Source organism: Streptomyces sp. NRRL S-455 (assembly GCF_000717875.1).
In the GTDB taxonomy this organism is placed as follows: domain Bacteria; phylum Actinomycetota; class Actinomycetes; order Streptomycetales; family Streptomycetaceae; genus Streptomyces.
In genome coordinates this window covers 1-455304 of sequence record NZ_JOCT01000011.1, presented here as the reverse complement: position 1 = coordinate 455304, position 455304 = coordinate 1, and the positions used below count along the sequence as shown (strand labels likewise).

Sequence of the window (455304 nt, the reverse complement as noted above, 5' to 3'; positions counted from 1 at the left end):
AACCACGAGAGCCTCAGCCCTTACCTCACCGGTGGCGCCGCCCTCTTCATCCTGCTGCTCATGCTGTGGATCACCACGCGCTTCAACCGCGACCGCTGAGCCCGGCAGGGCGCCCCGCGCCGGATGCCCCCGAGACCCACGGGGCGGCCGGAGCGCTCAGCAAGGGCCGGTAGGGTCTGCACGCATGGGAGAGCAGGACATGCCGACCGGTCCGGCGAACGAGACGCCGCACGACCCGGCACCGGACACGGCGAGCGGCACCGAGCGACACTCGGAGCCCCGCCGTGCCGCCGCGGTGGCCCGCCAGATCGACGGCCCCGGCAAGAGCCCGTCGCAGCCCGGCAGGCGCCGCCTCGGCGTCATGGGCGGCACCTTCGACCCGATCCACCACGGGCACCTGGTGGCGGCCAGCGAGGTCGCCGCGGCGTTCCAGCTCGACGAGGTGGTCTTCGTCCCCACCGGCCAGCCCTGGCAGAAGAGCCACCGCAGCGTCTCCCCGGCCGAGGACCGCTACCTGATGACGGTCATCGCGACCGCCGAGAACCCGCAGTTCTCCGTGAGCCGCATCGACATCGACCGCGGCGGCCCCACCTACACCGTGGACACCCTGCGAGACCTGCGCGCACTCAACCCGGACACGGACCTGTTCTTCATCACCGGCGCCGACGCCCTCGCCCAGATCCTCACCTGGCGGGACAGCGCGGAACTGTTCTCCCTGGCGCACTTCATCGGGGCCACCCGGCCGGGCCACCACCTGGACGACGCAGGACTGCCGGAGGGCGGCGTCTCGCTCGTCGAGGTTCCCGCCCTCGCCATTTCCTCCACGGACTGCCGCGCGAGAGTCGCCCATGGCGATCCCATCTGGTACCTGGTGCCGGACGGAGTCGTGCGGTATATCGACAAGCGCGAGCTGTACCGCGGCGAGTGAGCCGAGAGGGGCACCGGTGAACGACCGATACGACGCGGGGGCCGCGGACCACGGCGCCGACCAGTACCAGCTCGTCGGCTACGACGAGTACGGCAGGCCTGTCTACCGGCAGGTCGAGGGGCAGCAGACCCAGCAGCAGACGTACGACCCGTACGCCCAGCACCACCAGCAGTACGAACAGGGCTACGGCTACGACCCGTACGCCCAGACCGGGCAGCAGCCCCCGCCCTCCTACGGCTACGGCCACGGCCAGCAGCAGTCCGCACCCTCCTACGGCGCCTACGACCCCTACGCCACCGGCCCGCACCACGGCGGTGCCCCGACCCACGACCCCTACGGGCAGACGGGGCAGAGCGCGCCCGGCTCCGGCACGGCCCAGCAGCCCCGCGTCGCCGAACAGACCGCGCACATCCCGCAGCAGGCCGGCCCGGCCGACGAGGAAGTCCGGGACCGGTCCGAACCGGACTACCGCACCGAGCAGTTCGCCTTCGTCGAGGAGCCCGACGACAACTCCGAAGACGTCATCGACTGGCTGAAGTTCACCGAGAACCGCACCGAGCGCCGCGAGGAAGCCCGGCGCCGCGCCCGCAGCCGGATCGTCGCCCTGGTCGTCGTCCTCGCGCTCGCCGCGGTCGGCGGCATCGGCTACCTCGGGTACGCGGGGAAGCTGCCCGGTCTGTCCTCCGACGACTCGGAAACCGGCACCACGACGGCCACCGGTGCCCAGAAGCGCGACGTGATCGTCGTCCACCTGCACGACACCAAGGGCGGTGACACCTCCACGGCCCTCCTCGTCGACAACACCACCACCAAGCGGGGCACCACCGTCCTCGTGCCCAACTCCCTCGCTCTGACCAGCGACGACGGCACCACCACGACGCTCGCCAAGTCGGTCGACGAAGACGGCTCCGACGGCACCCGCGACGCGCTCGACTCGGTCCTCGGCACCGACATCCAGGGCACCTGGCGCCTGGACACCCCCTACCTGCAGAACCTCGTCGACCTCGTCGGCAACATCGAGGCCGACACCGACACCGACGTCCCCGACCCCGCCGCCAAGAAGAAGGGCGCGGCCCCCCTGGTCAACAAGGGCCAGGACCAGACCCTCAGCGGCAAGATGGCCGTCGCCTACGCCACTTACCGCGCCCCCGGCGAGGCCCAGAACGCCCAGCTGGAGCGCTTCGGGCAGGTCATGCAAAGCCTCCTGCGCAAGCTGTCCTCCGACCCGCAGGGCGCGACGACCACGATCCAGACGCTGCAACAGATCCTCGACCCGTCCCTGACGGACAAGGATCTCGGCACCTTCCTCGCCGGGCTCTCCGACCTAGCCAAGGGCGGCGACTACAAGACGGACCTGCTGCCCGTCCAGGGCGACGGCACGCTCAGCGCCCAGGCCAGTGCGGGGATCGTCAAGAACGTCCTCGGCGGCACCGCCAAGAGCCCCGACAAGGACGCCGCCGTCAGTGTCTCCGTGCAGAACGCCACCGGCGCCAAGGACAACACCGAGAAGGCCCGCGTGGTGCTCCTCAACGGCGGCTTCACCTTCCTGGAGGGCGGAACGGCGGGCGCCCGGGCCACCTCGAAGGTCGTCTACGCCGACGCCGCCGACAAGGCCAACGCCACCGAGGTCGCCAAGACCCTGGGCCTGCCCCCCGGCTCCGTCACGAAGGGCAAGACCTCGGCGAGCGCCGATGTCACGGTGGTCCTCGGCCAGGACTACAAGCCGTCGTCCGACCAGTAGCCGACCCCTCACGCGATCTCCGTAATCGCGTGGGGGGCTCCAGGCGGTCCGTGAGACCCTTGGTGGCAAGTGACCGCCGACGGAAAGCCTTGTAGTGACCGTGACCGACCGCTCCCAGGAGCTGATCAACACCGCCGCCCAGGCGGCCGCCGACAAGCTGGCGCACGACGTCGTCGCCTACGACGTCAGCGACGTGCTGTCCATCACCGACGCCTTCCTGCTGGCCTCCGCGCCCAACGACCGGCAGGTCAAGGCGATCGTCGACGAGATCGAGGAGCGCCTCCAGAAGGAACTCGGCGCCAAGCCGGTGCGCCGCGAGGGCGACCGTGAGGCCCGCTGGGTGCTGCTCGACTACGTCGACATCGTCGTCCACGTCCAGCACAGCGAGGAGCGCGTCTTCTACGCCCTGGAGCGGCTGTGGAAGGACTGCCCGGAGCTCGAGCTGCCCGAGGACGCCAGGGCCACCCGGGGCAAGGCCGAGGAGCACGCCAAGGTGCGGGCGGCCGAGGAGGCGGCGGAGCTGGACGGAGACTGGCGGTGAGCGCCTTCAGTGAGGCCGGCAGGCCCGGCCGGGGCCGCCGCGTCATCCTGTGGCGGCACGGCCAGACCTCGTGGAACGTGGAGCGCCGCTTCCAGGGCACCACGGACGTCGAACTCACCGAGACCGGCGTCGCCCAGGCCCGCCGCGCCGCCCGGCTGCTGGTCGCCCTTAAGCCGGACGCGATCGTCGCGTCCGACCTGCGGCGGGCCGCGAACACGGCCGCCGAGCTCGCCGTGCTCACCGGTCTCGACGTGACCCACGACGAAGGGCTGCGCGAGACCTACGCGGGCGTCTGGCAGGGCCTGACGCACGACGAGATCATCGCCCGGCACGGCGAGGAGTACGCCGCGTGGAAGCGCGGCGAGCCGGTCCGCCGCGGCGGCGGCGAACTGGAGACCGAGGTCGCCGGCCGCGCCGCCCCCGTCGTGCTGCGGCACGCCGAGAAGCTCCCCGAGGACGGCACGCTCGTCGTGGTCAGCCACGGCGGCACCATCCGCACCACCATCGGCCGTCTGCTCGGCCTGGAGCCCCACCACTGGGAGAGCCTCGGCGGCCTCTCCAACTGCTGCTGGTCCGTCCTCGGCGAAGGCGCCCGCGGCTGGCGGCTGCTGGAGCACAACGCCGGCACCCTGCCGGAGCCGGTGCTCGGCGACGACGACTGACCCCGGATTTCACTTTCCGGCAGGTCGCAGGCTAAAGTTCTTCTTGTTCGCCCCGCCCGAGCGGGGCGAGACACCATGCGGCTCCGCCGCGTGGCGCAAGGGGCTATAGCTCAGTTGGTAGAGCGCCTGCATGGCATGCAGGAGGTCAGGAGTTCAATTCTCCTTAGCTCCACGTCAAGATCCCGTTCCCGTCCAGGGGGCGGGATTTTTCGTGCCCCCCGGTTGAGTCGGTCGGGCCTGCTGAGGCGTATACCTCTACGGTCGCGACGCCTGCCGTGTCCGGACTGGTGCTGAGGCGTCGCTGACCGTATTGGTCCGGCCGTGGCAGAATCAAACGGCCGGAAGGGGGCGCGGCCCGACGGGAGGAGTAGCGATGCCTGCGAGCATCCTCGAGGAGGTCGACCACCTCCTCGGAGCATCGGTGACACGGAACATGTCCACCCGGCTCAGCTGCCCTTCCTGCGGTTCCGGGCACGTGGCCCAGATGCTCGGCGACAACGGCGGGATTTCCTACGTGTGCACGGCCTGCGGCCACAGCTGGAGCTGATCGATGGGTGCACACAGGCGGAAGTGCGACTGGTGCGGCAGCGGGACGCCGATCGTCCGCGACATGGAACCGATCAATCCCGACTACCAGTACTGGTGCGAGGAGTGCGCACGGGCGCTGATCATAAAAGGCGACCCGATCGAGACGTACCGCGAGCTGGAGGGCGAGCCGATCTACGGCCGGCTTCTCGAGGAGCACTGCACGCTCAAGCGGTTCTACTCGTTCGTCACGGCCTGAGGCCCGGCATAACGGGCATTTCCGGCAAGGCGAAACCGATTTGGTGTTGGGCCCGATGGACCAGTAATGTTGGCGTCGCCGCCGGGGAAACCCGGAGGGACGCAAGGGGCTATAGCTCAGTTGGTAGAGCGCCTGCATGGCATGCAGGAGGTCAGGAGTTCAATTCTCCTTAGCTCCACAGAAGATGAGAAGGCGGGTCATCCGATCGGATGGCCCGCCTTCTTGTTGTCCGTATGCGTACGGCGGGCTCCCCCGAGGGAAGCCCGCCGTACGTCCGTTCAGCGGCCGAGAGCGCGGCGGCCGCGGCCCTGGGAGAGGACCGGGAGGTTACGGGACGACCCGCCGCCCTGGGCGCGGGTGTCCTCCTCGATGCGCAGCGCCAGTGCCGGGCAGCGGCGCACCGCGCGTAGAGCCTTGTCCTCGGCGTACCGCGGCACCTTCGCCTGAGCCACGGTCGGGAAGCCGTCCGCGCCGAGCTGGAACACCTCGGGGAGAAGGTCCGCGCACAGGCCGTGGCCACGGCACAGGGTCCAGTCCACGAAGATCTTCTGACGGCTGGGGCCGTCCTCCTCGGACTCGCCGCCGCCCGGGATGCCCGTAGGGGCCCTGCCGCCCTCGAAGAGCGGCAGAACGCCCTCCACGCGCCGTCCGCAGCCGTTTCCGAGGACATGGGCGGCCAGGTCGTCCGTGAACGCCTTGATGGTCGACTCCAGGAACATCGCGGAGCCGTCCGGGTGCGAGCACGCGCCGCGCCGCTTCACGTTCTTGGCGACCTGCTTGAGCGCCTCCAGGGCGGCCGGCCCGCCGCCGTTGAGGATGTCCTCCATGCCGCGCGCGGCGGCCGGCAGGCCGAGGTAGCAGGGGCCGCACTGGCCGGCGCTCTCCTCGGCCAGCCACTGGGCGACCCGCAGCGACTCGCCCAGCGGGCACGTGTCCTGACTGATCGGCAGGATCGCGCCGGCGCCCAGCGCGCCGCCCACGGCGTCAAGGGAGTTGCGGGAGACGATCGCCTCGTTCACCGTCGCCGCGTCGATCCACTTGCCGTGGTAGCCGCCGGTGAGCACACCCTGCGGCACCGGCGGCGCACCGGCGAGCTGCAGGACGTAGCGCAGCGGCACGCCCGTCGGGACCTCGACGACCATGGGTCGGGCGACCGCCCCGGACACCGTCAGCATGACGGTGCCCGGCTCGTCGTACAGGCCGGTGTTGCCGTAGCGCTCCGGGCCGATGCGGGCGGCGATGGCCAGCTGGGCGAAGGTCTCGGCGTTGGACAGCAGCGTGGGCGCGCCGCCGACGCCGTTCTGCGAGGCGCTGACCTTGCGGCCCGGCGGGACGGCCGGGCCGCCGTCGATGGAGCGGATCAGCGAAGCGGCGGCACCGGTGACCATCCGGACCGGGTTGCGCTGCACGCGGGCACGCAGGGCCGATCTGCGGCCGTTGTTGAGGCCGCGCTCGGCCAGCGCCGCCTCCATGGAGCGCTGTGTGGACTCACGGGTGACCCCCACCACGAGCGTGCGGGCACCCAGCGCCTCGGCGCACAGCAGCGCGCCGTCCAGGATCAGGTGCGGGGCACGGTTGATCATCACCGTGTCCTTGCGGCAGGCCGGCTCGTCCTCACTTCCGTTGACGACGACCACCGGCCGGACGCCGCGCTTGATCGCTGACTCGGCGACGGAGCGCAGCTTCTTGTGGAAGGGGAAGCCCGCGCCGCCGCGGCCCTTCAGGTTGATGCGTTCGGCGAGTTGCGCGAGCTGCTCGCCGCCCATCGGCTCGAGCGGCCCGTGCACCTTCAGGTGCATGGGCAGATCGAGCCGATCGACAAGGTCGAAGCCCGACGTGAGCTGGGGAAGGCCGACGACTCGGACTTCGGGTACGTCAGGCAAAGCCTCGTTCACTTAAAGCCTCCGGAAGGCGTGTTCCAAGGTTCGCCCGATCCCGGTGCGTCGAAGTCGTAGGACGCACCGGGCGTTGTTTCAGTGGCGGGACCGCTGTTGTACGTGTCGTTCGGGTAGTACGTGTCGTAGACGGCGTTCGTCTCACTCGTGTCGTACACGTCACTCGATCCATAGCCGGAAGCGCCTGGATTGCCATAGGCCGGGATGCTTTGTCCGGTGTCCTGCAGGGGGTTGTAGGGCGGGATGTTGAAGCCCGTGTCCTGAAGCGGGTCGTAGGCCGACGGCGGGGCCTCGCCGACCGGCGGCGGGGACGGGATCGGCCAGTTGCCCGAGGTGCTGGAGGGGCCGTCCACGGTCGGGATGGTCTGGGTCGGCTGCATGTCCAGCGGCAGCTCCGTGCGGGTGGTCGGCCCCGGCGCGAAGGCTTGGTCCTGGGCAGGGCCCGAGACGGCCCGGTAGGCGGCCGCGAAGCCGCCCGCGGGTTCCTTGGCCGTGGCGCGTTCCGCCTTCTCGAACAGCGGCCCCGACGGGGACGCCGTGGCGCCCGCGGCAGCTCCCCGGCCCTCGTATCCGGGCAAGCTGGATCCGGAGCCGGAGCCGGATCCGGAGCCGGATCCGGAGCCCGAGCCGAAGCCGAAGCCGGCCCGGGAGCGGCTCTCCTCCAGGTCCCTGAGGGCCTGGTTCTCCCCGGTGCCGAGGAGCCCGGTGAGTTTGTCGGCGACCTTGCGCTTGACCTGGCGCGGAGCGGCGCGCAGGGCGAGGGCTCCGGTCACTCCGACCAGGGACAGGCCGTACAGGATGATGAAGATCGGCTTGGCCGCGCGACCCGCGTAGAGTCCGTGGATCAGCGCGGCGCACCAGGCCGGATAAGCCAGCATGTGCATGGCCCGCCAGCGGGCGGCGACGGGCGCGGGGGACGCGAAACGGTTGCGCAGCACACCCGTGACGCCCACGAAGATCATGAGCATGCTGGCCACGGTGCCGAGGCCGATCAGGAAGCCCCGGCCCGTGACCATCTCGTCGTCGGTGAGGAGCAGCCCGAAGGGGACCACGGCGGCCACCCAGGTGGTGTGGTCCAGAGCCAGCTTCACGCCGATGTGCACCAGCAGGAAGACGATCGAGGCGACCGCCATGGTCCGGTGCACGGCCTGCGCCATGATGCGCCTGCGGGCGTCGAGGAGGATCCGGTCCTGGGCGACCAGCCCCCAGATCACCGAACAGGAGAGGCATACGAGGGACAGCACGCCGGCACCGAAGTTGAGGAACTCGGCGAACGAGTCGTCGGCCGTGGAGTCGTAGGGGTTCACGACCGGCCTCCCCACGTCCCGGTGACCGGGGGTAGCGGGCTGTGACTGCGATGAGGGTTCATGGGGGCAACTCCGAGCGGTTCGGGAAAGCGGTCCCGCTTCCGCACTCTAAGCGGAGCCATACCGATGGGTACGAGGTTTGAGTTATTGCGTTGTTATCAAGAGACAATGTGCTTGTTGTGATGTCCCTTAGTGACTATTACGCGAAGTAACCTTTGACCATGGTTCAGCTTTTCGGGTACCGGGCGGCCCTCCGGAAGCGCCTCGCGGCGCGCTGAGGGCCTGCGGTACCCTAACGCCATGCGTGCCGTACGCCTTCTGCTTAGCGGGCCGCGCTGATCAGTCCCGGCCACCGGACGAGTCGAGTGGCCGGAATCGGCGCGGCGTCCCCTCCTGTGCGAGGGGATTTTTCGTTTCTCGAACCACAGCCGCAGGCAGAGACGATCGATGGAGCTTTGAGGATCATGAGCGAGACGAACCCCGCTGCCGCCGCAGGCGTGTCCGCGGATGCCGCGCCGCACCGCTACACGGCCGCCATGGCAGCCGACATCGAGGCACGCTGGCAGGACTTCTGGGACGCCGACGGCACCTACGCCGCGCCCAACCCGAAGGGTGACCTGGCGGGCGACCCGGCGGCCGCCGCGAGGCCCAAGAAGTTCATCATGGACATGTTCCCGTACCCCTCGGGCGCGGGCCTGCACGTCGGCCACCCCCTGGGTTACATCGCCACCGACGTGTTCGCCCGCTTCCAGCGGATGACCGGCCACAACGTCCTGCACACCCTGGGCTTCGACGCCTTCGGCCTGCCCGCCGAGCAGTACGCGGTGCAGACCGGCACGCACCCGCGCGTGTCCACCGAGGCCAACATGGAGAACATGAAGGCCCAGCTGCGCCGGCTGGGCCTGGGCCACGACAAGCGCCGGTCGTTCGCCACGATCGACCCGGACTACTACAAGTGGACCCAGTGGATCTTCCTGCAGATCTTCAACTCCTGGTACGACCACCAGGCGAAGAAGGCCCGCCCGATCTCCGAACTGGTCAGTCTGTTCGAGTCGGGTGAGCGGCCCGTGCCGGGCCACACGCGCGCGTGGAGCGAGCTGACCGCCGCCGAGAAGGCCGACGTCCTGGGCGAGTTCCGGCTGGCCTACGCCTCCGACGCGCCGGTCAACTGGTGCCCCGGGCTGGGCACCGTGCTGGCCAACGAGGAGGTCACCGCCGAGGGTCGCTCCGAGCGCGGCAACTTCCCGGTCTTCAAGGCCAAGCTGCGCCAGTGGAACATGCGCATCACGGCCTACGCCGACCGGCTGCTGGAGGACCTGGAGGAGCTGGACTGGCCCGAGGCCATCAAGCTGCAGCAGCGCAACTGGATCGGCCGCTCCGAGGGCGCCCGCGTCGACTTCCCCATCGACGGCGAACGCATCACCGTCTTCACCACCCGCCCGGACACCCTGTTCGGCGCCACCTACGTGGTGCTGGCGCCCGAGCACCCGCTGGTCGAGAAGTTCACCCCGACCGCCTGGCCCGAGGGCACCCACGACATCTGGACCGGCGGTCACGCGACCCCCGCCGAGGCCGTCGCCGCCTACCGCGCCCAGGCCGCGTCCAAGTCCGACGTCGAACGCCAGGCCGAGGCCAAGGACAAGACCGGCGTCTTCATCGGCGCCTACGCGACCAACCCGGCCAACGGCGAGCAGGTCCCGGTCTTCATCGCCGACTACGTGCTGATGGGCTACGGCACCGGCGCGATCATGGCCGTCCCGGCCGGTGACCAGCGCGACTTCGAGTTCGCCCGCGCCTTCGAGCTGCCGATCCACTGCATCGTCGAGCCGACCGACGACCGCGGCACGGACACCGCCACCTGGGACAGCGCCTTCTCGTCCCACGACGCGAAGATCATCAACTCGTCGAACGACGAGGTCAGCCTGGACGGCCTGGACGTCGCCGAGGCCAAGGCGCGCATGACCGAATGGCTGGAGACCAAGGGCTTCGGCGAAGGCACCGTCAACTTCCGCCTGCGCGACTGGCTGTTCAGCCGCCAGCGCTACTGGGGCGAGCCCTTCCCGATCGTCTACGACGAGGACGGCATCGCCCACGCGCTGCCCGAGTCGATGCTGCCGCTGGAACTGCCCGAGGTCGAGGACTACTCGCCGCGCACCTTCGACCCGGACGACGCCGACACCCAGCCCGAGACGCCGCTGTCCCGCAACGAGGACTGGGTCAACGTGACGCTGGACCTGGGCGACGGGCCGAAGAAGTACCGCCGCGAGACCAACACCATGCCCAACTGGGCCGGTTCCTGCTGGTACGAACTGCGCTACCTGGACCCGCACAACGGCGAGAAGCTGGTCGACCCGGAGATCGAGCAGTACTGGATGGGCCCGCGCGAGGGCATGCCGCACGGCGGTGTCGACCTGTACGTCGGCGGGGCCGAGCACGCCGTGCTGCACCTGCTGTACGCGCGCTTCTGGTCCAAGGTGCTGTTCGACCTGGGGCACGTCTCCTCGGCCGAGCCGTTCCACAAGCTGTACAACCAGGGCATGATCCAGGCCTACGTGTACCGCGACAGCCGGGGCATCGCGGTGCCGGCCTCCGAGGTGGAGGAGCGCGACGGCGCCTACTACTACCAGGGCGAGAAGGTCTCCCGCCTGCTGGGCAAGATGGGCAAGTCCCTGAAGAACGCCGTCACTCCGGACGAGATCTGCGCCGAGTACGGCGCCGACACGCTGCGCCTGTACGAGATGGCGATGGGCCCGCTGGACGTCTCCCGGCCGTGGGACACGCGCGCGGTGGTCGGCCAGTTCCGGCTGCTGCAGCGGCTGTGGCGGAACATCGTCGACGAGGCGACCGGCGAGGTGACCGTCGTCGACGCAGAGCCGGACGAGGAGACGCTGCGCGCCCTGCACAAGGCGATCGACGGGGTGCGCGGTGACCTGGAGGGCATGCGGTTCAACACCGCCATCGCCAAGGTCACCGAGCTGAACAACCACCTGACCAAGGCGGGAGCGGCGGTGCCGCGCTCCGTGGCCGAGCCGCTGGTGCTGATGATCGCGCCGCTGGCCCCGCACATCTCCGAGGAGCTGTGGCGCAGGCTGGGGCACGAGGACTCGGTGGTGCACCAGGACTTCCCGGTGGCCGACCCGGCGTACGTGGTCGACGAGACCGTGACCTGCGTCGTGCAGATCAAGGGCAAGGTCAAGGCGCGGCTGGAGGTCTCGCCGTCCATCTCCGACGAGGAGCTGGAGAAGGTCGCGCTCGCCGACGAGAAGGTCGTCGCCGCGCTGGGCGGGGCCGGGATCCGGAAGGTGATCGTGCGGGCGCCGAAGCTGGTGAACATCGTCCCGGCGTAAGCACCGGAACCCGCGGGCAGCCATCAGGGTGACACCTGGTGGCCCCCCAGTGATCCCCTAGTGGTACCACTACGGGCAGGTTCGGGGTTTTTCTGGAACTCCGGGCCTGCCTGTTGCGTTTACCGTGGAGAGTGACATGGGGTGGACCGAGACGCCCTGAGGAGGAGCCGGTGGAAGCAGTGATCGCAGTATTCGCTCTGCTCGTCGTCCTCTTCGTGGTGCTCGGCGCCTACGCGACCGTGAAGGTGGTCGGTGCCGCCAAGCGCGGCGTGGACCGCGGCATCACCCAGGCCCGCCGCACCGTCGAGGACCACACCCTGCGCGCCAAGTCCTTCGCCCAGCCCGGCGCCGCGGGCGAACTCGCCCAGCTCCGGCTGAAGCTGCGCACCTCCATGCGTGCCACCCAGGAGGCGCTGCACGCCGCCGTCGCCGAGGACGAGTCCCTGAAGGAGTCCATCGGCCTGTTCGAACGGCTCAGCGCGCACGGACACGAGCTGGACGGCGAGCTGAAGCGCCTCGAGTCCGAGCCGAACCGGGCGGCACTGTCCGAGCGGCTGCCCGAGCTGCGCGAACGCACCGAGCGCATCACGGAGTCGGCCGACGCGCTGCGCTGGGCGGCCCGCGACCGCGCCCGCCGCTTCGCAGGGGACGACCTGGACACGCTCAGCGCCCAGATCGACATGGAGGCCGGCGCGCTGCGGCACTGGACGACAGAGTCCCAGCCGGTCTCGCCGCCGTGGCCCGAGGCCCCCGCCGCCGATGCCGCCACGGCCGGGCAGACCTGGCCGGAGACTCCGCGGTCGAGCCCTGCCGAGGAGCCGGCACGGCCCGCCATCACCCCTCCGGGGCAGCGCCCGACCTACCCCTGGCAGAAGAAGCCCCGCCCCGAGAGCACCACTTGATCCGGCCACTCGCGGCCGAGGGCACCGGGGTCGGGCTGCCGCATGCGCGCTACGGCAGGTAACCTCCAGCTCATGTCCCGCCATGTCGCGATCGTCACCGATTCAACGGCCTACCTGCCGGCCCGGACGATGGAGCGCCACGGCATCACCGCGGTACCTCTGACCGTGGTCCTCGGCGACCGGGCACTGGAAGAAGGCACCGAGATCTCGACCCGCGCGCTCGCCCAGGCTTTGCAGAAGCGGCGCCCGGTGACGACCTCGCGGCCCAGTCCCGCCGTCTTCGAGGAGACGTACCGCAAGGTCGCCGAGTCCGGTGCCACCGGCATCGTCTCCCTCCATCTCTCCGCCGAGCTCTCCGGTACCTACGACGCGGCCGTGGCAGCCGCGCGGCAGGCTCCGGTGCCGGTGCGGGTGGTGGACACCGGCATGATCGCGATGGCGCTCGGCTTCTGCGCGCTCGCCGCGGCACAGACCGCGCAGGCGGGCGGAACCGTGGACGAGGCCGTCTCGGCCGCGGAGAAGCGGGCCGCGGGCACGTCCGCCTACTTCTACGTCGACACCCTCGACTACCTGCGGCGGGGCGGCCGCATCGGTGCCGCGCAGGCCCTGCTGGGCTCGGCGCTCGCGGTGAAGCCGTTGCTGCAACTGGCCGACGGCCGTATCGAACCGCTGGAGAAGGTGCGGACCGCGTCGAAGGCCATCGCCCGCCTCGAGGAGATCGCGGCGGACCGGGCGGCCGGCGCGCAGGCCGATGTCGCCGTCCACCATCTCGCCGCCCCGGACCGGGCGTCGGCGCTCGCCGACCGGTTGCGGACACGGGTGTCAGGGCTGGCCGATCTGCATGTCAGCGAGGTCGGTGCGGTGATCGGAGCGCACACGGGGCCCGGGCTGCTGGGCGTGGTGGTTTCGCTTCGGTGAACGGGTCACCGTGGGTTCCGCTCACCCGTGCGGGTGGGTGAGTTATCCACAAGTGGGGCGTTGTCCCCGGGAATTGAACAAGATCATCGCGACTGTGCCGATGTGACCGATCCTCGTCGCATGGCACTTCGATCACGTTCACGCACAGCGACTGCGACCAGCGGCCCGGGCCGTGGACCGGCGTCCGACGGCCGAGTCCGGCACCGCCGTCACCGGCCTGCCGCACGGGGCCGGGCGCGGCACCGTGATGCCTCGGCGGAGGAATTCCGGCGACGCGCACAGGTGCTGTTCGGCGGGCATGCCGAACCCGCCGGGGAACGGCGGGAGTCGGGCCATGGCCCGCCGGGCGGGGAGCGACACGCCGACGTGGCCGGGCCCGTCCCGTCCCGGGCCGGGACGGACGGCGGGACGGACGCCGCGGCCGACGGCGGGGACGGCCGCACCGCCGCTGGCGCCTGGCGGGGGCGGGCCGGACTCGCACTGCGGGAGCGCATGCCGCTGTGGTTGCAGGCGAGGTGCGGCCTGGAGCGCCGGAGCGTGCTCGCGCTGACCGTGGTGCTCTGCGTCGCCGCCCTGTTCGCCGTGCAGCACTTCTGGGCCGGGCGGACCCAGTCCGTGCGACCACCCGAGGTGGTTCGAGCGGCCGTACCGTACGAGGAGGAGCGGGGGCAGACCGGGCCGGCCGCGGAGGAGCGGGGACCGGGGGCACCCGCCGGGGCGGCGAAGGCGGCGGGTGCGACAGCGACGGCCGAGATCGTCGTGGACGTGGGCGGCAAGGTCCGGGAACCCGGGGTCCACCGGCTCCCGGCCGGCTCCCGTGTGACGGACGCCCTGCGCGCGGCGGGCGGGGTGAAGCCCGGCACGAACACCGACGGCCTCAACCGCGCCCGCTTCCTCGTGGACGGTGAGCAGGTGATCGTCGGGGCACCGGCTCCCGCCGCGGGCACGGGGGCCGGCGGCACAGCCCCCGGAGGCACGGCCGGCGGCGCGGCGGGCGGCGCCGGCCGCGCCGCCCCGGTCTCCCTCAACACCGCCACCGCCGACCAGCTCGACACCTTGCCCGGTGTCGGTCCCGTGCTCGCGCAGCACATCATCGACTACCGCACGCAGCACGGCGGGTTCCGTTCCGTGGACGAGCTGCGCGAGGTGAACGGCATCGGCGACCGCCGCTTCGCCGACCTGCGGAATCTCGTACGGCCATGAGCGGCGCGCCTGAGCACGCACCCACCCGGTCAGCCGTACACGCCTCCTCGGGGACACGGCTCGGCACCGCCCGCCCGCGACAGGAGGGCCCCACGGACCTGCGGCTGGTCCCACCGGCCCTGGCGGCCTGGGGCACCGCAGCGCTGGTGCTGGACGCGCCACCGGGATGGGTCGTGGGCATCGTGGCCGGATGCCTGGCCGCGGTCGGTCTGCTGCCGCTGGCCCGGCGGGCAGGGTGGGCGTCCTGGTCGCGGGCGTCGGCCGCCGCCGTGCTGCTCTCCGTCTCCGCGGCCGCCGCCTCGGCCGGGCTGCACGGGGCGGACCTGCGGCGAGGGACCGTGCCCGGCCTGGCGCGGGGGTACGCGACCGTGGCCGCCGAGGTCGAGCTCACCTCCGATCCCCGGCTCACCCGGCCAAGGGTCCGGGGCGCTCACGTCGCTCCCACCGCCGTACTGATCCGTGCCGATGTGCGGCGCGTCCACGAGACGGGGGGCCCGACGGAGCGGACGCGGACGCCCGTACTGATGATCGTCGACGTTGGATCACCCGGGCGGGACGGCGGAGGCGGGCGACCTGCCGCCGATGAGACCGTGCGCTCGCCGTGGCTCGCGCTGCTGCCGTCGACGCGGCTGCGGGTCAGCGCGCGGCTGGCGCCCGCGATGACGGGCGATGACCGGGTCGCCGCCGTGCTGCGCGTGAGGGGCGAGACCGAACCGGAGGTCGTGGGGGAGCCGTCGGACGCACAGCGCCTCGCCGGGCGGCTGCGGACCGGGCTGCGGGAGGCGACCGACGGTCTGCCGGCGGACGCCCGGGCACTGCTGCCGGGGCTCGTCGTGGGGGACACCTCGCGGATCACCCCGGAACTGGAGCAGGCTTTCCGGGAGACCGACCTCACCCACACGCTGGCCGTGTCCGGGGCGAACTTCACGATCCTGCTCGCCCTGCTGCTCGGGCCGCCCGGCCTGGCACAGCACGCCGAGCGGCGGGGCCTCGCACCGCGCCTCGGAATCTCCCTGCGGGCCACCGCGGTGCTCGGGGGCGTGCTCTCACTGGGGTTCGTCGTCGTGTGCAGACCGGACCCCAGCGTGCTGCGGGCCGCTGCCTGCGGAGCCGTCGCGCTGCTCGCCCTGGCGACCGGCCGCCGCAGATCACTGATCCCGGCGCTGGCGACGGCGGTCCTGCTGCTGGTGCTGTACGACCCGTGGCTGGCGCGGAGCTACGGGTTTCTGCTCTCCGTGGTGGCCACCGGCGCCCTGCTGACCCTCGCCCCGCGCTGGAGCGCCGGGCTCCGGCGGCGCGGCGTGCCGCCACGGCTCGCCGAGGCGCTGGGCGCGGCCGCCGCCGCGCAGGCCCTGTGCGCGCCGATCGTCGCCGTGCTGTCGGCGCGGGTGAGCCTGGTGGCGGTGCCGTGCAACCTGATCGCGGAATTCGCGATCGCGCCGGCCACGGTTCTGGGCTTCGCGGCGCTGGCCGCCGCACCGGTCGGGATGCCGGTGGCCAAGGCGATGGCGTGGTGCGCGCACTGGCCCGCCGAGTGGCTCGCGACGGTCGCCCGCACGGGGGCGGCGCTGCCGGGCGCGGGAGTGGACTGGCCGGGCAGCTGGGCGGGTGCGGCGCTCCTCGCGGCCGTGACCCTGATCGTGCTGCTCGTGGGACGACGGCTGCTCCGGCACCCCTGGTGGTGCGGGGTGTCCGTGCTCCTGCTGACGCTGGCCGTGGTGCAGCCGCCACCGCTGACCCGGGTGATCACGGGCTGGCCGCCGCCGGGCTGGCGGCTGGTGATGTGCGACGTGGGGCAGGGCGACGCCATGGTGCTCGCGGCGGGCGAGGGCGCCGGTGTGGTGGTGGACGCGGGGCCCGATCCGCAGCTCGTCGACCACTGCCTGCGCTCCCTCGGCATCACCAGAGTCCCGCTGGTCGTGCTCACCCACTTCCACGCCGATCACGTGGCGGGGCTGCCCGGTGTGCTGCGCGGGCGGGCCGTGGGCGCGATCGAGACCACCGGCTTCGAAGAGCCCGCCGACCAGGCCGCGTTCGTCCGAAGACAGGCGGCGGCCCGGCGGGTCCCCGTGACACGGGCCGCCGCCGGGGACCGGCGGCGCACGGGGGAACTGTCCTGGCAAGTGGTGTGGCCGCCCCCGAGCGTGCCGGCGAGCCCGCCCCCGAACGCTCCACCGGGCGCGCATCCACACGTGCTCCCGGCACACCAGGAGCCGGAGGGGCCGAACGACGCCAGTGTCGCCATGCTGGTCCGCTCGGCCGGACTGCGTCTGCTGCTCCTCGGGGACCTGGAACCCCCGGCCCAGCGGGCGCTGGCCCGATCGCCGGCGGCCGGAGCGCTGCAGAGCGTGGACGTGCTGAAGGTCGCCCACCACGGCTCGGCCTACCAGGACCCCGGCCTGATGCGCCGGGCGGACCCGCGGCTGGCCCTCATCTCCTGCGGTGAGGACAACCCGAAGGGTCGGGACTAGTAGTTCTACCACGTCTGCCCTGGTCAGCGCGATAACGAATTGATGGAAGTACGGCCCGAATACCGGGAGTTGGGTGCCTTCAGAAGGGTGCTGCGACGTAGCCTGAGCGCGTAACAACAGTGCCCCGGCGGGAAGGGTGAGAGCTTCCGCACCGGGGCTTACCGACTGGATGGAGTCGGCATGAGTGAGTCTATGCGTCGCCTGCCATGGACCGGCCCCGGAGGCAGCGCGGAGTACGCGGCACCAGGGGAAGGCGTGGACGTAATCGCAGACCGGACGGAAACCCACATCATCAGCACGGCGCGCAACGATGCTGCGTACGCGCTGACTATGTCCCAGCGGCCGGAAGCCACACGCGAGGAACTGTGCGCCCTGGTGGCGAAGTTGGCTGGCGCTGTAAAGGACGTGGCCGAAGTCGCGGAGCTACGCGGGGAACGGCTTAACAATCCGGCTGCAAGGGCACTGGAAGACGCCTTGCGTTCCGTTCTGGGCCAGCACTGAGAACAGCAACGGACTCCGTCCGTACGCCACGCGGAAGACGCACGGACGGAGTCCTTAACCTCACTGCCAGGGTGCTGTGCCGACAGTGAGGAACCTAGGTTGCTATTCCCCGGGCAACTATGAGCGCCACAACGGCCACCCATGCGAGCCATGCAGCCACAGCCAGCGCGCGACGTAACGGACTCATACGGGCTGAGACTCCTTCACCCGGTTCTGATGTGCGAATTCCTTGTGTACTTCCATGGCCGCCACTGTCGCCGCAACTGACGGCAAATCCATGTTGCGGGCGGCAGCCCGGACACTGCCCCGGAGGGACGCGCACACCACACACCTTTCAGGGTCAACCGGCCCACTTCGGGGTTCCCGCAACCAGCGGTCAATGTCTTTCAACCCTGCCTCCCTTTGGCACGGCAGGCAGAACACGGGAAAGGGCACGCGGGAAGGTCAGCGGCAGGCGGGAAGTACACAACGCCGGAAGCTGAGTCCAAGGCCCCTCCGTACGTCGTCCACCAGCCGTCAGGAGAGCCCGCGTATGGCCCTGCCGGGTCGTCCATGAGACTGACTAGCTCTGGGGCCGGTAAGGCGCTCACACGGACACTGGTGCGCTTTGCTGGTGCCGTCATCGGGGGCACTCGAAATGCCGGTAAACGGCAACGGCGGAACTCGACTTCTGCTCAATGGTCGACCGACGGCAGGGCTCAAGCCGCTTGATCTTCCGCTTGCAGTCGGCGCACGTAGACCCATCAGGCGCGTAGGTCACGTAATCCGCCTCAGAGTTGGTCGCTGTGCTCGTTGCCATGCCGTCCCCTCACGTCATCTGTCCGGCGTCCCAGACTCCTTCGGGTATTGATCAGCGACTAGCGGCCCCCTGTAGGCCAACTGTCGGCCAGAATGGACGCATGGGCAGCAGCATCGGGGCCAACATCAGACGGCTACGCGAAGAGCGCGGCTGGAGTCAGGCACGCCTAGCGCATGAGGTCTGCAAGGCGGCACGAGTGCAGGGTGATCCGGTCGGACGGCAGGAAGTCAGCCGATGGGAGACAGGCAAGCGCACTCCCCGCGAATGGCTGCCGTCCATTGCCGCCGCCCTAGGTGTGTCCATGGATGTGCTCAGAACGCCCCTGACGGCCCCTGAGCCTCCGTTACCGACGCTCGCTGACTTCCTGCCCGCCGAGGACCCCCTAGAGCCTCTGAGTGACCGCACAGGGCGGCGTATTGGCAGGGGGGACGTGGATGACCTACGCCAGCGCGTACACGGGCTCAGGCTGGCTGATGACGTGCTGGCTGGTGGCGACCTAATCCGCCCTGCCCTCCGTGATCTCCGGCGTGCGGTCAAGGTCTATCGAGAGAACACCTACACCAGCGAAGTGGGTAAACAACTCCTCCGGCAAATCGGGGAGTTGGCGCAGATTGCAGGATGGATTGCCAGTGACGCCGGGCAACATGACGAAGCTGAGCGAATCTACCGGCTAGGACTCAGTGCAGCACGGCAGGCAGAAGACCACACCCTTGCCGGGCACATTGCCGGGTCACTCGCCTACCAGATGAGCAACAATGGGCGGGAAGGCGAAGGTGTGACGCTGGCACAAGCGGCCTTGAATGACGCTGGCCCAGATGCTCCCCCGAAAGCCCGTGCGCTGTATCTGGACCGTGTGGCGTGGGCGCATACGAAAGCCGGTGAAGCGCAACCGGCCATGAGGGCGCTGGGGGAAGCCGGGCAGGCGCTCAGTGAAGACACCCCTGGGGCAGAATCCCCGGCGTTCCTGTATTGGGTGAGCGCTGGCGAACTCAGGATCATGGAATCCCGCGTCTACACAGAGCTGCACCGACCCTTACGCGCTGTTCCGTTGCTACGGGAAGTCCTCGGCGGCTACGACGCCACGCATACCCGGGAACTAGCGCTGTACCTGTCTTGGCTTGCCGTCGCGCTAGCCGATGCCAACGAACCAGAAGAGGCAGCCGCAGTAGCCGAACGGGTCATTTCCCTAGGAGCTGACACACCGTCAGAAAGGGTGGCGGAACGGGTTCGGGTCATCCTCGGCCGGTTGCAGGAGTATGCGGAAGTGCCGGAAGTGGCCGCCCTGCTCGCTGAGCACCCGGCGGCCTAGAACCACGAAGAGCCCCTCACTAGCCGCCAGGAAAGGCAGCGAGTAAGGGGCTGGCTCGCGTACAGGGCGCATTCACGAAGGGAATCCTCGGACCATGCTTACAAGTCTGCTTCCAGGGCTTCGCCATTTCCGCACGCCGTTCGCTGTCGGTGCGTTGCTGGCGTTTCAGATTTGGCTGGCAATCGGAGGTGAAATACCTTCGCCTGGCGAAGCGCATGGAGTTTTGCGCCGCGTATATTCGCTCGGAGAGCTAGCAGGGAAGCCCATTGTAACTGCGGTCGTTGCTTTCGCTCTTTATCTCCTGGGTGACATTTTGAAGCTAACGACCGGGCAAGCTGTCTTTATTGGTGCCCTTTTCAGACGTTCGATATTTATGCCTGTTACGCCAGGGGAATTCAAGCAGCTAGCCAGATTCTCGATGACAGCGCTACAAGAGCGCGGGTTGCACGACGACGTTGAAACCGTCAGCGTATTAGCCAGGGCAATCATGGGAGAGTTTCCAGAAGTCCGTATGCGCCTGACCGCGAGTCACGCAGACGTCTACCTGGAAAATGATCGGCTCGACTCGGAAGCTGAATTCCGCTTCAACATGGCCTTATTTTCAGCCAGCCTCTGGATTGTGTCGGCTGTGACGTGGTCGCCATGGTTCCTTTTTGGCCTCATAGCATCCGCAATTCTGTACGACAACGGCCTACGTGCGTTGCGGGATGCTAACGCCATTCTCGTCCAGGCCATAGTGTCGGGAATTGTGACTTCGCGAATCTATGAGCTTGAACTACAGATGGACGAGGCCAGCGAGCACGCGTCTAGGGCAGTTCCTGACGCTGATAACGACACCGCGCAAACGCCTTAAGCTGCGGCGCCAACTTTTTGCCTCCCTGCCGCGCTTCTGTCAGGCCCGGAGGGGGTCACCCCCCAGGGGCAGGCATCAGAACGGCGGCTCTTCGGCCTCAGCGTCGCGCTTCTCTGTCCAGTGCTGCCATTCACGCTGAGCCTGTGACTGTCTCCGCCTCTCAGCGACTACACCACCAGCCTGGTTACGGCCGGTCTCACGGTTATGGCAGCGCACACAAAGGGCTCTTAGGTGCTCATGCGCGTTCGGATCAGTGACGCCACGCTTAACCAACTCCTTGCGGCTCAGCGGGTAATGGTCGGCAACCTTCGAAGGCTGACCACACAACACACACCATGCATTCGTGTAAAGGAATGACTCACGCTTGCGCGGCCAATCCTTCCCGTATGCGCTGGTCCCCTTCTCAGCGCGTCGGGCAGTCAGCATGTGCACATGATCGGGGCAGGCCCGTTCCTTGCCGCCTATGGAGTTAGGGCAGTTGGGTACGACAGGGCAGGGACGCCGGGGGCGATATGGCATAGGGGGCACCTACGGATTTCCGGATGTGGTGGGTTAGCACCAGCACAGGGGGTAGCAACGTCGCTGTGCGAGATAAGGGCAGGTCAGAGAATGTGGCCATTTTCGCCGGCTCGGGGTGTGATCTTGCAGGAGCGAACGGCCATGGATACAGGAATAGCCCGGTCTCTCCTCCGACACGAACCCCAGCGGGGAAAGGAGAGACCGGGCTAGATCAGGTGGCTACGCCATTACGACGAAGCATTCGTGATGCGGACGTGAGCACCAGCAACAGGCATGCCGAAAGCAACCCGCATGGTGCCTCGCACGCCCACACGGTCAGACGAGAAGTAAGCCGAACGGTCAACGTCAAGGCGCGTGTCCTCACGGGTGACCACAAGGAAATCGTCCTTGCTGATTCCGTAGACCACATCCGCCGGAACGTGCGGGCTGACGATGATCGGGCGGCCAAGAATGGTACGCCGACCATCAGCGGTCAGGTCCGGGTTTAGAAGCGCCTTGTTGGAACCGGTCGCATCCTTGAGCTTCGCAATCTCAAGGGCAGTGGCAGCGCCGGTAACCCAAGACGTGATCCGGCCCCCGGCAGCCTCGCTGAGCGAAACGGCCTCTTCGAACGGGTCAAGGTTGGTGTACGTCACCGGAGCCCCGACCGTGGAAATACCGGCCAGCGAAGCAAAGCCAGCGGGGTTGGGCGAAGCCAGCGCATTGAATAGCGCGTTATCCACGCTCTTGGAGATCTGCCGCGCGATGCTCCGCCCAATCTGGTCAGTCGCAGATGGGTTGCTGTCGTCGGCAAGCTCACGGCTGACGATCGTCAGGCCAGCGAACTTCGCCGGGGTAACCACCAGCTCATCAAAGTCAGCGTCGGAAGGAGTGATCTCCGCACCCTCAACCACAGCGCCAACGGTCACGTCAGACGCGAGAATCGGAATGCGGTAGTCATGCGCCTGAGTGGTGACCTTCGTACCGGTCAGGTAGGCGACGGATAGAGCCTCAACGGGCTTCGTGACAATCTCCCCGTACTCCGGGGGTAGAACGGCACCGTTGACAGGGGTAAGCATGGTCATTGCGAAAGTCCTTGTGTTTGGGCATGGGCGCGGCTAATGGCCAGCGCGTGAAAGGAAGCCCGCTGCACCTGGCAGCACGGGAAAGCGGGCACCTGGCCCAAACAGCGAGAAATCCGCCGCCCACCTGGGGCACTAGCGGATTCTCAGAAGGCACCTACGGAAATCCGTAGGTCGATATGCAGTTGTGTAAGAAGGTCCGGGACTATGCACAGTCCCGGACCCTTGTCAGCGCCCCTTGTACCGAAGCGCGTCATGCATCGTTGGGGCGCGTTCCGCTACTTCGCGGTGACCCCCACCCACATCACCCCACGGGCGATTAGGATTTCCGAGACCAGGGCGCGTCTTGAGAAGTACCTCAACGGCAGCGTCAATGGTTTCCGTGTCGGGGTTGCCTTCGGAATCCAGAAGGTCAGTCACGGCCACTTCGCCCAGCGTGAAGAGATCAGCGCCAACGGCTAGCGACTTCCCGGCGTGCGCCTCAATCTCCTTGCGCAGTAGCGCCGTGATTCGAGCTTCGGCAGCCTCTAGCTTGCCTTCGGCTTCCCGCAGCTTTGTGCGGTACTTCGCTGCCTCACGGTTCGCGCTGGAATTCTCCGAAGTGGAATTCTGATCACCCGGAGCCGGCTCGGAAATTGGGGAATTCTGCTCAGTGGCGCTAGGCGTTTCCGTCGTGGGCTCAGCCATTCGCGCTCACCCCTTCGTCATGGATGAACGTGAGAAGGTGCGCGGCTGGACCCGTGCGCACGTACGTGACAGCCTGAGAAGCGGTCATGTGAGAGCCGAACAGCTCATGCAACTCCGCTTCGTCAAGGAATAGGAGCTGTGCCAGCGCAGAAACAGGCAGCGGGGTAGCCGACTTATCCCGTCCCAGCGCTGCAACCATTTGGCAAGCGGCAAATTGGTCATCTGCAAGCTGCGCAAGAAGAGACTTCATATCCTGTGTCCTTTTCGTGGAATCCCCGCCGCTCAACCGGACCAGGACACGGAACCCGGGAGCGGCGGGGAAGAATGTGAGCCCACCCCCGGCAGGTATCGCACCTGAGCGACCCGGGGGCGGGGACATGCGGGGTAACCAATCCCGCTTCTAGGAGTGGGCCATAGCCCTAACCGCTGAGAATGTCAGCGGAGCCTTTGATCACTTCCGAAATTTCGGAGGTGGTTAGTTCAGCGACCACCAGCCGCGTAGGCGCGCACCAGGCGGGCATGAGTTTCGCGCTCAGCGCTGATCGGCGGTCTGCCGTAACGATTGCCTAGACCCTTGTCCTGAGCGTCTAGAAAGGCGTATGCGGCCTTCGTGCTGGCTTTCCGGGCCTGAGCCTCAATGGCGCGGCGTTCTGGGCTCACAGCGGCATACGCGGCCTTGATGAGCGGGGCAATGGCTTCGGCCAGTCCCTCACCCCCGACGCGCCGGTAAGCCTGATCAAACTTGCGATGACAAGAGCGGCAGAGAGCCACATACGACCGGCTGTTCTCAGACCACACGAAGCCCTCTTCGTTGCGCTCATTCGGATCGTTGTGCAGGTACGCCCACTGATCAGCGGTCAGGAGACACCAGGCACAATTGTGATACTTGGCCGGTAGCCGTATCTCGTCAATCCGCCTGTGAGCTGCCCGGTACTCGGACGCGATAGAAGTCATGGGAAAGGGTCGCTTTCGCTGGGGTGCAGAAACGACTAAAGGCCCGTTCCGAGGCTCAGCATGATGGGCACCCCTGCCAGTCATGCGAGTCAACCCGGAACGGGCCTCTAGCGTGTACGGATTAGAAGCCCCCGCACGGGCGTATGTGGGCAGACCTCAGAAAGGGTGCGGTCCGCAGGAAGGGCATCACTGCCCCTACACCCTGGATCTAGTGAGTCGAATGCCGAGCGGCCACCGAGAAGGACGCGTTTTTGGAACTCCCGACACTCCGTTATCGAGCCGTTACGAAGGGGGTGTGTAGGAAGTGCTGTTCGGGGTGGGGGTCGCTGTATTGCTAGGAACCCCTAGAGCCAAATTGAGATGACTACATAAACTACACTTCCTACATTTATGCAGGCCAGATAGGGTGTCCTGACGGTGTGTCAGAAACCTTTCTACATCAGGGCGGTTTTCACTCCGTTTCCCGCTGTCCCCCTCAAGGCTCTGAGCGGTCACGTGAGCCCCTGACTGTCTGCCGCCGGTAGCCGGGGCAGCCCGAAGCCCTGAAAGCCCCTCAGTGAGGCTCACAGGGCATGAAAAACCCCCGCCGGACCCACGGGGGTCAGGCGGGGGCTAGAAGGCGCTCAGACGGGCGCTCAGGGCTCCACTGGGGCGTTACCCGGCAAGTGCTCCCGGGTGCCCTTGCAGAGTCGCCAAGAGGGCTTCCAGGCGCTTGATGCGCTGACGGAGCAGGACCGAACCACCTTCGGCCAACTGACGGGCGTACAGGCCGTTGAGCGTGCGCTCTATGCGCTGCCACTCGACCTGACGAAACCAGGCTGCCTCTTCGGCTTCCTGTGCCGCTTCCCGTGCTGCACGTGACATGATGGTGCCTTCCCTTTAGGGACACCGGTCCGGCTGTCACTCGCCAAAGTTCCGCCGGACCGGTGCCATTCGCCTTGGTTAGATTCGGTCCGCGTTTTCGATCTCAGCCGCTACGGCTGCCAATGCGTCGGCTGCCCCTTCGAAGAACGGGTGCCTGACTTCGAAGTCGACGCGCCGTTCGTCAAGGGTTCGCCAGCCGCCACGCGTTCCACGGCGCACGGTCAGATGTGCCCTAGCGCCTTGCAGCATCTTTCGTTTTCCGGCTGTGTCGGCTGCCGTCCACAAGTCCGCGTACGTCCTACCTGTGCCCACTACCTCTGTCCGGGGCTCAACCTTTTCCCGCGTCTCAAGCTCAGCCAGCCGTGCGTCAAGAGAATCCGCGCGCCTCTGCCACGCTGCCGATGCTGCACTCGACTTCTGGCGTCCTTGCTGCGCTTGGTGGTCGACGTACTCAGCGAGTGTCGCGGCAATCTCAGGTGCAGGGTCGTAACCGGGAATGGTGCGGGTGTGTGTGACTTCCAGTGCTCCGACCATTCGCAAAAATTCGCGCTCCGCGTACTCGTCTGCCCACTCCCGTTTGATGATTGCGGGTGACTCGCACTTGTGGCCCCGGACGTTTGCCCCACACTTGTAGGTGTGAGTCCTGCTTGTGCTCTTACTGGTTTCGGATGGCTGGTGTAGGTACATACGGTGCCCGCACGTTCCGCAGTGAATTACCCGGAGCAGTAGTGCAACGGTGTCCTCACGGTCGGGCTTCTTGTTGTCCACGGAACGCTCAGCGAGCTTTGCCCCGATGGCGTCGAATTCCTCGCGGGTGAGGATTGGCTCAGCGGTAGCCATGACCGGCGCGCCTTCGCTGTCGCGTACCGGCTTGTCGTCGGTGACCTTCCACCCCAAGAGGCGTTCCGAAGTCAGAAGATGCTTAATGGCTCCATGCCGCCATGCGAAGCGCTCACGGACCACGGTTTCCCCGGCAAGGCCACCGGTCTTCCCGCCGGTCTTGCGTCCCTTCTTGAGACTCCAGTGGTCACGGGACGAAGGAATGCCATCTGCGTTCAGCCCCCGTGCGATAGCGGCAAGGCTCTTTCCAGCTACGCCCTTGCTGGGGTCTCCCATCAATTCTTTGATGATGCGTTCCAGAACGGCAACGGCTTCTGGGTCCTGCACGAGAGTCCAGCCGCCACCTTCGAGCGGAGCGGGCATGTAGCCGTACGGCGGACGGGACCCACGCCAGCGAAGGGGCATGACGCGCATTGCTGCCTGTGCGCTGGTGACGCGTTCACGGATTGCCTGAGCTTCCATCTGAGCCGCGAAGGCAAACAAGGTGACCATGAGCTGTGCCATGGGGTCCAACGGGTTACGGAAGTCGAGCACCAGGCGACCGCCCGGACCTTCCGCGAAGACCACCATCTTCCGGTGATCGCGTGCCCACTTCGCAAGCTCATGCATGTCATCCATGGACCGAATGGCACGGTCGAATCGCCAGAAGCACAGCGCGTCGAAGTCATCCGGGCGCCGGAGCCACGCCCCCAGCTCCGGGCGCTCAAAAGGCGTGGTCTTGCTTGCGCTGACGCCTAGATCAACGGCTTCCCGGTCGGCAAGGTCAATTCCCAACGCCATTGCAGCGCCCTGGTTGGCTGCCCGCTGACGCTCAGGGCTGGTGGTTTCGTCAGTCAGCACGCTGAGGCGGAGGCAGGACACGCCCCTGAGTTGAGTGGTCACAGGTACGTGTGAGTGAGTCGAAGGCGCAGTGCCCCTGACCTGTATAGATGCCGTCATGGCGGGTGTCTCCCAGAACTACCAGTCGGAGACCCTTCGGAAACACGTACGGCCACCCCGCGCCCGGCACGGTCGACGCGCTGCGCGCCGGGGGTGCGGCGGTGCTGCGGACGGACCGGGACGGCGCGCTGGCGGTCACGGGAGGGAGCGGAGGGCTGAGGGTGGCGCGAGACTGAGGTCATGAACTCAGCACAGGTCGATGCCTATCTCCGCCGCCTGGGAGCCGAGCACCCGGCGTGGCCCACCGTCGACGTGCTGCGCGAGCTGCACCTGCGCCATCTGCGGACCGTTCCGTTCGAGAACCTCTCCATCCATCTCGGCGAGGAGATCGTGCTGGAGGAGAAGCGGCTGCTGGACAAGGTGGTGGGTGCGCGGCGGGGCGGGTTCTGTTACGAACTCAACGGCTCCTTCGGGGCGTTGCTCGCCGCCCTGGGATACGACGTGGCGCTGCTCGCGGGGCGGGTGTACGGGGACGGGGAGCGGCTCGGGATCCCGTACGACCATCTCGCGCTGCGGGTGCGGACGGTGGACGGGGGCGACTGGCTGGCGGACGTCGGGTTCGGGGCGCACAGTCATCTGCCGCTGGCGTTCGGGGAGCGGGGAGAACAGGAGGATCCCGGGGGCACGTTCCGGATCGTCGAGGCGCGGCCGGACGCGGCCGGGGTGCGCGGTGGGCATGACACGTCGGCGGCCGCGGACCTGGACGTGATCCGGGACGGCAGGCCCCAGTACCGCCTGGAGGTACGGCCGCGGGTACTGGGCGACTTCACGGCCGGCGTGTGGTGGCACAGCACGTCGCCGGTGTCGCACTTCACGCGGTCGCTGGTCTGTTCGCGGGTCACGGAGGACGGCGGAAGGATCACGCTCAGCGGCCGCACGCTCACGGTGACCGGGGCCGACGGGACGCGGGAGGTGCGGGAACTGGGGGCGGACGAGGAGGTGCTCGGGGTGTACCGGGAGCGGTTCGGTATCGAGCTCGGCGGCGTGCCGACCGTCCGGGGCACGGATCGGGAGCACTCGTGACCACTCCTACGCATACCCATCACATGTGCTGGATTCCCGTGATGTGGTCTCGTGTTGCCTCGAAAGCCCCATCGGTGGTCGAATGCGTCCTCGACGAACAGTGATCAAGCGCTGACTTCGAGTCGCACGAGGTGTCCACATGATCGGTCGCTGGCTGGGAAGAAGCCGAACGAACCGGGTGCAACCGACGAGCCCGCTGGCGGCGGTGCCGACCCCGCCCAGTGCCGGGGTGCTGTCCTGCCGGGTGCTGGACCCGGTCAACGAGCCGGTCCGGCACGCGGAGTTCGTGCTCACCGACAACCTGGGGCGTCAGGTGGTCAGCGGCGGTGCGGATCCGTACGGGTCGTTCGTGACGACGGTGCCGGCGGGGGAGTACCGGCTCGCGGTGCAGGCGGAGGGGTACACCCCCTACCGGGCGACCACTCAGGTCGCCGAGAACGCGCTCGCGTCGCTCGGGGACGTGACCCTCCAACTGGCCCGGCCGCCGGAGCTGCCCGAGCCCGGCGACTGGGAGATCGAACCGGCGCACTCCTCGATCGGCTTCACCGCACGGCACATCGGACTGGCCCGGATTCACGGACAGTTCAAGTCCTTCGCGGGAGTCGTACGGCTCACCGAGCCGGTGGAGCGGTCGGCGATGCACGTGGTCATCGACGCGGCGTCCATCGACACCAACATGAGGATGCGGGACGACCATCTGCGGTCGGCTGACTTCCTGGATGTGGAGCGGTTCCCGACCCTCGAGTTCTACAGCGACCGGTTCGTGCACAAGGGCGGGAACCGGTGGGCCGTGACGGGCGCGCTGTCGCTGCACGGCGTGACGCGGACGGTCACGCTGGACACGGAGTACCTGGGGCTGGGCCACGGTATGGAGGGCGAGGTGCGGGCGGCCTGCCGGGCCACGACCGAACTGCACCGGGACGACTTCACCGTGAGCTGGCAGACCATGCTGGCGCGGGGCATCGCGGTGGTGGGGCCGAGCATCAGGATCGACCTCGACATACAGGTCGTGCGCAAGGGCTGAGCGGCGGGGCCGCGACACGGTGTCGGACAATGGCCCGCGTGAGTGATGTGCGACATGTGCTGGTGCTGCCCGACCGGGACGCCGCGGAAGAGGTGCTGGAGGCTCTCCCGGAGCGGTTCCCAGTCGTCGAGGAGCCGCAGCTGGTGCGGGACGCGCTGGCCGGTGAGGACGATGCCGAGGACGCGCAGTGGCTGGTCGTCCTGAGGGACGAGACAGGGCGGCTGGACCCCGGAGAGCTGGACCGGTTCGCCGGTGAGTGGGAGGGCTGGCGGGAAGAACCGTAGGCCTGGCTGTCAGTGGCGCGTGGGATGCTTGTCGCGATGGCCAGGAAGACTGCGAACGACGACCTTCTCGCCCCGGTGACGCTCGCCGTGGGCCAGGAGGACCTGCTGCTCGACCGTGCCGTGCAGGAGGTGGTGGCCGCCGCGAAGGCCGCCGACGCCGACACGGACGTACGGGACCTGACCCCGGACCAGTTGCAGCCGGGCACGCTCGCCGAGCTGACGAGCCCCTCGCTCTTCGCGGAGCGCAAGGTCGTCGTCGTACGCAACGCGCAGGATCTGTCGGCCGACACGATCAAGGACGTGAAGGCGTATCTCGGGACGCCCGCCGAGGAGATCACCCTGGTGCTGCTGCACGCCGGCGGGGCCAAGGGGAAGGGGTTGCTCGACGCGGCGCGCAAGGCGGGGGCGCGCGAGGTGGCCTGCCCGAAGATGACGAAGCCGGCGGACCGGCTGGCGTTCGTGCGGGGCGAGTTCCGGACGGCGGGCAGATCCGCCACACCAGAGGCGTGCCAGGCGCTCGTCGACGCGATCGGGAGCGATCTGCGCGAGCTGGCGTCGGCGGTCTCGCAGCTGTGCGCGGATGTCGAGGGCACGGTCGACGAGGCGGTCGTCGGGCGGTACTACACGGGCCGGGCCGAGGCGTCGAGCTTCACGGTCGCCGACCGGGCGGTCGAGGGACGGGCGGCGGAGGCACTGGAGGCGTTGCGCTGGTCGCTGGCGACCGGAGTGGCGCCGGTGATGATCACGAGTGCGCTGGCGCAGGGCGTCCGGGCGATCGGGAAGCTGTCGTCGGCCCGTGGGGGCCGTCCGGCGGATCTCGCCCGCGAGCTGGGCATGCCGCCGTGGAAGATCGACCGGGTGCGGCAGCAGATGCGGGGCTGGACTCCGGACGGGGTGGCCGTGGCCCTGCGGGCGGTGGCGGAGGCGGACGCGGGCGTCAAGGGCGGCGGTGACGACCCCGGGTACGCGCTGGAGAAGGCGGTGGTCGCCATCGCCCGGGCGGCGCGGTCGCGGGGCAGGGGCTGACGGCCCTCTGTCGCGGAAGCCTCAGTACACGGGCTCCCCGATCCCCAGCAGGTTCCCCTCGCTGTCCTTGAACCAGCCGCCCCGTTCACCCCGCGCGCCCTTGCTCGGGTAGTTCCCCTCGACCTCGGCGATACCGTCCCTCGTGCGCAGGCCGGGCACATCGACCTCCTCGAACACCACACCGCGCCGCTTGAGCTCCGCGACGGTCTTCTCGATGTCGTCGACCTCCAACGCCATCTGGGTGAAGGTGCCGGGAGAAGCCCCGGTCGACCGGAACAGCACGAATTCCGCTTCCCCACACCGGTACAGCAGCCCACCGGGCCGCTCGTCGGCGGGTTCCAGGCCGAGTTTCTCGGCGTAGAAGCGGCGTGCCCGGTCCAGGTCCTGGGCGGGGAGCCGGGTCGCCACGCGGGCCCCGGCCAGCACGTCCGAGTCGTCAGCGTCCATGTCTCCACTGTGCCGCGAGGAGCGGCCGGAGGGAGAATCGGAAGGGTCAGCCGTACATCGCCAAAGGACGGAGAGGTGGCGAGGGGCATGGCTGAGCACCCGCACGCAGCACTGGTCCGCAAGGGGTTCGACGCCTTCTCACGCGGTGACATGGACACCTTGCGCGAGCTGATCGCGGCGGACGCCACACACCACGTGCCGGGAGATCACCCGTTGTCGGGTGACTTCAAGGGCGTGGACGCGATCATCGAGATGTACCGGCGGCTCGGCACGGAGACCAACGGGACGGCGCGTGCCGAGCTCATCGGCATCTGTGTCGACGGTCGCGGCCACGCGGTCGGGATGACCCGCTTCACGGCCGAGCGCAACGGCAAGCGCCTCGACGACACCGGCTGCATCATCTTCCGGATCGTCGGGGACAAGGTCACCGACCTCGACGAGTGCGTCGAGGACATCGACAAGAACAACGAGTTCTGGTCCTGAACAGGCCGAAGGCCGGGCGCCCTCCCATGGGGAACAGGAGAGCACCCGGCCTTCGGTTCAAGCCGGTGGATCCACGCCCGCGTGGCGAACGCAGGCCGCGCGTGGATCCGAGGGGTGCCGGACGGGAGCGGATGAGAGAGGGCCCGCTCGATTCCCTCCGGCGTCACATCAAAACGTCAGCCCTTGAGCGCGGCGACCTTCTGAGCCAGCGCCGACTTCTTGTTGGCAGCCTGGTTCTTGTGGATGACGCCCTTCGAGACGGCCTTGTCGAGCTGACGCGCGGCAGCGCGCTGGTACTCGGTGGCCTTCTCGACGTCACCCGCGGCAGCGGCCTCACGGGCCTTGCGGATCGCGGTCTTGAGGGAGGACTTGACGGCCTTGTTGCGCAGCCGCGCCTTCTCGTTGGTCTTGATCCGCTTGATCTGGGACTTGATGTTCGCCACGAATGAGCCTTTTCAGGTTCTGGCACGGGCCGCACGAGGCCGCACGGTTCCCGTACCGGGTGATTTCTTGAAGGGGTGCCTCCTGCGAGAGGGCATGAGGCACAGCCACCCAGGCTACCAGCGGGCGCATCCCCGGCCCAAACCCGTCCATGGTCGCCACCCGTGGGACCATGGAGGCTACGTATCGATCCGACCCGAGACCGCAGACACTGCGGACGCCTCAAGAATCAGGACCCTGCGTGCCCGCGATCCCTAGCCATGTGCCCGAGCCGAGCCGTACCGACCCGGCTCTGATCCGCAACTTCTGCATCATCGCGCACATCGACCACGGCAAGTCCACGCTCGCCGACCGGATGCTCCAGCTGACCGGAGTGGTCGAGCAGCGGCAGATGCGCGCTCAGTACCTCGACCGCATGGACATCGAGCGTGAGCGCGGCATCACGATCAAGTCCCAGGCGGTGCGTCTGCCCTGGGCCCCGACCGAGGGCCCCGACCAGGGCAGTACGCACATCCTCAACATGATCGACACCCCGGGGCACGTCGACTTCACCTACGAGGTCTCGCGGTCGCTCGCCGCCTGCGAGGGCACCATCCTCCTGGTCGACGCCGCCCAGGGCATCGAGGCCCAGACCCTCGCCAACCTCTACCTGGCGATGGAGAACGACCTCACGATCATCCCCGTGCTCAACAAGATCGACCTGCCGGCGGCGCAGCCCGAGAAGTTCGCCGACGAGCTGGCCCACCTCATCGGGTGCGAGCCCGACGACGTGCTCAAGGTCTCCGCCAAGACCGGGCTCGGTGTCGAGGCGCTGCTGGACAAGGTCGTCGAGCAGGTTCCGGCTCCGGTCGGTGTGAAGGACGCCCCCGCGCGTGCCATGATCTTCGACTCCGTCTACGACTCCTACCGGGGCGTGGTGACGTACGTCCGAGTCATCGACGGTCAGCTCAACAAGCGCGAGCGGATCCGGATGATGTCCACCGGCGCCACGCACGAGCTGCTGGAGATCGGCACCAACTCGCCGGAGATGCTCGGCGCCGACGGCCTCGGTGTCGGTGAGGTGGGCTATCTGATCACCGGTGTGAAGGACGTCCGCCAGTCCAAGGTCGGTGACACCGTCACCAGCCAGCAGAAGGGTGCCGAGGAGCCGCTGGGCGGCTACAAGGACCCCAAGCCCATGGTGTTCTCCGGCCTGTATCCGCTGGACGGCTCCGACTACCCCGAGCTGCGCGAGGCCCTCGACAAGCTCCAGCTCAACGACGCCGCGCTGGTCTACGAGCCGGAGACCTCCGCCGCCCTCGGCTTCGGTTTCCGCGTCGGCTTCCTCGGCCTGCTGCACCTGGACGTGATCCGGGAGCGGCTGGAGCGCGAGTTCGGGCTCGACCTGATCGCGACCGCCCCGAACGTGGTCTACCGCGTCCTCATGGAGGACGGCACCGAGCACACGGTCACCAACCCGAGCGAGTTCCCCGAGGGCAAGATCTCGGAGGTCTTCGAGCCGGTCGTGCGGGCCACCATCCTGGCGCCCAGTGAGTTCATCGGCTCGATCATGGAGCTGTGCCAGACCCGGCGCGGCACCCTGCTCGGCATGGACTACCTGTCCGAGGAGCGGGTCGAGATCCGCTACACCCTGCCGCTGGCCGAGATCGTCTTCGACTTCTTCGACCAGCTGAAGTCGAAGACCCGGGGGTACGCCTCGCTCGACTACGAGCCGACCGGCGAGCAGACCTCCAGCCTGGTGAAGGTCGACATCCTGCTGCACGGCGACAAGGTGGACGCCTTCTCGGCGATCACCCACAAGGACCAGGCGTACGCCTACGGTGTGCGGCTCGTCGCCAAGCTCAAGGAACTGATCCCGAGGCAGGCCTTCGAGGTGCCCGTCCAGGCCGCCATCGGCTCCCGGGTCATCGCCCGCGAGACCATCCGCGCCATCCGCAAGGACGTCCTCGCCAAGTGCTACGGCGGTGACATCTCCCGTAAGCGGAAGCTGCTGGAGAAGCAGAAGGAGGGCAAGAAGCGGATGAAGATGGTGGGTTCCGTGGAAGTTCCGCAGGAGGCGTTCATCGCCGTCCTGTCCAGCGATGACAGTGCGGGGTCGGGCAAGGGCAAGAAGTAATCGCGGATTACCGTGGGTTACACCCCAAATCGGGTACATCAGGGGCTCACTGCGCCAAAGTGCGGTGGGCCCCTGTGCGTACGTGGGGTAGCTCTCTGTACGAAATGACAGGCCGCGGACCCTTACACACGGGCCGGTCGGCCTTTACTCTGATCCCTGCTCGATAGTTACTCACGAGTTAAACAACGGGTTGCGACCAGTGGCTCGTGAGTAAAAACCAGCCGCACCTGAGCCAGCCGCGCTGTCGCGGGCCCGGAGGATGTCGTGAGCGACACACAGACACTGATCGAGAACCGTCCGCCGTCCGTGGCGGGCCTCTTCCTGGAGCGGGTGGCGGCCACGCCGGACGCCGAGGCGTACCGCTATCCGGTGCCCGCGGCCTCCGGACAGGGGCCGGACGAATGGAAGTCGCTGAGCTGGGCGCAGTCCGCCGAACGGGTCTACGCCATCGCGGCGGGCCTGATCGAGCTGGGCGTACAGCCCGAGCAGCGGGTCGCCCTCGCCTCCAGTACCCGGATCGAGTGGATCCTCGCCGACCTCGGCATCATGTGCGCCGGCGCGGCCACGACCACGGTCTATCCGCAGACCAACGCCGACGAGTCCGCGTACATCCTGTCGGACTCCGAGAGCCGGGTGCTCATCGCGGAGAACGCCGAGCAGCTGGCCAAGGCCAGGGAGAAGCGCGCCGAGCTGCCCGACCTCACCCACGTGGTGGTCGTCGACGGGGCCGGGGTCGAGACCGCCGACTGGATCCTCACCCTCGACGAGCTGGAGAAGCGTGGCGCGGCCCGGCTGGAGAAGGACCCGGACCTGATCAAGGAGCGGGTCGGCGCGATCACCAAGGACCAGCTCGCCACCCTCATCTACACGTCCGGCACCACCGGCCGCCCCAAGGGCGTGCGTCTCCCGCACGACAACTGGGCGTACATGGCGAAGGCCATCGCGGCGACGGGGCTGGTCAGCGGCGAGGACGTGCAGTACCTGTGGCTGCCCCTGGCGCACGTCTTCGGCAAGGTGCTCACGTCCGGCCAGATCGAGGTCGGGCACGTCACCGCCGTGGACGGCCGCGTCGACAAGATCATCGAGAATCTGCCGGTGGTGCAGCCGACGTACATGGCGGCCGTGCCGCGCATCTTCGAGAAGGTCTACAACGGCGTGGCCGCGAAGGCCCGTGCGGGTGGCGGAGCCAAGTACAAGATCTTCCAGTGGGCGGCCGAGGTCGCCCGCGAGTACGCCAAGGTCGCGCAGGACAACTTCCGGCGCACCGGCACCGCCTCCGTTCCCTTCTCGCTCGGCGCCAAGCACAAGGTCGCCGACGCGCTGGTGTTCGCCAAGATCCGCGAGGCCTTCGGCGGAAACCTGCGCGCCTGCGTGTCCGGAAGCGCCGCCCTCGCACCCGAGATCGGCTACTTCTTCTCCGGCGCGGGCATCCACATCCTGGAGGGCTACGGCCTCACGGAGTCCTCCGCGGCCTCGTTCGTGAACCCCGGCGAGGCCTACCGCACCGGCACGGTCGGCAAGCCGCTGCCCGGCACCGAGGTGCGGATCGCCGATGACGGAGAGATCCTGCTGCGGGGCCCGGGGATCATGGAGGGCTACCACAAGCTGCCCGAGAAGACCGCGGAGGTGCTGGAGCCGGACGGCTGGTTCCACACCGGGGACATCGGGGAGCTCTCACCCGACGGCTACCTGCGGATCACCGACCGCAAGAAGGACCTCATCAAGACCTCCGGCGGCAAGTACATCGCGCCCGCTGAGGTCGAGGGGCAGTTCAAGGCGGTGTGCCCCTACGTGTCCAACATCCTGGTGCACGGCGCCGACCGGAACTTCTGCACCGCCCTCATCGCCCTCGACGAGGTCGCGATCACGGACTGGGCGAAGGACAACGGACTGGAGGGCAAGCCGTACGCGGAGATCGTGGCCGCGCCCGCCACGGTCGAGATGGTCGACGGCTACGTCCAGCAGCTCAACGCGGGTCTCCAGCGCTGGCAGACCATCAAGAAGTTCCGGCTCCTGCCGCGCGACCTCGACGTCGAGCACGGGGAGATCACGCCCAGCCTGAAGCTGAAGCGGCCGGTGGTGGAGCGGGAGTACAAGCACCTGATCGACGAGATGTACGCGGGATCGCGCGAAGCGTGAGCCCAGAGGTGCGGGCGGATCCCCGAGCGCGGTCCGCCCGCACCGGCGTCCCGGCTCGCGGGCGACTCCCGCCACGGCCTACGGCGCCGACAGCAACGACGCCACCGGGAGTTCCGGCCGGCAGCCTTCCAGGTACTGCTGGAGGTCGCGATGCAGGAACATGTACCCGCCGCCCACCCTCCGCAGCAGCACCCTGTCCTCACCGGAACGCAGCAGCAGGTCCAGATCGGTCGGCAGCAGCCCGGAGACCCTGGCACCGTAGGAGGCGGCGCGGTGCCGCAGCCAGGCACGCCCCGGCCCGGCGGTCATCATGAACGCCATGGTGGCGGGCAGCGCGGCGAGCAGGGCGTCCCACGGTCCGCCCAGCGCGGCCGTGCCGATCGCCCCGGCCAGGACGAGGGCGATGAGGACGAGGAGAAGAACGGCGAGCCGGCGTAAGGACGCCTCCAGCGCGCCTCCCCGGACGGCCGGCGGGTTCTCGTGGTCGGGCACGTTTCCTCCTGCGAGGACACCGCCGCACCCCAGGCCGGCCGCCACGGCGAGGCACTCGGCGGTCGTGGCGCCGACCGTGATCAGGACGCCCCCGAAGGCGGCGCCGACAATCACCCAGGTGACCAGTCCACGAAGAGCCGACGCCGGGGACCAGGTCCAGCTGGTCGCGGCGTAGATGTTGTACGTGTCGTGGCCGACCACCGGTGTGGACAGGCGCTCGGCGAGGGGCGACTGGAACAGAACTCCGAACGTCAGGGCGACCACGCTGCCCAGCACCAGGGCTCCGCCGAGCGCGGCCAGCAGTGCCCCGGTGACACCGTGGACCAGTGCGCCGAGCGGCGCCCCGGCCAGCGCGCCTGCCAGCGCGGCCAGCCGGCCACCGACCAGGCCAGTGCTGGTGTGGTCCCAGCCGAGCCACCGGGCTATCCGGGCACGAGGCCCGCGCCGTGGTGTCAGGGGCCAGGGCGGATCACGGTCGGGCAGCCAGGCCGGGGTCAGCAGATCGGGGTAGAAGATCGTCTGCCCCTGGCGTGACATCAGCCGCGCCAGCCACACGAGGTGGAAATAGATGTCGGCGGGGCCCAGGGTCGCGGCATGGCCGGCCTGGTCGGCGGAGGCCCGCAGTGCCCGTACCCGGTGGAGCATCTGATGGACGTAGAGCCCGAAGAGCGCATGCCGGTAGTCCCCGCTCGGCAAGGGGGTTCCCGGCTCCAGCCGGGCGAACGCCAGGACAGCCACGCCGAGCATGAGCGGTGTCGTCAGCAGGTCGGCCAGCGCCGGCTCCTCCTGCACCGCCCGGCGCAGCGCCGCCAGTTGGGGCCCGCCCTCCGCGAGGGTGTGGGCTATCTGTTCCTCGCTCAGGGGCAGCACACGTACGGCTCCGGAGACCGACAGCTTGCGCCGGAGTTCCCTGAACTCCTGCGTCCGGCTGGTCAGGACGAGGCCGCACGCCCGGTGACGCGGGTCCGTGCAGAACTCCTCGATGGACGTCAGGCAGCGCTCCCGCAGCGTCTCGTCGACCTCGTCGAGGCCGTCCAGCAGCAGCATGAGCGATCCCGAGGCCAGCCAGGCCATCGTCTGGTCGGTGTCGATCGTGTAGCGCTGGCGGGCTTCCGCGGCGATCCAGCCGGCCAGCCCGTCGGGCCCGTCGACCCAGGTCGACAGCAGCAGGACGAGGGGAACGGGAGCGCCTTCGTCCCGGCGGGCGGCGCCCACCTGGTCCGCCGCCAGCTCGAGCAGGTGTGTGGTCTTCCCCGCTCCGGGGTCGCCGAGCACCAGCAGCCGGTTGTCCGACTGCTCTCGCATCACGTCGCTCAGCCGGGTCCCGCCCGGCAGGTGGTCGCCGTCGGCCAGGTCCAGCAGTGTCGGCGAACCGAAGGGGTCCTTGACGGCGCCCAGTTGTTCGCCGAGACCGACTTCCAGCCGCACCGCCGAACGCAGCGAATCCCGCAGGGCGTCGCGTACCCACAGCCGCTCGGTGACATCCAGCAGGTGACGGCGTGCAGTTGCTTCCTTGCCCGTGTGGACCATGGCCGGACCCTCGCCCGCATCAGCGTTCCTGAGCCAGACGGCTATCGCCGTCGATCCGAGGAGTACCACGGCCAGCACGATTGACACGACCGTACGGCCGGAACCCTGCCGAAGCGACAGGGCGATGAGGGGGGCCATCAGGATGAGCTCGGCGGTGACGATCAGCAGGAGCCGCCGGTAGCGGCGGCGGTCGGCAGGCGGTGCCGGTGGATAGAAGTTGTACTCGTTGTGCGTGACGGACGCGTTCGGGCCCAGCGCGTTGTGGTGCGCCCCGGGTCCCGCCACGGTGTTGTCGTCACCGTCCACGCGCATGGCGTCGCCCTTCGGCCGAGCGGTTTCCGGAAGCATAGGGCTGTTTGTCGGAAGTACAGAGACAGATGACAACAACGGTCGTAATTTGTCGTTTTCAACGTTATCTCTCTACATCTCGGCTGGATTCGAGCATGCTGGTGCTCGAAGGTGTGCTCGGCAAGGTGAGGAGACTGCATGGCAACGCGGCGATGGGGCACCTGGCTCGATATCGGTGTCACCGCGGTGGCCTTCCTAGCGGCCGTCGGCCTCGCCTGGGCGGTGTGCGCCTGGGCCGGGCATCCCCAGGAGGGCGCGAACCGCTGGGCGGTGTGCATCGGTTTCGCCACCGTCGTGGCGACGGCGTCCGGGTTCGCCGTCCACCGCGGCATCGCTGGGAGAGACGCCGGTGCCACGACCGTCCTGGGGGACCGCAACCGTGTCGCCGGGACCGGGGCGCACCACAACGACTTCGGTGACCGGCTGCCACCCGCGCGGCCCGTACCACCGTCTCCGGGCACGGCCGGACAGCCTCCGGTGCCCGAAACCGGTGGCGGTGACGTCCACGTGCGCGGGAACAGTAACCGTGTCGCCGGTCCGAACGCCTCCCACAACACCTTCGGCGACGGTGTCGCCGCACCGGACGAGGGAACCGGCCCGGTCGGCCCCGGTGCCGTGTGACTCCTCACCGCACGCGGCGTATCTCCTTCAGCACGACGGCGAACAGGAGGATTCCCGCGCGCTCGCCGCTCGTTGACTCAGCGCTCATATGAAGGTGCCTCAGTCGCGGCCGGAGTCGTCTCCGTCGGCCCTCCGGTGGTCGGCACCGGCCCGCCCGTCGGGCCGCGGGTCCCCGCCCGCTGCGGCGCCCTCCGGGTCCAGGAGGGAGCACACGACGGTCAGCAGCCGGTCGACGTCCACCGGCTTGGGGACATAGGCGTTGGCGCCCCGCGCGATCGACTTCTCGCGGTCGCCGGGCATCGCCTTGGCCGTCAGTGCGACGATGGGCAGGTCCGCCCAGCGCGGGGCGCGGCGGATGGCGGAGATGGTCTCGTAGCCGTCCATCTCCGGCATCATGATGTCCATCAGGACCAGTTCGATCTCGGCGCTGCGCTCCAGCGTCTCGATACCCTCCCGGCCGTTCTCGGCGTACAGCACGGTCATGCCGACCCGGCCCAGGACGTGGGTGAGGGCGAAGACGTTGCGGATGTCGTCGTCCACGATCAGTACCTGCCGCCCTGGCAGGACCTGGCCCGGCCTGCCGGACGTCCATGCCTCCAGCCTGGTCGGCGAGGGCCAGGTGTCGTCCGCGTCACCCGCGGCCGGGAACGGTCCGGTGGCGGCCGGCTGGAGGGGCAGCGGGAGCTCGGGGCGTTCCTCGGAGCGTGGTTGCGGCACCGTGTGACCGGGGCTGACGACCGGGACGTAGAGGGTGAACCTGGAGCCCTTGCCGGGTTCGCTCTCGGCGACGATCCGGCCGCCGAGCAGGCCCGCGATCTCCCGGCTGATCGACAGGCCGAGACCGGTGCCGCCGTACTTGCGGTTGGTGGTGCCGTCCGCCTGCGCGAACGCCTCGAAGATCACCGGGAGTTTCTCCGGCGCGATACCGATGCCCGTGTCGGACACGGCGAACGCGATGACATCGTCGGTGTCCCGGACATCCCGACTCTCCACCTCGCTCGCGTGGTGGGACCCCCATCGGTGGTCCGCGACCTGCACCCGGTCCACGCGCAGCTCGACCTTGCCCGTCGCGGTGAACTTGATCGCGTTGGAGAGGAGGTTGCGGAGGATCTGCTGCAGGCGCTGCTCGTCCGAGTACATCTCGCGCGGTACGTCCTCGCCGACCGCCACCTCGAAGGCGAGCCCACGGTCGATGGTGAGGGGGCGGAAGGTGGCGTGGACGTAGTCGAGCAGCTTGATGAGGGGGAGCCGCCTGGGGCGTACGTCCATCCGGCCGGCCTCGATCTTCGACAGGTCCAGGATGTCGTTGATCAGCTGGAGGAGGTCCGAGCCCGAGCGGTGGATCGTCGTCGCGAACTGCACCTCCTGGTCGGAGAGATGGCCGTCCGGGTTGTCGGAGAGCAGCCGGGCCAGGATCAGCAGGGAGTTCAGCGGGGTGCGCAGCTCGTGCGACATGTTCGCCAGGAACTCCGACTTGTACTGGGAGGACGTCGCCAGCAGGGAGGCCTTCTCCTCCAGTTCGGCGTTGGAGCGCTGGAGTTCGCCCTGCTGCTTCTGGAGTTCGTCCGAGCGCTCCTGCAACTGCTTGGCGAGGCGCTGGGACTCGCCGAGCAGGGACTCCGTGCGTGAGTTGGCGATGATCGTGTTGATGGCGACACCGATGGTGTTCACGAACTGGTCGAAGAACGCCAGGTGCACGTCGGAGAAGCGGGAGAACGAGGCCAGCTCGATGACGCCGAGGAGCTTGTCCTCGAAGAGGATCGGGATGATGACGATCGTGGTGGGAGCGGCTTCCCCCAGCCCGCTGTTGATCTTGATGTAGTCGGGTGGGGCGCCCTCCACCAGGATCCGCTTCTTCTCCCGGGCCGCCTGCGCGACCAGGCCGTGCACGGGGAGGCCGCCGGTCTCGACGGTCGCGTCCTGGGCGGCGCCGTAGCCGGCGATGAAGGCCAGCCCCTTGGTGGGAACCGTCGCTCCGGCCTCCTCCGGGTCGGCCAGGTAGAACGCGCCGTACTGGGCGTTCACCAGCGGGGTCAGCTCGCGCAGGATCAGGTCGGCGACCTCCATCAGGTCGCGGTGGCCCTGCATCAGGGCGGCCAGCCGCGCCAGATTGGACTCAAGCCAGTCCTTCGCGCGGGTCGTCTCGCGCAGGTTGGCCACCATCAGGTTGATGTTGTCCTTCAGCTCGGCGACCTCGCCGCGCGCCTCCACGGTGATCGAGCGGGACATGTCGCCCTGGGCCACGGCGGAGGCGACCTCGGCGATCGCCCGGACCTGGGTGGTGAGGTTCAGCGCGAGCTCGTTGACGTTCGTCGTCAGGCGCTTCCAGGTGCCGTAGACGCCCTCCACTCTGGCCTGCCCGCCGAGCTGCCCCTCGGAGCCGACCTCGCGGGCCACGCGCGTGACCTCCGAGGAGAAGGAGGACAGCGTGTCGACCATCGTGTTGATGGTCGTCTTCAGCTCCAGGATCTCGCCCCGCGCGTCCACGTCGATCTTCCGGGACAGGTCGCCCTGCGCCACGGCCGTCGCGACCTGGGCGATGTTGCGCACCTGGGAGGTGAGGTTGTCGGCCATGGAGTTGACGTTGTCCGTCAGGTCCCGCCAGACACCGGAGACGCCCAGCACCTGGGCCCGCCCGCCGAGCCGGCCGTCGGTGCCGACCTCCCGGGCGACCCTGGTCACCTCGTCGGCGAAGGCGCGCAACTGCTCCACCATCGTGTTGACGGTGTCCTTCAGTTCGAGGATCTCGCCGCGGGCGTCGACCGTGATCTTCTTCGACAGGTCACCGTTGGCCACCGCGGTGGTGACCTGGGCGATGTTGCGGACCTGCGAAGTCAGGTTCAGCGCCATGAAGTTGACGTTGTCGGTGAGGTCCTTCCAGACGCCGGAGACGCCGCGCACCTGCGCCTGCCCGCCGAGGTTGCCCTCGGTGCCGACCTCGCGGGCGACGCGGGTGACTTCGTCGGCGAAGGCGGACAGCTGGTCGACCATCGTGTTGATGGTCGTCTTCAGCTCCAGGATCTCGCCCTTGGCCTCCACCGTGATCTTCTTGCCGAGGTCGCCCTGGGCGACGGCCGTGGACACGAGGGCGATGTTCCGCACCTGGGAGGTGAGGTTGTCGGCCATGAAGTTGACGTTGTCGGTGAGGTCCTTCCAGACGCCGGAGACGCCCCGGACCTGGGCCCGGCCGCCGAGGTTGCCCTCGGTGCCGACCTCGCGGGCGACGCGGGTGACTTCGTCGGCGAAGGCGGACAGCTGGTCGACCATCGTGTTGATGGTGGACTTGAGCTCCAGGATCTCGCCCTGCGCGTCCACCGTGATCTTCTGGGACAGGTCGCCGTTGGCCACGGCCGTCGTCACCTGGGCGATGTTGCGGACCTGCGAGGTCAGGTTCGACGCCATGAAGTTGACGTTGTCGGTGAGGTCCTTCCAGACGCCGGAGACGCCGCGGACCTGGGCCCGGCCGCCCAGCTGCCCCTCGGTGCCGACCTCACGGGCCACCCGCGTGACCTCGTCGGCGAAGGCGGACAGCTGATCCACCATCGTGTTCACGGTCAGCTTCAGTTCCAGCAGCTCGCCGGTCGCCTCCACCGTGACCGTGCGGGTCAGATCACCGCGCGCCACCGCCGTCGTCACCGCCGCGATGTCCCGCACCTGCGCCGTCAGCCGGGACGCCATCGTGTTGACCGCCTCGGTCACGTCCCGCCAACTGCCCGAAAGGCCCCGCACCTTGGCCCGGCCTCCCAGCCGGCCCTCGGTGCCGACCTCGCGCGCCACCCGCGTCACCTCGCCCGTGAACAGGGAGAGCTGGTCCACCATCGTGTTCACGGCCCGGCCCAGGTGACGCATGTCGCCGCGTAACTGCCGCGTGCCGTCGTGCAGATCGACCCGCTGGGTCAGATCGCCGCCGGCCACCGCGTCGAGCACCCGCGTGGCGTTCGCCGCCGGGGCGACCAGGGCGTCGAGCAACTGGTTCACGTCGTTCACGCGGGACGTCCACAGCCCCTGCCCGGGACTGGCCGAGAGTCGCTCGTCGAGCCGGCCGTGCCGTATCAGCTCCCTTCTCACGCGCCGCACCTCGGTGGTGAAGTGGAGGCTGCGGTCCATGATCTGGTTGTAGACCGCGGCGAGCTCGGCCACCATTCCGTGGCCGGTTTCCGGCAGCTTGGTGAACTCGCCGTCGCGTGCGGCTGTCATCGCGGCGAGCAGCGGACGCAGATCGGATGCACGAATCTGACCGTCTTCGTGCCGGTCTTCGACCACAGGGGGAGCGCTGTTCTCACTCATGGCGGCCCACTTCGGTAACTCGGCGCTTATGGGCGGGGCCAGTCTGTCACTCTGTCGGCAACGACTGTGGCGTATTCGTACGAACTGCCCGGGGAGCTGTCCATGGGGGCCATTCCGACGCAACGGGAGACCGCTTCCCGTGCCTCAGGGGCGCCTGCACACGCTTACGAGGCGCCCGCGCGGGCGCACACCGCCCTGTCCGGCAGCTCCCTCGCGCCGGGCTCCGCCCGTGCCCTGGTGCGGACGGCACTCGCCGAGTGGTCCGCACTCGGCCTGCCCGGCGCCGAGCACCTCACCGACCGCCTCGCCGACGACGCGCTGCTCGTCGTCAGCGAGCTCGTCACCAACGCCGTCGTGCACGCCGGGACCGACGTCGAGTTCGAGTGCCGGCTGGAAGGCGACGACCGGGACACGACCGCGCTCGTCGTCGAGGTCTCCGACCACCACCCCTCCCGTGCGCCGCGCGGCGGCGAGACGGAGACGCCGCACGACATCCCGGAGTACGGGCGCGGGCTGCGGCTCGTCGGCGCGCTCTCCGAGGCCTGGGGCATCACGTACCGCACGGGCCGGAAGACGGTGTGGGCGCGGTTGCCCGCCGCGGGGTGCGAGGCGGGCGAGCAGATCGAGGCGTACGCCGGTGAGCAGGCGCTGGCGCACGGGCTGCGGGTGGCGGAGATCCTGGCGCCGGAGCCGTTGCCCGGTGAGGGCGGGGAGGCGGAGGAGGCCGTACGCGTCAGCCGGGACGTACACGACTGGTACGACCGGGACTGGCGGGAGCGGCACGGCGGACGGGACGGCCGTGACGGTGCCTGGCTGGGCCGCGGCGCCCTGTCCTTCCTCGCCGAGGCCTCCGACCTGCTCGCCGGACAACTCGACGAGGACCTGGTCGCCGCCCTGGCCGGGCAGCTGATCGTGCCCCGGCTGGCCGACTGGTGCGCGGTGTGGCTGGAGGACGAGGCCACCGGCGGCTGGAGCAGCGGCGCCGGAGCAGGAGGGGCACGGCTGGCCCGGGTCTGGCACGGCAGCGAGTCCCGCATCGAGGAACTGCGCAGCGCCCTGGAGAAGGACCCACCGCACCTGTCCGACCCCCTGGGGATGTCCCCGCTCGAGCGGGGCCGGGAGCAGGGGAGGTCCGAGCCCGTCGGCTACCCGTGGCCCGGCGAGGCGCTCGGTGACACGCCAGGCGAGCAGGGCTCGGCCCTGGCCTACCGGCTCGTCGCCGGGGGACGCCCCCTGGGCACCCTCGTCATCGGACGCTCCGGGACGGCCGGCTTCCCCGACGAGATCACCGGCCTCGTCGAGGACCTCAGCCGCCGCGTCGCCCTCGCCATCGGCGCCGCCCGCCAGTACGCCCGCCAGGCCACCATCAGCGCCGTCCTCCAGCGCGGACTGCTGCCCGGCGCGGTGGCCGAGATCCCCGGGGTGCGCAGCGCCCTCGTCTACGAGCCGTGCGACAAGGGCGGTCCCAGCGGCGACTTCTACGACCTGTTCCCGGCCGGCGACGGCCGCTGGTGCTTCGCCGTCGGCGACGTCCAGGGCAAGGGCCCCGAGGCCGCCGTCGTGATCGGCCTGGCCCGGCCCTGGCTGCGGCTGCTGGCCCGCGAGGGCTACCGGGTCGCCGACGTCCTCGACCGCCTCAACCAGCTCCTGCTCGACGACGCCACGGAGGCCGCCGACGCCGCGGCCAGGGCGCTGGTGGCGGCCGGTGCGCGACCGACCCCGCCCGGCGACGGACCCCAGACACGCTTCCTGTCCCTGCTGTACGGCGAACTGGTCCCCTTCGACGGCGGCATCCGCTGCACCGTCGCCTCCGCCGGGCACCCGCTGCCCCTGCTGCTCGGCGCCGGCGGAGAGGTCCACACGGCCGCGCGGCCCCAGACCCTCCTGGGCGTCGTCGAGGACGCCACCTACACCAGCGACACCTTCGAGCTGCGCTCCGGCGACACGCTCCTCTGCGTCACCGACGGCGTGACCGAGCGCCGCTCGGGCTCCCGCCAGTTCGACGACGAGGACGGGCTGGCCGCGGCGCTGGCCGGGTGCGCGGGGCTGGACGCGGAGCTGATAGCCGAGCGGATCAAGCGGCTGGTGCACGAGTTCGGGGCGCGGCCCCCGGCGGACGACCTGGCCCTGCTGGTGCTCCAGGCGGAGTGACCGCGCGGGTGCTGGACAATGGAGGACATGCCTTCCGCACTCCCCGACGGCGAGCCCGTCCCCGACGACGGCGCGCTGCCCGCGTCCGCACTCGCCGGGGCCGCCGACCGTCCGCTCGGGTTCTACCTGCACGTTCCGTACTGCGCGACCCGCTGCGGCTACTGCGACTTCAACACCTACACGGCGACCGAGCTGCGCGGGACCGGCGGGGTGCTCGCCTCCCGCGACAACTACGCCGAGACGCTGGTCGAGGAGGTCCGCCTGGCCCGGAAGGCGCTGGGTGACGACCCGCGGCCCGTCCGCACGGTGTTCGTGGGCGGGGGTACGCCGACGCTGCTGGATGCCGGTGATCTCGTACGGATGCTGGGCGCGATCCGCGACGAGATCGGGCTGGCGGCGGACGCCGAGGTCACCACGGAGGCGAACCCCGAGTCGGTCGATCCGGCGTATCTGGCCGCCCTGCGGGAGGGTGGCTTCAACCGGATCTCGTTCGGGATGCAGAGCGCGAGGCAGCACGTGCTGAAGGTGCTGGACCGTACGCACACACCGGGCCGTCCCGAGCGTTGCGTGACGGAGGCGCGGGCGGCGGGCTTCGAGCACGTCAACCTGGATCTGATCTACGGCACGCCCGGGGAGAGCGACGACGACTGGCGGGCGTCGCTGGAGGCGGCGCTCGGGGCCGGGCCCGACCACGTCAGCGCGTACGCCCTGATCGTGGAGGAGGGCACGCAGCTGGCTCGTCGTATCCGCCGGGGCGAGGTGCCGATGACGGACGACGACGTGCACGCGGACCGGTACCTGATCGCCGAGGAGATGCTGTCGGCGGCGGGCTTCGACTGGTACGAGGTGTCGAACTGGGCGACGTCCCGGGCCGGGCGGTGTCTGCACAACGAGCTGTACTGGCGGGGGGCCGACTGGTGGGGGGCCGGGCCGGGGGCGCACAGCCACGTGGGCGGGGTGCGGTGGTGGAACGTCAAGCATCCGGGGGCGTACGCGGCGGCGCTGGCGGCGGGGCGGTCGCCCGGGGCCGGGCGTGAGGTGCTGAGTGATGAGGACCGGCGGGTCGAGCGGATTCTGCTGGAGTTGCGGCTGCGGGAGGGGGTGCCGTTGGGGCTGCTGAGGGAGGAGGGGCTTGCGGCTTCCCGGCGGGCGCTGGGGGAGGGACTGCTGGAGAGCGGGCCCTATGAGGAGGGGCGGGCTGTGCTGACGCTTCGGGGGCGGTTGCTGGCGGACGCGGTGGTGCGGGATCTGGTGGACTGACTGTGCTCGGCATCGGTGCCGGGGCCGGGGAGTTGCGCAGCCCGGCGTAGCGGGGTGCCGCTGCGCCCACCCGTGCCGCCCCAGCGGCACGACTGCCCGCAGCTGGGTCGTGACAGGGGTGCCGCTGCGCCCACCCGTGCCGCCCCAGCGGCACGACTGCCCGCAGCTAGGCGGTGACGAAGTCGATCAGTTCCTCGACCCGTCCCAGCAGCTCCGGTTCCAGGTCCTTGTAGGACTCCACCCGCTTCAGGATCGCCTGCCACACCGCCCCGGTGTTGTCCGACGGCCAGCCCAGGGCCCGGCACACCCCCGTCTTCCAGTCCTGTCCGTGCGGGATCCGGGGCCACGCCTCGATGCCCAGGGACGACGGCTTCACCGCCTCCCAGATGTCGATGTACGGGTGGCCCACCACCAGGGCGTGCTCGCTCGTCACCGACTCGGCGATGCGCCACTCCTTCGTGCCGGGGACCAGATGGTCGACCAGCACCCCGAGCCGCGCGTCCGGCCCGGGGGCGAATTCGGCCACGATCGACGGCAGGTCGTCGACGCCCTCCAGGTACTCCACGACCACGCCCTCGATGCGCAGGTCGTCGCCCCACACCTTCTCGACCAGCTCGGCGTCGTGCCGGCCCTCGACGTAGATCCGGCCGGCTCGGGCCACGCGTGCGCGCGCGTTCGGGACGGCCACCGACCCCGATGCCGTACGGGTGGGACGTGCGGGTGCCTCCCCCGACGGCCGGACCAGGGTCACGACCTTCCCCTCCAGCAGGAATCCGCGCGGTTCCAGCGGGAACACCCGGTGCTTGCCGAAGCGGTCCTCCAGCGTCACCGTGCCGGCCTCGCAGCGGATCACCGCGCCGCAGAAGCCGGTCCCGGGCTCCTCGACCACCAGGCCCGGCTCCGCCGGAACCTCGGGCACCGGCTTCGGCTTCTTCCACGGCGGGGTCAGGTCCGGAGAGTACTGGCGCATTCGGATGACGATAGGAGAAGGCGTACGGCGATCACCGCGACACGCCGAAACGCGCCGCCAGCGCGTCCCGCTGGGCCCGGACGAACGCCGCGTCCACCACCGCTCCGTGACCGGGCACGTACAGCGCGTCCTCGCCGCCCAGGTCGAGCAGCCGGTCCAGGGCGGCCGGCCAGTGCGACGGCACGGCGTCGGGACCCGCCTGCGGATCGCCGGACTCCTCGACCAGGTCGCCGCAGAAGACGACCTCGGGGTCGCCCGGTACCAGGACCGCCAGGTCGTGCGCGGTGTGCCCCGGGCCCACGTTCGCGAGCAGCACCTGATGCCCGCCGCCGAGGTCGAGGGTCCACTCGCCGGAGACCAGATGGCGGGGCGGGAACAGCCGGTCCACGGCCTCCGCCGCCGTGGCCTCCGCCAGGCCGTTCCGTACGGCGTCCGCGCGCAGCTCCTCCCGGTCCCGCGCCCGCGTCAGCACCCCGTCCACACCCACCGCGCCGAACACCTCCGTGTCCGCGAACGTCGCCACCCCGAAGACATGGTCGAAGTGGGGATGCGTCAGCGCGAGATGTGTCACACGGTGACCGGTGAGCGACCGCGCCTGCTCGCGCAACCGCGCGCCCTCCGCCGGGCTCGACCCCGCGTCGATCACGAGGACCGCGCCCTCACCGGCGACCAGCCCCGCCGTGCAGTCCCACACCGGAAGGCGGCACCGCCCCACCCCGGCGGCCAGCCGCTCCCACCCGAGCTCTTCCCAAGTCACCGTCATACGGCGACGCTAGCGGTGACGCCCGTCACCGGCACGACAGCGCGCGACCAGCCTTGCCGGGGGTGTACCCCACCGCCGTACACTGGGCCGGGGAACGCTGGCACTCGCACGCGCAGAGTGCCAGGCTCGACAGGCAGGACACGGGCGGACGACTTCTGGAGGTGTGCGCGATGCTCAGTGAACGCAGGCTTCAGGTGCTGCGCGCCATCGTCCAGGACTACGTCGGCACCGAGGAGCCGGTGGGCTCCAAGGCCCTCACCGAGCGGCACAGCCTCGGCGTCTCCCCGGCCACCGTCCGCAACGACATGGCGGCCCTCGAGGACGAGGGGTACATCGCCCAGCCGCACACCAGCGCCGGGCGCATCCCCACCGACAAGGGCTACCGGCTGTTCGTGGACAAGCTGGCCGGCGTCAAGCCGATGACCGCGCCCGAGCGGCGCGCGATCCAGAACTTCCTCGAGGGCGCCGTCGACCTCGACGACGTCGTGGCGCGCACGGTACGGCTGCTCGCGCAGCTCACGCGGCAGGTCGCCGTCGTGCAGTACCCGTCGCTGACCCGGTCGACCGTGCGGCACGTGGAGTTGCTCTCCCTGGCGCCCGCGCGGCTGATGCTCGTACTGATCACGGACACCGGGCGGGTCGAGCAGCGCGTGGTCGACTGCCCGGCGCCCTTCGGCGAGGCCTCGCTCGCGGACCTGCGCGCGCGGCTCAACAGCCGTGTGGCGAACCGCCGTTTCGCGGATGTGCCAAGTCTGGTGGAAGATCTCCCCGAGGCGTTCGAGCACGAGGACCGGGGTACGGTTTCCACGGTGCTCTCCACGCTTCTGGAGACGCTCGTCGAGGAGAACGAGGAGCGGCTGATGATCGGCGGCACCGCCAATCTGACCCGCTTCGGGCATGACTTTCCCCTCACGATCCGGCCGGTGCTGGAGGCGCTGGAGGAGCAGGTCGTGCTCCTCAAGCTGCTCGGCGAGGCGAAGGATCCGGGCGTGACCGTACGGATCGGTCATGAGAACGCCCACGAAGGACTCAACTCCACGTCCGTCGTGTCGGTCGGCTACGGTTCGGGCGGCGAGGCAGTCGCCAAGCTCGGCGTGGTCGGACCGACCCGCATGGACTACCCGGGAACGATGGGAGCGGTACGCGCAGTGGCACGGTACGTCGGACAGATCCTGGCGGAGTCGTAGTGGCCACGGACTACTACGCCGTACTCGGCGTGCGCCGCGACGCGTCGCAGGAAGAGATCAAGAAGGCCTTCCGGCGGCTCGCCCGCGAGCTGCACCCGGACGTCAACCCGGATCCGAAGACCCAGGAGCGGTTCAAGGAGATCAACGCCGCTTACGAGGTGCTGTCGGACCCGCAGAAGAAGCAGGTCTACGACCTCGGCGGCGACCCGCTCTCGCAGGCCCAGGGCGGCGGCGCGGGCGGCTTCGGAGCCGGCGGCTTCGGGAACTTCTCCGACATCATGGACGCGTTCTTCGGTACGGCGTCGCAGCGCGGACCGCGCTCGCGCACCCGCCGCGGCCAGGACGCGATGATCCGCATCGAGGTGGAGCTCGACGAGGCGGCCTTCGGCACGACGAAGGACATCCAGGTCGACACGGCGGTCGTCTGCAACACGTGCAGCGGCGAGGGGGCCGCGCCCGGCACCTCCGCGCAGACGTGTGACATGTGCCGCGGCCGCGGTGAGGTGTCGCAGGTGACCCGGTCCTTCCTGGGCCAGGTCATGACGTCCCGCCCCTGCCCCCAGTGCCAGGGCTTCGGCACGGTGGTCCCGACGCCGTGTCCCGAGTGCGCGGGCGACGGCCGCGTCCGCTCCCGCCGTACGCTCACGGTCAAGATCCCGGCCGGTGTCGACAACGGCACGCGCATCCAGCTGGCCGGCGAGGGCGAGGTCGGGCCCGGTGGCGGTCCCGCCGGTGACCTCTACGTCGAGATCCACGAACTCCCGCACTCCACGTTCCAGCGGCGCGGCGACGACCTGCACTGCACGGTGACGATCCCCATGACGGCGGCGGCTCTCGGCACGAAGGTGCCGCTGGAGACGCTGGACGGCATGGAGGAGGTCGACATCCGCCCCGGCACCCAGTCCGGCCAGTCGATCCCGCTGCACGGCCGGGGCGTCACTCACCTGCGCGGCGGCGGACGCGGCGACCTCATCGTCCACGTCGAGGTCCAGACCCCGACCAAGCTCGACCCCGAGCAGGAGCGCCTCCTCCGCGAGCTGTCCAAGCTACGTGGCGAGGAGCGTCCTCAGGGCCAGTTCCAGCCGGGGCCCCTGGGCTGGCACGGTCAGCCGGGGCAGCAGGGGCTGTTCTCGCGGCTGAAGGACGCGTTCAACGGGCGCTGACGGCGGCGGCCCGGCTGCTGCCGGGGGTCCGGGGGTCGGCCCCTGGGCTGGCACGGTCAGCCGGGGCAGCAGGGGCTGTTCTCGCGGCTGAAGGACGCGTTCAACGGGCGCTGAACCGGGGCGTGCTTCTGGTCTATGCCTGTCGGCAGGCCGGTTTCTGGATGGTTCGGAGGACGTGACAACATGCGGTCATGTCCTCCGCGCTGACCGATCTCTTCCCGCACCCGATCGTGCAGGCCCCCATGGCGGGCGGAGTCTCCCTGCCGCGGCTCGCCGCCGCCGTGTGCGAGGCGGGCGGGCTCGGTTTCCTCGCCGCCGGGTACAAGACCGCCGACGGGATGTACGAGGAGATCAAACAGCTCCGGTCCCTCACCAGCAGGCCGTTCGGTGTGAACCTCTTCATGCCGCAGCCGGAGTACGCCGACCCGGCCGCCATCGACGTCTACGCCCACCAGCTGGCCGGCGAGGCCACCTGGTACGAGGCCGAGCTCGGCGATCCCGAGAGCGGCCGGGACGACGGTTACGAGACCAAGCTCGCGGTGCTGCGCGACAACCCCGTGCCCGTGGTGTCGTTCCACTTCGGCGCGCCGAGCCGGGAGGTCGTCGACGCCCTGCACCGCGTCGGCACCTTCGTCCTGGTCACCGCCACCACCCCCGACGAGGCCCGGGCCGTCGAGCGGGCGGGCGCGGACGCGGTCATCGCGCAGGGCGTCGAGGCGGGTGGCCACCAGGGCACGCATCAGGACGTCCCGGAGAGGGACGGGTCCGGCATCGGGCTGCTGTCGCTGGTCGCTCAGATCCGGGAGGCCGTGAGCATCCCCGTCATCGCCGCAGGCGGCATCATGCGCGGCGGCCAGATCGCCGCCGTGCTCGCGGCGGGCGCGAGCGCGGCCCAGCTCGGCACCGCGTTCCTCGCGACGTCCGAGTCGGGCGCGCACGCCCTGCACAAGCAGGCCCTGACCAACCCCCTTTTCGTCCGTACGGAGTTGACCCGGGCCTTCTCGGGCCGTCCGGCGCGCGGCCTCGTCAACCGCTTCCTGCGCGAGCACGGCCCCTACGCGCCCGCCGCCTACCCCGAGATCCACCACCTCACCGCACCGCTGCGCAAGGCCGCCGCCAAGGCGGGCGACGCGCAGGGCATGGCGCTGTGGGCGGGGCAGGGTCACCGGCTGGCGCGGGAGCTGCCCGCGGGGCAGCTCGTGGAGGTGCTGGCGGGTGAACTCGCCGCGGCCACCACGGCGTTGGCGAGCGGAGGTGTTCGATGACGGCTCCGGTCTTCGTGGTCGAGGACTTCGGCGCGGGCCCCGGCGGCCGCTACGTCCTCGACGGCCCGGAAGGGCGGCACGCCGTCTCCGTGAAGCGGCTGCGGCCCGGGGAGGACGTCGTCCTCACGGACGGGGCCGGACGCTGGGCGGACGGCGTCGTGCTCGACACCGAGGGCAAGGACCGGCTGGTCGTCCAGCTCGACGCGGTGACCGAGGAGCCGCCGGAGGAGCCCCGGGTCACCGTCGTCCAGGCACTGCCCAAGGGGGACCGCGGGGAACTGGCCGTGGAGACCATGACCGAGGTCGGCGTCGACGTCATCGTGCCGTGGGCGGCGGCGCGCTGCATCACCCAGTGGAAGGGCGACCGCGGACTGAAGGCCCTGGGCAAGTGGCGGGCGACGGCGCGGGAGGCCGGCAAGCAGTCCCGCCGGGTGCGCTTCCCCGAGGTCGCGGACGCGGCGACGACCAAGCAGGTCGCCGCGCTGCTGGCCGGCGCGGACTTCGCCGCCGTGCTCCACGAGAGCGGGGACGAGCCGCTGGCGACGGCCGAACTGCCGTCGTCCGGCGGGATCGTGCTGGTCGTGGGGCCCGAAGGGGGTGTAGCGCCGGAGGAGTTGGCGCTCTTCGAGGGAGCCGGGGCGAAGGCGTACCGCCTCGGGCGCAGTGTGCTGCGCACATCGACCGCCGGGACGGCCGCCGCGGCCGTGCTCCTGGCGCGCACCGGCCGATGGTCCTGACCACTCGACAGGAGCGGCTGCTGCCGCGCGGCTGACGCCTTTGCGCCCTACCGCGCGGCCTCCGTCAGTGGCAGGCTGCCCTCCATGGGGGCTTTGAGGAGGAATCGGCGGGGCACGCGCGGTCGGCGGATCGCTGTCGCGGCGACGTTCGCGGTCGTCGCCGTGGGCGGCGCCGTCGCCTGTGAACCCGGCAGTATCAGCTCCGCGGCCGTCGCGTACACCACCGACGAGACCGTCACCAAGGAGCTCAACCGGCAGAAGGCAGGCGTGCGTTGGCTGACCTGCACGGCCTCCTACGGCAACTCCGGCAACTCCGGGAGTTCCGGCAAGTCCTCGCCCTCCGCGACGGAGAAGACCGTCGCCAAGGTCGACTGCGAGGGGGAGACCGAGGACGGCAAGGACATCACCGTCACCGGCAAGGTCACCCACGCGGTGGACGGCGCCTGTGTGCGCGGGAACATCACCGCCAAGGTGGACGGCAAGGTGTGGTTCCAGGTCGACGGGCTCGGCGACTGCGGCGCGACCCCGTCACCCGTGGGCGGCGGGCCCACGAACGGGCAGCCCGGGCCGACTGTCACGGTGACCGTCACCCAGACCATCTGGTGCGACCGGTACCCGGACTGCCGCCCTGTCGAGGGCAAGTGATCCGAACTCTGTCCGCGCGGCGTCGTCCCTGCATAGGGTGATCGGGTGACTCAGTCCGCATCGCCTGCTTACCTCCGGTTCCCCCACGTGCACGGTGACCTGGTCGCCTTCACCGCCGAGGACGACGTGTGGCTCGCTCCTCTCGACGGCGGACGGGCCTGGCGGGTCAGCGCCGAGAACGTGCCGGTGACCCACCCCCGCATCTCGCCCGACGGCACCACCGTCGCCTGGACCTCCACCCGCGACGGCGCCCCCGAGGTGCACATCGCCCCGGTCGACGGCGGCCCGGCCAAGCGGCTGACCTACTGGGGCAGCCTGAAGACCCAGGTGCGCGGCTGGACCCCCGACGGCGAGGTCCTGGCGATCACCAGCCAGGGGCAGGCGAGCCTGCGCCGCACCTGGGCGCGTGCCGTCCCGCTCGACGGCGGACCGGCCACCACCCTGCCGTACGGGCCGGTCGGCGACATCGCCTACGGGCCGCACCCGGTGCTGCTGTCCGCCCCGATGGGACGCGAGGCCGCCTGGTGGAAGCGGTACCGGGGAGGCACGGCCGGGAAGCTGTGGATCGACCGGGAGGGCGACGGGGAGTTCGTACGGATCCACGAGCAACTGGACGGCAACGTCGAGTACCCGGTGTGGGTGGGGGAGCGCATCGCCTTCCTGTCCGACCACGAGGACACCGGTGCGCTCTACTCCTCCCTCGCCGACGGGTCGGACCTGCGGCGGCACACCCCACTCGACGGTTTCTACGCCCGGCACGCCGCCACCGACGGCACCCGTGTCGTCTACTCCAGCGCCGGCGAGCTGTGGGTGCTGGACGACCTGGACGGGGCCGAGCCGCGCCGGCTGGACGTGCGGCTCGGCGGGCAGCGCGTCGATCTCCAGCCGTTCCCGGTGAACGCCTCCCGCTGGTTCGGGTCGGCGTCCCCCGACCACACCGCGCGCGGCAGTGCCGTCTCCGTACGCGGCTCCGTCCACTGGGTCACCCACCGCTCCGGCCCGGCCCGCGCCCTCGCCTCGACGCCCGGCGTACGGGCCCGGCTGCCCCGGGCGTTCCGCGCCGACGGCGAGGAGTGGGTGGTGTGGGTGACGGACGCCGAGGGCGACGACGCCCTGGAGTTCGCGCCCGCCACCGGCCTCACCCCGGGCGCGACGCCCCGCCGGCTCGCCGCCGGGCAGCTCGGCCGGGTGCTGGAACTCGCCATGGCGCCCGACGGCAGCCGCGCCGCCGTGGCCTCCCACGACGGCCGCCTGCTGTTCGTCGAGCGGGAGACGGGCGAGGTGCGGGAGGTGGACCGCAGTGACAACGGCGATGTGTCCGGGCTGGTCTTCTCGCCCGACTCGTCCTGGCTGGCCTGGTCCCACCCCGGCCCGCGCCCCCTGTCCCAGCTGAAGCTCGCCAACACCACCGACCTGTCGGTCACCGAGGCGACCCCGCTGCGCTTCCAGGACTACGCGCCCGCCTTCACCACGGACGGCAAGCACCTCGCGTTCCTGTCGACCCGTGCCTTCGACCCGGTCTACGACGAGCACGTCTTCGACCTGGCCTTCGTGGAGGGCGCCCGGCCGCACCTCATCACGCTCGCGGCGACCACCCCCTCCCCGTTCGGGCCGCAGCGGCACGGCCGGTCCTTCGAGACGCCCGATCGGGAGGAGACCCCGGACAGCGAGGGCACCCCCACCACCCGCATCGACCTGGAAGGCCTCGCCGACCGCATCGTGCCGTTCCCGGTCGAGGCGGCCCGCTACTCCAACCTGCGCGCCGCCAAGGACGGTGTCCTGTGGCTGCGGCACCCGGTCGCCGGTGTCCTCGGCGCGTCCCGGGCCACCCCGGACGACCCCGAGCCCAAGTCCGAGCTGGAGCGCTACGACCTCGCCCAGCAGCGCGTCGAGCATCTCGCCGTCGACGCCGACCACTTCGAGGTCAGCGGCGACGGCAAGCGGGTACTGCTGTGGACCGACGGCCGGCTGAAGGTCGTGCCCAGCGACCGGCGCGCCTCGGGCGACGACGACAGCGACTCCAACATCACCGTCGACCTCAGCCGCGTACGCCAGTTCATCGACCCGGCCGCCGAGTGGCGGCAGATGTTCGACGAGAACGGCCGCATCATGCGCGACCACTTCTGGCGGCCGGACATGAGCGGCGTCGACTGGACCGGCGTCCTCGACCGCTACCGCCCGGTCGTGGACCGGTGCGCCACCCACGACGACCTGGTCGACCTGCTGTGGGAGGTCCAGGGCGAACTCGGCACCTCGCACGCCTACGTCACCCCGCGCGGAGGCTTCGGCGGCGGCCCCCGCCAGGGCCTGCTCGGCGCCGACATCTCCCGGCACGAGGACGGCAGTTGGCGCGTCGACCGCATCCTGCCCTCCGAGACCTCCGACCCGGACGCGCGCAGCCCGCTGGCCGCGCCCGGCGTCGCGGTACGCCCCGGGGACGCCATCCTCGCCGTCGCCGGACAGCCCGTCGACCCGGTGACCGGCCCCGGCCCGCTGCTGATCGGCACGGCGGGCAAGCCGGTCGAGCTGACCATCTCCCCGTCCGGCGGCGGCGACCCCCGGCACGCCGTCGTCGTCCCCGTCGCCGACGAGGAGCCCCTCCGCTACCACGCCTGGGTCGCCGACCGCCGCGCCTACGTCCACGAGAAGTCCGGCGGCCGCCTCGGCTACCTCCACGTCCCGGACATGCAGGCCCCCGGCTGGGCCCAGATCCACCGCGACCTGCGCGTCGAGGTGGCCCGCGAGGGCCTGGTCGTCGACGTCCGCGAGAACCGCGGCGGCCACACCTCCCAGCTCGTCGTGGAGAAACTGGCCCGGCGCGTCGTCGGCTGGGACCTGCCCCGCGGCATGCACGCCGAGAGCTACCCGCGCGACGCGCCCCGCGGCCCGGTCGTCGCCGTCGCCAACGAGTTCTCCGGCTCCGACGGCGACATCGTCAACGCCGCGATCAAGGCCCTCGGCATCGGCCCGGTGGTCGGCACCCGCACCTGGGGCGGCGTCATCGGCATCGACAGCCGCTACCGCCTGGTCGACGGCACCCTCGTCACCCAGCCGAAGTACGCCTTCTGGCTGGAGGGTTACGGCTGGGGCGTGGAGAACCACGGCGTGGACCCGGACGTGGAGGTGGTGCAGCGTCCGCAGGACTACGCGGCGGGCCGAGACACCCAACTGGACGAGGCGATCCGACTCGCGTTGGAGAGCTTGGACGCCAGTCCCGCAAAAACGCCTCCGGCTCTGCCGACCCCTTAGGGGCGCGGGGCTGTGTCGATTTGCGGCTCCGCCGCGTGGGCGCGACCAGCCCAAACACACCCGCACCCGACGACGATACGATGCCCGGCAAGACCGAATCTCGGCTGACCCCCGGAGGGAAAATGGCAGGGGAACCCCAGGACGACTGCCTGTTCTGCAAGATCGTCGCAGGCACCATCCCGGCGACCATCGTCCGCCAGACGGAGACGACCGTCGCGTTCCGCGACATCAACCCCCAGGCCCCCACCCACGTCCTGATCATCCCCAAGGCGCACTACGAGAACGCCGCCGCCCTCGCCGCCGCCGACCCGGCGCTCACCGCGGACATGCTCCGTGAGGCCCAGGCCGTCGCGGACGAGGAGAAGCTGGACAGCTACCGCCTCGTCTTCAACACCGGCAGCGGCGCAGGCCAGACGGTCTGGCACGTGCACGGACACGTACTCGGCGGCCGCGGTCTCCAGTGGCCTCCGGGGTAATCCGCCTTGTCCGTACGTGAACTGGTAGTCCTCGGCACCGCCAGCCAGGTCCCCACCCGGCACCGCAACCACAACGGCTATCTGCTCCGCTGGGACGGGGAAGGCATCCTGTTCGACCCCGGCGAGGGCACGCAGCGCCAGATGCTGCGCGCCGGGGTCGCCGCACACGACCTGAACCGGATCTGCGTCACGCACTTCCACGGCGACCACTCCCTCGGCCTCGCCGGTGTGATCCAGCGCATCAACCTCGACAAGGTGCCGCACGAGATCACCGCCCACTACCCCCGCTCCGGCCAGCGCTTCTTCGACCGGCTCCGGTACGCCACCGCCTACCGCGAGACCGTCGACATCACACAGTCGCCCGTCGCCGCCGACGGCACCCTCGCCCGTACCGGCGGCTACACGCTCCAGGCCCGCAAGCTGTCCCACCCGGTGGAGTCCTACGGCTACCGGATCGTCGAGCACGACGGCCGCCGCATGCTGCCGGAACGGCTCGCCGCGCACGGCATCAAGGGCCCGGACGTCGGCCGGCTCCAGCGCGAGGGATCGCTCGGCGGGGTCTCGCTCGAGGACGTCAGCGAGGTGCGGCGCGGGCAGCGGTTCGCGTTCGTCATGGACACCCGGCTGTGCGACGGGGTGTACGCGCTCGCCGAGGGCTGCGACATGCTCGTCATCGAGTCGACGTTCCTCGACGAGGACGAGGAACTCGCCGTCGAGCACGGTCACCTGACGGCGACTCAGGCCGCCCGGGTGGCCCGGGACGGCGGTGTGCGGCACCTCGTGCTGACCCACTTCAGCCAGCGCTACACCGACCCTGACGACTTCGAGCGGCAGGCGCGTGCGGCCGGGTACGACGGCGAGCTGACCGTGGCGCACGATCTACTGAGAGTGCCGGTTCCGAAGCGTCGGTGAAACGGCCGTACGATGAATTGATGTCCCTCCCCAAAGCCGAACTGCACCTTCACATCGAAGGCACCCTGGAACCGGAACTCGCCTTCGAGCTCGCCACGCGCAACGGCGTCACCCTGCCGTACGCGGACACGGACGAGCTGCGCGAGGCGTACCGGTTCGAGGACCTCCAGTCCTTCCTGAACCTGTACTACGAGCTCATGGCCGTCCTGCGCACCGAGCGGGACTTCGAGGACCTGGCGAACGAGTACCTCGCACGGGCCGCCGCGCAGGGTGTGCGGCACGCGGAGATCTTCTTCGACCCGCAGGCCCACACCAGCCGCGGCCTTGAGCTCGGCACCGTCGTCGAGGGGCTGTGGCGCGCGCTGGGGAACAGTGAGGCGAACCACGGTGTCTCGACCCGGCTGATCCTGTGCTTCCTGCGCGACGAGTCCGCCGAGTCGGCCCTGGCGACCCTGGACGCGGCCAAGCCGTACCTGGACCGGATCACCGGCGTCGGCCTGGACTCGGCCGAGGTCGGACACCCGCCGGCGAAGTTCCGCGAGGTGTACGAGGCCGCCGCCGCGCTCGGGCTGCGGCGGGTCGCCCACGCCGGTGAGGAGGGCCCGCCGGAGTACATCACCGAGGCGCTGGACGTGCTCGGGGTCGAGCGGGTCGACCACGGGCTGCGCTGCGTGGAGGACCCGGCGCTGGTGGAGCGGCTGGTCCGGGACCGGGTGCCGCTGACCCTGTGCCCGCTGTCGAACGTCCGGCTGCGCACCGTCGACACCCTCGCCGACCACCCCCTGCCCGCGATGCTGGACGCCGGCCTCATGTGCACGGTGAACTCCGACGACCCGGCGTACTTCGGCGGATACGCCGGTGACAACTTCGACGCCGTGCGCGCCACCCTCGGCCTGAGCGAGGAGCGGCTGCGCGAGCTGGCCCGCAACTCCTTCCTCGCCTCCTTCCTGGAGGACGACGAGGAGCTGCGGGCGCGGTATCTCGCCGAGGTGGAGGCCTACACCTTCGCGTAGGCCTCTCTCGGAGCGGGCCCTCAGAGGACCTCCGACCCCGCCTTGCCGTAGGCGCGCTGGGCGGGGACGGCCGGGGTGTCCACCGGGATCTCCACCACCGGCTGTTCCGGGGCGCCGATCTCGGGGACCGCGCCGGTGGGGGTGCCGGTGGCGGCGGCGACCAGGGCGGCCGGGTGGCCGCCGCGGCGGCGGATCGCGCCGGGCAGCAGCGGCCGCCCGCCGGTGTGCAGCGCGACCGCGGTCATCGGCAGGGCGATGACCAGCAGCCCGGCGGCCAGGATGGTACCCATGACCGGGAACCCGGCCTGCGCCGACAGCACACTGCCGGTCAACGGCCCGGCGGCCGTGCCCAGTGAGGACGCCGAGCCGACGAGTACCGCCCAGCGGCCGCGCGGGTCGAGCGAGGCGGCGAGGCCGATCAGGTACGACAGCACCACGGGGTAGAGCGTGTTCCAGGCGATCTCGCCGGCCGCGAAGCTCGTCAGGTCGGTCGCCGAGGCGCTGAGCACGATGCAGCCGGCGATGAGGACCGTGCCCGCCCCGATCGGCACCGCACGTCCCAGCCGCGCCCCGAGCGCGCCCGCCGCGAGGACGCCGGTCAGTCCGGCGACCAGGGCGACGGCGAAGACGGCACCGACGGTGGCCTCGCCGAGGCCGGCCTGCGTCAGACCGATCTGCCCGCTCACACCCCACAGCGAGTTCTGGGCGAGCGACCAGCACAGCATGGCGGCGGCCAGCACCAGCCCCGAACGGGCATGCGGCAGCCGGGCCTTGTGGTGCCGCGTGGGTGCGGCGGAGACCGCGGCGGGGAGGTGGCCGGTGAGCGGCCAGACGGCCAGGGCCGTGAGGGCGATCGCGGCCAGCGGCAGGCCGTGCCCCGGGCCGAGGTGCGGCACCGTCAGGTACACGGCTCCCGCGAGGGCGGAGACGGTGAGCAGACCGGCGGTGGAGGCCCGGTGCGGATCCCGCTGGGCCGCTATCAGGGTGGCGGCGACGGTGGTGGCCGTACCGGAGCCGAACCCGCCGACCATCGCGCCCGCGACGACGGCGGGCACGGCCGTGGCCAGCGCGGCGGCGCCGTAGCCGAGCAGGGCCAGGGCGAGGCCGAGCCGGGCGAGAGCGCGGGCTCCGATCCGTTCGACCCGCGAGGCCAGGACGAATCCGGCGGTCGCCGAACTCAGCAGCAGCGCACTGCCGACGGCACCGGCCTGTGTGGTGGAGAGCGGAAGGCCCGAATCGAGTCGGCCGACGGTGGTCGGCAGCAGATACGGAGCGAGGTACCCGGCCGTGAAAAGGGCAACGAGGGGCCAGGGGGTGGTGCGGGGGGCGAGCACGGGCGTTCCCAGGGCATGCGAAAGGAGCGGAAGAAAGGGGGAGGGGGCGACGACCGTCGACGGACAGGAACGCGCGGGCAATTTGTATCAAGCAAGCAGTCGCGGACGAGAACCCGGGGGGTGTGATGTGGAGCACCTTGAGTTTGATGCGGTGAAGCCCGGGTAGAAGAGCGCCTTTTCTGCGGTGTTGTGGGCCCTGATCCCTACCGCCAGTGCACCGCTCCGCCGCCTCCGGGAGTCGTCGCCTCGGCCTTCGCCCGGACCTCCCGCATCACGGCGATGATCCGCTCCTGATGCTCCGGCGTGAGCCGGGCCACCGGCACCGAGCAGCTGATCGCGTCCTGGGCCGGGACGTCGTAGCGCAGGGCGAACCCGAAGCCGACGATGCCGGTCACGCCCTCCTCCCGGTCCACCGAGTAGCCCCGGGCCCGGACTTCGGCCAGATCGGCCGCCAGTGATTCCCGGCTGGTGTGCGAGTTCGGGGTCAGCGCCTCGTACGGCCCCTCGGGCAGCTCCTCGTCCGGGCGCTCCGCCAGCAGGGCCTTGCCCAGGGCCCCGGCGTGCGCGGGCAGCCGCCGGCCCACCCGGCTGATGGTGCGCAGGTACTCGTGCGACTCCCGCGTCGCCAGATAGGCAACGTCCCTGCCGTCCAGTCGCCCCATGTGGATCGTCTCGCCGAGCGCCTCGGAGGCCTCGTCGAGGTACGGCCGTACTGCCCGGACCCGTGGGTCGGAGTCGAGGTAGCTCGTGCCGGTGAGCAGGGCGTGGATGCCGATGCCGTACAGGGAGCCGGTGACGTCGGTGCGCACCCAGCCGCGCGAGATCAGGGTCTGGAGCAGCGCGTACATGGAACTGCGCGGCACGCCGAGCTGGTCGGCCAGCTCCTGCAGCCGTGCGGGGCGGTCCCCGCGCGCCGCGAGGAGTTCCAGCAGCTCGACCGTGCGGGCCGCGGACTTCACCTCGCGGACGCCCCCTGTGTCTGACATGCGCCGATGGTAGATCGGGTCGGGTCAAGTGGTTGACGTTCACCTGGCCGACCTACATTCTCATACGTAGATGACGTCTACATGAGGAGATGTGCGTGCGCCTCACCATCACCGACGTGCGGCTGACGCCGATCCTGGTCGCCGACCCGCCGCTGCTGAACACGCAGGGCGTGCACCAGCCGTACACGCCCCGGCTGATCGTCGAGGTCGTCACGGCGGACGGTGTCACCGGCGTGGGGGAGACCTACGGCGACACCAAGTACCTGGAGCTGGCCCGGCCCTTCGCTGAGCGGCTGAAGGGACGGCAGGTCAGCGACCTGGGCGGCCTGTTCACGGTCGCGGACCAGGTCGCGGTGGACGCTTCCCGGGTCGACAACGCCGTCGACGTGGGCGGGCTGCGCGGCGTACAGACCGCCGAGAAGCTGCGGCTCTCCGTCGTCTCCGGCTTCGAGGTCGCCTGCCTCGACGCCCTCGGCAAGTCCCTCGGGCTGCCCGTGCACGCGCTGCTCGGCGGCAAGGTGCGGGACGCCGTCGAGTACAGCGCGTACCTGTTCTACAAGTGGGCCGGCCACCCCGAGGGTGTCGCCTGCGAGAAGGACGACTGGGGGGCCGCCGTCGACCCGGCAGGGGTGGTGGAGCAGGCCCGCCGGTTCACCGAGCGGTACGGCTTCAGGTCCTTCAAGCTCAAGGGCGGCGTCTTCCCGCCCGACGAGGAGATCGCCGCTGTCCGGGCACTGGCGGCGGCCTTCCCGGGACACCCGCTGCGGCTGGACCCCAACGGCGCCTGGTCCGTGGAGACCTCGCTGAAGGTGGCGCGGGAGCTCGGGGACCTCCTCGAGTACCTGGAGGACCCGACCCTCGGTACGCCCGGCATGGCCGAGGTCGCCGAGCGCACCGGGGTGCCGCTGGCGACCAACATGTGCGTGACGACGTTCGCCGAGATCAAGGAGGCGTTCACCAAGGACGCCGTCCAGGTCGTCCTCTCCGACCACCACTACTGGGGCGGCCTGCGCAACACCCAGCAGCTGGCCGCCATCTGCCGGACCTTCGGCGTCGGCGTGTCCATGCACTCCAACACCCACCTGGGGATCTCGCTCGCCGCGATGACCCACGTGGCGTCCACCGTCCCGGACCTGCACCACGCCTGCGACTCCCACTACCCCTGGCAGTCGGAGGACGTGCTCACCGAGCGGCTCACCTTCGAGGGCGGCAAGGTGGCCGTGTCCGACGCGCCCGGGCTCGGTGTGGAGCTCGACCGCGAGCGTCTCGCCGTGCTGCACCGGCGGTGGCTGGACGACGACGGTGCGCTGCGGGACCGTGACGACGCGGCGGCGATGCGGGTCGCCGACCCCGAGTGGGTGACGCCCTCGATGCCCCGCTGGTGACGCCTGTGTGATGCGTGACCGGCGTCACATTGTCGGTGGTGTGGTGCAGACTGGGCAGGACCGTACCACCCGTCAGGGAGCGCATCGTGACCGCGTCCACCGCCCCGGCAGGAAAGCGCCCGGCCGGAAAGGGATCGCACCGCCAGACCCAGGTCGATCCCCTCGCCCCGCTGCGCGCGCCGGGCGACCCGTCCTGCGACGTCTACCTCACCGGCACCGTCTTCCTCGACATCATCTTCACCGGGCTCGACTCCGCCCCGGTGCGCGGGACCGAGTCCTGGGCGCGCGGGATGGGGTCGAGCCCCGGCGGCGTCGCCAACATGGCCACCGCCCTGGCCCGCCTCGGCCTGCGGACGTCCCTCGCGGCGGCCTTCGGCGACGACCACTACGGCGACTACTGCTGGGACGCCCTGGAACACGGCGAGGGCATCGACCTCTCCCCGTCGCGCACGGTGCCCGGCTGGCACTCCCCGGTGACCGTCTCCATGGCGTACGAGGGGGAGCGCACGATGGTCTCGCACGGCCACGAGCCGCCCCCGGAGGAACCGGCCCCCGAGTGCCCGCCCCGCGCCCGCGCCGCCGTCGCCTCCCTCGCGCCCGGCGTGAGCGCGCCCTGGATCGCCCAGGCGGCGAGCAAGGGCACCCGGGTCTTCGGCGACGTCGGCTGGGACGACACCGGCGCATGGGACCTGGCGGCGCTGCCCGACCTGAAGCACTGCGAGGCGTTCCTGCCGAACGCGGAGGAGGCCATGCGGTACACGGGCGCGGACTGCCCGCGGGCCGCCGCGCACGCGCTGACCGAGTACGTGCCGGTCGCCGTGGTCACCCTCGGGGCGGACGGGGCGTACGCGGTGGACCGGCGTACGGGGGAGACGGCGGAGGTGCCGGCGATCGAGGTGCAGGCGCTCGACCCCACCGGGGCGGGGGACGTGTTCGTCGCCGGGTTCGTGACCGGGACGCTGGCGGACTGGCCGCTGGCGGACCGGCTGGCCTTCGCCGGGCTGACCGCGGCGCTGTCGGTGCAGGAGTTCGGGGGGTCGTTGTCGGCGCCGGGGTGGGCGGAGATCGCCGGGTGGTGGCGGGAGGTGCAGTCGGTCCGGGAGCAGGACCCGGCGGCGTTGCGGAGGTACGGGTTCCTCGCCGGGCTCGTGCCGGAGGAGTTGGTGAGGCCCTGGCCGCTGCGGCGGGCCGTACCGACGATCGGGTTCCGGCGCTCGGCGTGACCTCCTCGCCTGCTCTCGCATCGGATTCCCGCCCCGCCCCCAAAACCTCTACGGCGTTGTCAGTCCCCCGTCGTACCCTGGGAATCGCGAGGCCGCCCTCAGCTACGCGGCCGTGACGAGGAGGATTCGCAGGCCTTAAGCGCCGGCCCATGACTCAATCATCGACAGCTCACACTCCCGCGCAGGAGCAGGCGAGAGCGCAGTTCACCGTCCCCGCCCAGCACCCCATGGTGACCGTGCTGGGGTCCGGCGACAGCCTCCTACGCGTGATCGAGAAGGCCTTCCCGGCGGCCGACATCCACGTCCGGGGCAACGAGATCAGCGCGGTCGGCGACCCAGTGGACGTCGCCCTCATTTCGCGCGTATTCGACGAGATGATGCTGGTGCTCCGCACCGGGCAGCCGATGACGGAGGACGCAGTGGAACGCTCGATCGCCATGCTGAAGGCGAGCGAGAACGGGGAGAGCGACGGCCAGGAGACCCCGGCCGAGGTGCTCACACAGAACATCCTGTCCTCGCGAGGCCGCACGATCCGCCCCAAGACGCTCAACCAGAAGCGCTACGTGGACGCGATCGACAAGCACACGGTCGTCTTCGGCATCGGCCCCGCCGGTACCGGCAAGACGTACCTGGCGATGGCCAAGGCGGTGCAGGCCCTGCAGTCCAAGCAGGTCAACCGCATCATCCTGACCCGCCCGGCGGTCGAGGCCGGTGAGCGGCTCGGATTCCTCCCGGGCACGCTCTACGAGAAGATCGACCCGTACCTGCGCCCGCTCTACGACGCGCTGCACGACATGCTCGACCCGGACTCCATCCCGCGGCTGATGGCGGCGGGCACCATCGAGGTGGCGCCGCTCGCCTACATGCGCGGCCGCACCCTCAACGACGCCTTCATCATCCTCGACGAGGCCCAGAACACCTCCCCCGAGCAGATGAAGATGTTCCTCACCCGACTCGGCTTCGACTCGAAGATCGTGATCACGGGTGACGTGACGCAGGTCGACCTGCCCGACGGGCAGAAGTCGGGTCTGCGGCAGGTGCAGGAGATCCTGGAGGGTGTCGAGGACGTCCACTTCTCCCGGCTTTCGTCCCACGACGTGGTCCGGCACAAGCTGGTGGGCCGTATCGTCGACGCGTACGAGAAGTACGACACCGAGCACGGCACCCAGAACGGCGGGCACAAGAGCCGCGGCAAGTCCGTGCACAAGGGGAAGTAGACACACACAGCACCATGTCGATCGACGTCAACAACGAGTCCGGCACCGAGGTAGACGAGCAGGCGATCCTCGACATCGCCCGCTACGCGCTCGCGCGGATGCGCATCCACCCGCTCTCCGAGCTCTCGGTGATCGTCGTGGACGCCGACGCCATGGAGCAGCTCCACATCCAGTGGATGGACCTGCCGGGCCCCACGGATGTCATGTCCTTCCCGATGGACGAGCTGCGCCCGCCGTCCAAGGACGACGACGAGCCGCCGCAGGGGCTGCTCGGCGACATCGTGCTGTGCCCCGAGGTCGCCGAGAAGCAGGGAAAGGAAGCGGAGACGCAGCACTCCATGGACGAGGAGCTCCAGCTGCTCACCGTCCACGGCGTGCTGCACCTGCTCGGCTACGACCACGAGGAACCGGACGAGAAGGCCGAGATGTTCGGCCTGCAGGCGGCCATCGTGGACGGCTGGCGCGCGGAGCGGGGCCTGACCGGCCCGTCCCCGGCGCCGACGGTCTCCTAGAGCCGCCGATGAGTCCGCAACTCGCCCTGGGCGCGATCGCCCTGGTCGTCGTGGCCTGGCTCGCCGCCTGCGCGGAGGCGGGCCTCGCGCGCGTCTCCAGCTTCCGCGCCGAGGAGGCCGTGCGCTCCGGCCGCCGGGGCAGCGCCAAGCTCTCCCAGGTCGCCGCCGACCCGACCCGCTATCTGAACGTGGCGCTGCTGGTCCGCGTCGCCTGCGAGATGGCCGCCGCAGCGCTGATCACCTACGGCTGCCTGCAGGAGTTCGACGGCACCACCGAGGCGCTGCTGATCGCCATCGCCGTCATGGTCCTGGTGTCGTACGTCGCCGTCGGGGTCTCCCCGAGGACCATCGGCCGCCAGCACCCGATGAACACGGCGACGGTCTCGGCGTACGTCCTGGTGCCGCTGGCCCGGATCATGGGCCCGATCCCGTCGCTGCTCATCCTCATCGGTAACGCGCTCACCCCCGGCAAGGGCTTCCGCCGTGGCCCGTTCGCCTCCGAGGCGGAGCTGCGCGCGCTGGTCGACCTGGCCGAGAAGGAGTCGCTCATCGAGGACGAGGAGCGCCGCATGGTGCACTCGGTCTTCGAACTGGGTGACACCCTCGTCCGGGAGGTCATGGTGCCGCGCACCGACCTGGTGGTCATCGAGCGCTACAAGACCATCCGCCAGGCCCTCACCCTCGCTCTGCGCTCCGGCTTCTCCCGCATCCCGGTGACCGGCGAGAGCGAGGACGACATCGTCGGCATCGTGTACCTGAAGGACCTGGTCCGCAAGACGCACATCAGCCGCGAGGCCGAGTCCGAGCAGGTGTCCACGGCGATGCGCCCGGCGTTCTTCGTGCCCGACACCAAGAACGCCGGCGACCTGCTGCGTGAGATGCAGAAGGAACGCAACCACGTCGCCGTCGCCGTCGACGAGTACGGCGGCACGGCCGGCATCGTCACCATCGAGGACATCCTCGAGGAGATCGTCGGCGAGATCACCGACGAGTACGACCGCGAACTTCCGCCGATCGAGGACCTCGGCAAGGACCGCTTCCGGGTCACGGCCCGCCTCGACATCAGCGACCTGGGCGAGCTGTACGGCCTGGAGGAGTTCGACGACGAGGACGTCGAGACGGTCGGCGGGCTGCTGGCGAAGGCCCTGGGCCGCGTGCCCATCGCCGGGGCGTCGTCCGTCGTCGCCCTCCCCGACGGCCGGGAACTGCGTCTGACCGCGGAGGCCGCGGCCGGCCGCCGCAACAAGATCGTGACGGTGCTCGCGGAGCCCGTGCACCCCGCGGATCCGCCGGAGGGGGAGAAGCCGGAATGACCCCGCAGGAACTGCGCGCGTTCTGCCTGTCCTTCAACGCGGCGGTGGAGGACTTCCCGTTCAGCCCGGAGATCTCGGTCTTCAAGGTCCGGGGGAAGCTCTTCGCGCTGTCACACCTCGACGCGCGCCCCTTGAAGGTCAACCTCAAGTGCGACCCGGACGACGCCATCCGGCTGCGCCGTGAGCACGAGGGGCTCATCGTGCCGGGCTGGCACATGAACAAGCGGCACTGGAACACTGTCACGGCCGACGGCGACCTCCCCGACCCACTGGTCCGGGAGCTCATCGAGGACTCCTACGACCTCGTCGTGGCGGGTCTGCCCCGAGCGGACCGCCTGCGCCTCGACCGTCCCTGACGCTTCCGTATGCTCGGATCATGACCGACAGCAGCACGCTCGACCCCGAGGACCGCAAGATCGTCACCCTGGCCCGTTCCGCGCGGGCCCGCAACGGCGTGCCCGAGGGGGCGGCCGTACGCGACGAGACCGGCCGTACCTATGTCGCGGCGACCGTGGCCCTGGACTCCCTGAAGCTCAGCGCCCTTCGGACGGCGGTGGCCATGGCGGTGGCGTCCGGCGCCACGTCGCTGGAGGCCGCGGCGGTCGTGACCGAGGCGGAGACCGCGTCCGAGGAGGACCGGGCGGCGGTTCGGGATCTCGGTGGCGCGCAGACCCCCGTGTTCCTGGCCGGACCCGACGGGACGGTCCGGGCGACGGTTCCGGCTGGCTGAACTTCGCTGTAACCGCCGGTAATAAGGCCGGATTCCGACCTTGCCGCCCCCTGCCCCACGCGCATCAATGGAACCGTCAGTTCCGACGGACCGTCAGGTTCGGCTCTCGCGCAGCGTGTCCGCATTCACCTGCCGAGCGGTCCCCCCACCATGGAAAGGGAGCCGGAATCCCATGAGATGCAAGCGAATCGGAGCAGGTGCGGCACTGGCGGCCGGGGCCCTCGCGGTCACCGGACTCGCCTTCGCCCCCGCAGCACTCGCCGTCACCCCCCAGACGGCGACGATCAACGCGGACTGTGGCGCCTTCGGCAGTGGCGAAGCCACGCTCACGGCCACGCAGGACGGCACCGCCGCCACCGTCACCGTCAAGTCCTCGGCGATCACCGCGCCGATCGCGCTGGGCGAGGACTCGATCTCGTCCAGCCTCACCCTGGTGAAGGCCGGCGGCGGCACCGTGGACTTCACCGGCACGGAGAACCCGGCGATGGCCGCCGGCGCCCCCGTCGAGGTCGGTCCCCTCAGCGGCACGGTGGCGTCCGGCGACAGCCTGGAGGCCTTCGGCGGCTCACTGAAGATGACCGTCTTCGGCATCACCATCACCTGCACGGCGACCGGACCGCAGTCACCGGGCCCGTTCGTCTTCGACTGATCGCGTTCGGCTGATCCGGGCGGGCCGGGCGCGAGCCACAGCGTGTCCGGCCCGCGCTCGACCTCCGGCCCCGGCAGGGGTGTGCGGGGTGCTGTGCGGAGGGGCCCCGTGGATCAGGGAGAATGGGCGGCATGAGCGTGCCTACCCAGTCATCCGAAAAGTCGGGCGAGACCGTCCACCGTGCCGGCTTCGCCTGCTTCGTGGGCCGCCCCAACGCGGGCAAGTCCACCCTGACGAACGCTCTGGTCGGGCAGAAGGTGGCGATCACCTCGAACCGGCCGCAGACGACGCGGCACACCGTGCGCGGGATCGTGCACCGCCCGGACGCGCAGCTGATCCTGGTCGACACCCCGGGACTGCACAAACCGCGCACGCTGCTGGGTGAGCGGCTCAACGACGTCGTACGCACCACCTGGGCCGAGGTCGACGTGATCGGCTTCTGCCTGCCGGCGAACGAGAAGATCGGCCCCGGCGACCGTTTCATCGCCAAGGAGCTCGCGGGGATCAAGAAGGCCCCCAAGGTGGCGATCGTCACCAAGACGGACCTGGTGGACTCCAAAGCGCTCGCCGAGCAGCTGATCGCGATCGACCAGCTGGGCAAGGAGCTGGGCATCGAGTGGGCGGAGATCGTCCCGGTGTCGGCGGTCGGCGACAAGCAGGTCGCTCTGCTGTCGGACCTCCTGGTCCCGCTCCTGCCGGAGGGGCCCGCGCTCTACCCCGAGGGCGACCTGACGGACGAGCCCGAGCAGGTCATGGTGGCCGAGCTGATCCGCGAGGCGGCCCTGGAGGGCGTCCGCGACGAGCTGCCGCACTCCATCGCGGTGGTCGTCGAGGAGATGCTCCCGCGCGAGGACCGCCCCGCCGACAAGCCCCTCCTGGACATCCACGCCAACCTCTTCATCGAGCGCTCCAGCCAGAAGGGCATCATCATCGGCCCCAAGGGCAAACGCCTGAAGGACGTCGGCATCAAGTCCCGCAAGCAGATCGAGGCCCTGCTGGGCACGCCGGTCTTCCTGGACCTCCACGTGAAGGTCGCGAAGGACTGGCAGCGGGATCCGAAGCAGTTGCGCCGCCTGGGATTCTGAGCCCCGGGGCGCTACGAGGCGGTGGCCAGGCTGGCCCAGACCGCGTTGCCGCCCGTGAGGGGGGAGCGGGTGACCCCCCAGCTGTCGGCTATCTCGCTCACGAGCAGGAGCCCCCGGCCGTGCTCGTCGTCGGGGCCGGGGTGGCAGTCGGGTATGCCGCGGCCGGTGAAGTCGCCGTCGTGCACCTCCAGCCGGAAGTGGGCGTCCGTCAGCCGGCCGACACCGCACAGGATCCGCTCGCTGAGGGTGTGCAGGACGGCGTTGGTCACCAGCTCGGACACCAGCAGCACGGCGTTCGCACACGCCTCGTCGGCCACCCGCCACGAGGACAGCCGGGCCTGCGTGGCATGACGGGCGACTCTGGCGCTGGTCCGGTGGGGCGGCAGTTCCAGCCAGTGCGTACGGCCCGGGCGCACCGCGTCCAGGAAACGGGGGGAGGTCGTGTGGGGGGACACGGCGGTCGCCTTCCGTGGGGGGTGGGCGAGGCAGACAACGGATCGACCGGAAAGTGGGGTGGGGGCTCCCGGAGCCCTGTTCGCACAAGTAACTATGCTCGCAGAGCAGTTCATACCGCAACCATCAGCCTGGGCCGGGGTGGGTTCAGGCCGTAGGCGCCTGAGCCCGCAGCATCTCCCGGTACCAGCGATACGACGCCTTCGGGGTCCGCTCCAGGGTGTCGAAGTCGACGTGGACCAGGCCGAAGCGGCGTGCGTAGCCCTCCGCCCACTCGAAGTTGTCCAGCAGGGACCACACGAAGTAGCCGCGCACATCGACACCCGCATCCACGGCCCGGTACAGGGCCCGGACGTGGCCGTCGAGGTAGGTGACGCGGTCCTGGTCGTCGACGCCGGGGTAGGAGCAGCCGTTCTCGGTGATGACGACGGGCGGAAGGCGGTCGCCGTAGCGGTCGCCGTAGCGGTCGCGGAAGCCGGTGAGGAGTTCGGTGAGGCCCTCGGGAACCACCGGCCAGCCGAAGTCGGTGACCGGGTGCCCTTCGATCTCCCGTACAGAGAAGGGGAGTTCGGCGGGCATGCTGACACCGCCGAACTCGATCTCCGTGCCCTGCGGGGCGCCCACCCGGGTCGGCGCGTAGTAGTTGATCCCGTACCAGTCGAGCGGCTCGGCGATCACCTTCAGGTCGGCCTCGACGTCCCCGGGCATCAGCTCGCCGATGCCGTCCGGGTACCGGCCCAGCAGCAGCGGGTCCGCGAACAGGCGGTTCAGCAGGAGGTCGTAGAACTCGGCCGCCTCCACGTCCGCCGCCTCGGTCGACGCCGCCCAGGTCGGGCCGTGGGAGTTGGCGATGCCGATGTCGCCGGCGCCCGCCGCGCGCAGGGCCCGGACGGCCAGTCCGTGGGCCAGCAACTGGTGGTGCGCGGCCGGGAGCGCGTCGAACAGCAGCCGCTTCCCCGGCGCGTGGACACCCAGGGCGTGACCGAGCAGGGTGTGCTCGGCGGGCTCGTTCAGAGTGATCCACTTCGTCACGCGGTCACCGAGACGGCCGGCGACCAGCGACACGTACTCGGCGAAGCGCTCCGCCGTGGACCGCTCCAGCCAGTCCAGGTCCGCCGGCAGGTCCCAGTGGAACAGCGTCGGCACCGGGCGGACGCCCGCCGCGCACAGGTCGTCCACCAGCCGGTCGTAGAAGTCCAGACCCTTCTCGGACCGCGCCCTCGGCCAGGAGACCGAGAAGCGGTACGCGTTCACACCCAGGTCGGCAAGGAGTGCCACGTCCTCGCGGTGGCGGTGGTAGTGGTCGCAGGCCACCGCAGCCGTCGAGCCGTCCTTCACCCGCCCCGGCCCGGCCGTGAAGGCGTCCCACACGGACGGCTCACGTTCGTCCGCCGCGCCCTCGATCTGGTGCGCCGAGGTGGACACACCCCAGATGAAGCCGGCCGGGAAACGGGGGATCGGGGTGCCTGCGTCAGTCGCCATGCGTGGATCATCCGTACCAGGGGTAACAGAGTCAACAGGTCGTTGCCCAGGGCCCGTTAGGCTCCCTCCTTCAGTACCTGCGAGATCAGCTTCCGCTGTTCCTCCGTCAGCCGGGGATCCGCGCAGTACACCGTCCTGCCGTCCACCGTGAGCTGGTAGCTGAAGCCGTCCGGGACCCCGACCGGCGGAGTGCTCCGGCCGGCGGCGACCGCCCGCTCGGCCAGGGCGTGCCACTCGGAGGCATCGAGGCGGCCCGTGGTGTCCACCTCGGCGAACCGCTCGATGCCCGCGAACCCGCCCGTGCGCCTCACCTGAATACGCATGGCACCTGTCTAGTACGGAACTACAGCGTCCGCACCCCGACCTGCTCCCACGCCTTCGACACGGCGTCCAGCTCCTCCCCGTCGCCGTACCGCTCCCGCGCGGCCTTGACGGTCAGCGTGGCGAAGTCGACGAACATCGCCTGCTCCCTGAGCTCGCCGCCGGTCAGCACGTCGTACCAGACCTGTCCCGCGCGCTCCCAGGCATAGCCGCCGAGGGCCGTGGCCGCGAGGTAGAAGGCGTGGTTCGGGATGCCCGAGTTGATGTGCACACCGCCGTTGTCGCGGCCGGTGCGGACGAAGTCGTCCATGGTCGCGGGCTGCGGGTCCTTGCCGAGGACGTCGTCGTCGTACGCCGTGCCCGGCTCCTTCATGGAGCGCAGCGCCACGCCCGTCACCCGCGGGGCGAGCAGGCCCGCGCCGATCAGCCAGTCGGCCTCGGCGGCGGTCTGGCCGAGCGTGTACTGCTTGATGAGCGAGCCGAAGACGTCCGACACCGACTCGTTCAGCGCGCCGGGCTGCCCGAAGTAGGTGAGGTTGGCCGTGTACTGCGTGACGCCGTGGACGAGTTCGTGGCCGATGACGTCGATCGGAATGGTGAAGTCGAGGAAGATCTCGCCGTCCCCGTCGCCGAAGACCATCTGCTCGCCGTTCCAGAAGGCGTTGTTGTACTCGCGGTCGTAGTGGACCGTCGCGTCCAGCGGCAGCCCGCTCCCGTCGATCGAGTCGCGCTGGTACGCCTTGAGCAGCAGCTCGAAGGTGGCGCCGAGGCCCGCGTAGGCGCGGTTGACGGTGGCGTCCTTGCCCGGGTCCTCGCCCTCCCCGCGGACCTTGCGGCCGGGCAGGTCGGTGCCGTTGCGGGCGTCGTAAATCGTGCGCTTCGGCTTGCCGTCGGCGACCGAGGCGACGGCGGTGGCACCGATGACGGTGGTGAGGCGGCGCTGGGTGCGCTCGTAGGCGTCACGCTGCAGGGTGCGGCGGGCGGGACCGGCGAGCGCGGGGTCCTCGGCCTGGGCGAGCTTGTCGAGGACATGGGGCGGGACGATGGTGCAGAAGACGGGCTCGAAGCCCCCGTGAGTCGTCATGTCCGGCACCCTTGCACTGTGTGATGAAACTGTCACTAGTCGCCACCATGATTGGTGAAATACCGGGACAACGAACCTCACTCTCCGTGGTGAAGTGGTATGGCGCACTTTTTGCCCGGTATGTGCGCCCGGTCCCGCATACTGATACGGACCGGCGCGCTCCGGAGGGCCTCGGCTAGCATGCTGCGCATCATGCGTTTCGGGCTGCTTCTCCTTAGCTGCCGCGGCGAGGGCCTGTAGTCGAGGCCGACTCCCTCCCCGCGGAGCTTGGTGCTGCGTCGTCGGCCGTCCTTCCGGACATCCCCTGAGGAGCCCCCGCATCATGGCGAACCGCCAGCAGCCCAGTTCCATGCCGATCCACAAGTACGGCCGCTACGAGCAGGTCGACATCCCGGACCGCACCTGGCCGCAGAACCGCGTCACCACCGCCCCCCGCTGGCTCTCCACCGACCTGCGCGACGGCAACCAGGCCCTGATCGACCCCATGTCGCCCGCCCGCAAGCGCGCCATGTTCGATCTGCTGGTCAAGATGGGCTACAAGGAGATCGAGGTCGGCTTCCCGGCCTCCGGCCAGACGGACTTCGACTTCGTACGGTCGATCATCGAAGAGCCCGGCGCCATCCCCGACGACGTCACCATCTCCGTACTGACCCAGGCCCGCGAGGACCTGATCGAGCGGACCGTGGAGTCCCTGAAGGGCGCCAAGCGCGCGACCGTCCACCTCTACAACGCCACGGCCCCGGTCTTCCGCCGGGTCGTCTTCCGCGGCTCCAAGGACGACATCAAGCAGATCGCCGTCGACGGCACCCGCCTGGTCATGGAGTACGCGGAGAAGCTGCTGGGCCCCGAGACGGAGTTCGGCTACCAGTACAGCCCCGAGATCTTCACCGACACCGAGCTGGACTTCGCGCTGGAGGTCTGCGAGGCGGTCATGGACGTCTGGCAGCCCGGCCCGGGCCGCGAGATCATCCTCAACCTGCCCGCCACCGTGGAGCGTTCGACCCCGTCGACCCACGCGGACCGCTTCGAGTGGATGGGCCGCAACCTCTCCCGCCGCGAGCACGTCTGCCTGTCGGTCCACCCGCACAACGACCGCGGCACGGCCGTCGCCGCCGCCGAGCTGGCCCTGATGGCCGGCGCCGACCGTGTCGAGGGCTGCCTGTTCGGCCAGGGCGAGCGCACCGGCAACGTCGACCTGGTCACCCTGGGCATGAACCTGTTCTCCCAGGGCGTCGACCCGCAGATCGACTTCTCCGACATCGACGAGATCCGTCGCACGTGGGAGTACTGCAACCAGATGGAGGTCCACCCGCGCCACCCGTACGTGGGCGACCTGGTCTACACGTCCTTCTCCGGCTCCCACCAGGACGCCATCAAGAAGGGCTTCGACGCCATGGAGGCCGACGCGGCCGCCAAGGGCGTCACGGTCGACGACATCGAATGGGCCGTCCCGTACCTGCCGATCGACCCCAAGGACGTCGGCCGCTCCTACGAGGCGGTCATCCGGGTCAACTCGCAGTCCGGCAAGGGCGGCATCGCCTACGTCCTGAAGAACGACCACAAGCTGGAACTGCCGCGCCGGATGCAGATCGAGTTCTCCAAGATCATCCAGGCCAAGACGGACGCCGAGGGCGGCGAGGTCACGCCGAAGGACATCTGGGCGGTCTTCCAGGACGAGTACCTGCCGAACCCCGAGAACCCGTGGGGCCGGATCCAGGTCAAGAACAACCAGTCGACGACCGACACCGACGGCGTGGACACGCTGAAGGTGGAGGCCACGGTCGACGGCCAGGACACCGTCCTGACCGGCTCCGGCAACGGTCCGATCTCGGCCTTCTTCGACGCCCTGCAGTCCGTCGGCATCGACGTACGCCTGCTGGACTACCAGGAGCACACGATGAGCGAGGGCGCCTCCGCGCAGGCCGCCTCCTACATCGAGTGCGCGATCGACGACAAGGTCCTGTGGGGGATCGGAATCGACGCGAACACCACGCGCGCCTCGCTGAAGGCGGTCGTCTCGGCCGTCAACCGCGCGACGCGCTGACCAGCCCTGGAGGCGGTTTTGAGGGCTCCGTCCGCTGTTGTCCGGCGGGCGGAGCCCCGTCACATACCGGCCAATCCCTGTGAGGGTCACGGAAAGGTCTCCTCCGGGGTACTGACTCCTCCTCATGGATGTGGCTAACATCACGCAAGCGCGGCGACGCTGCCGTGCGGCGTGACGGAGGTGCGACGTGCTGCCAGGACGGGGACGAAACGGCCATGCCGCCAGGTGTTCACGCATCCTGGGCACCCGTATCGCATGGACGGCCGCCGGCGACGGGGAGTTCTTCTGCCCCGGCTGCGGCGGCGACCGCAACTACCAGCGGCTGACCGGACAGCGCCGCTTCACCCTGCTCGGCCTGCCCGTGCTGCCGCGCGGCGAGACCGGCCCGGTCGTGGAGTGCGCCGCCTGCCGCCGCCACTTCGGCACGGACGTCCTCGACCATCCGACCACCACCCGCTTCTCCGCGATGCTCCGCGACGCCGTGCACACCGTCGCCCTCGCCGTACTGGCGGCGGGCGGCGCCGGTTCGCGCACCGCGCTGGAGGCCGCCGTGCTCGCCGTGCGCGCCGCCGGATTCGACGACTGCACGGAGGAACAGCTCGCCGCCCTCGTCGAGGCGCTGGAGGCGGACACCGGGCGGATCACCGGGGAGCCCTGCGGTACGGGTCTCGCCATAGAGCTGCACGAGGCGCTGGACCCGCTCGCCCCGCACCTCGCCACCGTCGGCCGCGAATCGATCCTGCTGCAGGGCGCGCGTATCGCGCTCGCGGACGCTCCGTACACCCCGGCCGAGCGGGACGTCCTCGCGACGGTGGGGGCCGCGCTCACGATCTGCTCCGACGACGTGACCCGGCTGCTGGCCGCGGCGGCGGGCACGCCGTCCTAGGGCGGTCCTGCGCAGGCCGTCCCAGGACGGGGCGCAGGACCCGCCCCCGCATACTCCCCGGGGAGTAGTCCTCGGTCCGTACCGCCTCCGGCAGTAGCCCCCAACTCGCCCTCACGCCCGACGAACCGGCCCCCGCGCGCCGGGAGTCTGGAGACCGTTCCAGACACCCGGTCCGGAGGGAGCCCGAACAGTGGGGGACGCAAGGAAGACTGCACGACGGCGGGCCGTGCCCTGGGCGGTGGTCGGGCTGTGGCTCGCCGCGCTCGTACTGCTCGGGCCGCTCGCCGGGAAGTTCGCCGGTATCCAGCAGAACCGCGCGGTCGACTACCTGCCCGACAGCGCGGACTCGACCCAGGTGGCGCGGATCCAGGACCGGCTGCCGGGAGGCGAGTCGACGGACCTGGTGCTCGTGTACCACCGGGAGGGCGGGCTGACCGACGCCGACCGGCGCACGGCCGCCGAACAGGTCGCCGAGGTGCGCGGCGCCTACGACCTGGCGGGCGAGCCGCGGGGCGTCCCGTCGAAGGACGGCTCCACCCTGATGTACCCGGTGTCCAGCACCCAGCCGGGCCAGGACGAGGAGGCCCGGGACGCCTTCGTCGACGGAGTGCGGGACATCGCCGAGAGCGGCGGCGGGCTGAGCGTCGAGGTCGGCGGCCCGGGTGCGCTCAACACCGACATGAACAAGGTCTTCGGGACGCTCGACGCGACGCTGCTGTTCGCCACGCTCGGCGTCGTCACCGTGCTGCTCGTCCTCATCTACCGCAGCCCCTTCCTGTGGCTGGTGCCGCTCGTCGTCGCGGGCGTCGCCGCCGCCATGGCGATGGCCGCCGGGTACGGGCTCCACGAACTGTTCGACGTCACCGTCACCGGCCAGAGCGGCGGTGTGATGACCGTGCTCGTCCTCGGCGCCGGCACCGACTACGCGCTGCTGATCGTCTCCCGCTACCGCGAGGAACTGCGGCGCCACGAGCGGCCCTACGACGCCATGCGCACCGCCCTGCGCGGCTGCGGACCGGCGATCCTCGCCTCGTCGGGGACCGTCGCGGCCGGGCTGCTGTGCCTGCTCGCCGCCGACCTCAACAGCAGCAGCGGCATGGGACCGGTCGGCGTGGTCGGCGTGCTCGCCGCGCTGGCCGCCATGACGACCCTGCTGCCGGCCGTGCTGGTGCTGCTCGGGCGGCGGGTGTTCTGGCCGATGATCCCGGCGTTCGGCAGTGAGCCGAAGGCCCGGCGGTCGGTGTTCGCCGCGATGGGGACGTCGGCGACGCGGCGGCCCGTCACCGTGCTGGCCGGCGGGGCCGTGCTGCTCGGTGCGCTCGCACTGGGCACGCTGAATCTGTCCGGCAGCATCAAGCAGGAGGACTCCTTCACGGAGCGGCCCGAGTCGATCACCGCGATGCGGACACTGGCCCGGGAGTATCCCGAGCGCAGCAGCAGGCCCGTGACGGTCATCGCGCCCGAGGACCGGGCCGAGGCGGTGGTGGAACGGGCCCGTGCCGCCGAGGGCGTCGCCGAGGTGGTTCCCGGGCGGAGCGGGGCGGGGTGGACGGAGATCGCCGTCTTCACCACCGCCGCGCCGGAGACGGAGGCCGAGACCCGGACCATCGAGGCGTTGCGGACCGGGCTGGATCCCGCGGGAGCGTACGTCGGCGGGCCCAGTGCCCAGCAGATCGATCTGGCCGAGAGCGAGGCGCGGGACCGGAAGGTGATCGTGCCGTTGGTGCTGGGTGCGGTGTTCGTCATTCTGGTCGGGCTGTTGCGGAGTCTGGTCGCGCCGTTGCTGCTGCTGGCGGCGGTGGTCGCGGTGTGGGGTGCGGCGCTGGGCATCGGCGGGCTGGTGTTCGAGCCGGTGCTCGGGTTCGGCGGTACGGATCCGGGGCTCGGGCTGCTGTCCTTCGTGTTCCTGGTCGCGCTCGGTGTCGACTACGGCATCTTCCTGATGCACCGGATGCGGGAGGAGTCCGTGCGGGGGGCCGAGCCGGAGGCGGCTGCGCTGACCGCGCTGCGGACGACGGGTGGGGTCATCGCTTCCGCGGGGGTTGTGCTCGCCGCGACGTTCGCTGTGCTGACGACGCTGCCGATGGTCGGGCTGGTGGAACTCGGGTTCGTCATCGCGGTGGGGGTGTTGCTGGATACGTTCCTGGTGCGTACGTACTTGGTGACCACGGCGAGTGTGCTGCTCAGGCGGCGGATGTGGTGGCCGGGCAGGCTCTCCCGCGTGCCGGAGCGGACGGCCCCTCCGGAGGAGCGGAAGCCCCAGGCCGCGAACGCCCCCTGACCGACCGACGGCGTCCCTCCCCTCCCGGAGGGACGCCTTCCTCGCCGAGGATGACGCCTGTGCAGGCACCCACCACCACGACGGCGACCTGGTCGCGTCCCACAGAGCGGATCATGGCCGCGATCAACCGCGATCCCCTGACCGCCCCCCACGCCCTCCGCAGCGACTCGGTCCTCGCCGTCGTCGTCGCCGTGCTCGCGGTCGCCCTCGCACTGCTCGTCGACGACGGCCGCAGGCCCGACGCGCTCGGCTGGGCCCTGCTGCTCGTCTCCCACGTGCCGCTGGTGTGGCGCCGCCGCCGTCCGGTGCTCGTCCTGCTCGCCGTGGTGGCCTGCGTCTTCCCCTACCACTTCCTCGGCTACACGCACACCGCGGCCACCCAGGCCGCCTACGTCGCCCTCTACACCGTCGCCGTCACCGGCCGGGCGCTGCGCACCATCCTGGTCGGTATCGGCGTCATCACCCTGTCGGTGGGCGTGATGCTCACCATCAGTGCCCAGGAGGCGCTGGGGCTGCTGAAGGCATCCGGCTGGGTCGTCGCCGTGCTGTTCCTCGGCGTCGACGTGCGCTTCTACCGCCGGTACGTCGCCTCCATCGTGGAACGCGCCGAACGCGCCGAACGCACCCGCGAGGAGGAGGCCCGGCGGCGGGTCGCCGAGGAGCGGCTGCGGATCGCCCGGGACCTGCACGACCTGCTCGCGCACAGCATCACCCTCATCGGCGTGCAGACCTCCGTCGCCGCCCACGTGCTGTCCGCCGACCCGGAGCGGCTCGACCGCGAGACCGTCGCCAAGGCCCTCGACGACATCGCCGAGACCTGCCGCAGCGCCCGCGGCGAACTCCGTACGACGCTGGAGGTGCTGCGCGAACACGACGCACCGGACGCCCGTGGACCGCTGCCCGGCCTGGACGGCCTGCCCGACCTGGTGGAGGCCGCGCGGCTCGCCGGAGCCCGGGTCGAGCGGGCCGTACGGGTACGGGAGGCACCGCCCGCCGTCGGCGCCGCCGCCTACCGCATCGTGCAGGAGGCGCTGACCAACGCCGTACGGCACGCCGGACCCGAACCGGCCGTTCGCGTCGAGCTGGACGAACGTCAGGGCGCCCTGCGCCTGTCGGTCAGCGACGACGGCACCGGACCGGCCCCGGGCGGCACCCCGGGCTTCGGACTCGTCGGCATGCGCGAGCGGGCCCGCAGCGTGGGTGGCACACTCGACGCCGGACCGCGTGCTGAGGGCGGGTTCGAGGTCACCGCGGTCCTGCCGCTGACCACGACGGGGGAGAGGACCGGATGACCATACGGGTGCTGCTCGCGGACGACCAGACCCTGGTACGGGAGGCGTTCGCGATGCTCGTGGAGTCGGCCCCGGACATGCAGGTCGTCGGCCAGGCCGCCACCGGACGGCAGGCCGTGGACCTCGCCCGCAGCGAGCGCCCCGACCTGGTGGTGATGGACATCCGCATGCCCGACCTGGACGGCATCGAGGCGACCCGGCTCATCGCGGCCGACGAGGACCTGACGGGCGTCCGCGTGCTCGTGCTCACCACGTACGACACCGACGAGAACATCGTCGACGCGCTGCGCGCCGGCGCCTCCGGGTTCCTGGTCAAGGACACCAGGCCGGCCGAACTCCTCGACGCCGTCCGCACGGTCGAGGCCGGGGAGTCCCTGCTGTCCCCCGGGCCCACCGCACGGCTGATCGAGCGGTTCCTGCGCAGCCCCTCGGCACCGGAGACCGGCGGTCCTGAGTGCCTGTCGGACCGGGAGCGGCAGGTGCTGGCGCTGGTCGCGCGCGGCCTCAACAACACCGAGATCGCCGAGGCGTTGGGACTCAGTCCGCTGACCGCCAAGACCCACGTCAGCCGCATCATGGGCAAGCTGGCGGCGCGGGACCGGGCGCAGCTCGTCATCGTCGCCTACGAGTCGGGGCTCGTGACACCGGGGAGCATCTGACGGACAGGCACGGTCCGACGCTCTCCTGGGAGAAGGATGAGACTCCTCAGCCGCACACTCCTCGTCACCTCGGCGCTCCTCGCCCCGCTCACCGTCGCCCCGTACGCCTCGGCCGCCCCCGGCTGCGCCTCCTCCGTCCCGTACGTCTCGGGCGAGGGCGGCTACGACACGTACCGCATCCCGGCCGCGGTCGTCACCCGCAGGGGCACCGTCCTCGCCTTCGCCGAAGGGAGACGCGGCGGCGCCGGCGACACCGGCGCCATCGACGTCGTCCTCAGGCGCTCGACCGACGGCGGCTGCACCTGGGGCCCGCTCACCGTCGTCGCCGCCGGGGACGGGGACACCCGGGGCAATCCGGCCCCCGTCGTCGACCCGCGCACCGGAGCGGTGGTGCTCCTCACCTCCTACAACAGCGGCGAGGTGACCGAAGCCCAGATCATGCGCGGTGAGGTCACGCCCGAGCAGAGCCGCCGGGTCTTCGTGCAGCACAGCCGCGACGACGGCCGGCGCTTCAGCCCGCCCCGCGAGATCACGTCGCGGGTGAAGCGCCCGTCCTGGCGCTGGTACGCCACCGGCCCCGGCCATGCGATCGCCCTGACCCGGGGCCCGTACGCGGGCCGCCTGGTGGTCCCCGCCAACCACTCGGCGTCCCCGCCCGCCGGCTCCCCGGACACCGGCCAGGAGCCCCGCTACTACGGTGCCCACGCGCTCCTCAGCGACGACGGCGGCCGGACGTGGCGGCTGGGCTTCGTCGACGACTCCTACGACGGCGTCGACAACGCCAACGAGTCCACGGTCGCCCAGCTCCCCGACGGACGGCTGTACTTCAACGCCCGCGACCAGCACGGCAGCAGCGCCGGCAACCGCCTCGACAGTCATTCCAGCGACGGCGGCACGTCCCTCGACCGGCCCTACGCCGTGCAGCCGACCCTGGACGAGGTCCCGGTCGTGCAGGGCAGTGTCCTCCAGCTCCCCGGAGGGCCGTTGCTGTTCTCCGGCCCCTCGGTCCCCACGGCCCGCCGGGCCCTGGCGATCTGGCGCAGCACGGACGGCGGCTCCGGCTTCACCAGGACCCGGACGCTCTCCCAGCAGCCCGCCGCCTACTCCGACCTGGTGCCGATCGGCCGGCGGACCGTGGGGATCCTCTACGAGACGGGTACGCAAGGGACCTACGAGACCATCGAGTTCCGCCGCCTGCCCGTCGACGAGCTCTAGAGCAGCCCGGCCGCCGCCAGGTACTTGCCCACCCGCGCCACCTCGTCCTGCTCCAGCGGCACCTGCGGCTCCGCCGTGACCGGGCAGTCGATCACGCCCCGCAGGTGCAGCGCGGCCTTGAAGGCGCCGAGGGCCGAGGAGCCGGGGCCCATGCGGGCCGGGTCGCCGACGGTCACCAGGCCGAACAGGGCGCACAGCCGTTCCTGTTCGGCCCGGGCCCCGTCCCAGTCCCCGGAGCGGCACAGGCCGTGCAGCCGGACGTAGCCGTGCGGGTCGACGTTGCCGAGGCCGGGGACCGCCCCGTCCGCGCCTGCCGCGAGCGCGGAGTCGACGATCAGTTCGGAGCCGGTCAGCACACTGAAGCCGCTGACGCCCCCGTCCCGGGCGCCGGTCACGACCCTGCGGAAGGCCGCGAGGTCACCGCTGGAGTCCTTCAGCCCGGCCACGACACCGTCGGCGGCCAGCTCCAGGACGACGTCCGCGGGCAGCTTCGTGTGGACGGCGACGGGGATGTCGTAGGCGACGACCGGGACCGGGCTGGCCGCCGCGACTGCCCGGTAGTGGCGGGCGATCTCCGCCGGGTGGGTGCGGGCGTAGAACGGGGCGGTGACGACGACCCCGTCCGCGCCGGCCGCCGTCACCGACGCGACGTGGTCCAGGACCCGGGGCGTCGTCATGTCGATGGCCCCGGCCAGCACCGGGAGCTGTCCGCCCACATGGGCCGTGACCGACTCGACCACGATCCTGCGCTGCCCGTCCGTCAGATAGGCCGCCTCCGACGACGACCCGAGCACGAACAGGCCGTGCACCCCGCCGGCGACCAGGTGGTCGACCAGCCTGAGCAGCGAGGGGACGTCCACCTCGCGGTCCGGTGTCAGGGGCGTGCAGACGGGCGGGATGACACCGGTCAGCGAGGTGAACGTCATGGACTCTCCATCAGGTCGCTACGGCGGACGAGGTCACGGGTCGACTCGTCCTCCTGGACAGGATGGTGGCAGCGGAAGCGGTGCGCGGGGGCCGACGCGGCCGAGAAGTCCGGCATCGCCTCCGCACACGCCCCGTCCGCTTTCCAGCAGCGGGTACGGAACGGGCAGCCGCTCGGCGGGCGCGTCGCCGACGGGACCGGACCGGCCAGCGGGATCGGGTCGATCGGGTGGAGCAGGCCGGGCGTGGCGGAGAACAGGGCGCGGGTGTACGGGTGCCGGGCCCGGTCGGTGACCAGGGCGGCCGGGGTCTCCTCCACGATCCGGCCCAGGTACATGGTGATCACACGGTCGCTCATCCGCCGCACCGTCTGGATGTCGTGCGAGACGAAGACCAGGGCCAGGCCCAGGCGTTCCTTCAGGTCGAGCAGGAGGTTGAGGATCTGCGCCCGGACCGACACGTCCAGGGCGCTGGTCGGCTCGTCCGCCACGACCAGGTCCGGGTCGAGCGCCAGCGCCCGGGCGATCGCGACGCGCTGCCGCTGTCCGCCCGACAGCTGACCCGGCAGGGCGTCGGCGAGGGCCCGGGGGAGTCCGACGAGGGACATCAGCTCCCGGACCCGCTCCTCGCGCCCGGTTCTCGTGCCCCTCTCGTGCACGTCCAGCGGGTCCCGCAGGATCTGCCGGACGGTCAGGCGGCGGTTCAGGGCCGTCGACGGGTCCTGGAAGATCATGCCGGTACTGCAGCCGACGGCCCGGCGGCGCTCGGCGGCCGGCATCGCCCACAGGTCCCGGCCCCGGAAGAACACCGTCCCCCGCGTCGGCCGCTCCACCCCCACCAGCACCTTCGCCAGCGTCGACTTCCCGCAGCCCGACTCACCGACCACCCCGACGGTCTCGCCGGGGGCGACGGCCAGATCGGCGCCGGTCAGGGCGTACACCCGGTCCCGGGTGAACAGGCCGCCACTGCGGGCCTTGTGGACGACGTGCGCGTCGGACAGCTCCACCAGCGCGCTCATGACACCGCCTCGGGCTCGGTGGCCGACAGCTCCATGGCCGGGCGATGGCAGGCCGCCGTGTGCGCCGGCGTGCCGGTCAGGACCGGAGCCGTCGTACGGCAGACGTCGCTCGCACGCGGGCACCGGTCGGCGAACCGGCAGCCCGCCGGGAAGTCGGCCGGGGACGGCACGACCCCCTTGATCTGCGTCATCCGCTCCTGCCCCGACTCCAGCGACAGCACACTGCCGAGCAGGCCGCGCGTGTAGTGATGGGCCGGGGACTCCACCAGGTCGGCCGTCACACCCGACTCCACGATCTGCCCGCCGTACATCACCACCACCCGGTCGGTGACGTCCGCGACCAGCGCCAGGTCGTGCGAGACGAGGATCAGCGCGAAGCCCAGCTCCTCGCGCAGCCGCAGCAGCAGCTCCATGACCTGCGCCTGCACGGTCACGTCGAGGGCGGTCGTCGGTTCGTCGGCGACGATCAGTCCCGGGTCGCGGGACAGGGCCATGGCGATCAGGACGCGCTGGCGCTGGCCGCCGGACAGCTCGTGCGGGTAGCTGCGCAGGGTGCGCTCCGGGTCGAGGCCGACCAGCGTCAGCAACTCGGCGGGGCTGCGCCGCCCGCCGCGCCGGACGACCTGCTTGAGCTGCGCGCGGATCGTCATCGCCGGGTTCAGCGACGACAGGGCGTCCTGGTAGATCATCGCCATCTCGTGGCCGAGCAGCCTGCGGCGTACCCGCATCGGCTCGGTGAGCAGGTCCCGCCGGCCGAAACGGACCTGGCCCCTGACGCGCGCACCCTTCGGCTGCAGCCCCATGATCGCGAGCGCGGTCAGTGACTTGCCGCACCCCGATTCGCCGACCAGCCCGAGCACCTCACCGGGATGCACCTCGAAACCGATGCCGTCCACGATGTCCACGCCGCCGTGCCGCTGGTCGAAGCCGATGGCGAGGTTCTCCACCGCGAGCACCGGCTGCCCGTCCCGGGGCAGATGACGCGCCCGGGCCCGCAGCCGCCGCGCCGCCTCCGCGAGACCGGGCAGCTGTACGACCTCCCCGCTGCCGGGCTCCGGCGCCTCCAGCCGGTCGTCGCCGGGTGCCTCCACCTCCCGGCCCGACGGGGCCGCCCACGCGTCGGACACCCCCTCGGACAGGATGTTCAGCGACAGCACCGTGACCAGCATCAGCAGCCCGGGGAACACGGTCGCCCACCAACCGCCGGTCAGCACCATGTTCTTGCCGTCCGCGATGACACTGCCCCAGGACGGGTCGGGCGGCCGGACGCCCGCCCCGATGAAGGACAGCGACGCCTCGAACACGATCGCCTCGGCGACCTGCACGGTGCAGAACACCAGCACCGGCGCGGCACAGTTGATCGCCACGTGCTTCAGCACGATGTGCGGGGTCCGGGCGCCGATGACCCGTTCCGCCGTCACGTAGTCCTCGCCGTACTGGTCGAGGACGTTCGCCCGCACCACCCGCGCCACCGGCGGGGTGAACAGGAAGGCGATCGCGCAGATCAGCACCGTGATCCCACCGCCGAACACGGCCACCAGCACAGCGGCCAGCGCGATGCCCGGGAACGCCATCACGACGTCCAGACAGCGCATCAGCGTCTCGTCGACCGCCTTGCGGGAGGTCGCGGCGACCGCACCGAGCAGCGCGCCGACCACCAGGGCGAGACCGGTCGCGCCGAGCCCGATGGCGAGCGACCAGCGCGCCCCGTACATCAGCCGGCTGAGGATGTCCCGGCCCAGGCTGTCCTGGCCCATCCAGTGCCCGGCGGACGGATGCCCGGTGCCGTCGACCGGCGGCTGCTGGTCGAGCGGGTCGTGCGGGGCGAGCAGCGGCGCGAGCAGCGCCACCAGCACCACGACCGCCAGGAAGCAGACGGCTACCTTCGACAGCAGCGGCAGCCGCCGCCAGCCGCGCATCCGGACACCGGGCCGGGACAGCGACTCGGTGAGGCTCTTGCGCGTCATCATGCGGGTGATCATGTGGTCGCATCCCTCAGTCGCGGGTTGACCAGCAGGTAGAGGACGTCGATGACGAGGTTGACGACGACGAACCCGGCCGCCGTGGTCAGGACGACGCCCTGGACGACGGCCGGATCCCCGTTCTTCACGGCGTCGATCATCAGCTTGCCCATGCCGGGCAGCGAGAAGATCGTCTCGATGACGACCGCGCCGCCGAGGAGATAGCCGACGCGCAGGCCGAGCACGGTGAGGGGGTTGATGAGCGCGTTCCGCAGCACGTTCCGCCCCACGACCACCCGCGGTGGCAGTCCGCTGCCGATCGCCGTCCGCACGTAGTCCTTGTCCAGCTCCTCCACCACGGCCGTCCGCACGATCCGGGTCAGCTGCGCCGCCACCGGGAGGGAGAGGGCGAGGGCGGGGAGCGTCATCGTCTTCAGCCAGCCGGTGAAGGAGTCCGCCGGGTTGATGTAGCCCCCGGTCGGGAACCAGCCCAGGTCGACCGCCAGGTACTGGATCATCAGCAGCGCCAGCCAGAAGCCGGGCGCCGCGACGCCGGTCAGCGACACGACACGGATGATCTGGTCGGGCAGCCGGTCCCGGTAGATCGCCGCGGTCACACCGCCGAGCAGGGCGACGACGACCGCGATGCCCAGCCCCAGGAAGGTCAGCTGCAGGGTGAGCGGCAGCGCGGTGGTGACCTGGTCGATCACGGGTGCCCGGGTCAGCGCGCTGGTGCCCATGTCGCCGTGCAGCAGGTCGGCGACGAAGGCGGCGTAGCGCACCGGCAGCGGGTCGAGCAGGCCGTGTTCCTCGCGGAAGTCGTGCAGCTGCCGCGGTGTCGGGTTGGCGCCCTGGAAGAACGCGGACGCCGGGTCGACGTCCGAGAACCGCATCACCAGGAACACGAACAGCACGATGCCCAGCATCAGCGGCACGAGCAGGGCGACGCGGCGGAGCAGGATCCGCAGGACGGCCGTCATGCCGTCAGGCCCACTTGGCCTGGAGGAGGTTGATGCCCGGGTAGGGCTGTGCCCTTATTCCACTGAGCTGCTTCGGGTCCCAGGCCGTCATCAGCTCGTTGTGGACGACCGGGTAGAGCACGGCCTGTTCGGCGACGACGTCGATGTAGTCCTGGACCATCGCCTTCTTCTTCTCCGGGTCCGGCTCCCGGGTGGCCCGGTCCATGTCCCTGAAGAGTGCCTTGGCGACGGAGTCGCCGGCCCAGCGCGTGTACTGCATCCACAGGTTCTCGGGCCCGTAGTTGTAGTGCATGATCAGGTCGGCGTCGAGGCCGAACTGGTTGGGGTTCGAGGCGGCGGCGACGACCTGGTAGTCCTGCTTCTGGTCCATCTTCGTGAACACGGCCGTGGTCTCCTGCGGGGACAGGGTCGTACGGACACCGATCGCGTCCCAGGACGCCTTGATGGTCGGCAGGCAGTCGACGATCCAGCTGACGTTCACGGCGAGGATGTCGATGCTCAGCCCCTTGACCCCGGCGGCCTTCAGCAGCGCCTTCGCCTTGTCGGGGTCGTAGTCGTAGACCGTCTTCGCCCGGCGGTAGGACGGGTTGCCCTCGTCGAGGAAGGAACTCGACGGTTTGCCGTGGCCCTTGAGCGCCACCTCCACCATCTTCTCCGTGTCGATGGCGTAGTGCAGGGCCTGGCGCACGCGCACGTCGTCGAAGGGCTTGCGCCTGGTGTTGAACATCAGGAACAGGTTGTTCATCCCGGCGCCGCCGGCGACGGTCAGCCCGCCGCTCTCCAGCCGGCCGATGTTGGCGTAGGGGATGTTGTCCGCGATCTGCGCGCCCGCGCTCGACCCGGAGATCTTGGCGACGCGGGGCGCCGCGTCCACGATCGTCAGCCAGTTCATCTTCCGGAAGGCGGGCTTGCGCGGGCCGTTGTAGGCGTCGAACGCCTCGAAGGTCGTGTTCGACTTCGGGTGGTGCGCGGTCTGCCGGTACGGACCCGAGCCGATGGCCTTGCCCTTGATGGCGTCGTCCCAGGCGCCCGGCCGGGAGAACACGTGCTTGGGCATGATCTTGGCGAGCGTCAGCCGCGAAAGCCCGTCCGGGAACGGGAACTTCAGCACCAGCTCCACGTTCCGCGCGTCGATCTTCCGGACCTCCTTCAGCCAGCTCGCGAAGAAGCCCTTGGCGAGGGTCTGGGTGTCCGGATCGAGGATCCGCCGGAAGACGAAGACGACATCGTCGGCGGTGACGGGCTTGCCGTCGTGGAACGTCGCCCCGGCCCGCAGCGTGAACCTCCAGGACGTGCTGTCCGGGTCCTTCGGCACCTCGGTCGCCAGGGCCGCGTACGGCTCGCGGGAGATCGGGTCGGTGTCGAGCAGTCCCTCGTAGATGTGGTTGTTGGCGGCCATGCAGAACGCGGACGCCGTCTGGGTGGGGTCCCAGCTGCCGTCGTTGCCGTAGCCGATCACCGCGGTGAGCGTCCGGTTCGCCCCGGCGCCCCCGCCACCGGTGTCGTTCGTGGACTCGGGCCCGGACGAACAGGCCGACAGCGACGCGGAGACGGCGGCGGCCGCGCCCAGCGCGCCGGTGTACTTCAGGAGCGTCCGGCGGTGCGGCGCCGGCACGTCAGGGGTCACGTCGCGCACGGGTCCTCCAGCGAGAGGTCTGGGGGGGGAGGTGAGAGGGAGGGGGAGGGAGTGACTGCGGAGATCCGACGTCCTACGTCCTGCGGACAGCGTGACCTTAGGAGCGGCCGTGGGGGCGGTCAAGGGAGCGAACACGAATGGCGTATCTGCCACAGGTGCGACCAATGGCGCTGTGCGATGACATGAATTGACGCTTTATCAGCTCGTCGGAGAAGAGAACAGAGGATGATGAGGGACGTGAGCCAACTGTGGAGCGAGAGCGACGCCGGCGTCCTGCGACTGCCTTCCGGCCGCCTGGTGCGGGGCCGGGGCCTCCGCCATCCCATGGACCCCACAGCACCCCTCCCCGCCTACGGCCTCTACCTGCTCGGCAGGCAGCCCCCTGAGGTTCCGTGGGAGTCGGACTGGATCCGCTGGCCCGACTTCCGCCTCCCGGCGGACCGGGCAGCGGCCCGGGTGGCACTGCGGGGGGCATGGGAACGGGCCGCCGGGGAGCGGGTGGAGATCGCCTGCGGGGGTGGTCGGGGCCGGACGGGCACGGCCCTGGCCTGCCTGGCGGTGCTGGATGGCGTACCGGCGGGGGAGGCCGTGGCGTACGTCCGCGAGCACTACGACCGGCGGGCGGTGGAAACGCCCTGGCAGTCGCGGTACGTGCGCCGGTTCGGCGAGGGATGAGCCTCTCCTTCGGCACGGCACCCGGACTCGCCCGACGGGCGCGGCCCGCGTAGCGGAGGGACCATGGGGCCGATGCCGACCGAGGAGGTGCGCGTATGGAGTGGACCCTTGAGGTGGTCGTCGTCCCGGTCACCGACCTGGACCGGGCCAAGGCCTTCTACGTGGACCGGTGCGGTTTCCGCGCGGAGATCGACGCGCCGTTCTTCGAGGGCGTGGGCCGCTTCGTCCAGCTCACCCCGCCCGGCTCCCGCTGCTCCATCGTGCTGCAGTCCGGGATGCCGGACCCACCGGGGCGGCCCCGCACAGCCCCCGGGCCGCTGCAGGGCCTCCAGCTCTGCGTCACGGACATCGAGAAGGCCAGGGCGGAGCTCGCCGCACGCGGGGTGGAGGTGACGCCGGTCCAGCACGTGAGCGCGTCGGGCTGGGCAGAGGGCCGGGGCGAGGACAGCTGGAACTCCTTCCTCTTCTTCCAGGACCCCGACGGCAACGGCTGGGCCGTCCAGGAGGCCCCGGCACCCCTCGCCCGGCGCTGACCTGCCCTAGAAATGTCCTGAAGATCTTGAAATCACGCCCGTCTTGCACCGGTTCATGGCGACTGATATTTACCGGCAATCCAGGGCGAGCCGGGCGGCCAGAGCAGGATCTTCATCGGCCTTCCCGGCGCAGTACGTGTCTCGATCAGGGCGCTCACCCGTCGCCAGGAAGCGGGAGACGGCCCGGTCGCCGAAGGCGCGCCGAAGCATGGCCTCGCTGACGGAACCATCCGCGATGGGCCAGGGCAGTTTGGCGGGGGCGAGGTCCTTGCTCTTGAACCCACAGCTGGCCGCACTGGACGGTGCCATGCCGCGTGGTGCGAACCCGACCAGGTCATAGGTGTTCCGCACTATCGATGCATACTCACAAGTTGATGCGCTATTTTGTGAGTTATGGCCACTCGTGTGAAGCGGGCCTTCAAGTACCGCTTCTATCCGACCGATGCGCAGGCAGCGGAGCTGTCGCGCACGTTCGGGTGCGTGCGCAAGGTCTACAACATGGCCCTCGCGGCCCGCACCGAGGCGTGGGCGCGGCAGGAGCGGGTCAACTACAACCAGACCTCGGCCATGCTGACCGCGTGGAAGAAGACCGAGGAACTGGCCTACCTGAACGAGGTGTCCTGCGTTCCGCTGCAGCAGGCGCTGCGGCACCTGCAGACCGCCTTCGCGAACTTCTTCGCCAAACGGGCCAGGTATCCGCGCTTCAAGGTGAAGAAGAAGTCCCGGGCGAGCGCGGAATACACCTCCTCGGCGTTCAGGTTCCGTGACGGCCGGCTGACGCTGGCGAAGATGGCCGATCCGCTGGACATCGTCTGGTCCCGGCCCCTGCCCGAGGGGGCATCGCCGAGCACGGTGACCGTGAGCAGGGACAGCGCCGGGCGCTGGTTCGTCTCGCTGCTGTGCGAGGACCCTGCCGTCAAGCCGCTCGCGCCCACGACCACGGCGGTCGGCATCGATGTCGGTCTGAATCACCTGCTGACCCTGTCGACCGGGGAGAAGATCGCCAACCCCCGGCACGAGCGCCGTGACCGCGTCCGCCTGGCGAAGGCCCAGCGGGGACTGTCCCGCAAGGCCAAGGGTGATGGCGCCAACCGACGCAAGGCGCGGGCGAAGGTCGCGAAGATCCACGCCCGGATCGCCGACCGCAGGCGGGATGTGCTGCACAAGCTGACCACTCGACTCGTGCGTGAGAACCAAACGCTCGTGATCGAGGACCTGACCGTGCGCACCATGGTCAGGAACCGGAGTCTGGCCCGCGCGATCAGCGATGCCGCGTGGGCCCAGTTCCGGAGCATGCTGGAGTACAAGGCCGGCTGGTACGGGCGGGACGTGATCGCGGTGGACCGCTTCGTGAACGCGGCGAACAACCTTCTGGCCGCCGGGCTGGCGGTGTCTGTCTGTGGAGCCGGTGTAAGACCTCAACGGAGAACTCCGGGCGGGCAGTCGGCAATGAAGCAGAAAACCCCACGGCGCGAGCCGTAGGAATCCCCCTCGTTCACGAGGGGGAGGAAGCCAAGGGATGAGCCTGTCGACTCTCCCACTCCCCGACTTCACGCCATATCCGGCCAACTCCCGTAAACAACAGGGGGTTTACCCCCACCCCGTTTGTCCCTCGGGGCGCTGCTGCCGGGCCGCCCGCTTCCTGGCCAGTGTCGTGATTCCGTGAGCCGAGTAAAGGGCGCTGCGCGTCGGCTTCGCCGATCGGCCTCCGGCCGACCCTTGACTCGGCTCACGGAATCACGGGAGAGAAGCGAGCGGACGGCCCGGAAAGGCGGGTGGCCGAGGTCTGACCGCGTCTACGGCCCGTTACGTCGCTGACCGGCGTGGACGGGCGCGGCCGCGCCTCGCATGCACGCCGGCTGGTCTCGGCGGCTGACGGTGTGTTCCGAGGTGGGGTGGTGTGGGGTGGGTGTGGGGTGAGGCGGCGAAGAGTGGAGCGTTTGGGACAGCGGTGGCCTGTAGATGGCGGGTTGGGGTGGCCCAGTTGCTCCACTTGCGGGTTCGTCAGGCGCCTCGGCCCGGCCGGGTCACGAGGGGAGGCGGAGCATGAAGATGTCGACCGGGTCCTGGGTTTCGATCACGAAACCGTGGCGTTCGTAGAGGCGGCGGGCCGGGCTGCCCTGGAGGACGTTCAGGCGGACGGGGTCGCCGGTGGTGTCCGTCCTGGTGAGGAGGGTGCGGAGGACTGCCGAGCCGAGGCCTCGGCCTTGGACCTCCGGGGCGAGATAGAAGTGCTCCAGCCAGTGGGCGTCGTCGGACGGGCGCAGTGTGACACTGCCCGCGAAGGTGCCGTTGGTCGTGATGATCGACGTGTGCCGGGGCGAGAAACCGTCGCGCAGGCGCTGCCTGACCCGGTGCTCGTCGTAGCGGCCCAACCGCTCCAGGTCAGGGCGCATCACCACCGCCCGCAGCTCCGCTATCGCCTCGACGTCCGACTGCTCCGCCGGGCGCATGCCCCATGCCTCCGTGTCCACGGGTGGATCATCCCGCATCATCGCCGAGCGGCCACACAGTTGGCCTGAGGGCCTGTGTCCCTGGCCACCCGTTCTTCCGGGCCGTTCGTTCGCTTCTTCACCGTGCTTCCGTGGGCCGAGTCAAGGGTGGCCCGCAGGGCCAGCGGCGCAGTCGGCGCGCAGCGCCCTTTACTCGGCTCGCGGAAGCACGACACTGACTCAGAAGCGGGCGGCCCCGACCGTGCGTATGAACGCCCTCCAGGCATCCGACCCGACCAGGAGTACGGGTCCGCCGTCGGGTGTCAGCTTGCTGTCCCGGACGGGGACCAACCCGGGGGTTCCGTCGGCGACTTCGACGCAGTTGCCGCCGTCGCCGTTGCTGTAGCTGCTCTTGCGCCAGCGGGCGTTGCTCAGGTCGTACTCGCGCATCGTCTGAAGTCCTCAGCCGCCGATCGGACCAGGGCGAGGGACGCCTCCGGCGACAGTGCGGCGCCCCTGAGCAGATCGTAGGCGCGCTCCGCACGCTTCACCATGGCCGGATCGTCGACCAACGTCCCTGAGAACGAGGTCTCTGTATAGGCGACCGGCGGCGCGTCCTCGAACTCCATGAGCCGTAGCGAGCCGTTGTTGGCAGGGGCCCCTGCGGAGAACGGAAGCACCTGCAGCACCACCTTGTGCGCGTCCGCGAGGTCGGCCATGTGGTCGAGAGCCCGGGCCGTGACGTCCGGCCCGCCTACCGGTACGCGCAGTACGGTCTCGTGGACCACCACCCAATACACCGGCCTGGTAGTGCCACTGAGGATCTGGGCGCGTTCCACGCGGGCGGCGACTCGCTCCTCGATGAACTCGTCCGTCGCGAATGGATGCGTCGCCAGAGTGAGAGCTCTTGTGTACGCCGGTGTTTGGAGGAGCCCCGGCACGACGGTCGGTTCGAACTCGCAGATCGCCGTGGCCTGCCTCTCCAGCTCCACAACCCGGCGAAATACTCCGCATACCGCTTGTCGTCAATCAGCTTCCTGCACAACCGCTCGAAAATACCGCCGGTTTGCAGCACCCCGTCGATCCGCTGGGCCACATCCAACTGTGGTTTGCGAATGGCCTGTTCGAACTGGCCGATGTAGCCGCCGGAGACGAACACCCGGGAGCCCAGCTCCACCTGGGTGAGGCCGGTGTCCTCCCTCCGTCGTTTCAGTTCCGTGCCGAAGAACTCCCACGCCGCCTGCCGAGAACCGTTGGCCATTACCGGACCCCTTTGCGCTGCACCGTAGTTGTAGGGCTCAGCCCCCTCCCGAGTGTAGGCGCGGAGCGTCATCGTGGAGACACGAAGAGTAAAACCGGAAGAGGAAGGGGAGCACGGTGGAGGCACGACACTCGGCGCTCTGTGTCGAAGAAGCGGAGGACGCGGTGAAAGAATTGCGGGCAGAACTCGCCAAGGCAGGAATTGTCCTGCCGTCACTGGGAGTCGACCCGGTGAGTCTTGCGCGGGAAGTGCCCTGCCCGCTCGTGGAATTGGGCCGGTGTTCCGTCGAGACCGCACGTCGGCTCGCGGCGGTGCTGCGGTGAAGCCCCCGGTCGGCGTGTACGTCGTGGACATGAGCAGTGGACGGGTCGGCATCGTCATGGGGCATGAGGGGCCCTATGTGCAGTTAAGGCCGCACGGGGGCGGCAGGGAGTGGGACGTCGACCCCGGTGCCGTCCGGCAGGCCACCCCGGCGGAGCGGCTGCGCGCGGCGACCGCGTACGCCAACGCTCGCAGCAGGGGCGAGGTCCCTTGACGTGACGGCCCTGCGAGAATGGCGCCATGAGTCTGTTCCGCGACGACGGCATCGTGCTGCGCACCCAGAAGCTGGGTGAGGCGGACCGGATCATCACGCTGCTCACTCGCGGTCACGGCCGGGTACGGGCGGTGGCCCGGGGGGTGCGCCGGACGAAGTCCAAGTTCGGCGCCCGCCTCGAACCGTTCTCCCACGTCGACGTGCAGTTCTTCGCGAAGGGGAGCGAGCTCGTCGGACGCGGGCTGCCGCTGTGCACGCAGAGTGAGACGATCGCACCCTACGGTGGCGGGATCGTCAGCGACTACGCCCGGTACACCGCGGGGACCGCGATGCTGGAGACCGCCGAGCGGTTCACCGACCACGAGGGGGAGCCGGCCGTCCAGCAGTACCTGCTGCTCGTCGGCGGGCTGCGGACCCTCTCCCGGGGCGAGCACGCGCCGCATCTCGTGCTCGACGCGTTCCTGCTGCGGTCCCTCGCCGTCAACGGGTACGCCCCGAGCTTCAGTGACTGCGCCAAGTGCGGCATGCCCGGACCCAACCGGTTCTTCTCGGTCGCGTCGGGCGGTTCCGTCTGCGTGGACTGCCGGGTGCCCGGCAGCGTCGTACCCTCGCCCCAGGCCCTGCAACTCCTCGGGGCGCTGCTTACGGGAGACTGGGAGACCGCGGACGCCTGCGAGGCGCGGTACGTCCGGGAGGGCAGCGGGCTGGTGTCGGCGTATCTGCACTGGCACATGGAGCGCGGGCTGCGCTCCCTGCGCTACGTCGAGAAGTAGAGCAGCAGGCAAACAGAGCTGCAGAGAAGCAGAGCTGCACAGAAGCAAGCGAGCACGAGGAGACGAGACACACATGGCCGTACGCGGGATCCTGGGGCGGCAGCGCCCGGACTACAGGACGCCGGAGCCGCACCCGTCCGGCGCGCGGCCGCCGAAGCTCCCCGCGGAGCTCGTGCCCAAGCATGTGGCGATCGTCATGGACGGCAACGGGCGGTGGGCCAAGGACCGGGGGCTGCCGCGCACCGAGGGGCACAAGGTCGGCGCCGAGCGGGTGCTCGACGTGCTCCAGGGCGGCATCGAGATGGGCGTCGGCGCCATCTCCCTGTACGCCTTCTCCACGGAGAACTGGAAGCGGTCGCCGGACGAGGTGCGCTTCCTGATGAACTTCAACCGGGACTTCATCCGCAAGACCCGCGACCAGCTCGACGAGCTGGGCATCCGGGTGCGCTGGGTGGGCCGTATGCCCAAGCTGTGGCGCTCGGTCGCCAAGGAGCTCCAGATCGCCCAGGAGCAGACCAAGGGGAACGACCGGCTCACGCTGTACTTCTGCATGAACTACGGGGGGCGGGCCGAGATCGCCGACGCGGCGCAGGCGCTGGCCGAGGACGTGAAGAGCGGGAAGCTCGACCCGTCCAAGGTCAACGAGAAGACCTTCGCGAAGTACATGTACTACCCGGACATGCCGGACGTCGACCTGTTCCTGCGTCCCAGCGGCGAGCAGCGCACCTCCAACTACCTGCTCTGGCAGAGCGCCTACGCCGAGATGGTCTTCCAGGACGTGCTGTGGCCGGACTTCGACCGGCGTGACCTGTGGCGGGCGTGCCTGGAGTTCGCCTCCCGGGACCGGCGGTTCGGCGGTGCCATCCCGAACGAGGAGCTGCTGGCCATGGAGGGCAAGCAGCAGTAGGCCACACTCACCGACCTCACTCGGCCCGGCGGCCCCTTCCGTGGCAGCCGGGCCGTGCCAGTTGTTGCCGGCTTCCTGGCTTCCTAGCTGTCTGACTTCGCTGCCGCCGCGCAGTCCGCGCACGTGCCGAAGATCTCCACCGTGTGGGCCACGTTCACATAGCCGTGCTCGGCGGCGATGGACTCCGCCCACTTCTCCACGGCCGGGCCCTCCACCTCGACGGCCTTGCCGCAGCCGCGGCACACCAGGTGGTGGTGATGGTCGTCGGTGGAGCAGCGGCGGTAGACGGACTCGCCGTCGGCGGTGCGCAGGACGTCGACCTCGCCGGCGTCGGCGAGGGACTGGAGGGTGCGGTAGACCGTGGTGAGCCCGACCGAGTCGCCCTTGTGCTTGAGCATGTCGTGCAGTTCCTGCGCGCTGCGGAACTCGTCGACCTCCTGCAGGGCCGCCGCCACAGCGGCCCGCTGCTTGGTGGCGCGGCCCTTCACGGACGGTCCAGCGGTCGTCACCGTTGCCTCCTCACGTCTGCCTTGCCCGGGCCATTGTGCCAGTCCGGGGTGGGGGCGGTCAGACGCCGACTTCGTCGGACGTTTCCCGGGTGCCCGGAATAGCGCACTCCGCCGGGTCCGTCGTGCCGTGCGCGGCGGACCGGGCGCGGCGGCGGGCCAGCGGGGCGGCGAGCGCCGTCAGCACGATGAAGGCGCCGATGGTCAGCAGCACGATCGTCGCGCCGGGCGGCACGTCCTGGTAGTACGAGGTGACCGTGCCGCCGATCGTCACGCTCACGCCGATCGCGACGGCGATCACGAAGGTGACGGCGAAGCTGCGGCCGATCTGCTGGGCGGCCGCGACCGGCACCACCATCAGCGCGCTGATCAGCAGCAGGCCGACCACGCGCATCGCCACGGTCACCGTGACGGCCGCGGTGACCGCCGTCAGCAGGTTCAGGGCGCGCACCGGCAGGCCCGTCACCCGGGCGAACTCCTCGTCCTGGCTGACGGCGAACAGCTGCCGGCGCAGGCCGAGGGTGACCAGGACGACGAAGGCGGCCAGCACGCAGATCGCCGTGACGTCCGACTCGGACACCGTCGACAGGGAGCCGAACAGGTACGACGTCAGGTTGGCGTTGGAGCCGGTCGGCGCGAGGTTGATGAACATCACACCGCCGGCCATGCCGCCGTAGAACAGCATCGCGAGGGCGATGTCGCCGCGGGTCCTGCCGTACCAGCGGATCAGCTCCATGAGGACCGCGCCGAGGATGGAGACCAGGGCCGCCATCCACACCGGGGACCAGGTCAGCAGGAAGCCGAGGCCGACGCCGGTCATCGCGACGTGGCCGATGCCGTCGCCCATCAGGGCCTGGCGGCGCTGGACCAGGTAGATCCCCACCGCGGGGGCGGTGATGCCGACCAGGACGGCGGCGAGCAGGGCCCGCTGCATGAAGGCGTAGTCGAGGATGTCCATCAGCTCAGCAGTCCCGTGCGGAGGGGTTCGGCGCCCGCGGGTGCGTGCGGGTGCACGTGGTCGTGGCCGGGCAGGGCGTGCTGCCCGACGGCCTTCGGGGGCGGGCCGTCGTGGACGACGCAGCCGTCGCGCAGGACGACCGCCCGGTCGATGAGCGGCTCCAGGGGGCCCAGTTCGTGCAGCACGAGCAGCACGGTCGTGCCCTGGCCGACCTGCTCCCGCAGCGTGTGCGCGAGCACCTCCTGGCTGGCCAGGTCGACGCCGGCCATCGGCTCGTCCATGATCAGCAGTTCGGGTTCGGAGGCGAGGGCACGCGCGATCAGGACGCGCTGGTGCTGGCCGCCGGAGAGGGCGTCGACCGAGTCCTTGGCCCGGTCCGCCATGCCGACCAGCTCCAGGGCCCGCCGTACGGCCGCGTGGTCCGCCTTGCGCAGCACGCCGAAGCGGGCCCGGGACAGGCGGCCGGAGGAGACCACCTCGGTCACGGTGGCCGGCACCCCGCCGGCGGCCGTGGTGCGCTGCGGGACGTAGCCCACCCGCTGCCAGTCGCGGAACCGCCTGCGGTCCGTGCCGAACAGCTCGATCTCGCCGGAACCGATCTGCACCTGGCCGATGACGCTGCGCACGGCCGTCGACTTGCCGGAGCCGTTCGCGCCGAGCAGGGCGACGACCTCGCCGCGCCGCACGGTGAGGTCGATGCCACGCAGGACGGGGCGCGAGCCCAGGTCCGCGCGGACGCCGCGCAGGGATATGACGGGCTCGGTCATGCCGTCCTCCGTTGAGTCGATCACTTGGCTCCCAGGGCCGTCCGGAGGGCCTTGAGGTTGGATTCCATGACCTGGAAGTAGTCGTCGCCGCGGGACTTGTCGGTGATGCCCTCGAGCGGGTCGAGGACGTCCGTCTTCAGCTTCGCGTCCCGGGCGAGGGTCTTCGCGGTCTTGTCGGAGACCAGTGTCTCGTAGAAGACGGTGGTGACGCCGTCGGCCCTGGCCTCCTGCTGGAGCTCCTTGACCCGGGCGGCGCTGGGCTCGCTCTCGGGGTCCATGCCGGAGATGGCCTCCTGGGTGAGGCCGTAGCGCTCGGCGAGGTAGCCGAAGGCGGCGTGGTTGGTGAAGAAGACCTTGGTCTTGGTGTTCTTCAGGCCGTTCTCGAAGTCGCTGTTCAGCCCGTTCAGTTTCTTGACCAGGGCCTCGGTGTTCTTCTTGTAGTCGGCCGCGTGGTCGGGGTCGGCCTTCTCGAAGGCCTTGCCGACGCCCTGCGCGATCTCGGCGTACTTCACCGGGTCGAGCCAGACGTGCGGGTCGCGGGCGTGCTCCTCCTCCTCGGGGGAGGTCTCCTCGGAGTGGCCTTCCTCGCCCTCGTGGCTGTGGCCGCCGGTGCCGTGGTCCTCGAGGTGGGTCAGGGTGGCCGCGTCGATCTTCGTCTTGATGCCGGTCTGCGAGACGGCCTCGTCGACGGCGGGCTGGAGGCCCTTGAGGTAGAGCGCCGCGTCGGCCTCCTCGAGCTGCGCCCGCTGCTGGGTGCTGATCTCCAGGTCGTGCGGTTCCTGGCCGGGCTCGGTCAGGCTGGTGACGTTCGCGTGGTCGCCGCCGATCTGCTCGGCGAGGAACGCCATCGGGTAGAACGACGCGACGACGTCGAACTTGTCCGTGTTGCCCGTCGCCGCGCTGTCGCTGGAGCAGGCGGTCAGGGCGCCGAGGCCGAGAGCGGAGGCCAGGGCGGCGGGTATGAGGCGTCGTCGTACGTTCATGACACTCATTTTCAACAAATATGGAAACCGTTGTCAACAAAGAGCCTGAGCAGGGCCTTGAGGTCCACGGAGGGGGAGCGATTTGATTGAGGGGGCGTCCCCGCCGGTAACCTGAAGCATTCGCTGGAAGCAACTCGCTTCGTCGCCCGTCGTCGTAATGAAGAGAGCACCGTGGCCGCCGACAAGATCGACACCATCGTCAGCCTGAGCAAGCGCCGTGGCTTCGTATTCCCCTGTAGTGAGATCTACGGCGGTCAGCGCGCCGCTTGGGACTACGGCCCCCTGGGTGTCGAGCTCAAGGAGAACCTCAAGCGCCAGTGGTGGCGCTACATGGTGACGTCGCGCGAGGACGTCGTGGGCATCGACTCGTCCGTGATCCTGGCCCCCGAGGTCTGGGTCGCGTCCGGCCATGTCGCCACCTTCACGGACCCGCTGACCGAGTGCACCTCCTGCCACAAGCGGTTCCGCGCGGACCACCTGGAGGAGGCGTACGAGGAGAAGAAGGGCCGCGCCCCGGAGAACGGCCTGGCCGACGTCAACTGCCCCAACTGCGGCAACAAGGGCCAGTTCACCGAGCCCAAGCAGTTCTCGGGCCTGCTGTCCACGCACCTCGGCCCGACCCAGGACTCCGGCTCCGTCGCCTACCTGCGGCCCGAGACCGCGCAGGGCATCTTCACCAACTTCTCCCAGGTGCAGACCACCTCGCGCCGCAAGCCGCCGTTCGGCATCGCCCAGATGGGCAAGTCCTTCCGCAACGAGATCACGCCCGGCAACTTCATCTTCCGCACCCGCGAGTTCGAGCAGATGGAGATGGAGTTCTTCGTCAAGCCGGGCGAGGACGAGAAGTGGCAGGAGTACTGGATGGAGCAGCGCTGGAACTGGTACACCGGTCTCGGCCTGCGCGAGGAGAACATGCGGTGGTACGAGCACCCGAAGGAGAAGCTCTCCCACTACTCCAAGCGCACCGCCGACATCGAGTACCGCTTCCAGTTCGGCGGCAGTGAGTGGGGCGAGCTCGAGGGCGTCGCCAACCGCACCGACTACGACCTCGGCGCCCACTCCAAGGCCTCCGGCCAGGACCTCACCTACTTCGACCAGGAGGCCGGTGAGCGCTGGACGCCGTACGTCATCGAGCCCGCGGCCGGTGTCGGCCGCGCGATGCTGGCGTTCCTCCTGGACGCCTACATCGAGGACGAGGCGCCCAACGCCAAGGGCAAGATGGAGAAGCGGACCGTGCTGCGGCTCGACCACCGTCTCGCCCCGGTGAAGGTCGCGGTGCTCCCGCTGTCCCGCAACCCCGAGCTGTCGCCGAAGGCCAAGGGCCTCGCCCAGACCCTGCGGCAGAACTGGAACATCGAGTTCGACGACGCCGGCGCCATCGGCCGCCGCTACCGCCGCCAGGACGAGATCGGCACGCCGTTCTGCGTGACCGTCGACTTCGACACGCTGGAGGACAACGCGGTCACCGTCCGCGAGCGTGACTCGATGAAGCAGGAGCGCGTCTCCCTCGACCAGATCGAGGGCTACCTGGCGGCCCGGCTGGTCGGCTGCTGATCGCTGTCTGCCGTACCACGGTGCCGGGTCCTCTTCGGAGGGCCCGGCACCGTCGCGTTGTGGGGCCTGACTGGTCCTGTAAGGCCGCCGTCGATTGGCCCTGTTTCCCCGCCCGGGGCGGCGCCAGGGTGAGCGCATGAGCATCGCTTTTCTGCTGACCACCCTCGTCGTCGTGGCCACCCCGGGCACCGGCGTCGTCTACACCCTCGCCGCCGCGCTGTCCCGGGGGCGGCGTGCGAGTGTCGTCGCGGCCGTCGGGTCCACGCTCGGGATCGTGCCGCATCTGCTGGCCACGGTCACCGGGGTGGCCGCACTGCTGCACGCGAGCGCGACCGCCTTCCAGGTGCTGAAGTACGCCGGTGTCGCCTACCTGCTGTACATGGCGTGGGCGACGGTGCGGGACAAGGAGGCGCTCGTGGTGGAGGAGGAGCGGGCGTCGGCGCCCTTGCCGGCGCGGCGGGTGATCGTGCGGGGTGTGCTGATCAACATCCTCAACCCGAAACTGACGATCTTCTTCTTCGCGTTCCTGCCGCAGTTCGTGAGCCCCGGGGAGCCGCACGCGGTCCTGCGGATGGCGGGGCTGGGCGGTGTGTTCATGCTGGCGACCTTCGTCGTGTTCGCCGCGTACGGGGTGCTGGCGGCGTCGGTGCGCCGTCATGTCGTGGGCCGGCCGCGGGTGATGGCGTGGCTGCGGCGGGGCTTCGCCGGATCCTTCGTGGCACTCGGAGCGAAGCTGGCGTTCACGGCGCGGTGACCGGGCTCCGTGCTATGCCCGGGAGCGGGAGGAGCCCGGGAGCGAGGGGGATTTCGCGGCGGTCATGGACCTGGTGGTGCGGGGGCTGCGGGCCTAGGGGGCGCCCCCCTGGACCCGATCCCGCCGCTCCGATGGAGGACGGGTGCCGGTTCCTGGACCGGCACCTGAAGGGGGACCGGCACCTGGCGTGAGGCCGGGACGGCCGGTGGGCGGTCGGCGGCAGGCGGTGCCGGGGCCACGCTGCCGCTCAGCCGCCCACCGGGTGCGCCCGGGACGGCAGGGGCACAGGATGGGGAGCGAGGGGCGGGTCGCCGCGCGGGACGCGCGAAAGAAGGGGATGGCGATCGTGGATCTCACACTGCGCCCGGGTACCGCCGACGACGCCGCGGAGTGCGGCCGGATCTGCTACGAGGCCTTCGCCGGCATCGCCGGGAAGCACGCGTTCCCACCCGACTTCCCGAGCCCGGAGGCGGGTGTCGCGGTGATCGAGGGCGCCCTGACCCACCCGGGTTTCTACGGTGTCGTCGCCGAGCTCGACGGGCGGATCGTGGGCAGCAACTTCCTCGACGAACGCTCGGCCGTCGCCGGGGTCGGACCCATCACCGTCGACCCCACGGCGCAGAACGCGGGCGTGGGCCGCCGCCTCATGCGGGACGTCATGGACCGGGCCACCGAGCGCGGGGCGCCCGGCATCCGGCTCCTGCAGAGCGGCTACCACACCAGGTCGTTCTCCCTGTACGTGAGCCTGGGCTTCGTCCACCGGGTCACACTGGCCTGCGTACAGGGACCGCCGCTCCGGGAAGCGATGCCCGGATACACGGTGCGGGAGGCCACGGACGCGGACCTCGGCGCCTGCAACGACGTGTGCCGGCAGGTCCACGGCGTCGACCGCGGCGGCGAGGTCGCCGACGCGCTCAAACAGGGCACCGCCCGGGTCGTGGAGCGCGCGGGACGCGTCACCGGCTACGCCACCGACCTCGCCTTCTTCGCACACGCCGTGGGCGAGACCACTCCCGACCTCCAGGCCCTCATCGCGGCCGCCCCGCGGTTCGGCGGCCCGGGCCTGCTCGTACCCACCGGCGACAGCGCACTGCTCAGGTGGTGCCTGTCCCACGGCCTCAAGGTCGTCCAGCTGATGAACCTGATGACCATCGGCCTGTACAACGAACCCGACGGGGCCTACCTGCCCTCGATCCTCTACTAGCCAGGCCCTGCCCGGCACATCACGCCGCGGACGTCGGGTCCACCGTCGCCTGGTGGGCTTCCGCCAGGTGCTCCTCCGCCTTCAGCCAGGGCAGGAACTGCGCGCCTCTGCGCCAGCCGCAGGTGTTGCACCTGATGGTGCGCTGCACACCCTTGCGCTGCACCCGCACCACGTGCTCCCGGCCGTGCTGGTCCCAGCGGCTGACCTTGCTGGTGTCGATCTGCGCCACGACGTCTCCCGCGTCCAGGAATCCGGCGGATCCCTCTGCTCGCAGCAAGGAGTGTGCAGCAAGACCAACATCAACAGGGCTCGGCCCGGCAGCGAGTTATCCAGTTGTGAGACGCGTGGAGCATGGTGATGTCGGGTGATGTCGCGTGATGTCGTCAACCGCCCGTGCCGGACTGTGCCGTGTGCCATGGCACAAACGCGTTGCTCAGCCCCGCCAGCGCCGGGCGCAGCTCCGGGTGGTGCCGGAGGATCACCGTGGCCATGGTGTTGTCGTCGATCCAGGCCATTCCGGCCTTGGAGTACACCTCCGGCGTGTAGTACGCGGTGAAGAAGCGGTCACTGCTCAACCTGACCGAAGCCATCAGGATGAAGATGCGGAACGCGGTGTTGCTGAAGGTGAACCCGGCCGGAAGCCTCTCGGCGTACATCCCGACCATCAGGTCGACCTTCTCGATGTCGTTCCCGTACAGCCGCTTGATTTCCTCGGCCCACTCCGGATTGTCCGTCAGATCCTCGAAGTTCGCCGCGGGCTTCATCCTCAGAAGCCGACGGAACTCGTTGTAGCGGGGGACGCCCAGCTCCCGGCTGCGCAGGATGTCGGTGGCGGCGAGGTCCTGCAGGTGCCCGTCGGGGCGCTGGAACTCCTGGAGGAACTTCGGGAAGTTGTGCAGGGTGACCAGACCCGGACGGAGCGTGCCGAAACTGTAGAGCAGGTCGGCCATGCTCGTGGTCTCGAGGACCTTCAGCGCCTCGGGTCCGGAGATGTCACGCAGAGTGCAGTGGCGCAGGGTCTCGTCGTCGACGGCGGAGCGCAGGTGCCAATCGTCGCGGATCAGCGGATGCATGCGGTAGATGGCCACGAACTCCTCGGTGAGGGCGAACGGGGCACCGTAGTGATCCGTCTTGGCGCCGGGGATGCCGCTGATGAGCTCGCTGCCGCTGATCCGGCCGAGAAGGTTGTGGACGCGTTCCCCCGCGAGGCCCCACCAATTGGTTTGCAGGGCCTTGACGGTCGTGGGATGACTGATCACAGCCGGCGTCCACTCCACGGTGTGGATCTTGGCGATGAGTGCGGAGTTGACGAGCCGCGCCCGCTGGAACAGCTCCTCGTCGTCCCAGGACGGATACGCGGCATGCAAGTGGTCGCAGATGGCGTTGTGTTCCTGGGCGAACAGGTTCTGCATGAGCACCAGGCCCAGCCAGAAGCCGGGCACCCGCGACGGGTCGCGCGAGGGGTCGGGGAACGGGGTCTGCTCGTCGTCCCACAGCCGCAGCCTGCCCAGCTCGCCGGTGCGCAGTTGGCGTTGCTCCGCCTCACTCGACCCGTAGACCTGTGACGCGTCCCACCAGTGGGAGGAGACGTTGACGCGCGTGTCGGGCATGTCGGCGCCCGCCTGCGGGTCCCGGGTCGGGTCGTCGGGTGTCCGCATGATCCGCATCGGGCGCTCCGGCCAGGGATCGTCGTCCATGAGGGGCACTTCCCAGGGACGGTCCTCAGGACTCGTGCCGTGGCTGAACCAGTCGCGGATCATGAACTGCAGCCAGGTGGCGATGAGGGAGTTCACCGACTCGGCCGGGATCAACTCGTGGCGGGTGAGCAGGGCTCGGCTGACCTCGCGCGGGCTGGGCCGGGAGAGAACGTCCTCGGGCGTGGCCGACGGAATCCTGTCCAGCGGGAAGTTGCGGTTGAAGCGTGTGCCCGCCATGCCCGTCCGGGGCTCGTCGAGGTTGTTGTAGCTGCCGTCGGCGCTTCGGTCGACCTTGTGTTTCTCGGACTTCGGCCCCGGATCGGGAAGGTTGACCGAGGGCAGGTGCGTGGTGTCGTGGAGGTTCTCCTGACGGAGCCTCACGCGCAGTCCGTAGAGGACCGCCAGGCCAGGAAGCACGGCCAGCTTGTCCCAGCCGATGCGCCGGTCGACATACTCGGCGAGGTCGCCGGCGATTCTCCCCGCAAGAGACGCGGATGCGGAGCGGGAGCGGCGGAAGAGGGAGCGTCGTGTGCTCATGGTGGTACTCCTTGGGGCACTCCTGGCGGGTCCTCCGGCGGGTTCGCGGAACGCGGGACTCCGCCGTCACCGCGGCGCCTTCTGCCCGGATAGTCGGCGGACGGGACGGGATTGGCAGCGGAGGAGAGTAAATCGGTATGAAATTCACCCTAGGAGAAGTTCCGCTCGCCTGCATGCCGGAACAGCGCCGTAACACGGCCCGGTCACAGGCGGGGACAGCGTCCTTGTAGGTGACGGTTTCCCGGCGTGTGGCAGGCCTGGTCGTTCTCGTCGTGTGGCCGCCGCGCCGGGCGCGAGTGGTCCGATGACGCGATCCGCCATCGCGGCGACGGTCGAGTACCTGATCCGCCCACCGCGGCAAGTGCCGTCAGAGGTGCCCCAGGGGGTGTTTCGAAAGTCCCGCCTGCCCCGCGGCGCCTGGCACGCTCCCCCAAGCTCTTCGAGCAGGGGGGACCCCCACTCGCCGCACCGGACGATGACCTAGGCACGCTCCGCGGCCACCATCACGTCCCGCACCTCCGCCGCCTCCAGCCGCTCGGCCGCCCGCTCGGCAGTCCCCCGAGCCCACCGCCCGCTCGTCACCGCCCCCAGCGCCAGCACCGCGAAACCGCACACCGTGATGATCCACCACGCCGGCCGGGCGGCCGGGACGAACAGCTCGCGGTACGAGGACGCGCCCACGCCGGAGGCGAGCACCGCGCCCACCACCGCGACACCGAGCGTCTGGCCGAGCTGCCGGCTCGTGGAGGCGACGGCCGCGGCGACGCCCGCCTGGGCGCGGGGCATGCCGGAGACCGCCGTGTTGGTGATGGGGGCGTTGACGAAGCCGAAGCCGATGCCGAAGAGGGCGTAGCCGGCGAAGAGGGTGGTGTTCGAGGTCTCGGCGTCGAACGCGGCGAAGAGCACGCCGCTCGTCGTCATCGCGCCGCCCGCGATCAGCAGCGGCAGCCGGGGGCCGCGCGTGCCCACCAGGCGGCCGGAGAGCGGGGCGCACAGGAACGTCGGGACCGCCATGGGCAGCATCCACAGTCCCGCCTCCAGGGCGGTCAGGCCGCGCACGTTCTGCAGGTACAGCGTGGAGAGGAACAGGAAGCCGCCGAGCGCGGCGAACGCGCTGATCGCGATGACCGTGGCCCCGCTGAACGGCGCCGAGCGGAAGAACCGCAGGTCGATCAGTGGCTCCGCGCGACGGGGCTCGTAGAGGAGCAGTCCGGTGAGGGCGGCCAGGGCGATCACGGCCAGCGGGGCGATCGAGGTGAACGGCGTCGTGGGCGCCTCGATGATCGCGTACGTCAGGGAGCCGAACAGGGCGATCACCAGGAGCTGCCCGACCGGGTCGGGGCGGCGGGCCCGCCCGGCGCGGGACTCGGGGACGAAGCGCAGGGTGAGCAGGAGGGCGGCGAGCCCCACGGGCAGGTTGATCCAGAAGATCGAGCGCCAGCCGACCGATTCCACCAGCAGGCCGCCGACCAAGGGGCCGGCGGCCATCGATATGCCGACGACCGCGCCCCACGCGCCGATCGCACGGGCACGCTCACGCGGGTCGGTGAAGGTGTTGGTGATGATCGACATCGCGACCGGGTTCAGCATCGAGCCGCCCACCGCCTGCACCATGCGGAACGCGACCAGCGCCTCCAGGTTCGGCGCGAGGGAGCACAGCACCGAGCCGAGGGTGAAGACCACCAGGCCCGCCATGAAGACGCGCTTGCGGCCGATCCGGTCGGCCGTGGAGCCCGCGAGCATCAGCAGCGAGGCCAGGACGAGCGTGTACGCGTCGATCGTCCACTGCAGGCCGGACGTGCTCGCGTGCAGGTCCTGCTGCATGGACGGCAGGGCCACGTTCAGGACGGTGTTGTCCAGGCTCACGATCAGCAGGCTCATGCAGCAGATCGCGAGCACCAGCATGCGGCGGCGGGGGCTGAGCTCGGGCATGCGCTCCATCGTAGCCGATTTCGATAGTTGGGCTAACTAATGAATTTTGCCTTCTCATTGCACGGCACAATGGAGGAATGTCCACGCCCCTCCAGATCGGTCCGCACACCGTCCAGCCCCCCGTCGTCCTGGCCCCCATGGCCGGGATCACCAACGCGCCCTTCCGCACCCTGTGCAGGGAGTTCAGTGGTGGCAAGGGCCTGTTCGTCAGCGAGATGATCACCACCCGGGCGCTGGTCGAACGCAACGAGAAGACCATGCAGCTCGTTCACTTCGACGCGAGTGAGCGCCCCCGGTCCATCCAGCTCTACGGCGTGGACCCGGCGACGGTCGGCAAGGCGGTCCGCATGATCGCGGAGGAGGACCTCGCCGACCACATCGACCTCAACTTCGGCTGCCCCGTGCCGAAGGTCACACGCAAGGGCGGCGGCTCCGCACTCCCGTACAAGCGGAACCTGCTGCGTGCCATCCTGCGCGAGGCGGTCAGCGGCGCCGGCGACCTGCCCGTGACGATGAAGATGCGCAAGGGCATCGACGACGACCACATCACCTACCTCGACGCCGGCCGGATCGCCGTCGAGGAGGGCGTCACCGCCATCGCGCTGCACGGCCGCACCGCCGCCCAGCACTACGGCGGCACCGCCGACTGGGACGCCATCGCCCGGCTGAAGGAGCACGTGCCGGAGATCCCCGTGCTCGGCAACGGCGACATCTGGTCCGCCGAGGACGCGCTGCGGATGGTGCGGGAGACCGGCTGCGACGGAGTGGTCGTGGGGCGCGGCTGCCTCGGGCGGCCGTGGCTCTTCGCGGACCTGGTCGCGGCCTTCGAGGGCCGCACCCAGGACATCGCCCGCCCCGCCCTGCGCGAGGTCGCCGACGTCATGGTCCGGCACGCCACGCTGCTCGGCGAGTGGATCGGCGACGAGTCCAAGGGCGTCGTCGACTTCCGCAAGCACGTCGCCTGGTACTTGAAGGGCTTCGCGGTCGGTTCCGAGATGCGCAAGCGCCTCGCCATCACCTCGTCCCTTCAGGAGCTGCGGGCGGGTCTGGACGAGCTGGACCTCGACCAGCCCTGGCCCGCCGGCGCCGACGGCCCCCGGGGTCGTACGTCCGGCAACAACCGGGTGGTGCTGCCGGACGGCTGGCTGAAGGACCCCTACGACTGCGCGGGCGTCGGCGAGGACGCGGAGCTGGACACCTCCGGCGGCTGATCAGCCCTTGGAGGGGCGCGGTGTGGAGCCGAACGCCTTCAGGAAGCGGTCGCGGAAGGAGTCCATCTTCCACACGGGCGCGTCGCGGTCCGGCTCGAGGCCCTCGGTCCAGTTCCAGTCGGCGACCTTGTCCAGGACCTTCGGGTCCTTCGCGACGATCGACACCGGCACGTCCCGGCTGGCGCGGTTGCCGCTGACCCGGGCGATGGGCTGGTGGTCGCCGAGGAAGACCAGGACGGTGTCCTCGGTGCCGTAGCGCTCCAGCCACTGGGTGAGGCTGGTGACCGAGTACTGGATGGACTTGCCGTACTCCTGCCGTGACCTGGTGGTGTCGGTGATGATGTCCGACGCCTTGTTGCCGGCCTTCTGCACGGCGTCGAAGACCGAGCCGTCGCCGAGTTCGTCCCAGCCGACCATCTTCGGGATCGGCGCCCAGGGCTGGTGACTGGAGGTCAGGATGACGAACGACATCAGCGGCTTGTCGCGCTTCCTGCCGTGCACCTGGCGCTGGAACGCCTCCAGCGCGTACTGGTCGGGCATGGTGGACCAGCTGAACTTCGGGCCCCGGTAGCCCAGGTCGTAGGCGTCGTAGAGCTTGTCGAGGCCGTACCACTTCTCCTCCGGCCAGCCCTTCTGCACGCCGGGCATGACGCCGACCGTGTCCCACGCGCCGGTCTTCTGGAACGCCTTGGTGAGGGTGAGGTGCTCCCCGGCGGTGACGGTGCGGTAGCGGCGCTGGTTGTCGATCCACAGGCCGGACATGGTCGTGGAGTGGCCGAGCCAGCTGCTGCCGCCGTAGGTGGCCGAGGTCAGCCAGCCGCTGCGGGCGGCGAAACCGGCCTTCTCCAGGGCCTTGGTACTCGTGTCGAGGGTCCTGCCGACACCCGGCGCCATGACCGGGTCCTCGACGGCGCTGCGGCCGTAGCTCTCGATGAACGTGAAGATGACGTCCTTGCCGCGCAGGTCCGGCAGCAACTGGTCGGGCGGGGTGTTGCCGAAGCTGTCCGCCTTCGACTGCTTCACGAACGCCGCCTCGTCCCGCAGCGACTCCACCGTCCGCTGCGCGTGCACCCGCAGGGCCCCCGCGGCCCGCTCGGAGGCGATCGGCCCGCCGAAGAGCGTCAGGCCCAGGGCCGAGCAGGTGATCCAGGCGGTGCCGGCGATCAGTGCGCCCCGGGCCGCCCAAGGCCGGTGGCGAACCAGGAGCTCGCTGAGCCGGAGCGTCGCCAGCACCATGACGACCGCCAGGAGCAGGACGAGGACGACCGCGCCGACGGCGGCGGCCATGGCGACGCTGCCGCCCAGGGTGTCCTCGACGTACGCCTGCGCGTCGGGCAGCAGATCCCAGTCGAGCGCGGCGTTGAAGCCACGGCCCAGGTACTCGTTGAACCCCATGTCGAGCAGGTTCACGGCGGTCAGCGCGGTGAGACCGAGCCCGTACAGCACTGCCGCGACCTGCCGGGGCCGGCGAGGCAGCCCCAGCACGACGACGGCCCCGATGATCGCCTCCGCGGGGATCTTCGTGAAGCTGCGCGGCTGGACACCGGGCAGGGTGTTGGGCAGCAGCAGGGCGCCGAGGACCAGGACGGCGGCGAGGGTGGTGGTGATCCAGGAGAGGACTCGGGAGGCGTTGGGGTGGCGGGTGCGGAGGTTTGTGAGGCCGGTGAGAGCGGCGAGCCGGGATCTCCGGGTGGGCGGGGGACCCGCTTCGGCGGGGGCGGGCGTGACGGGTACGGCGTCGGCGGCTTGATCCCCAGCCGCCGGCGCAGGCTCCGGTTCCGGCGCGGGCTCTGGCTCCGATTCTGCCGTCGGCGCAGGGGCCGGTTCTGGCCCGGGCTCTGGCTCCGACGCGGGCTTCGATGCCGATGCATGCTCGGGCTCGGGCTCCGGCAGTGGCACCGACTCCGGCTCCGATGTCGGCTCCGCCCCCGGGGCCGACGCAGATGTCCGCTCCGACCCCGCGTCCCCCGTGTCGCGATGCCCCTCGGCACCCGGGTCCCTCTCCTCTCCCTCCGTCTCGGCACGCCGCGTCTCCGATACGGCCTCTGAGGGCACGTCACCCGGACCCGGTGACTCGCTGAAGCGTGTGAAGACAGGCACCCGGAGGTCCTTCCCGTGCGAAACCCGGTGAGGTGGCGGACCCGCGTGGGGGTACGGGTCCGCCTCAGTTCCGTACGGGGCGTGCACCAGGTGTGTTCAGCCCGCCGGGCCAGCGCTCGGCAAACACCCGGCAAACGCCGGGCCAACCGGGCCTCAGATGCCGCCGACCGCGGTGAGCAGCGCCAACGGGGCCGAGGCCGACCGGGATTCGCGCACGCACGCGTGCGGGTACGGCACCGGCTCCGGGTGGGTGTCGCGGCCGTAGCCCGCGAGGACCTCCGGCAGCCGGTGGCCGGTCGCGGCGGCCGCGTCGACCAGGCCGCCCGCGATCGCACGCGCCTCGTCATGCAGTCCGTAGCGGGCCAGGCCCAGTGCGATCAGCGCGTTGTCGTGCGGCCAGACCGAGCCGCGGTGGTAGGAGAGCGGGTGGTAGGCAGGCTGGCCGGCGGCCAGGGTGCGCACGCCCCAGCCGGAGAAGAAGTCCGGCTCCAGCAGACGCCGGCCGACCTGTTCGCCGTACTCCTTGTCCAGCAGGCCCGACCACAACAGGTGACCGGCGTCGGAGGCGAGGGCGTCGACCTGGTCGCCCCGGCCGTCCAGCGCGAGTGCCGGGAAGGAGTGCTCCGGCATCCAGAAGTCCCGCTGGAAACGGTCGCGCAGGTCACCGGCCGCCTGCTCCAGCAGGTCCGCGTACGTGCCGTCCTGCCACACCGTGCGCGCGAGCCACGCCGTGCGGCGCAGCGCGTCGTACGCGTACCCCTGGGCGCCCGCGGCGGTCACCGGGCCGTGCGGGCGGGTGCCTTCGGCGGAGCAGATCGCTCCGGGGGAGTCCTTCCAGTTCTGGTTGGCGAGGCCGCCCTGGTCGGCGCGGTAGACGAGGTAGCCGCGCGAGGTCAGGCCGCCGTGGTCGAGCATCCAGCCGACCGCGGCGCGGGCGTGGGGTTCGAGGCGGCGGGCCAGGGCGGTGTCGCCGGTCTGTTCCGCATAGGCGCCGAGGAGCACGAGGAACAGGGGCGTGGCGTCGACGGAGCCGTAGTAGCGGGCGTAGGGGACCTGACCGAAGTGCGCCAGTTCGCCGTGCCGTACCTCGTGCACGATCTTGCCCGGCTGGGCGACCTCGCTGACGGTGGAGTCCGTGGCCTGGGTCGCGGCGAGCGCGGGCAGCGTGGCGGCGGCCAGCCGTGGCCGGTAGGGCAGCGCGAACAGCGAGGTCAGCAGGGCGTCCCGGCCCAGCAGGGTCTGGAACCAGGGGGCGCCGGCCGCGGGGACGCGCAGTTCCTCGCCGTCCGGGCCGGTCGCCGGGACCTGGAGCGCGGCGAGGTCGGCGAGGCCCCGGGCGCAGGCCGCGGCCAGCTCCGGCCGGCCGCTCGGGAAAGCCACACCCTCCATGAAATCGCCCTCCCGGGCGAGGAGCTGTTCGCGGAGTGCGGCGGGGGAGCGGGGCACGCGCAGGGCGCGCTTGTCGCCGTGCGGGCGGGCGATGACCCGCAGCACCAGCTCGGCGGTGCCGTGCGGTTCGAGGTCCAGGGTCCACACCAGGCGGCGGGCGCCGGTGCCGGTCTCCTCCACGGCGTCCGGCCGCGGTTCGGCCGTCACGGTCGTCACGGACCGCCACTCGCCGCGCCGGTAGGTGAACTCCACGCCGTGCCCGAGGACCCGGCGGGAGCGGACGGCGCCGGGCTTGGTGTAGGTGCGGTGGTCGGAGCGCAGCTCGAACTGGTCGGTGAAGTCGGCGTCGGCGGTGACCGCGAGCCGGACCGTCGTCGGTACGGGACGGTTGCTGGTGACACGCAGCGCCTCGACGAACGAGGAGTCGCCGACGGCCTGTTCGCGGAAGAGCGTGTACGCGGGCGGCTCGTCGCGGCCGCCGCGCGGGACGAGGACGCACGCCGCGGTGTCCCCGTCGGCCACCGGTGTGAGCGTCTCGGGCACGGCGCCGTCGACGGTGAGCTGCCAGCGGCTCAGATGCCGTGCGTCCCGTACGAACATGCCGTCCGGGGCGCTGCCGCCCCGGTAGCCGCTGATGTCGCCTCGGTCGCCGACGGCGGCGAACGTCCCGCCGTGCACGAGCAGATGATGCCGGTCCGTCATCCCCGGTCCCCTCCCTTGATCGCCGTGACGCGGTTTCTGTCCCCTGCGGGCCGGTCGTGCAGCAGGTCGAGCGTGAGCGCGGCGGTCCAGCCGAAGCCGGTGGCGCCGCAGGCCTGTGCCGTGTACGGGTCGACGTACTCCGCGAAGCCGGAGGCGCCGGCGGCGTGCAGGATGCCCTTGCGCAGGGCGTCGGCCCGGCCGCGCTCGCCGTGCAGCCGCAACCCGCGCTCCAGCAGCCAGCCGGTGTTGAACCAGGCCGGGCCGCGCCAGTAGCGGTGCGGGTCGAAGGCCTCGCCGAGCAGGTCGTAGCTGGGCACCAGGCGGGTCGTGCCGCCGAGGCCGAAGTGCGGGCCGCAGACCGTGCGGACCAGGGTGGTGGCGAGGTCGCGGGGGAGGGCCGGCAGCAGCAGGGGGACGAGGCCGGTGACACCGCGCTCGGGGATGAGCTCCCCGGCGCGCACGTCCCGGCACAGGAACATCCCCGCGGCCGGGTCCCACAGCCGCTCCACGAGGGTGGCGGTCAGCCGCTCGGCGCGGTCCCGCGGACCCGGGTCCGCCACGCCCAGCTCGTGCGCGATCCCGTCCAGGGCGTACTCGGAGGCGATGAGCAGGGCGTTGAACGCCGGGTCCTCCACGGCGAAGTCCCCGGGGCCGTCGGCGTATCCCCGGTCGCGGTAGTCCGCCGCGAGCCGCACGTACCGCCCGTAGTCCAGGTCCGTCGGCCGGTCCTCGGGGGAGCCGTGGTCGAGGTCGGCGCGGCGGAAGGAGCGGGCGGGGGCCGGGGTGACCCGGGACAGCGGGCGGTCCCAGCAGGGGCTGTTGTCCATACCCTGTTCCCAGGGGTGCACGACGGACACCAGCCCGCCGCCGCCCAGGTCGCGCCGGTGCAGCAAGTAACGATGCCAGGCCGCGAGCCGGGGATACGCCCGGGTGAGGAAGCCGCGCGCCCGGGACAGACCCGGGTCGGCGAGGTGGACCAGCCAGGCGGCCAGCGCGTGCACCGGTGGCTGCACGATCCCGGAGGTCTGTACGGTGCGCGGGGCACCCGCGGCGCGTCCCGCGGTCGAGGAGCGCCAGAAGTCGGGGCTCGGGAAGTACGCGTCGAGCGGGACGGAGGGGTTGAAGACGATGTGCGGGATCCGCCCGTCCGCCCACTGGGCCGCCAGCAGCGTCTCCAGCTCCGTCTGCGCCCTTGACGGCGAGAGGTGGCGCAGGCCGATCGCGATGAACGCCGAGTCCCAGGACCACTGGTGCGGATACAGGCTGCGCGAGGGCACGGTGGACTTGCCCGTCCAGTTGCTCTCCAGCACCTGCGCTGCCCTGACCTGCAGGGACGACGGCGCGGCGGCCGGATCGTATGCGATCTCGCGCCCGCCGGGACGCGCGGTGAGCTGGGCGATGCGATCCACTCGGGGCTCTCCCAAAGACGTACGGCCGACCAGTTCGGCAAGGGCTACCGTAGGGTTACGTCTATTTAACACGCAAAACCCAATATGTAATGCAGGGTTGGGAAACACAAGGGGGTGCGCATGACGGGACGTGTTCAGGCAAGCGCCGGCGAACTGCTCGAACTGGTGCGCAGTCGCCGCGCCGTGACCCGGGGCGCCCTTCAGCAGGCGACCGGACTGTCCCGGGCCACCGTCGGGCAACGGCTCGACCGGCTCTTCCGCGCGGGCTGGCTGCGCGAGGGCGCCGGTGGGCCGGTGGACTCCCCGTTGGGCGGACGCCCCTCCATCACCCTGGAGTTCGACGACGAGCACGCGGTCGTGCTGGCCGCCGACCTCGACACCCGGCACGCCCGCGCCGCCGTGCTGTCGCTGAGCGGCGAGATCCTCGCCGAGCACTCCGGCGTCCTTCTCGTCGAGGACGGCCCGGACGTCGTGCTCGGCGAGCTCGGCCGCTGGTTCGCCGAGCTGCTGGAGAAAGCCGGGCACGGAGCGCAGATGGTGTGCGGGATCGGTCTCGCGGTGCCCGGCCCGGTCGACACCGAGACCGGGCGTGTCGTCCAGCCGCCGATCATGCCCGGCTGGGACGGCTACGACATCAGGGGCAGGCTGGCCGGGGCGCTCGCCGCGCACACGGGCGCCGACGCCGTGCCGGTGCTGGTGGACAACGACGCCAACCTCATGGCGTACGGCGAACAGCGCACCGGCTACCCCGACTGCTCCGCCTTCGTGCTGGTGAAGGTGTCCACCGGCATCGGCGCCGGTGTCGTGGTCGGCGGCTCGGTGTTCCGGGGCATCGACGGCGGCGCCGGGGACATCGGGCACATCCGGGTGCCGGAGGGCGCCCAGGCGCTGTGCCGGTGCGGTTCGTACGGCTGTCTGGCCGCCGTCGCGAGCGGTGGCGCGGTGGCCCGGCGGCTCGCGGAGGCCGGGGTGCCGGCGGCGTCCGGCTCGGACGTGCGGGACCTGCTGGCGTCCGGGCATCCCGAGGCGGTCGGCCTCGCCCGGGAGGCCGGGCGGCGGGTCGGGGACGTGCTGGCGACCGTGGTGACCCTCCTCAATCCGGGCGTGCTGATGATCGCCGGGGATCTGGCCGGAACTCCCTTCCTCACCGGCGTGCGTGAACTGCTCTACCAGCGGGCCCTGCCCCGCTCCACCGCCCACCTGGACGTCGTGACGTCACGGCTCGGCGAGCGAGCCGGGCTGGTGGGGGCCGGTGCGATGGTCGTGGAGCATCTGTACGCCCCGGAGCGGGCCGAGGAGCGGCTGCGCGCACTCGGCGTGTGACGGGCGCGTTTCGGCCCCGGAACCCGTCCGCATGGTGAAATCCGGCCCGCTGTGGCAGCGTGATTCTCGCCACCCTTGATAAGGGCTGCGCTCAGATGAGCGGATCTTGAGCGGCTGCACTTCTCCAAAGGGTGGCACTGAGTGCCACGCTTTGATCGTTCATCGAACGAAATCAATCGTGCAGGAACCCCGCTCATGTGAGCGATCGAAGAGCTCAGGAAGGTTCTTGCGTTCAAGAAGTGAAAACATGCGGCTGTGATCGCTTGCCGAGCCTTGACTTTCAATCCACTGGCGGACGAGTGGTTACAGGCGCATGACGCACAAGTGGACGTACCCAGACGCCTTTGATCTGGGTATGTTCCTGGCCGTCAGGGCAGCCACCGCGTCCTCGAGGAGTCGAGACCCGTGTCGGAAAACAAAGATCACGACGTAGCTGAGCACGGTAAGAGCGTTGAGGGCGTGAAGTTCGTCTACGACTTCACCGAGGGCAACAAGGACCTCAAGGACCTCCTCGGTGGCAAGGGCGCGAACCTTGCCGAGATGACCAACCTGGGCCTCCCGGTCCCGCCCGGCTTCACGATCACCACCGAGGCCTGCAAGGTCTACCTCGACAGCGGTGAGGAGCCGGCGGCACTGCGTGACGAGGTGAGTGCGCACCTCGACGCCCTCGAGGCCCGCATGGGCAAGAAGCTCGGCCAGGCGGACGACCCGCTGCTGGTGTCGGTGCGCTCGGGCGCCAAGTTCTCCATGCCCGGCATGATGGACACCGTCCTCAACATCGGCCTCTCCGACAAGTCCGTACAGGGCCTCGCCAAGCAGGCCGGCGACGACCGGTTCGCCTGGGACTCCTACCGCCGCCTCATCCAGATGTTCGGCAAGACCGTCCTGGGCGTCGACGGCGAGCTGTTCGAGGACGCGCTGGAGGCGGCGAAGGCGGCCAAGAAGGTCACCGTCGACACCGAGCTGGAGGCCGCCGACCTCAAGAAGCTCGTCACCAAGTTCAAGAAGATCGTCAAGACCGAGGCCGGGCGGGACTTCCCGCAGGACCCGCGCGAGCAGATGGACCTCGCCATCAAGGCCGTCTTCGACTCCTGGAACGGCGACCGGGCCAAGCTCTACCGCCGCCAGGAGCGCATCCCGCACGACCTGGGCACGGCCGTCAACGTCTGTTCCATGGTCTTCGGCAACCTCGGCCCCGACTCCGGCACCGGCGTCGCCTTCACCCGCGACCCCGCCTCCGGCCACCAGGGCGTCTACGGCGACTACCTGCAGAACGCGCAGGGCGAGGACGTCGTCGCGGGCATCCGCAACACCGTGCCGCTCGCCGAGCTGGAGCGGATCGACAAGAAGTCGTACGACCAGCTCATGCAGATCATGGAGACCCTGGAGAACCACTACAAGGATCTCTGCGACATCGAGTTCACCATCGAGCGCGGTGTGCTGTGGATGCTCCAGACCCGCGTCGGCAAGCGCACCGCGGGCGCGGCCTTCCGCATCGCCACCCAGCTGGTCGACCAGGGCCTGATCGACGAGGCCGAGGCGCTCACCCGCGTCAACGGCGCCCAGCTCGCGCAGCTGATGTTCCCGCGCTTCGACGAGAGCGCGAAGGTCGCCCAGGTCGGACGCGGCATCGCCGCCTCCCCCGGCGCGGCCGTCGGCAAGGCCGTCTTCGACTCCTACACGGCCGTCAAGTGGTCCCGCTCCGGCGAGAAGGTCATCCTGATCCGCCGCGAGACCAACCCCGACGACCTGGACGGCATGATCGCCGCCGAGGGCATCCTGACCTCCCGCGGCGGCAAGACCTCCCACGCGGCCGTGGTCGCCCGCGGCATGGGCAAGACCTGTGTCTGCGGCGCCGAGGAGCTGGAGGTCGACACCAAGCGCCGCCGGATGACCGTGCCGGGCGGGCACGTCGTCGAGGAGGGCGACGTCGTCTCCATCGACGGCTCCTCGGGCAAGGTGTACCTCGGTGAGGTGCCGGTCGTGCCCTCCCCCGTCGTGGAGTACTTCGAGGGCCGGATGCACCCCGGTGCCGACGACGCCGACGAGCTCGTCGAGGCCGTCCACCGCATGATGTCCTTCGCCGACCGCAAGCGCCGCCTGCGGGTACGCGCCAACGCCGACAACGCCGAGGACGCGCTGCGCGCCCGCCGCTTCGGCGCCCAGGGCATCGGCCTGTGCCGCACCGAGCACATGTTCCTCGGCGACCGGCGCGAGCTGGTGGAGCGGCTGATCCTGGCCGACACCGACGCCGAGCGCGAGGAGTCCCTCAAGCAGTTGCTCCCGCTCCAGAAGCAGGACTTCGTCCAGCTCTTCGAGTCGATGGACGGCCTCCCGGTCACCATCCGCCTGCTCGACCCGCCGCTGCACGAGTTCCTCCCCGACATCACGGAACTCTCGGTCCGTGTCGCCCTCGCCGAGTCCCGCCAGGAGCCGCACGAGAACGAACTGCGCCTGCTCCAGGCCGTGCACCGCCTCCACGAGCAGAACCCGATGCTCGGTCTGCGCGGTGTGCGCCTCGGCCTGGTCATCCCCGGCCTGTTCACCATGCAGGTCCGCGCGATCGCCGAGGCCGCGGCCGAGCGCAAGGCCGCCAAGGGCGACCCGCGCGCCGAGATCATGATCCCGCTCGTCGGCACGGTCCAGGAACTGGAGATCGTGCGCGAGGAGGCCGACAAGGTCATCGCCGAGGTCGAGGCGGCCTCGGGCGCGCAGCTCAAGCTGTCCATCGGCACGATGATCGAGCTGCCGCGCGCCGCGCTGACCGCCGGTCAGATCGCCGAGGCCGCCCAGTTCTTCTCCTTCGGCACCAACGACCTCACCCAGACGGTGTGGGGCTTCTCCCGGGACGACGTGGAGGCGAGCTTCTTCACGGCGTACCTGGAGAAGGGCATCTTCGGCGTCTCCCCCTTCGAGACGATCGACAAGGACGGCGTCGGCTCCCTGGTGAAGCTGGCCGCCAAGGCCGGCCGCGAGACCCGGCCCGACCTCAAGCTCGGCGTCTGCGGCGAGCACGGCGGCGACCCCGAGTCGGTCCACTTCTTCCACGAGGTCGGACTCGACTACGTCTCCTGCTCCCCGTTCCGCATCCCGGTCGCCCGTCTCGAAGCGGGCCGGGCGGCGGTCCAGTCCCAGGGCAGCGACCACCGCTAGACCCGTGGCCCGTACAGGGCCGCTCAAGAACCCGGAGCCGTCGGCGGTCCCCGACCACCCTCACCGATCGCGGCGGCTCCGGTGCACGGAGAAGAGGGGGCGGCACCTGTGCGGAGGTGCCGCCCCCGCTCCGTGCTCTCCGGCGATCCGTTCGGGTGGGGGCGCGTTCGGGGGCGCCGGGCCCCGGGCACTGATGCGAACATGCCGTCTCTGCGCCTTTTGGGCTTCCTCGTTGTGGCGTCGTCCCTCCTCGCCCCCGTCCCCGCGGCCACCGCCGCCGAGGGCCCCGTCGTGCCGGCTCTGGAGCGGGCCGCGAGTCCGTTGCGTACCGCTGAACCCGGTGGTGACGTGAGGGACCTGCGGCCGGTCGGCAGGGCGGTCGGGGACGCGGTCGTGGTGGGGATGGGGGAGGCCACGCACGGCTCGCACGAGTTCCTCGCCGTGAAGGAACGGGTGTTCCGGTACCTGGTGGAGCGGCGGGGCTTCCGGACCTTCGCGCTGGAGACGGCCTGGAGCACCGGCGTGCGTCTCGACGAGTACGTCGTGCACGGCAAGGGCGACCCCGAGCGCATCATGCGGGAGGACTTCCAGTACACGTACGCGCTGAACGCCACCGCCGAGAACCTGCGGCTGGTGGAGTGGATGCGGGAGTACAACCGCCGGCATCCGCGGGACCCGGTCCGCTTCATGGGCGACGACTGGGGGTACACCGGGCCGGAGCTGTACGACCGGGTGACGGCGTACGTGGGACGGGTCCGGCCGGACCTCGTGGCACGGATCGAGACGCTGTACCGGGGGCTGCGGCCGGCCGTCCCCTCCGGCGAGTACCAGAAGTCGTATCTGACCCGGCCGCTGTCCGAACGGCAGGAGATGGCGTCCCGGACCGGACGTGCCCTGGAGCTGCTGGAGTCACTGGAGCCGAGGGGCGAGGCAGGGCGGCGGGAGTACGCCGAGGTGCTGCGGCACGCCACGGTGATCGACCAGACGGCCACCGGCTACGGCTTCGACTTCGCGGATCCGCAGCAGGTCGCCGAGGCCATGCGCCGGCGGGACGAGGTCATGGCGGACAACATCGTCTGGTGGCGCGAGCACACCGGGCACCGGATCCTGCTGGCCGGCCACAACAACCACATCGGCTACGTCCCCGAGGATCCGCGGAAGCTGCCCAGGACGCAGGGCGCGTTCCTGCGGGACCGGCTCGGCAGCGGCTATGTCGGCGTCGCCCTCACCTTCGGCCAGGGCTCGTTCAAGGCCACCGACCCGGAGGAGACGCACATGCTCACCCACACGGTCGGCCCGCCGCGCACCGACAGCAACGAGCACACGCTGGACCAGGTGCGGTACGGCCGTTACGTCATGGACCTGAGGACCGCCCCGGGAGCGGCCCGCCGCTGGCTCGCCGCGGCCCGGCCCACGCGCAGCGTCGGTACCTCCTATCCGGAGGAGCGGAACTGGTTCGACATCGCGCTGGGCCGCTGCTTCGACGTGCTGATCCATCAGGACCGGGTGCGGGCCGTGGACCTTCTCTCCTGAGCGGTGGTCACCGGCGGCACAACAGCCGGTCGATGAGCTCCTGCAGGGCCTTCTCCGTGGCGAGGAGCCGCGTGTCGTCCGTGGTGCGGCCGCTGACCGTGACCACCACCGACCGTCTGCCGTCGGCGGTGAAGCCCGTTCTGACGAAGGTCCCTTCGAGGTCACCGTGATGACCCCAGCGGCTGCCGCCGCACGACAGCGGCTGCTGCATCAGACCGAGGCCGTAGCGCATCCCGGGCGTGAACTGCTGGTGCTCCTCGTTGGTGGGGACGGTGGTGCGCATCGCGGCGAGCTCACGCGGCGGCAGCAGCTCCCCGGCGAGCAGGGCCGTGAAGAACCGGTCCAGGTCGCGGGAGGTGGCGACCAGAGCGCCGGCGGGGCCGGCCCAGGACATGTTGCGGGTGGTGGTGTCGGTCCAGCGGTCGGACCCTTCGAACCGGTGGTAGGTGTGCGCATGGGGCTTCGGCAGATACGGGTCGTCCCCGGGAACCCGGGTGCCGCGCAGGCCCAGACGGCGGACGATCCGGTCGTGCACCACCTCGGCCCAGGGGCGTCCCGTCACCTTCTCGATGACGGCGCCCAGGAGGAGGTAGCCGGTGTTGGAGTAGCTCCAGCGGGGGTCGGGGGCGTCGGGGTCGGCAGGGGGGAAGTCGGGGGTGTGCTCCAGCGCGGCGGTGACGAGCCGCTCGGGGTCGATGCGGTCGAACCTGTGCCGTTCGAAGTCCGGAGCGGTTCTGCCCGTCAGCTCGGTGGAGTCGTGGTCGTGCAGGCCGCTGGTGTGCTGGAGCAGGTGCCGGACGGTGATACGGGTGCCGTCGTTGCCGTTCCCCCGGACGCGTCCGGGGAGCCAGTGCTCCACCGTGTCGGTCAGGGACAGGCGCCCCTCGGCGACCAACCGCAGGACGGTCGCGGCCACGAAGGACTTGGTGACGCTGGCGGCCCGGAAACGCGCTCCGCTCGGCACCGGCCGCCCGCTGCCGAGGACGGCCTCTCCGGCAGTGGCTTCCACCGTGTGCCGCCCGTCGCGGACGCGGATGGTCAGGCTGACGGCCCGGGTGGCGTCCAGGGCGGCGGAGGCCTCGTCCTGGAATGTGGGTGCCGCCGTACCGGACGAGGGTGTGGTCAGGGCCAGGGACAGGAGGGAAGCGACGACGACCGCTGCCAGGCGACGGGGTGTGGTCACTGGGGCCGTCCTTCCCGCAGGCATACGACGGTTTCGGCCAGCGCGGCCGTATACAGGGCGGTGAGGGCCGGCAGCGGGGTCGACAACCGTGTGGACTCCAGGTCGGCGAGGGCGAACAGGCCGTCGTCGTCGTGCTCCGCGCTGCGCCGGACGGACAGACCGCTCGGCAGACGGCCGCCGTAGAAGTAGAAGTCGATCACCGGGCCCGTGCCCTGCACGTCGGCCCGGTGGTCGTAGCCGATGATCCGGGGCGTGCGGTCGAGCACGATCCCGGTCTCCTCGTACAGCTCCCGGTTCGCGGCACCGACGGGATCCTCACCGTGGTCGAGCATCCCGCCAGGCAGCCCCCAGAGTCCGGCGGCGGGCAGACCCTCGGCGTAGCGCAGCAGCAGGATCCGGTCCTCGGCGTCGAGAAGCAGGACACACGACGCGACGATGGTCTGCGGCAGTGTCTTGACCCACTCGGCGCGCGGCAGCACGCGCTCGGTGTCGGCGGCGGGCACGGTCGTGTCCACGGTGGTGTTCCTTCCGTCGGCCGGGCAGCCCGGGACGAGCTGCCCAACCGGTGGAACGGCCTTCACACGCCGATGGTCACCGGCGCGCCGGGGTCACGTGTCGCAGGCGACGCCGTCCTTGTCCCGGTCCAGGTGGGAGGCGTACCCGGGTTCGCCCCGGTGGATGGGGGCGGCACCGGCGGCCCGGACCTCGGTGCAGTTGCCGTAGTAGACGTCCTGGGAGCCGCCCGAGCCGCCGTCGTCGGAGCCGCCGTCCCCGGCCGGCTGGGCCGTGACCGTGGTGGTGACCTTGACGGTCTTCGTGGCGGTGACCGTGGGGGCGGGCTCCGGCTCCTTGGCGAGCGGGGTGGCGGTGACCGTGGCCGTGGTCGTCGCGGTGACCGTGACGGTCGGCTGTGGCGCGGCGGACGCGGGCTTCGCGTCGGCGGTGGTCTCCCCACCGCCGCCGCCTATACCGACACCGAGGAACAGGGCCAGCCCGAGCGCGGGCAGTACGTAGCGCTTCCGGGCCCAGCGGGGTGCCGGCCTGCCGGGCTGCGGCATGGGCGGTGCGGGGTACGGGGTGTTGTTCGGGCCGGTGTACGGGTTGGTCATGGTCATCCCCCCAGGAGTCGTACGTGAGGGGATGACCGTAGGACCGGACGGCCGGAGGTGAGAGAGGGGTGACCATTTTGTAATGGTCATGTGAAGGTGGGGGTTACGAGCGGAACGGCCCCGTCACCTCGTAGGTGATGCCGCCCGAGGAGCTGCCGGTGGTGCCGCGCTGGCTGGAGAAGTAGAGGCGGGTGCCGTCGGGGGAGAAGGCCGGGCCCGTGATCTCCGAGCTCGACTGGCCGTCGAGGCGCAGGAACGAGGCGACGACGTCGTCCGGGGTGATGACGCAGATCTCCATGTTGCCGCCGTCCTCGGCGACGAAGAGGTCGCCGGAGGACGCGCTGGTGATGTTGTCGACGCCGGTGAGGGGGGCCGTGCCGTTGACGAGGGAGTCGTCGTAGGCCAGTTCGTACGTGTTGTTCAGGAGGTTGAGCTGCCAGACGCGGTTGTCGCCCTTGGTGGTGAACCAGACCGTGTCGTTCGCGTAGTGGCAGCCCTCGCCGCCGTTGAAGGACTTCGAGCCGGAGACCTGGGAGCGGGTGGCGGTGGGGGAGCCGTCCGGGTCGGGGATGTCGGCCCAGGTGAAGGAGCCGCTCGTGGCGCTGCCCGCGACCATCACCTGAAGCTTGCCGGAGGACAGGTCGCCCCAGGTCGTCGGCACGAAGCGGTAGAAGCGGCCGTTCGACTCGTCCTCGGTCAGGTAGATGACCTTGCGTACCGGGTCGGCGGCCGCCGCCTCGTGCTTGAAGCGGCCCATCGCCGCGCGCTGCACCGCGGCGTTCGTGCCCCACGGGTCGGTCTCGTAGACGTAGCCGAGGGACACCTCCTCGCACGACAGCCAGGTGTTCCACGGCGTCTTGCCGCCCGCGCAGTTCTGCCGGGTGTTCGAGAGGATGCGGTACGCGCCGGTGATCGCTCCCGTCGAGGAGAACTTCACCGCGCTCGCGCCGCCCGAGGGGTTGATCTCGGAGTTGGAGACATAGATCCAGCCCGTGCCGTCGGCGTAACAGGCGCCGCCGTCCGGGGCGTTGTGCCAGGTGTAGGACGTGCTCCCGACCCGCTGGCCGGACCGGGCGATCACCCGGCTCGTGAAGCCGCTGGGGAGTCGGACGCCGTTGGCGTCCGGGGAGCCCAGCGGCCCGTAGGGGCCGGTGCCGGGCTGGGCCGGGGCCGCGTGTGCGGCGCCGCGCCACAGGGTTCCGCCCAACGCGGCGGAGGTACCGCCGAGGACGGCCGCACGCAGGAGGTTACGACGATGCACTCTGACTCCAAGAGGTGCCGTACCGCCCCGCCGCCTGTCGACGGCAGGGTTGTGCGTGGGGGGAGGCGGAAGGGACGCTAAGCGGACCGGGTTGACGGGGCATGGACAGTTCGTGGCCGTGGGGCGGCATGCTGTGTGCCGCCTGTTCCCTGGGCGCCTCCGGCCGCTACGCGGGCAGCGCCGGCGCCTCCCGTCTCGGCCGCCTCGGCCGGTCCCCGCCCGGCCCGCCGCCCTCGCCCTGCGCACGCGCCGACGGCAGCCGGATCACCACGTCCAGGCCGCCGGTCGCCGCCGCGCGCAGGGTCGCCTCGCCGCCGCTGGCGTGGGCCAGGCGCTGCACCAGGGCCAGCCCGAGTCCCGTGCCGCCCTTTGGGGCACCCGGGGCGCGCCAGAACCGGTCGAAGGCGCGGACCCGCTGTTCTTCCGTCATGCCCGGGCCCTCGTCGGTGACGTGCAGGTCGACCCAGCCGGGACGGTTGTCGCGCAGGGTGCGGCGGGGCGGGGCCTGCACCCGCAGTTCGATCGTGACGGTGCTGCCGGCCGGGGACGCCCGCAGGGCGTTGGAGAGCAGGTTGTCCATGATCTGCTCGACGGCTCCCGGCACCGCGAGCACCGGGCCCACGCTCCCCGCGAACAGCACCAGGGAGACGTCCTCCCGCGCGAACAGCGGCTGCCAGGTGCGGTGCCGTTCCGCGCAGACCGCGCCCAGGTCGACGGCCGCGGGGATGGCCGCGTGCTCCTCGAGCCGGGCCATCGCCAGCAGGTGTCCGACCATCCGGGCCAGCCGGTCCGTCTCCGTGACGGCGGCGGTGAGGTTGCCCCGGGCGCGCCTGGCGACGTCCGGCTCCAGATTCTCCAGGCGCAGTCGCAGCGCCGCGAGCGGCGTCTTCAGCTGGTGCGAGGCCTCGCCCGCGAACGCCCGCTGGGAGGACAGCAGATGGGCGAGCCGGGCCGCGGTGTGGTTGAACGCGGCGGCCAGACTGCGTACTTCCGGGGGCCCCTTCGTGATCGTCACCGGGGTGAACCGGCCGCCTCCCTCGGCCAGCTCGCGGGTGGCGTGCTCCAGTTCGCGGATGGGGCGGCCCGTCCAGCGGGCGAAGGCGAAGCCCACCCCGGCCACCGCGGTCAGCACGGCGAGTCCGCCCAGGGCGAGCAGCAGCCACACGTGGTGAACGCGCTCGTGCACCGTCCGCGTGGGCACCGTCAGCCACACGGCAGCCGCCGGCCGCGCCTCCTGACCGACCGGTGCCGCCACCGACAGGTACTCGACCCCGCCGATCCTCGAGGTGCGCACGTCCACGGTCGAGGTGCCTCGCAGCGCCGCCGCGATGCCCGGCCGGGCGGCCAGGGCGCCGGACGTCCTGGCGTCCAGCGGGTGCGAGGTGGCGAGCGGCGCGCCCGACGCGCCGACGATCACCACCTTCCCGCCGATGCGCTGAGCGCAGTGCACCACCCGCCCGGGCAGGTCCCGTTCGGCCCGCCCCGCCGCGAGGGACAGTGCCGCGTACGCCGAGACCGACTCGGCCTCGTCCTTCGCCGCGCTGACCACCCGCTCCCGCTCCCCGCGGGAGTAGACGAAACCCAGCGGGATCTCCAGGCAGAGCAGCACCAGCGCGGCGAGGCTGAGGTAACTGAGCAGCAGCCGGCGGGTCATGGAGAGGCCACCTGCGGCGCGTTCGGACCCGTGTGCACGGACAGCCGGAAACCCACGCCCCGCAGGGTCCGGATCCATGCCGGGTGACCCAGCTTGCGGCGCAGCGCGGCGACGTGGACGTCCAGTGTCTTGGTCGGGCCGTCGTAGTGCTCGTCCCACACGCGGTCCAGGATCTGCTGGCGCGAGTAGACCGCGCCCGGGTCCTCGCTGAGGAGCGCCAGCAGGTCGAACTCCTTGGGCGTGAGCGGCACGGGCGACTCGCCGACCCAGACCTGACGGGTGCGGCGGTCCACGACGAGCGGGCCCGGGGCCTGCGCGGAGTCGGGGGCGGAGTCGTACGACGGTGCGGCAGGGGCTTCGTAGGAGAGGGCCGGAGCCGGTTCGTGGGTGGGAGCCGGGGCGGGCGGCTCGTACGCCTGCTCGGCGGGGTTCGCGGCCTCGGGGAACGCTTGCTGGGTGCGTTGCGTACGGCGGGTCACGGCACGGACCCGGGCCACCAGCTCTCGCACGCTGAAAGGTTTCGCCAGATAGTCGTCGGCGCCCAGCTCCAGACCCAGGACGCGATCGGCCTCCTCGCCACGCGCGCTGAGGATGAGGATGGGCACGTCCGAGACCTGCCGGATACCGCGGCAGACGTCGATGCCGTCCATGTCCGGCAGCCCCAGGTCGAGCAGGACGACGTCGTGGTACGGACCTCTCAGGCCGTCCGTGCCCGTGGCGACGTGGTCGACCGTCAGACCGAAGTGGCCGAGCCCTTCGGCGAGCGGTTCGGCGATCGTCTCGTCGTCCTCGATGAGCAGTACTCGTATGCCCATTCGTCCTGTCTCTCCGTGTGCCGGCATGAATCCGGGGCAGTGTGAATTCACTATCCCTGCCCAGGAGTTCACACGCTACAAGACAGCCGTTCGTATGTATATCCACGACAAAGAATGTTCAATTCCTGGACGGGTGCAGGGCTTGGCTTAACCTTCCGCTGTAGGTCGTCCGTCTACGGTGTGGTGCACAGGTTGAACTCGCAGCTCAGGAGGCGGAGTTGAAGGCTTTGCTGGACCGCGCACGCACGTTCAGGACGCGCATCGATTTCGACAGCGGCGAATACCGGAAACTGGCTGAAGGGCAATATCCGGAGGCGCTGTTCATTACCTGCTCGGACTCGCGGGTCATACCCGCACTGATCACGGGCGCACGGCCCGGAGAGATATTCGAGCTACGCAACGCGGGCAATATCGTTCCGCCCTACGGACGGCCCGGGGCCTCCGGAGAGGCGGCCACCATCGAGTACGCACTGGAGGTGCTCGGGGTTCAGGACATCGTGGTGTGCGGTCACTCACACTGCGGCGCGATGGGCGCGCTGAAGTCCGGCGACGACCTGTCCGCGCTGCCCGGCGTCGACGCCTGGCTCCGTATCGCCCGCCCCGAACTCACCTCCGTCCTCCAGACCGCTCCCGACGACCCGTCGCTGCCGGAGGTGTCCCAGGGCAACGTCGTCAACCAGCTGGCCGCCCTGCGGAGTTACCCGATGGTGCGCCAGCGGCTCGACGCGGGCCGGCTGCGGCTGCACGGCTGGTACTACGAGGTCGACACAGGGTTCGTGTACGAACTCGGCGACGACGGCGACTTCCGGGTGCATGCCGCGTGAGCGGGGCGCACGCGAGGGGCCGGGCACGGGGTGGTGCGCCGGGGGGCCGGCCGGGCGGTACCGGTGGGGGTGCTGCGGGCTGGGGGTCAGCTGGTTCCGGTGGAGGTGACGCGGACTGGGGAACGGGAGGTTTCTCCGGCGGTGACGCGGACTGGGGGACGGGCGGTTTCTCCGGCGGTGACGCGGACTGGGGGACGGGAGGTTTCTCCGGCGGTGCCGCGGACCGGGGGGCGGGGAGCCGCGGGGAGGGGACGGCGGGCTGGTCGTCGGCGGCGCCCCAAGGGAGTTCCGCGGACTGGGGCTCGGCCGGGCCCGAGGGGAACGCCGGGGGCTGGGGCGCATCCGATGTCGCGGAGGGTGCCGCGGACTGGGGTCGAGGCGGTCGCGGGGAGGCAGCCGCGGACTGGGGGCCGGGCAGTCGTGGGGAAGGGGCCGCGGGCTGGGGATCCGTCGGCGGCCACGCGGGGGGTGAAGCGGACTGGGGGCCTGCGGGTTACGTCGGAGGGAGCACCGGCCGGCAGACGACAGGGCCGGTGGGCGGACGCCTGGGGAGCCCGATGGGCGGCCCGTCCGGGCGCACGCTGGGTGGTCCCCCGGGACATGGGGCGGGTCGTTCGCCCGGACGAGGGGCGGGCCCCGGTGGCGGCCCGGCACCGGGCGAGGCCGGACGGCCGGCGGGAGGGCCGGTCGGCGGTGCGCTGGGCGGGCTGCTCGGCCGGGTGACGGGTGGTGCGAAGGGCGCCGGCGGCAAGGGTATGGCCAAGGGCGATCTCGTCACCGACCTCACCGCCTCGCTCGTCGTCTTCCTCGTCGCCCTGCCGCTCTGCATCGGCGTGGCCGTCGCCTCCGGCGTGCCGGCCGAGCTCGGGATCATCTCCGGGGTGATCGGCGGTCTGGTCGTCGGCGCGGTCCGGGGCAGCACGCTCCAGGTCAGCGGCCCGGCCGCCGGACTCGCCGCGCTCGTCGCCGAGACCGTCGCCGAGGTCGGCGTGGCCATGCTCGGCGTGATCGTGCTGTTCGCCGGCCTCCTCCAGATCGTGCTGGGACTGGTGAAGCTGGGCCGGATGTTCCAGGCCATCTCGGTCGCCGTCGTCCAGGGCATGCTGGCGGGCATCGGCGTGCCGCTCATCTTCAGCCAGGCCTATCCGCTGGCCGACGCCAAAGCCCCCGGCACCGCGCTCGAGAACATGGCCGGAATCCCCGGGCTGCTGGCCGGCATCCTGACGAACCCGCAGGCCATGATCGCCACTCTGCTCGGCGTCGTCACGGTCGTGCTCAGCTTCCTGTGGAAGAAGGTGCCGGGCCCGGCCGGGAAGATACCGCCCGCCCTGGTCGCCGTGGGCATCGGCATCGTGGTCGCCGCGCTGCCCGGCGTGGACGTGAAGACGCTCCAGGTGGGCAACCTGCTCGCGTCCGTACAGGTGCCCGGGGCGGAGCAGTTCGCCCGGCTCACCGACGGGGCGATCATCACCGCCATCCTCACCTTCACGGTCATCGCGTCCGCCGAGAGCCTGTTCACGGCCGCCGCCGTGGACCGCATGCACAACGGCCCGCGCACCCGCTACAACACCGAGCTGATCGCCCAAGGCGCCGGCAACACCGTCGCGGGCATCCTCGGCGCGCTCCCCATCACCGCGGTGGTCGCCCGCAGTTCGGCCAACGTGCAGGCCGGTGCCAAGACCCGGCTCTCCCGCACCCTGCACGGCCTGTGGCTGCTGCTGTTCGCGCTGCTGCTGCCCCAGGTGCTCGCGCTGATCCCGATCTCGGTGCTGGCCGGTGTCCTCGTGCACAGCGGCTGGAAGCTGTTCGCGCCCGCGGAGTTCCCGAAGATGTGGCGGCAGGACAGGGGCGAGTTCGCGGTGATGACGATGACCATGCTCGTCATCGTGGCGACCGCGCTGCTGGAGGGCGTGCTGTTCGGCCTCGCCGCGGGGATCGTGCTGGCCGCCCTGCGCATGTCGCAGACCGTGATCCGGCAGCACATCGAGGACGACACGGCGAAGGTCGTCATGGCGGGCAACGCCACGTTCCTGCGGCTGCCACAGGTGATCGAGGCGCTGGAGGCCGCCGCCGCGTCCGGCAAGCAGCGGATCCGGCTCGACCTGACCGGCGTGACGCACCTGGACCACGCCTGCCGCAACCAGGTCGAGGAGTTCACCGCCCAGCAGCGGGGCCTGGGACTACGGGTGGAACTGCTGATGCCGGACGAGAAGAAGCCGGCCCGCCCCCCGGCCGCCGGGCCCGCCGCTGAGGCTCCGGCGCCGCTGCCCCGGCGCCCGGTCGCCGCGCCGGCGGAGGAACCGGTGGGACCATCGCCCTGGCCCTCCGCCGACGCCGAGTGGTTCTACCTCGACACCCGGCCACTCCCGGAGGAACAGCGGCCGGGCTCGCCCCTCGTGGGCTGATCCTCTGCCGGCATGCCGCGGTGGCGGGCGCGCGCGAGTACGCGTGCCCGCCACCGCGTGCGCCGGGGCGGATCAGCCGCAGTTGCCCGTGATCCACTTGTGGGAGCGGACCTTGTACGTACCGGCCAGGTTGCCGCCGTGCTGCTGCCGGGTGCAGCCGACCCGGTCGGTGTAGTTGGCGCCCTTGTAGTAGGCGACTCCGCTGTAGTTGCCGGTGCCGGCGTTCCACACCGACTTCACGTTGGTCGTGGCGGCCCAGGAACACTTGATGGCGCCGCTCTGCCAGTCCGGGTCGGCCGCGTCCCACGCACACTTCCGGCCGGTGAAGTTGGCGCCGGTCCAGAAGCAGATGTCCCCGGTCGCGCAGTCCACCGCGGTGGGAGCGGCCGGCGCCGCGGACGCGGAGCTGGGCACGGCCAGCACGGTGGCGACGGCGGCACTGACGGCGAACGCCGCGAGCAGCGGCCTGGTGCGGTGGGTGCGGCGTGCGGAAAGGCGCATGAGCCTGGTCTCCTCGAAGGTCGTGGCCCGGTGGTTCGGACGGCCCGACGCTGGCAAGGCACGACCGGGCCGGGCAAGGAGAACGGGGCCGGCCGGGACGCTGGGATGACAGTGCGCCGCCCGACTGGCGCGTTCCACGACCGTTGGGACGGCCACGGGACGGCTTTGGTGGCACAGTGGCGCTTCGAGGCGCCCGACCAGTGCCCTGTGGGGATCCGAGGGGGGAACACCCGATGCCTGCGTGCCCAGAAACGGAGCGGTTCGCCGCGCTGTTGCGTTCGCTGAAGAGCCGGTCCGGGCTCAGTTACGAGGCCCTCGCCAGGAAGTCAGGACTGTCCGGCTCGACCTTGCACCGCTACTGCCGTGGCACCTCGGTGCCTCAGGACTACGGCAGCGTCCACCGGCTCGCCACGGTGTGCGGGGCGGCACCGGACGAGCTGCGCACACTGCACCGGCTGTGGGCCCTGGCGGACGCCGCCAGGAACGCCGCGGCCGGTGCCGAGGACGAGGGAGTGGGGCGGAAGGCCGGTGAGGAGCCTGAGCGGGAAGCGGGGCGGAAGGCCGGTGAGGAGCCGGAGCGGGAAGCGGGGCGGAAGGCCGCCGAGGAGCCGGAGCGGGAAGCGGGGCGAGGAGCGAGGCGGGAAGCGGGGCCAGAAACGGGACGCGGAGACGAACAGGACTCCGGGCACGACGGGGAACAGGAAACCGGCGGATCAGCGGTCCGTGACCCCGCCGGGGAACCGGCGGATACCGACGCGAGGCAACGGCCCGTCGGCCCGTCACGCCGACGCCGCCTCCGCACGTCGGTCCTCGTCGCCGCGATCGTCGCGGCCGTCAGTGTCTCCGCCTGGGCACTGACGAACGGCCGGACACCGTCCGGCAGTGGCAGCGGCGGCGGTGGACGGGGCCCCGGTGACGGGCGTCCGTTGTTCTCGGCCAACTGCCCACCCGTGATCGCCATGGGCGAGCACGACGAGTGCGTACAAGAGGTGCAGCGGCTGCTGCACGCCAAGGGAGCGGACATCGACGTCGACGGGAACTTCGGACCGCAGACCCTGCGCCGCGTCACCGCCTTCCAGGTGCTCACCGGTCTCCGGCCCAACGGTGTCGTAGCGGAACCCACCAAGAAGGCGCTCTACACCTCGGACGTCCGGATGGGCGTCTGGCCGCCGGAGAAGGTGCGCGAGCGGGTTCGCGAGGTGTTTCCCGAGGTGCCGGACAAGGCCGTGGCCATCGCCGACTGCCAGTCGTTCCTCGATCCGCTGCACATCCTGCCCAACACCAACGGCACCCGGAACTGGGGCCTGTTCCAGATCTCCGACGCCCGGCTGCGCGAGCTCGGAGGCACTCCGCGCCAGGCCCTGGACCCGGAGTGGAACATCCAGGCCGCGAGAAAGCTGTGGAGCCGGGAGCGCGACTTCGGCGACTGGCCGCACTGCGCCCGAGCCGCCGGCTCCACACCGTCGCCGACATCCAGCGGCTCCTCGTAGGCTGGTCGTGCCACCGCGGAGGGAGCCCGCCATGCCCGGATGGACCACGCACGACATCCCCGACCAGAGCGGCCGCGTCGCCGTCGTCACCGGCGCCAACAGCGGGCTCGGCCTCGTCACCGCACGGGAGCTGGCCCGCAAGGGCGCGCGGGTGGTGCTCGCCTGCCGGAGCGAGGCCCGGGGGAACGCGGCCCTGGACCGGCTCCGTGCCGAGCTGCCGGGGGCCCGGGCCGAGCTGCGGCTGCTCGACCTCGGTGACCTGGCCTCGGTGCGCGCGTTCGCGGCCGGTTTCCCCTACGAGCGGCTGGACGTGCTCGTCGACAACGCCGGGGTGATGGCGCTGCCGTACGGGACGACGGTGGACGGCTTCGAGACGCAGTTCGGGATCAACCACCTGGGGCACTTCGCGCTCACCGGCCTGCTGCTGCCGGCGCTGCTCGCCGCGCCGGGGGCGCGGGTCGTGGCCGTCTCCAGCCCGGCGCACGCGCTCGCCAACATCGACATCACCGACCTCAACAGCGAGCGGCGCTACCGGCGCTGGACCGCCTACGCCCGCTCCAAGACGGCCAACCTGCTGTTCACGCACGAGCTGGCGCGCAGGGCGGCGGCCCACGGCAGCGGCCTGGTGGCGGTCGCGGCCCACCCCGGGTACGCGGCGACCAACCTCCAGACGGCAGGTCCTCAGGCTGAGGGCCGCCGGGCCGCCGAGCGGTTCATGCGGATCGGCAACCGCTTCTTCGCCCAGTCGGCGGAGGCGGGCGCCCTGCCGATCCTGTACGCCGCGACAGAACCCGGCGTACCGCCCGACTCGTTCACCGGCCCGTCCTTCGCGATGTGGCGCGGGGCGCCCGCCCCGTCCTGGCGGGCGCCCTGGACCCTCAGCGGCCCGGCCGGGGAACGGCTGTGGGCCGCGTCGGAGGAGCTGACCGGGGTGACGTACGGCGCCTTCAAGGCATGACGCCCACCGCGGCACGGCCACCGCGGCACGGGCACCGAGTCGTACGTCGTCCGAGGGGCGAACAGCGGTGTGGGGTGTGGGCCCGCAATCGGGGTGGAGTCCTTCATCGCGGGAGGGAACAACTCAGTCCGCCCGGTCCAGCTGACTGTCTATCCTTGCGACCATGACTGCCCAGCCTCCGGAGCCTTCTTCGCGCCCTGCCTTACCTGGAGAGCTCCGTGCCTCTCACGATGACCGGGAAGTGGTGGTGGAGCAGCTGCGTGATGCGGCAGCCGAGGGGCGAATCGATCTCGACGAGCTGGATGCGCGCCTGGAGCAGGCGCTGAAGTCCAAGACTCACGCCGAGCTGGCCGTCCTGACCGCCGACTTGCCGAAGCTGCATTCCCCTGCGAGCCGGCTGCCGCTGGTCCTCAAGGGCGGCATGCTCGGCGCGTCTCGGGGTCCCGGGCGCTGGGAGGTTCCCGGGCACGTGATCGCTCACGGAGGCGTGGGGGGTGTGAAGATCGACTTCACCCGGGTTGAGTGCCGCCTCCCGGAGGTCGCGGTGGAGGCGTACGGGGAGACATCGGGTGTCACGATCGTCATCCCCGACGCCTGGGCTGCGGACACCAGCGGCATGGATCCCGGCGTCGGCGGCCTGAAGGACGAGACCACTTCCGACCGGCTCCCGGGAACTCCGCTGATCCGGCTCACTGGGTCCGGCGGCCCGGGCGGAGTGGTCATTCGCCACCCCAACCGCCGGGAACGGCGCAAGCTGCACAGCAACCCGACCTAGGCCGTCCGGGTTCTGTACGGTGCGCAACGAGAACACCCCTCCGAAGAGGGGCGTTCTCAGCCGGGCGCTCCTAGGCGGTGCGGACCTTGTACACCGTCACCTGTACCGCCTCGTCGTCCAGGCACTGCCCGGAGGCCAGGTCGAAGCGCTGCTTGAGCAGCGGGGAGGCGACGAAGGGGCGGCCCTGGTGGGTGCCGGTCAGGCCGCGGGAGAGGACCGCCGCACCGGTGAACGGGTCGCGGTTGTCGATGGCGTAGAGCTCGCCGGAGCGGTCGCGGAAGATCGCGGCCTGGCGGCCGTCCGGCAGCAGTGCCGCCACCCCGCGGCCCGGGAGCAGCGTGCTCAGGTCGCAGACCGGGAACCAGTCGCCGTCCAGGGCGAGTTCGATCTTCAGCTCGGTGGTCTCGGGTGCCAGGGTCATCGCTGGGTGCTTCCTTCCAGAACGTCGGCGGGTCGCATACCGATGGACAGCAGCGGCAGGTCGGGCTTCATCTGGTCGCGCTCCGGCACGAAGGCGACGACCGGGTCCGGGGTGTCCGGGGCGTTCACGAAGGACACGAACCGGGCGAGCTTCTCGGGGTCGTTGATGGTCTCGGCCCACTCGTCGCGGTAGTGCGCGACGTGCGCCTGCATCAGCTTCTCCAGCTCGTCGCAGATGCCGAGCGAGTCGTGCACCACCACGTCGCGCACGTGCTCCAGACCGCCGGGGATCCGCTCCAGCCAGGTCGAGGTGCGCTCCAGCCGGTCGGCCGTGCGGATGTAGAACATCAGGAACCGGTCGATCAGGCGGATCAGTTCGGCGTCCGACAGGTCCTGCGCGAGCAGGTCCGCGTGGCGCGGGGTCGCGCCGCCGTTGCCGCCGACGTAGAGGTTCCAGCCGTTGGCGGTGGCGATGACGCCGAAGTCCTTCGACTGGGCCTCCGCGCACTCGCGCTGGCAGCCGGAGACCGCCGACTTGAGCTTGTGCGGGGAGCGCAGGCCCCGGTAGCGCAGCTCCAGGTCGATCGCCATGCGGACGGAGTCCTGGACGCCGTAGCGGCACCAGGTCTGCCCGACGCAGGACTTCACCGTGCGCAGCGACTTTCCGTAGGCGTGGCCGGACTCGAAGCCGGCGTCCACCAGCCGGGCCCAGATCAGGGGCAGTTGCTCGACGCGGGCGCCGAACATGTCGATCCGCTGACCACCGGTGATCTTCGTGTAGAGGCCGAAGTCGCGGGCGATCTCGCCGATGACGATCAGCTTCTCCGGGGCGATCTCACCGCCGGGGATCCGCGGCACGACCGAGTACGAGCCGTTCTTCTGCAGGTTGGCCAGGAAGTGGTCGTTGGTGTCCTGCAGGGACGCCTGCTCACCGTCGAGGACGTAGCCGCTGGCGCCGATCGCCGGGGCGAGGGAGGCGATGATCGAGCCGACGGTCGGCTTGCAGACCTCGCAGCCGTCGCCGCCCCGGGCCTCCTCGCGGCCGTAGCGGTCCAGCAGCTCCTGGTAGCTGTTGATGCGCAGGGCGAGGACGATCTCGTACAGCTCCTCGCGGGTCTGCCCGAAGCAGCCGCACAGGCCCTTGTCGACCTCGATGCCGCTGGCCTCCAGCTCGGCGTTGACGAGCTGGCCGAGGACCTTCACGCAGGAGCCGCAGCCGGTGCCGGCCTTGGTGCACTTCTTCACCTCGGGCACGGTCGTGCACTGGTGGTCGGTGACCGCGCCGCGGATCGTGCCCTTGGAGACGTTGTGGCAGGAGCAGACGATCGCGTCGTCCGGCAGCGCGGACGGGCCGAGCTGCACGGACTCCCCGGCACCGGCCGGCAGCACCAGCGACTCGGGGGAGACCGGCGGGACCGAGCCGGTGAACGCCTTCAGCGTGCCGTACGCCTCCGCGTCGCCGACCAGGATGCCGCCCAGCAGCGTCCCGTCGCGGCCGATGACCAGCTTCTTGTACAGGCCCGCCCGGGAGTCGGAGTAGACGACGTCCAGGCAGTCCTCGGCGGTGCCGTGCGCGTCGCCGAAGGACGCCACGTCCACACCGAGCAGCTTCAGCTTGGTGGACAGATCGGCGCCGGTGAAGGACGCCTCGTCGGAAGCGATCGTCGCCGCCGCGGTCTCCGCCTGCTCGTAGCCCGGGGCCACCAGGCCGTACACCCGGCCGTCGGCGGCCAGCGCGCACTCGCCGATCGCGAAGACGTGCGGGTCGGAGACCGTGCGGCACTGCTCGTCGACGGTGATACCGCCGCGCTCGCCGACCGTCAGACCGCAGTCCCGGGCGAGCTGGTCGCGGGGCCGGACACCGGCGCTGAACACCACCATGTCGGTGGCCAGTTCGGAGCCGTCGGACAGCTTCATGCCGGTCACGGCGCCGTCCTCGCCGACGACGATCTCCTGAGTGCCCACCCCGGTGTGGACGCTCAGGCCCATCTCCTCGATGGTGCGCAGCAGGGCGGCGCCACCGCCCTCGTCCACCTGGACGGGCATCAGCCGGGGCGCGAACTCCACGATGTGGGACTCGACACCCAGGCCCTTCAGCGCGCCCGCGGCCTCCAGGCCCAGCAGCCCGCCGCCGACCACGGCACCCGTGGTGGCCCTCGTCTTCGCGTACTCCTCGATCGCGAGCAGGTCCTCGATCGTGCGGTAGACGAAGCAGCCCTCGGCGTCCTTGTTCGGGACCGGCGGCACGAACGGGTACGAGCCGGTGGCGAGGACGAGCGTGTCGTACTCGAAGACCTCACCGGACCTGGCGGTGACCTTCTTCGCCTCACGGTCGACGGAGACCGCCGGGTCGCCGACGTACAGCTCGATGCCGTGGTCCTTGATGAACTCCATGTCCGTCATGGACAGGTCCTCGGGCGTCTTGCCCGAGAAGTACGAGGTGAGGGCGACGCGGTCGTAGGCCGGACGCGGCTCCTCGCAGAGCACGACCACGCGGTGCGTGGCGGTCAGGCCGCGCTCGGCGAGCGCTTCGAGGAAGCGCTGGCCGACCATGCCGTGGCCGACGAGCACGATCGTGGGGGTGGCCCCCAGGGTGGCCGTCATCAGGAGCCTCCATCGTTGGTGAGCAGGTGGAGCAGCGGGCCGCCGTCGGAGGGGAGCGGCTCTGCTCCCTCCCAGGCGCGGGCGAGCGCGCCGACGGTGCCGAGTTCGCCGACGAGGACCCCGCCGACCAGGCGGTCGTCGCGGACGACGACCTTGCGGTAGGTGCCGCGGGTGGCGTCGGTGAGCTGGACGACGTCGTCGCCCGGGAGCGCCTCGGTCTCGCCGAACGCGGCGAGGTCGAAGGGGCTGTCGTGCCCGTTCAGCGTGAGCCGGGTCAGGGAGCGGGTGCCGGTGTAGCGGGCGCTCGCGTCACCGGCGAGCAGTTCCGCGAGGGCGTCGGCCTGTTCCAGCGCGGGGGTGGCGAGCCCGTAGAGGACGCCGTCGTGCTGGGCGCAGTCGCCGATCGCGTGGACGGCCGGGTCGGAGGTGCGCAGCTCGTCGTCGACGACGACGCCCTTGCGGACGTCGAGGCCGGCGGCCTCGGCGAGACCCACCCGGGGGCGGACCCCGCAGGCGACGACCACGAGGTCCGCGTCGAGCGCGTACCCGTCGGCCATCTCCACGGAGCGGACGGCGCCGCCCACGCAGCGCACGTCCCGGACGCGGCACTCGGTGTGCACCTCGACGCCCAGGTCGGTCAGGTGCCGCTTGACGAGCTTCGAGGCGGCCGGGTCGAGCTGGCGCTCCATCAGCCGCTCGGACTGCTGGGCGAGGACGACCTGGGCGCCGCGCAGCGCGAGCGCACGGGCAGCGGAGACCCCGAGGAGCCCGCCGCCGATGACGACCGCCCGCGCCCCGGCCCGGACCGCCTTGGAAAGGCCCAGGCAGTCGTCCATGGTCCGGAAGGCGTGGACGCCCTCGGGCAGGACGTGGTCGGGGGTGAACAGCCCGCGCAGCGGCGGCAGAACCGGGTTGGATCCGGTGGCCAGCACCAGCCGGTCGTATGCGATCACCGAGCCGTCCGCCAGTACGACGGTCTTCCCGTCCCGGTCGATGCCGGTGACCCGGCCGCGCCGCAGCTCCGCGGGCGCCGGCAGGGCGATCACCTCGGGGCTGTAACGTCCGGCCAGCACCTCGGCGAGCAGCACCCGGTTGTAGGGCCGGTGCTCCTCCTCGCCGATCAGCAACGCGGGCGTGCCGAGCTCACCGAGCCGCCGGGCGAGCCGTACGCCCGCGAGGCCGGTGCCGATCACCACCACACGCTCATTCGAGGTCATGTCCTTGAGCGTGCGATGCCGGTGTTACCCGGCAGCATCACGTCTGTTTCCCACGGGGAACGCTGCCCTCAGCGGGGGCGGGGGGCGGGTGTGAGGCTTTCTGAGGTGCGGCGACGTGGGAGTGTGAGGGTTCCCGGGGTGCGGCGACGTGGGAGTGTGAGGGTTCCCGGGGTGCGGCAGACGACGGGCTGTGAGGGTTCCCGGCGTGCGGCAGACGACGGGCTGTGAGAGGGCGTCGCTCCGGCCTCGCATAAGGTCTCGATCATGCCCGACATATCCCTGACCGTGATCGTCCTGCTCTGCCTCGCGGCCCTCGCCGCCGGATGGATCGACGCCGTGGTCGGTGGCGGCGGGCTGCTGCTGTTGCCGGCGCTGCTGCTCGGACTGCCGGCCGGGACGCCCGCCGCACACGCGCTGGGCACCAACAAGGCGGTCGCGATCGTCGGTACGACGGGCGCGGCGGTGACGTATGCCCGCAAGGCTCCGGTGGATGTCCGCACCGCCGTCCGCATCGGACTGGCCGCCCTCGCCGGATCCTCCGCCGGGGCCTTCCTCGCGGCCGGGATGAGCACCGAGGTGCTCAAGCCGGTGATCATGGTGGTGCTACTCGGGGTCGCGGCCTTCGTGATCCTGCGGCCCGCCTTCGGTACGGCCCCCGCGACCGGCCCGGCCACCCGCCGCCAGATCCTCGCGGCGATCGGCCTCGCGGGCCTCGGCATCGGCTTCTACGACGGTCTGATCGGCCCCGGCACCGGCACGTTCCTGGTCCTCGCCCTGACCGCCCTCCTCCACCTCGACCTGGTCACCGCCTCCGCCACAGCCAAGATCGTCAACTGCTGCACCAACGCGGGCGCCCTCGCCACGTTCGCCTGGCAGGGCGCGGTCCTGTGGCAACTGGCCGCCCTGATGGCCGTGTTCAACCTCGTGGGCGGCACCCTGGGCGCCCACACCGCCCTGAAGAAGGGCAGCGGCTTCGTCCGCGTCGTGCTGCTGACGGTGGTGTTCGCGCTGGTGGCGAACATGGCGTACGAGCAGTGGGCGGCCTAGATGTGCTGTCCCGGAGCAGGTCGGCCACCGTCTCTCCGGCGGGGACGCCAAGGCGGGCGCCCACCCGGCCTCGACGGGGCATCCGCACCCGGATCAAGACCTGCAACCTCGATCCGGAGCGGTTCGTCCGGTCGAAGACCGCGGACAGAGACTCAGGACATCAGGCCTTCTTTGCGTGCCACGGGCTGCAGGATCCGGCTTGCACGTTCAGCTTCGGGTAACTGCCCCGGCAGGCCCTGAAGGTGACGTAGTACCCCTCGGTGAAGTCCTTGTTCTTCGCGCGCCATCCTGCTTCGACACCGTCAGGGTTCCAGATGCGTCCGGAGCGCACCTTCTCGCCGGTGGTGGGTACCTGCAAGTACCACTCGATGACGGCTGAGAGTCCATCCTCCCAGGTGTCCCTGACGCCGAACCAGTCACCGTCATGGTAGAAGCACGCCTGGGACCACGAATCGCCGGAGGTGCACATCGCACCCCTGTCCGGCCCTCCTGTGGAGGTAGCGCGTTCGTCCCCGTCCACCGCGGAGGCGCTGGTGATGGTCAGCATGGTGGCGGCAGCGATGCCGCCGATGACTGTAGCTATGCGCGATCTTGCTCTCATCCGCGAATCGTATGCCAAAGGTTCACGCTGCGGGCACTCCAAGTCGTAGGCCAGTGCCCGTGGTTGCTGTCGACGTCATGGCCGGAGAGGCGCGCTCCGGGAGCCCGATCGGCCCCGGCTACCCCTTACGCAGCTGTTCGGCCTGTGCTGATCCCACCTGGGTGGCGCGGTGCAGGTACCGCTCGATCACCGCGAGCTCCTCGTCGGTGAAGTCGTCGAGGACTCCCGCGAAGGCCCTGCCCGGCTCGTCCCACGCAGCGTCCGCCTCCGGGGCACGCCGCGCGGTGAGCGAGATCCGGCTCCTCCTGCGGTCCTGCGGGTCGGGCTTCCTCTCGACGAGCCCGGCTCGCTCCAGCCGGTCGACGAGTCGGGTGGCCGAACCGGAGGTCAGGCCGGTCAACCTGGCGATCTCACCCGTGGTGAGAGGTTCGGGTTCGAGGCCGAGCAGGCTGATGCACTGCAGGTCCGTCGGATGCAGCCCGAGGCGGTCCGCCATGGCCTGGTTGAAGAGGGCGTAGGCGGCATGCTGACGCCGGGCGGCCACGGTGACGCCCGCGAGCAGGTCCGCGCGATTCCGGTTTGACACGACTCGGCCTCCACCTTCAGTATCTGCGTCACGCATCATCTGCGTCACGCAGATGATGCGTGACGCAGATACTACCTCGTTGGAGAACACTGTGAGCACCTTGCCTGCTGAGCGGATGCGCGAGCTGTACGGCCGCTGGTCCGAGTTATGGCGCGGAGACTTCAGCCATGCCCCGGAGATCCTCGACCCCGACTTCGTCGTGCACCAGGCCCGGCCGGACGGCAGCGACTCGGAAGCGTCGAAGGGTCCCGCGCGACTGCTGCCCGAGATCGAGCAGACCATGGCGGCGTTCGGCGACATCACCATCACCGTGGACGTCGGGCCGATCGTCCAGGGCGACCTGATCGCGGCGAGGTGGACGATGCGCGCCCGCTACACGGGTGGCCTTGACCATGCGACGGCACCGGTCGGTACGCCGATCGCCTTCAGCGGCCACGACATCCTGCGCGTGTCCGGCGGCAAGTTCGCCGAGTACTGGACCTGCACCGACGTACTGGCCGGTCTCACGCAGCTCGGCGCCATCTCCGGCCCCAACGGCCCGGCCCGGCCGAACGCCTAGGCGGACACCCCCGGCCGCAGGCCGAGCAGCTCGATGATCCCGGTCCCGTCCTCCTCGCCGTGCCCCTGCGCGAGCCGCCGCTCCATCAGCTTCATGTACGGCGTCAGCAGCTCCGGGCTGACCCGCTGCTCCTCGGCGGTGCGCAGCAGCGTGGCGTTGCCCGCGACCTGCATCGCGAGGTTGGAGACGACGTTCCTGGTGTAGTCGCCGGTCTCCAGTTGATCGGCGGTCTGGTGCACGGCCGGTGCCATCGCGGTCAGCCACTCGGCGAGCAGTGGCGCGAATTCCTTCGGCGCGACGTCCTCTCGGCGGATCAGCGCGAAGGCGTGCGTGATGCCGGCGAACATGCCGGTCATCGCGCTGAGCAGCGCCACGTCGTGCAGCGCGGCGAAGCCCGCGTCGGCACCGACGTAGCGGGTGCGGGCCGGCACGGCGAGGGTGTCGCGATGCTCGGCGAAGAGCTCGGGCGAGCCGCTGTAGAAGACGTAGCCGCCGGACTCCGGGGCGCCGATCATCGGCGGTACGGCCATGATCCCGCCGTCCAGGAAACGGGCACCGCGCGCGGCCGCCCAGGAGGCGCGGCCACGGCCCTCGGCGGGGGAGCCCGTGGTGAGGTCCACCAGGTCCCGCCCCGCGAGGTCCGCCCCGTCGAGGGCCGCCTCCACCGAGGCGTCGTCGAGGAGGCAGACGACGACGAGCCGGTTCGCGGCCACCGCCTCCGCGGCGGTCCGGGCGACCGTGGCGCCCTCGGCGGCGAGGGCCTCGGCCCGCGCGGGTGTGCGGTTCCAGACGGTCACCTCGTGCCCGGCGTCGAGCCAGGCGCGGGCGAGGGCCGTGCCCATCGCGCCGGTGCCGAGGAGGGTCAGGGGAGCAGGGGAGTCAACTGGGTTGTCGGTCATGGCGTTTAGGCTCGTCGGAGGGGGCGGCCCGCTCAAGTACGCACTTAGAAGTGGGTGGTTACCCCGGGGGAAGGATGCAGGCAGAGGGAGGGGGAGGGGTGTCGGGTATGGCGACGGCGGGGCGGCCGGGGGCGTACGTCTGCGGGATCGACGCGGCGATGGACCTGATCGGCGGCAAGTGGAAGGTGTTGATCCTCTGGGCGCTGAACGAGCGGCCCCACCGCTTCGGCGAGCTGCGCCGGGAGCTGCCCGGCGTCACCGAGAAGGTGCTCGCCTCACATCTGCGGGAGTTGGAGTCCGACGGTCTCGTGCACCGCGAGGCGTACGACGAGGTGCCGCCCCGCGTCGAGTACTCGCTGACCCCCCGGGGCGTCTCGCTCAACGAGGCACTGGAACCACTGGGGGCATGGGGAAGGGCCAACGTCCTGGGCGGGTCACCGGCTGCCGGTCGGGAGGGCGCGCGAACACCGTGACGGCCCTGGCCCCCCGGGCCCCCTCCGGGCCGCGAGGGGCGTCGGACCCGAAGGGGGAGGGGTGCGCGGTACCGGCGACGGACAGCGGAGGGTGTCCGTCAGATCCCGTCGCCTCTCGCCCGGCGATGCAGGAGCCAGGTACCGCCCGCGGCGGCGACGGCGAGAGCCGCCACACCGGCCGCGGTCTGCACGGGGTCGGGGCCCAGGGCGCCGCCGACCCCCGTCTTCACACTCCCCCGGGGGCGCACCTGCTCTCGCACGGGCGTCAGCGTCACCACCAGGTCACCGGTGACCCGCCGGCCGCTCCCGGTGCACGTCGCTCTGATCTCGTACGTCCCCGGGTGCGCGCTCGGCGGCACCCTGAACCGCCCGGTCGCGTCCCGCACGTCCGCGCCCGGCGCCAGGCTGAGCGAACCGGCCCCGACCGCGCCGGCGTCGACCGTCGCCGTGCCGCCCTCCCCGCAGGCCGCGGTACGGACCGTGACCTGGTCGCCCGGCACGACCGAGGACGGGTGCACCCGCACGTCGTCGGCGGGCACGCCGTACGCGGGGGCGACGGAGAGTGCCACGGCGGTGACGGCGAGGGCGGTGCCGGTCAGCGGCCGGGCGGTACGTCGCATCGATGCTCCTTCGAGCCGTTCGGTCGTGCACCTGCCCTATCGAGGTAACGGGCAGCGAGCCGACCGCGCTTTCTGATGTACCGTCAGAATTGGGGTGAATGGGTGTCAGGGTGGATGGGCGCTACGGCCTCTTGAGGTGGTTTCTGCAGGTCACAGGCGTTCACTGGGCGGGGCGGGGAAAAACCCGGGAGACGCGTGTGAACGGGTGACCCGAGGGCGATCCGCGTCACGGCTTGACCTCAAGCATGGTTGAGGTACGAGGCTCTGCGGCATGAACACAACCGCTTCCCACGCAGCCACCGCTGCCCAGCAGTCCGCGACCGGCCCTCTCCGTGTGACCCTCGTCGTCGGCAGCAACCGCCACGGCCGCTTCGGCCCCGTCGTGGCCGACTGGCTCCTGAGCCGCCTCCGGGACCGGGACGACCTGGTCGCCGAGGTGGTGGACGTCGCCGACGTCGAACTGCCGACCTCCTTCGAACAGACCCCCGAGGCGACCGCCGCGCTGTCCGGCGTCACGCCGAAGCTGGCCGGGGCGGACGCCTTCGTGGTGCTCACGCCCGAGTACAACCACTCCTTCCCGGCGGGTCTGAAGAACCTCGTCGACTGGCACTACGGCGAGTGGCGGGCCAAGCCCGTCGCCCTCGTCTCCTACGGCGGACTGGCCGGCGGTCTGCGGGCCGTGGAACACCTCCGTCAGGTCTTCGCCGAACTCCACGCCGTGACCGTCCGCGACACCGTCTCCTTCCACAACGCCGGCGCCTCCTTCGACGACGAGGGCACCCTGCTGGACCCGACGGGCCCGAACGCCGCGGCGAAGGTCATGCTGGACCAACTGGTGTGGTGGGGCAGGGCGTTGCGGGAGGCCAGGGGGAGGTGGCCGTACGCGGGCTGACCCGCGGCCACCCTCCTGAAGCGGGCCGCTCGCCTCCGCGGCGCCCCGTCCTCACCTCCGCGGCGCTCCGTCCTCACCGCCGCGGCGCCCGTCCTCACCCCCGCGCCCGCCAGTCCCCGCCCGCGATCGGCCTGCCCCGGGTCCGGAGCCGGGCGGCGACGGCGGGCGCGGCCACGTACACCCAGGCCCGGACCGCCGCCCCGTCCGCGTCCCGTACGACCTTCCGCTCGACGCGTTCGTACAGGCTGCGCGGGTCGCCCGGCACGTACTCCTCCAGGCGGTCGAGCTCGGCGAGCAGCTCCGCGTACCTCTCCGGCCGCGCGGTCACCAGCTCCCCGCTGACCGCGTCGTCGCCCGGCTCCTCGACCGCGTACGGGTAGCCCGGCCCTTCGTACAGCACCGCCCCCACGAGCCGCCCCGGCTCCTCGGAGCGGGTGCGTCCGCGCAGGAAGAGGCCGTGATTCACCTCGCCGGGGCGGAGGGTTCCGTAGACGAAGAAGGGCAGGGTCACAGGAACGATTCTCCACCCTCACACACCTCCACACCGGGCCTCTGGACATGACATGTCCGGGCCGCATTAACTCGCGGTCAACATCAACTCCGCACCCGGTCGACCCCACGCGACCGGGTGTGCCCGTATGAGGAGACCGATGAGTCGGATACGTACCGTCCGGGGTTCCCGTCTCGGCATCGCCGGTGTGGCCGTCACCGGCACCGCCGCCCTGCTGGCAGCCACCCTCTCCCCGACCGCCCTGGCGGAGGACCTGCCGACCCGTGCCGACGCGATCGAGAGCGCCGGGACGGTCCTCACCGACCGGGCCGCGGAACTGGGCCTCACCTCGGCCCAGGAGACGAAGGTCCGGGACGTCGTCATCGACGAGGACGGCACCCGGCACGTCCGCTACGACCGCACCTACCACCGACTCCCCGTCCTCGGCGGCGACTTCGTCCTGCACCTGAACCCGGACGGCACGTACCGCGGCACCAGCCGGGCGACGAGGTCGGAACTCTCCCTCGCCACCGTCACCCCGAAGGTGACCGCCCCGAAGGCCGCCGACCTCGCGGCGAGCCTGCTGCGCGCCGCGCACCTCGGCGAGACCCTGAAGAAGCTGACCGCCAAGCCCCGGCTGGTCGTCGACGCCCTGCACGGCGCCCCGAAGCTGGCCTGGCAGACCGACGCGGTGGCGCACGACGAACTCGGCAACCCGGTCGGGCGCACCGTGCTGACCGACGCGACCACCGGCGACCGAATAGACGCCTGGGACACCCTGGAATCGGCCTCGGGCGACGGCAAGTCCCTCTACGGCGGCACGGTCCCGCTGGAGACGACGAAGTCCGGCTCGACGTACCAGTTGAAGGACGCGACGCGCGGCGGCACGTACACCGGCGACGCTGCGAACAAGACGGACCAGTGCCTGCTGACGATCTGCCTGACCCGCGCCCCCGCGACCGTGTTCACGGACACCGACAACCACTGGGCCTCGGGCGCGGCCACCGACCGCGCGACGGCGGCCGTGGACGCCCAGTACGGCACGGACGTCACCTGGGACTACTACAAGGACGTCCACGGCCGCAGCGGCATCGCCGGCGACGGCAAGGGCTCGTTCAACCGCGTCCACTACGGCAAGGCCTACAACAACGCCTTCTGGGACGACAACTGCTTCTGCATGACGTACGGCGACGGCGACGGGAAGGTGATGGGCCCGCTGGTCTCACTGGACGTCGCCGGGCACGAGATGTCCCACGGCGTGACGTCGAAGACGGCGGCGCTGACGTACTCGGGCGAGTCTGGCGGCCTGAACGAGGCCACGTCGGACATCTTCGGCACGCTGGTGGAGTTCCACGCGAACAACGCCGAGGACCCGGGTGACTGGCTGATCGGCGAGAAGGTCGTCCGCTCCGGCCTCGGCCGGGAGGCCCTGCGCTTCATGGACAAGCCGTCGAAGGACGGCAAGTCCGCCGACTGCTGGAGCGAGGAACTGGCCGACCTCGACGTGCACTACTCCTCGGGCGTCGGCAACCACTTCGCGTACCTGCTCGCGGAGGGCAGCGGCGACAAGACACTGAACGGCGTCAGTTACACCTCCCCCACCTGCGACGACTCCACGGTGACGGGCATCGGCCGGGCCAAGCTGGGCAAGATCTGGTACCGCGCCCTGACGGTCTACATGACGTCCTCGACCAACTACGCGGGCGCACGCACGGCCACCCTGAACGCGGCCGGGGACCTCTACGGCGGCGACAGCGCGGAGCGGAAGGCGGTGGCGGCGGCCTGGAGCGCGGTCGGTGTGAGCTGACATCCCTGACATTCCCCTTGTCGTGGAGTGCTCGTACAAAAGCAGTCCACGACAAGGGGCGCTCGTGTGGAGGTCTTCATCGCATCGCAAGTCCGCACGTTCGTCACCACCACGGAACAATCACCGGCCTCCATTGTGACGGCGATCGTGCCGCTGCCCATGATCGGCGGGCTTGAAGCGTTGTTCCAGGACTGTGGTGCTTTCGCGCCGATGGCTCAGCCCATGTACTTGAGCAGCAGCCCCGTCGCCACCAGCGCCAGGCATGCCAGGGCGAATCCGGCGATGCTCTTCGACAGCCTTGCCTGGCTCCTGCCTTGGAAGGCAAGCAGCGTTCCGATCGGGCAGCCGAGGAACACGGGCAGCACGTGCCAGCTCGCGTTCCCCTTCACCAGTCCGACCACTGCCATGGGCAGCAGAAAGGCAGAGATCCCGGCAGTGGACCAGAGCAGACGGTCCAGCCCTCTGTCGTCGGAGCCACCCAGCTGGAGGTCACCGAGCTCGTTCCGCATGGTCACACCGCCTTGTGATCGTATCCGCCCCCGACTTCGGGGAATCCCTGAACGGCGTCAACAGTGGTCCCCATGATCGCCGAGCTGGCGCCCAGAGCGAGTGTGAGGGCCATTGCCGTTTTCGTGAACTGGGCCGTCAGTTCGGCCCACTTCATCACCGCGAGCGTTGCCTGCGCAGCAGCCAGCGCCGCGCTCGCCGCCCCTCCCAAGAGGCCAACCCCCGTAGCAGAGGCAGCGAATGCGGCGGCCTGGAAGACCATGGCAGTGATGATCCTGTCGGCGATGAAGGCCAAACCGGCCTTGAGGACTTCGGCGAGCGCGAAGATGTAGTGGGCTACTTGGCCATAGTGCCCCTCGAGTGAGGAGAGGCCCTCCTCAATCGACCGAAGCTTGGTCTGGAACTCGTCGAAGTACGCCCAGGCCGCGTCGGCCGCATTGCCCTCCCAGCTGCCGGCCAGGACGTCGTTTCCCGACTTGATGTTGTCAGCGATAGCCCCACAGGCCTTCCCGAGGTTGGCCCAGGCCGTCCCGCAGTCGGTGTACGTGTCCCAGTCTCCGGTGACCCATTTCAACGCCTCACCGAACGGGTCGATACCCAGGAAGAGTTTGCAGCCCTCGTTGACGATCGCGGAAGGACTGCCGAAGTCCATGAACGTGCCGACGGTTTTGTGTACCGGAGCGAACGAGAACTCGCTCAGATGCCCTTCCAGGTAGTTTTTGTCCCCACCGACCGGTTTCAGCTCGTTTCCGGCGTCCCTGACGTCCTGGAAGGAGGCTCCACTGCCCGAACCCGCGTTTCCTGGAGCACGCTGCTTGGAGCCGGGGTAGGCGGCGTCCATACGGGCGGCCTCGTCGCTGTCGGTATCACGGTAGTAGGCGGCAACCTTGGCCAGTTCGCCTGAGGCGGAGTCGAGGATGCCGCGCACCTTCGTCAGGAGCGTCTCTCCGTCACTGACGTACTTCTCGTGCTCGCTGGTGCACATCTCCCAGAACTCGGACACCAGCCCCTTGTCGACCGTGGCCTGTTTCAGGTAGCCGATGCACTGTTGAACGTCCTCAGTGGCCCGCTTGAGGAGATTGCCGTACGAATCGAGATCGGCTGATTCCACTCGAAATGACACGTCTTACCTTTTCCTTCCCCGTGAAGGCACCCGACCTGCCGCCGCCTCCGGGCATGTCAGCAGACGCCTGGATCCCGTGCCTTGTCGCCCCGCACCCCGCTCAGTACGCCGACCAACCACGCCCACTGTGCCGCCCCGACCGGCCGCTGTCCGCCTCACGCCTCTCGGCCTCGATCTCGCGGCGTTCCTCGTCAATCAACTGCCGCCCATGCTCGGCAAGTTCCTCCCGCTCGCGGTCGGACATGGATTCCCAGTCACGCCGGAAGGACTCGGTCTTGTCGATGAGTTCCCCGCCGTACGCGCCCTGCGAGACCGCCTCGCGCAGCCCCATTCTCCCGGAGAGCACTTCCCGCGCCATCTCCTGCAGGGCCTGGCCTGCGCCACCGTCAGAGAGTTGCTGCAACGCCTTGCGCAGAAGCCGTGCCTCGGCCTGGCTCCCGGCGATGTCGAGGAACTCCTCGTCCCCCACCTGGCGCTCCGACGGCCCACTCGTGTCGCCCCTGCCGCTCAAGCGTGCCCCCTCGGTATCCGCGGACCGGTTCTCGCGCCTATCAGCCTATCTATGCTCTTCATCCCGCCCGCAGCGACGTGGGGGGGCGGTGGCCACTAGATCGGCTTGTTCGTGGTGCTCGGTTTACTCAGCTTGGCGTCTACCTCGCCTGCGCCCGACCTGCTGGTGTGCGGTTTTCTACGAATGCCTTTTTGACGCTTTCCGGTTCGTAGCACCGCCACCAACAGGCCGCAGGAGGTCTCGAGCGCCACCGGGGCAGCGTCTTCACCGACCGGTCCGCACACAGTACGCCCGCGCTGACGCGCGCCCTTCGAGCTCACGGACGTGGTTCCCCGTACCCACGCCGGTGCTCGACCATCGGCGACAGCTCGACAGCCATTGGGAGGACAGCCTTGATCTACTGCGGTATCGACTGGGCAGAGAAGACGCACGATGTCGTCTTGGCCGACGACGAAGGCGAGTTACTCGACAAGCGGCACATCACCGACGACGCGGCCGACTACAGGATTCTGCTCGACCCGCCAGCGCCACCGAATACCGGATTAGGGAGGCGACGTCGTAGCCGGAGTGCATGACCATCCAGATCTCCGGATCACCCGACCGCCACCGTTGGGCCTGGATCACCTCTCGACTACATCGCACAGTTGGGTGACGGTGACAGTGGCCGCGTCGTCCGTACTATCCGACCGCTCTGGCCGCCGTCGAGCGCTGGAAGAACGGTCTCTGCCGTCCCGAGGCTTACGAACTCCTCAAAGCTGCCCCCACCCCTGCCAAGGCCGCCCGGCCAACCCGCGCCCAGGTGCAGGAAGCGCTCAAGCGCGCCGGCCGAAAGCGCGGCATCGTAGCCGAAGCCGAGAGGCTCCGCTAAGTCCCCCGCGCCGACTGTGCCCACCAGCCACCGCTCGTCGAGGACGCCCTTGGGCAACAGATGCTCGCACTGCTCATCCGGCTTTCGGCCGCCTGCACCGCCGCTGGCGACCTGGCACCTTCCCCCGAGGGAAGCGTCACCGCACAGGCAGCAGCGGTCTGAGCCACCAGGGTGCGCTACCGGACAACACAGATGTCTGGCAGCACCGAGGTCTCCGCGCCTTCCCGGGCCAGAACTTGCTGAGCCGGCCCGCGGGCCTGACCCCAACCAACGTCGCTGATCAGAGCCTCTGTCGTCCACCGATCGGGTGACTCATCGCGAGTCATCTCATCGAAGATCGAATCGATAATCCGCAGATCAGGTAGTGCACCACGGCTGAGGAGTCCCTCTTCCACGAGGCGCTCGGCCATGCGGAACACGTCACGTACTCACCCGCTCGGTAAGGCCGAGGCCGACTGGGAACGGGTGCCCCAACCCGCACGAGGAACTGCCCATCCTGCAGCGCACGTTGAACCGCCTGAAGGTCGAGCGCCTGCCGGGTGACCGCAAGACGGTCAAACGCGCCGAGTCGATCAAGGAACACCAAGCCCGACGACGTTGAACGCCAAGCTAAGGCCGCACCGCCTCCAGCCGCACCGCGCACGTCTTGAACTCCGGCATCCGGGAGGTCGGGTCGAGCGCCGGGTTGGTGAGGGAGTTGGCGCGGCCCTCGCCCGGCCAGTGGAACGGCATGAAGACGGTGTCGGGCCGGATGGCGCTCGTGATCCGGGCGGGCGCCACGGCCCGGCCCCGCCGGGACACGACGGCGACCGGGTCGCCCTCGGCCGCCCCGAGCCGGGCCGCCAGCCGCGGATGCAGTTCCACGAACGGCCCGGGCGCCGCGGCGCTGAGCTCCGCCACCCGCCGGGTCTGCGCCCCGGACTGGTACTGCGACACGACCCGCCCGGTGGTGAGCAGCACCGGGTACTCGTCGTCGGGTTCCTCGGCGGTCGCACGGTGCGAGACGGGGACGAACCGGGCCCGGCCGTCGGGGGTGGCGAAACGGTCCAGGAAGAGGCGGGGGGTGCCGGGGTGCGCCTGCTCCCTCGTGTCACCCGGGTGTGACGACTCCACCGCCGGACACGGCCAGAACACCCCGTCCTCCTCCACCAGCCTCCGGTACGTGATCCCCGAGTAGTCCGCCACCCCGCCCGCGCTCGCCCGGCGGAGTTCCTCGAAGACCTCCTCCGGGCCGGTCGGGAAGCCCTTCTCCACGCCCAGTCGCGCGGCCAGTTCGTGCAGGACCTCCAGGTCGCTGCGGACGCCGTCGGGCGGCGTGACGGCCTGGCGGCGGAGCAGGACGCGGCCCTCCAGGCTGGTCATCGTGCCCGTCTCCTCCGCCCACTGCGTGACCGGCAGGACCACGTCGGCGAGTTCCGCCGTCTCCGACAGCACCACGTCACAGACGGCCAGGAAGTCCAGCGACCTGATGCGCTCCTCGACATGGGCGGCACGGGGCGCCGACACCACCGGATTGGACGCCATCAGCAGCAGGGAGCGGATGTCCGTGCCCAGCGCGTCCAGCAGCTCGTAGGCACTGCGGCCAGGGCCAGGCAGCGAGTCCGGGTCCACGCCCCACACCTCGGCGACATGCGCACGCGCCGCCGGGTCGTCGAGCTTGCGGTAGCCCGGCAACTGGTCGGCCTTCTGCCCGTGTTCGCGCCCGCCCTGTCCGTTGCCCTGCCCGGTCAGGCAGCCGTACCCGGACAGCGGACGGCCCGCCCGGCCGGTGGCGAGGCACAGGTTGATCCAGGCGCCCACCGTGTCCGTGCCCTTGGACTGCTGCTCGGGCCCGCGGGCGGTGAGCACCATCGCCGACTCCGGCTCGCAGAACAGCCGTACGGTCTCCCGGAGCTGGGGGACGGACACCCCGGTGATCCGCTCCACGTACTCCGGCCAGTGCGCCATCGCGGCGGCCCGGGCGTCCTCCCAGCCCACGGTCCGCTCCTGGACGTACTCCTCGTCCACCCGCCCCTCGGCGATCACCAGGTGCAGCAGGCCCAGCGCGAGGGCCAGGTCCGTGCCCGGCCGGGGCGCCAGGTGCAGGTCCGCCTGCTCGGCGGTCTTCGTGCGGCGCGGGTCGATGACGACGAGCGTGCCGCCGTTCTCCTTCAGCTCGGTGAGGAACCGCAGGGACGGCGGCATGGTCTCCGCGAGGTTCGAGCCGACCAGGATCACGCAGCCGGTCTTCGGGATGTCCTCCAGCGGGAACGGCAGCCCGCGGTCCAGTCCGAAGGCCTTGATGCCGGCCGCCGCGGCCGACGACATGCAGAAACGGCCGTTGTAGTCGATCTGGGACGTGCCGAGTACGACCCGTGCGAACTTGCCGAGCGTGTACGCCTTCTCGTTCGTCAGACCACCGCCGCCGAACACTCCGACCCCGTCCGGCCCGTACTCGGCACGCGTCCGGCGCAGCTCTCCGGCGATCCGGTCCAGCGCCTCGTCCCAGGAGGCCGGCACCAGCGCGCCGCTCTCGTCCCGCACCAACGGCGAGGTCAGGCGGACGTTCCGCGCGAGCACCGCCCCCGCCGTACGGCCCTTGCCGCACAGCGCCCCCCGGTTCACCGGGAAGTCGGTCCGCTCGCTCACCTCGACGGTCCCGTCCGGCGCGGGCGTCAGGTTCATCCCGCACTGCAGGGCACAGTACGGACAGTGCGTGGGCGTGGCGGTGTTCTGCATGCCGTTCAGCGTGCTTCGGCCGTGTTACGTGCGCGACGGTTCCCTGTTACGCGGCCGGGACGGGGACCTCCCCGCCGTCGCCCCGCCCGCGTGAGGCACAGGCCTGGCCACCTTCAGGTCGTCACCGACCGGCACGCACGTTGCCCTTGTGACGGAGAACGTCACATGTGGCTCATTGCGTTCCTTTCTTGGCCGATCCGGCCTAGTTGAGTGTTGAAGCAGTAGCACTACGCTCTCGCTACGCGCAGCGCTCGCACGACTCCGCACGGCGTTCGACACCCGGGCATGCCCGCCGCTCACGGCTGCATCCACCGCGGCTCCACCGCTGTGGCAATCCGACCCTCGAAACAGCCAGGAGGCCACCCGATCATGCCTCTGCGCCATCTGACCCCCCATGACCAGCACCTCTTCCGGCAGTACGGCCGGGGCCCCATCGTCCCCGTCCCCGACCCCCTCCTGCACCACGCCGTCACCCGGCACGCCGCGGCCGCCCCGCACGCCGTGGCCGCCGAACACGAGGGCGCCCGCATCACCTACGCCGAGCTCGACCGGTACGCCGACGCCCTCGCCGCCCGCCTGGTCCGCGAGGGCGTACGGCCCGGCGACCACGTCGGCCTGTTCGTCCGCCGCTCGATCCCGATGCTGGTCGGCCTGCTCGGCATCCTGAAGGCCGGCGCCGCCTACGTCCCGCAGGACATCGGCCTCGCGCCCCCGGCCCAGCTCACCCACGTCGTCCGCACCGCCCGGACCCGGATCGTCCTCACCACCACCGAACACGCCCACCGCGTCCCGCTCCCGGACGGCCACACCCTGATCCCGCTCGACGAACCCCTGCCGTACGCCCCGGCCCCGCGCCCGCGCGTCACCGGCGACGACGGCGCCTACGTCCTGTTCACCTCCGGCACCACCGGCCGCCCGAACGGCGTGAAGGTCACCCACCGCAACGTCGCCAACCTGCTGCTCACCGAGCCGGGCGGCCTCGGCGTCCGTCCCGGCGACCGTGTCGCCCAGCTCCTCAACATCGCCTTCGACATGGCCGCCTGGGAGATCCTCGGCTGCCTCACGCACGGCGGCACCCTCGTCATCCGCGGCAAGGACATCGCGGCGGCGGCCCGCACCGCCGACGTGCTGATCGCCACCCCGACCGTGCTGTCCGGCCTCGACCCCGCCGCCTGCCCACGGGTGCGCACGGTCGCCGTGGCGGGGGAGCCCTGCCCGCGCCCGCTGGCCGACCGCTGGGCGCGGCAGGCCGCCTTCCACAACTGCTGCGGCCCCACGGAGACGACCATCGTCAACACGATGAGCCGCCACGACCCGTCGGCCCCGCTGCTCACCATCGGCCGCCCGACCCCCAACAACACGGTCTACGTACTCGACGCCGACCGCCGCCCCCTGCCCATCGGCGAGACCGGCGAGATGTGGGCGGGCGGCGACTGCGTCTCCGCGGGCTACCTCGGTGACGACGCCCTCAACGCCGAGCGCTACGCCCCCGACCCGTTCCTCGGCGGCGACCGCCGCATGTTCCGCACCCGGGACCTCGGCCGTTGGACCCCCGACGGCGAACTGGAGCACCTCGGCCGCACCGACGACCAGGTCAAGGTGCGCGGCTTCCGCGTCGAACTGGACGCCGTCTCCTCGATCCTGGAGTCCGCCGCCGGCTGCACCCGCGCCGTCACCCTGAAACGCGACGCCCGCACCCTGGTGTCCTTCGTCTGCCCGGCGGACGTCGACCCGGACGCCGCCCGCCGCGCGGTCGCGGACGCCCTGCCGTACTACTGCGTCCCGGAACAGGTCCTGCCGCTCGCCCTCCTGCCCGAGACCGATCGCGGCAAGGTCGACAAGCGGGCGCTGCTGGGGATGCTGGAGCACCGTGTGGCGGTGGCCCGATGACCACGTCCCCACCCCGGGCACACCAGGACTCCGGTGAACTCCCGCCGCTCCTCCCGGCCCTGCGCCGCCTGCCCAAGCACCCCCGCCTGATGCACTACAACCGCCTCGCGGCCCTGGTGCTCCTGGCCAACGCGGCCTTCCTGTGGGCCGCCTGGCCCCTGGCCGCGCCCACCCTCGGGCACGCCGCCCTCGCCAACCTCGCCCTCGCCGTCCTCGTACGCCAGCAGTACGTCATCAACCTCCTCTTCCGGCTGGCGACGTCGGCCCCGACGACCTGGCCACTGAAGATCCGCTGGACGCTCGCCAAGGTGTACCACTTCGGCGGGCTGCACGTGGGCGGGGCACTGGCGGGAACGGCCTGGTTCCTGGCGCTGACGATCACGGCGCCGAACGGCCCCGCCACGGCCGTCGGCTGGGCCCTGGTGGGCCTCCTCACGATCGTCGTCGCCACCGCCCTGCCCCCCTTCCGTTCCCGCCACCACGACCACTTCGAGAAGATCCACCGCTTCGGGGGCTGGACCGCCCTGGTCCTGTTCTGGACGCACACGCTGCTGTCGTCACCGGGCCCCGCCGAGGTCGGCGTGCTCGCGGTGGTCACCTTCAGCGTCGCCCTGCCCTGGCTGCGGCTGCGCAAGGTGGACGTACGCCTCGAACGCCCCTCCTCCCACGTCGTGCTGGCCCGCTTCGACCACGGCGAGACCCCGTTCGCCGGCTCCTCCACCGCGATCAGCCGCAGCCCGCTGACGGAATGGCACTCGTTCGCCAACGTCCCCACCCCCGGCGAGCCCGGCTTCCGGCTCACCATCTCCCGGGCCGGTGACTGGACCGGCGCCTTCATCGACGACCTGCCCGAGCGGGTGTGGGTGAAGGGCATCACCACGGCCGGCGTCGCCAACATCGAGGTCCTGTTCCGCAAGGTGGTCTACGTGGCGACCGGCAGCGGCATCGGCCCCTGCCTGCCCCACCTGCTCGCCGCCGAGGTCCCCTCCCGCCTGGTCTGGGCGACCCGCGACCCCCGGGCCACCTACGGAGACGCACTCGTCGACGAGATCCTCGCCGTCCAGCCGCACGCCCTGGTCTGGGACACCTCCCGGCACGGCAAGCCCGACATGGTGCGCCTCGCCCACGACGCGTACCGCGACTTCGGCGCGGAGGCGGTCATCTGCATCTCCAACAAGCGGCTGACCTGGCAGGTGGTGCACGGCCTGGAACAGCGCGGCATCCCGGCGTACGGCGCGATCTGGGACTCGTGACCCCACCGAAGAAGAAGGCAGGGAGAAGGCAGAGGAGAGGCAGAGGAGAAGGCAGATGAACAACCTGAAGATCGAGCGGCACGGCCGGGTGGTGACCGTGCGCCTGCACCGCCCCCACGTCCGCAACGCGCTCAGCGGTGAGCTGCTCACCGAACTCCTGGACGTGCTGCGTCCCCTGGACTCGGACCCCGAGTGCGGCTGCTTCGTCGTCACCGGCTCGGAGCAGGTCTTCTCGGCGGGCGCCGACATCAAGGAGATGGCCGGGAAGTCGGCCGTCGACATGGCGGCCGAGGACTACTTCGCCGCCTGGGAGGAGTTCGCGGACCTCCGCACCCCGAAGATCGCCGCTGTCAACGGCCTCGCTCTCGGCGGCGGTTGTGAGCTGGCGATGATGTGCGACCTGGTCGTCGCGGGGGAGTCGGCGGTCTTCGGCCAGCCCGAGATCACACTGGGCGTGATCCCCGGCATCGGCGGCACCCAGCGGCTGACCCGTCTGGTCGGCCGGGCGAAGGCGATGGACCTGATCCTCACCGGCCGCAGCATGGACGCACGGGAGGCCGGAAGCTGCGGTCTCGTCTCCCGAGTGGTCCCCGACGACCGGGTCCTGCCCGAGGCCCTCGAGGCGGCGGCGACGATCGCCTCGTACGGCCGCCAGGCGGTCAGAGCGGCCCGCGAGTGCGTGGACCGGGCCCTGGAGACCGGCCTGCGGGACGGCATCCGCTTCGAACGGCGGGTGTTCCACGCCCTGTTCACCACCGACGACCAGAAGGAGGGGATGACGGCGTTCCTGCACAAGCGCGCCCCGCGCTTCAACGGACGCTGACACCAGGGGCCGGGGCCGTGCCCAGGTCAGGGCACGGCCCCGGTGCCCCCCGACCCCGTCGTGGCGAGCGCCCGCTCCACGCCCGGCTCCCGGGGCCCGAGGAACCGGGGATCCGGACGGAACACGGCGTCCATCGCCGCCTTCCCGGCGGCGAGGATCTCCCGGGCACCCCCGTAGTACCAGGTCACGTCGTGCACGGCGTCCACACCCACCCCGTACGACTCCACCCCCGCGGCCTGGCACAGGGCCACCGCCCGCCGGATGTGGAACCCCTGGCTGATCAGCACCGCCTCGTCCACACCGAAGATCTTCTTCGCGCGCACGCAGGAGTCCCAGGTGTCGAACCCGGCGTAGTCACTGACGATCCGCCCGTCGGGCACCCCGTGCCGCGTCAGATATCCGCGCATCGCGTCCGGCTCGTCGTAGTCCTCGCGGCTGTTGTCCCCGGTCACGAGCACCACCTCGACCCGCCCCTCCCGGTACAGCCCGGCCGCCGCGTCCAGCCGGTGCGCGAGGTACGGCGACGGCTCCCCGTCCCACAGCCCGGCACCGAACACCACGGCGACATCGGTACGCGGCACGTCCGCCGCCGTCCGCAGCCGATCACCCGCCACCGTGTACATCCAGGTCGCCGGGAGCAGCGCGAGCACACACCCCGCCATCACGGCCTGCACCAGCCGCCGCTGCCCCCGACGGGTACGCGGCAACCGGGGTCTGCGCAACGTCGGACGACGCATCGAACGGTCCCTCCCCAGGTCGGTCCCTCGACAGTCAGGGACGTCCAGCCGGGCCGGCCGGTTCATTCCCTTCACGGAAATCGCAGGTCAAAGTGGCTCACCCCCCTCTGTCCCGGATCGTGAACCGCCGGAAAACACCCGTGACGCCCATGCAACGGGAAGGCAACGTGGCGCCGCGACCATCGGTGCATGACCAGCAAGCTCAGCCTCGTCCCGCCGCCCGCCACGCGCCGCCCGCCCCGGCCCGCCCTCGTCGTCGTGGCGCACGGCAGCCGCGACCCACGCGCGCTGAGCACGGTCCGCGCACTCCTCGACCGGGTCCGCGCCCTGCGCCCCGACGTGCCGGTGCACCTCGGCCACATCGAACTGAACGCCCCCCTGCTCCCCGACACGCTGGCCACCCTCGGCGACACCGAAGCGGTCCTCGTCCCGCTCCTCCTCAGCCGTGGCTACCACGTCAAGCAGGACATCCCCGAGATGGCGGCGGCGTCCCCGGCCCACACGCACCTGGCGGCCCCCCTGGGCCCGCACCCGCTCCTGGTGGACGCCCTCCAGGCCCGTCTCACGGAGGCGGGCTGGGGCGGCACCCCCCGCCGCGACAGCGCGGTCGTCCTCGCCGCGGCCGGCTCCCGCGACCCGGACGCCAAGACGGACACCGCCCGCACGGCCCACCTCCTCGCCGCCCGCCTGGGCGTCCCCGTCATCCCCGCCTACGCCTCCGCCGCCGCCCCCACGGTCCAGGACGCGGTCCGCACCCTCCTGGCAAGGGGCCGCCGCCACATAGCCGTCGCCTCCTACTTCACCGCCCCCGGCCGCTTCGCCACGGAGTGCGCCCAGGCGGCCCCTTGGATCGCCGCGGCCCCCCTCGGCACCCACCCGTCGATGGCCCACCTCCTCCTGCACCGCTACGACGAGACACTGGCGAGGGCGGCCGCCGTACAGGAACTGGCTTCGGCCTGAAAAGGGACAGCTGGGCCATGCCCCAAAAGGGGCGCGGGGAACTGCGCGACCAGCCACACACAACCCGCACCCGCCACACACCCGAACCCGGCAGACGCTCAAGCGCACACCACCCCCATGCCCGTACTGTCGACACATGGCAGGCACCGCGACGAACCCCCCGGCCTACGACCCGACGTCAGTCGACCGCTGGGCCCCGGAACCCGACAAACGCCCCGGCCGCACCGCCTTCCAGCGCGACCGGGCCCGAGTCCTGCACTCCGCCGCCCTACGACGCCTCGCCGGCAAGACCCAAGTCGTCACGCCCGGCACCAGGGGCCCCGCCTGGGACGCCAGCCCCCGCACCCGTCTCACCCACTCCCTCGAATGCGCCCAGGTCGGCCGCGAACTGGGCGCGGCCCTCGGCTGCGACCCCGACCTCGTCGAAGCCGCCTGCCTCTCCCACGACCTGGGCCACCCGCCCTTCGGGCACAACGGCGAACAGGCCCTCAACGAGTTCGCGGCGGACTGCGGCGGCTTCGAGGGCAACGCCCAGTCCCTCAGACTCCTCACCCGCATCGAACCCAAACGGTTCACCCCCGAGGGCTCCGTCGGCCTCAACCTCACCCGCGCCGCCCTCGACGCCGCCACCAAGTACCCCTGGCCCCGTGGCGCCCACCCCACCGACCCGGCGTCGAACAAGTTCGGCGTCTACGAGGACGACCGGCCCGTCTTCGACTGGGTCCGCAAGGACGCCCCCGGCACCCGCACCTGCTTCGAGGCCCAGGTGATGGACTGGTCCGACGACGTCGCCTACTCGGTGCACGACGTGGAGGACGGCCTGCACGCCGGCCACATCGACCCGAACTGCCTGCACGCCGACGCCGAACGCCAGGACGTCTTCCAGGTCGCCCTCGGCCGCTACGTCCCCGCCGACACCGACCCCGCCGAACTCGCCGAGGCCCTCGACCGGCTCCTCACCCAGGAGTGGTGGCCGCACGGCTACGACGGCACCGCCGTCGCCCAGGCCCGGCTGAAGGACGCCACCAGCCAGCTCATCGGCCGGTTCTGCCTGGCCGCCGAGACCGCGACCCGCACCGCGTACGGCGCCGGGCGGCTCACCCGGTACGCGGCCGAACTGGTCGTCCCGCGCGAGACCCGGATGGAGTGCGCCGTCCTCAAGGCCGTCGCCGACCGCTACGTCATGCAGCGCGCCGAGCAGGAACGCCTGCGCGCGGACCAGCGCGTCGTCGTCGCCGAACTGGCCGAGGCGCTCACCGCCCGCGCCCCGGACGGCCTGGACCCGCAGTTCCGCGCCCTGTTCGACCGGGCGCCGGACGACCGGGCACGCAAACGGGTGATCGTCGACCAGATCGCCTCCCTCACCGACACCTCGGCCCGTTCGCTTCACGCCCGGCTGACGGGGCACGCATGAGACTGGCGGAAAACCGGAAACCGGCACGCGCATGTGACCCTCGAATGTGACACTCCGTGGCCTGATCGGGTCACTCCCTCTTCCCGCATCACGCTCCGTGCGGGACGCTCGCAAGTGGCGACACCGGCTGTGTTCACTGGGGAGACACCCCCCAGACCCCCGTAGGAGGCATCAAGTGGTCGACGCGGATCAGACATTCGTCATCGTCGGAGGCGGACTGGCCGGCGCCAAGGCGGCCGAGACGCTCCGGGCGGAGGGCTTCACCGGCCGCGTGATACTGATCTGCGACGAGCGTGACCACCCGTACGAGCGTCCGCCGCTGTCCAAGGGCTACCTCCTCGGCAAGGAGGAACGCGACAGCGTCTTCGTGCACGAGCCGGCCTGGTACGCGGCCAACGACATCGAGCTCCACCTCGGCCAGACCGTCGACGCCATCGACCGCACGGCGAAGACGGTCCGCTTCAGCGAGGACGGCACGGTCGTCCGCTACGACAAGCTGCTCCTGGCGACCGGCGCCGAGCCCCGCCGCCTCGACATCCCGGGCACGGACCTGGCCGGCGTCCACCACCTGCGCCGCCTCGCCCACGCCGAGCGCCTCAAACAGGTCCTGACCAGCCTCGGCCGGGACAACGGCCACCTGGTGATCGCGGGCGCCGGCTGGATCGGCCTGGAGGTCGCGGCGGCGGCCCGCGAGTACGGCGCGGAGGTCACGGTCGTCGAGCACGGCCCGACCCCGCTGCACGGCGTGCTGGGTCCGGAACTCGGCGGGCTCTTCGCCGAACTGCACCGTGAACACGGGGTGCGCTTCCACTTCGGCAGGCGGCTGACGGAGATCGTCGGACAGGACGGCATGGTCCTCGCGGCCCGCGCCGACGACGGCGAGGAGTACCCGGCGCACGACGTCCTGGCCGCGATCGGCGCGGCCCCGCGCACCCACCTCGCGGAGGCGGCCGGCCTGGAGATCGCCGACCGGGCGCACGGCGGCGGCATCGTCGTCGACGAGCGGCTGCGCACCTCCGACCCCGACATCTACGCGGCCGGCGACGCGGCCTCCTTCCATCACGCCCTCTTCGAGACGAGCCTGCGGGTCGAGCACTGGGCCAACGCGCTGAACGGCGGCCCGGCGGCCGCCCGCGCCATGCTGGACCAGGACGTGACGTACGACCGGGTCCCCTACTTCTTCTCCGACCAGTACGACCTGGGCATGGAGTACTCCGGCTGGGCGCCCCCGGGCAGCTACGACCAGGTCGTGATCCGCGGCGACGCCGGGAAACGCGAGTTCATCGCCTTCTGGGTGAAGGACGGCCGGGTCCTCGCGGGGATGAACGTGAACGTGTGGGATGTCACAGACAAGATCCAGCACCTGGTCCGCAGCAAGGCCCAGGTGAATACGGAGAACCTCGCGGATCCCCACATCCCGCTCGAAAACCTCGCACCGTGAGTGTCGGTGCGCCCGCTTAGAATTCACGCGTGGCAGGACGGATCAACGACGAGGACGTGAAGGCGGTACGGGACGCTGTCCCGATCGACGCCGTGGTGTCCGAGTACCTCCAGCTGCGCAACGCGGGCGGCGGGAACCTCAAGGGTCTCTGCCCGTTCCACGACGAGAAGTCGCCCTCCTTCCAGGTCAGCCCCAGCAAGGGACTGTTCCACTGCTTCGGCTGCCAGGAGGGCGGCGACACCATCACGTTCGTGATGAAGATCGACCACCTCTCCTTCTCGGAGGCGGTCGAGCGCCTGGCCGGGCAGGCGGGCATCACCCTGCGCTACGAGGAGGGCGGGTACAACCCCTCCCACCAGCGCGGCGAACGGATCCGCCTGGTCGAGGCCCACAAGATCGCCGCGGAGTGGTACGCGGAACAGCTCGCGACCTCCGCCGAGGCCGACACCGGCCGGGTCTTCCTCGCCGAGCGCGGCTTCGACCAGGCCGCCGCCCAGCACTTCTCCGTCGGCTACAGCCCCCAGGGCTGGGACCACCTCACCCGCTACCTGCGCGGCAAGGGCTTCACCGACAAGGAACTGCTCCTCTCCGGCCTCGCCCAGGAGGGCCGCCGCGGCCCCATCGACCGCTTCCGCGGCCGCCTGATGTGGCCCATCCGCGACATCGGCGGCGACGTCGTCGGCTTCGGCGCCCGCAAGCTGTACGAGGCGGACAACGGCCCCAAGTACCTCAACACGCCCGAGACGGCGATCTACAGGAAGTCCCAGGTCCTCTACGGCATCGACCTGGCGAAGAAGGACATCGCCAAGGCGTCCCGCGCGGTCGTCGTCGAGGGCTACACGGACGTCATGGCCTGCCACCTCGCCGGCGTCACGACAGCCATCGCCACCTGCGGCACCGCCTTCGGCGGCGAGCACATCAAGATCCTCCGCCGGCTGCTCATGGACAACGGCTCGGCCCGGGTCATCTTCACCTTCGACGGTGACGCGGCCGGCCAGAAGGCGGCCCTGCGCGCCTTCGAGGACGACCAGAAGTTCGCCGCCGAGACGTACATCGCCATCGCCCCGGACGGCATGGACCCCTGCGACCTGCGCCTCGCCAAGGGCGACGAGGCCGTCGCCGACCTGGTCGAACCCCGCACCCCGCTCTTCGAGTTCGCCCTGCGCCAGATCGTGAGCCGCTACGACCTCGACACCCCGGCGGGCCGCGCCGCCGCCCTGGACGAGGCGGCCCCGATCGTCGCCCGCATCAAGAACAGCGGCGCCCAGCACGAGGTCGCCGTCGAGCTCGCCGGCATGCTCGGCATCCTCGACACCCAGTTCGTGGTCAAGCGCGTGGCCCAACTGGCCCGCTGGGCCCGCGAACGCGGCGGCAAGGGCCCCGCCCCGGACCGGCACCAGCACGCGTCACAGCAGTACGCCGCCGCCCAGCCGTCCGCCGCCCCCCGCGGCCCGGCCCTCAACCTCCGCAACCCCGTCTACGCCACCGAACGCGAACTCCTCAAACTCGCCCTCCAGCGCCCCGAGCTGGTCTCCCCGGCCTTCGACGCGTACGGCGTCGACGAGTTCACCGCCCCGCCCTACGCCGCCGTACGCCAGGCCATCATGGACGCGGGCGGCGCCGAGCTGGGCGTCCAGGACCCCCAGGACTACCTGGTCAAGGTCCGCGAGGCCGCCCCGGACGACATGGTCCGCGCCATGGTGACGGAACTGGCCGTCGAGGCGATCCTGCTCCGCCGGGCGGTCGACGAGGCCTACGCGGGCGCCCAGTTGGTCACCGTCCGCCGCCGCGCCGTCGAACGCCGCATCCGCGACATCCAGAGCCAGCTCACCCGTCTCGGCACCCACGGCGACCCGGCCCAGCTGGCCGCCGTACAGAACGAGCTCTGGGTCCTCCAGCAGTACGACCAGAGCCTCCGCGTCCACGGCGCCGCCGCGCTCTGACGTCACCGCCCGGTCACGGACCGGGCGCAAAAAGTCATCGCACGCCCCTCGTGGGGACTGTGTGTCTTACCCCACACTGGGTTGCGGTGCCTGAGTCCTCGGAGCGCGGCCGATCCGTCACCGGCGGATCCCGGACCCCCGCGGTTCCGCTCATCGCGTACGGGACGGACAGCGGCGAGGCCGCCCACTCCGCTCCCGAAGTACCGCTGTCGCCCGCCCTGGCAGCGATCATCCTGGAGGTCGCCCCCGTGCAGACCCAGACCCTCACCCAGACCGACGTCAGTGCTGCGGTCGGCGCCGACGGCCCCGCACCGGACGCGGAGGCCGACGTCCTCTCCGCGGTTCCCGCGCAGAGCCGCCTGGCGCTCCACCCCGAGACCCGACCGGAGCCGGAGCCGGAGGAGCCGCCGGCCGAGGCCGTCACGGCGGACGAGGTCGCCGAGGTCGCCGAAACCGTCGTACCGCCGCCGGCCCGGACCGAGACCGGCGGCCCCTCCTCGGACCTGTTCCGCCAGTACCTGCGGGAGATCGGCCGGATCCCCCTGCTGACCGCCGCCGAGGAGGTCGAACTCGCCCGCCGCGTCGAGGCCGGCCTGTTCGCCGAGGAGAAACTGCGGCTCACCCCCGACCTGGACAGCCAGTTGGCGCTGGACCTCGACCGGCTCGTCGTCATGGGCAGGGTCGCCAAACGCCGGCTCATCGAGGCCAACCTGCGGCTCGTCGTCTCCGTCGCCAAGCGTTACGTGGGGCGCGGGCTGACCATGCTCGACCTCGTCCAGGAGGGCAACCTCGGACTCATCCGGGCCGTCGAGAAGTTCGACTACGCCCGCGGCTACAAGTTCTCCACCTACGCCACCTGGTGGATCCGCCAGGCCATGTCCCGCGCCCTGGCCGACCAGGCCCGCACCATCCGGGTGCCCGTGCACGTCGTGGAACTCATCAACCGGGTCATCCGCGTCCAGCGCCGCATGCTTCAGGAGCGGGGCTACGAGCCGACCCCCGAGGAAGTCGCCGGATACCTGGACCTGTCCCCGGAGCGGGTCAGCGAGGTCCTCCGCCTCGCCCAGGAGCCGGTGTCGCTGCACGCGCCGGTGGGGGAGGAGGACGAAGTCGCCCTCGGCGACCTCATAGAGGACGGCGACGCGACATCGCCGGTCGAGTCGGCCGCGTTCCTGTTGCTCAGGGAGCACCTGGAGGCGGTCCTGTCGACCCTCGGTGAGCGGGAGCGGAAGGTCGTCCAACTGAGGTACGGCCTGGCCGACGGCCGCCCGCGCACGCTGGAGGAGATAGGCAGGATCTTCGGCGTGACGAGGGAACGCATCCGTCAGATCGAGTCGAAGACCCTGAACAAACTCCGGGACCACACCTTCGCGGACCAGCTGCGGGGCTATCTGGACTGATGCCGTCCGCCGCCGCTGCGGGCAGTCGTGCCGCTTGGGGCGGCACGGGTGGGCGTGGGGGTCCCCCCCTGTTCGAGCGGAGCCGAGAACTTGGGGGAGGCACCCCGCGACGCCGGGTTGCGCCCCCACCCGAGCCCAGCCCCAACGCCGGGCGGCGAACTCAGTCGACCTCAGCCACGGCCTGCGCGAACTGCGCCTTGTACAGCCGCGCGTACGCCCCGCCCGCCGCCAGCAGCTCCCCGTGCGACCCCTGCTCCACGATCGCCCCGTTCTCCATCACCAGAATCGCGTCCGCGTCCCGGATCGTCGACAGCCGGTGCGCGATCACGAACGACGTCCGCCCGTGCGCGAGCTTCGCCATGGCCTTCTGGATCAGCACCTCGGTCCGCGTGTCGACCGAACTCGTCGCCTCGTCCAGCACCAGGATCACCGGGTCCGACAGAAACGCCCGAGCGATCGTGATCAGCTGCTTCTCGCCCGCGCTGACCCCCGTCCCCTCGTCGTCGATCACCGTGTCGTACCCGTCCGGCAGCGTACGGATGAACCGGTCGGCGTGCGCCGCCCGGGCCGCCTCCTCGATCTCCCCGCGGGTGACCTCCCGGGCCGCCCCGTACGCGATGTTCTCCGCGATGGTCCCGCCGAACAGCCAGGTGTCCTGCAGCACCATCCCGATCCCGGCGCGCAGTTCGTCCCGGGACATCCGCGCGATGTCGACCCCGTCGAGGGTGATCCGCCCGCCGGTGACGTCGTAGAACCGCATCAGCAGGTTCACCAGCGTCGTCTTGCCCGCACCCGTCGGGCCGACGATGGCGACCGTCTGCCCGGGCTCGACCTTCAGCGACAGGTCCTCGATCAGCGGCTTCTCCGGGTCGTACCGGAACGACACGTTCTCCAGCGCCACCTGCCCGCGCAGCTCCTCAGGCCGCACACCCGGCACCGGATCCGCACTCTGCTCCTCCGCGTCCAGCAGCTCGAAGACCCGCTCCGCCGACGCGACACCCGACTGCACCAGGTTCGCCATGGACGCGACCTGCGTCAGCGGCATGGAGAACTGCCGCGAGTACTGGATGAAGGCCTGGACATCGCCGATGGACAGCGCGCCCGACGCGACCCGCAGCCCGCCCACGACCGCCACCAGCACGTAGTTGATGTTGGAGATGAAGAACATCAGCGGCTGCATGATGCCGCTGTTGTACTGAGCCCTGAACCCGGCCTCGTACAGCGCCTCGTTCTCCTCGGCGAACTGCCGCGCCGACTCCTCCTGCCGCCCGAACACCTTCACCAGAGTGTGCCCGGTGTACATCTCCTCGATGTGCGCGTTCAGCTTGCCCGTCGTACGCCACTGCTGCACGAAGTGCGGCTGCGACCGCTTGCCCACGCGCGTGGCGACGACGAACGACAGCGGCACGGTCACCAGCGCGACCAGCGCCAGGATCCAGGAGACGTAGAACATCATCGCGAGGACGCCGATGATGGTCAGCACCGAGTTGATGAGCTGCCCCATCGACTGCTGCAGCGTCTGCCCGATGTTGTCGATGTCGTTCGTCGCCCGCGACAGCACCTCACCGCGCTGCCGCTTGTCGAAGTACGACAGCGGCAGCCGCGACAGCTTCGTCTGCACGTCCTCGCGCATCCGGAACATGGTGCGGTTCACGGCCCGGTTCACCAGCCGCGTCGCCACCGCCATCAGCAGCCCGGCCACGGTGAACACGCCCAGCGCGAGCAGCAGCACATGCCCGACCGCCGTGAAGTCGATGCCCTCGCCCGGGGTGAAGTCGGTGCTGCGCAGCATGTCGGCGACGTCCCCGTCCCCGCGCTGCCGCATCTGCTCGAGGACCTGCTCCTTGCTCGCCCCCTCGGGCATGTCCCGCCCGATGATCCCGGCGAAGACCAGGTCGGTCGCCTTGCCGAGGATCTTCGGCCCGACGACGTTGAGGCCGACGCTCAGCACCACGCACAGCAGCAGCACCCAGATGGTCAGCCGCTCCGGCCGGAACCGCGCGACGAGCCGTTTGCCCGATCCCTTGAAGTCCAGCGAGCGCTGGTCGGGGCCGCCCCCGGCCATCATCCGCCCCATGGGCCCCGCCATCAGGCAGCCTCCGCTTCCGTGAGCTGGGAGAGCACGATCTCCCGGTAGGTCTCGTTGTCCGCCATCAGCTCGTGGTGCCGTCCGGTGCCGACGACCCGCCCCTCGTCGAGGACGACGATCCGGTCGGCGTCCCGGATGGTCGCCACCCGCTGGGCGACGATCACCACGGTCGCCTCCGCGGTCTCCTCGGCCAGCGCCGCCCGCAGGGCGGCGTCCGTGGCGTAGTCGAGCGCGGAGAAGGAGTCGTCGAAGAGGTAGATCTCGGGCCGCTGCACCAGCGTCCGGGCGATCGCCAGCCGCTGCCGCTGCCCGCCGGAGACGTTGGTCCCGCCCTGCGCGATCGGCGCGTCCAGCCCGCCCTCCAGCCGCTCGACGAAGTCCTTGCCCTGCGCCACCTCCAGCGCGTGCCACAGTTCCTCGTCGGTGGCGTCCGGGTTGCCGTACCGCAGGTTGGTCGCCACCGTTCCGGCGAACAGATACGGCTTCTGCGGTACCAGCCCGACGGTCTTCGCGAGCAGCACGGGATCGATGTCCGCCACCTCGACACCGTCCACGAGCACCTGCCCCTCGGTCGCGTCGAACAGCCGCGGGACCAGCCCCAGCAGCGTGGACTTGCCGCTGCCGGTCGACCCGATGACGGCGGTCGTCTCACCCGGCCGGGCCACCAGGTCCACGGCCCGCAGCACCGGCTCCTCGGCACCCGGGTAGCGGAAGCCCGCCCCGCGGATCTCCAGATGCCCGTGCCGGCGCAGCTCCCGCACCGGTGCGGACGGCGGCACGACGCTCGACTCGGTGTCCAGCACCTCCTGGATCCGCTCCGCGCACACCTCGGCCCGCGGCACCATCATGAACATGAACGTGGCCATCATCACGGACATGACGATCTGCATCAGATAGGCGAGGAACGCGGTCAGGTCACCGATCTGCATCCCGCCGCTGTCGATGCGATGGGCCCCGAACCACACCACCGCGATCGACGACAGGTTCACCACCGTCATGACGATCGGGAACATCAGCGCGAGGAGATTGCCGGTGCCCAGCGCGAAGTCCGTGAGGTCGGTGTTGGCCTTGCGGAAGCGCTGCTCCTCGTACTCGCCCCGGACGAAGGCCCGGATGACCCGGTTGCCGGTGATCTGCTCGCGCAGCACCCGGTTCACCGTGTCCAGCCGCTCCTGCATGGCCCGGAACAGCGGCCGCAGCCGCCGCACGATCAGCGTCACGCAGACGCCCAGCACCGGCACGACCGCCACCAGCACCCCGGACAGCGGCACGTCCAGACCGAGCGCCAGCACGATGCCGCCCACGCACATGATCGGCGCCGACACCATCAGCGTGAACGTCATCAGCGCCAGCATCTGCACCTGCTGGACGTCGTTCGTCGTCCGGGTGATCAGCGACGGCGCACCGAAGTGACCCACCTCACGCGCCGAGAACGACTGCACCCGGTCGAACACGGCCGCCCGCACGTCCCGCCCGAGCGCCGACGCGGTCCGGGCGCCGTAGTACACGGCACCGATGTTGCACACGACCTGGACCAGCGAGATGCCGATCATCAGACCGCCGTAGCCCAGGATGTAGCCGGTGTCGCCGTTCACGACACCCTGGTCGATGATGTCCGCGTTCAGCGTGGGCAGATAGAGCGTGGCGCAGGTCTGCAGGAACTGCAGCAGCACCAGCAGGGTGATGGGTCTCTTGTAGGGCCTGAGACAGGTCCGCAGGAGTCGTATGAGCACGCTGCTTCTCTCGGAGTGGGCGACGGGGGCGGTTGGTTGCCCCTGGCCCCTATCGTCGAACACTCCACCCGCGTTACCTCAACCGAATTAACCCAACAGGCGGTCAAAACCCCCTGGGGCGCACTCGATCTCCACGGCCTGCCGCTACGGCTACAACGCCCCCGGATGGGTCTGCTCCCGCACCGCCACGAACTGCTGTCGCACCGCCTGCCCCACTGCCAGTTCCTCCCCGGGCTCCAGCACCTGCGCGACCGCGCCCTGCCAGGCCGGGGGTGTACGCGCGTCGAGCGTGCCCTGGGACGCCCCGAGCGCCCAGGCCGCCTGCCGGGCGGCGCCGATCGCCGCGTAGTCGGCCGGCTGCGGCACGACGACCTGCGTCCCGAACAGCGACGGAGCGGCGGCCTGCACGGCCGGCAGTTCGGCGGCCGGCCCGAGCAGGAACACCCGCCGCACCTCCACACCCCGGCCGCGCAGTACGTCCAGCGCGTCCGCGAGCCCGCAGAGCATGCCCTCGAACGCGGCCCGCGCCAGATGCTCCGGCTTCATCGACTCACGCCGCAGCCCCGCCAGCGTCCCGGCGGTGTGCGGCAGGTTCGGCGTCCGCTCACCCTCCAGATAGGGCAGCAGCACCAGCCCGTGCGAGCCCGGTGTCGACTTCATCGCCAGGTCGGAAAGGCTCTCCAGATCCGGCAGCCCCAGCAATTCGGCTGCCCCGCGCAGCGTCCGTACCGCGTTCAGCGTGGTGACGACGGGCAGGTGCATGCCGGTCGCGTCGGCGAGGGCGGTGATCATACCGCTCCCGTCGACCAGCGCCTCGGGATGCACGGCCATCACGGACCCGGACGCGCCCAGCGACACGACCGCGTCCCCGAGCCCGATGCCGAGCCCGAACGCCGCCGCCATGGTCTCGCCGGTCCCGACGGAGATCATGAGCCCCTCGGGCGTCGTACCGGCCGCGTCCGCCGGGCCGATCACCTCCGGCAGCATCACCTGGTGCCCGAGGGCCAGCTCGACGAGATCGGGCCGGTAGGCACCGGTCGCCGCCGACCAGTACCCCGTGCCGGACGCCCCGCCCCGGTCGGTGGTTCTTCTGACCGGCCGGCCCAGCAGCTGCCACACCAGCCAGTCGTGCGCCTGCAGGAGGATCGCCGTGCGCTGCGCGTTCTCGGGCTCGGTCCGGGCCATCCAGCGCAGCTTGGTCACCGGCTGCGCGGCCTGCGGCACACAGCCCACCGCCTGCGCCCACGCCTCGCGCCCGCCGAGCGCGTCGACGAGGTCGGCCGCCGCGACCTGCGTCCGCTTGTCGCCGCCGACCATCGCCGGACGCACGGTGTTGCCCTGCGCGTCCAGCGGCACGACGGCGTTCTGCTGAGCCGAGACACCGATCGCCTGCACGCCCTCCAGCAGCCCGCCGCCCGCGGCCTCGCCCAGGGACAGCAGCCAGGCCTGCGGGTCGACGTCGGACGGCCGTCCGACGCCCTCGGGGCTCTCCACCGGATGCGGCGCATATCCCTGCCTGAGCACGGCTCCGGAGTCCGTGTCACAGACGACGATACGAGTGAAATCGGGCGAACTGTCCAACCCGGCGACTATCCCCATGGCCAAAATTCTGCCGCACGCTCCGCCGAGGTCGGGCCGTGGGCGCCGCGGGGGTGGGTGCCGGCCCCTTTCAGGGACATGACCCCGCTCGGCATCGGGAGATCACGTATTGCTCGTGCCCCAGTCATCCTCGCCGCCGTTGTGGGTGGCCCGGTCACGGAGGTGGCGGACCCGCTCGGCCACCGAGTCGGGGACGCGGTCGCCGACCTTGTCGCTCACCACGTGGTACGCCTTGCCCGCGAACTCGCGGCCCTGGTGCGCCGCGGTCTCCGCGGTGTTGCGGACGGCCGGGTTCTGGGCGAACTGCTGGGCCGCCTTCTTCAACTGTTCGTAGCGCTCGCGTCCGGCCCTCGTGCCCAGCACGTAACCCAGGACGACTCCCGCGACGAACGTGAGCCGGTAACGCATGTCGGCCACCCTTCTCTTGCGTTGTTCTCCGGTGCGGCGTCGGCGCCGGGGAGTACCGATTGGCGGAGCACCCCCCTGCTTGCGCTAATGTATGTGTCGCAGCGAGCGCGCGCCCCCTGGCGAATACCCAGGTAGGTGCGTTCGATGCCACGAGACCTTCCTCGGTAGCTCAATTGGCAGAGCAGCCGGCTGTTAACCGGCAGGTTACTGGTTCGAGTCCAGTCCGGGGAGCTCGGTCCTCCGTAGCTCAATTGGCAGAGCAGCCGGCTGTTAACCGGCAGGTTACTGGTTCGAGTCCAGTCGGGGGAGCAGGTTGAACGAGGACCCCCACCGGGGTCCTTTTTCATGTCCGTTCCGATCTCCTGGGAACCGTGCGGCACTGAGGGCAGTCCTCATGGTCACGAAGGCCGTGCGAAGCCGACCAGCCGAAGCAGGAGATCGTATGAGCGGCTATGCTGCGGCAGACGGCGCGCACACATGTACGCGACACGCCGCTATGGGGCGGTAGCTCAGCCGGTTAGAGCAGCGGACTCATAATCCGTCGGCCGTGGGTTCGAGTCCCACCCGCCCCACTGTGCACGCCTGTGACCTGTGGAAACGTCTCATCGGGGGTGCGGATTCAGGACTTTGGTGCAACGAGGCGGAATCCGCTGCTCGTGACTTCAAGTCTGTGGTCGTAGGCGTTAGTTCGAATCGCTCTGACCTGCTCTGATGTGATGGCCTGGGCGTTGGGCACGCTTCGGTGGCCGACGTATTCGAGGGGCTGGACGCACGATTCTGGACGCTGGCTGGACGCGAGGAATCGCAAGTGCCGACTGGTGATCTTCGAGTCGGGCCTCTGTCCGGGGCGGTGCGTGGGTGCGGCGGTCCGCGAGAGGGGGCTGTGACCGAGGTGTGTGCCCGGATGACGGCCCGTACTGGCAACGGCCCAGCGTGCCCTTGCCTCATGCCGCGGCGTGCGCACCGCTGTCGCACTGTGACACGGCCAGGTAGGCGACGAGTCCCGTGATCGTGGCCTCCAGCCGAGCGTGACAGGCGCCAGCAGGGGTCGAGGTCGCCGCGGGGCTGGGGGAGGGGCATCCTGGTACGGCTGCCCGTAGAACGCCACGCGGCGCCATGCCCGGATGCCGGTTGAACACCAAGGTGGGAATGGACTGGCAAGGGCGGAGAAGGCCTGCGGTGCCAGATCATGCCTGACCTGGGGAAACGATGCGCCGGCCGTGAGTACGAGATCCGCCCGCCTCACCACTCCTTACGTGAGGAGAAACCCTTCGCTTCACTTCTGAAAGCTCGTGAAGCTGGGTTGCCTCAAGTGCTGTGACCTGTGGTGATGTAGTGACTAAGGATGCGGCAGCCGGGACGGAAGTGTGTCTTGTCGGGTATCAGATTCTCTGAGAAGATGAGGTCATGAAGACGATGACCGCTACCGAAGCATCACGGAACTTCGCCTCCGTGCTGGACAGCGCGGAACGCGGGGAAACCATCGTGATCACCCGCGGAGGCAAGCGTCTGGCCGTGCTCGCTCCCGCGCCCAAGGCCACGGGACGGGCGGTGAAGGACGCTCTCCTGCGTCATGTCGGCACGCTTGATGATGCCTTCGAGGACGACGTGACGGCCACCGGTGACCTGCTGACGCTGGACGATCCGTGGAGCGACTGATCCTGGACACCGGCGTGCTGATCGCGATCGAGCGCCGGAAGGTCTCCCTCGACCAGGCGCTGGCCGACGAAGACGATCCGGCGATCGCCGCCATCACGGTGGCGGAACTGCTCCAGGGCGTGGAACTGGCGGACGACACCAACCGGGTCGCCCGCCAGTCCTTCGTCGACACCGTCCTCGCCACCATCCCGGTCGAGGAGTACACCGTGGACGTGGCCCGCGCGCATGCGCGGCTGCTCGCGCATGTCCGCAGAGCCGGCCAGCCCCGAGGTGCCCACGACCTGATCATCGCGGCCACCGCGCTGACCACCGCGCGTACGGTGGTCACCCACGACAAGCGGGCGCGCTTCGACGGCCTTCCCGGTGTTCGGGTACGTCAGGTGTGACAGGCCTTGGACGATAGGCCGCTGGCAGGCGGCTGAGGGTTTCGACGCCGTTAGGGCAGCCTCATGGCCTTCGACGTGATGACGAGGCCGAGGACGGTCACGACGACTGCGAGCTGGATCGTGGCGGACGGGTTGTGGGAGATCGCCAAGCCGTTGATTCCTCCATCGCGGGTGCGTCCGCAGGGCGGCGGAACGCAGGACACGCCTGATGAGACGCTGTTTGCGACGCCGCCGGGTCATCGAGCGGACCATGCCCCTGGGCTGGGCAAGTGACGCCGAGGCGATGGTGACGTCGGCCATGCCCTGGGCGTCGAGGCTGAAGCCGCACATGGGGTCGGAGAGGTAGGCGTCGACGGCCGGTTCGTCCCGGCTGAGCCAGTCGAACGGCGTGCGGCTGGGCTGGAACGCCTGGTTGAGCGCGAGCAGCGGGTCTCCTCCCTCCGCGGCCGCCTGCGCCTGTGGCGCGAGCATGACGTCGACCGCGGTGGTACCGGCGAGGGCAAGGGCGTCGATCAGGTGGGCGTGGTCCAGGACGTACTGCTGTGCGGCGAAGGAACCGAGGCTGTGTCCGAGCAGCACCAGGGACAGGCCCGGGTGCTGCTCGCGGATGGTCTCTGACAGGGTGACCATGTCACTGACGAGTCGGTTCCAGCCGTTGTCTCCGAGATGACCGGGCTCGGCGTGCCTGCTCAGCCCGTGTCCGCGGTGATCGTCGGCGTAGACGGCATAGCCCTGAGTGGTCAGTGCTGCCGCGAGTGGGGCGTAACGGCCGGCGTGCTCTCCCATGCCGTGGGCGATCTGCACGACGGCTCGCGGTGGGGTGTCCGGCTTCCATTCGTGCACGTGGATCTGGACGCCGTCTTCGCTGTCGAAGGTGAACATCGGACTCCTTGTCTTGGTACGCGGGCAGCACCGAGCGTCCGGCCGAGTCGTAGGGGGTGGGTCGGCCCGAGCCGTTCGAGCTCACGGCGGTTGTGGCGCACGGCGGTTGTGGCCGCCCGGCCGGGTCAGGCGTGCTGCTCGCCGAGGTAGCCGGCGATGATCCGGGACTGGTCGGCCCGGAGTTCCTGAGCCGTGGCGTGCGCGGTGATCTCGCCGTGGGACAGGACGTAGCCGCGGTCAGCCATGTCGAGGGCGAGGCCGACGTGCTGTTTCGACGAGCAGCACCCCGCAGCCGGTGTCGTCGGCATAGCGCCTGACTATGGGCAGCAACTCCTCGACGATGAGGGGTGCCAGGCCGAGGCTCAGCTCGTCGAGCAGGAGCAGCTTGGGGCCGCGGGCCAGGGCCCGGCGCGCAGCCGGATGTCGTGGCGCGGCCGCTGGGGTCCGGTCCGTGGCCGCGCGGGTCAGTTCCCGCTGAACGGCAGGTGAATACGTTTCCTTGAACACCTGTGAAGCGGGACGAACGAGGAGGCAGGCCCGTGAAGGAAAGCCAGTTTGATACGTGTGTGATCGGGGCGGGACCGGCCGGGCTGGCGGTCGCCAGGGCACTGGCGGAGCGGAATCTGCCGTACACGCATCTTGAGCGGCACACCGGGCCCGGCGGTATCTGGGACATCGACAATCCCGGCAGCCCGATGTACGAATCGGCCCACTTCATTTCCAGCAGGACCCTGTCGGGATTCGGCGGCTTTCCGATGCCCGACCACTTCGCCGACTACCCGCCGCACCGGCAGATCCTGTCGTACCTGCGGTTCTTCGCCGACGCCTACGGGCTGACGGACCGGATCGAGTTCGGCGTCGAGGTCGAAAGCATCGAGAAGAACGCGGACGGCACCTGGACGGTCACCCGGGCCGACGGCCGCGAAAGCGTGCACGGGCAGGTCGTCGTGTGTACGGGCTCGCAGTGGCACCCCAACATCCCCGAACTTCCTGGGGAGTTCAGCGGTGAGGTCCGGCACACCGTCGGCTACCGCAGCGCCGAGGAGCTGCGCGGCAAGCGCGTCCTGGTCGTGGGCGCGGGGAACTCCGGCTGCGACATCGCCTGCGACGCCGCCCGGACCGCCGACCACGCGGTGATCAGCATGCGGCGCGGCTACTGGTTCATCCCCAAGCACCTCTTCGGCCGGCCGGTGGACACCATCGCCGGCAGCGGGCCGCACCTGCCGATGTGGCTGGCGCAGCGGATCTTCGGTGCCGTGCTGCGCGTCATCAACGGCGACCCGACGCGGCTGGGGCTGCCGAAGCCGGACCACAAGCTGTTCGAGACCCACCCGGCCATCAACTCGATGCTGATCTACCACCTCCAGCACGGCGACATCACCGCCAGGCCCGGGATCGCCCGTGCCGAGGGCAGAACCGTGCACTTCACCGACGGCACGAGCGACGACTTCGATCTCATCCTGCTGGCCACGGGCTACGTCCACAAAGTGCCGGTCGCGCAGCAGTACTTCGGCGACGAGCAGCACCCCGACCTGTACTTGTCGTCGTTCTCACGCGAGCACCTGGGCCTGTTCGGCATCGGCTTCGTGGAGACCAACTCCGGTGCGTACCGACTCTTCGACACCCAGGCGCAGCTGATCGCCGGGTATATCCACGACGCGCGGCACCGGCTGCGGAACGCTGAACGGTTCACCCAGATGATCCGCGCCGACCGCCCGGATCTGTCCGGCGGGCTGAAGTTCGTCGACTCGCCCCGCCACACCGGTTACGTCGACAGCGGGGCGCTCGTGAAGTACCTGGGCAAGGTCGCGCGCGACATGGGCTGGCGTACCGAGGGCCAGCCGCCGCCGGTGCGGTCCCTGCGCGCTGTCAAGGAAGGCAGCGCGGCATGAGCGGGTTCGACTACACCGACAAGGTCATGCTGGTGACCGGCGGCGCGGGCGGCATCGGCAGCGCGCTGTGCCGCCGTTTCGCCTCCGGCGGCGCCCGGTGCGTCGTCGTCGACATCGACGAGACCCGCGCCAAGACCGTCGCCGCGGATCTTCCCGGTGCCGGGCACACCGGCCTCGGCTGTGACCTGATGGACCGCGCCCAGGTGGAGCGGGTGTTCGAGCTGGTCGCCGAGGTCTACGGCCGCCTCGACGTGCTCGTCAACAACGTGGGCATGACCAGCGCGGAACGCTTCGAGGTCCGCAGCGTCGAGAGCATCGAACGGGAGATCGGCCTCAACCTGACCTCTCCGCTGGTCGCCACCCGGATCGCGATCCCCCTCTTGCTGGCATCCCGGGACGCCCGGGTGGTCACGACAGTCTCCCTCGGCGGGATCTTCCCGCTGGGCGAGACCCCGATCTACACGGCGTCCAAGTTCGGGCTGCGGGGCGCGATGCTCGCCATCGGGCTCGACCTCAGGAGCAAGGGCATTCTGGCCGGCTCGGTGCTGCCGTCGGCGACCGACACCCGGATGCTGCGCCAGGAAGCCGTGGATGGCGGGAACTCCATGCAGTTCCAGGACCCACCACAGCAGCCCGCCGACGTCGTCGCGGCCGTGGTGAGCCTGCTGGACAAGCCCCGCCTGGAGGCCTACCCCCGGCCCGGCGAGTCCCGTCTGGTGCGGTTCGCGATGCTCATGCCGAACCTGCTGCCCAGGGTGTTCCCGCTGTTCCGCAAGCGCGGTGACCGCGGTATGGCCCGCTATCTCGAAGATCTCCGCCGACGCGGACTGGCCCGCCGGACCGACGGGCGCTGGGAGCTGGTGGAGGAAGCATGACCACGAACGAGATGCTGCAGGTCGTCAACCCCGCCACCGGTGAGCCGATCACCTTCCTGTCCGCCGCGAGCGCCGACGACGTCTCCAAGGCCGCCGAGCAGGCCCGGCAGGTCCACGAGGCCGGGGTGTGGTCGCGGCTGCCGGTCCGGGAGCGCGGCGCGGTGCTGCTGCGGCTGGCCGACCTGATGGAACGCGACGCCGAGATCCTCGCCCGGCTGGAGAGCGAGGACGCGGGCAAGCCGATCACGGAGTGCCGTACGGGCGACGTACCGGGGGCGATCGAGTCGATCCGCTGGTTCGCCGAGGCTGCCGACAAGGTCTTCGGCCGCCTCGCGCCGAGCGGGCCCGACGCTCTCGGCCTCATGAGCCGCGAACCGGTCGGGGTCGTCGCGGCGATTCTGCCGTGGAACTACCCGCTCGCCATGACCTCATGGAAGGTCGGACCCGCCCTGGCCGCGGGCAACTGCCTGCTCGTCAAGCCCGCCGAGGCGACCCCGCGCTCCGCCCTGCACCTGGCCGAACTCGCGACCGAGGCCGGCCTGCCCGAAGGAGTGCTCACGGTGCTGCCCGGGTACGGCCGGACAGCCGGGGTGGCCCTGGCCCGCGACCCCCTTGTGGGGGCGCTCTCCTTCACCGGGTCCACCGCGACCGGCCGCAGCATACTCAAGGCCGCCGCCGACAGTAACTTCAAGCGCGTATCACTGGAGATGGGCGGCAAGAGCCCCCAGGTGCTCATGGCCGACGCGCTCTCCTACGGCGATGAGCTCATCGACAACATGATCGAAGCCGCGTTCCTGACCATGGGGCAGAACTGCACGGCCGGCTCCCGGGTACTGGTGCACCGCAATATCGCCGAGGAGGTCGTCGAGCGGTTCACGGCCGCGGCGAGAGAGCTGGTCATCGGTGATCCGGCCGACCCGCACACGCAGATGGGGCCGCTCATCGACCACGCTGCCTTTGATCGGGTCGCGGGAGCCGTTGAGGCCGCACGGGCCGGCGGAGCCCAGATCCACACCGGGGGACTGCCGCACGGGCTGCCTCCGCGCGGCGCCTACTACCCGCCCACGGTGATCACCCGCGCCCCCGACGACAGCGACGTTCTCACCAAGGAGCTCTTCGGTCCCGTCGTCACCGTCCAGACCTTCACCTCTGAGGACGAGGCGGTACGCAGGGCGAACGCCACCGAGTACGGACTCGCCGCCTCCCTGTGGACCCGCGACCTCGACACCGCGCTGCGGCTGGCACGCGGCATCGAGGCCGGCGTGGTATCGGTCAACGCCTACAGCGAAGGGGACATCACCACCCCCTTCGGCGGTTGGAAGCAGTCCGGGTTCGGTGGCGTGGAGAAGTCCACCAATGCCTTCGACCAGTGGACCCGGGAGAAGACGGTGTGGATCCACGCCCGCTGACGCGTCATTACGTCATTCCATCTGTCCCGTGTCCCGGAGCATCCGCTCCCGCAGACGGACCGGTGAGGTGCCGTGCCACCGGCGCACCGCGCGGCGCAGCGCCCGTTCGTCGGAGAATCCCGCCCGGCGGGCGATGTCGCGCAGTGTCAGTTCCGGACGGAGCAACAACTGCTCCACACGCTCCCGGCGCACTCCCTCGACGAGTGCCTCGTACGTCGTGCCGCACTCGGCCAGCCGACGGCGCAGCGTCCGCTCGCTCGTCGCATGCCGCCGCGCCTGCTCACCGAACGAAGGCGCCACGGGGAGGCTCTGCGCAACGGAGATCTCCAGCACCTCCAGCAGATCCTGCTGGTCACGGCGGGAAGCCATTTGCGCGTCGAGCATCTCCAGGGTCGACGCGTAGCTCACCGGATCCCGGCCGGGCATCCGGGTGCGGGCCCACGCGGGGTCGATGGCCAGGCGGTTGGCGGGGGCGTCGAACCGGACCGGACAGCCGAACAGGGCAACAAACAGGTCGTGTCGGCGAGGTGGCGGAAAGGAGAACTCCACGACCTTCGGCGCGAAGTCCGGACTGACGGCCAGCCTGGACAGGGTGACCACGGAGGCGAACGCCTCCTCGATCAGGAAGGAAGCCACGACCGGGTCCATGGCGGGATCGGGAAGATCGGCGCGCAGCACGAAGGCGTCGTCCTCCTCACCCGCACCGGCCGACCACACCACCATCGCCCCGGACAGGTTCTGGTACCTCACCCCCGTCCCGATGGCGTGCCGCAACGTGTCGTCGGCCATCAGGGCGAAGCCGAGCAGGCCCCACGCGGTCAGGTGCTGCGCTGCACCGACCTTCAGCCCCAGGCGCTCGTCCCCGGTGAGCTCCACCGCACGGCGGATCACCGCGCTGCCCTGCCGGTACGACACCCGCAGCGCGGCGGAACGCATGATCGTCTCGTCCAGCCCGACCTGCTTCAACACGGGCCGCAGATCGATGCCGCGCTCGTCGGCGACCACGACCAGGCAGCGCAGGATGTTCGGCTGGATCGTCGCCGACGTGCTGCGGCTGGTCCCGGGAGGGTCCGCCGGGCCGGGGATGAGGGACATCGCACTCACCTTCTCCTCGGTGACCACCGTAGGCAGCCGGCATCACCGGTCGCATGCTTTTGGCCCCCGAAGCCCCCTCTACGGCCCCTGGCGCCCTGAGCTTGCCTTCCGCGCCTGGCAGCATGGGCTGGCTCTTGGACGACCTCCGCCGGAGCACCGGCGTCGTGCCCATCAACCCGTGGGCCGGCATGCCGGAAGACCTGCTCCCGTAGGTCGGCGTGACCGCGTCGCGTCGGCGGGGAGGGTCAGGCGGTGGCGTCGGCTCGAGGCCCGGGTCGGGGACCGCCATGGCCCACTATGAGCTCCGCCCCAGAAGCTGCTGGGCATCACCCCCCGGACCACGAACGGGCCGGGTTCGGCAAGCACGACGTGACAGGCCGCGTACTCCGTGCGCAACCTGCCACGTGTGCTTTCGAGGAAGGGGATCAGTTACCGCAGTTCAGCGTGTCCACGGAGCAGAACCCGACCTCCGGGTACTGGGGTGACGGCTGGTCCAGCAGGGGTTGGGGCGTGGTGTGGAGGTGCAGGTCGAAGAACGCCCGTGTGTAGCGGCGGGTGATCTGTGAGGTGCGGGCGGCGGGCAGGGTGGCGCCGATGTCGAGGCCGAGTTGTTCCGCGAGGAGCCCGACGTCGGTGAAGGAGGCGTGCTCGGCGCCGGCGACCACGAGCCATCGCTTCCACCCGGTCAGGTGCTCCCAGTCGCGCTCCCAGGTGACGGCTGGGCCTCCGCCTCCCGGGGTGTACGCGGACTGCCTGCCCAGGAACAGGAACGGCCGCGCCAGCCCGCTGTCAGGGATCGGGACGTCGGTGGCGCCGTCGATGTCGATCCCGGCGCGTATCCGGGGGTCGGCGAGCATGGCGGCGCTGGTGCTCGCGCCTCCGACGGAGTGGCCCGCCATCGCGATCCGGCGCGGGTCGATCAGCCGAGCGCCCTTCCACTTCGGCCGTGGTCCGGTCAGTTCGTCGAGCACGAAGGAGACGTCGGCTGCCCGGCCTGTCACCAGCTTCTCCCAGAATGCCCGGTCATGGTCGACCTCGCAGGCGGCGCAGGTGGCGACGCGCCCGTCGGGGAAGGTGGTGGCGACATTCTCATAGGTGTGATCGATCCCTGCCACTACGTACCCTCGGCTCGCCAGATCCTCGGCCACCGAGGTGAGGGTGGCGCGGGGTTTCCTGAAGCCGGGCGAGAGCACGACCAGGGGCAGACCGTGTCGGCGTCCCGCCGGTTCGGCGTCGCTGATCGCGTGGGTGCGTGTCGTGCTCAACACGTCGGGCGGCACATCGCTGATGCCGCCGTCCTCGAGGACGAGTTCCGACTCCGTCGGCGTCATGTACGGGGCCCGTCGCCCGCCCGAGGGCTGCGCCGGGTACCACACGGAGACCATGAGTTCCCTCGCGGTCACGCCGGGGACCCACGGGTCGGGGCGGGAGGCGTCCTTCAGGTGCAGGGAGGCTCTGCCGACCGGGTGCGGGCCGGTGGGCCGGGGCAGACGCAGCGTGCCGCTCGATGCGGCCGGTGATCCGGCGGGATCAGCCGCGGTGGACGCGTCCGCGGCGGAGGCGGGCACGCACGTCCCCACGATGAGGAGCCCGGCGAGGGCGGCCAGGCCGCGGCGCGGGATCTGGTTCCGAGGCGCCGACGGTGGGCTGCCCGGGGCCCTGGTCTTGTCGTCGGGGCTCACGGCGGGCGGTTCGGGCAGTGGCGCGGTCACGGTCGTCTCTCCCTCGGTCGTCAACTCCGGTTCCATGGACGCTAGGAGCGGGGCGGGTCCGGGCACGTCGGCCGCCGGGGCTGTTTCCGGTACCTCGCCGGGAGGAGGCCGTACGGCGTCATCCTCGCGATGTAGTCGATCGATGTATCCCGGATGACCACGGTGATCACCGGGACGGATGTCGCCGCCGGGGACGTCGGCGAGAATGAGCCGGTGACGACCGTGCCTATGGCGGACCGACTGCTGGAGCGGGTCAAACCGGACCGACTGGGGGAGTGGTTCACCCTGCTGACGCGCCCGACCGGTCCGCCGCCGCGGCCCACCCGGCGCGGCCGGACCTTCGACGCGGCGACGGCGCTGGTCATCGGCGTCGGCTCCGTCTACTACGTACTCGACAACATGACCGGCATCGTCGACCGAGGAGACCGGCCCGTGCCCGCGCCGGGCGAGTGGATCGGCCCGGTGATCGTGGCGGTCATCGCCTCGGCACCTCTGGCGCTGCGTCGCCGGTATCCGCTCGCCGTGCTGTGGACCGTGCTGGCCGCTGTCATGGTGACGCCACACGACGCACCGCGGCTCACCTTCTACGCCTGCGTCGTCGCCGCGTACAGCGCCGCCGCCTACAGCCCCCACCGGATTCCCACTCTGGCGAGCCTGGGGGTGGCGGTACTCCTGGTCGGCACGGACTCGGCGTTGCCCACTGTCCCCGACCAGTACGCCCCGTACCTGATCCTGGTCCCGATCGTCGTGGCGGCCAACGGCCTGCGCACCTGGAAGCTCAGAACGGACGAGGGCCGCAGGCGCCTGTCCGCGATGGAACGTGAGCAGGCCGAGGCGCTGCGCCGCGCGGTGGAACACGAACGCGCCAGGATCGCCCGCGAACTGCACGACGTGGTGACACACCACGTCAGCGTGATGGTCATCCAGGCCGGCGCCGCCCGCAAAGTCATGGACGCTCACCCCGGCCAAGCCCGCGAGGCGCTCCTCGCGGTCGAGTCCGGCGGCCGGGCGGCGATGACCGAACTGCGCCACGTCATGGGGCTGCTCACCATGGACACCCCTGCCGACCCCGACGGCTCCGGCCCGGCCGGCATGGTGGATCTGGTGCCACAGCCGGGGCTGGGCCAGTTGGAGACGCTGATCGCACGGGTGTGCACGACAGGGATGCCGGTCAAGTTGACGGTGACCGGGCACAGGCGTCCGCTGCCGTCCGGGATCGAACTGGCCGCCTACCGGGTGGTGCAGGAGGCACTGACCAACACGGTCAAGCACGCGGCAGGCGCGAGCGCGGCGGTCACCGTCGACTACGCGGCCACCCACCTCCGAGTGGAGGTCACCGACACCGGCGGCACAGCAGGTACGTCCAGGAGCACCGGCAGTGCCACCGGAGCCGGACGCGGGCTGATCGGCCTGCGCGAGCGCCTCGCCGTCTACGGGGGAACCCTGCGCACCGGGCCACACCGCGCCGACGGCTACCGCGTCACCGCACTGATCCCCTTGGAGGCCTCGTGACCGGCTCGCCGCGCGTGCTGATCGCCGATGACCAGGCACTGGTCCGCACCGGCTTCCGGATGATCCTCACGGCCGACGGCATCGACGTGGTCGCCGAGGCGACCAACGGCACGGAAGCCGTCGACGCGGTCCGGCGCACCCGACCCGACGTGGTCCTGATGGACATCCGCATGCCGGAACTGGACGGCCTGGAAGCCACCCGCCACATCCTGACCGGAGCGGACCACGAACCGCGTGTGATCATCCTGACCACGTTCGACCTCGACCGCTACGTCTACGCGGCCCTGTCCGCGGGGGCCGCCGGTTTCCTCCTCAAGGACACCACACCCGAACACCTCGTCGCCGCCGTCCGCATGGTCCGCTCCGGCGACGCGCTGCTGGCCCCGGCCATCACCCGCCGTCTCGTCGAACGATTCGCCCGGCACGACTCCCACACCACCGCGATCCACCGGGACCTGGCCGCCCTGACCCCACGCGAACGGGAGGTCCTGCAACTGCTGGCCCGAGGGCTGAACAACGCCGAGCTCGCCGGCCACCTCCACCTGTCAGAGGCAACCGTCAAAACCCACGTCGCCCGTATCCTCGCCAAACTCGGACTCCGCGACCGCGTCCAAGCCGTCATCGCCGCCTACCGGACCGGACTCGTCAGCCCCACCGGGGACGACACCACCCCGCCGGCCGGCGGGATCGTCTGAGTCTCCATGCCGGGGTGGGATGTGGAGGCGTCCCACCCCGGCCGGGTGTCATCGGATGTACTTCGCCGGCTTGGTGGCGGCGTTGAGGAGGTACTCCAGGGGGCCACGGCGGAAGAAGCGGGACCAGATCGCGGCGAACACGATCGCGCCGAGGACGAATATCAGCAGCGGCACCCAGGACTGCTGCCCGTCGCTCCCGGCGGGCACGGGCAGCGCGGGCTGCAGGACGAAGTGGCCCACGTAGGCGGTCAGGGACATGCTGCCCACGGCGATGACCGGTTTCGCCAGGCGGCGCAGTCGCGGCAGGCGGTCCATCGCCACCGTCGCACCGACGATCACGAGGATCGCGACCCCGACGCTGCCGATGATGTCGAACGTGGTGCCGCTGTGCGGCCCGGCCGTCAGGAGCAGCGACGCCGGCATATCGGAGAACGACCCGCCGTCGGGTGGCATCGAAGCGGAGCTGCCGGACGACGGCCCGCCCTCCGCGAGGCTCTTCAACGCGTCCGGGCCGGCCAGCAGCAAGGACATCCCGTACGCGGTCACGGCCGACGAGGCGTCCCATCGAGGGACCGGGCGAGGCCGGCACGGGGGACTCGGGGGAGGTTCGGGGCTGCGGAGGCGTCTTCTCCCGCGGAGCTGACGTCTCCTGCGGTGGCTGTGTCTGTGTCATACGAGGAATCTCGCGTGGACGTACCGGGCCGGCCATCCGGCAGTCATCGGTGACGGCCCCGCCGGTCGGCTGGTACCGCCCTGCCGACCGGCGGAGTCCCGGTGCGACCGGTCCGGTGCGTCCGGACGGTGATCCTGCTGCAGGTGGGCCTCGTCAGCCGCAAGCCGACGCAACGGCATGAGGGCCGGTCAGTCCGCGCTGAGAGGTATCCGCAGCCGCACCCGGTAGCCGCCCTGCGTGGTCGGGCCCGACTCCAGGGTGCCGTGCAGGATCTCGGCCCGTTCCCGCAGACCGGCCAAGCCGTGCTGCGAACCGGGGAGGGAGAGGGAAGGACGCGTGGGAGCGGTGTTGGTGACGGTCACTCCGACGTCGGTGCCGTCCTGCCACAGCTCGACGCGCGCCGTGGCACCGGGGGCGTGCTTGCGGACGTTGGTCAGCGCCTCCTGGACCGTACGGTAGAGAGCCCGCTGCGCGGGTGTGCCCACGGTGAGCGGAAGCTCACCCGACAACGTCACGTGAGTGCCGCTTGATTCCACCAGTTCGCGCAGGTCGGCCAGGGTGGGCTGAGGAGTCAGCTCGGTGGCGTGGCCGCCGGAGGCGCGCAGCAGCGTGACCATGGTGCGCAGTTCGTCGAGCGTGCTGACGCTCAGCGAACGGATCGTGCGGGCAGCCTCCTTGGCGTCCGCGTCCTCGGTGGCGACCTGCAGGGCTCCGGCTCGTACGGCGATCAGGCTGACCTGGTGGGAGACCACGTCGTGCATCTCGCGGGCCAGCTGGGCGCGTTCGCGGGCGAGCACGGCCTGGGCGTGCAGCGCCCGCTCGTGTTCCCTGGCCTCCTCGATCTCGACGAGCCGCCGTGCCAAGTCCCGGTGCGCCTGGAGAAGTTGTGCGATGAGGACCGGTGCGGCGGCGGTCGCCAGGCTGTAAACGAAGGTGAGCAGCGTCATGGTCCGGCCGACCTCGGCGAGGCCGGCCAGGGGCCACGGAGTGGCGTTCGCGACCGCGGTCAGGGTGACGCACAAGGCGAGGAGGGGGCGGTTGCGGGAGCGTTCGGCCAGCGTGAACAGCGCCGCGAGCGGAGCGACGGCGACGGGCTGCGTCAGCGCGGTGGGCAGGGTGAGAAGGAAGACGCCGAGCGGGAACCGGCGCCGGAAGGCCAACGCGGCGCAGCCGAGCGTGGCCAGCGCGATGCCGAGGCGCGTGTCGTCCCACAGGTTCAGCCGCAGGTCCACGGCCGCTGCCACCACCAGGACGAGGTCGACGACCGGCGCGGGCACACGCTCCCACAGCGCCCGGGCGCGGTTCATCGCCCGGCCTCCGATCGCCGGCGCTCGTCCAGCAGTCCGGCCCGCTGCGCCAGCAGCGCGGCCCGCACCCGGCTGGTGACCCGCAGCTTGGTGAGGATGGCGCTGACGTGGTCCTTGACCGTGCCGGCACCCAGGTGGATGCGTGCCCCGATGTCGGCGTTCGACAGGCCCTCCGCCACCAGGACGAGGACCTCGCGCTCGCGTGCGGTGAGCAGCTTGACGCGGGCGGCGTCCTCGTCGACGGCCGCCCCGCTGCCGGGGTGGCCGCGCAGCAGCGTCCGCGACGCCTTGGGGGACAGCACGACGCCGCCCGCGGCCAGGGTGCGCACCAGGGGGGCGAGTTGGTCCGGTTCGGTGTCCTTGAGCAGGAAACCGGCCGCACCGCTGTGCAGCGCGGTCAGGATGTACTCGTCGGCGTCGAACGTGGTCAGCATCGCCACCACCGGCGGATCGGGCATCGTGCGCAGCTCGCGCAGGACGGTGAGCCCGTCGACGTCCGGCATCCGGATGTCGAGCAGCACCACGTCGGGCCGCTCCCGGCGGACGGTTTCCACGGCCTCGCCCCCGCGCGCGGTCGCGACGACCTCGATGTCCTCGGACGCGCCCAGAATGAGCTCGAAGCCCGAGCGGACCAGAGCCTCGTCGTCCACCACCACTACGCGGATCACGCGCTCAGCCTCACCTTCGTTCACGCCGTCCGGCCCATGCCGACTCGACCCTAAGGCCATGCACAACCCCGACGGCCCGACGAACGGCAGCTCCAGCCACACGGCGGGGTGGTGCCCACCGGTCGGCAGGGACCGCAGGGGCACCGCGGTCTGCTGCCGGACAGTCCATGATCGGCCCGGTCTTCTGTGTGCGTCAGGCGGTCGGCAGGGAGACCGTGATCCGGGTGCGTTGCCCGGTGGTGAGGCTGACCCTCCTGGCATGCGGGCCCAGGGCGGAGAGGCCGACGTGCGCGGAGGTGGTGACGGAGGTCATGCCGCGGCGGCTGATCAGGGTGACGTCCTGGGTCTGGTCCGAGGTGACGGTCACCGTGGCGGTACGGCCGGGCAGGTCCCAGTCCAGGCTGTGCACGCGGATTCCGCCTCGCCCCCGGATGCCGGTGATCCTGCCCCTTTCCCACTGCTCGGGCAGCGCGGGCAGGAGTTCCAGCACGCCTTGCCTCGTGCAGAGCAGTGCCTCGGCCACCACGGCGGGCAGTGCGTGCGCGGCGTCCGCGTTGTAGATGTGCCGCCCGGGGTTGTGTGAGGTCATCAGCGACCGGAAGAGCATGTCGTTGCCCAGGATCTTCCGAAGGTTGTCGTAGACCTTGGTGCCGTCCTTGAGCCGTGCGGCCGCCAGGGCGCGGTGCAGGCTGCCGTGCGCGGAGAGGTTCTGGTCTCCGCGCAGTTCGAGCGCTTTGAGGGCCCCGGGCACGAGGTCGGGCCGCTCCTCGGGGTTGATCTCGTGCAGGGGCCAGACGGCGTACAGGTGCTGGATGTGGCGGTGGTCGTAGCGGTCGGCCAGGCCGGGCCAGGACCATTCCGCGAGTGCGCCCTCCTCGTTGATCCGGTAGCCGGGGATCCGGTCGAGCAGTGCCGTCCAGCGTTCGACGCCCTCGCCGGCGGCCTGTTCGACGCCGAGGGTGTTGGCCGCGTCGATGGCGGCCTGGAGGGCGTGTCTGCCGGCCGCGATGTCGCCGGTGGCGTTGATCGACAGGTACTCGCCGGTGTTGTCCGGGGCGTTCTCCATGGAGAACGACGGCACGAAGACCGCGCTGCCGTTCCCGTCGGTGCGGGTGAGGAAGTCCTCGTAGAACAGGGCCAGTTCCATCAGGGCCGGACCGAGCTTGTGCTGGAGGAAGGTCTGGTCCCCGGTGATCTCGTAGTACTCCAGGAGCGGGTGGAGCAGCCAGTCGGCGCCACCGGTCCAGCAGTGGCCGGGGAAGCCGCCGCCGTCGAAGTGGAGCATGTGCCCGTACTCGCCGTCCGTGCGGGAGGGGGCGAGGAAGCCACGCGCGCCGTAGAGGTTCCTGGCGTTGGTCCGCCAGTGGTCGAGCTGGCCGAGAACCAGGTCGAAGTAGCCCTGCATGGCCTCCGCCATGTCCAGGGTGGTCCCGCCGGCCACCTGGAGATTGACGTTGGCGTCGGTGGTGAAGTCACCGGCCCAGGCGGCGGTCCACGCCCCGGTCCAGATCCCCGTCAGGCGGGGCGGCAGGATGCCGCTGGAGCTGAGGAAGAGGTAGCGGCCGGAGTCGTACAGCCGCTCCAGCAGGGCCAGGTCGATGCTGCCGCGGTCGGCGTTCTGCCGTGCGATCAGCTCCGTGGTCGGCAGTCGGCGGTCGGCCCCGGGGGCGTTCAGGTCGAGGCGGGAGCGGTCGTACAGTTCGGAGTGGATCTCTGTGTGCCGGCCGAGCAGCGCCTCGTAATCGACTTCCAGGGCGGCGAGCCCCGCGTGCGGGCGCCGGGCATCCCGGGCGGGCGGCGTCTCGTGACGCTCCAGTCGGGTGAGGAGTGTGAGCCCGGCAGCCCCCGTGACCACCACGGTCGATCCGCTGACGGTGACCGTGCCGCCGGTCGGTACGACGCGGGTGACGCCCTCGTAGCCGTACGCTCCCATGCCCTCGGGGTAGGTGCCGCGCAGGGTCAGCCACCCGGAGCCCGCACGGGTCTCGGCCAGGGTGGTGAACGACACGCGGCTGTGCAGGTCGTCGCCTCCGCCGTGGACGGTCGGTGTGTCGTCGAGCGCGGTGTGCACGCTCAGGGTGACGTCGACGGTACGGCCCGGGGCCGGCGCCAGTTCGTGGACGATGACCCGGTCGGCGCGGGAGACGAAGACCCGGCGGGACCAGGTGCCGTGCCCGTCGGTCCAGGCGGAGGTGACCTCGCCCGTGCGGAAATCGGTGCTCCGGACGTACCGGTGGTACCGGTCGGAGACGGGGCCGTTCGCGGTGGCGATCCGGAGCTCGTACGCGGGATGGTACGTCTGCGTCCAGCGCAGCTCCCACCCGGCGGCGAAGTCGCGGCTCGCTCCGGCGTAGTCCCCGGCCAGCGCCTGGTCCCGGATGGATTCCAGCCGGTCGGCGAGCACGGGCGGGGTGAGGTCGCGGGTGCCGTTCGGCAGGACGAGGCGGTGGTGGTTGAGGACGACCTTCTCCAGCGCCGGGTCCCCGTACACCACGGCCCCGTACTCGCCGTTGCCGGTGAGGAAGCCGTCGGTCCACGACTCGGCGGGGCTGGTGTCATGGATCCCCCGGTCGGGCAGCGCGACCTGGGCCGGTGCGGGTGCGGTCGGGCCGCCCGCGTGGGAGCGTGCGGAGTGCATCGTTTTCCTGTCCTTCGTGCGGAGGAGCGTCACGGGCCGACGCGGGGCGGCGAAGACGGACGGCCGTGCGGGGCCCCGGGGAGCGCTCCGCCGGGTCGTCGTCGACCTCGCACGGGGAGCGGGCCGGGCGGGCGCCGTGGCCGAGACGGCCGGTGCCCGTCCGCGGCGCCCGACGCCACCGGCCACCCCTGGTCAGTGCGTCTTGTCGTAGGCCTGCTGGTAGATCTCCAGGAAGCGCTTCAACCCGAACCGGTCGAGGTTCTCGACGTACGCGTCCCAGTCGGAGTCGAGGGACTTCTTGCCGGTGATGAACTGCACGGCGCTCTGCTGCACGAAGGTGCCGATGTTCGTCTGGAGCGTGGCGAGTTCGCTCGCCTTCGCCGGGTCGATCCACGCCTCTCCGTAAGGAAATTCGGGCGTCGACCTGGACTCGTGGCCGGCGTAGAGCTTCGTGGCCTCGAAGAGCCGGCGCTCGTATCCCTCCGGAGACTTGGTGTCCCTGGCCACCGCCTGTGTGTTGCGGAACCGCGCGGTGTTGTTGTACTGCGCCAGCGCGTTCCAGTTGCCGTTGGCGGGCGGGGTTTCAACCCGTTTGTACTGCACCTTCAGGCTCTCGTCGAGCGCGACGTCCTTCGGGCCGGGCTCGACCCAGCCTTCCGGGCCGAACATGCCGTTGAGCTCACCCTCTTGGCTGAAGATGTAGTCCAGCATCTTGATCGCCTGGATCTGCTCGGTCTGTGAGGCCTTGGTCGTGAGGACGAAGGTCGCTCCGGGCACCGACGGTGAGGTGTGCGTCGTGTAGCTCTTGCCCTCCGGGCCGGTCAGCGGAGGCAGCGCGTCGTACGCGCGGTCGCGGCCGTCCTTCTGTCCCTGAGTGACGAAGATGCTGGGGTGCATCACCGTCGCCGAGCCCAGGATCACCTCGCCCGCGTGGTCGCCGAGCTTCATCAGGGCTTCCGCGTTCTGGGTGAAGACGCTGCTGTCGATCAGACCTTCGTCGTAGAGCGACTTGATGTACCTCAGGCCCTCGCGCCAGCCCTCCTTGTCCGCCTGGATGTCGGCCTTGCCCTCGTTCAGGACCAGGGTCGGGTTGGTGGCGGGGGTGAAGTTGCCGTTCGGGGTGCTGATGAACGCGTTCATCAGGTACGGGATGATCGTGTCCCCGGTGTCCCCGCTCAGCGGCACCTCGTCGGCCTTTCCGTTGCCGTTGGGGTCCTTGGTCTTGAAGGCGCGGAGCACGTCGCGGAACTCGTCCGTGGTCGTCGGTTGCTTCAGCCCCAGCTTCTTCAGCCACGCGCTGTTGATCCACAGCTTGGACGGGTACGAGCAGTGGAAGCAGTCGACCCACTGGGGCATTCCGTAGATCTTGCCGTCCGGGGCGGTGGCCATTCGCTTGTAGGCGGGGACATCGGCGAACGCCTTCTTGATGTGGGGGCCGTACTGGTCGACCAACTGGTTCAGCGGCTGGATGACGCCCTGGGTGGAGAGCTTGAGGAGCTCGGTCTGGCTGAACTGGTCGACCCAGGGAATCAGCAGGTACAGGTCGGGCAGGTCGCCGCTGGCCAGCGAGATCTGGCGCTTTTCCTTGGCCGGACCGCCGTCCTGGGTGGTGGTCTGCCAGTTGATGGTGATGTTGAACTTCCGCTTGATCAGCTTGGTGAACTGGTTGGTCTTGAGGTTCTGGTCCGCGGCCTGAGGGGCGAAGACGTTGAGGGTGACCGGCGGGTTCCCGGTGACCGTGGGGAGCGGCTTGGACGTGTCGGTGTCGCCGGACGAACCACCGGTGCAGGCCGCCAGAGTGCCGAGCAGCGTCCCGGCGACCGCCACTGTGGTGAGTGGACGCGAACGAGGCATGGGGAAGTCCCTTCGGATGAGGGGGATTGAGAGCGGGGAGGTGGGGGGGCGCGGGCGCGGGGGAGACGGTGCGGGGGAGGCGGGACCTGCTCAGCCCTTGATCGCGCCGATCATGATTCCCTTGGTGAAGTACCGGGCGACGAAGGGGTAGATGAGCAGGACGGGCACGCTCGCGATGACGATCAAGGAGTACTTGAGCAGGTCGGCGAGCTGCTGACGCTCCAGCATCTGCGCGGCGTCCGTGACGCCGTTGGGATTGGTGTTGAGGATGAGGATGTTCCGCAGCACCAGCTGGATCGGGTAGAGGTCGGCGTCCTTGAGGTAGATCAGGGCGTCGAAGTACGAGTTCCACTGGGCGATGGCGTACATCAGCGCCACCACCGCGATCATCGGCTTGGCCAGGGGAAGGGCGACCTTCCACAGGAACCGCAGGTCCCCACAGCCGTCGAGCTGGGCGGCCTCGTACAGCTCGTCGGGGATCATCGTCCGGAAGTAGGTGCTGGCGATGACGACCTGCCAGACCCCGATGGCCTGCGGGACGACCAGGGACCAGCGGGTGTCGAGCATGCCGAGCTGCTGGACCACCAGGTAGGTGGGGATCAGGCCTCCGGAGAACAGCATGGTGAAGACCACCACGCCCATGACGGGTCCGCGTCCCCACAGGCTCTTGCGGGACAGGGGGTAGGCGAGGGCGATGGTGAGGGTGACGCTGATGAGGGTGCCGACGACCGTGTAGAAGAGCGAGTTGAGGAAGCCTGTGAGGATCTGCGGGTCGCCGAGTGCCACCTCGTAGCCGCGCAGCGAGAAGTCCACCGGCCAGAACAGCACCCGTCCCGACGACACCGCGGTCGGGTCGCTGAAGGAACTGGCGACGATGTTCAGCAGCGGCAGCAGCACGACGGCCAGGAAGGTGCACAGCAGCAGGTAGGTGCAGAACAGGAACATCCGGTCGACCCGGGTCTCCTGGACCCGCCGGCTCCCGTGCGGCCGGCGCACGGGCAGACGCGGTGAGCGGGATACCCGGGGGACGGCCGGTACCGCCGCGCGGTCATTGCCCTCCGGATCGGTGACCGCCGTGATCTGCGGCTGGCTCATGACCACACCCCGCTTCCGGTCAGCCGCTTGGCGGCGAAGTTCACGAGGACGAGCAGGACGAGGTTGACCACGGAGTTGAGGAGCCCCACGGCGGTCGCCTGGCTGAAGTCGGCGTTGAGCAGGCCGGTCTTGTAGACGTAGGTGGCGATGATCTCCGATGTGCTGAGGTTCATCGGGTTCTGCAGCAGGAAGGCCTTCTCGAACCCGATCGCCATGATGTTGCCGACGGCCAGGACGAGGATGATCACCGCGGTCGGCATGATGCTCGGCAGGTCGACGTGCCAGATCTTCTGCAGCCGCGAGGCACCGTCGACGCGTGCCGCCTCGTACAGCGAAGGGTCGACGGCGGACAGGGCGGCCAGATAGATCACGGCCGAGTAGCCCGCCGTCTGCCAGATGTCCGACCAGACGTAGATGTGCCGGAAGTAGTCCGCGTCCGCCAGCAGGTCGACCCGGTCCACGCCGAAGAAGCCGTAGACGTGGCTGAACAGTCCGAGCTTGGGGGAGAGGATCATGATGATCATCGAGACCACGACCACCGTGGAGATGAAGTACGGCGCGTACGTCACCATCTGCACGGCGCGCTTGAAGAAACCCTGCCGGATCTCGTTCAGCGCCAGCGCCAGGATGATCGGGATCGGGAAGGCGGCGATCACCGCGTAGAGGGACAACAGGAAGGTGTTCCGCACCAGATCCCAGAAGACCGGGTTGTCGAACATCGCCTGGAAGTGCCGCACTCCCGCCCAGTCGCTGCCCCAGATGCCCTTGACGACGTTGTAGTCCTTGAAGGCGATGACCCCGTTGGCCATGGGAACGTACTTGAAGACCGCGAGATGTACGAGCGGCACCAGCAGCAGCAGATACAGCGTCCAGTGACGACTGAAGCTGCGCCGGGCCCTGCGCCTCATGCTCACCTTCGGCACGCGGAGCGGCCTCGCCGCGCTGTTCTGGGACATCCCTAGACTCCGAAGGCCGGGCGGCGCACGTGTGCCGGGCGGCAGGCAGGCCGCGGCAACGGCCCTGCCTGCAGATGGGTCCAACTGCGCATTGCGATGCCTCCTTGTTGGCCGTGCGGAGAGGGGCGTGATTCGGTTGGCGCCGCGGAGGCACGCGCAGTCCGTGCCGCGTCCGCGGTCCACGGCGCAGGCCGTGCCGGTGGTGGAGCCGACAGCGGGCTCCCCGAGGTGGGCGACGGCCACGGCCACCTTGTCGGCAGTGACCAGATGTCCCATGGATCCACGGGGTGTCAGCGATGCCGGCGGCTCCCGCGGTCGACGCGGGTGCCGGAGCCTAAGAACGGGCCGAGGCGCGCGACAGGGGCCCCTCGGGCGGTGAGCAATCCCGCGACGGCCGGGCCGATGCCGAAGACGCAGGTGGGGAAGGCCTTCCTCGGACCCGTGAACGCGGGCGCGCCGATGCTCATGCGCCGGCCTCCCCCTGCCACACGGCACCGTCAGGGTGGCGGTGGGCCGCCACGGAGGCCGGACGCATTTCGGCGCTGATACCTGGAGCGGTCGGCGCGAGATAGTGGCCGTTCCGGATCCGCACGGGGTCGGTGAAATGCTCGTGCAGATGGTCGACGTACTCGATGACGCGGTCCTCCGTGGTGCCGCTGACGGCCACGTAGTCGAACATCGCCAGGTGCTGCACCATTTCGCACAGGCCGACCCCGCCGGCGTGCGGGCAGACGGGCACGCCGAACTTGGCGGCCAGCAGCAGGATGGCGACATTCTCGGTGACACCGGCGGTGCGGCTGGCGTCCATCTGCAGGACGTCGAGCGCCCCGGCCTGGAGGAACTGCTTGAACATCACCTGGTTGTGCGTGTGCTCGCCGGTGGCCACCTTGACCGGTGCCAGCGCCTTGCGGACGGCAGCGTGTCCCAGCACGTCGTCGGGTGAGGTGGGTTCCTCGATCCAGTACGGGCCGTAGGGGACGAGGGACCGCATCCAGTCGATCGCCTGCTGAACTCCCCATGCCTGATTGGCGTCGACAGCGATACGGATGTCCGGGCCGACGGCTTGGCGGGCCAGTCGCAGGCGGCGGACGTCGGCGTCACGGTCGGCGCCCACCTTCAGCTTGATCTGGGAGAAGCCGTCGGCGACCGCCTCTTTGGACAGCCGCACCAGCTTGTCGTCGTCGTAGCCGAGCCAGCCGGGCGTGGTGGTGTAGGCCGGGTAGCCGTGCTCCAGCAGGTGCGCGGTGCGTTCGGCGCGGCCGGGCTCGGCGCGGAGCAGGATGTCCAGGGCCTCGTCGCGCGTCAGCGCGTCCTCGAGGTAGCGGAAGTCCACCAGGTCGACCAGCTGTTCAGGCGACATCTCGGACAGCAGCCGCCAGACCGGCTTCCCGGTGCGGCGCCCGTACAGGTCCCATACCGCATTGACGATCGCCGCGGCGGCCATGTGAATGGCGCCCTTCTCCGGTCCCAGCCAGCGCAGTTGGCTGTCGCCGGTCAACCGCCGGGAGAAGGCGTGGAGGTCGCCCAGGACCTCCTCCACCGGTAGTCCCACCACCAGCGGGGCCAGGGCCCGAACGGCCGCGACCTCGACGTCGTTGCCTCGCCCCACGGTGAAAGCCAGGCCGTGTCCCTTGCCGCCGCCGCTCGTGCGGATCGTCACGTAGGCGGCCGAATAGTCGGGTTCGGGGTTCATGGCGTCGGAGCCGTCGAGTTCGAGCGAGGTCGGGAACCGTACGTCCACCGCTTCGACGGAGCTGATCACTTCAGTCATCGCATTTCCTGTGGCCCAACAGGCACTGGACATGGGACGGATTTAACGCGCGGCCGAACGGTTGTGTCCATACCTGCGATCGAAGTTTCTGTGGCTAAGCCGGATCACCTGCGATTACGCGAATCGCCGACCTGATCGGCCGCAGGTGAGTCACCCCATGCCTTCGAAGACATGGGATCGATTGCTACAGTCGGCTGGCGCGCACGAGGAGGGATGGCGAAGCATGTCACTGACCGACAAGGCCATCGACCGCATCAGGGACCTCGTCCAGTCGGGCGAGCTTCCGCCTGGGGCCAAGCTTCCCCCCGAGCAGCAGCTCGCCGCGGAGCTGGGGCTGTCCCGCAATCTGATGCGGGAGGCGGTGAAGGCGCTGGTCGTCTCGCGGGTACTGGAGATCCGGCGGGGCGACGGCACGTACGTGACCAGCCTGGAACCGGAGGTGCTGCTGAGCGGCGTCGGATCCGCCGTGGAGCTGCTGCGCGGTGACACGCTGCTGGAGCTCACCGAGGTCCGCCGGTTGTTCGAGCCGGTCGCCACCGGACTGGCCGCCAGCCGCATCTCGGCGGCCGAACTCGCGGAGGTGGAGCGACACCTGGAGGCGATGCGGGCGGCCCGCGACGACGTGGAGCGGCTCAACGAGCACGACGCCGCCTTCCACCGGGCGGTGATCGCGGCCACCGGCAACGCCACGCTCGCCACCCTGCTGGAGGGCATCGCGAGCCGGACGCTGCGCGCACGGGTCTGGCGCGGACTGGTCGACGACCATGCCGCCGACCGCACGCTGGTCGAGCACGAGGCGATCTACCAGGCACTGGCCGCCGGCGACGGAGGGCTCGCCCAGGCCGCCGCCCTCCTGCACGTCAGCACCACCGAGCAGTGGCTGCGCGCACACCTGGACCGCGACGGCGCCTCGTAGACAACCGGCCGGACCTACCCCGGGCTTCCGCGGTCAGCGCAGCAGGAGCTGCACGATGGCGATGACCCCGACGGCGACGATGACGGCTCGGAGGGCGGCGGGCGGGAGCCGGCGGCCGACCCCGGCGCCGATCTGCCCGCCGAGGGCGGAGCCGACGGCGATCAGCAGGACCGCGGTCCAGTCGAAATCGGCGACGAAGAGGAAGAAGCAGGCGGCGACGCCGTTGACGACGGCCCCGAGGATGTTCTTGACGGCGTTGACCCGTTGCAGGTTCTCGTCCAGGAGCAGGCTCATCAACGAGAGATAGATGATCCCCTGGGCGGCGCCGAAGTAGCCGCCGTACGCGCTGGCGAGGAGCAGCCCGACGATGAGGACAGGTCCGCCGTGCGCGCGGCTGGGGGTGCCGTTGTCCTCGCGGCGGCGCTGCAGGGCCCTGGCGAGGCGTGGCTGGAGCAGTACGAGGACGAGCGCGAGCGCGATCAGGACGGGGACGATCGTGTCGAAGGCCTCGGAGGGCAGGGCGAGCAGGAGGACGGCGCCGCCGAGTCCGCCGATGAGAGCGGTGATACCGAGGATCAAGGCCCGGCGGCCCTGTCCGCGGAGTTCGGCGCGGTAGCCGATGGCTCCGCTGATGGAGCCGGGGACGAGGCCGAGGGCGTTGGAGACGTTGGCGGTGATCGGTGGCAGTCCGGTGGCGAGCAGCACCGGGAAGGTGATGAGGGTGCCGGAGCCGACGATGGTGTTGATCGTGCCGGCTCCGATGCCCGCTGCGAAGACCGCCACTGCTTCCCAGATGGACAAGGCCATCTCCCTTATCTGATCAGCGTGTCGCCTCCCCGCCGCGCGATGGGCGGTCGAGGGGCTCGCTCTGATCATGCACGACCGAGCGTTGGCCCGGGGTGTGAGCTCAGCATATGGGAGGGCGCTGACCAGCAACGGTGCGGACACGATGCGCCCGTCCCTCTCCACAACCAGGTATACCGGGCGGTAATGTCGGCCCCCGCCGGACAGCACGAGACGGCGGAGTGAGCACGAAGGGGTCCTCATGGCGACGGACATGCCTGCTGAGACAGAGGCGGCCATAGCTGCTGGGACGGAGTCGGACCACGACCGTTGGCAGCGCATGTGGGGCCACCGTGAGCAGTTGCTCAAGGTGGCCCGGCGCAGGTCGATGAGCCAGGAGGACGCCGAGGACGCCGTGCACGAGGCGATGCTGCGTGCCGCCGAGCGCCCCGACCTCGACGACGATCGCCTCGGCGCCTGGCTCACGACCGTCACCATGCGGCTGTGCGTCGACCGGTACCGGCAGGTCAACCGCGAGGCCGAGGTGCGCACCAGCCCCACGCTGGTCGCTCCGGGCCCGGTGCCCGTCGAGGAGGCGGTGTGCGACCGGGCCGAGGCGAAGTGGCTGGCCGTGCGCAGCGGGGAGCTGCCCGCCCGGCAGGCGGAGGCGCTGCGACTGAAGTCCGAGGACCTGGACGTCGGCCAGGTCGCCGTGCAGATGGGGCTGAGCTATCGGACGGTCGAGTCGTTGCTCGCCCGGGCCCGGCGGACGTTGCGCGCCTCGCTGGCCGGGACGCTCGGGGTGGTGCTGTTCCTGCTCGGGCGCGGACGGCCGCGCGGAGGCGGGAGGGCCCAGGCCGTGGCCGTCGCCTCGACGGCGGCGACCCTGGCGGTGGCGGGGTTCGTGCTGCCGTACGCGCTCGACGGCAGCGGCGGCGGGAGCGGGGACGGTCCGGCACCGCGGGCCTCCGTGTCCGGGCCATCGGAGGCGCTCACGCCCGACCGGGACGGTGGGGTGCGGCGTCCGCAGGAGTCGCGCGCGTCGGCGTCGGCGGCTCCCGGCGGCCGTCCGGCGGGAGCCGCGACCGGCGGATCGGTGCTGCCACTGTCCGTGCCGCCCTTGCCCGCGGCCTCGGTGCCCTCACTTCCGGGACTGCCGACGCCCGAGGTTTCTGAGGTCCTTGAGGTTCCCGAGGTCCCGGACGCGCCCGAGCTGCCGGATACATCAGACATTCCGAATATGACTGATGCACCGGATGTGTCAGATGTGCCACGCCAGTCTGCCGTTCCCTCGGTGACACCCGTGTCGCCGGTGCCGTCGTTGTCGCCGGCTCCGGGCGCCTCCGTCGGGCCGTCCGGCTCATAAGGCCGTCCGCACAGCCGTCCGCGAGCCCCTCCGCGGCCTCTCCGTGACCCCGTCCGGAAACCCGTCCGAAAAAAATCGGCCATCTCGCGACGGACACCCCGCCCCTCCCCGTAGAGCAGATGTCGGAGCTGCTCCACGGCTGAAGGGTGGACCGGATGGGTGTCGAGATCTGTGTGGAAGGGCTGACCAAGTCCTTCGGTCACCAGGTCATCTGGCAGGACGTCTCGCTGACGCTGCCCGCCGGGGAGGTATCGGTCATGCTCGGCCCCTCGGGCACGGGCAAGTCGGTGTTCCTCAAGACGCTCGTCGGGCTGCTGAAGCCGGAACGCGGTTCCATCACGATCCAGGGCCGGGACATCACCAAGCTCCGTGAGCACGACCTGTACGAGGTGCGGAAGCTGTTCGGTGTGCTGTTCCAGGACGGCGCGCTGTTCGGCTCGATGAACCTGTACGACAACATCGCCTTCCCGCTGCGCGAGCACACCCGCAAGTCCGAGAGCCAGATCCGGCGCATCGTGCTGGAGAAGATGGACATGGTCGGGCTGATCGGCGCGGAGGGGAAGCTGCCCGGCGAGATCTCCGGCGGTATGCGCAAGCGGGCCGGGCTGGCACGGGCCCTGGTGCTGGACCCCGAGATCATCCTCTTCGACGAGCCCGACTCGGGCCTCGACCCGGTGCGCGTCGCCTACCTCAACCAGCTGATCGTCGACCTCAACGCGCAGATCGACGCCACCTTCCTGATCGTCACGCACGACATCGCCTCGGCCCGCCAGGTGCCGGACAACATCGGACTGCTGTTCCGGCGTGAGCTGGTCATGTTCGGCCCGCGGGAGAAGCTGCTGACCAGCGACGAGCCCGTCGTACGCCAGTTCCTGAACGGCCGCATGCAGGGGCCGATCGGGATGGCGGAGGAGAAGGACGCCGCGCAGGTCGAGCAGGAGCTGGCGCAGCTCACCGACAGGTCGCCTGCGCAGGAGCTGACCCCACGCCTGCTGCCGGGCCCGGGCATCACCCGCCCGCCCCGCTGGCAGGCGATCGCGAGACGCGAGGCCGCGCTGCACGAGAAGGAGGTGGCCGGAGCGTGAGCCTGTCGCCGACCGGAGCGCTGCGGCACTCGGGCAACCTGTTCGCGATGGCGCTGGACGTCGTGCGGACGATACCCCGGCGGCCGTTCCAGGCGCGGGAGTTCATCCAGCAGGCGTGGTTCGTCGCGAGCGTCACCATCCTGCCCACGGCCCTGGTGTCGATCCCCTTCGGGGCGGTCATCGCCCTGCAGATCGGCAGCCTGACCCGGCAGCTCGGCGCCCAGTCCTTCGCGGGTGCCGCGTCCGTCCTGGCCGTGCTGCGGGAGGCCTCGCCGATCGTCACCGCGCTGCTGATCGCGGGCGCGGGTGGCACCGCGATCTGCGCGGACCTCGGAGCGCGCAAGATCAGGGACGAGATCGACGCCATGCAGGTGCTCGGCATCGACCCGATCCACCGCCTCGTCGTACCCCGGGTACTGGCCTCCATGGTGGTGGCCGTGCTGCTCAACGGCCTGGTGTCGGTCGTGGGCGTGGCCGGCGGCTACTTCTTCAACGTGATCCTCCAGAACGGCACGCCCGGCGCGTACCTGGCCTCGTTCACCACCCTCGCCCAGCTCTCCGACCTGTGGGCGGCGGAGGTGAAGGCGCTGGTGTTCGGGGCGATCGCCGGGATCGTCGCCTCCTACAAGGGGCTCACGGCGAAAGGCGGCCCCAAGGGCGTGGGCGACGCGGTCAACCAGTCCGTGGTGATCACCTTCATGTTGCTGTTCGTGACGAACTTCGTGATGACCGCCGTGTACTTCCAAGTCGTTCCGCAGAGGGGCTGAGGCATGGCGCTGTTGCAACGTCTGGAGGAGCTGGGCACCCAGCTCTCCTTCTACGGCCGCTCGCTGGCGTGGACGGGCCGCACCCTGCGCCGCTACAAGAAGGAGATCGTCCGGCTGCTCGCCGAGGTGAGCTTCGGGCGCGGAGCGCTGGCCGTCGTCGGCGGCACCGTCGGCGTCATCGCCTTCCTGTCGTTCTTCACCGGCACCGAGGTGGGCCTCCAGGGCTACGCGGCCCTCAACCAGCTCGGCACCTCCAACTTCGTGGCCTTCCTGTCGGCGTACTTCAACACCCGGGAGATCGCCCCGCTGGTGGCCGGGCTCGCCCTGTCCGCCACGGTCGGCGCCGGGTTCACCGCACAGCTCGGAGCGATGCGGATCAGTGAGGAGACCGACGCCCTTGAGGTGATGGGCGTGCCCTCCCTGCCGTTCCTGGTGACCACCAGGATGATCGCCGGTTTCGTCGCCGTGATCCCGCTGTACGTGATCGGCCTGCTCTCCTCCTACCTCGCCGCCCGCACCATCACCACCGTCTACTACGGGCAGTCGACCGGCACCTACGACCACTACTTCCAGCAGTACCTGCCGCCCGTCGACGTGCTGTGGTCCTTCGGCAAGGTGATCGTCTTCGCCGTACTGATCATCCTGGTGCACTGCTACTACGGCTACTACGCCAGCGGCGGACCCGCCGGGGTCGGCGTCGCCGTGGGCCGTGCGGTGCGGACCTCGATCGTCGCCATCAACGTCCTGGACTTCTTCCTCAGCCTCGCGATCTGGGGCGCCAACACGACCGTACGGATCGCGGGGTGAGACCGATGAGAGCAACGAGAGTGCTGAGGCTCCGGCTGTACGGCGTCGCCTTCCTGGCGGTGCTGGCGCTGCTGCTGTCGCTCGCCGTGGCCGTCTACCAGCAGGCGTTCACCCCGGTGGTGCGCATCACCCTGGAGGCCGGCAGCCTCGGCAACCAGCTCGATCCGCGCGCCGACGTCAAGCTGCGGGGGCTGCTGGTCGGCGAGGTGCGCTCGGTGCGCGCGGACGGCGAGAAGGCGACCCTCGACATCGCGCTCAAGCCGGAGCACGTCGCGTTCATCCCGTCCGACGTGCACGCCCGGCTGCTGCCCAAGACGCTGTTCGGCGAGAAGTACGTCGACCTCGTGCCGCCGCCCGGTTCCGCGGCCCGGCCCATCCGCGCCGGGGACGTCATCACCCAGGACCGCACGAAAGCCGGCATGGAACTCCAGCGGTTGCTGAACGACCTGCTGCCGCTGCTGCGCACGGTCGAGCCGGCCGAACTGAACGCCACCCTCTCGGCGTTCGCCACCGCGCTGGAGGGACGCGGCGACCGGATCGGCGACAACCTCACCCGCGTCGAGAGCTATCTGCGCCGCCTCAACCCGCATCTGCCGTCCCTCAAGGAGGACATCGCGCGCTTCGCCGACGTCGCCGAGGTCTACGGGGACGCGGCGCCCGACCTGATGCGGATCCTGCGGAACACGGTCACCACCAGCCGCACCATCGTCGAGAAGGAGGACCGGCTGGCCGCGGCGCTCCGCTCCACGGCGACCGTCGCGGACACCGGTGAGGACTTCTTCGACGCGAACGGCGACCGGCTGATCACGCTGGGCCGGGTCTCCCGGCCCACCCTGGAGCTGTTCGCCCGCTACTCACCCGAGTACCCCTGCCTCCTCGACGGCCTGGTCCGGCAGGAGAAGGTGTCCGAGGAGGCGTTCCGGGGCGGCCGGATGCGGATCACGCTGGAGGTCGTACGCCCGCAGGCCGCGTACGAGCCCGGCGAGGAGCCGCGGTACGCCGAGCGGTCCGGGCCCGACTGCCGGGGCCTGCCCCGGCCGCAGGTGCCCGCCCCGCACACGAAACTCAACGACGGTACGTCGCCCGGTAGCTCGGGCGGCGCTCTGCCCGGAGGTGTCAAGGTGTCCGCCACCGAGGCCGAGCAGCGGGCCGTGGGCTCGCTCGTGGCCCCCGTCATGGACGTACCGGCGGACGAGGTGCCGCCCGTCGCGACCCTGCTGTTCGGCCCGCTGGCCCGGGGGACGGCGGTGAGCGTCGCATGAGGAACCAAGGAGCACGTCAAGCCGCCGCCCCGCTGGCCAAGTTCGCCCTCTTCGCGCTGGTCACGATCCTGGCGACGGCCCTGCTCGCCGCCACCATCGTCAACATCTCCTTCGCGCCGAAGGACACCTACCGGGCGGTGTTCAGCGATGTGACCGGCCTTGAGGAGGGCGACGACATCCGCGTGGCCGGGGTGCGGGTCGGCGAGGTCGAAGGCATCCGGATCAAGGACCGGACGCTGGCCGAGGTCACCTTCACGGTCACCGCGGACCGCCCGCTGCTCACCAGCACCGGCGCGGTCGTCCGCTACCGGAACCTGGTCGGGCAGCGGTACATCGCGCTCACCGAGGGCGCCGGTGACAGCACCCGGCTGCGGCCCGGCGGCACCATCCCGCTGTCCCGCACCCAGCCCGCGCTGGACCTCAACGCGCTGCTGAACGGCTTCAAGCCGCTGTTCGCCGCGCTGAGCCCCAGCGACGTCAACCAGCTCGCCACCGAGATCATCAAGACCCTGCAGGGCGAGGGCGGCACCGTGAACAGCCTGCTCGCGCACACGGCGTCGCTCACCACGACGCTCGCCGACCGCGACGAGCTGATCGGCTCCGTGATCGACAACCTCAACTCCGTACTGAAGACCCTCGACCGGCGCGGCGCCCGCTTCTCCGGGTTGCTCAAGCAGTTGCGGCGGGTGATCTCCGGACTGTCCGCCGACCGCAAGCCCATCGGGGAGTCCCTGGTCAGCATCGGCGACCTCACGGAGGCCACGTCGGGGCTGCTGCACGACGCCCGCCCGCCGCTGAAGGACGACATCGCCGGTCTCGGCGAGGTCACCGGAACGCTGAACAGGAACGAGAAGACCGTGGAGGGCGTGCTGAAGCGGCTGCCGAACAAGCTCAACGAGCTGACGGGGACGGCGTCCTACGGCTCGTGGTTCAACTTCTACCTCTGCGACTTCGACGGACGGATCGTGCTGCCGAAGACGAAGCAGGTGCTCAGCCCCGAGTTCCACGTGGCGCGGGCGAGGTGCGGCGCATGAGGATCCGCATCGCGGCGCGCAGGACGCGGCGCCGCCGCCCCGAGCCCCTGATGAAGGTGCGCGTCCTGCCACCGAAGCTGCCGGGGATCAGACTGCCCCGGAAGGCGGGCCGCCCGCGGCTGAAGCCGTTCCGGGACCGCAACCCCGTGGTCGTCGGCGCGGCCGGGCTCACCGCCCTCGCGCTGCTGACCGTGGCCGCGTTCAACGCCGACAGCCTGCCGGTCATCGGCGGCGGCGAGACGTACAGCGCCGCCTTCTCCGAAGCGGGCGGCCTCAAGCCGGGCGACGAGGTGCGGATCGCCGGCGTCAAGGTCGGCAAGGTCGAGGACGTCGATCTGGACGGCGACCACGTCAAGGTGACCTTCAAGGTCAAGGACGACCCGGACTTCGGCACCGGCACCGGGGCCTCCATCCGGGTCAAGACGATCCTCGGCGCGAAGTACCTGGCGCTGCACCCGAAGGGGCCGGGGCGGCTGCGGCCGGGCAGCGAGATCCCGCTCCGGCGGACGGTGTCCGCGTACGACGTCGTACAGGCGTTCAGCGACCTGACGACCACCACGGAGGAAGTCGACACGGAGCAACTCGCGAAGGCGCTGGACACCATCTCCACCACCTTCCAGGACTCGCCCGCGGAGGTCCGGGCCTCCATCAGAGGACTGTCACGGATCTCCCGGACGGTGGCCTCGCGCGACAAGGAACTGCGGGAACTCCTCGACCACGCCAACGGCGTCACCGGGGTACTGGCCGCGCACTCCAAGGACTTCTCCGCGCTGGTCAAGGACGGCGACAAGCTGTTCAAGGAGATCAGCAAACGGCGCGCCGCGATCCACAAGCTGCTCAAGAGCTCCGCCCTGCTGGGCATCGAGCTCTCCGGCCTGGTCGACGACAACCGGAAGGAGATCGGGCCCGCACTCAGGAACCTCAACACCTTCGTCAGGATGCTCGAACGCAACCAGGCGAGCCTGGAGCGCAGCGTCAAGCTGCTCGCGCCCTATGTCCGGGTCTTCAGCAACACCCTCGGCAACGGCCGCTGGTTCGACTCCTACGTCCAGAACCTGGTCGCCGCCCCGGTGGTGCCACGTACGGGAGGCTCACGATGACCAGGCGCTCATCCGTCCGGCGCACCCTGGTACTGCTCACCGTGCTCGCGGTGTTGGCCGCGTTCGCCGTCGCCCTGTGGCCGCGCTCCGGTACCGTCCGGGTCACGGCGTACTTCCCGCGCACCGTCGGCATCTACCCCGGCTCGGACGTCCGCGTCCTCGGCATCCGTATCGGCGAGGTCAAGCGGATCACGCCGGAGGGCGGCCGGGTGCGCGTCGAGCTGGAGTACGAGGAGGGCCGCAAGCTGCCCGCCGACGCTCAGGCCGCCATCATCAACTCCTCGGTGGTCAGCGACCGTTACGTGCAGCTGCTGCCGGTGTACCGGAAGGGCCCGGTGCTGCGGGACGGCGACGTCATCCCCGAGTCGCGCACGGCCGTCCCCGTCGAGCTGGACCGGATCTTCGACAGCCTGCACACCACCTCCGAGGCGCTCGGCCCGAAGGGCGCGAACAAGGACGGCTCCCTGTCGCGGCTGCTGGGCGTGAGCGCGGACAACCTCGAAGGCCAGGGCGAGAACCTCAACCAGACCGTCGAGGACCTCTCGCAGGCCGTCACCACCCTGTCCGACGGACGGGGTGACCTGTTCGGCACCGTACGGAACCTCCAGGTGTTCACGGCCGCGCTGGCGGCCGACGACCGGAGCGTCCGCTCGTTCAACGACAGCCTCGCCGACGTGGCGGAGCAGCTCGCCGCGGAGCGCAAGGACCTCGCTGCGGCGCTCAAGCACCTGGGCGCGGCCCTCGGCGACGTCTCGGAGTTCGTGAAGGAGAACAAGTCGTCGCTGACGTCGAACGTGCGGGGCCTCAGCAAGGTCACCAAGGTGCTCGTCACCCAACGCGCCGCGCTGGAGGAACTGTTGGAGGTCGCCCCCACGGGCCTGTCGAACCTGCAGAACGCCTACAACGCCTCCGCCGGCACCCTCGACACCCGCAACAACGCCCAGCAGTCGCAGGACCCCGCCGCCCTGCTGTGCTCCCTGCTGAGGACCACCGGCGACGAGGGCGGCAAGAACCCGGACTGCGCGGAGCTGAAGAAGCTGTTCGACTCCCTGCCCGAGGTGCCGAAGGCCGGAAGCGCGACCGGCACGGTCGACCGGACGCTCGGCGGAATCCTGGAGGGCCGCGCATGAGTGTCTCCCGCAGAACGGGCGTGGCCGCGTGGACGGCCGCCGGTTCGCTGCTGCTGTCGGGCTGCCAGTTCAACGGCTGGTACGACGTCGAGCTCCCCGGAGGAGCGGCGGCGGACGACCGCGCCTACCGCGTCACGGTCGAGTTCAAGGACGTACTGGACCTGGTGCCGCAGTCGGCGGTCAAGGTCAACAACGTCACCGTCGGCGCGGTCGAGAAGGTGGAACTGGACGGCTGGCACGCCCGGGTGCGCCTGCGCGTCGCCGACTCGGTGAAGCTGCCCGCCAACGCGGTCGCCGATCTGAGGCAGACCAGCATGCTCGGCGAGAAGTACGTGGCGCTGTCCCCGCCGGCCGGCACCGCGCCCGTCGGACGGCTCCGCGACGGCGACCGCGTCCCGCTGTCCCGCAGCGGCCGCAACCCGGAGATCGAGGAGGTGCTGTCCGCCCTGTCCGCGCTCCTGAACGGCGGCGGCGTGGCGCAGCTCAAGACGATCACGGTCGAGCTCAACAAGGCCCTGGAAGGGCGCGAGAACCGGCTCCGGTCCCTGCTCACGGAACTCGACACGTTCCTCGGCGGCCTCGACGGGCAGCGCGCGGAGATCGTCCGCGCCCTCAAGGGCATCGACCGGCTGGCCGAGCGGCTGCGGAAGGAGAGGAAGACGATCGCCGAGGCCGTCGACACGGTGCCGCCCGCCCTGAAGGTCCTCGCCGACCAGCGCCGCGACCTCACGCGGATGCTCACCGCCCTGTCGAAGCTGGGCAAGACCGGCACCCGGGTCGTGAACGCCTCGCGGGACGACGCCGTCGCCAACCTCAAGCGGCTGAGGCCGATCCTGCAGCAGCTCGACAAGGCGGGCGACGACCTGCCCAACTCCCTCGAGCTGCTGACCACTTACCCCTTCCCACGCAACGTGGTCGACGCCGTCAAGGGCGACTACGTCAACCTCGCGGTCACCGCCGACCTCGACCTGGCGGGCATCTACGGCAACGTCAAGGACAAGCCCGGCGGCTCCGGCGAGGGCGGTGACGGCTCCGGCACCCCGGACCTGCCGGACCTGCCCGAGGCGCCGGACCTCCCGGACGTGCCCGGTGTCCCGACGCCGACCGCGCCGCCCAAGGTCCCGGAGGTGCCGGTCGAGCCTTCGGCGCCCTCGGACGGCGGCGACGTGCTGTGCCCACCGGTGTGCACCGCGGGCTACGGCCCCCGAGCGGACTCCGGCCGCCTCCCGCCCGGGATCGACCTCGCGCTCGCCGAGCTCATGCTGAAGGGAATCCAGCCGTGATCACACGTACGGTCAAGGCCCAGCTGCTCGCCTTCACCGTCCTCACCGCCGTCGGGGTGTCGTACGTCGGCGCCGAGTACACCGGCCTGGTGGACGAGGTTCTCGACCGGGGCTACACCGTGCGCGCCGACTTCGCCGCGTCCGGGGGCATCTTCTCCGGCGCCGAGGTCACCTACCGAGGGGTGCCGGTGGGCCGGGTGGGCGAGTTGCGGCTGGCCGGCTCGGGGGTGTCGGTGGCCCTGGAGATCGAGGACGACGCACCCCGGATCCCGGCCGACACCCTGGCCGTGGTCGCCAACCGCTCGGCGGTGGGCGAGCAGTACGTCGACCTGCAACCCCGGCGTGGCGGCGGCCCCTACCTGCTCGACGGCAGCCCGATACCGCGCGAGCACACCCGGGTGCCACTGCCGACCACCGACCTCGTCGTCAGCCTCGACCGGCTGGTCAACTCGGTCGGCAAGGACGATCTGCGCACCACCGTCGACGAGCTGGGCAAGGCCTTCTCCGGCACCGGGCCACGGCTGAGCCGGCTGGTGGACTCCGGCAACGAACTCGTCGAGGCGGCGTCCGACACGCTCCCCGAGACGGTCTCGCTGATCGAGGACTCGCGGACGGTCCTCAGGACACAGTCCGACCAGGGTTCCGCCATCAAGTCCTTCTCCCGCGATCTGGCGGCGCTCACGGGGGAACTGAAGTCGAGCGACGGGGACCTGCGCCGGCTGATCGGCAACGCGACGCCCGCCGCGCAGGAGGTCGACTCCCTGCTGAAGTCGACCCGGCCGGACCTGCCCGTCCTGCTGGCCAACCTCATCAGCGGCGGCCAGGTCACCGTGGCGCGGCTGCCCGGGGTCGAACAGGCCCTGGTCACCTTCCCGGTCGTCGTCGGCGGCAGCCACACGGTGATCCCGGGTGACGGCACCACCCACTTCGGCCTCGTCCTGAACGCCGACGACCCGCCGCCGTGCACCCAGGGCTACGGCGGAACACGGCGGCGCGACCCCGCCGACACCGGCACCCGCCCCGCCAACACCGACGCCCGCTGCACGGCACCGCGCGGCAGCGACACCTCGGTGCGCGGCGCGCAGAACGCCCCCGGCGCCCCGGGCGGTCCGTACGGCGCCGACCGGGCCGCTCACGTCACCCCGTACGACCCGGACAGCGGCACCGCCACCGGCCCGGACGGGACACCCGTCGAGATCGGCTCGACGGGTGGCGAACAGACCGTCTTCGGAAAGGAGTCGTGGCAATGGCTACTCGTCGGACCGATGGCTTGAACGCCGACGGTGAGAAGCGGGGGCGCCGCAGGGCGGCGCTGTCCGCCGGACTCGTCGTCGCGACCGTCGTGACGACCGTGCTGTCGGTCTGGCTGGCCCTCGGGCTGGCCGAGCAGCGCTCGACGGAGCAGCGGCGGCAGGACATCCTGGCGGCGGCCCGCCAGTCGGCGCTCAACTTCACCTCGCTCGACTACCGCCACTACGACCGGGACAGCCGGAACGTGCTCAAGAGCGCCACCGGCGACTTCAAGAAGCAGTTCACCGCGCAGACCGAGCAGTTGACCCAACTGGTCGCCCGGAACAAGTCCGTGTCCGAGGGACAGGTCCTCGAAGCGGGCATCGTGCGGTCCGACAGCCGCTCCGCCCGGGTCCTGGTCGTCGCCGACAGCAAGGTGACCAACACGGCCGTGCCGGGCGGAGAGCCGCGCACGTACCGGCTCCAGCTCGACCTCGTACTCAAGGACGGCCGCTGGCTGACGTCCGACGTCGAGTTCGTGGGCTGACACCCGAGGTGAGGAGAAAGACCGTGGCGAACACGACCACGCGGGGCCGCGGCGCCGGCTCCCCCGCCCGCCGCACCCTGACCGCGGCCGCCCGCGCGGCGGCCAAGCGCACCCGACGCGGGGAGCCCCTCGCGGACGGGGCACCATCACGGGCCGAGGAACCGTCCCCCGGGCGCACGCTGGTGATCGACGCTCCGGGCGGGTGGGACGACCCGCCGGAGCCGGAGCCGGAGCAGGTGCCCGAGCCGGGGGACGTGCCTGAGTCCGGGAAAGTGCCGGAGTCCGGGGAGGTGCCGGAGGAGAGGGCGTCCGTACGACGGCTCTGGCGACGGCCGCTCACCGTGGCGCTCTGCGTCCTCCTCGTGGCAGGCCTGGCCGCCGTCGCGGTGCTCGGGTGGCAGTACCGCGAGGGGCGGCGCGCGGAACAGGCGCGGGGAGAGGCGCTCGCGGCCGCGCGGAAGGCGGCGCCCGTCGTCCTGTCGTACGACTACCGGCGTCTCGACCGGGACTTCGCCCGCGCCCGCGCCCATCTGACCGGCGCCTTCCGCGACGAGTACGGCAGGACCACGGCCAAGGTCGTCGGACCGACCGCCAGGAAGTACCACGGTGTGGTGAAGGCGACGGTGGCGGCACCCGCGAACGGTGACCGGCCCGCGGAGTCCGTCGTGTCGGCCGAACCGGACAAGGCCGTGATCCTGCTGTTCGTCAACCAGGTCACCACGAGCACCCAGGTCACCGGGTCCCGCGTGGACCTGAACCGGGTGCGGATGACGCTCACCCGCACCTCCGAGGGCTGGAAGGTGAGCGCCGTGGACGCGCTGTAGGGCCCGTCGGCTCAGGACGTGGCCGGGGCGGTGCCGTGGCGGCGCTGGCGGTGGGTGTAGGCGGTGACGGCCTGCCAGAGGTGCCGGCGGTCGGTGTCGGGCCACAGGTCGGGGGTGAAGTGCAGTTCGGCGTAGGCCGTGTGCCAGGGGAGGAAGTTGGAGGTGCGCTGCTCGCTGCCGGTGCGCCAGAGCAGGTCGACGTCCGGCAGGTCGGCGAGGGGCAGGTGCCGGGCGAAGTCCTCCTCGGTGATCAGGTCGGGGTCGAGGTGACCGGCCCGGACCCGGCGGGCCAGGGCGGCGGCGGTGCGGGTGAGCTCGTCCCGGCCGCCGTAGTCGATGCACATCGTCAGCGTCAGGCCGGTGCGCGTGCGGGTGGTGCGTTCCCGTAGGTGGAGGAGTTCGGTCAGCTCGGCGGGCAGGCGGCCGGTGCGGCCGTGCCAGCGCAGCCGGACGTCCAGGTCCTCGAAGGGGTTGTCGGTGAGCTCGCGGCGCAGCAGGTCGAGGATCGCGTCGACCTCCTCGGTGCCGCGCTTCCAGTTCTCGGTGGAGAAGGTGTAGAGGGTCAGGTGGCGCAGGCCGACCTCCAGGGCGCCGTGGACCATCTCGCGGACGGCGCCGGAGCCGGCGCGGTGGCCCTCGTGCCGGGGCAGGCCGCGCTGCTGGGCCCAGCGTCCGTTGCCGTCCATGATCACGGCGACGTGGGCGGGCAGGTCGCCGGGCGGGATCCGCGGCGGCCGCTCCCCGCTGGGGTGGGGTGGCGGGGGTCGGAAGGCCGTGGCGGGTGACGGTGGGGCGGGCGCGGGCGGCTCGTGCGGGCCGGCTTGCCGGGGCGGCGGGACCGTCAGGGGGGTCAGGGACCAGGCGAGGGCGGCGCGGGCCCGGGCCGGGGCGAGGACGCGGGCGCGGGTGAGGACCGTGGGGCGGGGCTGGGTGCGCAGGAGGTCCGGACCGGCGGAGTCGACGGCGTCGAGCTGGGCGTGCAGCAGGGCGGCCATGGTGTGCAGGACGGTGGCGGGGCCGGGGTGCATGCCGCGGGTGAGGGCGCCCTGGGTCACCCACTGGCGGGCCAGGCCGGTCAGGTGAGTGATCAAGGCGGACACGGCGGGGCTCCAGCGGCGGTCGGCCAGGTCGGCCGCGGAACCGGGATACCGGTCGAGTACCTCGTCGGGCAGGAGGAGGTCGCCCTCGGCCAGGTCGGCGGACAGGTCGCTGAGGATGTCCGTGAGCCGGACGCCGTCGAGGAACTCCTCGTAGCTCTCCCGGGCGTCCAGACGCAGGGCCACGGGGACGCCGGCCCGGTCGAAGAGGGTGCGGACCTGGCCGAACCAGGGCAGCAGGTTGTCCCGGCCCCAGGCACGCCAGGCGGCCCAGTCGTCGAAGCGCCTGCCGCGGGTGTCGTCCCTGACCTGGACCATGGCGTCGCGCAGTTCGGACAGGTCCAGGCGCCACCGGGCCGCGGTGTCCACGAGGGCGTGGCGGACCGGGTCCGGGCTGGATCCGGTGGGCAGTTCGCGGTGCAGGGCGGTGATCCAGGCCTCGACCCGGGCGGCCCGTTCGGCGGCCGGGGCCGTACGGTCGTCGCCCAGGTCGTCGAGGGCGTTGGCGGCCGCCCACAGGGCGTGCAGCGCCGGGCGCAGAGGCGCCGGCACCAGCTGGATCAGCGCGTACTCCGCCGGGTCCTGTTCTCTGGTAAGGCGCCGGCACAGCCGGTACGCCGCCCGCAGGGACGGATCGTCGCCGGTCACCGGAAGGCCGGTCATCGCCGGTCGGTCTGCCGCTGCTGTGGTCGCGGGAGGCGCATCGCTCACAACTAGGACCATACGTCCTGGTTGGGGGCGTTGATCACAGGGGCCGGGGAAGCGACACCGATCCGGCCCGACCCGCTTCCACCCGCTTCTGCCGCTGCCGTAGGCCGGCTACGTCACGGTCCCGGCCCCGGGTCCGGCCGCGCGGCCTCGGTGATGCCGGCCCGGGCCGCCTCGAGCTGAGCGGCGAACGCGATGCCGAGGAACAGTGCCACACCGGTCAGGTTGGCCCACAGCAACAGGGCGACGAAGGCCGTCAACGGCCCGTACACGGCGCCGAAGGAGCCGCTCCTCTCGACGTAGAGCGCCAGCAGCCAGGTGGCCGCGATCCACAGCACCAGATGGACCGCGGAGCCGAACGCCAGCCAGGTGTAGCCCGGTTGATCCCGGCGGGGAGCCCAGCGGAAGATCACCGCCGAGGCGATCCACGCGAGCGCCACACCCAGCGGCACGTCGAGAGAACCCCACCAGTCGAGCCAGGTGCCGGACCAGCCGAGGGCCCGCACCACCGCGCTTCCGACGGCGTCGCCCGCCACCAGCACCAGGAAGCCCAGCACCATCGGCATGCCCGCGGCGAGGGCGAGGAGCAGGGACCGCCCGTACTTGGCGAGGAAGGGCCGGTCACGCTCGATGCCGTAGATGCGGTTGGCGCCGCGCTCGACCTGGGCCATCGCCGAGGCCAGGTTGACCAGGGCGAACGCCAGGCCCAGCCACATGGCGACGGCGCCCCAGACGCTGGAGCCCGCGCTGCGGGCGGTGTTGTCCAGGGCGTCCTCGACCAGGCTCGCGCTGGCACCGGGCACGATCCGGCCCAGGGTCAGCTCGATGATCCGGCCCACGCTCTCCGTGTGCACCGTGGTGGCCACGCCGACCAGCGCGATGGTGAACGGCACCATGCCCAGGACCACCTGGAAGGCGAGGGAGCGGGAGCTGCTGAAGCCGTCGGCGTAGCGGAACCGGGTGAACGCGTCGATGAGCAGCCGACGGCCTCCGTAGCGGCGCAGCGCGGTGAACGCCTCGTCGCCGGAGAGTTCCTCCCCGATCATGTCCCGCGTCTGCGGGACGTGCACGGCGGTGCCCATCGAGAAGGTCTCCTCGTGTCACGCGTCAGAAGGGCATACGGCCCCGGGTGCGACGGCCGGCCGAGCCGCTGCGGCCCACGGCGCGGGAACTGGTGTGGAAGGGCTTGCTGAGCAGCCTGCCCAGTATGCCGGGTGCCTTGCCGCCGGCGCGTGCACCGGCCCCGAGCGAACGCTGTGTGCCGCGCTCGGGGTGGCGGGACAGGCGGGGAACCAGGAAGGCCAGCAGGGCCAGGACCACACATCCGGCGATGACGACGGCGACGATCACGAGCTACCTCCAGTGAGGGGTGGGAGGAGACAAGTGCCCCGCCACGACGCCTCTATGTGGCTTCCCCGGCGCCGGTACCCTCCGTGCCCTCCGTGCCCTCCGTGCCGTCCTCGCCGTCTCAGCCGTCTTCACCGTCGCCGCCGTCGTCCGGCGCGCTCTCGTCGTCGCGGTCGACCACGGCCGCGACCGGGCCGAGGGCGATGTTCTTCGCCGCGGACTCCGTGCCGGGGTGCGGGTGGGTCGGGGCCATGGCCTCGGCGGCCTTCAGGGCCGAGGCCATGGACGCGAGACGGTCCTGGTCCGCGTGCCGGCGGATGTGGATGAACTCGTAGCGCTCCTCGGCACGGGCATGGGCCATCACGTCCAGCCGCAGGGCGAGGAGTTCCGTCAGGAACTTCGGGTCGTCGGTGTCCATGCCGTCCAGCCGGGACAGGACCTCCTTCGCCTCCCGCTCCTCGGTCAGACGGTCCTCCACCACCTGCTCGCCGCCCGGCACGTTCGACCGGGTGAAGGGGCGGACGACCTCCTCCTCGGCCGTCTCGTGCACGGCCAGCAGCCGGACCAGCCGGCGGAACGCGTCGCGGCGCTCGTCCCCGCTGGTTCGCTCGACCTCGTCGAAGAGGTTGCGGATGTCGCCGTGCTGACGCATCAGCAGGGCCACGACGTCGGCGTCACTCGCGGCGATTCCGGCCACGGTCAGCCCCTCTCCCTCAGGGCGGGGTCCGGGTGCTCCCCCTCGGTCTCCATGCGGTACTCGCGGCCGAACATCTCGTGGTGCTGGGCCATCACGCGCTCGCTGGGCGGCTCCTCGCCGCCGTGGATCCGCTCCTGCATCTTCTCGAACCGCTCGTGCGCGTCCCGGACGTAGCCGGTGCCCAGCGTGGTCAGGTCCATCTGGGTGTCCAGGAGGTCGCGCACGAACGCCTTGTTCTCCTCGAAGGTGAGCACGTTCGGCAGCTCCGGGGCGAAGATCTCCTGGGGCTCGCGGCCGTCATGACGGCGCATCAGGTCGCAGGCGATCCGCAGGTGTTCGAGCTCCATGTTCAGGTGCAGCTCCCAGATGGCCTTCACCTTCGGGTCGCTCTCCTGCTCCATGAAGGAGTGGTAGAGGTAGCACTCGTTGTACTCGTGGTTGACGAGCTGCTCCCACCACGTCTCGCCCGGGTCGACCAGGGACTCGTAGTGGGTGACGTGCTCCTCCTCGATCAGGCCGATCTCCTGGTAGAGCTGCCGCGCGATGGGCTCCATGTACTGGGGGCCGACGTTCATGTAGAAGTTCATGGTCTGCTGCTCCGCCGACATGATGGTCAGGGCGTGCAGCTTGGACAGCGGGTTCGTGGTCGACCGGTCGTACGGCTCGCGCACGTTGTCGTGCGGGTGGCGGTGGTGGAACTTCGTGGGGCGGCCCGGCATCACCTCGGTGAGGCCGTCGACGATCGACTCCGCCTTGCGGTGCTCGATCATCTCGTAGAGGTTGGCGTACCGGTACAGGTGGTCGAAGTCCTCCAGCACGCCGAACTCGTACGCCTGCTTCAGGTACGGGTCGGGCTCGTGGCGGGCGACCCAGCCGGTGAGGTCCACGGCGACCTGCTCGTAGGCGATGGTCGTCTCCAGGACTGAGGCGAGGCCCGGCAGCAGCCAGTTGACGGCCTTCTGCTGCTGGTGCTCGACGTAGCGGACCTCGGCGAGCAGCCGTTTGACCTCCGGGTCGGGGCAGCGCCGGGCCAACTGGTGGCTGAAGAGGATCGCCTCGACCTCGATGCCGTTCATCGTGATGACGCGGCAGCGGGTGTAGGGGTCGCTGCGGTCGGGGTCGATCGGCTCGACGTCCAGTTCCCGCCAGCTGCGGAGCTGACGGTCGAGGGGGATGCCATGGTGCTCGAGGGGGTTGAAACCCATGGGAGTAACTCCTCGGCAGGACCGGAGCGGGACGCCGCCGAGTACCCGGGGGCCATGGGGCCAAACGGCCGGCCGGCCCATGCACCCTTACCCCCAACCCCCACCACAAGCACCCTTACCCCCGGCCCGGTCCCAGGATCCGCACCGGGCCGGGATTCAGCCCCGTCGGCGGGCGAGGGCCCTCTGCAGGGCCGTGCGGAGTTCCGGGGGCGGGGGCGGGCCGTTCGTCTCCGCGCCGGCCGTCACCGCGGCGGCCACCTCGCGGAGCTTGGTGTTGGAGAGCTGGGACGTCTCGCGGAGGATGTGCCAGGCCTCGTCGGAGGTGCAGCCGTGGGTGGCCATGAGGATGCCCCGGGCCTGGTCGATGACCGGGCGGGAGGCGATCGCCTGACGGAGCTGCTCGACCTCCTCCTGAAGGATGTGCAGGCGCTCCGCGCGTTCCAGGAAGACGACCGAGGACCCCGCGGCCGTGGCGGGCGCGACCTGGTCCGTCGTGGAACGGAGCGGGTCCGAGGTGTCCAGGCCCGCCAGTTCCAGGATCCGCAGCGGCTGGCCGTTCCAGTTCGAGGTCGTGATCGTCAGCGAACGCTGCCGTCCGTAGTCGCTCAGCACGTCCAGGAACTCCAGGCCCGCGGTGTCCATGAAGTGCACGTCCCCCATGTCCAGGTCTACCCGCGTGACGGTGTTCGGCAGCTCCTCCAAAGCTCTAGCCAAAGCTTCGGCGCACCCGTGCACGAACTCACCACGCGGGGTGAGCTCTGCCCGTTCCGCGCACACGCGGCCACTGATGAGCAGGGGATTCGACCCTCCTGTGAGATGTGGTGATGCCGCAGAGGTCATGTCACCGCCTTCTCGTCCTCGTCGGTCGTGTTCGTCCACGCGGAACTGCACGACGTCACTCGCCCCCGTGGACGTCCGTGTGAGGTGCGCCTGCCCGCCTTACGGCTTACTACACTCCCGGACGGGGAATGAGCCTTCCCCGGATGGGTACGAGCGCTGTGGTCCAGAACGTGGGGAGAGGGCGTGAACACTTCGCATCGTGTGCCGGCCGCCGGATCCCGCGATTCCGTGCCGCGCCTGGCGGTGTTCCCGCTGACCGGGCGCAGCGGGGTCCGTGCGGCGGGTGAGATCGCCCTGACGACCCGTGCCATCTGGGAAGGTGTACTGGACGAGGCCGTTCGCGAGGATGACGACGTGTACTACCTGGAGCTGTCCGATGTGACGTTCGTCGACGTCGCGGGCGCGGGTGCGCTCGCGGCCGCCGCCGGACGGCTCCAGGAGGGGCGGCGGTTCGTGGTGCGGCGGCCGCCGTCGGCCCTGCGACGCACCCTGGACCTCCTCTGGCCCGGCCAGACGGGGATCGAGGTGTCGACGTCATGACAACTGCCGTGACCGAACCCTTCGGGTCTCTGGAGCCCTTCGTCCACCCCGCCCTCTTCTACCGGGACGAGGAGGAGTACCTCGACGGCACCGTCCCCTTCGTGCGCGAAGCCCTCGCGGCCGGAGAGCCGGTGGCGGTCGCCGTGCCCGGCAAGAACCTGGAGCTGATCCGCGACGCGCTGGGTGACGACGCCGGCTCCGTGCGGCTCCTGGACATGCGCGAGGCCGGACGCAACCCCGGACGGATCATCCCCGGCGTGCTGCGCGCCTTCGCCGACGCCCAGCCGCCCGGCACCCGGGTCCGGATCATCGGCGAGCCCATCTGGGCCGGGCGCTCCGACCTCGAGTACCCCGCCTGCGCCCAGCACGAGGCGCTCATCAACGCGTCCTTCCAGGGCCGCGCGGCGACCATCCTGTGTCCGTACGACGTCGAGCAGCTGCCGGAACACGTCCTCGCGGACGCGTACGCCACCCACCCCACCGTCATCCGCTCCGGTTCCCGGCAGGAGCAGGGCAGCGACGCGTACGCGCCCGGTGACGTCGTCGCCCGCTACAACGAGCCGCTGCCGCCCGTCCCCGACGCGCTGACGTTCGCCTTCGACGCCGACTCCCTCTCTCAGGCCCGGCACGTGGCCGTCGGGGAGGGCTCCCGGTACGGCCTCACCGGCGTCAAGCTCGACGACCTGGCCCTCGCCATGGCAGAGCTCACCACCAACAGCGTGGTGCACGGGGGTGGCTCCGGAGTGATGCGGGTGTGGACCGAGGACGGCTACGTGGTGTGCGAGGTCCGCGACCAGGGTCGCCTCGCGGACCTCCTGGCCGGGCGCCGGCCCGTGCCCCGCGACCAGCGCGGCGGGCGCGGACTGCTGCTGGTCAACCTGATCTCCGACCTGGTGCGGGTGCACACGGGCGACGACGGGACGACCGTACGCTGCTGGTTCGCCCGCTGAGGAGCGGCCGCCACGGCGCCTTGGGGGCCTCCCCGGTCACTCAACTCCCCAGCGGATCCAGCGTCAGCGGCTCGATCCTGCCCTCCAGCATCGCGCCGAGGCCCTGTACGGCACACACGTCCGGACGCTCGGCGATGTGCACGGGCATACCGGTCGCCTGCCGCAGCATCTGGTCCAGGCCCGGCAGCAGCGCGCTGCCGCCGACCATCATGATCCCCCGGTCGACCAGGTCGGCCACCAGGTCGGGCGGGCAGTCCCGCAGCACCTGGCCGATGCCGTCGAGGACGGCGGTGAGCGGCGTCTGGATGGCGTCCCGCACGGCCGCGGTGTCGACCTGCACGGAACGGGCCAGACCGGTGGCGACGTCCCGCCCGTGGATCTCGGTGGAAGCCGGACCGTGCGGGGTGAGGCCGTTGCCGGACAGGGCCAGCTGCAGTGGCCGTACCGACTGACTGGGCAGCATCAGCTCGTGCTCGTGCCGCAGGTGCTGCACGATCGCGTGGTCGACGGCCTCCCCGCCCACCGGGATGCGCTCGGCGGTGACGATCGAACCGAGGGACAGCACGGCCACCTGGGTGGCCGCCGCCCCGCACACCATGATCATGGTGGCCTCGGGCTGCTCCACCGGCAGCCCACACCCGATGGCGGCGGCGATCAACGTGTCCACCAGCTCCACGCGGCGCGCCCCCAGACCGACCAGCGTCTCGATCGCGGCACGCTGGGCCAGCGGGTCGGCGTCGTGCGGGGTGCAGGCCGCCGCGCGCAGGATCGGCTTGCGGCGCAGGCTGCGGCGCATCTTGTCGCCGAGCAGGTGCCGCAGCATGCGCTGCGCCATCTCGATGTCGACGACGGTGCCGCCGGTGACCGGGCGGACCACCCGGATGTAGTCGGGCGTGCGGCCCGTCATCTTCTCCGCGAGCTCGCCGACCGCGATCAGCGCCCCGGTGCGGGTGTTCACGGCGGCGGCGGACGGCTGGTCCACGACGAGCCCGGCGCCCTTGACGTAGACGCGGGTACGGGCCGCCCCCAGGTCGACGGCGAAGTGGCAACGGCGCAACTGCTCCAGACTGGCGGTCATGGCAGGTCCTCCCGAGAGCACAGACCGTGGGCGGCCGCCAGGTGGCGGGCCTCGACTGGGGCCGCCGGGCGGCGGTCCTCCCTCGCATCGTGCGCCGGAAGCGGCGGGACCGCCTTTCTGAGGGGGCCGGGCGGGGGGCCGCCGAACGGGGGGCTCTTCCGCGGCGGGTTCGTGGAGAAAGCATGAAAGGCCCTGAAACGCGGCGGGTGAGCCGTACTGGTGTGCTGTGGTTGTCGTGACAGCCGACGGGCTGGGGCGGCGGACATGACGCACGATCGGGCGGAGCAGGTGACGCAGGAGGTACGCGGCCAGGTCGAAGCGGCACTCGCCGACGTGGACCAGCCGGTGGTGTTCGGACCGAGCCGGGGCACGGGGCGCGCGAAGGCACCGCCGCGTCGCAGGCGGCCGCACCCCGTGGTGGCCCGGCAACCGAAGAAGGGCGTCCTGCACTGGTTGTTCTGGCTCGTCCTCGCCCCCGTCCACTACGTGACCGACCCCATCGGAAACCTCTTCGACTGGCTCCTGGACAAAGTCTCTTTCCGTCGTGCGAAGCGTGCACTGCACGGAGGGTGGGGGAGCACCGCCGGCTCGCTGCTCGCGGCTCACCACACATCCGTACGGCGCTTCCTGGTGTCGGGCCGTACGGGACTTCACGTCGTTACATCGGCGAGTCGGGGTCCGAGACCGGCTGGACCCTGCCGAGGGACCAGGTCCTCGGCGTCGAGCATCTCGAGTGGGCCGGGGGCCCGCCCCACAGCGCCACTCTTCGCTTCCACTTCGCGGACGGTTCATGGGGCGACCTGGTGGTCGTCGGCGAGGTGTGGCGGCAGATGCTGTCCCAGTTCCCACCGGCTCCGGGAAGGTGACCGGAGCGCGGCGGGGTGGGCCTCGTCGCGAGCTGTGGCACACCACGGGGGATCACCGCCCGGCGATCCCCCGGATCACCCCCAGCTCCACCAAGTCCTGCGGCCGGATGCGGAGCTGGTCCGCCGTCGCCTCGACCTCCCGCGGCGGTCGCTTGAGGATGGCCGCCGCCAGTTCCGGCGCTATCACCGAGAAGTAACTGTCCGGCGTGGCCCACGTGTTGCCGGGCGCGGCCAGGGCCAGCGCGCCGCCCGAGCCGCCCTCGCCGATCACCAGCGTCGTCACCGGCGTACGGGCGGACGCCACCGCCCCGAACAGGTCGGCGATCGCCGCGCCCGCGCCCTGCCGCTCGGCTTCCGCGTCATTGGCGGCGCCCGGGGTGTCCACGAGGGTCAGCACCGGGATGCCCAGCCGGTCCGCGAGGCGGATCAGCCGGGCGGCGGTCCGGTAGCCGGCCGGGCGGGTCGCGGCCCCGGTCTGCGCCGCGTACGCGACCGTACGGCCCCCGTGCTCGCCGAACCCGCACAGCATGCCGTCCGGGTCCGTGCCGCCGCAGCGGTCGCCGCTGACCGGGACCCGGTGGGTGAAATAGGTGTCCAGATAGGCGGCGGCGCGTAGGCGCCGGGGCGAGCGGGCCCGCCGGACGGCGTCCCAGCCGGTGGCGGGCAGCACCGCGGTGTCGCCGAGCGGTTCCGGCGGCGGTGCGGGCGTGGTGGACGGGCACGTCAGCAGCCGCAGCCACCGCCCCAGCGTCTCGCGCAGTTCCTCGGGCCGTACGACCGCGTCCGCCGCCCCCGCCGCGACCTGTGCCTCCGCCGTGTACGCGGCCGGGTCAGCGTCCGCCGGCCGCACCCGCGAGCCGGCGAAGCCGACCTGGGCGCCGGGCAGCGCGAGCACCACGTCGGCACCCGCGCCCAGCGTGGCCCAGCCGCCCCCGGTGGTCGGGTCGCGCAGGACGGCGACCTGGGCCAGACCGGCCTGACGGGTCAGCGCCGACTGGCGGGCCACCCGCTGGAGCTGGGCCAGCGCGAGCATGCCCTCCTGCATCCGGCTGCCACCGGTGGCGACCAGCGGCACGACGGGGAGGTGGTGCTCACGGGCGTACGTGTACGCCGCCTCCAGCCGGTCGCCGGTTCGCCGGCCGAGGGAGCCGCCGAGGAAGCCGAACTCGAACGCGATCAGCACGGCCCGGACGCCGCCGACGCGGGCGGTGCCGCACACGACGGACTCCTGCTCGCCGGTGCGTTCGGCGGCACGAGCCAGCGAGGCGTCGTAGCCCGGCCAGGAGAGCGGGCCGTCCGGGCCGGCGTCCCGTAGCACCGCGGGGAGTTCGGCGAAGGTCGATTCGTCCGTGACGGCGGCGACGACCTCGCGGGCGGAGAGACGCTCAGCCATGGGCCAGTGCCCGCTTCATGATCTTCCCCATGTCGTTGCGGGGCAGCGCGTCCAGGTGGTGGACGACCCGCGGGCGCTTGTGCGGGGCGAGCCGCTGGGCCACGTGGTCGGCCAACTCCTCCAGGGCGGGCGGCGACCCGGGGTCCGCCGGGACGATCCACGCCACGATCCGCTCGCCCAGGTCGGCGTCCGGCTCCCCGGTGACGGCGGCCTCCCGCACGCCCGGGTGCTCCAGCAGCGCGTTCTCGATCTCACCCGCCCCGATCTTGTATCCGCCGCTCTTGATCAGATCGGTGGCCTTGCGGCCGACGATCCGGACGTAGCCGTCGAGGTCGCGCACCGCCATGTCGCCGGTGCGGAACCAGCCGTCGGCGGTGAAGGCGGCGGTGGTGGCGTCGGGCCGGTTGAGGTACTCGGTGAACAGGTTCGGGCCGCGCACCTGGATCTCGCCGACCGTCTCCCCGTCGTACGCGGTGACCTCCGAGCCGTCGTCCTCGACCAGCCGCAGCTCCACACCCGGCAGCGGCACGCCGACCGTGCCCGGGCGGGCCTCGCCGTCGGCGCGGACGCTGGTGTTCATCAGCGTCTCGGTCATGCCGTAGCGCTCGATCACGCGTCGCCCGGTCGCGGTCGCGATCCGGCCGTGGTCGTGCACGGGCAGCGCGGCGGAACCGGACACCAGCAGCCGTGCCCCGGTCAGCGCCTTGACCAGCTCGGGGTCGCCGGTCACCGCCTCCGCGATGCGGTGGTACATCGTCGGCACGCCGAACAGCATGGTCGCGCCGGAGTTCAGCTCGCGGGCGACGCCCTGGGTGGTGAAACGGCCCAGGTGCCGCAGCGATCCGCCGCGCCGCAGCGGGCCGAGGGTGCCCAGGACCAGGCCGTGCACGTGGAACAGCGGCAGTCCGTGCACGAGGACGTCGTCGCCGGTCCACTGCCAGGCGTCGGCCAGCGCGTCCAGGGTCGAGGCGATCGCCCGGCGCGGGATGACGGCGCCCTTGGGCGGGCCGGTGGTGCCGGAGGTGTAGACGATCAGGGCCGGGGCGGACTCGTCGGCGGCGTCGGCGGCGTCGGCCGGGGCGGGGCCGGTGCCGTGCACGTCGACGTCGAGGCGGGGCAGATCCCGTACGGGGGCGGGGAGCTGGTCGTCCGGGGCGGTGAGCACCAGGCCGGGCGCGCTGTCGGACAGGATGTGCCCGAGCTCCTTCTCGCCCGACTTCGGATTGAGCGGCACGGCGGGCACGCCGGCCAGCAGCGCGGCGACGACGGCGACGGCCGTCTCCATGGTGGGCGTCGCCCAGACGGCGACCCGCCGGGCATCCCGGATGCGTCCGGCTGTCGCACCGGCCGCCGCGGCGAGCTCTCCGTAGGTCAGCGAGCGCTCGCCGAACCGTACGGCCGGCCGGTCGGCGGGGGCGTCGGTCAGGGCCGGGAAGAGAGGGGTCACGCGTCACATCTCCTTAGCTGTCTGGCTGAGCTGTCTGCCTGAGCTGTCTGGCTGTCCGTGGGACATCGGGTCATCGGCCGGCTATCCCCAGCCGGGGACGACCATCACCAGCCACGCCGCCGCGGGGACGACCGCGACCACGATTCCTCCGTACACCATCAGCTGCCGGAAGAAACGCTCGCGGTCGACGTCCGGGGCGGCGGCGAGGACGAGTGCGCCGTTGGTCGAGAACGGGCTGACGTCGACGACCGTCGCCGAGACGGCGAGCGCGGCCACCATGCCGATGGCGCCGATCTCGCCCTGTTCCAGGAACGGGACGGCCAGGGGGATGAGGGCGCCCATGATTCCGACGGAGGAGGCGAACGCGGAGACCAGGGCGCCGATGTAGCAGAGCAGGACGGCTGCGAGCAGGGGGATGCCGATGCTGCCGACGCCCTCGCCGGCCCAGGTGATCGTGCCCATTTCGTCCAGGACGCCTACGTAGGTGAGGACGCCGCAGATGAGGAGAACCGTTGGCCAGGCGATCTGGCCTGTTGCCTTGCGGCTGTCCTCCGGCCAGGCGGTGCTGAGTATGACGGCGAGGGTGATGGCGGTGAGGCCGGCGTCGAGGTCGAAGACCAGGACTGCGATGACCAGGGCTATGAGGGAGGTGAGGGTGGCTGTGCGGGATGGGGTGAGGGTGAAGGTCTCGGTGCCGGGCGTGGCGGGCGCTGTGGGGTGGGACCGCAACTCGGCGGTGCGAGGTGCCGCTGCGCCCACCCTCCCCCAAGCTCTCGGCTTCGCTCGAGCAGGGGGGACCCCCATCGCCCCAGCGGCACGACTGCCCGCAGCTGGGTCTGTGCCGGCAGCTGAGCCTGTGCCCGCGGCTGGGCCTGTGCCGGCGGCTGGGTCTGTGCCGGCGGCTGGGCCCGTGGGCGCAGCTGGGGCGGTCCCCAGTTTCAGCCCCCCGCACAGCACGAACACCACCCCCGCGATCACGAGGTTCGCCGCCAGGGACGCCAGGAACAGGACCACCTCGTTGCCCGGCAGCTTCTCGCGTTCCACGATGCCGTTGACGATGGAGCCGTAGATGCTGATCGGGGAGAAGCCGCCCGCCTGGGCGCCGTGGACGACCATCGCGCCCATCAGCAGGGGACTGATCCCGTAACGCGTGGCGAAGCTGAGCGCGATCGGCGCCACGATCGCCACCGCGGCCGGACTGACCGCGCCGATCGCCGTGAGCGCGCCGGTCAGCGCGAACATCACCCAGGGGATGAGCGCCACCCGCCCCCGCACGAGCCGCACGGACGCGTGCACCAGCCAGTCGGTGGTGCCGTTGGCGCGGGCGATGGCGAAGAGGTACGTGACGCCGACCAGGACGACGAACAGGTCGCCGGGGAAACCGGCGAAGATGCCGTCCGCGTCGAGACCGGCGACGAGCCCGCCGACCGCGAAGGCGGCGGCGAAGGCGAGTGCGCCCATGTTGACGGAACGGGTGGTGGCGATGACGAACACCACGACGAGGACGAGGATCGATATGAGTTCGGGGGACATACGGGCTCCCGTCGTTGGGCCCCGGAGCTGACAGGGAGCACCTCGCCGGCAGTGGACGAGTGGCTGAGCCACTTGAGGTGCGTTGGTCGAACAGCGTGGGCGCGGCCCGATCGCCCGTCAAGGGGTCGGGCAAGAATTGGTTCAGCCACTCGGCCATTGGAGGGCGCCGGTGTTACCCTCCCGGCGAGAGGGGGACCCCGTGACCGACGCCCTGCGCCCCATGACGAAACAGCGCCTCTACGAACAGGTGCTGGAGCGGCTGCGCCAGTACGTCGCCGAGGGCGGCCTGCGCGCCGGCGACCGGCTGCCGCCCGAGCGGGACCTGGCCCAGCGGCTCGGGGTGAGCCGGGCCTCGGTGAAGCAGGCGATCGTGGTGCTGGAGGTCCAGGGCCTGGTGGAGGCACGGCACGGCGGTGGCACGTACCTCGTGCGGGACAGTCTCGACACCGAACCCGTCGAGCGGATGGTCGAACGCCGCCGGCGCCTGCCCGACGTCCTGGAGGCGCGGGAGGCGCTGGAGACGAAGCTCGCCGAACTGGCCGCCGAGCGGCGCACGGAGGACGACCTGGTCGCCATGCGGTCGGCGCTCGCGCACATGGTGGAGGAGATCGAGGCGGGCGGTCACGGCGTCGAGGGCGACCGGCTGTTCCACGCGGCCGTGACGGCGGCGGCCCACAGCGGTCTGCTCGCCGAGTTCATGCGCTCCATCGCCGAGCAGATCGCCGAGAGCCGCACCGAGTCCCTCCGCCAGCCCGGCCGCCCCACCCGCTCCCTGTCCCAGCACCAGGCCATCCTGGACGCGATCGCCGACCAGGACCCACGGCGGGCGGCGGCGGCCATGCGGCGTCACGTCCGTACGGTGGCCAAGGTGCGGCTGCTGGACTGGGAGCCGGGGGAGGAGCGGTAGCGGTCAGGCCGCCGCTGCCAGCAGGTCCGCGACCACACAGCTGACGTTGTCGGGACCACCGGCGTCGTTCGCCGCGGCGACCAGGGACTCGACCGTCGTCTGCGGGGCGGGACAGGACGCGAGGAGGTCCCGGATCCGCTCCTCGGGGACGACCGCCGACAGACCGTCGGAGCACAGCAGATAGCGGTCGCCGGGGTGGGCGTCGTGCAGGCGGAGGTCGGGGAGCGTGTCGGCGTTCCCGCCAGTCAGGGCCTTCAGCAGCAGGGCGCGCTGCGGGTGGGACCCGGCCTCCTCGGCGGTCAGCCGCCCCTCGTCGACCATCGACTGGACCATCGTGTGGTCGTGGGTGATGCGGAACAGCTCACCGTCGCGCAGCAGGTAGGCGCGGGAGTCGCCGATGTGCACCAGGGCCAGCCGCGATCCGGTCCACAGCAGGGCGGTCAGCGTCGTGCCGATGTCGTCGTTGCCGTCGGCCACGTCCCGGACGGCCTGGGCCGCGCACCGCACCGCGTCCTCCAGGACGTTGAGGATCCCGCCGGCCGGGATCTCGTCCGTGTCCAGGAAGCGCAGTGCCTCCACGGCGGCGCTGCTCGCGGGCGCGCCCGCCGGTCCGAACCCGTCGGCCACGGCCAGCAGGCGCGTACCCGCGTACGCCGTGTCCTGGTTGGCCGGGCGCACGCGGCCGGTGTCCGAGTGGGCGGAGTAACGCAGTTCCAGCATCATGGTGTCCCTTCCGGACTCCGAGGAGTCCGCCGTCAGGTGATCGACCAGGAAAGCGGCGAGGTCCCGCCGTACCGCCGTCTCCGCCTCGACCCGCGCCCAATAGGCGCGGATCTCCCGGGCGGCGGCCGTGGAGTCGCTGTCGTGCACGCGGCACACCTGGCGTATCTCGGCCAGCGGCATGCCCAGCCGGCGCAGCCACGCCACCAGCCGGGCTTGCTCCAGCTGTTCGGCCGCGTAGTACCGGTAGCCGGTGTCCGGGTCCACCCGGGCAGGCCGCAGCAGATCCAGCTCGTCGTACAGGCGCAGCGCCTTCGGCGAGAGCCGGCACGCCCTGGCGAACGCGCCGATCGTCAGCATGCCCATGTGCCCCCCTGCGTTCCGCGCGGTTCTCGCGCTTCCTGGTTCCGCCATCGATGCTGGGGCTTCACCGAAGGTGAAGGTCAAACAGGGTGTCGCGGTTCCGGGACGGATTGCTAGCCTGCGCCGGAACCGATCGCAGGCCGAGAAGGGAGTCGCCGTGGCCGGCACTCCGCGTATCGCGCTCGTCACCTATGACCCCGGTGGCGAGGAGAGCAGGGACCGGGACCTGCCGGTGCTGGTGGACGCCCTGCGGGAGGCCGGGGCCGAGGCCGCAGTGGTCCACTGGGACGACCCCTCCGTCGACTGGGCCGCCTTCGACCTCGCCCTCATACGGTCCACCTGGGACTACAGCTGGCGGGCCGAGGAGTTCACGGCGTGGGCCGAGCGGTGCGGGAAGGTGACCCGGCTGGCCAACCCGGTGGACGTCGTGCGGTGGAACGCGGACAAGAGGTACCTCGGGCGGCTCGCGGACGCCGGGGTGCCCGCCGTGCCCACCCGCTACTTCGCGCCGGGCGAGCCGGTGGACCTGCCGGCCGACCGCGAGTACGTCGTGAAGCCCGCCTCCGGCGCGGGCGCCCGGTACGCCGCCCGCTACCCGGCCGGGGAGCGGGATTCCGCCCTGCGTCAGGTGGAGCGGATGCACGCCGAGGGGTTCACCGTGATGGTGCAGCCCTATCTGACCGGCATCGACACGCACGGTGAGCGGGCCCTGCAGTTCTTCGGCGGGCGCCTGCTGCACGCGGGCGTCAAGGGCGCCGTCCTCGCGCCGGGCACACCGTACGACGCCGACAAGGTCGCCCACCCGGACATCCGCCCCTGGGAGCCGACCGCAGCCGAACTGTCCGTCGCCGAGCGGGCCCTGGCCGCCGTACCGGGGCGGCCGGAGCTGCTGTACGCCCGTGTGGACCTGGTCACCGGGGAGGACGGCGAGCCGTGCGTGATGGAGCTGGAGCTGATCGAGCCGAACCTGTTCCTGTGGCTGCACCCGGCCTCCGTGCCGAGGGTGGTGGAGGCGGTGCTGGACGCCGCCGGCTGAGCACCGTGTGCGGGGCATACGCCCTCTGGTGAGGCTTTTGGTGTAGTGGTACCCCCATGCCCTCCGAGCGACGGACCTGGGCACCGCTGCTCGCGGTGTGCGCCGGGTATTTCATGGTGATCCTGGACGTCACGGTCATCAACGTCGCCGTGCCGGTGATCGGGAGGGAGCTGTCGGCCTCGCTCACCGGCATCCAGTGGATCACCGACGGGTACACCCTGGTCTTCGCCGGGTTCCTGCTGACCGGCGGCGCGCTCGGCGACCGGCTCGGCAACCGCCGGGTGTTCTGCGCGGGCGTGGTGGTGTTCACCCTGTCCTCGGCGGCGTGCGCGCTCGCGCCCGGCGCGCCCTTCCTGGTCGTGGCCCGGCTCGTGGAGGGGCTCGGCGCGGCGCTCATCGTGCCCGGCTGCCTGGCGCTGCTCCAGCAGGCCTACCCGGAGACTGCCGCACGGGCGCGGGCCTTCGGACTGTGGGGCTCCATGGCGGGCATCGCGGCCTCCGCCGGGCCGCTGCTGGGCGGGCTGCTCGTCTCCACGGTGGGCTGGCGCTGGGTGTTCCTCATCAACCTGCCCGTCGGCGCCCTCTGCCTCGCCCTGACACTGCGGCACGTGGCCCGCTCGCCCCGGCGCGCCGACCGGGCCCTGGACTGGCCCGCGCAGGTCGCGGTCGTCGCGGCGGTGGCGCTGCTGACCGCGTCGCTCAACGAGGCCGGACGGCGCGGCTGGACCGACCCGGCCGTGCTCGCCGGGGCGGGTCTGGCCGTCCTGGCCGCCGCGGCCTTCGCGCTGCGCGAGCGGCTGGCCCGCTCTCCCGCCCTCCCGGTGAGCCTGCTGCGCTCGCGCGCCATGAGCGGCGGGTCCGCCATCGGCCTGCTGTTCAACTTCGGCTTCTACGGCATGGTGTTCACCGCCAGCCTGGAGTTCCAGCACCAGCGCGGCTACAGCGCCCTCGGCACCGGTCTCGCCCTGTTCCCGGCGGTGGCCATGACCATGTTCGCCTCCGTCCTGTCCGGGCGGCTCACCCGCCGCACCGGCGACCGGCCGCTGGTGGTCACCGGCATGCTCCTGGCCGCCCTCGGGCTGGCCGGCTGGGCGGCCGCGGGCGCCGACCCGGCGTACGCCCTGCTGGTGGCCCCCATGATGGCCGCCGGGTTCGGGACGTCCTTCGCCCTCACCGGCTCCACCGCCACGGTGATGGGTGCCGCGCCCGCCGCGTACTGGGGAGCCGCCTCCGCCCTGTTCAACACCGCCCGGCAGATCGGCAGCGCCACCGGTGTCGCCCTCGGCGGCAGCCTCCTCGCCTCGGCCGCCGACTACAGCACCGGCATCCGCACCAGCATGCTGATCGGAGCGCTCGCCTACCTGGCCGCCGCGGGTCTCGCGTGGCGGTGCGTGCCCGCGAAGACCCGCGAGTCCGTGACCGGGCCCTCAGCCCTGACGGCCGGTGACGGCCACCCGCTGCAACAGGCCCCAGGTGAACTCCGCGACGACCTCCCACCGCACGCCCTCCCCGTCCGGCGCGGTGAACGCCAGCCCCCACCGGGTCGGTGCGGTGCCCTCCAGGGGGCGGGCCGGGGCGAAGGCGCGGGCGACCTCGTCGACCGTGCAGGACCAGGGGGTGAGATCGTCGAGTACGCGCGGCTCGGGGCCCTTCGCGCCCGGGGCGCGGACCAGCCACTCGTTCCACACGGCGCCGTTCGGGGCGGTCAGGACCTCGAAACGCAGATCGGGCCAGAGCGGCACGGGCCAGAGCCAGGCCTCACAGTCGAGGTCGCCGATGCGGCGGGGCGTACGGGACTCGGGATCGCCCAGCACCGAGCGGTACCGGGACAGCGCGGCACGGGAACGCGGGGAGCGGACCATCGCCTGCCAGCGCCTGTTCGCCTCGCGCATGTCGGCGATCGACACTCCCAGCTCGTGGCGGGCGTCCTCCACCAGGCCGGGGTTGTGGTCGGCCATGCGGCGCAGCAGCACCAGCTGGAAGTCGAGCGGGGTGAAGGGGCTAGCGGGGCGCTTTCCGGAGGGCATGGGACCCATCGTCGCCCACCGGGGCGGTGCCCGGGCGGCGGCCGTCCGGCAGGAAGAGAACGGAGTTGACGTAGCGCGGGCCCCTCAGCAGACGGGACGGCAGCACACGACGCAGCAGGCCGTGGGAGACGACGTGGGCGGCGCCGGCCTGGTGGTCCTCCAGCGGGAACTTCGCCAGCGGCACCCAGGTGTCACCGGGCAGCACCCAGCCGTCGTAGCCCAGCAGGGACAGGTACGTCACCACCGGCGCGATCGGCTGGATGCGGGACTCCAGTTCCACGAACAGGGCCGGCCGGTCCCGGGCCAGCAGGCCCGTCGCGCCGCGCAGGACCGCCGGCTCGTTGCCGTCCACGTCGATCTTGACGAAGCCGACGTCGCGCAGCCCCAGCTCGTCCAGCGTGACACAGGGAACGTCCAGCGCCCGGCCGTGGATGTCCCGGCGGACCAGTGACGACACACCCCGGTCACCCTCGTCGTCCGACGGCAGCCACAGCCGGGCGATACCGGGCCGGTCCGAGGCGGCGGCACGGACCACCCGGACGTTCGGCGGGGCCGCGGCGGCCAGCAGGCGGGCCAGGCGAGGCACCGGTTCGACCGTCACGACGTGCTCGGCGAGGCCGGACAGCCGGTGCGTCCAGGGCCCGTACCAGCCGCCGACGTCGACCGCCGTACCGCAGCCGGGCGGGCACAGCTCGGCGAGCCGGGCCAGCTCCGGTTCGAACCGGGGATACAGCGCCCGGGCCGTCGCGCCCACCAGGCGCGGGGGCAGGAGCGGAGCGAGACGGGCGGCCAGGCTGGTCACGGCGCCATCCTCTTGAGGAGTTCCTCGTGCTCGTCGTCCGGCACCTGCTCGCCCGACGACGGCAGCAACTGCGGGATCCCGTCGAGGATCGGATAGCGGCGTCGCAGGCGCGGGTTGTACAGCGCCTCCTCCTGCCGGGCCTCCCCCTGCCCGGCCTCCTCGGGCAGCAGATGCAGCGGGCCCTTGTCGAGGGGACAGGCAAGTATCTTCAGCAGCGGGTCGTCAGGCTTCACGGTGAGGCCAACTCCTTGGCTGTGGTGGGGGTTTCTGGGGAGGAGTCGTGCTTCGGCATGGTCAGCAGCACGGCGACCGCCAGGGCCGTGCCCGCCACCCGCAGCGCGATCCGCAGCGGGTCGTCCGGCAGGGCCTCGCCGAACGACAGCGTGCCGAGCACCGCCGTGAACACAGAGGTCACGGTCGTGCACACCGGCACGATCAGCGAGGCGCGGCAGCGCTGCAGCGCCGCCTGTGACATCACCAGGCCGAACACACCGGTGAACAGCAGCAGATACGGATACGGGGAGCTCAGCAGGTCCAGCACCGCGCCGCCGATCCCGCTGGTCGTCAGGTGGCTCGACACGCCCTTGATGGCCAGCGAGCTGACGCCGTACAGCAGGCCCACGGCCACGCCGTACTCGACGCCGGTCGTGGGCCGCCGGTGCCGGTTGCGGGCGCGCCGCTCGGCGGAGCCGTAGAGCCACACCCCGGCCGCCAGCGACGGCACGCACACCAGCAGGATCAACGGGTAGGGGGCCTCCTGGCTGACGCTGTCCGCGCCCTCGCGCAGCGACAGCACCACCATCAGCAGCGCCAGCAGGATCGCGCCCAGCGCGTACCTCTCCCGGCCGGACGTCTCCTCCCCGAGCAGCCGGGCCGACAGCAGCACGAGCAGCACCAGACCGGAGACGAAGATGCCCTGCGCGGCGGCGATCGGCAGGGTGCGGTAGACGACGAGCTGCGCTCCGAAACCGGCGGCGAGGGCGAGGGAGCCGCCGATCCACAGGGGGCTGCCGAGGACGAGGCGCAGCAGCCGGGCCGGCTGCCGGATCGTCACCTCGGGCAGGGAGGTGAGCGCCCGTTTCTCCAGCACGAAGCCGAGGCTGTACAGGGTGTTCGCCAGCAGGGCCGCGGCCACTCCCCACCACATCGGCTACGTCCTCCTGGCGTGCAGCAGCAGGATCGACGCGAGCTGCGGCCGGGCACAGGCCAGCCGGTCCAGGGGGCGCAGCGGACGCGGTACGCCGTGGAAGGGAGCACCTTCGAGCCGTACGACGGTGAACCCGGACGCGGTGACGAACTCCTTGAGCGCGCGGGGGGTGTAGAGGCGCAGGTGTCCCACGACCTCCTTGCCCGGGCGGCCGTGGACGCCGCGCAGACTGACCTCCGAGAACACCGGCTGCACGCCGGCCAGCAGCAGGGCGCGGTTGTACCAGGCGGCCAGGTTCGGCGTGGACAGCATCAGGTGCCCGCCGGGTCGCAGGATCCTGCGGATCTCGTCCAGCGCGGCGTCCGGATCGACGAGATGCTCGATCACCTCGCTGAACAGCACCGCGTCCGCCGACTCGGAGGCGAACGGCAGTCCGCCGCCGGTGAGTTCGCCGCGCACCGCGTACGGGATGCGGGTGCGGGCGCGTCTGAGGGCGTCCTGGGACCAGTCGACGCCGATGACGCGATGGCCGGGGAGGAAGGGGGCGGCGGTGGCTGCGGCGGTGCCGTCGCCGCAGCCGATGTCGAGGACGGTGCGGCCGCCGGTGCCGCCTGTGCCGCCGGTGGCCGGGCCGAGGGCCCGGGCCAGCATGCGGGCCTGGCGGACGCTGCGTGAGGTGCCCGAGGCGACGGGCACGGCGGGGTTCTCGTAGAAGTCGCGCAGGTCGCGGGGCAGGGGCGCGGTGGTGGAGGTCGTGGAGGTCGTGGAGGTCGTGGGTGTCACGGGGTCACCTCCGTGGTGTGGAGGTAGTGCTCGAAGAGGTCGCGGAGGTGGGCGCCGTCGCCGTGGCTGAGCAGGGTCCGGGACCAGCGCAGGGCCAGGTGGAGGCGGCCGGCCGTGGACGCGGTGGTGACGGTGAGGCCGCGTGGCATCCGGGCCGGCGCCGAGAACCAGACCGCGTGCGCGCGGCCCGCCTCCTCGCCGAAGTCCAGGGGGTACGGGATCCGGCCGATGTTGCTGAGCAGGGTCGTCGACGTCCAGGGTGCGGCGGCTCTGCGCAGGGCGCGGGTGAGGGCGGCGCGGGCGGCGACGGGGGCCCAGGGGGCGGTGAGGAGGGTGGCGCCGTGGCCGAGCTGGGGGCGGGGCAGGGACTTCAGGGCGCGGGTTCGCTCCGCGGTGCGGCGGAGGAGGGCGGGCATGTCGGAGACGTCCAACTCCGCTGGCAGGAAGGGCACTTCGACGAGGCGGGTGCCGTTGCCGATGGGCATCGTGGTGTCGCGGGGGCGGTCGTCGACGGGCATGGTGATGCGGAGGGGGCGGGGCCGGACGCCGTGCTCCCTGTTCCAGTGGGCGATGGTCAGGGCCGTGGTGACCATGAGCTGGTCGTTGACGGTGTAGGGGGAGCCCTTGGGGCGGTGGGGGAGGGGGAGGTCGGCGACGAGCATGCCGTTGCCGGGGGAGGGGTCCGGTGTGCCTGGTGCCACCCGGGCGGGGGGTGACCAGCTGGCCGGGAGGTCGGGGGTTTCGTGGGGCGTCTGTGCTGCCCGGGTGGGCGGTGCGGCTGGGGCGTTGTCGCGGCCCCCGTACAACTCCGCGGCGGTGGCGAGGACGCGGAGGCAGGCCGGGCCGTCGAGGGCGGTGTGGTTGATGGTGAGGACGAGTGCTGTCCCTTGTTCTGGGGCCGGGTCGACTCGCAGCCCGGCGGAGCGGGGTGCCTCCCCCAAGCTCTCGGCTTCGCTCGAGCAGGGGGTACCCCCATCGCCCACCCGTGCCGCCCCAGCGGCACGACTGCCCGCAGCTAAGTCGACTACTTCCAGGCGTATCGGCGGCGACAGGGACAGGGGCGGTGCCTCTGCCAGGGCGCGGGTTCTGGCGTTCTGGAGGGCGCGCGGGCCCGGTGGTGTGAAGGTCACCACCTCCGTGTCCGGGTCGTTCGTCAGCTCCCACTCATAGCGGCGCCGGAACCACGGCCCTGGGGCCTCCCGCATCAGGATGCGCGGATGCCGGTGCAGGGCCTCCGTGAACGCCTTGCGCAGGCGCTGCTCGTCGAGAGGGCCGGGCAGATGGACCTCGATGTGGACCGTTTCCGGTTCCTCCTCTTGGAGGCAGTGGCGGGAGACCTCGTCCACCACCGGGAACGGGATGCGTACCGGTGTCGTCATGCGGGCTCGTCCTTCCCCCGTTCGCCCAGACTCACCAGGCCCGCGAACAGGCCGATCAGCGCCAGCAGTTGGGCCAGGCGACCGAACGCCCCCTCGCCCGCACCCACCGGCTCCCCGGCCCCGATCGCGGCAGCGATGCCCGCCGCCGCCAGGGCCACGAACGCGATCGGCACGAGCAGCGTGTGCCGCCTGGCCGCCAGCAGCGCCAGCGCCGGGACCAGCAGCGCGAACCAGCCCGCGATGACCACGCCGACCAGCGTCAGCGCCACCGTGCCGAGCCACAGGCCGGGCAGCGGCGGGGCCGGCTGGGGCGGGTCGGGGTTGGGGGCGCGGCGGCGCCACAGGGCGAGCCCCAGCAGCACGGCGATACCGGCGCCGCTGCCGATCAGGCCGGCGTCGTACGTCGTGGCCGGTTCGTACGACAGCTTGACCGTGCCGCCCGCCCCGGCGGGGATCCGCCAGCCCTGCTGCCAGCCGTCCAGCCGCAGCGGGGCCAGCTCCTTGCCGTTCAGGGTGGCCTTCCAGCCGTCGTTGAAGTTCTCGTACGTCGTCAGGTACGAGGCCGCGCCCGAGCCGACCGTCACCTCGCGCCGGTCGCCCAGCCAGTCCCGGACCCGCAGTTCACGCCCGGCCGCCGCGGCCTCCGGGACCGTCCCGCGGGTCAGGGTCACGTCCGTCAGCGTGAGCGGGCCCGCGTCACCGCCCTCCAGCCGGTGTTCGCCCGAGGGCAGCTCCACCTCGGTCTCGGCGCGGCCCTGCCGGCAGAGCGTGACGTCGACGGGGCGGCGCTCCGTCAGATCCCGCACGGTTCCCTTCGCGCTCGTCTGGTACAGCTCGCCGTCCAGCGCCACGTCGGGTCCCTTGCCGCACGGCAGCGAGAACTTCCGGGTGCCGTCCGGCTGCGGGGTGCGGTGCTGGTCGAGGGACGGGACGTACGCCTCCGTCAGGCCGACCGGAAGCCGCAGGTCCTCGTCGGCGACCGGGTTGTGCAGGGTCAGCGGGGCGGTCTCGGTGACCGTGATGTCGAGCCGGTCCGTGGTGATCGGCGGGAAGCGGACCCAGCCGTTCTCGTCGACGCCCGCGATCGTCGCCCCGTCCGGGGAGCTGATGTGCACCTGGGACGCGCGGGTGGACAGGCCGCCCGCGGGGGCCAGCACCAGTTCTCCGACCGGCTGCTTGCCCTCCCAGTTCAGGTGGATCACCGGCCGGTCGCCCGCGATCCAGGCCGTCGTCAGGTCGCCGTCGGTGAGGTTGCGGGCCGACAGCCCCGCGCCGAGGCCCGCCGTGGAGTCGGCGGTCGCGACGATCCTGGCCTGCTGCTCGGGCGCTACCTCGTACAGCAGCCGGTCGAGGTCCTCGCCCGGCACCGGCACGGCGCTCGCCCTCACCTCGTACGTCCCGGCGGCCGGTGTCGTGAAGCGGCGGTGCAGCCCGGCCTCGGTGCCGGTCGGGGAGAGGCCCGTCGGGTCGGACGCCCGGTGCAGGGAGACGACCGTGGCGGCCGACGTCGCCGCGTCGGCGTCCCCCGGGAGCCGCAGCAGCCGGGTCACCCGCACGTCAGGCAGGTCGATCTCGGAGAAGCCCGCGCCGGTGAGACCGGCCCGGCGCTCCACCGAGTCCACGATCGTCAGCTTCATCCACCGCGTGGCGCCCTCGGGTGCCTTGACGCGCTGCGTCTTGCCGTTCGGCTGGAGGAAACTCGTCTTCGAGCCCTTCTCCGTCTCCACCCGCACCTTCGTGGCCGCCGCCCGCACGCTCCCCTGCGGCAACGGCGCGACCTTGAAGGAGGACGGCATGTCGTAGCGGCCGGTGAAGCCGATGCGCAGCCACTGCCCGTCCGGCGTGTCCGGCGCGCCCTCCGTCCACGCCGTGTCCGGGTTGCCGTCGAAGGCGTTCACCGGGTCGAACTGCGGCAGGTGGAAGAGCCAGTTGCCGTACGACGACGCCGTCACCGAGCGGGCGCCGCGCAGTTCCGCCACCGTCTGGTGATCGGCTCCCTCGAGGGGCAGGATCTGCCGCGGCTTCTCACCGGGGTCCTGCGAGCCGTCGGGCGCGTTGCGCTCGTCACGCGTGTACGTGTACGACGTGCCCGCGTTGACCAGGCCGAACCGGGTGTCTGCGCGCCGCATCCCGTCGCCCACCACCTGCACGGCGGGAGTGCCGAGCCCGGGGTGGTTGTCGCCGGTCAGCACGGCCGGCCGCCCGCGCAGCCGGGACGCCAGCGGCAGCAGCGCCTCCGGGCCGCCGGACACCACGGCCGTGTCGGAGACCGGCATCAGCCCCGCCTGCCCGGGCCGCAGCACGTCCCGCCCGGCCGGCCGGTAGATCTCCACCGCCCGCTGCCGCGGGTAGAGCCCCTCGACCTGGAGAGGGGCGTCCTGCGCGATCCTGCCGCCGGTCATCACCGGCCCGAGCCCCGTCACCCGCTGGTACCCGGACTGTTCGAGCGTCCGCTTGACGGTCGCGGTCGGCACGTAGCCGATCTGGTCCGGGTCGAGGTCGTTGCGTACGACGACGTAGTACAGCCCCGCCCGGCTCAAGTAGTCGGCCAGGCCCGGGACTTCGGACCCCGTCAGCAGCGCCTGCTCGACCGCGTCCATCGCGCGCCGGTTCCCGGGCGTGCCGAACGGGACGTAGTCGCGCTGCGCCCAGCGGGACTCGGCGAGCACGTCCAGCGGCTGGTCGATCGGCGAGCCCCAGGTGTAGACACCGTGCGCGGTGGCCGGGACGACCAGGGCGCGGGAGTCGGGCGATTCCCTCTCCAGCCAGTCGGCCGTGGCCTGCCAGTAGGCGGGGAGCTTCTGGAAGGAACCGGGGTTGAGGATCGAGCCGTTGAGGTACGGCCACAGCAGCCCCGGCAGGATCAGCACCGCCGCGAGAAGCGGGGCGAGACGCCGGCCGCGCACCGGGCGGGCCCCGCGGGTCTCGGCGGCCACACCCACCAGATGTGCGAGACCCAGCACGAGCGCCAGCGCCAGACCGGTCTGGAACTTGTAAATGTTCCGGAACGGCGACAGCCACCCGTCCAGCCAGTCCTGCACGACCCCGTGGAACGGCGCCCCGAACGCCCCGCCGTACCCGGCGAGCAGCACCAGCGCCGTCACCAGCACGGTCAGCACGAGCCATCGCCGCTCGGGCATGTCCCGCCGGGCGAGGCCCGCCAGCCCCAGCCCGGCGGCCAGCGCCGAGCACACGATCACCACGACCGACGAGGCCACGGCCCATCCCGCGGGCAGCCACGCCTCACCGAAGTGCAGATAGGCGACCCAGTTCCCGGCGCCGCGCAGCGCCTCGGACGCCGACATGGTGTCCGTGGTCGTCTGTGAAGTCTCGATGTAGGGCAGGAAGTTCTCGCCGTAGACGCCGAGCAGCAGCAACGGCACCCACCACCAGGCCGTCACCACGATCACGGCAGGGGTCCACCAGGCGATCAGCTTGCGCTGCCGCGGCCCGGGCGGCCGGGACAGCAGATACAGTCCGGCCGGCAGCAGGGACGCCAGCGTCGCCGAGGCGTTCACCCCGCCCATGAACGGCACGAGCAGCGCCGACCGCAGGGCCGCGACCCGGGCGGCGTACTTCTCGTTCGTCAGCGGCAGCAGCACCCACGGCAGGAACGCGCCGGGCAGCGCCGCGGCCGACGTCGACCCGATGACGGTCGTGAACACCGGCCACAGCGCGTACGCCACGGCCCCCAGCAGCCGGGAGGCACCACTGCCCACCCGCAGCCGCTCCGCCAGCCGCAACGCCCCCCAGAAGGCGACGGACACCACGACCGACAGCCACAGCCGCTCCGCCAGCCACACCGGCAGCCGTACGAGATCGCACAGCCAGTAGAACGGCAGCATCGGCCACAGATAGCCGACGTACTGGTCCTGGATGCCGCCGAACCCGGCCCGGTCGTGCCACAACTGCCCCAGATCGGCGAGGAACCGACCCGGGTCGACGGTGACGCCCAGCTTGGTGTCGAAGGTCTGCCGCCCCGGTTGCACCACCAGGAACAACACGAAGACCACGGCCCAGAAACCCAGCAGCCAGCGCCGCGACCTCGGGCCCTCGGGCGGGTCCGCCGCGGTCGCGGTGCTGGGGACGGCTGCCGGTGGAGGAGCCTGGACCGTGGTTGTCATGAAGGGCACCGCCGCATGATGAGGAGGAGGTTCCAGGTGGCGAACTCGCGGATCCCGGGCGCCTTGACGACGGTCTCCGCGAGGAAGGGCCAGTAGCGGGAGCGCGCGGAGACGACCGTGACGTCGTCCCGGGCACGCACCTGCCGCAGGGTGGAGCCGATGTGCACCGCGAACAGGTTCTCGCCGAGCCGGTGCTTGGCGGGCCTGCCGGTCCGCCGCGCGTAACGGGCCCGGGCCCGCTCGGCGCCGAAGTAGTGCCACGGGGCCCACTCGTGCCCGCCCCACGGCGACAGCCAGTTGGTGAACGAGACGTAGATCAGCCCGCCGGGCCGTGTCACCCGGGCCAGCTCGCTGAGGAACGTCTCCGGGTCGGCCACGTGCTCCAGCACGTTGGAGGAGAAGGTGACGTCGGCGACGCCGTCCCTCAGCGGCAGCAGATACCCGTCGGCGACCACGGCCGAGTCCGGGGGCTTCTCGCCGAGTTCCGCCATGTCGGGCTCGAAGAGGAAGGCGTTCGCCCCTCGCCGCCGGAACTCCTCGGTGAAGTAACCGCTGCCCCCACCGACGTCCAGGACGGTACGCCCGGCGACGGGCCCGTCGTAGGCCTCGACCTGATCGACGGCGTCCCGGGCGAGCAGCGAGTAGCAGCTCTCGGGATCGTCCTGCTCACGGAGGAAGGCACGAAACAGGGCAAGAGATCTTCGAAGCGAGGGATCTTTCCTGAAGGGGCGCGGGGCGGTGACATGTGCGGCTCCGTCGCGTGGGCGCATGGGTGGCATCACGGGGCCCAGCCCCTCACCGCCTCCGCGGCAACAGCCCTGAACTGCCGAACGGTCCGGTCCCACCGGAACTGTGCCGCCCGCTCCCGGGCAGCCTTCCCCATCAACTCCCGCCGCTGACCGGACAGGGCCAGCGCACACCATGCCGCGGCGAAGGAGGACTCACCCCGGGCGAGAACACCCGTCTCCCCGTCCACGACGGAGTCCGTGAGCCCTGGGACGTCGAAAGCCACCGTCGGCGTCTCCCGAGCCGCCGCCTCCGTCACGACGAGCCCCCACCCCTCCACGGCGGAGGGATGCAGCAACAACCAGGCGGCGCACAGCAGCCGATGTTTCTCGGCTTCCGAGACATAACCGGTGAACTCCACGCCGGGACCGGCGAGTTGCTCAAGCCGGGACCTCTCCGGCCCGTTCCCGACGATCAGCAGCCGCCCGCCGGTCACCGGCCGCACCCGCTCCCACAGTCGCAGCAGCAGATCGATCCGCTTGTACTCGACGAGCCGGCCGACGGCGACGAACAGCGGTTCCGGCGAGCGCTCGGCTCTCGGCCCCGGCTCCTCGACCCCGTTGTGCACGACCCGGATGCGGTCCCGCGCCACGCCGATCGCACCCAGCGCGTGGGCGGTGGAGGTTGACACGGCGACCAGCAGGTTCCGCTGCTGCGCCCCGGTCAGCGCCCAGTGTTCGAGTCTTCGGCCGATCCGTGCCGCAGGCGCGAGCGGCCCGCCGAAGCGCATCTTCCACAGGTCCGTGTGGACATGGTTGACCAGGCACAGCGTGGGCCCCTGGTGCCACAGGGGCGCCAGGTACGGCATGCCGTTGCACACCTCGACCAGCAGATCGCAGTCGCCGACCTGGCGGGCGAAGGCCGACCGGGCGCGCAGGTAGTGGCCGTAGGGTCCGCCCGCCGACACGACACGGTAGTCGCGGAACGACGCGGGCCCCCCGCACAGCAGGGTCACCTGGTGGCCCAGGCGGGTCAGGCCGTCGGCGAGCTTGTCGACCAGCAGCTCGGAGCCGCCGGCGGACGGGTTGTCCAGGTCACGATGGGCGAGGAAGACGATCCGGCGCGGATGTGGGGGGAGCGCCGGACGGTGCTGCGGCGCGCTGGGGGGCGCGGCGCGCAGCCGGGACGGTACGTGCTGGGGCATGGGTGCTCCAACTCGTTCGGGGTGCGGAACTCAGCGTGGGAACGTGGGGGGCGGACCGATGCAGGGGGTCGGCCTGTGGGGGGCCTGAGCTCTTCCTGGGAGGGGAGTGTGGACGGGTTGTGCTCGGGGTGGGGTTGGACAGTTTTCGCCCGGACGATCGCCACGGCTACTCACCGGCGTGACAATTTCGGGCTTTGTTGAAGCTGACGTCACATCACATCGTGAGGGTGGGCTGGGGCGTATCGGGCGTTTCGGACGGAACGGTCTGCTCCGGCTCCTTCCGCCCACGCACCACCAGAACGCCACCCACCACCGCGAGCACCAGACCGGTCACCCCGGCGCCGATCGGCAACGTCGTTCCGACCAGCCGCAGTTGGCCGCTGTCCCGCTTCGCCTGCCGCACCGCTTCCTTCTGCGTCTCGGTCGTGAACGAGACCTTCCGGCTGTCCAGCAGCACCGCCGCGTCCTTCTTCCCGCCCGGCGCCCGCAGGGTCCGCTTCGGTCCGGTCTGCGCGTAGATCACGCGTCCCGTGGCCTGGTCGACGACCAGCTCGAACCCGTGGTTGGAGTACCACTCCTCGGCCAGCACCTGCGGCCGTTCCGGCTGGTCGACGAGACTGCCCGGCACCATCCGCGTACCGGTCCTGGTCGGCGGCACGGAGCCGGTGAACTTGTAGCCCGTGTAGCCCTGGATCTTCTCGGTGCCCCGGTAGCGCAGCACGACCGTGTCGCCGAGGGTGTTGTCCCACCACTGGTACGAGCGTTTCTGCACGTCGAAGGGGAACTTCAGATAGGCCTCGCCCTCGATGTAGGGCTTCTCCCCGCAGCAGTGCACGGGCCGGTTGGTCTTCCGGTCCGTCACCCAGCGGTGCGGCGTGAAGTCCAGTGCGTCGTGCGGGTCGGCGGCCGGCAGCGACTTGTCGGTGTCGACCGTGGTGATCACGTCCCAGACGGCCTTGCCGCTGCGTTCGCTGTCCTCGACGTTGCCCCGGACGCGTTGCGTCACGGTGATCTTTCGGTCGGGTACCGTCTCGATCCGGTCAGTGTCGAAGACGCTGCCCCGGCCGGTGTAGACGGCGGTCGTGTCGATGTCGATCGGGTTCACCGCGGCACGCGGCTGCACGTACCAGGCGAGCAGTGGCGCCAGCACCAGCAGGAAAGTGCCGAGACCCAGCAGGACCAGGGAAAACGGAGAGGTTGTACGGCGCATCCAGGCACTCCAGTGGCTTGGGACGGCTCGACGTACGAGAGGACCGGCACGGCTCGGGAAACGGCACGTGCGGCTGGGCCGGGAACCGTAGGCCGCTCTTGACGGGGTGTCAATGCTTGTCGAGACTGGGCGCGACAGGCAGGGACGGGACGCCGGGGTGGGGACGACCTCCGGACGACCTCCGGACGAAGCCGGACAGGAAGGCTGACCCTGCGATGTCCAGACTGGTAGCCGCCGCGCTGACCGTCACGTTCGCCGCCGCCCTCGCCGTGGGAGCCGCGCTGGGCGTCGTCGCGCTGCTCGAAGCCACGCCCGACCAGCCCAACACGCCCTTGATCACGTACGAGCGGACCGGGCAGGGGAGTTGACGGATGACGGCCGCCCGCACCGGAACCGTCACCACACGCTCGGCCTGGCACGACGTACCGCGCTTGCAGGTGCGCCGGTTCGCGGCCGTCGCCATGGCCGAGGCGCCCGAGCTCGCCGAGGAGATCCTCGGCGAGATCCAGCGCGAGTACCCCCATCTGCCCTTCGTCCTCGACGACTCCGGCGAGCCGATGGCCCTCGTCGGCATCCGCCGCGCCATCGAGGTCTTCGTGCAGCACCTGGAGAACTCGGAAGGGCGGCCCACCGTCCCGCCCGGCGTCTTCCAGGACTTCGGCCGCGGTGAGGGCCTGGGCGGCCGCTCGCTCGACTCCCTCCAGGCCATCTACCGCCTGGGCGTACGCCTGGCCTGGCGCCGCTTCGCCGACATCGGCCAGCGCGTGGAGATCCCGCCCCCGGCGATGTACGAACTCGTCGACGCGGGCTACGAGTACCTGGACGGCCTGGTCGACCAGTCCGTACGCGGCTACGCCGAGGCCGCCGCCCGCCAGGCCGGCGAACGCCTGCGCCTGCAACGCCGCCTCATGGAGTTACTGCTGGCCGAGCACCACCGCGGCGACCCCACCGAGGCCTTCACCGAACGGGCCGCCCGCATCGGCTGGCCGCTGCCGGTCAAGGTCGCGGTCGGCGTCCTCCTCCGCCCCGCCCGGGAAGCCATGGCCCCCGCGGTCGGACAGGGCGTCCTGCTCGACATGGAGTACGAGCAGCCCCGCATGGTCGTCCCCGATCCGGACGCGGCAGGCCGCCACGAACTGCTGCACCGGGCCCTGGCCGGCTGGTCCGGCGCGATCGGCCCGCCCGTCCCGCTCGCCGACGCGGCGAAGTCGCTGCGCTGGGCGGAGGCGGCGGTCCGCCTCATGGAACGCGACCTGCTCCCCTCCGGCGAGGTCCTCCACTGCACCGAACACACCGAGGCCCTGGTCCTCCTCCAGCCCGAGGAACTGATCGACGACCTGGCCCTGCGCTGCCTGGCCCCGCTGGCCCACTGTGGCCCCACCCACGGCCGCCGCCTCGCGGAGACGCTACTGGCGTGGCTGGAGACGCGGGGCGGAGCGCCGGAGGTGGCGGCCCGACTCGGCGTCCATCCGCAGACGGTCCGCTACCGCCTCCGTCAGATCCGGGAACTGTGGGGCGAGGAGATCGACGACCCCGACCGCCGCTTCGAACTGGAACTGGTGCTGCGGGCGCAGCGGCTGCGCGGGGAGCTCGGGGGGATACGAGACCGACGCCGGAGCTGAGCCTCAGGTAGACGGCCGTGTCACGAACGTGCCCGGAGGGCGGCTGCCCATTGCCCGCCTCCCTCGCTATGGCTAGCCTGTGTTCGTCATGCCGATCGCCTGTTGATATCTCGAACACAGGCGCCTGAGAACACATAGGGAGGGGGCCGGACATGGGACGCCTCGTACCAGCCGTGACCCGGGCTCTCGACATTCTCGAGCTCTTCCTCGACGGAGACGGGACGCTCTCCGCCCCCGACATCGTGCGCCGGCTCCAGCTGCCGCGCACCACCGTGCACGAGCTCGTGACCACGCTCGCCGCCCGCAAGTACATCGTCCCGGTGCCCGGCCAGCCGGGACGCTACCGGCTCGGCGTACGCCCGTACCAGCTCGGCGCCCGCTACGCCGAGCAGCTCGACCTCGCCGCCGAGGGGCAGCAGGTCGCCCGGTCCGTCGCCGAGACCTGCGACGAGACGGTGCACGTGGCGATCCTCGAGGACACGGACGTCATCTACATCGCCAAGGTCGACTCCACGCACGCCGTGCGGATGGTGTCGGCGGCCGGGCGCAGGCTGCCCGCCCACTGCACGTCCGTCGGAAAGATGCTGCTGGCCTCCCTTCCCGAGCAGGAACTCGCCGCGCGGATCCCCGACGGCGCCCAGCTGGCCGCGATGACCCCCAACAGCATCACCGACCCGGCCGCCCTGCGCGAGACCCTGGCCGAGATCCGTGAGCGGGGCCTCGCCGTGGAGAGCCGCGAGTCCAACCCGGACGTGAGCTGCGTGGCCGCGCCGGTCCGCGACCGCACCGGGCAGGTCGTCGCCGCCCTGTCGATCTCCGTGCCGATGATCCGCTGGAGCGAGGAGCGCCGCGCGGAGCTGGAGCAGCTCGCCGTGAAGGGCGCCGCCGAGCTGTCCGAGCGCCTCGGACACCGGAGCGTGGCATGACGACGCGGTACGAGGTGGCAGTCCGGGCCGAGGCCGAGCTCGGCGAGGGACCGACCTGGGACGCGGCCACGGGCCGGCTCCTCTGGATCGACATCCTCGGCTCCCGTGTGCACACCTACGACCCGGCCGACGGGCGTCGCACCGTCCGCCGCACCGAACAGCACGTCGGCGCGGTCAAGCCGCGCGTGGGCGGGGGCCTGGTGCTGAACCTGCGCGACGGGATCGGCCTCCTCGACGCCGACAGCGCCACCGACGGCGACACCGGCAGTGGCACCGGCGGTGACGCCGTCACCGGCTCCGACGGCGGCTTCCGCTGGCTGCACCACGAGCCCGTCCCCGGCCGCCGCGCCAACGACGCCGCCGTCGCCCCCGACGGCACCCTGTGGGCCGGCACCATGCGCTACGACGAGGCACCGGGCGGCGGCACCCTGTCCCGGATCACCGGCGACGGCTCGGTCGAGGTGGTCCTCGACGACGTGACGGTGAGCAACGGCACGGGCTGGAGCCCGGACGGCCGGCTGATGTACCACAACGACACGCCCACCCGCCGCATCGACGTCTTCGACCACGCGGACGGAAAGGTGTCCGGCCGACGGACCCTCGCCGAGATCGAGGTCGGCGCCGGGTTCCCCGACGGTCTCACCGTCGACGCCGAGGGCTGCGTGTGGGTGGCTCTCTGGGACGGCGCCGCGGTGCGCCGCTACACGCCGGACGGTGAGCTGGACCGGGTGATCCCCCTGCCGGTGCCCCGTGTGACGGCCTGCGCCTTCGCCGGGCCCGACCTGACCGACCTCTACATCACGACGGCCCGCGTCGGCCTGGCGTCACCGCCTCCGCTCTCCGGTTCGGTGCTGGTCGTCCCCGACGCGGGCAAGGGCCTGGCCCAGCCGGCGTTCGCCGGCTGATCAGCGCCCCGTCCGGTCCAGCCCCCGCAGAATCCCCCGCTCCTCCTCCGTCAACGGCGCTCCGGCGGCCGGCGGCAACGGCGACCCGCTCAGCGTCGCCAGCACCGTCGAGGGCCGGAGCAGCCGTGCCGGTCCCGTCGTCATGCTCATCACGTCCCAGAGCGCCGACGCCGCGGTGTACGAGCCGGTCGCCGTGCGGATCATGCGGCGCGTGTAGGCGGTGACCAGACGGTCGGCGACCCCGGGCGACCCCCCTCGGGTCCCGGGGAACCAGACGTCCTGGCTCACCGCCATCGTCCACGCAGCCTGTACGGGCCCGGCCACCCGTCGCTGCACGCGCTGGGCGAGTCCGGGCCCGGCGAGGCCCGCCCGCCGCAGTTCGCGGTCCAGCTCCCGGGCGCCCAGCGCGGCCACCGACATGCCCTGCCCGTAGGCCGGATTGAACGTGGCCAGCGCGTCACCGAGGACGACGAGGCGCTCGGGCCAGGGGCGGACCCGTTCCAGGTAGCGCCGGTGGTTGCTGGTGCTGCGGCTGACGTGGACGTCCGTGAGCGGCTGGGCACCGGAGATCAGCCGGCCCACGATGGGGTCGGGCAGGTCCAGGGTGTACTGGAGGAAGGCGTCCGGGTCGGACGGTGGCTCGCCGCCCCCTCGCGTACCGGCGAGGCTCACCATCCAGCGGTCGCCCTCGATGGGCAGCACCATGCCGCTGCGGCCGGGCCGGCCCTGATACGGGTCCGCCTGCACCATGGTCAGGGGGAAGCGGTCGGCGCCCTCCGGAGTGCGGTACAGGCGGGTGGCGTTCACCAGGCCGGCGTCCACCGTCTTCTCGCGCACGTCGTCGATGCCCAGCCCCGCCAGCCAGTTGACGATCCGTGAGCCACGTCCGCTGGCGTCCACCACGAAATCGGCGGGGAGTTCCTCGTCCCCGGCGGCGGTCGAGAGGCGAACCCCCGTGACCCGCTGCCGGGACCCGGCCAGTTCGAGCACCCGCGCCTTGCGGATCACCACCCCGGTGTTGTCCAGCACCGCGCCCCGCACCGCCCAGTCGAGAAGTGCCCGGGTGCACGTCAGCATCCGCGGGCCGGGGTGACGCCAGCGCCGCAACCAGCCCTCGGGCGTGAGGGCGACCATGCCCGAGCCGAGCGGGATCTCGTGGGCACCGGCGGCGAGCAGGTGCTTGCCCATGCTCACGCCGGGCACCAGGTCCTCCATGGAGGCCAGGCCGCCCGCCATGAGGAGATGCGCGTGGCGCCCCTGCGGGAGCCCCTTGCGGTGCTCCGGCCCGTCGGGCAGATCGTCGCGGTCGAGCACGACCACCTCGTCCGCGACGGCGGACAGGGCCGCCGCGGCCAGCATGCCCGCCAGACCCGCACCGATGACGACAGCTCTACGCGACATGCGACTCCTCGCACTCAGCCATGAAGGCTCCCCCCGCCATGAAGGCATTCCTCGACGTCCGGCCGCGGCCGTCAGCCGCACGGACCGTCCCTCGGTACCGGTACGGGTACCGGCGCCGGCCACCGCATCGAGCCACGAAGGCCCTCAGTTCCGGACGGCTCTCACCGTACCTTCACGTCCCGCGTGCGCCACCCTCCGGTGCGAGCCCATCGGCGAACTCCGGTTCCGCCCGGGCCCGCACCGCCCGGATGTCCTCCGGGCGGCGCAGGGCGCGGGACACGGCTCCGATGTCGCGGAGCAGGTCAGTCGTGTCGCGGGCGCCCGTGCCGTCGTCCTCTCGGGCCCGGTTCCTGGTGTCGACCGCGTCCAGGATCGCCACCGTGGCGGCCAGTGCCTTCGCCCGGTCCGGCGCGTGCCCGAGGGCGATGGCGGCGGCGTGGGACCGTTCGCGCAGGTCCTCGTCGATGAACCGGGCGAGCGGCAGCAGCACGTCGCGGATGAACGTCTCCCGGCGTACCAGCCGCAGTTCCGGTGTGGCGCGCAGCAGGAACGGGACACCGCCGCCGTTGACCGTCTTCATGAGCAGGTACAGCGGCCGCAGTTCGTGGTGGGCGAGCCGGACGTGCCAGCGGCCGTGCAGGTACTGCCCGGCGTGCGGAAGGATGAAGCCCACCGCGATCAGAACGGCGGACAGACAGGCGAGCGGCGGGGCCACGGCCGTGCTCAGCCAGTCCAGGTTCCGTCCGGACCAACGGGCCGCCACGGCGGTGAGTTTGGCGGCGTCGAAGAGCAACTGTGCCGCGTAGCCCGCGCCGAGGAACTTCAGACCCCAGCGCAGCAGTGCGTCGAGCCCGTCGGTGCGGATCCAGTTCCAGATCAGCCCGTTGGTGACCAGCGCGGCCACGGTGTGCGCGAGCAGGTAGAGCACGATCATCTCGCGCATGAACGGGGTGTTCGCGTAGTACGTGTCCAGATCCCGCAGCCGCTCCACCGGCACGTCCGCCAGCGCGAACAGCACCCACATCGCGACGATCACACACGAGTAGACCGCCACGACACCGCGCATGGCGCGACGGGTACGGTCCGACGGGTCGCTCAGGCCGTTGCGCCAGGTGATGATCAGCAGCAGACAGGACGCGCAGAACGCGGTGAGCAGCGAGTAGACCAAGGGGCCCGAGAAGTTCGCCACCCCCGTGAGCCGGTTGACCCGCGCGATCGTCGACGGCGCCACGAACACGAACACGGCGCAGGCGAGCAGTAGCAGTCCGCCGACCGCGCGCAGCAGCGGATCCTTCCAGAGCCGGATGATGCTGGGCAGTTTGATGGCCAGGGCCGCGGCCAGGATCCCGGCGGGGATCCACCAGAAGTTCGGATAGAACTGGTTGACGAACTCGACCGGGGTGAGAGCCACCGTCGTCACGGTGCCGTACCTCCTCGCGGCCCCCGGTAGCCCAGCGACCGCTGCACGGGTTCGAGAGGTGAGTCCGGACCGCGTCCGCCCGCCAGCAGCGGCCGGCACACCGCGGCCAGCCGGTGCCCGAAGTCGTCGGCCTCGGCCTCGTCCCGCTCCCGGGAGCCGTTCCGGGCGGCCACCGTCAGCGCGACGTCCTCCCACCCGGGCCGGTCGGCGAAGGCGTGGGCCGCCGCCGTTCCCACCGCGTGGTGGTGGTCGTGCCCCGCGTGCAGGTGCCACAGCTCATGCCCGAGGATGACCAGTTGCTGCACCGCCTCGGCCCGCTCCTCGACGATCACCAGGTCGAAGTCCTGGAACTCGACCCACAGCCCGGTCACCTCGATCTCGTCGGGGAAGCGCTCGAAGCGCAGCTCGACCGGACGCCCGCCCCGCCGCGCGCTCATCTCCACGCACAGCGCCCGGCACAGCGACGGCACATCGGCCGGGACCCGCTCTCGCGCCCGGACCGCGGTGGCGAGTTCGGCGGCCAGGCCGCGCGCGGCGGAGCCATGGCGCGAACGCCTGAGCGCTGCGGCGATTCGGGCGGCCCTGGTCCGCGCGCCCGCGATGTCCATCGCTCCCCCTTCTCACCACCGACCGACGGCGTGGCAGCGCGTCCGAGACTACGCGCCCGAAAGTGTTCGCGTCACGCGATTCCAGTGCCTGTGGTTCAACGGGGAACGATCGCTTCCGCCCAAAAGACGTGCTCAAAGTTCCGGGTCACCCATTGACGTGCAAGCGCTCCGAACTTACGGTCCCGTTCGAAGTGGCGAGCGCCTTTCGGTATGCCGAACGTCGACAGTCGGGGCAGGGAATGGGAAGACCTCAGCGATAAAGCCACGAACCACCCGCAGCCGCCACCGCACAGAACCACCCACCCCGAAAGGCGACCATGCACACCGCCCGCTTCACCCTCAACCCGGCATTCACCATCGGCGAAGTGAACCCCCGCCTCTTCGGCAGCTTCGTGGAACACCTCGGCCGCTGCGTCTACACCGGCGTCTTCGAACCCGACCACCCCACAGCCGACGACAAGGGACTCCGCCAGGACGTCCTCGGCCTCGTCCGCGAACTGGGCGTCACCACCGTCCGCTACCCCGGCGGCAACTTCGTCTCGGGCTACAAGTGGGAAGACTCCGTGGGCCCTGCGGACAGCCGCCCCCGCCGTCTCGACCTCGCCTGGCACTCCACCGAGACGAACCGCTTCGGCCTCTCCGAGTACATCGACTTCCTCCGCAAGATCGGCCCCCAGGCCGAACCCATGATGGCCGTCAACCTCGGCACCCGCGGCGTCGCCGAGGCCCTCGAACTCCAGGAGTACGCCAATCACACGGGAGGCACCGCCCTCTCCGACCTCCGCGTCGCCCACGGCGACAAGGACCCCTTCGGCATCAGACTCTGGTGCCTCGGCAACGAGATGGACGGCCCCTGGCAGACCGGCCACAAGACCGCCGAGGAATACGGCCGCGTCGCCGCCGAGACGGCCCGGGCCATGCGCCAGTTGGACCCCGGCGTCGAACTCGTCGCCTGCGGTTCCTCCAGCCAGTCCATGCCGACCTTCGCCGAGTGGGAGGCGACGGTCCTCAAGGAGACCTACGACCTCGTCGACTACATCTCGCTGCACGCCTACTACTGGCCCGAGGACGGGGACATCGACTCCTTCCTCGCCTCCGCCGTCGACATGGAGTCGTTCATCGACAACGTCGTCGCGACCGCCGACCACGTGGGCGCCCGCCTGAAGTCGAAGAAGAAGATCAACCTGTCCTTCGACGAGTGGAACGTCTGGTACCTGCCCGAGTGGGAGTCGCACGCGAAGACCTTCGAGCAGAACGACTGGCCCGAGGCCCCCCGCCTCCTGGAGGACAACTACAGCGTCACCGACGCCGTCGTCTTCGGGTCGCTCCTCATCGCCCTGCTCCGGCACGCCGACCGCGTCACGGTCGCCTGCCTGGCGCAGCTCGTCAACGTCATCGCGCCGATCATGACCGAGCCGGGCGGCCCGGCCTGGCGGCAGACGACGTTCTTCCCCTTCGCCCAGGCCGCCCGGTACGGCCGCGGCCAGGTCCTCGACGTCCGCGTGGACTCGCCGACGTACCGGACGAGGAAGTACGGCGAGACCGACCTGCTGCACGCCACCGCCGTACGCGCCGACGACGGCACGGTCACGGTCTTCGCCGTCAACCGCGGCCGCACCGACGCCCTCCCGCTCGAGGTCGCCCTGACCGGCCTCGACCTCACCCGGCTCGTCGAGCACAGCGCCCTCGCGGACGCCGACCCCGACGCCCGCAACACCCTGGACGACCCCGAGCGGGTCACCCCGCACCAGGTCGACGGCACCACCCTCCAGGACGGCACGCTGAGCGCCGTCCTGGAGCCGCTGTCCTGGAACGTGATCCGGCTGGCGTAGGCCGTCACACAGGCTTGACCGGCACGCCCCCCGCCGCCGCGCCCAGCACGGTCAGCCGTACCTCCCCTGGCCCTGACGGTGTCGTCCCATCCGACAACACCGCCAGCGCCAGTGTGTTGGAGCCACGTGTGCGCAGAATCCCGTTCGGCAGGACGAACGTATGCTGCGGCCCCACATCGTTGATGTACTGGCCCATGTTCCAGCCGTTGAGGAAGATCTGGACGCGGTAGGCCCGCTCCGGCTCGTCGTCGAGGACGAGTCCGATCGAGGCGTCGACGCCCGGGTCGACGTCCAGCCGGAAGTCCGTCCGGTACCAGGTGACGCCCTGCCTCCGGTCGGCCCGGGGGAGTTCGGCGTCCTGCCAGTCCCCGTCGTCGTACTCGGGCAGGTGCCAGCCCTCGCGCTCCCCGTACAGCCCACCGTTGTTCATGGGCCCGCGCACCGGATCGGGCATGGACGCGCCCTGGATCCGCCAGTTCACCTCCGGGTCGGCGCCCCCGAAGGTGACGGCGGTCAGTCCCCGCGCGGCCTTGTGCGTGTCGAGCGCCTTGCCGTCCATGTCGTGCTGCATCGGCCGGACGAGCACGGACAGCACATGCCGCTCGCTCCTCCCGCGCTGCTCACGAAGCCTCTTCCGCAGTTCCTTCGGAAGGCGGAAGGCGGCCTCGGCCGTCCACGTCCCCTGCCGGGCCCGGTCCTTGTCCGGCACGGGCATCCGGTGCGTGCCGAGCGGCTCACCGTCCAGCCAGGCCATCAACAGGCCCTGTGTGCCCGTGCTGTAGGCGAGGGACACGGATTCGATGTCGCTGTCGCCCGTCCACTCGCCCCGGTACCAGACGTCCCCGTAGTGGAAGCCGTAGTCGTCGGCGAACAGGACGGGCTGCCCCTCGGGCACGGGGGTCGTGCTGAAGGTCGTCTTCCGGTCGGCCGTCGTCCATCCCGAGTCGTCGAAGTCCGGCCCGGCCTCCGGGTTCTCGGTCCGCCGCCGCCAGCCGTCGAGCGCGGCCAGGGCCGGCCGGGTCACACCGGCCAGCGGCCGGAGCGCCAGCAGACTGCCCGAGCCGCTGAGCCGCGTGGGCACCGCGCGCCCGTTCCACGTGACATGGGTGATCCCGCGCGGCCCCCACACCTCCAGGCCGGTCCGGTCGATGGTGTCGCCGGTGAGGTGGACCGTGGAGCCGCGCAGCTCCGCCGACCGCAGCAGCGCCGGGCCGTAGACGAGGAGCCGGCCGGACGGGGTCTCGTACGGCCACAGCCGCACGGCCGTCGCGTCGTCGGCGAACAGCAGCAGCATCGGCGTGTCCACGCCGTCGCCCTCGACCATCACCCGGCTCAGCTCGCCGACGCCCAGCGGAACGCTGACGTTGAGCTTGCCGAGGTTGTACGCCCACGCCGGTTCCGGGTCCAGCCGCATGGGCGTCGGTTCGTCCGCGCAGTCCAGCACGACCTGCGCGAGTTCGCCGTACTGTCCCGCGAACACCGCGATGTCCTGGCGCCCGGCGGTCATGCTCAGCATGGGCTGCACGGTCGAGAGCACCATCGTCCGCTTTCCGAGCCTCAGGTCGGTGGCGATCAGCTTGGCGTCCCGTGCCGGAACGGTGACGGGCACGTCGATCCCGGCCTCCGGCAGCGTCGCGGTGACCGCCTCGCCGGAGTCGTTGCGCAGGACGTAGAAGTGGGCGCCGGTGTCGGGGTTGGTGAGGTGGTAGACCTTGATCCGCTCGTCCGTGGCGCGCACGGCCTTGGCCCGGTTCAGCCTGGCGAGGTCCGGCACGTGCCGCAGCAACTGCCCGATCCGGTGCATCGTGGCGGCCTTGGGTGTGGCGTTGCGGGCCTCGTCGAAGGCCGCCCCGTAGTCGTACGAGGTGTAGACGACCGGCGCGGGCAGCCAGCCCCAGGAGGTGCCGCCGAAGGCCATGTAGACGTTGTGCAGCGTGATGCCGTTGGCGAGGTTGGTGAGGTAGAAGCGCCGCTCGAACGCTCCGTCCCGGGTCCGGCGCGCTTCGGCGTACCCCTTCCCGTCGAACGAGGAGCCGCCCCACGGGTCGAACCAGCCCCCGCCGGCCTCGGGCACGAACCCGGGCGTCCTGGGACTGGCCGTGGCCCCGCCCTTCGCCCCGCCGGGCCCGAAGTGTCCCCAGTCGGGCGGCACCTGGTCCGGCTCGGGATACCCGTCGAACCCGTACAGCCAGCGCCCCTTCTCCCCACCGGTACCGAACGACCCGGGGGCCCAGAACCCGTTCCGCCCCTTGTCGTTGTGGAACAGCGGTACGTCGATGCCGTCGGCGCGGACCTTCTCGTACAGGTACGACATGTAGGCGCGCCCGGTCGGCTCGTCGACGTGCGCGTCGTACTCGTTCTCGACCTGGTACAGCAGGACCGTGCCCGTGCCCCGGGTGAACAGCCGCTTCGCCACGACGGCGTTGACGGCGGTCAGCCACTCGTCGACGTACCGCAGATACGTCGGGTCGGAGGTCCGGGCCGTGCCCTCGGTCGCGGTCAGCCAGCCCGGGAAGCCACCGGCGTCGACCTCCGCGTTGATGTAGGGGCCGGGCCGCACGATCACGTACAGACCGGTCTCGGCCGCCATCCGCAGGAACAGGTCGAGGTCGCGCACACCGGTGAAGTCGTACCGCCCGGGAGCGGGGGAGTGGTAGTTCCAGGCGACGTACACACTGACGGCGTTGTAGCCGTAGGCACGCATCTTCTGCAGCATGTCCCGCCACAACGATGGGCTCGGCAGCCGGAAGGGGTGCAGCTCGCCCGACCAGAGGACCAGGCGCCGGCCGTCGACCAGCAGCGAGTGCCGGTCGAAGCCGATCTCGTGCCGTCTGCCGTCCGCGCTCGGCACCGGCGGCGGCGGGCCGGTGGGCACGGGACGTGCCAGGTGGGCGGAGGTCGGCGACCCGCTGCCGGTCAGCGCGAAGCCGAGCGCCGCCGTGCCGGCGAGAGCGTGGAAGGTACGCCTGCTGAGCTCCAAGGGAGCGCCTCCTGTTGTGCTGCCGTGCCGTATGTGGTGCTGGTGCGTCATTGTCTACAGGCCGACCGCGACAATGGCCGTATGAGGATCTCGGCACGAGCGGACTATGCGGTACGAGCGGTCGTGGAACTGGCCGTCCGGCAGGGGGGAGGGCCGGTCAAGGCGGAGGCCGTGGCCACCGCGCAGGACATCCCCCACAAGTTCCTCGAGGGGATCCTCGGCGATCTGCGGCGCGGGGGCGTGGTGGACAGCCGGCGCGGCGGGGGCGGCGGCTACCGGCTGGCCCGCGAGGCCACCGAGATCACGGTCGCGGACGTGATCCGGGCGGTGGACGGCCCGATCGTCTCGGTGCGCGGCGAGCGCCCGACCGGCCTCTCCTACACCGGCACGGCCGAGCCGCTGCTGCCGCTGTGGATCGCCCTGCGGGCCAATGTGCGCCGGATCCTGGAGGGTGTGACGGTCGCCGACCTCGCGGCAGGGGCGCTGCCGGAGCCGGTGGAGCGGCTCGCTGCGGAACCGGCGGCCTGGGAGAACCCGTGACGGGCCGCGTCCGCGGGGGAGCCGGCGGGTGATCCTCATCGGGTCCTCGGGGGTGTCCTGGGGCTGACGCACTGGTACCGCACCTTATGCGCCCGCCGGCAACACACGTGAACCCGCCATTGTGAATGGCCGGAGACAGCCCTGGCCGCCCCCTCCGGCCCTGCGTACGATGCGACCGCTCCCGGCCTTCACAGCTCCTTCATGGAACGGTCACAGGTTGGGGGCGCATGCGTTTGTCGTCTTGGCATGCCCATGCTCACCTCGCGATCCACCCCCCACGAACGGATGGGAGAACCATGGCCGGTGGCCTGCTCCTGAGCGGCGCGATCGCAGCGCTCCTCACCAGCGCACTCCCCGCACAATCCCCCTCCTCCGGGTTCGACGACCCGCCCCCGGACAAGATCGTCATCAAGGTCGCCACCGTGAACGGCTCCGGCTGCCCGCAGGGCACGGCAGCGGTCGCCGTCTCCGAGGACAACACCGCGTTCACCGTGACCTACAGCGACTACATCGCCCAGGCCGGCGGGGGCTCCGACCCGACCGCGTTCCGCAGGAACTGCCAGCTCAGCCTGATCGTCCACGTCCCCGGCGGTTTCACCTACGCCATCGCGAGCGCGGACTACCGAGGCTTCGCCTCCCTCCAGCCCGGCGCGAGCGGCTCCCAGCGAGCCTCGTACTACTTCCAGGGCTCACCGAGCACGGTGTACAGGAACCACCCCTTCAGCGGCCCGTACAACGACAACTGGCAGGCCACCGACGAGACCGACTGGGCCCAACTGGTCTACGCGCCCTGCGGAGTCCAGCGCAACTTCAACATCAACACCGAACTCCGGGTCAACGCCGGCACCCAGTCCGCCAACAAGGTCAGCTTCATGACGATGGACTCGACGGACGGGGACATCAGCACGGTGTACCACCTGGCCTGGAAGGAGTGCCCGAAGAAGTCCTGACGGAGTGAACGGGGGCGGCTCACCGGCGTGGTGGGCCGCCGTCCGTGACCAGGAATCCAACTGCCGGGCGAAGCGGCGGACGGCGTCGGTGAAGGCGTCCGGCTCGTCGAAGTTCGCGAGATGCGAGGCCCGGGGAATCAGCTCGATGCGGGCACGTGGGTGCGCACGGGGCGGCCGTCGCGGCCGACGTCGACGACCACGGCGGGCCCGCGGCCCAGCGCGTCGACGGCGGCGACGGGGAACTCCCCGCCGAGTGCGGCGAGTTGCGAGCTCCACTGGCCCGCGCTGAACCGAGTCCCGTGCACGAAGATGAGGCGACCGCCGCCGCGGTCGCCACCACGAAGGCATCCGGGTCGTCCGGCACGATGGAGTGCCCGCAGCCCGGTAACCGCGACGACACATCCCCCGCCTCGGTGAGGTCACGGCGGCGCTGCGCACGGTCTGTTCTCCTTTGACCACGGTCGACTGGACGGGAAGCCTGAACCCTGACCGTCTCGCGGTCGGACTGGAGTGCCAAGGGTGAAGTGTCAGAAGCGGCGCCCCTTGCCGGGAGGCGTACTGGCACCCTTCTCGTGCAACCGAGAAGTCGCAGTCGGGTGCTGAGGGGGCGCTGTGACACGTCGGCAAGCCACCGGGATTCCCCACTCGCCCGGCCCGGGCAACGGAAAACCCCGGAACATACCCCATCACGTCGCCTGCGTCATGGACGGCAACGGCCGATGGGCCGCGCAGCGGTCGTTGCCGCGGACATCGGGCCACCGTGCCGCGGAGACGGCGGTGATCGACGTCATCGAGGCAGCCCGTTCGGCCGGCATCGGATGGCTGAGCCTGTACGCCTTCTCCACCGAGAACTGGCGCCGCCCGAGTGCCGAGGTCGACTTCCTCATGCACCTGGTGCGCCGCGTGGTGCGCAAGCACGCCCCGCTGCTGCACGCGCGGGGTATCCGCTGCCGCTTCCTCGGTGTGACCGATCCGCGGGTGCCCGCGGCCCTGGCCCGGGACTTCGCCGACCTGATGACCCTGACCGGCGACAACCGGGCCATGACGCTGACCATCGCTTTCGACCACGGCGGGCGCAGGGACATCGTGGAGGCCGCCCGCTCACTCATCCGCGGTGGCGTGCCGGCCGAGGCCGTGGACGAGGAGAGCTTCGCCGCGCACCTGCCCTTCCCCGACACCCCCGACGTCGACCTGGTCATCCGGACGTCGGGGGAGCAGCGCATCTCCAACTTCATGCTCTGGCAGGTCGCCTACGCCGAGTGGGTCTTCCCGCCCGTGCTGTGGCCCGACTTCCGCGCACCCCACTTCCTCGACTGCCTGCACACCTATCAGCGACGCGATCGCCGCTTCGGCGGCGTGCTGCCGCACCAGAACGGAGAAGCCCGACCGTGACCCACACAGACAGCGGTTCCCCCGGCGGCAGCGGTGCCGGCGCGACGTCTCCCGGGGGCAGCTCATCACGGCCCGGCGCCGAAGACGGGACAACACCCCTGTTCGGGCCCGGCTCGCGGTTCCACGCCTTCTTCAACGACCCCCGCTGGGCTTTGGCCATAGTCCGGGCGACCGTCCTTGAGGCGGCCCACCCGCAGATCGGCGCCGCCTTGATCGACAACTCCACGTTCGTCGTCCATCCCTGGCGACGGCTGCGCAACACCCTCGTGAGCCTGCAGCGCATGTTCGGCTCCGACGAACACGTCCGGCAGCGGGAGGCGGCGCGGCTCAACCGCCTGCACGCCCGGCTGCACGGCACCGACGCGGACAACCGCCCCTACGACGCGATGGACCCCGACGTGCGGGCCTGGGTGGTGGCGACCCTGTTCGAGAGTGCCGTCACCATGTGCCGGCTGAGCGGACAACCCCTGGAACAGGAGGCCATGGAGCAGCTGTACGCGGAGTTCCAGGCGTTCCTCGCGGCCTTCGGGGACGCGGCCGGCCACCTGCCGCCCTCCCCGCACGAGTTCTGGGGCTACTACGACCGGGTGGTCGAGGAGGAGCTGGAGAACACGGAGGCCATGCGCATCATCCTCTACAAGCTCTTCGACCACCTGCCGGCCCCGCCCCTGCTGAACGGCCTGCCCACCCTGTGGGCGGCCGGCCGCACCGTGACCGGCCCCCTCATCGGGGCGATCACCGTGGCGTCCCTGCCCGAACCATTCCGCCGGCGGGCGGGGCTGCCCGAACTACCCGGCGCGCAGACCCTGATGCAAGGCGCCTACTTCACCGCCGGCCTGGCCCGCTTCCTCCCCGACGGCTGGATCAACACCGAAAGCATCACCGACCTGCTCGCCCTCTCCCCCGACAGCGACGACCCCCGGGCACGGACGATCAGCGCCCTGCGCGACAAGATGAACCGGGCGGGAGCCCTCCTCCGGCTCATCACCCCTCTCCCCCCGGAGCCGGAGCCCACCACCGCGCACGGCGGGCTGCGGCGCAGCGCGGAAGAGTTCTTCGGGGAGGTGCTGGACCAGACCGGCAACGGCTACCTGGACTGGCCCGACCTCGCCGCCATGGCCCGCGAGCTGTCCAGCCGCCTGGACCTGGACGAACCGGAGGAGACCAGGCTCTACGACGCTTTCGCGGACTGGTGGCGGGAACTGCAGGCCGCCCTCGACACCGACGGCGACGGCCGCGTCAGCGCCCACGAGTACGCCGCGGCCGTTCCCTCCCTGGCCGGCCCCGCACTGATCAAAGTCGCCGAAGTCCTCTTCGACGCCACCGACAAGGACGGCAACCAGACCATCGACGCAGACGAATACCGCGCCCTGTTCCGCACCGCCTTCCACCGTGACACAGCCGGCACCGAACCCGCCTACACCCGCAGCGCGTTCGTCAAGGACTTCCTGTCCTTCATGTCCGGCCGCCGGCACTCCACCCCCTACGATCCACTGCTCGCACAGGCCTGACACTCCGTTTCCCACCGTCCACGGGTTTCAGCCGGGGTGGGACCCAGGCGTGGTGTCGAAGGATCATGCGCGTCGCGGCGCGGGAGGGTGTCAGCCGCATCGCCGTGTTGCGCAGGGTCACGGCCAGTGGGTGGGAGAGCTGCTGGCCCATCCGCCCTGCTTGCCGGGCGACCCGCGCTACCGCCTGGCTGCGCGGCCGGCGCTCGGCGTCGTAGCGGGCGAGCGCGGCTTCGACGGTGGGCTCGGTGGCGAGCGCGGCGGCCAGGGTGATCGCGTCCTCCAGCGCCTGGCAGGCGCCCTGCCCGAGGTTGGGGGTCATCGCGTGTGCCGCGTCACCGAGCAGCGCGATGCGGCCGACCGTGTACGAGGGGAGCGGCGTGCGGATTTCCCTGACGTCGTGGTGCAGCACGGCGGCGGGCCTGGTCGCGTCCAGGAGCGAGGGGATCGGTTCGTGCCAGTCGCGGAACCGTCGGCGCAGTTCGGCCAGCGGGTCGGCGAACCGTGTCCCGGCACGGAGGTTGAGGACGGCGTGCCACTCGGCCCGCCCGTCACGAAAGGCGATGTGCCCGAACTCGGCCCCCTGCCCCCAGGTCAGCTCGAAGTCGGTGCGCAGTTCGACCGGCTGCTCGGTGATGGCGCGCAGCACCGTCGAGCCGGTGTGGACGGGGCCGGGATGGGCCGGGAAGAGAAGGCCGCGCACCTTGCTGCCGATCCCGTCGGCCGCCACCACGAGATCGGCGTCCAGGACCGTGTCGCCGCAGTCGACCCGGACCGCCCCGGGGCCGGTCTGCCGGACCGACCCGGCCTCGGAGCCGATCAGCAGTGCCTCCGCGGGCAGGGCCCCGCGAAGCAGCCGGTGCAAGGTGGACCGAGGGATGCCCATGATCGGCGTGCCCACCGCCCTCTCCAGCGCAGCGCCGTCCATCCGGGCCAGCCAACCGCCCTCCGGCGTGCGGGTGCCGCCTCTGTACTGGCCTCGCGAGGCATCCCGCACCGCCTCGCCCACACCGAGTTCGTCAAGCGCCCGCAGGCCGTTGGCGGCCAGTGAGATACCCGCCCCCGCGTCCTCGAGCACGGGCGCGCGCTCGACGACCGTCACTTTCCAGCCGATGCGGCGCAGGCCGATCGCGGCGGCCAGCCCGCCGACGCCCCCGCCAACCACCACAGCCGTGTTGTCCATGCCGACCCCCAGCCCCTTCTACATCCGTAGAAGGGGCACCCTATCCAAGGCTCTACAGGTGTAGAAAGGAATCATGGTTTCGGATCGGCGCACCCTCCTCGCGGACGCGGCTCTCGGCGTACTCGCCGACGAAGGGATCCGCGGCCTGACCCACCGGGCAGTCGACCGCAAAGCGGCTCTGCCGCCCGGCACCACGTCGGCGTACTTCCGCACCCGGGCGGCACTGCTCACCGGACTCGTCACGCGCCTGGTCCAGCTCGACCAACAGGAACTGCAGGCGATGGCCGAGCATCTCCCGCCCATCCGCACCCCCGAAGAACTGGTGGACGGCATGGTGCTGCTCACCCGGCAGCGACTCACCGGCGAGGGGCGCCGCCGCTCGCTCGCCCGTTACGCCTGCGCCGTCGAGAGCGTGCGCGATCCCGAGCTGCGCGAGATCCTCACCCCTCGGGAGAACGCCGGCCGCGAGGCCGTCCGACTGTTCCTCGCCAGTCAGGGCGTGACGGATGTCGAGAACCGCACACACACCCTGCTGACCTGCATCGACGGGCTGGTCTTCGACCGGTTGGTGAGCGGCGGTGAAGTGCCGCGCGAGCCTCTCGAAGGCATTGTCGCCGCCGCCCTGCGTCAGGACCCGGCCGCCCGCGGCGCGGGCCCGAGCGGCGGGCCTCCCTCAGCGGGCACGAACTGATCGCGTACGGGCCACTGCTGTCCGACGACGGTGCCGCCTGGCTGGGCACGGCCGCGCTGGTGCGGGCGCCCGCCGCGGAGACGGCGCGTGGGGTTCTGACGCGGGGGCGGTACGCGGACATCGAGGCGCACGCGTGGGAGTTCGGCGGGCGCCGGTGACGATTGGCCCCGGCACCCACCGGGTCGGCGGATACGGGGCCGTGTGCGCCGGCGTCAGCCCTGTTCCACCCCCAGGGTCAGCGAGACGCACCCGGACCCCGCGGCAAACACCTATGGCGAGAGGTGCTACCCGGCCTGCCCCATCCCCGCCGCGTTGGGCCAGCTCTGCGTGCCGGGCCACCCCGTGGCCGGAGCCGGAGACAACCCGTTCGTCCCCCGAACCTGAGCCGCGGTCAGCCCGCCCCGGGCGGGGACCCCGGGCGGCGTGGGACCAGTGGCGGCCGGCGTGGGGGCGGGAACCGGCGCCGGAGCAGGGACGGGCGCCGGAGCAGGGGTCGGGACCGGAGCCGGCGCCTGGGCCGCGGGAGCCAGCGGCGGCGCCGGGGCGGGCACGGGCTGCGGCACCGGTTGCGGAGCAGGCTGGGGCATCGGCTGAGGCACGGGCTGCGGCATCTGCTGCTGTCCCATCTGCCCGAACTGCGCAGCCGCCGGCACGCCCATCCCACCAGCGGCAGCCGCCGGCACGGGACCCGCGGAAGCCGCCGGCACGGCACCCGTGGACGCCGCCGCGGGAAGCGGCATGCCCGTGCCGACGGCCGGGGCGGGGGCGGGGCCCGGGCCGCCGATACCGGCGGCCTGAGCGGCAAGGCCCCGCACACCGGCCCCGTTGGTCTCGCTCACCAGGCGGTCCACTGCCGCCGTACCCGAGCTGTAGCTGGTCCCGTTGCTCAGCTCGGGTACGGCGGCTCCCCTCCTGGACGTCCCGTAGAGCACCTGTTCCAGGCCGGACACCAGGCGACGCACGTCCACCTGGGGGCGCACCACGAGACGCAGGAAGCGGCTGGAGGAGCCGATCTTGTTGCCGCACTCGCGGACCAGGATCCGGTGCTCGGTGAGCATCCGGTCCCGGACCACGGTGCCCTCGGCGCCCACGGGGAGGCGCACGAAGAGGAAGTTGCCCTGCGACGGGTAGACCGTCAGACCGGGCAGGGCGGACAGCTGGCTGGCCATGTCGAGCCGGTCGCGCCGCACCTGCTGGAGGCTCTGCGCGTACTCGCTGCCGTGCTCCTTGAGCATGAAGACGACGTGCTCGGCGAAGGAGTTGAGGTTCCACTTCGGCAGCATCGAGCGGACCCGGCCCGCGAGTGCCGGGTTGGCGACCAGGTAGCCGAAGCGTATGCCGTGCAGGCCGAAGTTCTTGCCGAGGCTGCGCAGCACGATGACGTTGGGCCGCAGCATCGCCTCCTGGACGACGGACGGCTCCGCCTCGGCGTCCGCGAACTCCAGGAACGACTCGTCGATCACGACCAGGTCGAGGTCGGCCATGGCGTCCATGAACTGGACGACGGCGTGCTTGTGGAGGAAGCCGCCGTCGGGGTTGTTGGGGTTGCAGATCACCGCGACGCGGGTGCCGCGGGCGCGGATGAACTCGGCGTACTGGGCGAGGTCGAGGCTGAAGCCGCTGGACTCCTGGAGCGGGAACATGTCGACCCGCTTGCCGGTCTCCATGGGCTGGTCGGTCCAGCGGCCGAAGGTGGGGACCGGGATGGCGAGGGACTCACGGACCAGCAGGTGGTCGATCCAGGTGATGAGCTCGGTGGAGCCGTTGCCCATCGCCACGCACTGCGGGGGCAGCTGGAGCAGGCTGCACAGTTCGGCCGTGATGGTGTCGGCGCTGCTCGGGTAGTACGTGATGATGTCGCGCAGCTTGCCCGCCATGTCCTCGAACATGGCCGGGGTGGGGAAGTACGGGTTGCAGGGGATACAGAAGTCCACGGGGCCGGCTCCTTCGCCGCCCTCACGTGTCAGAGCCGCCATCGACGGGCTGTGGGCCGCGGTGCTGCGGAACAGCGACGTGACGTTGTCGGCCATGGAACCTCCGTATGGGGCGGGCCCGTGGGGGACGGCCGGACCCGACGTTTAAGGACGGCCCGCGCGGGGGAGCGCGGGCCGCCCTTTCATACGGAGACCACGGCGGCACTGTTCAAACGTCGGAAAACCCGTCAGAACTCGTGCCCCGCCTGTGAAAGCTTGTCAGTTGCCTCAGCAGCCGAACGTGTGGATCGTCGTCGTCCGGTACGTCTGCCCGGGCCGGAGCACGGTCGACGGGAACTTCGGCTTGTTCGGCGAGTCCGGGAAGTGCTGCGTCTCCAGGCACAGCGCGTCGCCCTGCCGGTAGGTGCGGCCGGACGGGCCGGTCAGTGTGCCGTCGAGGAAGTTGCCGGAGTAGAACTGCAGGCCCGGCTCGTTCGTGGCGATCTTCATCGTGCGGCCGGAGGCCGGGTCGCGCAGGGTGGCCACGTGTTCGGGGCGGGTGGTGATGCCCTTGTCGAGGACCCAGTTGTGGTCGAAGCCCTTGGCGGTGACCAGCTGGGGGTGGGAGACGCGGATGTCCCGGCCGATCGGCTTGGCGCGGCGGAAGTCGAACGGCGTGCCCGCGACCTTGGCCAGCTCGCCCGTCGGGATCAGGCCCGCGTCGGTGGGCGTGTAGCGGGACGCGGCGATCTGGAGTTCGTGGTCCTCGATCGTGCCGCTGCCCTCGCCGGCGAGGTTGAAGTAGACGTGGCTGGTGAGGTTGACGACGGTGGCCTTGTCGGTGGTGGCCGCGTAGTCGATGCGCCATTCGCCGTGCCGGGTGAGGGTGTAGGTCACCTTCGTCTTGAGGGTGCCGGGGTAGCCCATCTCACCGTCGACGGACGTGTAGTACAGGTGCAGGCCGACGTCGGAGCCCTTGGTGAACGGCTCGACGTCCCACACCCGCTTGTCGAAGCCCTTGGCGCCACCGTGCAGGCTCTGCTCACCGTCGTTGACGGAGAGCTGGTAGTTCTTGCCGTCGAGGGTGAACTTGCCCTGGCCGATGCGGTTGCCGTAGCGGCCGATCAGGGCGCCGAAGTAGGGGCTCTTGGCGACGTAGTCCTCGAGGTTGTCGAAGCCCGCGGAGACGTTGGCGTAGCGGCCGCGGCGGTCGGGGATCTCCAGGGACTGGACGATACCGCCGTAGGAGAGGACCTTCAGGCGGGTGCCGCCGTTCTCCAGCGACCAGCTGTAGACCTTGGTGCCGTCGGCGAGCTTGCCGAAGAGCGTCTTCACCGGCTTCCTGCCTCCTGTGGCGTGCGCCGTGCCGCCGAGCGCGGTGGCGGCGACTCCCGCCGCCGCGGCTCCCGCGATGACCGTGCGTCTGTTCAGTTCCATATCTGCGGCTCCACCTCATTGGGAAACTGCTGGGAAAGAGCCGGGCCCCGCCTTCCGGCGGGGCCCGGTCCGTCTTACGAACCGACCTTGCGCTTGTTCCACACGTCGAACCCGACCGCCGCCAGCAACACCAGGCCCTTGATGACCTGCTGCCAGTCGGTGCCGATGCCGACGAGGTTCATACCGTTGTTCAGCACGCCCAGGACCAGGCCACCGATGATCGCGCCGAGCACGGTGCCGACACCGCCGCTCATCGACGCGCCGCCGATGAACGAGGCCGCGATCGCCTCCAGCTCGAAGTTCAGGCCGGCCTTGGGAGAGGCCGCGTTGAAGCGGGCGGCGAAGACCAGACCCGCCAGGGCCGCGAGCATGCCCATGTTCAGGAAGACCAGGAAGGTGACCTTCTTGTCCTTCACACCCGACAGCTTGGCCGCGGGCAGGTTGCCGCCGATGGCGTAGATGTGACGGCCGACGATCGCGTTGCGCATGACATAGCCGAAGCCGACGAGCAGCACACCCAGGATGAGCAGCACGATCGGGGCGCCCTTGTAGCTGGCGAGCAGCATGGTCAGCGTGAGGATGGCGGCGCCGATGGCGACCAGCTTCAGCAGGAACAGCTTGGCGGGCGGGACGTCCAGGTTGAACTCCTGCTGCCGCTTGCGGTCACGGACCTCCTGGAAGATCACGAAGGCGATCATCGCGAAGCCCAGCAGCAGCGTGAGGTTGTGGTAGTTGGTCTTCGGGCCGACCTCCGGCAGGAAGCCGTTGGCGACCTTCTGCAGGCCGTCCGGGAACGGGCCGAGCGTCTGGCCCTCCAGGAAGATCTCCGTCAGACCGCGGAACATCAGCATGCCCGCCAGGGTCACGATGAACGACGGTATGCCGCCGTACGCGATGAAGAACCCTTGTACGGCACCCGCGATCGCGCCCACGGCCAGGCACAGCACCACCGCGAGCACCCACGGTATGTCCTGTTTGACCATGAACACGGCGGCCATGGAGCCGACGAACGCCGTCAGTGACCCGACCGACAGGTCGATGTGACCCGAGATGATCACCAGCATCATGCCGATCGCGAGGATCAGGATGTAGCTGTTCTGCAGGACCAGGTTGGAGACGTTGCGCGGCAGCAGCAGGTCGCCGTCGGTCCACACGGCGAACAGGGCCACGATCAGGCCCAGGGCGATCAGCATTCCGTACTGCCGCATGTTGCGGCGCATGCCGTCCATCACCAGGGCCAGCAGGCCGTCGCCCGCCGCCCCTCCGCTCTTGCCCGGCGGCGCGGGGGCCGGGCTCTTGGCGGTCACGTCCGTGCTCATCGGGTTACCTCTTTGTCCTTCGTCATCTGACGCATCAGCGATTCCTGGGAGGCCTCGGCCCGCGAGAACTCACCCGTCAGCCGCCCCGCGGCCATCGTGTAGATGCGGTCGCACATGCCGAGCAGCTCGGGCAGCTCGGAGGAGATGAAGACGACCGCCTTGCCCTGGGCGGCCAGCTGGTCGATGACCGTGTAGATCTCGTACTTGGCACCGACGTCGATACCGCGCGTCGGCTCGTCCAGGATCAGCACGTCCGGACCCGAGAAGATCCACTTGCTGAGGACGACCTTCTGCTGGTTGCCGCCGGACAGCTTGCCCACCGGCTCGAAGACGGTCGGCGCCTTGATGTTCATGGACTTGCGGAAGCCCTCGGCGACCTGCCGCTCCTCGTGCTCGTCGACCACACCGCGCTTGGCGACCTTGCCGAGGGCGGTCAGCGAGATGTTCCGGTTGATGGTGTCGATGAGATTGAGGCCGTAGTGCTTGCGGTCCTCGGTGACGTACGCGATGCCGTGCTTGACCGCCTCGGGGACGGTCTTCGTACGGATCTCCTTGCCGTCCTTGAGGACCGTGCCGCCCGCGTACCGGCCGTACGTCCGCCCGAAGACGCTCATCGCGAGTTCGGTGCGGCCGGCGCCCATCAGGCCCGCGATGCCGACGATCTCGCCGCGCCGCACCTGGAGGGAGACGTCGTCGACGACCTTGCGCTGCTGGTCGATCGGGTGGTGCACGGTCCAGCCCCGGATCTCCAGGGCGGGCGCCACGCCCTCCTCGGGCTGGTGCGGCGACCGCTCCGGGAAGCGGTGCTCCAGGTCGCGGCCGACCATGCCGCTGATGATCCGGTCCTCGGTGGTCTCCGGGGCCTTCACATCGAGGGTCTCGATGGTCTGGCCGTCGCGGAGGATCGTCACCGAGTCGGCGACCTTGCGGATCTCGTTGAGCTTGTGGGAGATGATGATCGAGGTGATGCCCTGCTTCTTCAGCTCCAGGATGAGATCCAGGAGCTTGCCGCTGTCCTCGTCGTTCAGCGCGGCGGTCGGCTCATCCAGGATGAGCAACTTCACCTTCTTCGACAGGGCCTTGGCGATCTCCACGAGCTGCTGCTTGCCCACGCCGATGTCGGCGACGCGGGTGTCCGGGTGGTCGGACAGACCGACCCGGCGCAGCAGTTCGGTGGCGTGCTTCAGGGTCTCGGTCCAGCTGATGATCCCCCGGGTGGCGTGCTCGTTGCCGAGGAAGATGTTCTCCGCCAGGGAGAGGTAGGGCACCAGGGCCAGCTCCTGGTGGATGATCACGATGCCGCGTTCCTCGCTGGCCCGGATGTCCTTGAACCGGCAGACCTCTCCCTCGAAGAGGATGTCGCCCTCGTAGGTGCCGTGCGGGTGGACGCCGGAGAGGACCTTCATCAGGGTCGACTTGCCGGCGCCGTTCTCCCCGCAGATGGCGTGGACCTCGCCCTGCCGGACGGTCAGCGTGACGTCCGACAGCGCCTTGACGCCGGGAAAGGTCTTGACGATCGAGCGCATTTCCAGGACGGGTCCCGCCATGGTCGTGCCTTCCAATCAGTGGTGAATCGTCGGTGGACGGCGGGGAGTTCCTAGAGGTCGCTCGCCTTGATGTAGCCGGAGTCGACGACTTCCTTCTGGTAGTTGCTCTTGTCGACGGCGACCGGCTCCAGCAGGTACGCCGGGACGACCTTCGAGCCGTTGTCGTAGGTCTTGGTGTCGTTGACCTCGGGCTTCTTGTCGTTCAGCAGCGCGTCGACCATGTTGGAGGCCACCTTGGCGAGCTCGCGGGTGTCCTTGTAGACGGTCATCGACTGCTGGTCGGCGATGATCGACTTCACCGAGGCGAGCTCGGCGTCCTGTCCGGTGACGACGGGCAGCGGCTTGCTCTTGGAGCCGTAGTCGTCGGACTTCAGCGCCGAGAGGATGCCGATGGAGATGCCGTCGTACGGGGAGAGGACCGCGTCGACGCGCTCCCTCTTGTACGAACCGGTCAGGATGTCGTCCATGCGCTTCTGGGCGGTGCCGCCGTCCCAGCGCAGGGTGGTGACCTGGTTGAGCTTGGTCTGGCCGGAGCGGACGACGAGCTGCTTCTTGTCGATGTAGGGCTGCAGGACCTTCATCGCGCCCTGGAAGAAGTAGCGGGTGTTGTTGTCGTCGTTGGAGCCGGCGAACAGCTCGATGTTGAAGGGGCCCTTCTTGGAGCCGTCCTTCAGGCCGAGCTTCTCGACGATGTAGCTGCCCTGGAGCTCGCCGACCTTCTCGTTGTCGAACGACGCGTAGTAGTCGACGTTCTCCGTGCCGAGGATCAGGCGGTCGTAGGAGATGACCGGGATGTTCGCGTCCTTGGCCTGCTGGAGCACGTTGTTCATCGACTTGTTGTCGATGGCCGCGATGATCAGCGCCTTGACGCCCTGCGTGATCAGGTTCTCGACCTGGGAGACCTGCTGGTCCGGGTCGTCCTCGCCGTAGACCAGCTTGGTCTTGTAGCCCTTCGACTCCAGGTCCTTCTTGACGTTGTTGCCGTCGGCGATCCAGCGCTCGGAGGACTTGGTCGGCATCGCGATGCCGATGGTGCCGCCCTTGGCGTCACCTTCGGACTCCTTGCTGCCTCCCTCGCTGTTCTGGCCGCAGGCGGACAGGGTCAGGGCGAGGCACGCGGCTCCGGCTATGGCGGCGAGAGCGGCTCTGCGGTTACGCATGATGATCATCCTTGATCTGTGTGCAGGGCTCGGTCTGGGAGGCGCGAAGTCGCTCCGGGTGGTCGTGCCGGAAAGACCGAGAAGAGGTGTGTCGGATTGTGGTCGGCTGTGTCTTCTTTTGTGAAGCCGAGTTTCCGGAACGTTATGCCGAGGCTTCGAACCGTTGCAGATCGCCCGGAAGACGCGAGCCCAGCGGCGCCATGTCGCCGTCGGCGCCGTGACGCGCCAGCAGGTCCAGGGCGAGCCGGCCGCGCCGTACCCGTTCCTTGGCGGTGGCCAGGGTCAGGTCCCGCATGTGGTGCCCGTACGGGTAGATCCCGGGCGCCTTCGAGAGGCCGAACTTCAGGTAGAGCGGTGCCCCGCGTCTGATCAGCTCGGCGACCTCGTACATCCGCACGTACCCGCCGAGGTCGTCGGGGGCCTCGATGTACATGTCCATGGGAGCGCCGGAAACCCGGCGGATCTCGGTGAGATGATCGAGCGTCAGGTCGCTCGGCACGTTGACCGAGTCGGCGCCCAGACGCTCGTATACCGCGTAACTCGCCGGGTTCACCGGCCCGATGAGAGCCGACACCTTCAGCGTGGTGTCGGCCGGGATGATGCCGGCCACACGCGCCCTGTGCAGGGTCCACAGCACGCCCTCGTCGGCGACGAGCAGGCACTTGACGCCCAACTCCGTCGCCCGCACGGCGTCTTCGACGCATCCGGCGACGGCGTCGTGTCCCCGGGCGCGCAGTCCGGCCCCCCGCGAGTCGGAGCGCGTCGAGCCGCCGATGTCCCAGGTGCCGCGCGGGCCGGTGAACAGGCAGAGCTCGATGTCGCGTTCGGCCGTCGACTCGACCATCTCGGTGATCTCGGCGTCGGTCAGCATCCACACGCCGCTGCCCTGGCTGATCCGGTGGATCGGCACGTCCAGCCGTGAGGCCTCCTTCAGCACCACCGCCAGCGCCTCGGGACCCTCGCACGAGGGGATCTCGGTGCGCCAGCGGCCGCCCCCGGGGAAGGAGTGCGGTGAGGCGTCGGCGGGGTCGAGGGCGGGCGCGCTCAGGCCCAGCGTGGTGAGCGCCTGCTCACCGGGCCTGCGGGCTGCCGTGGCGGAAGCGTCGGTCACAGGAATGTCCTTCGGTTCGGTATTTCGGACGAGGTTCGCGGCTCTGGGTAGCGGAAGGCGAGGTGGTGTACGCCGGTACGGGAGCCGTCAGGTTGCCCCCGTACCGGCGTACGTCTAGGGGCGGAGCAACACCTTGCCCACCTTCGGGTCACCGGCTCCCACCAGCTCGATGGCCTGCGAGAACTCGGAGAGCGGCAGCTCGTGCGTCACCAGCGGCAGCGGGTCGAGCAGACCGGCGGCGAACACCCGCACCGTGTGCGACCAGGCGTCCGGCGGAGCACCGAAGACGGTGTGCACCTCCAGCTGCTTCACCACGAGGTCGGTCGGGTCCAGACCGTCGGCGCCGGGCGCCGGGATGCCGGTCAGGACCAGACGGCCGCCTCGCCGGAGCAGGCCGGCGGAGACCTGGGCCGCGTCCGCGGACCCGGCCGTCTCGATCACCACGTCGAAGTCGTCCGGGAGATCCTGGTCCTTGGTCAGGAAGTCCGTGGCACCGTACTGTCGCGACAGCGCCTCACGGTCCCGGCGGGTGCCGACGACCAGCAGCTCCGCCGGCGAGTTCGCCTTCAGGAACTGCACGGCGAACATGCCGAGCGTGCCGGTGCCGACCACCGCCACCCGCTCGCCCGGCCGCGCGTTCGCCTTCAGCGCCGCGGCCGCGATGCAGGCGGCGGGCTCCAGGAGGGCCGCGGCCGTGAGGTCGCAGTCGTCCGGGAGGGTGTGCAGGAGACGGGCCGGGAGCGTCAGCGTGGTCGCCATCGCGCCCGGCTGGGTGAACCCGGTCTCCTCGTAACCGGCCGTGCACAGGGTCGTGTCGCCCGCGTGGCAGCGGTCGCAGACCTGGCAGTTGCGGAAGCCCTCACCGACGACCTTGCGGCCGACGAGGGAGCCGGGGACACCGGCGCCCACGGCCTCCACCGTCCCGGACCACTCGTGGCCCGGGGTGAGCGGATAGCGCACGTACCCCTCGGGGCGGTTGCCCTGGTAGACCTCGCGGTCGCTGCCGCAGATGCCGGAGGCGTGGACGCGGACCAGCGCCTCGCCGGCCTCGGGCTGCCGGGGCCGGTGCGGGACGAGGCGGTGCTCGCCCGGGGCGTCGATCACTACCGCGGTGCTCACGTCGCTCCTCGTGTTTTCGAAGCTTTCGGGGCTTCCGAAGCCTTCGGAGGCCGGGCGGTCACTGCGTGCCCTTCGGCTTGCGCTGTTCCCAGCCCTCCGCCCAGAGGTCGAAGCGGGCCTGCTGCTGGGGGAACTCGGCGGCCGCGTCGACGTCCAGCTCGACACCGAGACCCGGTGCGTCGGAGAGGTGGAAGCAGCCGTCCTCCGGGTTCACCTGCGGCGCACCCTTGACGACCTTCTTGATCTCCGCGTCCGCGAAGTCGTTGAAGTGCTCGAGGATCTTGAAGTTCGGGGAGGTGAAGCCGACCTGGAGGGAGGCGGCGGTCAGGACCGAGCCGCCCACGTTGTGGGGAGCCACCAGCATGTAGTGGGTCTCCGCCGTCGCCGCGAGCTTCCTGGTCTCCCAGATTCCACCGATATGGCCGACGTCCGGCTGGATGATGTCCACGGCCTGGCTCTCGAACAGCTCGCGGAACTCGATCCGGTCGTGGATGCGCTCGCCGGTGGCGACCGGCATGTCGACCTTGGCGGCCACCTTCTCCAGCGCCTTGAGGTTCTCCGGCGGGACCGGCTCCTCCAGCCACGCCGGATTGAAGGGCGCGAGCTCCTTGGCCAGGCGTACGGCCGTGGCGGGGGAGAAGCGGCCGTGCATCTCCAGCATCAGCTCGGCCTCGGGGCCGATGGCGTCCCGGACCGCCTCGATCAGGGAGACGGCGTACAGGGTCTGCTGGTGGTCGAGCTCGAAGTGGCCGGTGCCGAAGGGGTCGATCTTGAGCGCCCGGTAGCCGCGCTCCATCACGCCCTGGGCGGCCTTGTGGTACGCCTCCGGAGTCCGCTCGGTGGTGTACCAGCCGTTGGCGTACGCCTTGACCTTGTCGGTGACCTTGCCGCCGAGCAGCTGCCAGACGGGGACGCCGAGGGCCTTGCCCTTGATGTCCCAGCAGGCCATCTCGATCACGGCGATACCGGACATCACGATCTCGCCGGCGCGACCGTAGTCGCCGTACTTCATCCGCTTGACGAGGTCCTCGACAGCGAAGGGGTCCGAGCCGAGAATGTGGTTGGCCTCGGCCTCCCTCAGGTAACCGAGAAGGGCGTCGGTGTGTCCCAGCATCCGCGTCTCGCCGACTCCGGTGATCCCCTCGTCGGTGTGCACCTGGACGTAGGTCAGGTTGCGCCACGGCGTCCCGACCACGTGTGTGCTGATTCCGGTGATGCGCACGGCGGTTGTCCCTCGCAGCTTCGTCGGCTCAGTTCCGTCAGTGTTCCGTCTGTGTACCATCGAGTCTGTTCGATATTTCGGCACACGTTCGAAATGCTGGCGTGACAGTAAGGACGGGGTGGTGGGGGTGTCAATGGGTCGCGCACATAACGGTTTCGACAGTTTCGAAACCACGGTGGCGACCGTGTCCCTACAGAACCTTCACGGCAGGATCTAGGAACGTTACCGAGGGGGAACTTAATCTTCCCGCGTCATGGACTACTGCGACCCGTGCCGACGGCACCTCAACGGCGCGCTGGCCTGCCCCGGGTGTGGCACCTCAGCGGAATCGCTGCGCTGGCGTGAGCCGGAGTACGGCGGGTACGACGCTGCCCCGTCCGGGGGTGAGGGTGAGGTGCCTCGGAGGTCGGACGTGGCTGAAGAGCCGGAAGAGCCGGAAGAGCCGGAAGGGCCGGACGGGCCTGGCGGCGAGTACGACGGGGACGGCGATGACGGTGACGACGAGCCGTCGGGGCGTGGCGCCCGGCGGCGTGGACGCCGGCGCGGTCCGGCCGTCGATGCCCCGGGCGGGGCGAGTCGGCGGGACCGGAAGGCGGCGGCGCACCGTCGGCGGCGGCGTCGGACCCTGTTGGTCGCGGCGGGGTTCGTGCTGGCGGCGGGCGGGCTGAGCCTCGCGGAACTCGGGATGGACGCGCCCAGGTCGACACCGAAGCCGGCGGCTGAGGGAGAGCCGGTGGACGGCGACGCGTCGCCGGAGACGGATCCTCCGGAGGGGGGCGGGGCGTCGAAGTCCGTGTCTCCTCCGGTGTCTGACTCTCCGTCGGCTTCTGCCTCCCCGAAACCGGAGAAGTCGAAGGACGCGAAAGGCGCGAACGACGACGACCTCGGAACGGCGCGATGGGGTCGGAGACCAATTGACTGTCCGTTGACGCGCCAACCAGCTGCGGGCGGACACCCCCCGACACGTCCCCTTCCGTGCGTTGGCGGCTGCCGCTGCGGGCAGTCGTGCCGCTGGGGGCGGCACGGGTGGGCGCAGCGGCACCCCGCCACGCCGGGCTGCGCAACGCCCCGGCCCCAGCACCAACCCCGAGTACCTGGCAAGGCACGCTGCTCAGGACCCCAGCATCCCCCGCAACGCATCGCGCAGGGCGACCCTCTCTCCCTCGGACAGCCCGGCTAGCGGCTCCCGGGCGAACCGCAACGACTCCCGCAGCCCCCGGGCCACCCGCCGCCCTTCCGCCGTCGTCGCCGCCACCTTGACCCTCCGGTCCGCAGGATCCGGTCGTCGCTCCACCAGGCCCCGCGCCTCCAGCCGGTCCACGATCCCGGTCACGTTCGACGGCTCGCACTTCAGCCGCTTCGCAAGCCTCCGCATCGGCAGCGGCTCAAGGCACAGCAGGCTCAGCAACCGCGCCTGCGCGCCCGTCAGCGCATGCTCCGCCGCCGCCTCCTCGTAGTCCTCGTGGAACCGCGCCACGACCTCCCCGATGAGTTCGACGACCTCGAGGGTCAGGGGGTCGGGGTGGGTGTTCGGGCGGGTCGGTGTGGTGGAGGCCATGGGATCGAGGGTACCCGGTTATTTGACAACCTGAAATTTTCAGGAGCATGGTTGTTTCAGGTACTGAAGTATTGCATCGAGTCAGTGAGGACAGGCGCACCATGACCGACACTCCCAACCTCCCCGCCGTCAGCCGCGAGTGGCACCTGGCGAGCCGCCCCGTCGGCTGGCCGAAGCCCGAGGACTTCGCCTTCGTCGAGGCGGAGGTTCCGCAGCCGGGTGAGGGGCAGGTCCTCGTGCGGAACAAGTACCTCTCCGTGGATCCGTACATGCGCGGCCGGATGAGTGCCGCGAAGTCCTACGTCGCACCGTTCGAGCTCGGCAAGGTCATGCAGGGCGGTGCGGTCGGCGAGGTCGTGGCCTCCAACGCGGAGGGGCTGGCCGTCGGGGATCACGTACTGCACTTCTTCGGCTGGCGCGAGTACGCCGTCGTGGCCGCGAAGAACGCCGTGAAGGTGGACGCCGACGCCGCGCCGCTGTCGGCGTACCTCGGTGTGCTCGGCATGACCGGCCTCACCGCCTACGCCGGTCTGCTGCGCACCGCCGCCTTCAAGGAGGGCGACGCCGTGTTCGTGTCCGGTGCGGCCGGCGCCGTGGGCGGGCAGGTCGGGCAGATCGCCCGGCTGAAGGGCGCCTCGCGGGTCATCGGGTCCGCCGGGTCGGCGGAGAAGGTGAAGCTCCTCGTGGAGGAGTACGGCTTCGACGCCGCCTTCAACTACAAGGACGGGCCCGTGAGCGAGCAGCTGCGCGCCGCCGCCCCGGACGGGATCGACGTCTACTTCGACAACGTCGGCGGAGACCACCTGGAAGCCGCCATCGGCTCCCTCAACGAGGGCGGACGGATCGCCGTCTGCGGGATGATCTCCGTCTACAACAACACCGAGCCCGCCCCGGGCCCGAGGAACCTCGCCCGCCTCATCCAGACGCGCGGCCGCATCGAGGGCTTCCTGGTCGGGGACCACTACGACCTGCAGCCGCAGTTCGTGCGGGAGGTCGCCCCCTGGGTCGCCTCCGGTGAGCTGAAGTACCGGGAGACCGTCGTCGAGGGCATCGAGAACAACCTCGAGGCGTTCCTGGGCGTGCTGCGCGGCGACAACACCGGGAAGATGATCGTCAAGCTCTGACGCCTTTGCGCGTCGTCGGCCGAGCAGGACGGGGGCCGCACTCCTGGACATGGGGTGCGGCCTCTTCGCGCATGGGGCAGGGTCAGAAGGCGAGCGCCGCTCTGTGGACCGCCCGCGCCAGCCGGTCGTTCTCCGGGGCCGCCCCGCCGGGGAAGGCGAACCGGCGGCGCGTGTAGCCGTACGCGAGGCCCGTCCACGGGTCCGCGAATCCCTGCGAGCCGCTCGCCCCGCTGTGTCCGATCGTCCCGGCGCCGAGGAACGGGTGCCACGTGTCAGCCGTCGTCTGGAAGCCCAGGCCGAACGACTTGTGGGCACGTGCCACCAGGTCGTAGCCGACCGAGTGGAACTGGCCGAACTCCGCGACCGTGTCCGGCTTGAGCAGCGGCGCCTGCTGGCCCACCTCGCTGATCGCCGCCGCGTACATCCCGGCCAGACCGCGCGCGGACGCGACCCCGCCCACCGACGCCGGGCCCTTGGCGCGCACCAGCGGCATGTTCGGGAGCGAGGCGAGGTCGGTCGGCTCGGGCGCGTTGCGGTTGAAGGCGATCGAGGCGAGGGTGTGCGGGCCGTCCGGGAGCGCGTCGAGGGCCGCCTGCTCCTCCGGGGACGGGACCATGGGCTGCGTGGGGCGGAAGCGGGGTTCGTCGGAGGCGGGCAGGCCGAGGTGGAGGTCCAGACCGTACGGCGTCCTGATCCGTTCCTGGTAGACGTCCTGGAGGGTGCGGCCCGTGGCGCGGCGGACGACCTCGCCGACCAGGGCCCCGCTGACCAGCGCGTGATAGCCGAACGCCGTGCCCGGGCGCCAGAACGGCCGCTGGTCGGCGAGACGTTCGGCGAGCGCCCGGTCGTCGGCCAGCTCGGCGAGGGTGAAGCCGGTGTCCGTGCCGACCACTCCTGCCCGGTGCGCGAGCAGGTCACGCAGGAGCAGGGCGCCCTTGCCCTCGGCCGCGAACTCCGGCCAGTAGTACGTCACCTTGCGGTCCAGTTCGAGCGTGCCGTCCTGGACCAGGAGGGCCACGACCAGGTAGGCGGCGCCCTTGGTGGAGGAGAACACACCGTAGAGGGCGTTCGCGTCGGTCCCGGCCCACAGGTCGACGACCTTGCGGCCGTGGACATAGGCGCACAGCTGGCCCTCGTAGTCGGGCCGCTCCCCGGCCACGAACGCGGCGAACTCCTCGCGCACCCCCTCGAAACCGTCCGCTGTGGTGCCGTGGATCTCCTGCGTCATCCGCTCTCCTCAACTGAACCGCTGACCTTCGGGTGGTCCCGGAGAGTGCCGGGGCCGTGCCTTCTCCGGGGCTTCGTGAGCTCTTCGGGCCGTTCTGAGATCGGTACGGCGTGGCGTACCTGTTCGACTCAACGGCCCTGTAGGGAGGTGTTCCGGCCTACCCCGATAGGGTTTTCCCATGCGCGATCTCGGGGTGGGTTTCCGGTACCTGCTGAAGGGCCAGCGATGGGTGGCCCGGCACGGCAAGCAGTACGGCTTCGGCCTGCTGCCGGGCCTGATCACCCTCGTCCTGTACGCGGCGGCGCTCGTCGCACTGGCGTGGTGGGGCGAGGACGCCGTGGCCTGGGCGACACCGTTCGCCGACGACTGGTCGAGCCCGTGGCTGGGGCTCTTCCGCGGCTTCCTGACCGCCGTGCTGTTCGCCCTGGCGCTGCTCCTCGCGGTCGTGACGTTCACCGCGGTGACGCTGCTGATCGGGCAGCCCTTCTACGAGAACCTCTCCGAGAAGGTCGACCGGGACGTCTCCCCGGACGGCCACGCCCCCGAGTCGGGCCTCTCGCTCGGGCGTGAACTGTGGATCTCCGCCCGGGACAGCCTCCGGATCGTGGTCCGCGCCGCCCTGTGGGGCGTGCTGCTGTTCGCGTGCGGCTTCATCCCCGTCGTCGGGCAGACGGTCGTGCCGGTGATCGGGTTCTTCGTCACCGGGTTCTTCCTCACCGAGGAACTGACGGCCGTCGCCCTCCAGCGCCGCAGCGTCGAACTGCGCACCCGCCTCGGCCTGCTGCGCGCCCGCAAGACCCTGGTCTGGGGCTTCGGCACGCCCCTGGCCGTGGCCTTCCTGGTGCCGTTCGTCGCGGTGTTCCTGATGCCGGGGGCGGTCGCGGGCGCCACCCTCATGGCGCGGGACCTGCTGGGCGAGGAGGTCCGGGAGGGTGGCGAGGAGGGCGACGGGTCTGTCACCGCTGCTCCGCAGCCACCTTCAGGATGGCCCGCACCTGGGCGATGATGTCCAGCCTGTTCCGCACGAACTCCGGGTCGGTGACCTGAGTGGTGTTCCCCGGGCCGAACTGCAGGACGGGCGTGTGCACATGCCCGCCCGGCAGGCGGTCGTGCAGCCCCAGCCGGTCCCGCAGCAGCGTCGCCCGGTAGGCGATCTCGTTGGAGAGGTAGTCCCCGCCGCCGCCCGCGCGGGCGGTCGAGCCGGGGGTCGGCCCGTCCGGGCGGACGACGGGCTCGGTGCCGCCCGCCGGGATCTCGGTGACGCTCGTGTTGTCGTACACGGGGAAGCGGCCGGTGTCCGCGGCGACGATCGCCCGGTACGGCAGTGTGGTCGTCGTCCACTGGGGCTGTGAGGCGGGGTCGGTGACCGGGACGGTCTCGGTGCGGCCGACGTTCTCGTTGTCACCGAAGCCGCCCCGCCAGGCCCCGTTGGTGCGCTCGATGTCGAACCGCCCGACGCGGCCCTGGCTCACGGTCGTGAACATATCGACGCTCTTGAGATGGGGCCGCAGGGTCCGCTCCACCGTCCCGTCCGTGAAGTCCCGCCAGCGCACCGGGAACACGGCCGTCTCGACCCGCGCCGGGCCGTCCGCGGTCTCGACGACCGTGCCGTCGAGGGCGAGCGCGGTGGCGCCGGACGGGTTGGAGATGCGGATGTCCCGGTCCAGGGTGAACGGGTCGAAGCCGGTGAGCAGGATCCGCTTCAGGCCCTTGCCGTGGGGGTGGCGGATGGAGGTCTGGCCGCGCGAGGTGCGCTCCAGCTCGTCCAGCAGCGCGTCCCGCTGCCCGTCCGTCAGGCCGAAATCCGGCTCCCACGTGCGCACTTCACGTGTCATGCCGAGCCGTGCCCAGTACAGCGGCCGGTCGTCGTCCCGGCTGATGTCCCCGCCGGCCGGTCCGCGCCCCTGCGCCCGGTCCACCGCTCGCCGCCACAACCGCGACCCCTCCTGGGCGACGATCCGGCGGGCCTGCGCGTAGGAACGGGCCGTATCGAGCGCCCGGACCAGGCGCGGGGCCGCGGTGTCGAATCCGGAGCGGCGCAGGATCTCCCGTGGAACGTCCCTGTCGAGCCGTTGCTCCTCGACGGTGGGGGAGGGGGCGGCCGTCCCGGCGGCGCCGGCGGTCGTCGGGGTGGTGAGGCCGGTCAGCAGGGCGAGACCGAGGACGCCGAGGCGAACGTGTAGGGAGTTCAAGGAAGTTCGGGCCTTCCGTCGTGATGGGGGCGACTGTCACGTGCCGGACGGCCGCAGTATCGCGTGACGGAAGTGGCCTACGCCATGGGGTGAGATCAGGCGGTGACGGTGGTAGTGGCAGCGGCGGGCGGTGGCCTGGTGACGGCGGCGACAGCGGACCAGTTCAGCGCGTGGCCGGTGTGCCGCAGGTGCGTCGGTGTGGGGTGGCCAGTTGCCAGGAGTCGCCGGATTTCCGCCACGGTGAGCGGTGCGAGGGCGTCGGAACCGTTTCTGCCGCCCCCCTTTCGGTCCCCGCGGCGGCCGCCATCGCGGCGAGGAAGGCGTGGGCGGGCATGGCCAGGGTGTCTTTCTGGTGTGGTCTGTGCCTGCCGGGGGCGGTCGCGAAGATGCTGCTCCGCCCCCGACTCCAGCGGTGATTTAAATAGGGTGAGCGGTTCGCAGGGAACCGTCCTCGTTGAGGATCACCCGAATAGCCGTCGAAATCCCGCCACCGTCATTCTCGGAGAGCCTTCCGACCGTCTTGCCGGGGCCGAAATTGTATTCGTACACCGTACCGTCACGACCTGGGTCGTCATTCCTGCGAGCCGTTCCGTTTCCTACTGCTTCCTGAATGCGCTTCTTCAGGTTGTTGCCCTTAGAGGTTGTCTCACGTGGCGGGTTTCGCGAGCTTCTTGCGGCAACTCAGGGCAGTCGCCATGGCCAGGCTTCGGCTCTTCCGGTCGTTGCGGTCCACGTACGGGATCTTGAGGCCGCGAGTACTCCATGGCAGGCTCATGCCGCATGATCGATGAATTCGCCAAGGACACCCTGCACGGGAGACTGCGGCGGGACCGCAAGGCGCTGCTCTGGAAGCTCGACGGCCTGTCCGAATACGACGCCCGCCGACCATTGACAGCGACCGGAACCAACCTCCTCGGCCTGGTAAAACACGTGGCCAGCGTTGAGGCCAGGTACTTCGGCGAGGTCTTCGACCGCCCTTCCCCGGAACCGCTGCCTCGGTGGCAGGACCATGACGGCAGCGATCTCTGGGCGACTGCGGACGAGACCCGCGATCAGATTATCGAGTCCTACCGGCGCACGTGGGAACACTCAGACGCGACGATCAACGAGCTTCCCCTCGACGCCCCCGGCCACGTGCCGTGGTGGCCGGAGCCTTATTCCAACACGAACCTGTTCGCCATCCTGGTCCACGTCCTCGGCGAGACCAACCGGCATGCCGGGCACGCCGACATTCTGCGCGAAGGCGTCGATGGCCGAACCGGGATGCGGCCCGAACACGAGATGCAGATCGATGAGGAAGCCCGCGACGCCTACTGCGCGAAGATCGAGCAGGTCGCCAGATTGGCCGCGTCGGTCGAGGCATAGAAGGCTGTGCCACGTGACTTGATGTTCGAGCGGCATGATGCCGACCGTGAGTGTTGATCTGTCGAAGCGTCTGGGTCCTGATGAGCTCTGGGAGCTGGTCGCCCCGTTACTGCCGACGTTCGCGGCTCGCCCACAAGGTGGCGGGACCGCTCCGCGTGACGAGCGGGCCGTGTTCACCGCAGTGGTGTACGTGCTGACCAGCGGCTGTGCCTGGCGGCATCTGCCGCCGACTTTCGGCACTTCCTCCGCCACCGCGCATCGCCGCTTCACGGTATGGACCGGGGTCGGCCTGTGGCGTCGGCTGCATCGCGCGTTGCTGGACGAACTCGGAGCCCGGGGCGAGGTGGACTGGACTTCGGCGATCGTCGACGCGGCCTCCGTTCGCGCCAAAAGGGGGGATCTCTGACGGGGCCGAACCCGGTCGATCGCGGCAAGAAGGGCAGCAAGCTGCACGTGCTGTCCGATGCCCAGGGCGTCCCGCTCGCCGTTGCCGTGTCAGGTGCGAACATGCACGACAGTCTCGCCCTCAAGCCGCTCATGCTCGGCATCCCGGCCGTCCGGTCCCGCAGGGGTCCACGGCGGCCCCGGCCCATCAAACTCCGTGCGGACAAGGCGTACTTCTCCGCCGAACACCTCAGCTGGCTGCGCGTGCGTGGGCTCGTCGCGCGCATCGCGCGGCCAGGCATCGAGTCCGGCGAACGCCTTCGTCGGCACCGCTGGAAGATCGAGCGGTCGATTGCTTGGCTCTTCGGTTACCGCCGCCTGACCGTCCGATACGAACGAAAGGGCTCGCACTTCCTCGCCTTCCTCGGCCTGGCTGCTGCCCTGACCTGCTACAAGAAGCTCGCGAAACTTGCCACGTGAGACGCCCTCTTAGCCTCGAAGTTCGTGACGGTCCGCCGACGCGCCGGCAGCGGCCTGGAGTGCGACGAGTACCCCTTCGCCTCGACCAAGGAAGGGTCGACCAAGGGCGACAACCGCTTCTCCGTCCGGCTGATCGACGGCAAGGACAACCGCAAGGGCGGAGAGCGCCTCAACGAGATGTACACCCTCAACCGCGTCCTGGACGACGACCCCTTCTACGTGAAGATCACCAACTAGCAGGAAGACACCACTGACCATGGCGCTTCTCGCCGAACACAACGTCACCGCCGCCCCCGGCCGCCGCGTGCTGGAGGTCTACGACGCGGACGCCTACCTCGGTGACGAAGCAGCCCTGGATGCCGCAGAGACACAGGTGGTGGCCGGCAACGGCTACCACCTGTACCTCCTCAGCCTGCAACCGGACATGGAGGTCCAGATGACGATCCGTATCTGGGACTCCCCACCCGTTCCGCCCGCCGAAGCCGAAGGCCACACCGACGTCAGCCTGGAATCCGAAACAGGCATCCTGGTCATCGGTCAACTCGACCGCGGACCCGCCGACGAGATCACCCTGCCCCGCCCCGGCGTCTACGAGGGCCACGCCTGGTGGCAGAACCGCCAAGCGGCAGCCGACTACTACAACACCCTCGACCAGCTCACCGACGACTCCCCCGAAGACCAGCTCACCGAAGCCTGGAACAGTTGCCCCGTCACCGAACGCTACGTCCTCGACCTGGCTTACACACGGGAACCCGAACCCATCGATGACGGTGATCAATAGAAGGGGCTCTTCTGCGGCGCCCTCGCGTACGTTCAGAGGTCGGCAGACACCGACAACGGGAGTGTCCGTCGTCACCGACTCCGGACGGCGTGGCCGTTCTTGCTGTGCTCGGCTTCGTCCCGCGCACACTCGGCGAGCACCGTGGCCGTGGTCACCACGCCGGGCAAAGTGGCGGCTACCACTGCTACGGGATCGGCGCCGAGACTGGTCAGGTCAAACCACTCGCCGGTCACTCGCTGCTCCCAGAACACGCTGTGCAAGTAACTCTCGTGGTCGCCCTCGGCGGCCCTAGGTTAACGAACTTCCCCTCGAAAACTCCCTTGCTAGGGCCGTATTCCGGTCCGCTCGTGCGGTGTCGGTTCAGTACGTGTTGCCATCCATCGTAACCAGCGCTTTCCTGCTGCCACTTCACGATGGGACGCGTCTTCGCGGCCTTCGCGACGTCCGCGACCCGCTCCAGGCCCTTCAGCTGTCCGGCAGCTTGATGAAGTCACCTACGATCGGGATGAACCCGATGATGCCCAGGCCTCTTCCAGTTCCGCCGACCAGACATCGGGCCGCACATCGTCTTGCGCGACAAACACAACGGCCCGTCGCACCCGAGGTCCCGAACTCCCGCCCCCTGACGAGGCGTCATCCGAGTGCACTCCGAAACAGGGCTCTGACCAGCGGCGATAGCGAACTGCGACTGGAGTACTAGCCGGCGCTCGGCCGGGGGCTCTCGCCCAGCAGGGTCAGGAAGTCCCGGAACGCCGACGCCATGTCCACCGACTCCGGATCCAGCAGCCACTGGTACTGCAGGCCGTCCAGGATCGCCACGAGCAGGGGTGCGGCGCGCTCGGGGGTGAGGCCGCTCGGCAGGTGGTCGCCGTACTCGGCGCGCAGTACCTCGGTCATGCCGGCGCGGACGGCGACGTAGCGCTCGGTGAAGTAGGCGCGCGCCGGATGGCCCTCCGTGACGCTCTCGCCGAGCAGCGCCGAGAAGGTCTGGATGATGGCCGGCCGCATCGCGTTGTACTCGACCAGCGAGGCCAGCAGGTCGAGACGGAGCCGGCCGGCCGGCATCGCGTCCCAGCGGTCCCGCTCCTCGAGGACCGCCACCAACAGCGCCTCCTTCGTCGGGAAGTGGTGCAGCAGCCCCTGCTGGGTGAGCCCCACCCGCTCGGCGACCGCGGCCAGACTCGCCCCCCGGTAGCCGCGCTCGGCGATCACCTCCAGAGCGGCACGCACGATCTCCGCGCGCCGTTCCTCGCTTCTGGCCCTGGCCGTCATGGCGCCACCGTACGACATGCCGAACGCCCCATTGTCACGAGAAAATAACGAAACCTACCGCATCACAAGCCAGCGGGGCACGATGGTGACATCCAGCGGCTTTCGACGTGGAGGTGCCGACGTGGCGGAAACAGCGGAAGTGCGGCGCGAGGCGGCGGTCGAGGCGGCCCTCGGCAAACTGGATCTGGACGCCAAGGCGCGGCTGCTGGCCGGCCAGGACCTGTGGAGCCTGCCCGCGCTGCCGGAGGCGGGACTGGCCTCGCTGGTCATGTCCGACGGACCCATCGGCGTCCGCGGGGTGCACTGGAGCGCCGACGACCCGTCCGTCGCCCTGCCCTCACCGACCGCGCTGGCCGCCACCTGGGACCCGCGGCTCGCCCACCGGGCCGGGGTGCTGCTCGCCCAGGAAGCCCGCCGCAAGGGTGTCCACGTCCTGCTCGCCCCCACGGTCAACCTGCACCGCTCCCCGCTCGGCGGCCGCCACTTCGAGGCCTACAGCGAGGACCCGTACCTGACCGGGCGGATCGGCACGGAGTACGTCCGGGGCGTCCAGTCCGGCGGCGTCGGCACCACCGTCAAGCACTTCGTCGCCAACGACGCCGAGACCGACCGCCTCACCGTGAACAACCTCGTGAGCGAACGCGCCCTGCGCGAGCTGTACCTGGCCCCCTTCGAGGCGATCGTCGAGAACGCCCACCCCTGGGGCCTCATGACCGCCTACAACACGGTCAACGGCACGACGATGACCGAGCACCACTACCTGGTCAACGAGGTCCTGCGCGGCGAGTGGGGCTTCGACGGGATCAACGTCTCCGACTGGACCGCCGCCCGCTCCACCACCGGCGCCCTCACCGGCGGCCTCGACATCGCCATGCCCGGCCCGCGGACCGTCTACGGCGAGGCCCTCGCCCGGGCCGTACGGGACGGAGAGGCCGACGAGGCCCAGGTCGACGAGGCCGTCCGCCGCGTCCTGCGCCTCGCCGCCCGGGTCGGCGTCCTGGAGGGCGCCGACCCGGCCGTCACGGACCTGCCCGCGACCGTCGACGGCGAGGAACTCGCCCGCGAGATCGCCCACCGCTCCTTCGTCCTGGTCCGCAACGAGAACGCCGCGCTGCCGCTGAAGCCCGGCAGCGTCGCCCTCATCGGAGCCGCCGCCCGCGACGCCCGCGTGCTCGGCGGCGGTTCCGCCACCGTCTTCCCGGCCCGGACCGTCTCCCCGCTCGACGGCCTCACCGCGGCCCTCCCCGACGGCAGCCTGACCTACGCGCTCGGCGCCGACCCCAACACCGAACTCCCCGTCGCCGACCAGGGCTTCGAGCTGCGCGCCGTCTGCCGCGACAGCGCCGGCACCGTCATCGGCACCCGCTCGGCCCCCAGCGGTCACATCCAGTGGATGGGAGACGACCTGCCCGACGGCGTCACCCATGACGTCCTGGAAACCGTCGAGTTGACCGGCACCTTCACCCCACGCGAGACGGGCACGCACACCTTCGGCATCAAGGGCCTCGGACCGTTCCGGCTGACCGTCGCGGGCACCACGTACTTCGACGACGTCCAGCGCCCCGAGGGAGACGACCCCTTCGCGGCGTTCTTCGGGGAGCCGGTGCCGCACGCCCGGGTCGGCCTCACCGCGGGCGAACCGGTCGAGGTCTCCCTCACCTACCGGGTCCCGCCGCCCGGCGACCATCCCATGCGCGTCATCGGCTTCACCCTCGCCCACCAGGACCCGCAGCGCGACCCCGACGAGCTGATCGCCGAGGCCGCCGCGGCCGCCCGGGCCGCCGACACGGCCGTCGTCGTGGTCGCCACCACCGACCGCGTCGAGTCGGAGGGCTTCGACCGCACGGACCTGCGCCTGCCCGGCCGCCAGGACGACCTGGTCCGTGCCGTGGCCGCCGCCAACCCCCGCACCGTCGTGGTCGTCAACTCCGGCTCCCCGGTGGAACTGCCCTGGCGTGACGACGTCGCCGCCGTGCTCCTGACCTGGTTCCCCGGCCAGGAAGGCGGCGCCGCCCTCGCGGACGTGCTCACCGGCGCCCGCGAGCCCGGCGGCCGGCTGCCCACCACCTGGGGCTCCCTGACTGACGTCCCGGTCACCCAGGTCGTCCCCGAGAACGGCGAACTCCCCTACGAGGAAGGTGTCTTCATCGGCTACCGCGCCTGGGAGCAGCAGGGCCGCACCCCCGCCTACCCGTTCGGCCACGGCCTCGGCTACACCGACTGGGCCTACGAGTCGGTCGAGGTCGACGCGTCCGCCGAGGGCACCACCACGAAGGTCCGCCTCCGCAACACCGGCGACCGCCCCGGCCACGAGGTCGTCCAGCTCTACCTCGCCCCGAGCGAGCCCGACCCCGCCCGCCCGGCCCGCTGGCTGGCCGGTTTCGCGGGCGTCGACGCCGGCCCCGGCGAGAGCACCGAGGTGACCGTGGAACTGCCGCGCCGCGCCTTCGAGATCTGGGACGAGACGACCATGTCGTGGTCGTTTGTGAAGGGTTCGTACGAGATCCAGGTGGGGCGCTCGATCACGGACCGCAGGATCACCGCGACGATTAACGTCTGATCCGGGACAGGTTCCCCAGCGAGCAGCCCCGGTCCGGGACCTGACCCCTGGACCGGGGCTCGTCCGTCCTCTGATCTTCTGGATCCCCGATGCGCTGGACCCGCGCCCACCTGCACGCCACCGCAAGCCGGCTACGTCCCTGAGCGGACCGGTGACTACGCTCGTTCCTCCATATGAGCCGTGACCGTTGGGGACACAGAGAATGCGCAGCGCAATCGTGACGCCTGGAGGGGACCGGATCCGGTGGGTCGAGCTGGCGGGGGAGGGCCCGACCCGTGTCTACGTGCACGGCCTTGGAGCCACCTCACCTGCGTACTTCGCCGAGGTCGCCGTCCATCCCCTGCTCGCCGGCCACCGTTCACTCCTCGTCGACCTGTTGGGTCACGGCATCAGCGACCGGCCGACGGACTTCGACTACACCCTGGAAGCCCATGCTGACGCCCTGGCCGTCGCCCTGACCCACGCGGGGGTCGCCGACGCGGAGCTGATCGCGCACAGCATGGGTGGTTCCGTCGCCATCGTTCTGGGGGCTCGCCACCCTCGTCTGGTGTCCCGTTTGGTTCTGGTCGACGCCAACCTCGACCCGATCACACCGGCCCTCGGCGCCCTGGGGAGCAGCGGCATCGCCGCCTACTCCGAGCAAGAGTTCCTCGACGGTGGCTGGAAACGCGTCCGCGACCTGGCAGGCAGCCACTGGTGGTCCACCATGCGCCTCGCAGGCCGCGAGGCCCTGCACCGCAGCGCTCTCCACCTCACCCGGGGTACCACCCCGACGATGCGTGAGCTTCTCCTGCGCATGAGCATCCCACGCACCTGTCTGTTTCCCGCCGCCGACGGCCCGATCAGGGGCGCCGAGGCGCTGGCAGCGGCCGGCGTCTCCGTGCTCGCGGTTCCCGACTGCGGCCACAACATCATGCTGGACAATCCGAACGAGTTCGCGCGTGCCACCGCCGCGGCTCTCACAGGCTGAGACGCGATCCCGCCAGGGAGTCACTCCATGCACCCGGCCACTTCGGACTTACTCGTCTAGCGGATGCCGAACCCGTACACCGTCTCCGAGCGGTACACCTCACCCGGTCGCAGCACCGTCGTCGGGAACTCCGGCCGGTTAGGGGAGTCGGGGAAGTGCTGGGTCTCCAGCGCGATGCCGTCACCGGGCGCGAAGGGCTCGCCCAGATGGTCGGCCGTGTACAGCTGGAGCCCGGGCTCGGTGGTCGCCACCGTCAGTACCCGCCCGGACGCCGGGTCGTGCAGCTCGGCGACCTGCACCGGAACATCCGTCAGGCCCTTGTCCAGCACGAAGTTGTGGTCGTAGCCGGCGCCCACCTTGCGGGACTCACGGAAGTCGAAGCGTGTGCCGGTCACGTCCTCCGGGGCGCCGACCGGGATCAGGTCCGCGTCGACCGGGGTGTACCGGGACGCCGAGAGCCGTAGCTCCTGACCGCCCGCGTCGCCGGAGCCGCCCAGGTTGAAGTAGCTGTGGTTCGTCAGGTTCACCACGGTCGGCGCGTCCGTCACCGCCTCGTACACGATCCGCAGCGCGCCGCTCGCGTCGAGCGTGCAGGTCGCCGAGACCGCCAGCCGCCCCGGGAACCCCTCTTCCCCGTGCGGGCTGACCCGCGCGAGCCGCACACCGTGCTCGACGGGCGTCCCCTCCCACACGCGCTTGTCGAAGCCACGCGCCCCACCGTGCAGCGAGTTCGGCCAGTTGTTCGGTTCCAGCGCGTACGTTCGCCCGTCCAGGGGGACACGGGCGCCGGCGATCCGGTTGGCGTACCGCCCGATCAGGGCACCGAGGTACGGGCCCGGATGGGCGAGGTAACCGTCGAGGTCCGGGAACCCCAGCACCACGTCCGCTGCCTGCCCGTCTCGGTCCGGCACCTCCACGGACTGCACGATCCCGCCGTACGACAGGATCCGCACCCGGACACCCGCCCGCTCCAAGGTCCAGCGGTGCACCGGCGTGCCGTCGGAAAGTGTGCCGAAGAGTTCGTTCATGTGCGGAACTCTAAGTCAGGCCCGGGTCAGGGGTGCTCAGCCGTCACGGTGCGGTACGCGATCTCGGCCAACCGGGCCTGTCCGTTCACGCTGGGGTGGAAGTAGTCCCAGCGGCTCAACTGGGCGGTGCCGAATCGGTAGTCGTACACCGCGCCCCCGTCGTGGCGGCACCGTTTGTCCTCGGCGCAGACCTCCGCCAGGACCTTGTTGTAGTCCTCGACCCGCTTCTGCACCGTGTCCCGCCGCTCCGTCGCCGCCGCGTCCAGGGCGTCCGCGTCGCCCAGCATCGACGGGCAGATGCCCAGCTGCCAGACCTGCTTGCCCGCCGGGCTGGCGCGGCCCTCGGACCACAGCCGCTTCAGGTTCGGCACACTCGCCACGAACACCTGGGCCTTGGGCAGCGCCCTGCGCAGGCTGCGCAAGGCGTCCTCGAAGTCGGCGCGGAACTCGGAGACCGGCGTCATCGCCGAGGGCGTGGCCCGGCAGGCGTCGTTCGCCCCCACCATCACCGTCACGAGCTGCGGCTTCCGCCGGACCGCCTGGGCGATCTGCGCCGGCAGGTCGGCCATCCGCGCCCCGGTCACGGCGTAGTTCCAGCTCCGCTCGGCGGCCCCGGCCCGGCCCAGCAGCCGCACGGCGAGCGAGTCGACCTCGGGGCTCGCGCCGGTCGCCCAGGACGCCTCCGGACAGTCCGACAGCACGTCACAGGCGTCGAAGGCACGCGTGATGGAATCGCCGACGGCCGCGACGGAACTCGGGCTGCGGTCCCACAGCGGCGTGGGTTTCGGGGACGGCCTGGCGGTACGGGACGGGGCGGGGGAATTGTCACCCACGGCGTCACACCCGGCGACACCCAGGGCCGCCGCCACGGCCACGGCGAGAACGGCCCGCGAGCGGTGGCTTCGCTTCCGCATCCCTGGTCCATCCCCTCGCCGCGCGGTGTCTGTCTGCCCAACCATTAACAACGCACGAGGGTTCCCGACCGATCAGGTGCAACGGCTCACACCCGTACAAGCGTCCCCCTGGGTGAATGGCGGGCGTTTCCCGGCACCGGGACCGACCGTACGTCACACTCCTTGCGCCCCCGCACGGTAGCCTCGCCATCATGTGACCCGCCCGGTCACAGACGTCCGCCCGTTCGCAAGATGTCCCGCTCTGCCCGGAGGTTCCGGTGACGACACGTGGAGTTCTGTACGTGCACTCCGCGCCGCGCGCGCTGTGCCCGCACGTCGAGTGGGCCATCGCCGGGGTGCTCGGCACACGCGTCAACCTGGACTGGATCCGTCAGCCCGCCGCGCCCGGCACCTGGCGCTCGGAGTTCTCCTGGCAGGGTCAGGCGGGCACGGCCTCCAAGATGGCGTCGGCGCTGCGCGGCTGGCACCTCCTGCGCTTCGAGGTCACCGCGGAACCCTGCCCCACCGCGGAGGGCGAACGCTACAGCTGCACCCCCGACCTGGGCATCTTCCACGCCGTCACCGGCATCCACGGCGACATCCTGATCCCCGAGGACCGCCTGCGCGCGGCGCTGCAACGCTCCCAGCGGGATGAGACCGACCTGGAAGCCGAACTCAACAAGCTGCTCGGCAAGCCCTGGGACGACGAACTGGAGCCGTTCCGCTACGCCGGCGAGGGCGCCCCGGTCCGCTGGCTCCACCAGGTGGTGTAAGCGCACCTCAGGGGGACGCCCCAAGGGGCGCGGGGAACTGCGCGAACAACCCCCACCGGCCCGCACTCGGCACACCACACGCCACCGAAACGGCGAGTGGCCCGAACTCAAGAAGAGTCCGGGCCACTCGCCGTAAGACGAGATCAAACCGTCCGGAACGCCAGCACCACGTTGTGCCCGCCGAACCCGAACGAGTCGTTCAAGGCGGCGATACGGCCCTCGACGGGCAGCTTCCGGGCCTCACCACGGACGACGTCGGCATTCGCCTCGGCCTCCGGGTCGAGGTTCTCCACGTTGATCGTCGGCGGAGCCACCCGGTGGTACAGCGCGAGCACCGTCGCCACGGTCTCCACACCACCCGCACCACCGAGCAGATGCCCGGTCATCGACTTCGTCGCGGACACCGCGAAGTGGTCGGCGTCGTCACCGAACACCTTCCGCAGCGCCTTCAGCTCGGCGATGTCACCGGCCGGCGTCGACGTCGCGTGCGCGTTGACGTGCACGATCTCCGCCGGGTTCAGGTCGGTCCGGTCCAGCAGGTTCTGCAGGGCGTGCGAGATGCCCCGCCCCTCCGGCTCCGGCTGCACGATGTCGTGGCTGTCGGCGGAGATGCCCTGCCCGACCGCCTCGGCGTACACCCGGGCGCCACGCTTGGCGGCGTGTTCGGCGGACTCCAGGACGACGACACCGGCGCCCTCACCGAGGACGAAGCCGTCACGGGCGACGTCGTAGGGACGCGACGCGCCCTGCGGGTCGTCGTTGTTCTTGGACATCGCCATCATGTTGCCGAACGCGGCGATGGGCAGCGGGTGGATCGCCGCCTCCGTGCCACCCGCGACGACGACGTCGGCGCGGCCGGTGCGGATCATCTCGATGGCGTAGCCGATGGCCTCGGCGCCCGAGGCGCAGGCGGAGACCGGCGTGTGCACGCCCGCCCGGGCACCCACGGCCAGCCCCACGTTGGCCGACGGGCTGTTGGGCATCAGCATGGGCACGGTGTGCGGGGAGACGCGGCGGACGCCCTTCTCCTTCAGCACGTCGTACTGGTCGAGCAGGGTCGTCACACCGCCGATACCGGAGGCGATGACCGCGCCGAGCCGGTCCGGGTCGATGTTCGGGTCGTCGTCGGCCTTCGCCTCGAAACCGGCGTCGGCCCACGCCTCCTTGGCCGCGATCAGCGCGAACTGCGCCGAGCGGTCCAGACGGCGGGCCTGCGGCCGGGGAATGACCTCGGTCGGCTCCACGGCCACCGGGGCCGCGATCTTGACGGCCTGGTCGGCCGCCCATTCCTGCTCCAGGGGCTTGACACCGGACTTGCCGGCGATCAAACCCTCCCAGGTAGAGGCTGCGTCGCCACCCAGCGGTGTGGTTGCGCCGATACCGGTGACGACCACGGTGTGATTGGTCGAGCTCACGGGAATTCTTTCTCCAACGGATACGAGGATTAAGCGGCGCCACCGCCGGGTGGCGGGGCAGTCAGCCCTAGGACCTGATCGGCCGATCAGCCCTGGTGCTTGAGGATGTAGTCGGTCGCGTCGCCGACCGTCTTGAGGTTCTTGACGTCCTCGTCCGGGATCTTGACGTCGAAGCGCTCTTCGGCGGCGACGACGACCTCGACCATGGACAGCGAGTCGACGTCCAGGTCGTCGGTGAAGGACTTGTCCAGCTGGACGTCCTCAACCGGGATGCCGGCGATCTCGTTCACGATCTCGGCGAGACCGGCGACGATCTCTTCCTGAGTGGCGGCCATGTTGGCGCTCCTTCGTAGATATCCAGAGGGTGTGGCAGGTGGTTCTCACCGTCCCGGACCGCATGATCCGGCACGGAGTGCCTAGGGGAGGGTAACGACAGTCGCGGCGTAGACGAGACCCGCCCCGAAGCCGATGACGAGCGCGGTGTCGCCGCTCTTCGCCTCGCCGGTCGCCAGGAGCCGCTCCATCGCGAGCGGGATCGAGGCGGCCGAGGTGTTGCCGGTGGTGCGGATGTCACGGGCGACCGTGACGTGCTCCGGCAGTTTCAGCGTCTTCACCATCGAGTCGATGATCCGCACGTTGGCCTGGTGCGGGATGAAGACGTCCAGGTCGTCCGAGCTGATGCCGGCCGCGTCCAGCGCCTGCTGGGCGACCTTCGCCATCTCGAACACGGCCCAGCGGAACACCGCCTGGCCTTCCTGGGTGATCGCGGGGAACTTGACGTTGCCCTGGCTGTCCAGCGGGAGCTTGTCCAGATCACCGATCCGGTACTTGTTCCAGGGCACCGTCTGCTTGATCGTTTCGGCCTTGTCGCCCTCGGAGCCCCAGACGGTCGGGCCGATGTGGGGTTCCTGGGAGGGGCCGACGACGACCGCGCCGGCGCCGTCACCGAAGAGGAACGCGGTGGCCCGGTCCTCCAGGTCGGTGAGGTCGGACAGCCGCTCCACGCCGATGACGAGGACGTACTCAGCGGAGCCCTCGACGACCATGCCCTTGGCGAGGGTCAGACCGTATCCGAAGCCCGCGCAGCCGGCCGAGATGTCGAAGGCGGCGGCCTTCGCGGTGCCGAGCTTGTCGGCGATCTCCGTGGCGACGGCCGGGGTCTGGCTGAAGTGCGAGACGGTCGAGACGAGGACGGCGCCGATCTGCTCGGCCGAGATGCCCGCGTCCGCGATGGCCTTGCCGGACGCCTCGATCGACATGGCGGCGACGGTCTCCTCGTCGTTCGCCCAGTGCCGGGTCTCGATGCCGGAGCGGGAGCGGATCCACTCGTCGGAGGAGTCGATCTTCTCCAGGATCACGTCGTTGGGCACCACACGCACCGGGCGGTAGCCGCCGACGCCGTGGATGCGTGCGTATGGGGCGCCCTTGCTCGGCCTGATCTTCGACATTTCTGTCTGGCTCCTAGGGTCTCAGGCGCCCGCCGCGTCGGCGGCAGGTGTCGATGTCTCGGCGATGAGCTCACGAGCGGCGTCGAGGTCGTCCGGGGTCTTGAGGGCCACCGTCTTCACACCCGGCAGTGCGCGCTTGGCGAGACCGGTGAGCGTGCCGCCCGGGCAGACCTCGATCAGCCCGGTCACGCCCAGCTCCTTGAAGGTCTCCATGCACAGGTCCCAGCGGACCGGGTTGGCGACCTGGCCGACCAGACGCTCCAGCACCTCGGCGCCGGTCGCGACGGCCTTGCCGTCCTTGTTGGAGACGTAGGTGACGGCCGGGTCCGCGGGCGCCAGCTCCTCGGCGGCCTTGGCGAGGGCGTCCACGGCCGGGCCCATGTGGTGCGTGTGGAAGGCGCCGGCGACCTGGAGCGCCACGACCCGGCGGACGCCCTCGGGCTTGTCCGCCTCCAGCGCGGCGAGCTGCTCCTTGGTGCCGGCCGCGACGATCTGGCCCGCGCCGTTGATGTTCGCCGGGGTCAGGCCCAGCTTCTCCAGGTGCGGAACCGTCACTGCGGGGTCGCCGCCGAGGAGCGCGGCCATGCCGGTCTCGGTGACGGCGGCGGCCTCGGCCATGGCGAGCCCGCGGGTGCGGACCAGACGGAGGGCCTCCTCGTGGGGGAGTGCCCCGGCGATCGACGCGGCGGTGAACTCGCCGACGCTGTGCCCGGCGACGGCGCCGACCTTCCGCGGGAGGTCGGCCGGGTCGTCGAACAGCATCGCCGCGGACGCCATGCCGGCCGCGACCAGCAGCGGCTGCGCCACCGCGGTGTCGCGGATCTCCTCCGCGTCGGCCTCGGTGCCGTAACGGATCAGGTCGAGCCCCACGGCGTCGGACCATGCCTCGAGGGCACCGCGGACACCGGGGAAGTCGAGCCATGCAGTCAGGAAGCCGGGCGTCTGGGCGCCCTGGCCGGGAGCGACGAGTACGAGCACTCTCACACTCTCTCTTGGGGACGGCCACGGCCGCCCGTGGGGACAAGGACGAAGAACAACGGGGGGTTTTGTCGAGCCTCGACAAAACCTTAGGGCTGGAGATCTCCATCGACCAGACGCCCCAGGATCAGCGCGATCCGCAGCGTGAAAGCAGAGCGTACATCGGAGGGTGACCAACCGGTGACGTCAGTCACACGTCGGAGCCGGTAGCGGACGGTGTTGGGATGAACGAAGAGCATCCGGGCGGCGCCCTCGAGACTGCTCGCCTGTTCGAGATAGACGCTCAGAGTCTCCAGGAGAGCGGCCCCGGCCTCCTCCAGCGGTCTGTAGATCTCCTCCACCAGCTGCTCGCGCGCCGAGGGGTCACCGGCGATCGCCCGCTCCGGGAGCAGGTCGTCGGCCAGCACCGGGCGCGGGGCGTCCTGCCAGGCGGAACACGCCTTGAGGCCCGCGGCGGCGGCCTGCGCGGACCGGGTCGCGGCCTGCAGGTCGGGCACCACCGGGCCCGCCACGACCGGCCCGGCGGCGAACGGGCCGATGAGCGACTTGGCCACGGCCAGCGGGTTGTCGCTGCCGCCCGCGATGACGACCAGCCGGTCGCCGAGCACCCCGGTGAGCACCTGGAGCTTGGCGTGCCGGGCCGCGCGCCGTATGGCCTCGACGGTCAGCTCGCTGTCCCCGTCGGGCGCCGTGCCGAGCACCACGCAGACGTGTTCGGGCGAGTTCCAGCCGAGGGCGGCGGCCCGGGACACGGCCCCCTCGTCGGCCTCGCCGCTCAGCACGGCGTTCACGACCAGGGACTCCAGCCGGGCGTCCCAGGCACCGCGTGCCTCGGCGGCCTGCGCGTACACCTGGGCGGTGGCGAAGGCGATCTCCCGGGCGTAGACGAGCAGCGCCTCGCGCAGCACGCTCTCGTCGCCCGGGGCCGCGACCTCGTCGATCGCGGACTCCATGACCTCGATGGTGGTGCGCACCATCTCCACGGTCTGCCGCAGCGTGATCGCCCGGGTCAGCTCGCGCGGCGCGGTTCCGAACACGTCGGTGGAGATGGCCTGCGGGGCGTCCGGATGCCGGAACCACTCCGTGAAGGCGGCGATGCCCGCCTGCGCGACCAGACCGATCCAGGAACGGTTCTCCGGGGGCATCGCCCGGTACCAGGGCAGCGTCTCGTCCATCCGCGCGATGGCCTGCGCGGCGAGCGAGCCGGACGACTTCTCCAGCCGCTTCAGCGTCGCGGCATGCGGGTGGACGTCGTGGGCTGCGGCTTCGTTCTTGCCGGTTTCGGGTTCGGGCACGGGGACAAGACTGCCTTATCCGGACGGGAGGGTGCGTGGCCGGGTCTACGGTGGACCTCGTGATGGACGTACGGCGTGGACATGAGCGCTATCCCGGAGGGGACCGGGCCACCGGTATCGAGACGTGGCACGCCTTCTCCTTCGGCCCCCACTACGACCCGGACAACCTGCGCTTCGGCTCGCTGCTCGCCTGCAACGAGGAGCGTCTGGCGCCCGGCGCCGGCTTCGACGAGCACCCGCACAGCCACACCGAGATCGTGACGTGGGTGGTGGAGGGCGAGCTGACGCACCGGGACTCCACCGGGCACGAGTCGGTGGTGCGCCACGGAGACGTGCAGCGGCTGAGTTCGGCGGGCGGCGTGCGCCACGTGGAGCGCAACGACGGCCCGGGGCCCCTGACCTTCATCCAGATGTGGCTGGCCCCGCTCCGGCCCGGCGGCGACCCGTTCTACGAGGTCGTCCACGGCATCGCCGACTCCACGCCCTACGCCGTCCCGGAGGCCGGCGCGATGCTGCACGTGCGGCGGCTGGGGGCGGGGGAGCGGACGGCGGTGCCGGACGCGGCGCACGCGTACGTCCATGTCGTACGCGGTGCGGTGCGCCTGGACGGCGAGGAGCTGGACGCCGGCGACGCGGCTCGCGTCACCGAGTCCAAGGGCCTGGAGGCCGAGGGCCTGACCCAGGCCGAGCTGCTCATCTGGGAAATGAGCTAGAGCTCCGCGAGCACCGCGTCCGTGAACGCCGGCCACGCCTCGATCGCCCACGGCCCGAACGCCCGGTCCGTCAGCGCGACGCACGCGGCCCGCGCGTCGGGGTCGATCCACAGGAACGTACCGGACTGCCCGAAATGCCCGAACGTGCGGGGTGAGGACGAAGAGCCCGTCCAGTGCGGCGACTTGGAGTCGCGGATCTCGAAGCCGAGCCCCCAGTCGTTGGGGTTCTGGTGGCCGTACCCCGGCAGGACACCCTTCGTGCCCGGGTAGTGCACGGTCATCGCCTCGGCGACCGTACGCGGGTCCAGCAGACGCGGCGCCTGCACCTCGGCCGCGAACCGCAGCAGATCCTCGACCGTGGACACGCCGTCCTTGGCCGGAGAGCCGTCGAGGCTCGTCGAGGCCATCCCCAGCGGCTCCAGCACCGCCTGCCGCAGGTACTCCGCGAACGGGATGTCGGTGGCCTTCGCGACATGGTCGCCCAGCTGCTCGAAGCCGGCGTTCGAGTACAGCCGCCGCTCCCCGGGCGGGGCCGTGACCTTGTGCTCGTCGAAGGCGAGGCCCGAGGTGTGCGCGAGCAGGTGCCGGACCGTCGAGCCGGGCGGGCCCGCGGGCTCGTCGAACTCGATCGCGCCTTCCTCGTAGGCGACGAGCACCGCGTAGGCGGCCAGCGGCTTGGTCACCGACGCGAGCGGGAACCGCTGTCCGGCCGGTCCGTGGGTGCCGAGGACGGTGCCGTCCGCTCGTACGACACCGGCCGCAGCGGTGGGAACCGGCCAGTTCTCGATCAACGCGAGGCTCTTCAGCGACATGCGTTCGAGCCTATGCGCTCAGAGCGTGAGCTCCAGCAAGGGGTCGGGCTTGGGCCGGAAGCCGAGGGACACGTACAGCGGTTCCGCCTCCGGCGAGGCCGTCAGTTGCACGCGCCGGGCGCCACGCTCGCGGAACCACTCCAGCAGGCTGGTCATGCACGCCCGCGCGTACCCGCGTCGCCGGGCGTCCGGGTCGGTGGCGACGCTGAAGACGAACCCCACCATGCCCCGCGGGTCACCCGACTTCCCGATGCGGTAGTCGATCGTCCCGGCCACCAGCGACGCCAGCGCCCCCGGCCGCTCCGGGTGGTCCACGACGAACGCCACGAAGTCCCCGTCCGGCTCGCCCAGTTTGCTTCTCAGCGTCGGGAGGGAATCCCCGTGCCAGGCGATGGAGGGGTCGGCGGCGAACACCGAGTCGATCATGATTTGGCGCAGGCGCAGGACTTCCCCGGCGTCTTCGGGCAGGGCGCGGCGTACGAGACTCATGACTCCGTACGCTAACCAGCCGGTTCAGGAAACGTCCTGCCGATTTCTTACCGTCGGCGCTTGCTTGGAGTGCACTCCAAGGTCCTAGCGTTGGAGCCATGACGGTGATGGAAACCACGGGGGCCAGGACCGACACCTGCGCCGGGCCGCCGCCGCAGAGCAGGCGCCCGGACGGCCAGGACAGGTACACGATCAGTGAGGTCGTCGCCTTCACCGGCCTGACGGCGCACACCCTGCGCTGGTACGAGCGCATCGGCCTGATGCCGCACATCGACCGGTCCCACACCGGCCAGCGCCGCTACACCAACCGCGATCTCGACTGGCTCGACCTCGTCGGCAAGCTCCGTCTGACGGGCATGCCGGTCGCGGACATGGTGCGGTACGCGGAACTGGTGCGCGAGGGCGACCACACCTACGGCGAGCGCTTCGAGCTGCTGAAGACGACCCGTGAGGACGTCCTGGCCAGGATCGACGAACTCCGGGGCACGCTCGCCGTGCTCGACCGGAAGATCAGTATCTACGCGGACGCCGGGCGTGGCCCGGTGTCGGAGAGGTCCCGATGACGGACGGCAGGATCACGACGGCGAAGCTCGGCGACGACGGCCCCGAGGTGGGCGTCCAGGGCCTCGGCTGCATGGGCATGAGCTTCGGCTACGGCCCCTCGGACGCGGACGCGTCCCGGGCCACCCTGGAACGCGCCCTCGAACTGGGCGTCACCCTCTACGACACGGCCGACGCGTACGGCGCGGGGGAGAACGAGCGGTTCCTGGCCCCGTTCTTCAAGGCGCACCGCGACGAGGTCGTCATCGCGACCAAGTTCTCCCTGTCGATCCCACCGGACGACCCGACCCGCCGGGTGATCCGCAATGACCCGCCCTACATCCGCCAGGCCGTCGAGGCCAGTCTGAAGCGCCTCGACGTCGACGTCATCGACCTCTACTACATGCACCGGCGCGATGTGAACGTGCCGATCGAGGAGACCGTCGGCACGATGGCCGACCTGGTCCGCGAGGGCAAGGTCAAGCACCTCGGCCTGAGCGAGGTCACGGCCGACGAGCTGCGCGCCGCCCACACCGTCCATCCCGTCGCAGCCGTGCAGTCGGAGTGGTCGCTGTTCAGCCGCGACATCGAGCCGAAGGTGGTTCCGGCGGCCCGCGACCTGGGCGTGGCCCTCGTCCCGTACTCGCCCCTGGGCCGCGGATTCCTCACGGGCTCCTTCGCCAACGCCGACCAGGACCTGACCCCGGACGACTTCCGCCGCCAGCAGCCTCGCTTCACGGGCGAGAACGCGACGAGGAACGCGGCCCTGCTGGAGCTGATCCGCTCGGTGGCCGACGCCCATGGCGCCTCTGTGGGCCAGATCGCCCTTGCCTGGGTCCAGCAGCAGGCCTCGGTCCACGACCTCCCCGTCATCCCCATCCCGGGCACCCGCAAGCCGTCCAGGGTGGAGGAGAACGCGGCAGCGACGAGGATCGTCCTGACGGATGAACAACTGGACCTGCTGGACGGCATAGCGGCCCAGGTGGCGGGCAACCGCTACGCGGACATGGCCTTCACCTCTGCAGGCAGGGAGTAGAGAAACACCCCAGGGGCGCGGGGCCGCATCGATATGCGGCTCCGCCGCCTGGGCGCGACCGGCCACGGACAACCCGCACTCGCCGGCGCGCAGCACCCCGCAGACGCTAGAGCTCCGCCAGCAACTCGGCCTTTTTGACCGAAAACTCCTCATCTGTCACGAGCCCGGCCTGATGCAGCTCCCCGAGATGCCGAATCCGCTCGGCGATGTCCGCAGGATCACGGCGCGGGCCGGCCGCGGAAACGGCAACCACCGGGCTGGACGCCCGCACCGCCGCCAGCACCGCCGCGGCGAACGGCAGCGACTCGTGCACGGGCCCGTACCCCAGCCCGAACACCACCGCCGCGGGATCCTGGTCGGCCTGCGCGGCCGACGCCCCCGCGTCCCGCCGCACCAACCGCAGATGCCCCTCGAACACCTCCGGCGACCGCCACTCCACCCCGCTCAGCTCCCCGACGGGAAACGTCTGGTCGCCGGCCTTCCACTTCGCCGACGACGCCCCCGTCCAGAACCACCGGAAGTTCACGGTCCGACCGTCGAAGGTCGCCTTCCCGTCGTACGCCTTGAACGACAACGGCCCCTTCGGCGGCTCCACCAGAAACCGCTCCGCCGGCCCGGACTCCCTGAGCAGCGACTTCAGCTCGTCGGCGTAGTACTCGGCGAGCACCTCCCGCTCGGCGGGCAGCACCAGCCGGTAGGGATCGCCGCTCTCTTTCAGCTGCCCGGCGGCCGCCTCCATCAACGGGTCCGCTCCGGGCCGCGGTTCGACGCGCAGCACGACCGTGCCGCGTCTCCCGCGCGTCAGCGTCACCCCGGCGATCGCGTCGAGCGGAACGCGGCGTTCGCCCAGCGCCTGGAAGAGCTTGGGTGTCCGAATCCCCCGTTCGTAACGGATGAGCACGGAGTCGGACTCGAACTCCCAGGCGGCATGAAATCCGGCCAGTACGTCACCCATGCGGCTCATCGTATGCGGCACGCGCTCCTCCGTCCCCCTCCCGAGCAGACCGCAGTTCCTGCGCCTCTACGCGCGTCAGGCCGCCGCCGTACCGGACAAACCGGTCCGGCACACGCCGTCCTCCTGCGCGCAGTGCACCGAGCGGTATGCGCCGACGCCGATCTCTGCGAAATTCATCAGACTTGCCGTACCCGGCTCGAAGTAGCCGGCGTGACCCTTCGCCCCCTGCGCCGACAGCACCCGCGCGCCGAACCCGGCGGACATCGGGTCGGCCCCGTGGCCCAGCCCGCCGACCTCCAGGTACGGCACGTCCTGGATCCAGTCGTCGGCGTCCCGCATCGCCCACACACGGGCGGTGGTGTGCAGCTGGGCGGCCTTCTGGACGCGCATGCCGGGGCTGCCGGCCACGGCGATGTCGGCCACCCGGCCGGGCAGCTCGCGCGCCGCGACCCCGCACACCACCGAGCCGTAGCTGTGGCAGAACAGCGAGACCGGCGAGCCGCCGGGCAGCGCCCGCACCAGCGCGTTGAGCCGGACCGCGCCCTCCTCGGCGCGCATCGCCGTCGCCGAGTCGATGCCGAGTCCGCTCGGCGCCTTGTAGTCGGCCCAGGCGATCACGGCCGTACGGGTCGAGGGGCTCGCCGTCCTCTCGGCCGCGTACAGCGACTTGGCCATGCCGACGGGCGCCGAGTACTCGCGGTTCGTGCGCTGGAAGGTGAGCAGGTCGGTGTCCACACCGGGAACGACGACCGAGATCCGGTCCGCCTTCCGCAGGTCGCCGAAGACCTCCGCCACCCGGCCCGAGCCCTCGGGGTCGAAGGCCAGGATGCGGCGGCCCTTCTCCATGAGGTCCTCGAAGCGGTGCATCCTGCGGCCGGCCTCGTGCTTCCCGGCCCGGGTGAGGCGCTCGTCGTGCATGCGTTCCCGCTCGACCTCGCGCGCCTTGGCGAGCGCGATGCGGTTGGCGCGGTAGCGCAGCTCGACCGGGGCACCGTTCATGTTGCCGACCGCGAGCGGATACTTCCGGACCAGGCCCGCCTGCTCCCGCTCGGTGAGCGAGGCGAAGAAGCGGGCCAGTTTCTTCGGCTGGGACTGCGGGTCCGGCAGCCGGTGACCGCCGATGCGGCCGTGCTCCCAGGCGGAGAGCGAGGCCTGCAGCGGCGTGTCGCCCCGCTGGTTGCGCAGGGCGGTCCAGCCGGTGGTCGCCAGCATCACGAACACGACGGCCAGAGCGAGCAGTGCGCGCCAGACGTTCAGCTGCGGGGAGGTGTCGAAGGAAGTCACTGAAAGGACACACTAGGAGAACGAGAGGGTCTCGCGTTAACCAAGTGACCGGGATCACGTTTCGGTGTGTGTGCTAAGGGGAGGGCTCTGTACGCCAGTTCTCCGCCAGGGCCGGACCCACCTGATCCAGGTAGGTCGTGGTGAGTTGGCGCATCGCGTCGAGGCTGAGGTCGTCCCCCGCGGACCACAGTCTCTCGGTGACACGAATCACCCCGCCGAACAGGGCCACGATGATCCTGGGCCGCGGATCCACGTCCGCGTCGAGCCCCTCGCGCTCGGCGATGATCTGCGCGAGCTGCTCCTCCAGCTCCGCCGCCCGCCGCAGATGCGCGGCGAGCAGTGCGGGCGTCGACTCGATCACCCGGTAGACGCGCATGTGGAGCTCGATCGGCACGAGCTCCTCGACGGCCTCGTTGATCCTGTCCCAGCTCTCCAGCACGGCCCGGCGCAGCGCGTCCAGCGGCGGCTCGCCCGGCGGCCGCGCCCGTACGGCCTCGACGACGTGTGCCTCGGCCAGCCGCGGCACGAAGAACGCCGTCTCCTCCTTGCCGGCGAAGTAGCGGAAGAAGGTGCGCTGCGAGACGTCGACGGCGGCGGCGATGTCGTCGACGGTCGTCTCCTCGTACCCCCGCGTGGCGAACAGTTCCAGGGCGGCCCGCAGCAGCGCGTCCCGGGTGCGCAGCTTCTTTCGTTCGCGCAGGTTCAACAGGTGCCTCTCGTCTGCGGTGTCTTCCCAGTTCAGGCTATACGGGCGTGACGTGACAGTTACCGACTAGTGAATTGGTTTGTCAATTGTCAGTGGCTGTCATTAGCCTCGGCGTATGACTAGTCAGACCACCATCGACACGACGGGGTCGGGGGGCGCACCGGACGCGCCGTCGGACGCGACGCCGGGCAAGGGGCTGCGCGGGCACCCCTGGCTCACCCTCATCACCGTCGCTGTGGGGGTCATGATGGTGGCCCTCGACGGCACCATCGTGGCCATAGCCAACCCGGCGATCCAGAAGGACCTCGGCGCCACCTTCGCCGAGGTGCAGTGGATCACCAACGGATACTTCCTCGCCCTCGCGGTCTCCCTGATCACCGCCGGCAAGCTCGGCGACCGCTTCGGCCACCGGCAGACGTTCCTCATCGGCGTCGTCGGCTTCGCCGCCGCCTCGGGCGCCATCGGGCTGTCCGACAGCATCGCGTTCGTCGTCGTCTTCCGCGTCCTGCAGGGCCTGTTCGGCGCGCTGCTGATGCCGGCCGCGCTCGGCCTGCTGCGGGCCACCTTCCCGGCCGAGAAGCTGAACATGGCCATCGGCATCTGGGGCATGGTCATCGGCGCGTCCACGGCGGGCGGCCCGATCCTCGGCGGCGTGCTCGTCGAGCACGTCAACTGGCAGTCGGTGTTCTTCATCAACGTGCCGGTCGGTGTCCTCGCCGTGGTCCTCGGCGTGCTGATCCTGCTGGACCACCGCGCCGAGAACGCCCCGCGCTCCTTCGACATCCTGGGCATCGCCCTGCTGTCGACGGCCGTGTTCTGCCTGGTGTGGGCGCTCATCAAGGCCCCGCCGTCGGAGTGGGGCTGGGGCGACGCGAAGACGCTCGGCTTCCTCGGCGCCGCCGTGCTGGGCTTCGCGCTCTTCGCCTTCTGGGAGACGAAGGTCAAGGAGCCGCTGATCCCGCTCGCCCTGTTCCGCTCCGTGGCGCTGTCCGCGGGTGTCGTGCTGATGGTCCTGATGGCCATCGCGTTCATGGGCGGCCTGTTCTTCGTGACGTTCTACCTGCAGAACGTGCACGGCATGAGCCCGATCGACGCGGGCCTGCACCTGCTGCCGCTCACCGGCATGATGATCGTCGGCTCGCCGCTCGCCGGTGCGATGATCACCAAGTTCGGCCCCCGGGTCCCGCTCGCGGGCGGCATGGCGCTCACCGCGATCGCCATGTACGGGATGTCGACGCTGGAGACGGACACCGGCAGCGGCATCATGTCGCTCTGGTTCGCCCTGCTCGGCCTCGGTCTCGCGCCGGTCATGGTCGGCGCCACCGAAGTCATCGTCGGCAACGCGCCGATGGAGCTGTCGGGTGTCGCCGGTGGTCTCCAGCAGGCCGCCATGCAGATCGGCGGCAGCCTCGGTACGGCCGTGCTGGGCGCGGTGATGGCCTCCAAGGTCAACAGCGACCTCGCGGGCAACTGGACCGAGGCGGGGCTCCCGCCGCTCACGCCGGAGCAGGAGCACCAGGCGTCCGAGGCGGTCCAGGTCGGTGTCCCGCCGGTGGCCCCGGGCACGCCGGACGCCATCGCCGCGAAGATCACGGGTGTCGCGCACGACACGTTCATCTCGGGCATGAGCGCGGCGTCACTCGTCGCCGCCGGGGTGGCCGTGGTGGCGGTACTGGTGGCGTTCCTGACGAAGCGTGGTGAGAACGCGGGCGCCGGCGCGGGTGCGGCGCACATCTGACGGTCTCTTGACGGGGTGTTCGCTCATCAGGGTGTACACCACCGTCCAACGCTCCCCTTCAGCGGGCACCGCAGGTCACAGTGGGTCAAGTCCTCCGCAGGGCCTGGAGGGCGGACGCTGCGGCGCGCTGCTGGAGGGGGGCAGCGCGCGGGCAGCGGGATTGAAGCCTGTTCCGGGGGTACTCGCCCTGACATACCCGACCGAACCCCGACCGACCGAGGGTTCAAGGGAGTTACGGGAGTCGATGATGGCGAGCTTCGGACACGGAACGCGCAGGCACCCCCGCTCACGTGGCCGGACGTGGTCACGGACCGGGCCGGATCGCGCGACGCTCGGAATCATCGGAGTCATCTGCGCGGTTGCCGGTTTCTTCGTGCTGGGGATCATCCTCGGCCCCGCGGCGATCGTCTGCGGCTGGCTCGCCATGGGCCGCACGTGGGCGGGCTCCCGCCCCGTCACGGCCGTGGTCGCCCTGGTACTGGGCGCCATCGACACGCTCCTGGCCATCATCTGGCTGTCCGGAGCGGCAAACCCGGGCAACGGCATGCTGTTCTGACGTGCCGTTCCTCCCCGGGGAAGTGAGGGAAGGGCCTCCGGCGACCGAGCCGGAGGCTCACCTTCAGGTCATTTCACCGACGTCCCCTTCAGCGCCGCCAGTTCGTCGCGCAGCGCCCGGACCTCCTCCGTCAGCTCCTGGATCGCCTCCGTCTGCCGCCGCTCCTCCACGTCGTCCTTCTCGAACCGGGCGATGAACCAGGCGGCGATGTTCGCCGTCACCACACCGAGCAGCGCGATCCCCGACAGCATCAGCCCGACCGCGAGCATCCGCCCCAGCCCGGTGGTGGGCGCGTGATCCCCGTAGCCCACGGTCGTCATCGTCGTGAAGGACCACCACACGGCATCGCCCAGCGTATGAATGTTCCCGCCCGGCGCGTCCCGTTCCACCGAGAGCACCGCCAGCGAGCCGAACATCAGCAGCCCGACCACCGAGCCGCCGATGTACGTCGTGAGCTTGATCTGCGAAGCCATCCGCGCCCGCTGGCCGACGAGCAGCAGCGTGGACACCAGCCGCAACAGCCGCATCGGCTGCAGCAAGGGCAGCAACACCGCCAAGAGATCGAGCCAGTGCGTCCGGACGAACAGCAGCCGCTGCTCGGAGAGGCCGAGCCGAACCAGGTAGTCGAGGGCGAACGCGCCCCACACCACCCACTCGACCGCCGTGCACAGGTCCACCAGGGACCGGCTCGCGTCCGGCCGGACGATCGGCACGGCATAGGCGACGGCGAAGGCGAGGGCCAGCCCGAAGAGTGGCCGCTGCGTGTGCTGTTCCCAACGGAGTTGGGCCGACTGCTGCTGCATGGCCGAATCGTAGGAAACGTGAAGGGGTGGTGCGCCCACGGTGCACCCGTGAGGCTCACCACCCCTTGATCGTGTCTTAGGCGTTACGCGTCGCCGCCCGCGACCCCCGGGTCGGCCGCCGCCACGTCGAGCAGCTGGTACCGGTCGATGGCCTGCTTGAGCACCGACCGGTCGACCTTGCCCGCACGGGCCAGCTCGGTCAGCACCGCCACCACGATCGACTGCGCGTCGATGTGGAAGAAGCGGCGGGCCGCACCGCGCGTGTCGGCGAAGCCGAAGCCGTCCGCGCCGAGCGACTGGTAGGTCTGCGGCACCCAGCGCGCGATCTGGTCCGGAACCGACCGCATCCAGTCGGACACCGCCACGACCGGTCCCTGTGCGTCCGCCAGCTTCCGCGTCACGTACGGCACCCGCTGCTCCTCCTCGGGGTGCAGCAGGTTGTGCTCCTCGCAGGCCACGGCCTCGCGCCGCAGCTCGTTCCAGGAGGTCGCCGACCAGACGTCCGCCTTGACGTTCCAGTCGTCGGCCAGGATCTGCTGCGCCTCGACCGCCCAGGGGAGCGCCACACCGGAGGCCAGGATCTGCGCCGGGGTGGAGCCGGCCGTGCCCTCGCTGAACCGGTAGAGGCCCTTGAGGATGCCGTCGACGTCCACGTTCGTAGGCTCGGCCGGGTGCTGGATCGGCTCGTTGTAGACGGTCAGGTAGTAGAAGACGTCCTCGCCGTGCGGGTGCTCGGGCGAGCTGCCGTACATCCTCCGCAGCCCGTCCTTCACGATGTGCGCGATCTCGAAACCGAACGCCGGGTCGTACGCCACACAGCCCGGGTTCGTCGAGGCGAGCAGCTGCGAGTGGCCGTCGGCGTGCTGCAGGCCCTCGCCGGTCAGGGTCGTACGGCCGGCCGTCGCGCCCAGGACGAAACCGCGTGCCAGCTGGTCGGACATCTGCCAGAACTGGTCGCCGGTGCGCTGGAAGCCGAACATCGAGTAGAAGACGTAGACCGGGATCAGGGGCTCGCCGTGCGTGGCGTAGGCCGAGCCGGCGGCGATCAGGGAGGCCGTGCAGCCCGCCTCCGAGATGCCGTCGTGCAGCATCTGGCCGTTCGGCGCCTCCTTGTAGGCGAGCAGCAGGTCACGGTCGACCGACTCGTACTGCTGGCCGAGCGGGTTGTAGATCTTCGCACTCGGGAAGAACGAGTCCATGCCGAACGTGCGGTACTCGTCCGGCGCGATCAGCACGAACCGCTTGCCGATTTCCTTGTCCCGCATGAGGTCCTTGAGGAGCCGGACGAACGCCATCGTCGTCGCGATGGATTGCTGGCCCGAGCCCTTCTTCACGGTCGCGTACGTCTTGTCCTCGGGCAGCGGCAGCGGCTTGGAGCGGACGACACGGGTCGGGACGTAACCGCCGAGGCTCTTGCGGCGGTCGTGCATGTACTGGATCTCCTCCGTGTCCCGGCCCGGGTGGTAGTAGGGCGGGACGCCGGACTCCAGTTCCTTGTCGGAGATCGGCAGGTGGAGGCGGTCGCGGAAGCGCTTGAGGTCGTCGACCGTCAGCTTCTTCATCTGGTGCGTGGCGTTGCGGCCCTCGAAGTTCGGGCCCAGCGTCCAGCCCTTGATCGTCTTGGCGAGGATCACCGTCGGCTGGCCCTTGTGCTCCACGGCCGCCTTGTACGCCGCGAAGATCTTCCGGTGGTCGTGACCGCCGCGGCCCAGGTGCAGGATCTGGTCGTCGGTCATGCCCTCGACCATCGCGCGCAGCCGGTGGTCGTCGCCGAAGAAGTGGTCGCGGATGTACGCGCCGGTCTCCGTGGCGTACGTCTGGAACTGTCCGTCCGGCGTGGTGTTCATCTTGTTGACCAGCACGCCGTCCCGGTCCTGGGCGAGCAGCGGGTCCCAGGTGCGGTCCCAGACCAGCTTGATCACGTTCCAGCCGGCGCCGCGGAAGACCGACTCCAGCTCCTGGATGACCTTGCCGTTGCCGCGCACCGGGCCGTCGAGGCGCTGCAGGTTGCAGTTGACCACGAAGGTCAGGTTGTCCAGGCCCTCCCGGGCGGCGATCGTGAGCTGGCCCAGCGACTCCGGCTCGTCCATCTCGCCGTCCCCGAGGAACGCCCAGACGTGCGACTTGGAGGTGTCGGCGATCCCGCGCGCGTGCATGTAGCGGTTCATCCGCGCCTGGTAGATCGCGCCGATCGGGCCGAGGCCCATCGACACCGTCGGGAACTCCCAGAAGTCCGGCATCAGGCGCGGGTGCGGGTACGACGACAGGCCGTAGGGCGCCTTCGACTTCTCCTGGCGGAAGCCGTCCAGGTGCTCCTCGCTGAGCCGGTCCAGCAGGAAGGCGCGGGCGTAGATACCCGGCGAGGCGTGCCCCTGGAAGAAGACCTGGTCGCCGCCGTCGCCCTCGTCCTTGCCGCGGAAGAAGTGGTTGAAGCCGACGTCGTAGAGGGAGGCGGAGGACGCGAACGTGGCGATGTGGCCGCCGACGCCGATGCCGGGCCGCTGGGCCCGGGACACCATCACCGCCGCGTTCCAGCGGGTCGCGTTGAGGATCTTCCGCTCGATCTCCTCGTTGCCCGGGAAGAACGGCTCGTTCTTGGTGGGGATGGTGTTGACGTAGTCCGTGCTGCGCATCTCCGGCACGGCCACGCGCTTCTCGCGGGCCCGCTCGATCAGCCGCAGCATCAGATAGCGGGCACGCTCACGGCCGCGCTCGTCGACGGCGGCGTCGAGGGAGTCGAGCCACTCCTGCGTCTCTTCGGGGTCGAAGTCAGGAACCTGACTCGGAAGGCCGCCAATGATGATCGGGTTTCGATCGGATGCGGAAGCCACGCTGTTCCTTACCTGTCAGAGGGCCTGCGAGGGCCGCTTTTTCGCTGTCGTCGCGGGGGCGTCGTCGCTGGGGCCGCGCCGCTCCCCATGGTCCACCTCGGGGCCGTGAAACGTCATCTCTACCGATCGGTAACCAGTACGTGAGATCGACTCCGTGACGTATGGGGCGAATACCTTCGAGTCTCGTACCCACAGACGATTCCCAAACGCCCAAACAGGGCAGAAAGGTGTGGTGTACGTCACCTCGGACCATGATGGTGTGCCTGGAGTTGCGGTGACACGGCCAGGATCGTCACCGTTTCGGCGGTCTGAACGGCCGGGTACTTGCGCGATCCGTCCCGCCCGTGTGGACTACGGCCAATGCTTCGCGCACGCGCGTGGCTGAGATATTTCCCAAGACATGATCAGGAGGCAACCCGTGAGCGCGACCGCGGACCACGCGGAGGAGCGGACGAACCCTGCCGCCAGGCTGGGGTTCCAGCCCGGGCAGGTGGTCCAGGAGATCGGCTACGACGACGACGTGGATCAGGAACTCCGCGAGGCGATCGAAAGCATCGTCGAGGGCGACCTGATGGACGAGGACTACGACGACGTGGCCGACGCCGTTGTGCTGTGGTTCCGTGACGACGACGGCGACCTGACGGATGCGCTGGTCGATGCCACCACGTACATCGAAGAGGGCGGTGCCATCCTGCTCCTCACGCCGAAGACCGGCCGTTCGGGCTACGTCGAGCCGAGCGACATCTCGGAAGCCGCCACCACGGCGGGTCTGACGGCGTCCAAGAGCGTCAGCGTCGGCAAGGACTGGAGCGGCAGCCGGCTGGCCACGCCCAAGGCGGCCAAGTCCAAGCGTTAGCCGCACGACGCCCGTGAGCGTCAGCCGTACGGCGAGCCCTGAGCGGCGGTCGTACGGCAACCCGCGCCGTGCGGCAGGGGCGGGCCGGCGTCGTCGGCCCGCCCTCCGGTATGCGCCGGTCCGTGCGTAGGGTGGTCCCACCCGTCAAGCCCTACGAAGGGACACCCACACGATGGCGATCCAGGTCGGCGAGAAGGCCCCCGACTTCGAGCTCAAGGACAACCACGGCGCGAGCGTGAAGCTGTCCGACTTCCGCGGTTCCAAGAACGTGGTGCTGCTCTTCTACCCCTTCGCCTTCACCGGCGTGTGCACCGGCGAGCTGTGCGAGCTGCGCGACAACCTGCCGCAGTTCGCCGACCGCGACACCCAGCTGCTCGCCGTCTCCAACGACTCCATCCACACCCTGCGCGTCTTCGCCGAGCAGGAGGGCCTGGAGTACCCGCTGCTGTCCGACTTCTGGCCGCACGGCAACGTCTCCCGGGCCTACGGCGTCTTCGACGAGGACAAGGGCTGCGCGGTGCGCGGCACCTTCGTGATCGACAAGGGGGGCGTCGTGCGCTGGACCGTCGTCAACGGCCTGCCGGACGCCCGCGACCTGAACGACTACGTGAAGGCGCTCGACTCCCTGTGACGCCGGTCGGGTGTCATGCGCCCGACACCCGCCGCAATGTCGGCTTCTGGGCCTGCGAGGGGCGGGAACCCGTCACTAGGATCGACTCGTTGACCCGACATCCGAGCACAACGGGGCATCCCGCCCCTGGACACCAATGGAGGACTCGTGGGAGTCAGCCTCAGCAAGGGCGGCAACGTATCGCTGACCAAGGAGGCGCCGGGCCTCACCGCGGTCATCATCGGTCTGGGGTGGGACGTCCGCACCACGACCGGCACCGACTTCGACCTGGACGCCAGCGCGCTGCTGCTGAACAGCTCCGGCAAGGTCGGAAACGACCAGCACTTCATCTTCTTCAACAACCTCAAGACGCCGGACGGCTCCGTCGAGCACACCGGCGACAACCTCACCGGTGAGGGCGAGGGCGACGACGAGCAGATCAAGGTCAATCTCGCCACCGTCCCGGCCGACGTGGAGAAGATCGTCTTTCCTGTCTCGATCTACGACGCCGAGACCCGCCAGCAGTCCTTCGGCCAGGTGCGCAACGCGTTCATCCGCGTCGTGAACCAGGCCGGTGGCGCCGAGATCGCCCGTTACGACCTGAGCGAGGACGCCTCCACCGAGACCGCCATGGTCTTCGGTGAGCTGTACCGGCACGGCGCGGAGTGGAAGTTCCGCGCCATCGGCCAGGGCTACGCCTCGGGCCTGCGCGGCATCGCGCAGGACTTCGGTGTGAACGTCTGAGCCGCCTGACGGCCCCTGGCGACACGGGCCCCAGGTTCTTCCCGTCCGGCGCTGCACGGTTTACGTGCGGCGCCGGACGTGCAGGACCACCTCAGTAATGCCATCCGGGGAGGGACAGCAGCATGGGTGTCACGCTCGCCAAAGGGGGCAACGTCTCCCTGTCCAAGGCCGCACCGAACCTCACTCAGGTCATGATCGGGCTCGGCTGGGACGCGCGCTCCACCACCGGAGCGCCCTTCGACCTCGACGCCAGCGCCCTGATGTGCGGTGGCGGGCGCGTGCTCGGGGACGACTGGTTCGTCTTCTACAACCAGCTCAAGAGCCCGGACGGATCGGTCGAGCACACCGGTGACAACCTCACCGGCGAGGGCGACGGCGACGACGAGTCGCTCCTGATCGACCTCTCGAAGGTGCCGCCCCGGTGCGACAAGATCGTCTTCCCGGTCTCCATTCACCTGGCCGACGAACGCGGCCAGACCTTCGGCCAGGTCAGCAACGCGTTCATCCGCGTCGTGAACCAGGCCGACGGCCAGGAACTCGCCCGCTACGACCTCAGCGAGGACGCCTCCACGGAGACCGCGATGATCTTCGGTGAGGTCTACCGTCACCAGGGCGAGTGGAAGTTCAGGGCCGTGGGGCAGGGGTACGCGTCGGGTCTGCGTGGCATCGCACTGGACTTCGGGGTCAACGTCTCATAACGCGATATGAGCAAAATGCGGGCCCCTCTGGGCGGCGGAGCGGGCCCCACTAGACTTCGGCTTCAAAAGTTCGTAAAGCCGGGTACGGCGCGGGGGAGCCCCGTACACACACGATTGGGTAGCCAGTGGTTCTGAAAACCTTCGGGTGGTCGTTCGCGGTCACCGCGCTCGGCCTGGTCGCAGCGGTTCTCTACGGAGGATGGACCGCGTTCGGCGTCGTCGCGATCCTCTCCATCCTCGAGATCTCGCTGTCCTTCGACAACGCGGTGGTCAACGCCGGGATCCTGAAGAAGATGAATGCCTTCTGGCAGAAGATCTTCCTCACCATCGGCATCCTGATCGCCGTCTTCGGCATGCGGCTGGTCTTCCCTGTCGTGATCGTCGCGATCAGTGCCCAGCTGGGCCCGATCGAGGCCGTCGACCTCGCCCTCACGGACAAGGACCGCTACCAGGAGCTGGTGACCGACGCCCACCCGTCGATCGCCGCCTTCGGTGGCATGTTCCTGCTGATGATCTTCCTCGACTTCATCTTCGAGGACCGGGACATCAAGTGGCTCGGCTGGCTGGAGCGCCCGCTGGCCAAGCTCGGCAAGATCGACATGCTGTCGGTCTGCATCGCCCTCATCGTCCTGCTGATCTCCTCGATCACCTTCGGCGCCAACGCCCACCAGCACGGCGGCACCCATGCCGACAAGGCGGAGACCGTCCTGCTCTCCGGTATCGCCGGTCTGATCACCTACATGATCGTCGGCGGCCTCTCCGGCTACTTCGAGGACAAGCTCGAAGAGGAGGAGGAACGCGAGCACGAGGCCGAGGAGAAGGCCGCGCGCGAGGGCAAGCCCAAGTCGGCGGTCAAGCTGGCCGGCAAAGCCGCGTTCTTCATGTTCCTCTACCTCGAGGTCCTGGACGCCTCCTTCTCCTTCGACGGCGTGATCGGCGCCTTCGCCATCACCAACGACATCGTGCTGATGGCCCTCGGCCTCGGCATCGGCGCCATGTACGTCCGGTCGCTGACGGTCTACCTGGTCCGCCAGGGCACCCTCGACGAGTACGTCTACCTGGAGCACGGTGCGCACTACGCCATCGGCGCGCTCGCCGCGATCCTGCTCGTCACCATCCAGTACGAGATCAACGAGATCATCACCGGCATGATCGGCGTCGTCCTGATCGGTGCCTCGTTCTGGTCCTCCGTGCGCCGCAACCGCGCCATCGCGGCGGCCGGGGGAAAAGCCGGCTCGGACGAGAAGACTGAGGTCTCGTCCGGGGTGTGACACCCCTCCGGGTGAGGAACGCTCTGTGCGGGGCGGCCACCGAGGTGACTCCTCGGGGCCGCCCCGTCGGTCGTCAAGGGCCGTGGGTACGACGATGACCCGCGGTCTCCAAGTGAACGTGGGGGCGGAATGGGCCTGTTCGACGGACTCCGGCGCGGCGATGTGCAGTTCGACTCGGGTCACGCGGCAACCAACGCGATCGAACTGACCAAGCGGCGCGCGCAGATATCACTCACCAGGCAGGGCGCGGCCACCGGCCATCTGCGCGTCAACCTGAGCTGGCGGATGCGCACCTCCGACATCGGCGGCGCGCAGCGCGAGAGCCTGCTGCGGCACCCCTTGCGGGCCCTGAAACCGCCGGAGGTCGTCGGCCACAGCCAGTCCATGGTCAACGTCGACCTCGACCTGGGCTGTCTCTACGAACTCCAGGACGGCACCAAGGGCGTCGTCCAGCCCCTCGGCGGCTACTACGGCGACGTCAACGCCCCGCCGTACGTCAAGCTCAGCGGCGACGACCGCTTCGGCTCCGGTTCCGGCGAGACGATGTACATCAACCTCGACCACCGCGAGCACATCAAGCGGCTCCTGGTCTTCGTCTACATCTACGACCAGACACCCGCCTTTGACCGCACGCACGCCAGTGTCACGCTGTACCCGAGCAGCGGCCCGCGCATCGAGATCCACCTCGACGAACGCCAGCCACAGGCCCGCTCCTGCGCCGTCGTCATGATCGAGAAGGTCAAGAACGAGATCATCGTGCGCCGTGAGGCGAAGTTCGTCTACGGGTTCCAGGCGGAGCTGGACCGGCTGTACGGGTGGGGGCTGCAGTGGGGCCGGGGTTACAAGACCAAGGTCGACCGCTGAGGGACCGGGCAGGCCCGGGCTTCGCCCGGGAGGGGCGGAGGTGTGTGTGAGGATCCCCGCATGAATGATTTACAGGATCCCCGGGTGAATGATCTACGCGTCCGCCCGGCCACCGAGGCCGATCTGGCCACCCTCGTCCGCCTCCGTGACGACGCAGCCCGCTGGATGCTGGCCCGCGGCGTCACCGGGCAGTGGCGGCCGGGGGAGCTGGACGAAGACCACTTCCGCCGCGTCATGGCACATGGGGAGGTCTGGATCGCGGCGTCCGGCGGGCGCGTCGCCGGCGCCTGGGAACTGTGGTGGCAGGACGAGGCCGCCTGGGGCCCGCAGCCGCCCGTGGCCGGATACGTGCACCGGCTCATGGTGGACCGGAGCAGCGTCGCGCCCGGCACGGGACGGCGGCTGCTGAAAGTCGCGGAGCGCCGGGTGGCCGCCGCGGGGCGGACCCGTGTACGCCTTGACTGCCTGGCCGGCAACGCACAGCTCAATGCCTACTACCGGGACGCCGGTTACCGGGTCGTGGGCCACAAGGAGGGCAAGCCGCAGCCGGGCGGGGCACCCAAGTCCTTCACTCTGCTGGAGAAGGATCTCCGGCAGGCCGGGGAGGGCGGAGACTGAGGCTTCTCCGCCCCCCGCCTCTCACCGTCCGATGAACTGCGGGCCCTGCGGGGGCAGGCGGAAGTCGGGGTCGGGGGCCGCGGCGGCGACGGGCTGCGGATAGCCGTATCCCGACTGCGCCCCCGTGGCACCCGCCGTGGCCGGTGCCTGGGGGTAGCCGTAGGCGGACTGGCCGGCCGGCTGCGGATAGCCGTACGCCGGCTGGGTCGTCGCGGGCTGCTGCGGCGGATAGCCGTAGGCGGGCTGCGTGGGCACCGCGGTCGGCTGCTCCGGCGGCAGCGGCCGGGACACCTCGGGGGCGGGCGGGGCCGGGGCCGCGGGCTGCTGGGTGGTCCCGGCCGTGGTCGGGGGTGAGGGAACGGTCGTGGTCGGCGGCTCCTCCGCCGCCTCCGACTCGTCCACCGAGATGCCGTAGTCGGTCGCCAGTCCCTGCAGGCCGTTCACATAGCCCTCGCCCAGCGCCCGGAACTTCCAGCCTTCCCCACGCCGGTACAGCTCGCCGCAGATCAGCGCGGTCTCCTCGCCCGTCTCCGGCTTGACGTCGAAGTACGCCAGCGCCTCCGTGTCGCTGCCCGTGGCGTCGTACAGCAGAATGCGCAGCGCCCGCACGCGGTCGAAGGGGACGCCGTCCGCCGATGCGACCAGCAGAATCCGGCTGACTCCCGACTCGACACCGGTGAGGTCCGTCTGGATCGTGTCGGTCAGGCCCTCGGCGACCCGCTTCTTGCCGAGCCGCCACACCATCCCGGAGGGGTGCCGGGGCTGATTGTAGAAGACGAAGTCCTCGTCGGAGCGCACACGTCCGTCGGCACCGAGGAGCAGCGCGGAGGCGTCGACGTCCGGAACCCCCTGCCCGGGTGTCCAGCGCAGCACGGCGCGCACCGTGGCGGCCTCGAGCGGGACGTTCGACCCCTTCAGCATCGCGTGCGTCATACGGTCATCCTGCCTTCTCGGTCCTGCTCACGACAACGCGGGGCCGCGGCGTCACGAGCGGCGCAGACGGCCGTCGCGGACTACCGTCGTCATGGCCGGGTCTGGCTGTGCTTGCCCGCGTTACCTGAAATTCATGCCTGATGGGAACCTCTGACATGGCCTTCTACGTACTATTACCGGCCACCTTTCGACGATTCGCAGGCCGCATAACCACCACGGGGGAGTTCCATGCGTCATTTCGGGCACATCGCCCCTGAGGTGCGGAAGCGTCTCTTTCACCGCGAACCGTGCGTGTTCACGCCGGACTCTCCGGCCCGGCTGCTCTCGGCGGCCCTCGGCGCGACCCTCTACAGCCCGGCCACCCGGCCGCGCCTCGCCGACGACATCCTCAAGCAGGCCGGGCGCGGCGTGGTCTCGATGGTGCTGTGCCTGGAGGACTCGATCGACGACGCGGAAGTCGGTCCCGGCGAGGAGAACCTCGTCGGCCAGCTCACGGCCCTCGCCGGCCTTCCGGACGCCGACGTGCCGCTGCTGTTCATCCGGGTCCGTGTCCCCGAGCAGATCCCCGACCTCGTGCGCCGCCTCGGGCCCGCCGCCCGCCTGCTGTCCGGATTCGTCCTGCCCAAGTTCACGGAGGAACGCGGCATCCCCTTCCTCGAGGCGCTGGGGACCGCCGAGGCCGAAAGCGGCCGTCGTCTTTTCGCCATGCCGGTGCTGGAGTCGCCGGAGCTGCTCTACCGGGAGTCCCGCGTGGACACCCTGGAAGGCATATCCCGTGCCGTCGACAAGTACCGCGACCGCGTCCTCGCCCTGCGCCTCGGCGTGACGGACTTCTGCTCGTCCTACGGGCTGCGCAGAGGCCCCGACATGACGGCGTACGACGTGCAGATCGTCGCCTCCGTGATCGCCGACGTGGTGAACATGCTGGGCCGCGCCGACGGCACCGGCTTCACCGTGACCGGGCCGGTGTGGGAGTACTTCCGGGTGCAGGAGCGCATGTTCAAGCCGCTGCTCCGGCAGAGCCCCTTCCTTGAGGTGCAGGCCGCGGAACTGCGCGAGAAGCTGATTGAGCACGCCATGGACGGCCTGCTCAGGGAGATCTCCCTGGACCAGGCCAACGGACTGCTGGGCAAGACCTGCATCCACCCCTCGCACGTGCTGCCGGTGCACGCCCTGTCGGTCGTCAGCCACGAGGAGTTCTCGGACGCCCAGGACATACTGCGCCCCGAGCGCGGCGGCGGGGGCGTGCTGAGGTCGGCGTACACGAACAAGATGAACGAGGTGAAGCCGCATCGGGCCTGGGCCGAGCGGACCCTGCTGCGTGCCGAGGTCTTCGGCGTGGCGGGCGAGGACATCGGCTTCGTGGAGCTACTCGCGGCCGGCCTGCCCCACTGAACGCACGGCATCCGACGCAAACAATCATGGAGAAGGCAGTGAACGAGGGGGTGCACCACGAGGTGCGCGACGCGGGGCGCCACGGGGCGCGGACCGGCACGGACGGTACGGCCGACGGGACGGACGGCGTCTGGTCCGGCAGCTGGGTCGCCGAGCGGCTCGGCGTCGAGCTCGTCGGCGGCGACCGGCTGACCGGCCTGCTGGGGCTGGCGCTGCGCCGCAACCCCAAGCGGGCCCACCTGCTCGTGTCGAACGTGCTGGGCAAGCACGTGCCGCAGTCGCCGTCCGTCGTCTACGGCCACGGGGTCGAGCTCGGCCGCCGGGTACGTGAGCTGCTGGGCCCCGACGAGGCCCGCCGGGCGGTCGTGCTCGGCTACGCGGAGACCGCGACCGGCCTCGGCCACTCCGTCGCCGACGGGCTGGGCCTCGCCCCCTACCTGCACTCCACCCGCCGCCCCGTCGCCGGTCTCGCACCGGCCGGCGGCTTCGAGGAGTCCCACTCGCACGCCACCTCGCACCTGCTGCTGCCGGAGGATCCCGCGCTGCTGGCCGGCGACGGGCCGCTGGTGCTGGTCGACGACGAGTTCTCCACCGGGAACACAGTGCTGAACACCGTCCGGGATCTCCATCAGCGGTATCCGCGGCGGCGGTACGTCGTGGTCGCGTTGGTGGACATGCGGTCAGCCGCCGACGCGGGGCGGCTGGAGGAGTTCGCGCGGGAGATCGGCGCGCGGGTGGATCTCGTGGCGGCGGCTTCGGGGACCGTGCGGCTGCCCGAGGGGGTGCTGGAGAAGGGGCGGGAGCTGGTGGCGCGGTACGAGGCCGAGAGTGCCGGGTCGGAGAGTGCCGGGGCAGGTCGTACGTCGGCTGCGGCGCCGTCGTGGCCGGTCGCGCCCCGCGGCGGAGCCGCATATAGACACGGCCCCGCGCCCCTTGAGGGCGTTGCCGGCATGCCCCTCTCAGGGGCGCGGGGAACTGCGCGAACAACCCCCACCGGCCCGCGGCCGGACGACTACCGCATAGACCTGCGCTGGCCCGCCGGGCTGCCCGACGGTGGTCGGCACGGTTTCACACCCTCCCATCGGGAGCGCCTGGAAGCGGCCCTGCCCGGCATGGCGGCACGGATCGCCCAGGCGCTGCCCGCCAACGCGCGCCGCGTGCACATACTCGGCTTCGAGGAGCTGATGTACGCCCCGCTCAGACTCGCCTGCGAGCTGGAGCGGATCGCCGACGCCGAGGTCCGCTACTCGACCACGACCCGCTCGCCGGTCCTCGCCGTCGACGACCCCGGGTACGCGATACGCACCCGCCTGGTCTTCCCCGCGCACGACGACCCGGCCGACGGCCCCGGCGAGCGGTACGCCTACAACGTCGCGGGCGCCGGCTTCGACGCCGTCGTCGCCGTCGTCGACTCGGTCGCGGACACGCCGCGGCTGCACGCGCCCGACGGCCTGCTGGCCCAGCTCGCCGCACACACCCCGCAGGTCCTCCTCGCCGTCGTACCGTCGTACGCCCCAGAGCCCTCGCCCGCCCCCGAAAGGCCCTCCATGTTGCCCGAGCCCCTCCGCGGCCCCGCCTTCTCGTCGTACGCGCCCGAGGAGGTCGGCTGGCTGCTCCAGGACCTCTCGGACGTGACGCTGGAGGCGCCGACCGAGGAGCGCGAGGAGGCGATCCAGAGCGGCGGCGCGCACTACGCGGAGTCGCTGCCCGTGGAGTACCAGCCGAGCGAGCAGTACCAGGAGCTGTTCCACACCGCGCTGGAGGAGTCGGCGGCCCGCATCGCCCAGGCGACCGGGGTGGTCACCGAAACGGTCCTCACCGAACGGTCCCCCCGCCCGGTCCTGGTCTCCCTGGCCCGCGCGGGCACACCCGTCGGCATCCTCATGCGCCGCTGGGCCCAGCACCGGCACGGCCTCGACCTGCCGCACTACGCGGTGTCCATCGTCCGCGGCCGGGGCATCGACGCCAACGCGCTGCGCTGGCTCGCCCGGCACCACGACCCCCGGGACGTCGTCTTCGTCGACGGCTGGACCGGCAAGGGCGCCATCACCCGCGAACTCGCCCAGGCCCTGGAGGAGTTCGAGAAGTCCGACGGCATCACCGGTTTCAACCCCGAGATCGCCGTCCTGGCCGACCCGGGCTCCTGCGTACGGACCTACGGCACCCGCGAGGACTTCCTCATCCCCTCCGCCTGCCTCAACTCGACCGTGTCCGGGCTGATCTCGCGGACCGTGCTGCGGGCGGACCTCGTCGGCCCGCACGACTTCCACGGCGCCAAGTTCTACCGCGAACTCGCCGGCACCGATGTCTCGGTGACCTTCCTGGACGCCGTGTCCGCCCGCTTCCCGGAGATCACGGAAGCGGCCTGCGCCCAGGCCAAGGAACTGCTCGCCGCGGACCGCTCGCCCACCTGGGAGGGCTGGGCCGCCGTCGAGCGCATCAGCGAGGAGTACGGCATCCACGACGTGAACCTCGTCAAGCCCGGCGTCGGCGAGACCACCCGGGTGATGCTGCGCCGCGTGCCCTGGAAGGTCCTGGCGCGCGCCGGGGCGGGCAGCGACCTCGACCATGTCCGCCTGCTGGCCGAGCAACGCGGCGTGCCCGTCGAGGAGGTCGACGGACTGCCCTACACCTGCGTGGGCCTCATCCACCCCAGGTACACCCGGGGTGCGACCGGCGCCGACGGCAAGGCGGTGACCCTCTGATGCCCGCACTCGTCGCCAGCGACCTCGACCGCACACTGATCTACTCCGCCGCGGCTCTGGCACTGACCATGCCGGACGCACGGGCGCCCCGGCTGCTGTGTGTCGAGGTGCACGAGAGCAAGCCGCTGTCGTACATGACGGAGACGGCGGCCCAGCTCCTCACCGACCTGGGCGACGCGGCCGTGTTCGTGCCGACGACGACCCGGACGCGCAGGCAGTACCTGCGCATCAACCTGCCGGGCCCCGCGCCCACGTACGCGATCTGTGCCAACGGTGGCCATCTGCTGGTGGACGGTGTCTCCGACCCCGACTGGCACGCACAGGTCACCGCACGACTGGCCGACCAGTGCGTGCCCCTCGACGAGGTGCGGGAGCACCTGCTGCGGGCGGCCGACCCGGTCTGGGTGCGCAAGCACCGCGTCGCCGACGACCTCTTCGCCTACCTTGTCGTCGAGCGCGAACTCCTGCCGGAGGACTGGGTGAAGGAACTCGCGGTGTGGGCGGAGAACCGGGGCTGGACCGTGTCTCTGCAAGGCCGCAAGATCTACGCGGTGCCCAAGCCGCTCACCAAGAGCGCGGCGCTGCGTGAGGTCGCCCGGCGGACCGGTGCCGATCTCACCCTCGCCGCGGGCGACTCACTGCTCGACGCCGATCTGCTCCTCGCGGCGGACCAGGGCTGGCGGCCGGGCCACGGGGAGTTGGCCGACAGCGGTTGGACGGCACCCGCGATCAAGGCGCTTCCCGAGCGGGGCGTCCTCGCCGGGGAGCGGATCCTGCGGGAGTGCCTGGGGGCGGTGCGGGGCGCCGGCGCTGGATTCGGCCGGTTCGCCTAGGAGTTCGGGAGGTGCGGTGGTCCTGCGTGTGCGGCTTCGTCGTGGCTGGTCGCGCAGTTCCCCGCGCCCCTTTCGGGGCGTCGTAGTAGCCGTAGCGCGATGAAGACCAGCACCGCGAAGGCCGCCACGACGAGGACCACCTTCGAGTAGGTGGAGACGATGTCCGTGACCTGGTGCCATTTCGCGCCGAGCAGGTAGCCCGCGAGGACGAACACCGTGTTCCAGATCGCGCTGCCGAGCGTGGTCAGGCCCAGGAAGACCGGCAGCCGCATCCGCTCGACACCCGCCGGCACGGAGATCAGACTGCGGAAGATCGGGATCATCCGGCCGAAGAACACGGCCTTGGTGCCGTGCTTCAGGAACCACGCCTCGGTCTTCTCGATGTCCGAGACCTTCACCAGCGGCAGCCGGCCCGCTATCGCCACCGTCCGGTCGCGGCCGAGCAGCGCCCCGACCCCGTACAACGCGAGCGCGCCGATCACCGAGCCGGCCGTCGTCCACAGCAGGACGGCGAGCAGGCTCATCCGCCCGCTGCTCGCGGCGAACCCGGCGAGAGGCAGGATCACCTCGCTGGGCAGGGGCGGAAACAGGTTCTCCAGGGCGATGGCGAGACCGGCACCCGGCGCGCCCAGCGCGTCCATGAGGTCATTGACCCACTGCGGCCCGGCGTCCGTGGCCGGACCCGCCGAGACCGCGTCCGCCGTGATCGTGTGCGCTGCGATGGCTGCCATGGCAGCCACGCTAGGAAACCGAACCTGAAGGCTCCCTGAGGAAGCGACGCTCAGCCGCAGCAGCCGCCACCGCAGCAGCCGCCTCCGCCTCCGCCGCTCGCGCGAGGTGCCGGGGCGGGGGCGGAGGCGGAGCCGCCGACCGCTACCGTGGAGAGGAGTTTCACCGTGTCGTCATGGCCGGCAGGGCACGGCGCGGGAGCGGAGGACTCCGCCATGGGGCGGCTCAGTTCGAAGGTGTCGCCGCAGGTCCGGCAGCGGTACTCGTAGCGAGGCATGGGGACAGATTAATCCGAGGCGACGGAAATTCCGCCCCTTCGGGATCTCTTTCGATCATTCCCGCCTCAACCAGTGTGGAGAAGCTGTAAAGGCCACTGGTAGCTTTCAATCGTCGCGAGAGCCGTAAGGCTGGGGGGAAGTGGGCGCGCTGCGGTTGACCGCGGCAGCCGTGCCCGTTCGCGTGAGCACCACCGTAAGCGGGGAGGGGAGACGCAGCCGTGACCGAGGCTGGGCGGGAACCGGACGAGACCATGCAGTTGAAGGCTCCCGCTTCCTCACATGCGGAATATGCGAAATATGCGGAACGTGCGGACGAGACCATGCAATTGCGCACGGGCGACGTGGTCGCGTCCACCAGCGCGGCCGCATCCACGGGTTCGGCCCCGGGCAGGCGTGCATCCGGCGGATCGCGCCGTCGGCGCAAAGCCCCCCGGCCCTCCCCGCTGGCCCCGCTCGTCGCCCGCGTCGCGCCCTACGCCCGCCGTCTGAGGCCCCGGTACCCGCACCCCGACCGCACCGGCTGGCGCCGCTGGGCACCCTCCTGGCGGCAGGGGCTCGGTGCCGCGCTGACCTTCACCGGCCTGACCGTCGCTTTCCTGGGCGTCGCCTACGCCGCCACCGACATCCCGGAGAACATCAACTCGTACGCCACCCAGCAGGACAACGTCTACTACTGGTCCGACGGAACCCCCATGGCCCGCACCGGCTGGGTGCACCGGCAGGAGATGCCCCTGAAGGACATACCCGCGGACGTCCGCGAGGCGGTCCTGGCGGCGGAGAACGCCAGCTTCTACAGCGACCCCGGCATATCCCTCAGCGGCCTCACCCGCGCCCTGTGGCGCACCGTCGGCCAGGGAGACACCCAGGGCGGCTCCACCATCACCCAGCAGTACGTCAAGAACGTCTACCTCAACCAGGACCGCTCGGTCAGCCGCAAGTTCACCGAGGCCATGCTCGCCCTGAAGCTCGACAACGAGATGAGCAAGGACGACATCCTCGAGGGCTACCTCAACACCAGCTGGTTCGGTCGCGGCACCTACGGCATACAGCGCGCCGCGCAGGCCTACTACGGCAAGGACGTCCGCGAACTCGACGCCGGCGAGGCCGCCTTCCTCGCCTCCCTCCTCAAGGGCGCCGGGCTCTACGACCCCTCCCTGAGCAAGGACAACCACGCCCGGGCGGTGGAGCGCTGGTCCTGGATCCTCGACCGCATGGTCGACATCGGCACGCTGTCGAAGTCCGAGCGGGCCAAGTACAAGGAGTTTCCCGAGCCGCTGAAGCGGGCGCCGGGGTACGACACCGGCAAGCAGAGCGACTACCTCGTGGTGCTGGCCGCCCAGTACGCCAAGAAGAACGCACGTATCTCGGACAAGGAGTTCGACCTCGGCGGCTACCAGATCTACACGACCTTCGACCGCAAGCAGGAGTCCGCGCTCACCGACGCCGTGACCAAGGCCCGCGAGCAGGCCCGGAAGGACGACCCGGCCAAGGCGAAGACCGTGCACTACGGAGCGGCCTCGGTGGCCACCGACGGGCGGATCCTCGCTCTCCACGGCGGCCCCGACCACCGCAGGCAGGGCTACAACGAGTCGAACGCGACCACCGTGCCCGCCGGTTCGGCCTTCCAGCCGTTCGTCTACGCCGCCGCCCTCGAGCACGGCGTGCAGAAGACCCGGGACGGCGCCCGGACCGAGGTCACTCCGCAGACCCTGTACGACGGGGACGACGGCATTCCCGTCATGACACCCGAGGGCCCCTACTGGGACCGCGGCGGCAAGCAGGTCGCCGCCCGCAACGACGGCAGGAAGTCCTACGGGCGGATCAGCCTGAGCCGGGCGCTCGCCCTGTCGGTGAACACGCCGTTCATGCAACTCGGCATGGACACCGGCCTGGACAAGGTGCGGGACACCGCTCAGGCGGCCGGCCTGCTCTCCTCCAGCTTCGGCGCGCAGGTCCCCGCGATGTCCCTGGGCAGTGCCACGCCCAGCGCGATCCGCATGGCGAGCGGATACGCCACCTTCGCCGCCGGAGGCACCCACGTCGAGCCGTACTCGGTGGCCCGGGTCACCCGCAACGGCTCCCGGGTTCCGCTGACGAAGCCCGCGTCCCGCCGCGCGGTGAAGGCGAGCGTGGCCGAGGCGGTGCAGTCCGCCCTGACGGACGCCTTCCGCACCGCCCACCCCGAGGCGGACTCGTCCGCAGGGGTGGCCGGGAAGGCCGGCACCGTGCAGAAAGACACCGCGTCCTGGTACGTCGGAACGGCGAACTCGGTGTCGACGGCCGTCGTGGCCTACCGCCTCGACCTCACGAAGAGCCTGGAACCACTGCCGCTGCAGGGGATCGCGGGCACCTCCGGCGACAGCGTCCCGTACACCATCTGGTCCGATGCCCGGGGCCTCGGCTGACCCCCGCGCCCGGCACCACCCCGACATCCCCGCCCTCTCGCAGAATGAGCCGTGCATGAAGTCACCGTCCGGCCGCCGCCGCCGAGCCCGCGCACCCCGACGCGCCACGCCCCCGCGGATACTGACCCTTGCGGCCCTCCTCGTCGTCGCGTCCCTCGTCGCGGGCTATCTGGCCCTGACCCGGTCGGACACCACCACCCCGACCGCCTCGTCCGGGACCGGCGAGAAGGCCCCCGCGCAGAGGAACCAGGAGCCCGAGTGGGACGGCAGGACGAAAGTCCTCGGAGACGGCTCCACCTCCTACACCGGCCCGCCCAAGGGGCAGTTGAAGCCGGTGCCGCTGAAACCGGGCGAGAAGCCGCCCCAGTTCGTGGTCTTCTCGTGGGACGGCGCGCTGCAGGGCGACGACGCGCTCTTCTCGCACTACCGGGAGCTGGCCGAGAAGTACGACGCCAACATGACCTTCTTCCTCACGGGCATCTACCTGCTGCCCAAGAGCAAGAAGGACCTCTACTCCCCGCCCCGGCACGACCAGGGCTCGGCGGCGATCAGCTACCCCACCGACGAGCACGTCCGCACCACGCTGGAAGAGCTCGGCAAGGCGTGGCAGGACGGGAACGAGATCGGCACCCACTTCAACGGCCACTTCTGCGGCAAGAAGGGCGGCAGCGAATGGAGCGTCGCGGAGTGGAAGAGCGAGATCGACCAGTTCTACGGCTTCGTCGAGAAGTGGAAGACCAACACCGGCTTCAAGGACATGGACCCGCTGCCGTTCGACATCAGGAAGGAGGTCACCGGCGGCCGTGCCCCCTGCCTGGAGGGCCAGGAGAACCTGCTGAAGGCCGCCAAGGACTACAACTGGCGCTACGACGCCAGCTCCGCCGGCGACTTCCAGATATGGCCCCGCAAGAAGGACGGCATCTGGGACTTCCCGCTGCAGATGCTCCCGTACGAGGGCGGCAAGTACCAGGGCCTGTCGATGGACTTCAACTTCCTCTACAACCAGTCCGACGGCGAGACCGAGGGCGACCCGGCGAAGTACCCCGAGTGGGAACGGCAGACCGTCGACACCTACATGGCCGGCTTCAACCGCGTGTACTACGGCAGCCGGGCCCCGATGTTCGTCGGCAACCACTTCGAGAACTGGAACGGCGGCATCTACATGAGGGCCGTCGACCAGGTCATCAAGACCGTGTGCACCAAGAAGGACGTCAAGTGCGTGTCCTTCAGGGAGCTGGCCGACTGGCTGGACGCGCAGAAGCCCGGGACGCTGCAGCGGCTGCGCACCCTCGACCCGGCGCAGTCGCCCGACTGGTCGGCGGTCGTGAAGTAACAGGTTGACAAGTTACGGACACCACCCTTCACAACAGCCCCACACCCCGTGCGAAGATCTGCTTCCCCGGCCGCTGTTGGCCGGTGCAAGAGGGGAAAACACCAGTGAAATCGAGAAGACTGACCGGGACCCGACGCCGCGTCACCATACTCGGGGCCGCGGCGACCTCGGTCGTCGCCGGAGTCGCCCTGCTGCCCAACTGGAGCGCCGGCGCGGCCGTCGTCGACGACCCGACGGTGGACGCCAAGACCAAGGCCACCTTCCAGCGGCTGGCGGACGCGGTCTTCACCGACCGCACCAACGCCCTGGTCGACGCGGGGGCGGGCGATCGCGAGAAGCAGCTGACCAACGGCTTCTCCGGCGACGTCAGGCTGTCCTCCGGCACGGCCCGCGCCGAGGACGCCACCCTGTCCGCACTGGGGCAGCGCAAGGAGAAGCTGGCGAAGGCCGGCGAGAAGTACAGCAAGGCCGGCACCACCGTCACCCTGAACGCCACGCGGGTGACGGGCCGTACGGCCAAGGCGGCGGTCACCGAGACCACGACCCTGACCTACGCCCAGGCCCGTGGCGACGCGCCGCGGACCACCGGCTTCCAGGCCCACCACGAGCTGACCTTCCGGGCCGACCGGCAGGGCAACTGGCAGCTGACGGGCATCCGCGACACCGACCAGGGCGGTCTCGCGGTGAACACGCTCTCCAAGCCGGCCTCCGTCAAGGCGACCACCGCCGACGACACCATGCCGAGCGCCCCCCGGGCGGCGACCACCCGCAACCCGGCCGCCGTCCCGAAGACCGCCACGACGTACGACTACAAGGCCATGGCGGCCTACGCGGAGAAGCACTGGAACGTCTACAACAAGGACTACCCGGACTTCAACGGCCAGGGCGCCGGCGGCGACTGCACCAACTTCGTCAGCCAGGCCCTGAAGGCGGGCGGCTGGAAGCACGTGCCCGGCTACGTGTACGACTACACCAGGTGGTTCGGCAACGCCGACATCCAGTCGCACTCGTTCATCGGCGTCAACGAGTGGTCCTGGTTCGCCCAGAACTCCAAGCGGACCAAGCCGCTCGCCAACGTCTACCAGATGGAGGTCGGTGACGTCCTCCAGGTGGACTTCGACCGGGACGGGTCCAAGGACCACACGATGATCGTCTCGTTCAAGAGCGGCGGCGTGCCGTACCTGACGTACCACTCCAACAACACGCTGCGCAGGTCGGTGGCGAGCATCGTCGCGTCGTACCCGAACGCGTACTACTACGCCTACCGCACCTGAGACCGGGCGGGGGCCGGGCTCAGTGTCCGGCCCCTCGCTCCTCGCGGATCAGGTTCACCACCCTGGCCACCGCCTGCCGGATCGCTTCCGTCTCCGTCAGGAAGTGCCAGTAGTCGGGATGCCGGCCCTCCAGTGTGGTGATCGCGCGGTCGAGGCGGGCCACGGCATCGTCCAGCGGGCGGGCGTGGCGCGGGTCGGGGGTGTTGCGGCCGGCCATCGCGAGACGCTGGGCGTCGCGGATGGCGAAGCGGGTGCGCTCGATCTCCTGCTGCGGGTCCTTCTGCACGGCGTTCAGGCGGTGCAGGCGGTCGCCGGCGGCCGACACGGCCTCGTCGGTGGTGTTGAGGAGGGCTCGCACCGTCGACAGCAGGGATGTCGCGTCGGGCCAGCGCTGTTCGTCGCGGGCGGTGCGCGCCTCGGCGAGTTTGGTCTCGGCCCGGCGGACGTTCTCGGTGGCGATGCCGGGGACGTTCTGCAGGTCCTGCCAGCAGGCGGCGGTGAAGCGGCGGCGGAGCTCGCTCAGGACGGGGTCGACCTGCTCGGAGCGGGTGGTGAGGGCCTGGGCCCGGGTGCGCAGGGAGACGAGCCGGTGGTCGATCTCGGCGGCGCGTTCCGGGAGCCGCTCGGCCTCCACGCGGACCGATTCGGCCTCGCGGGTGACCCGCTCGGCCCGCTCCAGGGTCTGCGGTACGCCGTGCCGGCCGGCGCCCTGGTTCAGCTTGGTCAGCTCCGGGGAGAGGACGGCCAGACGGGCGGCGAGGTCGTCCGCCTTCAGCCCTGACGTTCGTACGGCGTCGAGGGCGTTGGAGGCGGCGAGCAGGGCCTGGCGGGCGCGTTCCACCGCGGGGGCGAGGCGGGCCAGCTGGGTCTCGGCCTTGCCGAGCAGCGGGCCGAGGCCGTCGGTGAACCGGTCGAGCTCCTGTTTGACCCGGCCGAGTTCCTCCTTGGCGGCGGTCAGCTCGGTGCGGGCCCGGGAGGCGGCCGAGGCCTCCAGGTCGTCGCGGTCGAGGTCGTGGGCGTCGACGGCGTTGATGTACCGGTGGCTGACCTCGTCGATACGGCGGCCGAGCGCGTCGAAGTCGGCGACGGCGCGGCGGGCGGCGGGGGAGTCGTCGACGGCGGTGATCGTCTCGATCGAGATGCGCAGGTCGCGCTGTGCGGTGTCGAGCTCGTAGAACGCGGCCGCCGCGGCGTCCTTCGCGGCCTGTGCCTCGGCGCGCTGGCTCTCGGCACGGCCGCCGAACCAGCGCCGGGTGCCCCCGCCCGCGAAGGCGGCGGGCAGTGCCAGCGCGGCCAGCAGGGGGAGTCCTACGAGGGTGAGCGTGTCGCGCAGGGGGCCCGCGGTGCGGGGGAGGTGGCGGTGTGCGCGCGGCACCGACGGCGAGTACGGCTGCGCTGGTGTCGCCGTCACATCCCTCTCCCGTGCTGTGGTCCACCCTGCCCGGTGTCATTCTCCCACCGGTTAAGGACGAACACACGGGCCGGTCAGTTCACCGTTCGGACCGAAATTCCGCCGTCGCCGGTCCGGACGTCCACCACATGGGAGCTCGACTCGCCGCGGGGCACGGACACGTCCACCCCGCCGTCGCCGGTCTCGGTGGCCACCCGGTAGGTGGCCTTCGGCAGCGCGATGGTCACGGAGCCGTCGCCGCTGCGGGACTCCACACGGGCCGGAACGGCGCCGAACTCGAGGCGGACCGAGCCGTCACCGGTACGGGTGCGGACGTCACGGGAGGAGACGTCGGCCCGGATGGATCCGTCGCCGGTGCGCAGCTGCAGGGGGCCGGTGGCGCCGGAGACGCGGATGGATCCGTCGCCGGTGCGCAGGTTCAGAGGCCCGGTGGTGTCGGTGACGCGGACGGAGCCGTCACCCGCGTGGATGCTCAGCGGGTCCTGGAAGCCGCGGGCGCGGACGCTGCCGTCACGGTCCTGGACCTTGACGGCGATACCGCGGGGCACCTCGATGCGGTGTCTGGCCGAGCAGTCGGCGACGACGCCGGAGCACTTCAGCCGCAGTACCAGACGGTCGTCCCGCATGGACCAGGTGACCTCGGGCTCGTTGCCGAAGACGACCTTGCCCTTGAACCACCGGGTGACCTCGATCGTGCCCGCCGGGGCGGCATCGGCGGCGACGATCTCGAGGGCGGAGTCGTCGGAGTCGACGGTGAGCGTACGGCCCCGGAGGTCGAAGGACCTGTGGTCGGGTTCCTTGTCCTCCCCGGCGGACGCGCCGCAGGCGCTGAGCCCGGCGACGAGGACCACGACGGCACCGGCGATGGCGGCCGCGCGGGCCTGGGCTGGGCGTGTGGTGCCGTTGGTGCGAGTGGTGCGGGCCATGACGATCTCCCCCAGTGCGGACGACGGGCGCCTCCCGGCGCTCTACGACCGTATGGACCCCGGACCCGCCGGGGGATCCGGACGGCTCCCGGATCCGCGGTGGGGTTAACCCCCGCCACGGACCGCGATACGGGTTTGCGGGACCGTGCCCCGGGCAATGTAGGCTGTCGACTCGTCCTGGGTGCGAGGCCCGGGAGCCGGGTGCGTAGCTCAGGGGTAGAGCGCCTGCCTTACAAGCAGGATGTCGGCGGTTCGAAACCGTCCGCGCCCACAGCACTGCGTAACGGATCAGAGGCCCTTCCAGCGGCCACTGTTGAGGCCTTCCGTGAGGATTCCCGGAAGGCCTCAGCCGTGTCGGATCAGTAGTTCGCGTTGGCGAGCACTTCCCCGTTCTCGTCGTAGACGGTCACGATGCCGTTCTTGGACTCGTAGCACGAGGTGAACGCCGAGGCGATGAGCTTGCCCTCACCCTGGTGGGGACCCATCAGGCCGCCGGTGAAGTCGGTGAAGACCTCCGCCGAGTCGAGGATGTCGTTGCGCTTGTCCGCGCCGGTCACCTTGGTGACGTGCTCGACCGCGGCCTTCTCGGTGCCCGTGCCGTTCTTGGCGACGCAGGCCCGGAACTGCTCGGCCTGGGTCCTCCCGTCGACCGGCCCGGCCTTCTCGTCCCGCTCGGCTCCGTCGTCCTTCGGCTTGCTGTCGGCGGCGACGGCCTTGTCCTTGGCCGAGGTGTCCGTGCTGTCATCGCCTCCGCCGCCCGTCGCGACGGCGGCGATGACGAAGAGGGCGATGACGCCCGCGCAGCCGAGGCCCGCGATCTTGCCGACGCCGCGCTTCTTCGGCGGCTGCGGCACCGGGGCGCCGAACCCCGGCTGCTGGGGCGGGTAGGGCTGGTTGGGCTGCTGCGGGTACTGCTGGCTCATGGGTTCCTCTCGCGGTCATTCGGGTTCTGCGGGTGCATGACCTGTGGAGGCGAGGCGCAGTTGTGGAAGGCCGAACCAGTTCACCCGATCGGGCCAGGGGCGGCCGTACGTCCGACGGTGACCCGCATGTGCGTCCGGGCCGAGGGGCTTCTCTAAGATGTGCGGTGTGAAGAGCCCCGCATCGCGCGCCCTGCCACCCGCCGTCCGGCGGTGGCGTGTGCTGTGTGTGCTGGGGCTCCTGGTGGGGCTGCTGGGGATGCACGGTCTGGCGCCCGGTGGCGCCACGGCGCAGCAGCACATGCCGCAGCCGCGTGTCTCGCAGACGCATGCCCAGGCCGTGCCGTCCGGTCACACCGGTGACGGTGCCGAGGCCCAGGACGGTTGTGCGCAGGGCGGGCACTGCGGTGGTGGGCACGTCCAGCACGCCGACGCGACCTGCGCCTCGGGTGCCGTCGGGGGCGGGCCGGTGTTGCCCGCTCTCGTCGCCGATCCCGTCCCCGGATGTGTACCGGAGGACGCCGTACGCGCCTTGGCGGCCGTGGCACCGGAGGGTGCGCGTGCCCCGCCCGACCTGGCCGAACTCCAGCTTCTGCGGATCTAGACACCACGCACGCACCGTGCCGGCACCAGTGCCGGGGCGGTACGTCGCCGTGTCCGGATCCGGATCCGGATCCGTTGAGGAGCAGCAGAAGCAGCACCAGAAGCAGGAGTTCACATATGAACAGCATCCGTACCCTGACGCGCCGGGCCTCGATCACCGTGGCAGCGGTCGGCGCCGGGTTCCTCCTCGCCGCGTGTGGTGGGGGCAGCGGTGACGGCAATGGCAGTGGGCACGAGAAGCACGCCTCCGCCTCCGCCTCCGCCGGCGCGGGCAGCGAAGGCGGTGCCGAAGCCAAGGCCGGTGCCCACAACGCCCAGGACGTCTCCTTCGCGCAGGGCATGATCCCGCACCACCGCCAGGCACTCGAGATGGCGCGGATGGCCGACGGCCGGGCCTCCTCCGGTGCGGTCAAGGACCTCGCGGCACGCATCGAGAAGGCGCAGGATCCGGAGATCAGGACCATGTCCGGCTGGCTGAAGATCTGGGGCGAGGACGTCCCGGCGGCCGGGGCCGGCATGGACCACTCGGCCTCGGGTCACGCCGGGATGCCCGGGATGATGGGCGAAGCCGACATGGCCGAGCTGGAGAAGTCCTCGGGCAAGGCCTTCGACACGAAGTTCCTGGCCCTGATGGTCGAGCACCACGAAGGTGCGGTGGAGATGGCCACCGTGGAGAAGAGCAAGGGCCGGTACGCCCCCGCCAAGACCATGGCCGACGACATCATCACCGCCCAGAACGCCGAGATCCGCGAGATGAACAAGCTGCTCGGCAAGAGCGGCTGACCTTCGGCCGCTACGAGGCTCCGTCGGGCTGCTCCGGCGGAGCCTCGTGCGCGTGCTTCAGCTCCGAGCGGGCCGCCACCCGCTCGGGGCCGGTGAGTTCGGCCCAGTAGCGGTGGGTGCTGACGAACACCGCGAGTTCGCGTTCCCGCTGCCGGAGCTTCTCCACCTCGGCCTGTTCGTCGGCGGTCCAGCCGGGGGAGGCGGGGCGTTCCACCTTGCGCCAGCCGTTGTCGTCACTGAAGCCGTCCAGCGGCTCCACCGACCAGGGGAGCCGCTTCAGCAGGGCCGACAGCTCGGCCCGGACCTGATGGAGTTCCTCCTGGCCGGCGAGGAGGTCACTCGGAAAGTCATAGGTCGTAGCCACGACCCAATGATACGCCTGTTCGAATTTAGGTGGCGAGTCTGTTCTCGTGGTCGACCGCTGTCGCAGGGGAGCCGCAAGGGCGACACTGGGGGCATGTGCCGGAGTATCAAGACCCTGCGTCCGCCCGCGATGCCCGAGGAGGCCACGGAGGCGGACATCCGGGCCGCCGCGTTGCAGTACGTGCGGAAGGTCTCGGGCTTCCGCGCCCCCGCGGCTCACAACCAGGAGGTGTTCGAACGCGCCGTGGAGACGATCGCCCAGGCCACGGCCGAGTTGCTGGACGGGCTGGAGGTCCGGGGAGCCGCCCGACGGGTGAGCTAGGCCCTACGACACCCCCGACGCCCGCGGCTGTCGCCGCATCAGATAGGCCGCGCCCGCCCCCGCCCCGAACAGCGCGCCCACCGACACCGCCGTCGCCAGCCAGCTCGCGCCCAGCCAGTGGGCGCCGAAGTAACCGAGGGTGACGCTGTACGTGGCCCAGGTCAGGCCCGCCAGGGCCGACCAGGGGAGGAAGTCGCGGGCGCGGCGGTGGGCGGCGCCCGCGCCGAGGGAGACGACCGAGCGGCCGGCGGGGGCGAAGCGGGCGAGGACGACGAGCGCGCCACCGCCCCGGGCGAGGGCAGCGCCGAGACGTTCCTGCGCGATGGTCAGCCGTCGGGAGCGGGAGATCGCCCGGTCCAGCCGGTCGCCGCCCCGCCAGGCGAGGCGATAGGCGGCCAGGTCGCCGAGGACGGAGGCGGTGGCCGCGCACAGGATCAGCACCAGGATGTCGGGCACGTCGGCCGCCGAGCCCGCGGCCGCCGCCGTGGCCGCCGTGATCACCAGGACACCGCTGGGCAGCACCGGCAGGAACACGTCGAGCAGGACCGACAGGGCCACCGCCCCGTAGATCCACGGGCTGCCGACCAGCGACCCCACACACTCCAGCACCGCAACTCCCCGTGATTCCCCCGTGGGCCAGGCCGTGCCGCGGTGGCGAGGGGGAGCGGCAGGGGTGGCCGATGACAGCCATACAGCGTACGCCTGGGGTGTGACGGGCGGTTCACGGGGGGCTCGTATGTTCGGTACCGAGTGTTCACACGGCTCAAGAAGACGGCGCCTCCCCGCACTCGCGGGAAGGCGCCGCTCCGCGCCGTGCCGGTCGGGCGGCTCAGGCCGCCACGGGGGTCTGGTCCGTGGACCGCTGCTCCTGTGTCGAGGAACGCTTGGCCAGCAGTCGGTCGACGCCGAACGCGCCGGAGCCCGTGAAGATCAGCAGGAACATGGCCCAGCAGTACAGGGCCGCGCCCTCGCCGCTGTTCTCGATCGGCCACAGGCCCTGCGGCTGGTGCACCTTGAAGTAGGCGTACGCCATCGCGCCGGAGGCGATGAACGCCGCGACGCGGGTGCCCAGGCCCAGCAGCACCAGGCTGCCGCCGACGAGTTCTATGACGGCCGCGTACCAGTTCGGCCAGGCGCCGGTCGCGGCGGTGCCGCCCTTGCCGTCCACGCCACCGAGGACGCCGAAGAGCGCGACGGCGCCGTGGCAGGCGAACAGCAGGCCGACGACGATCCGGAACAGTCCGAGAGCGTACGGCTGCGCGCCGTTGAGGCGAGCGGTCATGGGGGGTCTCCTTCGGTCGGCCGGCCGGGGGAAGGCCGGTCGGGGGACAGAACCGGTGAGTAACCCACGTTAGGTGTGCCTCATTAATGCTTGCAAGTTCAACATTTGGCCATTGGTTTACCCCTGCCGAGGGCTCACTCCCGCCCCTAACTGCACGTTGGGCGGCCCTCGCCGCTGCACTCGCGTCCCGAAAGTGTGACCGAATCAACACCGCGTGGCGAGCTGTCAGGTGATGCCGCGTCAGGGCGTGAGCTCGGAGTCCAGGAGGGTCGTCAGGCGTGGGCCCGTTCCCTCCCGCGCCCGCGCCTGCTCCAGTCGCAGCCGGGCCGAACGCCCGCGCAGTGTCAGCGTCATGAGCTGGTTCCCGAACCAGGGGCCGCCCGTCTTGCGCCAGCTGACCGGCGGCCGGGAAAGGCGTCCGTGCGACGCGAGGCAGCGTCCGATGCCGCGCGAGACGGCGTTCCAGCCGATACGGAAGGCCATCCGGATGGACAGCGGGACGGAGTTGTGGACGGGGGAGCAGACGAGCTGCACCACCCGGGCGTCGGGACCGTCGCCGGGCCATGAGGGCTCGGCGACGTAGGCGTGGTGCACGTCGCCGGACAGCACGCACACGGTCGCCGGCGCGTCCCGCCCCGAGCCGGCCTCGGCGATCAGCTCCGCCAGCCCCGCGAAGGACTCGGGGAACGCCGACCAGTGCTCCAGGTCGGCGGCCCGCCGTAGCTTCTCCCCGACCCGCGCCCAGCGCTCGCCTCGTTCCCCCCGGCACAGTGCCGCGTTCCACCCCTCGGCGTCGTGCACCAGGTGCGGCAGCAGCCAGGGCAGTGAAGTGCCGAGGAGGAGGTGGTCGTAGGACCCCGGCGTGTCCCGCACCTGCGCGCGCAGCCAGGCCTCCTCGCCCGGGTCGAGCATCGCGCGGTTGTTCTCGGCGAGGACCCGGGCCGCCCGGCTGTCCACCATCACCAGGCGTACGCGCCCGAAGTCACGCCGGTAGCTCCAGCGGGTCGTGGCGGGGTCGGCGTCGGCCCGGGCGGCGAAGGCGCGCAGCACGTCCGTGCCGTCGGGCAGCTTCCGGACCTGCTCGTACACCGGGTCGGCCGCCAGTTCCTCCAGGGAGAGGTTGCCCAGGTGCTGGTGGACCCAGTACGACATCAGGCCGCTGAGCAGCCGCTCCCGCCACCAGCCGGTGGCCCGCATGTCGGAGAGCCAGGAGGCGGAGGTGTTCCAGTCGTCGATGACGTCGTGGTCGTCGAAGATCATGAAACTGGGCACGGTCGAGAGCAGCCAGCGGATGCGCGGGTCGAGCCACGACTCGTAGTAGAGGTGCGTGTATTCCTCGTAGTCGGCGACCCCGGTGCCCGGCGGTTCGTCCAGGTCGCGGCGGGCCGCGAGCCAGCGCTGAGTGCTGTCGGTGGTCTCGTCGGCGTACACCTGGTCGCCGAGCAGCAGCAGGACGTCGGGCCGCTCGCCCTCCGGGTCGGCCGCGAGGCGGGTGGCCAGTGCGTCCAGGGCGTCCGGGCCGACGGGGTCGTGTCCGCCGGCCGGCGGTGAGGCCCAGCGGCAGGAGCCGAAGGCGACGCGGAGGCCGCCCTCCGGGCCCGGTGCGTGGATCGCCGAGGGCGGGAAGGGCGAGCCGGGCGGCGGCCACACCGAGGTGCCGTCGAGGAGGACCTCGTACGTCGTGGTCGTACCGGTCGTGAGGCCGGTCACCGGGACCAGCGCGTAGTGGTGGCCGGCGATCTGGAAGGTGTCGGCCGCGCCGCCGGAGCCGTCGGCGCAGCGCACCTGGGCGGTACACGGCCGGCTCGTCTCGACCCATACGGTCGCGGACGAGCCGTCGGTGTACCTCAGCAGTGGTCCGAGGCGCAGTCCCGCCATCGTGGTCCCCTCTCCGTCGCCCCGTACGGTACGGAACGACGGAGGTCAGCGGGGAGATCCCGACACGAATTGCGTCGGCGTCTCAGCAGTTGGCGAGGTGGTTCTGCAGTGCCGACTTCTCGGCCGAGTCGACCGAGAGGTCGTAGTAGTACTTCACCTGGACCCAGGCGCGGACGTAGGTGCAGCGGTACGCCGTCCGGGAGGGCATCCAGGTGGCCGGGTCCTGGTCGCCCTTGGCCTGGTTGACGTTGTCGGTGACCGCGATGAGCTGCGGGCGGGTCAGGTCGTTGGCGAAGGACTGGCGGCGGGAGGTCGTCCAGGAGTCGGCGCCGGAGTCCCAGGCCTCGGCCAGCGGGACGAGGTGGTCGATGTCGACGTCGGAGGCGGCGGACCAGGTGGCTCCGTCGTAGGGGGAGTACCAGCTGCCACTGGTGGCGGCGCAGGAGGAGTCCTGGACGACGTTCGTGCCGTCGCGCTTGAGGACGACCTCGCGGGTGTTGCAGGTGCCGGACTGGGTGATCCAGTGCGGGAAGAGGTCGCGGTTGTAGCCGGTGCGGTCCTCGGTGGCCACGGTGAGGGTGGCGAGGTAGGAGCGGGCCGTGGCGCCGCTGATGGGCGTGGGGAGGGCGGCGGAGGCCGTCGGGGCGCTGAAGAGGGCCACGGAGGATATGAGGGCGGTGGCGGCCGCGGCCACGCTCAGCCGTCGACGCGCGTAGAACCTGGGCATGGAACTCCCTGGGGAGGAGGGGGTGTTGGCGTGCGAGCGAGGGAATGCTCGCGGCGCCGTGTTGCGCACAGGTGTGCGTCCGGTGAGAAGTTAGTGACGCGACCATGACATGACAAGATTCAAGGCGGAACTTTTCGCTCCAGGAGCGTCCCGTACCATGGACGGCGCAGAAGGGGAGTAGCTCTTCGCCGGACCGTCGACATACTGCTCAGCCCGCCTGAGCCGGCGCCCGGAGGCCGGTCCTTTCCAGGACCTGCCAGCGAGACCTTCGGCAAGCAGTGCACGCCCGTGCCCCACGGCACGGGCGCCGAGTGTGCTGCCGTGCCGAGGTGTCCGCATGATGTTCAGCACTCTCGGTGGGGCAGCCCCGACCGATTGAGGAACCTTGATCAGCCTGACCGTGACAGCCGTCGTCTTCGGCGTCGTCTTTCTCGCCGAACTGCCCGACAAGACCGCCCTGGCCGGACTCGTCCTCGGTACCCGCTACCGCGCCTCCTACGTCTTCGCCGGTGTCGCCGCGGCCTTCGCGCTGCACGTCGCGCTCGCCGTCGCGGCCGGCAGTGTGCTGACGCTGCTTCCGCAGCAGATCGTGCACGCGCTGACGGGTGTGCTGTTCCTGGGCGGGGCCGCGATGCTGCTGCTCAAGAAGGGTGAGGACGAGGAAGAGGTCCGCAAGCCGGAGAACCAGTCCTTCTGGAAGGTCTCCGGCGCGGGCTTCATGCTCATCCTGGTCGCCGAGTTCGGCGATCTCACCCAGATCATGACGGCCAACCTGGCCGCCCGCTACGACGATCCGCTCTCCGTCGGCCTGGGCGCGGTGCTCGCGCTGTGGGCCGTGGCCGGGATCGGCATCGTCGGCGGAAAGGCCCTGATGAAGAAGGTGCCGCTGCGGCTGATCACGCAGATCGCGGCGCTGGTGATGCTGGGGCTCGGGGTGTGGAGCCTGTGGGAGGCGGTGACCGGATGAGCCGGGTCGGCCCCCGTGGGCTGAACGGTGGGTGAACGTCTGCCGGCGGCCTCTGGCGCGTGGCGGCCTTGTTTTGTACCGTGGAGGAACAAAGTGGCCCTCGCCCGTTTTCCCTGACCGGCGGGCGGGGCCGCCTTGTCCCTTCGGGGGCGCCGGCCGCGCCTCCTCTGCCTGAGCCTTGGAGCTGCCGATGACGGCCACCGCCGTGCTCAACGCCCGCGCCCTCCTGCTGGACATGGACGGCACCCTCGTCAACTCCGACGCCTCGGTCGAACGCGTCTGGCGGCGCTGGGCCGAGCGGCAGGGGCTCGACGGGGACGAGGTCATGAAGGTCGTGCACGGCCGGCAGGGGTACGCGTCGATGGCGCTGCTGCTGCCCGAACGGCCGATGGAGCAGAACTACGCCGACAACGCCTGGATGCTCGCCGAGGAGACGGCCGACACCGCGGGCGTCGTCGCGATCCCCGGAGCGCCGGAGTTCCTCGCCTCGCTGCGAGGTCTGCCGCACGCGCTCGTGACCTCGGCCGATGTCCCGCTGTCCACGGCGCGGATGGCCGCGGCCGGGCTGGAGCTGCCCGACGTGCGGGTGACCGCGGAGTCGGTCGGGGCGAGCAAGCCCGACCCCGAGGGCTTCCTGAAGGGCGCCGCCGAGCTGGGCGTGGCGCCCGCGGACTGCGTGGTGTTCGAGGACTCCGGGGCCGGGATCGCGGCGGGGCGCGCCGCCGGGATGACGGTCGTCGGGGTGGGGCCACGGGCCGCGGCGCACGAGCCGGACGTGATGGTGCCGGATCTCACGAAGGTGCGCGTGGAGGCCGCGGATGACGGGACGGTTCGCCTGTACGTGGGGTGACGCCGCCGGTCCGGTCCGCCGCCCGGCCGGTCTCGGCCGGCGCGAGCGGCGATGACCGCGTGTCACAGGCGGCCCCCGGGCGGCCTATGGCTCCTTGGTTTCCGACTCCAGTTCGGCCCTGGTCTCCCGGTCGTAGACCCCGAGGTCGTCGCTCTGGATGCCGCGTGACCACTGGTAGGTGCGGACGGCGTCCTCGACCCGGTCGTCGAAGGTGCCGTCGGCGTCCTCGTTGAAGAGGAGCAACTGGCGCAGGCGAAGCTGGAGTTCGGAGACCTCCGGCCCGGTGTCGCCGAGCCGCAGGGTGGTGGGGCCGCCGTTCTGGCGGGAGTTGTCCGGGGGTGCCTGCCCGGGGCCGGTCGCCGTCGCGGACGTCTGCGGTGCCGAGGGGGTCGCGGACCGCGACGGACTCGGCGAGGCGCTCGGCGCGGACGGTGACGGGGAGGCGGACGGACTGCGGGTGGCCGTCGGTGACGGTGGCGGTGCCGCGGGGGCCGGCGGTGTCGTCGGCGCGCTCCCGGTCGGCGGCGTGGCCGGCGCGCTGCTCGACGGGGTGTCCGGCACACCCGCCCGGGTGCCCTCCGGCAGTGCGGTGTCCCGCGACGGCGCCTCGTAGGAGAACAGCCCTGTCGCGTATCCGGCAGCCGTCACGACGGCGACACAGGCGCCGGCGGCCGCGGCGAGTAATACGGCACGACGCCGGCGACCGGGCCTGCCGCCGGGCCCGCCCCCTTCGAACGGGCCCTCTTCGGAGGCTCCCGCACTGTCGGAAATCCGCAGGTCGGTGACGCTGAGCTCGGTCGTCGCGGGCGCCGGCGGCGTCGGGAGCGCGGAGGTGCCCGGGGAGGCCGGCAGCACGGTGGTGGCGTCCGGGTCCGCCAGGCGCAGGGGCACGGTGGCGTCGGTGGCGGAGGGCGGTGGGCCGGCGTCTTCGGCCGCCCCTGCCGGGTGTTCGGACCCCGGGGCGTCCGCACGCGGGGAGAGGGCCGAGTCGGCCCCAGCGGGACCGCGCGACACGGCCCCGTTCTCCCGCCCCTGCGTGGGCTCCCGCTTCTCCGGCCCTTGCGTGGGCTCCCCGGTCGCGGACCCCCCTGCCGCCGCGTCGATTCCGACGTACGGGCGGATGTGGAGCGGGTCGAAGTCCTCCGCTGCCGCCGCCTGAGCCGTGCGGGTGTCGCGCAGGGCCTCTGCCACGCGGTGGGTGCAGGTGCAGGAGGGCGTCCTGTCCGGGCGTCTGGGCGCGCCGCACTCCGGACACGGGTGGCCGTTCGGCGGTTCCACGCGTTTCTCCCTCCCCTCGCGAACTCCAGAGATTATCCAGATCTTCTCCACAGTGCGGTCGACGAGCCCCGGAACGGCAGCTTCCAAAAGGGCTCGGCAGGCCATAGCGGGTCACACCGGTCACGATGGAAAATGTCACAACCGCCTGGGAGGTCTCATGGCCGGGGACGAGGTCTTCGACGCCGAGAACACGCGCACCACCACGACGACGGGCCAGGCCGCCCCCGCTCAGGAGCATGTCTCCGGGAGCGTGCTGGTCTCCCTCGGCGCCCTGCTCCTCGGCATGCTGCTCGCCGCCCTCGACCAGACCATCGTGTCGACCGCGCTGCCCACCGTCGTCAGCGACCTCGGCGGCATGCAACACCTGTCCTGGGTGGTCACCGCCTATCTGCTGGCCGCGACCGCGGCGACCCCGCTGTGGGGCAAGCTCGGCGACCAGTACGGGCGCAAGAGGCTCTTCCAGACCGCGATCGTGATCTTCCTCGTCGGCTCCGCGCTCTGCGGCACCGCCCAGGACATGGCCCAGCTGATCGCCTTCCGGGCCGTGCAGGGGCTCGGTGGCGGCGGGCTGATCGTGTTGTCCATGGCGATCGTCGGCGATCTCGTCCCGCCTCGTGAACGGGGGCGCTACCAGGGCCTGTTCGGCGCCGTATTCGGCGCGGCGAGTGTGCTCGGGCCGCTGCTCGGCGGGCTGCTCACCCAACACCTGAGCTGGCGCTGGGTGTTCTACGTCAACCTGCCCGTCGGTGTCGTCGCGCTCGCCGTGATCGCCGCCGTGCTGCACATCCCGCGCCGGGCCCGGCGGCACGTCATCGACTACCTCGGCACCTTCCTCATCGCCGCCGTCACCACCTGCCTGGTGCTCGTCGCCTCGCTGGGAGGGACGACGTGGAGCTGGGGATCCGCGCCGGTCGTCGCACTCGCGGTCCTGGGCGTCGTCCTCGCCCTCGCCTTCGTGGCCGTCGAGCGCCGGGCCGCCGAACCCGTGCTGCCGCTGAAGCTCTTCCGCGTCCGCACCTTCACGCTCTCCGTCGTGATCAGTTTCGTCGTCGGCTTCGCCATGTTCGGCGCGATGACCTACCTGCCGACGTTCCTCCAGGTCGTGCAGGGCGTCAGCCCGACCATGTCCGGTGTGCACATGCTGCCGATGGTGCTGGGCCTGCTGCTGGCCTCGACGGCCTCCGGGCAGATCGTCAGCCGTACCGGCCGCTGGAAGGTGTTCCCGGTCGCCGGCACCGGCGTCACCGCCCTCGGGCTGCTCCTGCTGCACCAGCTCGACGAGCACAGCTCCACCGCCGAACTGAGCGGCTTCTTCTTCGTCTTCGGACTCGGCCTCGGCCTGGTGATGCAGGTCCTCGTCCTCATCGCGCAGAACGCCGTCCCGTACCGGGACCTGGGAGTCGCCACCTCCGGCGCGACCTTCTTCCGCTCCATCGGCGCCTCGTTCGGCGTAGCCGTCTTCGGCACGGTCTTCGCCGGCCGGCTCGACGACCAGCTCACGGACGCCTTCCGGGGCACCCGACTCCCGCCCGGCGTCTCCGTGGACACCCTGGAGGCCGACCCGCTCGGCATCGCCGCCCTGCCGCCCGGCCTGCGCGGGCCGGCCCTGCACGCCTACGCCGTGTCCATCACGGACGTCTTCCTGTACGCCGCCCCGGTCGTCCTCCTCGGCTTCGTGCTGGCCTGGTTCCTCAGAGAGGACCCGCTGCGCCGCTCGGTCACCGCGCCCGACGTCACGGAGACCCTGGCCAGCAACCCCGTCGAGCGGTCCTCGCACGACGAGGTGTGCCGTGCGCTGTCGGTGCTCGGCGGCCGCGAGGGGCGGCACGAGATCTACCGGAAGATCACCGCCCGGGCGGGCTACGACCTGCTGCCCGCGACGAGCTGGCTGCTGCTGCGGATCCGGCGGTACGGCGCGGTCGAACCGGCCGTGCTGCCCGACAGCATGCCCGTACCCCTCAGCGTCGTCATGGAGGCCGTCCGGCAGGTCGAGGAGCGGCGGCTCGCCGTGCGCGAAGGGCTCGACCTGGTCCTCACCGACCGAGGACGCGAGGTCACCGAGCGGCTGGCGCAGGCCCGTGAGGAGTCCCTCGCCCAGCTGCTCGGCGACTGGTGGGGGCCCGGCCGGCCCACCGACCTGGTCCAGCTCGTACAGGAGCTGAACGGCGAACTGTGCGGGTCGCGGCAGGAGCGGCCGGACGGGCCGCGTCCGGTGGAGCGCTTCGGCTGAGCCGAGGGACAGGCGGTCAGGCCAACTGCTTGCGGAACCAGTGCTCGGCGTACGGGTCGTCGTTGTACGGCTCCGTCTCCGTGTAGCCGAGGCGGGCGTAGAGGGCACGGGCCTCGACGAGGTCGCCGCGCGTGTCCAGGACCATCCGGGTGGCGCCGAGCGCCCGGGCGGCGTCCTCGGCGGCCCGGACCAGCAGCGCGGCGCCGCCCCTGCCGCGCAGCGGCTCACGCAGGAACACCCGGGTGAGCTCGGCGGCCGAGCCGTCGAGCAGCCGTACACCCGCGGTGCCGGCGGGCTCACCGCCGTACCGGGCGACCAGCAACTGCCCGTGCGGCGGCGCGAGATCGGCGCCCGGCTGGGCGGCGATCTCCCGTTCCAGTTCGTCCGGGTCGGTGCGGCGTCCCTCGTGCAGCAGGTACCAGCGGTCGCTGACCTCGGTGTAGTACTCCCGCCAGAGAGCGGCGGAGGCGGGGGAGTCGTACGGTTCCGGGGTCACGGTCCAGGTCATGCCCGGCATTCTCGGCGGGCCCCGTACCGGGCACGCAACCGGATTTCCCAGGGGCCGTTCGGACGCCTGCGGGCCGCGGGTGCCGTTTGGGCGCGGGCTTCCGGGCTACCCGACCGGCGAACCGGCTCGCGAGGAGAGCCGGTTGGGCCGAGAACCCGGAAGGCATTCATGTCCACTGGCCTGATCATTGCTCTGATCGTGATCGCGGCGGTCGTCGTCATCATCGCGGCCGCCATGACCCTGCGCGCCCGAGGGCCTCGGCGTGGCCCGAGCCTGAAGCGGCGCTTCGGACCCGAGTACGACCTGGCCGTCGCCCGGCACGACGGCGACGCCAAGGCCGCCGAACGCGAACTCGCCGAGCGCGTGCACCGCCACGGCGACCTGCGCGAACGACCCTTGGAGCCGGTGCAGCGCGAACAGTACGAGGCGCGCTGGACGGCCGCTCAGGAGCGGTTCGTCGACTCGCCGCGTGAGGCGGTCGCCGAGGCGGACCGGCTGCTCGCCGAACTCGCCGCGGCCCGGGGCTTCCCGGGCGGGGGACAGTACGAGGAGCAGCTCGCCGCGCTGTCCGTGCACCACGCCCACCACGTGGACGGCTACCGGCGCGTGCACCGTGCCGCGCATCTGCGCGCGGAGGACGCCCGGGACGGCGGCACCGGTACGGAAGACATGCGCGAGGCCATGGTGGCGGCCCGTGCCCTGTTCGAGGAGCTGGTCCGGCCGACCCGCCACGACGGCGGAGGCCACGGCGTCGGACGGCGCGAGGACGGACGCCACGAGAGCGGACGGCACCGTGCCGGACTGAACGGCGGCCGCAAGGCCCCGGCCAACCGCGGCGGACACATGCCGTGGGCGCTCCACCGACGCCAGGCGAAGGAGAGTTGAGGCATGCCCGACATGAACCGCGACGTGAACCGCCCGTCCGGCGACACCCCCGCGGCCGGCAGCCCCATCACCCCCGATGCCCGCGGTGAGACGGCCCTCGGCACCGGCCACGGCGCTCGGCCGCACACGGACCGTGCCGACATACGCGGGATCGCACCCGACACGCGTGGTGCGGAAGCGGACCACGGCACCGGGTACGGCACGGACGCCGGCCGCGCCGACGCGCACGGCACCGGCCGGGACGGCCTGGGCCGCGGCATCGGGGAGCCCACTCCAGCCGGGACCCCCGGAACCTCCGGGACCCCGGGAACCTCCGGCACGTCCGGGACCGCCGGAAACCCCGGTGCCCACCTGTTCCCGCACGACGAGTCCGACAAGCTCGTCGCGCAGTTGCAGCACGCCGTCGCCGGGTTCGTCGACGGTCCCCGGTCCGCGGTCGAGGAAGCCGACCACGTACTGGAGGAGATCACGGCCAGGTTCACCGAGGCCGTGTCCCAGCGCCGCCGCACCCTGCGCACCTCCTGGCAGGAGCTCGACGGCGGCGAGGGCAAGCCGGTGTCGAGCGCCGACACCGAACAGCTCCGGCTGGCTCTGAAGGACTACCGGGAGCTGGCGGAGCGGCTGCTCCACGTGTGAACCGGTCAGCCGGCCACCGAAGGCCGGCCGGTCACCGACCCGCCCGGCGCTCCCGCCACTGCCGTACGACGTCCTCGACGTCGTACGGCTTCATACCCAGCGGGGGGCCGGGCGGCGGCCTGAACATCATGTCGCGGATCTTGTCGTTGATCTCCGTGATGATCTTCCTGACGATCCGTTCGGAGGGCGCCGCGTACGCGGCGAGCAGCGCGTCCTCCGCCTCCTTGCGCAGCGCCAGAGTCGGCGGCAGCACGGAGATCCCCTCGCGGGCCATCTTCCGCTTGACCCACCACAGCTCGTCGTAGGCGGCGTCGACATCGGCGGGCAGCGGCTTGCCCGCGCCCGGCAGCCGGTCGAACTCACCGCGGGTCTCCGCGTCACGGATCTGCTTGTCGACCCAGGACCCGAAGTCGACGCCGGGTGGCTTTCGCTCGGTCATGAGTCCATTGTGCCGGACACCGTGCGGCCGGGCGTTCTATCATTCGGCGGGCGCAAGGCCTGCTCAGGCAGGCCCTGGGGGGCCCGTCAAGAACGTCTCAGGGGGGAACGCACGTGCTCGAACTCACCATGGCCGCCGTGTCCGCGGTGGAGGAGGGTGCCACGGCCGGAATGCTCATGGCCGACGCGCCCAGCGAGCCCGGCGCGGTGCTGCGCGTGGGCCGTGACAAGTCCGTGTGCCGGCTCACCACGCCGGACGACTGGCTGTTCGTCTCCCGCGTCCATCTGGAGTTCCTCTGCGGGCCCGACGGGACCTGGCAACTCACCTGGCTGCGCGGCTCCCAGCCCGACCCGTCCTCCGAAGTCCGGCTGATGGTCGGGGAGTACGCCCAGCCCCTCGCCTACGGCGGAACCGTCCCGCTGCCCAGGGGCGGCAGCGGCGAGATCGTCATCCAGGACCGCACCGCCCCGCGCAGCGTCAACGTGGGTTTCTTCCACGAGGTGTGACGGCCGGACCGTACCGCGCATCGGGCAGGCGGTGTGCCATGAAGGGCCTGCCTGTGGTGAACTCCCGGAATTTCGACGCGGCTTCAGACAAGTGGGCGTCCCTGTTCCACACGAGGGTGAGAATCCGCCGACAGTGGGGAGCGTCGACACGCACCCAGGCGACGGGGGCATGTGCCTCCGTACCCACCTGGCGGGACATCGCCGGGATGAGGCCGATGCCGAGGCCTGCGCTGATCATGTCCTGACTGGCCGCTGGTTCGTCGCCCTCGCAGGACAGCCGCGCCGTGAGCCCCTCGGCCGCGAGCAATTTCTCGAGCAGGGCGCGCTGCCAGTTGCCGCGACGCGCCGCGCGAACCTGCTGCTGGCCCGCCCCGCCGCCACCGATGCCGAGCTGCGCGAGGCGGCCCGCAGGGCACGGCTGCTGGACTGGATCGAGTCGCTGCCCGACCGCTGGGACACCCTGCTCGGCTCGGACGGCACCACCATGTCGGGCGGGCAGCGCAGGCGCCTGCTGCCGGCCCGCGCGCTCCTCGCCGACCCGCCCGTCCTCGTCCTGGACGAACCCACCGAGGGCCTCGACCCGGACACCGCCGCCGCCGTACTCGCCGACATCCTCGACGCCACCCGCGGCCGCACCACACTCCTGGTCACCCACGAGCGCTCGGGCCTCGACGCGGCCGACCGGATCGTCACACTCGACGACGACCCAAGCTTCGACCCTGCGCGGTACGGCCAGGGCTTGCCCTAGACGTGGTCACACAGACCCGGGACGCCGACGGCCACGTCAGTCGGTGGTCGAAGCCCAGCGCGGGGTCAGCCCGTTCCGGGCGTGATCGACAGGTCCCTGCGCGCCTGCTCGAGGTCGTCCTCCCAGATCCACAGCCGGTGCTGGGGCGGCACTTGGTGGTAGCCGTACAGGCCCACCTCGGTCAGGGTCCGCAGGTCCACGCACACCCGTTGGTAGGCCTGCTCGATTGCCTTGGCCGGATCGTTCACCTCTCGAGCACCGAGTTTGATGCAGGCCCGGTATTCGTATCCCAGCAGCAGGTCATGTCCGAACTGGGCCCAGACACCGAGTTGCTGGGTCCATGCCGCGTCCGCCTCGTCCAGCAGCAGGTTCAGGTCGGCGGTGGGCGGGATGGAGGGGTAGATGAGGAAGGTTGCCGCCCAGCCGAGAGCGACCATGTCCAGGTTGAACGTGCGCCGGCGCGGGTCGTCGCGCGGAGGTAGCGGATCGGACGAACCGCCACTGAACCAGGGCGCGGTGTAGGCGAGCAGACGTCCATTGCCCTCAACGAGCTCACCAGTGGCGATCACGGCCAGCTTCCGCTGGGAGCCGTCGGGGCGGGTCAGGCGAGTGGACACCATGTCCTTGTGCGCCTCGGCCGCCGCCTTGCCCGCGGCCTGATGTCGCTGCGCCGCGTCCGGTGTGATCCGGGAGACGAGATGGTCACGCAGGTCTTCCGGCAGCGCGTCATAGGTGCCGTCCAACAGCCGCGCCCTGGTGCGGTCCAGAGCGGCCTGGGCCGTGGCCGGGGAGCCGCCGAATTCGCTTTCCGGGGTGTCGATGGACACCATGCGAATCGCCATTGCGATGTTTGGAGTGTCGCCGTCGGTAACACTCAGGAATCTGTAATCTTTAGCGGGCCGACTGGGGCCCACGAAGCCGAGATCGATCATGGTCTTGTTCCGGTCTCAATTGACTGGGTTTGTCAATGCGCACAAGACTCCGGCGCCTTGGAATTGCCTCGTGGCTTATCCGCGACCGGCTTCGTCGGCTCTGAGGAAACCTTGCGGGGTCACCTCGGCTGTCGTGATAAACGGAACCGGCCCACCGGGCGGGCCCGAGCGAGAGTGCTACATCCATTGTGTGCCGCCAGGGCAGTGAACGCCACCGCTGCGTACCGGTTGGCAATTCAATCAGCCAGTCCTGTCGAGGCGGTCGGCTGCTCACGTTTCGAACGCTCAAGCACAACTTCCCGTCGCCCTCAACTGGAGCGAGCATTCACCTCGTGTTAGCGTGATCATATCGCCATGAATCAGGCCCCCAACCGCTTTTATTTCAGTGCGTCGGAGGAGATGGTGAGCATGGCGCGGAACCGGTTGTTCCATGCGCCCACCGTCGGTACTGGAGGCAGGACAGCGCAGTCCGCCTCCAGCGCCACCGCACCATCGCGGGCCACTGGTCATCGCGGGACCAAGGTGGACTGGGACCGCCTGCGGCAGCGGATGCGTGGAGCACTGCTGCGTCCGGGAGATCCAGGGTTCGAGGACGCCCGTAAATTGTTCAACCCGCTCAACGACGACCACATACCCGTCGCGGTGGCGCAGTGCGAGTCGACCTCCGACGTCAGCGAGGCGGTGCGGGCAGCCGCGAACCGCGTTCCCCTGGCCGCTCGCAGCGGTGGCCACTCCTATGTCGGTTACTCGGCGCCGCACGGTGGTCTCGCCCTTGATCTGCGGCGCATGTCGGCCGTGGAGGTCCAGGCGGACGGCGCCGCGACCATAGGCGCGGGTGCGCCGTTGCGGGAGGTCTACAGCCGTGTCGCTCAGGCGAACCGCTGCCTGCCCGCGGGATCCTGCTTCACCGTCGGCATCGCGGGAGTGACCCTGGGCGGTGGAATCGGTGTGCTGCAGCGCAGGTTCGGGCTCACCTGTGATCACCTCGTGGCCGCTGAGATGGTCACCGCCGACGGAAGAACCCTTACGGCTTCCGCCGCGCGGACCCCGGACCTTTTCTGGGCCTTGCGCGGCGGAGGCGGTGGCAACTTCGGGATCGTCACGCAGCTCACGTTCGCCACCGATCCGGCTCCGGCACTGACGGTGTTCGTGGTCGGCTTCCCGCCGGGGAAGGTGCCCGAGGTGCTGAGCGCGTGGCAACCATGGATCTCAGCCGCTCCTCGCGAGCTGTGGGCAAACTGCAACATATCGGGTGGAGACGTGCCGAGTTGCCGGGTGGCCGGCTGCTTCGTCGGGCCCAGCAGCTCCTGCCACCCCCTGCTGGACGACCTCATCTCCCGCTCCGGCGTCCTGCCCAGCCGTCGGACGGTCCAGGACCGGGAGTACTTCAGTGCCATGCGCTTCTTCTCGGGGAGACCCGAGCGGGAGTCGTTCGTCGCCTCGTCACGAGTCCTGAGCGACCATGTCTCCTCCCCGGACGCCCTGGCGAGCCTGCTCGTCGGCCGCCCAGGGGTATCGATCATCCTCGACCCGCTCGGTGGCGCGGTACAGGACGTGGGCATCGAACAGACCGCGTTTCCGCACCGCAAGGCGTTCGCCACCGCGCAGATCTACGCAAGCGCCACGGCGGCATCCGAGGCCGAAGTGACGCGCAGTGTCCGCGACATCGTGGCAGGACTGGCCTCCCTGGGCATCGGGGGCGGTTATGTCAACTACATCGACCCGGCCCTGCCGGACTGGGCGCGGGCCTACTACGGCCCGAATCTGGAACGCCTGCGTTCCGTTGCCCACGACTACGACCCTGACGAGGTGTTCGACTTCCCGCAGGGACTCACCAGGGCGTAACCGCTGAAGCCCGTCAGCAGAAGAAGGGAGCGCCTGGCGCGTTGGCCCAGAAGGAAATTGCGGGTCCCGGCCGCGTGCTGGTGAGCTCGCACAATCGTGGAGTCAACGGACACGGCCCAGGCCAGGTCCTCATCAGCGTCGGCCTGTGCCATCAGCGCGGTGAACACCCGCTCCCAGGTGCCATCGACGGCCCACATCCGCAGCCGGTTGTAGACGCCCCGCCAGTTGCCGTACTTCTCCGGCAGGTGGACCCACTGCGTTCCGGTCTGGAACTTGAAGGCGATCGCGTCGATCACCTCACGATGATCCCGCCAGCGACCACCCCGCTTCGCAGTCCGGTCCGGGAGCAACGGCTCGATCCGCGCCCACTGCGCATCTGTCAACGGGACACCCGGACCAACGACCGACTGAGCCAAACGAAACTGCATAGCAGTCGTTCATCACCGGCTGTCATCCTGCCGCCGGACAGCCGCTACGGCTGTCCGGCGACGCCTCCACCCGAATGGGCAGCCAGTACTGAGGAAACGAGTGGTTGATCAGGGGCAGTTGACGGCCGTGTCGCCGGTGTCGCGGTTGCAGGTGTCGAAACCGAGGCCGCCGTCGAGGCCGTCGTTGGCGATCACGTTGTCCACGGCGTTGAGGGTGTCGCTGCCCTCGCCGCCGATGTGCGTGTCGTTGCCGCGGCCTCCGGTAAGGGTGTCGTTGCCCTGGGCACCCTCGAGTGTGTCGTTGCCGTCGTCGCCGTTGAGAGTGTCGTTGCCGGCATTGCCGTAGATGGTGTCGTTGCCGGCCAGCCCGGAGATCGTGTCGTTGCCGGGGCCGCCGTTGATGGTGTCGTTGCCCGGCGTCGCCCGCAGGCCAGTGGCATCCGGGTCGTCGCCGACGAGCCGGTCCGCCCGGGGACCGCCGTTGAGGCGGTCGTCACCCGCACCGCCGATCACCGTTCCGGCGGCTTCCAGGTTCGGGGAGATGCTGACGCTGTCATCGGAGTCGTTGGCGTTGACCCGTATCGACGTGACGGGCAGCGGACACTCCGCCGTGTGCGTCCCCGTCGACTGACACGGGGCAACGGCGGACACGGTGTCCCCCGCGTCCGTCACCACGACAACGTTGCCCTGACGCCGGATGGTGATGTCATTCGCCACACCCTGGGCGGCCGTGACGCCAAGGGTGTCGCCCACCTCCTGCACGACCGTGGTGTCCGCCAGGCTTCCGCCGGGGGCCGCACCGGGCGCGGCGGAAGCGGCGGTCAGCGGAGCGCAGGTGAGTGCGCCGAGCGCCACCACCGTGGTGCAGATACCTCGTGTTCTCATCGGTGCCCGCCTTTCGTGTTGTCTCGCCGTGTACGGGTACTGGCGTGCTGCTCACTCACGCTGGTCAGGGGCATCCGCTGACGTTGTCGCCCAAGTCGGCGCGGCAGTCGTCCACGTCAGCGCCGCCTTCGACGTAGTCGTTGCCGCTGACGTTGTCCACGGTGTCGATGGTGTCCCGGCCGTTGCCGCCCTCGGCGTAGTCGTTGCCGGCGCCGGCGACGATGCGCTCGTTGCCGCTGCCGCCGTAGATCACGTCGTTGTCGGCACCGCCGTCCACGATGTCCGAGCCGCCGCGTCCCTCGATGGAGTCGTTGCCGGAGCCGCCGAAGATCCTGTCCGCCTCGGCTCCACCGGTCAGGGTGTCGTTTCCTGCGCCGCCGGAAAGGAAGTCGGATCCCTCGTCGCCTTCGAGGGTGTCGTTGGCGGATCCGCCGTAGAGGTTGTCGTTGCCGGCACCGCCGATGAGGGTGACGCCGAGGGCCGCCAGCGAGGAGGTGACGGTGTCGTCCTGGTCGCCGGCGTTGACCACGAGTTCGGTCGTGTCGGCGGCCCTGCAGGCGACTTCGGTCGTGCTGATGGCGGTGCAGTCGCCGGACGGTGCGACCGTGTCTCCTGTGTCTCTGATTCTGATGTTGCTGCCCGACTGCCAGACGCTGATCGTGTTGCCCCGGCCGACTCCGGCGGTGACCGTGATCGTGGTGCCGGTCTTGTTCACCAGCGTCGTGGCGAAAAGATGTGGCGTCGGTGCGTTGGCCGCGTGGGCCACGCCAGGGAGGCACAGAGTGAAACCGCACACCGTGGCCAGAAGTGCCCCGGTGCGATGGTGCGTTCTCTTCATGACCTGCTCCTGAAATTGGGCGTTGAATGTCGATCTCGCAACTGTGCGCAGTGCTTCCCGGCCGAAAATGTCGGTGTTCGCTCGAATGAGCGCTACCTTTTGCGGTCTCCCGACCGTGGCCGGGACCTGATAACCGGCTCCGGCGGAGTACCGGGGGAAAGGGTGTGGCCGCAAGCGCCGAACGTTCGGTGCGGCCCACCCCGGCGCGACACCCGTGTTTTTGCTGCATTCAGTAGCCTCAGCCCGCGCAGACTCCTCCCATACCGCCATGGCCGACGCCTGCTCGACCGGTGATCGGCGCTGGCGCTTGGGCACCCAGAGCATGTCGGGATGTGAAGCCGTGCTGAAGCCGAATTTGCGCCATTGCCGAACACAAGGGTCTCCGCGCGTGGATCGTCGCCCTGGCCGGGAATGGGATCACCTGGGGCATGCCCGCCGTTTGACTTGCATCTGCCCCGGAGGTGTCAATTAACGATTTATTCGTACCGCATTCAATGATCGCGGTACGGGTGATCCGCGCAGCCCGCGAGCTGGACCTGCCGACGGTGGCGCTGCGCTCCCGCGACGAGGCGGACGCGCTGCACGCCCGCATGGCCGACCAGGTCGTGGTGCTCGACGCGACCATCTACCTGGCCGGACTCCACCCGCTGATCCAAACGAAAGCCCCTAAGGGCTGTCCCGTAACTGCTGGTCACGGAACACCCCTTAGGCGAGGGTCAGGATCGCGAGCGCGCCGCCCACGTCGACGACCGCGCACCACTCCGACCAGGCCCTCGGGACGACCCTGCCTGACCGGTGGTGGAGGATGTCCCAGATCCCGTGGGCCAGCCAGCCCACGGCGACCATGCGCAGGCCCAGCTTCTCGTCGACGGCTAGGGCGAGCGCGGCCATGGCCGTGAAGCCAGCGAGGCCCGCGAGCTGAACGGCCAGGACGCGGGAGCCGCGCAGTTCGCCGCGGAACGCGCCGAAGAGTAGGTAGCACACAGGCATGACGGCGAGGAGACCGGCGAGCAGACCCACGGGCGGCACACCGTCCACGAAGGTCACGACCACCAGGGCGACTGCGGCGAGCGTGGGCCAGCGGTGCGGCAGTCGCCGCGGCCGGGTGCCCGCGGCGTCGTCGCGTACGGAGTCGGTCATCGGGGTCCTCTCACGATGCGTGCGGCTGTGCCCCCACGGTCCGGCCGGTACGGACCGCCGGGGTACGGGCTGCCGGAACGATGTCCGATCCCTTGGGGTACTCGTCCTTCCGGCATAGGGTCGCCGCATGGCGGAGCGGCTGATGGTGGTGGTCGGGTACGAGGCGGCCGAACTGCTGGATATCGCGTGTGTCACCACGCCCCTGGCCATGGCCAATGGGATCGGCGTGCCGGCCGTGCCGTACCGGGTGCGTGTGGTCGGGCCGGGAGGCGGTCCGCTCGTCTGCGGCACAGGGCTCACGCTGGGGAGCGATCAACCGCTTGAACGGCTCGTCGGCCCGCTGGACACCCTGATCGTGTCGGGCGGGGTGGGTTTCGAGCGGGCGGCGGCCGATCCGCGGCTCGTGGGGCACGTCCGGCGGCTCGCGAAGGAGAGCCGCCGGGTGGCGTCGGTGTGCACGGGGGCGGGGGTCCTGGCCGCCGCCGGGCTGCTCGACGGGCGGCGGGCGACCACGCACTGGCGATACGCACGCCGGCTTGCCGACCAGCACCCGGAGGTCACCATTGACTCCGCGCCGATCTACATCCGCGACGGGAACGTCTACACGGCGGCGGGGGTCACCAGCGCCCTGGACCTCACGCTCGCGTTCATCGAGGAGGACCATGGTCCCGAACTGGCGCGCCAAGTGGCCCGGGACCTGGTCGTCTATCTGCAACGGCCGGGCAACCAGGCGCAGATGAGCCTGTTCACGGCATCTCCGGCGCCGCGTGACGAACTGGTCAGGGGCCTCGTCGAGCACATCGCTGCGCACCCGAACGCCGATCTGAGCACGAAGGCGCTGGCCGCACGGGCAAGGGTGACGCCGCGTCATCTCGCCCGGCTGTTCGCGGACCATCTGGGGCAGGCGCCGGGTCGGTACGTCCGGCTTGCCCGGACGGAGGCTGCGGCGCAGCTGCTCGCCTCAACCGCGTTGCCGATGGCGGCCGTGGCGGCCCGCTGCGGATTCGGCAGCGCGGAGGCGCTGCGGCAGGCATTCTCCGGGCGGTACGGGATCCCGCCGTCGCGCTACCGGGCCGCTGTGCGGCAGGCGGGCTAAAGGTTGTCTCGTAACTGCTGGTCACGGGTGAGATGATCTCGCAGTGCCTGGTGTGATCACGGCGTCGGAGCCGTCCTGGATAGGCCCGTTCACTGGGCTGAGCCCCCGCCGCTTCGGCAAGCTGGTGACTGTGCTCCGGCGCGAGGGTGCGGACGCTGCCCGCAAGGGTCGGCCGTGGAGCCTTCCGCTGGAGGACCGGGCACTGCTGGTCGTGGCGTACTGGCGCACGAATCTGACGATGCGCCAGCTCGCCCCGTTGTTCCGGGTCTCCAAGTCGGCGGCTGACCGGATCATCGATCACCTCGGGCCCATGCTCGCTCTCCAGCCCCGAAAGCGGTTCGCCAAGGACACTGTGCTCATCGTGGACGGCACCCTGGTGCCGACCCGCGACCACACCATCGCCGCGCAGTCGAAAAACTACCGCTACTCCACCAACCACCAGGTTGTCATCGACGCCGACACCCGCCTGGTCGTCGTGGTGGGCCGGCCTCTCGCTGGCAACCGCAACGACTGCAAGGCGTGGGAGGGAATCCGGCGCCAAAGCCGCCGTCGGCAAGACCCTCACCATCGCCGACGGTGGCTACCCGGGCACCGGACTTGTCATCCCGCACCGCCGCGAGCGCGGCCAGACCGCACTCCCGGACTGGAAAGAGGACCACAACAAGTCACACAAGCAGATCCGGGCCCGCGTCGAGCACGTCTTCGCGCGCATGAAGACGTGGAAGATCCTCCGCGACTGCCACCTCAAGGGCGAGGGCGTCCACCACGCTATGCTCGGCATCGCCCGCATGCACAACCTCGCCGTCGCCGGATAGGCCAACGAGCCGCACCGTGGCAAGCCCTGCCCGAGGCAACTCGGAGATCATTTACGGGACAGCACTTAGGCCAGCACCCGCGCCACCGCGAACCCGTCATAGCCCTTCATGCCGACCGTCTGGATCGCCGTCCCGCTCAACCTCGGGTGCCTGCCGATCAGTTCGATGGCGGCGCGGGTGCCCACCACGTCCTCGGCCGTGCTCTCCGCGTCGGTCACCCGGCCGCCGCGGACGACGTTGTCGAGGACGATCAGGCTGCCCGTGCTGGTGAGCTTGAGGGCCCACTCCACGTAGTGCGGGTTGTTGACCTTGTCGGCGTCGATGAAGACCAGGTCGAAGGGCGGCGGGTTCTCGTCGGCCAGCCGGGGCAGCGACTCCAGGGCGGGGCCCACCCGTACCTCGACGAGCTTGTCGAGTCCGGCGCGGGCGATGTTGCGGACGGCGACCTCCGCGTGCCTGGGGTCGTACTCCAGGGAGACCAGCCGCCCGTCGGCGGGGAGGGCGCGGCCCAGCCAGATGGTGCTGTAGCCGCCGAGCGTGCCGATCTCGAGGATGTGGCGGGCGCCCTGCAGCTGTGCCAGGAGCTGCAGCAGCTTGCCCTGGTTGCCCGCGACGTTGATGTGCGGAAGCCCGGCGGCGTCGCTGTCGCGCAGGGCTGCCGCCAGGGCTTCGTCGTCCGGGGCGAGGTGAGCGGTGAAGTAGGCGTCGACCTCGTCCCAGACGTGCGACTCGCTCATGCACCTGAACCTTTCGTACGCATAGTTAGCTTCCCTAACTAGTGGCGCTGACGAAGATAGTTGGTGCACACGCGCGCTGTCAGTGGCTTTTCACCCGGCGTGTCCTCAGCGCTCGACGGAGGGTGCCGAGCCCGGCAGCGGGCGCCCCGCCGACTCCGCCATGCGCCACACCGCGAAACCGCCGATCACGGCCGCGGCCATCATGTAGTACGCGGGCATCATCATGTCCCCGGTCGCACCGATCAGGGCCGTGACCACCAGCGGCGTCGTACCGCCGAACAGGGACACGGAGACGTTGAAGCCGATGGAGAGCGAGCCGTAGCGGACCTTCGTCGGGAACAGCGCGGGCAGTGCCGAGGGCATCGCCGCCGTGAAGCAGACCAGCAGCAGGCCGAGGGCGCCCATGCCGAGCGCGACCGCGAGCAGGCTGCCCTCGCGGATCAGCAGCAGGGCCGGGACCGACAGCAGCAGGAAGCCCGCGCAGCCGGTGGCGATCACCGGGCGGCGGCCGACGCGGTCGGTCAGCGCGCCGACGAACGGCTGGGCGATCATCATCACGGCCATCACGCCGAGGACGACGAGCAGGCCGTGCGTCTCGTCGTAGTGCAGCTGACCGGTCAGATAGCTCGGCATGTACGACAGCAGCATGTAGTCGGTGACGTTGAAGACCAGCACCAGGCCGACGCAGAGCAGCAGCGCACGCCACTGGCCGGTGAGCATCTCGCGCAGCGGCGTCTTCGGGCGGTTGTTCTCGGCCTTCTCGGCCTCGGCCGCGAACGCCGGGGTCTCCTCCAGACGCAGCCGCAGGTAGAGGCCGATGATGCCCATCGGGCCCGCGATCAGGAACGGGATGCGCCAGCCCCAGGAGGTCAGGTCGTCGGCGGAGAGCAGGGCGGTCATCAGCGTGACCAGGCCCGCGCCGCCGATGTAGCCGGCGAGGGTACCGAACTCCAGCCAGCTGCCGAGGAAGCCGCGCCGCTTGTCGGGGGCGTACTCGGCGATGAACGTGGAGGCACCGGCGTACTCGCCGCCGGTGGAGAAGCCCTGCACCAGGCGAGCCGCGAGGAGCAGGATGGGCGCGCCTACGCCGATCGTCGCGTAGGACGGGATCAGGCCGATCGCGAAGGTGCCCGCGGCCATCATGATCATGGTGAGGGCGAGGACCTTCTGGCGGCCGGCACGGTCGCCGAGCGGGCCGAAGACCATGCCGCCGAGGGGACGGACCAGGAAGGCCGCGGCGAAGGCGCCGAACGTGGAGAGCAGCTGCGCGGTGGGGTTGCCCGAGGGGAAGAAGACCTTGCCCAGCGTGACCGCGATATAGCTGTAGACACCGAAGTCGAACCATTCCATCGCGTTGCCCAGCGCCGCCGCCTTCACGGCGCGCTTGACGAGCGCGGGGTCGGTGACGGTGGTGTCCGGGGCCGTGTTCGCGGCGCGGGCCTTCTCGACGGACGCGGGAGCGACGACTGAGGCAGTCGACAAAACTCGCTCGCCTACCTTTCAACGGGGACAGGGACGCGGTCCGCGCGGCGGCGCTGTCGTACGGGCCGAAAGGTGACGATAGGCGGATAAAGGCCGCTTACGGGCGGTACGCCTTTCGTTGCAGGATGCATCTAAACACCGGCTGTGCAGGCACGTATGCCCGCCTGGGAGCGGTTCCCTCGTGATCATGGTGTGATCCTTCTCGCTTCCACGAGAGGCGACCGCGGCCCCCGCGCATTATCGTCGTCGGGACAAATCCCTCATCCAGGACATGTTGGATGGGTGAAGCGGAGGCCGACTGGGCGTGGCGAACGCGGAGCGCAGCGGGCGGCCGACGGAAACCTCCGGGGCCACTGCCGTCGGCGGGACCCACCCGCGCCTGCGCGTGGCCTGCCTCGGGCTGTGGCTGATCGTCGCCGCCCTCGCCGCCCGGCAGGTGGCCGTCGTCCTCGGCAGCCCGCGCGGCGAGCGGCTGACGGACCTGGAGACCTGGGTCGGGCCGAACGGCGTACTGCACGTGAACGGCTCGCTCTACGACTCCACCCGCTTCACCGGCACGCCCTTCAACGGACTCGCCCTCAAACCCCTCACCCGTGCCGCCGAACAGGCCCTCGGCTGGGGCTGGACGTTCGGCACGCTGCTGCTGGTCGTCGCCCTGGGCCTGGTCGCCGCCCGAGCGCTGCCCCAGCCGGTCGGCCGCCGTACCGCCCTGCTGGCCGCTCCCGTCGCCATCGGCCTGCTCATGCTGTCCCTGCCGGTCCGCAACACCCTGTGGCTCGGCCAGACCAGCATCATCCCGGTCCTGCTCGTCCTTCTGGGCTGCTTCGCCGCCCACGGCCAGCGCACCAGCGGCCTGCTCATCGGGGTCGCCGCCGCGCTCCAGCCCACGCTGCTGCTCTTCACCCCGCTGCTGTGGTTCACCGGCCGCAGACGCGCCTCCCTCGCCAGCGGCGTCACCTTCGCCGCCTGCACCGCGCTCGCCTGGGCCGCGATGCCCCACGACTCCCACACCTACTGGGTGCACCACCTGGCCGGCGCCGGCCTCGGCGGCCGGGCCGACGACCTCGGCAACCAGTCCCTGCACGGCGCCCTGCTGCGGCTCGGCCTGAACGGCCCCCTCGAGGTCGCGGTCTTCCTGACGCTCGGCGCGGCCGTCGCCGTCCTGGCCCTGCGCCGCGCCGTGCGCTGCTTCGACGACGGCCAGCTGCTCCTCGCCGTCGCGATCACCGGCTGCGCCGCGATCGTCATCTCGCCCATCGCCTGGCAGCACCAACTGCTGTGGGTGCTGCTCGCGGTCGTCGGCCGGGCCGGCAAACGCGTCTCCGACCGCTACGTGTGGCCGGTCGCCGTGATCCTGGTCATGACCCTGCCGGCCAGGATGCTGCTGCCCGACATGGCGTCGCTGGACCCGCTGCGCGCCAACCTCGTCCTGCTGGCCGCCGTCGCCGCCGCCACGGCCGTGCCGTTCCTCTCCCGCACTTCGCCGTACTACCAGTCGCCCCTGCCGGCCGAGTACGCGCCGACCGCCCCGGCCCGGTTCCGGCACGTGCCCCTGCTGCCGTTCCTGCGCCGGGTGCTCACCCGCCCCAATCTCCTCCTTGAGCTCCTGCTCCTCCGGGTCACCTACGCCGCCTACTCCCAGGTCCGGCTCGCCGCCACCGGCGGCAGCAGCTCGGCCGGCCGGGCCGAGGCCGAGGAACACGGACAGCAGATCCTGGGCCTGGAACGCGCCCTGCACCTCGACGTCGAGCGCTGGGCCAACCACGCCGTCGTCAAGATCGACTGGCTGCGGAACCTCTCCGACTCGTACTACACGTCGATGCACTTCGTCGTCCCGCTGGCCGTCCTCGCCGTCCTGTACTGGCGCCGCCCGGCCGACTACCGCTGGGCACGCTCCGCCCTCGGCTTCGCCACCCTGCTCGCCCTGGTCGGCTTCTGGCTCTACCCGCTGGCCCCGCCACGCCTGATGCCGGGGCTCGGCTACATCGACACCGTCCACGGCGTCCAGGACTTCTCCCAGCCCGACTACGGCACCCTCACGGCCCTGACCAACCAGTACGCGGCCATGCCGTCACTGCACTTCGGCTGGGCGCTGTGGTGCGGCGTCGTGATCGCCGTCCTGGCGCGCTGGTGGTGGATGAAGGTGCTGGGGCTGCTGCATCCGCTGTTCACCCTCTGCGCGGTCGTGGTGACCGGCAACCACTGGGTGCTGGACGCGGCGGGCGGGGCCGCCGTCGTCGGGGTGGGCCTCGGGCTCGGGTACGTGCTGACGGGGCCGCGGCCGGTGGTCGCGCGGCAGGCCGTGACAGCGGCGGTGCGCGACGAGGCCAGGAGTTCCGTCAGGCCGGGGGGCGACGCCGGTCGAGGCTCAGGGTGATCCCCGGCCCCGGGTGACGATCAGCCCACACCCGCAGCGGGACGGTGAACGACAGAGCATTCATCGTTGAGCGGCGATCGGCTTCCTCGGCGTACCGGGCCTTGAGAAGAGCGGCCGGCGGGCGGCGGTGCCAGGGGCAGGCAGCCCCCCGCGGCGGCCGTCGGGGGCCGCCGCGGGGGGCTGCCGTTGTCCGGGCGGGTGCGGTCGCTCCGGCGGTGCCGGCGTCGCGCCGCTCCCACCGGTCGGTGTCCGCATCACTCGGCGCGGAGCTAGCCCAGGCCGCTGATCGTCTGCGTCTTCAGCGCGAGGTTCTTGTCCTCGGCGCTGCCCCAGGCGTAGACGATGGTGCTGGTGCCCTCGGTGAGGTTGAGGTCGGCGGGGCCGATGGCCACGGTCTCGGTGCCGGCCAGGACGACGTCGGTGTTCACCGTGCCGGCGTCCACGACGAGCGACTCCTGGTTCGGGTTGGTCAGTCCCTTGATGATCGGCTCGCCGCCCGCGCGAACGTCCACGGCGGGTGCCGCGGCCACGTGGCGGACGGTCAGCCGCGACTGACCGGCCGGCACCTTGGAGGTGTCGTTGACGAACGCGGTGAGCGTGGGGTCGCCCTGCGTGTTGAGGTGGGCCGCGATCGTGGCGTTCGCCCCGGCCGGGACCTCGACGCTCTTCTGGATGGCGGGATCGCCGTCGGGGCCCTCGCCGTCGGGGAAGACCTCGATGTTGTAGGTGCCCGGGTCCAGGGACTGCGGCTCGGTCACGCTGCCGGGCTTGAAGTCGGGAACCAGCTGGTTCCCGTTGGCGTACACGTCGACGGTGAGGCCCGGAACACCGTGGAAGACGGACACCTTGGCGGCTTCCTGAGCCTTACCCTCCGCGGCGGCGGGGACGGCCATGGCGAGGGGCAATACGCATGCACTGGCGATGGCGGTGGCGATCTTCCTGCCGCGCGAGTTCATCATCGGAACTCCCTTCGTGGGGGAACCCCGTCACATGTGGGGCCCGGCTTCCGGATGGGCGGACTCTCGGATGCACCACGCGACGAGTTCCCCGGCCGATGCCCTGCCGGTCTCTCACCGGCGTCCGGCGTCCGTCGTGCTGTCACGCACTGACGCGGTGATGTCACGGTGTGCTGTCGGTGACGGCGGGTCGGCCCGGGCGGGCCCCTGAACCGGACCCAGCACTTCGATCTCCGCCGCCGGGAGGCGGCACCGGCGGTTTTCATGGAGCGGTCTGCCCTCGTGACTGCACATCCAGTATGGGAGGGCGTGTGGTAGCACGCCACTTGTGGCTGAGTAGCTGTCGCAAGAAGCAAACGAACTGACGGATCGTGCCCTGCAGCATCCGTCCCATGCGGGCCGGAATCGGTCCCGCCGCTTCGAGTGGACGAATGTGGGCACCGTGACCCAATACCGAGCAGTCGTAGGGGGGAATTGTCCATTCCGTTACTGATCTCCATGGTCACACTGACCGAAATGCTCTGACGTGGGCTCAACTGGGGTATCCGGTGCATCGAGTGGTCGCTTTTCGGTCAGGTTCAGACCTGTCGAGATCGGGATGGAGAGCGCTTACCAGTGCTGGAGTCCAGAACTGCCAGGAGCAAGTTGTCTGAGAGGTGGCGAGTGCTTCACGAGACTGCTATGGGCAACGCTTCACTCCATGCACACTTACCGCGTCCTGCACGTTCCGCCGCTGCCCACGCCTTGTGAAGGACTTCCACGCGATGAGTGAACCTGGCAGAGCCCTGCCCGTACAGCGCGCCGGCCGGCTCCTGTGCTGGAGCCTCGCCACCGGTATGGTCACCGCCGCCGCCGACCTGGTCCTCGACCCGCAGACGGCCTGGTGGCGCTCGCTCTGGCTCCTGCCCTGGTACCTCACCGGCCTGTCCGTCCTGGCCTGGGCGGTCCTGCGTGCCCGTCAGAAGGCCGCCCAGCGACCCGACGAGGACGACGTCTCTCCCGAGCGGTGGGAACGAGCCGCCTGACCGGCAGGGTGGCTTCCCGCGTGAACGCACTCGAACCACACCGTCTTTCCGCCCTCCGGCCACGGGGACACGCCCCACTTGTCGACCATCGCGTCGAGCAGGAGGAGCCCACGCCCGTTCTCGGACTCCTCGTCCAGTGAGGCCGGCGTGCAGGGCAGTCGATCGCTGCCGTCCGACACCTCCACCCGCACCCCGGCCGGCTGTCGCAGCAACAGCAGCGCGCAACGCCGGTCCGGGACGTGCCGTACGACGTTCGCGAGCAGTTCGGTCACGCCCAGCTCCACGACGTCGGACAGCTCGGGCATGCCCCACTCGCGCAGGAACGAGCGGGCGATACGGCGGATGTGCCGGGGGGCGTGCGAGCCGACGGTGAGGCGCATCGAGTACTGGGCGGGAATGTAGTCGTTCACGGGACGAGCCTGACGTGCGGTCACTACTCTCGGCTACAGAACGAATACAACCCGTCCCGTGGTGGACGGAGTTGCATGAGAGGGGCTCCGCGTGACCAACATCAACGCCCTTGACCCGGGTGCTTCCCCGCTCGACTACTACGGCTTCGAGCTACGGAGGCACAGGGAGGCGGCGGGACTGACCCTGAAGCAGCTCGGGGGAGTCCTCAACTACACGGGCTCGCTGGTCGGGCAGATCGAGACAGCCCGGAAGGTGCCGACGCCAGAGTTCAGCGAACGCGCGGATGCGGCGCTGGGCACGGACGGGATGTTCTCCCGGCTGGTCGATCTCGTGCTGCGGAGTCGGCTCCCGGCCTGGTTCCAGCAGGTGGCCGAACTGGAGACGCGGGCCACGGAGATCTGCTCCTTCCAGACGCATATGGTCCTCGGTCTGCTGCAGACCCAGGGATACGCGAGGGCTGTGCTCGGCGCGTTGGACAAGACCGACCTTGAAGACCGTACGGCGGTACGTCTCGCGCGCCAGCGCGTATTCGACAAGGCGGAGCCGCCGGTTTTCTGGGCGGTCCTGAGTGAGGCCGCACTGCACCTGGAGATCGGCGACGCGGGGGTCATGCGGGGGCAACTCGCCCACCTGTTGTCTTTCGAGGGTAACCCTCGGATCAACGTGCAGGTGCTGCCGCTGTCGGCTGGGGCCCACGCGGGGCTGACAGGCTCATTCGACCTCTACCACTTTGCGAGCGATCCGACCATCGTCTACACGGAGAGCTATGGCAGCGGGCATCCGACAGCCAATCCGGACACCGTCAAGGACTGTTCGCTCCGTTACGATCATCTCCGGGCTGCCGCGCTCTCCCTCAGGGACTCGGCGAAGCTCATCCGGCGCGTGATGGAGGAACGCTATGGAGATCCAGTGGCGTAAGTCGTCGTACAGCAGCGACCAGGGCGGTCAGTGCATAGAGGTCGCCAATACACCCGCCACCGTCGCGATACGCGACTCCAAGAACCCGACGGGCCCGATGCTCACCCTCGAGCCCGCCACGTTCACCGCCTTCATCAACTGGACGACGGCTACAACCGCTGAATGATCGTGCCGGTGGCCAAACCGCCCCCCGCGCACATCGTGATCAGCGCGAACTCCTTGTCCGCGCGCTCCAGTTCATGAAGCGCCGTCGTGATGAGCCGGGCCCCGGTCGCTCCGACCGGGTGCCCGAGCGCGATCGCGCCGCCGTTGACGTTCACCTTCTCCAGGTCCTGCTCGAAGACCCGCGCCCAGCTCAGCACCACGGACGCGAACGCTTCGTTGATCTCCACGAGGTCGATGTCCTTCAGGGACATCCCGGCCTTGCCCAGCACGGCCTTCGTCGCGTCGATCGGGCCGTCGAGGTGGAAGTGCGGGTCGGAACCCACCAATGCCTGGGCCACGATCCGGGCCCGGGGCTTCAGTTTCAGTGCCCTGGTCATCCTCTTCGACGCCCACAGGATCGCCGCCGCCCCGTCGGAGATCTGCGACGAGTTGCCCGCCGTGTGAACCGCCCTCGGCATGATCGGCTTCAAGGACGCCAACGCCTCCGCCGTCGTGTCCCGCAGGCCCTCGTCCTTGTCCACCAGCCGCCACATGCCCTGCCCGGCGTGCTGCTCCTCCTCGGTCGTCGGGACCTGGACGGCGAACGTCTCTCGTTTGAAGCGCTCCTCCGCCCAGGCGTGGGCGGCCCGTTCCTGCGAGGCGAGCCCGAGGGCGTCCACATCCTCGCGCGTCAGGCCCCGGTGCCGGGCGATACGCTCGGCCGCCTCGAACTGGTTCGGCAGGTCCACGTTCCACTCGTCGGGGAACGGCTTGCCCGGCCCGTGCTTGGAACCCGACCCCAGCGGCACCCGAGACATCGACTCCACGCCGCACGATATGCCGACGTCGATCACGCCCGTGGCGACCATGTTGGCCAGCATGTGGGAGGCCTGCTGCGAGGATCCGCACTGCGCGTCGACGGTCGTCGCGGCCGTCTCGTACGGGAGCCCCATCGTGAGCCAGGCCGTGCGCGCGGGGTTCATGGACTGCTCGCCGGCGTGTGTGACCGTGCCGCCGACGATCTGCTCGACACAGTCGGCCGGGATGCCGGTGCGGCCCAGCAGCTCGCGGTACGTCTCGCCCAGGAGGTAGGCGGGATGGAGATTGGCGAGCGCGCCGCCGCGCTTGCCGATGGGGGTGCGTACGGCTTCGACGATCACGGGTTCGGCAGCCATGGGTGCGGGTCCTCTCCGGGAGGCTACGCGGAACTAGTACACGTTCTAGTTCTGTCAGCAGTGTGCTGAGGGCTGCTTGTCGACCGCAAGGGTCGTGCGGGCAATTGGGGGCTTCATGCCCCTTGCTACTTGTAGAACCCGTTACTACCGTCACCGCAACTCCGCACAGCTGATGGGCCGTCAGACTCAGAGTCGGTACGAGTGGTGGGAGCCGCCCATGCCCTGTCCCGCGCTGCCCGACGGGTTCGACTTCACCGACCCGGATCTGCTGCACCGCCGCGTGCCCCTGCCGGAGTTCGCCGAGCTGCGCCGGGTGGAGCCGGTCTGCTGGGTGCCGCAGCCGGCCGGTCTCGCCGGTTTCCAGGACGAGGGGTACTGGGCGGTCACCCGGCACTCCGACGTCAAATACGTCTCCACGCACCCGGAGTTGTTCTCGTCGTACCTCAACACGGCGATCATCCGCTTCAACGAGCACATCGAGCGCGACTCCATCGACGCCCAGCGATTCATCCTGCTCAACATGGACCCGCCGGAGCACACGCGGGTGCGGCAGATCGTGCAGCGCGGGTTCACGCCCCGGGCGATCCGGGCGTTGGAGGAGCGGCTGCGGGCGCGGGCCCACGCCATCGTCGAGAGCGCCCGGGCGCACACCGGTCCGTTCGACTTCGTCACCCAGGTCGCCTGTGAGCTGCCGCTCCAGGCGATCGCCGAGCTGATCGGCGTCCCGCAGGAGGACCGGGACAAGATCTTCGAGTGGTCCAACAAGATGATCGCGTACGACGATCCCGAGTACGCCATCACCGAGGAGGTCGGCGCCGAGTCGGCCACCGAGATCATCGCCTACGCGATGAACATGGCGGCCGACCGCAAGCAGTGCCCGGCCCACGACATCGTCACGCGGCTCGTGGCGGCGGAGGACGAGGGCAACCTCAGCTCCGACGAGTTCGGCTTCTTCGTGCTGATGCTGGCCGTCGCGGGCAACGAGACCACCCGCAACGCCATCACCCACGGCATGCACGCCTTCCTCACCCACCCCGGGCAGTGGGAGCTGTACAAGAGGGAACGCCCGGCGACGGCTGCCGAGGAGATCGTCCGCTGGGCCACCCCGGTCGCCGCCTTCCAGCGCACCGCCACCCAGGACACCGAGCTCGGCGGCAAGCGGATCCGCAAGGGCGACCGGGTGGGGTTGTTCTACGCCTCCGCCAACCACGACCCGGAGGTCTTCGACGAGCCGGACACCTTCGACATCACCCGCGATCCCAACCCGCATCTGGGTTTCGGAGGGGGCGGCCCGCACTACTGCCTGGGCAAGTCCCTCGCCGTCCTGGAGATCGACCTCATCTTCAACGCCATCGCCGACGCCATGCCGGGGCTGACGATGGTCGAGGACCCACGGCGGTTGCGTTCGGCGTGGATCAACGGCGTGAAGGAACTCCGGGTGCGGACGGGCTGACGTACCGGGCGGGCATGGCTCAGGCGACGGCCCCGGGGATCGAGGGGCCGTCGCCTGGCCGTCCAGACAAACAGGGCTCGAGCCGCGCCCGCAAAGGCCGCTCTTACTAGGCTCGGCCGCAGGTCGGAGGCGGGTCCGCCCATGTGACCTGGGTCTTGTGTCTACGGCCTCGCTTCGTACGTGACGTGGGTCATGTGGGCGGCTTCACGTCGCGGGCGTCTCGAACGTGACCGGCGTCTCGAAGGCCGCCCGGCGTGTGGCGCGGCGCAGCGCGCGGAGCACCGCCGGGCCGAGGGCGAGCGTCAGCACGACCGTGACGACGGCCCGGCCCAGGTCCCAGCCGATCGAAGTGGCCAGGCAGTACGCGAGGAAGCGGGCCAGGTTCGTGGCGAGCGCCGCCTGCGGATCGAAGGCGACGTTCGAGGCGAGGGCGCTCATGAAGGGCCAGCCCGCCAGGTTCATCACCGTGCCGTAGGCGAAGGCGGCGAGAAAGCCGTACACCGCGAGCATCACGAGTTCCGCACGGCCGCGCAGCCGGTCCGGGCCGGGCAGCAGACCCGCGCCCATCGCGAACCAGCCCATCGCCAGCATCTGGAACGGCATCCAGGGGCCGACCCCGCCCGTGAGCAGCGCGGACGCGAACATGGTCACCGAGCCGAGGACGAACCCGAAGCCCGGCCCGAGGACCCTGCCGCTCAGCACCATCAGGAAGAACATCGGCTCGATACCGGCGGTACCGGCGCCGATCGGCCGCAGGGCGGCCCCCGTGGCGGCCAGCACGCCCAGCATCGCGACCGCCTTCGGGCCGAGACCGGACTCGGAGATCGCCGCGGCCACCACCGCCACGAGAAGCACCAGCAAGCCCGCGAAGAGCCAGGGTGCGTCCTGCGCGTGGGCGCTGAGCCGCGAGGTGGGCGGGGTCAGGAACGGCCAGCCGAAGCCGACGACGCCCACGGCGCTGACGAGGACCAGGGCGGCGAGCGAGCGGGGGCCGAGGCGGACGGCTCGTGCCTGCCTCTGGATGCTCACGATCCGGCCCCGGTGTGGAGGGCCGCGCGGACCTGGGAGACCGTGAGCCACTGCTGCGGGGCCAGGATCTTGGTGACCTGCGGGGCGAAGGAGGGGGAGGAGACGACTACGTCGGCCGTCGGCCCGTCGGCGATCACCTCGCCCTCCGCGAGCAGCACCACGCGGTGGGCGATCTCCGCGGCCAGTTCCACGTCGTGCGTGGCCAGCACGATGGCGTGCCCCTCGTCGGCCAGCCCGCGCAGCACGTCGACCAGGCGGGCCTTCGCCGCGTAGTCCAGGCCACGGGTCGGTTCGTCCAGCAGGAGCAGCGGGGGCCGGGCGGTCAGGACGACGGCCAGGGCGAGGGCGAGCCGCTGACCCTCCGAGAGGTCCCGGGGGTGGGTGTCGTCGGTGACGCCGGGGAGCAGCTCGGAGACCAGGGCACGGCAGGTGCCGGGGTCCGCGCCCGCGTCCTCGTCGGCCGCCGCGCACTCGGCGGCGACGGTGTCGGCGTAGAGCAGGTCGCGTGGTTCCTGGGGGACCAGGCCGACCTTGCGGACGAGTTCCTGCGGGGCGGTGCGGTGGGGGGTGGCTTCGCCGAGCCGGATGGTTCCGGAGCTGGGCGTGACCACGCCGACCAGGGAGTTGAGCAGGGTGGATTTTCCGGCGCCGTTGCGGCCCATCAGGGCGATGGTCTCGCCGGGGGTGATGGTGAGGTCGATGTGACGCAGGGCGGTGATGTGGGCGCGGGTGACGGAGAGGGCTTGTACTTCGGCGATGTGGGGGGAGGGGGTGGTGGGGGTGGTTCGTGTGCGCCGGAACCAAGGGCGGCGGGGGGTGGTGGCGCCTGATGGGCCGGGGGGTGCGGATGGCTGGCGGCTGCGGGTGGTGTGTGGCTGGTCGCGCCCACGCGGCGGCAGCCGCACATCGATCACGGCCCCGCGCCCCTTGAGGGCGTCGCCGTTCTGCGACTTGAGCTGTTGCCGCAGGTCCGCCGCCCTTCGCCGCGCGTCGCGGACCGTCATGGGCAGCGGGGACCAGTTCGCCAGGCGGCCCAGGGCCACCACCGGCGGGTACACCGGGGACACGGCCATCACCTCGGCGGGGGTGCCCAGCACCGGGGGCTCGCCCGGACCGGGCAGGAGGACGACCTGGTCGGCGTACTGGATGACCCGTTCCAGGCGGTGTTCGGCCATGAGGACCGTGGTGCCGAGGTCGTGCACGAGCCGCTGCAGGACCGCCAGGACCTCCTCGGCGGCGGCCGGGTCGAGGGCGGAGGTCGGCTCGTCCAGGACGATGACGCTCGGGTGCGGCGTGAGGACCGAGCCGATCGCGACGCGCTGCTGCTGGCCGCCGGAGAGCGTGGCGATCGGGCGGCCCCGCAGGTCGGCGAGGCCGAGCAGGTCCAGGGTCTCCTCGACGCGGCGGCGCATCACGTCCGGGGCGAGGCCCAGCGACTCCATGCCGTAGGCGAGTTCGTCCTCGACGGTGTCGGTGACGAAGTGGGAGAGGGGATCCTGGCCGACGGTCCCGACGACGTCGGCGAGTTCTCGGGGATTGTGCGTACGGGTGTCGCGTCCGGCGACCGTGACCCGGCCGCGCAGGGTGCCGCCGGTGAAGTGCGGCACGAGCCCGCTGACCGCGCCCAGGACGGTGGACTTGCCGACGCCGGACGGGCCGGCCAGGAGGACGAGTTCGCCCTCCGGGACCTCGAAGTCGATGCCCCGGACGGTGGGTTCGGCGGCACCGTCGTAGGTCACGGAGACATCCTCGAAGCGGATCACGACGGCTCCTTGGGGTCGGGGGTGACGAACGCGGGCAGCAGCCCGAGGAGAATCGCCGCCGCGGGCCAGACGGGGAACGTGGGCGCCACGAGGGGCACCACGCCGGGGTGCAGGGCCGCGGGATCGCGGGCGGCGGCGAGCGTGAGGAGCGCGGCGACCGCCACGCCGGAGGCGACGACCAGCCAGGCGCGCACGTCCCAGCGGTCCGGGCGGTATCGGGTGCGCGGGGATCGCCGGCCGCCGAGCCTGAGTCCCGCGAGGGCGGCGGCGAGGCCGAGGAGGAGCACCGGGGCGCCGTAGGTCTCACCTTCGGCGGTGAGCAGACCGTACGTTCCGGCGCAGACGCCGAGCAGGCCGCCGAGGGTGAGGGCGGCGGTGGTACGGCGTACGGCGGTGGGGACCTGTGCGGTACGGCCGTAGCCACGGGCGTCCATCGCCGCGGCGAGGGAGACGGAGCGCTCCAGGGCGCCCTCAAGGACCGGCAGGCCCACCTGGAGCAGGCCCCGGATGCCGTTGTCCGGGCGGCCGCGCAGGCGGCGGGCGGCGCGCAGCCGCTGGACGTCGGCGATGAGGTGGGGCGCGAAGGTGAGGGCCACGACGACCGCCACGCCCATCTCGTACAGGGCGCCCGGGAGGGACTTGAGGAGGCGGGAGGGGCTGGCGAGGGCGTTCGCGGCGCCGACGCAGATGAGGAGGGTGGCCAGTTTCAGGCCGTCGTAGAGGGCGAAGGTGAGGGCCTCCGCGGTGACCTCGCCGCCGAGACGGATGCCCTGGGCCCAGGCGGGGAGGGGGACTTCGGGGAGGGTGAGGAGGGTGTGCGTGCCGGGGATGGGGGAGCCGAGGAGCGTCGCGAAGAGGAGCCGGATGAGGAGGACGGCGAGGGCGAGTTTGACGAAGGCGCCGTAGGAGCGGGACCAGGGGGTGTTGGGGCGGCGGGTGGCCACGACGTAGGCGGAGACGGTGATGAGGAGGGTGAGGAGGAGGGGGTTGGTGGTGCGGGTGGCCGCGGTGCCGAGGGAGAGGGACCAGAGCCACCAGGCGCCGGGGTGCGCTGCGGGGTGCCGCCTGCGCCCACCCTCCCCCAAGCTCTCGGCTTCGCTCGAGCAGGGGGGACCCCCATCGCCCCAGCGGCACGACTGCCCGCAGGCTGGGGCGGGGTGCTACGCACGTCGGCGTACCTGCCAGATTGCGGCCGTGCCCAGCAGCACGATCACCGCGAGGCCCGCCAACAGGCCCAGGGACGGGCCGTTGTCCGGCTTGGTCTGCTTCTTGGTGGGGGGTTGTTTCTGTGACACCTGTTCTCCGCAGCCCTTCTCCGGGTAGGCGGCGATCGCGCACAGCAGGGCGTTCGTGTCGTAGCGGAGGGGTTTGGCCACTGTCGCGAGGGCATCGGCTGTTGTCGCGTCGGGGGAGACCCGGGCGCAGGCCGTGCGGGTGGCGGGTGGGGTTTCGCCGGACGGGGCGTCCGCCTTCGTGCCGAAGTCGATGAGGAGAGCCACGCGTTTCTTGCCGTCCCGCGCGGGCGTCTTCGCGCAGATCGTGTCGAAGTCGGAGTCGCCGCGCGGTCGGGCCGCGTTCGCCGAGTCCTCGCTCACCGCGAAACGGAGGCCCTGGACGGCGCCGTCCGAGGGGCGGGACGTGGACGGGCCCTGGGTCGCGTAGACCCAGTGGTCGCCGTCGCGTTCCCAGAACACCCAGTACCGGTAGCCCGCGGCCTGGGCCTGGCCCGCGCCCGCGCACAGCACGAGCGCGGCCAGGAGGAGGAGAACGGCCCGGCGGATCACGGCTGCTGCTTCCTGCGGCCGTTGCTGAAGAGGAAGCCGATGCCGATACCGGCGATGAGGCAGACGCCGACGTACCACCAGACGCCGAAGAAGTCCGAGCCCGAGTCGCTCTTCTTCTCTTCCGCCGCTGCCGTCTTCTCGGCTGACTGCGGGGCCGGCCCTGTCGCGTTCAGCTGCTTCACCAGGTCCGTGCCGCCGAAGTCACGCGGGTTCGTGCCCGTCGCGTGGGCGGCGAGGATCAACTGGGCGTAGGCGGCCGGACCGCTCTGGGCCGCCCAGGTCGCCGCGTTCTTCTCCAGCCAGCGCAGGGACTTCTCCGCCTGCGCGGTGTCGCCCCGCGCGGCGAGCGCCACCACCGCGTCGGCCGTGTTGCCGTAGTCGGGCTGGGGCTTCGAACCGGCGAGGGCGGATGTGAGGTGGCCGTCGTCCTTGGTCAGGGTCTTCGTGAGGTAGTCGGCTCCGTTGGCCGCGGCCCGTTCCGGCGTGCCCGGCTTCTCGCAGGTCTCGCCCTTGGCCGCCGCGCCGGGCTTCACCACCATGCCCTTGCCGAGCGCGCCCAGCACACCCGCCGCTGTCGCGTCCGCGTTGGCGGCCAGTTCGCCCTTCTTGTCCGGCTGGAAGGCGAACGCGCCCGCGCCGTCACCGTCACAGCCGAGGGCCAGCTTCAGCAGTGCGTCGTAGGGCGACTTGCCGCCCTTCTCGACCTGCTCCGGCTTCTCGCCCACGGCGGCGAGCGCGCCGATGACGACGGACGTCGAGTTCGTGTCGCTGGCGCCGCCGGGCGCGTAGCCCCAGCCGCCGTCCTTGTTCTGGACCGACTTCAGCCAGCTGACGGCCTTGTCGGTGACGGCGTCGTGCCCGCCGAGCGCGGCGAGGGCCTGGACGGCGGCGGACGTCGCGTTGGTGTCCAGCATGGTCCTGGCGTCGCACGCGGTGGTGGGGTCGGGCCGGTACGAGGCGAAGGAACCGTCGGCGCACTGCTGCCGGACGAGCCACTCCACGGACTTCGCCGCGGGCTTCACTCCCACGGTGTCCTGCGCCAGCAGGGCGAGCGACTGGCGCCAGACGCCGTCGAACTTGGGGTCCTTGTCGCCGTAGAGGGCGGACGGGAACGCCTGGGACGGGGAAGGGGACGGGGCGGCGGCGGCCGGGGTGGCGGCGCCGAGCATGGCGACGGCGGCCAGGACCGTGGCGCTGCGGCGGACGTTCATGATCGGCGGGTGCCTCTCCCTGTGGGGGAGCCGGGCAGCACGGGACACCCCGGCGGCTCGGCTCCGTATACCTCGACGGTGCCGTGCACCGGCGGGCTGCCGGGCACGTGAGCCGGTCACGAGCCGTACGGGGCGATCCGGCTCACCGCCTGGGCGGCTTACGGTTGCGGGTCAGCGCCGGAATTGCACCGGCTTCCCCCCGTACGGGTGATGACGACCGCCCCACTGTACCCGCACGTAACGAACCGGCCGAGAGTAGCTTCGGGGCATGCTCACCACACCGCCGGGGAGACTGCTGGGCTCGGGCCGCCGTGCCGACGTGTACGAGATCGACGAGGCGTGGGTGCTGCGCCATGAGCGGGAGGGCGGGGGTGACGCGGCGGCCGAGGGGGCGGTCATGCGGCACGTGCACGCGCACGGCTATCCGGTGCCCCGGGTCCGCCCGTCCGACTCGCGCACCGGCCTGGTGCTGGATCCGCGCTCCGACCTGGTGATGGAACGGCTCTCCGGCCCGACCATGCTCCAGGCCTGCCTGGCGGGCACGCTGGACGTGACGGAGGCGGGCTCGATCCTCGCCAGGCTGCTGCGCCGCCTGCACGCCCTCCCCGCCCTGCACTCCACCGACCCGGCGGTTTGTGTACTGCACCTGGACCTGCATCCGGAGAACGTGATCATGACGCCCGGCGGTCCCCGCGTCATCGACTGGTCGGACACGCGGGAGGGCGACCCGGCCCTGGACCGGGCGGCGTCCGCGGTGATCCTCGCCCAGGCCGCCGTCGCCGGTGACGGCCTCTCCGTCCCCGCCCGGGCGATGCTGACCGCCCTCCTCGCCGAAGCGTCCCCCCTCACCCGGCCCGCCCTGACTCAGGCCCTGCGCCGTCGGGCCGCCAATCCGACCATGAGCCCGACGGAAGAAGAACTGCTGGGCGCGGCCGAGGAGTTGATCCTGTCTCTCGGACAAACAAGCTAACGTGGGCCTCCACGACCACACGCAGGAGCGTCCATGACTGATCAGGTGGAGAACCCCGAGCAGGAGCCGCTGCCCAAGATCGACACCTCGGTTCCGCACTCGGCCCGGATCTGGAACTACTGGCTGGGCGGGAAGGACAACTACGAAGTCGACCGTGTGGCCGGCGACGCGTTCCGCGAGATCTTCCCGGGTATCGAGACCGGAGCCCGCGCCGCCCGCTACTTCCTCGCCCGCGCCGTCCGCCACCTGGCCGCCGAAGAGGGCATCCGCCAGTTCCTGGACATCGGCACGGGGCTGCCCAACGTCGACAACACCCACCAGATCGCGCAGCGGGTGGCCCCGGAGAGCCGGATCGTCTACGTCGACAACGACCCGCTGGTCCTGGCCCACGCCCGCGCGCTGCTCACCAGCACCCCGGAGGGCGTCACCAACTACGTCGACGCCGACCTGCGCGACCCGAGCGCCATCATCCGCGAAGCCGGGAAGACGCTGGACTTCGAGAAGCCCGTCGCCCTCATGCTGATGGGCATCCTCGGTCACATCGAGGACCATGACGAGGCGCGCTCGATCGTGCGGCGGCTCGTGGACGCCCTGCCCTCCGGCAGCTACCTGGTGCAGTACGACTCCACCGACACCAGCGAGGAGTACGTCCGGGCCATCCAGCAGTACAACGACGGCGGTTCGATCCCCTACATCCTCCGCAGCCCCGAGCAGATCGCCCGCTACTTCGACGGTCTGGAGCTGCTGGAGCCGGGTGTCACGTCGTGCTCGCGCTGGCGTCCCGACGCCGAGGCGCTGGGCCTGCCGGCGGAGGTGCACCAGTACGGAGGCGTCGCCCTCAAGCGCTGAGCGCCAAACACCGGCCCAGGAGTTCGGGATCGCCTGCGCGCGAGGTATCGGTCTTGATAGGCCGTCAGTCATGGCGTGAGGCGATCCCGCTTCCGGATCTGGGCGACGCGGGGCCTTCTCCAGGACTTGACCCAGACAGCCTCACGGACGCCATCGGCAGCGTGGTCGCCCTGGCGGACGCGGACGGCGACAAGGTCAACACCTACACCTACAGCCCGCGCGGAGTGCGCATCCTGGCCCAGTCCTCCGAACCGGTCGCCCAGCCCTACCGATTCGCCGGCGGCTATCAGGACCCCACCGGCCTGTACCACTTCCAGGCCCGCTACTACGACGCCAACATCGGCCGCTTCACCCAGCCCGACCCCTCCGGCCAGGAGAAGAACCCCTACCTCTACGCCGAAGGCGACCCCGTCAACCGCATCGACCCCTCCGGGCAGCTAGGTTTCGGTGCGGTCGTCGACGGCCTTTACGGACTGAAGCATCTAGGCGAAATCTGGCAGAACCGGAAAGATCCCAAAGCTTTGATTTCTCAGGCTGTGGGGATTGCTGCAGGGGCTGGATTCGGTGGGGTCTGCGGTGCCGGCACCGCCACCATGGCCACCGCCGCCGGGATGCCGTACCTCATTCCTCTGACGACGGCGGGCTGTGCAATCGCAGCTACACCGTCAGCAACGTAACGACGGGTGCGATGCGAGAAACTCCGTCTTGAGGGGATGCGGCATGAAGGATCAGGGACTGTCGCGCTGTGGCTTGCTGTCGTCGGGGCCCTGTGGTGCACCGGAATCGGTGCTGCGATGCATTTCCGCAAGCGGCGCTGACATGAGTGCCACATTGACGCCCCCGGCCATATAGCCCGGGGGCGTCAATGTGCGGCACTGGCACGGCGGCCCGCTCAGGTCTCCTGAAGGATGCGGTGCAGGACGGTCGGGGTCTCGTCCGGTGACTCGGCCTCGACCACCAGCCGGTTCATGGCGTCCCAGTAGCGCTCGATGTCGGCGGGCCGGTCGGGATACAGGGCGGTGGTGAGCTGTTCGAGGTAGACCACGTCGGGCAGTTCGCCGCCGGGCAGGCGCAGGATGGTGACCGGGCCGCTCTCCGCCGCGCTGCCGCCGGAGTGGAACGGCAGGATCTGGACCGTGACCTGGGGGAGGCGGCAGATGTCGATGAGATGTCTGAGCTGGGCGCGCATCACTTCGGGGCCGCCCACCGGGCGACGCAGCGCCGCCTCGTCGATCACGGCCCACAGCCGCGTCGCCGGTCTCCGGTGCAGGATCCGCTGCCGGGTCATCCGCAGCGCGACCCGGCGGTCGATCTCGCCCGCATCGGCGTCCGGATGGGCGAGCCGGACGGCGGCACGCGCGTAGTCGGCGGTCTGCAGCAGTCCGGGAACGCGCTGCACCCGGAAGCAGCGGATGACGCTCGCCGCCTGCTCCGCCCCGAGGTAGGCCTGCATCCAGACGGGCACCACGTCGCTGTAGTACTGCCACCAGGCGTGGGTGTTGGCCTGCTCGGCCAGCGCCATCAGGGTGGCGCGTTCGGCCTCGTCCGTGACGCCGTACAACGTGAGCAGGTCGGCGACGTCCCGCAGCTTGAACCCGTGGCGCCCGCCCTCCATCCGGCTGATCTTGGACGCGGAGGAGCGGATGACATGCCCGGCCTCCGCACGCCCGATGCCCCGCTCCTCCCGCAGCCTGCGAAGCCGCGCCCCCAGCGCCAGCCGCGGCACCATGGGCCCGGCCGACCTCCCGTCCAGGACTCCGCTGCCGAGTGTCGTACGAGCGGCCTCTTCGGTGCCCATGGGCTGTCTCCTTGCGGTGGTGCGCAACTCCGCACGCCTGCGAGCGTCGCGGCATATTCATCCTAGGGGCCCTGCCCCGACGCCATCCCGCTTATGCGGAAGGGGGGTTCGCATGCGGGCTGGGCCACCGAAGCCGCGTCGGGCCGGAGTCCGGGCGACGGGGCCGGCACGTCCCGCGGCGGCCGGCTGTCAGCCGCCGGCGGCCAGCTTGTGGCGGTAGTAGCTCTCGGCCGCATCGGCGAACTTCGAGATGAAATAGGCGTTGATCCCCGCCCCGGCGAGGGCGCCCAGCACCGGAACGAAGCCCGTCACCGCTTTCGATCCCAGCACAGCGGAGAACTTCACCGCCGCCTTCTGTGCGATCTTGTTGATGAACGGCTTACTGAGTTTCGCGGCAGCCTTGGCGCCCTTCTTGCCAATGATCTTCCCGCCGACCACGGAGACACCACTGCCCGCGCCCAACGCGAGTGCCTTGGCCATCACGGCGGTCCCGTATGTCGGATAGGCGACATTGAACGCGATGAATCCGGCCGATGTCGCGGCCCCCGCCGAGGTCACACTCAACGCGTCCGGCTCCAGGGTGTCGGCCCAGAGTGCGAGAATGACCGCGAGATCGTCCTCGCCATCCACCGTCGCGCCCATCTTGAATCCGATTCCCCAGGCGCAGAGGGACATCTTGTGCAACAGGAACGCCACATCGCCGACCAGTGTCGCCGCATGCGCCCCTGGCACCGCCATGGCAGCCGCGCCCGCTGCGGCCACCTGCCCGGTCTGCGAATTGCGCCAGCTCTGCACCGATGAGTACCCGGCGGCTCCCCGTTGGGCCATCGACGTGTCCCAGCCGAGCCGGTTGAACGCGGAGACGAAAATCTCCGCGGAGATACTGTTCCCCACAACAAGTCCCCCATTTCGCCTTCCGGCACTGCGGCGCCGCCCCCAACCCCGCTTGGCGGGCACGCTATCCGGACAGCTGGCCGATTGTCAGGGGCGCGCGAAGGGCGCGTTCTGGTACTTCAGGGGCGTGGGCTTGCAGTGCGCAACCTTCGAGGGGGCGGTTTGGCGAACCCCTGGTCATACCGCCACGTACGTGACCGGGTCGCTCCCCGCCACCGCCTCCGCCCGGCCCAGCTTCACCAGGCGGCGCAGATGGGACTCGGCCTCCGAGACGGCGATGTTCCTGGACCCGTAGGGGATCCGGTCCCAGGGGCGGTTCCACTCCATGCGTTCGGCGAGCTGCCAGGGCGTGAGCGGCTCGGCGAGGAGGGTCAGGAGGCCGGTGAGGCGGGACTCGTGATGGGTGAGCAGCTCGCGTACGCGGGCGGCCGCGTCGGGGAACGGGTGCTGGTGGGCCGGGAGCACCTCGGCGGGGGCGAGACGGCCCACGCGTTCGAGGGAGTCGAGGTAGTCGCCCAGGGGGTCGGTCACGGTGGTGTCGTCGGGGTCCTCGTACAGGCCGATGTGCGGGGTGATCTCGGGCAGCAGGTGGTCGCCGGAGAACAGCCTGCCGCTCCCGGGGAGTTGGGCGGGATGGGTCTCCTCCAGGTGGAGGCAGACGTGGCCCGGGGTGTGCCCGGGGGTCCAGATCGCGCGCAGGCGGCGGCCGGGGAGGGCGAGGAGCTCGCCGGGGACGATGTCGCGGTCGGGCAGGGCGGGGGAGAGGCCGGGCAGGGTGCGGGGCAGGGCCGCGCGCAGGGGTGCGATGTGCTCCTCGGGGGCGCCGGCTGCGGTGAGCTTGTCCGCCATGTACGCGAACCAGCGCTCGGGAGGGGCCTCCCGGGTTCGTCGTACGACCGCGGTGTCCGCCGCGTGCATCGCGATCCACGCGCCCGACGCCTCCCGGACCCGGCCGGACAGGCCGTGGTGGTCGGGATGGTGGTGGGTGATGACCACGCCGTGGATCTCGGCGACCGAGGTGCCGCAGGCGGTGAGGCCGTCCACGAGGGTGTCCCAGGACTCCGGGTCGTCCCAGCCGGTGTCGATCAGCACCGGGCCGCGGTCGGTGTCGAGGACGTACACCAAGGTGTGGCCGAGGGGATTGTCCGGGATGGGGACGCGGAGGGACCGGACGCCTCCGCGGTGGTCGGTCACCTTTGCCATGGGCTCCCCTGTCGTCGCCGACTCCCGCCACTATAACTAGAACCGGTTCCATGGGAGTCCGCCCGTGCTGTGCGGTCCGTGGACTCCTCGGGGCGGGGCTGGTATCAGTGGGCGTATCTGATGGATCGTCAGAGACGCGCTTCCGGGGAGGCAGTCGGCCATGACCGAGCTCGTGGAACACGGACAGCTGTTCATCGGCGGGGAGTTGACCGATCCCCTGGGCCAGGAGGTCATCGAGGTGATCTCGCCGCACACGGAAGAGGTCGTCGGACGCGTCCCGCACGCCTCCGCGGCGGATGTGGACCGGGCCGTGGCGGTGGCGCGGCGGGCCTTCGACGAGGGGCCCTGGCCGCGGATGAGCCTCGACGAGCGGATCGAGGTCGTGAGCCGGATCAAGGACGGCATCGCCGCCCGGCACGACGAGATCGCCCGCGTGATCTCCGGCCAGAACGGCTCGCCCTACTCCTGGAGCGTCCTCGCCCAGGCCCTCGGCGCGGTGATGGTGTGGGACTCCGCGATCACGGTCGCGCGGAACTTCACCCACGAGGAGCGGCGCGACGGCGTGCTGGGCAAAATCCTGGTGCGGCGGGAGCCGGTCGGAGTCGTGGCCGCCGTGATCCCCTGGAACGTCCCGCAGTTCACCGCAGCCGCCAAGCTCGCCCCAGCGCTGCTCGCCGGCTGCACGGCCGTGCTCAAGCCCTCGCCCGAGGCGCCGCTCGACGCGTACCTGCTCGGCGAGATCGCCCGCGAGGCCGGGCTGCCGGAGGGGGTGCTGTCGATCCTGCCCGCCGACCGGGAGGTCAGCGAGTACCTGGTCGGGCACCCCGGCATCGACAAGGTGTCCTTCACCGGGTCGGTCGCGGCCGGCAAGCGCGTGATGGAGGTCGCGGCCCGCAACCTCACCCGCGTGACACTGGAACTCGGCGGAAAGTCGGCGGCCGTCGTCCTGCCCGACGCGGACGTCGAGACGGCCGTGGCGGGCATCGCCCCGGCGGCCTGGATGAACAACGGGCAGGCCTGTGTCGCCCAGACCCGCATCCTCCTGCCGCGCTCCCGCTACGACGAGTTCGCCGACGCCCTCACCGCGGCGGCGGGCGCCCTGACCGTCGGCGACCCGCTGGACCCCGCCACCCAGGTGGGCCCGCTGGTGGCCAGGCGGCAGCAGCGGCGCAACCTCGACTACATCCGCATCGGGCAGGAGGAGGGCGCGAAGATCCTGACGGGCGGGGGGCGTCCGGCCGGCCTGGACCGCGGCTGGTACGTCGAACCGACCCTCTTCGGCGACGTCGACAACTCCATGCGGATCGCCCGCGAGGAGATCTTCGGCCCCGTCATCTGCCTGCTGCCCTACGACGACGAGTCCGACGCCGTGAAGATCGCCAACGACTCCGACTACGGGCTGAGCGGCAGTGTGTGGACGGCGGACGCCGAGCGCGGCGTCGAGATCGCCCGGCAGGTCCGTACCGGCACGTACTCCGTCAACACCTTCAGCCTGGACATGCTGGGCCCCTTCGGCGGCTACAAGAACTCGGGCCTCGGGCGGGAGTTCGGGCCCGAGGGGTACGGCGAGTACCTGGAGCACAAGATGATCCACCTCCCCGCGGACGCCTAGCGATGGGCGACCGCTGGCACGTCGAGGTGGACCGCTCCCTGTGCATCGGCTCCGCCCAGTGCCTCCACCACGCGCCGGACGGCTTCCGCCTGGATTCCGCACGCCAGTCCCGTCCGGTCGAGCCGGACACGGACGCGAACGAGCGGGTCCTGGAGGCTGCGGAGAACTGCCCGGTGGAGGCGATCGTGATCACGCTGGGGGGCAGTGGGGAGACGGTGTTCCCACCGGAGGAGTAGGAGCGGCCGTCCCCGGGGACCTGTCAGGCGCCGGGGGCCCGATAGTCCACCTGCTGCCGGACGGCCTCGTCTACCTCGTCGGCCGACAGCAGGACGACCGTGCTCGTGCGGACCCCGCCGGCCGCCGAGACGACCATGCCCATGGCCGCGGCGGAGGTATTGCCCGGCAGCTCCGCCGTGACGTAGACGTCGTCGTCGCCGAAGGCCCAGTACATCGTCTCGACCCGGCCGCCGAGACCCTCGACCATGCGCGCGACGACTTCACGCCGCGCGCTCGCGCCTTCATTGAGCAGGCCCTTGAGTCCGTCGGGGGTCAGCTTCACCTTGAAGAGGTACGTCGGCATCGGGGGCCACCTTTCACATCCGTTCACATCCGCCCGAGCAGTCGCTCTGACTCCCTCATGTTCCTTCCGTTCCTGGTCGTCGTCGCGGCGACCGAGGGTGCAGACGGGGCCATCCGGATTAATGCGGATATTAAGGTAAAAAATTCTGCTCAGGTCTTCTCTCCGCCGATGGAAGTCCTAACCTGGATACAGGCCTACGAGGCGAGTGAGGGAGTCCGACCGGAGTAGCCGACGCGGGCAGGAAGTTTCGGCTTCCGCCGGTGCCGACTGCGACGGTAGGGCTGAGAGGCCGGAAGGACGCAGGGCCGAAAGGCCAGGCGACCGGAAGGCGACCCCCATAACCTGATCCGGACCATGCCGGCGAAGGGAACCCGTCTCGTAGGTCGTCGGCGTCTCAGGGGGTTGAGGGGCGTTCCGAGGCCGGTGCGGTGAGGTCGATCAGGCGGCACACCGTCTCGATGTCGATCTTCACCTGGGCGATGGAGGCGCGGCCCGAGAGCCAGGTGATCAGCGCCGAGTGCCAGGTGTGCTCGATGACCCGGACCGCCGACAGCTGCTCCGGGGTGGGGTGCTCCAGCCCCATCGCGTCCAGGATGATCGCCGTCGTCTGCCGCGAGACCTGGTCGACCTCCGGGCTCACACTGCGGTCGGCGAAGGTGAGGGCCCTGACCATCGCGTCGGCGAGATGCGGTTCGCGCTGCAGGGCGCGGAAGGCCCGCATCAGTGTCTCCGCGACCCGCTCGGCCGCGCTCTCGCCCTGCGGCGGCTTCTTCCGCAGGGTGCCGTGCATGTGCTCCAGCTGGTCCTGCATGGTGGCGACCAGCAGATGGATCTTGGAAGGGAAGTAGCGGTACAGAGTGCCGAGCGCCACCTGCGAGGACTCTGCGACCTCACGCATCTGCACGGCGTCGAAGCCGCCGCGGCTGGCCAGCTGCGCGCTCGCGTGCAGGATGCGGCGGCGACGGGCCTCCTGCCGCTCCGTGAGGGGTGGGGAGGCGGGGACTGTGGCTCTGGCTTCCACCCTGGCCATCTGGTTCACCTTGGCTTCCGCGGGCATGGATCGGCCCCGTTCCGTGACCGTCCGTGAGGACGAGTGATCACACAGCATGGCACGGCACCGGCCGTGGCGTGAATCACCTGATCCACTGCTCACAGCGCCCCTACCTGCCGGTAGATTCAGAGCCTCCGAACGATCAAGTCTGAAACTTGTTCTAGATTAGCGTCCCGGCGTAATCTCGCGGGACAGAGCAGGGAGAAGGGGGCCTGGAGTGACCGCTGAGGCCAAGGAGGCCGGGGCCCCGAAGGACCCCGCAGCCGACGGCTTGCGACCGCTCGACATCGCGCTCCTCACCTACAAAGGGAACCCGTTCTGCGGCGGCCAGGGTGTCTACGTCCGGCATCTCTCGCGCGAACTGGCCCGTCTCGGCCACCGGGTCGAGGTCATCGGCGCGCAGCCGTACCCCGTGCTCGACGAGGGCTTCGGCCGGGTGAGCCTCACCGAGCTGCCCAGTCTCGACCTCTACCGCCAGCCGGATCCTTTCCGCACCCCGAAGCGTGACGAGTACCGCGACTGGATCGACGCGCTCGAGGTCGCGACGATGTGGACCGGCGGCTTCCCCGAACCTCTGACGTTCTCGCTGCGCGCCCGCCGCCATCTGCGGGCCCGCCGGGGCCAGTTCGACGTCGTGCACGACAACCAGACGCTGGGGTACGGGCTGCTGGGAGACGTCGGTGCCCCCCTGGTCACCACGATCCACCACCCCATCACCGTCGACCGCCAGTTGGAGCTGGACGCGGCGGAGGGCCGGCAGCGGCGGTGGTCGGTGCGTCGCTGGTACGCCTTCACGCGCATGCAGAAGCGTGTCGCGCGCCGGCTGCCGTCCGTGCTCACCGTCTCCGGCACGTCCCGCCAGGAGATCATCGACCATCTCGGTGTCCGGCAGGACCGCATCCACGTCGTCCACATCGGCGCCGACACGGACCTGTTCTCCCCCGACCCCTCGGTGCCGGTCGTGCCGGGCCGGATCGTGACGACGTCCAGTGCCGACGTCCCGCTGAAGGGGCTGGTCCATCTGGTCGAGGCCCTGGCGAAGGCGCGCACCGAGCACCCGGAGGCCCACCTCGTCGTGGTCGGCAAACGCCCGGCCGAAGGGCCGGTCGCCCAGGCGATGGAGCGGTACGGCCTCGAGGGCGCCGTCGACTTCGTCAAGGGCATATCCGACGCGGAACTCGTCGACCTGGTGCGCTCGGCCCAGGTCGCGTGCGTGCCGTCGCTGTACGAGGGATTCTCGCTCCCGGCCGCGGAGGCCATGGCGACGGGCACGCCGCTGCTGGCCACGACCGGGGGTGCGATCCCCGAGGTCGCCGGGCGGGACGGCGAGACGTGCCTGGCGGTGCCGCCGGGGGACGCGGGGGCGCTGGCGGCGGGCCTGGGCCGGCTGCTGAGCGACGCGGAGCTGCGTACCCGCCTCGGAGCGGCCGGCCGGGAGCGGGTGCTGCGGCACTTCACGTGGGCCAGGGCCGCGGAGGGGACGGTGGCCCGGTACCGGGAGGCGATCGACCGGGCAGGGGGCCGCCCCGGGCCCCGGGACGCGGGCCGTCCGGCCCCGCCGACAGCGGGCGTGCCCGCGGCCCCCGCGGCCACAGCGGGCGCTGCGGCCGAAGCCCCCTCAGATGTACAAGGCGTCAACTCCGAAAGCAGGGCCACGTGCTGACCGTCGACTTCTCCCGGTTCCCGCTCGCCCCGGGCGACCGTGTCCTGGACCTCGGCTGCGGTGCCGGGCGGCACGCCTTCGAGTGCTACCGGCGCGGCGCGCAGGTCGTGGCGCTGGACCAGAACGCCGAGGAGATCCGCGAGGTCGCCAAGTGGTTCGCGGCGATGAAGGAGGCCGGCGAGGCACCCGAGGGCGCCACCGCCACGGCCATGGAGGGCGACGCCCTCGCCCTGCCCTTCCCCGACGAGTCCTTCGACGTCGTCATCATCTCCGAGGTGATGGAGCACATCCCGGACGACAAGGGCGTCCTCGCGGAGATGGTGCGCGTGCTGAAGCCCGGCGGCCGCATCGCCGTCACCGTCCCGCGCTACGGCCCCGAAAAGGTCTGCTGGACCCTGTCCGACGCCTACCACGAGGTCGAGGGCGGCCACATCCGCATCTACAAGGCGGACGAACTGCTCACGAAGATCCGCGAGGCCGGCCTCGAGCCGTACGGCACGCACCACGCCCACGCGCTGCACTCCCCGTACTGGTGGCTGAAGTGCGCGTTCGGCGTCGACAACGACAAGGCGCTGCCGGTGCGGGCCTACCACAAGCTGCTCGTCTGGGACATCATGAAGAAGCCGCTGGCCACCCGGGTCGCCGAGCAGGCGCTGAACCCGCTGATCGGCAAGAGCTTCGTGGCGTACGCGACCAAGCCGCACCTGCCGCGCCTGACCGACACCGGGGCGGACACCTCGGCCGGCACCGGGGCGGACGCCAAGTGACGACTCCCCGGACGGAACATCTGGTCCTGCCCGGGGTCCTCACCGCCGGGCAGGCCGCCGCGACCGTCGCCGGCATCCTCGCCGTGCAGCGCGAGGACGGAGCGATCCCGTGGTTCAGGGGGCACCACCTCGACCCGTGGGACCACGTCGAGGCGGCGATGGCACTCGACACGGCCGGCGAGCACGAGGCCGCCGAACGGGCCTACCTGTGGCTCGCCCGGCACCAGAACGAGGACGGCTCCTGGTACGCGGCGTACACGGACGGGCAGTTCGACGACGTCACGGACCGGGGCCGCGAGACCAACTTCGTCGCCTACATAGCCGTCGGCGTCTGGCACCACTACCTCTCCACCGGCGACGACACGTTCCTGGAGCGGATGTGGCCGGCGGTGTACGCGGCGGTGGAGTTCGTACTGCGCCTGCAGCAGCCGGGCGGGCAGATCGGCTGGCGGCGCGACGACGACGGTACGGACACGGCGGACGCCCTGCTGACCGGGTCCTCCTCGATCCACCACGCGCTGCGGTGCGCGCTGGCGATCGCCGAGCAGCGGGAGGAGGCGCAGCCGGACTGGGAGCTGGCGGCGGGTGCGCTGCGGCACGCGATACGGCACCACCCGGAGCGGTTCCTCGACAAGAACCGCTACTCGATGGACTGGTACTACCCGGTGCTGGGTGGTGCGTTGACCGGTGCGGAGGCCAAGGCCCGTATCGAGGAGGGCTGGGACCGGTTCGTCGTTCCCGGGCTGGGGGTGCGGTGCGTGGTTCCCAACCCGTGGGTGACGGGGGGCGAGTCCGCGGAACTCGCACTGGCCCTCTGGGCGATGGGTGAGTCCGACCGGGCGCTGGACATCCTCAAGTCGATCCAGCACCTGCGCGATGCGGAGAGCGGGCTGTACTGGACGGGGTACGTGTTCGACGACGGCGCGATCTGGCCGGAGGAGCTGACCACGTGGACTGCGGGGTCGCTGCTGCTGGCCGTGGCGGCGCTGGGCGGGCACGAGGCGACGTGTGCCGTCTTCGGCGGGGAGCATCTGCCCATGGGGCTCGAGGCGGACTGCTGCGCCTGAGAGCCCGGGGGTCTCGCTGAGTGTGCGGGCGCGGGTTGTGCGTGGTTCCTCGCGCAGTTCCCCGCGCCCCTGAAGGGCGAGCCCCGTGAGGCGTTTTCAGTGGCGGTGCACTCGGTTGGCGATGGCGTGCCCCACGAGCAGGTACACCACCGCCGCCAGGCCGTAGCCGCAGACCACTCGGGCCCACGCCTCGTCGAACGTGAACAGGTCGTGGGACCAGCCGGCGAGCCAGCGGGCCGCGTCGTGGATGAACTGGACGAACGAGTTGCCGGGGTTCGCGTCCAGCAGGTACATCAGGATCCACAGACCCAGGATGAGCGCCATGATGTCGGCCACGACCGCGACGATCGTGCCGGCCTGATTCGCACCGTTGCGATATCGAGGGGACATACTCTCCGGATTGCCCTTGAAGTCTGGATGAAACCCGGTGCGGTGAGCCGCGTCCCCCATCGGGACCGCGCCGTGCGCTTCTTCCTCCCTTCAACCGACGTTCCCGCAAGTGGCGTTCGGGGTACACCGGCATCATCGACGATCCTGGCCCGGCCACACGGGGAGAACGCAGGTGTCACGGGGGGAGAACGCAGGTGCCCGCGAACAGACCCGCTACCGAAGAGCCTCGGTTAACCGTCACCAGACCCCCGCGCCGACGTCTGCGCAGAGTGCTGGCGTCGGCGCTGCCCGTCCCGGTCATCGGGCTGGCCCTGCTCGTGGCCTCCGGGAACCTGCTGCTGCCGCTGCGCCAGGTCGTCACCATAGAGGCCAAGATGGCCTCGAAGCGGGACTTCTTCCAGGACCCCGTGGTCGAGCGGCTGCTCATGAAGCACGGCTTCCGCGTGCACATCACCAACATGGGCTCGCGTGAGATCGCGAAGCAGGACTACGAGGGGTACGACGTGGTCTTCCCCTCCGGCCAGCCCGCCGCCGACCTGATCAGCCGGGAGCGCGCCCGGGCGAACCGTCCGGTGCTGCTGTACCGCCCGTTCGTCAGCCCCATCGTGCTGGCCACCTACCGGGACTACGCCGAGGTGCTCACGGCGGAAGGCGTCGCCAAGCGCCTGCCGGGCCAGGGCGGCCGGACGATGTACTACACCCTCGAGATGCGGCCGTTCCTCGATCTGGCCCGCGGCAAGAGGAAGGGCGTCCAGCGCGACCCCGGGAACGGCTACCGCTGGGACGAGATCGACGGTGCGGACCGCGTCCGCAACGGCAACAAGATCCTCGCCCAGACCTCGGACATCTGCGAAGCCAACTCCGCCGGCACCTACCTCGGACTCGTGGCCTTCGTCGAGCACGGGAACGACGCGCCGGACAGCGAGGCCGAGGCGGTGCGACTCGCCCGGAAGATCAAGCCGCTCCTCGTCGAGCAGGGCCTGCCGTCCTCCGAACGGGCCGAAACGTATCTGTCCCCTGACGGGCAGAGCATCGCCCCGATCTCGGTGATCTACGAGCACCAGTTCCTCGCCCACCAGATCGCGCACGAGGCCGAGAAGGGCGCCACCGACGACCAGCGCGTCCTGCTCTACCCCTCCACCCGCTTCGTCACCGAACCCCAGCTCGTCGCGCTGACCGGCGACGGCGCCCGGCTCGGCGAACTGGTCAGCGAGGACCCCGAACTCCAGCACCGCGCCATGGAGCTGGGCTTCCGGGCCCGCAACGCCACCGCCGGCGCCACCGGCGACGAACTCACCCGGTTCCTCACCGAACGGCGGATCCCGGTGCCCACCACCTCCTCCGACGACACCCGGGCGGTCCTGCCCAGCCTGCCCCTGCTGGAGAGGATGATCGAGATCGTCGGCGACTGCCCGGACCGGACGGGCAGCCGGTGAGGCGCGGCGCGGGCCTGCCGGCGCTCTGCCTGGCGCTTGTGGCCGCCCTCCTCACCGCCTGCTCGGGTGACGACGCGGACGGCACGGTCCGGCTGAGGGTGCTCGCCGGCCCCGACCTCGCCGTACTGGCCCCGCTGCTGGGCGAGTTGAAGGACGAGACCGGCGTCGACCTGCGGCTGGACCACCGGGCCGACGCCGAGACCAAGGCCCTGGACCACGACGGGTACGACCTCGCCTGGCTGTCCTCCGACCGCTATCTGCGTCTCACCGACAAGAGCGCGACCCGGGGGCTGCAGCGCACGTCCACCATGACGTCCCCCGTCGTCATCGGCCTCAAGCCGGACGTGGCACGCAAGCTCCGCGCCCAGGTGCCCGGCTCCCGGCTCACCTGGGCCGACATCGCGGACGCCGCCGCCACCGGCACCGTCCGCTTCGGCATGGCCGACCCCCGGTACGCCGGCAGCGGGCTCGCCGCCCTCGTCGGCGTCGCCACCGCCGCGGCCGGTACCGGGGCGGCGCTGCGCCCCGAGGACGTCTCCTGCGACCGGCTGCGCGGTTTCCGCTCCGGCCAGACCCTCACCGCCGGTACCGGCCCCGCCCTCGTCGACTCCTACGCCGACCACCAGGACGAGGCGAACGCCCTCATCACCTACGAGTCCGACCTGCTCGCCCTCAACGCCGCCGGCCGCCTGGAGGACCGCCTGGAGGTCGTCCGCCCCCAGGACGGCATGGTCCTGGCGGACTTCCCGCTGCTCCTGCTGAATCCGGCCCACCGCACCGCGTACGACAAGGTCACGCAGTGGCTGCGGCGTGACTCGGTGCAGCGGAAGATCATGCGGCACACCCTGCGCCGCCCGGTGAACACGACGGTCGCCCGGGACGCGCGGCTGCGCGAACCGGTCGGCAACGCCCTCTTCTATCCCGACCGGTCCGCCGTCATCGAAACCCTGTTGGCGGACTACGGTGACCCGGACCGCCGCACCACGAGCCAGGTGGTCTTCCTGCTCGACTTCTCCGGCTCGATGCGCGGCGCCCGGATGGCCGCTCTGCGCGAGGCCTTCGCCGGGCTGAGCGGTGCGGACCCCTCCGCCTCCGGCAAGTTCACCCGCTTCCACCGGGGCGAGCGGCTGACCGTCGTCCGGTTCGGTGGCCGCGTGCTGGGGGAGAAGTCCGTCACCGTCACCGGGCCGAAGGACCTGACGGTCCTCTCCGGCACCGTCGCCCGGGGCGGCTACGGTGACGCCACGGCCGTGTGGTCCGCCCTCGACCACGGCTACCGCACCGCCGCCCGCGAGCTGGCCGCCGACCCCGACCGCTCCGTCTCACTCGTCCTGATGACGGACGGCGAGAACAACGCGGGACTGTCCTACGCGGAGTTCGTACGCCGCCACCAAGCGCTGCCCGCCGCCGTGCGCTCCGCAGTCCACACCTACCCCGTCCACTTCGGCGAGGCCGACGCCGGCGAACTGCGGCGCGTGGCGGCGAGGACGGGCGGACGGATGGTGCGGGCCGTCGGCTCGTCCCTTTCCGAGGCATTCAAGGAGATCCGTGGCTGTCACTGACGCGCTGTGGTGGAGCCTTTGGTGGCCGTGGATGACGGTCTGGCTGGTGACGGCCGCCGGCGCGGTGGCGCTCGCGGTGGTCCTGGTGCGCCACGCCCGGGAGCGGCGCAGGCACCTGCGGCGCTGGCAGTCGGCGTACAGCATCTGCCTCTACCTCGACGAGCAGGCGGTGATGGACCTGTGGGAGCTCGGCAACTACCGGTCCGCGCTGGAGGAGGCCGTCGAGCTGCGGACGAAGGTCGACACGAGTGTCGGCTTCTGGAGCCGGGTGCTGACCTGGCTGTTCCGGTTCCGGCTGAAGCGGGACGTCAGCCAGGAGACGTTCCGCAAGTTCGTACGCAAGGACAAACCGATCAACGTGATCGGCGTGGTCCTGGAGGCCTTCGACCGGGCCGACGCCATCGTCCACGCCGACCTGACCACCCTGACGGTCGTCCCGAACCGGAACCTCGCCCACGATCTGGCGGACGGCCGTGCGGTGACCCTGAGCCGCATCAGCGAATTCGTCTCGGTGAAAGGGGTGTTCACCCGCGTACCGGACGTGGCGGAGGGCTTCGTCCTGCGGGCGGAGTACGGCGCCGAGCGGCCCCCGGTGTCCATGCGCGTCGTGGCGCCCGGGAACGCGCGCCGCTCGATCCCGGCCGGCACGTTCACGGCCCGCTGCCTCGGCAAGATGACCGGGTGGCGCGAGGACACCCGCGAGGTGACGCTGGAGGCGATCGCGATCTTCTGGTGACCGCCGCCCAGATCGCCCCCGCTCAACGCAAGTTGAGCTCGGCGAGCACGCGCAGGGTGTGCGGGTCGGGCGCGAGGGCCAGCAGGTCGGTCACCGGGCCCTTCCGCCACAACTCCAGCCGCTCGGCGATCCGTTCGCGCGGGCCGACCAGCGAGATCTCGTCGGCGAAGGCGTCCGGCACGGCGAGCACCGCCTCCTCCCGGCGGCCGGACAGGAACAACTCCTGGATGCGGCGGGCCTCCCGCTCGTAGCCCATGCGGGCCATCAGGTCGGCGTGGAAGTTGCGGGCCGCGTGGCCCATGCCGCCGATGTAGAAGCCGAGCATCGCCTTCACGGGCAGCAGGCCCTCGGCGACGTCGTCGCAGACCCGGACCTGGGCCATGGGGGCGACGAGGAACCCCTCGGGCAGGTCGCCCGGAGCCGGGCCGTACACCTCCGGCCGGGTCGGCGACCAGTACAGCGGCAGCCAGCCGTCGGCGATCCGGGTCGTCTGGGCGACGTTCTTCGGCCCCTCCGCGCCGAGCAGGACCGGCAGGTCCGGGCGGAGGGGGTGGGTGATCGGCTTCAGGGACTTGCCCAGGCCGGTGGCGTCCGGGCCCCGGTAGGGGTGGGAATGGAAACGGCCGGCCGACTCCACGGGCGCCTCGCGGCGCAGCACCTGCCGTACGACGTCGACGTACTCGCGGGTGGCGGTGAGGGGGGACTTCGGGAACGGGCGGCCGTACCAGCCCTCGACCACCTGCGGGCCGGAGAGCCCGAGACCGAGCATCATGCGGCCGCCGGAGAGGTGGTCCAGGGTCAGGGCGTGCATCGCGGTCGTGGTCGGCGGACGGGCGGCCATCTGCGCGACCGCCGTGCCCAAGCGGATGCGTGAGGTGTGCGCGGCGATCCAGGTCAGCGGGGTGAACGCGTCCGAACCCCAGGACTCCGCCGTCCAGACGGAGTCGTAGCCGAGCCGCTCGGCCTCCTGCGCCAGGGGCACATGGCCGGAGGAGGGGCCGCGGCCCCAGTAGCCGAGTGCGAGACCGAGCCGCATGCCTGCCTCCTGACGGTACGTCAGCTGACGGGGGCGACGACTGTACGGCAACGGCCCCTCACCCGGAAGGGCGAGGGGCCGTGAGAGGCGGGCGGACTCAGCCGCGCTGGATGCCCGACGTGTCCTGCAGGACACCGCGACGGCCGTCCTGCGTCTGGGCGACCAGGGCCGCGCCGCGCTGCTCGACCGCCAGGTACCAGGTGCCCGGGGCGAGTTCCGCGATCGGCGTCGGCGAGCCGTCCTCCGCGAACAGCGGCCGCGGCACCGGCACCGCGAACCAGAACGGCGAGAAGTCCCCGGCCGGGGGCTGCGGGGCCTGAGCCTGCTGCGGCTGACCGCCGTACGGCTGCCCCGGCTGCGGCTGGCCGTAGCCGCCGGGCTGCTGCGCGCCCGGGTAGCCGTAGCCGCCCTGCGGCTGACCGCCGTAGGGCTGCGGAGCGGCGGGGCGGGGGGCCGGGAGGAGGGCGCCCTTGAGGGCCGGGACGAGGGGGGTGGCGAGGGCGGCGGCGGCCATCAGCAGCGTGGCGACGAAGGCGAGGATCATGCCGATGCCGGGGGTCGGGGCCCCCTCACTCGCGTTCTCACCGATGTTGTCGAAGCCACCGGGCACGTCGACGATGTTGCCGAGCGCGCTCCACGCGGCGAACACCGTGAAGGCGGCGCCGAACTGGCCGAGGTCGAGACCGGCCGGCTTCGGCGCCTGCGGCAGACCCCGGGCCACGACGACGAGGGCGCCGCCGATGATCCCCGCCAGTACGACGCTGAACACGACCGGACCGCTTCCCCACAGGGTCGGGAGGTCGACGCTGTCGGGGACATTGTCGATCGAATACAGGTCGAGGAACGACGCGATGAACAGCAACACCGCTGCTCCGATCACCACGCCGTCGCCTCGAGTGAGGGAGCGGATATTCACTTCAGTCGGTCCTTCAGCTCAGTTGTCTCGTCATCGGTTGAGGCGTCGCTGTCACCATGTCGCCCACCATGTCGCCCTTGGGCCCCGGTGTGAAGCGCGGGGGTGGCCCCTCATCGTAGGGAGACACTATCGTTCGCCCGGCCGGGGTGTCCGCAGGGATCAGTCCGTGAGAACTACCCGCGCAAGAAGCTCACGATTCCCTCAGAGATTCCTTGCGCCGCCTTCTGCCGCCACGCGCCACTGGTCAGCAACGCCGCGTCCTCGCTGTCGCGCATGTTGCCGCACTCGACGAACACCTTGGGGACCGTTGAGAGATTGAGACCGCCCAGGTCCTTGCGCGTGACGAGACCGGTGCCGTCACCGATGTAGTCGGACGGCGCGCTGCCGGTCACGGCCACGAAGCGGCCCGCGACGCGCTCGCCGAGATCGCGGGACGGGGCGACGATCGCGCGGGTGTCCGCGCCGCCCGCGTGGACCGCGCCGGGCAGGATGACGTGGAAACCGCGGTTGCCGGCGCCGGAGCCGTCCGCGTGGATCGAGACCACCGCGTCGGCCTTCGCCTTGTTGCCGATCCGGGCCCGCTCGTCCACGCACGGGCCGTACGGCCGGTCACCGTCCTGGGTCAGCTTCACCGTGGCGCCCTGCTTCTCGAGCAGCGTGCGCATCCGGTGCGCCACGTCCAGCGTGAACTTCGCCTCCGGGTAACCGTCGTTGGTGGACGTGCCCGTGGTGTCGCACTCCTTCCGGTTCGTTCCGATGTCCACCTTGCGGTTGATCTCGGACGTGTGCTGGAAGTTGCCCGGGTTGTGGCCCGGGTCGATGACGACGACCTTCCCCTTGAGCGGGCCGGTGGCGGCGGACGCGGAGGTCCCGGGCGCGGCGGGCGCGGAGGAGGCTCCCGGCTTCTTGCCGTCGTCGGTGGGCGCGCTCGACGCCGCGGGCGGGGAGGACCGTACGGTCGCCCGGCCCGAGCCGTCTCCGTCCCCCGGACCGCCCACCGTCTCGTACACCAGCCAGCCGAGCAGCGCCCCCGGCACCAGCGCGGCGAGCGCGACGGTCAGGGGCCCGCGGCGGGGGCGGCGGGGCTGGGAAGGTTCGAAGTCCGGGCCTGCGTACGACACGTCTGCCACCCTAGCGGCCGTTCACCGGGGGCAACGGACCGAGCACCGCCGCACGGGTGGCGGGCCAGGCCCTGTTGCGAAACGTGGCCTCGGCACCATCGGACACGGCCTAGTCCGAGGCCAGGGGATCGCGGTGGTCCGCCTCGTCCCGTTTCCAGTAGCCCTTCGCGTAGGCGCGCCGGCGGTCCAGACCGAGGGATTCCGTGAAGTGGCGGCGGATGTCCCTGACGGCGCCGGACTCCCCCGCGGCCCACGTGGCGACGCGCTCGGGCGGCACGGCGGCCTTGAGGACGGCGTCGCGCAGCGCCTCGCCCTTGGCCCGGCCGGCGTCCCGGTGCACCCACACGAGGTCAAGGCCGGCCGGGAGGCTCACCGCGATCTCCGCCTCGGGGCCCTCCACCTCCAGGTAGACGGCGCCCCGCATGCCGGGCGGCAGGCTCTCGGCGATGGTGAGGACCGCGGGCTGGGCGCTCTCGTCGCCCGCCAGGAGGTAGAAGTCGGTGTCGGGAGCGGGGCGGAAGGACCCCTTGGGACCGCCGAAGGAGACCTCCTCGCCCGGGCGGGCGGTCTCGGCCCAGCGCGCGGCCGGACCGTTGCCGTGCAGCACCACGTCGATGTCGACGCGGGGTCCGGCGGGGGAGTGGTGGCGCACGGTGTAGGCGCGGCCGGCCGGCCGCCCGTCGAGCGGATCGGTCACGAACAGCTTCACCCACTGCGTCGGTTCGTCGCAGTGGAAGGCGGACATGCCGGGCCCTCCCAGGGTGATGCGGGCCATGCGCGGGGCGATCAGGGAGACCGCCTCCACCGTGGCGGTGTAGCGGGTGCGACGGGTGCGGAACATGGGAACAGCCCTTCAGAGGGAGGGGGCGGCCGACGGAACCTCACGTCGGCGGGCCAGGACGGTGGCGGTCAGGCGCTCGACGAACCGCGGGTCCAGCGGCTGTCTCGTCGTGAAGGCCCGGTGGAAGGCGGGACCGACGAGCAGGTCGAGGAGCTGGTCCGCCTCGTTCCGGCTCACCGCGGCGCGGGGGAGGGGGGCCAGGGCCTGCCGGACGTGTGCACGGTCGTACCGCCGCTGCCGGTCCAGCACCTGGTCGCGCAGGACCGCGGCGGTCGTCGGGTCGTGCAGGGCGTGGCCGATGAGCACGAACAGGACGTGGCCGGTGGGGGACTGGGTGAAGACCCGGCTCAGGTGCGTCACATGCTGCTCCAGGGCGGCCTGCGCGGAGTCCGGGAGCTCCGGCCAGGACGCCTTGTCGTGCAGGTCCTCCTCCAGGACGTCGAGGAGGATGGCCACCTTCGACCGCCACCACCGGTAGATGGTCTGCTTGGCCACTCCCGCTCGTTCGGCGATGGCGCTCACCGTCATCGCGTGGAAGCCCACGTCCATCAGCAGGTCGTCGGCGGCCCGCAGGACCGCGACCCGGGCGGCCTCACTGCGCCGCGGGCCGCTCCTGGTCCGCGCCGCGGGCGCGTCGGCCGGCTGCCGGGTGTCGTGTGGGGCGTTGATGGCGTGCCCTCCTCGTCGCGTCGCGGCGCCTGTCCCGGGACGGTCGGCGAGGACCGGCCGGGAAGGTCGACGCATCGAGACTAGACGCAACGGTGCGTATGGTCAAAGTCCCGGGAATCCGCCATGTGCGTGAGGGCAGGTCTCGTTTCCCCCCCGGATCGGGGGAGGGCCGACGGGAAACGCGAGTCGGGGGGTAGGGGGCAGCCGCGGGCGCGCGGCGCGTCAGCGGCGTGCGACCGCGTCCTCGTGCCGGGTGCCGCTGGTCTCCGCGCGGCCGAACAGCAGCCGCGTCCGCATCCGGTACACCGGTTCGCCCTGCTGGTTGTCCGCCTCGACGACGAAACGGACCGTGCCCGTGTCCTGGCGCCGGGGATGCGGCGCGGCCTCCTCCACGGTGGCCCGTCCGCGCAGCTCGTCGCCGGGGCGCACCGGGTGCAGGAACCGGACCTCGTCCATGCCGTAGGAGCCCTGGCAGGCGGAGTCCGCGAGCAGCGCGCGGACGAACTGCCCCATGACCACGGCACCGGTGTGCCAGCCGCTGGCCACCAGGCCGCCGAAGGGGGAGCGGGCCGCCGCCTCGGGATCCAGGTGGAAGGGCATCGGGTCCCACGCGCGCGCGTAGTCCATGATGTCCGCGCTCGTGAGTCGCGTGGCCCCCAGCTCGTAGGTGCCGCCGACGCGGAAGTGCTCGAAGTGCCGCACGGTGAGTGCTCCTTCGTCTCGGGTGTCTCGGATGTCTCGGATGTCTGGGGGGGGCTCGGGCGTCTCGGGTGTCCGGCAGCGGTCGGGATCGGGAGTCAGCCGAGGGACGCCGCGTACACCGGCACGCTCGCGGGACGGACGGAGGCGGGCTCGGGGCGGGGGCGGCCGAGGCGGCGCTTCTCGGCGCTGAACCACTCGGCGACCCGGAACGCCAGATCCATCGACTGCCCCCGGTTGAGGCGGGGATCACAGGCGGTCTCGTACCGCAGGTGCAGATCGTCGGAGAGGACCTCGTTGCTCCCTCCCACGCACTCGGTGACGTCCTCGCCGGTGAGCTCCACGTGCACCCCGCCGGGATGCGTGCCCAGCGCCCGGTGCACCTCGAAGAAGCCCGTGATCTCGTCCAGGACGTCCTCGAAACGCCGGCTCTTGTGGCCGCTCGGCGCGGTGAAGGTGTTGCCGTGCATCGGGTCGCACACCCACACCACCCGGGCGCCCTCCGCGCGCACCGCCTCCACCAGGGCGGGCAGCCGGTCGCGCACCCGGCCCCGCCCCATCCGCGCGATGAACGTCAGCCGGCCCGGGATGCGCTGCGGGTCCAGCCGGTCCACCAGGGTCAGCACGTCGTCGACGGCGGCGCCGGGCCCCAGCTTGACGCCGAGGGGGTTGCTGACGCCGGCGGCGAACGCGATGTGCGCGCCGTCGAGTTGGCGGGTGCGCTCGCCGATCCACAGCAGGTGCCCGGACAGCGCGTACCGCCGCCCCGTGTCGGGGTCGGTGCGCACCAGGGCGGACTCGTAGTCGAGGAGCAGCGCCTCGTGGCTGGCGAACACCTCCGTGGTGCGCAGGGTCGAGGTGCTCATGCCGCAGGCCCGGATGAACGCGAGCGCCGCGTCGATCTCGTCCGCCAGCCGCTCGTAGCGGCGTTCCGCGGCGGACAGGGCCACGAAGTCACGGTTCCACTCGTGCACCCGGTGCAGGTCCGCGTGCCCGCCGGCGGTGAAGGCGCGCAGCAGGTTGAGCGTCGCGGCGGACGCGTGGTAGACGCGCTCCAGCCGGGCCGGGTCGGGGGTGCGGGCCTCGGCGGTGAACTCCAGCCCGTTGACGGCGTCTCCCCGGTACGAGGGCAGCGTCACTCCGTCGCGGGTCTCGGTGGGCTGCGAACGGGGCTTGGCGTACTGGCCGGCGATCCGGCCGACCTTGACCACCGGGACGCCGGCCGCGTACGTCAGCACGGCGGCCATCTGGAGAAGGACCTCCAGCTTGTTGCGGACCGACTCCGCGCTCACCGAGTCCAGGGTCTCCGCGCAGTCGCCGCCCTGGAGCAGGAACGCCTGGCCGAGGGCCACCTCTCCGAGACGGTCGAGCAGGGTGTCGCACTCCCTGCCGAACACCAGGGGAGGCGCGGTGGACAGGGCTGACAGGGTCGTCCGCAGGGCCACGGGATCGGGCCAGTCGGGCTGTTGTGCCGCGGGCAGCGCCCGCCACGCTCCGGCAGCGGGCTCGGACAGTGAGTTCTCGTCCATTTCCAGGGATTTCACGCTGAAAACCTCAACGCCTTCTGTTCCGAGGGCAGGGCACGGGTTTGCGGTGGGCGCAGCCTGTCACGCGGCCGCCGGGCCCCGGCAGTGGGTCGTTGTGGCTAGAAGGGCGGAACTACTACCCGCGTACTAGCCCCAGCGGCCGACTGTCGGGGCCGGTCGCACTCCTGGAGCATTTCGGCAGGCGCACACCGTCGTCGGCACTCGGCGGCGGGGGCGGTCCGCCGCCGCGTTCCTCCACGCCACCGGCTCGAAAGGTGATTCCGCATGAGCAGCACCGCCAGCCCGTCCGGGTCCGTGTCCCGCCCGCAGACCGGGGACGAGTACCTCGAGAGCCTCCGGGACGGCCGGGACGTGAGGATCTACGGCGAGAAGGTGCGGGACGTCACGAGCCACGCGGCCTTCCGCAACAACTCCCGCATGGTCGCCCGGCTCTTCGACGCGCTCCACGACCCCGAGCGCAACAGCAAACTGGTCGTCCCCACCGACACCGGCAACGGCGGTTTCACGCACCCCTACTTCAAGGCCCCGTACACCTCCGGCGACCTGCGCGCCGCCGCGCGGGCCATGGAGGAGTGGGCGCGCATGACGTACGGCTGGCTGGGCCGCACGCCGGACTTCAAGGCCGCGTTCCTGTCCACCCTGGGGTCGAACAAGGAGCACTACGCGCCGTTCGAGGACAACGCGTCCGCGTGGTACCGCAAGGCGCAGGAGAACGTGCTGTTCATCGGCCACGGCATCGTCAACCCGCCGATCGACCGCAACCGGGGGCTGACCGAGCTCAAGGACGTGATGCTGACGGTGGACCGGGAGACCGACGCCGGCCTCGTGGTGTCCGGCGCCAAGGTGGTCGGCACCGGCGCGGCGCTCACGCAGCACATCTTCATCGGCAGCTACGGGGTCATCCCGAAGGGCGCCAAGGAGTTCTCCGCGTACTTCATCGTGCCGACCGACAGCCCCGGCCTGAAGATCATCTCCCGGCCGTCGTACGAGTTCGCCTCGGCCACCGTCAGCAGCCCCTTCGACCAGCCGCTCAGCAGCCGTCTGGACGAGAACGACGGCATCCTCGTCTTCGACGAGGTGCTGATCCCCTGGGAGAACGTCTTCTGCTACGACGTGGACAAGGCGAACAACTTCTTCTACGGGTCCGGTTTCTTCTACCGCGCCATGTTCCACGCCTGCGTCCGCTTCGCCGTGAAGATGGACTTCCTGACCGGCCTGCTCGCCAAGTGCCTGGAGACCACGGGCACCTCGGAGTTCCGCGGCGTGCAGAGCCGGCTCGGTGAGGTCCTCGCCTACCGCAACATGTTCTGGGCCCTGGTCGACTCCATGGCCGAGAACCCCACCCAGTGGCCCGACGGCACCGTCACCCCCAACGGCGACACCGCGCTGGCCTTCCGCGTCCTGTCCTCGTCGATCTTCCCGAAGGTGCGCGAGATCTTCCTGCGGGACCTCGGCAGCGCGCTGATCTACAACAACTCCCACGCCCTCGACTGGTCGAACCCCGAGGTCCGGCCCTACCTGGACAAGTACGTCCGCGGCCTGGGCGTGGAGGCGATCGACCGGGTGAAGCTGATGAAGCTGGCGTGGGACGCGGTCGGCACCGAGTTCGGGGCCCGCTGGGAGCTGTACGAGATGAACTACGCCGGCAACCACGAGCAGATCCGCTTCGAGGCCCTCCACGCCCAGCAGGCCTCCGGGAAGTTCGACGACTACAAGCAGCTCGTCGACCAGTGCCTGTCGGAGTACGACGAGAACGGCTGGAAGGTCCCGGACCTCATCAACCCCAAGGACACCACCGTCATCGGCGCCGGCATCCCCGACACCGGGGCGACCGCCCCCGTCGAGGCCGCGCGGTGAGCAGCCGTACCCCCGCTCCGGGCGGCCCCGCCGCCCCGCCCGGAGTCTCCGTCCTGCCGGACGAGGCCCATCTCAGGCACGTCCTCGGACAGTTCGTGACCGGTGTGTGCGCGGTGTCCACCCGCTTCGAGACCCGGTCCGGAGTACGCCACGACGCCATCGCGGTGAACTCGTTCACCTCGGTCTCCCTCGACCCGCCGCTCGTGTCGATGTACCTGCGCGACGACTCGACCTTCCTGCGGCGCGTGCGGACGTCCCGCCAGTGGGCCGTGTCGTTCCTCGGCCACCGGGCGCGCTCCCTGGTCGGCGTCCTCACCACGCCCGCGGCGCAGCGCCCGCCGGTGGAGCAGGCCGCCGACTGGGCCGTCGGACCGCACACCGGCTGCCTGGTCCTGCCGGACGGGCCCGGAACGCTCGAATGCGCCCTGCACCTCACCCAGACGCTCGGCGACCACGTCCTCGTCGTCGGACGGGTCCTGGGCGCCGTCGGCCGCGACCACGAGCCCCTGGTCTTCCACCGCGGCGCCTTCACCGAGGTCGCACCGGCGACGTGAGCACACGCCGGCGGCCCCCAGCAGCGAACAGGAGAGGAGAAGCCATGGCCGGGAAACGCCCGTATGTGGCTGTGGTGGGCGGCGGCATCGGCGGCCTGGCCGCCGCGCTCGGACTGCGGCGGCAGGGCGTCGAGGTGGTCGTCCACGAACAGGCGCGGCACCTGGCCCACCTGGGAGCGGGGATCGCGATCGGCGCGAACGGACACCGGGCCCTGCGGGAACTGGGCGTCGCCGAGCGGCTGACCGCAGCGGCCGCCCAGCCCGTACGGGCCGACTTCCGACACTGGCGCACCGGCCGGTCCATGGTGTCGCACCGCCTCACCGGCATGTACGAGGAACGCTTCGGCGCCCCCTTCTGGACCGTGGAACGGGCGGCCGTCCAGCAGGCCCTGCTCGCCGAACTGGGCACGGAGCACGTCCGCCTCGGCGCGCGCTGCACCGGAGTGGAGGAGACGGCCGCCGGCGCCGTGATCCGCTTCGAGGACGGCAGCGAGGCGGAAGCCGACGCGGTCGTCGGGGCGGACGGCATCCACTCCGCGGTCCGCCACAGCCTCTTCGGTCCCGACGAGGCGGTGTTCTCGGGGACCAGCGGATACCGCGCCCTGGTCCCCATGGACCGGCTGCGGCACCTTCCCGAACTCGCCGAGCCGGTCCTGTGGCTGTGGCTCGGACCGGGCCGGCACTTCATCGCCTACCCGGTGGCGGACGGCAGCGCGCTGAACTTCCTGGCCGTCGTGCCCGACCGCACGTGGACCGTCGAGTCCTGGTCCACGGAGGGCGACGCCGCGGAACTGCTGGCCGCCTTCGACGGCTGGCACCCGTTCGTCACCGGGATCCTCGGAGCCTGCGAACGCCCGGGCCGCTGGGCGCTGTACGACCGGGAACCGCAGCGCGCCTGGAGCTCCGGCCCCGTGACCCTGCTGGGCGACGCCGCGCACGCGATGCTGCCGCACCACGGCCAGGGAGCCAACCAGGCCCTGGAGGACGCGGTGGTCCTCGCCCACCTCCTGGCGGGTACGGACGCCGGTGGTGTGCCCTCGGCCCTGCGCGCCTACGAGCGCCTGCGCCGACCGCGCACCCGGCTGCTGCAGGCGGGCTCCCGCAAGAACGCCGGCTGTTTCCAGCTGCCCGACGGACCGGAGGCCGAGGCCCGCAACGTCCGCCTGGCCGGCCTGCCCGACGACCTCGCCTGGATCCACGGGCACGACCCCCTCGGCTCCCTGCGCCCGGCCACGGCACCGGCCCGAACCCCGGCCGCGCCCGCGGCGCCCGCGACGACCTGACCGGCCCGACGACCATCGACGAACGGTGAGAGACACATGGCAAGGATCTACTCCTTCGAAGGGAACGTCCCCGTCGTGCATCCGACGGCGTTCGTGCATCCCGACGCCGTACTGATCGGGTCGGTCGACATCGGGCCCGGGTGCTATGTCGGCCCCCTCGCCAGCCTGCGGGGCGACTTCGGGCACATCGCACTCCGGGCGGGCTCCAACGTCCAGGACGGCTGTGTCCTGCACTGCTTCCCCGGCGCCGACACCGTCGTGGAGGAGGACGGGCACGTCGGCCACGGGAGTGTGCTGCACGGCTGCCGGGTGGGCCGGGACAGCCTGATCGGCATGAAGTCCGTCCTGATGGACGGGGTCGTCGTGGGGGAGCAGGCCTTCGTCGGCGCCGGCAGCTTCGTCAAGTCCCGCTTCCAGGTGCCGGAGCGGCACCTGGTGGCGGGCAGCCCGGCCAAGGTGGTGCGCGAGCTCACCGCCGACGAGATCGCCTGGAAGGGCAACGGGACGGCCCAGTACCAGAAGCTGGCCCAGCGCTGCCTCACCGGGCTGCACCCGGCGGAGGCCGCCACCGAACGCGCCGCCGCCCCGGCCCCCGCCCGGCCCGGCGAGCCCGAGCACGTCACCCTGCACGCGTTCCGGTCCCGCTGAAGGAGCACCGTTGAGCAAGTGGCGCCGGCTGACCGCGGGGGAGTCCGACGGTCCCGCACTCGTCGCGACGCTGGAGGGTCTTCCCGCCGGCGTGCCGATCACCACGGAGATGGTGGCGGACCACCTGGCCCGGCGCCGGCTCGGCTAGGGGCGCGGTGCGCGCATGAAGTTCGAGCGGGACGAGGTCACCTTCCGGGCGGGGTGCGGCACGGTCCCACTCTGGCGGCGGCCGCCGCCAACTCGGCTGCCATCAGCGCGCGTTGTTCGTCGAGCTGGGGGGTTCGCCGGGCGTAGACGTGCTCGAACAGGTCCAGGGCGTCGGGGGACGGGTCCGCGGAGAGGCGGGCGCGCGGGTCCGCGGCCGTCTCCTCCGCCTCCCGCCGGGCCCGGTCCACCCCGGCGTCGTCCAGCAGTCCGCGCTCCCGCAGGTGCCGCTCCATGCGGTCGACGGGGTCCCGGCGGCGCCAGAACTCCACCTCGGCCGCGTCGCGGTAGCGGGTCGCGTCGTCGGCGTTGGTGTGCGCGTCGAGGCGGTACGTCACCGCCTCCACGAGCGTCGGGCCCGCCGCCCTCGCGGGCCCGCCGCGCGGCCTGCGTCGTACCCGTTGTGCCAGTCCCCCCGCGGCAGCGTCAGCACCTCCACGGGGTCGACGCCCCACACCGGCAGGGCCAGCGTGTCCCGGTACGTGGGGAAGATCCAGTCCTGGCGGTCGAGGGCCAGGACGGCGCCCACCTCGCAGGCCTCCTGCCCCGTGGTCGACGGATGGAGCGCCAGGACCGAGTCGTCCAGGGCCCGGGTGCCGTCCGGGCCGTCGATGAGGCTCAGGGGGCGCGAGGCGGGCGGCATGGCCGTCACGTCGTCCTCGGCGACGCCCGGCGGATCAAGAACTGACATGTGGATGAGGCTCCTTCGGCCGCGGGGACAGGGGCCGTGACTGCCGTGCGCACACCCGCGGCCTGGAGCCGGCGACCCCGCACCAGCATTCGCGCCGCGCCGTGGCGACGGCAGTCGGCCGATACGGCTAGTACCTCGTACCTACTCCCAACAGGCGACTGGCGAGCGCCTTTCGGGGACTTCACGCTGAATGCACTTCCGCGGCTCCGCATGACCGCGGCCTTTCCCCGCCAGGAGGCATGTCCATGAGCAGCTCAGCCACCTCCCGACTCGTCGTCGGCGACCGGTTCCGCGACTTCGCCGAGGCCGTCGGCGCCGAGACGTTCTCGCGCCTGGCCCGTTCGCTCGACGCGGGCGACCTGGACACCGTCGAGGGGCCGGTGCACGTGGTCGCCGGCCAGGGGATCGGGGAGTTCGAGATCTCCTACCTCCAGGACGCCGTCGCCCGGCGGCAGCTGGACGACCGGATCGTGCTGGTGCACTCCACCGGGCAGCCCGCCCGCCGCCAGGACCTGCACAAGGCGCGCGAGGACAACGTGCTGGTCGCCGGACTCACCCAGGTCGACGACACCACGTACGAGGCCGCTCTCCGCCTGCACGACCACAACGAACTGCTCGTGGACGTCCAGGACCGCGTGCACGTACAGGGCATGGTGGCCGTCGAGGCGGCCCGCCAGATGCTCGTCGCGGTGGTGGAGCGCTACTTCACGGCCCGCTGGCCGCAGCAGCGCTACTACATCGTCCTCAACTCCATGAACACCACCTTCTCCAACTTCCTCTTCCCCGTCGGCGCCACCCTGCGGCTGACGGTGGACGAGTCCGAGGTGTCGGAACCCAGCCGGCTCACCTTCCGCACGACGGTGGAGGTGGAGCAGGCCGGACGGGCCGCGGCCACCGTCACCATCGACGCGGCCGCGTTCGCCCCGGGGTTGCTGGAGGACAAGGAACTGCGGCGGGCCAAGAGCGCGGTGGCGAGCACCATGGACGCCGCTCTGGCCAGCGCGTGACATGAGGACGCCGGTACCGGACACCCCGGCGCGGCCCGCGCCGGGCCGACTCCCGTACCCGGAGCGGCGGTTCGCCTATCTGGGCCCGCAGGGCACCTTCACCGAGCTGGCCCTGCGCTCGCTCCCGGAGGCCGCGGGCTCCCCGCTGGCACCGGCCGCCACCGCCGCGGACGCCCTGGCCCTGGTGTGCCGGGACGCCGTGGACGCGGCGATGCTGCCCGTGCACAACACGGTGGCCGGCGTCGTCGCGGACACGGTGCGCGCGCTCGCCGAGTCACCCGCGCTGACCGTGCTCAGGGAGGTCGTGCTCCCCGTCGAGTTCGCCCTGCTGGTCCGCCCCGGCACGCCCCTCGCGCGGGTGGGCACGGTGAGCGGCCATCCGCACGCCGGGACGCAGGTCGCGGGATGGCTCGACAGGCGCGTGCCGCGGGCGCGGTGGATCCCGGCGCCGTCCAACGCCGAGGCCGCGCGCCGGGTCAGGGACGGGGAGTGCGACGCCGCCGTGGCCGGTGACTTCACCGCCGCCCCCTACGGTCTCCAGGTCCTGGTCACCGGGATACAGGACACCGCCGGCGCGGCCACCCGGTTCCTGCTGTGCGCGCGCCCCGGCGGACCGGGCACCCCGCACCCGGCCCGGGCCGACCGCACGTCGCTGGTCGGGCGTCTCCAGGGCCGGCCGGAGGACGTCGACGGGCTGGTGGACGGCCTGCGGCGCCACCCCTTCCTGCGGGCCGTGTCCCTGCGGGCCGTGTCCGACGGACGCAGCGGATCGGTCCTGTTCGCCGACTGCCCGGGCGGCACCGACCGGCCCGCGACCGCACGCGCCGTCGGCCTGCTGCGGCTGCGCGTGCCCGGGCTGAGGTCCCTCGGGTCGTACCCCTCGGCGGCCCATGTCCCGTCGTACGAACGGAGCAAGACGATGCGCACCGAGATCACCTCCGAAGCAGACGGCTCGACGGAGTCCGCGTCCGGGGACATCGCCCGGCTGCGCGAACAGATCGACGCCCTGGACCGCTTCCTCATCGGCACGCTCAAGCAGCGGCTGGAGACCTCCCGGGAGATCCAGCGGATCCGTACCGGAAGCGGCGGCTCCCACGTCGACTCCGGGCGCGAGGTCTCCATCCGGGGCCGGTACGCCGAGGAGCTGGGGGAGGGCGGAGCGGGCGTCGCCGAGGCGCTGCTGGAGATGTGCCGGGGGCGGTCACCGCGGTGAACCCGCCACCGGCCACGACGGCGACACCATCGCCCCGCCTCCGTCGCGGCCGTGAGGACGTCCTCACGGCCGCGACGGCCTTGTTCCACGAGCGGGGCTACGACGCGACGAGCATGAGCGACATCGCCGCCCGCCTCGGCTTCACCAAGGCGGCGCTGTACCGCCACGTGACGGGCAAGGCCGAGCTGCTGCGCGCGATCACCGGGCCGGTCCGCGCGGACGTGCGGGCGCTGCTGGCCGCGAGCGCGGCCGGGACGGGCCGGCCCGTCGACGAACTCACCGGGCTGCTGCGCGGGCTGGCCGGCGCGGCGGCGGCCGGCCCGGGCCGGTACGCCCTGTTCTGGGGACCGGACGGCGAGCCCGGCCCGCTGGCCCCCGACGCCGTGGGCCGTGACGAGGTGGTCCGGCGGCTGGCCGATCTGCTGGAACGGGCCGTGGCGCAGGGCGACGTGCGCGGCGACATCGCTCCCCGGCTCGCCGCCCGGCTCCTGGTCGGCGCGGTCGTCGCCGCCGCCGTGGAGCGGGGCGGCCCCGGCGACGGGGCGGGGCCGCCGTCACCGTCGGCCGTCGACGTCCTGCTCGACGGCCCGGTCCGCCTCCTGACCGGCGGACGGACCTGAGCACCGTCCGCCGGGCCGGGCCGGGGGCGCCGACCGGGTGAGCGCGGCGCGGACGGCGTGCCGCAGCCACACATGCACGGGCTCGGTCTCGTGGCGGGGGTGCCAGGCCTGACAGATGTTGATGGGGTCGGTCTCCACCGGAAGGTCGAACAGCTCGATGCCCACGGACTGCCGCGCGCTGGCGGCGAGCGAGTGGGGCATCGCGGTCACCAGGTCGCTCGACGCGATCATCAGCAACGCCTCACCGTAGTTCGGCACGGAGGCGATGACGTCCCGTCGCAGACCGCGCGCGTGCAGCGCACCGTCGATCGGACCCGTCATACGGCCCTTGCGGGAGACGCTGACGTGCCGGACCGAGGTGAACGCCTGCGCGCTCACCGCCGCGGTCAGCAGAGGATGTCCGGATCGCGCCACTCCGACGAACCGGTCCTCGAAGAGCGGTTCGATCCGCAGTTCCGGGCTGCACTCGTCGATGATCCCCACCTCGATGTCCACGGCACCCTCCCGCAACGGCGCGCTGCCGTGGGTGCTCTCCACCGTGAACGTGAACCGGGCGAGCGGCACCTCCGCGCTGGCCCGGTTCAGCAGCGCCGGAGCCAGCACCGCGGCGTAGGCCTCGTCCGCGACGATGGTCAGGGTCCTGCTGACCTGCGAGAGGTCCTCCTGCCGGCTCGGGGCGAGGAGGGCTTCGGCCTCCCGCATCAGGGCCCGCACCTTGGGCTGGAGCTCCAGCGCCCTCGGCGTGGGGACCAGACCGCGCCCGGCCCGCACCAGCACGGGGTCGCCGAGCGTGCGCCGGATCTTGGACAGCGCACGGCTCATGGCGGGCGGGGACAGCGCCAGCCGCTCGGCCGCCCCGGTGACGCTCCCCTCCTGCAACAGGGCGTCAAGGGCGGGCAACAGCCGCATGTCCACACGGGACGCCGGGGCGCCGGGCAGCTCGCCCGCCCAGTCGCCGTCCTGGCCGGGGTCGTCGACACCGGTTGGGCTCAATGCTTCTCCTGGGACGTGGTCGGCTCTCCGGCGTGGGGACGCAGCCACGCTATGACCAGGAGCGCCGCCACCAGCAACAGGAGGCCGATCAACCGCAACGACTCGGCCATTCCCGTGGTGAACGCCTCCCGTACCTGCGCCGGGAGGCGGGCCGCGGGGTGCGGTGCAGGGGCCGCACAGCGACGACGGCCACGAGCAGCCCGCAGCCTTGACGTTCATCAGGTACTGGCCGTTGAGAAAGAAGAAGGAGTACATCGCGACGAAGGACACGATTGATGCCGAGGGTCCCGGCGCGCATTCCGGAGTGGCGGAATACCCGGGGGTCCGGCAACGGCTGTTCCCGGCGCAGTTCGACCGCGAACTGCCGCCACCGCTCAAAGCGGTCCACAGCGCGACGGCGTGACCGGGGCTCGGAGACGCGGACGACGTCGGGAGGCCGATCCGCTCGGGGAACGAAGACATCACCTCCACCGCCTCACCCACGATCACCTCGGCGTATTCGTTTCCTTCGTGGAGATCAACGGTGTACAGCTTTCCCGAACCATTGTCCCGGAGCGCCGCCGCTATATGGATGCACCCATGCGCAAAGTATTCGGCCGATGTCCGCGATTCCTGGTGATGTCGAGAAGCTTCGGAGACAGAGAGGAAGACATTCTTGTGCGAGCACGTCGAAAACAGGCCACCGCCACCAGGGTCTGCGAGACGTCGAGCCGACCGGTGCCCAGGTCGGAGTGGATGAAGAGGTAGGCGCCGCACTCCCCGCACGGAAAACGAATGATGAGGTGCGAGACGGTATTCCGCCTACGAGTTCCACTTTATTGATCGTTCGACACTTTATTCACTGCAGTGTATGCAACATGCATTTTTCTTTGAGTGGAATCCTCACTTCCGGCTACCCGGACGGTCCGGGTGAGAGGAGGTTTAGGGTGCAACCATTACATATGAAGTAACTCACGTTTAATCCATGGTTTTCGGTGGCGCTCATATACTGTTTTCGCGACGAGTAATCGTTGAAGATGCGGCTGCGTGGGCAGTGGCTCTCGCGTGCACGTCTTGATGAGTGATGACCATGCATGGCAGGGGGAAGTACATGTCTCGCACATCCCGTCCGACGTCAGAGGCATTAGTGGCCACTCTGGAGCCCGAGCAGGTGCTGTCGGATCGCGTGGCGGCCCGAACGGTATCGACACTCACGCCGCGGGAGCGCCAGGTCCTGAACGGGATCAAGGAGGGGAACTCCAACAGGATGGTCGCCCGACTCCTAGGAATTTCCGAGCGCACCGTCAAGGTCCATCTGCACTCGATTTTCATCAAGCTGGGCGCGGCATCACGTACCGAAGCGGTTATCGAGGGGATCAGGAGCGGCTGCATCAGCCTGCACTGATCGTCGCGTGCCGGTGGCCCCCGACGACACGTCGGGGGCCACCCGCACAGGTCGGTCCGAGGTCAGGGGTTCCGGGTCGACGGCTCGCGGGCGAGCGCGAGGACGAGACGGGACGTCGTCTCCACCAGTTCCTTGTCGATGGGGGAACCGGAGACCAGGACCCGGTAGTACAGCGGACCCAGCAGCAGATCCACGAGGTGGTCGAGGGTGCGGTCGTCGACGGCCAGGTCATGGTCGCGGGCGAGGAGATCTCGCAGGCCGGCCATGTCGCGCTCCCGCTGCTCCCTCAGGAACCCGGCCCGCAGCGACGCGGCCGTCTCGCTGTCCAGCTGGGCGTGGCCCAGGAGGGCCAGCAGTACCTGGCCGGCGGGCTCCTCGAAGAAGTCGGCCACCCGCTGCAGATGGGAGGTGAGGGCCTCCTCGACGCCGCGGCTTTCGTCCGCGCGCCACTCCAGGGCCTCGCGGGCGTCATCGGTGAGGGTGTCGAGGAGGATGTCGACCTTCGACTTCCACCAGCGGTAGATCGTCTGCTTGGCCACCCCCGCGCGCTGGGCGATGCCCTCGATGGTCAGGGCGGCGAAGCCCCGCTCGACCAGGAGGTCGTCCGCGGCGTGCAGCACCGCGAGCCGGACGCTCTCGCTGCGGCGTGGGCCGGTTCGGCTGACGACCGTGGTCTTCTCGCCGGCCGCTGGTGGTTTCCGCATGGCGCTGATGGTTCCGTCAACCCTTCGCATCGTGTCCGTCGCTGTGATTCTGGCACAGCGGGCCTGCCGTGAACCGGTTCACGGCAGGCCCGCTCAGGCGGCCTTCCGGCCGGTCCGCACCAGGCTGAGCAGGACGCCGAGGGAGAGCGCGGCGACCACCGCGCTGAACGTCTCGCCGGCCGGGCGGAGGCTGGTCTCGCGGATCAGGACGCCCACACCGATCGCGGGCACCGCCAGCATCGAGTACAGGATGGCGAAGAAGGTGGAGACCGAGGCGCCCCGGTGCTGGGGGGCGCTGCGCGTGGTGATGCCGCCGATGCCGTGACCGACGGCGATGCCCGTCGCCAGTCCGTTGACCGCGGCACCGACGAGCAGCGGACCCAGGGTGCTGGTGGCCATCGCGGCGGCGATCAGACCGGAGGCGACGATCAGGCCCAGGCACGAGGCGGGCAGGGCGGTGGCGGGCTTGAGGGTGCGGACGAGAAGCTGTCCGAGGGCGGTGCAGGCGAAGGCGATGAAGACCACGAGTCCGGTGAGGGTGTGGCTGGACTCGTGCAGCACCGTCCCCAGGAACAGGCCCGTCACGGCGGTCAGGACGCCGAGCACGGCGAAGCCCGCGCCCGCCGCCATCGCGGAGCGCAGGAAGTCCGAGCGGATCTCGGCGGGGACGTGCAGCGGCTGGACCTGCAGCGAGAAGCCGGAACGGTGGGCGGAGCTCTCCCCGTTCACGAGGACACCGAGCGTGCCGATGGCGGCGAGGACGAGCATGACGACCCAGGGGGTGCGCAGCGGGGAGGGCGCGAGGTCCGCCAGGATCCCCGCGATCAGCGTGCCGCAGGCGAGGCCGCCCATGTTCGCGAACAACGCGAGGGTGGCGGGCTTGATGCGGCTGTGCTGCCCGAGCCGCTCCGTGAGGGAGGCGGTGGCGGCGCCGGTCACCAGGGCGGCGGAGAAGCCGGACACGACCCGGGCGACGAGCATCGCGGCGACGCTCTGGGTCAGCAGGAAGACCACCGCGGCGACCACGGACAGCAGGGTGGCCGCGACCAGGACGGGACGGCGTCCCACCTGGTCCGAGAGCCGGCCGAAGACCAGCAGCCCGAGGACGACGCCGAGCGCGTAGACGGCGAAGACGACGGTCACGGTGAACGGCGTGAAGCCGAACTCCTCGCCGTACAGCGGGTAGAGCGGGGTGGGCGCGGTGGTGCCCGCCATGGTGATCCAGAAGGCGAAGGCCACGCTGAACACGGCGAGGCCGCCGCCGCGTGCCCTCTCTGGAGCGCCGGCCCGGTCGACGGCGCGGACGGTCGAGTTCCCCACTGAAGTGGCCTCTCGTGAGCGGTTGAGTGCGGAAAGGCGCGGCACATGCCGAGACTTACCGTTGCGTCTAATCCAGAGACTAGACTAGTCGTCGCGTCTATTCAACGGGGCAGGGATGGCCAGGGGATGCTGAACGAACAGGGCGCGGGCATGGCGACCCGGATCACATCTTGAGGTCGGGGGACCGCGTGCCGGCGCGGAGGACACAGGAAGAACTACAAGATCCTGCGTGACCGCCGGCAGCGCGGCGTCGGCCTCCACCACGCCGACCCAGGCCGTCGCCCGCATGCACGACCTCGCCCGCGCCGGATGGCCACACACGTCAACCGCTCGCTTCAGGCTGCGTGATCACTGCCTTCTGCGACACGCTTCAAGCCCCGTCCTCTCCGCCGCTCCCGTGCCGTACCGCTTCCTTCACCCGCGCCTCGATCTCCTGACGCGATGTCTCCTCCTGCTTCGCGTACGCGGTCACCGCCGCCTGGACGTCGCGGGCGAGGTCGCGCCAGGCACGCCAGGCGGTCTCCCAGGTGGTGGTCTGCTGGTCGCTCCACTTGGTCTGGGTGGGCGGGCCGTACGCGTCCTGCAGTTGCCGCACGCGGGCGTACGCCTCGTCTGCCGCGCGCTGTTTCTCCACGAGCTCTGCGAAGGTGTGTGCCACGCGCCCGGATCCTTGGGCAGCGACGGCCCTCCACCGACTCGCCACGCCGCCCGTGGGCCGACCGGGCGGGGGCGGAACGGGCGCGGTTCACCCGCCCAGCCGTTCTCTCAGACGCCCGGCCCCGTGCGGCGCAGCACCCGCAGGGATTCCGTCGCCGAGACCTCCGTGAAGGCGCCGGAGGCCAGGGCCCTGAGGTAGACGCGGTACGGGGCCTGGCCGGTGAACTCGTCCTGCGGGTCCGGGAAGACGTCGTGGATGGCGAGCAGACCGCCCTCGGCGACGTGCGGGGCCCAGCCCTCGTAGTCGGCGGTGGCGTGCTCGTCGGTGTGGCCGCCGTCGATGAAGACGAAGCCGAGCGGCGTGTTCCAGAACGCGGCGATCCGCGGGGAGCGGCCGACCAGGGCCACCACGTGGTCCTCCAGGCCCGCCCGGTGCAGGGTGCGGCGGAACGTGGGCAGCGTGTCCATCACGCCGAGCTCGGGGTCCACCGTCTCCGGGTCGTGGTACTCCCAGCCCGGCTGCTGCTCCTCGCTGCCCCGGTGGTGGTCGACGGTGAGCGCGCTGACCCCGGCCCCGCGGGCCGCGTCGGCGAGCAGGATCGTGGACCGGCCGCAGTACGTGCCGATTTCGAGGAGCGGCAGCCCCAGCCGGCCGGCCTCCACGGCCGCCGCGTACAGGGCAAGACCCTCCTCGGCCGGCATGAACCCCTTCGCCGCCTCGAACGCGGCCAGGATCTCGGGCTTCGGGGCCGCGGGCATGAGGGTCCTCTCGGTCGTACGGCTGTCCGGGCGCCCATCGTGCCGTACTCCCTGCCGGAGGCAGGCAGGGGGTGGGCGGCTGCTGTCAGAGGAGAGTGCATGAGGCCGAGCCCCCCCGCTCCCCAGAGAGATGGTCCGGGGCCTCCCCGCCGCCACTGGCCGTACCCACCTGGCCAGGTCGCGAGGGAACCGGCCTCCCGGGCGCGGACCGCGCACAGGATGCGTGTCGCCGCCCCGGGGGCGAGTACGCCGGGGACCAGCGTGCCCAAGACCGTTCGGGGCGGGCGACTGCTCGGGCTCACTCCTGCTCGGTCTTCAGGAACGGCACCGACTGGTAACGGGCTCAGGCGGGGACCGACTCGCCCGGCAGGGACAGGTCCAGGTCGACCGGACGCTCGTCGCCCGTGTGGGTCGCGGACGAGGCAAGCGGGCCGTGGCCGTGGGCGCGGGCGGCCAGGACGTAGGACCCGCCGCCCGGGACGGTGAGCGTGTAGGCGCCGTCCTCGGCGGACAGGGTCGTGCCGGCCTGGCGGCCGTGCCGGTCGATGAGCGTGACCTTGGCGCGGGCGACCGGGCTGCCGTCGGCGGCCAGCACCCGGCCCTGGAAGCCGCGCAGCGCCTGCTCGGCGCGCTCCAGCGCCGCGTCCTCCTCACTGCCGGCGCGCAACTGCGGCTTCCGCGACGGGCGCGCGCCCGGCAGGAACAGCGCCAGGACCAGGCCCACGGCGACCGCCGCGGTCGCGATCAGGAACGAGACCCGGAAGCCGTGCATCGTCGGGATCTCCACGCCGCCGACGGTGTTCGCGGTGTCGGCCAGCACCATGCCGATCACCGCGCTCGACACCGACGTGCCGATGGAACGCATCAGGGTGTTGAGGCCGTTCGCCGCCCCCGTCTCCGAGGCCGGGACCGCGCCCACGATCAGCGCGGGCAGCGAGGAGTAGGCGAGGCCGATGCCCGCGCCCAGCAGCACCGAGATGACCAGGCTCTGCCAGGGGGCGCTCATCAGGCCGAGGCCGGCGCCGTAGCCGACCGCGATGATCATCAGGCCGAGGATCAGGGTCACCTTGGGGCCGTACTTCGCGGACAGCCGGGCGTAGACGGGTGCCGTGAGCATCATCGTCAGGCCGAGCGGCGCGACGAGCAGACCCGCGACGACCATCGACTGACCGAGGCCGTAGCCGGTGGACTTCGGCAGCTGGAGCAGTTGCGGCAGGACCAGGGAGACGACGTAGAAGGAGACGCCGACCATGATCGAGGCGAGGTTGGTGAAGAGGACCGCCGGGCGGGCGGTGGTGCGCAGGTCGACCAGCGGGGCCTTGACGCGCAGTTCCATCACGCCCCACAGGAGCAGGACGACCGCGGCGGCGCCGAACAGACCCAGCGTGGTGCCGGAGGCCCAGCCCCAGTCGCTCCCCTTGGTGATCGGCAGCAGGAAGAGTACGAGCCCCGCGGACAGTCCGATGGCGCCCGGCAGGTCGAAGGAGCCCTCGGCGCGCATCGGCGACTCGGGCACCACGAGCAGGGTGAGGGCGATGGCGAGGACACCGAGGCCGGCGGCGCCGTAGAACAGGACGTGCCAGTCGCTGTGCTGGGCGACCAGGGCGGCGGCGGGCAGGGCGAGGCCACCGCCGACGCCTATGGAGGAGCTCATCAGGGCCATCGCCGAGCCGAGCCGCTCCCGGGGCAGCATGTCCCGCATCAGGCCGATGCCGAGCGGGATCGCGCCCATCGCGAAGCCCTGGAGCGTCCGGCCGGTGATCATCAGCAGCAGATCGCTGGTGAACGCGCTGACCAGGGCGCCGACGACCATGACGGCCAGGCTGGTGATCAGCATGCGCCGCTTGCCGTAGAGGTCGCCGAGGCGGCCCATGATCGGCGTGGCCACCGCGCCCGAGAGGAGCGTCGAGGTCAGGACCCAGGTGGCGTCGCTGGGGGCGGTGTCCAGCAGTTGCGGCAGGTCCTTGATGACCGGGACGAGCAGGGTCTGCATCACCGCGACAACGATCCCCGCGAAGGCGAGCACCGGGACCACGGCCCCGCTCGCTCCGCCGGCGGGACGGTCTGTCGTCGTCTGCGTCATTGAGAGGGGCCTCCAGGCCGGAGATCGGACGTGCGTGGTACGTGGATACGTGGTCTCTGAACCTTGTACGTCCAGGCAACTATTCCGTTGCTTTGGCACCCTAACGAAAACTTGACCTTTCCTTGGGGGTACGGGGCCGCTGCGGGGGTCCTAGTCCCCGGGACCGAGGCCGGATCCCGGCGAAATCCCGATGGCATGGGAGTAAGACGGTTGAGAGCATGACAGGCATGCTCGAATCCGCCGACACCGCCACAGCCCGCCCGTCCCGCCTGTCCCGCTTGCGTCCGCGTGGCGCGCCTCCGATGTGGCTCGTCGTGGCGCTCACCTGTGCCGGGCAGTTCCTCGTCGTGCTGGACGTGTCCGTGGTCAACGTGGCGTTGCCCTCGATGCGGGCCGGGCTGGGGCTCAGCGAGCAGGGCCTGCAGTGGGTGGTGAACGCCTACGCCATCGCCTTCGCCGGGTTCATGCTGCTCGGCGGGCGGGCCGGGGACCTCTACGGCCGCAAGCGGATGTTCCTCGTCGGGCTCGGACTGTTCACCCTGGCCTCGCTGGCGGGCGGGCTGGCGCAGGACGACTGGCAGCTTCTTCTCGCACGGGCCGTCCAGGGGCTGGGCGCGGCGGTGCTGGCGCCGTCGACGCTGACGATCCTCACCGCGTCGGTCCCGGAGGGTGCCGCCCGGGCCCGGGCCATCGGCACCTGGACGGCGGTCGGTGCCGGCGGTGGCGCGGCGGGCGGTCTGGTCGGCGGGCTGCTGGTGGAGACACTGTCGTGGCGGTGGGTGCTGCTGATCAACGTGCCGGTGGGAGCCGTGGTGCTGTGCGCGGCCGGCTGGTTCCTCGTCGAGGGCCGGGCCGGTGACGGGCGGCGGCTCGACCTTCCCGGCGCCCTGTTCGTGACGGCCGGCCTCGGCACCCTCGCCTATGGCATCTCCCAGACGGAGGCGGCGGGCTGGACCGCACCGGCCACGCTGCTGCCACTGCTCGCCGGGCTCGCCCTGCTCGCCCTGTTCCTCGTGGTCGAGGCCCGGACGGCCGGCCCGCTGATGCCGCTCGGCCTGCTCCGGCTCCGCTCCGTGTCGTCGGCGAACGTGGCGATGTTCCTGTGCGGCTCCGCGATGTTCTGCATGTGGTTCTTCATGACCCTGTACGCGCAGAACGTCCTGGGCTACACGCCCCTGGAAGCCGGACTCGCCCTGGTCCCCAGCTCCCTGGCCGTCCTCCTCGGCGCCAAGCTCGCGCCCCGGCTGATGCCGACGGTCGGCCCGCGCAACGTGGCGGTGCTGGGCACACTGGTCGCCATGGCCGGTTTCGCCTGGCAGTCCACCATGACTCCCGACGGCGGGTACGCGACGGCGATCCTGTTCCCCGGCATCCTGATGATGCTCGGCGCGGGCCTCGCGGCGACCCCGCTCGCCGCCCTGGCCACGTCCGGCGCGGCCCCCGGCGAGGCCGGCCTGGTCTCCGGCCTCGTCAACACCTCCCGCACGATGGGCGGTTCGCTGGGCCTGGCCGTCCTGTCGACCCTGGCGGTGGCCCGAACGGCGGGCAGCGGCACCCCGGCGGCCCTGACGGAGGGGTACGCGCTGGCGTTCCGGACCGGGGCCGGGGTGCTGGCCGCGGGGGCGCTGCTGATGTGGCTCTGGCTGCCCCGGGTGGCGGGGGAGCGGTAGGGCCGCAGACGGAAAACAGCGCGCGTCGCGTTGCCCGCGAAGGGGGCGCGGGGGCCCCTGGGCGGCGCTCCGCCACTGTTTCGGTACGGGGCAGCGGTGATGTGCCGGCGGGGTGCGCGCCGGTGTCGCGGCGGGCCGCACAGGACGCTTCACCGGCGCCAGGAAACCAGCCCTGACCTGGCCTTTCTCCGGTCCCGCACGTACGGTTGCGGGACGCGGAAGGGGGACCGGATGGACCGGAACATACGCACCGTCGACGACGTACTCGCCCTGCTCGACGGGCTCTTCGCGCCCGAGGCCGACCGGTGGACGGAGCGGGGTGCCGACTGGTGGGACGGCTTCTACGCCGACCGCTCCCGTCCGGTGCCGTTCTTCGTCGCCAAGCCGGACGAGAGCCTGGTGAGTTGTCTCGACCGGGGGCTGGTCAGCGGCGGGCGGGCGCTCGACCTGGGGTGCGGTCCGGGCCGTAACGCGCTGTACCTGGCGGAGCGGGGCTTCGATGTGGACGCGGTCGACCTGGCCCCGGCCGCGGTCGACTGGGCCGGGGAGCGGGCGCGTACGGCCGGGGCGGGGAACGTGCGGTTCCTCTGCGGCGACGCGTTCGAACTCGCCGGTGCGGAACTCACCGGCCCGTACGACCTCGTCTTCGACTCCGGCTGCTTCCACCACCTGCCCCCGCACCGGAGGCTCAGCTACCTGAGGCTGCTGGACGAGGTCCTGGCCCCCGGCGGTCTGTTCGGCCTCACCTGTTTCGCGGCCGGGGCCGGCGGGATGGGATCGGAACTGTCCGACGCCGACTTCTACCGTGCGGCGGCCTCGGGGCTGCGGGGCGGACTCGCGTACACCCCCGAGTCGTTGCGGGAGATCTTCTCGGGACTGACCGAGGTCGAGTTGCGGCGGATGCGGGACGAGCCGGAGGACTCGGCGTGGTTCGGTGAGTCCTTCCTGTGGACGGCGCTGTTCCGGCGGGAGCCGGACTCACCGCCGGCCCTGGCTGCGGGCTTGCCGTAGGGCCTCGGTGCGGTTGGTCTCCCACCGGCGGTGCGGGGCGGCTCCGCCGGTCACCGGCCCAGGGCAGGCCGGGGGGTGCCGAGCAGTGAGGCCAGTGTTCCGGTGAACGCCGACGCCGAATGGTCGGCGTGAGCGCGGATGCGCCGGGCCACGGCGTCGGCGCCGCCGCCCTCCACGAGGTGGACGAGCCGGTCGAGGCGGCGCTCGTGGCCCTCCTCGGTGTCGGGGAGGGTGGACAGGTAGAAATCCGTCGCGTCGTAGGCCATGTGGAAGACGTGCTTCTTCACATCGCTCAGCGTCAGGTAGTCGTCGTGGGTCTTGGGCGCCGGCTCGGGCGCGCCGACGCACACCGCCGGGGTGCCGGCGCCCCAGGCGTTGACCGCCAGGTGGTAGGTGTCCGTGATCACCAGCCGGTACCGGGGGAGCACGCCCAGCAGGTCGCCGATGGTGTGCCGGCCGGGCCGGGGCGCGATGTGCCCGACCGGAGCGGGAACGTCCCGGTCGAACCAGGGCAGCCATTCCAGCGGGGCGCCCAGACGGTCGGACAGGCCCTGGCAGAAGGCGGGCAGCCACTCTGGGATCGGCGTACGGGCGCCCAGGAACACGCCGATCGCTCCGCCGTCCGGCACGGACCGGGACCACTCGGTGGCCGGGAGGTGGTCGAGGTCGCCGGGGCGGGACAGCAGGGCCGCGTCCGAACCGAAGTAGTCGGTCGTACGGTCCTCGCGCAGGTGCGCGATCTTCGCCGCCGAGAGCGGGTCCCGCACCCAGACGCGGTGGCTCCGCGTCACCAGTCGGGAGAACAGCGGACCGTACTCCTTGTCCTCGTAGTCGGACTGCGAGTTGTGCAGGATCGTCCCGCCGTAGCTGAGGGTCCGGGCGAGCAGCTCGTCCGGCTGGTCGGCGAACAGCAGGGTCCGGTTCAGCAGGTTCCGGGCGGCGTCACGGTCCTCGGCGAAGCCGAAGTCGAGCAGGCGGTTGGTGGCGTCCTGCTCCAGGTAGTGCCGGGTGTGGAGGAAGTCGCCCCAGAAGACGACCGCGTCGTGCTCGCGGAGCGCGTCGAGGTGCTCGGCCAGGGGGTGGAAACGGAACGGGAAGGCGGTGCCGCGTGCGCAGTCGCGCAGGGGCACGGTCTCCGGCGTGTGCAGGGTGTACCAGGTCGCGTCGACCTCGCCGGCCATACGCCGCCGCAGGGACTCGAAAGCCAGGTCGACGGTCAGCATGCCGGTGTTGCGGTAACCGATGTTCGGCGCGGTGATGACGGCGACGCGTGCCATGTGTTCCTTTTCCCTAGCCCGTAACCGGCGCCGCCGAGGACTGCGGCGCGGACCAACGGCCAACGTACACGCCGACGTTGCCCGGCTGAGGTCCCGGCCCTGTCGGCCCGGATGCGGGGCGGGCCAGGGGAGCGATCTGACGTGACGTCAGGAGCCTTCACAAGTGTGCGGGCCTGGGCTATACAAAGACCCAGGACTGGAACGCGTTCCAGTTCGGCCCGAGACGGCCTCGGTGCGGCCGACGGTGCGGACGGCCGTGCCGAGGTCCTTCCCACGGTGATGCCGAAGCCCTTCCCACGGCGATCAGGAGCCCCATGCCCATCGACGCAGCCAAGGCGCTCGCCGCCGAACCCCGGACCGGCGAACTCTCCTGGGACCGCAAGGACGTGCAGCTCTACCACCTCGGCATCGGCGCCGGAGTCCCCGCCACCGACCCCGACGAGCTGCGCTACACCCTGGAGTCCCGGCTGCACGTCCTGCCGAGCTTCGCCACCGTCGCGGGCGGCGGAAAACCCGGGGTGACCAGCGGGCTGTCCATGCCGGGCGTCGACGTCGACCTCGCCCGCGTCCTGCACGGCGGCCAGAGCCTCGTGCTCCACCGCCCGATCCCCGCGGAGGGCACCGCGACAGCCACCAACCGGATCGCCGCCGTCTACGACAAGGGCAAGGCCGCCGTCCTCGTGCTGCGCACCGAAGTCGCCGACCCGGACGGCCCGTTGTGGACCAACGACGCCCAGATCTTCGTCCGCGGAGAGGGCGGCTGGGGCGGTGACCGCGGCCCCTCCAGCCGGCTCGAACCCCCCACCGGCGAACCCGCACGGACCGTCGAACGACGGGTCCGTGAGGACCAGGCCCTGCTCTACCGCCTCTCCGGCGACCGGAACCCGCTGCACGCCGACCCGGAGTTCGCCAAGGTCGCCGGGTTCGAACGGCCCATCCTGCACGGACTGTGCACCTACGGCATCACGCTCAAGGCGGTCGTCGACACGCTGCTCGGCGGTGACGTGACCCGGGTGCGGTCGTACACCACGCGGTTCGCCGGGGTCGTGTACCCGGGGGAGACGCTGCGGATCCGCATGTGGCACACGCCGGAGTCCACCAGGGTCGCGGTCAGCGCCGTGGAGCGCGAGGACACGCCCGTCCTCGCCGACACCACGGTCGACCACACCTGAGTTCCCGTGAGTTCCAGACGCCGTACGAGGGGAGCCCGCACCATGCGCGCAGCCGTACTGCACGAGACCGGCCAGGACAAGCTGGAGGTCCTCGACGATGTCGAGGCGGTGGGGTTCGGCCCCGGCAAGGTGCGCATCCGGGTGCGCGCCACGGGGCTGTGCCACTCCGACCTGTCGGCGATGAGCGGGGTACTGCCGCAACCCGCGCCGTTCGTACCCGGACACGAGGGAGCGGGGGAGATCCTCGAAGCCGGCGAGGGCGTCGGCCACCTGAAGGCCGGTGACCGGGTCGTCGTGTGCTGGCTGCCCGCCTGTGGCACCTGCCCCTCCTGCCGGCGCGGCCAGACCCAGCTGTGTCTGGCCGGGTTCATGAACGCGGGCACCCCCAACTTCAGGCGGCCCGGCGGGGAGGTCTTCGGTTTCGCCGGCACCGGCACCTTCGCCGAGGAGGTCGTCGTCGACGCCGGATGCGCGGTGCCGGTACCCGACGACGTGCCCTTCGACATCGCCGCCCTCATCGGCTGCGGGGTGACGACCGGGCTGGGCGCCGCGCTCAACACGGCCGACGTGGAGGCCGGTTCGTCCGTGGCCGTCATCGGGTGCGGGGGCGTCGGCATCTCCGTCATCCAGGGCGCCCGGCTGCGCGGGGCCGCCGAGATCGTCGCGGTCGACCCGGTCGTCTCCCGGCGCGAGGCGGCCCTGCGGTTCGGGGCCACGAAGGCCGTCTCGCCCGACGAACTCGCCGACGCCAAGCAGCAGATCACCGCCGGTGAGGGCTTCGACTACGTCTTCGAGGTCGTCGGCAGGTCGGCCACCGCACGCACCGCGTACGACACCACCCGGCGCGGCGGCACCCTCGTCGTGGTCGGCGCCGGCGCCATGGACGACGTCCTCCAGCTCACCATGTTCGAGCTGTTCTTCGACGAGAAGCGGATCCTGCCGTCCCTGTACGGCGGCGGCGACGTCCTGCGCTCCTACGAACGCGCCATCGCCCTCTGGCGCGCCGGCCGGCTCGACCTGGCGGGCCTGATCACCCACCGGGTCCCGCTCGCCGACATCAACGAGGCCCTGGACCAGATGCGCACCGGGACCGCCCTGCGCACCTGCATCGAGCTGTGAGGACCGCCGCCATGCCGCTCCCGCTCCAGGGACTGTCCGCGATCGTCACCGGCGCGGGCCGCGGGCTCGGCCGGGCCGAGGCGCGGGAACTCGCCCGGCTCGGCGCCGCCGTCGTCGTCAACGACTACGGGCAGCCCCGCCGCGACGGCACCGGCGAGGCCTCGGCCGGACCCGCCGAGGAGGTCGCCGCCGAGATCCGGGCGGCGGGCGGTTCCGCCCTCGCGCACACCGGCGACGTCTCCGACTTCCAGCAGGCGCGCGAACTGGTCGAACTGGCCGTCGCCGAGTACGGCAGGCTCGACATCCTGGTCAACAACGCGGGCATCCTGCGCGACCGCATGGTGTTCTCGATGGCCGAGGAGGAGTGGGACGCCGTGCTCCGCGTCCACCTCAAAGGGCACTTCAACACCACCCGGTTCGCCGCCGCGCACTGGAGGGAGCGGTCCAAGCGGGCCGGGGAGCCGGTGTTCGGGCGGATCGTGAACACCTCCTCGGAAGCGTTCCTCGCCGGCTCCGCCGGGCAGCCCAACTACGCGGCGGCCAAGGGCGGGATCGTCGGCCTCACCACCTCCACGGCCCTCGCCCTCGGCAAGTACGGCGTGACGGCCAACGCCATCTGCCCCCGCGCCCGCACCCGGATGACCGAGGACGTCTTCGCGGGCGTCCAACCGCCCTCCGCGGGCGGCCTCGACCCGCTCGCTCCCGAGCACGTCGCCCCCCTCGTCTGCTACCTCGCCTCACCCGCCGCCGCCCACGTCAACGGGCAGCTCCTCGTGGTGCACGGCGGGATGGTCGCGGTCGTCGAACGGCCCCGGGTCGCCGCCCGGTTCGACAGCAAGCAAAACACCTTCACGTACGACGAGCTGGAGGCCGTGCTCGGGGCGTACTACGCGGACCGGCCGGCGGGGGAGACGTTCGCGGCGGTGGAGGTGCTGGGGCTGAAACGCGGCTGAGGACAGAGAGACGGCCCTGCCCGGGAGGGGCAGGGCCGCTTTCTCGTCCGTGACTGACGTGCCCTCAGGCCGCCGTCCCGGTCTGCTCGCTCTCCGCCACCGGCTTGCGGTGACGGCCGCGCGGAGCCTTCTCGCCGACCTGCGTGGAGACCTCGCCACGGTGCCGGCCCGGGCCGGTGGAGATCTCCTGGACGTCGCCCGTGTGCGGCTGGTTCGTGCTGGCGTCGCTCATCGGATGGAATTCACCCCGTCAACATGATCTTTCTTACAGCCGGGTGAGTCTAACCGGCACCCCGCACCTCCGATCCAGGCGGCCAACCAACCGGCACTACTTCGTTACAAGCCCTCCCAACGGGGCCTGTTGCAGCGGGACCGGACGTGGAGTGGAGGGGGCCGGAGGCTGAGCGGGACGGGCTGGCGAGGCGGGGTGTTCCGGCCCCGAGGGGTGCACGGAGTGCGCCGGCTCCGGGGGCGCGGGTTCCGGGGGGTGTCCCGGGGCGGGGGCCGTGCCGACGACCGTGCCGGCGGTCAGCCCGTCCGGCTCCCGCACCGGCCTCGGCACCGGCCTCCGCACAGGTGGCCGCACCGGCTCCTTTCCCGGCTCCCGCACCGGCCCCCTCCCTGGCTCCTTCCCCGGGTCCGGGCCGTGCGGCGACGCCGCACCCGCTTCCGGCGGTACGGCCGAAGCCGCCGGTGGGCTCATCTGCGCCACCCCGCACGGCACCACCGGTGTCACGTACGGCAGGCGCAGTACCCCGTCCGGCGTCCACAGGCCGGTGCCCGCCAGCCACCCCTCGGGCGCCGGGAGATGGTGCACCCGGCGCTCCGCCGGCCGCCACACGCCGATCCAGCTGCCCGCAGGCCCGTCGACGCGCAGCGCCACCGCGCAGCTCTCCGGTGTCAGCACCTGCCCCGGCTGGATGGCGAACGGCGTGACGGTGCAGCCCCGCAACCGCAGGCACTCCGGGAAGCGCACCGGCAGCGTGCTGCCCAGCACCCCCCAGCCCAGCCGCTCCTGCCCCGGCGAGGGCGCGTCCGAGCGGACGATCAGCAGCCCGCTGTCGTGGTCGGCGAGCAGCAGCCGGTCGTCGCTGCAGGCGGCGATCTGCAGCAGCGGCGACACCTCGCCACCGCGCTCCAGGTCCACCACGACGGCCTTGGTGCGCCCACCGGTCTCCCGGTCCAGGGCGAGCAGCCGTTCCGTACGGTCCAGCCAGACCCCGCCCGAGCAGCGGCCGGGCAACTCCGCCAGCCGCTCCGGTCCGAAGCCGCCGCCCGCCACCAGCCACACCGTCGTGGAACGCGGCCCGACGGCCAGCGCGTACGCCTTCTCGCCGCCGGGGGCGGGCGGCAGCAGCCGCAGCCGGGTCGTGCCCGCCGGGCACTCGACCGCACCCAGGGGCAGCTCGCCCGTTCCGGGCCCGGTCGGATACAGCAGCGAGAACGCGTGCCGCCCGGCCACCAGACGGTGGATGAGCACCCGCCCGTCACCCATCGGCTGCACCTCGGTGCCCGGCTCCTCCGGCTGGTTGCGGGGCAGTGGCACCGCATACGGCTCGGGGCCGTCCAGGGTCCAGCGCTCCGGGAACCAGGACCCGCCGGCCGACGCGAGGCGCGCGGCGTAGGCGCCGTCCGCGCTGAGCGTGCATCCCGTCGGCGCGGCTCCGTCCTCGTGACCCGCCGAAGGTTCGATCGCACACGCTGTCATCGTTCGGTCACCTCCAGTGACGAACGTAGTTTTCGTACGCGGGCGGCGAATGCGACGGCTCCCGGCTTCACACATAAGGGTGTTCCAGGAACGATTCGTCTGAGGGAAAGGGGGCTTTTGTGCTGCTCGGGGCGAGAGCCGGCCGACGGGGGCGGTGGCGGTTCAACGCCACAGATCAGGCGGGTAGCCTTGCACCCGTGCCCCGTCTGTCTGAAGTCATCGCCGCGCTGGAGACCCTGTGGCCCGCCGAGCGGGCCGAGTCCTGGGACGCGGTCGGTACGGTCGCGGGTGACCCGGACCAGGCGGTCACGCGGGTCCTGTTCGCCGTCGACCCGGTCCAGGAGATCGTCGACGAGGCGGTGGAGCTGGGCGCCGACCTGCTCGTCACCCACCACCCCCTCTACCTGCGCGGCACCACGACCGTCGCCGCGACGCACTTCAAGGGCCGGGTCGTCCACACTCTCATCAAGAACGACATCGCGCTGCACGTCGCCCACACCAACGCCGACACCGCCGACCCGGGCGTCTCCGACGCCCTCGCGGGCGCCCTGGACCTCAGGATCACCGGGCCGCTGGTCCCGGACCCCACCGATCCCGAGGGCCGCCGGGGCCTGGGCCGCGTCTGCGCGCTGGACCACCCGCTGACCGTCCGCGAGTTCGCCGCCCGCGCCGCCGAGTGCCTGCCCGCCACCGCGCAGGGCATCCGGGTCGCCGGCGACCCCGAGGCGCTGGTGCGTACCGTCGCCGTCAGCGGCGGCTCCGGCGACAGCCTCTTCGACCACGTACGCGCGGCCGGTGTCGACGCCTTCCTCACGGCCGACCTGCGCCACCACCCGGCGTCAGAGTTCACGGCGGCTGTCGCCCCCCGCCCCCTCGCGCTGCTCGACGCGGCGCACTGGGCCACCGAGTGGCCCTGGTGCGAGCTGGCCGCGAGCCAGCTCGACGAGATCTCCGACCGGCACGGATGGGACCTGCGCGTGCACGTCTCGAAGACGGTCACCGACCCCTGGACCGCTCACGCGGCCTCAACCACTTCTGACCCCCTGGGAGCCCCGAACTGAACGCCGCGCCCGCCGACCAGATCCGACTCCTCGACGTCCAGGATCTCGACGTCCGCCTGCAGCAGCTCGCGCACAAGCGGAAGTCGCTGCCCGAGCACGCCGAGATCGAGTCGCTGACCAAGGACCACACCCAGCTGCGCGACCTGCTCGTGGCCGCGCAGACCGAGGAGAGCGACACCGCCCGCGAGCAGACCAAGGCCGAGCAGGACGTGGACCAGGTGCGTCAGCGCGCCGCCCGCGACCAGCAGCGCCTGGACTCCGGCGCCGTCACCTCCCCCAAGGACCTGGAGAACCTCCAGCGCGAGATCGCCTCGCTCGCCAAGCGGCAGGGCGACCTGGAGGACGTGGTGCTCGAGGTCATGGAGCGCCGGGAGTCCGCGCAGGAGCGGGTGGCCGAGCTGACCGACCGGGTCGCCTCCGTCCAGGCGAAGGTCGACGACGCGACCGCCCGCCGCGACGCCGCCCTCGAGGAGATCGACGGCGAGATCGCGACCGTCTCCAAGGAACGCGAGGTCATCGCCGGGTCCGTGCCCGCCGACCTGCTCAAGCTCTACGACAAGCTGCGCGAGCAGCAGGGCGGCATCGGCGCGGCCAAGCTGTACGCGCGCAGCTGCCAGGGCTGCCGCCAGGAGCTCGCCATCACCGAGCTGAACGAGATCCGCAACGCGGCACCCGACACGGTCGTGCGCTGCGAGAACTGCCGCCGCATCCTGGTGCGCACCTCCGAGTCCGGTCTCTAGTCCCGGGGAGCCTGTCCGGTGCGGGAGTTCATCGTCGAGGCCGACGGCGGGTCGCGGGGCAACCCGGGGCCCGCGGGCTACGGGGCCGTGGTCAGCGACGCGGCGACGGGCGAGACGCTGCGGGAGACCGCCGAGTACATCGGCGTCGCCACCAACAACGTCGCCGAGTACCGGGGCCTCCTCGCCGGCCTGCGCGCCGCCCATGCCCTGGATCCGGACGCGACCGTCCACGTCCGGATGGACTCCAAGCTCGTCATCGAGCAGATGTCGGGCCGCTGGAAGATCAAGCACCCCGACATGAAGCCGCTGGCGTCGGACGCGGCCCGGGTCTTCCCACCCGGGCGGGTGACGTACGAGTGGATCCCGCGAGAGCGGAACAAGCACGCGGACCGGCTGGCCAACGAGGCGATGGACGCCGGGGCCAGGGGCGAGCAGTGGTCGGAGGCCGAGTCGACGGCTGAGCTGGACGCGGGCCCCGGTCATGCCGCCGGGGTCGATCAGGCCCGCGGGGCCGGTGCCCCGCCGGCCCCGCCCGGCGACGCGGCCGCGGGTGCGGCGCGGGTGCGTGAGGCTCTCGCTCAGGGACACGCCGCCGCGCCGGCGGGCTCAGCGACGGACACCGCCCTCGCCGCCGCCTCTGATGCGACGAACCCGCCGGGCGGCGAAGCCGCGAAGTCCGACGCGGGCGCCGCCGAATCCGAGGCGGGCGCCGCCGAGTCGGGCGCAGGCGCCGGAAAGACCGCGGTCGGCGGGCGCGTGGGGGAAACCGACGCCGACACGCATGACGGGGCCGCGAAGGCCGACGCCGACACCCGTGCCGCCAGGGCCGTGGCCACCCCCGGCTCGTCCACCCCAGGCTCGGCCACCCTCAGCTCGGCCGCCCCCGGCTGGGCCCCCGCCGACATGGGCGCCCCCGCCACCTTCGTCCTGCTGCGCCACGGCGAGACCCCGCTGACACCCCAGAAGCGCTTCTCCGGCAGCGGCGGCACCGACCCCTCCCTCTCCGACGCCGGCCGGGAACAGGCCGAACGGGCAGCGTCTCTGCTGGCCCGGCGCGGCACGATCCAGGCGATCGTGTCGTCACCCCTCACCCGCACCCGGGAAACGGCCGGCATCGTCGCGGCCCGGCTCGGCCTCGACGTGAGCATCGACGACGGACTGCGCGAGACGGACTTCGGCGCCTGGGAGGGACTCACCTTCGCCGAGGTGCGCGAGCGGTACCCGGACGACCTGAACGCCTGGCTGGCCTCCCCGGAGGCCGAACCCACCGGAGGCGGCGAGAGTTTCGCGGCGACCGCCACCCGGATCGCCGCCACCCGCGACAAGCTGATCTCGGCGTACGCGGGCCGCACCGTGCTGCTCGTCACGCACGTGACGCCGATCAAGACGTTCGTCCGGCTCGCCCTCGGAGCCCCGCCGGAGTCCCTGTTCCGCATGGAACTGTCGGCCGCGTCCCTGTCGGTCGTCGCGTACTACGCGGACGGCAACGCCAGCGTCCGGCTCCTCAACGACACGTCCCACCTGCGCTGAGCCCCGCCGCCGCACGGGCCAGCGCCTCGATACGGCCCCAGTCGCGCCCCGCGACCGCGTCGGACGGCAGCATCCAGCTCCCGCCCACACAGGCGACGTTGGGCAGGGCCAGGTAGTCCGGCGCGGAGGCCGGACCGATCCCGCCCGTGGGGCAGAACCGGGCCTGGGGGAGCGGCCCGGACAGCGACTTCAGATACGCCGTACCGCCCGCGGCCTGTGCCGGGAAGAACTTCATCTCCCGCACCCCGCGCTCCAGCAGCGCCACGACCTCGGAGGTGGTCGACACCCCCGGCAGAAACGGCACCCCGGACCCCCGCATCGCCTCCAGCAGTACGTCGGTCCAGCCCGGGCTGACGAGGAAACGGGCCCCCGCGGCCACGGCGTCGCCGACCTGCCCCGGGCTGATCACCGTCCCGGCGCCGACCACCGCGTCCGGCACCTCCCGGGCGATCTCCCGGATAGCGTCCAGCGCGGCCGGCGTCCGCAACGTCACCTCGATCGCGGGCAGCCCCCCGGCGACCAGCGCCCGCGCCAGCGGCACGGCGTGGCCCGCGTCCTCGATGACGACGACGGGGACGACGGGCGCGAGATCCAGCACGGACGCGGGCGGAGCAGAGGTCATGGCGGTATCCTGCCGCCGCCCCAGCAACATATGCAAAGCTCATTGCGCATGCTGCAACGCGATGCGCGGCGGTCTGGCCAGTGAACCCCGCACGGTCTCGCCAGTGAACCCCGCACGGTCTCGCCAGTGAACCCCGCACGGTCTCGCTAGTGAACCTCGCTCACCAGCACATCCAGCGACCAGGCCCGCCCCGCCTTCGCGGCAGCCTCCGCCTCCACCTCGTACCCGAGATCCCGCAGCACCTCCACCAGCTCCGCCGGCCCCTTCGGATCGGCCCCGGCGGTCAGCAGGCTGCGCACGATCCGCCCCTTCGTCGCCTTGTTGAAGTGACTGACGACCTTCCTCGTCGGCGCGTGCAGCACCCGCACGGACGCCGTCCGCCCGGCCACCTCACCCTTCGGCTTCCACGCGGCGGCGTACGCGGCGGACCGCAGATCCAGCACCAGCCCGTCCCCGGCGGCCTCGGGCAGCACCGACGCCATCGGCGTACGCCAGTGCGCGCCCAGCGCCCCCAGACCCGGCAGCTTCACCCCCATCGAACACCGGTAGGAGGGAATCCGGTCCGTCACCCGCACGGCACCCCACAACCCGGAGAACACCAGCAGCGACCGCGCGGCACGCCTCTTCGCCGCCGTGTCGAGGGACGCCAACCCCAGGGCGTCGTACAGCACCCCGGTGTAGATCTCCCCGGCGGGCCGCGCCCCCGCCGTACGCAACTCCGCGTTCTTCGCGACCTCCCCCCGCAGCCCCTCGCTCAGCCCGAGCACCTCACGCGCCTTGTCCTCGTCACCGGCGCACAGCTCGACCAGCTCGGTGAGGACCGCCTCCCGGGCTTCGGCGAGCCCCGGCAGCGACAGCGACTCCGGCTTCAACGGCGCACCACGACCGGACGACGCCTTACCTTCGGACGGCGGCAGCAGGACAAGCACGCGTACTCCTTCGATCGAACCGCAGCCGACAGCGTACGGGGAGCTCAGACCCGCGCCCCTCCCAGGGCACGCACGAGCCCGTCGGCGTCATCGGCGTGGAACCGGACGACCCGCACATCGCGACGGCGCCCGAGGAAGGTGAGGTGCGTGACAGGCTCCGTCAGCTCGAGCGTGACGGTCGTCTGCGACCCCACCTCGACGTCGAGCTCACCGTCGGCCCGCTCGTGCGACATCCGCAGCTCGCGCCGCACCGACGCGATCCGCTCCAACGGCACCCGCAGATCGACATGCACGTACCGCCGGATCCGCAGCACACCCCCCTCCACGTCCAGCACATGCGGACGCACGACGGACGCGGCATGCAACGCCACGACCACGACCACGCCGTACACGTCCAGGAAAAGGAAGACGGCGTGCACGGCAGGCCAGTCCCGCAGCAGCACGGACAAAGCCACCGTCTCCACGACACACACGAACGCGAAGCCGGCCATCATGGCGCCCTGCCCCCGCGCATACCCGAAGGCCCGCCCGCCGCCCGCCCCCCGCGTACGCCGCACCACCCACAGCACGAGGCTCACCAGCAGCCGCACCTCGTGCACGACCAGCCGCCGCGCGACCCTCATCGCCGCTCCTCCGCGAGGATCCGCAGCGTACGGCGGAGGGCCTCCGCCTGCGCCGGAGCGAGATCGTCGTAGAACGCCCGCAGCACGCTGTGGCCCGGATCGAGGTCCCCGGCGTCCGGGAACAGCCCCGGGGGAATGCAGTCGGCAAGGAGCCGAGCGGCCTCGGCGACCCGCGGATCATCCGGCTCGGCACCGGCCAGCGCGTCGAGCAGCGCGTACGCCTCATGGGCCCGCGCCACGGCCTCCGGACTCCCCAAAACCTCACCCACCGACGACACGAGCTGCTCCCGCGCGCCCTCCGGCATGGCCGTCTCCAGGAAGGCGATGATCTCGCGGTCCTTCGCGGCCATCGGCGAGTCCGACAGATGCGCGGTCCCGGCGAACAAGGCGGCCAGCTCCGGCGACACCGGCCCCTCGGCCGGCACCCCGCCCTCCGCCTCCAGCAGCACCCGCAACCGTGCCCGCCGCTCCCGGATCGCCTCCTCCTGCCGCGCCAGATCCTCGTCCAGCTCGGTCAGCACCTCGACGAGGTCCTTCCCGGCGTCCTCCGCCAGCACGTCCCGCACCTCGGCGAGCCCCAGCCCCAGCTCCGTCAGCCGCCGGATCCGCGCCAGCACGACAGCGTGCCGCAACCCGTACTCCCGATACCCGTTGGCCAGCCGCTCCGGCTCGGGCAACAGCCCCAGATGGTGGTAGTGCCGCACGGCCCGCGTCGTGACACCGACGACGGCGGCGAGTTCTCCGATCCGCATGGGACCAGTGAAGACGTTGACGTTACGGCAAGGTCAAGAGACCACGATCGAGGGAAGCGATCACGGAACCCGCGTACCTGAACCGCGACGTGCCCCAGCCTGATCGGTGATCGCGGAAGGGAAGCACCTCGCCATGGCACAAGACCCGTACACGCAGAAGCTCCTCCTGGACTGGTTCGTCGAACTGGACACCCCGGAGGGCTTCCGCGCCGAACTGGTGGAGGGCGAATTCGTCCTCACCTCACTGCCGGACGGTCACCACGAGCACTGCATCAGCCGGATCGTGAACCAGCTCCACCAACGCTGCGACTTCGACGTCCAGTTCTCCGGGAACAAGGGACTGAAGCTGAAGAACGCGGTCGGACAACCACAGGACCATGTGATCCCCGATGGCACAGTCGTTGCCCGCGCCCCACAGCTCTTCCGGGGCGCGCCGCCCTGGATGCCCTCTGCGGGAGTCACCATGGTGCTGGAGGTGACCTTCACCAGGCCGGAGATCGACCGCGGGGCCAAACGCCGTTGCTACGCCCGCGGCGGCATCCCCCTCTACCTGCTCGTCGATCGCGACGCCTCCGCGACAACGCTCTTCACAGAACCCGAGAAGGGCGACTACCTCCGCTCCCACACCACGGCCTTCGGCGGACCGCTCACTCTCCCGGAACCCTTCGCCTTCGACCTGGACACCACCGACTTCCTCTGATCCCCTGTGGGCGGGGGGTACGAGGTGAGCACACGGCAAGGGACACGAGAACAGACCCGGTGGACCAGGGCCCGCCTGGGCCGCTCCGGCCCACCCCTCGACCTCCTCACCGCCCATTTCGACCAGCACGTCTACGCGCCCCACGCCCACGACGAGTTCACCATCGGCGTCACGGTCGGCGGCTCGGAGGTCATCGCCTACCGAGGCGGTCGCATCCACTCCTACCCCGGCTCGATCGTCGTCCTGGAACCGGGCGAGACGCACACCGGCGGCCCGGCCGCCACCGACGGCTACGCCTACCAGGCCCTCTACGCCGAACCGTCCCTCCTCACCGACGGCTCCCTCGGCGGCCTCCCGCACTTCCGCGACCCCGTCCTGCACGACCCGGACCTGGCCGCAGCCCTCCGCGCCGCCCACACCGACATCAGCACCTGCCCCGACCCCCTGGAAGCCGAGTCCCGGCTGCCCTGGCTGCTCACGGCCCTCGCCCGCCGCCACTCCACGGCCCGGGCGAGCACGGACACGCTGCCCGGCGCCGACCACATCGCCAGGACCGTACGCGACCGCCTCGCCGACGAACTCCTCGATCCCCCCTCCCTGGCCGCCCTCGCCACCGACCTCGGTCTGTCCCGCTACCAGCTCCTCCGCGCCTTCCGCACCACGATGGGTCTACCGCCGTACGCCTGGCTCGCCCAGCACCGCGTGGCCAAAGCCCGCGGCCTCCTGGAAGCCGGCCTGCGCCCCGCCGAGGTCGCCGGCCTCGTCGGCTTCGCCGACCAGGCGCACCTCACCCGCTGGTTCCGCCGGGTGCTGGGCGTGACCCCGGCGGCGTACCGCAACAGCGTTCAAGACACGGCGGGCTGAGACCCCTGAGACTCGGCGCATGACTGCACGCGGCTGGTTCCTCTTCTCCCTGATGGGAGTCATCTGGGGCGTCCCCTACCTGATGATCAAGGTGGCGGTGGACGAACTGTCTCCTTCGGCGGTGGTGTTCGCGCGCTGCGCGCTCGGCGCCGCCCTCCTCCTCCCCTTCGCCCTGCGCCAGCCGGGCCTGATACGCACCCTGCGGACGCACTGGAAGCCGATGCTGGCGTTCGCCGTCATCGAGATCGTCGGCCCCTGGTACACCCTGACCGACGCCGAACGCCACCTCTCCAGCTCCACCGCGGGCCTGCTGATAGCGGGCGTACCGATCGTCAGTGTCCTGCTGTCCCGCTTCTTCGGCCAGGCGGAGCCGCTGGGCACCCGCCGGATCACCGGACTCGCGCTGGGCCTCGCGGGCGTGGGCGTCCTCACCGTCCCGCACCTGACGGGCGGCGACGCCCTCTCGCTCGCGGAGGTGCTGCTGACGGTCGTCGGCTACGCCACAGCCCCCCTGATCGCCAGCCGCCACCTCAAGAACGTCCCGACCCTGCACCTGATCACGCCCTGCCTGGCGCTGGCCGCCCTGGTCTACGCCCCTGCGGCCATCGCCTCCCGCCCCGCCGCCCTCCCCTCGCCCGAGACCCTCACCGCCCTGGCGGCACTCGGCGTCGTCTGCACGGCCATCGCCTTCGTGGCCTTCCTGGAACTGATCAAGGAGGCCGGTCCGGCCCGCGCGTCGGTCATCACGTACGTCAACCCGGCGGTCGCGGTGGCGGCAGGCGCCGTCTTCCTCGACGAGCACCTGACCCCGACGGTGCTGGCCGCCTTCGCCCTGATCCTGGCGGGCTCGGTCCTGGCCACGGCGGCGGCGCCGAAGCCTTCGCCACGCCGGGTACCATGGTCCACACGGCAGACGAGCCGGGCGGACGGCCGCGTGGAGTCCCCCTGACGGGGAGCTCCCCGAGGAACGTCCGGGCTCCACAGGGCAGGGTGGTGGCTAACGGCCACCCGGGGTGACCCGCGGGACAGTGCCACAGAAAGCAAACCGCCCAGCACCTCGGTGCTGGGTAAGGGTGAAACGGTGGTGTAAGAGACCACCAGTGCCCAGGGTGACCTGGGCAGCTAGGTAAACCCCACCCGGAGCAAGGTCAAGAGGAAACACTCCGGTGTTTCTGCGCGGACGACCGAGGGCTGCCCGCCCGAGTCCGCGGGTAGACCGCACGAGGCCGGCGGCAACGCCGGTCCTAGATGGATGGCCGTCGCCCGGGGCTCCGCGAGGAACCCCGGGAACAGAACCCGGCGTACAGCCCGACTCGTCTGCCGCTCTACGTTTCCGCAGTTCAGAGGCAATGATTCCTCACGGAACAAGCTGTCCGGGAATTCGGGTCCGAGTCTTGGTGCCCCTGTCCCACCACCCATGCGGCAGATCTGGGTATTTCGGGCATTAAGGGTGGGTCAATGTCAACGTGCCCGCCCTGTTGGACGCCGGGCAGCCTGTCTGACGCGCCGCATCCCTGGCCCCGCTGCGACTTCGACGGCCTCTCCCGCCGGCGCAATCACCTGGAAGAGATCGAGCGGTCCTGGCCGCCGCGGTGACGGCGGCGAGCGTGGTCTCCAGCCCGTTGAAGGCGCAGACGCTCATGACCCGCTTCGCTTGGTGCGGAACGAGGTGCGCCTGTTTCGCCGAACCATCGCGACGGTGGCTGCGAGGCTGCCGCGATTCAGGTCGGGGTGCAGGCCGTTCCCGAGACGATGTATCTGGTCAGTGTGCCAGCTCATGTCCATTACCCCGTCCAGGGTCTTGAGGTCGGCGATTTTGCCCAGCAGGGTTCTCATGCCGTAGCGCACTTGGCGTGCCGTGAGTGCCTCGGTCTGCCCTTCGAGGATGAGCCGGGCCGCGTCCGGCGTGGTGATCGCCGGCCGGCCGATGCCGACCACGTCGCATTCGCCGGCCTCTACGGCACGCCGCATGGCGTCGCGGGTGCGGAATCCGCCGGTGACGGCGAGTGGGATGTCGCCCACCAGCTTGCGAACGGTACGGGCGTATTCCAGGAAGTACGCCTCGCGTGCCCTGGTACTGGGGGCCGCCGAGCCGCTCATCGCCATGGACTCGTAAGTACCGCCGCTGACCTCGATGAGGTCGATGCCTTCGTCGGCGAGCGCGGCCAGCACGGCCTGGGACTCGTCCTCGGTGAATCCGCCGCGCTGGAAGTCCGCCGAGTTGAGTTTGATGCCCACTGCGAAGCCGGGCCCGACGCGGCCGCGGACGCGGCGGACGACCTCGAGGACGAAACGCATCCGCCGCTCCGGATCGCCGCCCCAGTCGTCCTCGCGCCGGTTCGCCAGGGGTGACAGGAACTGCGAGATGAGATACCCGTGAGCCCCATGCACCTGTACGCCGTTGAAGCCGGCCGTCTCGCACACGGCCGCGGCCGTGGCGAAGCGCTCGATGATCTCCTCGATCTCTGCCGGTCGCAGTTCGCGCGGCGTCGTGGCACCGGGCAGTTTCGTCGGGATGGGGCTGGGGGCCACCGGCGTGTGTCCGAGTGCAAAAGGATTGGCTTGGCGTCCGGGGTGGTTGAGCTGTGCCCAGATCACACCGCCCGAGTTCTGGGCCGACTTGGCCCAGCGCGAGAGCGCGTCGAGATCACGTTCGTCCTCAATGACGATGTTGCCCGGTTCGCCGAGCTGTTCGCGATCGATCATGACGTTGCCGGTGATCATGAGGCCATAGCCGCCTCGGCTCCATGTGGAGTACAGACGGCCGAGGCGCTCGTCGGGTGCGTTGTTCTTGTTTCCCAGCGCCTCGCTAAGCGCCGACTTCATCAGGCGGTTGGCCAGTACCTGGCCGTTCGGGAGAGTGAGGGGGGTGTCCAGCGTGTTCATACGGGCTCTTCTTCGGTGTGGGCGGCGTCGGCAGGGGTCGGCTGGGGGACGGGTTCGTCGGGCAGTGCCGGTCGGCGGATCGTCACGTGAAGGCGGGAGGGGGCTGGTAGCCCGCGAGTCGTCGCCTGTCGGTGTCGCCGTTCTGACACCGGGTGTCGGCGGACCGGCCGGACAGTCGCAGCGGGACACCACCTCTACCCGGGCCTGCTGCCTGTCTTCCCCTGCAAGGGCAGGAAGGGGCTGGGTTTGCCGTGCCACGAGATGCGCAAGGCGTCGCGGGCTCGGGTGGTGGCGACGAAGAGCTGGTTGCGGCTCTTCTTGAGTTCGCGTTCGTACCGCTTGGGGTCGGTCGTTTCGTACTTCTCGATGAGGGCGGTGCGCGGGAGGATGCCGTCGCTCGCGCCGATGACCGCGAGCTTCTGGTACTCAAGCCCCTTGAAGCGGTGCATCGTGCCGATGTGGACCTCGCCGCCGCCCTGCGGGCCGTCCTTGGTGAGGGTCGCCGTGGTGATGCCGTGCTTCATCTCAAGGTCGGCGGCGACACGGCCGGCCATGTCACCGTCGGCGACGCAGACGGCCATGGTGCCGCTGGGGTCGCGCGCGGTGCCGTCCTCGGTGGGCTGGGTGATGTCCGCGCGCCACTGCTTGAGGGCTTCGGCGAGCCGGGCGATCTCGTCGGTCCAGTCAGCGCAGGCGATGAACTCAGGCGCTGGGCCGCGCAGCAGGGAGTGGTAGCCGTCGAGGGTGTCGGTGCCGTCGTCGAGGTCGTCGTAGGCGGATCCGTGGACGACCTTGGCCGCCTGGTCGAGGATCTCCTGGGTGGTGCGGTAGCTGAGCGTCAGTTTCGAGGAGCGTCCGCGGATGTTGACGCCGACGGTGGAGAGGGTGACCTGCCGGTCGTAGATCCGCTGGAGATCGGCACACTGCCGGGTCACCTCCTCCAAGGAGGGGCGGTCCTCCGCCTTGTGCGCCAGCATGGCCGTCACGACGGGAGCCAGTTCGTCGGGCAGCCCGGACAGGTCGGGGCCGATCTCGGAGTTGACCACCTGCGCGGCAACCGCCTCCCAGCGGGCGCCGTCGTACGGGTAGTGCCCGGTCGCCGAGTAGAGGAGTACGGTGCCCAATCCGTACACGTCGGCTGCCTGCGTCACGTCCAGCTCGCCCAGGGCCTGTTCGGGCGGCATGCAGCGCACCGTGCCGATGACCGCGCCGGCCTGTGTGAGCGACCCCTTGGACGCCCCGAAGAAGGCGCCGAGGCCGAAGTCGATGATCACCGGGCCGAAGTCGCTGAGGATGACGTTCTGCGCCTTCAGATCGCGGTGCAGCAGACCCGCGGTGTGTACGGCGGCGAGCCCTTCGGCCAGCAGCGCGCCGAGGCTCGCCACGAGTGGCGCGGTCAGCGGACCCTGATCCCTCACGACGTCGGAAAGGGGGCGGCCGGGGACGTAGTCCATGGCCAGCCAAGGCTGTTCGGCGAAGGGATCCGCGTCGATGAAACGGGCCACACGGCCCGTTCCCGAGATCGTCCGTGCGATCGTCGCCTCGCGCTCGAAACGAGCGCGGGTGTGCGGATCCGTACGGTCCGGCCGGATCACCTTCACGGCGACCGGTTCACCCGCGACGGAGTAGGCGAGGTAGACCTCTCCCATCCCGCCCGAGCCGAGCCGCCGCTCGACCAGGTACGGGCCTATTCGTAAAGGCAGAGTCGCGCCGTTCACCGCACATCCCCCATGACTCCCGCAAAGTTTGCAGGACCGTACAGCCTACTTACTGATCGTGGCCGTACCAGTGTCAGACCAACTCGACGAAGCCCGCCCAAGCCTCACGCGACACCGTGAGAACGGGCCCGGCGATGTCCTTGGAGTCCCGGACGTGGACAGCGGCGGTATCGGCCGCGACCTCTACGCAATCGCCGCCCTCAGTTCCGCTGTAGCTGCTCTTGAACCAGGCACGGCCCGAGGCGACGGTCGAGGACTCAGCGTTGTTCATAGCGATCCCAACAACCCTTCGATGAACTCCAGTGACTCTCGCGGAGTGAGAGCCTGTGATCGGATGATCCCATAGCGGGCGTTTGCGAGAGTCGCCTGTTCCGGGTCGATCTGAAGAGAGCCGATTCCCTGCGCCTCGGCGTACACGAACTTCTTGCCGTCCTTCCGCGTGACGACCGTGAACGGCCCGTTCACACCGGCGTTGTCCTCGCAGTCGAGCGGCATGACCTGGATCTCGACGTTCCGCTTCTGGCCGATCAGGAGCAGATGCTCAAGCTGCCCCCGTAGTACGTCCTTTCCGCCGTAAGGGCGCCGTAGCACCGACTCTTCCATGACGAAACTCAGCAGCGGCGTCGGCCGCCGGTCAAAGATGTCCTGCCTGGCCAACCGCGCTGCCACTCGCTGGTCGATGGTCTCCTGGTCGAGGAGGGGACGCCGCATGGCCAGCAGTGCCCTCATGTATTCCTCTGTCTGGAGCAGGCCCTTGACCACGATCATGTCGTAGGCGAGCAGCTCAATGGCCTCCTTCTCCAAGGCCGCCATCCCCTGAAAGAACCCCGGATACTGCGCCCGCTCCACCTCCTCCTTCCACACGCTCAACAACCCACCCGCGCCCAGCACTTCATCGGCACGGTCGATCGTCCTGGGCGACGGGATCCTCCGCCCCTGCTCGTACGAGGCGACGGTCGCGGCCGAGTACCCGATCCGCCGGCCGAACTCCTCCCGGTCCAGCCCCTCCCGCAGGCGCAGTGTCTTCAGGTTCTTGCCGAACGCGCAGACCACGCCCTTCCCGGCCTCGTCCTCCGGCCGCCGCCCCACCCCGCCGTCGCCGCTCTCCCAAGCGTCTCCAAGACTCACAGCCGCTCCACCGCCCCCGCCCGCCAGGGCGTCCGCACCCGCACGCTCCGTCATCCCAGCCACCGCCTCCCCGGCCCAACGCCCGCCCCCGGACGCCGTCACGCCGCGCATCTCGTACCAGGCCGCACACGGCGCGTACAGCTGCACCGCGTCTGTGCGTCACCACTGGTAACGCTACGCCACCAACGGGACCGTAATCAGCGTGATGACCAAGCCCGACAGCACCAGCAGCACCACCGAACTCGGCGACCCGGCGAAGACCGGCCGCTTCTTCGAGATGTGCTTCACCTCCACGCCCCGCGGCGCCCGCCTCGCCCGCCGCCTGACGGCCCTCCGGCTGGATGAGTGGGGCATCCCGTACGACTGCCACCACCACGACGACCTGCTCCTGATCGTCGCCGAACTGACCGCCAACGCGGTCCGGCACGGACACGTCGCCGGCCGGGACTTCCGTCTCCGCGTTCACGCGACCGCCGACGGCGGCACCGTCCGCGTCGAGGTCACCGACACCCGCGCCGAACGGATCCCTCGCCGCCCCGCCGCCCACGACAACCCGGACGCCGAGGAAACCGGCCGCGGGCTGCTCCTCGTCTCGCACCTGGCCGCTCGCTGGGACTGGCACCCGCGCCCGGACGGACCGGGCAAGACCGTCTGGGCCGAGTACGCGCTCGCGAAGTAGTCACGTCATCAGGGTGGTCCCTGGCTTGCCCCTCTCCTGGTCGCACGAGCCCCAGGAGAGGAGCCGGGCGATCAGGCTGCTTCCCGGTTCTCCCAGCAGTCCCGGAACCACGCCAGGGTCTCGGCGAACAGCTCACGGTTGCGGTCCTTCTCCAGCACCGACAGACGGAAACTGGGACGCAGCTCCAGCTTGCCCTCCGGGAGGTCGACCCCCTCCAGTTCGTTGAGCCGCCTGAGGAACTCGGCACGCAGCGCACGGTCGGTGAACGGTTCACGGGCGGCCAGGTGCTGGAACACCACTTCCGCCGTGCCGCCACGCCCGGTGCCCGGGTAGAGCGTCAAGGGCCAGATGCCGCGGCCGGGTGCGCCCGCCTGACCCAGCATGAGGAACGCGCTGGTCGTGACCTGGCCCGCCCCGTGCCCGATCCAGCCGCCGAGTTTCTCCCAGCGGGTGAGGAGCGCGCGGACGGCCTCCACTGTCTCGGGGGAGTCGTCCGCCGCGAGTTGACGGAAGAACCTGTCTGCGCGTGTTTCCTCGCCCTGGCCGCCACCCGGCGTGCGCTGCGCGGCGTCCTTGCCGTCCGCACCGTCGGCCTGGTCGTCGTCCTCGGCGACGAGCACGGCGAGGTCGTCGGCAGTGAGACGCTGCGCCGGATCGGCGGCCCCGTTGCCGTGGCGGTCAAGCAGCCCCTGTCACCTCCTTCAACAGCCGCGTGAAGGACCGGCCCCATTCCTCCACCGTCTCCCTCGTGAAAAGGTCCGTCGAGTACTCGAACGTCACCGTGATGGTGTCCGCTTCCGGGGTGATCACCACATAGAACTCGTTGCGGGCCACGCCCTGGATGGGAAGGGAGCGGATCGTCGTGTGGACGTCCTGGAGGTGCAAGGACGGGGGCTCTGTGGTGATCACCGTGAACAGGACCGTCGGGAACAGTGCGTTCCCAAGGTCCGGTGCGACAGCGGAGACCACGTCCGTCAGAGGGAGTTCCTGGTGGTCCAGGGCCTCGAAGAGGGTGGTGCTCAGTTGGGCTGTCAGGGCGGGGAAGGAGTCGGCCTCGGACAGGCGGGCCCGGACCAGTACGGCGTCGCCCAGGATGCCGACGATGTCCGAGCGGTCGCGGTGGACGCGGTTCGCGCTGGACGCGGCCAGGACGATGTCGTTCCGTTCACCGCACAGCGTGCCGAGCCACCTCGCGAACGCGGCCGCCAGGACCGTGTAGGGCGTGGTGCCCAGACGGGTCGCCGTGGCGGTGAGGCGGGACGGGGTGCCGTCGGCGATGGTCCAGGTGTGCAGGGCGCCCCGGCCGGACAGGGTGTGGGGGCGGGGGTGGTCGTAGGGGAGCTGCGGGCGCAGGGGGATGCCTTCCAGTTCCGTGCGCCAGAAGTGTTCCAGGATTTTTCTGCGGTCGTCGGGCAGGTCGTGTTCCGCGCGGGCGAAGTCCGTGAAGTGGTGGGTCACTGGGGGCAGTTGCGGTGTGCTGCCCGTCCTCTGCGCGTTGTACAGGTCCTGCAGGTCGCGCCTGATGATGCCCAGGGACCAGCCGTCGCAGACCGCGTGGTGGAAGACCGTCATCAGGATCCAGTGGTCCGGTGCCACCCGGGCCAGACCGAAGCGGAACAGGGGCGGCTGGTCCATCGCGAACGGGGTGGAGGCCTGCTCGCGGCACCAGTGGTCCACCACGTCCTCGGGCTTCCCGGTGAGGTCGGTGGCCGGCAGGGACACCGGGACTTCCGCCAGGACCTCGACCTCGTAACGGCCGTCCTGCCTGCGGACCGGCCTGCTGCGGAGTGCGTGATGGCGTGCCACCACGTCCCTGAGGGCCTCGTGCAGCGTGCCGGGGTCCAGGTCGCCGTGGAGGTCCATGCGGTGGGCGACGTTGTAGACGCTCGGGTCCGGGAGGGAGTGGTGGCGGTGCCACAGGCGGCGCAGGGTGGAGGGCATGGGTGCGGTGTCTGTGACGCGGTCACCCCGTGCGGCGATGCCCCGGATCGTCGGGTCCAGGAAGAAGTCCGCCATCGTGAGGTCGATGTCGGCCACCTCCTTGACCCGGTTCAGCAGGCGTATCGCGCTCAGTGAGTGGCCGCCCAGTTCGAAGAAGGACACCGTCATCGGGACCGGGCAGGTGTCCAGTTCCTCGCACCACACGTCGTGCAGGGTCTTCTCCAGTGCCGTGGCCGGGACGGACCGCGGGGTCTCCTCGGCCGTGTCCTCACCGGGTTCGGGCAGCGCCGTGCGGTCGAGTTTGCCTGAGGAGTTCACCGGGAGACGGTCCAGCGGGACCCAGCGGCGGGGTACCAGGTGGCCGGGGAGTTCGGTGGCCAGCGCGGCGCGCAGGGCGGGCCAGGCCGCCCGCTCGGCCAGGACCACGTACGCCACCAGTTCCGTGTCGCCGTGGCGGTCCCGGCGCGGGAGCACCGCCGCGTCCCGGACGGCCGGGAGCGCCGTCAACGCGGCCTGCACCTCGGCCGGTTCGACCCGGTAGCCGCGGATCTTGACCTGGTCGTCCGCCCTGCCCCGGTACTCCAGGGTGCCGTCCGTGCGCCTGCGGCCCAGGTCGCCCGTGCGGTACAGCAGCCCGCCCGTGCCGTCGTCGAGAAACGCGGCAGCGGTCTCGGCCGGCCGGTTGTGGTAGCCGTGCGCCACCGCGACCCCGCCCACGTGGATCTCGCCCACCGCCCCGACCGGGACCTGTCGGCCCTCGTCGTCCAGCAGCACGATGCGCGCTCCCGGTACCGGGGTGCCGATCGGGGGCCAGTCCTCGCCGGCCGGGTCGACGCGGTGCGACGTGACGATGATCGAGGTCTCCGTGGGGCCGTACTGGTTGTAGAGCGCGCAGTGCGGGTGTGCGGAGAGGAAGCGGCGGAAGGACGGGGTGAGGTGGAGCGCCTCCCCCGCCGAGAACAGCTCGCGCAGGGAGGGGAGCTCGGGGGCCGTCTCCATCAGGTACTTCAGCGGGGTACAGGGCATGAACATCCGCTGCACCCCGTGGCGGCGCACCGTCTCGGCCAGTGCCGCGGGGTCATGCCGTACGGCGTCGTCGACCAGGACCAGCGCCGCTCCCGAGGCCAGCGTCGTGAAGATCTCCTGCACGCTGACGTCGAACGCCGGTGACGTCCATTGGAGGGTGCGGAGTGCGGGATGGCGGCTCAGGTGGTGCTGGACCAGGTTCGCGGGGCCCCGGTGGGGTACGACGACGCCCTTCGGGTGGCCGGTCGAGCCCGAGGTGTGGATGCAGTAGGCCGGGTCCTCCGGGCCGGCGCCGTCCGCGAGCGGGGTCGACGGGAGGGTGGCGTCCGCCGATTCCACGAGCAGTACGGGGGGTTCGAGCTCCCGCAGCACGGAGTGTTCGAGGTCCAGGTGTGCGGTGGCCTTGGAGGTGAGGAGGAGTACCGGTGTCGTGTCGGCGAGGAGCAGGGCCAGGCGTGGGGTGGGGACGGACGGGTCCAGGGGGACGTACGCCGCTCCCGTCTTGAGGACCGCCAGCAGGGCCGTGATCAGTTGCGGGCCTCGTGGCAGCAGGACCGCCACGCGCTGTCCCCGTTCGGCGCCCCGGGTGCGGAGCAAGTGGGCGAGGCGGTTGGCCGCGGCCTCCAGCTCCGCGTAGGACACCCGCTCTTCGTCGCCGAGGAGCGCCACGGCGTCGGGCGTGCGGAGCGCCTGCTGTTCGAACAGGCCGTGCAGGGTGCCGGGGGCTGCCTCCGCTTCGGTGCGCTCCAGGCGAGCCAGGGTCGTGCGGTCGGCCGCCGTGAGGGCGGTCAGGTCCGCGAGTGGCGCGTCCGGGGTGTCCAGCGCGCGGCGCAGCACCTGTTCCACGTAGTCCACGAAGCGGCGCACCGTCGCCCCGTCGAAGAGGGCCGTGTCGTACTCGACCATGAAGCGGACACCGGCCCGGTGGTGGGTGAGGTAGACGCTGAGGTCGAAGGGGGCGCGGTCGCTCGGGAGGTCGAGCAGGGTGGACGTCAGGTGGGGCGGGTCGAACTCCGCCTCGCCCTCGTTCTCGTACTCCACCATGACCTGGAACAGCGGGTTGCGGCCCGGGTCGCGGCGCGGGTTGAGCGCGCTGACCAGTTCGTCGAAGGGGACGCCGCTGTGCTCGTACGCCGCTGTGCTGCTCTCGCGGACGCGGCGCAGCAGGGTCGGGAAGTCCGGGTCGCCGGTCAGGTCCAGGCGGAGTGGGACGGTGTCGAGGAACAGCCCCACATGGTCCTCGGCACCGACCGGGCGGGACGCCACCGCCGTGCCGATCACCACGTCCCGCTGGTCGCTGAACCTGCCGAGGACCGCGCCGATCGCGCTGGTGAGTGCCATGAAGAGGGTGGCGCGGTGACCGGCGGCGAACTTCCGCAGCCCCTCCGTCAGTCGAGCGTCGAGGTCGTGCGTGACACTCGCGCCCGCTCCCGACCTGACCGGTGGGCGGGGGCGGTCGGTGGGCAGGGTCAGCTCCGGTGCGTCGCCGAGGTGCTGCCGCCAGAAGTCGAGGGACGCGGGGTCCGGCCGGGTGGCCGCCGGCAGTTCGGGCAGAGGGCGTGGTCCGGGACCTCCGCCCCGCCGGGCTCGGTAGTACGCGGCCAGGTCGCGGGCCAGTACGGCCGTGGAGGACGAGTCGAAGACGATGTGGTGGGCCAGGAGGAAGAGCAGGTGGTGGTCCGGAGCCAGGCGGAGCAGGCGGGCCGCGACCAGCGGGCCCGTGGTGAGGTCGAGTCCGTGATGTGCCGCGAGCATCTGCCGTAGGGCCTCTTCCTCCGTCGAGCCCGTGTGGTCCTCCAGCGGGCAGTCGAGCGGTATGCGGTCGCGGATCTCCTGGTAGGGGACGCCGGACGTGTCGCCGAAGACCGTGCGCAGGGCCGGGTGCCGGTCCGCGACCCGCTGCAGTGCCCATCGCAGGGCCGGGACGTCCAGCGGGCCGTCCAGACGGATCGCCTTGGGCTCGTGGTACATGGGGGTGCCCGGGTGCAGTTGCTCCAGGAACCAGATGCGGCGCTGGGCGGAAGTGAGCGCACGCCGGCGCGGCGGCTCAGGCTCGGGCGACGCCTGCGGCCCGGTGCCGGGGGCCGTCCCGCGTACCCGGTCGAGGAGCGGTAGCGCCGCCAGCACCTTCTCCTTCGGCACGCCGAAGTCCACGAAGCAGGCGATCTCGTCCGCACCCGCGGCCCGCAGACGCCGTACGGTGTCCGCGGCCGTCTGCTCGTCGCCGATCAGCGCGCGGGAGTCGCAGTAGCGCTCGTAGGCGCGGCCCAGGAGGAACTCCACGTCCTCCTCGGAGGTGTTCTCCAAGTCCACCCGGAAGCCCAGGCTGTTGGTGACCTGGTCGAAGAGGGACAGCGAGGAGCGCAGATACGACAGGAACGGCCGGTACGCCTCCGCACGCGCCCGCTCCGCGTCGTCCTCGAGGTAGGTGTGGACGAGCACCACCACCCGCCCGGCCGCCGGGTCGAGACCGTGCTCGGCGCGGCAACGCCGGTACAGCGCGATGTTCTCGGCCAGTTGTTCCACCGTCTGCGTCATCAGGTTGGTGACGACGCCGAGGTCCTCGGCGGCCGCCCGGCGATAGCTGTCCGGGTTCCCGACGACGGCCACGTACATCGGCGGCCGTTGCTGTACCGGGCGTGGGTGCAGACGGATCTCGACCGGGGTGCCGTCACCCGCCGTCGTCTTCAGGGGCTGCCCCGACCAGAGGTCCCGTACGGTCGCCAGGTGCTCGTACATCACCTCCCGGTGCCGGCCGAAGTTCTCCGGGGCGAGCACGAAGTCGGTGGCGTGCCAGCCGCTCGCGAAGCACAGGCCCGTCCGGCCGCCGGAGATGTTGTCGACGACCGACCACTCCTCCGCCACCCGGGCCGGATGGTGCAACGGCAGCACCACGGAACCGGCGTGCAGCCGGACCCGGCTGGTCCGGGCGGCCAGGGCCGCGGCCAGTACGGAGGGGTTGGGGAACAGGGCGCCGAACGAGTTGAAGTGCCGTTCGGGGAACCACAGGGCGTGGAAGCCGTGCTGGTCCGCGAAGTCGGCTGCGGCCATGATCAGGCCGTACTTGTCGTGGTCGGTGTCCTGGGGGTAGTCGCCGAAGAAGTAGAGGCTGAAGTCGCCGTTCCCGGCGGGGGACGTGGACGGACCGGGGGCGGGCGCCCGTGCCGGGAGAACCTGGGCGGGCGTCTGTTCCGGTACCGCCGAGGCGGGCGTCGGTGTCGGGAGATCGGAGGCGGGCGTTCGTGCCGGGAGAACCTGGGCAGGCGGCCGTGCCGGGACAACCGAGGCGGGCGTCTGTTCCGGTACCGCCGAGGCGGGCGTCGGTGTCGGGAGATCGGAGGCGGGCGTCCGTGCCGGGAGAACCTGGGTGGGCGTCGGTATCGGGACAGCCGAGGCGGGCGTCTGTTCCGGTACCACCGAAGCGGGCGTCGGTGTCGGCAGATCGGAGGCGGGCGTTCGTGCCGGGACATCCGAGGCAGGCGTCTGCGCCGTGCCGGACGCCCCCGCGAGCACGTCCAGTTGGCGGGAGATCATCTCCCCCACCTGGCCGACGAGTTGCTCCGCCAGCCGCAACTGCTGACCGAACAGGGCGTGGACCTCGTCCGGGGGCGACGGCGGGGGCGCGGCAGCGGGTGCGGCCGGTGATTCCTCGGCCGACGGCACCTCTCCCCGCAGCCGCGCCACCCGTTCCGCCAGCTTCCCCGGCGAGTCGGCCGAGTCGAACACCTCCCGGATCGGGACCCGGACGCCGTACCGCTGCTCCAGCTCGGTCGTCATGCTCATCAGGGAGAGTGAGTCGGCGCCCAGTTCGAAGAACGAGCTGTCCGGTGTGACGTCCGTGACCGGGCGCCCCAGTTTGTCCGCTGCCAACCTCCTGATGAACTCCACGACTTCACCGGACGGCTCCGGCCTCGTCGGAGCGGTGACCGGCGCTTCGATCCGGTACGGCACCGCACGCCGCCGCAGCGGATGCCCCGGGAGCGACACCCGGCCCCCGTCACCGGCGAGCGCCTGCCAGTCCAGGTCCGCACCCCTGCGGTACAGCGAACCGAGCGCCGTCAGGATCCCGTGCGCCTGCTCGGCGGCCCCGTCCCCGTCGCCCTGGCCGCTCAGCCAGCGGCTGTCGGGTACGCAGTGCCGGCCGAGGCCGGTGAGGGTCCGCCCGGCGCCGATCTCCACGAAGTCCCGGCAGCCCTGCCCGACGGCCGCGTCCATGGCGAGGTCGAAGCGGACCGGCTGCCGGGCCTGACGGCAGAGGTACTCCGCGTCGGCCGTCCAGCCGGCCCGGCGCAGCTCACCGTCGGCCGTGGTCACCATCGGGGTGCGCAGCGGACGGTACGTCACGTCGCGCGCACGGGCCCGGAACTCGTCCAGCGCGTTGTCGATCCCCGCGGAGTGGAACGCCCGGTCGACGGGCAGCGCACGCCACTCCACGCCCTCCTGGTCGAGCAGCCGTGTGGCCTCCTTCAAGACCTGCGGAGGGCCCGAGAGCACCTGGGCGCGTGGGCCGTTGACCGCGGCGAGCTCCGCGCCGGCGGCCTGCGCGACCCGCCGTGCGGTGGCCTGGTCGGTCCGGACGGCGAGCATGCCCCCGGTGGGACATCGGTCCTGCATGAGGCGCCCGCGCCAGGCGGTGAGCCGGAGTCCGTCCTCCAAGGTGAGGCCGCCGGCCGCGTACAGGGCCGCGTACTCGCCGACGCTGTGGCCGAGCAGAAGCGCGGGGCGCAGGCCGGCCGCCCGCCATGCGTCCGCCAGCGCCGCCTGGTGGGCGAAGAGGGCGGACTGTGCGGTCTCGGTGGGCCAGATCTCGTCCGCCGCGGGGCCGCCGGCCGGATCAGGGGCGGTGAGCAGCCGCGTGAGCAGACTTCCGCCGAACTCCCGGGCGTAGAGCTCCTCGCACCGGTCGAGCGTGGTCCGGGCGGCCGGGTGCGCCGCGTACAGGCCGTTCGCCATGCCGCGACGGGCGCTGCCCTGGCCCGCGAACGCGAACGCGAGCGGGCCGAGAGGGACAGGCTCCGGGCGGGGGGCTTCGAGGTTCCCCAGCGCTTGGGCGAGGTCGCCGGCGGTGCGGCCGGCCACGGCGGTGCGTGCAGCGCGGTGCGGCCTGCCGAGGGCGAGTGTGGCGGCCACGTCGGCGGCCGGGAGGTCCGGCATGTCCGACAGCCGGTCGCGGAGGGCGGCCGTGAACTCGTCCAGGGCTGCCGTGTCATGGGCCGACACGGGCACGAGCACCGGCAGTTCGGGAACGGCTCTCCGACGGGCGGGCGGGGCTTCCTCCAGCACCACGTGGGCGTTGGTGCCGCCGACGCCGAGCGCGCTGACCCCGGCCCGGCGGGGCACGCCGGCCGGCACCTGCCAGGGTCGCAGCTCCGTGACGAGCGTCAACCGGCCGTCGGAGACCGGGAGTTCGGGGTTGGGTTCGGTCAGGTGCGGCGTCGGCACCAGCGTGCGGTTGCGCAGCATGAGGACCGTTTTGATGAGCCCGGCCATTCCGGCGCAGCTGTCCAGATGCCCGATGTTCGGTTTCACGGAGCCCACCGCACACGGTCCGCCGCGTCCCTCGCCCAGCGCCCGCGCCAGCGCGGTGAGCTCCACCGGATCCCCGAGCCGCGTGCCCGTACCGTGCGCCTCCACGTACGAGACCGTCTCCGCGGGCACCTTCGCCCGGCGCAGCGCCTGGCGTACGACGTCCACCTGCCCCTCGACACCGGGCGCGCTGAAGCCGACCTTGGCGGCGCCGTCGTTGTTGACGGCCGAACCCAGGATCACCGCGTGCACGGTGTCGCCGTCGGCCAGCGCCCGGTCCAGGCGCTTGAGCAGGACGGCGGCCACGCCGTTGCCGCCGACGGTGCCGTCGGCCCGGGCGTCGAAGGCGCGGCAGCGTCCGGTCGGGGAGAGGATCGAACCGGGGTGGCTGTGATAGCCGGTCTCCTGGGGCAGGTGCACGGCCGCGGCGCCCGCCAGGGCCAGGTCCGTCTCCCCGGTGAGCAGCGCCTGCACCGCGAGGTGCACGGCGACCAGGGACGTGGAACACGCCGTCTGCACACCGATCGCCGGGCCGGTGAGGCCGAGCCGGTAGGCGACGCGCGTAGCGAGGAAGTCCGGCTCCTGCCCGATGGCCGTCTGCATGCCGGAGGCCGGGTCCGCCGGGTCGTACGGTGCCCCGGTCGCGGACGGCCGCTGGTGGTCGTAGAGGTTCATGCCGGAGCCGGCGAACACGCCCACGCGGACGCCGGGCGCGGTCGCCGCGTGGCCGCCGTCCTCCAGGGCCCGGTGGCAGCACTCCAGGAACAGCCGGTGCGCCGGATGCGTGAGTCCGGTCTCCTTGGGGCTCATCCCGAAGAAGTCCGGGTCGAACTCCTCGATACCGTCCAGGATCCCGGCCACGGGCACGAAGCCCGGGGCGCGGCGCTGCTCCGGGGTGAGGCCCGCCGCCGCGAGCTCCTGCTCGCCGAACACGCTGACGCTGTCCACGCCGTCCCGCAGGTTGGCCCAGAACTCGTCCACCGAGTTCGCGCCGGGAAAGCGCAGGGACAGTCCGATGACGGCGACCCGGCGGTCGGGCGAGCCGTCCTCACGTCCCGGCTCCGGGGCGGCCGTCGCCGCGGGCCGGTCCGCGAGGTGCGCGGCGAGCGCGCTGACCGTCGGGTGCTCGAAGAAGGCCGTCTGGGCGATCGGTGTCCCGAGGCGTTCCGACAGCCGGCTCCGCAGACGCACCAGCAGTACGGACGTCAGGCCGAGTTCGTAGAACGGCACGTCCACGTCGACCGGGCGGCCCAGTACGGCGCCCAACTCCTCGCGCAGCACCCGCGTCACCGTGCCGGAGTCCGTGTCGGTCACGGTGCCGGAGTCCGTGTCGGTCACCGTGGCGAAACCGCCGGCCACCAGCCGGTTTCGCAGCTCCGCGCGGCGCACCTTGCCCGCCGGCGTGCGCGGGAACCCGTCCGCCGGGACGGGCAGCACGTACGCGGCCGTGAGCCTGAGCCGGGTGTACAGCGCCGCCTTCACCTCGGTGGCGATCCGCTCGTCCTCGGCGGCGCCGCGGCTGACGAAGAACACCGCGAGCTCCTCCGTGCCCCGCTCGGTGTGCGGGATTCCGCAAGCCGCGACCTCGCCCTGCCGGACGCCGTCGACGGCGATGGCGGTCTCCTCCACCTCGTGGCAGTAGACGTTGTGCCCGTTGAGGATGATCACGTCCTTGCGGCGGCCCGTGATGACGACCTGGCCGTCTTCGAGGAAGGCCAGATCGCCCGTGTCCAGCCAGTCCCGTCCGGCCGGGTAGGCCGCCGCGTCCGCCTCGGGGTTGTTGACGTAGCCGGGTGTCAGGCGCGCCGGCGAGTGGACCTGGAGGACGCCGATCCGGCCCGGCGGGGCGAGGCGGCCGTGCTCGTCGACGATGCGCAGGGTGACCCCGTGCGCGGGCGAGCCGGAGGCGACGAAGGTGACGCAGTCGGCGTCCGGGGTGTCCTCGCCGGCCCGGCACAGGTCGCCGCCCAGGCTGTTCCTGAGCAGGCGGTGCACGGTGCCCGGCCGGTTCAGCCGGCCGTAGGTGACGGCCGTGACCGTCTCGGCCATGCCCCACACCGGGGCGATGTGCTCCTCGCGCACGCCGTACCGGGCCGTCGCGTCGAGGAAGTGGCGCAGCACCGGCAGCACGACCCGCTCGCCCCCGCACACCAGTGACTTGAGGCCGCCCAGGTCCCAGTGGCCGTCGGGCCGCTCGGCGAGCGCGTCCGCGACCAGCCGGTAGGCGAAGGTCGGCGCCCAGCCGTGCTGCGCACGGTGCTCGTGGAGGAGGTCGAGCCAGCGCAGCGGCTCGGCCAGCACCCGGTCGGTGGGGGCGTGGACGTTGGTGCAGCCGGTGAAGACCGCGAGCAGGTGGTAGAGCAGGAAGGCCCCGCTGTGGTCGACGGGCAGCCAGTTCACCATCGTGTCGTCCGCGCGCACGTCGAGGATCCGCCGGCTGCTCGCCGCGAAGTCCGCGAGCCCGGCGTGGGTCAGCCGGGCGGCCTTCGGCACGCCGGTGCTCCCGGAGGACAGCATCAGCAGCGCCGTGTCGGAGGGGCCCGGCTCGACGAGGTCGTCCGCGGGCGGCGCTTCCAGGCAGTCAGCGGCGAGGGCGACCCGCACACCGGGCGCGGCCCGGTCGACGGCCGCCGCGCCGGGAGTGTCGGTCAGGACCAGGGGCCGGCCGAGTAATGCGTACGCCTGGACCAGGCGTTCCGCGGCAGGGGAGCCCGGCTCTGGGCGGTCGGCGATGGCCACGGGTACGGCACCGCCGAGTACACAGGCCCAGAAGGCGGGAAAGAAGTCGGCCAGCGGCAGCCCGCACAGCACCACCACATCGCCGCGCCGCAGTCCGTGGGACCGCAGGCCCGTGAGCATCCGCCGTGCGGCGCCGAGCAGTTCGGGATACGACCGTGAGCTCGTCGTGCCGTCGGCGGCGACGGTGACGACGGCTGAGCCGGGAGCGGACCGGGCTGTGTCCAGCAGCGCCCGCACCGCGTCGACCGGGTCGTGCTCGGTGCGCTCCGGCTCAGGACCCCGGCAGTCGGCCTGCCCCCGTAGACGTTCCATGCGTGTCATCTCCCTCTTCGTGGCCGGTGGACGGACGGTCGATGCTGCCCTCGTCGGTCGAGTGGTCTTCGTCGGGCGAGTGGTCTTCGCCGGTGGGTGAAGGGCGGCTTCGAGCGGTGAACAGCAGAAGGATCAGCGCCCCGCACAGCGCAGCCCCGTGGAATGTGCCCACGACGGCCAGTGCGGGCAGGGACTCGAGGGCGGCCGCGGCGGCCATCGTGCCCAGGGCGAAACCGGACTGCTCGGCGGTGGCGGACAGGCCGAACAGCCGGCCGCGCTGCCGGTCGGGCGCCGCCTGAAGGCGCGAGGTGTAGACGATCTCGGTCCAGCCGTCGGCGATGCCCGCCGCCAGGGCCGCCGCCATCAGGGCCGGGGCGGGCGGTCCGGTGAACGCGGCCATGAAGCAGAGGGACATCGCGCAGGTGCCCACCGCGAAGGCCCGCTCGCTCCAGGAAGCCCCGTGCGACCGGCGCTTGAGAACCTGGTGGGCGAGCATGGTGCCGACGGCCCACGCCGACCAGAACCAGGTCATGAACACCGCCGGCTCGGACGGCTGGGCTTCGTGAGCGGCCAGCGGCAGCGCCACGTTGTGGGACGCGGACGCCAGCGCGTCGAGACCCCGCAGCGCGATCATGCCGAGCAACGGCCCGGCGAGGCCCGCGACGTGAGGCCGCAGCCACCCGGTCCGGGCCGTCCCCGGGGAGTGGTCGTCCGGGCCGGCCGCGGGAGTTTCGCTCACCGCGACGTCATGGTCGTCCGTACGGGGCTTCAAAGCCAGCACGGCCGCCGCCGACACCGCGAAGCTCGCGGCGTTGACGCCGAACGCGACCCCGAAACCGCCGACGGCGATGACCGGCGCGGCCGACGCGAAGCCCAGCACCGTGGCCGTGGAACGGGCTGTGACCAGCACGCCGTTCGCCCGGGCGCGGTTGTCCTGCCCGACCATGACCGGGACCGCGCTGCGCAGGGCGACGTTGAAGAACGTGTTCCCCGCGCCCAGCACGACCACCGCCCCGAGCAGCACTGACAGCGGGGTGTCCGTCGCCCACAGCGCGAGCACGACCATGGCGAGGGTCTGGGCGAGGTCCGTGACCACCATGACGGTCCGGCGCGTGACCCTGGCGGTCAGCGCCCCGGCGGCGAGGCCCGCCGCCACACCGGACAGCAGCCGTACGGCCATCACGGCACCCACGCCCAGCGCGGTCCCCGTGACCTCGTACGAGAACAGGCTGAGCGCGATCAGATTCAGATAGGTCCCGTACGCCGACACGGCATGCGCGACCACGACGGCACGAAACCGCCAGTCCACCCCCGTCACCGGACTCCTCAACCTGGTTGGGCCAGGGTCGGCCGCTCGGCGTTTTCAGCGCAGGGTAACCCGCCGACGGCGTGTGAACAGGGAGTTGTTCCACATCCGGCGATCAATGCGGCTCCGCGTCGGCGGAATCCGACGCTCCGCCCCGTGTGGTGGCCGTGCCCGTCGCCGGGGGCGGCACCTGAGCCGTGCCCAGCGACCGTCGCGTCACGCGTTCCAGATGTTGCGCGAACACGCCGCGCGCGTCCGGCGTGAGCGTGCGCAGGGCCACCAGGGCCGTGATGACGACGTCGCACAGTTCCGCCTGGACGTCGTCCCAGCTGTGCGTGACGCCCTTGCGAGGGTTCTGGCCGGTGGCGCCGATCACCGCCTCGGAGACCTCCCCGACCTCCTCGGACAGCTTCAGGATGCGCAGGAGCAGGCCCTCGCGGCCCTCGACCGGGCGAACGCTCCCGAGCCACTCCCACAGGTCGTCGACGGCGGTCCACAGCTCGGGCGGTGTCTGATCGTTCATGGGGCCGCAGCCTGCCACGTGGGTGTGACAGCGCCCCGAGTCGCGGCCCTACTCCATGTACTCCTCGTCGAACAGGGCGTCCTGCTCGCCCTCCTTCGCCTGCCGCAGCCGCCTGGCGCGCGTCCCCACGACAACCGCCGTCCCCGCCGCCGTCGCCGCGAACGCCGCCGGGATCATCCAGCCCCGGTTCACCGCGTGCCCCAGCGCGTGGTCCAGGGAGAGCTTTCCCGGTCCGGTGACCGCGAGCCCGGCGGCCGTCAGGCCCAGCGTGGCCGCGTACTCGTAGCCGCCGCTCTGGTTGAAGAAGCCGTTCGGGGTGTGCACCGCCGCCGCGCCCGCCATCGCGCCGGCCGCGGCCGCCCCGGCCGCCGGCGTGGCGAGGCCGAGGGCCAGCAGCGTGCCGCCGCCCGTCTCCGCGAGGCCGGCCGCCGTCGCGCTGGCCTTGCCGGGGGTGTACCCGACGGACTCCATGAACTGGCCGGTGCCCTCGATGCCATGCCCGCCGAACCAGCCGAACAGCTTCTGCGCGCCGTGGGCCGCCAGCACACCGCCCGTCCCCAGCCGAAGCAGCAGCAGGCCCAGATCACGTCGGTTGTAACGCCTCACGTCGTCTCCCGGAGCAGACAGCAGGAACAGAAGAACACTCCTCGTCGCGTTTCCACCGTCGCACCGCTGACACCCCGCGACATCCGGCGGATCTCTCCGGGACGCCGTTCGGGTGGCACGGGTGGCGGGGTGCGAGGGCCGGTACGAGGCTGGCTCGCATGACGATTCAGACCACGCGCCTCAGTGATCCGGCCGTCCGTGCCTTCGTGACCGCCGTGAACCACCACGACCGGGAGAGCTTCATGGAGCTTCTCGCGCCCGGCGCGACGATGGCGGACGACGGCTCCGACCGCGACCTCGCCGACTGGGTCGACCGGGAGATCTTCTCCACCCACGGCCACATGGAGGTCGACAACGAGTCCGACGGGGGCCGGTCCCTCATCGCCCGCTACAGCAACGACACCTGGGGCGAGATGCGGACCCGGTGGAGCTTCACCGTGGACGACGACGGCAGGATCTCCCGCTTCGAGACCGGCCAGGCCTGACGCCCCGCATCACAAGGCTGTGCGGCAGTCGTTCCACGCGCACCGGTGCGTACCCCGCGGTCCCACGCGGGGTCCACCCCCACCCGGTGCCGTGGAACGACTGCCGCCTCCCCCCTGGATGTGGCTTACGGAAGCTATCTGTTCCAAGTGTGAAGCTTTGGTGTAGGCGAGTTGAGCATAGGCGCCCGACCGGCCGCAATAGCCCGGACGTTCAGATTCCGTTTGTGTAGGTTGACGCGTTGACTATCGTCGGCCCGCGCCCGGCTGCGCCCGGGCGCGGGCCGACGTACTGCATCGCCGTGGCCGGAACCGTCGCGAACTGCGCGTTCGCCTCCAGCGGCAGTTTGGCCATGTGCCGCACCGTGTGGGCCACGTCGGTCACGTCGGCCACGTCCATCACGTTTGTGCGAGAACCTCCGTGATGCGCGAGCGCCGCGGTCAGTTCGGTTGGCGTAGTCCGGCGACGAGGAGCGCGACCAGTCGGCGTGCGTCGTAGCGGGGGTCGCTCTCGGCGCCGATGCAGAGGTTTCCGATGCCGCGCATGAGGTGGTAGGCGTCGAGGCCGGAGCGGATCTCGCCGGAGGCGGCGGCGGCTTCGAGGAGCTGGGTGCACACCGGCAGGAGGCGTTCGAGGAAGTAGGCGTGGAGCGCCTCGAAGCCGGTGCTGTCGCCCTGCATCGCGGCTGCGAGGCCGTGTTTGGTGACGAGGAAGTCGACGAAGAGGTCGACCCACCGCTCCAGGGCGGCACAGGGAGTGGGGCCGGCCGCCAGCAGGGTGGGGCCGGCTTCGGCGCAGGCGTCGATCTGGTGGCGGTAGACGGCGACGACGAGGTCCGCCCGGGTGGGGAAGTGGCGGTAGATCGTGGCCACCCCGACGCCGGCCTCGGCCGCGATGTCGCGTACCGGCGCCTCCACACCCGAGGTCGCGAAGACCGCGGCGGCCGCGTCCAGCAGCGCCTGCCGGTTGCGCCGGGCGTCCTTGCGACTGGACCTGGCTGAGCTTCCCGGGCTCTGGCCGCCGTCGTTCACCGCAGCACTCCTCACTTGATCGATCTTGCAAAACGGATCGACGTTCCGTATCGTATTCGGAACAAGGTTCCGTTTCCTTCATGATGGCAGACCGGCAGTCCTGCGGCCAACCGCTGTCCTCAGCACGCTCCACCCGGGACCGGAACAGCCACGCCCTCGTCGCCACCCGGCGTCGATGTGGCTCCGCATGAGAAACGCTCCCCATCCGGCCCATGCCCGCGGCCTCGCCGCCCGCCGGGCTCACCGAACCCAAGAGTGCGCACGCACCGAACGGAAGGCACCTCCATGTCCGAAACCAAGACCGCGAACGCCCAACAGACCGCGGGCGCACCCGCCACGGTGATATCCGCGCGGCCGGTCGTCCTGTCCGCCCCGGGCCGCGGTGACGACCTCCAGGTCCGCGTGTCCGCCCCCGCGACCGGCACCGGCCTGCCCGTCATCGTCTTCTCGCACGGCTTCGGCTGGTCGATGGACGGCTACGCCCCGCTGGCCGACTTCTGGGCCGCCCACGGCTTCATGGTCATTCAGCCCACCCACCTCGACTCCAGGACCCTGGGCATCCCCGCCGAGGACCCCCGTACCCCGCGGATCTGGCGCCTGCGCATCGAGGACCTCACCCGCGTCCTGGACGAACTCGACGTCCTGGAAGCCTCCGTGCCGGGCCTGGCCGGGCGCCTGGACCGTGACCGTGTCGCCGTGGCCGGCCACTCCTGGGGAGCCCAGTCGGCGAGCACGCTGCTGGGCGCGCGTGTCCTCGACTCCGACGGCAAGCCGGGTGAGGACATGTCCGACCCCCGGGTCAAGGCGGGCGTACTGCTGGCCCTGACCGGCTTGGGCGACGACCTGGTCCCGTTCGCCGCCGAGCACTTCCCCTTCATGAAGCCGTCCTTCGACACCATGACCACCCCGGCCCTCATCGTCGCCGGGGACAAGGACCAGTCCCACCTGTCCACCCGCGGACCGGACTGGTTCACCGACCCCTACACCTACAGCCCCGGCAGCAAGAGCCTGCTCACTCTGTTCGACGCCGAGCACTCCCTCGGTGGCATCCCGGGGCACGAGGTCGCCGAGACGACCGACGCCAGCCCCGCACGCGTCGCCCTGATCCAGCGGCTCACCACGGCCTACCTGCGCAGCGCCCTGTACGGCGAGGCCGCCGCCTGGAAGGCGGCGGCCACCGCACTGGAGGAGGACCCCAACCCGCTCGGCACGCTGCAGAGCAAGTGACGCGCCCGACCGCTCTCATGAGCGCGTCCACCTCGTACACCGGGGAGGTGGGGGAGCAGGGGCTCAGGCCGGCGTGAGTTCCGCCGCCAGGTCCTCGTCGGGGGTCTCGCCCGGGTAGCGGACACCGACGCGGTCCCGGATCGCGTCGAGCGTCCGCATCACGGCGAGCGTGCCGTCGAGCGGGACCAGCGGGGACTCGGTCTCGCCGGCGCGTACGGCGCGCATCACCTCGGCCGCTTCGTGGCGGAGGCTGTTGCGGGGCCCGTCGGCCGGGTCGGCCGTGAACTCCTCGGGGTCACGGCCGTCCCGGTGCAGGAGGAAACGGTCCGGGAAGAAGAAGCCGTGCGGGATGTCGATACGGCCCTTCGAGCCGGTGACCGATGCGGAGGTCGCCGTACCGCCCACGATGGAGCAGTGCACCGAACCGAGAGCGCCGCTCTCCCACGAGAGCACCGCTGCCGTCTGGAGATCGACGCCCTCGTCCGAGAGCACCGCTCGCGCCGCGAGGTCCGACGGCTCCCCGAGCAGCAGCTGCGCGAACGACACCGGATACACGCCCAGATCGAGCAGCGCGCCGCCGCCCAGCTGAGGGTTCCGCAGCCGGTGCGAGGGCGGGAACGGCCCGGCCAGCCCGAAATCGGCGTGCACACTGCGCACTTCACCGACAGCCCCGTCGTCGACCAGCGCCTTCAGCCGCCGTACCAGCGGATTGCAGTACATCCACATCGCCTCCATCAGGAAGCGCCCGTGTTCCCGCGCCAGCGCGACGAGTTCCTCCGCCTCACGCACGTTCAGCGTGAACGGCTTCTCGCACAGCACGTTCCGCCCGGCGGCGAGACACAGACCCGCGGCGCTCCGGTGCGCCGTGTGCGGTGTGGCGACGTAGACGACATCGATGTCCTCGTCCCGCGCGAGCGCGTTCCAGTCGCCGTACGCCCGCGGGATCCCGAACCGTTCCGCGAACGCCTTCGCCGACTCCTCGGACCGGGACGCCACCGCCACGACCTCCGCGTCCGGCAGGTCGATCAGATCCGCGGTGAACGCGGCCGCTATCCCTCCGGTCGCCAGGACTCCCCACCGCACCGCGTCCGCCGTCGCCGTCATCGTCGCCCCGCCTTCAGCCTCATGACCCGAGCATCCGTACGAGCTGAGAGCATAGGTGGCGATCGACTCGGAAAGGGAGGGACTCATGCCCGAGGGTGGGGCGTCCATATCGAACACCGCGCAGGGGGCCGCAGCCGCCGGGACGGAGCGGCCCGACCGCACCTCGCACCGCCGCACCGGGCTCCTGGTCACCTTCCTCCTCGGCAGCCTGACCGCCGTACCGCCGCTGGCGATGGACATGTACCTCCCGTCCCTGCCGGAGGTCACCCGCTCCCTGCACGCGCCCGCCGCGACCGTCCAGCTCACCCTCACCGCCTGCCTGGCCGGCATGGCGCTCGGCCAGCTCGTCGTCGGGCCGATGAGCGACCGCTGGGGACGCCGCCGCCCGCTGCTCGCCGGGCTCGCGGTCTTCGTCGTCGCCACCGTCCTGTGCGCGCTCGCCCCCACCGTCGAACTCCTCGTCGCCTTCCGCCTGGCGCAGGGCCTCGCGGGCGCCGCCGCGATCGTCATCGCCCGCGCCGTCGTCCGCGACCTCTATGACGGCATGGCCATGGCCCGCTTCTTCTCCACCCTGATGCTGATCTCCGGCGTCGCCCCGATCGTGGCGCCCCTCATCGGCGGGCAGGTCCTGCGCGTGACGGACTGGCGGGGCGTGTTCGTCGTCCTCACCGTCATCGGAGTACTGATCGGGGCCCTGGTCTGGGCGAGGCTGCCCGAGACCCTGGAGCCCGCCGAACGCCACAGCGGCGGAGTCGGCGAGGCCCTCCGCGCGATGCGCGGCCTGCTCGCCGACCGCTCCTTCGCCGGCTACATGCTCACCGGCGGCTTCGCCTTCGCCGCGCTGTTCGCCTACATCTCGGCGTCCCCGTTCGTCATCCAGGAGATCTACGGCGCCTCCCCGCAGACGTTCAGCCTGCTCTTCGGCGTCAACTCGGTCGGACTGGTCGTCGTCGGCCAGATCAACGGCAAGATCCTGGTCGGCCGGGTCAGTCTGGACCGGGTGCTGGGGATCGGCCTGACGATCGTCATCACCGCCGCGACCGCGCTGCTGCTGATGTCCACGGGCGTCTTCGGCGAGGTCGGTCTGGCGCCCGTCGCCGTCGCGCTGTTCGTCCTGATGTCCGCGATGGGCATCACCCTGCCCAACACCCAGGCACTCGCCCTGATGCGCACCAAGCACGCCGCGGGCTCCGCGTCCGCCCTGCTCGGCACCTCGTCGTTCCTGATCGGCGCGATCGCCTCCCCGCTCGTGGGCGTCGCCGGGGAGGACACCGCCGTCCCGATGGCCGTCGTCCAACTGGCCGCCGCACTGGTGGCACTGGCCTGTTTCGTGGGAATGTGCCGACCCTGGAAGACGGAGAGCACGCGCGCGAAAGCGGAGGGAGCGGAGAGCTGAGCGCACCGAGACTGCGCGACGGCACCCCGGAACGGGCCGGACTCGACCCCGCGGAGCTGCGTCACCTCGTCCGGGAGGTCCACGTCCTCACCACCGGCACGCGTCCCTGGGCACCAGGGGCGGTCCTGGTCGTCGGACGCGGCCCGGTGATCGCCGTGGAAGAGGCGGCGGGCTGGGCCGTGCGGTACGCGGCCTACGACGAGGACGCCGACGCCGGAGTGGAACTGCCCCCGAAGGAGCGGGTCCCGATGACCGTCGGCACGCCCTTCGACCTTGCGTCCCTGACGAAACTCTTCACGTCCGTGGCCGCCGTGCAGCAGATCGAGCGCGGCACGCTCGGCATCGACGCCAAGGTCGGGGCCTACCTGCCCGACTTCACCGCGGCGGCCCGGCACGGCCTCACCGTGCGGCAGCTGCTCACCCACACGTCCGGGCTGCGGCCCGAACTCCCGCTCTACGACTACGCCGACGACGCGCAGCGACTGGCGGCACTCCGGGCGGAGCCGCCGGCCGGCGCGCCGGGCACGTACCGCTACTCCGACCTGAACATGATCCTCCTCCAGCACGTCCTGGAACGGATCACCGGCCGCACCCTCGATGTCCTCGTGCGTGACGGCATCACCCGGCCGCTCGGCATGACGGCGACGGCGTTCGGGCCGTGCCCCGGGGCGGCGGCGACGGAGGACCAGCGGCGGCCGTGGGCCAAGGCGGACCGGGGGATGCTGCGCGGGGAGGTCCACGACGAGAACGCGTGGGCGCTGGGCGGTGTGGCCGGCCACGCGGGCCTGTTCTCCACGGGCCGGGATCTCGCGGTGTTCTGCCGCACCCTCCTCGCCGGCGGCTCCTACGGCCCCGCCCGCATCCTCGGCCCCGACTTCGTCGAACTCCTGTTCACCCCGCCGGGCCTCGGATTCTCCCTCGACCAGCCCTGGTTCATGGGCGGCCTCGCGGGCCGGGGAGCAGCGGGCCACACGGGCTTCACAGGGACGTCCCTGGTCCTCGACCCGGCGACGGACACGTTCCTGATCCTCCTGACGAACGCGGTCCATCCGCGTCGCCGCCGACCGGACAGCGCGCCGAGGGCGGCGGCGGGGTCGCGGGTGGCCCGGGCGGTGCGGGGAGTGTGAGACGGGAGCGCTGACGGCCGCGCTCTCGCCACAGACCGGCAGCCGTCCGTCACCGGTTGGGGCCGGAGGAACCGGAGGTATCCGGCGCCGTCGGCATCCGCCGGGCGAGCAGCACGAAATGTCCGTGGCCCGGATCGGCGTGCGTCTCCAGCGGAAGCCAGCCGGTGCGCCGCAGCAGGTGCCGGGCGCCGGCCGGGTGGTAGCGCCGCGACAGGAAGCAGCGCACTTCATGCCGTGCGGGCAGCCGTGTACCGGCGAGTGTGACCGGCTCGTGCAGGCGCACCGTCCCCACGACCGAGTCGTCGACGGTCGTCAGACGCAGCACCAAGCCCTCAACCGGTATGCCGACAGCGCTCAGCGGCTCAAGAATCATGTCCCGTATCGCCGGTGAGCGGTAATCGTCGGCGTCGTCCTCCCCCTGTCCCGGCGGCCCGAACAGGCCGAGCATCAGAATGTCGTCCGGGCGCGCACTGCCGAAGATGTTGCGGAGCACGTGGGCCGGGTTCTCCACGTTGCCCAACGTGTTGCCGAGGAGACAGAACAGCACCGGTCCCGGCGAGCGCCAGGCGCGGACCACCGGCGTCGCGGCGGCCTCCACGTCCCACCAGGCGAATGACCGCTCGACGGAGGCGTACCGGCGGGTACGCCTCCGTGCCGCGGCGAGCAGTCTTCGGCTGAAATCCATCCCGAGGTAGCGCGCTCGGCCGGCGTGGGCGCCCGCGAACCAGTCCAGGAACTGGGCCGTGTGCAACCCATTGCTCGGTCCGATGTCGCACATCTGGGCAGGAACACCTGCCGGGCCGAGACCGCCCACCGCGGCGGCCGTCTCATCGTCGAGCCGGCCGTCCCGGTACTCGTCCGCGTACTCCTCCGCGAACCTGATGTGCCGGTCGGCACCGCTGCCCGCATACATGTAGCGCACGGGGAGTACGCCGCGCCGCAGCCAGCCGATCACCTCGTCCCGGTACACGCTCTCCTCGTCACCGGGTGCACCCATGCCATGCCCCCTCGGCCCCGGACTTGACCTCGGGTCAGGCGAGCCACCGGCCGTCGCGCATCACCTGACGGTCGGCGTGCTCATTGAGTTCGCGCCAGCACTCGACGTTCCTCGGGTCGATCCGGAAGAAGCGGTAGCCCTTGGATTCTCGCGGGTCCCACCCGCACTTGGCCGAGTAGGCTTCCGCGTACTCGTCCGGAAGTTCCGCGTTCTCCACCAGTGCCCCGACCGCGTCGATGAGCACCACATCCCGGGTATGACCCAACACCACACGCACCTTGCCCGAGGACATGATGTTCCGGGCCGTGGGATTGGTGCGGACCGTCGCTACGTACAGGCTGCTGCCGTTCCACCAGAATGACAGGGGTACCAGCGTGGGCACCTCGTCGGAGGCCGCCGTGGCCACCCACAGGTCCTTGTCCTTTTCCAGCCTGGTCAGCGCATCGGTCTTGCGCTGCGCCGTGGAACGAGGAGCCTCGGTCATGTGAATCGTCTCTCTTCTTCGCCATGAACACTCAGTCGTCATCCAGGCGGTACACGCACCGGAATCCAACCTCGCTGTGTCGGTCAGTGATCAGATCTCGCCCGCGATAATGCGTGGTGAGGCACGAGGGTGGCGACGTCCAGGAACCGCCACGAAGGACATGAAAGGCCTCTTTTCTGTTCATGAACTCCACCGGGTCGCGCCCTTTGAAGAACGGATCCATGTCCTCCCGGCTGAAATAGTTCGTCCTGGTGATCTCCCAGACGTTGCCGGCCATGTGTACGGCGCCGTACGGACTGGCGCCCTGCACGAGGCTGTCCGCCGGCAGCACGGGTACTGCCGGAAACGCACTGGGTTGGGCGGTCACCAGCAGTTCATCCAGCTCCGCGATGTCCGAGACCGGCCGGGAGAAGGCGTGTTCGACGTACTGGACCCGATCGGGCTCGAACACGTCACCCCAGGGGTACTTGCGTCCGTCCGCACCACGGGCCGCTCGCTCCCACTGCTCTTCGCTGGGCAGCATTCCGCCGGCCCACCTGGCGAAGGCCCATGCGTCGTACCAGTCGATTCCGACGACCGGAAGGTCCGGTCGGTTGAATCTCGGGTCATCGATGTGCGCGGGTTCGTGCCCCTTTCCCGTGGGCTGATCCGGGTGATCGAAAGCGCTGCCGCCGCCTGCCTCCTTCAGGAACACGGCGTACCGCGCATTGGTGACCGCGGTCCTGTCGATGTAGAACGCCGGCAGGAACACGTCGCGAGGGGGGTTGTCGGTGTCGTCCATCCGGAAGGGGTTGGTTGGCTCGGGATCCGAGCCATGGCGGTACGTGCCCTCCGGCACGAGAACGACGTCGTCATTGTTCCGCCGCCGCCGACGGGTCTCGACCCGTCGCCGCCATGGAACGAAGTATTCATTCTCCAAATTGCGCAGATGCTGCGGGTCGTTGGTGCCGAAGATGGAAATGAGTGCCTGTTTGGCGAAGGCGGCTCCGCATCCCACCGGTTTGCGCAGAGTGGTGGGTCGACTGAAGTTGCTGGGCCATCCGGAAATCTTGATGAGGTCCGGTACGGCCGAGCGGATTCGATGAAACCCGATGAGCCGGATGGCGGTGAACGCCACCCAGTCGACCGAATCGTGTGTGGCTCGGGCCAGAGCCCGGGCGGTTCCGGTCTCGGTCAGGAAATGTTCGGCGAGGATCTCGAGGCTCGCAGCCCGGACCGTCCACTGTTCGTGGTGTGCCGCCGCGTGGAGCAACCGCTCGTGGACTGCGGAATCGCGTCTGACGGCACTCTCGGTCAGCTCGGAGAGGTACCTGCCGTCGGCAGCCGCCGGGCGTTCGGCCCGGCCGGTCACGCGATTACCACTTGTGAACGTCGGTGTCGGCGTCCCGGCTGTTGAGGAAACGATCTATGTCCACCTCATGGTCGACCGGAACTCCCGAATCCGGCAAACCGGATTCCGCATTCTCTTCGTCACGCACCACGATTTCCCTCCCCGAGCTTCAGTTCCCTGATATGCCGTCATTCTAGGAGTGCCGCAGACCTCCGTAAAGGCGGCCGGTCGTTCACGCCGCCGTACACAGCAGAACATCGGTCACCGATTCGACCGGCGTCATGGCCGTCAATTCCGTGTGGATGGTCCATCGGTAAAGGCCCGGATCCGGTACCAGCGCTCTGCCCGCGTACTGGCCGCCGCCCTGAGGCCTCAGCGGCACACGTGCCACCGGCGCGCTGTCACCGCGCGCCGGGTCCGTCACCGTCAGGGTCAGCACCAGAGAGTCGGAACCCTCCACCGACCTGGCGGCCACGTCCCAGAACCGGCCCGGTTCCACCAGGGACTCCGCCGTGACGGAGATACCGTCCACCGCGGCCTGGGGCCTTCTCGGACGGGACGTGAGGATGCCGGTCAGCTGTACCAGCGTCTCCCGCTGCTGCTGCAGGGCAGCGTGCTTGCCCGCGACATGAATCCCGTGCGAGTCGTCCGGCCACTCCGGAGGCACCGCCGAACAGCGCGGCACCGTGCCGTCGCCTCCGTCGTCGAAGTCTGTGGACGGCTGCCCCCGGATCTCGTCGACTCCGTTCACCAGTGCCCACAGATCCGTGGTCTGCCAGTGACTCAGGAGCGGGTGGTAGGAGGGGCGCTCGACGCCCGCGGCGACCGCCTCGGCGATCTTCCGATGGAACGACCGGGACCTGGCGAGGGCCGCGTCGGTCAGCCCGGGAACAGCGAGGGGAGTCCCCGGCGCCGACAGTCGGTCCGCCGACGTGCCCACGCAGTCGTAGACGGGCAGGAGTTCGGCCACGGACGGGAGGGACCGGGCAAGGTCGCCGAGGTCGCACTTGACCGGTCCGAGCCGGGCGAAACCGTTGGCCAGGAGGGTGAGGGCGTTCACCGACCCCCGGTACGGCGTGCCGATGGTGATGACCCTGCGCGTATCGCGCCGTGCGTCCAGGCATTCGGCGTAGTAACGGGCGACCAGACCGCCCATCGAGTGACCGATGAGGATGACGCGGGCCTGCGGGTAGTCGCGGCGACGGCGTCCGAGGAGAGGCCGCAGGAACCGTGCCAGGCGCCGGGCGGTGTACTCGTTGGACTGCCGCCAGTCGTAGGGGAACGCATGGATTCCGTCCCGGTCGTCGGGGAAACGCTTGACGAGCCACCGCATCAGATCGTCATAGCCGTTCACCGCCACCAGCCCGGGGAACATCCCCAGCGTCGTCAGGACGCCCGTGACGCGCGTCCCGTCGTCCCACCCCTCCGCCGGGTGCTGGAAGACGCCCGGATCAAGTGACAGATCCTCGGTCAGACGGCTGGACAGCCGGTGGACGTTTCGGAAGACCTGCCGGTACCCCCACGTCTGCCGCTCGCCCCGCTCCAGCGTGCTGCCCAGAATGCCCGGGATCACCACCACCAGGTCACCGTGTGCGATGCCGCCCAATGCCCCCTCCAGTTCTCCACGTCGCACCACCGGCCGGCGCCCCCGCGCAGCGGTACCTCAGGGCGGAGCCAGCAGATCCAGGACGCACACCCCGAGGTGGGTGGCGACGAGCAGGGCCGAGTGGTGCAGAGCAAGGCCGTAGCAGCCGTTGAGTGGAATCCTCAGGTGCCGGCCCTCGGTGAGGTCCCAGATCCGTACGGTGCCGTCGTTGCCCGCCGTCGCGGCCACCGGCCGGCCTCCCACCGCTCCGGCAGCCGCCGCGAGCACCGCGCCGGTATGTCCTCGGAGAACCCGCAGGGCCGCTCCGTCATCCAAGTCCCACGTGCGCACGGTGCCGTCGTCGCTCGCGCTGACGACGACGGGGCGGCCCGCCACGTCCACCACGGCCACCTCCCGCACCCAGCCATCGTGCCCGGCCAGCAGATGCACCAGTTCTCCGCTGTCCACGTCCCAGACCCGCACGGTGCCGTCCGTGCCGCCCGACACGGCCACCGGACCGTTGCCCGCGACGGCCGTCGTCACCGTGCGGGCCCCACCGGTGTGACCGGTCATCACCTTCACCATGCGGCCCTCGGTCAGGTCCCACAGACGGACCGTCGAGTCGTTCCCGGCCGTCGCGGCGTACGGCCGGCCGTGCGCCACCCCGGTCTCGACCGCCAGTACGGAACTGGAATGCCCTTCGAGCACGCGCAGGCAGGTGCCGGCAGCGAGGTCCCACAGGCGTACCTCGGCGTGCGCCCCGCCGGTGACGACGACGTGACGCCCGTTCACGACCGAATGGGCGGCGCTGCCCACCCAGCCGGAGTGGCCGCGGAGGACACCCAGGGGGCTGCCGTCGGTCAGGTCCCACACCCGTACGGTCCGGTCCGTCCCGGCGGAGACGGCCACCGGGCGGTCCTCGACATCGCACGCCGACACCGCCAGAACCCACTGCCCGTGCACCTCACGGGAGTCGGCTTCTCCGGCACCGCGCAGATCCCAGACGCGGATCGTCGCATCGTCCGCGGCGGTGAGTGCCACGGGCCAGCCGTCGACCGCGGAGACCGCCACCGACCGGACCCCCGCCGTGTGGCCGCCCATGACCTGCAGGCAGTCGCCGGACTCCGTGTCCCACATGCGCACCGTTCGGTCGGCGCCGGCCGAGAGGACGGCGTGCCCGAGCGAAGCGGTGTGTGCCGTGCCGGCGACGGCCACGCAGCGCCCCCAGCCGGTATGTCCTTCCAGCACTCTGAGCGGGGTGCCGTCCGCCGCGTCCCAGAAGCGCACCTCCCAGTCGTCGCCGGTGCTCACCACCAAGGCCCGGCCCTGGACCGTGGCAAGCCGTGCGGACAGCACCCATCCCGTGTGCCCGGTGAGCACGCGCAGGGGCGTCCCGTCCGCCGGATCCCACATGCGTAAGGTGCGGTCGGCGCCACCGCTGACCAGAACGGTCCGGCCGCCGACGATGCCCAGGGCGACCGTCCGCACTCCGCCCGTGTGTCCCTCCAGGACCCGGACAGCGTTGTCCTCGCGGAGGTCCCAGACCCGGACCGTACGGTCGGAGCCGGCGCTGACCACCACCGTCCGGCCGGCCACCGGGCCGATGTCCGCCGAGGCCACCCAGCCCGTGTGTCCGGTCAGAGTCCGCAGCAGCCGGCCGGTGGTGACATCCCAGACCCGCACGGTCCCGTCGTCGCCGCCGGAGACGGCCACCGTCCTGCCGTCCACGTCTCCGGTCGCCACCGTCTGCACGGCGCCCGTGTGGCCTTCCAGGATGCGCAGGGTGCTGCCGACACTCAGGTCCCAGACCCGGACGGCACGATCCACGCCGCCGGTCACCGCGACGGGCCGACCGTCCACCTCGGCAGCGGCCACGGCCCGGACCCCTCCCGTGTGCCCCTCGAGCACGCGGTGGTAGGGCGTGGACCGGTACCGTGCCCACCGCGGCCACCACGGGGCGGTGCCGGGCGCGGCGAGATCCAGTGTCCGGCCCTGCTGGGCCGCGGTCAGCGACAGCACCGCCGCGCGTTCGTCCATGGAAAGTCCGCGCATGGCGTGGGCGCATCTCAGGTACAGCCTCGTCGCCTCGGGCAGATCACGGTCGAAGCCGGTGCCCAGCGTGGCGGCGAGACTGTCGGGCTCCGCGACGACGATGTAGCCGAGGTCGGTGCCCAGTTCCGGCAGGCGGCCGGCGACCCGTGCATGGGCGGCGAGGTAGTGGGCCGTGTAGGGGTTCACCCGTTCCCAACCGTCGGCCTGTGCCAGCGCCAGCAACCGTTCAACGATGGCCGTCTCGACGTCGGGGTCTTCCTCCACGGCGCACCTCCCCGCGCAGGTAGTCACCGATCGCCTGGTGATAGAGGCGAAAAACCGCCTGCCCATCCTCCGTGCCCTCGATGAGGTACCACCCCGCCTCGCGAATGACCCGGGACACGTCGGCGGCGCTGTACGCCCGGCCGGACCGACCGGCGGCGAGGGCGCCGGCCAGTTCGGGCCAGATCTGACGACGCGGCAGGCCCTTGCCCCGGGCGTAGGCCAGCGGAGTGAGGATCTCCCGGACCAGGGTGGGATCGTCGAAGCGCTCGAGATCTTCGGCGAAGACCCGGTTGAGCCCCGCGTCGCCCACATGACCGGGCAGACGCCGCTCGAATTCCGGCTCGTCCACGATGTCCTCGCCGAGGCCCTCCAGCACGCGTACCGCGAAACGCGCGTACAGGAAGACCCTGCGGGCCTGTCCCGCGACCGCGCGGGCCGCCGCCCGGCGCCGCCGGGCGGTCGGCCAGCCGGTGACGGTCGACTCCCTGCCGAGACGTGCCTCGACGTACCGCTCGATGTCCTGGTCGGCGTGGTCGTCGGAACCGAGGTCGAGGACGGTCAACGGGGCCCGGCGCGGCCGCAGCACGTCGATGAGCGGGCCCACGTCCCTGCCCTCGGGATCGTGTCGTCCGTCCCGGTCCCGCCGGGTGCCCACGATCACCCGGCAGCCCGGGAGACTGGCAATGGCACGCAGTACGTCCCGCGCGATGAAGACGTCGTCGTCCTGCTCGGCCTCGTCCAGCGCATCGGCCAGCACGGTCACCTCGCGGCCCTGGTCGCTGAGCAGGGTGATCAGGTCGCGGGGAGGACTCGTGGACTCGGACAGGTCGAGGCCCAGCTGGCCCGCGATATCGCGGGCCACGTCCTCGGCCCGTCGGTTCCTGAGGTGGACGACCGCATCGAAACTGCCGACCGGAGGATGTGGGTGGTCGTCGTCCAGCAGACCCAGCACCCGGCAGGCGGGCTGCGAACCGTGGTCGGCCAGTACGGCCATGCGCCCCAGGAAGGCGGACTTGCCCGCGCCGGGAGGACCGGTCACCACCAGCACGCCACGGTCACTTGCCGAGAGCCATTCGATCACCTGCGTGGTCAGCTGCTCACGTCCGGTGAAGAACCATCCCACGTCACCCGCGTCGGCGCTGGCCGCCTTCCGCAGGAAATGCTCGCGGTCGGTGTCGGGGAGTTGCGCCAGTAACGAACCGAGTTCCACCGCCCGGTCGGCGGCATGCGCGCGGTAGCGCGGATTCGGCATGATCTTCAGGCCGTCGCGCCCCGCCACGTAGGCGCACTGGTCGTCGCTGAGCCGCAGGCGAAGTTCGTCGCGCAGCTCCATGAGGGTGACGTATTCGTCGCCGTCACTCCAGTGACCGCCCTGGGATCCCCCCTCCAGCGCTTCGAGCATGCTCTTCACGAACAGGCCGCTGTAAGACCTCTCGTGGTGGAGCGACGGCACCAGCACAGCGAGATCCATTCCCGGGCCACCCTGTGCCGCGGCGGCGCGGTCAATGGCGTACTGCACCTCGTGGGCCGCGAATCCCGCGTAGCAGGTGTCGAGCAGGATGAGGCCGGAGTGGGCACCGCTGTTGAGGACCGCTTGCACCAGGTCCTCAACGCCTATGGCCTTGCTGCCGAAGTAGGGAGCGGTCTCGGGGCTGGTGGCGACGAGGACGTAGTGCCGGCCGTTGTGCAGCCTGCCGTGCCCCGCCAGATAGAGGACGACCTTCGCGGCACGCCTGTCGTGGCGGGCGCTGTCCACCCAGCACTCGAGCGAGTCGATGATGGTCCGGGCCGTCGCACAGGAGAGGACGCCGCACTCGGCGAGCGTGTGGAAACCCCAGTCCGTGAAGAATCCTTCCAGACGACGGGCGTCGGACGGCGCGTCGGGAAGGTGCGGGTGCGGGCCGCCGGTGTAGTCGATGCCCACGGAAAAGACCGAACCACGCGCACGTGTCGTCACGGTGAGCAATTATGCCAGCACTGCGGTCACACGGACCCGGTGCTGCCGACATCGGCGCAACCCGGCTGCCGGTGCCGCGTCCGCGGGCGACCGGGATGGGAGTGTCCTTGCCATGGCACTGAGCGAGTGGGAGATCCTGGACGGACTGGCCGAGATCCTCAACGAGGAGACGCAGGTGCCGGTCGAGTCGGTCGCGCTGGGCACGCGGTTCGCCGAGGACCTGGGGATCGACGCGGCGGCCCTGGAGGTGATCGCCCGTCATATCGAGCAGAAGTTCCGGGTCCCGCTGCCCGACGCCCCCGCCTTCACCCTGGTGGGAGACGCGGTGGCCCACATCCAGGCCACGCAAGGGTAGTGCGGCGTGCCGGAGGCCGGACGTCTCCCGTGACGGCGTCGAGGCCGTGCGCCCTCGGCGGTGCAGGCAAGGGCATGACCGCGCGGCGTGCCGGGTCGGCCACGGCCTCGTAGAATCACCGGGTGAACGCCCCCGTACGCCCCGACGAGACCCTCCGTGCCGCCCTCGCCGGCCTGCTCGACGGGCTCCCGCCCCGGCAGGCCTCGCAGGCCGTGGAGCGGCTGATCGCCAGCTACCGGGGGGCCACTCCGACCGACGCGCCGATCCTGCGGGACCGGGCCGATGTCGCCGCCTATGCCGCCTACCGGATGCCGGCGACCTTCGAGGCCGTACGGTCCGCGATGGAGGCCTTCGCGGACGCCGCGCCCGAGTGGGTGCCGGGGGACCATGTGGACGTCGGTGGCGGTACCGGTGCGGCCGCCTGGGCCGTGAGCGCCACCTGGGACGGGGAGCGGCCCGTCACCGTCGTCGACTGGGCCGAGCCCGCGCTCGACCTCGGGCGGGAGATCGCCGCGGCCAATCCGGCGCTGAAGGACGTGCGGTGGCAGCGCTCCCGGATCGGAGCGGCGCTCACCCTCGAGAGCACTGATCTCGTCACCGTCTCCTACGTGCTCAACGAGCTGACCGCGCCCGACCGCACCGCCCTCGTGGACGCCGCCGCGGCCGCCGCCCAGGCCGTCGTGATCGTCGAACCCGGCACCCCCGACGGCTACGCCCGCGTCATCGAGGCCCGCGACCGGCTGATCACCGCCGGCTTCCACATCGCGGCCCCCTGCCCGCACAGCGCCGCCTGCCCCATCGCGCCCGGCACCGACTGGTGCCACTTCTCCGCCCGGGTCAGCCGCTCCTCGCTGCACCGGCAGGTCAAGGGCGGCTCGCTCGCCTACGAGGACGAGAAGTTCAGCTACGTCGCCGCCGCCCGGTTCCCCGTCGCCCCGGCGCCCTCCCGGGTCGTCCGGCGCCCCCAGATCCGCAAGGGACAGGTCCTCCTCGACCTGTGCGAGACGGAACCGTCCCTGCGCCGTACGACCGTCACCAAACGCCACGGCGACCTGTACAAGGCGGCCCGGGACGCGGACTGGGGAGACGCCTGGCCGCCCTCCGGCTCCGGCCCTACCTCACCGCCGTCCGCGTGAGGTGCTCCCGGCCCGCCCAGCGGGCCAGTGCCTCCTCCGCCGATGCCCGGTCGACCGGGGGCAGGGTCGCGATGTCGACGCTGTGATTGCCGGCCGGTACCCACAGGACCTGTGAGTCGGCAGCCTTTGGGCGGAAGTACTCGGCGACCGAGGGGTCCTGGGTGCCGTAGACGAACAGCAGCCGGCTGCCGCGACGGCGGACCCAGCGGTCGATGTCCGGCATGGCGGCCGCGTCGAAGACCATGGGGATGTCCCGGGGGACGAAGTTGCGCGCCGCGATGCCGCCGGGGTGGCGCAGCAGGTCCGCCAGGTGGGCGGTGGGGACGTCGCCGTACCCCAGTTGCGTGCCGATCTGGTACCAGTACGGGATGTACCGCCGCGCCGCCGTGTCGGCGTACAGGGACAGCCCCGCCCAGTTGTCCAGCCATGTGTACAGCTCGTCGGCCGTCGCGTCCGGGCCGGGGATCGCGGCGACGTCGGCCGGTGTGCTGCGCTGCCAGAACATGAACAGCACGCGCAGCACGGCGATTTCGAACGCCTGGTCGGCGCTGCCGATGATGCGGAAGGTGTCGCTCCTGGCGGCCGCCCAGGCCTCGTAGCGGGCGACCATCTCGGCCCGGTTCAGCAGGAGCCGCCGCTGGGCGGACTTGACGGCCTCGCGGTCGGCGGGGGTGCCGACCGTCTCCAGGAAGCGCAGGTAGGCGGAGTCGTCACGGTCGTCGACGTTGTTCGGGGCCGAGTAGACCACCGTGCCGTCCACGTCGTGCGGGTGGAAGCGGCGGTGGTAGACGCTCGCCAGGCCGCCCTTGCTGCTGCCGGTGGAGATCCACGCGCCGGGGTAGAGCCGGCGGAACAGCCGGACGACGCGGTGGTGGTCGTCGGCGGCCTGGCGGATCGTGAGGTGGGTGTAGCCGGGACCGGGCGGGCGCGATTCGCCGAAGTAGCGGTGTTCCACCTGGAGTTGGTTGGCGCCGAGCAGGACCGTCGGTTCGCTCCGCCGGGGCCTGAGGTCCGCGTGGTAGCCCGTGGTGCTGAGCACGGTGGGCCGGTCGGCGGCGGTGTGGAGCAGGGTGAGGCGCTGCTCGAAGGTGCCGGCCGTGGGGTTCGTGTGGTCGACCGGCTGGCGCAGGCCCAGGAGGAAGTGCCGGTAACCCGGTTCGGCGTCCTGCCGCTCCTCGATCAGTCGCAGTCCGGGCACTGTCCGCAGGGCGTCCGCGATGTCGTGGTGGCCGAGGCGTGCGGCCCGCGCGGGTGCGGCGGTCAGGGCGGCGAGGCTCGCCGCCGAGGCGGCCGAGGTGAGCAGCCTTCGTCTCGTCCACACGTGCATCGTGTTCCTCCCGGGTCGTCCGTGGGGCGTCTGTCATGGGCCGCGTGGTCGCGGCCGCTTCAGTACACCCGCCGTACGTCCCGGGAGGATCCCGCGCGCGAGGGGACGGCCTCCCCCGGGCGGGGGAGACTCACGACGCCTTGTCGGTCGTCCGGCCCTCCTGTCCTCCCTGCCGTTGCTGTCGTTTCTCCTGGAGCTTGCGCAGCAGCTCGCGCTTCTGGGCCTGCGGATCGAGTCCGCCGCCGATCCGGCCGCCCTGGCCGCCGCCGCGCAGCGCCTCGCGGCCGAGGTTCCTGCGCGATCCGCCGACGCCCAGCATGTTTCCGGCTCCGCTTCGGGTCATCTCGGGTTCCTTCCCTGATCAGAATGCGGAACGAGACGGTTCGTCTCGTGCGTGCTCTCTACTGTCGGCGAGACGCATCGTCTTGTCAACCTGATAAATTCGGGCCATGGCCGTACCGAAGCCCGCCCCGTCCGCCCAGCCCGCGAAGCCCGCCCCCGACTCCACCCGGCGCAGCGAGAAGTCCCGCCGGGCCATTTACGACGCCGCCCTCGCACTCGTCGTGGAGGTCGGCTACCCGAAGACCACCATCGAGGGCATCGCCGCCCGCGCCGGTGTCGGGAAGCAGACGATCTACCGGTGGTGGTCGTCCAAGGCGGACGTCCTGATGGAGGCGTTCCTCGACCTGGGCGAGCAGTCCCTGCGGGAGGCGGGTCCGGAGCCGTACGCCTTCCCGGACACCGGCGACCTCGCCGCGGACGTCAAGGGGGTGCTGCGCGCTACCGTCGACCAGCTGCGCGACCCGAGGTTCGAGGCGCCGTCGCGCGCGCTGGCCGCCGAGGGGGTCGTCAACGAGCAGCTCGGACGTGAGCTCGTGGCCAAGCTGATGCAGCCCTCACTCGACCTCTACATCGGTCGGCTGCGCGCCGCGCAGGACGCCGGCCAGGTACGGCCCGAGGTCGACCCGCGCATCGCCCTGGAGTTCTTCATCTCCCCGCTCGCCCAGCGCTGGCTCCAGCACACGGGCCCGATCTCCTACGAGTACACCGACACCCTCGTGGATTACGCCCTTCAGGGTCTCGCGCCACGCTGACCCTCCCGGGGGGCCTCGCGTCGGGTCTCGTGCTGGGTTTCGCGTCGGGTCTCGTGCTGGGTTTCGTGTCGAGTTTCGTGCTGGGTTTCGTGTCGGGCTTCGTGTCGGGCCTCGCGCTGGGCTTCGCGGCGGGCGGCCCGCGCCAGTCGGCCCGGTGCGTCCGTGATGACGCCGTCGCAGCCCAGCGCCAGTACCCGGTCCCGCTGCGCGTCCGTCACCACGGTGTGCGCCCACACCCGCCGGATCCCCGACCTCACCGCCCGCGTCAGATCGGCGTCGCGCGCCCGGTGGTCCACGTCCAGCAGATCCACGTACGACCGCCAGCGCTCCGGGCGGTCCGTGCGCAGTTGCTCCGCCGAGCGCCACAACTGCGCGAGCAGGCCCAGGCGGTGGGCGCGGCGGGCCACCTCGGGGTCGTTGGAGTTCACGAAGACCGAGCGGGCCAGGCCGCGGGCCCGGATCAACCCGGCCAGTCGGCCCAGGCCCCGGGGGTCCTTCACCTCCAGCATCAGCACGATCCGCCCGCCGAAACGATCCAGCACCTCGGCGACCGTCGGTGGCCGTTCCGACCGCCAGCTGCCCGGCAGCGCGTCCTTCGGGCGCAGTCGTACGCCCCGCCACTCCCGGGCGTCCAGGCCGCGTACCTCGCCGCCGAGGAAGGTGGTGCGGTTCAGGGTCTCGTCGTGGAACACGACGGGCGTGCCGTCCCGCAACAGCCGGGTGTCGAAGTCCAGCACCTGCGCCGTACCGCGCTGGTAGGCGGCCATCAGCCCCGACATGCTGTTCTCCGGGACCTCGCGGGCGCCGCCGCGATGGGCGACGTACGTGATCCGGGGGAGTGCCGCCACCGTCAGCGGGCCCTCGCCCCACTCCAGCGGGGCCGGGGTGGCGGCGGCCGGTCCCGTGAGGGTCAGCGAGACCAGGGAAGCCGCGGAGGTCAGGCCCGTCAGCGCGATCCATGTGACCATGGCGACCACGGTAGGACGGTATGTCATGGCAAAGCAGGCAATGACACCCGATCCTGTGCTGGAGCGTGCCTCGCCTGCCTCGCCCCGGTGGCATATGCCTCGCCCGTCCTGCCCCTGGATGTGGGCACTGGCCCCCCGGTGCGCGGGAAGATGGGACCATAGGGCATGCTGTTCCGCACGACAGCGAGGCGAGGGGATAGATGAGCGCGGAGTTCGGCGGCCGGACCGGCCTGCAGGGCAAACTCACCCAGTGGCTGCGCGCCGGACGCCGGCCGAAGGAGACCGCCGGTGACGGCGGCCGTGAGGACCTGCTGCTCGCCGCCGCCGAAGCGGGACTGCCCCTCGCGCCCGCCGCGCACCCGGTCGGCTACCGCTGTTCCTGCGACCGTGTCGGCTGTCCCACGCCCGCCCGGCACCCGGTGTCCTTCGCCTGGCAGACGCAGTCCACCACCGACCGCGCCCAGATCGAGCGCTGGGCCCGCCATCAACCGCAGGCCAACTTCATCACCGCGACCGGCATGGTGCACGACGTCCTCGACGTGCCCCTGGATGCCGGTCGCGACGCGTTGGAGCGGCTGCTCGGCGCGGGTGTCGAGGTCGGGCCGGTCGCCGAGAGCGACGACGGCCGCATGCTCTTCTTCACCCTCACCCGCGGTACGCCCGAGGACGAGGACGAGTGGTGGCCGTGCGAACTGGACTGTCACCCCGAGACGATGGACGAGCACCCCGGGCTGCGGTGGCACTGCCGTGGCTCCTACGTCCTCGTGCCCCCGGCGCGGCTGCCCGGCGAGGACCAGACGGTGCACTGGCTGCGGGGGCCGGAGCATCCGCTGCCGGATCCGCTGAGCCTGCTGGAGGTCCTGACGGAGGCGTGTGCCCGGTACGCCGGTGAGGAGCCGGACCACTCTGGTGCCGGCTGGCCCCTGCGGCACTGAACCGGGGCGGGGCTTACGAGCCTTTCGCCGACGTCATGCCCTGGATCCGGCCCAGGATCGTCACGGGCTGGTTCCCGCCGGTCTTCGGCGGGTTCAGGGCCACCTCGTTGGAGACGAACTCCATCGTGAGGGACTGCTTGATCTCACCGGTCGTCAGGGCGAGGACGTCCTTGTTGGGGGCCGGGACCGACGTGCCCGCGTAGGCGGTCTGCTTCTCGTAGTGCCGCGTGGTGAAGAACACGAGTGCCCCGCCGTCCGCCGTGCGCAGCGCCAGCGGCGCGTAGTCGCCGTTCGTCAGCGGCTCGTCGATGTACTGGGTGACCATGCCCGGCCTCTCGGAGTTCTTCTTGCGCAGGGCACGCCACTGGCTGGTGTGGGGGCCGTCCGTGAAGCCGTCCCCGCCGTTCTTCAGGTACGTCGAGTAGTCCTGGCTCAGCTTCGCGGGGCCGACGGTGAGGCCGGTCTCGTTCGCCGGGACCGACTCCGCCCAGCCGTCCGCGTCCTTCTTGAACTCCGGGACCTTGCCGGGTGCGACGAGGGTCAGGTACGCGACCTGGAAAGGGTCGTCCAGGCTGCTGCGGGTGAACACGAGCAGCCAGCGGGCGGTGCCGCCCTTGTTGCCGGCCGCGTCGACGAGGAACCAGCGGGGCCAGCCGGCCTTCTTGGGGATCGTGAACTTCGCGTCCGTCAGCTTCAGGGGCGTGTGATTCGGGTTGCCGTCCGGGTTGTTGGCCTTCCCGGCCTTCAGACGGGCCGAGTCGATGTCGGCGAGGGCGCCGGTGGTGTGGCCGGCGTCCAGGGAGGCGTCGTAGGCCTGGTCGGCCTCGTTGTACGCGGCCGTGAACTCCTGGAGGGCCTTGGCGGCTTCGGCGCGGGTGGTGGACGGGAGGATCTCCCGTTCGCCGTGCACGACGACGCAGCCACTGGCCGTCAATGACATTGCGGTCATTGAAGCGGCTATGAGTGCACTCCGGGCGGGCCTGCGGAGCGTTCGAGGGTCGCGATCCGTGCTCATCGGCTTCCTTCACCTTCCCCTTTCCGGAGGCGAACCCTACCGGGTGCCTCCGGCGGTTGGGCGGGGGTGGGGTGCCTGCGGCGGCCTGTGCGGCGGGTGTGGGGGTGCGCGTAGCGCCTTGCGCCGGGTGGTGGGTCGGGGCCGTGCCGGGGGGTGTCCGTCC

Annotated in this window: 401 protein-coding genes, 6 tRNA genes, 1 other RNA gene, 17 pseudogenes and 1 riboswitch (1 of these 426 only partly in view); of the genes and pseudogenes, 213 read left to right on the top strand and 212 right to left on the bottom strand. The window is 70.9% G+C overall.

Annotated features, from left to right (window positions below; all coding sequences use genetic code 11):
- The 9 genes from IE97_RS42515 to IE97_RS0116850 form a co-directional block, all read left to right on the top strand.
- A protein-coding gene (locus IE97_RS42515) for a hypothetical protein (protein WP_030239898.1) crosses the window boundary here: on the top strand, positions 1-99 show its 3' portion. The gene continues 66 nt to the left of window position 1, outside the view; only the last 99 of its 165 coding nucleotides appear in the window; its start codon lies beyond the left edge, outside the window; its stop codon occupies positions 97-99.
- An 85-nt stretch (positions 100-184) separates the two neighbouring features.
- The gene (nadD, locus tag IE97_RS0116885; protein ID WP_030239894.1) at positions 185-928 is read left to right on the top strand and encodes a nicotinate-nucleotide adenylyltransferase; all 744 of its coding nucleotides are present in this window, start codon (positions 185-187) and stop codon (positions 926-928) included.
- A gap of 16 nt (positions 929-944) precedes the next feature.
- On the top strand, positions 945-2669 hold the full coding sequence (locus IE97_RS0116880; RefSeq protein ID WP_030239891.1) for an LCP family protein: 1725 nt from the start codon (positions 945-947) through the stop codon (positions 2667-2669).
- A 94-nt stretch (positions 2670-2763) separates the two neighbouring features.
- Positions 2764-3210: a ribosome silencing factor gene (gene rsfS, locus IE97_RS0116875; protein ID WP_030239887.1), complete on the top strand. Its 447-nt coding sequence runs from the start codon at positions 2764-2766 to the stop codon at positions 3208-3210.
- Positions 3207-3872: a histidine phosphatase family protein gene (locus tag IE97_RS0116870; RefSeq protein ID WP_030239883.1), complete on the top strand. Its 666-nt coding sequence runs from the start codon at positions 3207-3209 to the stop codon at positions 3870-3872. Before rsfS ends, IE97_RS0116870 begins: the two co-directional genes overlap by 4 nt.
- A gap of 99 nt (positions 3873-3971) precedes the next feature.
- Positions 3972-4044 (top strand) — tRNA-Ala (locus IE97_RS0116865).
- 201 nt (positions 4045-4245) lie between these two features.
- On the top strand, positions 4246-4419 hold the full coding sequence (locus IE97_RS41510) for a hypothetical protein (protein ID WP_106975367.1): 174 nt from the start codon (positions 4246-4248) through the stop codon (positions 4417-4419).
- Positions 4420-4422: 3 nt separating this feature from the next.
- A complete protein-coding gene (locus tag IE97_RS0116855) occupies positions 4423-4656 on the top strand; it encodes a hypothetical protein (protein ID WP_006136074.1) in 234 nt (77 codons plus the stop codon).
- A gap of 105 nt (positions 4657-4761) precedes the next feature.
- A tRNA-Ala gene (locus IE97_RS0116850) sits at positions 4762-4834 on the top strand.
- A gap of 100 nt (positions 4835-4934) precedes the next feature.
- Here the strand turns inward: IE97_RS0116850 and IE97_RS0116845 are convergent.
- Together IE97_RS0116845 and IE97_RS0116840 are read right to left on the bottom strand one after the other, a co-directional pair.
- Positions 4935-6551 carry an NADH-quinone oxidoreductase subunit NuoF family protein gene (locus IE97_RS0116845; protein ID WP_030239874.1) on the bottom strand — a complete coding sequence of 539 codons (1617 nt, stop codon included), beginning with the start codon at positions 6549-6551 and terminating at the stop codon, positions 4935-4937.
- Complete coding sequence (locus IE97_RS0116840) at positions 6548-7858, bottom strand: ferric reductase-like transmembrane domain-containing protein (protein WP_030239869.1); 1311 nt, start codon at positions 7856-7858, stop codon at positions 6548-6550. The genes IE97_RS0116845 and IE97_RS0116840 overlap by 4 nt, the downstream gene beginning before the upstream one ends.
- Before the next feature lie 464 nt (positions 7859-8322).
- Here IE97_RS0116840 and leuS point away from each other — a divergent pair, with 464 nt between their 5' ends.
- The 8 genes from leuS (at position 8323) to IE97_RS42140 (ending at position 20161) form a co-directional block, all read left to right on the top strand.
- Entirely contained in the window at positions 8323-11205 is a 2883-nt protein-coding gene (leuS, locus tag IE97_RS0116835) for a leucine--tRNA ligase (protein ID WP_030239865.1), read from the top strand.
- A 170-nt stretch (positions 11206-11375) separates the two neighbouring features.
- Positions 11376-12107 (top strand): hypothetical protein, encoded by a 732-nt coding sequence (locus tag IE97_RS0116830; RefSeq protein WP_030239861.1) that lies wholly within the window; start codon positions 11376-11378, stop codon positions 12105-12107.
- Positions 12108-12179: 72 nt separating this feature from the next.
- On the top strand, positions 12180-13025 hold the full coding sequence (locus IE97_RS0116825) for a DegV family protein (protein ID WP_030239856.1): 846 nt from the start codon (positions 12180-12182) through the stop codon (positions 13023-13025).
- Positions 13026-13145: 120 nt separating this feature from the next.
- The gene (locus tag IE97_RS0116820; RefSeq protein WP_030239852.1) at positions 13146-14228 is read left to right on the top strand and encodes a ComEA family DNA-binding protein; all 1083 of its coding nucleotides are present in this window, start codon (positions 13146-13148) and stop codon (positions 14226-14228) included.
- Entirely contained in the window at positions 14225-16699 is a 2475-nt protein-coding gene (locus IE97_RS0116815; RefSeq protein WP_078603269.1) for a ComEC/Rec2 family competence protein, read from the top strand. The genes IE97_RS0116820 and IE97_RS0116815 overlap by 4 nt, the downstream gene beginning before the upstream one ends.
- A gap of 255 nt (positions 16700-16954) precedes the next feature.
- Positions 16955-17200 (top strand): hypothetical protein, encoded by a 246-nt coding sequence (locus IE97_RS42145; RefSeq protein ID WP_158708308.1) that lies wholly within the window; start codon positions 16955-16957, stop codon positions 17198-17200.
- 899 nt (positions 17201-18099) lie between these two features.
- Positions 18100-19308, top strand: a complete 1209-nt coding sequence (locus IE97_RS40370) for a helix-turn-helix transcriptional regulator (RefSeq protein ID WP_078603268.1) — start codon at positions 18100-18102, stop codon at positions 19306-19308.
- Positions 19309-19402: 94 nt separating this feature from the next.
- Entirely contained in the window at positions 19403-20161 is a 759-nt protein-coding gene (locus IE97_RS42140) for a hypothetical protein (RefSeq protein ID WP_158708307.1), read from the top strand.
- A 746-nt stretch (positions 20162-20907) separates the two neighbouring features.
- Here the strand turns inward: IE97_RS42140 and IE97_RS0116800 are convergent.
- From IE97_RS0116800 to IE97_RS40360, 6 genes are all read right to left on the bottom strand, one after another.
- On the bottom strand, positions 20908-21744 hold the full coding sequence (locus IE97_RS0116800) for a phage major capsid protein (protein ID WP_030239845.1): 837 nt from the start codon (positions 21742-21744) through the stop codon (positions 20908-20910).
- A gap of 225 nt (positions 21745-21969) precedes the next feature.
- On the bottom strand, positions 21970-22428 hold the full coding sequence (locus IE97_RS42135) for a hypothetical protein (protein WP_158708306.1): 459 nt from the start codon (positions 22426-22428) through the stop codon (positions 21970-21972).
- Entirely contained in the window at positions 22421-22678 is a 258-nt protein-coding gene (locus IE97_RS0116790) for a hypothetical protein (protein WP_030239838.1), read from the bottom strand. Before IE97_RS0116790 ends, IE97_RS42135 begins: the two co-directional genes overlap by 8 nt.
- 230 nt (positions 22679-22908) lie before the next feature.
- Positions 22909-23382: a hypothetical protein gene (locus tag IE97_RS42130; protein WP_158708305.1), complete on the bottom strand. Its 474-nt coding sequence runs from the start codon at positions 23380-23382 to the stop codon at positions 22909-22911.
- 654 nt (positions 23383-24036) lie between these two features.
- Positions 24037-24246 (bottom strand): hypothetical protein, encoded by a 210-nt coding sequence (locus IE97_RS42125; RefSeq protein WP_158708304.1) that lies wholly within the window; start codon positions 24244-24246, stop codon positions 24037-24039.
- A gap of 78 nt (positions 24247-24324) precedes the next feature.
- A complete protein-coding gene (locus IE97_RS40360) occupies positions 24325-26025 on the bottom strand; it encodes a recombinase family protein (RefSeq protein WP_199809816.1) in 1701 nt (566 codons plus the stop codon).
- 180 nt (positions 26026-26205) lie between these two features.
- On the opposite strand from IE97_RS40360, the gene IE97_RS0116780 reads away from it, so the two are divergent.
- From IE97_RS0116780 to holA, 4 genes are all read left to right on the top strand, one after another.
- Positions 26206-27048, top strand: a complete 843-nt coding sequence (locus IE97_RS0116780) for an arylamine N-acetyltransferase family protein (RefSeq protein WP_030239830.1) — start codon at positions 26206-26208, stop codon at positions 27046-27048.
- 139 nt (positions 27049-27187) lie between these two features.
- Positions 27188-28072, top strand: coding sequence for a YceI family protein (locus IE97_RS0116775; protein ID WP_030239826.1), 885 nt, complete (start codon positions 27188-27190; stop codon positions 28070-28072).
- 38 nt (positions 28073-28110) lie between these two features.
- Positions 28111-28356 carry a hypothetical protein gene (locus IE97_RS0116770; protein ID WP_037835120.1) on the top strand — a complete coding sequence of 82 codons (246 nt, stop codon included), beginning with the start codon at positions 28111-28113 and terminating at the stop codon, positions 28354-28356.
- A gap of 36 nt (positions 28357-28392) precedes the next feature.
- On the top strand, positions 28393-29382 hold the full coding sequence (gene holA / locus IE97_RS0116765; RefSeq protein ID WP_199806998.1) for a DNA polymerase III subunit delta: 990 nt from the start codon (positions 28393-28395) through the stop codon (positions 29380-29382).
- 21 nt (positions 29383-29403) lie between these two features.
- Here the strand turns inward: holA and IE97_RS0116760 are convergent, their stop codons facing one another.
- Complete coding sequence (locus tag IE97_RS0116760) at positions 29404-29829, bottom strand: VOC family protein (protein ID WP_030239816.1); 426 nt, start codon at positions 29827-29829, stop codon at positions 29404-29406.
- 87 nt (positions 29830-29916) lie between these two features.
- Between IE97_RS0116760 and IE97_RS0116755 the strand changes: the two genes are divergently transcribed.
- Positions 29917-30312 (top strand): nuclear transport factor 2 family protein, encoded by a 396-nt coding sequence (locus IE97_RS0116755; RefSeq protein WP_030239813.1) that lies wholly within the window; start codon positions 29917-29919, stop codon positions 30310-30312.
- A 176-nt stretch (positions 30313-30488) separates the two neighbouring features.
- On the opposite strand, the gene rpsT is transcribed toward IE97_RS0116755, so the two are convergent.
- Entirely contained in the window at positions 30489-30755 is a 267-nt protein-coding gene (gene rpsT, locus IE97_RS0116750; RefSeq protein WP_010042013.1) for a 30S ribosomal protein S20, read from the bottom strand.
- Between the two features lie 239 nt (positions 30756-30994).
- On the opposite strand from rpsT, the gene lepA reads away from it, so the two are divergent.
- Positions 30995-32869: a translation elongation factor 4 gene (gene lepA / locus IE97_RS0116745; protein ID WP_030239807.1), complete on the top strand. Its 1875-nt coding sequence runs from the start codon at positions 30995-30997 to the stop codon at positions 32867-32869.
- A 264-nt stretch (positions 32870-33133) separates the two neighbouring features.
- Positions 33134-35008, top strand: coding sequence for an AMP-dependent synthetase/ligase (locus IE97_RS0116740; RefSeq protein ID WP_030239804.1), 1875 nt, complete (start codon positions 33134-33136; stop codon positions 35006-35008).
- Positions 35009-35086: 78 nt separating this feature from the next.
- On the opposite strand, the gene IE97_RS0116735 is transcribed toward IE97_RS0116740, so the two are convergent.
- Positions 35087-37342 (bottom strand): NACHT domain-containing protein, encoded by a 2256-nt coding sequence (locus IE97_RS0116735; RefSeq protein WP_030239800.1) that lies wholly within the window; start codon positions 37340-37342, stop codon positions 35087-35089.
- Positions 37343-37516: 174 nt separating this feature from the next.
- Between IE97_RS0116735 and IE97_RS0116730 the strand changes: the two genes are divergently transcribed.
- Positions 37517-37999 carry a hypothetical protein gene (locus tag IE97_RS0116730; protein ID WP_030239797.1) on the top strand — a complete coding sequence of 161 codons (483 nt, stop codon included), beginning with the start codon at positions 37517-37519 and terminating at the stop codon, positions 37997-37999.
- Positions 38000-38098: 99 nt separating this feature from the next.
- Here IE97_RS0116730 and IE97_RS0116720 read toward each other — a convergent pair whose 3' ends face one another.
- Positions 38099-42286 carry a HAMP domain-containing protein gene (locus IE97_RS0116720; RefSeq protein WP_234331826.1) on the bottom strand — a complete coding sequence of 1396 codons (4188 nt, stop codon included), beginning with the start codon at positions 42284-42286 and terminating at the stop codon, positions 38099-38101.
- A 102-nt stretch (positions 42287-42388) separates the two neighbouring features.
- On the opposite strand from IE97_RS0116720, the gene IE97_RS0116715 reads away from it, so the two are divergent.
- Together IE97_RS0116715 and hemW are read left to right on the top strand one after the other, a co-directional pair.
- Positions 42389-44437, top strand: coding sequence for an ATP-binding SpoIIE family protein phosphatase (locus IE97_RS0116715; protein ID WP_030239788.1), 2049 nt, complete (start codon positions 42389-42391; stop codon positions 44435-44437).
- 27 nt (positions 44438-44464) lie between these two features.
- A complete protein-coding gene (gene hemW / locus IE97_RS0116710; protein WP_030239784.1) occupies positions 44465-45697 on the top strand; it encodes a radical SAM family heme chaperone HemW in 1233 nt (410 codons plus the stop codon).
- Positions 45698-45863: 166 nt separating this feature from the next.
- On the opposite strand, the gene IE97_RS0116705 is transcribed toward hemW, so the two are convergent.
- Together IE97_RS0116705 and IE97_RS0116700 are read right to left on the bottom strand one after the other, a co-directional pair.
- Positions 45864-46667 (bottom strand): DUF3097 domain-containing protein, encoded by an 804-nt coding sequence (locus IE97_RS0116705; RefSeq protein ID WP_030239780.1) that lies wholly within the window; start codon positions 46665-46667, stop codon positions 45864-45866.
- A gap of 31 nt (positions 46668-46698) precedes the next feature.
- Positions 46699-47430 (bottom strand): MBL fold metallo-hydrolase, encoded by a 732-nt coding sequence (locus tag IE97_RS0116700; protein WP_030239777.1) that lies wholly within the window; start codon positions 47428-47430, stop codon positions 46699-46701.
- A gap of 170 nt (positions 47431-47600) precedes the next feature.
- Here IE97_RS0116700 and hrcA point away from each other — a divergent pair, with 170 nt between their 5' ends.
- From hrcA to IE97_RS0116655, 9 genes are all read left to right on the top strand, one after another.
- Positions 47601-48617, top strand: a complete 1017-nt coding sequence (gene hrcA / locus IE97_RS0116695) for a heat-inducible transcriptional repressor HrcA (protein WP_030239773.1) — start codon at positions 47601-47603, stop codon at positions 48615-48617.
- Complete coding sequence (dnaJ, locus tag IE97_RS0116690) at positions 48617-49780, top strand: molecular chaperone DnaJ (RefSeq protein ID WP_030239768.1); 1164 nt, start codon at positions 48617-48619, stop codon at positions 49778-49780. Before hrcA ends, dnaJ begins: the two co-directional genes overlap by 1 nt.
- 191 nt (positions 49781-49971) lie before the next feature.
- On the top strand, positions 49972-51045 hold the full coding sequence (locus tag IE97_RS0116685) for a nitronate monooxygenase (RefSeq protein ID WP_030239766.1): 1074 nt from the start codon (positions 49972-49974) through the stop codon (positions 51043-51045).
- Entirely contained in the window at positions 51042-51782 is a 741-nt protein-coding gene (locus IE97_RS0116680) for a 16S rRNA (uracil(1498)-N(3))-methyltransferase (RefSeq protein ID WP_030239765.1), read from the top strand. Before IE97_RS0116685 ends, IE97_RS0116680 begins: the two co-directional genes overlap by 4 nt.
- Positions 51783-51866: 84 nt before the next feature.
- Complete coding sequence (locus tag IE97_RS0116675) at positions 51867-52427, top strand: hypothetical protein (protein ID WP_030239763.1); 561 nt, start codon at positions 51867-51869, stop codon at positions 52425-52427.
- Positions 52428-52472: 45 nt separating this feature from the next.
- Positions 52473-55676: a S41 family peptidase gene (locus IE97_RS0116670; RefSeq protein ID WP_030239758.1), complete on the top strand. Its 3204-nt coding sequence runs from the start codon at positions 52473-52475 to the stop codon at positions 55674-55676.
- Between the two features lie 122 nt (positions 55677-55798).
- Positions 55799-56152 carry a histidine triad nucleotide-binding protein gene (locus IE97_RS0116665; RefSeq protein WP_030239754.1) on the top strand — a complete coding sequence of 118 codons (354 nt, stop codon included), beginning with the start codon at positions 55799-55801 and terminating at the stop codon, positions 56150-56152.
- A 6-nt stretch (positions 56153-56158) separates the two neighbouring features.
- The gene (locus IE97_RS0116660) at positions 56159-57064 is read left to right on the top strand and encodes a ribonuclease Z (protein ID WP_030239750.1); all 906 of its coding nucleotides are present in this window, start codon (positions 56159-56161) and stop codon (positions 57062-57064) included.
- Positions 57065-57084: 20 nt separating this feature from the next.
- Positions 57085-58077 (top strand): adenosine deaminase, encoded by a 993-nt coding sequence (locus tag IE97_RS0116655; RefSeq protein WP_030239746.1) that lies wholly within the window; start codon positions 57085-57087, stop codon positions 58075-58077.
- Positions 58078-58097: 20 nt separating this feature from the next.
- On the opposite strand, the gene IE97_RS0116650 is transcribed toward IE97_RS0116655, so the two are convergent.
- Both IE97_RS0116650 and IE97_RS0116645 read right to left on the bottom strand, forming a co-directional pair.
- Entirely contained in the window at positions 58098-59411 is a 1314-nt protein-coding gene (locus IE97_RS0116650) for an MFS transporter (protein ID WP_030239743.1), read from the bottom strand.
- A gap of 203 nt (positions 59412-59614) precedes the next feature.
- Entirely contained in the window at positions 59615-60397 is a 783-nt protein-coding gene (locus tag IE97_RS0116645; RefSeq protein ID WP_030239740.1) for an IclR family transcriptional regulator, read from the bottom strand.
- A gap of 89 nt (positions 60398-60486) precedes the next feature.
- Between IE97_RS0116645 and IE97_RS0116640 the strand changes: the two genes are divergently transcribed.
- The 9 genes from IE97_RS0116640 to era all read left to right on the top strand — a co-directional run bounded on the left by IE97_RS0116640 (position 60487) and on the right by era (position 68511).
- Positions 60487-61782: a glucarate dehydratase family protein gene (locus IE97_RS0116640; protein WP_030239735.1), complete on the top strand. Its 1296-nt coding sequence runs from the start codon at positions 60487-60489 to the stop codon at positions 61780-61782.
- An 86-nt stretch (positions 61783-61868) separates the two neighbouring features.
- On the top strand, positions 61869-63005 hold the full coding sequence (locus tag IE97_RS0116635) for a carbohydrate kinase family protein (protein WP_030239733.1): 1137 nt from the start codon (positions 61869-61871) through the stop codon (positions 63003-63005).
- Positions 63006-63154: 149 nt separating this feature from the next.
- Positions 63155-64222, top strand: a complete 1068-nt coding sequence (locus IE97_RS0116630; protein WP_078603265.1) for a PhoH family protein — start codon at positions 63155-63157, stop codon at positions 64220-64222.
- Between the two features lie 14 nt (positions 64223-64236).
- On the top strand, positions 64237-64734 hold the full coding sequence (gene ybeY, locus IE97_RS0116625) for an rRNA maturation RNase YbeY (RefSeq protein ID WP_030239729.1): 498 nt from the start codon (positions 64237-64239) through the stop codon (positions 64732-64734).
- Between the two features lie 8 nt (positions 64735-64742).
- Positions 64743-66047 (top strand): hemolysin family protein, encoded by a 1305-nt coding sequence (locus IE97_RS0116620; protein WP_030239724.1) that lies wholly within the window; start codon positions 64743-64745, stop codon positions 66045-66047.
- Positions 66044-66403, top strand: a complete 360-nt coding sequence (locus IE97_RS0116615; RefSeq protein WP_030239716.1) for an MmcQ/YjbR family DNA-binding protein — start codon at positions 66044-66046, stop codon at positions 66401-66403. The genes IE97_RS0116620 and IE97_RS0116615 overlap by 4 nt, the downstream gene beginning before the upstream one ends.
- 20 nt (positions 66404-66423) lie before the next feature.
- Positions 66424-66777, top strand: a complete 354-nt coding sequence (locus IE97_RS0116610) for a cytidine deaminase (protein ID WP_030239712.1) — start codon at positions 66424-66426, stop codon at positions 66775-66777.
- A gap of 172 nt (positions 66778-66949) precedes the next feature.
- Positions 66950-67426, top strand: coding sequence for a hypothetical protein (locus tag IE97_RS0116605; protein WP_030239708.1), 477 nt, complete (start codon positions 66950-66952; stop codon positions 67424-67426).
- Positions 67427-67557: 131 nt separating this feature from the next.
- A complete protein-coding gene (era, locus tag IE97_RS0116600) occupies positions 67558-68511 on the top strand; it encodes a GTPase Era (protein WP_030239692.1) in 954 nt (317 codons plus the stop codon).
- 11 nt (positions 68512-68522) lie between these two features.
- Here the strand turns inward: era and IE97_RS0116595 are convergent, their stop codons facing one another.
- The 4 genes from IE97_RS0116595 to IE97_RS0116580 all read right to left on the bottom strand — a co-directional run bounded on the left by IE97_RS0116595 (position 68523) and on the right by IE97_RS0116580 (position 71851).
- The gene (locus IE97_RS0116595) at positions 68523-68966 is read right to left on the bottom strand and encodes an ATP-binding protein (RefSeq protein ID WP_030953035.1); all 444 of its coding nucleotides are present in this window, start codon (positions 68964-68966) and stop codon (positions 68523-68525) included.
- Between the two features lie 145 nt (positions 68967-69111).
- Positions 69112-70446, bottom strand: coding sequence for a GH1 family beta-glucosidase (locus IE97_RS0116590; protein WP_030239680.1), 1335 nt, complete (start codon positions 70444-70446; stop codon positions 69112-69114).
- A gap of 56 nt (positions 70447-70502) precedes the next feature.
- Positions 70503-70769 (bottom strand): protealysin inhibitor emfourin, encoded by a 267-nt coding sequence (locus IE97_RS0116585; protein ID WP_030239677.1) that lies wholly within the window; start codon positions 70767-70769, stop codon positions 70503-70505.
- Between the two features lie 20 nt (positions 70770-70789).
- Positions 70790-71851 carry a M4 family metallopeptidase gene (locus IE97_RS0116580; RefSeq protein ID WP_030239673.1) on the bottom strand — a complete coding sequence of 354 codons (1062 nt, stop codon included), beginning with the start codon at positions 71849-71851 and terminating at the stop codon, positions 70790-70792.
- A 322-nt stretch (positions 71852-72173) separates the two neighbouring features.
- Between IE97_RS0116580 and leuA the strand changes: the two genes are divergently transcribed.
- The 6 genes from leuA to IE97_RS0116545 all read left to right on the top strand — a co-directional run bounded on the left by leuA (position 72174) and on the right by IE97_RS0116545 (position 80228).
- Positions 72174-73895 (top strand): 2-isopropylmalate synthase, encoded by a 1722-nt coding sequence (gene leuA / locus IE97_RS0116570; RefSeq protein WP_030239669.1) that lies wholly within the window; start codon positions 72174-72176, stop codon positions 73893-73895.
- A 187-nt stretch (positions 73896-74082) separates the two neighbouring features.
- On the top strand, positions 74083-74781 hold the full coding sequence (locus IE97_RS0116565; RefSeq protein WP_030239665.1) for a TerB family tellurite resistance protein: 699 nt from the start codon (positions 74083-74085) through the stop codon (positions 74779-74781).
- Between the two features lie 190 nt (positions 74782-74971).
- Positions 74972-77062 (top strand): MMPL family transporter, encoded by a 2091-nt coding sequence (locus IE97_RS0116560; protein ID WP_030239660.1) that lies wholly within the window; start codon positions 74972-74974, stop codon positions 77060-77062.
- A gap of 50 nt (positions 77063-77112) precedes the next feature.
- Positions 77113-78354, top strand: a complete 1242-nt coding sequence (locus tag IE97_RS0116555) for a sensor histidine kinase (protein ID WP_030239657.1) — start codon at positions 77113-77115, stop codon at positions 78352-78354.
- Positions 78351-79013, top strand: a complete 663-nt coding sequence (locus IE97_RS0116550) for a response regulator (RefSeq protein ID WP_030239654.1) — start codon at positions 78351-78353, stop codon at positions 79011-79013. The genes IE97_RS0116555 and IE97_RS0116550 overlap by 4 nt, the downstream gene beginning before the upstream one ends.
- A gap of 36 nt (positions 79014-79049) precedes the next feature.
- Positions 79050-80228 (top strand): sialidase family protein, encoded by a 1179-nt coding sequence (locus tag IE97_RS0116545; protein ID WP_030239651.1) that lies wholly within the window; start codon positions 79050-79052, stop codon positions 80226-80228.
- Here the strand turns inward: IE97_RS0116545 and IE97_RS0116540 are convergent.
- The 5 genes from IE97_RS0116540 to IE97_RS0116520 are packed head-to-tail and all read right to left on the bottom strand — an operon-like array spanning position 80225 to position 86747.
- Positions 80225-81154 (bottom strand): dihydrodipicolinate synthase family protein, encoded by a 930-nt coding sequence (locus tag IE97_RS0116540; RefSeq protein ID WP_030239646.1) that lies wholly within the window; start codon positions 81152-81154, stop codon positions 80225-80227. The genes IE97_RS0116545 and IE97_RS0116540 overlap by 4 nt on opposite strands.
- Positions 81151-82170, bottom strand: a complete 1020-nt coding sequence (locus IE97_RS0116535; RefSeq protein WP_030239643.1) for an oligopeptide/dipeptide ABC transporter ATP-binding protein — start codon at positions 82168-82170, stop codon at positions 81151-81153. Before IE97_RS0116535 ends, IE97_RS0116540 begins: the two co-directional genes overlap by 4 nt.
- Complete coding sequence (locus IE97_RS0116530) at positions 82167-84152, bottom strand: dipeptide/oligopeptide/nickel ABC transporter permease/ATP-binding protein (RefSeq protein WP_420706096.1); 1986 nt, start codon at positions 84150-84152, stop codon at positions 82167-82169. Before IE97_RS0116530 ends, IE97_RS0116535 begins: the two co-directional genes overlap by 4 nt.
- Positions 84149-85111, bottom strand: a complete 963-nt coding sequence (locus IE97_RS0116525) for an ABC transporter permease (protein WP_030239641.1) — start codon at positions 85109-85111, stop codon at positions 84149-84151. Before IE97_RS0116525 ends, IE97_RS0116530 begins: the two co-directional genes overlap by 4 nt.
- Positions 85112-85115: 4 nt before the next feature.
- A complete protein-coding gene (locus IE97_RS0116520; RefSeq protein WP_030239639.1) occupies positions 85116-86747 on the bottom strand; it encodes an ABC transporter substrate-binding protein in 1632 nt (543 codons plus the stop codon).
- 237 nt (positions 86748-86984) lie between these two features.
- On the opposite strand from IE97_RS0116520, the gene IE97_RS0116515 reads away from it, so the two are divergent.
- Positions 86985-87422 (top strand): hypothetical protein, encoded by a 438-nt coding sequence (locus IE97_RS0116515; RefSeq protein ID WP_030239636.1) that lies wholly within the window; start codon positions 86985-86987, stop codon positions 87420-87422.
- Between the two features lie 95 nt (positions 87423-87517).
- Positions 87518-87955, top strand: coding sequence for a VOC family protein (locus tag IE97_RS0116510; RefSeq protein WP_030239634.1), 438 nt, complete (start codon positions 87518-87520; stop codon positions 87953-87955).
- A 69-nt stretch (positions 87956-88024) separates the two neighbouring features.
- Here IE97_RS0116510 and IE97_RS0116505 read toward each other — a convergent pair whose 3' ends face one another.
- Entirely contained in the window at positions 88025-88306 is a 282-nt protein-coding gene (locus IE97_RS0116505; RefSeq protein WP_158708302.1) for a hypothetical protein, read from the bottom strand.
- A 42-nt stretch (positions 88307-88348) separates the two neighbouring features.
- On the opposite strand from IE97_RS0116505, the gene IE97_RS0116500 reads away from it, so the two are divergent.
- Positions 88349-89437, top strand: a complete 1089-nt coding sequence (locus IE97_RS0116500; protein ID WP_030239628.1) for an RNA-guided endonuclease InsQ/TnpB family protein — start codon at positions 88349-88351, stop codon at positions 89435-89437.
- Positions 89438-89982: 545 nt separating this feature from the next.
- Here the strand turns inward: IE97_RS0116500 and IE97_RS0116495 are convergent.
- The 3 genes and pseudogenes from IE97_RS0116495 to IE97_RS38510 form a co-directional block, all read right to left on the bottom strand.
- On the bottom strand, positions 89983-90408 hold the full coding sequence (locus tag IE97_RS0116495) for a GNAT family N-acetyltransferase (protein WP_030239626.1): 426 nt from the start codon (positions 90406-90408) through the stop codon (positions 89983-89985).
- 219 nt (positions 90409-90627) lie between these two features.
- Positions 90628-90837 (bottom strand): DUF397 domain-containing protein, encoded by a 210-nt coding sequence (locus IE97_RS0116490; RefSeq protein WP_030239624.1) that lies wholly within the window; start codon positions 90835-90837, stop codon positions 90628-90630.
- Positions 90819-91648 (bottom strand): annotated as a pseudogene (locus tag IE97_RS38510) (helix-turn-helix domain-containing protein). The gene IE97_RS0116490 and the pseudogene IE97_RS38510 overlap by 19 nt, the downstream one beginning before the upstream one ends.
- Before the next feature lie 116 nt (positions 91649-91764).
- Here IE97_RS38510 and IE97_RS40345 point away from each other — a divergent pair.
- From IE97_RS40345 to IE97_RS0116470, 4 genes are all read left to right on the top strand, one after another.
- Entirely contained in the window at positions 91765-91971 is a 207-nt protein-coding gene (locus tag IE97_RS40345; protein ID WP_078603263.1) for a hypothetical protein, read from the top strand.
- Positions 91968-92183 (top strand): hypothetical protein, encoded by a 216-nt coding sequence (locus tag IE97_RS43025; protein ID WP_030239621.1) that lies wholly within the window; start codon positions 91968-91970, stop codon positions 92181-92183. Before IE97_RS40345 ends, IE97_RS43025 begins: the two co-directional genes overlap by 4 nt.
- Before the next feature lie 26 nt (positions 92184-92209).
- Entirely contained in the window at positions 92210-92956 is a 747-nt protein-coding gene (recO, locus tag IE97_RS0116475) for a DNA repair protein RecO (protein ID WP_030239620.1), read from the top strand.
- 73 nt (positions 92957-93029) lie between these two features.
- Positions 93030-93863: an isoprenyl transferase gene (locus IE97_RS0116470; RefSeq protein ID WP_030239618.1), complete on the top strand. Its 834-nt coding sequence runs from the start codon at positions 93030-93032 to the stop codon at positions 93861-93863.
- Positions 93864-93946: 83 nt separating this feature from the next.
- Here IE97_RS0116470 and IE97_RS0116465 read toward each other — a convergent pair whose 3' ends face one another.
- From IE97_RS0116465 to IE97_RS0116450, 4 genes are read right to left on the bottom strand one after another with little or no spacing between them, the layout of a single operon-like run.
- Positions 93947-94372: a Fur family transcriptional regulator gene (locus IE97_RS0116465; RefSeq protein WP_030239617.1), complete on the bottom strand. Its 426-nt coding sequence runs from the start codon at positions 94370-94372 to the stop codon at positions 93947-93949.
- Positions 94373-94430: 58 nt separating this feature from the next.
- Positions 94431-95327 carry a metal ABC transporter permease gene (locus IE97_RS0116460; protein ID WP_030239616.1) on the bottom strand — a complete coding sequence of 299 codons (897 nt, stop codon included), beginning with the start codon at positions 95325-95327 and terminating at the stop codon, positions 94431-94433.
- Positions 95327-96094 carry a metal ABC transporter ATP-binding protein gene (locus tag IE97_RS0116455; protein ID WP_030239615.1) on the bottom strand — a complete coding sequence of 256 codons (768 nt, stop codon included), beginning with the start codon at positions 96092-96094 and terminating at the stop codon, positions 95327-95329. The genes IE97_RS0116460 and IE97_RS0116455 overlap by 1 nt, the downstream gene beginning before the upstream one ends.
- Positions 96095-96114: 20 nt before the next feature.
- The gene (locus tag IE97_RS0116450; protein WP_030239614.1) at positions 96115-97077 is read right to left on the bottom strand and encodes a metal ABC transporter substrate-binding protein; all 963 of its coding nucleotides are present in this window, start codon (positions 97075-97077) and stop codon (positions 96115-96117) included.
- A gap of 171 nt (positions 97078-97248) precedes the next feature.
- Between IE97_RS0116450 and IE97_RS0116445 the strand changes: the two genes are divergently transcribed.
- The 3 genes from IE97_RS0116445 to IE97_RS0116435 all read left to right on the top strand — a co-directional run bounded on the left by IE97_RS0116445 (position 97249) and on the right by IE97_RS0116435 (position 100589).
- Positions 97249-98631 carry a glycine--tRNA ligase gene (locus tag IE97_RS0116445; RefSeq protein ID WP_030239612.1) on the top strand — a complete coding sequence of 461 codons (1383 nt, stop codon included), beginning with the start codon at positions 97249-97251 and terminating at the stop codon, positions 98629-98631.
- Between the two features lie 136 nt (positions 98632-98767).
- Positions 98768-99385, top strand: coding sequence for a LysE family translocator (locus tag IE97_RS0116440; RefSeq protein ID WP_030239609.1), 618 nt, complete (start codon positions 98768-98770; stop codon positions 99383-99385).
- A gap of 337 nt (positions 99386-99722) precedes the next feature.
- Positions 99723-100589, top strand: a complete 867-nt coding sequence (locus tag IE97_RS0116435) for a GNAT family N-acetyltransferase (RefSeq protein ID WP_030239607.1) — start codon at positions 99723-99725, stop codon at positions 100587-100589.
- A 19-nt stretch (positions 100590-100608) separates the two neighbouring features.
- Here IE97_RS0116435 and IE97_RS0116430 read toward each other — a convergent pair whose 3' ends face one another.
- The 3 genes from IE97_RS0116430 to IE97_RS0116420 form a co-directional block, all read right to left on the bottom strand.
- Entirely contained in the window at positions 100609-100818 is a 210-nt protein-coding gene (locus IE97_RS0116430; RefSeq protein WP_030239599.1) for a hypothetical protein, read from the bottom strand.
- Between the two features lie 154 nt (positions 100819-100972).
- Positions 100973-102823: a peroxidase family protein gene (locus IE97_RS0116425; protein ID WP_030239595.1), complete on the bottom strand. Its 1851-nt coding sequence runs from the start codon at positions 102821-102823 to the stop codon at positions 100973-100975.
- A 480-nt stretch (positions 102824-103303) separates the two neighbouring features.
- The gene (locus tag IE97_RS0116420; RefSeq protein ID WP_030239592.1) at positions 103304-104755 is read right to left on the bottom strand and encodes an MFS transporter; all 1452 of its coding nucleotides are present in this window, start codon (positions 104753-104755) and stop codon (positions 103304-103306) included.
- A 77-nt stretch (positions 104756-104832) separates the two neighbouring features.
- On the opposite strand from IE97_RS0116420, the gene dusB reads away from it, so the two are divergent.
- Complete coding sequence (dusB, locus tag IE97_RS0116415) at positions 104833-105966, top strand: tRNA dihydrouridine synthase DusB (RefSeq protein WP_030239589.1); 1134 nt, start codon at positions 104833-104835, stop codon at positions 105964-105966.
- On the opposite strand, the gene IE97_RS0116410 is transcribed toward dusB, so the two are convergent.
- From IE97_RS0116410 to IE97_RS0116400, 3 genes are all read right to left on the bottom strand, one after another.
- Positions 105967-107865, bottom strand: a complete 1899-nt coding sequence (locus IE97_RS0116410; RefSeq protein ID WP_051705007.1) for a sulfatase-like hydrolase/transferase — start codon at positions 107863-107865, stop codon at positions 105967-105969.
- A 354-nt stretch (positions 107866-108219) separates the two neighbouring features.
- Positions 108220-110157 (bottom strand): glycogen debranching N-terminal domain-containing protein, encoded by a 1938-nt coding sequence (locus tag IE97_RS0116405; RefSeq protein WP_030239574.1) that lies wholly within the window; start codon positions 110155-110157, stop codon positions 108220-108222.
- Complete coding sequence (locus IE97_RS0116400) at positions 110154-111566, bottom strand: MGH1-like glycoside hydrolase domain-containing protein (protein WP_051705006.1); 1413 nt, start codon at positions 111564-111566, stop codon at positions 110154-110156. Before IE97_RS0116400 ends, IE97_RS0116405 begins: the two co-directional genes overlap by 4 nt.
- 120 nt (positions 111567-111686) lie before the next feature.
- Between IE97_RS0116400 and IE97_RS0116395 the strand changes: the two genes are divergently transcribed.
- The 3 genes from IE97_RS0116395 to IE97_RS0116385 all read left to right on the top strand — a co-directional run bounded on the left by IE97_RS0116395 (position 111687) and on the right by IE97_RS0116385 (position 117575).
- Entirely contained in the window at positions 111687-112889 is a 1203-nt protein-coding gene (locus tag IE97_RS0116395) for an ROK family transcriptional regulator (protein WP_030239570.1), read from the top strand.
- 405 nt (positions 112890-113294) lie between these two features.
- On the top strand, positions 113295-116042 hold the full coding sequence (gene ppdK, locus IE97_RS0116390; RefSeq protein WP_030239567.1) for a pyruvate, phosphate dikinase: 2748 nt from the start codon (positions 113295-113297) through the stop codon (positions 116040-116042).
- A 201-nt stretch (positions 116043-116243) separates the two neighbouring features.
- Positions 116244-117575, top strand: coding sequence for an erythromycin esterase family protein (locus IE97_RS0116385; protein ID WP_030239563.1), 1332 nt, complete (start codon positions 116244-116246; stop codon positions 117573-117575).
- A gap of 7 nt (positions 117576-117582) precedes the next feature.
- Here IE97_RS0116385 and IE97_RS0116380 read toward each other — a convergent pair whose 3' ends face one another.
- The 6 genes from IE97_RS0116380 to IE97_RS0116355 form a co-directional block, all read right to left on the bottom strand.
- Positions 117583-118758, bottom strand: coding sequence for a serine hydrolase domain-containing protein (locus IE97_RS0116380; protein WP_030239560.1), 1176 nt, complete (start codon positions 118756-118758; stop codon positions 117583-117585).
- Positions 118755-119273, bottom strand: a complete 519-nt coding sequence (locus IE97_RS0116375; RefSeq protein ID WP_030239556.1) for an NUDIX hydrolase — start codon at positions 119271-119273, stop codon at positions 118755-118757. The genes IE97_RS0116380 and IE97_RS0116375 overlap by 4 nt, the downstream gene beginning before the upstream one ends.
- A gap of 93 nt (positions 119274-119366) precedes the next feature.
- A complete protein-coding gene (locus IE97_RS0116370; protein WP_030239553.1) occupies positions 119367-119867 on the bottom strand; it encodes an excalibur calcium-binding domain-containing protein in 501 nt (166 codons plus the stop codon).
- Between the two features lie 103 nt (positions 119868-119970).
- Positions 119971-121128 (bottom strand): alkaline phosphatase PhoX, encoded by a 1158-nt coding sequence (locus IE97_RS0116365; RefSeq protein ID WP_030239550.1) that lies wholly within the window; start codon positions 121126-121128, stop codon positions 119971-119973.
- 166 nt (positions 121129-121294) lie between these two features.
- Positions 121295-122782, bottom strand: a complete 1488-nt coding sequence (locus IE97_RS0116360) for a sensor histidine kinase (protein ID WP_030239546.1) — start codon at positions 122780-122782, stop codon at positions 121295-121297.
- Entirely contained in the window at positions 122779-123597 is an 819-nt protein-coding gene (locus tag IE97_RS0116355) for a response regulator transcription factor (protein ID WP_030239541.1), read from the bottom strand. Before IE97_RS0116355 ends, IE97_RS0116360 begins: the two co-directional genes overlap by 4 nt.
- A gap of 218 nt (positions 123598-123815) precedes the next feature.
- Here IE97_RS0116355 and IE97_RS0116350 point away from each other — a divergent pair, with 218 nt between their 5' ends.
- Positions 123816-124421 (top strand): carbonic anhydrase, encoded by a 606-nt coding sequence (locus IE97_RS0116350; RefSeq protein WP_030239537.1) that lies wholly within the window; start codon positions 123816-123818, stop codon positions 124419-124421.
- 755 nt (positions 124422-125176) lie between these two features.
- Positions 125177-126826, top strand: a complete 1650-nt coding sequence (locus IE97_RS0116345) for a SulP family inorganic anion transporter (RefSeq protein WP_234331825.1) — start codon at positions 125177-125179, stop codon at positions 126824-126826.
- 72 nt (positions 126827-126898) lie between these two features.
- Here the strand turns inward: IE97_RS0116345 and IE97_RS0116340 are convergent, their stop codons facing one another.
- Positions 126899-127327 (bottom strand): peptidase inhibitor family I36 protein, encoded by a 429-nt coding sequence (locus IE97_RS0116340; protein ID WP_037836953.1) that lies wholly within the window; start codon positions 127325-127327, stop codon positions 126899-126901.
- Positions 127328-127560: 233 nt separating this feature from the next.
- Here IE97_RS0116340 and IE97_RS0116335 point away from each other — a divergent pair, with 233 nt between their 5' ends.
- From IE97_RS0116335 to IE97_RS0116325, 3 genes are all read left to right on the top strand, one after another.
- Positions 127561-128817 carry a helix-turn-helix domain-containing protein gene (locus IE97_RS0116335; RefSeq protein WP_030239527.1) on the top strand — a complete coding sequence of 419 codons (1257 nt, stop codon included), beginning with the start codon at positions 127561-127563 and terminating at the stop codon, positions 128815-128817.
- Positions 128818-128848: 31 nt separating this feature from the next.
- Entirely contained in the window at positions 128849-129775 is a 927-nt protein-coding gene (locus tag IE97_RS0116330) for an oxidoreductase (protein ID WP_030239524.1), read from the top strand.
- A 163-nt stretch (positions 129776-129938) separates the two neighbouring features.
- Positions 129939-130550, top strand: a complete 612-nt coding sequence (locus tag IE97_RS0116325) for a DUF1707 SHOCT-like domain-containing protein (RefSeq protein ID WP_030239520.1) — start codon at positions 129939-129941, stop codon at positions 130548-130550.
- Positions 130551-130620: 70 nt separating this feature from the next.
- Here the strand turns inward: IE97_RS0116325 and nirD are convergent, their stop codons facing one another.
- The 3 genes from nirD to IE97_RS0116310 are packed head-to-tail and all read right to left on the bottom strand — an operon-like array spanning position 130621 to position 134791.
- Entirely contained in the window at positions 130621-130971 is a 351-nt protein-coding gene (nirD, locus tag IE97_RS0116320; protein ID WP_030239516.1) for a nitrite reductase small subunit NirD, read from the bottom strand.
- A complete protein-coding gene (gene nirB / locus IE97_RS0116315) occupies positions 130968-133574 on the bottom strand; it encodes a nitrite reductase large subunit NirB (protein WP_030239511.1) in 2607 nt (868 codons plus the stop codon). Before nirB ends, nirD begins: the two co-directional genes overlap by 4 nt.
- Positions 133574-134791 carry an NAD(P)/FAD-dependent oxidoreductase gene (locus tag IE97_RS0116310; protein WP_030239506.1) on the bottom strand — a complete coding sequence of 406 codons (1218 nt, stop codon included), beginning with the start codon at positions 134789-134791 and terminating at the stop codon, positions 133574-133576. The genes nirB and IE97_RS0116310 overlap by 1 nt, the downstream gene beginning before the upstream one ends.
- A gap of 264 nt (positions 134792-135055) precedes the next feature.
- On the opposite strand from IE97_RS0116310, the gene IE97_RS0116305 reads away from it, so the two are divergent.
- Positions 135056-135838, top strand: coding sequence for a sulfite exporter TauE/SafE family protein (locus IE97_RS0116305; protein WP_030239501.1), 783 nt, complete (start codon positions 135056-135058; stop codon positions 135836-135838).
- Positions 135839-135998: 160 nt separating this feature from the next.
- On the opposite strand, the gene IE97_RS0116300 is transcribed toward IE97_RS0116305, so the two are convergent.
- Positions 135999-136439, bottom strand: coding sequence for a hypothetical protein (locus tag IE97_RS0116300; protein WP_158708301.1), 441 nt, complete (start codon positions 136437-136439; stop codon positions 135999-136001).
- Positions 136440-136557: 118 nt separating this feature from the next.
- Positions 136558-137025 carry a MarR family winged helix-turn-helix transcriptional regulator gene (locus IE97_RS0116295; protein WP_030239495.1) on the bottom strand — a complete coding sequence of 156 codons (468 nt, stop codon included), beginning with the start codon at positions 137023-137025 and terminating at the stop codon, positions 136558-136560.
- Between the two features lie 91 nt (positions 137026-137116).
- On the opposite strand from IE97_RS0116295, the gene IE97_RS0116290 reads away from it, so the two are divergent.
- The gene (locus tag IE97_RS0116290; RefSeq protein WP_234310799.1) at positions 137117-137584 is read left to right on the top strand and encodes an ester cyclase; all 468 of its coding nucleotides are present in this window, start codon (positions 137117-137119) and stop codon (positions 137582-137584) included.
- Here IE97_RS0116290 and IE97_RS0116285 read toward each other — a convergent pair.
- Positions 137581-138483 carry an NAD(P)-dependent oxidoreductase gene (locus IE97_RS0116285; protein WP_030239487.1) on the bottom strand — a complete coding sequence of 301 codons (903 nt, stop codon included), beginning with the start codon at positions 138481-138483 and terminating at the stop codon, positions 137581-137583. The genes IE97_RS0116290 and IE97_RS0116285 overlap by 4 nt on opposite strands.
- Before the next feature lie 107 nt (positions 138484-138590).
- Between IE97_RS0116285 and IE97_RS0116280 the strand changes: the two genes are divergently transcribed.
- Complete coding sequence (locus IE97_RS0116280; RefSeq protein ID WP_030239473.1) at positions 138591-138956, top strand: winged helix-turn-helix transcriptional regulator; 366 nt, start codon at positions 138591-138593, stop codon at positions 138954-138956.
- 98 nt (positions 138957-139054) lie between these two features.
- On the opposite strand, the gene IE97_RS0116275 is transcribed toward IE97_RS0116280, so the two are convergent.
- On the bottom strand, positions 139055-139576 hold the full coding sequence (locus IE97_RS0116275) for a hypothetical protein (protein WP_030239468.1): 522 nt from the start codon (positions 139574-139576) through the stop codon (positions 139055-139057).
- A 271-nt stretch (positions 139577-139847) separates the two neighbouring features.
- On the opposite strand from IE97_RS0116275, the gene IE97_RS0116270 reads away from it, so the two are divergent.
- On the top strand, positions 139848-140468 hold the full coding sequence (locus IE97_RS0116270; protein WP_051705003.1) for an NADPH-dependent FMN reductase: 621 nt from the start codon (positions 139848-139850) through the stop codon (positions 140466-140468).
- Positions 140469-140562: 94 nt separating this feature from the next.
- Here the strand turns inward: IE97_RS0116270 and IE97_RS0116265 are convergent, their stop codons facing one another.
- Complete coding sequence (locus IE97_RS0116265) at positions 140563-140979, bottom strand: gamma-glutamylcyclotransferase family protein (RefSeq protein WP_030239461.1); 417 nt, start codon at positions 140977-140979, stop codon at positions 140563-140565.
- Between the two features lie 139 nt (positions 140980-141118).
- On the opposite strand from IE97_RS0116265, the gene IE97_RS0116260 reads away from it, so the two are divergent.
- Positions 141119-142765, top strand: a complete 1647-nt coding sequence (locus IE97_RS0116260) for a M4 family metallopeptidase (RefSeq protein ID WP_030239456.1) — start codon at positions 141119-141121, stop codon at positions 142763-142765.
- Between the two features lie 215 nt (positions 142766-142980).
- Here IE97_RS0116260 and IE97_RS0116255 read toward each other — a convergent pair whose 3' ends face one another.
- The 5 genes from IE97_RS0116255 to IE97_RS0116225 all read right to left on the bottom strand — a co-directional run bounded on the left by IE97_RS0116255 (position 142981) and on the right by IE97_RS0116225 (position 148492).
- Positions 142981-143274 carry a hypothetical protein gene (locus IE97_RS0116255; protein WP_030239453.1) on the bottom strand — a complete coding sequence of 98 codons (294 nt, stop codon included), beginning with the start codon at positions 143272-143274 and terminating at the stop codon, positions 142981-142983.
- Between the two features lie 2 nt (positions 143275-143276).
- Positions 143277-144395: a WXG100 family type VII secretion target gene (locus IE97_RS0116250; protein WP_158708300.1), complete on the bottom strand. Its 1119-nt coding sequence runs from the start codon at positions 144393-144395 to the stop codon at positions 143277-143279.
- A gap of 100 nt (positions 144396-144495) precedes the next feature.
- Complete coding sequence (locus IE97_RS0116245; protein ID WP_030239450.1) at positions 144496-144906, bottom strand: hypothetical protein; 411 nt, start codon at positions 144904-144906, stop codon at positions 144496-144498.
- Positions 144907-145950: 1044 nt separating this feature from the next.
- The gene (locus IE97_RS0116235; RefSeq protein ID WP_051705014.1) at positions 145951-146184 is read right to left on the bottom strand and encodes a hypothetical protein; all 234 of its coding nucleotides are present in this window, start codon (positions 146182-146184) and stop codon (positions 145951-145953) included.
- A gap of 199 nt (positions 146185-146383) precedes the next feature.
- Entirely contained in the window at positions 146384-148492 is a 2109-nt protein-coding gene (locus IE97_RS0116225; protein WP_030239441.1) for a molybdopterin oxidoreductase family protein, read from the bottom strand.
- Positions 148493-148861: 369 nt separating this feature from the next.
- Here IE97_RS0116225 and IE97_RS0116220 point away from each other — a divergent pair, with 369 nt between their 5' ends.
- From IE97_RS0116220 to IE97_RS0116210, 3 genes are read left to right on the top strand one after another with little or no spacing between them, the layout of a single operon-like run.
- On the top strand, positions 148862-150382 hold the full coding sequence (locus IE97_RS0116220; RefSeq protein ID WP_030239437.1) for an amino acid adenylation domain-containing protein: 1521 nt from the start codon (positions 148862-148864) through the stop codon (positions 150380-150382).
- The gene (locus tag IE97_RS0116215; RefSeq protein ID WP_030239433.1) at positions 150379-151635 is read left to right on the top strand and encodes a membrane protein; all 1257 of its coding nucleotides are present in this window, start codon (positions 150379-150381) and stop codon (positions 151633-151635) included. The genes IE97_RS0116220 and IE97_RS0116215 overlap by 4 nt, the downstream gene beginning before the upstream one ends.
- 55 nt (positions 151636-151690) lie before the next feature.
- Positions 151691-152458, top strand: a complete 768-nt coding sequence (locus tag IE97_RS0116210; protein WP_030239429.1) for an enoyl-CoA hydratase-related protein — start codon at positions 151691-151693, stop codon at positions 152456-152458.
- Positions 152459-152484: 26 nt separating this feature from the next.
- Here IE97_RS0116210 and IE97_RS0116205 read toward each other — a convergent pair whose 3' ends face one another.
- The gene (locus IE97_RS0116205) at positions 152485-153195 is read right to left on the bottom strand and encodes a SanA/YdcF family protein (RefSeq protein ID WP_030239425.1); all 711 of its coding nucleotides are present in this window, start codon (positions 153193-153195) and stop codon (positions 152485-152487) included.
- Positions 153196-153384: 189 nt separating this feature from the next.
- On the opposite strand from IE97_RS0116205, the gene IE97_RS0116200 reads away from it, so the two are divergent.
- From IE97_RS0116200 to IE97_RS0116180, 5 genes are all read left to right on the top strand, one after another.
- Positions 153385-154155, top strand: coding sequence for a sirohydrochlorin chelatase (locus IE97_RS0116200; RefSeq protein ID WP_030239421.1), 771 nt, complete (start codon positions 153385-153387; stop codon positions 154153-154155).
- Between the two features lie 136 nt (positions 154156-154291).
- Positions 154292-155569 carry a deoxyguanosinetriphosphate triphosphohydrolase gene (locus tag IE97_RS0116195; protein WP_030239417.1) on the top strand — a complete coding sequence of 426 codons (1278 nt, stop codon included), beginning with the start codon at positions 154292-154294 and terminating at the stop codon, positions 155567-155569.
- A 175-nt stretch (positions 155570-155744) separates the two neighbouring features.
- Complete coding sequence (locus IE97_RS0116190; RefSeq protein ID WP_030239413.1) at positions 155745-157010, top strand: NAD(P)/FAD-dependent oxidoreductase; 1266 nt, start codon at positions 155745-155747, stop codon at positions 157008-157010.
- Positions 157011-157039: 29 nt separating this feature from the next.
- Positions 157040-158953 carry a DNA primase gene (gene dnaG / locus IE97_RS0116185; RefSeq protein WP_030239408.1) on the top strand — a complete coding sequence of 638 codons (1914 nt, stop codon included), beginning with the start codon at positions 157040-157042 and terminating at the stop codon, positions 158951-158953.
- Between the two features lie 86 nt (positions 158954-159039).
- On the top strand, positions 159040-160353 hold the full coding sequence (locus IE97_RS0116180; protein ID WP_030239403.1) for a sigma-70 family RNA polymerase sigma factor: 1314 nt from the start codon (positions 159040-159042) through the stop codon (positions 160351-160353).
- Between the two features lie 160 nt (positions 160354-160513).
- Here the strand turns inward: IE97_RS0116180 and IE97_RS0116175 are convergent, their stop codons facing one another.
- The 4 genes from IE97_RS0116175 to IE97_RS0116160 form a co-directional block, all read right to left on the bottom strand.
- Positions 160514-162442 carry an ABC transporter ATP-binding protein gene (locus tag IE97_RS0116175; RefSeq protein ID WP_030239399.1) on the bottom strand — a complete coding sequence of 643 codons (1929 nt, stop codon included), beginning with the start codon at positions 162440-162442 and terminating at the stop codon, positions 160514-160516.
- Positions 162442-164175, bottom strand: coding sequence for an ABC transporter ATP-binding protein (locus IE97_RS0116170; RefSeq protein ID WP_030239396.1), 1734 nt, complete (start codon positions 164173-164175; stop codon positions 162442-162444). Before IE97_RS0116170 ends, IE97_RS0116175 begins: the two co-directional genes overlap by 1 nt.
- A 150-nt stretch (positions 164176-164325) precedes the next feature.
- Entirely contained in the window at positions 164326-165774 is a 1449-nt protein-coding gene (locus IE97_RS0116165; protein ID WP_030239392.1) for a xylulokinase, read from the bottom strand.
- Positions 165775-165876: 102 nt separating this feature from the next.
- Positions 165877-166182, bottom strand: a complete 306-nt coding sequence (locus IE97_RS0116160) for a YtxH domain-containing protein (protein ID WP_030239387.1) — start codon at positions 166180-166182, stop codon at positions 165877-165879.
- A gap of 158 nt (positions 166183-166340) precedes the next feature.
- Between IE97_RS0116160 and IE97_RS0116155 the strand changes: the two genes are divergently transcribed.
- The 6 genes and pseudogenes from IE97_RS0116155 to IE97_RS43010 all read left to right on the top strand — a co-directional run.
- A tRNA-Asn gene (locus tag IE97_RS0116155) sits at positions 166341-166413 on the top strand.
- Positions 166414-166418: 5 nt separating this feature from the next.
- Positions 166419-166491, top strand: a tRNA-Asn gene (locus IE97_RS0116150).
- A gap of 189 nt (positions 166492-166680) precedes the next feature.
- A tRNA-Ile gene (locus IE97_RS0116145) sits at positions 166681-166754 on the top strand.
- Between the two features lie 835 nt (positions 166755-167589).
- Positions 167590-167841, top strand: coding sequence for a type II toxin-antitoxin system Phd/YefM family antitoxin (locus IE97_RS0116140; protein ID WP_030239383.1), 252 nt, complete (start codon positions 167590-167592; stop codon positions 167839-167841).
- Positions 167829-168227, top strand: a complete 399-nt coding sequence (locus IE97_RS0116135; RefSeq protein WP_030239380.1) for a PIN domain-containing protein — start codon at positions 167829-167831, stop codon at positions 168225-168227. The genes IE97_RS0116140 and IE97_RS0116135 overlap by 13 nt, the downstream gene beginning before the upstream one ends.
- 120 nt (positions 168228-168347) lie before the next feature.
- A pseudogene (locus tag IE97_RS43010) lies at positions 168348-168452 on the top strand (IS5/IS1182 family transposase); the annotation flags it as partial.
- Between the two features lie 96 nt (positions 168453-168548).
- Here the strand turns inward: IE97_RS43010 and IE97_RS40325 are convergent.
- Both IE97_RS40325 and IE97_RS43785 read right to left on the bottom strand, forming a co-directional pair.
- A pseudogene (locus IE97_RS40325) lies at positions 168549-169013 on the bottom strand (alpha/beta fold hydrolase); the annotation flags it as partial.
- A gap of 221 nt (positions 169014-169234) precedes the next feature.
- The gene (locus IE97_RS43785; RefSeq protein WP_420706093.1) at positions 169235-169417 is read right to left on the bottom strand and encodes a hypothetical protein; all 183 of its coding nucleotides are present in this window, start codon (positions 169415-169417) and stop codon (positions 169235-169237) included.
- Positions 169418-169648: 231 nt separating this feature from the next.
- Here IE97_RS43785 and IE97_RS0116105 point away from each other — a divergent pair, with 231 nt between their 5' ends.
- Genes IE97_RS0116105 through IE97_RS0116095 form a run of 3 tightly spaced genes read left to right on the top strand, consistent with a single transcriptional unit; the run spans position 169649 to position 173285 of the window.
- On the top strand, positions 169649-171001 hold the full coding sequence (locus IE97_RS0116105; protein WP_030239372.1) for a flavin-containing monooxygenase: 1353 nt from the start codon (positions 169649-169651) through the stop codon (positions 170999-171001).
- Complete coding sequence (locus IE97_RS0116100) at positions 170998-171876, top strand: SDR family NAD(P)-dependent oxidoreductase (RefSeq protein ID WP_030239367.1); 879 nt, start codon at positions 170998-171000, stop codon at positions 171874-171876. The genes IE97_RS0116105 and IE97_RS0116100 overlap by 4 nt, the downstream gene beginning before the upstream one ends.
- Positions 171873-173285 carry an aldehyde dehydrogenase family protein gene (locus IE97_RS0116095; protein WP_051705002.1) on the top strand — a complete coding sequence of 471 codons (1413 nt, stop codon included), beginning with the start codon at positions 171873-171875 and terminating at the stop codon, positions 173283-173285. Before IE97_RS0116100 ends, IE97_RS0116095 begins: the two co-directional genes overlap by 4 nt.
- Positions 173286-173297: 12 nt before the next feature.
- Here the strand turns inward: IE97_RS0116095 and IE97_RS0116090 are convergent, their stop codons facing one another.
- Together IE97_RS0116090 and IE97_RS0116080 are read right to left on the bottom strand one after the other, a co-directional pair.
- The gene (locus tag IE97_RS0116090; RefSeq protein ID WP_037836054.1) at positions 173298-174380 is read right to left on the bottom strand and encodes an AraC family transcriptional regulator; all 1083 of its coding nucleotides are present in this window, start codon (positions 174378-174380) and stop codon (positions 173298-173300) included.
- A 425-nt stretch (positions 174381-174805) separates the two neighbouring features.
- A complete protein-coding gene (locus IE97_RS0116080) occupies positions 174806-176092 on the bottom strand; it encodes an alpha/beta hydrolase family protein (RefSeq protein ID WP_106975371.1) in 1287 nt (428 codons plus the stop codon).
- Between the two features lie 228 nt (positions 176093-176320).
- Here IE97_RS0116080 and IE97_RS0116075 point away from each other — a divergent pair, with 228 nt between their 5' ends.
- Both IE97_RS0116075 and IE97_RS0116070 read left to right on the top strand, forming a co-directional pair.
- Positions 176321-177604, top strand: coding sequence for a sensor histidine kinase (locus IE97_RS0116075; RefSeq protein ID WP_030239350.1), 1284 nt, complete (start codon positions 176321-176323; stop codon positions 177602-177604).
- Positions 177601-178299, top strand: coding sequence for a response regulator (locus tag IE97_RS0116070; protein ID WP_030239346.1), 699 nt, complete (start codon positions 177601-177603; stop codon positions 178297-178299). The genes IE97_RS0116075 and IE97_RS0116070 overlap by 4 nt, the downstream gene beginning before the upstream one ends.
- 48 nt (positions 178300-178347) lie before the next feature.
- Here IE97_RS0116070 and IE97_RS0116065 read toward each other — a convergent pair.
- The 8 genes and pseudogenes from IE97_RS0116065 to IE97_RS0116025 all read right to left on the bottom strand — a co-directional run.
- A pseudogene (locus tag IE97_RS0116065) lies at positions 178348-178857 on the bottom strand (DUF418 domain-containing protein); the annotation flags it as partial.
- Between the two features lie 303 nt (positions 178858-179160).
- Complete coding sequence (locus IE97_RS0116060; RefSeq protein WP_030239338.1) at positions 179161-180279, bottom strand: sensor histidine kinase; 1119 nt, start codon at positions 180277-180279, stop codon at positions 179161-179163.
- Positions 180276-180971: a response regulator gene (locus tag IE97_RS0116055; protein ID WP_030239335.1), complete on the bottom strand. Its 696-nt coding sequence runs from the start codon at positions 180969-180971 to the stop codon at positions 180276-180278. The genes IE97_RS0116060 and IE97_RS0116055 overlap by 4 nt, the downstream gene beginning before the upstream one ends.
- Before the next feature lie 169 nt (positions 180972-181140).
- The gene (locus IE97_RS0116050) at positions 181141-183585 is read right to left on the bottom strand and encodes a glycosyl hydrolase family 95 catalytic domain-containing protein (protein ID WP_078603261.1); all 2445 of its coding nucleotides are present in this window, start codon (positions 183583-183585) and stop codon (positions 181141-181143) included.
- 192 nt (positions 183586-183777) lie between these two features.
- Entirely contained in the window at positions 183778-185439 is a 1662-nt protein-coding gene (locus IE97_RS0116045) for an extracellular solute-binding protein (protein ID WP_030239330.1), read from the bottom strand.
- Between the two features lie 90 nt (positions 185440-185529).
- On the bottom strand, positions 185530-186534 hold the full coding sequence (locus IE97_RS0116040) for a carbohydrate ABC transporter permease (protein ID WP_234310798.1): 1005 nt from the start codon (positions 186532-186534) through the stop codon (positions 185530-185532).
- Positions 186531-187442 (bottom strand): ABC transporter permease, encoded by a 912-nt coding sequence (locus IE97_RS0116035; RefSeq protein ID WP_037844400.1) that lies wholly within the window; start codon positions 187440-187442, stop codon positions 186531-186533. The genes IE97_RS0116040 and IE97_RS0116035 overlap by 4 nt, the downstream gene beginning before the upstream one ends.
- A 511-nt stretch (positions 187443-187953) precedes the next feature.
- Positions 187954-189261 carry an enolase C-terminal domain-like protein gene (locus IE97_RS0116025; RefSeq protein WP_106975360.1) on the bottom strand — a complete coding sequence of 436 codons (1308 nt, stop codon included), beginning with the start codon at positions 189259-189261 and terminating at the stop codon, positions 187954-187956.
- A 223-nt stretch (positions 189262-189484) separates the two neighbouring features.
- On the opposite strand from IE97_RS0116025, the gene IE97_RS0116020 reads away from it, so the two are divergent.
- Positions 189485-190177, top strand: coding sequence for a FadR/GntR family transcriptional regulator (locus IE97_RS0116020; protein ID WP_030239313.1), 693 nt, complete (start codon positions 189485-189487; stop codon positions 190175-190177).
- Positions 190178-190210: 33 nt separating this feature from the next.
- Here IE97_RS0116020 and IE97_RS0116015 read toward each other — a convergent pair whose 3' ends face one another.
- Positions 190211-190984, bottom strand: coding sequence for a sulfite exporter TauE/SafE family protein (locus IE97_RS0116015; RefSeq protein ID WP_030239308.1), 774 nt, complete (start codon positions 190982-190984; stop codon positions 190211-190213).
- Between the two features lie 250 nt (positions 190985-191234).
- On the opposite strand from IE97_RS0116015, the gene IE97_RS39295 reads away from it, so the two are divergent.
- The 12 genes from IE97_RS39295 to IE97_RS0115955 all read left to right on the top strand — a co-directional run bounded on the left by IE97_RS39295 (position 191235) and on the right by IE97_RS0115955 (position 203395).
- Positions 191235-192326: an RNA polymerase sigma factor gene (locus tag IE97_RS39295; protein ID WP_234310797.1), complete on the top strand. Its 1092-nt coding sequence runs from the start codon at positions 191235-191237 to the stop codon at positions 192324-192326.
- Positions 192327-192481: 155 nt separating this feature from the next.
- On the top strand, positions 192482-193411 hold the full coding sequence (locus IE97_RS0116005) for an ABC transporter ATP-binding protein (protein ID WP_030239300.1): 930 nt from the start codon (positions 192482-192484) through the stop codon (positions 193409-193411).
- Positions 193408-194178 (top strand): MlaE family ABC transporter permease, encoded by a 771-nt coding sequence (locus IE97_RS0116000; RefSeq protein ID WP_009313612.1) that lies wholly within the window; start codon positions 193408-193410, stop codon positions 194176-194178. Before IE97_RS0116005 ends, IE97_RS0116000 begins: the two co-directional genes overlap by 4 nt.
- A gap of 3 nt (positions 194179-194181) precedes the next feature.
- The gene (locus tag IE97_RS0115995) at positions 194182-194985 is read left to right on the top strand and encodes an MlaE family ABC transporter permease (protein ID WP_030239289.1); all 804 of its coding nucleotides are present in this window, start codon (positions 194182-194184) and stop codon (positions 194983-194985) included.
- Between the two features lie 5 nt (positions 194986-194990).
- Positions 194991-196247 carry an MCE family protein gene (locus IE97_RS0115990; RefSeq protein WP_030239285.1) on the top strand — a complete coding sequence of 419 codons (1257 nt, stop codon included), beginning with the start codon at positions 194991-194993 and terminating at the stop codon, positions 196245-196247.
- On the top strand, positions 196244-197281 hold the full coding sequence (locus tag IE97_RS0115985; RefSeq protein ID WP_030239282.1) for an MCE family protein: 1038 nt from the start codon (positions 196244-196246) through the stop codon (positions 197279-197281). The genes IE97_RS0115990 and IE97_RS0115985 overlap by 4 nt, the downstream gene beginning before the upstream one ends.
- Entirely contained in the window at positions 197278-198381 is a 1104-nt protein-coding gene (locus IE97_RS0115980) for an MCE family protein (protein ID WP_420706092.1), read from the top strand. Before IE97_RS0115985 ends, IE97_RS0115980 begins: the two co-directional genes overlap by 4 nt.
- Positions 198378-199511, top strand: a complete 1134-nt coding sequence (locus IE97_RS0115975) for an MCE family protein (RefSeq protein ID WP_199807109.1) — start codon at positions 198378-198380, stop codon at positions 199509-199511. The genes IE97_RS0115980 and IE97_RS0115975 overlap by 4 nt, the downstream gene beginning before the upstream one ends.
- Positions 199508-200794 carry an MCE family protein gene (locus IE97_RS0115970; protein WP_030239272.1) on the top strand — a complete coding sequence of 429 codons (1287 nt, stop codon included), beginning with the start codon at positions 199508-199510 and terminating at the stop codon, positions 200792-200794. Before IE97_RS0115975 ends, IE97_RS0115970 begins: the two co-directional genes overlap by 4 nt.
- A complete protein-coding gene (locus tag IE97_RS0115965) occupies positions 200791-202068 on the top strand; it encodes an MCE family protein (protein ID WP_030239269.1) in 1278 nt (425 codons plus the stop codon). The genes IE97_RS0115970 and IE97_RS0115965 overlap by 4 nt, the downstream gene beginning before the upstream one ends.
- Positions 202041-202571: a hypothetical protein gene (locus tag IE97_RS0115960; RefSeq protein ID WP_234331824.1), complete on the top strand. Its 531-nt coding sequence runs from the start codon at positions 202041-202043 to the stop codon at positions 202569-202571. Before IE97_RS0115965 ends, IE97_RS0115960 begins: the two co-directional genes overlap by 28 nt.
- 23 nt (positions 202572-202594) lie before the next feature.
- Positions 202595-203395 carry a hypothetical protein gene (locus IE97_RS0115955; RefSeq protein ID WP_030239263.1) on the top strand — a complete coding sequence of 267 codons (801 nt, stop codon included), beginning with the start codon at positions 202595-202597 and terminating at the stop codon, positions 203393-203395.
- 11 nt (positions 203396-203406) lie between these two features.
- Here the strand turns inward: IE97_RS0115955 and uppS (IE97_RS43455) are convergent, their stop codons facing one another.
- From uppS (IE97_RS43455) to IE97_RS0115925, 6 genes are all read right to left on the bottom strand, one after another.
- Positions 203407-205155, bottom strand: a complete 1749-nt coding sequence (uppS, locus tag IE97_RS43455) for a polyprenyl diphosphate synthase (RefSeq protein WP_037844360.1) — start codon at positions 205153-205155, stop codon at positions 203407-203409.
- 161 nt (positions 205156-205316) lie between these two features.
- Positions 205317-206282 (bottom strand): YihY/virulence factor BrkB family protein, encoded by a 966-nt coding sequence (locus IE97_RS0115945; RefSeq protein WP_030239258.1) that lies wholly within the window; start codon positions 206280-206282, stop codon positions 205317-205319.
- Positions 206283-206307: 25 nt separating this feature from the next.
- The gene (locus IE97_RS0115940; RefSeq protein ID WP_030239255.1) at positions 206308-206550 is read right to left on the bottom strand and encodes a DUF6411 family protein; all 243 of its coding nucleotides are present in this window, start codon (positions 206548-206550) and stop codon (positions 206308-206310) included.
- A 118-nt stretch (positions 206551-206668) separates the two neighbouring features.
- A complete protein-coding gene (locus tag IE97_RS0115935) occupies positions 206669-207244 on the bottom strand; it encodes a hemerythrin domain-containing protein (RefSeq protein WP_051705000.1) in 576 nt (191 codons plus the stop codon).
- 2 nt (positions 207245-207246) lie between these two features.
- Positions 207247-208449 carry a hypothetical protein gene (locus tag IE97_RS0115930; protein ID WP_030239250.1) on the bottom strand — a complete coding sequence of 401 codons (1203 nt, stop codon included), beginning with the start codon at positions 208447-208449 and terminating at the stop codon, positions 207247-207249.
- Between the two features lie 156 nt (positions 208450-208605).
- On the bottom strand, positions 208606-209289 hold the full coding sequence (locus IE97_RS0115925) for an ANTAR domain-containing response regulator (RefSeq protein ID WP_030239247.1): 684 nt from the start codon (positions 209287-209289) through the stop codon (positions 208606-208608).
- Positions 209290-209472: 183 nt separating this feature from the next.
- Between IE97_RS0115925 and IE97_RS0115920 the strand changes: the two genes are divergently transcribed.
- Together IE97_RS0115920 and IE97_RS0115915 are read left to right on the top strand one after the other, a co-directional pair.
- Complete coding sequence (locus IE97_RS0115920) at positions 209473-209829, top strand: STAS domain-containing protein (protein WP_030239244.1); 357 nt, start codon at positions 209473-209475, stop codon at positions 209827-209829.
- Positions 209826-210779, top strand: coding sequence for a sensor histidine kinase (locus tag IE97_RS0115915; protein ID WP_030239240.1), 954 nt, complete (start codon positions 209826-209828; stop codon positions 210777-210779). The genes IE97_RS0115920 and IE97_RS0115915 overlap by 4 nt, the downstream gene beginning before the upstream one ends.
- Before the next feature lie 40 nt (positions 210780-210819).
- Here IE97_RS0115915 and IE97_RS0115910 read toward each other — a convergent pair whose 3' ends face one another.
- From IE97_RS0115910 to IE97_RS0115890, 4 genes are all read right to left on the bottom strand, one after another.
- Positions 210820-211857, bottom strand: a complete 1038-nt coding sequence (locus IE97_RS0115910) for a rod shape-determining protein (RefSeq protein ID WP_030239236.1) — start codon at positions 211855-211857, stop codon at positions 210820-210822.
- 918 nt (positions 211858-212775) lie between these two features.
- A complete protein-coding gene (locus IE97_RS0115900; protein WP_030239228.1) occupies positions 212776-214116 on the bottom strand; it encodes a carboxyl transferase domain-containing protein in 1341 nt (446 codons plus the stop codon).
- Positions 214109-215563 (bottom strand): acyl-CoA synthetase, encoded by a 1455-nt coding sequence (locus IE97_RS0115895; protein ID WP_030239222.1) that lies wholly within the window; start codon positions 215561-215563, stop codon positions 214109-214111. Before IE97_RS0115895 ends, IE97_RS0115900 begins: the two co-directional genes overlap by 8 nt.
- 81 nt (positions 215564-215644) lie before the next feature.
- The gene (locus IE97_RS0115890; RefSeq protein WP_030239218.1) at positions 215645-217096 is read right to left on the bottom strand and encodes an SLC13 family permease; all 1452 of its coding nucleotides are present in this window, start codon (positions 217094-217096) and stop codon (positions 215645-215647) included.
- Between the two features lie 199 nt (positions 217097-217295).
- Between IE97_RS0115890 and IE97_RS0115885 the strand changes: the two genes are divergently transcribed.
- On the top strand, positions 217296-218003 hold the full coding sequence (locus tag IE97_RS0115885) for a FadR/GntR family transcriptional regulator (protein ID WP_030239214.1): 708 nt from the start codon (positions 217296-217298) through the stop codon (positions 218001-218003).
- 3 nt (positions 218004-218006) lie between these two features.
- Here the strand turns inward: IE97_RS0115885 and IE97_RS0115880 are convergent, their stop codons facing one another.
- Positions 218007-219089 (bottom strand): MerR family transcriptional regulator, encoded by a 1083-nt coding sequence (locus IE97_RS0115880; RefSeq protein ID WP_030239211.1) that lies wholly within the window; start codon positions 219087-219089, stop codon positions 218007-218009.
- A gap of 154 nt (positions 219090-219243) precedes the next feature.
- On the opposite strand from IE97_RS0115880, the gene IE97_RS0115875 reads away from it, so the two are divergent.
- Positions 219244-220122, top strand: coding sequence for an ATP-grasp domain-containing protein (locus IE97_RS0115875; protein WP_030239206.1), 879 nt, complete (start codon positions 219244-219246; stop codon positions 220120-220122).
- Positions 220123-220178: 56 nt separating this feature from the next.
- Positions 220179-221528 (top strand): annotated as a pseudogene (locus IE97_RS0115870) (MFS transporter); the annotation flags it as partial.
- Between the two features lie 21 nt (positions 221529-221549).
- Here the strand turns inward: IE97_RS0115870 and IE97_RS42990 are convergent.
- The 10 genes from IE97_RS42990 to IE97_RS0115825 form a co-directional block, all read right to left on the bottom strand.
- The gene (locus IE97_RS42990) at positions 221550-222149 is read right to left on the bottom strand and encodes a hypothetical protein (protein ID WP_420706099.1); all 600 of its coding nucleotides are present in this window, start codon (positions 222147-222149) and stop codon (positions 221550-221552) included.
- On the bottom strand, positions 222124-222951 hold the full coding sequence (locus IE97_RS0115865) for an FkbM family methyltransferase (RefSeq protein ID WP_030239201.1): 828 nt from the start codon (positions 222949-222951) through the stop codon (positions 222124-222126). The genes IE97_RS42990 and IE97_RS0115865 overlap by 26 nt, the downstream gene beginning before the upstream one ends.
- A complete protein-coding gene (locus IE97_RS0115860) occupies positions 222948-223184 on the bottom strand; it encodes a Trm112 family protein (RefSeq protein WP_030239200.1) in 237 nt (78 codons plus the stop codon). The genes IE97_RS0115865 and IE97_RS0115860 overlap by 4 nt, the downstream gene beginning before the upstream one ends.
- Complete coding sequence (locus IE97_RS0115855; RefSeq protein WP_037836073.1) at positions 223181-224086, bottom strand: hypothetical protein; 906 nt, start codon at positions 224084-224086, stop codon at positions 223181-223183. The genes IE97_RS0115860 and IE97_RS0115855 overlap by 4 nt, the downstream gene beginning before the upstream one ends.
- A gap of 15 nt (positions 224087-224101) precedes the next feature.
- On the bottom strand, positions 224102-224881 hold the full coding sequence (locus IE97_RS0115850; protein ID WP_030239186.1) for a class I SAM-dependent methyltransferase: 780 nt from the start codon (positions 224879-224881) through the stop codon (positions 224102-224104).
- On the bottom strand, positions 224878-226260 hold the full coding sequence (locus IE97_RS0115845; RefSeq protein WP_030239183.1) for a condensation protein: 1383 nt from the start codon (positions 226258-226260) through the stop codon (positions 224878-224880). Before IE97_RS0115845 ends, IE97_RS0115850 begins: the two co-directional genes overlap by 4 nt.
- Entirely contained in the window at positions 226257-230384 is a 4128-nt protein-coding gene (locus IE97_RS0115840; RefSeq protein ID WP_030239180.1) for an alpha-(1->3)-arabinofuranosyltransferase domain-containing protein, read from the bottom strand. The genes IE97_RS0115845 and IE97_RS0115840 overlap by 4 nt, the downstream gene beginning before the upstream one ends.
- Entirely contained in the window at positions 230381-231163 is a 783-nt protein-coding gene (locus tag IE97_RS0115835) for a class I SAM-dependent methyltransferase (RefSeq protein ID WP_051704999.1), read from the bottom strand. Before IE97_RS0115835 ends, IE97_RS0115840 begins: the two co-directional genes overlap by 4 nt.
- Complete coding sequence (locus tag IE97_RS0115830; protein WP_030239173.1) at positions 231163-232314, bottom strand: glycosyltransferase family 4 protein; 1152 nt, start codon at positions 232312-232314, stop codon at positions 231163-231165. The genes IE97_RS0115835 and IE97_RS0115830 overlap by 1 nt, the downstream gene beginning before the upstream one ends.
- A gap of 214 nt (positions 232315-232528) precedes the next feature.
- The gene (locus tag IE97_RS0115825) at positions 232529-233524 is read right to left on the bottom strand and encodes a DUF3068 domain-containing protein (protein ID WP_030239168.1); all 996 of its coding nucleotides are present in this window, start codon (positions 233522-233524) and stop codon (positions 232529-232531) included.
- A gap of 215 nt (positions 233525-233739) precedes the next feature.
- Between IE97_RS0115825 and IE97_RS42510 the strand changes: the two genes are divergently transcribed.
- The 4 genes from IE97_RS42510 to IE97_RS0115805 all read left to right on the top strand — a co-directional run bounded on the left by IE97_RS42510 (position 233740) and on the right by IE97_RS0115805 (position 236977).
- Positions 233740-233892 carry a hypothetical protein gene (locus tag IE97_RS42510; protein WP_199807108.1) on the top strand — a complete coding sequence of 51 codons (153 nt, stop codon included), beginning with the start codon at positions 233740-233742 and terminating at the stop codon, positions 233890-233892.
- Between the two features lie 3 nt (positions 233893-233895).
- Positions 233896-235146, top strand: a complete 1251-nt coding sequence (locus tag IE97_RS0115815) for a PucR family transcriptional regulator (RefSeq protein WP_030239165.1) — start codon at positions 233896-233898, stop codon at positions 235144-235146.
- A gap of 152 nt (positions 235147-235298) precedes the next feature.
- On the top strand, positions 235299-236072 hold the full coding sequence (locus IE97_RS0115810) for an IclR family transcriptional regulator (RefSeq protein WP_030239160.1): 774 nt from the start codon (positions 235299-235301) through the stop codon (positions 236070-236072).
- Positions 236069-236977: an SMP-30/gluconolactonase/LRE family protein gene (locus IE97_RS0115805; protein ID WP_030239156.1), complete on the top strand. Its 909-nt coding sequence runs from the start codon at positions 236069-236071 to the stop codon at positions 236975-236977. Before IE97_RS0115810 ends, IE97_RS0115805 begins: the two co-directional genes overlap by 4 nt.
- Here the strand turns inward: IE97_RS0115805 and IE97_RS0115800 are convergent, their stop codons facing one another.
- The 3 genes from IE97_RS0115800 to IE97_RS0115790 all read right to left on the bottom strand — a co-directional run bounded on the left by IE97_RS0115800 (position 236978) and on the right by IE97_RS0115790 (position 240406).
- Positions 236978-238378 (bottom strand): FAD-dependent oxidoreductase, encoded by a 1401-nt coding sequence (locus IE97_RS0115800; RefSeq protein ID WP_030239153.1) that lies wholly within the window; start codon positions 238376-238378, stop codon positions 236978-236980.
- Between the two features lie 172 nt (positions 238379-238550).
- Positions 238551-239798, bottom strand: coding sequence for a DUF6545 domain-containing protein (locus IE97_RS0115795; protein ID WP_030239150.1), 1248 nt, complete (start codon positions 239796-239798; stop codon positions 238551-238553).
- Positions 239795-240406 carry a hypothetical protein gene (locus IE97_RS0115790; RefSeq protein WP_030239146.1) on the bottom strand — a complete coding sequence of 204 codons (612 nt, stop codon included), beginning with the start codon at positions 240404-240406 and terminating at the stop codon, positions 239795-239797. The genes IE97_RS0115795 and IE97_RS0115790 overlap by 4 nt, the downstream gene beginning before the upstream one ends.
- A gap of 317 nt (positions 240407-240723) precedes the next feature.
- On the opposite strand from IE97_RS0115790, the gene IE97_RS0115785 reads away from it, so the two are divergent.
- Complete coding sequence (locus tag IE97_RS0115785; protein ID WP_030239142.1) at positions 240724-242238, top strand: alpha-N-arabinofuranosidase; 1515 nt, start codon at positions 240724-240726, stop codon at positions 242236-242238.
- 4 nt (positions 242239-242242) lie between these two features.
- Here the strand turns inward: IE97_RS0115785 and IE97_RS0115780 are convergent, their stop codons facing one another.
- A complete protein-coding gene (locus IE97_RS0115780; RefSeq protein ID WP_030239137.1) occupies positions 242243-245218 on the bottom strand; it encodes a beta-galactosidase in 2976 nt (991 codons plus the stop codon).
- Positions 245219-245299: 81 nt separating this feature from the next.
- On the opposite strand from IE97_RS0115780, the gene IE97_RS0115775 reads away from it, so the two are divergent.
- A complete protein-coding gene (locus tag IE97_RS0115775; protein ID WP_030239132.1) occupies positions 245300-245758 on the top strand; it encodes an RrF2 family transcriptional regulator in 459 nt (152 codons plus the stop codon).
- Positions 245759-246054: 296 nt separating this feature from the next.
- Positions 246055-246708, top strand: a complete 654-nt coding sequence (locus tag IE97_RS0115770; protein WP_030239129.1) for a DUF4360 domain-containing protein — start codon at positions 246055-246057, stop codon at positions 246706-246708.
- Positions 246709-246765: 57 nt separating this feature from the next.
- Here the strand turns inward: IE97_RS0115770 and IE97_RS43780 are convergent.
- Both IE97_RS43780 and IE97_RS40315 read right to left on the bottom strand, forming a co-directional pair.
- Positions 246766-246876 (bottom strand): annotated as a pseudogene (locus IE97_RS43780) (alpha/beta fold hydrolase); the annotation flags it as partial.
- Entirely contained in the window at positions 246846-247013 is a 168-nt protein-coding gene (locus IE97_RS40315) for a hypothetical protein (protein ID WP_234331823.1), read from the bottom strand. The pseudogene IE97_RS43780 and the gene IE97_RS40315, both read right to left, overlap by 31 nt.
- A gap of 331 nt (positions 247014-247344) precedes the next feature.
- Between IE97_RS40315 and uppS (IE97_RS0115760) the strand changes: the two genes are divergently transcribed.
- Positions 247345-248100 carry a polyprenyl diphosphate synthase gene (gene uppS, locus IE97_RS0115760; RefSeq protein ID WP_267881776.1) on the top strand — a complete coding sequence of 252 codons (756 nt, stop codon included), beginning with the start codon at positions 247345-247347 and terminating at the stop codon, positions 248098-248100.
- A complete protein-coding gene (locus tag IE97_RS0115755) occupies positions 248097-249611 on the top strand; it encodes an oxygenase MpaB family protein (RefSeq protein ID WP_030239121.1) in 1515 nt (504 codons plus the stop codon). The genes uppS (IE97_RS0115760) and IE97_RS0115755 overlap by 4 nt, the downstream gene beginning before the upstream one ends.
- On the opposite strand, the gene IE97_RS0115750 is transcribed toward IE97_RS0115755, so the two are convergent.
- Positions 249556-250791 carry an FAD-dependent monooxygenase gene (locus IE97_RS0115750; RefSeq protein WP_234331822.1) on the bottom strand — a complete coding sequence of 412 codons (1236 nt, stop codon included), beginning with the start codon at positions 250789-250791 and terminating at the stop codon, positions 249556-249558. The two genes, IE97_RS0115755 and IE97_RS0115750, sit on opposite strands and share 56 nt — an antisense overlap.
- Before the next feature lie 73 nt (positions 250792-250864).
- Here IE97_RS0115750 and IE97_RS0115745 point away from each other — a divergent pair, with 73 nt between their 5' ends.
- Positions 250865-251482, top strand: a complete 618-nt coding sequence (locus tag IE97_RS0115745; RefSeq protein ID WP_051704998.1) for a TetR/AcrR family transcriptional regulator — start codon at positions 250865-250867, stop codon at positions 251480-251482.
- Positions 251483-251766: 284 nt separating this feature from the next.
- On the opposite strand, the gene IE97_RS0115740 is transcribed toward IE97_RS0115745, so the two are convergent.
- From IE97_RS0115740 to IE97_RS0115705, 8 genes are all read right to left on the bottom strand, one after another.
- On the bottom strand, positions 251767-253512 hold the full coding sequence (locus tag IE97_RS0115740; RefSeq protein ID WP_030239109.1) for a pyridoxal phosphate-dependent aminotransferase: 1746 nt from the start codon (positions 253510-253512) through the stop codon (positions 251767-251769).
- A 171-nt stretch (positions 253513-253683) separates the two neighbouring features.
- Positions 253684-254832, bottom strand: a complete 1149-nt coding sequence (locus tag IE97_RS0115735; RefSeq protein WP_030239105.1) for an aldose epimerase family protein — start codon at positions 254830-254832, stop codon at positions 253684-253686.
- A 74-nt stretch (positions 254833-254906) separates the two neighbouring features.
- Entirely contained in the window at positions 254907-256151 is a 1245-nt protein-coding gene (gene mmsB / locus IE97_RS0115730) for a multiple monosaccharide ABC transporter permease (protein WP_030239102.1), read from the bottom strand.
- Positions 256148-257698 carry a multiple monosaccharide ABC transporter ATP-binding protein gene (gene mmsA, locus IE97_RS0115725; protein WP_030239098.1) on the bottom strand — a complete coding sequence of 517 codons (1551 nt, stop codon included), beginning with the start codon at positions 257696-257698 and terminating at the stop codon, positions 256148-256150. The genes mmsB and mmsA overlap by 4 nt, the downstream gene beginning before the upstream one ends.
- 50 nt (positions 257699-257748) lie before the next feature.
- A complete protein-coding gene (gene chvE / locus IE97_RS0115720; protein WP_420706091.1) occupies positions 257749-258858 on the bottom strand; it encodes a multiple monosaccharide ABC transporter substrate-binding protein in 1110 nt (369 codons plus the stop codon).
- A 142-nt stretch (positions 258859-259000) separates the two neighbouring features.
- The gene (locus IE97_RS0115715; RefSeq protein WP_030239089.1) at positions 259001-259969 is read right to left on the bottom strand and encodes a hypothetical protein; all 969 of its coding nucleotides are present in this window, start codon (positions 259967-259969) and stop codon (positions 259001-259003) included.
- A gap of 114 nt (positions 259970-260083) precedes the next feature.
- On the bottom strand, positions 260084-261088 hold the full coding sequence (locus tag IE97_RS0115710; RefSeq protein WP_030239086.1) for a zinc-dependent alcohol dehydrogenase: 1005 nt from the start codon (positions 261086-261088) through the stop codon (positions 260084-260086).
- A gap of 58 nt (positions 261089-261146) precedes the next feature.
- A complete protein-coding gene (locus tag IE97_RS0115705; protein WP_030239082.1) occupies positions 261147-262310 on the bottom strand; it encodes a mandelate racemase/muconate lactonizing enzyme family protein in 1164 nt (387 codons plus the stop codon).
- Positions 262311-262563: 253 nt separating this feature from the next.
- Between IE97_RS0115705 and IE97_RS43775 the strand changes: the two genes are divergently transcribed.
- A complete protein-coding gene (locus IE97_RS43775) occupies positions 262564-263490 on the top strand; it encodes an SCO2400 family protein (RefSeq protein ID WP_420706089.1) in 927 nt (308 codons plus the stop codon).
- On the opposite strand, the gene IE97_RS0115695 is transcribed toward IE97_RS43775, so the two are convergent.
- Positions 263422-263868 carry a MarR family winged helix-turn-helix transcriptional regulator gene (locus IE97_RS0115695; protein WP_030239074.1) on the bottom strand — a complete coding sequence of 149 codons (447 nt, stop codon included), beginning with the start codon at positions 263866-263868 and terminating at the stop codon, positions 263422-263424. The two genes, IE97_RS43775 and IE97_RS0115695, sit on opposite strands and share 69 nt — an antisense overlap.
- 101 nt (positions 263869-263969) lie before the next feature.
- Here IE97_RS0115695 and IE97_RS0115690 point away from each other — a divergent pair, with 101 nt between their 5' ends.
- The gene (locus tag IE97_RS0115690) at positions 263970-264992 is read left to right on the top strand and encodes an NADP-dependent oxidoreductase (protein ID WP_030239071.1); all 1023 of its coding nucleotides are present in this window, start codon (positions 263970-263972) and stop codon (positions 264990-264992) included.
- Positions 264993-265074: 82 nt separating this feature from the next.
- Here the strand turns inward: IE97_RS0115690 and IE97_RS0115685 are convergent, their stop codons facing one another.
- On the bottom strand, positions 265075-266220 hold the full coding sequence (locus IE97_RS0115685) for an EstA family serine hydrolase (RefSeq protein WP_030239067.1): 1146 nt from the start codon (positions 266218-266220) through the stop codon (positions 265075-265077).
- Positions 266221-266398: 178 nt separating this feature from the next.
- Between IE97_RS0115685 and IE97_RS0115680 the strand changes: the two genes are divergently transcribed.
- The gene (locus tag IE97_RS0115680) at positions 266399-267226 is read left to right on the top strand and encodes an EI24 domain-containing protein (protein ID WP_030239064.1); all 828 of its coding nucleotides are present in this window, start codon (positions 266399-266401) and stop codon (positions 267224-267226) included.
- Here the strand turns inward: IE97_RS0115680 and IE97_RS0115675 are convergent.
- Positions 267177-268412 carry a hypothetical protein gene (locus IE97_RS0115675; RefSeq protein ID WP_030239060.1) on the bottom strand — a complete coding sequence of 412 codons (1236 nt, stop codon included), beginning with the start codon at positions 268410-268412 and terminating at the stop codon, positions 267177-267179. The two genes, IE97_RS0115680 and IE97_RS0115675, sit on opposite strands and share 50 nt — an antisense overlap.
- Positions 268413-268575: 163 nt before the next feature.
- Positions 268576-268755, bottom strand: a pseudogene (locus IE97_RS43770) (IS701 family transposase); the annotation flags it as partial.
- Between the two features lie 437 nt (positions 268756-269192).
- On the opposite strand from IE97_RS43770, the gene IE97_RS0115665 reads away from it, so the two are divergent.
- The 4 genes from IE97_RS0115665 (at position 269193) to IE97_RS0115645 (ending at position 271422) form a co-directional block, all read left to right on the top strand.
- The gene (locus IE97_RS0115665) at positions 269193-269777 is read left to right on the top strand and encodes a DinB family protein (RefSeq protein ID WP_030239053.1); all 585 of its coding nucleotides are present in this window, start codon (positions 269193-269195) and stop codon (positions 269775-269777) included.
- Positions 269778-269814: 37 nt separating this feature from the next.
- A protein-coding gene (locus IE97_RS40310) for an IS5 family transposase (protein WP_234310751.1) occupies positions 269815-270641 on the top strand; the annotation gives its coding sequence in 2 pieces (ribosomal slippage) (positions 269815-270171 and positions 270174-270641; 825 coding nt in all).
- A gap of 24 nt (positions 270642-270665) precedes the next feature.
- Positions 270666-270878 carry a NucA/NucB deoxyribonuclease domain-containing protein gene (locus IE97_RS0115650; protein WP_030239045.1) on the top strand — a complete coding sequence of 71 codons (213 nt, stop codon included), beginning with the start codon at positions 270666-270668 and terminating at the stop codon, positions 270876-270878.
- 19 nt (positions 270879-270897) lie between these two features.
- Entirely contained in the window at positions 270898-271422 is a 525-nt protein-coding gene (locus IE97_RS0115645; RefSeq protein WP_030239041.1) for a hypothetical protein, read from the top strand.
- 696 nt (positions 271423-272118) lie between these two features.
- Here IE97_RS0115645 and IE97_RS0115635 read toward each other — a convergent pair.
- Entirely contained in the window at positions 272119-272712 is a 594-nt protein-coding gene (locus IE97_RS0115635; protein WP_030239035.1) for a TetR/AcrR family transcriptional regulator, read from the bottom strand.
- A 64-nt stretch (positions 272713-272776) separates the two neighbouring features.
- Here IE97_RS0115635 and IE97_RS0115630 point away from each other — a divergent pair, with 64 nt between their 5' ends.
- Positions 272777-275254 carry a glycoside hydrolase family 3 protein gene (locus IE97_RS0115630; RefSeq protein WP_051704997.1) on the top strand — a complete coding sequence of 826 codons (2478 nt, stop codon included), beginning with the start codon at positions 272777-272779 and terminating at the stop codon, positions 275252-275254.
- A gap of 202 nt (positions 275255-275456) precedes the next feature.
- Positions 275457-276224, top strand: coding sequence for an alpha/beta fold hydrolase (locus IE97_RS0115625; protein WP_030239027.1), 768 nt, complete (start codon positions 275457-275459; stop codon positions 276222-276224).
- Positions 276225-276280: 56 nt separating this feature from the next.
- On the opposite strand, the gene IE97_RS0115620 is transcribed toward IE97_RS0115625, so the two are convergent.
- The gene (locus tag IE97_RS0115620) at positions 276281-277252 is read right to left on the bottom strand and encodes an aldose epimerase family protein (protein ID WP_030239025.1); all 972 of its coding nucleotides are present in this window, start codon (positions 277250-277252) and stop codon (positions 276281-276283) included.
- A gap of 26 nt (positions 277253-277278) precedes the next feature.
- The gene (locus IE97_RS0115615) at positions 277279-278166 is read right to left on the bottom strand and encodes an SGNH/GDSL hydrolase family protein (RefSeq protein ID WP_030239023.1); all 888 of its coding nucleotides are present in this window, start codon (positions 278164-278166) and stop codon (positions 277279-277281) included.
- Positions 278167-278423: 257 nt separating this feature from the next.
- On the opposite strand from IE97_RS0115615, the gene IE97_RS0115610 reads away from it, so the two are divergent.
- Entirely contained in the window at positions 278424-278918 is a 495-nt protein-coding gene (locus IE97_RS0115610; protein WP_030239020.1) for a DUF3145 domain-containing protein, read from the top strand.
- Between the two features lie 143 nt (positions 278919-279061).
- Here IE97_RS0115610 and fabF read toward each other — a convergent pair whose 3' ends face one another.
- From fabF to fasR, 5 genes are all read right to left on the bottom strand, one after another.
- Positions 279062-280333 (bottom strand): beta-ketoacyl-ACP synthase II, encoded by a 1272-nt coding sequence (gene fabF, locus IE97_RS0115605; protein ID WP_030239017.1) that lies wholly within the window; start codon positions 280331-280333, stop codon positions 279062-279064.
- Between the two features lie 86 nt (positions 280334-280419).
- Positions 280420-280668, bottom strand: coding sequence for an acyl carrier protein (locus tag IE97_RS0115600; protein WP_003989952.1), 249 nt, complete (start codon positions 280666-280668; stop codon positions 280420-280422).
- Positions 280669-280749: 81 nt separating this feature from the next.
- The gene (locus IE97_RS0115595; protein WP_030239008.1) at positions 280750-281781 is read right to left on the bottom strand and encodes a ketoacyl-ACP synthase III; all 1032 of its coding nucleotides are present in this window, start codon (positions 281779-281781) and stop codon (positions 280750-280752) included.
- A 21-nt stretch (positions 281782-281802) separates the two neighbouring features.
- The gene (locus IE97_RS0115590; RefSeq protein ID WP_030239004.1) at positions 281803-282759 is read right to left on the bottom strand and encodes an ACP S-malonyltransferase; all 957 of its coding nucleotides are present in this window, start codon (positions 282757-282759) and stop codon (positions 281803-281805) included.
- A gap of 89 nt (positions 282760-282848) precedes the next feature.
- Positions 282849-284054: a fatty acid biosynthesis transcriptional regulator FasR gene (fasR, locus tag IE97_RS0115585; RefSeq protein ID WP_030239001.1), complete on the bottom strand. Its 1206-nt coding sequence runs from the start codon at positions 284052-284054 to the stop codon at positions 282849-282851.
- A 62-nt stretch (positions 284055-284116) separates the two neighbouring features.
- Here fasR and IE97_RS0115580 point away from each other — a divergent pair, with 62 nt between their 5' ends.
- Positions 284117-284767 carry a pirin family protein gene (locus IE97_RS0115580; RefSeq protein WP_030238997.1) on the top strand — a complete coding sequence of 217 codons (651 nt, stop codon included), beginning with the start codon at positions 284117-284119 and terminating at the stop codon, positions 284765-284767.
- On the opposite strand, the gene IE97_RS0115575 is transcribed toward IE97_RS0115580, so the two are convergent.
- Together IE97_RS0115575 and IE97_RS0115570 are read right to left on the bottom strand one after the other, a co-directional pair.
- Positions 284764-285579, bottom strand: a complete 816-nt coding sequence (locus IE97_RS0115575; RefSeq protein WP_030238994.1) for a serine hydrolase domain-containing protein — start codon at positions 285577-285579, stop codon at positions 284764-284766. The genes IE97_RS0115580 and IE97_RS0115575 overlap by 4 nt on opposite strands.
- 18 nt (positions 285580-285597) lie before the next feature.
- The gene (locus IE97_RS0115570) at positions 285598-286068 is read right to left on the bottom strand and encodes a GNAT family N-acetyltransferase (protein WP_030238990.1); all 471 of its coding nucleotides are present in this window, start codon (positions 286066-286068) and stop codon (positions 285598-285600) included.
- Positions 286069-286166: 98 nt separating this feature from the next.
- Between IE97_RS0115570 and IE97_RS0115565 the strand changes: the two genes are divergently transcribed.
- Both IE97_RS0115565 and IE97_RS0115560 read left to right on the top strand, forming a co-directional pair.
- The gene (locus IE97_RS0115565; protein ID WP_030238988.1) at positions 286167-286631 is read left to right on the top strand and encodes a MerR family transcriptional regulator; all 465 of its coding nucleotides are present in this window, start codon (positions 286167-286169) and stop codon (positions 286629-286631) included.
- Positions 286628-287644 (top strand): aldo/keto reductase, encoded by a 1017-nt coding sequence (locus IE97_RS0115560; protein ID WP_030238984.1) that lies wholly within the window; start codon positions 286628-286630, stop codon positions 287642-287644. The genes IE97_RS0115565 and IE97_RS0115560 overlap by 4 nt, the downstream gene beginning before the upstream one ends.
- Positions 287645-287750: 106 nt before the next feature.
- On the opposite strand, the gene IE97_RS0115555 is transcribed toward IE97_RS0115560, so the two are convergent.
- The 3 genes from IE97_RS0115555 to IE97_RS0115545 all read right to left on the bottom strand — a co-directional run bounded on the left by IE97_RS0115555 (position 287751) and on the right by IE97_RS0115545 (position 290589).
- Positions 287751-288608: a DUF4429 domain-containing protein gene (locus tag IE97_RS0115555; RefSeq protein ID WP_037844358.1), complete on the bottom strand. Its 858-nt coding sequence runs from the start codon at positions 288606-288608 to the stop codon at positions 287751-287753.
- Between the two features lie 66 nt (positions 288609-288674).
- Positions 288675-289883 (bottom strand): alpha/beta hydrolase, encoded by a 1209-nt coding sequence (locus IE97_RS0115550; protein ID WP_030238978.1) that lies wholly within the window; start codon positions 289881-289883, stop codon positions 288675-288677.
- Positions 289884-289956: 73 nt separating this feature from the next.
- Positions 289957-290589 carry a TetR family transcriptional regulator gene (locus IE97_RS0115545; protein ID WP_234323887.1) on the bottom strand — a complete coding sequence of 211 codons (633 nt, stop codon included), beginning with the start codon at positions 290587-290589 and terminating at the stop codon, positions 289957-289959.
- A gap of 115 nt (positions 290590-290704) precedes the next feature.
- Between IE97_RS0115545 and IE97_RS0115540 the strand changes: the two genes are divergently transcribed.
- Together IE97_RS0115540 and IE97_RS0115535 are read left to right on the top strand one after the other, a co-directional pair.
- Positions 290705-292327 (top strand): MFS transporter, encoded by a 1623-nt coding sequence (locus IE97_RS0115540; RefSeq protein ID WP_030238972.1) that lies wholly within the window; start codon positions 290705-290707, stop codon positions 292325-292327.
- Positions 292328-292571: 244 nt separating this feature from the next.
- The gene (locus IE97_RS0115535; RefSeq protein WP_030238968.1) at positions 292572-292883 is read left to right on the top strand and encodes a hypothetical protein; all 312 of its coding nucleotides are present in this window, start codon (positions 292572-292574) and stop codon (positions 292881-292883) included.
- Between the two features lie 68 nt (positions 292884-292951).
- On the opposite strand, the gene IE97_RS0115530 is transcribed toward IE97_RS0115535, so the two are convergent.
- Both IE97_RS0115530 and aceE read right to left on the bottom strand, forming a co-directional pair.
- Positions 292952-293686 (bottom strand): potassium channel family protein, encoded by a 735-nt coding sequence (locus IE97_RS0115530; protein WP_030238965.1) that lies wholly within the window; start codon positions 293684-293686, stop codon positions 292952-292954.
- An 83-nt stretch (positions 293687-293769) separates the two neighbouring features.
- Complete coding sequence (gene aceE / locus IE97_RS0115525; RefSeq protein WP_030238963.1) at positions 293770-296517, bottom strand: pyruvate dehydrogenase (acetyl-transferring), homodimeric type; 2748 nt, start codon at positions 296515-296517, stop codon at positions 293770-293772.
- A gap of 418 nt (positions 296518-296935) precedes the next feature.
- Here aceE and IE97_RS0115520 point away from each other — a divergent pair, with 418 nt between their 5' ends.
- The 7 genes from IE97_RS0115520 to IE97_RS0115490 all read left to right on the top strand — a co-directional run bounded on the left by IE97_RS0115520 (position 296936) and on the right by IE97_RS0115490 (position 302178).
- Positions 296936-297373, top strand: a complete 438-nt coding sequence (locus IE97_RS0115520; protein ID WP_030238960.1) for a DUF3052 domain-containing protein — start codon at positions 296936-296938, stop codon at positions 297371-297373.
- A 172-nt stretch (positions 297374-297545) separates the two neighbouring features.
- The gene (locus IE97_RS0115515) at positions 297546-298004 is read left to right on the top strand and encodes a peroxiredoxin (protein WP_030238957.1); all 459 of its coding nucleotides are present in this window, start codon (positions 297546-297548) and stop codon (positions 298002-298004) included.
- Positions 298005-298151: 147 nt separating this feature from the next.
- Complete coding sequence (locus IE97_RS0115510; RefSeq protein WP_030238954.1) at positions 298152-298727, top strand: TerD family protein; 576 nt, start codon at positions 298152-298154, stop codon at positions 298725-298727.
- A gap of 122 nt (positions 298728-298849) precedes the next feature.
- Positions 298850-299425 carry a TerD family protein gene (locus IE97_RS0115505; RefSeq protein WP_030238950.1) on the top strand — a complete coding sequence of 192 codons (576 nt, stop codon included), beginning with the start codon at positions 298850-298852 and terminating at the stop codon, positions 299423-299425.
- Between the two features lie 125 nt (positions 299426-299550).
- The gene (locus tag IE97_RS0115500; RefSeq protein ID WP_030238946.1) at positions 299551-300696 is read left to right on the top strand and encodes a DUF475 domain-containing protein; all 1146 of its coding nucleotides are present in this window, start codon (positions 299551-299553) and stop codon (positions 300694-300696) included.
- Positions 300697-300825: 129 nt separating this feature from the next.
- Positions 300826-301560 carry a TerD family protein gene (locus IE97_RS0115495; protein WP_030238942.1) on the top strand — a complete coding sequence of 245 codons (735 nt, stop codon included), beginning with the start codon at positions 300826-300828 and terminating at the stop codon, positions 301558-301560.
- 60 nt (positions 301561-301620) lie between these two features.
- A complete protein-coding gene (locus tag IE97_RS0115490; RefSeq protein WP_030238938.1) occupies positions 301621-302178 on the top strand; it encodes a GNAT family N-acetyltransferase in 558 nt (185 codons plus the stop codon).
- Between the two features lie 21 nt (positions 302179-302199).
- On the opposite strand, the gene IE97_RS0115485 is transcribed toward IE97_RS0115490, so the two are convergent.
- Entirely contained in the window at positions 302200-303111 is a 912-nt protein-coding gene (locus IE97_RS0115485; protein WP_030238935.1) for a TerD family protein, read from the bottom strand.
- 228 nt (positions 303112-303339) lie between these two features.
- Here IE97_RS0115485 and IE97_RS0115480 point away from each other — a divergent pair, with 228 nt between their 5' ends.
- Genes IE97_RS0115480 through IE97_RS0115470 form a run of 3 tightly spaced genes read left to right on the top strand, consistent with a single transcriptional unit; the run spans position 303340 to position 308044 of the window.
- The gene (locus IE97_RS0115480) at positions 303340-304506 is read left to right on the top strand and encodes an HpcH/HpaI aldolase/citrate lyase family protein (protein ID WP_030238932.1); all 1167 of its coding nucleotides are present in this window, start codon (positions 303340-303342) and stop codon (positions 304504-304506) included.
- Positions 304507-304532: 26 nt separating this feature from the next.
- Positions 304533-307211 carry a phosphoribosyltransferase gene (locus IE97_RS0115475; RefSeq protein ID WP_037844356.1) on the top strand — a complete coding sequence of 893 codons (2679 nt, stop codon included), beginning with the start codon at positions 304533-304535 and terminating at the stop codon, positions 307209-307211.
- Positions 307211-308044, top strand: a complete 834-nt coding sequence (locus IE97_RS0115470; protein ID WP_030238925.1) for a hypothetical protein — start codon at positions 307211-307213, stop codon at positions 308042-308044. The genes IE97_RS0115475 and IE97_RS0115470 overlap by 1 nt, the downstream gene beginning before the upstream one ends.
- Here the strand turns inward: IE97_RS0115470 and IE97_RS0115465 are convergent.
- Positions 308041-308775, bottom strand: a complete 735-nt coding sequence (locus IE97_RS0115465; RefSeq protein WP_051704996.1) for a DedA family protein — start codon at positions 308773-308775, stop codon at positions 308041-308043. The genes IE97_RS0115470 and IE97_RS0115465 overlap by 4 nt on opposite strands.
- Before the next feature lie 50 nt (positions 308776-308825).
- Positions 308826-309050, bottom strand: a complete 225-nt coding sequence (locus IE97_RS40305; protein ID WP_030238917.1) for an FmdB family zinc ribbon protein — start codon at positions 309048-309050, stop codon at positions 308826-308828.
- A 252-nt stretch (positions 309051-309302) separates the two neighbouring features.
- Here IE97_RS40305 and IE97_RS0115455 point away from each other — a divergent pair, with 252 nt between their 5' ends.
- The 3 genes from IE97_RS0115455 (at position 309303) to IE97_RS0115445 (ending at position 314063) form a co-directional block, all read left to right on the top strand.
- Positions 309303-311456, top strand: a complete 2154-nt coding sequence (locus IE97_RS0115455) for a transglycosylase domain-containing protein (protein ID WP_234331827.1) — start codon at positions 309303-309305, stop codon at positions 311454-311456.
- Between the two features lie 55 nt (positions 311457-311511).
- Positions 311512-312789: a hypothetical protein gene (locus IE97_RS0115450; protein ID WP_030238913.1), complete on the top strand. Its 1278-nt coding sequence runs from the start codon at positions 311512-311514 to the stop codon at positions 312787-312789.
- A gap of 104 nt (positions 312790-312893) precedes the next feature.
- Positions 312894-314063: an amidase domain-containing protein gene (locus tag IE97_RS0115445; RefSeq protein ID WP_030238911.1), complete on the top strand. Its 1170-nt coding sequence runs from the start codon at positions 312894-312896 to the stop codon at positions 314061-314063.
- Between the two features lie 19 nt (positions 314064-314082).
- Here the strand turns inward: IE97_RS0115445 and IE97_RS0115440 are convergent, their stop codons facing one another.
- Together IE97_RS0115440 and IE97_RS0115435 are read right to left on the bottom strand one after the other, a co-directional pair.
- Entirely contained in the window at positions 314083-315474 is a 1392-nt protein-coding gene (locus tag IE97_RS0115440; protein ID WP_030238909.1) for a hypothetical protein, read from the bottom strand.
- A gap of 74 nt (positions 315475-315548) precedes the next feature.
- A complete protein-coding gene (locus IE97_RS0115435; protein ID WP_030238906.1) occupies positions 315549-316400 on the bottom strand; it encodes a DUF4097 family beta strand repeat-containing protein in 852 nt (283 codons plus the stop codon).
- Positions 316401-316599: 199 nt separating this feature from the next.
- Between IE97_RS0115435 and IE97_RS0115430 the strand changes: the two genes are divergently transcribed.
- Positions 316600-316671, top strand: a tRNA-Val gene (locus tag IE97_RS0115430).
- A gap of 88 nt (positions 316672-316759) precedes the next feature.
- Here IE97_RS0115430 and IE97_RS0115425 read toward each other — a convergent pair.
- Positions 316760-317323, bottom strand: a complete 564-nt coding sequence (locus IE97_RS0115425; protein WP_030238903.1) for a hypothetical protein — start codon at positions 317321-317323, stop codon at positions 316760-316762.
- A 157-nt stretch (positions 317324-317480) separates the two neighbouring features.
- On the opposite strand from IE97_RS0115425, the gene IE97_RS0115420 reads away from it, so the two are divergent.
- Together IE97_RS0115420 and IE97_RS0115415 are read left to right on the top strand one after the other, a co-directional pair.
- Entirely contained in the window at positions 317481-317924 is a 444-nt protein-coding gene (locus IE97_RS0115420) for a DUF6153 family protein (protein ID WP_030238901.1), read from the top strand.
- 116 nt (positions 317925-318040) lie between these two features.
- Positions 318041-318706: a DUF305 domain-containing protein gene (locus IE97_RS0115415; protein WP_030238898.1), complete on the top strand. Its 666-nt coding sequence runs from the start codon at positions 318041-318043 to the stop codon at positions 318704-318706.
- 10 nt (positions 318707-318716) lie between these two features.
- Here IE97_RS0115415 and IE97_RS0115410 read toward each other — a convergent pair whose 3' ends face one another.
- Positions 318717-319070 (bottom strand): hypothetical protein, encoded by a 354-nt coding sequence (locus IE97_RS0115410; protein WP_030238896.1) that lies wholly within the window; start codon positions 319068-319070, stop codon positions 318717-318719.
- A 93-nt stretch (positions 319071-319163) separates the two neighbouring features.
- Here IE97_RS0115410 and IE97_RS0115405 point away from each other — a divergent pair, with 93 nt between their 5' ends.
- Entirely contained in the window at positions 319164-319391 is a 228-nt protein-coding gene (locus tag IE97_RS0115405; protein WP_030238892.1) for a DUF2277 domain-containing protein, read from the top strand.
- Between the two features lie 3 nt (positions 319392-319394).
- Here IE97_RS0115405 and IE97_RS0115400 read toward each other — a convergent pair whose 3' ends face one another.
- The 4 genes from IE97_RS0115400 to IE97_RS0115385 all read right to left on the bottom strand — a co-directional run bounded on the left by IE97_RS0115400 (position 319395) and on the right by IE97_RS0115385 (position 323278).
- Positions 319395-320000, bottom strand: coding sequence for a DedA family protein (locus IE97_RS0115400; protein WP_030238889.1), 606 nt, complete (start codon positions 319998-320000; stop codon positions 319395-319397).
- Positions 320001-320220: 220 nt separating this feature from the next.
- Complete coding sequence (locus IE97_RS0115395; protein ID WP_030238886.1) at positions 320221-320673, bottom strand: DoxX family protein; 453 nt, start codon at positions 320671-320673, stop codon at positions 320221-320223.
- 240 nt (positions 320674-320913) lie between these two features.
- Complete coding sequence (locus IE97_RS0115390; RefSeq protein ID WP_030238883.1) at positions 320914-322551, bottom strand: alkaline phosphatase D family protein; 1638 nt, start codon at positions 322549-322551, stop codon at positions 320914-320916.
- Between the two features lie 82 nt (positions 322552-322633).
- Positions 322634-323278: an HNH endonuclease family protein gene (locus IE97_RS0115385; RefSeq protein WP_030238879.1), complete on the bottom strand. Its 645-nt coding sequence runs from the start codon at positions 323276-323278 to the stop codon at positions 322634-322636.
- Between the two features lie 385 nt (positions 323279-323663).
- On the opposite strand from IE97_RS0115385, the gene IE97_RS0115380 reads away from it, so the two are divergent.
- A complete protein-coding gene (locus IE97_RS0115380) occupies positions 323664-324245 on the top strand; it encodes a TMEM165/GDT1 family protein (RefSeq protein ID WP_030238875.1) in 582 nt (193 codons plus the stop codon).
- A 190-nt stretch (positions 324246-324435) separates the two neighbouring features.
- On the top strand, positions 324436-325095 hold the full coding sequence (locus IE97_RS0115375) for an HAD-IA family hydrolase (protein WP_030238871.1): 660 nt from the start codon (positions 324436-324438) through the stop codon (positions 325093-325095).
- A gap of 84 nt (positions 325096-325179) precedes the next feature.
- Here the strand turns inward: IE97_RS0115375 and IE97_RS41485 are convergent, their stop codons facing one another.
- Positions 325180-326286 carry a peptidoglycan-binding domain-containing protein gene (locus tag IE97_RS41485; protein ID WP_051704995.1) on the bottom strand — a complete coding sequence of 369 codons (1107 nt, stop codon included), beginning with the start codon at positions 326284-326286 and terminating at the stop codon, positions 325180-325182.
- A 244-nt stretch (positions 326287-326530) separates the two neighbouring features.
- On the opposite strand from IE97_RS41485, the gene IE97_RS0115365 reads away from it, so the two are divergent.
- A complete protein-coding gene (locus tag IE97_RS0115365) occupies positions 326531-328603 on the top strand; it encodes an MDR family MFS transporter (protein WP_030898936.1) in 2073 nt (690 codons plus the stop codon).
- Positions 328604-328619: 16 nt separating this feature from the next.
- On the opposite strand, the gene IE97_RS0115360 is transcribed toward IE97_RS0115365, so the two are convergent.
- Positions 328620-329111, bottom strand: coding sequence for a GNAT family N-acetyltransferase (locus tag IE97_RS0115360; RefSeq protein ID WP_030238861.1), 492 nt, complete (start codon positions 329109-329111; stop codon positions 328620-328622).
- A gap of 168 nt (positions 329112-329279) precedes the next feature.
- Here IE97_RS0115360 and IE97_RS0115355 point away from each other — a divergent pair, with 168 nt between their 5' ends.
- Entirely contained in the window at positions 329280-329996 is a 717-nt protein-coding gene (locus IE97_RS0115355) for a hypothetical protein (protein ID WP_030238856.1), read from the top strand.
- A 3-nt stretch (positions 329997-329999) separates the two neighbouring features.
- Positions 330000-330632 (top strand): hypothetical protein, encoded by a 633-nt coding sequence (locus IE97_RS0115350; RefSeq protein ID WP_234331821.1) that lies wholly within the window; start codon positions 330000-330002, stop codon positions 330630-330632.
- A 31-nt stretch (positions 330633-330663) separates the two neighbouring features.
- Here the strand turns inward: IE97_RS0115350 and IE97_RS0115345 are convergent, their stop codons facing one another.
- Positions 330664-331071: a DUF1992 domain-containing protein gene (locus IE97_RS0115345; RefSeq protein ID WP_030238849.1), complete on the bottom strand. Its 408-nt coding sequence runs from the start codon at positions 331069-331071 to the stop codon at positions 330664-330666.
- 113 nt (positions 331072-331184) lie between these two features.
- Between IE97_RS0115345 and IE97_RS0115340 the strand changes: the two genes are divergently transcribed.
- Positions 331185-331577 (top strand): FHA domain-containing protein, encoded by a 393-nt coding sequence (locus IE97_RS0115340; RefSeq protein ID WP_030238845.1) that lies wholly within the window; start codon positions 331185-331187, stop codon positions 331575-331577.
- Here IE97_RS0115340 and IE97_RS41480 read toward each other — a convergent pair.
- Positions 331549-331884: a LysR substrate-binding domain-containing protein gene (locus tag IE97_RS41480; protein WP_234331820.1), complete on the bottom strand. Its 336-nt coding sequence runs from the start codon at positions 331882-331884 to the stop codon at positions 331549-331551. The genes IE97_RS0115340 and IE97_RS41480 overlap by 29 nt on opposite strands.
- Between IE97_RS41480 and IE97_RS41475 the strand changes: the two genes are divergently transcribed.
- Positions 331765-332325 carry an ATP-binding cassette domain-containing protein gene (locus IE97_RS41475; RefSeq protein ID WP_420706098.1) on the top strand — a complete coding sequence of 187 codons (561 nt, stop codon included), beginning with the start codon at positions 331765-331767 and terminating at the stop codon, positions 332323-332325. The genes IE97_RS41480 and IE97_RS41475 overlap by 120 nt on opposite strands.
- A 65-nt stretch (positions 332326-332390) precedes the next feature.
- Here IE97_RS41475 and IE97_RS0115330 read toward each other — a convergent pair whose 3' ends face one another.
- Complete coding sequence (locus IE97_RS0115330; RefSeq protein ID WP_030238837.1) at positions 332391-333257, bottom strand: hypothetical protein; 867 nt, start codon at positions 333255-333257, stop codon at positions 332391-332393.
- A 354-nt stretch (positions 333258-333611) separates the two neighbouring features.
- Here IE97_RS0115330 and IE97_RS0115325 point away from each other — a divergent pair, with 354 nt between their 5' ends.
- Complete coding sequence (locus tag IE97_RS0115325; protein ID WP_234331819.1) at positions 333612-335102, top strand: FAD-binding oxidoreductase; 1491 nt, start codon at positions 333612-333614, stop codon at positions 335100-335102.
- Here the strand turns inward: IE97_RS0115325 and IE97_RS0115320 are convergent.
- From IE97_RS0115320 to IE97_RS39285, 3 genes are all read right to left on the bottom strand, one after another.
- Positions 335051-335530 (bottom strand): IS5 family transposase, encoded by a 480-nt coding sequence (locus IE97_RS0115320; RefSeq protein WP_106975356.1) that lies wholly within the window; start codon positions 335528-335530, stop codon positions 335051-335053. The two genes, IE97_RS0115325 and IE97_RS0115320, sit on opposite strands and share 52 nt — an antisense overlap.
- Positions 335531-335638: 108 nt before the next feature.
- Positions 335639-336415, bottom strand: a complete 777-nt coding sequence (locus IE97_RS39290; RefSeq protein WP_078603254.1) for a calcium-binding protein — start codon at positions 336413-336415, stop codon at positions 335639-335641.
- Between the two features lie 64 nt (positions 336416-336479).
- Positions 336480-337253, bottom strand: a complete 774-nt coding sequence (locus tag IE97_RS39285; RefSeq protein ID WP_051704992.1) for a calcium-binding protein — start codon at positions 337251-337253, stop codon at positions 336480-336482.
- Between the two features lie 494 nt (positions 337254-337747).
- On the opposite strand from IE97_RS39285, the pseudogene IE97_RS42980 reads away from it, so the two are divergent.
- Positions 337748-337810 (top strand): annotated as a pseudogene (locus IE97_RS42980) (hypothetical protein); the annotation flags it as partial.
- Positions 337811-337958: 148 nt separating this feature from the next.
- On the opposite strand, the gene IE97_RS0115300 reads toward IE97_RS42980, so the two are convergent.
- Positions 337959-338393: a hypothetical protein gene (locus IE97_RS0115300; RefSeq protein WP_030238817.1), complete on the bottom strand. Its 435-nt coding sequence runs from the start codon at positions 338391-338393 to the stop codon at positions 337959-337961.
- 127 nt (positions 338394-338520) lie between these two features.
- On the opposite strand from IE97_RS0115300, the gene IE97_RS0115295 reads away from it, so the two are divergent.
- Both IE97_RS0115295 and IE97_RS38485 read left to right on the top strand, forming a co-directional pair.
- Positions 338521-339489: a GlxA family transcriptional regulator gene (locus IE97_RS0115295; RefSeq protein ID WP_030238814.1), complete on the top strand. Its 969-nt coding sequence runs from the start codon at positions 338521-338523 to the stop codon at positions 339487-339489.
- Positions 339490-339613: 124 nt separating this feature from the next.
- Positions 339614-340304: pseudogene (locus tag IE97_RS38485) on the top strand (transposase).
- A 65-nt stretch (positions 340305-340369) separates the two neighbouring features.
- Here IE97_RS38485 and IE97_RS0115285 read toward each other — a convergent pair.
- Both IE97_RS0115285 and proP read right to left on the bottom strand, forming a co-directional pair.
- Entirely contained in the window at positions 340370-341041 is a 672-nt protein-coding gene (locus IE97_RS0115285) for an O-methyltransferase (RefSeq protein ID WP_030238809.1), read from the bottom strand.
- Positions 341042-341146: 105 nt separating this feature from the next.
- Complete coding sequence (gene proP, locus IE97_RS0115280; protein ID WP_030238806.1) at positions 341147-342523, bottom strand: glycine betaine/L-proline transporter ProP; 1377 nt, start codon at positions 342521-342523, stop codon at positions 341147-341149.
- A gap of 304 nt (positions 342524-342827) precedes the next feature.
- Here proP and IE97_RS0115275 point away from each other — a divergent pair, with 304 nt between their 5' ends.
- Positions 342828-344900 carry a bifunctional glycosyltransferase 87/phosphatase PAP2 family protein gene (locus tag IE97_RS0115275; protein WP_030238801.1) on the top strand — a complete coding sequence of 691 codons (2073 nt, stop codon included), beginning with the start codon at positions 342828-342830 and terminating at the stop codon, positions 344898-344900.
- 269 nt (positions 344901-345169) lie between these two features.
- Here IE97_RS0115275 and IE97_RS0115270 read toward each other — a convergent pair whose 3' ends face one another.
- A complete protein-coding gene (locus tag IE97_RS0115270; protein ID WP_078603252.1) occupies positions 345170-345859 on the bottom strand; it encodes a DUF4397 domain-containing protein in 690 nt (229 codons plus the stop codon).
- 761 nt (positions 345860-346620) lie between these two features.
- Here IE97_RS0115270 and IE97_RS0115265 point away from each other — a divergent pair.
- Positions 346621-346881: a hypothetical protein gene (locus IE97_RS0115265; protein WP_030238793.1), complete on the top strand. Its 261-nt coding sequence runs from the start codon at positions 346621-346623 to the stop codon at positions 346879-346881.
- Here the strand turns inward: IE97_RS0115265 and IE97_RS0115260 are convergent.
- Positions 346815-347291 (bottom strand): ATP-binding protein, encoded by a 477-nt coding sequence (locus IE97_RS0115260; RefSeq protein ID WP_420706087.1) that lies wholly within the window; start codon positions 347289-347291, stop codon positions 346815-346817. The two genes, IE97_RS0115265 and IE97_RS0115260, sit on opposite strands and share 67 nt — an antisense overlap.
- Positions 347292-347382: 91 nt before the next feature.
- On the opposite strand from IE97_RS0115260, the gene IE97_RS0115255 reads away from it, so the two are divergent.
- Positions 347383-348210, top strand: coding sequence for a helix-turn-helix domain-containing protein (locus IE97_RS0115255; protein ID WP_030238786.1), 828 nt, complete (start codon positions 347383-347385; stop codon positions 348208-348210).
- On the top strand, positions 348191-348376 hold the full coding sequence (locus tag IE97_RS40280; RefSeq protein ID WP_078603251.1) for a DUF397 domain-containing protein: 186 nt from the start codon (positions 348191-348193) through the stop codon (positions 348374-348376). The genes IE97_RS0115255 and IE97_RS40280 overlap by 20 nt, the downstream gene beginning before the upstream one ends.
- On the opposite strand, the gene IE97_RS0115245 is transcribed toward IE97_RS40280, so the two are convergent.
- Positions 348360-349529 (bottom strand): steroid 3-ketoacyl-CoA thiolase, encoded by a 1170-nt coding sequence (locus IE97_RS0115245; RefSeq protein WP_030238782.1) that lies wholly within the window; start codon positions 349527-349529, stop codon positions 348360-348362. The genes IE97_RS40280 and IE97_RS0115245 overlap by 17 nt on opposite strands.
- A gap of 217 nt (positions 349530-349746) precedes the next feature.
- Between IE97_RS0115245 and IE97_RS0115240 the strand changes: the two genes are divergently transcribed.
- Entirely contained in the window at positions 349747-350982 is a 1236-nt protein-coding gene (locus IE97_RS0115240) for a cytochrome P450 (protein ID WP_030238779.1), read from the top strand.
- Positions 350983-351186: 204 nt separating this feature from the next.
- Here IE97_RS0115240 and IE97_RS0115235 read toward each other — a convergent pair whose 3' ends face one another.
- From IE97_RS0115235 to IE97_RS0115215, 5 genes are all read right to left on the bottom strand, one after another.
- The gene (locus IE97_RS0115235) at positions 351187-352011 is read right to left on the bottom strand and encodes an ECF transporter S component (RefSeq protein WP_030238775.1); all 825 of its coding nucleotides are present in this window, start codon (positions 352009-352011) and stop codon (positions 351187-351189) included.
- Positions 352008-353774, bottom strand: coding sequence for an ABC transporter ATP-binding protein (locus tag IE97_RS0115230; protein WP_030238771.1), 1767 nt, complete (start codon positions 353772-353774; stop codon positions 352008-352010). The genes IE97_RS0115235 and IE97_RS0115230 overlap by 4 nt, the downstream gene beginning before the upstream one ends.
- A complete protein-coding gene (locus tag IE97_RS0115225) occupies positions 353771-354859 on the bottom strand; it encodes a CbiQ family ECF transporter T component (protein WP_030238768.1) in 1089 nt (362 codons plus the stop codon). The genes IE97_RS0115230 and IE97_RS0115225 overlap by 4 nt, the downstream gene beginning before the upstream one ends.
- Positions 354860-354934: 75 nt before the next feature.
- Positions 354935-355558: an SCO2322 family protein gene (locus IE97_RS0115220; protein ID WP_030238765.1), complete on the bottom strand. Its 624-nt coding sequence runs from the start codon at positions 355556-355558 to the stop codon at positions 354935-354937.
- Positions 355555-356769 (bottom strand): prenyltransferase/squalene oxidase repeat-containing protein, encoded by a 1215-nt coding sequence (locus tag IE97_RS0115215; RefSeq protein ID WP_030238762.1) that lies wholly within the window; start codon positions 356767-356769, stop codon positions 355555-355557. Before IE97_RS0115215 ends, IE97_RS0115220 begins: the two co-directional genes overlap by 4 nt.
- A 112-nt stretch (positions 356770-356881) precedes the next feature.
- A riboswitch (cobalamin riboswitch) is annotated at positions 356882-357010 on the bottom strand.
- Positions 357011-357037: 27 nt separating this feature from the next.
- Between IE97_RS0115215 and IE97_RS0115210 the strand changes: the two genes are divergently transcribed.
- The 3 genes and pseudogenes from IE97_RS0115210 to IE97_RS42975 all read left to right on the top strand — a co-directional run.
- A complete protein-coding gene (locus tag IE97_RS0115210) occupies positions 357038-357739 on the top strand; it encodes a phosphotransferase (RefSeq protein WP_030238758.1) in 702 nt (233 codons plus the stop codon).
- Positions 357740-357772: 33 nt separating this feature from the next.
- Positions 357773-358588 (top strand): SAM-dependent methyltransferase, encoded by an 816-nt coding sequence (locus tag IE97_RS0115205; protein WP_030238755.1) that lies wholly within the window; start codon positions 357773-357775, stop codon positions 358586-358588.
- Between the two features lie 140 nt (positions 358589-358728).
- A pseudogene (locus IE97_RS42975) lies at positions 358729-359265 on the top strand (RHS repeat-associated core domain-containing protein); the annotation flags it as partial.
- Positions 359266-359480: 215 nt separating this feature from the next.
- On the opposite strand, the gene IE97_RS0115195 reads toward IE97_RS42975, so the two are convergent.
- From IE97_RS0115195 to IE97_RS0115185, 3 genes are all read right to left on the bottom strand, one after another.
- Positions 359481-360386 carry a helix-turn-helix domain-containing protein gene (locus tag IE97_RS0115195; RefSeq protein WP_051704991.1) on the bottom strand — a complete coding sequence of 302 codons (906 nt, stop codon included), beginning with the start codon at positions 360384-360386 and terminating at the stop codon, positions 359481-359483.
- Between the two features lie 189 nt (positions 360387-360575).
- On the bottom strand, positions 360576-361280 hold the full coding sequence (locus tag IE97_RS0115190; protein WP_030238743.1) for an EcsC family protein: 705 nt from the start codon (positions 361278-361280) through the stop codon (positions 360576-360578).
- A 177-nt stretch (positions 361281-361457) separates the two neighbouring features.
- Positions 361458-362483, bottom strand: a complete 1026-nt coding sequence (locus tag IE97_RS0115185) for an MBL fold metallo-hydrolase (protein WP_030238739.1) — start codon at positions 362481-362483, stop codon at positions 361458-361460.
- 160 nt (positions 362484-362643) lie between these two features.
- On the opposite strand from IE97_RS0115185, the gene IE97_RS0115180 reads away from it, so the two are divergent.
- Positions 362644-364095 carry an aldehyde dehydrogenase gene (locus IE97_RS0115180; RefSeq protein WP_030238736.1) on the top strand — a complete coding sequence of 484 codons (1452 nt, stop codon included), beginning with the start codon at positions 362644-362646 and terminating at the stop codon, positions 364093-364095.
- A 2-nt stretch (positions 364096-364097) separates the two neighbouring features.
- Positions 364098-364331, top strand: coding sequence for a ferredoxin (locus IE97_RS0115175; RefSeq protein WP_030238733.1), 234 nt, complete (start codon positions 364098-364100; stop codon positions 364329-364331).
- Positions 364332-364354: 23 nt separating this feature from the next.
- Here the strand turns inward: IE97_RS0115175 and IE97_RS0115170 are convergent, their stop codons facing one another.
- Both IE97_RS0115170 and IE97_RS0115165 read right to left on the bottom strand, forming a co-directional pair.
- Positions 364355-364675 (bottom strand): GYD domain-containing protein, encoded by a 321-nt coding sequence (locus IE97_RS0115170; protein ID WP_030238730.1) that lies wholly within the window; start codon positions 364673-364675, stop codon positions 364355-364357.
- A 394-nt stretch (positions 364676-365069) separates the two neighbouring features.
- Positions 365070-365732, bottom strand: coding sequence for a TetR family transcriptional regulator (locus IE97_RS0115165; protein WP_030238725.1), 663 nt, complete (start codon positions 365730-365732; stop codon positions 365070-365072).
- A 211-nt stretch (positions 365733-365943) separates the two neighbouring features.
- On the opposite strand from IE97_RS0115165, the gene IE97_RS0115160 reads away from it, so the two are divergent.
- From IE97_RS0115160 to IE97_RS0115150, 3 genes are read left to right on the top strand one after another with little or no spacing between them, the layout of a single operon-like run.
- A complete protein-coding gene (locus IE97_RS0115160) occupies positions 365944-367389 on the top strand; it encodes a glycosyltransferase family 4 protein (RefSeq protein WP_030238722.1) in 1446 nt (481 codons plus the stop codon).
- Entirely contained in the window at positions 367383-368156 is a 774-nt protein-coding gene (locus IE97_RS0115155; protein WP_030238719.1) for a class I SAM-dependent methyltransferase, read from the top strand. Before IE97_RS0115160 ends, IE97_RS0115155 begins: the two co-directional genes overlap by 7 nt.
- Positions 368153-369223 carry a prenyltransferase gene (locus IE97_RS0115150; RefSeq protein ID WP_030238716.1) on the top strand — a complete coding sequence of 357 codons (1071 nt, stop codon included), beginning with the start codon at positions 368153-368155 and terminating at the stop codon, positions 369221-369223. The genes IE97_RS0115155 and IE97_RS0115150 overlap by 4 nt, the downstream gene beginning before the upstream one ends.
- A gap of 96 nt (positions 369224-369319) precedes the next feature.
- On the opposite strand, the gene IE97_RS0115145 is transcribed toward IE97_RS0115150, so the two are convergent.
- Entirely contained in the window at positions 369320-369613 is a 294-nt protein-coding gene (locus IE97_RS0115145; RefSeq protein WP_030238713.1) for a hypothetical protein, read from the bottom strand.
- A 269-nt stretch (positions 369614-369882) separates the two neighbouring features.
- Between IE97_RS0115145 and IE97_RS0115140 the strand changes: the two genes are divergently transcribed.
- The 3 genes from IE97_RS0115140 to IE97_RS0115130 are packed head-to-tail and all read left to right on the top strand — an operon-like array spanning position 369883 to position 373347.
- The gene (locus tag IE97_RS0115140; protein ID WP_234310744.1) at positions 369883-371049 is read left to right on the top strand and encodes a hypothetical protein; all 1167 of its coding nucleotides are present in this window, start codon (positions 369883-369885) and stop codon (positions 371047-371049) included.
- Between the two features lie 38 nt (positions 371050-371087).
- The gene (locus tag IE97_RS0115135) at positions 371088-372611 is read left to right on the top strand and encodes a vWA domain-containing protein (RefSeq protein WP_234310745.1); all 1524 of its coding nucleotides are present in this window, start codon (positions 371088-371090) and stop codon (positions 372609-372611) included.
- Positions 372598-373347 carry a hypothetical protein gene (locus IE97_RS0115130; RefSeq protein ID WP_158708298.1) on the top strand — a complete coding sequence of 250 codons (750 nt, stop codon included), beginning with the start codon at positions 372598-372600 and terminating at the stop codon, positions 373345-373347. The genes IE97_RS0115135 and IE97_RS0115130 overlap by 14 nt, the downstream gene beginning before the upstream one ends.
- A 22-nt stretch (positions 373348-373369) precedes the next feature.
- Here IE97_RS0115130 and IE97_RS0115125 read toward each other — a convergent pair whose 3' ends face one another.
- The 7 genes from IE97_RS0115125 to IE97_RS0115095 all read right to left on the bottom strand — a co-directional run bounded on the left by IE97_RS0115125 (position 373370) and on the right by IE97_RS0115095 (position 380158).
- Entirely contained in the window at positions 373370-374383 is a 1014-nt protein-coding gene (locus IE97_RS0115125) for an LLM class F420-dependent oxidoreductase (protein WP_030238700.1), read from the bottom strand.
- Between the two features lie 97 nt (positions 374384-374480).
- Complete coding sequence (locus IE97_RS0115120; RefSeq protein ID WP_030238697.1) at positions 374481-375299, bottom strand: DUF5336 domain-containing protein; 819 nt, start codon at positions 375297-375299, stop codon at positions 374481-374483.
- Positions 375300-375472: 173 nt separating this feature from the next.
- Entirely contained in the window at positions 375473-376420 is a 948-nt protein-coding gene (locus IE97_RS0115115) for an N-acetylmuramoyl-L-alanine amidase (protein WP_030238695.1), read from the bottom strand.
- Positions 376421-376529: 109 nt separating this feature from the next.
- Complete coding sequence (locus IE97_RS0115110) at positions 376530-377261, bottom strand: siderophore-interacting protein (RefSeq protein WP_051704990.1); 732 nt, start codon at positions 377259-377261, stop codon at positions 376530-376532.
- A gap of 12 nt (positions 377262-377273) precedes the next feature.
- On the bottom strand, positions 377274-378005 hold the full coding sequence (locus IE97_RS0115105) for a TetR/AcrR family transcriptional regulator (RefSeq protein WP_051704989.1): 732 nt from the start codon (positions 378003-378005) through the stop codon (positions 377274-377276).
- A 147-nt stretch (positions 378006-378152) separates the two neighbouring features.
- A complete protein-coding gene (locus tag IE97_RS0115100) occupies positions 378153-378632 on the bottom strand; it encodes a MaoC family dehydratase (RefSeq protein WP_051704988.1) in 480 nt (159 codons plus the stop codon).
- Positions 378633-378727: 95 nt separating this feature from the next.
- Positions 378728-380158 (bottom strand): class II 3-deoxy-7-phosphoheptulonate synthase, encoded by a 1431-nt coding sequence (locus tag IE97_RS0115095; protein WP_078603250.1) that lies wholly within the window; start codon positions 380156-380158, stop codon positions 378728-378730.
- A 282-nt stretch (positions 380159-380440) separates the two neighbouring features.
- Here IE97_RS0115095 and IE97_RS0115090 point away from each other — a divergent pair, with 282 nt between their 5' ends.
- The 5 genes and pseudogenes from IE97_RS0115090 to IE97_RS41470 form a co-directional block, all read left to right on the top strand.
- Positions 380441-382033 carry a 4-hydroxyphenylacetate 3-hydroxylase family protein gene (locus IE97_RS0115090; protein WP_051704987.1) on the top strand — a complete coding sequence of 531 codons (1593 nt, stop codon included), beginning with the start codon at positions 380441-380443 and terminating at the stop codon, positions 382031-382033.
- Positions 382030-382587: a flavin reductase family protein gene (locus tag IE97_RS0115085; RefSeq protein WP_051704986.1), complete on the top strand. Its 558-nt coding sequence runs from the start codon at positions 382030-382032 to the stop codon at positions 382585-382587. The genes IE97_RS0115090 and IE97_RS0115085 overlap by 4 nt, the downstream gene beginning before the upstream one ends.
- Before the next feature lie 44 nt (positions 382588-382631).
- The gene (locus IE97_RS0115080; RefSeq protein WP_030238670.1) at positions 382632-383870 is read left to right on the top strand and encodes an FAD-dependent monooxygenase; all 1239 of its coding nucleotides are present in this window, start codon (positions 382632-382634) and stop codon (positions 383868-383870) included.
- Between the two features lie 36 nt (positions 383871-383906).
- Positions 383907-384518 (top strand): transferase hexapeptide repeat family protein, encoded by a 612-nt coding sequence (locus tag IE97_RS0115075; protein WP_030238665.1) that lies wholly within the window; start codon positions 383907-383909, stop codon positions 384516-384518.
- A gap of 10 nt (positions 384519-384528) precedes the next feature.
- Positions 384529-384755 (top strand): annotated as a pseudogene (locus IE97_RS41470) (chorismate synthase); the annotation flags it as partial.
- Here the strand turns inward: IE97_RS41470 and IE97_RS40270 are convergent.
- A pseudogene (locus IE97_RS40270) lies at positions 384743-385293 on the bottom strand (thiamine pyrophosphate-dependent enzyme); the annotation flags it as partial. The pseudogenes IE97_RS41470 and IE97_RS40270 sit on opposite strands and share 13 nt — an antisense overlap.
- 365 nt (positions 385294-385658) lie before the next feature.
- Between IE97_RS40270 and IE97_RS0115060 the strand changes: the two are divergent.
- Genes IE97_RS0115060 through IE97_RS0115050 form a run of 3 tightly spaced genes read left to right on the top strand, consistent with a single transcriptional unit; the run spans position 385659 to position 388253 of the window.
- Entirely contained in the window at positions 385659-386420 is a 762-nt protein-coding gene (locus IE97_RS0115060) for an AfsA-related hotdog domain-containing protein (RefSeq protein WP_030238663.1), read from the top strand.
- Between the two features lies 1 nt (position 386421).
- On the top strand, positions 386422-387633 hold the full coding sequence (locus IE97_RS0115055; protein ID WP_051704982.1) for a chorismate mutase: 1212 nt from the start codon (positions 386422-386424) through the stop codon (positions 387631-387633).
- Positions 387630-388253 carry a TetR/AcrR family transcriptional regulator gene (locus IE97_RS0115050; RefSeq protein WP_158708297.1) on the top strand — a complete coding sequence of 208 codons (624 nt, stop codon included), beginning with the start codon at positions 387630-387632 and terminating at the stop codon, positions 388251-388253. The genes IE97_RS0115055 and IE97_RS0115050 overlap by 4 nt, the downstream gene beginning before the upstream one ends.
- Here IE97_RS0115050 and IE97_RS0115045 read toward each other — a convergent pair.
- On the bottom strand, positions 388188-389246 hold the full coding sequence (locus tag IE97_RS0115045; RefSeq protein ID WP_051704981.1) for a LysR family transcriptional regulator: 1059 nt from the start codon (positions 389244-389246) through the stop codon (positions 388188-388190). The genes IE97_RS0115050 and IE97_RS0115045 overlap by 66 nt on opposite strands.
- Positions 389247-389454: 208 nt before the next feature.
- On the opposite strand from IE97_RS0115045, the gene IE97_RS0115035 reads away from it, so the two are divergent.
- Positions 389455-389649: a hypothetical protein gene (locus IE97_RS0115035; protein ID WP_158708296.1), complete on the top strand. Its 195-nt coding sequence runs from the start codon at positions 389455-389457 to the stop codon at positions 389647-389649.
- Positions 389650-390372: 723 nt separating this feature from the next.
- Positions 390373-390630: a response regulator transcription factor gene (locus tag IE97_RS38475; protein WP_158708295.1), complete on the top strand. Its 258-nt coding sequence runs from the start codon at positions 390373-390375 to the stop codon at positions 390628-390630.
- Positions 390631-390692: 62 nt separating this feature from the next.
- Here IE97_RS38475 and IE97_RS0115025 read toward each other — a convergent pair whose 3' ends face one another.
- Both IE97_RS0115025 and IE97_RS0115020 read right to left on the bottom strand, forming a co-directional pair.
- A complete protein-coding gene (locus IE97_RS0115025) occupies positions 390693-391334 on the bottom strand; it encodes a TetR/AcrR family transcriptional regulator (RefSeq protein WP_030238645.1) in 642 nt (213 codons plus the stop codon).
- A gap of 93 nt (positions 391335-391427) precedes the next feature.
- Positions 391428-392654 (bottom strand): MFS transporter, encoded by a 1227-nt coding sequence (locus tag IE97_RS0115020; RefSeq protein WP_030238642.1) that lies wholly within the window; start codon positions 392652-392654, stop codon positions 391428-391430.
- 201 nt (positions 392655-392855) lie between these two features.
- Between IE97_RS0115020 and IE97_RS43765 the strand changes: the two are divergent.
- Positions 392856-392961: pseudogene (locus IE97_RS43765) on the top strand (IS5/IS1182 family transposase); the annotation flags it as partial.
- A 63-nt stretch (positions 392962-393024) separates the two neighbouring features.
- Here the strand turns inward: IE97_RS43765 and IE97_RS0115015 are convergent.
- The 3 genes from IE97_RS0115015 to IE97_RS0115005 form a co-directional block, all read right to left on the bottom strand.
- Positions 393025-393312: a hypothetical protein gene (locus IE97_RS0115015; RefSeq protein WP_030238639.1), complete on the bottom strand. Its 288-nt coding sequence runs from the start codon at positions 393310-393312 to the stop codon at positions 393025-393027.
- Positions 393313-393419: 107 nt separating this feature from the next.
- Positions 393420-394070, bottom strand: coding sequence for a class I SAM-dependent methyltransferase (locus IE97_RS0115010; RefSeq protein ID WP_030238635.1), 651 nt, complete (start codon positions 394068-394070; stop codon positions 393420-393422).
- A gap of 343 nt (positions 394071-394413) precedes the next feature.
- Positions 394414-396153, bottom strand: a complete 1740-nt coding sequence (locus IE97_RS0115005) for an MFS transporter (protein WP_030238631.1) — start codon at positions 396151-396153, stop codon at positions 394414-394416.
- A gap of 218 nt (positions 396154-396371) precedes the next feature.
- On the opposite strand from IE97_RS0115005, the gene IE97_RS0115000 reads away from it, so the two are divergent.
- Together IE97_RS0115000 and IE97_RS0114995 are read left to right on the top strand one after the other, a co-directional pair.
- Complete coding sequence (locus tag IE97_RS0115000; protein WP_030238627.1) at positions 396372-397823, top strand: MFS transporter; 1452 nt, start codon at positions 396372-396374, stop codon at positions 397821-397823.
- A gap of 231 nt (positions 397824-398054) precedes the next feature.
- Positions 398055-398834, top strand: coding sequence for a class I SAM-dependent methyltransferase (locus tag IE97_RS0114995; protein ID WP_030238624.1), 780 nt, complete (start codon positions 398055-398057; stop codon positions 398832-398834).
- 50 nt (positions 398835-398884) lie between these two features.
- Here the strand turns inward: IE97_RS0114995 and IE97_RS0114990 are convergent, their stop codons facing one another.
- Positions 398885-400111, bottom strand: a complete 1227-nt coding sequence (locus tag IE97_RS0114990; protein WP_030238621.1) for a polysaccharide pyruvyl transferase family protein — start codon at positions 400109-400111, stop codon at positions 398885-398887.
- 314 nt (positions 400112-400425) lie between these two features.
- Here IE97_RS0114990 and IE97_RS0114985 point away from each other — a divergent pair, with 314 nt between their 5' ends.
- The 3 genes from IE97_RS0114985 to IE97_RS0114975 are packed head-to-tail and all read left to right on the top strand — an operon-like array spanning position 400426 to position 403355.
- Entirely contained in the window at positions 400426-401283 is an 858-nt protein-coding gene (locus IE97_RS0114985) for a MaoC/PaaZ C-terminal domain-containing protein (protein ID WP_030238616.1), read from the top strand.
- A 42-nt stretch (positions 401284-401325) separates the two neighbouring features.
- Entirely contained in the window at positions 401326-402402 is a 1077-nt protein-coding gene (locus IE97_RS0114980) for a Zn-dependent alcohol dehydrogenase (RefSeq protein ID WP_030238612.1), read from the top strand.
- Between the two features lie 11 nt (positions 402403-402413).
- Positions 402414-403355: a 3-oxoacyl-ACP reductase gene (locus IE97_RS0114975; RefSeq protein ID WP_030238609.1), complete on the top strand. Its 942-nt coding sequence runs from the start codon at positions 402414-402416 to the stop codon at positions 403353-403355.
- A gap of 64 nt (positions 403356-403419) precedes the next feature.
- Here the strand turns inward: IE97_RS0114975 and IE97_RS42505 are convergent, their stop codons facing one another.
- A complete protein-coding gene (locus tag IE97_RS42505; protein ID WP_199809814.1) occupies positions 403420-403587 on the bottom strand; it encodes a hypothetical protein in 168 nt (55 codons plus the stop codon).
- Between the two features lie 96 nt (positions 403588-403683).
- A complete protein-coding gene (locus tag IE97_RS0114965) occupies positions 403684-405063 on the bottom strand; it encodes a hypothetical protein (protein ID WP_030238606.1) in 1380 nt (459 codons plus the stop codon).
- Positions 405064-405260: 197 nt separating this feature from the next.
- Here IE97_RS0114965 and IE97_RS0114960 point away from each other — a divergent pair, with 197 nt between their 5' ends.
- From IE97_RS0114960 to IE97_RS0114945, 3 genes are read left to right on the top strand one after another with little or no spacing between them, the layout of a single operon-like run.
- Positions 405261-406124 (top strand): Nif3-like dinuclear metal center hexameric protein, encoded by an 864-nt coding sequence (locus IE97_RS0114960; RefSeq protein WP_030238603.1) that lies wholly within the window; start codon positions 405261-405263, stop codon positions 406122-406124.
- Positions 406121-406864 carry a zinc ribbon domain-containing protein gene (locus IE97_RS0114950; protein ID WP_078603248.1) on the top strand — a complete coding sequence of 248 codons (744 nt, stop codon included), beginning with the start codon at positions 406121-406123 and terminating at the stop codon, positions 406862-406864. The genes IE97_RS0114960 and IE97_RS0114950 overlap by 4 nt, the downstream gene beginning before the upstream one ends.
- Before the next feature lie 18 nt (positions 406865-406882).
- Entirely contained in the window at positions 406883-408394 is a 1512-nt protein-coding gene (locus IE97_RS0114945; RefSeq protein WP_030238597.1) for a bifunctional RNase H/acid phosphatase, read from the top strand.
- Here IE97_RS0114945 and IE97_RS0114940 read toward each other — a convergent pair.
- From IE97_RS0114940 to IE97_RS0114925, 4 genes are all read right to left on the bottom strand, one after another.
- Entirely contained in the window at positions 408369-409016 is a 648-nt protein-coding gene (locus IE97_RS0114940; protein WP_030238593.1) for a bifunctional 4-hydroxy-2-oxoglutarate aldolase/2-dehydro-3-deoxy-phosphogluconate aldolase, read from the bottom strand. The two genes, IE97_RS0114945 and IE97_RS0114940, sit on opposite strands and share 26 nt — an antisense overlap.
- Positions 409017-409162: 146 nt before the next feature.
- The gene (yaaA, locus tag IE97_RS0114935; RefSeq protein WP_030238589.1) at positions 409163-409945 is read right to left on the bottom strand and encodes a peroxide stress protein YaaA; all 783 of its coding nucleotides are present in this window, start codon (positions 409943-409945) and stop codon (positions 409163-409165) included.
- Positions 409946-409989: 44 nt separating this feature from the next.
- Positions 409990-410568 carry a hypothetical protein gene (locus tag IE97_RS0114930; protein ID WP_030238585.1) on the bottom strand — a complete coding sequence of 193 codons (579 nt, stop codon included), beginning with the start codon at positions 410566-410568 and terminating at the stop codon, positions 409990-409992.
- Positions 410565-411320 carry a MerR family transcriptional regulator gene (locus IE97_RS0114925; protein ID WP_030238580.1) on the bottom strand — a complete coding sequence of 252 codons (756 nt, stop codon included), beginning with the start codon at positions 411318-411320 and terminating at the stop codon, positions 410565-410567. The genes IE97_RS0114930 and IE97_RS0114925 overlap by 4 nt, the downstream gene beginning before the upstream one ends.
- 133 nt (positions 411321-411453) lie before the next feature.
- On the opposite strand from IE97_RS0114925, the gene IE97_RS0114920 reads away from it, so the two are divergent.
- From IE97_RS0114920 to rnpB, 4 genes and pseudogenes are all read left to right on the top strand, one after another.
- Positions 411454-412020 (top strand): Uma2 family endonuclease, encoded by a 567-nt coding sequence (locus tag IE97_RS0114920; RefSeq protein WP_030238576.1) that lies wholly within the window; start codon positions 411454-411456, stop codon positions 412018-412020.
- A gap of 24 nt (positions 412021-412044) precedes the next feature.
- The gene (locus tag IE97_RS0114915; RefSeq protein ID WP_030238572.1) at positions 412045-412884 is read left to right on the top strand and encodes an AraC family transcriptional regulator; all 840 of its coding nucleotides are present in this window, start codon (positions 412045-412047) and stop codon (positions 412882-412884) included.
- A gap of 19 nt (positions 412885-412903) precedes the next feature.
- A pseudogene (locus tag IE97_RS43760) lies at positions 412904-413683 on the top strand (DMT family transporter); the annotation flags it as partial.
- Positions 413684-413798: 115 nt separating this feature from the next.
- An RNA gene (gene rnpB, locus IE97_RS39305) (RNase P RNA component class A) lies at positions 413799-414204 on the top strand.
- A 318-nt stretch (positions 414205-414522) separates the two neighbouring features.
- On the opposite strand, the gene IE97_RS0114905 is transcribed toward rnpB, so the two are convergent.
- From IE97_RS0114905 to IE97_RS0114890, 5 genes and pseudogenes are all read right to left on the bottom strand, one after another.
- Positions 414523-415770, bottom strand: a complete 1248-nt coding sequence (locus IE97_RS0114905; RefSeq protein ID WP_030238564.1) for an NADH:flavin oxidoreductase/NADH oxidase family protein — start codon at positions 415768-415770, stop codon at positions 414523-414525.
- A gap of 194 nt (positions 415771-415964) precedes the next feature.
- Positions 415965-416681 (bottom strand): annotated as a pseudogene (locus IE97_RS43755) (3'-5' exonuclease); the annotation flags it as partial.
- A 27-nt stretch (positions 416682-416708) separates the two neighbouring features.
- A pseudogene (locus IE97_RS43750) lies at positions 416709-417488 on the bottom strand (serine/threonine-protein kinase); the annotation flags it as partial.
- A gap of 73 nt (positions 417489-417561) precedes the next feature.
- A complete protein-coding gene (locus tag IE97_RS0114895) occupies positions 417562-417759 on the bottom strand; it encodes a DUF397 domain-containing protein (protein ID WP_030238556.1) in 198 nt (65 codons plus the stop codon).
- Positions 417756-418670 carry a helix-turn-helix domain-containing protein gene (locus IE97_RS0114890; protein ID WP_030238552.1) on the bottom strand — a complete coding sequence of 305 codons (915 nt, stop codon included), beginning with the start codon at positions 418668-418670 and terminating at the stop codon, positions 417756-417758. The genes IE97_RS0114895 and IE97_RS0114890 overlap by 4 nt, the downstream gene beginning before the upstream one ends.
- A gap of 151 nt (positions 418671-418821) precedes the next feature.
- On the opposite strand from IE97_RS0114890, the gene IE97_RS0114885 reads away from it, so the two are divergent.
- Positions 418822-419295, top strand: coding sequence for an ATP-binding protein (locus IE97_RS0114885; RefSeq protein ID WP_051704978.1), 474 nt, complete (start codon positions 418822-418824; stop codon positions 419293-419295).
- A gap of 71 nt (positions 419296-419366) precedes the next feature.
- Here IE97_RS0114885 and IE97_RS0114880 read toward each other — a convergent pair whose 3' ends face one another.
- The 5 genes from IE97_RS0114880 to IE97_RS0114860 all read right to left on the bottom strand — a co-directional run bounded on the left by IE97_RS0114880 (position 419367) and on the right by IE97_RS0114860 (position 433274).
- Entirely contained in the window at positions 419367-419915 is a 549-nt protein-coding gene (locus tag IE97_RS0114880) for a hypothetical protein (protein WP_030238543.1), read from the bottom strand.
- A 58-nt stretch (positions 419916-419973) separates the two neighbouring features.
- Positions 419974-430839, bottom strand: coding sequence for a hybrid non-ribosomal peptide synthetase/type I polyketide synthase (locus IE97_RS42955; RefSeq protein WP_030238539.1), 10866 nt, complete (start codon positions 430837-430839; stop codon positions 419974-419976).
- Positions 430799-432148 carry an MFS transporter gene (locus IE97_RS0114870; protein ID WP_199807086.1) on the bottom strand — a complete coding sequence of 450 codons (1350 nt, stop codon included), beginning with the start codon at positions 432146-432148 and terminating at the stop codon, positions 430799-430801. Before IE97_RS0114870 ends, IE97_RS42955 begins: the two co-directional genes overlap by 41 nt.
- A 112-nt stretch (positions 432149-432260) precedes the next feature.
- Entirely contained in the window at positions 432261-432668 is a 408-nt protein-coding gene (locus tag IE97_RS0114865) for a MazG-like family protein (protein ID WP_051704977.1), read from the bottom strand.
- Between the two features lie 48 nt (positions 432669-432716).
- The gene (locus IE97_RS0114860; protein ID WP_030238527.1) at positions 432717-433274 is read right to left on the bottom strand and encodes a DoxX family protein; all 558 of its coding nucleotides are present in this window, start codon (positions 433272-433274) and stop codon (positions 432717-432719) included.
- A gap of 158 nt (positions 433275-433432) precedes the next feature.
- Between IE97_RS0114860 and IE97_RS0114855 the strand changes: the two genes are divergently transcribed.
- The gene (locus IE97_RS0114855) at positions 433433-433759 is read left to right on the top strand and encodes a hypothetical protein (RefSeq protein ID WP_030238525.1); all 327 of its coding nucleotides are present in this window, start codon (positions 433433-433435) and stop codon (positions 433757-433759) included.
- A gap of 280 nt (positions 433760-434039) precedes the next feature.
- Here IE97_RS0114855 and IE97_RS40255 read toward each other — a convergent pair.
- Together IE97_RS40255 and IE97_RS0114845 are read right to left on the bottom strand one after the other, a co-directional pair.
- Positions 434040-434150, bottom strand: a pseudogene (locus IE97_RS40255) (3-oxoacyl-ACP reductase); the annotation flags it as partial.
- Between the two features lie 47 nt (positions 434151-434197).
- The gene (locus IE97_RS0114845) at positions 434198-434788 is read right to left on the bottom strand and encodes a TetR/AcrR family transcriptional regulator (RefSeq protein ID WP_030238518.1); all 591 of its coding nucleotides are present in this window, start codon (positions 434786-434788) and stop codon (positions 434198-434200) included.
- Positions 434789-435073: 285 nt separating this feature from the next.
- Here IE97_RS0114845 and IE97_RS0114840 point away from each other — a divergent pair, with 285 nt between their 5' ends.
- A complete protein-coding gene (locus tag IE97_RS0114840; RefSeq protein WP_030238513.1) occupies positions 435074-436015 on the top strand; it encodes an alpha/beta hydrolase family protein in 942 nt (313 codons plus the stop codon).
- A 63-nt stretch (positions 436016-436078) separates the two neighbouring features.
- Here the strand turns inward: IE97_RS0114840 and IE97_RS0114830 are convergent, their stop codons facing one another.
- On the bottom strand, positions 436079-437119 hold the full coding sequence (locus tag IE97_RS0114830; RefSeq protein WP_037844345.1) for a Gfo/Idh/MocA family protein: 1041 nt from the start codon (positions 437117-437119) through the stop codon (positions 436079-436081).
- Between the two features lie 85 nt (positions 437120-437204).
- On the opposite strand from IE97_RS0114830, the gene IE97_RS0114825 reads away from it, so the two are divergent.
- Together IE97_RS0114825 and IE97_RS0114820 are read left to right on the top strand one after the other, a co-directional pair.
- Positions 437205-438515 carry a multidrug effflux MFS transporter gene (locus IE97_RS0114825; RefSeq protein ID WP_030238505.1) on the top strand — a complete coding sequence of 437 codons (1311 nt, stop codon included), beginning with the start codon at positions 437205-437207 and terminating at the stop codon, positions 438513-438515.
- A complete protein-coding gene (locus tag IE97_RS0114820; RefSeq protein ID WP_030238500.1) occupies positions 438458-439642 on the top strand; it encodes a serine hydrolase domain-containing protein in 1185 nt (394 codons plus the stop codon). The genes IE97_RS0114825 and IE97_RS0114820 overlap by 58 nt, the downstream gene beginning before the upstream one ends.
- A 49-nt stretch (positions 439643-439691) precedes the next feature.
- On the opposite strand, the gene IE97_RS0114815 is transcribed toward IE97_RS0114820, so the two are convergent.
- From IE97_RS0114815 to IE97_RS42105, 6 genes are all read right to left on the bottom strand, one after another.
- Entirely contained in the window at positions 439692-440639 is a 948-nt protein-coding gene (locus tag IE97_RS0114815) for an L-histidine N(alpha)-methyltransferase (protein WP_030238490.1), read from the bottom strand.
- A gap of 34 nt (positions 440640-440673) precedes the next feature.
- Entirely contained in the window at positions 440674-441123 is a 450-nt protein-coding gene (locus tag IE97_RS0114810) for a hypothetical protein (protein WP_030238487.1), read from the bottom strand.
- Positions 441124-441154: 31 nt separating this feature from the next.
- Positions 441155-442474 (bottom strand): formylglycine-generating enzyme family protein, encoded by a 1320-nt coding sequence (locus IE97_RS0114805; RefSeq protein ID WP_051704976.1) that lies wholly within the window; start codon positions 442472-442474, stop codon positions 441155-441157.
- 211 nt (positions 442475-442685) lie between these two features.
- Complete coding sequence (locus IE97_RS0114800; protein WP_030238479.1) at positions 442686-444059, bottom strand: esterase/lipase family protein; 1374 nt, start codon at positions 444057-444059, stop codon at positions 442686-442688.
- Positions 444060-444116: 57 nt separating this feature from the next.
- Positions 444117-446354: a WD40 repeat domain-containing protein gene (locus IE97_RS0114795; RefSeq protein ID WP_051704975.1), complete on the bottom strand. Its 2238-nt coding sequence runs from the start codon at positions 446352-446354 to the stop codon at positions 444117-444119.
- Positions 446317-448278, bottom strand: coding sequence for a caspase family protein (locus IE97_RS42105; RefSeq protein WP_030238473.1), 1962 nt, complete (start codon positions 448276-448278; stop codon positions 446317-446319). The genes IE97_RS0114795 and IE97_RS42105 overlap by 38 nt, the downstream gene beginning before the upstream one ends.
- A gap of 145 nt (positions 448279-448423) precedes the next feature.
- On the opposite strand from IE97_RS42105, the gene IE97_RS0114785 reads away from it, so the two are divergent.
- Positions 448424-448666, top strand: a complete 243-nt coding sequence (locus tag IE97_RS0114785) for a phosphopantetheine-binding protein (protein ID WP_030238469.1) — start codon at positions 448424-448426, stop codon at positions 448664-448666.
- 122 nt (positions 448667-448788) lie between these two features.
- Positions 448789-449802: a small ribosomal subunit Rsm22 family protein gene (locus tag IE97_RS0114780; protein WP_030238462.1), complete on the top strand. Its 1014-nt coding sequence runs from the start codon at positions 448789-448791 to the stop codon at positions 449800-449802.
- Here IE97_RS0114780 and IE97_RS0114775 read toward each other — a convergent pair.
- Both IE97_RS0114775 and IE97_RS0114770 read right to left on the bottom strand, forming a co-directional pair.
- Complete coding sequence (locus IE97_RS0114775) at positions 449780-451129, bottom strand: S28 family serine protease (RefSeq protein ID WP_037844342.1); 1350 nt, start codon at positions 451127-451129, stop codon at positions 449780-449782. The genes IE97_RS0114780 and IE97_RS0114775 overlap by 23 nt on opposite strands.
- Positions 451130-451259: 130 nt before the next feature.
- Positions 451260-451472, bottom strand: coding sequence for a DUF6243 family protein (locus tag IE97_RS0114770; RefSeq protein ID WP_030238456.1), 213 nt, complete (start codon positions 451470-451472; stop codon positions 451260-451262).
- Positions 451473-451578: 106 nt separating this feature from the next.
- Between IE97_RS0114770 and IE97_RS0114765 the strand changes: the two genes are divergently transcribed.
- Complete coding sequence (locus IE97_RS0114765; RefSeq protein ID WP_030238452.1) at positions 451579-452223, top strand: TetR/AcrR family transcriptional regulator; 645 nt, start codon at positions 451579-451581, stop codon at positions 452221-452223.
- On the opposite strand, the gene IE97_RS0114760 is transcribed toward IE97_RS0114765, so the two are convergent.
- Positions 452202-453191: a glycerophosphodiester phosphodiesterase gene (locus IE97_RS0114760; RefSeq protein WP_234331817.1), complete on the bottom strand. Its 990-nt coding sequence runs from the start codon at positions 453189-453191 to the stop codon at positions 452202-452204. The genes IE97_RS0114765 and IE97_RS0114760 overlap by 22 nt on opposite strands.
- Before the next feature lie 200 nt (positions 453192-453391).
- Here IE97_RS0114760 and IE97_RS0114755 point away from each other — a divergent pair, with 200 nt between their 5' ends.
- Positions 453392-454126, top strand: a complete 735-nt coding sequence (locus IE97_RS0114755) for a bifunctional DNA primase/polymerase (RefSeq protein ID WP_030238444.1) — start codon at positions 453392-453394, stop codon at positions 454124-454126.
- Positions 454127-454139: 13 nt separating this feature from the next.
- On the opposite strand, the gene IE97_RS0114750 is transcribed toward IE97_RS0114755, so the two are convergent.
- Positions 454140-455141 (bottom strand): hypothetical protein, encoded by a 1002-nt coding sequence (locus IE97_RS0114750; protein WP_030238441.1) that lies wholly within the window; start codon positions 455139-455141, stop codon positions 454140-454142.
- Between the last annotated feature and the right edge of the window lie 163 nt (positions 455142-455304).

Bases quoted from the DNA above. Each gene is read 5' to 3' on its own strand.
- IE97_RS0116780 (WP_030239830.1), top strand. From the start codon at position 26,206: ATGAACTCAGCACAGGTCGATGCCTATCTCCGCCGCCTGGGAGCCGAG.
- IE97_RS0116620 (WP_030239724.1), top strand. From the start codon at position 64,743: ATGAGTCCGCAACTCGCCCTGGGCGCGATCGCCCTGGTCGTCGTGGCC.
- IE97_RS0114865 (WP_051704977.1), bottom strand. From the start codon at position 432,668: ATGAACGATCAGACACCGCCCGAGCTGTGGACCGCCGTCGACGACCTG.
- IE97_RS0116615 (WP_030239716.1), top strand. From the start codon at position 66,044: ATGACCCCGCAGGAACTGCGCGCGTTCTGCCTGTCCTTCAACGCGGCG.
- IE97_RS0115665 (WP_030239053.1), top strand. From the start codon at position 269,193: ATGATCGATGAATTCGCCAAGGACACCCTGCACGGGAGACTGCGGCGG.
- IE97_RS0114965 (WP_030238606.1), bottom strand. From the start codon at position 405,063: ATGACAGCGTGTGCGATCGAACCTTCGGCGGGTCACGAGGACGGAGCC.
- IE97_RS0114755 (WP_030238444.1), top strand. From the start codon at position 453,392: ATGAGCGCGGAGTTCGGCGGCCGGACCGGCCTGCAGGGCAAACTCACC.
- IE97_RS0115465 (WP_051704996.1), bottom strand. From the start codon at position 308,775: ATGGCAGCCATCGCAGCGCACACGATCACGGCGGACGCGGTCTCGGCG.
- IE97_RS0115580 (WP_030238997.1), top strand. From the start codon at position 284,117: ATGGACGTACGGCGTGGACATGAGCGCTATCCCGGAGGGGACCGGGCC.
- IE97_RS0116720 (WP_234331826.1), bottom strand. From the start codon at position 42,286: ATGAGTGAGAACAGCGCTCCCCCTGTGGTCGAAGACCGGCACGAAGAC.
- IE97_RS0115750 (WP_234331822.1), bottom strand. From the start codon at position 250,791: ATGGACAACACGGCTGTGGTGGTTGGCGGGGGCGTCGGCGGGCTGGCC.
- IE97_RS0115915 (WP_030239240.1), top strand. From the start codon at position 209,826: ATGACAACTGCCGTGACCGAACCCTTCGGGTCTCTGGAGCCCTTCGTC.
- IE97_RS0116490 (WP_030239624.1), bottom strand. From the start codon at position 90,837: ATGCGCGAGTACGACCTGAGCAACGCCCGCTGGCGCAAGAGCAGCTAC.
- IE97_RS43785 (WP_420706093.1), bottom strand. From the start codon at position 169,417: ATGCCGACGACACCGGCTGCGGGGTGCTGCTCGTCGAAACAGCACGTC.
- IE97_RS0116255 (WP_030239453.1), bottom strand. From the start codon at position 143,274: ATGCGGAACGAGCTCGGTGACCTCCAGCTGGGTGGCTCCGACGACAGA.
- IE97_RS42135 (WP_158708306.1), bottom strand. From the start codon at position 22,428: ATGGCTGAGCCCACGACGGAAACGCCTAGCGCCACTGAGCAGAATTCC.
- IE97_RS0115415 (WP_030238898.1), top strand. From the start codon at position 318,041: ATGAACAGCATCCGTACCCTGACGCGCCGGGCCTCGATCACCGTGGCA.
- IE97_RS0115740 (WP_030239109.1), bottom strand. From the start codon at position 253,512: ATGGCCGACAACGTCACGTCGCTGTTCCGCAGCACCGCGGCCCACAGC.
- IE97_RS0116495 (WP_030239626.1), bottom strand. From the start codon at position 90,408: ATGCGCCCGGCGGAGCAGTCGGACGTCGAGGCGATAGCGGAGCTGCGG.
- IE97_RS0115790 (WP_030239146.1), bottom strand. From the start codon at position 240,406: ATGGACATCGCGGGCGCGCGGACCAGGGCCGCCCGAATCGCCGCAGCG.
- IE97_RS0115515 (WP_030238957.1), top strand. From the start codon at position 297,546: ATGGCGATCCAGGTCGGCGAGAAGGCCCCCGACTTCGAGCTCAAGGAC.
- IE97_RS0114920 (WP_030238576.1), top strand. From the start codon at position 411,454: ATGGCACAAGACCCGTACACGCAGAAGCTCCTCCTGGACTGGTTCGTC.
- IE97_RS0115195 (WP_051704991.1), bottom strand. From the start codon at position 360,386: ATGGGCACCGAAGAGGCCGCTCGTACGACACTCGGCAGCGGAGTCCTG.
- IE97_RS0115600 (WP_003989952.1), bottom strand. From the start codon at position 280,668: ATGGCCGCCACTCAGGAAGAGATCGTCGCCGGTCTCGCCGAGATCGTG.
- IE97_RS0115800 (WP_030239153.1), bottom strand. From the start codon at position 238,378: ATGTCGCGTAGAGCTGTCGTCATCGGTGCGGGTCTGGCGGGCATGCTG.
- IE97_RS0115425 (WP_030238903.1), bottom strand. From the start codon at position 317,323: ATGAGCCAGCAGTACCCGCAGCAGCCCAACCAGCCCTACCCGCCCCAG.
- IE97_RS0116060 (WP_030239338.1), bottom strand. From the start codon at position 180,279: ATGAACCGCGCCCGGGCGCTGTGGGAGCGTGTGCCCGCGCCGGTCGTC.
- IE97_RS0116655 (WP_030239746.1), top strand. From the start codon at position 57,085: ATGTCCCTCCCCAAAGCCGAACTGCACCTTCACATCGAAGGCACCCTG.
- IE97_RS0116100 (WP_030239367.1), top strand. From the start codon at position 170,998: ATGAGCGGGTTCGACTACACCGACAAGGTCATGCTGGTGACCGGCGGC.
- IE97_RS0116405 (WP_030239574.1), bottom strand. From the start codon at position 110,157: ATGACGGACCGGCATCATCTGCTCGTGCACGGCGGGACGTTCGCCGCC.
- IE97_RS0115990 (WP_030239285.1), top strand. From the start codon at position 194,991: ATGAGAGCAACGAGAGTGCTGAGGCTCCGGCTGTACGGCGTCGCCTTC.
- IE97_RS0115125 (WP_030238700.1), bottom strand. From the start codon at position 374,383: ATGCGGCTCGGTCTCGCACTCGGCTACTGGGGCCGCGGCCCCTCCTCC.
- IE97_RS0115270 (WP_078603252.1), bottom strand. From the start codon at position 345,859: ATGATGAACTCGCGCGGCAGGAAGATCGCCACCGCCATCGCCAGTGCA.
- IE97_RS0115390 (WP_030238883.1), bottom strand. From the start codon at position 322,551: ATGGCGGGACTGCGCCTCGGACCACTGCTGAGGTACACCGACGGCTCG.
- IE97_RS0116775 (WP_030239826.1), top strand. From the start codon at position 27,188: ATGATCGGTCGCTGGCTGGGAAGAAGCCGAACGAACCGGGTGCAACCG.
- IE97_RS0116585 (WP_030239677.1), bottom strand. From the start codon at position 70,769: ATGCGTATTCAGGTGAGGCGCACGGGCGGGTTCGCGGGCATCGAGCGG.
- IE97_RS0115345 (WP_030238849.1), bottom strand. From the start codon at position 331,071: ATGACCGAGCGAAAGCCACCCGGCGTCGACTTCGGGTCCTGGGTCGAC.
- IE97_RS0115910 (WP_030239236.1), bottom strand. From the start codon at position 211,857: ATGACCGCCAGTCTGGAGCAGTTGCGCCGTTGCCACTTCGCCGTCGAC.
- IE97_RS0116555 (WP_030239657.1), top strand. From the start codon at position 77,113: ATGACGCCTGTGCAGGCACCCACCACCACGACGGCGACCTGGTCGCGT.
- IE97_RS40305 (WP_030238917.1), bottom strand. From the start codon at position 309,050: ATGCCTCGCTACGAGTACCGCTGCCGGACCTGCGGCGACACCTTCGAA.
- IE97_RS0115970 (WP_030239272.1), top strand. From the start codon at position 199,508: ATGAGTGTCTCCCGCAGAACGGGCGTGGCCGCGTGGACGGCCGCCGGT.
- IE97_RS0115980 (WP_420706092.1), top strand. From the start codon at position 197,278: ATGAGGATCCGCATCGCGGCGCGCAGGACGCGGCGCCGCCGCCCCGAG.
- IE97_RS0116540 (WP_030239646.1), bottom strand. From the start codon at position 81,154: ATGACGTTCACCTCGCTGACCGGTGTCATCCCGCCCGTCTGCACGCCC.
- IE97_RS0116680 (WP_030239765.1), top strand. From the start codon at position 51,042: ATGACGGCTCCGGTCTTCGTGGTCGAGGACTTCGGCGCGGGCCCCGGC.
- IE97_RS0115775 (WP_030239132.1), top strand. From the start codon at position 245,300: ATGAGGATCTCGGCACGAGCGGACTATGCGGTACGAGCGGTCGTGGAA.
- IE97_RS0116040 (WP_234310798.1), bottom strand. From the start codon at position 186,534: ATGAGCCAGCCGCAGATCACGGCGGTCACCGATCCGGAGGGCAATGAC.
- IE97_RS0115630 (WP_051704997.1), top strand. From the start codon at position 272,777: ATGGTGACATCCAGCGGCTTTCGACGTGGAGGTGCCGACGTGGCGGAA.
- IE97_RS0116270 (WP_051705003.1), top strand. From the start codon at position 139,848: ATGAACACAACCGCTTCCCACGCAGCCACCGCTGCCCAGCAGTCCGCG.
- IE97_RS0115930 (WP_030239250.1), bottom strand. From the start codon at position 208,449: ATGGGTTTCAACCCCCTCGAGCACCATGGCATCCCCCTCGACCGTCAG.
- IE97_RS0116525 (WP_030239641.1), bottom strand. From the start codon at position 85,111: ATGACGGCCGTCCTGCGGATCCTGCTCCGCCGCGTCGCCCTGCTCGTG.
- IE97_RS0115770 (WP_030239129.1), top strand. From the start codon at position 246,055: ATGGCCGGTGGCCTGCTCCTGAGCGGCGCGATCGCAGCGCTCCTCACC.
- IE97_RS0116815 (WP_078603269.1), top strand. From the start codon at position 14,225: ATGAGCGGCGCGCCTGAGCACGCACCCACCCGGTCAGCCGTACACGCC.
- IE97_RS0115240 (WP_030238779.1), top strand. From the start codon at position 349,747: ATGCCCTGTCCCGCGCTGCCCGACGGGTTCGACTTCACCGACCCGGAT.
- IE97_RS0116045 (WP_030239330.1), bottom strand. From the start codon at position 185,439: ATGCCTCGTTCGCGTCCACTCACCACAGTGGCGGTCGCCGGGACGCTG.
- IE97_RS0115285 (WP_030238809.1), bottom strand. From the start codon at position 341,041: ATGAGCGAGTCGCACGTCTGGGACGAGGTCGACGCCTACTTCACCGCT.
- IE97_RS0116500 (WP_030239628.1), top strand. From the start codon at position 88,349: ATGGCCACTCGTGTGAAGCGGGCCTTCAAGTACCGCTTCTATCCGACC.
- IE97_RS0116215 (WP_030239433.1), top strand. From the start codon at position 150,379: ATGACCACGTCCCCACCCCGGGCACACCAGGACTCCGGTGAACTCCCG.
- dusB (WP_030239589.1), top strand. From the start codon at position 104,833: ATGTCCACGCCCCTCCAGATCGGTCCGCACACCGTCCAGCCCCCCGTC.
- IE97_RS0115265 (WP_030238793.1), top strand. From the start codon at position 346,621: ATGAGTGAACCTGGCAGAGCCCTGCCCGTACAGCGCGCCGGCCGGCTC.
- IE97_RS0115830 (WP_030239173.1), bottom strand. From the start codon at position 232,314: ATGCCCCAGCACGTACCGTCCCGGCTGCGCGCCGCGCCCCCCAGCGCG.
- nadD (WP_030239894.1), top strand. From the start codon at position 185: ATGGGAGAGCAGGACATGCCGACCGGTCCGGCGAACGAGACGCCGCAC.
- IE97_RS0115805 (WP_030239156.1), top strand. From the start codon at position 236,069: ATGACGACGCGGTACGAGGTGGCAGTCCGGGCCGAGGCCGAGCTCGGC.
- IE97_RS0116140 (WP_030239383.1), top strand. From the start codon at position 167,590: ATGAAGACGATGACCGCTACCGAAGCATCACGGAACTTCGCCTCCGTG.
- nirB (WP_030239511.1), bottom strand. From the start codon at position 133,574: ATGACGGCCACCCTGGGGGCCACCCCCACGATCGTGCTCGTCGGCCAC.
- IE97_RS0116035 (WP_037844400.1), bottom strand. From the start codon at position 187,442: ATGAGGCGCAGGGCCCGGCGCAGCTTCAGTCGTCACTGGACGCTGTAT.
- IE97_RS0115680 (WP_030239064.1), top strand. From the start codon at position 266,399: ATGCGCGATCTCGGGGTGGGTTTCCGGTACCTGCTGAAGGGCCAGCGA.
- IE97_RS0115540 (WP_030238972.1), top strand. From the start codon at position 290,705: ATGACTAGTCAGACCACCATCGACACGACGGGGTCGGGGGGCGCACCG.
- IE97_RS0116285 (WP_030239487.1), bottom strand. From the start codon at position 138,483: ATGACCGACAACCCAGTTGACTCCCCTGCTCCCCTGACCCTCCTCGGC.
- IE97_RS0116435 (WP_030239607.1), top strand. From the start codon at position 99,723: ATGGCGATCGTGGATCTCACACTGCGCCCGGGTACCGCCGACGACGCC.
- IE97_RS0116205 (WP_030239425.1), bottom strand. From the start codon at position 153,195: ATGCGTCGTCCGACGTTGCGCAGACCCCGGTTGCCGCGTACCCGTCGG.
- IE97_RS0115165 (WP_030238725.1), bottom strand. From the start codon at position 365,732: ATGCCCGCGGAAGCCAAGGTGAACCAGATGGCCAGGGTGGAAGCCAGA.
- IE97_RS0116715 (WP_030239788.1), top strand. From the start codon at position 42,389: ATGGGGGCCATTCCGACGCAACGGGAGACCGCTTCCCGTGCCTCAGGG.
- IE97_RS0116760 (WP_030239816.1), bottom strand. From the start codon at position 29,829: ATGGACGCTGACGACTCGGACGTGCTGGCCGGGGCCCGCGTGGCGACC.
- IE97_RS42125 (WP_158708304.1), bottom strand. From the start codon at position 24,246: ATGTCACGTGCAGCACGGGAAGCGGCACAGGAAGCCGAAGAGGCAGCC.
- IE97_RS0116700 (WP_030239777.1), bottom strand. From the start codon at position 47,430: ATGACGGTGACTTGGGAAGAGCTCGGGTGGGAGCGGCTGGCCGCCGGG.
- IE97_RS0115975 (WP_199807109.1), top strand. From the start codon at position 198,378: ATGACCAGGCGCTCATCCGTCCGGCGCACCCTGGTACTGCTCACCGTG.
- IE97_RS0115450 (WP_030238913.1), top strand. From the start codon at position 311,512: ATGAAGTCACCGTCCGGCCGCCGCCGCCGAGCCCGCGCACCCCGACGC.
- IE97_RS0115025 (WP_030238645.1), bottom strand. From the start codon at position 391,334: ATGCGGAAACCACCAGCGGCCGGCGAGAAGACCACGGTCGTCAGCCGA.
- IE97_RS0115575 (WP_030238994.1), bottom strand. From the start codon at position 285,579: ATGTCGCTGAAGAGCCTCGCGTTGATCGAGAACTGGCCGGTTCCCACC.
- IE97_RS0116005 (WP_030239300.1), top strand. From the start codon at position 192,482: ATGGGTGTCGAGATCTGTGTGGAAGGGCTGACCAAGTCCTTCGGTCAC.
- IE97_RS0116420 (WP_030239592.1), bottom strand. From the start codon at position 104,755: ATGCCCGAGCTCAGCCCCCGCCGCCGCATGCTGGTGCTCGCGATCTGC.
- IE97_RS0115815 (WP_030239165.1), top strand. From the start codon at position 233,896: ATGACGGCCGCCCGCACCGGAACCGTCACCACACGCTCGGCCTGGCAC.
- IE97_RS0115375 (WP_030238871.1), top strand. From the start codon at position 324,436: ATGACGGCCACCGCCGTGCTCAACGCCCGCGCCCTCCTGCTGGACATG.
- IE97_RS0116225 (WP_030239441.1), bottom strand. From the start codon at position 148,492: ATGCAGAACACCGCCACGCCCACGCACTGTCCGTACTGTGCCCTGCAG.
- IE97_RS0116790 (WP_030239838.1), bottom strand. From the start codon at position 22,678: ATGAAGTCTCTTCTTGCGCAGCTTGCAGATGACCAATTTGCCGCTTGC.
- IE97_RS0115825 (WP_030239168.1), bottom strand. From the start codon at position 233,524: ATGCGCCGTACAACCTCTCCGTTTTCCCTGGTCCTGCTGGGTCTCGGC.
- IE97_RS0116580 (WP_030239673.1), bottom strand. From the start codon at position 71,851: ATGACGACTCACGGGGGCTTCGAGCCCGTCTTCTGCACCATCGTCCCG.
- IE97_RS0116735 (WP_030239800.1), bottom strand. From the start codon at position 37,342: ATGCGCGTGGACGGTGACGACAACACCGTGGCGGGACCCGGGGCGCAC.
- IE97_RS42510 (WP_199807108.1), top strand. From the start codon at position 233,740: ATGTCCAGACTGGTAGCCGCCGCGCTGACCGTCACGTTCGCCGCCGCC.
- IE97_RS0114770 (WP_030238456.1), bottom strand. From the start codon at position 451,472: ATGACCCGAAGCGGAGCCGGAAACATGCTGGGCGTCGGCGGATCGCGC.
- IE97_RS0116385 (WP_030239563.1), top strand. From the start codon at position 116,244: ATGCCGTCTCTGCGCCTTTTGGGCTTCCTCGTTGTGGCGTCGTCCCTC.
- IE97_RS0115470 (WP_030238925.1), top strand. From the start codon at position 307,211: ATGCCCGCACTCGTCGCCAGCGACCTCGACCGCACACTGATCTACTCC.
- IE97_RS0115845 (WP_030239183.1), bottom strand. From the start codon at position 226,260: ATGACGACACCGGTACGCATCCCGTTCCCGGTGGTGGACGAGGTCTCC.
- IE97_RS0115485 (WP_030238935.1), bottom strand. From the start codon at position 303,111: ATGACGCACGCGATGCTGAAGGGGTCGAACGTCCCGCTCGAGGCCGCC.
- IE97_RS0116545 (WP_030239651.1), top strand. From the start codon at position 79,050: ATGAGACTCCTCAGCCGCACACTCCTCGTCACCTCGGCGCTCCTCGCC.
- IE97_RS0116360 (WP_030239546.1), bottom strand. From the start codon at position 122,782: ATGACCCGCCGGCTGCTGCTCAGTTACCTCAGCCTCGCCGCGCTGGTG.
- IE97_RS40370 (WP_078603268.1), top strand. From the start codon at position 18,100: ATGGGCAGCAGCATCGGGGCCAACATCAGACGGCTACGCGAAGAGCGC.
- IE97_RS0115330 (WP_030238837.1), bottom strand. From the start codon at position 333,257: ATGATCGATCTCGGCTTCGTGGGCCCCAGTCGGCCCGCTAAAGATTAC.
- IE97_RS0115110 (WP_051704990.1), bottom strand. From the start codon at position 377,261: ATGTTCCGCACCCGTCGCACCCGCTACACCGCCACGGTGGAGGCGGTC.
- IE97_RS43775 (WP_420706089.1), top strand. From the start codon at position 262,564: ATGGACTACTGCGACCCGTGCCGACGGCACCTCAACGGCGCGCTGGCC.
- IE97_RS0116610 (WP_030239712.1), top strand. From the start codon at position 66,424: ATGACCGACAGCAGCACGCTCGACCCCGAGGACCGCAAGATCGTCACC.
- IE97_RS0115560 (WP_030238984.1), top strand. From the start codon at position 286,628: ATGACGGACGGCAGGATCACGACGGCGAAGCTCGGCGACGACGGCCCC.
- IE97_RS0115360 (WP_030238861.1), bottom strand. From the start codon at position 329,111: ATGACCTGGACCGTGACCCCGGAACCGTACGACTCCCCCGCCTCCGCC.
- IE97_RS0115405 (WP_030238892.1), top strand. From the start codon at position 319,164: ATGTGCCGGAGTATCAAGACCCTGCGTCCGCCCGCGATGCCCGAGGAG.
- IE97_RS0115010 (WP_030238635.1), bottom strand. From the start codon at position 394,070: ATGCCCGCGGCCCCGAAGCCCGAGATCCTGGCCGCGTTCGAGGCGGCG.
- IE97_RS0115455 (WP_234331827.1), top strand. From the start codon at position 309,303: ATGCAGTTGAAGGCTCCCGCTTCCTCACATGCGGAATATGCGAAATAT.
- hemW (WP_030239784.1), top strand. From the start codon at position 44,465: ATGCCTTCCGCACTCCCCGACGGCGAGCCCGTCCCCGACGACGGCGCG.
- IE97_RS0114830 (WP_037844345.1), bottom strand. From the start codon at position 437,119: ATGACGGCGACGGCGGACGCGGTGCGGTGGGGAGTCCTGGCGACCGGA.
- IE97_RS0114925 (WP_030238580.1), bottom strand. From the start codon at position 411,320: ATGCGGATCGGAGAACTCGCCGCCGTCGTCGGTGTCACGACGCGGGCC.
- chvE (WP_420706091.1), bottom strand. From the start codon at position 258,858: ATGCGTAACCGCAGAGCCGCTCTCGCCGCCATAGCCGGAGCCGCGTGC.
- IE97_RS0115685 (WP_030239067.1), bottom strand. From the start codon at position 266,220: ATGACGCAGGAGATCCACGGCACCACAGCGGACGGTTTCGAGGGGGTG.
- IE97_RS0115245 (WP_030238782.1), bottom strand. From the start codon at position 349,529: ATGGCTGCCGAACCCGTGATCGTCGAAGCCGTACGCACCCCCATCGGC.
- IE97_RS0115325 (WP_234331819.1), top strand. From the start codon at position 333,612: ATGAATCAGGCCCCCAACCGCTTTTATTTCAGTGCGTCGGAGGAGATG.
- IE97_RS0115995 (WP_030239289.1), top strand. From the start codon at position 194,182: ATGGCGCTGTTGCAACGTCTGGAGGAGCTGGGCACCCAGCTCTCCTTC.
- IE97_RS0115145 (WP_030238713.1), bottom strand. From the start codon at position 369,613: ATGTCCCCTCGATATCGCAACGGTGCGAATCAGGCCGGCACGATCGTC.
- IE97_RS0116535 (WP_030239643.1), bottom strand. From the start codon at position 82,170: ATGAGCGCGCTGGTGGAGCTGTCCGACGCGCACGTCGTCCACAAGGCC.
- IE97_RS0115420 (WP_030238901.1), top strand. From the start codon at position 317,481: ATGTGCGGTGTGAAGAGCCCCGCATCGCGCGCCCTGCCACCCGCCGTC.
- IE97_RS0116450 (WP_030239614.1), bottom strand. From the start codon at position 97,077: ATGAACGTACGACGACGCCTCATACCCGCCGCCCTGGCCTCCGCTCTC.
- IE97_RS0115880 (WP_030239211.1), bottom strand. From the start codon at position 219,089: ATGGGCATGCTGACGATCGGCGCGTTCGCCAGGGCGTGCCGGCTCTCG.
- IE97_RS0115395 (WP_030238886.1), bottom strand. From the start codon at position 320,673: ATGACCGCTCGCCTCAACGGCGCGCAGCCGTACGCTCTCGGACTGTTC.
- IE97_RS0116020 (WP_030239313.1), top strand. From the start codon at position 189,485: ATGTCACTGACCGACAAGGCCATCGACCGCATCAGGGACCTCGTCCAG.
- IE97_RS0114905 (WP_030238564.1), bottom strand. From the start codon at position 415,770: ATGAACACGCTGGACACCCCCCTCACTCTCCCGAACGGCCAGGTACTG.
- IE97_RS0116855 (WP_006136074.1), top strand. From the start codon at position 4,423: ATGGGTGCACACAGGCGGAAGTGCGACTGGTGCGGCAGCGGGACGCCG.
- IE97_RS42990 (WP_420706099.1), bottom strand. From the start codon at position 222,149: ATGCCCTCCGGAAAGCGCCCCGCTAGCCCCTTCACCCCGCTCGACTTC.
- IE97_RS0116200 (WP_030239421.1), top strand. From the start codon at position 153,385: ATGACCAGCAAGCTCAGCCTCGTCCCGCCGCCCGCCACGCGCCGCCCG.
- IE97_RS0115480 (WP_030238932.1), top strand. From the start codon at position 303,340: ATGCGTCATTTCGGGCACATCGCCCCTGAGGTGCGGAAGCGTCTCTTT.
- IE97_RS0114785 (WP_030238469.1), top strand. From the start codon at position 448,424: ATGGCACTGAGCGAGTGGGAGATCCTGGACGGACTGGCCGAGATCCTC.
- IE97_RS0115355 (WP_030238856.1), top strand. From the start codon at position 329,280: ATGTCCACTGGCCTGATCATTGCTCTGATCGTGATCGCGGCGGTCGTC.
- IE97_RS0116160 (WP_030239387.1), bottom strand. From the start codon at position 166,182: ATGCGTTACCGGCTCACGTTCGTCGCGGGAGTCGTCCTGGGTTACGTG.
- IE97_RS40280 (WP_078603251.1), top strand. From the start codon at position 348,191: ATGGAGATCCAGTGGCGTAAGTCGTCGTACAGCAGCGACCAGGGCGGT.
- IE97_RS0116165 (WP_030239392.1), bottom strand. From the start codon at position 165,774: ATGGGGATAGTCGCCGGGTTGGACAGTTCGCCCGATTTCACTCGTATC.
- IE97_RS0115835 (WP_051704999.1), bottom strand. From the start codon at position 231,163: ATGCCACCCATGCGCCCACGCGACGGAGCCGCACATGTCACCGCCCCG.
- IE97_RS0115555 (WP_037844358.1), bottom strand. From the start codon at position 288,608: ATGAGCCGCATGGGTGACGTACTGGCCGGATTTCATGCCGCCTGGGAG.
- IE97_RS0115495 (WP_030238942.1), top strand. From the start codon at position 300,826: ATGGGCCTGTTCGACGGACTCCGGCGCGGCGATGTGCAGTTCGACTCG.
- IE97_RS0116755 (WP_030239813.1), top strand. From the start codon at position 29,917: ATGGCTGAGCACCCGCACGCAGCACTGGTCCGCAAGGGGTTCGACGCC.
- IE97_RS0116550 (WP_030239654.1), top strand. From the start codon at position 78,351: ATGACCATACGGGTGCTGCTCGCGGACGACCAGACCCTGGTACGGGAG.
- era (WP_030239692.1), top strand. From the start codon at position 67,558: ATGAGCGTGCCTACCCAGTCATCCGAAAAGTCGGGCGAGACCGTCCAC.
- IE97_RS0114840 (WP_030238513.1), top strand. From the start codon at position 435,074: ATGTCCGAAACCAAGACCGCGAACGCCCAACAGACCGCGGGCGCACCC.
- IE97_RS0116260 (WP_030239456.1), top strand. From the start codon at position 141,119: ATGAGTCGGATACGTACCGTCCGGGGTTCCCGTCTCGGCATCGCCGGT.
- recO (WP_030239620.1), top strand. From the start codon at position 92,210: ATGAGTCTGTTCCGCGACGACGGCATCGTGCTGCGCACCCAGAAGCTG.
- nirD (WP_030239516.1), bottom strand. From the start codon at position 130,971: ATGACCCTGGCACCCGAGACCACCGAGCTGAAGATCGAACTCGCCCTG.
- IE97_RS0114760 (WP_234331817.1), bottom strand. From the start codon at position 453,191: ATGGTCACATGGATCGCGCTGACGGGCCTGACCTCCGCGGCTTCCCTG.
- IE97_RS0115615 (WP_030239023.1), bottom strand. From the start codon at position 278,166: ATGCGGAAGCGAAGCCACCGCTCGCGGGCCGTTCTCGCCGTGGCCGTG.
- IE97_RS0116460 (WP_030239616.1), bottom strand. From the start codon at position 95,327: ATGGACATCCTCGACTACGCCTTCATGCAGCGGGCCCTGCTCGCCGCC.
- IE97_RS0115645 (WP_030239041.1), top strand. From the start codon at position 270,898: ATGGCGCTTCTCGCCGAACACAACGTCACCGCCGCCCCCGGCCGCCGC.
- ybeY (WP_030239729.1), top strand. From the start codon at position 64,237: ATGTCGATCGACGTCAACAACGAGTCCGGCACCGAGGTAGACGAGCAG.
- IE97_RS0116345 (WP_234331825.1), top strand. From the start codon at position 125,177: ATGGCCAAGGGCGATCTCGTCACCGACCTCACCGCCTCGCTCGTCGTC.
- IE97_RS0115215 (WP_030238762.1), bottom strand. From the start codon at position 356,769: ATGAACGTCCGCCGCAGCGCCACGGTCCTGGCCGCCGTCGCCATGCTC.
- IE97_RS0115810 (WP_030239160.1), top strand. From the start codon at position 235,299: ATGGGACGCCTCGTACCAGCCGTGACCCGGGCTCTCGACATTCTCGAG.
- IE97_RS0116330 (WP_030239524.1), top strand. From the start codon at position 128,849: ATGCCCGGATGGACCACGCACGACATCCCCGACCAGAGCGGCCGCGTC.
- IE97_RS0116640 (WP_030239735.1), top strand. From the start codon at position 60,487: ATGTGCGTGCGCCTCACCATCACCGACGTGCGGCTGACGCCGATCCTG.
- IE97_RS0115505 (WP_030238950.1), top strand. From the start codon at position 298,850: ATGGGTGTCACGCTCGCCAAAGGGGGCAACGTCTCCCTGTCCAAGGCC.
- IE97_RS0114750 (WP_030238441.1), bottom strand. From the start codon at position 455,141: ATGAGCACGGATCGCGACCCTCGAACGCTCCGCAGGCCCGCCCGGAGT.
- IE97_RS0115055 (WP_051704982.1), top strand. From the start codon at position 386,422: ATGAGGACGCCGGTACCGGACACCCCGGCGCGGCCCGCGCCGGGCCGA.
- IE97_RS0114995 (WP_030238624.1), top strand. From the start codon at position 398,055: ATGGACCGGAACATACGCACCGTCGACGACGTACTCGCCCTGCTCGAC.
- IE97_RS0115620 (WP_030239025.1), bottom strand. From the start codon at position 277,252: ATGAACGAACTCTTCGGCACACTTTCCGACGGCACGCCGGTGCACCGC.
- IE97_RS0115635 (WP_030239035.1), bottom strand. From the start codon at position 272,712: ATGTCGTACGGTGGCGCCATGACGGCCAGGGCCAGAAGCGAGGAACGG.
- IE97_RS42140 (WP_158708307.1), top strand. From the start codon at position 19,403: ATGCTTACAAGTCTGCTTCCAGGGCTTCGCCATTTCCGCACGCCGTTC.
- IE97_RS0115960 (WP_234331824.1), top strand. From the start codon at position 202,041: ATGGCTACTCGTCGGACCGATGGCTTGAACGCCGACGGTGAGAAGCGG.
- IE97_RS0115170 (WP_030238730.1), bottom strand. From the start codon at position 364,675: ATGCCGACGTACCTCTTCAAGGTGAAGCTGACCCCCGACGGACTCAAG.
- IE97_RS0116395 (WP_030239570.1), top strand. From the start codon at position 111,687: ATGACGGGACGTGTTCAGGCAAGCGCCGGCGAACTGCTCGAACTGGTG.
- IE97_RS0115105 (WP_051704989.1), bottom strand. From the start codon at position 378,005: ATGCGTCGACCTTCCCGGCCGGTCCTCGCCGACCGTCCCGGGACAGGC.
- IE97_RS0114985 (WP_030238616.1), top strand. From the start codon at position 400,426: ATGCCCATCGACGCAGCCAAGGCGCTCGCCGCCGAACCCCGGACCGGC.
- IE97_RS0114775 (WP_037844342.1), bottom strand. From the start codon at position 451,129: ATGCACGTGTGGACGAGACGAAGGCTGCTCACCTCGGCCGCCTCGGCG.
- IE97_RS0114885 (WP_051704978.1), top strand. From the start codon at position 418,822: ATGACCAAGCCCGACAGCACCAGCAGCACCACCGAACTCGGCGACCCG.
- hrcA (WP_030239773.1), top strand. From the start codon at position 47,601: ATGCTCAGTGAACGCAGGCTTCAGGTGCTGCGCGCCATCGTCCAGGAC.
- IE97_RS0114895 (WP_030238556.1), bottom strand. From the start codon at position 417,759: ATGAACAACGCTGAGTCCTCGACCGTCGCCTCGGGCCGTGCCTGGTTC.
- IE97_RS0115785 (WP_030239142.1), top strand. From the start codon at position 240,724: ATGCACACCGCCCGCTTCACCCTCAACCCGGCATTCACCATCGGCGAA.
- IE97_RS0115535 (WP_030238968.1), top strand. From the start codon at position 292,572: ATGATGGCGAGCTTCGGACACGGAACGCGCAGGCACCCCCGCTCACGT.
- IE97_RS0115385 (WP_030238879.1), bottom strand. From the start codon at position 323,278: ATGCCCAGGTTCTACGCGCGTCGACGGCTGAGCGTGGCCGCGGCCGCC.
- IE97_RS0116050 (WP_078603261.1), bottom strand. From the start codon at position 183,585: ATGCACTCCGCACGCTCCCACGCGGGCGGCCCGACCGCACCCGCACCG.
- IE97_RS0116275 (WP_030239468.1), bottom strand. From the start codon at position 139,576: ATGCGACGTACCGCCCGGCCGCTGACCGGCACCGCCCTCGCCGTCACC.
- IE97_RS0115210 (WP_030238758.1), top strand. From the start codon at position 357,038: ATGCTCACCACACCGCCGGGGAGACTGCTGGGCTCGGGCCGCCGTGCC.
- IE97_RS0115745 (WP_051704998.1), top strand. From the start codon at position 250,865: ATGGTTTCGGATCGGCGCACCCTCCTCGCGGACGCGGCTCTCGGCGTA.
- IE97_RS0116825 (WP_030239856.1), top strand. From the start codon at position 12,180: ATGTCCCGCCATGTCGCGATCGTCACCGATTCAACGGCCTACCTGCCG.
- leuS (WP_030239865.1), top strand. From the start codon at position 8,323: ATGAGCGAGACGAACCCCGCTGCCGCCGCAGGCGTGTCCGCGGATGCC.
- mmsA (WP_030239098.1), bottom strand. From the start codon at position 257,698: ATGGCGGGACCCGTCCTGGAAATGCGCTCGATCGTCAAGACCTTTCCC.
- IE97_RS39285 (WP_051704992.1), bottom strand. From the start codon at position 337,253: ATGAAGAGAACGCACCATCGCACCGGGGCACTTCTGGCCACGGTGTGC.
- IE97_RS42130 (WP_158708305.1), bottom strand. From the start codon at position 23,382: ATGACTTCTATCGCGTCCGAGTACCGGGCAGCTCACAGGCGGATTGAC.
- IE97_RS0115060 (WP_030238663.1), top strand. From the start codon at position 385,659: ATGAGCAGCTCAGCCACCTCCCGACTCGTCGTCGGCGACCGGTTCCGC.
- IE97_RS0115625 (WP_030239027.1), top strand. From the start codon at position 275,457: ATGCGCAGCGCAATCGTGACGCCTGGAGGGGACCGGATCCGGTGGGTC.
- IE97_RS0116370 (WP_030239553.1), bottom strand. From the start codon at position 119,867: ATGACCAACCCGTACACCGGCCCGAACAACACCCCGTACCCCGCACCG.
- IE97_RS0115570 (WP_030238990.1), bottom strand. From the start codon at position 286,068: ATGAGTCTCGTACGCCGCGCCCTGCCCGAAGACGCCGGGGAAGTCCTG.
- IE97_RS0116630 (WP_078603265.1), top strand. From the start codon at position 63,155: ATGACTCAATCATCGACAGCTCACACTCCCGCGCAGGAGCAGGCGAGA.
- IE97_RS0115435 (WP_030238906.1), bottom strand. From the start codon at position 316,400: ATGGCCCGCACCACTCGCACCAACGGCACCACACGCCCAGCCCAGGCC.
- IE97_RS0115180 (WP_030238736.1), top strand. From the start codon at position 362,644: ATGACCGAGCTCGTGGAACACGGACAGCTGTTCATCGGCGGGGAGTTG.
- IE97_RS0115475 (WP_037844356.1), top strand. From the start codon at position 304,533: ATGGAGAAGGCAGTGAACGAGGGGGTGCACCACGAGGTGCGCGACGCG.
- IE97_RS0116015 (WP_030239308.1), bottom strand. From the start codon at position 190,984: ATGGCCTTGTCCATCTGGGAAGCAGTGGCGGTCTTCGCAGCGGGCATC.
- IE97_RS0116235 (WP_051705014.1), bottom strand. From the start codon at position 146,184: ATGGCCGAGCGCCTCGTGGAAGAGGGACTCCTCAGCCGTGGTGCACTA.
- IE97_RS0116470 (WP_030239618.1), top strand. From the start codon at position 93,030: ATGGCCGTACGCGGGATCCTGGGGCGGCAGCGCCCGGACTACAGGACG.
- IE97_RS0115490 (WP_030238938.1), top strand. From the start codon at position 301,621: ATGAATGATTTACAGGATCCCCGGGTGAATGATCTACGCGTCCGCCCG.
- IE97_RS0115925 (WP_030239247.1), bottom strand. From the start codon at position 209,289: ATGACCTCTGCGGCATCACCACATCTCACAGGAGGGTCGAATCCCCTG.
- IE97_RS0114940 (WP_030238593.1), bottom strand. From the start codon at position 409,016: ATGACCTCTGCTCCGCCCGCGTCCGTGCTGGATCTCGCGCCCGTCGTC.
- IE97_RS0115000 (WP_030238627.1), top strand. From the start codon at position 396,372: ATGACAGGCATGCTCGAATCCGCCGACACCGCCACAGCCCGCCCGTCC.
- IE97_RS0116210 (WP_030239429.1), top strand. From the start codon at position 151,691: ATGAACAACCTGAAGATCGAGCGGCACGGCCGGGTGGTGACCGTGCGC.
- IE97_RS0116665 (WP_030239754.1), top strand. From the start codon at position 55,799: ATGGCAGGGGAACCCCAGGACGACTGCCTGTTCTGCAAGATCGTCGCA.
- leuA (WP_030239669.1), top strand. From the start codon at position 72,174: ATGGCGAACCGCCAGCAGCCCAGTTCCATGCCGATCCACAAGTACGGC.
- IE97_RS0114980 (WP_030238612.1), top strand. From the start codon at position 401,326: ATGCGCGCAGCCGTACTGCACGAGACCGGCCAGGACAAGCTGGAGGTC.
- IE97_RS0115365 (WP_030898936.1), top strand. From the start codon at position 326,531: ATGGCCGGGGACGAGGTCTTCGACGCCGAGAACACGCGCACCACCACG.
- IE97_RS0115595 (WP_030239008.1), bottom strand. From the start codon at position 281,781: ATGTCGAAGATCAGGCCGAGCAAGGGCGCCCCATACGCACGCATCCAC.
- IE97_RS0115175 (WP_030238733.1), top strand. From the start codon at position 364,098: ATGGGCGACCGCTGGCACGTCGAGGTGGACCGCTCCCTGTGCATCGGC.
- IE97_RS0116305 (WP_030239501.1), top strand. From the start codon at position 135,056: ATGCCCGACATATCCCTGACCGTGATCGTCCTGCTCTGCCTCGCGGCC.
- IE97_RS0115735 (WP_030239105.1), bottom strand. From the start codon at position 254,832: ATGGAACTGAACAGACGCACGGTCATCGCGGGAGCCGCGGCGGCGGGA.
- IE97_RS0114825 (WP_030238505.1), top strand. From the start codon at position 437,205: ATGCCCGAGGGTGGGGCGTCCATATCGAACACCGCGCAGGGGGCCGCA.
- IE97_RS0116440 (WP_030239609.1), top strand. From the start codon at position 98,768: ATGAGCATCGCTTTTCTGCTGACCACCCTCGTCGTCGTGGCCACCCCG.
- IE97_RS0116340 (WP_037836953.1), bottom strand. From the start codon at position 127,327: ATGCGCCTTTCCGCACGCCGCACCCACCGCACCAGGCCGCTGCTCGCG.
- IE97_RS0114930 (WP_030238585.1), bottom strand. From the start codon at position 410,568: ATGAGGGTCGCGCGGCGGCTGGTCGTGCACGAGGTGCGGCTGCTGGTG.
- IE97_RS40360 (WP_199809816.1), bottom strand. From the start codon at position 26,025: ATGACGGCATCTATACAGGTCAGGGGCACTGCGCCTTCGACTCACTCA.
- IE97_RS0114810 (WP_030238487.1), bottom strand. From the start codon at position 441,123: ATGACCGAGGCTCCTCGTTCCACGGCGCAGCGCAAGACCGATGCGCTG.
- IE97_RS0116310 (WP_030239506.1), bottom strand. From the start codon at position 134,791: ATGACCTCGAATGAGCGTGTGGTGGTGATCGGCACCGGCCTCGCGGGC.
- IE97_RS0116335 (WP_030239527.1), top strand. From the start codon at position 127,561: ATGCCTGCGTGCCCAGAAACGGAGCGGTTCGCCGCGCTGTTGCGTTCG.
- IE97_RS0114890 (WP_030238552.1), bottom strand. From the start codon at position 418,670: ATGACGGAGCGTGCGGGTGCGGACGCCCTGGCGGGCGGGGGCGGTGGA.
- IE97_RS0115530 (WP_030238965.1), bottom strand. From the start codon at position 293,686: ATGCAGCAGCAGTCGGCCCAACTCCGTTGGGAACAGCACACGCAGCGG.
- IE97_RS0114975 (WP_030238609.1), top strand. From the start codon at position 402,414: ATGCCGCTCCCGCTCCAGGGACTGTCCGCGATCGTCACCGGCGCGGGC.
- IE97_RS0115300 (WP_030238817.1), bottom strand. From the start codon at position 338,393: ATGACCGACTCCGTACGCGACGACGCCGCGGGCACCCGGCCGCGGCGA.
- IE97_RS0115295 (WP_030238814.1), top strand. From the start codon at position 338,521: ATGGCGGAGCGGCTGATGGTGGTGGTCGGGTACGAGGCGGCCGAACTG.
- IE97_RS0115320 (WP_106975356.1), bottom strand. From the start codon at position 335,530: ATGCAGTTTCGTTTGGCTCAGTCGGTCGTTGGTCCGGGTGTCCCGTTG.
- IE97_RS0116280 (WP_030239473.1), top strand. From the start codon at position 138,591: ATGGCGACGGCGGGGCGGCCGGGGGCGTACGTCTGCGGGATCGACGCG.
- IE97_RS0116090 (WP_037836054.1), bottom strand. From the start codon at position 174,380: ATGTCCCTCATCCCCGGCCCGGCGGACCCTCCCGGGACCAGCCGCAGC.
- IE97_RS42505 (WP_199809814.1), bottom strand. From the start codon at position 403,587: ATGAGCGACGCCAGCACGAACCAGCCGCACACGGGCGACGTCCAGGAG.
- IE97_RS0115945 (WP_030239258.1), bottom strand. From the start codon at position 206,282: ATGGGCACCGCCGTGCACGTCCCGCAGACGCGGGACATGATCGGGGAG.
- IE97_RS0116355 (WP_030239541.1), bottom strand. From the start codon at position 123,597: ATGGGCATACGAGTACTGCTCATCGAGGACGACGAGACGATCGCCGAA.
- IE97_RS0114855 (WP_030238525.1), top strand. From the start codon at position 433,433: ATGACGATTCAGACCACGCGCCTCAGTGATCCGGCCGTCCGTGCCTTC.
- IE97_RS0115205 (WP_030238755.1), top strand. From the start codon at position 357,773: ATGACTGATCAGGTGGAGAACCCCGAGCAGGAGCCGCTGCCCAAGATC.
- IE97_RS0116300 (WP_158708301.1), bottom strand. From the start codon at position 136,439: ATGAGAGCAAGATCGCGCATAGCTACAGTCATCGGCGGCATCGCTGCC.
- IE97_RS0116175 (WP_030239399.1), bottom strand. From the start codon at position 162,442: ATGGCGGGGCCCATGGGGCGGATGATGGCCGGGGGCGGCCCCGACCAG.
- IE97_RS0116195 (WP_030239417.1), top strand. From the start codon at position 154,292: ATGGCAGGCACCGCGACGAACCCCCCGGCCTACGACCCGACGTCAGTC.
- IE97_RS0115690 (WP_030239071.1), top strand. From the start codon at position 263,970: ATGACCGACACTCCCAACCTCCCCGCCGTCAGCCGCGAGTGGCACCTG.
- IE97_RS0115350 (WP_234331821.1), top strand. From the start codon at position 330,000: ATGCCCGACATGAACCGCGACGTGAACCGCCCGTCCGGCGACACCCCC.
- IE97_RS0115075 (WP_030238665.1), top strand. From the start codon at position 383,907: ATGGCAAGGATCTACTCCTTCGAAGGGAACGTCCCCGTCGTGCATCCG.
- IE97_RS0116530 (WP_420706096.1), bottom strand. From the start codon at position 84,152: ATGATCACCCGCATGATGACGCGCAAGAGCCTCACCGAGTCGCTGTCC.
- IE97_RS0116730 (WP_030239797.1), top strand. From the start codon at position 37,517: ATGGCAACGCGGCGATGGGGCACCTGGCTCGATATCGGTGTCACCGCG.
- IE97_RS0115005 (WP_030238631.1), bottom strand. From the start codon at position 396,153: ATGACGCAGACGACGACAGACCGTCCCGCCGGCGGAGCGAGCGGGGCC.
- holA (WP_199806998.1), top strand. From the start codon at position 28,393: ATGGCCAGGAAGACTGCGAACGACGACCTTCTCGCCCCGGTGACGCTC.
- IE97_RS0115090 (WP_051704987.1), top strand. From the start codon at position 380,441: ATGAGCAGCACCGCCAGCCCGTCCGGGTCCGTGTCCCGCCCGCAGACC.
- IE97_RS0115080 (WP_030238670.1), top strand. From the start codon at position 382,632: ATGGCCGGGAAACGCCCGTATGTGGCTGTGGTGGGCGGCGGCATCGGC.
- IE97_RS39295 (WP_234310797.1), top strand. From the start codon at position 191,235: ATGCCTGCTGAGACAGAGGCGGCCATAGCTGCTGGGACGGAGTCGGAC.
- IE97_RS0116675 (WP_030239763.1), top strand. From the start codon at position 51,867: ATGGGGGCTTTGAGGAGGAATCGGCGGGGCACGCGCGGTCGGCGGATC.
- IE97_RS0116325 (WP_030239520.1), top strand. From the start codon at position 129,939: ATGACTGCCCAGCCTCCGGAGCCTTCTTCGCGCCCTGCCTTACCTGGA.
- IE97_RS0116705 (WP_030239780.1), bottom strand. From the start codon at position 46,667: ATGCGCCAGTACTCTCCGGACCTGACCCCGCCGTGGAAGAAGCCGAAG.
- IE97_RS0114765 (WP_030238452.1), top strand. From the start codon at position 451,579: ATGGCCGTACCGAAGCCCGCCCCGTCCGCCCAGCCCGCGAAGCCCGCC.
- IE97_RS0115185 (WP_030238739.1), bottom strand. From the start codon at position 362,483: ATGGCAAAGGTGACCGACCACCGCGGAGGCGTCCGGTCCCTCCGCGTC.
- IE97_RS39290 (WP_078603254.1), bottom strand. From the start codon at position 336,415: ATGAGAACACGAGGTATCTGCACCACGGTGGTGGCGCTCGGCGCACTC.
- IE97_RS42955 (WP_030238539.1), bottom strand. From the start codon at position 430,839: ATGGAACGTCTACGGGGGCAGGCCGACTGCCGGGGTCCTGAGCCGGAG.
- IE97_RS0116510 (WP_030239634.1), top strand. From the start codon at position 87,518: ATGGAGTGGACCCTTGAGGTGGTCGTCGTCCCGGTCACCGACCTGGAC.
- IE97_RS0116075 (WP_030239350.1), top strand. From the start codon at position 176,321: ATGGCGGACCGACTGCTGGAGCGGGTCAAACCGGACCGACTGGGGGAG.
- IE97_RS0116455 (WP_030239615.1), bottom strand. From the start codon at position 96,094: ATGACCGAGCCCGTCATATCCCTGCGCGGCGTCCGCGCGGACCTGGGC.
- IE97_RS0115565 (WP_030238988.1), top strand. From the start codon at position 286,167: ATGACGGTGATGGAAACCACGGGGGCCAGGACCGACACCTGCGCCGGG.
- IE97_RS0116605 (WP_030239708.1), top strand. From the start codon at position 66,950: ATGAGATGCAAGCGAATCGGAGCAGGTGCGGCACTGGCGGCCGGGGCC.
- IE97_RS0116425 (WP_030239595.1), bottom strand. From the start codon at position 102,823: ATGAGCACACGACGCTCCCTCTTCCGCCGCTCCCGCTCCGCATCCGCG.
- IE97_RS0116800 (WP_030239845.1), bottom strand. From the start codon at position 21,744: ATGACCATGCTTACCCCTGTCAACGGTGCCGTTCTACCCCCGGAGTAC.
- IE97_RS0116025 (WP_106975360.1), bottom strand. From the start codon at position 189,261: ATGACTGAAGTGATCAGCTCCGTCGAAGCGGTGGACGTACGGTTCCCG.
- IE97_RS0116685 (WP_030239766.1), top strand. From the start codon at position 49,972: ATGTCCTCCGCGCTGACCGATCTCTTCCCGCACCCGATCGTGCAGGCC.
- IE97_RS0116095 (WP_051705002.1), top strand. From the start codon at position 171,873: ATGACCACGAACGAGATGCTGCAGGTCGTCAACCCCGCCACCGGTGAG.
- IE97_RS0116590 (WP_030239680.1), bottom strand. From the start codon at position 70,446: ATGGCGACTGACGCAGGCACCCCGATCCCCCGTTTCCCGGCCGGCTTC.
- IE97_RS0116820 (WP_030239852.1), top strand. From the start codon at position 13,146: ATGGCACTTCGATCACGTTCACGCACAGCGACTGCGACCAGCGGCCCG.
- IE97_RS0116220 (WP_030239437.1), top strand. From the start codon at position 148,862: ATGCCTCTGCGCCATCTGACCCCCCATGACCAGCACCTCTTCCGGCAG.
- IE97_RS0115840 (WP_030239180.1), bottom strand. From the start codon at position 230,384: ATGACAACCACGGTCCAGGCTCCTCCACCGGCAGCCGTCCCCAGCACC.
- IE97_RS0115890 (WP_030239218.1), bottom strand. From the start codon at position 217,096: ATGTCCCCCGAACTCATATCGATCCTCGTCCTCGTCGTGGTGTTCGTC.
- IE97_RS0116645 (WP_030239740.1), bottom strand. From the start codon at position 60,397: ATGTCAGACACAGGGGGCGTCCGCGAGGTGAAGTCCGCGGCCCGCACG.
- mmsB (WP_030239102.1), bottom strand. From the start codon at position 256,151: ATGAGCACGGACGTGACCGCCAAGAGCCCGGCCCCCGCGCCGCCGGGC.
- IE97_RS41510 (WP_106975367.1), top strand. From the start codon at position 4,246: ATGCCTGCGAGCATCCTCGAGGAGGTCGACCACCTCCTCGGAGCATCG.
- IE97_RS0115095 (WP_078603250.1), bottom strand. From the start codon at position 380,158: ATGGACGAGAACTCACTGTCCGAGCCCGCTGCCGGAGCGTGGCGGGCG.
- IE97_RS0115695 (WP_030239074.1), bottom strand. From the start codon at position 263,868: ATGGCCTCCACCACACCGACCCGCCCGAACACCCACCCCGACCCCCTG.
- IE97_RS0114815 (WP_030238490.1), bottom strand. From the start codon at position 440,639: ATGGGTGCACCCGGTGACGAGGAGAGCGTGTACCGGGACGAGGTGATC.
- uppS (WP_037844360.1), bottom strand. From the start codon at position 205,155: ATGACCGGCCTTCCGGTGACCGGCGACGATCCGTCCCTGCGGGCGGCG.
- IE97_RS0115985 (WP_030239282.1), top strand. From the start codon at position 196,244: ATGAGGAACCAAGGAGCACGTCAAGCCGCCGCCCCGCTGGCCAAGTTC.
- IE97_RS0114990 (WP_030238621.1), bottom strand. From the start codon at position 400,111: ATGGCACGCGTCGCCGTCATCACCGCGCCGAACATCGGTTACCGCAAC.
- IE97_RS0115900 (WP_030239228.1), bottom strand. From the start codon at position 214,116: ATGGCTGAGCGTCTCTCCGCCCGCGAGGTCGTCGCCGCCGTCACGGAC.